This window comes from Streptomyces sp. NBC_00271 (assembly GCF_036178845.1).
Taxonomy (GTDB): domain Bacteria; phylum Actinomycetota; class Actinomycetes; order Streptomycetales; family Streptomycetaceae; genus Streptomyces.
In genome coordinates this window covers 10775713-11235056 of record NZ_CP108070.1, presented here as the reverse complement: position 1 = coordinate 11235056, position 459344 = coordinate 10775713, and the positions used below count along the sequence as shown (strand labels likewise).

The following is a 459344-nucleotide window of genomic DNA, read 5'->3' as shown; positions in this document are numbered from 1 at the left end:
TCTCGCTCTGGTGGCCCTCGTCCCCCGGCGAGAGGAGCCGGCGATGGACCGGCCGACCACCGGCCGGACCGCTTGCGGTCGGCGAGGGCGGGGCAGGCCGCCGGTGGCCAACCTGCCCCGCCAGGTGCGCACCGGCACCGTGTCCACATGCAGCCGCGTCTGCGCGGATTTCCGGGCATTGGAGCCCCACGGGCAGCCAGCAGCACGATGGCTGCGCGCTGCCGGGCCTGATGCGGGGTCTTGTGGCCATAGGCCATTTTCTTGAGCCGGTGGTGCTCGGAGGCGGTCAGGGTCAGCGAGACGGCTCGCGCCGCAGTCATGGGAGGGACACGGCCGATCTCGGGGTGAGTGGGTCGGGGCGGTCAACCGCCCTGCGCCGACGCGCCGTCCGCTCCGCGTTCAAGGGTTGCCGGTACTGCCAGCCAGGGCCCGGCGCCGGTAGGAGCCGTGATCGATGGTCGGTGCTTGGCCGAGTATGGCCGATGTGTCTGACTGCCGGGTTGGAGCGGATTCGAGGTCAGGGCAGGGTGAGGATACGGGGGCCGTCCTCCGTGATGGCGATGGTGTGTTCGATGTGTGCGGCTCGGCTGCCGTCGATGGTCCGCAGGGTCCATCCGTCGGGGTCGGTGTGGTAGTCGTTGCGTCCTCCGGCCATGAGCATGGGTTCGATGGCGAGGGCGAGGCCGTGGCGCAGGGGGAAGCCGCGGCCGGGTCGTCCGTGGTTGGGCACGTGCGGGTCTTCGTGCATCTGTCGGCCGATGCCGTGGCCGCCGAAGTCGGCCGGCATGCCGCAGTCGGCCTTGCGGGCGACCGTGCTGATGGCATGGGAGATGTCGCCGATCCGATGCCCGACGGTGGCGGCGGCGATACCGGCGTCCAGGGCCTGCTGGGTGGCAGCGATGAGTTCGAGGTCGGCGGGGCGAGGCGTGCCGACGGTGAAGCTGATCGCGGCGTCGCCGGTCCAGCCGTCGAGTTCGGCTCCGCAGTCGACGCTGACCAGGTCGCCGTCGCACAGGCGGTAGTCGTCGGGGATACCGTGCGAGACAGCGTCGTTGACGGAGGCGCAGATCACCGCGGGGAAGGGGGTCGGGGCGAAGGAGGGCTGGTAGCCCAGGAACGGAGAACGTGCTCCGGCCTTGGTGAGAACGGCGCGGGCGGCTTCGTCGAGCTCGCGCAGGCGAACTCCCACAGCTGCCGCCGCGCGGGCGGCTGCGAGTGCATGGGCCACGACGCGTCCGGCTTCTCGCATCGCCTCCAGTGCCGTGTCGGTCTTGATCTCCACCATGTGTCGTGACTCCCCTGCGATGCGACGCTAGCCAATACTTATACCGGTATTAGTATCACGGGTATGGTGAGAGTTCCTTTGAGTCCGCAAGAGCGGCAACGCGGAGAGCGCTTCGGGATCCTGCTCCGCCGGGCCCGCGGTGACCGCAGCATGGTCGACGTGGCAGCGGCCGCAGGGGTGTCCGCCGAAACGCTCCGCAAGATCGAGACCGGCCGGGCCCCGACCCCGGCCTTCTTCACCGTGGCAGCCCTGGCCCACGCCCTGCATCTGTCCCTGGACGACCTGGCCGCCGCCTGCGCGGAAGGGGCCGAAGGCGACGAGCAAGCCATGCCGGCGTGACCGTCAGGCGCGCACCATCCAGGACTCCGGGGCTAGACGACGCCTTCCGGTCGGACGGCCTGGAGCACCTTCGCCAGGCGGCGGGTCTGTACGGCTGGGGCGGGATGGACGGCTCTGCTGCGCCGCTTCCCACTGAAGCGCGGCAGCACGGCAGCACGGCAGCGACAGGCTCGCACGCGTAGGGCCTACAGGCGCCGCGCGTCGCCGATGAAGGCCGGCGACGCCTACACAACCGCCCGCGGCGACCTCGTCGTCGGAGTCGTGGCGGGCAGCACTCGGCGTGCGGTCGTCAGTGTGGCTTGGCGGCGCTCGGTCCACGCCTCAACAGGGGTGGCACAGCCACCTCCGTGCCGGATCGTTCTGCTGACCACCTGCGGGCAGCACGGACAGCCTGGACGGGGACAGACAGGCGCCTTCCGCCACGATCCTGAGCGGAGCCGCGCGGTCCGCATCACCACACCACTCGGCGCCGCGTCACCCTTCGGCCGCCACGGCATGTCCGGCAGACGCCGGCTGGGATGACTTCGACGGCTCGCGCGGCGAGCTGCTGTGCAGGCGCGGGCCATAGGCGGCAGCCAGTTAGCCCACCTGGCGGGATGTGGCTGTGCCGATCAGCGTTCCACGAGGACTCCTGTGCTTCCATCGCGCCAGGAGGCATATGACATGGCTGACAAGCGACAACAGGACACCCACTCTCGGCTCACCCCGTCCCGGCGCCGTGTGCCGACCGCGGCCGCCCTTGCGCCCGCACTCACCGGTGTGCCTGCCAGGGCCTGCACCCTGTCCGCCGGACCGGAGGACCGCTCCCCGGCCGAGCCGGTAATGACCAAGCCGGCGGACTGGGCGGCCGAGGGCGACGCTCTCGGGCCGACCGGTGACCTGAGGCGGTTCATGTTCCACACGGGCTTGCCGCGCCGGTACCTCACGGCCTTGCCTCGCGGCATCCGGATCAACCGCGCGCTCGTTCTGGGCACGCGCGTGTCCTACGTCCGTCACCCAGACCACAGCACGCTTTTGCTGGGCGACACCGTGGTCACCGAGCGCGAACTGCAGATTTTCAGATGTCCGCCGCAAGACCGTCGCCGACGGCCCTGCGATCCTGCCCCCGAGACCGGTCGCCACCGCCTCCGTCAACTTCCAGCCGCTCGGCGGCTGAAAGGCCGCCCTCAGCGGTGACCTGGTCGTGATCGCCAAGGAAGTCCAACCCGTCCTCGTGGCCCTGCCGCGCGGTGGCGCCAAACTCGGCGAGGCGCGCCACCACAACCTCACCGACGATCCACACCTGTTCTTCGTCCACTACTGGGCCGTCGGCGATGCCGTCGGCCTCGCCAAGGCCATTCGCCGGGCCGTGGACACCACCAACGTCGTACCCATGCCCGGAGGAGCCGCCTGATGACCGCGGACAACGAGACAAACATCTGCCCGTTCGACTTCAGCGAAGCCCTGGAGTTCGACCCTGCGCTCGCGGACCTGATGGACCGCGATACCCCCACTCGCATCCGGCTTCCCTACGGCGATGCGGACGCCTGGCTGATCACCGGATTCGACGCCGTCAAGCAGGTGACCACCGATCACCGGCTCAGCCGGGCCGCCATCATCGGCCACGACTACCCCCGGCTGACCCCGGAGCCCATCGTCTCGCCCGAATCGATCAACGTGATGGACCCGCCGCACAGCAGCCGTGTCCGCCAACTGGCCTCGCAGGCCTTCACCCAGCAGCAGGTCGACGGAATGCGGAGCCGGATCATCTGGCTCGCGGACGTCCTGCTGGACAAGATGGAGGAGGACGGCTCGCCGGCTGACCTGGTTCAGTACCTCTCCGACCCGCTTCCCCAGCACACCATCCTGGACCTCCTCGGCGTCGAACAGGAGGACTGGCCCCAGATGCAGGAGTCCGTGCGCCAGTTGCTCGTCGTGGGCGCGGGCAACAAGGAGGCCGCAGCGAGTGCCAAGGCCGATCTGACCGGCTACTTCGCCAAACTCGTCGAGCAGCGCCGGACCTCACCCGGCAAGGACCTACTCAGCGCGATGGCCGCGGCGCGAGACGGCAAGGATCAGCTTGACGACAGGGAACTGGCGGTCATGGCACTGACGCTGACACTCAGCGGCCAGGACACGGCAACGTGCCAGATCAGCGACATCGCATACCTGCTCCTGACGCGTCCCGAGCTGATGGAACACCTCAGGCGTCGGCCGGAGTCCCTGACCGACGTCCTGCAGGAGATGCTCCGCCACATCCCGTTCCGCAAGGGGGTCGGTATCCCCCGGGTGGCCCTTGAGGACCTGGAGCTGGACGGCGTACAGATCCGGGCGGGCGACTTCGTCCACGTGTCGTACCTGACGGCCAACCGTGACCCGAAGCGCTTCCCGGACTCGCACGTCCTCGACCCCGACCGGCCGTACCAGCCGCACATGACGTTCGGCTGGGGCGGACACCGATGCATCGCGGTGCCTTTGGCCATGGCGGAGATGGAAGTGGCGATCGGGCGTCTCTTGAAGCGCTTCCCCGGGCTGCGGCTTGCGGTGCCGCCGGAGGAAGTGCGGTGGGACACGGACACGATCCGGCGCTTTCCGCTGGAGCTGCCGGTGGCTTGGTAGGAACGCCTGAAGCGCGCCGGACCTGATGGGCTAGTGCATCGGCTCGCTCAGCCGATGCGAGCCCTTCAGGTGGGGCCACGGTGACGGTGTCCAGGCTGTCCGTGCCACGCACAGGTGTCAGCAGCACGATCCGGCACGGACAGCAGCATCCTCGTCCACTCCTCGTACGAGCCCTGGTCCCGGGCTCAACGGCGGGGGTGAGGATGCCCGCCGAGGAGGGCCGGCGACCGCTGACGCTCAGAGTGCCCCTGTCCGAGTGGGTGGCCCCGTACGGCAATTCGCAGAGCGTGCGGGGCCCCTACGATGCGCGATGGCTTCCTGCTCAAAGGACCCGCGCTGCATCGCCATGGCATAAGACTCAGAACAGCGACTGAAGCGACCGAGCGGCCGACAGCATTGCGGTCCGGTCAGCGCGGAACTCGCCGCTCTCCGTGCCGCAACGACCTGAACCACCTGCGGCGCTGGACCGTGATCCACGTGCTGGATTGCTTCAAAGAGTCGCCGGGTACGCTCCTTCAGTCCTCGGTCGAGGGGAGTTGCTGAGTGGCCCGGTTAAGAACTCCTGGCAAAATGAACTGCTTGCGCCTTGTAGTGACGAGCTGTCAGTTCATCTGGAGAAACGTGCCGACACCTTCCATGGCGCCGCGTCGACAGCTTCGATCCGCATCCGGTTACGGGCGTGATCAGCTGCCATCCATCGGACTGACCGCGGTGTCACCCCCGTCTGCCCGATGGGCACTCAGCAACGCGACCACGCTTCTCGGGGTAGGAAGTGAGGGAGGTCGTCCAGTGCCTCACGGGGCACGAACACCGGTCGCGTGAGCAGGTGATCGCCTGCGCGCTGCACATCCAGAACGACGCCCAGCGATTCCGACCCAGGAACTCCAGCGTCCAGATACGAGAGCTCCGAATGCGGCTCGCGGGCCTCGGCACGGCCGATCATCCATTGCTCCAGAACGGAGGGGACCCGGCCGACCAGGGCTTCCCCCTCCACGAAGACTTGGGGTCCTCGCAGCGCATCGACCACGACGCCGGCCAGACGTTCCTCCCGGTAGTAGAGCTTCAAACCGAATTCTCGGTACTCGCCTTCCTCGACGGCGTCGACGGTCTCGCCCGCACGACGGCGAAACTTGTGACGCTGAGCTTCCCTGGTGGCACCACTCAGTACCTGCGACGTCTCGTCGGGACCCATACCGAACGCCAGCAGCCCCACACTCACGAACGGATCCAGAGTCCATTGCTGCCGTTCGTCATCTGCCAGCACATGCCACCACTCGAACATGACCACGGAGACTACGGCAGCGTCACGGACCCAGGGCCACCGGCCGCAGGGCCCGCCGGACAGGTCCTACTCAACGGCGGTCTTCAGGCGACGCCAGCAGATGATGGCGCAGCCGAGAGTGAGGAAGGCTTCGTGGAGGTCTTCGCGGACCTCCCAGCGGGTGCGCAGGCGGCGGAACCAGTGCAGGAGCGCGAAGGCAGCTTCGACGACCCAGCGGCGCACGCCCAGGCCGGAGCCGTGCTCGGTCCCACGGTGAGCGATGACCGGGCGGATGCCCACCTCTCGCAGCTCGCGGCGGTAGACGTCGTAGTCGTAGCCGCGGTCGGCGTACAGCACCTTGGGGCGCCGCCGGGGACGCCCGCGCTTGCCCCGGACCGGAGGCAAGGCATGGACCAGGGGCATGAGCTGGGTGACATCGTGGCGGTTGCCGCCGGTCAGCGAGGCGGCGAGCGGGATGCCGTGCGCCTCCACGATCACGTGGTGCTTGCTGCCCGTCCGTCCCCGGTCCACCGGTGACGGCCCCGTCTTCGCGCCGCCCTTCATCGCCCGCAGGTGCGAACCGTCGACCGCAGCCCGGGAGAAATCCAGCAGGCCGGCCGCCCGTAACTCGGCCAGCAGGAGTTCGTGCAACGCCTGCCACATCCCGGCCTCTTGCCAGTCCCGCAGCCTGCGCCAGCACGTACTCCCCGAGCCGTACCCCAGCTCCTGCGGCAGGAACTCCCACGGGATGCCCGTGTACAGCACAAACAGGATCCCGTTGAGCACCCGCCGGTCATGCAGCCGCTTACGCCCCGGATACCGCTGCCTGCGTTCGACCACCGGCAACAGCGGAGCGATCCGCTCCCACAGCCCGTCCTCGACCTCCCACGGCCGACGCTGCCCCACACCCCACCCCGATCCATCGGATGCAGGCACAACACCGACTGACAGCCTGTCATTCCAAGGCAACAGCCGGTCATTTTGCTAGGACTCCTAAGTAGCCCCGTTCTGCGCACCCAGAGGCTTGTGATGGAGCCGATCCGCCGCGGGGACAGCGACGATCTCTTTGAGGCTGTGGTCAGTCAGGACGGCGTCATGCGATGGCTGGCGACCGGCCGGGCGGACAGTCGGTCTGCGGCCAGGGCCATGTGCGACGACCACGTCGCCCACTGGACCAGACACGGCTACGGCGACTTCGCGGTCAGGGATGCTGCAACGCACGCGTTTCTGGGCCGGGTGGGGCTGCGCAATCGGGCCCGGCACGGAGTTGACCTCGGCTTCGCCCTGCAGCCACTGGCCCAAGGCCGTGGGATCGCCGGCGAGGCGGGCCGTGCGTGCCTGGACCTGGCGTTTCGCCGCCTCTCGCTCCCTGCCGTCTTCGCGTTCGTCCTGCCCGACAACACAGCCTCGATCGCGGTACTGCGCCGCCTGGGTGCCCAGGCGGACGGGACTGTCCAGTCCAGCGGCCTGCATTGTCTGCGCTTCCGGTTTGACCCCGCCGGCACGGCCGCCGCGGAGCATGTGGCGGTGGACGACGGTGGTGCGGACCTCCAATTGATCCATGTGCTGGGCCCCGGTTCTCCGAGTGATGAGGCCGCACTCCGCGATGGCCTGCCCGACCCTTTCGGGGTGAACGGGCTCGCTCTGGTGTGGGACGACAAGCAGCACACCCTCACCGCTGTTTCCGAAGGTCGGCCGGTGGCTTCCGCGGGATGGCTGCTGCGGGACATGGCCTTCGACGGATCGCCGCGCCGTACGGCGGGGTTGGGCGGTGTGCTGGTGCACCCCGCCCATCGAGGCCAGGGCATCGCCCGGACGGTGATCAGCGTGGCGGTCGAACACGCACGAGCGGCCGGCGCCGAGACGATGATTCTGCTCTGCCGCCCAGACCTGGTCCCGCTCTACGCACAGCTGGGATGGAGCCGACTCTCCGTACCCGTCACCTTCCAGCAGCCCGACGGCGCTCGGACCTCGCCACTGACCACCATGATCTACGACCTCGCCGTCCCGCCCCGTCCGACCATCAGCGTGGACCTGCGGGGCCTGCCCTTCTGATGCGCTGGGCAAGATTCACAGTACCGTCGGGCCGCTTCGGCAAAGTGCTTCCGTCCTGGAATTCCGGTTCCAGCTCAGCCTCCGTGCAGTGGCCACTGTGAGGACGGCTGGGCACCACCAGGCGCCTTCGAAGTCGCTCTGATCAGCCCGCTGATCCAAACAAAACTGCCTGGCTCAACCGGACGGGGTGACCGAGGACCACACGCCGAACCACTGCTCGGCGCCGTAGTCCTCGAACCGCTCCACCTCGGTGAACCCCAGCTTTGCCGCGAGGCGCATCGAGCGCTCGTTGGCAGTCTGGGTGCGCAGCACCACCGGCTTGCCGGGAAGCGCGTCGGCGAACCAGTCGAGTGCCGCTGCGCACGCCTCGGCGCCATACCCGCGTCCCCATGCCTCTGGCAGGAACAGGTAGCCGAGCTCGGCCTCCCCGACATCCGGACGGACGTGCCCCGGACTCTCCGCGTCGTGCCGATCGAGCTTGACCATGCCGATCATCGCTCCGTCGAGATCGATCACGAAAAGGCCAGGCCGCCGTCCGGATGTCTCGGGCACCGCGCGCTCGAGCTCATCACGCGGTCGAGGGCCACCGAGGTAGGTATGCACCTCCGGTGAGGCGAGCAGCTCGATGAACGCCGCACGGTCTCGGGCCTCGGACTCGCGGAGCACGAGCCGTTCAGTTCTGATCGGGGCAGGTGGCCAGGCCACAGATCCGAGTCCAGTCATGGCGGGCAACCTATCGCACGCCCATGAGAGTGATCCGAAAGCGAAAGCCTAGGGCCTGTCCGGCGGATCAGGTCGGAGGAACGTAACGGCGCCTCATAAGTGCAGGTGAGCGGGGTCTGGTGCGTGCAGCTGCAAGGCGGAGGAGGGCGTCGACGCGGAGCATCGGCAACCGACGACAACGCCGAACCCGAGGCATGCGAAGCCCTGATCCGAGGCATCCTTATCCGGACGATCGACGCCACTGGCTACCTCGCGGAAGCAGACGAAGCGGTGGCTGCCGCCGCACTGATCGCGGCGCAATGCCCCGAAGGCGAACCCGTCGACACGCCCTACGGCCCAGAAACACCCATGCCCATATTTCCCACTGCCCTTCGGGCGCTCGCTGACGAAGCCCTCGCCTGCATCGTCGGCGACGATGCAGAGTCGGCGTCAAAATGGGTCGCCCAGGAGGACTGGAAGCAATGGCGGGCGATGCGCACCCGCCTTCGCGCAGTACTCGCCCCGCCGCCACCTTCTTCGCTCTCTTCGATGTCCAGCCTTGACGGAGTGTCACTCGGCACAGAAGTCGAGCGCCGGCACTGCTGTCGGGCAGGAGGCAGAGCGGCATTACTCGGCTTGGCACCGTATTAACGCTAGAGCCTGCGCGAACGCGGAGTCGTGGGTGCCCTTGGCGATCTCCTGAACGAAGTTGCCTACGCGGATGTCAGGCGGGATGCCCTCACCGTCGAAGGTCTCGCCGTCGGACGGCGTGAGGTACTCCTCGCTCGGCAGGCCGAAGGTCCAGCCGTTCGGGAGGATGCGCTCCAGAACGTCCGAGAACACGCCCTGCGTGTTCTGTCCAATCCGTACGATCCTCGCCGGGCGCTGTATGAGGGCCTGGGTGAGGGTCTCGCCGGCACTGTAGGTCTCACCGCCGGTGAGCACTGCGACAGGGCCGGTGTACCGGAACCGGTCGGGTGTCGGCTGGACGCGTACCGGCTGTGGGCGGGTGTGGCGACCTGGGTCGGTCAGGTCGTTGCGTGCCCGCTTGACGTAGGCCACGTACGCGCGGTCGGTGAGGCACTCGGCGACCTGCAGCGCCAACGCATCGGAACCGCCCCCGTTGATCCGTAGATCCAGCACCAGACCACGGAGCCCTGGCCTGATCACCTGGCTCAGCGTCTGATCCAGGATGGCGCTGTTGCGCGCGTAGGTAGGGCTGTTGCCGTCGTATCCACCGAAGCCGGAGATCCGCAGGTAGCCGGTTCCGTCCAGCAACCGGGCGTATCCGATGCGCCCGTTCGCGAAGGTCCGCAGTCGCGTGCCGAGAAGGTCGTGCTGCTCGACGAACGCCTGGGCCTGCTGGTCAAGTCCGGGGCCGGGGATCATGGTGCCAGGGCGGCTCTGCCCGAAGCCCCCGGTGTTTCCGGCGTCGATTCCCACGTGCGCGTCGTACAGCGGCAGCACCATCTCCCACAGGAGGGCGAAAAGTTCGGTATCGGGCATACCGTCGTGGACCCTTGGGCGGTATCGGTCCCTGACTGCCTGCCAGTCGATCTGCTTGGCTGCGAAGAAGGGATAGTTTTCCTCGAAGGTCTGCCAGAAGACGTCGAAGGTCGCCGGCGCTCCCGTCGGTGCAGCCTTGGCGCAGCTGGCAGGCAGTGCCGGAAGGCGCAGCAGCCTGCGGTCGCCGACCGAGCCGTCGAAGTGCAAGATCGCGCCGGCTCCGCCCGCTGCGGGGCGTATCCGGTAGACGGTCGCGTCGTCGCCGGTATAGGTCACCGAGCCGCTGCCACTCTGGCCGGTGCGCCGTGCCGTGTCGCCTCGCAGACAGCTGACGGCGGTCGCCTGGTATTCCTGCAGCCGCCCGTCCTCGACGGAAAGCACGGTGCCATAGCCGTCCACGCGCCACACTCCATCGACGCGGTCCGCTGCATGCGGCGCGGCAGCGACGGGCCCCACAGCCAGCTCCATGCCGGCTACCAGGGCCAGGAGGACAACGGATGCGGCACCCCTGTTCCTTGTTCGCCCCCTGAGCTCTCTGGCTTCTTTGACAGGCAAGGTCCTGACCCGGTATCCGGCTGACTGGCCCACCCAAGCGGGAGTAAACCCCACCTCAACGTCGTCAGCGAACCGGAGTTCGGGCATGTGGCATGAACACCCAGTGCTGTCAAAAGTCTGTTCTGGCACAGATCTTGGGGAACGATCGCGGACCGTCACTGAACGTCCTGCCTGACCGTGAGACCATCTCGGTTGCCGCCTGGCTCCAGGAGCACGGGCCATCAGGCAGACGGCCCCGACGCCCTGGAAGTGGCTGATTGTGGGCATCTCCTCCAAGGTCTCTCGACGCCGTGGAGAAGACGCGCCGTCGGCACCTCGCATGTCTGCGCCGCCCTGCTCCCACGGACGCCTGACCGCCCTCGGCTGCTCCGGCACCTCGTCTCGTTGACCGCGTGCGTCAACGCCACGGGGACGTCGAGGAATTGGCCGCCATGGGGCTGTCCGGCTGCCCCCTCCGCACCGTCGGCTGCCCCCCGCAACTGAACCGCCAGACAGTACGCCGCCGCCGGCACAGCGTGCATCACCGCTTCCACGCTGTCGCGGGGTCTGTCCGAAGGCCGCCCGAACGGCTCATGGCGCGGCTTCCCTCACCCTCGACGCCCCCACTTGGCCCGCGTTCATCAGCGAACTGAAGAACTGCCAGCCGTACCACGCGGGAAGGGCGTTCGCCAGAGCGGACGCCCCCTGGCCGTGCGGTGACGCCGAGGCTGACTCAGGATGAGCTGACCGGCACCTCACCCGTCTTATCCGCGACGCCAATTCCCAGGAGCGCGCTCTTGGTTGTTCCGAGGTAGACGAGACTCGACGAGTCGAAGACCCAGGCGTAGCCCTTCGGGGCACCGTCGAACGTAAGGCCGACACCCTGCCGCCCTGCGGCGTCCTTGACGTGGTCCACAACGCGCACACCTGGGAGCTTGGCGGTGGCACGGTAGAGCGCGGCACTGAGGTCGGGCAGCAGGGTGGCGTCGTCGAGTATGGCTCCGAGGTTCTCGACGACCACTTCCGTGACGCGGCTCGCTTCCACATTCTTGGCGTCGCTGGAGAGCTTCTTCAGCAGCGCGTCGGGATCGGTGGGCAGAGCCTGAAGCTGCCGGAAGGTCAGGTATCCGGTACCGCCCATGTCCATGACCATCTTCTTGGAAGGGTCGGTGAGCGCGACGCCCTTCCTCAAACCGTCCCGCTTGCCGTCCACCGAATCCCATTGCTCTTGTCGGACGGTCCCCTTGTACTCCCCCACCTTGAAAGTCCCCTTGCGCTTCGCGAGCTCTTCGGGACTGCTGAAATCGACGCCCAACTCACCCGCCGATCCCTGGGACTTGGTGTAGATGTACTGGTCGTCGCGTACCGTGACCGCCGGGCGGTCGGCCGCCGCCAGGGCGATCCGGTCCAGCAACTGCGTGGCCTTCCGGTGGTCGTCCGCGGTGACACCTGCTGCAGCGGTGTCGCGCTTGCTGTCATGTGCGCTGTCGACCGCCACCACGCCCAGGCCCACGACGGTGGCCAGTGCCAGCGGCGCCGCGACGAGAACGAGACGCCGGCCGGGGCGCCGACGTGCGGGGGTCTTGGGTGAGGCGCTCGGGGAGGTGTTCGGTGAGGCGTTCGTCGCACCCGACTGCTCGCGGGTGGCCTCGTGGGCGATGTGCTCCATCAGGTGTTCCCTCAGTACGCGGTGGCGGTCCTGCGCGAGCACCGGACGGCCCGGCGCGGGCAGCAACTCGGCCAGATCCTGGTAGTCGACCGGCTGATCGCGTCGTCGCGGGTTGGTGTTCATCGCCTCTTCTCCTGCGTGGACCGAGCCGCCTGATGGCGGCTACCCAGTGACTGTCCGACCGCGGCCGGGCGTTGCACTCCGCTCTGCCCGATGCCGCCTTGCGTGCCACGGCTGCCGCCCGTGCCGTTCATGCTGCCCGTGCTGTCCGTGCCGCCTGTGCCGCCCGTGCCGCCGTCGAGTTCGAGCTCGGTGAGCTTGCGCAGGCACTTTCTCGCGCGCGAGAGCCCGTACGGTGCCGACGGCCACGCCGAGGGCCTCGGCCGCCGTGGCGGCGTCCAGGCCCTCCCACACACAGAGCGTGAACACCTCGCGCTCCCCGCGGCGCATCTTGCTCAACGCCTTCTGCGCGGCGGCCAGTTCCTCGGTGTCGGCCAGGCGCTGTGTCACCTCGTCGGCGAAGTCCGGCACGGGGTCGGGGGGTGGGACTCTGGTGAGCGCGGCCTGGTGTCTTCGCGCCGCCCGCGCGGTGTTGCGCGTGACGTTCGTCGCGATCCCCAGCAGCCACGGGCGCAGACTGTCGTCACCCGGAAACACCCGCTCACGCAGCCGCCACGCCTCCAGGAAAGTCAGCGACACGATGTCATCGGCCATGACCCAGTTGCCGGTCATCCGGACGGCATGCCGGTGGACCACCGGTGCGTGCTCGTCGAACAGTTGCCTGAACGCATCCGGATCCCCGGCCCGCACGCGGGCCCGCAGTGAAATCTCCACACTCCTCCCTGTCCTCTCCGCGGACCGCGCTGCGGTGATCCGCGTCACACCAGGGCTGGACCAACCCTGCACAACACATCACCGAACCGCTGCAACCAGTCCCGCTTCTCGGACTGTTCGCCAGCGAAGAGTCCGGGACCCTGACTGCCACGCCTTGGGGCTCGCGGTCGGAGCATGGCATCCCAGGCGGCCGGTGAGCATCTCGCCGAAGGCGCGGACGTGCCCGACTGCGGCGTCCAGCTCGGTGCAGCGGGCCAGGACGTCCTTCAAGGCGACGCGGCCTTCCTCGCACAGGGCGGTGGGATGGCGGGCGACGTAGGCGCGGACCATGGCCTCGAGGGTCGGAACGGACGTCACCGCTCATCCAACCCCTCAAACCGCCAACGCTGGGAACCTATGCGCTCACAGCATCAGGCGGCCGTCTCGGCGCACCGGAGATGCCCGACGAGGAACTCGGTGGCGCCTCGAGAGGTGAGCCGTCAACTTCCGCCTGAGCGCGGTGAGGTCGATCCGGCATCGGGGCGAGGTGGCGACGCCCAGGGCGTTCAGACCGGGCGGGTGGGTGCTCGACTTGGGCGAGGCGGACATCCCTGCGAGCGAGTACGCCGAGGTCGCCCGGCAGGCCGCCGGTCGCGACCATCGCGTGGCGGCTGGGGCATCTGCACTTCCACTTCGCGGGGGTATGGGAGTGGACCTTCGGTGAACGCCGGCAGGAGCCGAAAACGCTGGTCGATCGCTCCCTCCGCCGCCGCACTCGAGCGGTTCTGGGCGCTGATCGACCGCTGGCGCGACGACGTCGCCGCCCTCACCGACGAGCAACTCGACATGGTCGGATTCTCGCAGTACCCGTACGACGGTGGCCTGTTCGGGCATCGTGGCCTGAGCAGTCTCTCGCCCAACACCGTGGCGGTCCCCGGACTCGCCATAGCGAACTCCGCTGTCAGCGCTTCGATTTGCTCGATCGCGGCGGTGGCGGCGGGGCGGGGGCGCGAAGGCCACGACGACGAGCCGTTCGGCCCGCGGGGCGAGTGCCCGCCGGAACATGGCCTCTTCAGACCTGCGCACGAGCTTGCTCATTCTCGTAAGACGGTGCAATCGCGGCTCAGGGTCGCAGGGATTCCTGACGGCCGAGCCAGCCTTGCAGCGACCGCCGCTGCCTCGGTCGGCGATGGCGTGTTCCACCATGATCCGCCGCTGGGATCGGCGGCGGCTGCTGTCGTAGTCATGGCGTACGCGAACAGTCCTCCCACGTACGCAGCCGCGGACCGACGCGTGTCGTACAGCTCGGCCAGCGCCTGATGCGGCAACTGGAAGCGCAGCACGACGAGTGTCACGACTACCTGGTCGACGCACGCCAGATCGTGCTTCGGTCCGGTACCGGGCGCATGTACCCGGTCGCGCGGGTGGCGCGAGACGAGAGTACTGCGACATGTCGCGCGTACCTCTGACAATGCCACGCACTCAATGCGCTCAGGAGTCGTCGCCATGACCGCAGGCGGCCCCGCAGGACTGATCGCGGGGCATCAGCCCAGTACGACCTCTCCCGCGTGGACGGCACGCATAGCGCGCGCGACAGTCTCCTGGTTTTCGCCGACCGGAGCCACGTACCCGATGACGTCGCGCGCGGCGTCCTCCCCGAGCATCCGGGTGATCACCCACGTGGCGAGATACTGGGACGCAAGACAGCCGCCCGCTGTAGCGATGTTCCCCTCGGCGTGGAACGGCGCGTCCAGCACGGTGACGTCGCAGGCTTCGACAAAGGGCCGGCTCGTCATGTCCGTGCAAGCCGGCATGCCACCCAGCAGACCGAGCCGCGCAAGGACCAGTGCGCCGGAGCACTGTGAACCGATCAGCTGTCGCGAAGGGTCGAGCGACAGCCTGGAGATCAGCCGGTCGTCTGCGACCACGTCTCGCGTCTTCACTCCGCTGCCGATCAGCACGACGTCGGCTTCGGTCACGAACTCCATCGGGCGCTGCCCGGTCACCTCGACGCCGTTCATCGACGTGACCACCGGCGTCGGCGTCGTGATGAAGGCTTCCAAGCCGTCCTTACGGCACCGGTTGATCAGCGCGGAAGCGATGAAGCTGTCGAGTTCGTTGAACCCGTCGAAGGTGACTACGGCTACCTGCATCACAACTCCTTCAAGCACGGCAACAGATCTCCAGTTTCGCTAGGCCGCCGTTCCGGAGCGAGGGCCAATCCTCGGCTGGTGGCATGCCTGGCGCCGCTGAGCGCTTCGAGTTCCGAGCCTGAGCACCGTACGTACTTGTCCCCTCGACCCGCCGACCCGCCGACGTCCCGAGGCTCTCCAGAATCAGTTGAGCTCAGCGAGAGCGCAATCGTGCTCGCCCCGTCAGTGGGCGCGCACACGACTGTCCGCCGGCAATCTCCGCTGCGTCAACCGCGACGGCCCTTCCAGCTCGCGGCCGAGAACGAGCCCATCGTCCAGGTCGATGGACCGCACAGAGCCAGTGCGGGATCTCTCGCGTCGGCGTCTTTCCAGAAGTCGACGATTGCCTCCGCGAGGTTCTCGCGCTGTTCTGTCTGATCCAGCACGTCGGCCAGTACCGGCGCGCCTGCGGACGGGCACGCGATTGCGGAGGTCGCCCGGCGGCTGGGCATCACCATGGACACCGTTCGTCTCTGGCGCCGGCGCTTCCTGGAGCATCGGCTCGACGGCCTGTGCGACGAGCCACGGCCCGGTGTCCCACGAAAGATCACCGACGCCGACGTCGTACGGGTCATCGTGAAAACGCTGGAGGAGACCCCGAAGGACGCCACTGACTGGTCGACGAGGTCGATGGCCGCAGCGAGGCGCGTGAGCGCCGCAGCCACGACTACGTGCGCGCGGGCACCACGACCCTCTTCGCAGCCCTGGACACCGCGACCGGCAAGGTCAGAAAAGGCTCCGCCGCGGCGTCCGCCGCTCGGTCCAGACCCTCGAACGCGACATCCGGGCCTGCCTCGCCGACTGAAACGACCATCCACGACCGTTCGTCTGGACGAAAACCGCCGACGCCATCCTCGACAAGGCCGCCGTCTACTGCCGACGAATCTGTGAGACAGGACACCAGCCCCGTTCGGCGAACCGTCGCGATGGCCCCGGACATCGCGAGGCGGCTCCCCCAGGCGCATCCACCCCAGGCTCATCTACGAGAGCCAAAAAAGAATCGGGCGGCGATGTCGAGAACCCGTGACTGGCTCCGTCCCTGCAGTGAACGCGACCACAATGGGTCGCACCAGCATCGAGGAGAAGCACGATGGCCAAGTACTTGCTGCTCAAGCACTACCGCGGCGCCCCGGCGGCGGTCAACGACGTTCCGATGGACCAGTGGACGCCGGAGGAGATCTCGGCGCACGTGCAGTACATGAACGACTTCGCGGCCCGGCTCGAGAAGACCGGCGAGTTCATCGACGGTCAGGCGCTCGCGCCCGAGGGGACGTGGGTCCGGTACGACGGCGAGGGGCGCACGCCGGTCACCGACGGCCCGTTCGCCGAGACCAAGGACCTCATCGCCGGCTGGATGGTGATCGACGTCGACAGCTACGAGCGCGCCGTCGAGCTGGCCGGGGAACTGTCGGCCGCCCCTGGGGCGGACGGGAAGCCGATCCACGAGTGGCTGGAACTGCGTCCGTTCCTGGGCGTGCATCCCACCATCACGGAATGATCGCCGACGTGAACGAGGTCCTCCTCCGGAGCCTCACGCCGAGCGTGCTCGGCATCCTCGTCCGCCGCGGAGCCGACTTCGCGGCGGCCGAGGACGCCGTACAGGACGCGCTGGTCGAGGCGGTCCGCGTCTGGCCGACCGACCCGCCACGGGACCCGAAGGGCTGGCTGGTCACCGTGGCCTGGCGCCGGTTCCTCGACGCGACCCGGGCGGACGCCGCCCGCCGTCGGCGCGAGGACCGCGTCGACGAGGAGCCGGCGCCCGGGCCCACGCCCGCGGTGGACGACACGCTCCAGCTCTACTTCCTGTGCGCCCACCCATCGCTGACGCCGTCGTCCGCGGTCGCGCTCACGCTGCGAGCCGTCGGCGGGCTGACCACCCGCCAGATCGCCCAGGCCTACCTTGTGCCCGAGGCGACCATGGCGCAGCGCATCAGCCGGGCCAAGCGCACTGTCTCCGGCCTGCGGTTCGACCAGCCCGGCGACGTCGCCACCGTGCTGCGCGTCCTCTACTTGGTCTTCAACGAGGGCTACTCCGGCGACGTCGACCTCGCCGCCGAAGCCATCCGGCTCACCCGGCAGCTCGCGGCCGCGATCGACCACCCCGAGGTGGCGGGGCTGCTCGCCCTCATGCTGCTCCACCACGCCCGGCGCGCCGCCCGGACCGCGCCCGACGGCAGCCTGGTGCCGCTCGCCGAGCAGGACCGCGTCCGGTGGGACACCGAGTCGATCGCCGAGGGCGTCGAGATCCTGCAGGCGGCCCTCGCCCGCGACCGGCTGGGCGAGTTCCAAGCCCAGGCCGCCATCGCGGCACTCCACGCCGACGCGCGCACCGCCCAAGAGACTGACTGGGTACAGATCGTCGAGTGGTACGACGAGCTCGCGCGCCTGACCGACAGCCCGGTAGTCCGGCTCAACCGCGCAGTGGCCGTCGGCGAGGCCGACGGACCGCGCGCCGGCCTGGCCGCGCTCGCGGCACTGGACGACGCACTGCCCCGCCACACCGCGGTGGCGGCCTACCTCCACGAGCGCGACGGCGACCTGACCACGGCGGCACAGCTGTACACCGAGGCGGCCCAAAAGGCACCCAACCTCGCCGAACGCGACCACCTGACACGCCAGGCCGCCCGGCTCAACGCCCGCGGGTGTCGCTGACGGTCGCTCTCGGCTTCGCCCGCAGCACTTGGCTCGGCCCCGTGGCCAGAACTGTCGCCTGCGGGAGTATCCGAAGGCGCCGGCACACACCCGACCTGCTTCGACTGGCCACCATTGTCGCCGCCCACTTTTGCCTTACCGGCTCCCCCTCGTAGGGCCCGGCGCACCGACCGCCTCGCACTGCTGACCGAAGAGCTGAGCGAACGCGGAAGTGATGCCGCCGGGCCGCTGGAAGCCCTGCGCGTCGCGGGGTGGGACCAGATTCGAGCAGCCGCAGCAGATCGGGGTGACTTGGTCGCGGAAGCCGCCTGCCTGCGCCCACGTGCAGTGCCCTGCCAAGGGCGTCGACGACCTGGGGTGAGGGGTTGGTTTCGCGGCTCTGTTCCAGGCGGACGTAGCGGTCGGCGCTCACGCCCGCCAGGACGGCGACCTCTTCCCGGCACAGGCCCTTCACACGGCGGGTACCGCCCCGACGTCGGGCAACCCGACCTCGGACGGTTCCAGGCGGGAACGGTCGGCGCGCAGGAAGTCGCCAAGGGCGTTGCGTTGACGGCTCCCGCGACCGACACGCCCGGCCCGTCGATCAGTCGGGGGTCTCGGCCGACTCGGGTGTCTCGGTCGGCTCGGAGTCGTTGGTCGGTGCGGACCGCTCGATGTCGTCGTCGGCCGCGGCCCAACTGGCCAACAGGTTCAGGGCCTCTTGCGAAGGTGACCCGGGCTCGGCGGTGTACGTGAGAAGGCTCTGGCCGGCGTCGGCCCCCAGTGGGAAGGCCTCGAAGGGCAGGTCGAGGTCCCCCACGACCGGGTGATGGAGGAGCTTCATGCCCGAGGTATGGATCCGGACGTTGTGGGCGGCCCAGCGGCGACGGAACTCCTCACTGCGGGTGGACAGCTCCCCGATCAGGTCCGACAGTCGCCGGTCGTAGGGATCGCGGCCCACCTCGGCGCGCAGCATGGCGACCGTGTCACCTGCGACCTTTTCCCAGTCGCGGAAGAACTCGGTCGCGCCGGGGTCGAGGAAGACGAACCTGGCGTTGTTGGGCGGCCGCACCGGGTCGGCGTAGACCGGCGAGAACAGCGCGCGCCCGAGATGGTTGGCGGCCAGGATGTCCAGGCGTCCGCTGAGTACGAACGCGGGCGTGCCGAGCATCGAGTCGAGGACACGCTGCACCGTGGGACGGACGCGCTGCTGGGCCGGGCGGCGGCGCGGCGGACGGGTCGTGTTGGCGCCGCGCAGGAGGTCGAGCAGGTGGGTTCGCTCGGCCTCGTCGAGCTGCAGCACTCGCGCGATGCCGTCGATGACGCTCTCGGAGACGCCGGTGGCGTTGCCGCGCTCCAGGCGCGTGTAGTACTCGCTCGAGATGCCCGCGAGGAGGGCGACCTCCTCGCGGCGCAGCCCGGTGACCCGTCGGCGGTCTCCGTACACGGGCAGTCCGACCTGCTCCGGGGTGACCCTGGCCCGTCGCGTGCCCAGGAATTCCCGGATCTCCGCGCGGAAATCACCGCGGATATCGCGGTTGGTGTCGTAAGGGACGTTTCTGCCTGCCATGGGCTCCACTCTACGAGCGCTTCCGCATGGCTGGGGGTCCCTCTCAGTACCCCCTCTCAGCAGGGTCTCCCGCCGTCCCGTGACAACCGATTCCGTAGATGGTGCACCGCCCACGGTGGTGTGAATCGCCGGATGCGGCGGCACATCTGCCGCCCGTCGCCGGCCTCTCTGCGGAGCCGTCCGCGCCGCGATTCTCCGCAACAGCAACACGATCCTCCGGAACAGAATCACAAGGACGAACAATGCGTCGACACACCAAGCCGGCCGTCGTACTCACGACGCTGACAGCGCTCACCCTCTCGGCCTTCGGAGCGGGAGCCGCGGACGCGGCCGGCACGGCGGACGGCACCACCGACTCCGGGTCGACGTCGCGCGCCGCCGCGGAATCGTTCTCGTGGAACCACGGGACCGCCCGAGTGAACAACCGCATCATGGAGCGCTTCACCGGTGAGTTCCTGCCCACCGGTAACCCGGCACTGGCGAGGAAGTTCATCAGCCCGGACATCGTCATGCACTTCGGCGGCCGGACGCAGCAGGGTCGGGACACTTATCTCGGCGTCGTCGCCGCGAACATGAAGGCATTCCCCGACCTCAAGTGGACGGTGGAGGACATGCGCGCCGAGGGCGACATCGTGGCCATCCGTTACATCATGACGGGCACCCACAAGGGACCGTTCGCCGGCGTCGAGGCTACGGGCAGGGCCATTCGCGCGGAGAGCATGGCGTTCTACCGTCTGGCCCGCGGCAAGATCGTCGAGGAGCGCGCCCAGCTCGACATGCTGAGCGTCCTCCAGCAGATGGGCGCCATACCGGCCGCATAGCAACGCCCCGCTTCACCCGGCATCCCCTGCGCCCGCTCCCCCTCCCCGCCGCGCCCGGCGCCACGCCCATGCGGTGACCGGCGCTCGCCTCGCCCCTCGGCACGGACGAGTCCGCCCCCCCACCGACCCAGCACCTCGCACCGCACATCCAGAGAACCAAAGAAAGAGAACAGGACACCCCCATGCCATCCACCCTGACCGGCACCGTCGCGCTCGTCACCGGCGCGAGCAGCGGCATCGGCGCGGCCACCGCCCGCCGACTGGCCGAGGACGGCGCCTCCGTCGCCCTGGTGGCTCGCCGCAAAGGTCTTCTGAACGACCTCGCCGCCGGGATCGAGGAGGCGGGCGGCACCGCCCTGGTGGTGGAAGCCGACATCACCGACCGCACCCAGGCCGAGGCGGCCGTACAACAGGCTGTCGAGCACTTCGGACGCCTCGACATCCTGGTCAACAACGCCGGCCTGATGCTCCTGGGGCCCGTGGTCGGTGCGGACGTCGACGAGTGAGAGCGCATGCTCGCCGTCAACGTCCAGGGCCTGCTCCACACCACCCACGCCGCCCTCCCACACCTGCTCAAGGCCGCCGAGGATGGCCCCCGCAAGGTCGCCGACATCGTCAACATCAGCTCGATCGCCGGCCGCGTCGCCTGGAACGGCTACGGCGTCTACAACCTCACCAAGTTCGGCGTGAACGGCTTCACCGAGTCCCTGCGCCAGGAGGTCACCCAGCGGCACGTCCGCGTCGGCGTCCTGGAGCCGGGCGGCGTGGACACCGAACTGGGCTCGCACAACAAGCCCGAGATCCAGGGCGCGATGATCACCCCCTTCTACGAGGCGACCGAGGTCCTCACCCCCGACGACATCGCCTACATGGTCACCCGGCCTCGCCACGCCTCCATCGGCGAACTGTGGATCATGCCCACCGACCAAGCCTGACCGCGTACGGCCGCGTCGCCCCTCCACTGCCCCCCCTCCCCCACACACCCACCATCCACCATCCACCGTCCGGCCGACCGCTGGCACGGACACCACGCGTCATCACCGCACGACACCACACGTCATCACCGCACGACACCGGGTGCCGCACCCCGGCACCTGAAAGGAACCCCTCATGAGCAAGGTCATTCTCGTTACCGGCGCCGGACGCGGTCTGGGCACGGACATCGTTCGCGAAGCCCTCGCCGCCGGCCACCAGGTCGTCGCCACCGGCCGCCGCCCCGAAGAAGTCGAGAAGAGCTTGGGCGGACCGCAGGACAACCTGCTGGTCACCAAGCTGGACGTCACCAGCCTGGAGGACGCCGAGGCCGCCGCCCAGGCCACCGTCGACCGCTTCGGCCGCATAGACGTCCTGGTCAACAACGCCGGCAATTTCTTCGCCGGCTACTTCGAGGAGATCACGCCCGCGCAGATGCGCCGACAGATCGAGACCAATCTCTTCGGCCCGATGAACGTCACCCGCGCCGTCCTGCCCGTTCTGCGGAAGCAGCGCGCCGGCCACATCATCACGCTCTCCTCCTCCGCCGGTCTCATCGGCCAGGAGTTCTGCGTCGCGTATGCCGCCTCCAAGTTCGGCGTAGAGGGCTGGATGGAGTCGCTGCGCTACGACGTCGAGCCCTACGGCATCCGCACCACGGTGGTGGAGCCCGGCTTCTTCCGTACCGAGCTGCTCGTGGACGCCTCCACCACATGGCCCGAGCCGACCATCGACGATTATGCCGAGCGCACCATCGCCACCGTCGCGGCCTGGAAGAACATGAACGGTCGGCAGACCGGCGACCCCGCCAAGCTCGCCCGCGCCCTGCTCGCCATCGCCGACCAGGACAAGCCGCTGCTGCGTTTCGTCGCCGGCGCGGACGCCATCGAAGGCGTCGAGGCCAAGGCCAGGGAACTCCTCGCCCAGGCCCAGGCATCCCGCGAACTGGGCGGCAACCTGGCATACGACGACACCACCGCCTGAAGGGGGGCACGGATGGTGCCGCCGACGTCTCGATGGTCTCGGCCGTCCGGACCCCACCGAAGAAGTTGACATCGAAGTCGCCGAGAGCGTCCGGGCCGGTCAGGCGGGGTCACTGGGATCGCCGTGCGGACCGTGCACGCCGGCGCTGTTGAGCAGGACGTCGATCACGCCTTCGTCGCCGCAGCGGCGACGGAGGCGTCGCCTCGTGGACGGAGGCGTCACCTCGTGGCCGGTGTTCGCACAGAACAGTGACGGCATTCGCAGCACACCGCCGCTTCGGCGTCACCGAACCGGTGTCGGCGGACGAGCCGATGACGTCGCGCCCTGGGGCCGTCAGCAAGAGTGGGTCGAAACGCATCCGCGCGCCCCTTCCGTCCCAAAAGCCCAAAACCGCGCGCCCGATCCGACTGTCGACTTCGCCTCGGTCGAGGCGCTGCGCACCGAGATCTCCGCGCAATTCCGCCTGGACGGCATCCGCGTGGAGCCGGCAGCCGCCGGGTTCGCACTCGGACGTCGTTGGAACGATTCGGGCGGTCGCTCCACACCGTCACTGACTTTCCCCGCAACGTACCGAGTCCATTTCGACGGTGTTTCCGGCGGTGCACCGAACTTGGGATTTGGTCAAGAATGGGATTCAACCCTTGTCGCCCGTCGGATCACTGACACACCATGTGCCGAACATAACGACGCTTATCAGCAGGAGGCCCGGGTGTCCGCTGGTCTGTCCGAAATCGATGTGGATACCACCACTCTCGCAGCGGAGTCCGAGCGGAACAAACTCCGCAAACACTTCGGCCGTTTCGACATCCTTTTCTTCCTGGTCTGCACCCTCGTCGGCCTCGACACCATCGGTACGGTGGCCGCCTCCGGAGCGGAGGCGTTCACCTGGCTGATCGTGCTGGCGGTCGTCTTCTTCGTGCCGTCGGCGCTGCTCACCGCGGAGCTGGGCACGGCCTTCGCCGAGGAGGGCGGTCCGTACATCTGGACCAGCCGGGCCTTCGGGCGGCTGGCCGGCGCGGTCAACAACTTCCTCTACTGGGTGACCAATCCGGTCTGGCTCGGCGGCACTCTCTCCGTCTCGGCGGTCGCCGCGTTCACCACCTTCTTCAATGACGGGAAGGATCTGAGCACCCCCGCCTTCTACGTCTTCACCCTGATATTCATCTGGGTGGGCGTGCTCGCGGCGATCCTCTCCTTCGATGTCGGCAAGTGGATTCCCACCGCCGGGGCATGGTCCCGTTTCGTGCTGCTCGGCCTGTTCACGCTCACCGTGGTCATCTACGCCTTCAAGCACGGCCTGCACGGTTTCGGCCTCGGCGACTTCTCCCCCACGTATGCCGGATTCGTCGGTCTGGTCCCGGTCCTCATGTTCAACTACGTCGGCTTCGAATTGCCCAACACCGCGGGCGACGAGATGACCGACGCTCAGAAGGACGTCCCCTACGGCATCTTCCGCGCCGCCGGGCTCGGCGTGCTGCTGTACGGCCTGCCCATTCTCGGCATCCTGCTGGTCCTCCCGGTCAAGGCCATCACCGGTCTCGGCGGCTTCCTCGACGCCATCCGCCAGGTCTTCACCGTCTACGGCGGCCACGTCGCCTCCGACGGCACGGTCACCCTCAGCGGGGCCGGGACCGTGCTGGGCGATCTGGCCGCAGTGATGTTCATCCTGACCGTGCTCTCCTCGGGCGTCACCTGGATCATGGGATCGGACCGTGCGCTGGCGGTCTCCGGGTACGACGGCGCCGCGCCACGCGGCCTGGGTGTAATCTCCGAACGGTTCGGCACGCCGGTACGGGTCAACTTGCTCAGCGGAGTGCTCTCCACCGGTGTACTGATCCTCGCCCACCAGCTCACCGGTGGTGACGCGGGCAAGCTCTTCGGCGCCGTGCTCGGGCTCGCCGTCTCCACGACGCTCATCAGCTACCTCGGCATCTTCCCAGCGCTGCCGGTGCTCCGCCGCAAGTACCCGCAGGTGGAGCGTGCCTACCGGGCTCCCGCTGCCTGGCCGATCACGATCGTGCTGACGCTGCTGATCCTGTTCGCCTCGGTGCAGTTGCTGGTCCCGGGCGCGCCCTTCGACTGGTTCAGCTCGGACTTCCGACCGGACGGCTGGAGCTACAGCGAGCGCTGGACCTATCTACTGACGGAGGCGGTGCCGCTGGCCGTCTTCATCGTCACGGGCGTGATCTTCTGGGCACTCGGCGCACCGACCCGCGCCAAGACCAAGAAGGCGGCCGCCACAGGAGTGACCCAGGGTTGAGCGCCTGGCCGGTCCGAAGTCGGAGGCCGCGCTCGCCGTGGGTGAACCGCGACCTGATGGCAACCCTGCCTGGCCTGGACCCGCTGATACTGATGCTCAATCCGTCTTGGCACGGAAGAAGTGAGCGGAAACGCGGCGGGCATGGCAGCCGAGTTCGTCGCGGTACTCGAGCTGGGCCAGCCGTACGCCGTGCCCGTCGAGCGCGGTGCTGCCTGCGCGCCCTTGTCGGCTTGGGAGCCGCGTGGACAGTTGGGGTGGCACCCGGCCGTGGGGCGGGAGGCGGGTGCGGAGGGGGAGAGGCGTGTACAGGTACGTCCACCATGAGTTGATGACAGTCGCCGAGGCGCTGTGCGCCCTGGCCGTCAACGGGATCGTCGTGCTGATCGTGCGCGGCGTTCCCGAGGTCGATGCCGCCTAGATGCTCCTCGGCACCCTGATCGCGGCCAGCGCTGTGTTCGGAGTGATTGTTGGCACCCGGTTGAGTTGGCTCGGCGGCAGGAAGCAGGACTTCGAGAACGCGGTTTCTCTGACGAACCCCGGCCCAGTGCTGCCGACGCAAGGCGAGTCTCTGCGCCGCAGCTTCGACTGGGGCTTCCTTTCCCTTCTTGTCGTGCCCACTCTGGTCGCCGCCCTGGTGTGGGAGCCGTGGTTTGCCTTCTGGCCGCTGGCTCTTCTGCCGGACCGGCTGTCCGCCGGGATCTACGGGCTGTATTGGGAACGGCGCCACAACGTCCTGCTATGGCGGGGCAACGTTGCGGCTCAGCCCCTGGGGAAGGGTCAGTTCCTCCATTCGTCCGTACGACAGCCGTAGTGCAGGAAGTGGCTGTCGCCTCTCAGCCGGACTCGTGCAGGGCGGTCAGTTGCTTGCGCGGTTGACTTGAAGTGGATTGAGTCGCTCTCCGGGCCGGCCGTGGCGGCGTGGGCCGGCTGACCGAGGCCTGTTGGTCGCCGCATCCTGGCGTACCGACCTGACGTCGCGTCAGGTGATGGCGCCCCCGTTCGAGACATCGAAGTCCGCGGCCGACCGCGTCCTGGACCGCGTCGCCGCCTCCAGGCGATGGCGTCCACCAGGGCGTGCTCGGTATCGCCTGCCTCCGCAACCTCGCCTTGGCCGGACGAGCCGTCCCTGAGCTAGGTGCCGGGCTCAGATCAGCGTCAAGTGCATCAGGTCGATCTCCTCGCCGCGAGCCCGTGCGAGGCACCGACTGTTCCCCGTGACGACGAAACCGCACTTCTCCAGCACGCGGATGGACCCGGAATTGTCGGCAGCGGCGTCGGCGTGCAGCGGCCGGGCGGGCTCCAGCTTGATCAGTTCGGCAAGCGCCGCGGTGGCAATACCTTGACCCCAATGAGCCCGTCCGACGACGTAGGTGACCTCACGCTCCGACGGCGGCCCGAAGACGGCGGCGTGCCCTGCGACGACACCATCGGCGAGAACGGTTCGCAAGAGCACCGAAGCGTCCGAGCGCACCTTTGCCCAGTGCTGGTCGAAGTGGCCGCGATCGTAGTGGTACTTCCTGGTCACAGCCGCCATCTGCTGCAACACGGGGTCCGTCAACTGCTCCCAGAAGAAGGACAGATCGCTGTCCTGAAGTTCACGCAGAGATACGTCCATAGGCGCAGTCCCAGCCTCCACGAGATCGCTACCAAGGTGGCCGACCCAGCGTAGACCCGACTGTCAGTTACAGAACTGCTTTTAGCAGCCCTCCAGTCGGCACATCGCGGCCGCGTTCAGCCTCAGAGGGCAGTCCCGAAGGACGCTCTTGCCGCCTCGCTGCGGAAGGACTCCCGGCCCAGGATGATCGAACGGTTGTCGGAGAGCCCATCAACGCCACCGTACAGAATGCTGACCGCATCCTGGGACTCGGCCGCATCATGCAACAAGCCATCCAAGATGGTCACATCGCGCGAGACGGGCCCGGTTCCTCAGCGATGCGGCTTCGAGACAGGAGACGACCCGCCCTCGGCGCCAAAGGCCACTGCGCAGGCGGTCCATGCTGTCATGAATCCAGAGTTCTTCGGTGGACGGCGTGTCATTGCAGGTCCACTGCCAGGTGCTGTTGCCGTCCGAGGAACCGGAGTTGAGGCATTTGCCGCTGCTCTGGTTGATGATCCGGACCCGGTTGTCCCCCGCCTCATGCAGCTCCCACCGCTGATCGGTGTCGTCGTTACAGGTCCACTGGATTGCCTCGGTGCCGTTTGCTGACTGGAGTTGGGAATGGCCAGGCACTTCAAGGTTCGGGCGTTCCTCAGTTCCTGGTAGGTGGCGGCTTGAGCGGCGCAGGCTCTCTGTGCGGCTTTCAAGACGTAGGTCAAGGAAACCGGACGGCCTGAATGATCACGTAGGCGACCTCACCCGAGCCCACATCCGTCCGGCTCTTCGTCAGGTCCACCCCAGTCAGTACAGCCTGAGTGAAGTTCGCCCCGCCGAGCCCCACGTCATCGAGCGACTCCCCGGAAAGGTTGGCGTTTGGACACCATGAAGCCTGAGCGATTCATCCGACGTGAGGCACGGAGGCCCCAGGGCGGTTTCAAAGTCTTTTCGATCAACGATCCGTGCTGGTCACGGCATCATGACGATGGGGTAGCGGGCCGTCACGCACACAACGAAGCTCCGGTTGATGCCGGTGACCTACCAAGTCGCCTGTACCGACCGGAGCTTCGATGTGTCGTCAGTCTGCCACTGTGTGTCTGGTCAAGTCGCCCTCGCGTCGGCATCGCGCGGTCGGCGACCTGCCATCGAGGCTGGCGACCTTGCCTGATCCACGTGACCGGCGCGGCAGGCGTCACCCGTTCGTGAGCGTGCTGCTGGTGGCCTGCTCCGCGGTCATGTGCGGGGCCCGGTCCTTCGCGGCGATCGGACAGTGGGCGCGAAACGCTCCGCAGGACACCCTGGCCCGGCTCGGCGCCCGGACCGTGTCCGCCTTCACCGTTCGCACCGCCCCGAGCACCGCGACGATCAGATGTACGCGTGGGGCTTCTACTCCCCCGGGCCTCCGGTCAGGAGTACACGGTCTTTCCCAGCGAATACGCGACGTCGCCGCCCTTCACGACGTACGCGCGCAGGATCAGCGGGGTGTCTTCGGGGATGTCACCCGATACGTAGTCGGTGTACGGAGAGGCGTGCCCGGCGGTCGTGGCGATCCGGTAGTCGCCGGCCAGATGGGCCGCGATCCCGTAACCGTCGGCCAGACCGTCCCACGCACCCACGGTGTCTCCCGTTCCGGGACCGTAGACACCGTGGGGGTCCGCGTACCAATCCGCCGACCCTGCAAGCACTCCGTTGTTGTAGACGTTGATCGTGTAGTCGCCGTTGGAGAAAGACTGGTAACTGAAGGTGAAAGTGGGAGCGGCGGAAGCCGGTCCGGCGTTCGTCAGCGTCATGCCGGCTGCGAGAGCGAGTGTTCCGGCGAGTGCGCCGAGTCTTGCTTTTGTGCGAGCCATTTCGAGTGTCCCCCTCCGAGATGCCCTGTGTGAAAGGCACAGTCTGCGGCCCTGTTCTGACCTTGTCAACGACGTTCCTAGCCGCCATACAGGCTGCTCAGAGGGTCGTACTGCGGGCGGGAGTTGGGGCTGGGGTTGGGGTTGGGGGCAGGGTGGTTTCAAAGTGTCTGACTGTTCATGCGTCCGTGCTGGCCAGCGGAGTCCGAGGAGAGCCAGAGGGCGAGTGAACGGCTCATAGGACATCTCGCGGAGTCCGGCGGCGATGTTGTGGTGCCCGGCGGCGCGGAGGCGGTTGATCGCGAAGCTGCGGAGGGTGGCCATGTTCTCCGGGCCGTGCTGGGTGCGCACCTTGGATGCGTCCTCGAGGAAGGCGGTGTCACGGACGAAGTGGAGTCTGTTTTCGATCACCCACTGCGAGCGAATGATCTTCGCCAGTCGCTGCGGGAAGGCTTCCTGGCTGGTCAGGTCGGTGATGACATAGACAGTCTCGCGGCTGCACCTGCCGGTCTTCAGACAGGTGCGATGGCGTACGACCCGGGCGGCCTGGGCGGCGCGCGGGAAGTCGAGGCCGTCGACGGTCAGGACCTGGACCACGCGGGTCTCCTTGCGGCCATGCCCCTCGCTACGGTTGTAGAACTTCGCGGTCACCTCCGTCCAGGGCAGCGTGTGCAGCCGCTCGTAGAGGCCGGCCTGGTTCTTCTTCACGCACAGCGCGTAGTGCGCCTTCTTGTCCTCGACCAGGAAGCGGGCGTGGCCACGCTGTGCGTGCAGGGCATCGGCCGTCACGGTCACCCCGGTCAGGTCGAACGGGGCCAACAGGCTGGCGAAGCAGGTGATTTCATTCGTCTTGTCCGGTACCCGCAACTGCGTGACGGTCAGCCCGTCACCGGTCATGGCGGCGAGCAGATGCGCGGCGGGGGTGTCATCGTGGCGCGAGCCCCGGGCGCTCTTGCCGTCCACCGCCAGGGTGTCGGCGCCGGATGGATCGCATCCCAGCAAGTCCGCGAGGCCCCCGGACACACTCCGTTGATCATCCGGCGGATCGTCGCGGTGCTCGGGGCGGTGCGAACTGACGACACATCGAAGCTCCGGTCGGTACAGGCGACTTGGTAGGTCACCGGCATCAACCGGACCTTCGTTGTGTGCGTGACGGCCCGCTACCCCATCGTCACGATGCCGTGATCAGCACGGATCGTTGATCGAAAAGACTTTGAAACCGCCCTGACGGAGGCCCAGCCCACCGACCTGGACGCGCTGCCGCAGGGAACTGGCCATTGGCCCCACCACTGAGAGCGGTAGTCGACCGCGAATGCTGTTCCTGCCGAGGACTGATTCATGCTCACTTCCTGGCACCTAATACTCCAGCAGCACTTTGACGTTTTCCCTGTTCAGGGGCGGTCTGGGTGAGTGTAGAGGGCTGATGACCGGCCTGTGTTCTCTTTCCCGGGCCGCCCCTCGATCGTGTGCAGCCGCCGCTGATAGTGACAGCGGCGGGCGACGGCTTGGCGTCGTCTGCGCCAGTGTGACCACCTCAACGCGCGTGCGCTGATGAGGGGCTGGTGAACGGCGGTGGATGAGTGGCCAGTTGCCAGGAGCCGCCGAATTTCTGCCACGGTGAGGGGCGCGAGGCAGGAACCGTTTCTGCTGCCCCTTTGCCGCGGCGTCGACGGCCATGACGGCCAGAAAGGCATGCGCCAGCATGGCCAGGGTGATGTGCCGCATCCAGCCGGTGTAGCGGCGGACTTCGTACTGGTCGAGGCCGCATTCGTTCTTCGCGGCCTGGAAGGCTTCCTCGATGGCCCAGCGCGTCCCGGCGACGCGGACCAGGTGCTCGATGGTGGTGCCGAGCGGTGCGTAGGCGAGGTAGTAGGCGATCTCTTCGGGCTTGCTGATGCTGCGGCGGGCCAGTGCCCACCGCTGGTGGGTGGGCATCTCGTCGTCGAAGTCCTCGATGGGCGTGATCTGCAGGGCGGCCCAGTGGTAGACGCGCGGGCCCTTGGCACCGTCACCGCACGAATGCCTCTCCCACGCTTCGTCGGGTGCTTGGGAGAAGAGGTGGTCGATGCGTCCGAAGTGGGGCACCTGCTGGGACTTGGGAACCGCGAGTACATACCCCAGGCTGGTCTCCTCCAGCATGTGGCGCAGCCGCCATTCCTGGCCGTAGGCGGCGTCCGCGGTCACCCATGCGATCGGCAGCGGTGAGGCGATCGCCCGCAGCACCATGGCCTTGGCCAGGTCGGGTTTGGTGGCGAAAGTCCGCTCGTTGGGGATGTGGGCGGCGCGGCAGCGGTCGCGGTCGTCGGTCCAGGTCTTGGGCAGGTACAACTCCCGGTCCACCAGGGCGCGTCCACGGGTGGTGGCGTAGGCGGCGAACACGCCGATCTGGCAGTTCTCGGTGCGGCCGGCGGTGCCGGAGTACTGGCGCTGCACGCCGGCCGAGGTGGTGCCCTTCTTGAGGAAGCCGGTGTCGTCGAGGATGAGGATCCCGTCGGGCTCGCCGAGCCGTTCGGCTACGTAGTGCTGGAGGTCGTCGCGGAGCTCATCGGCGTCCCAGCGGGCGCCGTTGAGAAGCCGCTGGAGGCGGTCGGGTGTGCGGTGTCCGGCGTATTCGGCCAGCTGCCAGCCGTTTTTGCGGCCGACCGGGCCCAGTAGTCCACGGATGTAGTCACGCATCCGGCGACGCGGCTCGACACGCCTGAAGCGGTGGCCGGTACGCAGGAACAGTTCCTCGAGTTCGTCGTTCCAGATCTCAACTGCACGCTCGTCGATCACGCAGGGAGGCTGCCCGGACCGCTGTCACTATCAGCGGCGGCTGCACACGATCGAGGGGCGGCCCGGGAAAGAGAACACAGGCCGGTCATCAGCCCTCTACACTCACCCAGACCGCCCCTGAACAGGGAAAACGTCAAAGTGCTGCTGGAGTACTAATACTCCAGCTGTAGATCGTGATCGGGCCGCGCTGGTTACCCGTCAGGCGCCTGACGGCGGTCGAGGCGCCGGGCTGACTTCGTCGTGGTTCGCCCGTTGCTTCATGTCGACGCCATGAAGGTATAGATCACGAAGGACGCCGAGTTCGGCACCGTGGTGAGCGGCTTCGTCCAACGCGTGGAGGGCCAGCAACAGGTAGCTCTCGTGACCGTAGTCACCAGCGATGGGGCCCATGGGCTGAAGGAGACGGTCATCACCGAGGGATTCGACGTGGTTGCGGAATCGGGACCAGTCGTTGGCCAGCTCCTGGACGCCTTCACTCGCCGTGCCGGGCCACAGGTGTCGGTCATCGCTCTGGGGATCGTCACCGAAGAAGCGGCCATAGCCGCGAAGGCAGTCCGCCCCGATGTGCCAGATACGCCATCCGATCGTCGTGAACGGCGCCGGACGGACCTCACCTCCGGGTCGCGGGTCGGCACGGAACATCCCGTCCGCGGCCGGCCTGAGCGTCATGCAGAAGGCGACGGGCTCCCACAGGTATTCGGCGTCGGTGAGCCCGTCAAGGCGAGCGAAGGTTCTGGAACGTACGTCCTCGAAGGTTTGGAGCAGGTCGCGGGTGACGGGGCCGTGCGAGGTCATTGGCTGCTCCAGGTTCGCCGACAGGTACGGCCACCGCTGATCATCGGTGTGTGAAGACTGAAGATCGTGCGGTGGCCGCGGGTCACAGCATAGATCCCGTCCGTTGGCGGGAGGCGTTCCAGGTGGCCATCGGCCGGATCGCGCGGGTTGAACTCCGGCGCCGGGTGAGGGACTCGGTGCTGGGGCTGCTGTCCGACCCGCCGCGTAAGAACTGCTGGACGACCGCGGAATGGGCCGGGGAGACCAGCCCGCACGGCATGCAGCATCTGCTGTGCCGAGCCGTCTGGGGTGCCGATGGCGTTCGTGACGACGTGCGCGAATACGTCGTCGAGCACCTCTATGACGATGCCGCGGTCCTGGTTGTCGACGTGACCGGCGACGTGAAGAAGGGCACCCACACGGTCGGGGTCCAGCACCAGTACACCGGAACGGCTGAACGGCTGAACGGCTGAACGGCTGAACGGATCGAGAACTCCCAGGTTGCGGTCTACCTTGTCTACGCCGGGATGGGCGGGCACGCGGCGGTGGACCGGGAGTTGTCCATCCCGCGCTCCTGGACGTGCGACCCGGACCGCTGCCGGGCAGCCGGACTCGGCGAGGACACCGTCTTCGCGACCAAGCCCGACCTGGCCCGCACGATGATCGAACGGTTCCTGGACGCCGGACACCGCGTCGGCTGGGTCACCGGGGACGAGGTCTACGGCGGCAACCCAAGACTCCGTACGGCTCTGGAGGAACGCGGCATCGGCTATGTCCTTGCGGTGGCCTGCTCGGCCGAAGTGCCCACCGTCGCAGGCAAGTTCCGCGCCGATGCCCTGGCGCGGAAGGTGCCGAAGCGGGCCTGGCAGAAGCTCTCGGCCGGGCGCGGCGCGAAGGGGCATCGGTTCTACGACTGGCCCGTCATCGACCTCGCCGAGGCAGCACCAGGCCGCCACCACCTGCTGATCCGCCGCAACCGCAGCACCGGTGAACTCGCCTATTACCGCTGTCACTCCACCACACCGGCATCCCTGGCCACCTTGGTCAAGGTCGCGGGTTCCAGATGGCGGGTGGAGGAGACCTTCCAGACTGAGAAGGGACTGGCCGGGCTGGATGAGCACCAGGTCCGCCGCTACCCCTCGTGGGCCCGCTGGGTCACCCTCGCGATGCTGGCCCACGCCTTGCTCGCCGTCGTCCGCGCCGACGAACGCGCACACCGAACCACGCCGGACGACCTGATCCCGCTGTCCTGCAACGAGATCTGCCGCCTGTTCATCGCGCTCGTCGTCCGTCCCGGTTAAGTGGAAGGCGCCTTGTGGTCAGACCGGTACGGGCGTCTCAGCACCGGGTATGTGAAGGTGAACTGACGGCTGTTGAGGGTCTGGTGTGCACCGGCCCGCAGCCGCCTTGCCACACCGTTGACCACCTGCCGATGATCCCGCCATGGTCGGCCGTACCCAATCTCCGCGGCAGGCACAAAGGACCACTTCCACATGGCGCCCTGGGCGGCCGAACCGCTGGCGGGGCCGACACCTCCCGCCAGTGGCTCTGCGCGGGCGGTTGACCGGCTGTGAACCGCAACACCCTGTGTGACGGCGCAGCGCCGTACTGTCCGTGTCAGGACCTACCCTGGGCGCATGATCAATGGTGGGCACATCATCGTCTACAGCCGTGATGCGGAAGCGGACCGGGTCTTCTTCAGGGATGTTCTGGAGTATCCGCATGTCGACGTGGGAGGTGGCTGGCTGATCTTCAAGCTTCCGCCGACCGAGATCGCCGTGCATCCCACGGACGGCCCTGAGACACAGGAGCTCTATCTGATGTGCGACGACGTCGACACAACCGTGAGGAGCCTGACCGCGAAGGGAGTGGAGTTCACGCTGCCCGTCACCGACGCGCGCTGGGGGCGGCTGACCAGGTTCCGACTGCCGGGTGGCGGCGAGGTGGGCCTGTACGAGCCCCGCCATGAGCGGGCGACCGACCTGTGAGGCGTCCCGGCACTCGGGATTCGTTCCCGACCTCACCCACGAGCAGTGGGCGCGGATCGACGGGGTCGCCGTCGCACTCCTCGGTCAAGGGAGCCACTTGGGGATCGGCAAGTCCTTCGCCGGCGGGGAGTCGGTCAGCGCCTTGCGCGATGTCTTCATGCCGGTGAGCGGCAAAGTCACCAGCGGCAGTACCGCAGGTTCGTTGCCGCCGAAAACTCCTGGTACTCCGGCTTCATGCTTCGCGTCGATCGCGATGGGAGCGGGGCAGCCTGCGTCAGATGCCCTGCCCATCGTCACTGCGGCTGGCGCAGTCCGGCGATGAGGAGGCCGACCAGTCGGCGTGCGTCGTAGCGCGGATCGCTGTCCGCACCGATGCAGAGGTTGCCCACGCCTCGCATCAGCTCAAGGCCCTCAAGGCCGGAGCGGATCTCGCCACGACCGGCCGCGGCGTCGAGCAGTTGGTCGCACACGGGCACGAGCCGTTCGAGGAAGTAGGCGTGCAGCGTGTCGAAACCGGCGTTGTCGGGCTGCAGCACGGCAGCGAGTCCGTGCTTGGTGACCAGGAAGTCGACGAAGAGGTCGATCCACTGCCCCAGCGCGGCGTATGGAGTGGCGCAGCTCGCCAGTAGGGCCGGACCGGCCTCGGCGCAGGCGTCGACCTGGTGACGGTAGACCGCGATGATGAGATCCGCCCGTGTCGGGAAGTGCCGGTAGATCGTGCCCATCCCGACACCGGCCTTGGCCGCGATGTCGCGTACCGGCGCCTCTACGCCCGAGGTGACGAAGACTGCGGCGGCCGCATCCAGCAAGGTCTGTCGATTACGCCGGGCATCCTTGCGCTGGGATCCCGCTGCACTTTCCGCGCCCTGACCGCTGTCGTTCACCGCGGCGATCCTTCCGTGAGACTTGCGAAACGGAACAGTGCCTCGTATCGGCCACGGAGCGAGGTTCCATTTTCGTGCATTGTGGCAGACCCGGGACCGACGCCCAAGCCGCCCGCCACCTGGCGTCTGCCGCCAACAGGCTCCGCCCGGACGAACACCCCGAACGCACAGAAGATCGAGGGTGCTCCCACCACGGTGACATCCGCACGGCCGGTAGTCCTGTCCGTCACGGGTCACGGGTCACGGGTCACGGGTCACGGGTCACGAGTCACGAGTCACGAGTCACGAGTCACGAGTCACGGTGAGGATCGTCAGGTCCGCGTGTCCGCTCCTGCCGCCGGAGACAATCTTTCGGCTCGCTGCGACACGAGTGAGGCGGGCTGCCGGTGAGCCCAGCGCGAAGATCACGGCACGTACCCTGATGCACATGGTTGAGCATCGAATGGTGGACGTGAACGGCGTTCGGCTGCACATCGCCGAGCAAGGGGACGGCCCCCTGGTAGTCCTCCTGCACGGCTTCCCCGAGTCGTGGCACTCCTGGCACCACCAGTTCGGACCCCTGGCCGATGCGGGCTTCCGAGTGGTCGCTCCCGACCAGCGCGGATACGGACGCAGCGACCATCCCGACGACGTCGACGCGTACACCATCCTCCACCTGGTCGGCGATGTCGTCGGACTGATCCACGCCCTGGGCGAGGAGAAGGCGTACGTCGTCGGGCACGACTGGGGCGCGCCGGTCGCCTGGCACACCGCGCTGCTACGACCGGACATGGTGCTCGGGGTGGCGGGCCTGAGCGTGCCGCCCCCGTTCCGGGGGACGGAGCCTCCGCTGGCCGCCATGGAGAAGAGGTTCGAAGGCCGCTTCTACTGGAACTACTTCAACCGCCCCGGTGTCGCCGACGCCGAGTTCGCCAAGGACACCCGCACCGCGTTGCGGAAGTTCTTCTATTCGGCCTCCGGTGACGCTTCGGGCGCCCGCGAGGGCATGCAGCCGCTGGTCGACCCCGAGCGGGGCTGGCTCGCGGCCATGCCGGACCCCGAGGTTCTGCCGGACTGGTTCACCGAGAAGGATCTCGACGCGCTCACCGAGAGTTTTTCCAAGGGCTTCACCGGGGCCCTCAACTGGTACCGCAACCTCGACCGCAACTGGGAACTGACCGCTCCCTGGCACGGCGCCGTCGTCACCCGGCCCGCCCTGTACATCTACGGCGACCGCGACTTGGTCCCCGCGTTTCCCGGCACTCCTGAACTCATCGAGCGCCTCCCCGACCTCATGCCCAACCTCTGGCGCGAGCCCCTCAAACTGGCCGGCTGTGGACACTGGACTCAGCAGGAACGCCCGGACGAGGTGAGCGCGGCGCTCATCGAATTCCTCAGGGCCTGTGCCTGAGCCCTGTCCGAGGTGGCTCTTGAGGTCCATCGTGCTGGTGGGATCCGCGATCGCGGACGGTGATGCTACGTAGTTCTCCCGCGGGGCGTCGCGCCCGCCGTGGTGAGGAGATCGGCAGTTTCGGGATGAGGGCCCTTGAGTGCCCACTCCAGCGGGGACCAGCCTGTGCCGTGATCCTCTCGGAGATTCGGATCGGCGCCGTGCGCCAGCAGTTCGCGCACTGTCTCGGTGTGACCCCAGCATGCGGCCGCGCACAGGGGTGTGCCGTCCGCGCCGGGTCCGCTGCTCTCGATGTCAGGGGAGGCCCCGGCCGCCAGGAGCAGGCGGGCGATCTCCGCTTCCCCGTTCACGGATGCCTCATAGAGAGGGGTGGTGCCCTCACCGGCGGCTCGTTCCGGGTCGGCACCAGCCCTCAGTACCGCCTTCACGCGGGCGGTGTCACCCACCAGAATCGCTTCGAAGAGACGATGGGAGAGCTTCTTCTGCTGCCGCTGGTTCATGACGGCCGAGGTTAGCGACCGCGCGCGTGGCGGGGCCAGTCATATCCACCCGTTGACGGCCGCGACCGGCATGGTTGCCGCGTAGCGGACCGCCAGCTTGAAATTCCCTTGGGAACGTGGCACGGGCCACGGCAGGATGGTCGCGTCACCAGCCATACGAGGGGAACGGTGGATGAGGCGAAACCAGCTTGGCAAGAGCAAGGTGCAGGTCACGGAACTGGGCTTCGGTGGCGGACCACTCGGGGGACTCTTCGCACCGCTGGACGACGAGACCGCCGCGGGAGCCCTTGAGGCAGCCTGGGACAACGGGATTCGCTACTTCGACACCTCTCCGCACTACGGCATCGGACACTCCGAGCGCCGCACCGGTGGTCTGTTGCGCGGCAAGCCGCGTGAGGAGGTGACGCTGTCGACGAAGGTCGGCCGGCTGCTGGTCCCGCAGGACCCGGCGGGCCGCATGGACGAGAGCTTCATGGTGCCCGCCACACACCGTCGGGTGTGGGACTTCACGCGGGACGGCATTCTGCGCAGCGTGGAGGACTCGCTCGAGCGGATCGGCGTCGACCAGATCGACGTGCTGTTCCTGCACGACGCGGAGCAGCATTTCGAGGATGCGTTGCGCGAGGGCTACCCCGCGCTCGCCGAACTGCGCGGCCAGGGAGTGGTGGGCGCGATCGGCGCGGGGATGTACCACCCCGGCAAACTGACCACGCTGGTCGAGGAGTCGGACGTCGATGTAGTCATGCTCTCCGGCCGCTACACGCTTCTGGACCAGAGCGCCCTCGACGAACTGCTGCCCGCCTGCACGGACCGGGAGGTCTCGGTACTCGCGGCGTCGGTCTTCAACTCCGGGCTGCTCGCCACGGCCCGACCTCCCGAGGGTGCCACCTTCGACTACGCGCCCGCCGCGCCGCGGACGCTGGAGCGCGCGCATCGCATCGCCGACGTCTGCGAGACACACGGTGTGACGCTCCCGGAGCTGGCCATGGCCTTTCCGCTCCGCCACCCGGCCGTCTCGGGCATCGTGGTCGGCATGCGTACCGCCGACGAAGTACACCGCAACATGGCGGCGTTCGGCGCGGAGATCCCGGCTCAGGTCTGGGACGATCTGCGAAGCGAAGGCCTCTTGGACGAGCGGGCACCAGTGCACGTCTGACGATCACCGGAACCATCACGCCCGGAACCAGAGCCGGATCGCCATGACGGCGACGGTGCCGTGAAATGCGGGGATTTTGTACCTGATCTGGCGTCGGCCATGGGGACGGCCGTCGTGGACGCAGGCTTGGGCCGCACGGGAATACGAAGATCATCACCCGGGTTGCCGCTCCCGTACGGCCCCACCGGAAGGGCCGTGACGATGAGGGGAGCGTCGTATGCGGGCGGTCGGGTTCAGAGTCAACGGTGGCGTCGAGGTACTGGAGGAGCTGGAGCTGCCCGAGCCCGTGCCGGCTGCCGACCAGGTCACTGTGCGGGTCGCCTTCGCGGGCGTCAATTTCGCGGAAATCCAGCACCGCCGGGGCGAGTTCGGCACCCCGGACGGCCCTGGTGGAGTGGACGTTCCCGGCCTGGAGGTGGCGGGGACTGTTGTCGCGCTCGGTGCGGGGGTGAGCGGCCTTGAGGTCGGCGAGCCGATTGCTGCGTACCTACCGGCTTTCGGCGGCTACGCCGAGGTGGTGACCGCGGACACGCGGTTCGTCAGGCCACTGCGCACCGGGACGGGAGAGGCCGACCTGGCCGAGGCAGCGGGGCTGCCGTGCGTCTTTCCGACGGCCTTTGGTGTGCTCAAGGACGCCGGTCGGCTGAGGGAGGGGGAAGATGTGCTGATCCACTCCGCGGCGGGGGGTGTGGGCTCTGCGGCCGCGCAGCTGGCCCGGGAGCTGGGAGCCGGTCGGGTGTACGGCACGGTCGGCTCGGTGGAGAAGATTCCGTATGCCACCGAGTTGGGCTACGACGCAGTGTTTCTGCGTGAAGGCTTCGCGGAGCGGTTGGCCGCGGTGACTGGTGGCCGGGGCGTGGACCTGGTCCTCGATCCCGTCGGCGGGCCGATCCGGGAGCAGAGCCTGACCGTGCTGGCGCCGTTCGGCCGCCTGGTCGCCTACGGAGACCTCGGTCGACACGAGCAGTGGACGGCCTCGGTGTGGGACTTGTGGAAGGGCAACCGGACCGTCGCCGGGTTCAACATCGGCGACCTCGCTCGTCGGGCTCCCGAGCGGATAGGCGAATACCTCGGCGAAGCACTCCGGCTGCTCGCGGCGGGGCGGATCCGGCCCGGGGTGACGCAGACCCTGCCCCTGGGCGAGGCGGCGAAGGCACACCAACTCCTGGAAACGGGCGCAGGCCGAGGCAAGATCCTTCTCTCGCTCACCTGACCCTACGTCAACCTGCCCGCCGGGCTCCTCACTTCCAGGAAAGATCGACCGGTTCCCAGCGTGATGGTGAGCCCGGCAGGAGGTGGAGCCGCGCTCACCATTTCAGCATCGGCACCCACCCTGCGGACACCTCAGCCGAGTTCCCGCTCGCGTCCCTCCCAATACGGCTCCCGCAACTTGTACTTCTGGAGCTTGCCGGTCGTCGTACGCGCCAACTCCTCCCGGAACTCCACCGAAGTAGGCGCCTTGAAGCCGGCGAGACGCTCCTTGCAGAACCGGATCAGCTCGTCCTGCGTCACCCGCGCGCCGGGAGCAAGAACCACCAGCGCCTTCACGGTCTCGCCCCACTTCTCGTCAGGCACCCCGATCACCGCGACCTCGGCAACCGCCGGATGGCTGAAGAGGACGTCCTCCACCTCGATCGACGACACGTTCTCCCCGCCCGTGATGATCACGTCCTTCTTGCGGTCACTGATCGTCAGATGGCTGTACTCGCCGATCGACCCTCCGTCCCCCGTGTGGAACCAGCCCCCGGACAACGCCCGTGCACTCTCCTCCGGCTGCTCCCAGTACCCCTCCAGAACCACGTTCGAGCGCGCGAGGACCTCACCCTCGGCGTCCGTCCTGAGGGTCACGCCCAGCGCGGGAGCACCGGCCCGCACCAGCTTCTCCGCCCGCTCCGCAGCGCCGAGGCCGTCCCACTCGGCGCGGGCACGGTTGACGGTCAGCAGCGGCGAGGTCTCGGTCAGGCCGTAGATCTGAATGAACTCCCACCCCAGCTCCGACTCCACGCGCGCGACCGTCTGGGTCGGCGGCGGAGCGCCCGCAACGATGATCCGCACCCGATCACGGCCGGGGATCTCCCCCTCCCAGGACTCGGCGGCGGCCAGCACCGCCCCCACGACCGCGGGCGCCGCGCACATCACCGTCACACCGTGCTCGGCCACCCGGCGCAGGATCTCGGCCCCGTCCACCTTGCGCAGCACGATCTGTGGCACGCCCAGGGCCGACATCGCGAACGGCATGCCCCAGCCGTTGGCATGGAACATCGGCAACGTGTGCAGATACACGTCCCGGTCCGTCACCCCGGCGTGCAACGCGAAGGTGACCGCGTTCACCCAGATGTTGCGATGGGTGATCTGCACCCCCTTGGGCCGGGCCGTCGTACCACTGGTGTAGTTGATGGTCGCGGTGGCGTTCTCGTCCGCCTCCCAGGCTTGCGGGGCAGTGCCGAAGCGGTACAGCTCGGCGTCGGCTGCGGCGCCGAGCGTGAAACGGTGCCCGCACTTGACATCGGCCAGACGCTCCGTCAGCTCCGGGTCGACAAGGAGCACATCGGCCCCCGAGTGACCGACGATGTAGCTCACCTCGTCCGCCGTCAGGCGGAAGTTGACCGGGACCAGCACCCGCCCGTAGCCGCTGACACCGAAGAACGACGTCAGAAGCCGCGCGCTGTTCGGCGAGACCACCGCCACGCGAGCGCCCAGCGGCACACCCAGCGCATCCAGCCCGGCAGCCTGAGCCCGCGCCAACTCCCCCACCCGCCCGTACGTCAGCCCCTCCCAGACCTCGGCCGGTTGGTCCGGCTCGTCCACCACACCCACCCGGTCGGCATACACAGTGACGGCACGATCCAGAAAATCACGGACCCCGAACGGGACGATCATCACAGCCTCCGAAGCTTGAACGACACAGAGCCTCTATCCCGCCACGCCCTCGCGTATCCCGACAAGCCATCCGACACCCTGCGAACAACTCAGGGTGTCGGACCCGAGCTCGCGAGACCCGGACGACCGCGGTTCTACGGCTGTACGGTCGCCGTGGCAGTCAAGCCGCACCACTCGAAGGTACGTACCGGCGCCCCGAATGTCCGCTTGATACGGCCCGTCGAGCACCGCCTTTGTATCGGCTGTCGCTGAAGAGATCCGGGCCGCGGTCCGGATCTGGTTCTCGGCAGTCGTTGCCGCTGACGGTACTCCGTGTGACGCGCCCGACCACGCCGGCCACGAACCCGATCCCGTCGGTCGACAGCCACCGGTGCCCCGTGCCGGTGCTGTCGACGATCGAGGTGACGCTGTCCGCACCGGCGACCAGCGTCTGCGGAGCCAGGATCGTTTCCGCTCTCGTGCGGTACTCGGCAGACTCGAGCGGATCGCCGTGATTGTTCGGTGGCCGACCACAGGGCTGACGTGGTCGAGACGGTCCGGTCCCCGTTGTGATCCGCCGCTATCGTGCCGGCGTGACTGGCTCTCCGCAGCGTCCGCTGCTGTTTCTCGATGTCGACGGACCGCTCATCCCGTTCGGTGCGGCGCCCGAACAGTATCCGGCCCATGCCACCGGCCTCGAACCGCTCGATGCCGACGCGAATCCGCTCTTGGCCCGACTGGATCCCGAGCACGGGCCTCGGCTGGCGGCGCTCCCGTGCGAGGTGGTCTGGGCCACGACATGGATGGCTGACGCGAACGAGTGCATCGCCCCGCGCATTGGTCTGCCGCAGCTGCCTGTGGTGGTCTGGCTGGAACCGTCCGACATCGATGATCAGGACGAGCGGAACGGATTGCACTGGAAGACCCGCACCCTTGTCGAATGGGCGGCCGGACGCCCGTTCGTCTGGGTCGACGACGAGATCACCGACACCGATCGGGCCTGGGTCACCGCTCACCATCCAGCGAACGCCCTGCTCCACCGGGTCGACCCCCGCCGTGGTCTGACTGATCACGACTATGCGGCGATCGACTCCTGGCTGAGGCGGTTGTTCTGACTCCCTCGTGGAGCAGGTGAGGTAGCCGTCGGTCCATCGCCGGGCCCCAACAACGTGACCCGCATCACGCGCCGGAAGTGCATAGCGAGGTGCTCACCAACGTCTTTCTCCAGGTGTACGAAGCTGGCAAGTGCGGGGACGGTGCGGATGGAACAGGCTCAGGCCGAGAGCTACGACGGGTTCGTAGCGGCCCGTTGGTCGGCGTTGTTCCACCTCGCCCGTCTGCTCTGTGGAGGTGACCGACACCGTGCCGAGGATCTGCTCCAGGAAGCCCTGGTCAAGCTCTGGTTCGTCTGGCCGAAGGTCGCGGACGAGGCGCCCGAGGCGTACGTACGCAAGGTCCTGGCACGCGCGGCCGCCCGTTCCGCCCGCCGGCGGTGGTGGGGCGAGCGGCCCGTGGAGCAGCTGCCCGACCTGGCACACACCGGGGACGAGTCCGCCGCCGTGGTGGAGCGGACGCGGCTGGAGGCGGCCCTCGCCCAGCTGCCGCCCCGGCAGCGGGCCGCCGTGGTGCTGCGTTACTACCAGGACCTGCCCGAAAAGCAGGTCGCGGAGGTTCTGGGATGCCCGCTGGGCACCGCCCGGTCCCACGCGTCACGCGGAGTGGCGCGACTGCGTCAGATCCTGGCCGATGTCATCGAGCCGGTGGGGTGAAGGGAAGCATGGATCACTTCGAGCGGGAGTTGGCGCGGATGATGCGCGACGCCCAGGAGTACACCCCTTTTGAGCCCGCACAACAGAACCGGCTCAGGACGGGAGTGCTCGTCCGCCGCCGGGTCCGCGCCGCGCAGAAGGCCGTGGGCTCCGTACTGGTGGCCGCCGGGCTCGGCGTAAGCCTGGTCCTGCTGCCACACGCGCCGGACCGCGACCAACCCCAGGCCCCCGTGCCGCGGCCCACGACCGGCTTCTCCTCCCCGACCACCACGCCGTCCCCGACCCCGCCCCCCAGCACCAGCCCTACCGGGTCGGCCCCCACCACGCCCACGGCGCCGATCACGACCGAGAGTGCGATAGAGAGCTCGAGCTCGGTCGGCACCGGTCCCTCGGGGACCGCGACTGCCGGTCCGCCGGCCACCGTCCCGGCCACACCGAGCGGAAGCATCACGCCGTCGTCCCCGCCGACGACGACACTCGAGCCCTCGTCGTTCGTCAGCGCGACCGGCGCCGAGTAGCCGCCGAAGACACGGCCGTCCCGGCCGCTCCCCCACGGAATTTCCGCGCCGCCCCCTGTCCCTGCTCGACCCCTGGCCGTACTCCCTGATCGCAGCTGCGCCGTGAGCGCCTTCGGCATGCCCTGCGACAGCACAGAAACCTGGATGAACCATGACCAAGACCGCACGGTCCGCCCCGATGAACCTCGCGACGGGACTGCCCATGGACCGACTGCCGCTCCGCCTGCCGCTGCCGGCGGACCACCCGGAACCCGTACTGGACGTGGTCGTCCCCGTGTTCAACGAGGAGACGGATCTGGAGCCGAGCGTGCGGCGGCTGCACGCGCATCTGCGTGAGACGTTCCCGTACCCGTTCCGCATCACCGTCGCCGACAACGCCAGCACCGACGACACCCCGCGGATCGCGGCCCGGCTGGCCGCCGAACTGCCGGAGGCCGAGTGGATACGGCTGGCCGAGAAGGGGCGTGGCCGTGCCCTGCGCGTCGCCTGGTCGCGCTCGCGGGCCCCGGTCCTGGCCTACCTGGACGTGGACCTGTCCACCGAACTGAACGCGCTGCTCCCGCTGGTCGCCCCGCTGATCTCCGGCCACTCCGACATAGCCATCGGCACCCGCCTGGCCCGTGGCTCCCGGGTGATACGCGGTCCCAAGCGGGAGATCATCTCCCGTTGTTACAACGTCCTGCTGCGTTCCACTCTCGCCGTCGGCTTCTCCGACGCGCAGTGCGGCTTCAAAGCGGTCCGGCGCGACGTCGCCGAGCGGCTGCTGCCCCTGGTGGAGGACTCGGAGTGGTTCTTCGACACCGAACTGCTGGTGATCGCCGAGCGGGCCGGGCTACGCATCCACGAGGTGCCCGTCGACTGGGTGGACGACCCCGACAGCCGCGTCGATCTGGTCTCGACGGCCATGGCCGACCTGCGCGGCATCGTCAGGATCGGCAGGGCGCTCGCCCGTGGCACGCTCCCGACGGCGGGGCTGCGGCGCGCCACCGGAGGTGATCCGCCGGGCCCACTGTCCGCCCAGTTGCTGCGCTTCGGCGCCGTCGGCGTGGTGAGCACGGTCGGGTACGTCCTCCTCTACTCGGCCCTGCGCCCGGTGGCGGGGCCGCAGGGCGCCAACGCGTGGGCGCTGCTGGTCTGCGCCGTCGCGAACACCGCCGCGAACCGGCGGCTCACCTTCGGGCTGCGCGGGCGGGGCGGAGCGCTGCGGCAGCAGGCCAAGGGCCTGGTGGTCTTCGGCCTCGGTCTGGCGCTCACCAGCGGCTCGCTCGCCGCGCTGCACCGCTGGGCGCCGGAACCCGCGCGGCCCACGGAAGTCGCGGTGCTCGTCATCGCCAACCTGGTCGCGACACTGCTGCGCTTCCTGCTCCTGCGGGCCTGGGTGTTCACCGCCGGCCCCCGCGGCAACCGAACAGGAGCCGAGCCCCGATGAACGACCCGAGCCTCACGAACGCTCCGTCGTACGAACGCAACAGGCCCCACGCCGAAGGCCGTTCGCCCGCCACGGAACCGCCGTACAACACCAGCCTGCCGCCTGCCCCATCTCCCTCCCCTATCTCTCTCACCTCTCTCACCTCCACCGCCCGGCAGCGGTGGGCGCGACTGTGCCGGGCGGCCGAGCACCACGGTCCGGTGCTCGCGCTGTACGGTGCGCTGAAGCTCATCGGCTTCTGCGTCTTCATGTACCTGCTGGACTCCTCCGGGGACTTCCGCAAGAAGGACCCCCGCTTCGGCGGCGGCGCCCACGCTTGGGACGTCCTGGCCACCTGGGACGGCTGGTGGTACCAGCAGATCGCCGCGCACGGCTACCACCCCGCGCTCGTCCCGGTACCCGGGGCGAGCGGCCTGATCACCATCGAGGGCAACTCCGCGGCGTTCTTCCCGCTGTACCCCGCCCTGATGCGGCTGGTCTCCTCCTGCACCGGCCTGGGTCTGTTCGGCGCCGGCCTGCTGGTCTCGGTCGCCGCCTCGTTCGTCGCCGCCCTGGCGATCCACGCCGTCACCGCGCGGATCGGCGGACGGCGGGCCGGGCTCGCCGCAGCCGGCCTCTGGGCCGTGTGGCCCGGATCCGGCATGGAGTGGTCGGGCTACTCGGAGTCCCTCTACGTCGCCCTCGCAGCATGGGCCTGCTACGCCGTCATGCGCCACCACTGGATCACCGCCGGCATCCTGACCTGCGCCACGGGTCTCACTCGTCCGACGGCCACCGCGCTGATCGCGGCGCTCGCCGTCGCGGCGCTGCTGGCCGTACACCGGCAACGGCGGGAGGTCCGCCGCTGGGGAGACGCCCCCGGCCCGGACGGGAAGAGGCGTAGGGTCAAATTCCTGCGGCCGCTGATCGCCGTGGCGATCGCCCCCCTCGGCCTGTTCGGCTACCTCGGCTGGGTGGGATACCGGATGGGCGACCACAGCGGGTACTTCAAGCTCCAGGAAGGCGCCTGGGCCCACACGTTCGACTACGGCAAGCACACCCTCGACGTGTTCACGTCCCTCCCGGTGGGCCACTTCGACTACCTCTTCGCCTACCCCTACGAAGACTTCATCGGCGTAGGCACGGTCCTGCTGGCCCTCATCGTCCTGCCGCTGCTGCTCCGGCTCCGCCCGCCTGCGGTCCTCGTCGTCCACACCGTCCTGACGATCGCGCTCGTCCTGGGCAGCCAGCAGATCTTCGGCAACATCTCCCGCTACCTTCTCCCGGCCTTCCCCCTGTTCATCCCGTGCGCCGTCGCCATGCGCCGGCTCAGCACGCCGGTGCTGTGCACCGTCCTCGGAATCGCCGCGCTCGCCTCCGGCTCATACGCGGGGTACGTCCTGTTCGAACTCGGCGTTCCATAAGGCCATCGGTGTTCAGCGGTCGTGATCCCCAGGCTCCGGTTTCGGTGGCGCGAGCGCGGTGCGGCGGTCGTACAGAAAGTCGTGTCGTGCAACTGGGGCGCGGGTGCGGGTGTCGAGCACCGGCAGGAGCCCTTGGCGCAGCACCCAGGCGAGGGCGACTCGCGCAGGCGTCAGACCGGTCTCGGCCGCGATCACCGTGACGGCGTCCAGGGCCTGTCGGCGGGAGACGGGGAGCCAGGAAGGGGGCGCTTGCCGACGAGCAGGCCGCGCGCGAGGGGGCTCCACGCGGTCACGGTGAGTCCGAGCGCCCGTGCCATGGGCAGGAGTTCGCGGTCGGGCGACCGCGCGGCGAGGGAGTACTCGACTGCAGGCCGCAATAGGCACTCCAGCCGCGGAGTTCGGCGATGGCCTGGGAGCGGGCGATCACCCAGGCCGGGGTGTTGCTCACCCCGACGGCCGGTACGTTCCCGGAGCGTATGAGGTCGTCGAGGGCCCGCAGGGTCTCCTCGGCGGCGGTGCACTCGTCCCAGGCGTGCACCCACAGCAGGTGACGTGGTCGGCGGCCAGTCGGCGCAGGCTTTCCTCGACGCTGCGGCGCAGGCCCTTGCGGTGGCTGCCGCCGGAGTTCGGGTCGTTCCTGTCGGTCGGCAGGGTGAACTTCGTACCCAGGAGGACCGCGTCGCGTTCGGCCGCCACGAGGCGGCCGACGATTCGTTCGCTCGCGCCGTCGTTGTAGACGTCGGCGGTGTCGAGGAAGGTGCCGCCCGCCTCGCGGAAGGCGACGTAGATCTCCCGGCAGATCGCTTCCTCGGCCCCGAATCCCCACTCGGTGCCGAACGTCATCGTGCCCAGGCACAGTTCGCTGACGCGCAGGCCGGACCGGCCGAGCAGGCGCGACCGCATGGAGTCAGGCATCGTCGTCGACCACCCAGTTGACGAACTGGTGCAGGGGATACATCGCGTCGTGCGGATTGCCGATGCTGCCGCTGAGGGCGCTGCCCAGTTTCACGACGCGCTGGACACCCGCGCCGGCCGGCCGGTCGCGCAGCTCGGCCTTGTCCTCGGTATGGACTCGGGCGCACCGGCGCGCCTCGCGTCCTTCGGTATCGTGCGCGACGCCGACGAACAGGAGCGTCATAGCCGGGCGGCGGTACGGCTGTTCCTGCGGAGCAACCCCGCGCTCCCACCGGGCTCGTGTGCGTCACGACCACGGGATCGGCGCCAAGGGCGAGGCTCCGGCGAACGGTGGTTGTCCGCCCGCGCCGGATCCGTCGACCGGACGGCGACCGAAGAGTCGTTTCACCACAGGGGGTTCGATCACGGTTCCAGATACCGGCCCCGGCCCAATCGGCAGGTCAGGTGCGAACTCTTCCCCCCGAGCGCCTGCCGCGTACGGCAACGCTTTCGGCAGTCACTCCGCCCCGATCAGGCCTCTTCGGACGGTTGCTCGCAACGCCAGTGACCGACCATGCCGCCAAAGCTGCCGACTGCCACCTGCGATCCCGGCTGCGCAGGGCGGGTTGGCCCGATCCTCGCCGGCGCGCACGAGGATCTCGTCGACGGCCACCCGATGGTCCCGGGCGACGATGTAGGAGACCGCGTCGGCGATGTCCTCGGGGCGCAGCAATTCCATGCCCTCGGTCTGGCTCTCGATCGCCTGCCGCACACCGTCGCGGAGGTGCGTGCTCAGCTCGAACTTCTTCAGGGCATTCGACCACCGGGACCACGGCGACCCCGCCCGGTCCGTACCCGAGCCACGCCCGGACAGCCGCCCCGCTCCCCCGGCGGGATCAGCGCTCCGTACGCACCGGGTGCTTGCTCATGATCGAGACCCGGTTGAACGCGTTGATGGCGATCGCCACCCAGATCACCGCGGAGATCTGGTCGTCGGTGAGGACGTCACGAGCACCCGCCCAGGCGGTTTCCTGCGCGGCGGCGTCGGTCGGCTCGGTCGTCGCCTCCGCCAGCGCGAGGGCCGCGCGTTCCGCGGGAGTGAACAGTTCGGTGTCCCGCCAGGCGGCCAGCACTCCGAGCCGCTGCGCCGTCTCGCCCGCACGCAGGGCGGCCCGGGTGTGCACGTTGAGGCAGTAGGCGCAGCCGTTGATCTGCGACACCCGGAGGTTGATCAGCTCCACCACCGTCCGGTCGAGCCCCGCGTCGGCGGCAGTCGCGCGCACCGCTTCCGACGTCTGGACCAGTGCGTGGTAGGCCTTCGGGCTCTGCTTGTCGATGAAGATCCGCTGCGTCGCGGTTCCTGTCGCGTGGCTGCTCAACCCCGGACTCCGTCCTACTATGCTGCGAGTATCATTGTTGAATCTGAAACTATCATGGTGACGGAAGGCGATCTCCGGTGAGCGATGTCGACGTTCTCTCCCCACGTGACGTACCCCTGGGCGGCCCGCGCGCGATGACCGTGCGGCGCACGCTGCCGCAGCGCGCGCGGACCCTGATCGGAGCATGGTGCTTCGCCGACCACTACGGTCCCGACGACATCGCCGAGACGGGCGGCATGGACGTCGCCCCGCATCCGCACACCGGGCTGCAGACGGTGAGCTGGCTGTTCAGCGGGGAGATCGAGCACCGCGACAGCCTCGGCAGCCACGCGTACGTACGGCCCGGCGAGCTGAACCTCATGACGGGCGGGCACGGCATCAGCCACTCGGAGGTGTCCACCCCGGGCACCACGGTCCTGCACGGCGTCCAGCTGTGGGTGGCGCTGCCCGAGGAGCACCGGCACGCCGAGCGGGACTTCCAGCACTACGTTCCCGAGCCCCTGCGGATCGACGGGGCCGAGATCAGGGTCTTCCTGGGCTCCCTCGCCGGTCAGGAGTCCCCGGTGCGCACCTTCACACCCCTGCTCGGCGCCGAGGTCGTCCTCGAACCGCGCGCGACGGTCACGTTCGCCGTGGACCCCGGCTTCGAGCACGGGCTGCTCGTCGACCACGGAGACGTCCGCATGGCCGACACCTTGCTGCGTCCGGCGGAGCTGGGCTACGCCCAGGCCGGAACCACAGTTCTGACGTTGGTGAACGAGTCGGACGACCCGGCTCGCACCGTACTGCTCGGCGGAACCCCGTTCGAGGAGGAGATCGTCATGTGGTGGAACTTCATCGGCCGTAGCCATGAGGACATCGTCCGCGCCCGGGAGGACTGGGCGAACGCCTCCGATCGCTTCGGCACCGTCGAGGGATACCCGGGGGACCGTCTTCCCGCTCCCGTTCTTCCGCATGCCACCATCTCGCCACGCGGCAACCCGCCGCGTCGCCGACCCGCATCCGAAAGGCACCCCATGACCGAGTCGTCTCCCGCCGCTCCGACCGTCGAGCGGAACGACGCCAGGCATCGCTACGAAATCCTGGTCGACGGCAAGCGTGCCGGCCTCACCGCCTACCGCGACCGCGGTGAACAGCGCGTCTTCTTCCACACGGAAGTCGACGACGCCTTCGCCGGGCAGGGCCTGGCCGCGCGGTTGGTCGAGTACGCGCTCACCGACGTGCGCGAACTCGGTATGCGGATAGTGCCCGTGTGCCCCTACGTCGCGAAGTTCCTGAAGAAGCACGACGAGTTCGCCGACATCACCGACCCCGTGACCCCCGAGGTCCTGGCGTGGCTGGACACGCAACTGGGCTGACCCACGCCTCCTCGCGGTGCCCCGAGCGGAAAACGTCAACAGCACCGCTTCGACGGGCCACCGCTCCCCGGCCGAGCCGCCGCCGCGCAGGCGCCGGTGCGAGGCCGGGGGCGGAGGCCGCCCCCTTCGTACGATCGTCAGCGTCAGCCGCGCACCGTCCCTGCCGCGCAGGCGGATCTGCTGGGTCGTCCGCTCACCTCGGAGGACGAGCCACGCGTTTTCGTCGGTGCCGCCGCCGCCAGCGGGTGGCCACCGCCCTCACCTTCGTACTGACCTCGCCGGAGCACCCGTACACCCACCACCTGCTCGCGGCCGTCCCCCGCGAGGGCCGACAATCGAGCCGCTTACGGGTCGCCCACGCGCTACTGGTCGGCACCGGACGGCGCGCCCCGACCGACGCGGAGAAGGCCGAACTGGACGACCTGGCCGCGAAACTCCCGCTCGTCATCGGATGATCGTCCGGCTGAACGGACCCTTCGGCGCGGGCAGAACCGCACGGGGCGCCTGACGGGACTGCCTGCGGCCGGCGCCGGCGCCGCCGGGCGAACCGCTGGAGGAGGGCGAGTCGGCTCCGTGTTCGCCTTGGCCCACAGGCCGCCGATTTGCCGAGCGCACGCGCGCCAGCCATGCCCTGCACGCCACCATCCACGCGTTCCTGACGGTCTGCCACAGAAAGCGGTCCGGCACCGTCTGCGACTGCCTCAGCCGGACGTTGCGCGGCAAGCCCTGGCCGGTCGGCCCCCGGCCTCCGTCGGCCCAAGCTGTCACCGCTGGCCCCTCACCCACCCCGCCGCCCTGACCAGAGCGAGTAGGGACTTCGCCCTGCTCGGCTCGGCCGGCGCTCCTCTACCGTGACCGAGCGGGGGAGGTCACTCGGCGTGTTCGTGGTTGGTGAAGAGGCCGATGAGGCTGTGTGGGGCGTTGTCGTCGAAGCACAGCTCGTGGTTTTGGGCAGCCTCGGTGGCAGCAGCGGCGCTCCGTGGAAAGAGGGCTTCCTCGTACGTGGTGAGCGCGGCCTCGATGTTGTCCGGGTGCGCGGCGATGGCCTTGCCGAGTTCGGCTCCGTCGAACATGGCGAGGTTCGCGCCCTCGCCGGCGAAAGGTGACATCAGGTGGGCGGCGTCGCCGAGCAGGGTCACGCCGGGCACGCGGTCCCACCGGTGTGCGATCGGCAGGGCGTTGATGGCCCGCGGAACCGGTGCGGTCTCGCCGTCGGTGATCAACGCGGTGAGTTCCGGGGCCCAGCCGGCGAACTCCTCCGCGACCCGGGCCGTAGCCGCGCCCGCGTGGGTGAAGTCGATGGCGGCGATCCACTCCTGCGGCTTGTTGAGCGCCACGTAGGTGTGCAGGACGCCGCCGGGCTCCCGGTGGGCGAGGATCCCCTTCCCGGGTGCGAGTGCGAAGAGCGCGCCGCCGCCGACCGCCTGTGCGCTGGCCGGGTGGCGGGTGTCGCCGTCGAACAGGTAGGTCTCGATGAAGGATATGCCGACGTACTCGGGTGTGGCGTCGGACAGCAGCGGACGGATCCGCGACCACGCCCCGTCCGCGCCGACCAGGAGACCGGTCTCCACGGTCGGCCCGTCCGCGAACGTCACTTCGTGCCGGCCGCCCCCGAGGGACCGGACCGCGGTGGCCTTGTGCCCCCACTTGATCGTGTCGGCCGGCAGCGAGTCGAGCAGAAGCTGCCGTAGGGCGCCGCGGTGGACCTCCGGACGCCCGCCGGTGCCGTCGTCGGGTTCGTCGAGGAGCACGGTTCCGTCCCGGTCGAGGACCCGCGACGCCTCACCGCCCTTGTGGATGAGGCCGCGGAACTCCTCGAGGAGGTCGGCCGCGTCGAGGGCGAGCTGCCCGTTGTACTCGTGGATGTCGAGCATGCCGCCCTGCGTGCGGGCGGTCGGTGAGGTCTCGGCCTCGTAGATCGTCGTGGGGATGCCGTGGACGTGGAGTACACGGGCGAGGGTCAGCCCTCCGAGCCCGGCGCCGATGATCGTGACGTCAGCGGTCATGGTGGTTCCTTTTCATGGCGGTTCCTTGCCTGTCGCGGCCCGCCGGGCGAGCATGCGGCAGACCCCCTCTGGAACGTTGTTCCAGACACAGACTGGAACGGCGTTCCAGAGATGTCAAGCTGGAACGCCGTTCCAGGCATGTGCCAGGATGTACACATGGCAACCAGGACACGCCGCCCGGAACGACGCGAGGAACCACTCTCCCGCCAGCGCATCGTCGAGGCCGCGATCGCACTTCTCGACACCGCCGGCGAGGGCGCGCTCACCTTCCGCGCACTGGCCGAACGCCTCGCCACCGGACCCGGCGCGATCTACTGGCACGTCACGGGCAAGGACGAACTCCTCAACGCCGCCACCGACGCCGTCATCGCCACCATGACCGCCGACACCACCAGCACCGCCGGTACCGCCGCCGCAACGCCGCAGGAAGCGATCCGCACCCTCGCACTCGGCGTCTTCGACGCCATCGACGCCCACCCCTGGATCGGCACACAACTCGCCCGCGCCCCGTCCCAGTCACCCCTACTGCGGGTCTTCGAACACCTCGGACGCCACATCCAAACGCTCGGCGTACCCCACCCTGCCCAGTTCACCGCCGCCTCCGCCCTGCTGAACTACATCCTCGGAGTCGGCGGACAGAACGCGGCCAACGCCCGCGGACACCACCAGCACACCAGCCGGACCGAATTCCTCGACACCACCGCGACCTCATGGGCCAACCTCGACCCCGACGAGTACCCCTTCACCCGCAACGTCGCAGACCAACTACGCCACCACGACGACCGAACAGAGTTCCTCGCCGGCCTCGACCTCATCCTCACCGGGATCACCACACGCCATGGTCCGATCGACCCGACACCGTCGTAACCCCCCACCCAGCGGGGTTCAGCCCATCGGCGCGTGCTCGGGTGAGGACGACGGCGCGCCGGCCCATCCACGCAGGGCGGTTTCGAGGCCGGTGACGGCGGCGACGTCGGTGGTGTCGGAGGCCCAGGCGACCACCCCGTCCGGGCGCACCAACACCCCGGTCGGCGTCGCGTGGTCGTCGGTCACGCTGCTCACTCGCCCGGCCCAGGCCGCGGCGAGGCGGGCGAAGGTGCCGTCCGGAGTGCGGTCGAGCAGCAGGAACCCGCCGCCGTGACCGTGGTCGGCCAGACGGGAACCGTCCGTCAGCCACAGGTCGGGGACGTAGCGGCCGACCAGCGGATGGTCGCCGGACAGGTCGATGCGCTGCGTGACACCGGAGATCTTCTTGACCGCGTAGGTCGTACCGTCCCGGGTGCTCAGCAGATCGGCGACGACCTCCCGGAGCGCGGCCGACTTGGCGTCCCCGCGCATCACCCCGATCTGGGCCCGCGTCCAGTCCAGCACCCAGGCGCCCAAGGGACGGCGCTCGGCGTCGTAGGTGTCGAGCAGCCCTTCGGGTGCCCACCCGGCGACCACGGCCCCGAGCTTCCAACCGAGGTTCATCGCGTCGCCGACCCCGAGATTGAGCCCCTGACCCCCGAACGGCGAGTGTACGTGCGCGGCGTCGCCGGCCAGCAGCACCCGTCCCGACCGGTAGGCCGCGGCCTGGCGGGCGTTGTCGGTCCAGCGGGTCGCGGCGCCGCGCAGCGCGGTCAGCGTGACGTCGGTGCCCGAGACCCGCCGCAGGCTGGTCTGCAACTCCTCAAGGGTGACCGGCGGCACGGGGGTCCCCCTGCGCGAGCGAAGCCGAGTGTGGGGGAGGTCGGCGGGAGCACCGAACTCCACGGTGACCACCCGCCCGGGCTGGGGCCCGTAGCGGTACGCCCCTCGGGTGGACCACACCCATCCGTTCGCGAGCTTCTCCGGGTCGGCGATGTCGGCGACCGCCAGGTGCCCGGTGAGTTCAGGGTCGGTGCCGGGGAAGTCGATGCCCGCGAGGCGGCGTACGGTGCTGCGCCCGCCGTCGCACCCGACCAGCCACCCGGTGCGCACCGTGCCGGCCGTGGTGCCGACGAGGACGCCGTCGCCGGTGTCTTCGAGCGCGGTGACCTCCACCCCGCGATGCACCGGTACGCCGAGTCGCGCGACATGGTCGGCCAGCAGTTCCTCCAGCTCACGCTGCGGCACCATCCTCGCTCCGTCGACCGCGGCGTGCGCGGCGAGGTCGGCATCGGACCAGTCCACGAGGCCGGCGTCGAGGACCATCCCCGCGAAATGCCCGGTGAACCGCGACTCGCGCGCTCGTTGGCCGCCTCCTGGCTGCTGGTCGCCGGCCACGCGAGCGAACGACCCCACCCGCTCGAGCACCTCTCGCTGCACGTTTTCGGCGGCAGACAGCAGGCCGCGGCGGTCCAGCGCCTCGGCCGTCGGCACGTTGATCGACCCCGCCTTCATCGCCACGGCCGGCTCGGCCAATCGCTCGAGCACCTGCACCGTCGCTCCGGAGAGCGCCAGCTCCGCGGCGAGCACGAGGCCCACCGGCCCGGCTCCGACCACGGTCACGTCCACATTCTGGTTCACATCGATATGCACGAACAGTGTTCTACAAACGAACACTGTTCGTGTCAAGTTATAGTGGTCGGGTGAACCCGAGAGAACGACGCGCGGCGCGCCACCAACTGCCGAATCCCGAGGTCGAAGCCGCCCCCCGGCAGCGGCGCCGCAAGGCCCCGATCACCGTGGACCAGGTCATCGACACCGCGCTGGGGGTGATCGCCACAGAGGGCTACGAGGCCCTGACCATGCGCCGACTGGCCGGCGCGCTCGACACCGGACCCGCCTCGCTCTACGCCCACGTGGTCAACAAGGCCGACCTCGACGAACTGCTCATCGCGCGGCTGTGCGCCGAGCTCGTACCACCCGAGCCCGACCCCGCAGCCTGGCGGGAGCAGATCCGCAGCGTGTGCATCCAGATGCGCGACCAGTATCTGAGATACCCCGGAATCTCCCGCGCCGCGCTCGCCATGGCCCCCACCGACCTCGAGACCCTGCGCGTCAGCGAAGGAATGCTGGCGATCCTGATCGCCGGCGGCGTCACCCCGCAGGCCGCCGCCTGGGCCATCGACGCCCTCTTGCTGTACGTGGCCGCCTACTGCCTGGAGATCTCCATCCTGAATCAGCGCAAGGTCCACAACGAGGCGGACTGGGTCGTCGACACCGACGAGCTCCAGCGCCGACTGACCGCGCTGCCTGCCGAGGCCTTCCCTCACACCACCCGCTACGCGGCCGAGCTCACCGCCGGCGCGGGCCACGACCGGTTCGACTTCACCCTCGCCTTGATGATCGACGGCCTCGCCCACCGCTAGCCAGACGTCACCGTGGTGCGACCGGGGGTCAGTTCACGGTTGCCGGGCGGAGCGCGGTTACGACCGTGAAGGCCGTCCACGACGCGCGTTCGACGACCAGGCGACGCAGCGTGCGTACCTGGCGGGGGGTGTTCCAGCCGAGTACGCCGACCACCCTCCCGTGGTGGCCGTAGGCGGCGGCGAAGTATCCGTCGACCGGGTCTCCGTGGATCGCGCCGGGCCGTGTGCACATCGTCCTCCCGAGCCGGCCCGAAGTGACCCAGCAGCATGGCTACTTCCACGCCGGCGCCACCAGCGCGATCGCGGACACCTCGGGCGGCTACGCGGCGTTCACGCTCTTCCCGGAGAACACCGACGTGCTCACGGTCGAGTACAAGATCAATCTCCTGGCACCCGCCGTCGGCGACCACATCGAGGCGGTCGGAACGGTCCTGAAGTCCGGACGCACCCTGACCGTGTGCCAGTTGGAGGTGTTCGGCGTCCAGGACGGCCGGCGGTCGCTCGTCGCCAACGGCCAGCAGACGCTGATCCGCGTGAACAGGCCCGAAGGGTGAGCCCGCAGCCACTGCCGTCCTGGGTGACCTGGCAGCAGAGGCCGTTCCCCGATGCCAACCTCCTTCTGCTCCACGGACGCCGACCGGCCCTGGTCGACAGCGGATTCGTCGGCCACGCCGAGGACACGGCCGCCTGGGCCCGCGCCCACGCCGGAGACGTCGGCCTGGTCGTGAACACCCATTGGCACTCCGACCACGTCGGTGGCAACGCCCTCCTGCAGGCGGGCGGCGCCGGCATCGCGGCCGGTGCCCCGGAGGCGGACGCCGTCGCCCGCCGGGACCCGGGCTGCTGCGCTGCGGAATACCTCGACCAGCCCGTAAGCCCGTACACCATCGACATGGCGCTCGACGACGGTCAGGTCCTCCGCCTCGGTGAAGCCGACTGGGAAGTGGTCAGCACCCCCGGGCACACACCCGGACACCTCGCGCTGTGGCAGCCGGAAGAGCGACTCCTCGTGGTGGGGGACGCGCTTTCGGACTACGACGTCGGCTGGGTGAACCTCGCCCTCGACGGGCCCGACGCGGCCGCCACCGCTCTCGCCTCCCTGAAGCGCATGGCCGACCTCGCCCCGCGCGTGCTGCTCCCCTCGCACGGGCCGATCCCCGCCGACCCCGGTGCGGCCTTCGTCACCGCGCTGCGCCGCGCGCGGCGTCTCGTCGACGATCCCGACGGAACCATTTGGTACGGGGCCCGGCGGATCTTCGCCTTCGCCCTCATGATCCGCGGCGGAATCCCCACCGACGAGGTCGAGCCGTACCTGCACGCGCGGGCCTGGCTGACCGACGCCGCGCGCCTTCTGGGCGCCTCACGCCCGAAGCACTCGCCGCCGAGCTCATCGCCATGATGCTCCGCAGCGGCGCCGTCATCCTTCGGGACGGGCGCCTGCACGCCCCCGCCGAGCACACCCCGGTCGAGGCGGAGACGTTGCGTGTGCCGTACCCGCGTGCGTGGCCGACGCTGGAGCCGCGCTGACTCCAGGGCGACCGCGTCACGTCGACCGAGTCGACCGCTGCATGAACCGGGCCTCTCGACAGTCGCCGCCCCGGCCCGGACGCGCCGTCAGCGGAGGGCGTCCGAAAGGCGGGTGAAGCTGTGGCCGGTGGCCAGCAGTTGGGGGACGGCGGCAGTGATGCCTCGGGCAGTGCCACCCCGGGGATGGTTCATGTGGCAGATGACGATCGATCCGCCGGGGGCTGCGGCGACCGTCGTACGGACCTGTTCGGGGGTGAAGGTGGCGCCGCCGTCGCCGTTGACCGAGAAGCTGACGAAGCGTTCTCCCAGGGCGGTGACGATCCGTGCCGCGACGTCGTCGCAGTAGGCGGTGCCGGAGCGGAAGAAGCGTGGCGGCGTGCCCAGTAGCCGGGTGAGCTTGGTTCGGTTGCCGGAGATCTCGTCGTACACCTCGGCGGCGCTGCGGGTGCCAGGGATGCCGTAGGCGGGGCGGCCGGTGACCGACAGCGGGCGGTGACGGGTGCCGTGGTTGGCGATCTCGAACAGCGGCTCGGCGGCCAGCCGGCGGAAGATGGCGGGGTTGGCGTCGATCCAGCGGGAGTTGATGAACAAGGTCGCGGGTATCTCCCGTCGACGCAGGAAGTCGATCAACGCACGGTCGTAGCCGCTGCCGCCCGGGCCGCCACAGGCGTCGAAGGTCAGGGCGATCACGCGTCTGGCGGTCGGCAACGCGTGGACCACGGCGGGTGCGTCGAAGCCCCAGGTATGCGGCACCGCGTGCCCGAAGCGGGCCACGATGTCGGCGCGGGTGACGGCGCGGGACGCGCTGGGCGCGGTGGCGGAGGGCGCGGTGGCCGACGGGCTGGAGCCTGGGGTACTCGTGCCGGTTGCGATCGCCTCGGATGTGGAGGAGGAACCGGTGACGGAGGCGCTGCGGTTGGCCGTGCTCTGGGGGCCCGCACAGCCGGCGAGGGCGCCTCCCGCGATGGCCGCCAGCACTGTCCGGCGACTGGGTGTCATCCGTTCCCCTTGTTCGAAGATCCTCGACGGGACACCCCGCTACGGGAACCGTACGCGGCGGAAGCGACATGATCAGTAAGAGGGCGGCAAGGGTTCGCCAACAATCCCTTGTAGATCATCTACCGCGTCGGGCACGGGACCCGGCGTACGCAAGCGGCGGCGGGACTGCGCCCGCTCGCCGCTCAGGTGGTCCTCTCGGCCTTGGCCGCCGCCTCCTCGGTGCGGCGCAACTCCTGGTAGCGATTCCACAGTTCGGGCCGGGAGTCGTCCATGTACCAGGCACGCAGGAAGAGTTCGAGGAAGGCGCTCTCCGTCTCGTCGCCGCCGCGGCGGTACAGCTCCGGGTCCGACTCGACCAGCGCGGCCACCGGCCGCCGGCCGGCCGGGCCCTCGGCCACGGTCACCCGGAAAATGGCACGGCCGGTCCAACTGCGATGCAGCGTCAGCTGGTTACCCTCCAGGTACGCGTCCCACTTCTCGTCCATGCTCAGCGCCCGCACACCGTGCCGGACACGCTGCCACTGCCCCGGAGTCCACACCAACTCCGGCACGGGGACCGGCTCGGGGCGGCGCAGCGGCGTCACGTCGCGACCCAGCCCGGCGCGGCTGAGGTCCTCACCCGGTTCGCCCTCGCGCACCCACTCCGGCAGCGCCTCCGACGCAGCCCGCCACGCGGCAGGTATCCCCGCCGTGCCCACCCGAGCGGCGACGATTCCGCCGACGATCGCGCAGGTGGTGTCGACGTCCCCGCCCACCGACGCGCACGCCCACAACGCCTCCGCGAAGTCGTCCAGGTGCCGGGCCGCGCACCACAGGGCGAAGGGCACCGTGTCCGCCGCGCTCACCCGCCGGCCGTTGCCCAGCCGGTGCGCCGCGTACTCGGCGTGCGGCTGGCCCAGCAACTGCCGCGCCTCGGCCACCCCCGACCGGATCCGTCCCTCCGGTGTCAGCTCCTCCACCGCCGCCAGCAACTGGGCTCCGGTCGCCGGCCGAGCGCGCCCGCGGGCGGCGCACGCGGTTCCCACCGCCACGGCGACCGCCCCGGCCACCGCCTCCGGATGGGTGTGCGTCACCCGCGCCGACCGCCCGGCCTGCGCGGCCGCCTCAGCCAGATCCACGGCGAACCAAGCACCCAAAGGCGCCACCCGCATCGCGGCCCCATTGCCCCACGACCCCTGGCCGTCGAACAGTTCCGCGGCCAGCTCCTGCCACCTGCCGCCCTCGCGTACCAGGCGCAGCAGCCGGTTCATCGCCGGACCGTAGCCCCGGTCGAAGTCGTGCCTGTGGGCGAAGCTGTGCGCCAGTTCGTGCTGGTCCACGCTGCCGCGTCGGCGCAGCACGCCGAAGACCGAGCAGGCCATCTCCGTGTCGTCCGTCCACGGCCATTCCGCGGCAGGCAATCGCCGCTCCCGCAGGCCGGGGAGATTGTCGGGTACGAAGAACTGGGCGCCGAAGGCGTCACCCACCGCCACGCCGCGCAGAGCGTCGCGGGCGGCGGAGCGGTGATCGAAGGAAGGGCAGGCGGAGGGATCGAGGGAGGGGAACTCAGCGGGCATCTCCCCCATCCTGCCAAGCCGACCTGCCGCAGCGCCACGGCAATTGCCAGGCGTTGACCGCCTCGCAGGCCTGGTGGTGAGTCGTCCAGTGCGAGGCGTCCAGGTGTTCTGCCGACCGGGCGTCCTCCCGGCGAGCAGCCGGGAGTGGCGGATGGGAGTTCTGGGAATGGTGCGTTGGGGGAACAGACCCGGTGCGCGGAGAGTCAGACGCGCCTCGGTCTCTGGTCCTAGGCTGATGTTCCCACTCCGCCCAGGAGAGTTCCCTCCGGTCCGGACAACCGTGTTCCCGTCAGATCCCTGGCAGGGAGCACCCAACAATGGAGCGCGCATGGCCTACGAGGCGATGGGTGATGACGTCTACCAGCCGGACGGGTCGGAGGTACAGGACGACGCCGGACTGCTGGACGTCTCGGACACCCTCGACGACCGCGGCATCGACGAGGCTCTCGACGAGGGCTACTCGCCCCCGGAGAAGCCTTGGGGCGTCGAGCACACCGGCGTCACGGCGGCGGAGCGGCAACGAGGCGAGAGCCTGGACGAGCGGCTTGCCGAGGAGGTACCGGATATCGCCGGCCAGGACGGCGACGGTATCGGGGACCTTTGGGACGGCGACGGGGAACTCATCGACGACGAGGTAGGCGACCTGCGGGCGGGCCGCCTCATCGCGCCGGACGAAGGTGCTCACGAGGACACCGAAAAGGACCTGATTGCCTACGACGTCGGCGTCGACGGGGCGGGCGCATCGGCCGAGGAGGCCGCGATGCACGTGATCCCCGACTCCGAGTCCTTCTAGCCTGCCCGGTTCGTCGTCCTTCTGGCCTCCCCGGTGCGCCGCGAGGCGGCCGTCAGCGGTGGAAGGCGGCACCGAAGCGCGCGCCGGACACGGGCGCGGCCAGGGTGCGCGGTCCGCAGCTCACCGACCTGGTCGCGGTGACACCGGAGGCGGTGCCGGGGAAGACCCACACGGCTCCCGAGCCGCTGTTCTCCTCCGGTGCCGAGACGGCGACGTGCCCGCCGACGACGGCGGTACGGCTGCCGAACCGGTCACCGTTCTCGGCCGTACCGGGCACCCCGGCCGTGTTCTGGCTGATGACCTGGACCCTGGTGCCGGAAAGACCCGTCGAACCGCCCCTGAGAACGGCGAAGGTGCCGGCGTCGGTCCGGCCGGCGAGGTCCTCGCCCGGGACACCGGTGACGACATCGGCGTAACCGTCCCCGGTGATGTCGCCGACGGAGACGTCGGTGCCGAAGCGGTCGCCGCTCTCCCCCGCCCCGGGGACTCCGCGGGTGTTCTGGCCGATCAGCGTGGCTCGCGCCGCGAACCCGTTCGCCGTGCCGCGCGCCACGCCCACGAGACCGCCCCTGCCGGCGTGCTGGGGCCGAAGACGGCGTCCGACCGACCGTCGGCGTCGATGTCACCGAGGGCGATGCTGTCCGCGGACACGGTGTCGGGGTAGGCGATGAACGGCCCTGCCACCAGACCGTTCCCAGTCCCCTTCAGCAGTCGCAGACGGGGCGGCGGGATCGTCCCTCCGTCGTCCGAGTCCCACGGACCACTGCTGACCACCAGGTCGGTGGTGCCGTCGCCGTCCACATCGCCCGCTTCCATGGCGTAGACACGGACGTCGAGGTCGACGAGGGGGCCGGTGCGGGCCGCTGCACCGCTTCGCCTGAAGGGCCCGTACCGCATCTGATAGGCCGTCGCCAGGTCCAGGTGCCCGTCCCCGTCGAAGTGACCGGCCCGGGTCTCCGCCCGGCCCTGTCCGACCGTGGTGACGGTGGCGAGCCCGCCTGCCCCTCCCCACACGACGGTCTGCAGCCCGACGTCACGCGCGCTGCCGATGTCCTCGCCCGGGGCTCCGACCACCAGGTCGGAGAAACCGTCACCGTCGAGGTCGGCGGCCGTGAGCGGACCGCCGGGGGCGGCGATCGCGACGTCGGTGTATCCGTCACCGTCGAAGTCGGCACGCACGGACGCCGCGGCATCGGCGGCGAGGGCGCCCGCAGGAGCACCTTCGGCGTGGGACACCGCTGTCCCCGCCCCCGCCACGGCGATGACGGCGGCGGCGGACACGTGGAATCTCCGAAATAGACTCCAGGGGACTGTCCGCGTCCGTTGTATGCAGGAAGAAGCCGGTGTCGTCGAGCCGCATCCCTCTGCAGGAGATCCTCATGGACTACTTCGACCTCGGGACCTTGACCCGGCCCGTGTCGACCCGTTCGCCGGAAGCACAGTGCTGGTTCGACCGTGGTCTGGTGTGGAGTTACGCGTTCAACCACGAAGAGGCGGTCACCTGCTTCGAGTCGGCGGCCGCCGCGGATCCCGACTGCGCCATGGCGTACTGGGGTGTCGCATACGCGCTGGGCCCCAACTACAACAAGCCCTGGGAGTTCTTCGACGACGTCGATCTGCGGCGCACGGTGGAACGGACGCACGCCGCCGTCGAACGGGCTCACGCGCTGTGCGGCACGGCCACACCGACCGAGCGCGCGCTCATCGAGGCGCTGCGCGAGCGCTATCCCGCCGCGCGCGCCGTCGAGGACTGCTCCGTCTGGAACGAGCCGTACGCCGAGGCCATGCGTGCCGTGTACGAACTCGCGCCCGACGACCCTGATGTCGCCACGCTCTACGCGGACGCGCTGATGAACCTCACCCCGTGGCAGCTGTGGGACCTGCGCACCGGCGAGCCCGCCCCCGGTGCGCGCACGCTGGAGGCGAAGGCCGTCCTCGACCGCGCGTTGCTGACCGAGACCGGCGCCGATCACCCGGGCGTCCTGCACATGTACATCCATCTGATGGAGATGTCTCCGACGCCGGAGGAAGCCCTCACCGTCGCCGACCGGCTGCCGGGACTGGTACCGGACGCGGGGCACCTGCAGCACATGCCCTCCCACCTCGACGTGCTGTGCGGCGACTACCGACGGGTCGTGTCGGCCAACAGTGCCGCGATCAAGGCCGACGAGAAGTACCTGCGGCGGGCCGGCGCGATGAACTTCTACACGCTGTACCGCTCGCACGACTATCACTTCAAGATCTACGGTGCGATGTTCCTCGGCCGGTCCAGGACGGCGCTGGAGACGGCCGCGCAGCTGGAGGCGTCCATCCCCGAGGATCTGCTACGTGTGGAGAGCCCGCCCATGGCCGACTGGCTGGAGGGGTTCCTCGCCATGCGCGTGCACGTACTGATCCGGTTCGGCCGGTGGGAGGAGATCCTCGCGCTGCCGATGCCCTCCGACCCACAGTTGTACTGCGTCACCACGGCGATGCTGCACTACGCACGCGGAGTGGCGTACTCCGCCACCGGGGCGACCGTCGAGGCCGAGGCCGAACGCGAGCTGTTCCGCCGCGCGGTCGCACGGGTTCCCGAGACGCGGACGCTGTTCAACAACACCTGCCGGGACATCCTGGCCATCGCCGCCGCCATGCTCGACGGCGAACTCGAGTACCGCAGGGGCGAGTACGACCTCGCATTCGCCTCCCTGCGGCGCTCCATCGAACTCGACGACCACCTGCCCTATGACGAACCGTGGGGCTGGATGCAGCCGACCCGGCACGCCTACGGGGCACTCCTGCTCGAACAGGGCCGAGTCGCGGAGGCCGAGGCCGTCTACCGGGCCGACCTCGGACTCGACGACACGCTGCCCAGGTCCTCACAGCATCCGGGAAACGTCTGGGCACTCCACGGCTTCCACGAATGCCTCGTGCGGCTCGGCAAGACGGGGGAAGCCCGCATCATCGCCCAGCAACTCACCGTGGCCACCGCACTCGCGGACGTCCCGATCGATGCGTCGTGCTTCTGCCGACTCCAGCAGTGCTGTGGTCGGTTCAGTTGACGCTTTGCCCGCCGTCGACCATCAGTGTCTGGCCGGTGATGTAGGAGGAGAGGTCCGACAGTAGGAAGAGGGTCGCGTTGGCTACTTCCTCGGGCTCACCGAGCCGGCCCAGCGGGATCTTCTCGCCATGTGGGTGGTACTCAGTGCCGTCCTCGTTCCTGGTGATGCCGTTTTCGGTGAGAGGGGTGCGGATCACCGTCGGGTTGACGCTGTTGACGCGGATGCCGTCTGGGCCGAGTTCGACCGCGGCGGCGCGGGCGAGCGCGGTGACGCCGCCCTTGCTGGCGCTGTAGATCGAGATGCCCTCGATCCCCAACTCGGCGAAGACGGACCCGTTCAGCACGATCGAGCCGCCTTCCTTCTGGCGCTTCATCTGCGCCGCTTCCGCCTGGAGGTAGAAGAACGTGCTCTTGAGGTTGCCGTCCACCAGGACGTCCCAGGTCTTCTCGTCCAGCTCCGTCAGCGGACCGACCATGGCGGTACCGGCGTTGTTGAACGCCGCATCCAGTCGGCCGAAGTGTGCGACGGTGCGACGCACCACGTCCCCGGCGCCGGCGACGTCGGTTGCGTCGGCCCGGATGAACAGCGCCTCACCTCCCGCCTTGGAGATCTCGTCGACCACCTGTTCGCCGACCTCGGCGCGACGGCCGGTGATGGCCACCTTGGCGCCTTCCTCGGCGAACAGGACGGCGGCGGCGCGGCCGATGCCCGATGTTCCACCAGTGACCAGCACTACTTTGTCGTTCAGAAGTCCCATGATTTTTCCTCTGGGGTGTCGATTCGTTGCCCGCTCGTTGCCCGCCTCCGCAGACAAGGGGGTCAGGTGAGGGCCACCGCTCCGCCGTCCACGGTGAGGACGGTTCCGGTGACGTAACTGGCCCGCGGAGAAGCCAGGAAAAGAATCGCCTCGGCGATCTCCTCGGGGGCGGCGAGCCGACCGAGCGGCACCTCGGCGCCGATGCGCTCGAAGCTCTCCTCGCCGATCATGCCGGCGACGTTCCGGGTGCGCGTGTGACCGGGCGCGACGGCATTCACCCGGACCCCGGGGCCGCCGAACTCGACCGCCCAGGTGCGGGTCAGGGACTCGACCGCGGCCTTCGTCGAGCCGTAGGCGGCGGTGCCGGGAATGCCGCGCTGTGCGGCGATCGTCGTGACGTTGACGATGCTGCCGCCGCCCCGGGCGGCCATCTTCTGCGCCAGCGCCGCGGTGAGGAAGAACGGTCCTTGCACATTCGTCTCGAAAAGCTGCTGGAACGCGTCCAGGCCCTGCTCCGCCGTGGGAGCGAACGGGAACGCTCCGGCATTGTTCACCAGCACGTCCACGTCGCTCGCCTCCTCGACGAGCCTGCGCACGGACTCCGGATCCCGCAGGTCGGCCTGGAGGAAACGTGCCCTGCCGCCGTGCTCGCCGAGCACGGCCGCGGCCTTGGCGCCGGCTTCCACACTCCGGCCGGCGATCACGACCTCGGCTCCCTCACGGGCGAGCAACCGTGCCGTCGCGAAACCAATGCCGGTCGCGCCCCCGGTCACGAGCGCCTTCCGGTCTCGGAACTCCATGTTCCTGTCCTTTCCATCAGTGACATCCGTGACATCGGTTGACATCAGGTGACGTCGCGGCGTGTTGACCACCGCGATGTCGTAGAACCGATGGAGCGGTCGGCGCCATGCCCTCCGGCCATTCGTCCTCGCAGGCCCGGCCATCAGGAATGTTTATGGTCCGGATGGCGCTGCGGGTCGCCAACGCCCCAGCCCACCCGATGCTCGCCCGTCGGGCGGCAGTGTCACCGGACGCGGCAGCGGGTCAGTCGCCCGTGTCGTTCCCCAGCGCCACCACGAAATGCCCGAGGTCCTGTCGGTGCGACCTGGCCTGCCACACCGCCCAGGTCCGACGCACCAGAGGGCTCCCTGCCAGGGGCTGCCACTCGACGTTCTCGGGCAAGGGGTGGAACCAGTGCGGCGGGGCCAGGGCGAAGGCCGTCCCGTCGCTCACCGCCGCCAGCTTCACTTCGGCAAGCAGCGTCTGCCCTCCCACGGCGGAGGCCTCGATGTCGATGCCGTGTCCACGCAGTACGGCGGTGACCTCGTCGTACCAGGCGGGGCTTCCGGAGCGGGGGAAGCCGACCCAGTGGAGTCCGGCGAGGGAGTCGAGCCGAACACCCTCCGGGCCGGACAGTTCGGCGGCCCGCTCGGCCGCGAGCAGCACGCCCAGCCGCTCCTCCATGACCCTGATCGCGTCCAGGTCGCCCCCGGGCGGGCGCTCGCGCAGCAGGCCGATGTCGAGTTCTCCGGTGCGCAGGGCCGCCGTCTGGTCCGCCGTGGACATGTGCCGGGGTTCCACCCGAGTCTCGGGACATGCGTCCGCGAGTGCGGCCAGCGGGCGGGTCAGGAACCCGGGGGGCAGTTCGAGCGGGATTCCGAGCCGCAGGACGGAGCCACCCGGTGCGGCGTGCCGGGCGACGACGGCGACGGCCTGGTCGTACCGGGCGAGCACCGCACGGGACTCGGCCAGCAGAGTCGTGCCGGCCTCGGTCGGCTGGACCCCGGTCGAACTGCGCACCAACAGGCCGACGCCGAACTCCCGCTCCAGCGCGAGCACCATCTGGGAGAGCCGGGGCTGGCTCATGTGGAGCCGGCGGGCCGCGGCGGACAGGGCGCCCTCCTCCACCACCGCCACGAAGGCCCGCATGTCCCGGAGATCCATGGTTCCCATCGCACCACATCGCCGGATCGCGGCACGCCCGCATGCCATAAACATCCCTGATGGAGGGTGGTCCCGGAGCGACTGGGCGAACGCTACGAACCGGCCTGCCGAGGTGCTTGTGTGGAAGAGCGGCGCACCATGGCGCCGCGCCACCGTAGGAGTGACCATGACCGGCGCAACACCCGAATACTTCACCGCCTTCAAGAACATCGCCTTGAGCCGCACCGACTCCGGAGTGCTGACTCTGCGCTTCCACACGGACGGCGGCCCGGCCACCTTCAGCGGACAGTTGCACACCGACTTTCCCCGCGCCCTGTTCGAGATCGGCGAGGACCGGGACAACCGGGTCCTGGTGCTGACCGGCACCGGGGACCGCTTCATGACCGAGATCGACGGCGCAAGCCTCGGGGACATCACCAAGCCCGCCCAGTGGGACCGCACCGTCGCCGAGGGCCGCCGGGTGATGCAGCGCTTGGTCGACCTGGAGATGCCGATCGTCGCCGCCGTCAACGGCCCGGCCGCCGTACACAGCGAGTACGCGCTGCTGGCCGACATCGTCGTGGCCGCGGACACCACCGTCTTCTCCGACTTTCCCCACCTGACCTTCGGCATCGTGCCCGGCGACGGCATCCAGATCGCCTGGGAAGAGGCCATCGGCGTCAACCGCACCCGCTACCTCACCCTCACCCAGGGCTCGTTCACCGCCGACCAGGCCGAACGGTGGGGCGCCGTCGCCGAGGTGCTGCCGCTGGAACGGGTGCTGCCCCGGGCCCAGGAACTCGCGGAGCGGCTCGCCGCCAAGCCGCAACTGCTCACCCGCTATCTGGCCGTCACCCTGCGGCAGCGGATCAGCCGCCGCATGGCCGAAGGCACCCAACTGGGCATGGCGCTCGAGGGTCTCACCGCCGCCGACCTGGCATACGGAAGCGGGGTCGAGGCGTGACCGCCGCCGACCGCTGGATCGGTGCACTGCACGAGTCGTCCCAGCGGCTGGGGCACGCTGTCGCCGACCTGCCGGCCGACCGTCTCGCCGAGGCCTCGTTCGCCGAGGGCTGGACGATCGGCCAGGTGCTGTCCCACCTGGGCAGCGGCGCGGAGATCTCCACCACGCTCGTGGAACGGGGCCTCAAGGGGGACGAGCGGGGCCCGGTCCGCGAGGAGCTCCTGCCGGTGTGGGAGCGGTGGGACGCGATGTCCCCCGTCGAACAGCGCGCCGCGTGGCGGGAGGCCGACGAACGCCATCTGGCGCTCCTGGACACGGTCGGCCCCGGGCAGCGAACGTCCCTGCGCGTCCCGTACTTCGCCGGACTGCTCGATCTGGCGTCGTACGCCGGCTACCGGCTGTCCGAGCAGGCCGTACACGCCTGGGACGTCATGGTGGCGCTGGACGAGCGGGCAGTGCTCGCCGCACCCGACGTGGCGCTGCTCTGGGAGCGGATCGACCTGGTGGCCACCCGCTTCCGCGACGCCGACGCCCTGACCCGCCTCGCACCGCAGCGCGTACGAGTGGAGCTCACCGACCCCGGCCAAGCGCTGCTCCTCGACATCGACACCGAACTCCACCTCTACCCGGCCCCTCCCACCGACCCCACCGCTCTCCTGACCGGCCCCGCGGAGTCGACACTGCGGCTCGTCTACGGCCGCAATCGCCCCCAGGACCCCCTGACCGCCACCGGCTCGATCTCCCTCGACGACCTGCGGACGCTCTTCCCCGGTTTTTGACCGGCCTCCGATCTGCCGCAGCCGTCACCGCCCACAGGGGAACTCGCGATCCGCCACGCCCCGTCGGCCGTGAGCCGAGCGGATCGCCACGTCCCGAGGAACGATGGAATCATGAACACTTCACCCGAAATCACTCCAGAAGCCGCCGCGAGAGACACCGCGGAAGACACCTACGACGTGATCGTGCTCGGGGCCGGCCCGGTCGGCCAGAACGTCGCCGACCGCGCCCGCGCGGCCGGGCTGACCGTCGCCGTGGTCGAGCGTGAACTGGTGGGCGGTGAGTGCTCGTACTGGGCCTGCGTGCCCAGCAAGGCACTGCTGCGGCCGGTCATCGCCGTCTCTGACGCACGCCGGGTCGACGGTGCCCGCCAGGCGGTCACCGGACGGCTCGACACCGCCAGGGTCTTCGCGCGGCGTGATCACTACGTCACCGACTGGGACGATTCGGGGCAGGCCAACTGGGTCAAGTCCATCGGCGCCGATCTGTTCCGCGGGCAGGGCCGGATCGACGGACCGCGCCGGGTGACCGTCACCGCCTCCGACGGCGGGCGCCGCACCCTCGACGCCCGCCACGCGGTCGCCATCGCCACCGGCAGCCGCCCCGTACTGCCCGACGTACCAGGCATCGAGGAAGCCCGTCCGTGGACCAACCGCGAGGGCACCGACTCCAGCCAGGTGCCCGGCCGGCTCGCCATCGTCGGCGGTGGAGGGGTGGGCGTGGAAATGGCCACCCTGTGGCAGGGCCTCGGCGCCCAGGTCACCCTGCTGGCCCGCCGCGCGCTGCTGCCCCGGATGGAGCCCTTCGTCGGCGACGCGGTCACCCAAGGGCTCACCGAGGCGGGCGCGGACGTACGCATCGGCGTCTCGGTGACCGGGCTGAGCCGCCCCGATCCGGCGGGCCCGGTCACCCTGAGCCTCGACGACGGGAGCCGACTGGAGGCCGATGAGGTCATGTTCGCCACCGGTCGGGCGCCACACACCGACGACATCGGCCTGGAGACCGTGGGCCTGGCCCCCGGATCCTGGCTCGATGTCGACGAGACCTGTCTGGTCCGAGGAACGGACGGCACCTGGCTCTACGCCCTCGGTGACGTCAACCACCGCGCCCTGCTCACCCACCAAGGCAAGTACCAGGCGCGGACGGCGGGCGACGCGATCGGCGCCCGCGCCAAGGGACTGCCGCTCGACAACGGGCCCTGGGGCGACCACGCCACCACCGCCGACCAGCACGCCGTGCCGCAGGTCTTCTTCTCCGACCCCGAGGCCGCTGCCGTGGGCCTGTCCGCCGAACAGGCCACCGGAGCCGGGCACCGCATCTCCGTGGTCGACGTGGACTTCGCCCAGGCCCAGGGGGCGAACCTGTACGCCGACGGCTACCAGGGTCAAGCCCGCATAGTTGTCGACCTCGACCGTGAGGTCCTCCTCGGGGTGACCTTCGTCGGCCCCGGCGTCAGCGAACTGCTGCACTCCGCGACCGTCGCGGTCGCGGGCGAGATCCCTCTCAAGCGACTGCGGCACGCCGTCGCCTGCTTCCCCACCGTCAGCGAAATCTGGCTGTTCATGCTCAAGGCCTACAAGAGCTAGCACTCACCGCCGACCGCCTGTCGGCAGATGCCGCGCACGACCACGAGCGTGTGCGCAAGCAGGAGGTCATCCGCGCATGCGATGCCGGACCCCGCCCGTGTCCACGGGCGGGGTCCGCTTCACGAAAGTCTTTCGTAACCGAGGCATTTCCCCTCCTTGTCCCGGGTGTGAAGGACATGTCAGTCTCCCGATCCAGCAGGCAGGCCGCCTCGGCGGGACATCCGAAAGCCTTTCGTAATGCTTTCCGATCCGCCTGACGCACCCACGGCGTGCAGAGAGATGAGGCAGAACATGCGCGGATTCCGGAACATCAGAGCCCGGCGCGTCATCGCGTCCGCCGTCACCGTCGCGGCGGCCTTCGGCCTTGCCGCGTGCGGGACTTCGGGACCGTCCACGACGACGTCGGCCAAGGGCCTGACGATGTGGGCACTGAACGACCAGGCGATCCTCAAGGAGTCCGTCGACGCCTACAACAAGGACCACCCCGACGAGAAGATCACGCTGCAGCTGTACGCGAACGACGACTACAAGCAGAAGCTGCGGGTGGCCTTCGGCGCGAACCAGGCACCGGACATCTTCTTCAGCTGGGGCGGCGGCGCGCTGGACGACTACGTCAAGGCGGGCAAGGTCGACGCGCTGACGGCGGCACAGGTGAAGACGGACCGGTTCACGCCGAGCGTGATGCAGAGCGCCACCCTCGGCGGCAAGGTCTACGGCGTGCCCGCCAACGGCCTCGCCCCGGTCGTCCTCTACTACAACAAGAAGGTGCTCAAGAGCGCGGGCGTGGAGCCGCCGAAGACATACGACGAGCTGATGACGGCCGTGGGGAAGCTGAAGGGCGACGGAGTGATCCCGCTGTCCCTCGCGGCGAACTCCAAGTGGCCGACGCTGATGTACCTGGAGTACCTACTCGACCGCATGGGCGGGACCCAGGCGTTCTCGAAGATCGCTTCCGGTGACGCCACGGCGTGGACGGACCCGACGGTCACCAAGGCCAACCAGTACCTCCAGGACCTGGCCAAGGCGGGCGCGTTCGGGAACAACGCCTCCTCCGTGAACTACGACCAGGGCGCCTCCACGGCTCTGCTCTACACCGGCAAGGCGGGCATGGAGGTGATGGGCACCTGGGAGTACGCCAACCTCGTCAAGGCCGCACCGGACTTCGTCAAGAAGGACCTGGGCTATGTCGCCTTCCCGACGCTGACCGGAGGCGCGGGCAACGCGAAGAGCATCGTCGGCAACCCCTCGAACTTCCTGTCGCTCAACGCGTCGAGCGGGCACAAGTCCGCTGCCGTCACCTACCTGAAGGACTACGTCCTCGACGACTCCCAGGTCGACGCCTACCTCGCGGCGGGCAGCGTGCCGCCGGTCAACGGTCTGGAGTCGAAGCTGGCGGCGACGAAGTCGTCCGACAAGGCGTGGCTGACGTTCGTCTACGACCTGGTGCAGAACGCCCCGAGCTTCCAGCTCTCCTGGGACCAGGCCCTGCCCTCGGACCAGGCCGACCCGCTCCTGACCAACGTCGACAAGTCGTTCCTGCGGCAGATCAAGCCCGAGCAGTTCGGCGTGAACATGAGCAAGGCGGGCTCGTAGTGGCCACCACGCTCCGCACCCCCCGTACGACCCCTACGACCCGTACGACCGGCCGTGGCGGGCGCCGTTTCAGCGGCGCTCTCATGGCGGCCCCCGCCCTGCTCCTCTTCGGTCTGTTCGGTCTGGTTCCCCTCGTGGGCGTGGTGCCGCTCGGCTTCGCCCGCTGGGACGGCCTGGGCTCCATCGGCTGGGCCGGCGGCGCCAACTGGAGTTCCGTCCTGACGGACGGCGCCACCTGGCAGGCGCTGTGGCTCACGGTCAAGGTGATGGTGATCAGCTGGCTGGTCCAGACACCGCTGGCTCTCGCCCTCGGCGTCTTCCAGGCGCCGCACGGGCGGCTGCGCTCCCTCTTCGCGGTGCTCTGGTTCCTGCCCCTGCTGCTGTCCGCCGTGGCGATCGGACTGACCTGGCAGGCCCTGCTCGACCCGTCGTTCGGCATCGGTGCCACGCCCGGACTGCACTGGCTGGCAAGGCCGTTGCTGGGCTCGCCGGACCTGGCGCTGTACACGGTGATCTTCGTGATCGCCTGGCAGTTCGTGCCGTTCCACGCACTGCTCTACCAGGCCGGGATACGGCAGATCCCGACCGCGCTGTACGAGGCCGCCGCGATCGACGGCGCCGGTCCTGCGACCCGGTTCCTGCGCATCACGCTGCCGCAACTGAAGTACACGATGGTCACGTCCAGCACGCTCATGCTGGTGGGCTCGCTGACGTACTTCGACCTCATCTTCGTGCTGTCCGGCGGCACCGGCGGTCCCGGCACCGCCACCCGCGTGCTGCCGCTGGCCATGTACATCACGGGTTTCCAGGCGCACGACATGGGTCGGGCCAGCGCGGTCGCCACTCTGCTGGTGGCGTTCGGCCTCGGTCTGTCGCTGCTGACCACCCGCCTGTCCGGGTTCACCCGGATGGACAGCCAACAGGAGGGCCTGTGAGCACCACCCTGACACGGACGCGCGCAGGCGTCGGCAAGGACGACGGGGCGGACGCCGCCGGGTGTCCGGCGACGGCGCGGCGGGCCCCCTGGCCGCACCGGGCGGCGACGGCCCTGCGCCGTGCCGTCACCGGCGGCGCCGCGCTGCTGTGGACGGCGCTGGTCGTCGTGCCCGTCTACTGGCTCGTCGTGACCAGCCTGCGCAGCGGTACGGACTTCACCACCGCGAGTCCGCTGGCCCCGCCCGGCCACCCCACCCTGGCGAACTACCGAACCGTCCTGGACGGCGACTTCGCGACCTATCTACTCAACAGCGCCGTCGTGACCGTGGCGACGGTCGTGTTCACCGTCGTCGCGGCCCTGATGGCGGCGTTCGCGATCGTCCGCAACTCCGGCAGCCGCTGGTCGCGGGTGACGTTCCGGCTGTTCCTGCTGGGACTGGCGATCCCGTTGCAGGCGGTCATCATCCCGGTGTACCTGCTGATCATCCGGATGCGGCTGTACGACAGCCTGGCGGCGATCGTGCTGCCGTCGGTGGCGTTCGCGCTGCCCATCACCGTGATGATCCTGGTGAGCTTCCTGCGGGACGTGCCCCGTTCCCTGTTCGAGGCGATGGTCGTCGACGGCGCGGGCGACTGGCGCATGCTGATCTCGCTCGCGGCGCCGCTGGCGCGCCCGGCGCTGGTGACGGTCGCCGTGTACGACGGCCTCCAGGTCTGGAACGGCTTCCTCTTCCCGCTGATCCTCACCCAGAGCGGCGACAAGGCGGTGCTGCCGCTCGCCCTGACGCTCTACCGGGGCCAGTTCGGCATCGACGTTCCGGCGACCATGGCCGCGGTGGTGCTCTCCACGCTGCCCATGTTCGTGGTGTTCGTGCTCGCCCGGCGCCAGCTCGTCGCCGGCCTCACCGCCGGATTCTCCAAGTAGCGGGCCACGCCCGTCTCACCACCTTCGTCTCAGCAACGCGTCCCGCGACGGCGGCCGGGTTGGCATGCCCGGCCGCCGCGACGCGTTCCCCCGTACCTCCCCGAGGAGTCGTGAATGACGACCACCATGCCGGACCACGGCGGCCTCCCGCACCCGGGAGACAGCGCCGGGCCCGTTCGCCCCTGGACCGACCCCGCGCTGCCGGTCGACGAGCGCGTCGAGGCCCTGCTCGCCCGGCTCACCCTGCCCGAGAAGGTCGCGCAACTGAGCAGCACCTGGGAGGACATCGATGCCACCGGCCCCGAAGTCGCCCCGGGCAGCAACCACTTCGGCCGGGTCGGTGACCTCGACGAGACCGCCCGGCATGGACTGGGCCAGCTCACCCGCCCCTACGGCACCCTCCCCCGGCCCGCTCTGGAACACGCCCGGCTGCTGGCCGGGCACCAGCAACAGGTCATGAACCAGAGCCGGTTCGGCATCCCGGCCATGGCGCACGACGAGTGCCTGACCGGCTTCACCGCCTACGGCGCCACGATCTACCCGACCTCCCTGGGCATGGCGGCAACCTTCGACCCCGCCCTGATCCGCCGGGTCGGCGAGGCCATCGGCTCCGACATGGCCGAGGCCGGTGTCCACCAGGGTCTGGCCCCCGTCGTCGACGTGATCCGCGACTACCGCTGGGGCCGCTGCGAGGAGACCTTCGGTGAGGACCCGTATCTCGTCGGCGAGATGGCCGAGGCCTATGTCCTGGGCGTGCAGAGCGCGGGGGTGGTCGCCACCCTCAAGCACTTCGCGGGGTACTCCGCCTCGATGGGCGGCCGCAACCACGCGCCCGCGCAGCTCGGCCGCCGGGAGCTTTTCGACGTCATCCTGCCGCCCTTCGAACGGCTCGTCGCCGCGGGTGTGGGGTCGGTCATGAACTCCTACGCCGAGATCGACGGCGAGGCCCCCGCCGCGAGCGAGTGGCTGCTGACGTCCGTACTCCGGGACCAGTGGGGCTTCGAGGGCACCGTCGTCTCCGACTACTGGTCGCTGCCGTTCCTGGTGACCGCGCACCGGGTGGCGGCCGACCTGCCCGCGGCCGGGGCGCTCGCCCTGCGGGCCGGGATGGATGTCGAACTGCCCGACCAGCGCGGCTTCGGCGAGGCACTGGTGAACGCCGTGGAGAAGGGACAGGTGGCCGAGAGCGCGGTGGACCGGGCGGTACGGCGGGTGCTGCGGCAGAAGTTCGAGCTGGGGCTGCTCGACCCCGACTGGGACCCGCGCCCGCCCGCCCTGCGCGCCGGGGTGCTCGACCTCGACAAACCGGAGCACCGCCGACTCGCCCGCGCGGTCGCCCGGTCGAGCGCCGTGCTGCTGACGAACGACGGAACCCTGCCCCTCCCCCCGGCCGGCCGGATCGCGCTGATCGGCCCGTGCGCCGACGACGTCCGCACCATGTTCGGCTGCTACAGCTTCCCCAACCACGTCCTCGCCGACCGCGACGATCTCGGCAACGGGGTGGAGGCGGTGTCCCTGCGGACCGCGCTGACCGCTGAACTACCGGGTGTGGAATGAAAGTTCGTCCAGGGCTGCCCGATCCGCGACGAGGACCGCACCGGCATTCCGGCCGCCGTGGAGGCCTGCTCCACCGCGGACGTGACCGTCCTGGTCGTCGGGGACAAGGCCGGCATGTTCGGCGTCGGCACCTCCGGCGAAGGCTGCGACGTCGAGGATCTTCGACTTCCGGGCGTACAGCAGGAGTTGGTGGAGGCGGTCCTCGCGACCAACAGGCCGGTCGTCCTGGTGGTCAGCAGTGGACGCCCCTACGCCGTGGGCCGGTTCGCCGCAGACGCCGCCGCCACGGTGCAGGTCTTCCTGCCCGGCGAGGAAGGCGGCCGGGCGATCGCCGAACTCCTCGCCGGCGCGGGGAACTTCAGCGGAAAACTGCCGGTACAGCTCCCCCTGTCCCCCGGCGGTCAGCCCCACACCTACCTCCACCCGCCGCTGGGCGACCGGCAGAGCCGGCTGTCCAACCTCGATCCGACCCCCGCGTTCCCCTTCGGGCACGGCCTTTCGTACACCACCTTCGAGATCGACGGGATGGCCGTCGACCGCGAACAGGTGTGTACGGACGGGGAGTTCACCGTCTCCGCGCAGGTACGGAACACAGGTGACCTGCCCGGCGCCGAGACGGTTCAGCTCTACGCCGTCGACCCGGTGGCCCAGGTCACCCGGCCGGTACGCGCGCTCCTGGCCTTCGCCAAGGTCGACCTCGTCCCCGGCGAGAGCGCAACCGTCCGCTTCGCCGTGCACACCGACCGGCTGGCCTTCACCGGCCTGGCGGGGCACCGCGTCGTCGAGCCCGGCGAGATCCTGCTGTACGCGGGTTCGTCGAGCCTGGACACCCCGGCGCGGGGCACGGTCCGGCTCGTCGGCGAGGAACGGGACGCGACGGTCGTACGACACCACGCCGTGCGGGTGACCGTCGAGCGGGCGTAGCCGGGCGGGCACGGCAGCGGCGGCACCGGTCTTGCCCCTGGGCACACGGTCCCGTTAGCTTGCGGCGGAGGTTCTGACCAGGGATTCGATGCGTTTTCGGCGCATCGGTGTCGGCAATGGGGCGGGCATCGGGTGGCAGCTCAGGGCAAGGCTCATCTGGAGACGCAGTACGGGCTGCTGACGGGCATCGCCGCCGAGGCGGGGGTGTCTCTCAGCACCGTGTCCAAGGTCGTGCACCGGCGCCGTGACGTCGGTGCGGCGACCCGGGCCCGCGTGGAGGAGCTGCTGGCGCGCAACGGGTACGTCCGCCCGTGGGAGCCGGAGCCCGCCCGACCCCGGCAGATCATCGCGGTGTTCCGGGACATGTCGGGGCCCTACACGCTGGAAGTCGCCCGCGGAATCGTGGACGCGGCCGGCGAACTCGGTATCAACGTGGTGACGGGGACGACGAGTCGGCGGCCCATCTCCCGGTGGCTGGAGGAGTGCGTGGCGCTCGGTGCCGCCGGGCTGATCATCGTGATCTCGATGCTGGCCGAGGAGGACCAGCGCCGCATCGTCGAGCAGCGCCTCCCGGTGGTGCTGATCGACCCGCTCAGCGCGCCGTCCCTGGACATCCCGAGCATCGGGGTGACCAACTGGAACGGCGCCAGGGACGCGATGCAGCACCTCCTCGGGCTCGGGCACACCCGGATCGGCATGGTCGCCGGCCGCTCGCACTCCCTGGCCGGGGCGGCTCGCCTGCACGGCTACCGGGCGGCCCTGGAGGAAGCCGGTATCGGCTACGACCCGTCGATCGTCCGCTCCACCGACTTCGACTACGACGAGGCGCTGACCGCCAGCCTCCAGATCCTCCGCTCCGCCGAGCCGCCCACCGCCGTCTTCGCGGCCAGCGACGCGCAGGCCCTCGGCGTGCTGGAGGCCGCACGCCAGGAGGGGTTCGGCGTACCGGGCGATCTGGCCGTCATGTCCTTCGACGACACCCTGGTCGCGGCCATGGCCTGTCCGCCCCTGAGCGCGGTGCGCCAGCCGTTCGAGGAACTGGGGCACGAGGCGACTCGGGTCCTCATGCAGCTCGCCGAGGGCCGACCGCCGGTGTCCCCGCGGATCGAGCTGGCGACGGAGCTGGTGCTGCGGACGGTCGACGTCCGTTCCCCGGCACACGGGCGGGTCCCGCTGATAGCCGGTTCGGGCGGGGTGTGGCACGCACCCCGCCCGAACCGGCTATCCCCGGCTCCACCTCTGGGTGGCGTTGCCGAGGGCCGTCCAGAGTTCCACGGGCGACCCGTTGGCCGTCGCCCAGTTGGTCACGTCGATGGCGAGACCGTTGGAGCGGTTGACGACGGAACCGTCCAGACGGAACCACCACTTCTGGCTGGACTTCCCGTTGCAGGCCCAGAGGATGAGCTTGGTACCCGCGGTGGTGCCGTCGCTGTTCGCGGCGAGGCACTTGCCGGAGACGCGGAGTTCGCCGGCCGCGGTCTGGGTGATGGTCTGGTTGGTGTTGCCCGAGCAGTCGTAGATCTGGACCTGCACGCCCGTCTGGCCGTTCGGGACATCGAGGCAGCGGCCGGAGTTGGCACCCTTCAGGGTGAAGGACGCGTCGGTCGGCAGGGGGTCCTGGACCAGCTGCCAGTCCTGTGAGCCGTCGTCCGCCGACGCCGCCACGGTGACGGAACCGCCCGCGGTCGCTCCGCTCATGTACAGGCTGGTGTTCTTGACCGAGCGGAGCTTGTAGTACCCGCTGGTCGACGAGGAGACCAGGGCCCACTGCTTGTCGGTGGCGCCGTCGTCGACCCACTGGGCCAGCTTCTGCCCGGCCGTCGCGCTGCCGGTCCAGATCGCGACCGAGCGGCCGCCGGTCTTGTTGAGCAGGGTCACGTTGGCGCCCTTGGCCGTGAGATGCCAGCGCTGCGAGTCGTCCGTGGCGTTCCGGGCCTTGAGGACGAGGTCGGGGACGTTTCCGGTGAGGTTCGCGTCCTGCGTCTTCCCGGTGTCGGGGCTGAGGACCTGACCGGTCAGGCGGTTGACGAGGGTGTCGTAGGTACCGTCGGACCGGCCGAGGTCGACCTCGGCATAGTGCACGGGCCCGACGCTTCCGCCGCTCCAGGACGCCTGGAGGACGAGGACGCGTCCCGTGCCCGTGACGTACTGGAGAGTGCGGCTGTAACCGGCGGCGATCGGTGTCTGGTACTCCTTCCAGGACCCGTTGCTGAGACCGGACTCGTTCACCCAGACGTTTCCGCTGCCCGACGCGTTGTAGACGATCCGTCCGTCCGGCATCGGGAGGAGCACCGGGCTGCCGCCCGCGGACAGCGTGTGTCCGCCGGTGGGCACGGGCAGGTTGGTGATCGGGGCGTCGGCGGCTGCGTAGAACTTCAGGGGATCGTCCGCGATCTTGTATCGGACGTTCGTTCCGCCGCCCCAGTACTCGTAGGTGAGGAGCCATGTGCCGTCGGTGGTCGGGGCGATCGTCGTCATGCCCGGGCGGCCGCCGCCGATCTCCGTCTTGCCGTTGCCGCGGTCCACGGTGGAACCCGGGACGTCGACGACCGGTCCGCTCCAGGATGTGCTGTTGCCGCCCCAGGTTCTGTGTACGAGGACCTGGCCGCCCGAGTCCGACGCGGTGTCGTTGTCCGGGTCGAGGACCGGCACGCCGGTGCCGGCGTCGTAGCCGAGGTAGTCGTTCTCGTCCGAGTAGTAGGCGACGAGTTGGCCGTTCCGGGCGACGAGGTGCGGCTCCCAGACCGGGTCGACCTGCGCGTGGGTGTTGGCGGTCGAGACGCGCCCGAGGCTTCCCGCGCTGCCGCCCTGCCAGCCGCCGGTGGCGATGATGTTGACGATGTTCCAGGTCGCGCCGTCGTCGGTGCTGGAGTACAGCGCGAGCGCCACGTCCTTTCGGTCGCCGTCACTGGACGGCGTCCAACTGGAATTGGCGGCCTTCTGCTCCTCGTAGTAATAGTCGTCCCCCGAGACCACGCTCGCGAGAAGCAGTGTGCCGGCGCTCAGGTTTCCGACATTCTGCGGGAGTACATAGAGATACGGGTTCGTCCAATTGCTCGTGTACTTCGCGTACTTGGCGTCACTCGACAGGTAGGCCGGTGCTTTGACATCGGCCAGCTTCTGCCACGTCGTCCCCTCATCGTCACTCTTGTAGACGGGCATCGTCTGGCCCACCGGGGCGGTCTGATCGTTCTCGAACGCCGCCACGATCCGGCCGCTCGGAAGCTGGGCCGACTTCGGGTACAGAACGCAGGGATTCTTGTTGCACGCGCCGGGATTGTCCGCCACATACAAGTTCGACGAGCTCGGCTGATATGCCGAGACGTTCGCCGCGGAGGCGATGACGAACGCCAGGCCGACGCCGACGGCTGTCGCCGACGCGAGAGCCTTCCGTACCAATCTCTATATCAATGCAATTCCCCTGGAAGGATCGGCACGAAGTCCCTGTCGAGAACAGCCGATTGACGGAGTGTGAGGCCGACAGCCCCGATTGCCCACGGATGCACATTCCGCTCAATGAGGCGTGAGCCGGTGGGAGACAGTATTGGGACGCGACGCCGTTGTGTCACCGGCACGTTTCCGAAAGTATTTCGTGAACTGGCCGTCACCGGTTGTTGACGTAGCGGCAATCGCAGGAACATGTGCCGGCAGGGGCCCGGCACACCGCCGCTCAGCGCCCCGCGCTCTGACCCCCGTCGACGTGCAGGATCTCTCCGGTGACGAACGAGGCGCTCTCGAGGTACAGGATCGCGTCGACCACGTCGTCGATCTCGCCCACCCTGCCGATCGGCTGCAACGCGGCGAGAGCCTCGTACTCCGTGGTCGGGTGCATCGGGGTGCGGACGGTGCCGAGCGCGACGGTGTTGACCCGGATGCCGCGGGACGCGTACTCGATCGCCAGCGCCTTGGTGACCGCGTTCAGTCCACCTTTGGTCAGCGACGCGAGCGCTGCGGGCACCCTCGAGTCGGCGTGGTCGACCAGGGTGGTCGAGACATTCACCAGGTGGCCCCCACCGGCCCGGGAGAGCATGGCGGCGACGGCGCTGCGGGAGACCTCGAAGAAGCCGCGCAGGTTCACCCCGGCCACGGCGTCGTAGTCCTCGTCGGTGTATTCGGTGAACGGCTTGGCGATGAAGATTCCGGCGTTGTTGATCAGCGTGTCGATCCGGCCGAACCGCCCGAGAGCCGCGTCGACGATACGAGCGCCGACGCCCGGCTCGGTCACATCGGCCCGCACGGCCAGTGCCGCAGAGTCACTGAAATCGCCGATGGACCGGGAGATCGCCACGACCCCGTAGCCGAGCTCGCGGTAGGCGGTGACAAGGGCGGCGCCGATGCCCTGCGAAGCGCCGGTGATGAGGGCGACCTTCTGCACGGTGTTCACGATGCGAGGAGCACTTTCTTCATCGCGCCGACCGGGACGACGTCATGACTGCTCACCTTCGGAGGACGGCAGGATGCACGCCAGCCTGCCCCGGCTGCGCCGCACGCGCGCTCATGGAAAAGCAGACGAGTGATGCGCCTGGCCCACTCGGGTGCCGTCGGTCTGTGGGACACGGCATCCAGATCCTCGGTGTCCTGGTCCACGACGGACAGCATCGCGTCCACGCCTCCGGTACAACCCCGTACGGTCATGGCGCATACGAGTCCCCATAAAACAGTTCCGATATCCCCAATAACCGTATTCTCGGTACTCTCGTGCATAGCAGGCGATTTTCGACGAATTGACTGTCGAAGACACGAGTGAGGCGAAGCGTGGTTCTGACCGGCGGGAAACCGATGCCGACAGGGCACGCGACAGGCGGCACAGGGCCTGCCCGTTCCCGTGAGCGGTTTCTTCAGGGTGAGCCGGTCGAGGCGGGCGTGCGCACATCGATCCTGAGTTCGTGGCAGCGCAGCCGCTCCCTCGGCCTCTCGCCGGACCAGGCCGACCTGCCCTTCCGGGACGATTTCGACCGGGACGCCCGGATCATCCGCGCGGCCGTCCCCGTGCTCGACCGACTGCAGGCCAGGTTCGCCGGCAGCAAGATGAACATCTCCGTAGCCGATGCGAGCGGCACGGTCCTCCTGCGCCGTTTCGGAGAGGCGTCGCTGGCCAGGAGTCTTCCGGCGTTTCAGCGCGTTCCGGGATTCGTGTTCGCCGAACGGGTCGCGGGTACCAACGGCATCGGTCTCGCACTGGCGGAGCGGCAACTCATCCGGGTTCACGGTGCCGAGCACTTCGCCGAGCGCTCCCAGCGAAGCGCCTGCCGCGCGCTCCCCGTCCGCGATCCGCTCAGCGGTCGCATCGAGGGCGTCCTGTGCTTCGGCTATCCGAGCAGCACCGAAGACCCGGGGCTGGCGATCACGCTACGCAAGGCGGCCCATGCCATCGAGCGGCGGCTGCTGGGGCAGAGTTCCGCGCGTGAACGCGCTCTGTTGCGGGCGTACCTGGACACCGGAGCCACGGCCTCCGTCGGCCTTCACCACACCGTCGGTGTGGACGAACTGGCCCTCGAACTGCATCCCCGCGACCGGGCGGTCCTCACGGAGAAGGCCGCCGAGCTGATCTCGCGCGGGCAGCGGGCCGCCGCCGTCGTGTCCCTGTTCGACGGTCGGCGGGTCACGCTCGTGAGCCGGCCGATGAGAAGTGGCTCAGGGGTGGAAGGTGTTGCCATCGAGGCCGTCCTCCCCGGCCCCGCACCGCGCGAGCCCCTCGCCGTCCCGACCCAGGTCGACGTACCGCCGGGCTTCTCCGGCCACCTCGCCGTGGTCACCGCCGTCCGGCCGCCCCGGTTCGTTCCGGCCACGGCGGCCCACAGGCGTCTGCCCGTCGCCAGGCTGTCCAGGCACCTTCCCGACATCTCCTACGGCCGGTTCGGCACCGCCGGCAGGGGTGGCGTGGCGGACGATCACCCCGACGCCCCGCCCCGGACAAGAGGGCTCGTGATGGTGGGGGAACCTCGCGTGGGGACGTACGCCCTGGCCGCGCGCCGCCGCCTGGAGCTGCTGACCGAGGCCAGCGCCCGCATAGGTACCACCCTGGACGTGCGTCGTACCGCCCAGGAACTCGCCGAGACGGCGGTGCCACGACTGGCCGACTTCGTCACCATCGACCTGCCCGAGGCCGTACTGCGTGGCGAGGAGTCCGCCGACCCCCGCACCGACCTGCACCGCACGGTGGTGCACGGGATCCGCGACGACCTTCCCTTCAGCCCGGTCGGAAAGCAGGTCGACTTCGGCCCGACCACGCCGCAGATACGCTGTCTGACCAGCGGACAGGCCGTGCTGGAACCGGATCTGAAGGCCGCTGCGGGCTGGCTCGCCCAGGACCCCGAGCACACCGAACGGCTGCTCACCCAGGTCCACTCCCTCATCGCGGTCCCCCTGGTGGCCCGCGGCGTGATCCTGGGCATCGCCAGCTTCTACCGTGCGCAGGACCCCGCCCCCTTCGGTGACGACGACCGCTCGCTGGGCCTGGAACTCGCCAACCGCGCCGCGCTGTCCATCGACAACGCCCGGCGCTACACGCGCGAACGCACCATGGTCCTCACCCTCCAGCGCAGCCTGCTGCCGCACGATCTGCCCGACCAGGACGCCGTGGAGATCGCTCATCGCTATCTGCCCGCCGAATCCGACGTGGGCGGAGACTGGTACGACGTCATCCCTCTCTCCGGCACCCGTATCGGCCTCTTCGTCGGGGACGTCGTCGGCCACGGCATGCTTTCCGCCGCCACCATGGGCCAGCTGCGCACCGCCGCGCGCAGCTTCGCCGAACTCGACTTCCCCCCGGACGAAGTCCTCACCCACCTCGACAACCTCGTGGGACGCCTGGACCGGGAGGAACCCGCCGCCGGTGCCGGTGTCATCGGTGCGACCTGCCTGTACGCCATCTACGACCCGACCTCACAGCAGTGCACCATGGCCCGGGCCGGCCACCCTCCGCCCGCGCTGGTGCGGCCCGACGGCACGGTGTCGTTCCCCGACCTGCCCGCCGGGCCCCCTCTCGGCCTGGGGGGCCTGCCCTTCGAAGCCGCCGAGATCCACCTCCCCGAGGGCAGCCGGCTGCTCCTCTACACGGACGGACTCATCGAGGACCGGCACCGCGACGTCGACGTGGTCCTCGATCAGCTGCGCGGCGCCCTGGCCCACCCCGAGCACACACCGGAGCAGACCTGTCAGGCGGTCCTGGAAACCGTCGCGCCCGCCCACCCCTGCGACGACATCGCCCTGCTCGTCGCCCGCACCCACGCGCTGGACCCGCAGCGGATCGCCGCCTGGGACCTGCCCGCCGATCCGGCCCGGGTCAGTGAAGTCCGCGCCGCCGCCCTGCGGCAACTGGCCGATTGGGGACTCGACGAGGCCGCGTTCGCCGCCGAGCTGATGCTCAGCGAGCTGGTGACCAACGCCATCCGCCACGGTGCCGGGCCCATTCGGGTACGGCTGCTTCACGACCGCACCCTGATCTGCGAGGTCTCCGACGCCAGCAACACCGCCCCGCACCTGCGTCGGGCGGCCAGCACCGACGAGGGCGGCCGTGGCCTGTTCCTCGTGGCGCAGCTGGCACAGAGCTGGGGTACGCGCTATCTGACCGAGGGCAAGGTCATCTGGGCCGAATGCGGGCTCGACGCCGCCTGAAGGACCACGTGCGCGGTCCGGCGGACGCGACCGTCGGACCGGGGAGAGGCGAGCGTGGGACACGCGGATCCCCCGGGCGGCCCACCGACCCGCCGGAGTCACAGCAGCGGGCATGATGTCTGAAATACTCAGATTCGCACCACTAATTCAAATTCGCCCCACTGATGACGACGATGAAGGTCGGGAAGAACTCGCCAGACGACCCCTCGGAGATGTCCGTGCACGACGCTCCCGACACTTCCCCGAAAGACGTCCCGCCCTTGGGGGCGACGCCTCTGGTCCGCATCCGCGGGCTCGGCAAGCGGTTCGGCGGGACTCTCGCACTGGCCGGGGTCGACCTCGATGTCCACGCGGGCAGCGTCCTCGCCCTACTGGGGCCCAACGGTGCGGGAAAGTCCACGCTCATCAAGGTGCTCGCCGGCGTCCACCACGCCGATGCCGGGCAGATCACGGTGGACGGGCACCCGCTCGGCAGTCATGCCGCCTCCCGCAGCATGTCCTTCATCCACCAGGACCTCGGTCTCGTGGAGTGGATGACGGTCGCCGAGAGCATCGCCCTGAGCATCGGGTATCCCCGACGCGCCGGCCTGATTTCCTGGAGGCGGACCCGGGAGCGCTGCGCCGACGCCCTGAGGATCGTCGCCGGACATCTCGACCCCGACGCGCCGATCGCCCGGCTCTCCCCCGCCGAGCGCTCGCTGGTCGCCATCGCCCGTGCCCTGGCGGCACACGCGAAGCTCATCGTCCTGGACGAGCCCACCGCCCGACTCCCCGCCGCGGACTGCGCCCGGCTCTTCCGCGTGCTCCATGCCCTGCGCGACCAGGGCCACGGCATTCTCTACGTCAGCCACCGGCTGGACGAGGTGTACAAGGTCGCCGACACCTTCGCCGTGCTGCGCGACGGCCACCTCGTCAGCCACGGCCCGCTGGCGGGCCGGGGCCCCGCCCGTCTGGTGCACGACATCGTCGGCGAGGAACTGGCCGACTACCGGCCCGCCACGGTTGCGGCCGACGGCCCGGCCGTCCTGACCCTCGACGGCGTACGAACCGCCGGCGCGGGACCCGTCAACCTGGACCTCGGGCCCGGGGAAGTCCTGGGCCTGGTCGGCCTCTCGGGCGCCGGGCACATGGACCTGGGCCGAGCCCTCGCCGGCTCCCGGGCCCTCCTCGACGGGCGCGTCCTGCTCGACGGTCAGCCGTACAGCCCGCGCACGGTCGCTGACGCCGTCGGCCTCGGGGTGGGCTTCGTGAGCGGCGACAGACAACGTGAGGGCTGCGCCGCGGAGCTGACCGTACGCGAGAACCTCCTGGCCAACCCCGGCGCGGGCGGTCTGTCGGCGCTGAGCTGGATCAGTCCCCGCCGCGAACGTGCCGAGGCGGCCGGCTTGATCGAACGGCTCTCGGTGCGGCCCACGGACAGCGAGGCTCCCCTCGCCACCCTGTCCGGCGGAAACCAGCAGAAGGTCGTGATCGGCCGGTGGCTCCGGGTCGGCCTGCGCCTGCTGATCCTCGAGGAGCCGACCGCGAGCGTGGACATCGGCGCCAAGGCCGCGGTCTACCGCCTGCTCGACGACGGGTTGGCCGCCGGCCTCGCGGTCCTGCTGATCTCCACCGACTTCGAGGAGGTCGCGGGCGTGTGCCGACGCGCCCTGGTCTTCGTCCGGGGATCCGTGACGGCCGAACTGAGCGGTCGGGATCTCACCGTCGCCGGGCTCACCCGGGCGGCGTCGGCCATGCCCCTCTCCGGCACCGCGACCCACCCATGACGGAATCCTCCCCACCCCGACCCCGGCCGCGGCGACCGAGGCCGCTGCGCCACCTCGGCCGACCGGGCGGGCCACAGGGATCGCGCGGACCGGGCGGGCACCTCATCGGCAGGTACGGCCTCCTGGCGCTCACCGCCCTGCTCTTCCTGATCTTCTCCCTCGCTCTGCCACGCACGTTCCCCACGCTGGACACCGTCGACGCGATCCTGTCCACCCAGTCGATCCCGGCCGTCCTCGCACTCGCCGCCATGGTCCCCATCGTGACGGGCCGCTTCGACCTCTCCCTCGGCTACGGCCTCGGCCTGGCGCACGTCATGGTGATGCAGCTCGTCGTCAACAACGGCTGGCCCTGGCCGCTCGCCTGCCTCGCGGTGATCTTGGGTGGGGCGGTCGTGGGCATCCTCAACGGCGTCATCGTCGAGTTCGGCCGGATCAACTCCTTCATCGCCACGCTAGGGACAGGCAGCATGCTGTACGCCGTGACCGGCTGGGTCACCGACGGTGGTCGGATCGTCCCCGGCCCGCAGGGCCTCCCCATCGCCTTCGCCGACCTTTACGACTCGATGTTCCTCGGCCTTCCCGTCCCCGCCTTCTACGTGCTGGGGCTCGCCGTCGCGCTCTGGCTGGTGCTGGAACGGCTGCCGCTCGGCCGCTACCTGTACGTCATCGGTGCGAACCGGCGCGCCGCGGACCTCATCGGCATCCCGACGCGCAGGTACTCCGTCTACGCGTTCACCGCGTCGGGACTGATCGTCGGCCTCGCCGGCGTTCTGCTCGCGGCCCAACAGCAGATCGGCAACCCCAGCGTCGGTCTCGACTACCTGCTGCCCGCCTTTGCCGCCGCCCTCCTCGGCTCCACCGCGATCAGACCCGGCCGCCCCAACGCCATGGGCACCGTCGTCGCCGTCGCCGTTCTGGCCGTCGGCCTCACGGGCATCGGTCAGATGGGCGCGGGCTTCTGGACGATTCCGCTGTTCTACGGCGGCACCCTGCTCGTGGCTGTCGGTCTGTCCGGCTACTCCGCCCGCCGCCTTCGCACCGGCGCCGCGGCGGCCCGTGACTCGCCCGACGCGCCGCCTCCGCCACCCTCCTCCCCCACGCGGGAGAGTGGTGCGGCGGGCACCGCTCCATGACCCGCGCCACGGGTGCCACCTGTGTGTTCGCGGCCGCATCGTCTCGCCCCTTCCTCCGCGAGGAGCTTCCGTGCACGGCAACCGCAAGGCCACTCCCGCCGTCATGAAGGCGCGGTCCGCCGCCACCACTGCGGCCATCGCGGCAACGGTCCTCGCGGGCTGCGAACGCGGCTCGTCGCACGGCCCGGGAGACTCCCCCACGGGCCCTGGTGGCTGCCCCGCGATCCAGGACCGCGCCGAGACCGCCGTCCGACAGGCGGAAAGGACCGACGTTCCCTGGAGCGGGCCGACCGGCGGCCCCACGGCAGTCCCAGGCAAGACCCTCGTCTACGTCGCCCAGACCATGACCAATCCCGGCGTCGCGGGCGCCGCGAACGGGGTGCGGGAAGCCGCACGGGTCATCGGCTGGAACGTCAGGGTGATCGACGGCGGGGGCACACCCGTAGGCATCCAGGCGGCGATGAGCGCGGCCTTGGCGCTCAGACCCTCGGGCATCGTCATCGGCGGCTTCGACCCCAACTCGACGTCGCGGCAGGTCTCCCAGGCCGACAAGGCGGGCATCCCGCTCATCGGCTGGCACGCGGTCGCCGCCCCCGGACCCAGCCGAAGGCCCCGGCTCTTCACCAACGTCACCACCCGGGTCGAGGACGTGGCCGGAATCAGCGCCCAGTGGATCATCGCTCACTCCGACGGCCATGCCGGGGTCGTGCTCATCACCGATGCCTCGATCCCCTTCGCCAGGAACAAGTCCGAGCTGATCAGGAAGGACCTCTCCACCTGCTCGGGCGTGCGGCTCCTGTCGAAGGAGAACATCCCGATCTCGGACGCGAGCAGCCGCATCCCCCGGGAGATCTCCTCGCTCCTCTCCCGCTTCGGGAGCACGTGGACCCACTCCGTCGCCATCAACGATCTGTACTTCGCCGACGCCGCCCCCGCCTTCCGTGCCGCCGGCAAGAACGGCGCAGGGCCGCCCTTCAACATCGGCGCAGGTGACGGCGACCCCTCCGCCTTCCAGCGCATCAACAGCGAGCAGTACCAGGCCGCCACCGTCCCCGAGCCGCTGTCCCTGCAGGGCTGGCAGATCGTCGACGAGTTCAACCGCGCCTTCGCGAGTCGGCCCGCCAGCGGATATGTGGCCCCCGTCCACATCACCACGGCCGACAACAGCCACGGGGCCACGACCTGGGACCCGTCGGGTTATCAGCAGGCGTACCGGAAGATCTGGGGCAAGTAACCCCGCGTCCTCGTCACTGGGAATGACGTACCGCGCGGGCGATCAGCAGAGCGACGTCGTCGCGGTCGCGCGGATGTCGCAGACCCTCAAGAAGGCGGTCGCACGTCTCCTCCAACGGGCAGTCGGCCACCTCCAGGGCGTGGACCAGGACGGCGAGGCGTTCGTCGATGGAGTCATGGCGGGTCTCGACCAGACCGTCCGTGTACAGGACCAGCTTGTCGCCCAGGCCGAATTCGACGGCGGTCACTTCGAACGGGACACCGCCGACTCCGAGAGGGATACCGGCGGGCAGGTCGAGCAGTCGGGGGCGCTCGCCACTGCGCACGAGGACAGGAGGCAGGTGACCGGCGTTGGCGATGCGGCACTCGCCGCGGTGGGGATCGTAGGCCGCGTAGAGGCAGGTGGCGATGTACTGCTCCAGCCCGGATGTGATCGAGTCGAGCTGCTCGAGAACCCGGGCCGGCTCCAGATCGAGGCTGGCGAAGGCGGCCGTGGCGGTGCGCAGGCGCCCCATGGCCGCGGCGGCGTCGATGCCGCTGCCCATGACGTCGCCCACGACGAGGGCCGTCTTGTCGCCGCCGAGCGGGAGGACGTCGTACCAGTCGCCGCCGATCTCGTAGGCGGCCTGCGCCGGGACATAGCGGGAAGAGACCTGCAGGCCGGGAAGGCGGGACGGGTGGTCGGGGAGCAGGCTGCGCTGGAGGGTCTCGGCGGCGGTGCGCACGCTCTGGTGCGTGCGGGCGTTGTCGATGCACACCGCGGCGCGGAATGCGAGCTCGGTGGCGATGGCGAGATCGTCCTCGTCGAAGGGCCGGGGATCCCGGGCACGGGCAAGTCCCAGGAAGCCGAGGACGGCGCCGCGTGCGGTCAGCGGGATGGCCATGTAGGAGTGCACCCCTGCCCGGGCCAGCAACGTGGCGGCGCGGTCGTCGCGGGCGATGCCACTCAGGTCGTTCCCATCGGCGTGTGCGATCAGGATGGGCCGACCGGTGCGCACACATCGGGTGGCCACGCGATCGGCTTCGTAGGAGGTGATGTGGCCCGGCGGATCGACGGCCCGGACGGCTTCGGTGGGGTAGGCGACTTTCACGGCGAGGGCGCGGAAGAGCGCGGGACCGTTGTCGGAGGCGGAGCGGTGCTCGTCGAGGACGGAGTCGAGCACGTCGACGGCGACCATGTCGGCGAAATCGGGAACGGTCACCTCGGCCAACTCCCGGGCTGTCTCTTCGACCTCCAGGGTGGTGCCGATACGAGCGGAGCCATCGGCGATCAGGGCCAGGCGCCGCCGGGTCTCGGTGGCCTCCATGGCCGACCGGTACCGCTCGCTGACGTCCACCACGAGTTCGGCCACCCCGAGAACACGGCCCTGGGTGTCCTCCAGCCGGTACACCGAGATCGACCACGCGTGCCGTTGTTCCGGGTCGGCCGGGGTGAAGCCGACGACGGTGGACTCGTCGACCAGGGGGACCCCGCTCTCAAGGACCCTCCTCATCGCGACCTCGATCACCTCGAACTTGTCGGGGCTCATGATCTCGCGGTAGTGGCGGCCGAGGTGCTCTTTCGCGGGGAGGCCGTGCATCCGCTCCAGCGCGGGGTTGACGGCCAGGTATCTGAGGTCGGTGTCGAGGATCGCCAGCCCGAAGGGAGACTGGGAGATCAGCCGGGTGGACAGGGCGACATCCCGCTCGACCTCGCGAAGCGTGGGTGAGTCGGTGCCGAGCCCGAGGGCGTAGAAGTCGCCGCGGTCGTCCAGCAGCCGAGTGTTGCGCAGCTCCACCAGCCGGGTGCTCCCGTCCTTGCACCGGATGGGAAACGTGCCGCCCCAGCCCTGGCCGGTCTCCATGACCTCGGCGAACTTCTTGATCACCCAGTCCCAGTCCTCCTCACGGACGAGCAGCAGTGCGGCGTACTGCCCGAGCGCCTCCTCCGCGGTGTACCCGTACAGCTCCTCTGCCTGGGGGCTCCACAGGACGATCCGTCCGTCCGCGTCCAGCAGTGTCGCCGCGACGCCGAGAAGGTCCATCAGCCCGCTCGGCTGCGACGGCTCGCTGTCCCGGCGGGGGCGAGCCCAGTCGATGCCCGACGGATGCCATTCGGCTTCGCTCATCACAGGCACTCCTTCCGCGGCCGGCGGCACGCGAGGCCATCCGCCGGCCTGGAGCGCGGCCTGCCTGTCTCCACAGGCGCGTCGCCTTCCATGGTCCCCCACGACCGCCGGACTACACACCCCGACCGCACGACACGGCCCGCATGGGGATGATCGAGACGGCCGGTCGGAGCCTCCTTCAGGCTGCCAGGTCGGACATGTCGAGGACGAAGCGGTAGCGGACGTCGTTGCGGCCGAGGCGTTCGAGGGCCTCGTTCACGCGCGCCGAGGGGAGGAGTTCGATGTCGGCGGTGATGCCGTGCTCGGCGCAGAAATCGAGCATGGCGGTGGTCGCGGGCCTGCCACCGCTGCCTGCGGAGCTGAGCTTCTTGCGTCCCACGAGGAGGTCGATGGTCTCCACGGTGACGGGTCCGAGGTGCCCGAGGTGGCTGAGCGTGCCGTCCATGGCGACCAGGCGCAGGTAGGGGCCCAGGTCGTGCGGGGCGGAGATGGTGTCGATGACGACGTCGAATCGGTCACGGGCGTCGGCCATCTGTTCCTGATCCGTCGAGACGATGAGACCGTGGGCGCCGAGACGACGAGCGTCGTCGGCCTTGTCGGGTGAGCGGCTGATGACCGAGGTGTCGGCCCCGAGCGCCACGGCGAACTTGACCGCGAGATGGCCCAGGCCACCCAGTCCCGCCACGGCGACGCGACTGTGCGGCCCCACGCCCAAGGTGTGCAGCGGTTCCCAGACGGTGATCCCGGCGCAGAGCAGAGGAGCGGCAGCGGCCGGATCCAGACCGGCGGGCAGAGGGTGGACGAACCGGTCGCGGACGACGTACTCGCGGGAGTAGCCCCCCAGGGTGGTCGATCCGTCGTGCCGGTCGACGCCGCCGTAGGTCAGGGTCGGGAAGGCGTGGCAGAAGTTCTCCTGGCCGGCCCGGCACATCGAGCACTCCCCGCAGGAATCGACGATGTTGCCGACCGCGACAGGGTCGTCGACGGAGAAGCGGGTGACGGCGGGCCCGGTTTCGGCCACCACGCCCGTGAACTCGTGTCCTGGCACCAGGGGGCGGTCCCCTGCGCCGTCGTGGCTGCGGACGGCGTGCAGGTCGGTGTGGCAGACACCGCAGTAGTCCACTCGGATCGCGAGGTCGTCCGGGCGCAGGTCGCGCCGCTTCAGTGACGTCCGACGCAGCGTCGCCGTCGGGCCGTCCGCCTGCCAGCCAGTTGTTGTCCGCACCGCGCATCTCCTTAAACAGACTGTTCGGTCTATCTGAGCGTAGACGCGTCGGCGGCGCCAGGCAAACCGAATGTTCTGTTTGGTACTCTGCCGGGCATGACGGACCGACCCCTGACCTCGCGCGGAGCGGCGACGTACCAGCGCATCCTCGATGTGGCGACCCGGGAGTTCGCCGAGCACGGGATCGCCGGCGCGCGCATCGAGCGGATCGTGGCCGCCGCGCGCACGAACAAGGCACAGCTCTATGCCTACTTCGGCAACAAGGAAGGGCTCTTCGACGCCATCTTCTTCGGCTCGCTGGAGCGGATCGTGAATGTCGTCCCGATCGACGCCACCGACCTCGCGGACTGGGCCGTACGGCTCTACGACGAGTACCTCCGCCGTCCCGACCTGATCCGGCTGGCAACCTGGGCGCGCCTGGAGCGCCGCCCGACCGGGCACCTGGTGGACGACCCCGACCGCCTCGACGACCGCAAGTTGCGAGCCATCGCCGAAGCCCAGGCCGCCGGTTTGGTGCGCCAGGGAGACCCGTTCGACGTGATGGCCATGGTCATCGCCATGTCCATGGCCTGGTCACCGGTCAGCAACGTCTACGCGGCAACCGCCCAGGAGCCCCCCGAAGTTCACGAACAGCGTCGCTCCCTGCTCCGCGAGAGCGTCCACCGCGCCGTGGCAGCCGATCGCAAGGGGGGCTAGGTCCTGTCGTCACATTCCCGTCGTCCGCCCGGAGGGCGGGCCCCGCGGCGTCAGGTGCGTGCTCTCGGCGTGCCGGGCACAGGCCCTCGTACTGGATGTACTTGGGTCTGTGCCCGGTGCGGCGAAGGGGGTCCCTCCCTGTTCGAGCGAAGCCGAGAACTTGGGGGCGCGTGCATGGCGTCGCGGGGCAGACGGGAATGTGACGACAGGGCCTAGGACACCGGCGCGGCCTTGCGACCGCAGACCGTCTACAGCTGCGCTGAGTTCACGTCGCTCATCGACCTTCCTGGTGTGTTGTCCGGGTAGAGCCGCCCGAGCAGTCCCAGCACGACGAACTCGTCCTGACCGGTGGCGTCCAGGGTGACATCGCCGCCCTCCGTCCACACCAGCCCGGGCGCGCGCAGCGCGGCCCAGAGGTCGGCGGGTCGGGCGTCGCCGACAGTCGCGTCACCTGTGGTGGAAGCCCGTTGGGCGAAGCGGTGGCCGTGCAGGGCCTGGCCGAGGTCGATGTGTGCGGTGGTGCCGTCGCGGGTCACCTCGATGCGGGCGGTGCGACTCCCGTCGACGACCGGTCCGGTGACGATACGACCGTTGACCGGCCCCGGTGTTCCGGTGGCGGGCGGGAGGTGCTCGATGACCGTGCGGGGTGCTGCGTAGTAGTCCGGCGCCTCCGGTACAGGCCGTCCTTGCCACCGAACGCCGCATAACTTAGCTAACTTATCTGGATCGATCGCTCAAGAAAGTGGGGACGCCGACACCGTTGTGTCGGGAACCCCTCGCAGTCGCCCGCGCGTTGGGCACTGCGCAGGTACATCGCGCGAGAGCCCTACGGGTGCCGGGGGATACGACATGACGGAGATCATTGTCATCGGAGGCGGTATCGCCGGTACGGCGACGGCCCTGGCCCTGCACAAGGCAGGTTTCGACGTGACCGTGTACGAGGCGCACCCCGAATCGGCCGAGGACATCGGTGCCTTCCTCACACTCGCGAGCAACGGCATGCGTGCCCTCGCCCAGATCGACGCCTCCGTCGCGGTCACCGAGGTCGGCTTCCCGCTGCGTGCCATGAGCGTGCTCGACGCAGCGGGCACCGAGGTGGCACGGATGCCGCTCGGAGAGGCCCACGACCCGCTTCTCGCTTACCGCTGCCTCCGCCGTGGCGAGTTCAACGCCGCCCTGCAGGCGGAGGCCGCACGCCGGGGCATCGCCCTCCGACGCGGCACCCGGCTCGCCTCCGTCGAGAACGGTCGGGACGGCGTCACCGCACGTTTCACCGACGGTTCCACCGCGACCGGTGACCTGCTGATCGGCGCCGACGGGCTGAACTCCACCGTCCGGGAGTCGATCGCCCCTCGGACGCAGCCCTGCTTCGCGGGTGAGAGCGTCTTCTACGGCTACGCCGATGAGGCGCCCCTGATCGCGGAAACCGGGCGCATCACCATGGTGAGGGGCGGCGCGGCCGCCTTCGGTTGTGCGGTGTCGCCCGGCGGAGAGACGTACTGGTTCGCGCGCGTGGCCGGTGAGCCGCTGTCCGCCTACGACATCGCGCACGGCACGCCCGGCCACTGGCGTGGGCTGCTCCTGCCGTTGCTGCGCGGGGACGCCACACCCGCCGCGGACGTGGTCGCGGCCACCACCGACCGCATCATGGTCACCAACGCGACCGAGATCCCGACCGGCACACCGTGGCGCCACGGACGGACCCTGATCATTGGCGATGCCGCCCACGCGGCCTCCCCTGCGACCGGGCAAGGAGCGTCGATGGCGCTCGAGGACGCTGTCGTCCTCGCGAAGTCGCTGCGGGACGCGCCCGACACGGAGTCCGCGCTCTCCCTTTACGAGGCCCTCCGCCGCCCGCGCGTGGAGCACAACATCACGACCAGCGGCAAGATCTCCCGTGGCTTCCACACACCGTCACGCACCGGTCCAAGAGCGCCCGCTCCCCGCCCCGGGGACAGCGACCTCCTCCAACACCTGGAGTGGGACATCGACCTCTCGACCGCGGCCGAAGGCAGCAGTTCGGTGGCAGCAGCTGGTGATGGTGGCAGGGACGCCGGTTGACGGGCTGAAGGACCCTTGCGGACAAGAGCTGTTGCGGACAAGCGCCGTTGCGACAACAGCCCTTGTCCGCATCCGCATCCGCCCGGGTCACACGCCGGGCGTCAGGCGCTCAACGCCGCCGAGACCACACCCTTGGCCTCCTCCTGCACCTGACGCAGGTGATCGGCTCCGAGGAACGACTCGGCGTAGATCTTGTAGACGTCCTCGGTGCCCGACGGACGGGCCGCGAACCAGGCGTTGGCGGTGGTCACCTTGATGCCGCCGATGGGCGCGTCGTTGCCCGGAGCATGCGTGAGCACGGCGGTGACCGCTTCTCCGGCGAGGGTGTCCGTGCTGACCTGTGCGGGCGAGAGCTTCGCGAGGAGGGCCTTCTCCTCGCGGGAAGCCGGGGCGTCGATGCGCTCGTACGCGGGGGCGCCGAAGCGTGCGGTCAGCGCGGTGTAGTGCTCCGAGGGGGTCTTCCCGGTCACCGCCGTGATCTCGGAGGCGAGCAGGGCCAGGATGATGCCGTCCTTGTCGGTGGTCCACACCGAACCGTCGCGGCGCAGGAAGGACGCGCCGGCCGACTCCTCCCCGCCGAACCCGAGCGAGCCGTCGACCAGCCCGTCCACGAACCACTTGAATCCCACGGGCACTTCGACGAGTTGGCGGCCCAGGTCGGCGGCGACCCTGTCGATCATGCCGGACGACACCAGCGTCTTGCCGATCCCCGTGTCCGCGGGCCACTGGTCCCGGTGGGAGTACAGGTAGGAGATGGCGGCGCTGAGGTAGTGGTTGGGGTTCATGAGCCCGGCGTCCGGGGTGACGATCCCGTGGCGGTCGGCGTCGGCGTCGTTGCCCGTGGCGATCCGGAAACGGTCGCGCTGCTCGATGAGCGAGGCCATGGCGTAGGGCGACGAACAGTCCATACGAATCTTGCCGTCCCAGTCCAGCGTCATGAAGCGCCAGGTCGGGTCGGTGAGCGGGTTGACCACCGTCAGATCGAGCGCGTGCTGTTCGGCGATGCGTCCCCAATAGGCGACCGATGCCCCGCCCAGGGGGTCCGCGCCGATGTGCACGCCGGCCGTGCGGATCGCGTCCAGGTCCAGCACGTGCGGCAGGTCGGCGACGTAGGTGCCGAGGAAGTCGTAGCGGCCCGTGCCGGGGGCGGCCAGCGCCCTCGTCCAGGGGATGCGCCGTACGCCCTTGAGGCCGCCCTCGATGAGTTCGTTGGCGCGGTCCTGGATCCAGGAGGTCGCCTCGGAGCCGGCCGGGCCGCCGTTCGGCGGGTTGTACTTGAAGCCACCGTCTGCGGGCGGGTTGTGGGACGGGGTGACCACGACCCCGTCCGCAAGACCCGAGGACCGTCCGCGATTGTGGGTCAGAATGGCGTGCGAGACCGCCGGAGTGGGCGTGTAGCCGTCCGCGCTGTCCAGGAGCACCGACACTCCGTTGGCCGCGAACACCTCCAGCGCGGTGACCTTCGCGGGCTCCGACAGGGCGTGGGTGTCGGCGCCCAGGAAGAGGGGACCGTCGATGCCCTGGCCCTCGCGGTACTCGCAGATGGCCTGACTCGTCGCGGCGATGTGGTCCTCGTTGAACGCGGTCGCCAGTGACGACCCACGATGTCCGGACGTACCGAAGGCCACGCGCTGGCCGGGTTCCGCCGGGTCGGGGTGCAGCGCGTAATACGCCGTGACCAGCCGGGCTACGTCGACGAGGTCCTCGGGACCGGCCGGAGTGCCCGCTCGTTCGTGCTGCATGTACCCGCACCTCCACCTCGGTTGTTCATCGCTTGCGGTCCCATGTTTCCTCACCGGGCGGCACGGTCGCACGGTGCCACGGCGAGGACTGGACACGCACCGGACCAGAGGGTCTCGCGGGTGCTGTCCCGGAGATCCTCGGTCAACAGGCTGGTATCCCCAATTGCCCATTGCCTAGGATGTATTGTCTGTCAAGCCAAGCCACTAGAAGCAGCTTGGAGCTGGGGGAACGATGCAGGCTGGAAAGCAGTTGTCCACGAAGATCGACGCCACCGTACCCACGGCCGCTCGCATGTACGACCACTACCTGGGCGGCAAGGACAACTACGCAGCCGATCGGGCAGCCTGCGCGGAGTTGGACAAGGTCGTGCCCAGCACGCGCGCCTTGGCGCTGAACAACCGGCGCTTCCTGCAGCGGGTCGTCGGGACGCTCGCGGCCGAGTACGGCATCAGGCAGTTCCTCGACCACGGGTCCGGCCTGCCCACCCAGGAGAACGTCCACCAGGTCGCGCAACGCGTCGATCCCTCGTCGCGCGTGGTGTACGTCGACAACGATCCGATGGTGCTGGTGCACGGACGGGCGCTGCTGGACCAGAATGACCGCACCACGGTCATCCACGCCGATCTGCGTGACACGGAGAAGATCTTCTCCCACCCGGACACTCAGCGCCTGCTCGACTTCTCGCAGCCGGTGGCCGTGCTGTTCAACTCGGTCTTCCACTGCATTCCGGATGGAGAGACCGACGGTCCGCTCGCTGTGACCCATCGGGTGGCCGAACGGCTCGTGCCCGGCAGCTTCATGGTGATGTGCCAGCTGGTCAGCGAGGACGAGAAGGTCCGGGAGTTCGTCACCGACTTCATGGATCAGGCGACCCAGGGGCATTGGGGCAGGGTCCGCCAGGAGAAGGACGTGGCGGAGTGGTTCGAGGACCTCGACGTCCTGGAGCCCGGTCTGGTGGAGGTGTCCACCTGGCGGCCCGACAGCGAAGTCGCACCCCGTCAGCTCACCCAGGAATGGGTCGAGTTCGGCGGCGTTGGCCGGATCCGATAAGGGCCGTAGGACCACGGGACTGCTCCCGTCGGCTCCACCGGGCGGGATTCGGCCGGTGGAGCCGGAGGCGGTCACGCGGTCGAATAGCGCCCCGCGGTCGTGTCCCGCAACAGCGTCAGCGAATCCCGCGGGGTGAGGGCCTCGTCTCCCAGACGGTCCAGAGCCAGTCGGTACTCTTCGGTCTCGTCCCGGTCCTCCAGGAAGTTCGCGCTCCTGATGTGCTCCAGGTAGACGATGTCGGGTAGATCGAGGCCGTCGAAGCGCAGGTAGGTGATGGGGATGGCGGGCGCGGAGGCGTGCGTCACGTCCAGGGGCACGATCTGCAACGTCACCTGGGGACGCTGAGCCATCTCCACGAGGTACTCGAGCTGCTCGCGCATCACCTCACGGCTGCCCAGTACGCGCCACAGGACCGACTCATCGATGATCGCCCACAGTTGAGGGCCGTCCTCACGACGCAGCAGTTCACGTCGGCGCATGCGCAGTTCGACACGGCGTTGCACCTCACCTGCCGGTGCCGTGGGCAGGCCGCGCTCCACGACCGCCCTGGTGTAGGCCGGAGTCTGCAGCAGACCGGGGACGTACTGGATCTCGAAGGTGCGGATGGCGGCAGCGGCCTCCTGCAGCCCTACCAGCCGATCGAACCACTCGGGCATCAGCCGCTTGTCGTAACGCTGCCACCATCCCGGCTCACCGGCACGCCGCAGCAGTTGGAGCAGAACCGACGCCTCATGGTCATCGGTCTTGTAGAGCTCCAACAGCGCGCGGACGTCGCCTTCCGTGGGCGGCCGACGGCCCTTGCCGGCTTCGATGCGCGACAGCTTCGCCGGACTGAACCCGATGGCGCGAGCGGCCTGTTCCTGCGCGAGGCCGACGTCTTCGCGGATGCCCGCGAGCTGGACACCGACGAGCATCTTCAGCAAGGTCGGAGCGGGCTCGGTCCGCGTCAGATACGGTTCGAGGCGGGAGACACGAGGTGACTCGACGGACATCCTGACTCCCTGGAGAACGGCAGACGACGGGGTCCATCCTCGCATCCCGCGGCCTTCTGTCGCACGCGTCGGCAGAAGTGGAATCGTTCGACTCCGCTTCACACCAGATGGTCGAACTCCCCGTCCTTCGCCCCGGCCAGGAAAGCGGCCACTTCAGCCGCTGTGTAGATGAGGGCCGGCCCGTCGGGGTCGCGCGAGTTGCGCAGCGCCACGCCTCCCTCGGCCAGGGACGCCACCTCGACGCAGTTGCCTTCGGCGTTGCTGCGCCGACTCTTCACCCAGCGAACACCCAGTGAACTGGCCCGCATTCCGTTTCGCACTGACGGCACCGCACTCTCCTTGTTCACGTTCCACCACGGTGTACAGGTCGGCCGCCCACTGGAGCGGACCGAACCCGTGCGGCCTGCCCCAGCCACCATTCGTGCAATTTCCCGTGAAATTGCACGACGGGCGCTGTCAGGATGGATAATAGCTCGCGAGTCAACCGCACTGTTGCCGCACCGAACCTGACGTCGCATCAGGGAGATGTCGTGTCCTTACCTGCACGCGAAGCACCGAGCCTTGCAAGCGGCAGGGCTGCGCCATCGTCGGGTCGAGCCGCTCCGACCGGCTCACTCATGGAAGAAGCGCGCTCCTCCGTCGCGGAGCAAGAGCGGCCCGGGGGGAGCGATCCCGCGTGCAACTCACCCAGATTCGCCAGCCTGTGCATCACCGACACCCGCCAGGGGCTCGCCCAGGCGCGCGCCTTCACCCGCAGCACCCTTGGCCACTGGGAGTTGGACCACCGCAGTGACGACGCCGTCCTCATCGTCAACGAACTGGCCACGAACGCGGTACTCCACGCGGCACCGCACTCCGCCGATGGGCAGAACGGCGTACGGCTCAATCTGACGCTTCGACGCGCCCATCTCGTGTGCGCCGTCACCGATCAGTACGAGAGCCCGCCCGTCTACCCACGCACGGACGCTTCGCTGGAAGTCCACGGCCGCGGCCTGCGCATCGTCGAGGAACTGTCCGAGCACTGGGGCTGGACTCGCTCGCGTGCAGGCAAGACCGTCTGGGCGATGCTGTCCACTCCCCCGTCTCGGCCGACATCACCGCCCTGGCAAGGTCCGACATGACAGCCGCCGCATCGGCAGAGCCGCCCGGCGCACGGCATCACGCAACGCCTCTCGTGGGAGTGGACATGGAGACAACCCTGAAGAACCTGAGAGACGTCCCATGGCCCGAGCTCCAGGACTCCACCGGGTCCGCCACGGGCATCCCTTCCCTGCTCGCGGCCATCACCACGGGTGACGAAGCCACCGCCGTTTCCGCGCTCGCGCGTCTACGGCAACGCATCTGCCAGTACGGCTTCGTCGTGGACCAGGCCACCGCCGCCACGGTCCCCTTCCTGTGGGAACTCGCCCAGCTCCCTCAAGTCCCCTGCCGTGTGCAGGTCCTCCAGCTGCTGAAGAGCATCGCCGACGCCCGGCAGTGGGAGAGTACGGCCATCGCCTACCCCAAGCTGCTCAATCGCCGTGAGAACTATGTGGGCTGGGAACGCGAGGCACGCCGAGCCGTGCGCGCCCACAGCGAGACGATCCAGCGCCTGCTCGACGAACCGGACAAGGAACTCGTGCAAGCCGCGCGGGAGCTGGCCTCCGCGCTGGCCGACTGATCCGCCGTCGACCTTCCGCGTTAGCCCCTACGAATGATTCACGGCGCCGCAGGGTGAAAAGGGAGAGCGTGTGCCGCGCCGACGGCAGTCGGCCGCTCGCGACCGTTAGCGTTGCGTCTCGTGTCGCTGAGCTATGCCTTTGTGAACCTGAAACCCGGAGTGGGAAAGACGACCAGCGCGGTTTGGTTGGCCCACGCCCTGCACGAGTCGGGCCTCTCACCCCTGCTGGTGGACAGTGACCCCGCCTCCTCCGCCTTGCGCTGGAGCGAACTGGCGGGAGGCTTCCCGTTTCCGGTGATCGCCTTTCCGGTGGGCGACGTGCATCGGCGTGTGAACGACTTTCTCGGCAACCGACAGGCCGTGGTGTTCGACGCCCCGCAGCTGGAGGACCATGCCCACATCGCGCGGAGCATCATGAGATACGCGAGCGAGTGGATCGTGCCGCTGACCCCGGCCCCCATCGAGCTGGATCGCATGGCACCCATCGGCAGCGAGATGAGCGACGTGCAGTCGCTGCGGGCCCAGCCGGCCCGTGCCGCTGTCCTGCTGAACCGCACCAATCGTCCCGATGCCACGCGCACCGGCCCCGATGCCGACGCTCGCGAAGCCCTCACCGAGCGGGGCTTCGACGTGTTGTCCACCCACATTCCCCGACTCGACTTGTACGCCCAGTCGTTCGGCAGCCCGGTCGAGGTCAAGGGCTCGGCATACATGGACCTCGCAGACGAACTCATCAAACGTCAGGACAAGGCGTGAACCAGCGCAAGGACACCTACCGAGCGGCATTGCAGCGCGAACCGGACGTCGCCGCGTCCCGTCCCGTCAAGGTCACTCACCTGCACACCCGATACGTCCGGGTGACCATCGAGCTCGACCCCGCCCTGCAGCGCGAACTGACCCGCTGGGTCGAGCCACCCCTGTCCGCGCTCCTGCGGGTCGGCGCCGCCGTACTGCAGCCCCTGAGAGGCACCCCGTAGGACGGGGACGGGGATGCGCGGGCGCCGTTTCTTCGCGTCGCACCGTCGGCGGGGCCAGGTCTCGCCACCTGCGCGTTAGTGTCGTCGGCATGACCGAAAACACCCCGCGCTCCGTCACCGTCGAGCGGACCGCCACCGGCCACTTCACCGCGACGAACCCTCGCGGCGGCACGATCAGCTTCGGCACCAGCTCCGATCCCCACGGCGGCACCGACTTCACCCCGGTCGAGCTGTTGCTCGCCGCGATCGGGGGCTGTACCGCGGCCGACGTCGATGTCGCCACCGCCCGCCACGCGGAGCCCACCGGGTTCACCGTCTCCGTCACGGGCAACAAGATCAATGACGAGTTCGGAAACCGGATGACCGACCTCGCGGTCACCTTCTCCGTCACCTTCCCGGACGACGAACTCGGCGACCGCGCCCGCGCGATCCTCCCCCGGGCGGTCAAGACCTCCCACGACCGGCTCTGCACGGTCAGCCGCACGGTCGAGATCGGCACACCCGTCACGGCGAAGGTCGCGGACGCCTGACCCCACCGGCACCGAACGCCACCACGTGCCTCAAGGGTGGCTCTGACCGGGGCGGGTCACATGGTCGTCGGCGACGGAGGCTTTCTTGATCGCCTCGCGGATCCGGGAGTACGTGCCGCAGCGGCAGACGTTCTCGATACGGTCGATGTCGTCGTCGGTGGGCCGGGACGTCTTCTTGAGCAGGGCCGCGGCGGCCATGATCTGGCCAGGCTGACAGAAGCCGCACTGAGCGACATCGCAGTCGAGCCACGCCTGTTGCACGGGGTGCAGGGTGTCGCCGTCGGCCAGGCCCTCGATGGTGGTGACCCCACGGCCCACGCAGTCCGCGACCGGGACGACACAGGGCTGGATCTCCGCCCCGTCCAGGTGGCTGGTGCAGGCACGGCAAACGCCCACGCCACAGCCGTACTTGGGCCCGGTGACGTGCAGCAGGTCGCGCAGTACCCACAGGAGCGGCATGTCGGCGGGGGCCTCGACGGTGACCGGCTTTCCGTTGAGAACGAAGGAATAGGAGGGCATCGGCACCTTCTCGGACAGCGATCAGAAGTTGATCGGGAAGCGGCGGGGCTTGGTACGGGTCGCACGGGCGTAGGCGTTCGCCACGGCACCGGCCGCCGCCGGCACGCCGAGCTCGCCTGCCCCGCCGGGCTCGCGCCGTGACGGCACGATGTGCGCCTCGAAGTGCAACGGGGAGTGCTGCTGGCGGGCGTAGCGGAAGTCGGCGAAGCTGCCCTCGCGTACCGCACCCCGGTCGATGTGCAGTCCGGCCCGCAGCACGGTGGAGATGCCGTCGACGGCGGTGCCCATGAGCTGGGCCTCGAGTCCACGCGGGTTGACGGCCGTTCCGACATCGGCCGCCATGACCACCCTGGTCACCCGGGGGTTCTTCGGGTCGGTGGCGTCGATCTCGACCAGGCAGGCCACGCAGGAGCCGTATTCCTCGTGCACGGCCACACCCTGTGCCTGGCCGGACGGCAGGCGCCGACCCCAGTGTCCGGCGGCCGCGACCTTGTCGAGTACGGCTTTGACCGCCTTGTTCCTGAGCGTGCCGCGCCGGAAGGCCACCGGGTCCTTGCCCAGCTCGGCGGCGACCTCGTCGACGACGATCTCCTCCGCGGTGCGCATCGTCCCGGAGTCCACCGACCGCCAGGCTCCGAGCGGCATCGCCAGCTCGACCGAGCCCGAACTTCCCGAAACGCGCCCGAAGTTGTAGAGGCCGCTGTCGCTGGGCAGCGGGCCCGCGGCCACCGTGGTCACACCGCCCCGAACGGCCACGCCGCCCTGAACGGCCACGCCCTGCCGCTCGTACGACTCGCTCACCGAGGCCATCGCATGGCTGAAGGCCACCACCCTGCCCCGCTCATGGCTGGCCCGGATCCGGTGATGCGAGGCCCCGCGCATCCGGCCGTGCCTGATGTCGTCCCCGCGGCTCCACATCAGCTTCACCGGTCGCCGTGCCGCCTTCGAGATCAGGGCGGCCTCGATCGCGGCATCGTAGTTCAGCCGCCGTCCGAAGGAGCCGCCTCCGCGCACGACATGGACGCGGACCTTCGATTTCGGCAGTCCGATCGCCGAGGCGATGCTCTCGCGCGCGTCCATCGGTGTCTGGGAGGAGAACCAGATCTCGGCCCGGTCCGCGCGTACGTCCGCCACCGCGGTCAGCACCTCCATCGGGGCATGGCTGACGAAGGCGAACTCGAACTCTCCCTCGACCTGCGCCGATCCCCGCGGTGGCGCCCCGGCCGAGGGAACGGCGGCTCGTAACCGGGACCGGATGGCGGCGTCGGACAACGACGCCAGCGGCCCCGGCCTCCAGGTGATGCGCAGGGCGTCGCGGGCCTTGAAAGCGTGGTGGAAGGACTCCGCCACCACGGCGACACCGCCGGCGACCTTGACCACCGCGTGGACGCCGGGCATCGCGCGGGCCGCGCGGTCGTCGACCGAGACGAGGCGCCCACCGAGCGTCGGGGGCCGGGCCACCACGGTCGGCTTCGCCCCGGCCACCTCCAGGTCCCCGGCGTACTTCGCCTTGCCCGTGGCGATGTCCCGCGCGTCGATCCGGCCCGTCGGCCGTCCGATCACCTTGTGCTCGGACGCGGGCTTGGGCCTGCTCGACACGGCGGGCCGGCGGATCCCGGCGGCGGCCGCCGTCAGCGATCCGAAGGTGGCCGTACGGCCGTCGGGGGCGACCACCATCGTGTCCCGCGTACGCAGGCTCCGGGCGGGCAGGTGCCAGCGCCGGGCGGCCGCGGTCACCAGCCGGGCCCGGGCGGTGGCGGCGAGCGCGCGGGCGGGAGCGTACAGGGAACGGACGGAACTCGAGCCGCCGGTGTACTGGTTCCCCTTGGTGCGGGCCTCGGCGAGCGGGATGTCGACGTCGACGAGCCGGGCGTCCAGTTCCTCGGCGATCATCATGGCGACCGCGGTCGTGATGCCCTGCCCGACCTCGACGCGAGGCAGTCGTACGACCACCTTGTTGGCCGCGGTGACCTCCAGGACCAGCATCTCCTCGTCCGCGCCGGTCACCAGGACGCGGGAGGGCCCGTGCGCCTCCGCCGCGGTGGGCTCGACACCCTCCGCCGACGACGTGTCGCAGCCGACGGGCGCCGCGAGGGTCAGTGTGGACGCCGCGAGCGAGTAGACCATGAACTTCCGGCGGGACAACTGTCGGGCCAACAGACGCTCCTCTCCGAGTACCCGGGTGGGTTCCCCTGGTATGAGGGGACAGCGCTCCTCGAGGTTGCGTGGGCGGTCGTCCGATCACCGGGGCCGATCGGGCCGGCCGGCGGTCCTGTCGTCGAGCGCCGTGGCCGTCTCGTGCAGGAGGTCCAGTACGGCCCGCAGGTCGGGGTGTTTGCCGGTGCCCGCGCGGCAGACCGTGAAGACGGTCCGGGACACCGGACGGACCAGGGGGTGGAGGCTGAGGGGCGCGGTGTGGTCCGGCAGAGCCATGCGGGGAACCAGGACGGCCCCGGCGTCGGCGGCGGCCAGAGCCGTCAGCACGGAGAAATCGCTGCTGGAGGCCCGGATGTCCGGGACGAAGCCGGCCGCGCCGCAGGCCCGCTGGATCATCTCGTAGCAGGAGGTCTCCGGGCCGGGGGTCAGCCACGGCAGGTGCGCCAGACGGGACAGGTCCGCGGGCTGCCCGGCGGCGAGACCCTCCGGGCCGGCCCGGTCGGGGTGCAGGGCGAGGAGGACTGGTTCTTCCATCAGGACCGTCTGCTCCCATGCCGCGGGGACACTGCGCGGCAGCACGGTGTAGCTGTGCACCAGGGCGAGGTCGGTCGAGCGTTTGTGGAGTTCGTCGAGGGCTTCGTCGGGCTCCTGGACGGAGAGCCGCAGCGAGAGGTCCCGGGCCGCACCGGTGCTGTAGGGAGCGGGATCGGTGCCGGTGCCGTTGAGACGTTCGAACAAGGGCGGAACGAGGGTGCGGGCGGCGGAGGCGAAGGCGCTGATCCGTACCGTGCCGCGGCGGCCGCCTTTCATCGCGGCCAGGCCGGACTCGGCTGCCGCGAGCTCTGCCAGGATGACCTCGGTGTGGGCCACCAGCAGTTCCCCGGCGGCGGTCAGACGCAGCGTGCGGCCGTGTTTCTCGACGACGGGTGTGCCGGCCTCCTTCTGCAGGGCGGCGAGATGCTGGGAGACGGCCGGTGCGGTCAGGTGCAGCGCGTCCGCCGTGGCCGCGACGGTTCCGTAGGCGGCCAGGTGCTGGAGGATGCGCAGGCGGCGTACGTCAAGCACAAGCGGCTCCTTGCGGCTCGGACGCGTCCACGGTGGGGGCGTTGGCGGGGTGGTGGTTCTGCTTGTGCCGGCTGATCAGGATCACTCCCGCGACACTGATCGCTCCACCGGCCAGCGCGACGGGGCGGGGCACCTCCGCCAGCCAGACGAAGGAGACGATCAGGGCCACCGGCGGCACCAGGTACAGGGCCGCGGTGGAGACGGCGAGCGGCAGCCGGGCAACAGCGTAGGCCCAGATGACGAAGCCGAGGGCGGAGGGCAGGAGGCCCAGGTAGGCGGCGGAAGCGAGTGCGGAGGCCGGGGCGTGGACGGTCGCGTGCCAGGTGGCGGGGATCAGGGGCAGCGCGAAGACCGTACCCGCGACCATCGCGTAGGTGGCGACCTCCAGTCCGGTGTAGTGGCGCAGCAGGGGCTTGCTCGCGAAGTGGTAGACCCCTTGGACCACGGCGGCCGCCAGGATGACGAGGGCCGAGACGGAGAACCCGCTGGTGCCCTGGGCCAGGCTGACGACGGCCGCGCCCGCGAGGGCGACGACGCTGCCGACGACGATGTCGCGGGTGAGCCGCTCGCCCAGGAACAGGCTTCCCAGCAGCACACTGAAGACGGGGGCGATCGCGATGAGCAGGCTCGCGGTCCCGGCCTCCACGTGCACTTCACCCCAGTTGAGCAGGACCTGGTACGCGGTCATGCCGGTGGCCCCGCACAGGGTGATCAGCGGCAGGTCGCCGCGTCGCGGCAGCCGTACCTTCGCGAAGGGCGCCACGGCCAGCAGCGCGACGGCGGCGATCAGGAGCCGCAGGAACGACAGCGCCGCCACCCCCAGACCGTCGATGCCGACCCGGATGGCGGGAAAGGCCGACGCCCACAGCACGACGGTGCCGACCAGGGCGAGGAAGCGGGGAGAGGCGATGCGTGCGGACATGACTCCACCATCGCCGACCAGAATGAGAAGTTCCAGTTAGCTTTTGTTTCAGAAAGCTTCAGTTCTACTTACTGGTCGGGAGGAGCACGCCTGCGGGATACGGAAAGGGGGTGGCGAGTGCCGTCTCAGGCGTGCCCGGGAGACATCTCCCATGGCGCCTGCGGGAGGACATCACCGGTCTCGAGCAGCGACTTGAGGTTCGCCAACACGGCCGGCCATCCGCGCGAAATGCCGTTGAGCATCTCCTGGTTGGGGAGATTCTCGTGGGTCACGGTGAGGCGGACGATGTCCTCGTGTGGTTCGACGAGAAAGGTGACGACCGACGGTTCCCTCGGCGTTTCGGCGTCGGGGGCGTCCTCGAAGGTGATGACCAAGCGTGTCGGAGGCTCGGTCTTGATCACCTGACCGACGACATCGACGGCACCTGAGCCGTCGACGCGTCGATGCTCCCAGGTCGAACCGGGTTGCCAGTCCGAGATGTTGGCGTGTCCCCAGTAGCGCGCTGTCAGGTCCGCGTCCGTCAGGGCTTGCCACACCTGCTCCGCGCTCGCACGGATGTAGGTGACATAGACATAGGTCGGCACGGACGTGGGTCCGTCGGTCATGGCGTACTCCTCTGCCTGATTCTTGATGGCGCTGATCGCTTGCAGGCGGGGCTTGTCGAACCCCGAGATCCAGCGCTCCTCCATCTCGTGGATCGGTGTCGGGTTGAGGTAGTGAAGCCGCTCCCGCCCCCGTCGCACGACGGTCACGAGGTTGGCCTGCCCGAGGACGTCGAGATGCTGTGTCGCCGACTGGCGGGTCATGTCCAACCGCTCGCACAGCTCGCTCAGCGTCTGGCCGTTGTGCTCACGCAGACGGTCGAGCAGGAGTCGCCGGGTGGGGTCGGCCAGCGCTTTGAAGACCAAGTCCATCGCTCTAGCTTCGAGGCTCACGCTGCATTATGCAGGTACTTGCCTGCATAATGTCAAGGGCGGATCTTCGCCGGCCTCGATTCACCCGGGGAACGATGAGCTCGGCGCGCCGTCGGACGTCATCGCCAATATCATCGGTCGTACGACAACTACCGCGTAGTCGGTCCATGGGTGACCCGGAGCCGGTGCTCGGGTTCCCGCCGGTGGGGGCCTAACAGGGGCCACAGCCGAACCGGGCGGCCGTCATGGGAGATCGCCATGAGCACCCAGCAGAGAGAGCAGGACGGCGCAACGGACGTCGTCAAGGAGCCGACCATGAGCATGAGGCTCGAGGTCGCCGTCATCCCGGTCACCGACGTCAGTCGCGCCCTGGACTTCTATCGAAGCCTGGGGTGGCGGCTCGATGCGGACTTCGAGGCCAGTCCGAGATTCCGGCTCGTGCAGCTCACGCCACCGGGGTCGGAATGCTCGATTCACTTCGGTCGCGGGATCACCCCCGCGGCGCCGGGCTCCGCCCACAACTACCTTGTGGTCTCCGACTTGGAACAGGCCTGTGCCGACCTGATCAGCCGAGGCGTCGAGGTGAGCGAGATCTACCACAACGTCTACGACGCGGGCGTGCAGGATCAGGCGGACGGCCCCGATCCAGAGGGTCGCAGCTACGCCTCATTCGCCTCGTTCAGCGACCCGGACGGCAACGGGTGGGTGCTGCAAGAGGTCCAGGTCCGCCTACCGGGGCGCTGAAAAGCGACGCCATCGTACGGTGAGGCGCAGGGACAGATTCCAACGGGCGGGTGGTCAACGTATGGGGCCACCGATGACCCGCTAGGGCAGCCGCGTCGGCGGCGTGCCAGTGGGCCTCGGGGAATCAGCCGGCCCCGTCATGGATGGGCACGTCGCGCTGGAGCCTTCGGCGCGCCAACCGCCGGGGCCCGTCACGGTCACGGTCACGTGCGTCGATGCGGTGTCGGCGTCCTGTGTCTCGACGAGGCGGGCGTCGGCGGCTGTGCAGACCAGCTGGGCGAGTGCTGTCCCGGTCAGCGGCGCGGTCCGGTCCGGCAGTTCGATCGACAGCCGTCCGCCGTCCGTCCGGACCGTTGGGGCGTACCTCATCGGTGGAAGCTCGGTGGTCATGCCCTTACGGCGTTCCTGGGCCTCCGGGCCCTGGAACAGCATCGCCACGGCCGTCTCGATGCCACCCGGGCCGAAGACATGGCGGCGCACGGCAAGCAGGGTGCCCTCACCGACAAAGTAGAGGACGTAGGCCGGCCGGATGCCAGTGGCGGGCTCTCCCGCCTCCACGACGCCGGTCTCGGGGATGCCGCACGAGGAGAGCAGGAAGGCGGCCGTGAGCAGCAGCGCGGACCGCGACGACCGGCGCGTGCGGCTCATGAACCCTCCCGTTCCCGAGTCTGTCCCAGGGACCGTCCCAGGGGAATCCCGACCGTGAACACGGCACCGCCCTCCACGCGGTTGGCCGCCCGGACCGTGCCACCGTGCAGATGGACGTTCTCTGCCGTGATCGAGAGCCCGAGTCCGCTGCCCTCCGTTCTGGTCCGGGCGGTGTCCGACTTGTAGAAGCGGTCGAAGACGTGCGGCAGGACGTCGGCGGGGATGCCCGGCCCGCTGTCCCGCACCTCGATGACCGCCCACCCCGTGTCGTCCGCGTCCGGCGACTCCCGTGCGTACAGGAGCAGTTGCACGGGGCGTGCGCCGTGGCGGAGCGCGTTGCCGACCAGGTTCGCGACGACCACGTCGAGGCGGCGCGGGTCGACCCGGCCGCGCAGTTCGCCGGGCTCGGGGAGCAGGGTGTCCACCGTGTCCAGCCAGGCGCGGGCGGCGAGGGTGCGGCGGAGGGACTCGGCGAGGTCGATGTCGTCCAGTTGCAGGGCCGCCGCGCCCGCGTCGAAGCGGGAGATCTCCATCAGGTCGTCGACCAGGCGGGCCAGCTTCACGGTTTCCTCGCTGATGAGCCGTACGGCCGTGGCGGTGTCCGGGGTCAGCCCGGCCGCGTCCTCGTCGAGAACGTCGGTGACCGCCGACATCGCGGCCAGTGGGGTGCGCAGCTCGTGCGACACGTCCGCGACGAAACGGCGGGCACGGGCTTCCATGCGGCGCAGTTCGGCCACGGACCCCTCCAATGCGGCCGCGGTCTCGTTGAAGGTGTGGGAAAGGTCGGCGAGTTCGTCGGAGCCGTTGATGGCGAGCCGGGTGTCCAGGTGGCCCTCGGCGATCCTGCGAGTGGCGCGGCGCAACTCCCGTACGGGACGCAGCACGCCCCGGGCGGCCAGCAGGGCGAGCAGGACGGCCAGGCCCAGGGCGGGCAGGACGGCGCGACCGATGGCGGCGACCAGGGCGTCGACGTAACCCTGTTCGCCGGTCTGCGGCACCGTCAGGAAGACCGCGACCCCGGAGGCCGGGTGTTCGCTGGGGGTCTCGAAGGTGACCGGCAGGCCGACGACGAGCGAGGAGCCGCCGTGCGTCGACACCCGCTGGAAGACGGCGGCCCGGCGGGAGCTCACGGCCGACCGCATGGCGGGTGTCAGCTCGGTGAACCCGTCCTGTGGTGTGGAAGTGGCCCGCAGTTCGCGATAGGTGGCCAGTACGCGCCAGTTCTGCGCAGGTTCCGCGCGGGCCACCTCGGCGGCGATCCACTCCAGGTCGGGCCGGGTCGGGGGGTAACTGACGCCTGCCGCCAGGGCGTTGACGTGATACCGCAGGCGTTTGATCACGTTGTCCTGGCTCTGCTGGAGCACCCCGGTGCGGGCCTCCCGGAAGGTCAGGGCACCTGTGGTCAGGGTGGCGACGGCGGCGACGAGCACGAACGCCACGAGCAGTCGGCCGCGCAGGCCGCGCAGCGGTGGTTTCACCGGGACTGGAACCGGTAGCCGAAACCGCGCACGGTCTGGATGTAGCGTGGTTGCCCCGCCGGCTCGCCCATCTTGGTGCGCAGCCGCTTGACGCAGGCGTCCACCAGCCGCGAGTCGCCGTGGTAGCTGTGCTCCCAGACCGCCTCCAGCAACTGCTGCCGGGAGAACACCTGGCCGGGCGAGGCCGAGAGCGTCAGCAGGAGCCGCAGTTCGGAAGGGGCGAGGGAGACCGGAACACCCTGCCGGGTGACGGCCAACCCGGACCGGTCGATGGCCAGTTCGCCGTTCTCCCCATGGGCCTCGATCTTCGGTATGCCACCGTCGGTGGGCGCTCCGCCGACCCGGCGCAGGACAGCACGTATACGGGCCTCCAGGACGCGTGCCTGCACCGGCTTCACGACGTAGTCGTCCGCTCCGGCTTCGAGGCCGACCACGATGTCCGTGTCGTCGCCGCGGGCGGTCGCCATGATGATCGGCACCTGGTCCTCGGTACGGATCCGGCGACACACCTCGAGACCGCTCAGGCCGGGCAGCATGAGATCGAGCACGACGACGTCCGGCCGGAAGGACCGCAGCCGGGCCAGCCCGTCCTCGCCGGTCCCCACGGCGGCGACGTCGTGTCCCTGGCGGCTCAGCGCGAGCACGACGCCCTCCCGTACGGCGCGGTCGTCTTCGATGAGCAGGACACGTGGCATGCACTCAGTATCCGTACGGATCAACGGACTTGACGCGGAGACCACGTCCGGCCAGGGAACTGTTACGGGACGATCACATAGCCCCGTCCACGATCGGGCGTTACGGTCTCGTTATCCTCCGATCCAGGTCCCATCACATCGTGTGCACAGCCTTGACGGCCATGACCACGACCGCCCACCGTGCGACGCCCCCGACCCCGCGATCCCATCGTCGTCGCAGCGGCCCCGCGCACGCCGACGGGCGCGGCCGGAAGGGGAAGGGGCCTCTGTTGGGGGGCGTCGCCGCGCTCGCCGTCCTCGTCTGCGTCGCCACCCTCGTCATCAACCGGACGGCGTCCACGGCCTCCGGAAGCGACGACCGGCCCGCTGCCGCCGCACGGCCCTCCCGGTCGGCGCCGGACGAACCCTCGAAGACACCGGACCCGTCGGCGAAGCCGAGCAGTACGGCGGCCGGCGCCGAGCACAGCAAGGAGCCCGGCGCCAGGACCAGCGGGATGGGCGCGCCGTCCGCGGGCTCCTCCGCACCGGCCTCCTCCCCGGACTCCGTCCCGTCCTCGGGCCCCGGTACGTTCACCACCGCGGGCGGCGGGAGCGGGACCGTGGGGCGGGGCAGCCGGCTGCTGCGCTACGAGGTCGTCGTCGAGGACGGCCTCAAGCAGTCGGCTGCCGACGTCGCCAAGCAGGTGGAGGGCATACTTGCCGACCCGCGCGGCTGGACGGCCGACGGCGAGAGCGCGTTCCGGCGTGTCACCGGCGGCACGCCCGACTTCGTCGTACGGCTCGCCACGCCGGGAACGGTGGACAAGATCTGTGGCCGGTACGGACTCGACACCGGCGGTGAGGTCAACTGCAGTGTGGGCAAGGACGTCGTGGTCAACCTCAGGCGGTGGCTGCTGGCGACTCCCGTGTACGCGCACGACGTGGCCGCCTACCGGGCGCTGATCATCAACCACGAGGTCGGCCACTTCCTCGGCCACCACCACGTGACCTGCCCCGGCGCGGGCAAGCCGGCTCCCGTGATGATGCAGCAGATCAAGGGCATGCACGGCTGCGTCCCCAACGTCCGGCCGTACGACAGGGAGGGCCGACTCATCACGGGACCTGCCGTGCCCTGACGTACGCAGCCATTGCGCAAGACGGCCGTGCTTTGATCTCCCGTCGTCTCAGGGAAGAGCGCTCGCGGTGGTGTGCGCGGTGTGACGCAGGCGGGCGGCGTCCTGGCTGGGGGGTGCGCCGAACTGGCGGCGGTATTCCCTGCTGAACTGTGACGCGCTGTCGTAACCGACGCGGTGGCCGACCGCGGTGACGTCGTTGGGGTGGGTGGCGAGCAGCAGTCGGGCCTCCTGCAGCCTGATCTGTTTCTGGAACTGGATGGGGCTCATCGCGGTCACCGCCTGGAAGTTGCGGTAGAAGGCGGAGACGCTCATGCCGGACAACTGCGCGACGTCCTCGACCTTGAACGGCTGCGCGTAGTGCTCGCGGATCCACCGCACCGAGCGCGCGACGTGACTGAGGCTGCTGTCGGCGAGGCCGAGCTGGCGCACGATACCGCCCTGTTCGCCGGTGATCAGCCGCCACAGGATCTCCCGCTTGACCAGCGGCGCGAGCACCGTCCGGTCGCGGGGTTCATCGAGCAGGCGCAGCAGCCGGACCACCGCGTCGAGCAGCGGATCCGGAGCGTCACTGACGGCGATGCCCGGCAACGCGCTGCCGCCGGCGCGCGGGGCATCTCCGGGCCCGGCCTGCAGCAGCAGTTCGGCGACGACGGACGGTTCCAGCGTGAGACCGAAACCCAGGGCCGGGTGCTCCGGGTCGGCGTCGGTGAACTGGCCGGTGACGGGCAGGTCCACCGACGCGACGAGGTACTGCCCGGCACGGTACTCGTACACCCGGTCGCCCAGCGCGAGGCGTTTGGCGCCCTGTGCGATCACCGCCAGCACCGTGCCGGTCATCGACGGCGCCGGCGGGTCGGACCGCTCGACCTTCGAGATGAGGACGCCGTCGATGGCGGTGGTCCACTCCGGCCGTGCGTGTCGGGCCAGCAAGGTGCGGAGCTCTTCGAGATACATGCCTTCATTGCAGCACACGCCCTGTCGTCGACTCCTGCACAGAAGAGGATTGTGCAAGGAGCCGACAGTATCGTTCTACCGTTTCCGCAGGTCAGGCCGCTTGAATGGAGTCACTGGAGTCCAGCGGAGAGCCAAAGGGCCTTCTACTCCAGGACCAGCACACCTGCACGATCGGTCATCGCGGAAGAAGGTAGTCATGATCGTCAATCACGGATTCAACGCCACCCTGACCGCCAGGCCCGGAATGGGCGACCAGCTGGCCGACCTGCTGCTGACCGGCCTGAGCGACGGCAATCCCGGAACGAGTGAACACTGCCTCGTCTATCTCGTCTGCCGTTCGGCGTCCCACCCCGACGTCGTCCATGTCACCGAGGGCTGGACCAGCGAGGAGGACCACCACCGGGTCTTCGCCGGCGAAGCGGCTCAGGCCATCGTGAAGCGGTTCGACGGGCTGCTGGCGAAGGACCCCGAATACACCGATTACGTACCGGTTCACGGCAAGGCCGCCTTCTGAGGCCGCTGTTGCATCCCCAGCCCTTCCTCACGCCGGTGGGCAGGCGCCCTCCACCCCTGACCATCCGTACGACCCGACGAAAGGTAGTCACCGTGACGCTCGCACGACCCGCCTTGGACCCCGAACTGGGCGCGCTGCTCGCCGACATGCCGCTCATGACCCACCTCGGCCCCGAACTGCTCGCGCAGTTGCGCCTGCTCCCGTCGACGCCGGTCGAGCCCCTTCTCGAAGGCCGCTCGGTCGACCGGCGCGAGGTCACCGTGTCAGGCGAGGACGGTGCGCGGATCCCCTTGTCGGTCTTCAGTCCCGCCGGGACCGCGCACGCCACGGGGGCGCCGTGCGTCTTCTGGATACACGGCGGTGGGATGGTCATGGGAGATCGCTTCTCGCAGATCGACATCCCGCTGGAGTGGCTCGACCTGTTCGGTGCCGTCGTGGTCTCCGTGGACTACCGGTTGGCGCCCGAAGTCGGCGGCACGACTTTGGTCGACGACTGCTATCAGGGGCTGCTGTGGATCGTCGAGCACGCCGACGAGTTGGGCATCGACCCCGCCCGCATCGTCGTGGCGGGCGCCAGCGCCGGCGGTGGCCTCGCCGCCGGGGTCGTCCTGATGGCGCGCGACAGCGGCACCCTGCCGATCGCCGCCCAAGTGCTCATCTGCCCCATGCTCGACCACCGCAACACCACCACCTCGAGCCTGCAGTACTCCGGCGATCCCGGAGTCTGGACCCGTGAGATGAACGAGTTCGGCTGGCGCTCGGTGCTCGGCGACCTCCGAGACGAGCAGGTGCCCTGCTATGTCTCCCCCGCGGTGGCCGACGACCTCTCGGGTCTGCCGACCACCTACGTCGACGCCGGCTCGGCCGAGGTCTTCCGCGACGAGGATGTCGCCTACGCCGCCCGGATCTGGGCGGCCGGCGGCCAGGCGGAACTCCACGTCTGGGCGGGAGGCTTCCACGGGTTCGACGCCCTGTACCCGCAGGCGCGTGTCTCGGCCGAGGCCCGCCGCACACGCAACGACTGGCTCGCCCGAGTCCTGTCCCCGGCCTCTGCCGCATAGCGACACCCCAGGAGAATCTCAATGATCGTGTCAAGCCGCCTGCGTGACCGGCGGGGCGGAGGTGAACAGTCTCTTGTCACGCAGCAACGCCCACAGAACGTCGACCCGGCGCCGGGCGAGCGCGAGCAGGGCCTGGATATGCAACAGTCCTTCGGCGCGCTTCTTGAGGTAGTAGTCCCGGGAGGGGCCGGGTCGCATCATGGCGGACTGCGCGGACATGTAGAACAGCCAACGCAGGCGCCGGTTGTAGCGTTTGGGCCGGTGATAGTTGCCGGTGCGGCGGCCGGAGTCGCGGGGCACCGGCGCCAGGCCGGCGTGCGAGGCCAGGCGCCCGGCGTCGCGGTAGCCGGACAGGTCACCGACGATGGCAACGAACTCGGCACCCAGGATCGGGCCCATGCCGGGCATGGACTCGATGATCTCAGCGCGGTCGTCGGCGCGGAAGGTCTCGCGGATCTCCCGGTCGTTGTCCTTGATCCGCTCGTCCAGGGCCAGGAGCTGGTGGGCCAGGTCGCGCACCAGCTTGGCCGCCCGGGCCTCCCCGGGCAGGGCAGTGCTCTGGGACTGGGCAGCCTCGACGGCCTTGACCGCAACGGCGTCGGCGCCGCGGACCTTGCGGCGTTCCAGCCAGGTGGTCAACCGCTTGGCGCCGGTCCGGTGCAGAGCAGCCGGGGTCTGATACTCCGTCAGCATGACCACCGGGCCCTTGGCCGCGGAGTAGTCGAAGGCCCGCTCCAGCGCGGGGCAGATGCCGACCAGCAGGTCACGCAGCCGGTTGATCAGCCGGACCCGGTCGGCGATCAGGTCGCGCCGGTAACCGGTGAGCAACTGGAGCGCGGAGACCAGTTCTGGAGGAGTCTCAATCGGAGCGAAGTCCCGGCGCATGCGGGCCTGGTCGGCGATGACCAGGGCGTCTTTGGCATCAGTCTTGCCCTCACCGCGGTAGGCGCCGGTCATCCGGTTGACGGTGCGGCCGGGCACGTAGACGACCCGCTGCCCGTGCGCGATGAGCAAGGCCAACAGCAGGGTGGAGGCCCGGCCGGAGATGTCCACCGCCCACGCCACCTCGTCGGCCTTCTCCCGGGCCGTGTCGATCAGCGTAAGGATCTGGGCCTCGTCGTTGATCACCTTCGTCGAGAACAGCGTCTCACCGTCGGCGTTCACCGCCACCGCCCAGTGATGCCCCTTGCCGGCGTCAATGCCGACCCATATCCGCGCGTGAGGCGTGCTCAAGCCCGTCGCTCCGTTCCACCGTGACCAGCACTTCCGTGGCCCGGGGAACACTCCGACGACAGGTCCTTAACCAGCGATGACCGCAGTTCTCAATCAGTGGTCGGAGCATCCCGGAGGACCGGGCGGCCATTCTCCTGGAGCCATCAACAGCAAACACATCATCAGCCACACCCGGTCCTCCCGGACCGCCCAACATTCTTAAGGAACCATCATGAAGGTAGCAATCATCACGGGCGCCAGCTCCGGTATCGGGCAGAGCGCGGCGATCCAGATCGCCAAGCGAGGAACCGGAGTCATTCTGACCTACGGCAACAACGCCCAGGGAGGGTTGGAGACGGCGGCCGCGATCGAGAAGGACGGCGGCACTGCCGTCGCGCTGCCGCTGGACGTCGGTGAGACCGGCGACTTCCCGGCCTTCCGGCGGTCCGTGGTCGACGTGTTGCGCGACACCTGGCAGCGCGACACGTTCGACTATCTGGTCAACAACGCCGGCTTCGCCCACACATCGCTGATCGAGGATACGACCGAGGAGATGTTCGACAGGTTGATGCGGGTTCTGCTCAAGGGCCCGTACTTCCTGACGCAATGCCTGCTGCCGCTGATGGAAGACGGTGGGGCCATCGTCAACACGAGCAGCAACTCGGCGATGGGGTCCGGCCTGGAGCCCGGCTACTCCGCCTACGCGTCGATGAAGGGCGGCCTCAACGTGCTGAGCCGCTACATGGCCAAGGAGTTCAGCACGCGAGGCATCCGCGTCAATTCACTTTCGCCGGGCTCGACGCGCACCCGGATCGCCGACGACGCCTTCGAGCGGTTTCCCGAAGTCATCCCGGCCCTCGCGGCGAAGACCGCTCTCGGCCGGGTCGGCGAACCCGATGACATCGGCATGATGATCGCCGCCTTGCTCTCCGAGGAGAGCCGCTGGGTCACCGCCCAGAACATCGAGGTGTCGGGAGGCTACAACTTGTAGTCATGAGCAGCACGCCAACGGCCTGCGTCACCACGCGGTTGCCGTCGCCCTCAGCACACACACGCGAGGAGGACCCGATACGCTGACTCACTTGAGGAGTGCGGCTTCCCCGGCGACGAGCGGGACCCTGGACAGGTCCCTTCGGCCCAGGTCAGCGGCGCTCCTCGGTTCTTTGACCAACCATCAGACACCCGCCACCCGCACTCGCGCAAGCGCGAGGCCAGTTCACCAGAGCGACCGGAGGCCGCCGTTGCCCTCGATACATGACTTCGCGACCTGGGAGCCCGTGCTGCGGCTTCTGCGGACCGCCCACGCGGAGAGCATCGCCGCACCAGGCGGCTACGTGGCGGGACGGATCGGCCAACACGGGTGGAGCCTGCCCATGCCGCGGCGGCGCCCGCAGCCCGGACGTGCCCTCCAGATCGAGGACATGCAGGACGAGTTCGACGCGGTGGAGCGGGTGCGCGGCGCACTCGCGGACGCGGGTGTCGACGACATCTCGTTCGCGGCGGAGATCTCGCCCGACGGAAGCACCGCACTCCACCTGCTGCACCCCAGCCCCGCCGTGGAGCCCGGTATCGGCAATCCGCATCCGGGTTCACTCATCCTGGTCGAGGGTTCCGTCCCCGAGCCCTGGCGCCGCCTTCCCGAACCGGTTCCCGGAGCGGTGCCCGCCCCGTCGGTGGATCTGGCGTCGCTGGAGCGAACACTCCGCGAGCGGATCCCCGATGCCATCGGCGCCACCGAGGCGGAGATCGCCGCCGCGGAAGCGCGCCTCGGCGTCGTGTTGCCCGACGAGTTGAAGGTGCTCTACCGCGTGACCCGGGCGCGGTGGGAGGACTGGGGCGACGACTACGAGGCGGCGGAGCACGTCTACGATGCGGTCGGCTGCGAGCTCTTTTCCCTGGATGCGCTGTACATCGCCGACGCTCCGTCCCGTCCGTCCCGCTGGGAGTTCGCGGCGATGAAGGCGGTCGGCACCCCGCCCGATGCCGCGGTGCAGGGTCTGGTCGGCTCCCCCGGCTGGATCGTCTTCGGCGACAACGGCGGCGGCGACCGCATCGCGGTGGACCTGACACCAGGCCCGCGCGGACACGTGGGACAGATCATCATGCTCGACCATGAGCAGGACGTCGGCGGCGACCTGCACGCCGACTCCCTCACCGACCTGGTACTGAACGGACTCGGCGACGAGCGCCGGGGCCCTCGCGGGGACCAGCCACCGGCCGTGGCCCGGGTCAACATCGCAAGCCTGAGCAGTGTCGAGGCCGCCGTCCATCCAGAGCTGGAGGTCCTGTCCATCGGCGTGTGGGAGGGAGAGCCGCTCAGCCTCGTCCCCGTCACCGGACTCCCCCGCCTGCGGACTCTCACGGCCTACCCCGGTACGCTCGCCGACCCGCTGGAGATCGCCAAGCTGACCGGGCTCGAGTTCCTGGAACTCGGGCCGGAGGATTGGCGTGTCCTGCTCGATGCCGGAGCCGTCCCGCGTAGCCTGTCGGCCGCCTCCATCGAGATCCACGGCACCCGCCACCCGCTCCCGATCGTGGCCCTCGCCAACGAACTCCTCGCCCTCTGGGACCGTCCTCTGATCACGCGGACAACCCTTGAAGGCAACCTCGGCCCCGTGGCGTAGACCGGTTCACCCAGGCAGGTCTTCACCCCGAAGTCCTGTCCGCCGCTACCCTTTCACGGCCCTTGTTGCCGATCGCGAGGATTCCCTCGTAAAGAAGGCGCAATGGATCGGGCGCTAATCCTCGACCACCGGGGGGCGGGTGCGATGCGCGCAGGCAGGCACCTGTGTACCCGCACCGGTCGACATCACCGTGCCCCAATTCTAGTATTTATTATGTTTCCTCACGTTATTCTGCCGTGCGTAGCGCCATAGCCACGACATGTAGGAGGCAGGCTCCGTGGTTGAGTCGCAGTTCGTGATGGCCCCGCCCGCCAAAGCCGCCCTGTTCCTCGTGTGCACCATGGCGCCTGGCGGCGAGCCCGCTGTTCGCGATCTGCTCCAGGATGTGGCCGGGTTGCGACGATCGGTCAGTTTCCGCGCTCCGGACGCGGAGCTGAGTTGCGTCGTCGGCATCGGCTCCGCCGCCTGGGACCGGCTCTTCGCAGGATCCCGCCCACGCGATCTGCATCCGTTCGTGGCGTTGACGGGCTCTCGGCACCGAGCCCCGTCCACCCCTGGTGACCTGCTCTTCCATCTGCGTGCCCACCACATGGACCTCTGTTTCGAACTGGCCCAGTTGATCGGCGAACGTCTCTACGGAGCGGTCGCCGTGGTGGACGAGGTGCACGGTTTCAAGTACTTCGACGAGCGCGACCTCCTCGGCTTCGTCGACGGCAGCGAGAACCCCGAGGGCCAGGTCGCGGCCGACGCGGTGTTCATCGGTGACGAGGACCCTGATTTCGCGGGCGGCAGCTACGTGATCGTGCAGAAGTACGTGCACGACCTTGCCGCGTGGAACGCGTTGCCCACGGAGGAACAGGAAAGGGTCATCGGCCGCACAAAGCTGGCGAACGTCGAGATGCCGGACGACATCAAGCCCGCCGACTCGCATGTCGCACTGAACACCATCACCGACGCGGACGGAAACGAACGGAAGATCGTCCGTGACAACATGCCGTTCGGCAGCATCGGGCAAAGGGAGTTCGGTACCTACTTCATCGGCTATGCGCGCACTCCCGAGGTGACCGAACAGATGCTGAGGAACATGTTCCTCGGTGACCAACCCCATACCCACGACCGAATCCTCGACTTTTCCACGGCGGTCACCGGCTGTCTGTTCCACGTACCGAGCGCCGACTTCCTCGACGACCCGCCCGCCGCGCCCACCGGAGCGTCGGCGAGCGAGGGCTCCCTGGGGATCGGCAGTCTCAAAGGAGCCTGATCACGTGTCCACGCCCAACGGTATGAACAACCTGCACCGCGAACTCGCGCCGATCACGCCCGAGGCATGGGCACAGATCGAGGAGGAAGCTCGCCGTACCTTCCAGCGCAACGTGGGGGGCCGTCGTGTCGTGGACGTCACCGGACCCGACGGTCCCGCGCTCGCCTCGGTCGGCACCGGCCACCTCGCCCGCATCGAAGGGCCCGGACCGGGCGTCACCGCCCTCCTGCGCCAAGTACAGCCCCTGGTCGAACTGCGCGTCCCCTTCAAGGTCGGTCGCGATGCGGTGGACGACGTAGAGCGCGGCTCGAACGACTCCGACTGGCAACCGGTCAAGGACGCGGCGCGCGCCATGGCGTTCACCGAAGACCGGGCCGTCTTCGAGGGGTACGAGGCAGCGGGCATCGACGGACTGCGCAGGCGCACCTCCCATCCGGTGCACGGCCTGCCTGCGGAGACACGTGATTACCCGGATGCCGTCAGCCGCGCGCTGACGACCCTGCGCCTGGCCGGAGTCGCCGGCCCGTATTCGCTGTTGCTGGGCGCCGACGCGTACACCCTGGTGAGCGAGACGTCCGACCACGGCTATCCGATCACGGAGCATCTCAGCCGGATGCTGGACGCCCCGCCCATCTGGGCGCCCGCGGTCGACGGCGCCTTTCTGCTGTCCACCCGCGGTGGGGACTTCGAACTGCGGCTCGGTGAGGACCTCGCGATCGGCTACACCGCGCATGACGCGAACGAGATCGAGTTGTACTTCCGCCAGAGCCTGACCTTCCTGGTGTACACCGATGAGGCTGTGGTGGCACTCGGCTCGTGACCGCACGGCGCCCGAGCGGACGTAGATTGCCCTGGGAGACGGCGATGCGGGTCCTACGGGGCGCCCAAGGACTGCACCGTCACGGTCGTCCGTCCGTCGGGCGCCTCGTAGCTGACGGAGTCACCCGCACGGTGGCCGAGCAGGGCGCGGCCGAGAGGACTGTCGGTGGTGACCAACGTCTGGTCCAACGGCTCGGCGACGTCGCCGATCTGGACCGTCTCTTCGCCGCCGTCGGCGAACCGTACGGTGACGGTGCTTCCCAGATCGACCACATCGGTGCGGGGCGGACCGGCCTCCGCCGCCCCGTCCAGCCTCTCGGTGATCCGGGTGATACGGGCGTCAAGGTGGTCCAACTGAGTGGCACGCTGCAACTCGTCGGCCTGGTCGGCGGTGTCTCCCGCCGAGTCCGTGTCGCCCAGGGTTGCCGCGACCGCGTTGCGTTCGGCGTGCAGATCCGCAAGCTCCTGTTCGAGCGCCCGACGGGCTTCGGCGCTGATCGGCCCGGCTTCACTGGTCATTCCTGCTCCCGTTGTGCAGGTGGAACAGCTGGGTGACGATGGGCGATTCCGCTGTTTACAAGCATAGTCGCGAGCTCGCCGCGCCGCGTGAACCGATGTGCCCCGGGGCGGGGCTGCCCGAAGCCGTGCGGGACTACCTGTTGGGCCATACCCCCGTGTAGGGATGCGGGCGCGGCGTTATCAAGATCGGTTCCTGATTTCAAGTCACGCTGTTCCGTGACATGACGCGAAGTCCCTCGGTGAACTTTTCTGGATGCAGAATTTCTCAGGTCAGGAGATTCTCATGCAGATCATCACCATCGCGGCCGCCGTCATCGTCGGGGCATTGTCCAGCATCATCTATGTGCAGTACGCCGCGTCACGCAGCCCGGGACGACCGATCCCGCTGTTCTCCACCCGGCTCGCGCTTTTTCCACTATGGGCCGACGTGACGTTCACGACGGGCTGGATCGTCAGCTCATTCACGCTCATTTTCATGCTTCCGATCTGGGTGGGAGTGGCCGCTTGCTGCGGGGCCACGGTAGTCCCCTTCGAGGTGATGCGCCGCCGTCACAACCGCCAGGTCAGAGGCCGAGTTCTCACTCCATGAGCGCGATGCCGGACACCACCGACACCGCGGTCGTGGCCCCGCCGCCGGTGACGGCCCCCAGCCCGCCCCCTTACAAACAACTCGCACGGCGCGTGGACGTCCCGTACGTCCGGCCGCAGGCGGGATCCGTCACCCCCTGGTCCCGCTCTCGCCGTGCCGAGCAGCCACGAAGCACTACCGTTGTGGCTTGTGAGCGTGAGCATCCGTTTGTCGCTTTCCGCAGTCCCACGGCTCGCCATCGCGGTCGCCGTCGGAGCGGGGGTCGGCGTGGCCGTCGCATTGTCCAGCGACACACCGCTGGCCATTCTCGCGGGTATCGCCGCGACCCAGACAATCTTCGTGGTGGTCGGCTGGATCGTGCTGTGGCCGATGGACGCCGCCTCGACCCGAGGCAACGCTCGACGCGAGGACCTGCGCCCCGTCCTCGAGGAAATCGTCGTCGTCACGGTCGCTCTGTGCGGTCTGGTCGGCATCGTGGTATTCCTGCTCGGCAACTCCGACACCGGCCATGCCGCGACGGCGTTGCTCGGCGTGTTCATGGCCTGGGCGGCACTGCATCTGATGTACGCCACCCGCTACGCGTACGTCTACTACGTGGATTCCGGGGGCGGGATCGATTTCAACTCCGCCCAGCCGCCGGCGTACCGGGACTTCTTCTACTTCAGCTACAACCTCGGCATGACCTACCAGGTCTCCGACACCGACGTCTCCAGTGCGCTGATCCGCTCGATGGTGCTCCGGCACACATTGCTGTCGTACGTCTTCGGCACGAGCATTCTGGCTACCGCCATCAACCTCTTCGCAGGAATCCTCGTTCACTGATCTCGAAGAAGTGGGCAGATGTGGCAATTCCATGGGTGGATCGCGCCATTGTCATGGTGTCCCGGACGGTCTCGGTACCATGTCCCGCCATCACCGCACCACATTGACGCGCGTACTCTCGCCGCGCGGCGCGCTCACCCTGCACGCAGTGGACGGAGCGCTCCTCTTCGCTCTGCGCGCGGCGCTGGCCATGGCACTGCCCGCGGTGCCGTTGGTGCTCTCCGGACGAACCGCGCTCGCCGTCTTTCCCATGCTGGGCGCGTTCACCACCACGTTCGGGCGCAACCTGCCCTACCGCCGTCGCGCCCGCGTCCTCGCCGTGGCCGCGGTGGCCATGACGATGTGCGTCGGCCTCGGTGCGACGCTCGCCGCACTGACCGATCCGCGAGCGGGAGGTGTCGGCACTGCCGTGGTGATTGCCGCGATGGCGGTCACGGCCGGCCTGGCGAAGTTCCTCTGCGACGCGACACGGCTGAGTGGCCTCGGTGCCGTGCTGATGCTCTTCTCGTTCGCCGTGGCGGCCAACGGCCCAGCCGACAGGCTCACTGATGTGCTCTCCGAGACAGGGCTCGCCGCAACGGGCGCGGCCACTGCCTGGGCACTGGCACTGGTGGGCTGGGTCGTGCACCCGGACCGCCCGCAGCGGCTCGCGGTGGCCGTGGCCCTCCGCGAACTCGCCGACCTGGTGGAACAAGGCGGAGGAGCCCATGGCGCCGTGCACACACGGCACCGGGCAACCGCCGCCGTCCTGCGGGCGTATCAGTCGCTCGGCCTGAGCCCCCTGACAGCCGATCAGCGGCACGGCGAGCGGAGCGGGACATGTGTCTTCCTGACCGACCTCGCCTGGTCGCTCCTGATCACCTCCGTACGCCGGCAGACTCCCGACGCCCCGACAGCGCGGTACCTGCGTGTGCAGGCTCGGTACCTGACCGTCAGGTACCGCCGTCCCCCAGCCCCGCTGCCGCACCCGATGTTCCCGTCCGCCCCGTCCGCAGATACGGCACCCGGCCATCCGGACGCGGCCGGTCCCGCGGCCCGGCGCGCGGCCGAACTGACCGTGGGGACCGGTGCCGGCAGCCCGGGCCATGTCGCGGTACTTGTCGTCCCCGCGTTCCGGATGGCTCTCGGCACCGGCCTGGCAGGTGGCCTGGCCGCGTTCCTGAGCTTTGGACACGGTTACTGGGCCGCACTCTCCGCGGCCGCCGTCCTGCATTCCGTCAACGTCCGCTCCACCTTGGAGCGTGCCCTCCAACGCACCCTGGGCACGGCGGCCGGGCTCTTGATCGCGTTCGGCGTGCTGGCCACCCACCCGGCGCCGACGGCTCTCGTCGCCCTGATCGTGCTCTTCGAATTCCTGATGGAATACACGGTGGCCCGGAACTACGGTCTCGGCGTCGTCTTCCTCACGCCGCTCGCACTGCTGATGAGCGACCTGGCGTCCCCGGCCCCTGCGGGAACGCTCGTCCACGACCGGACGCTGGGCAGCGTCCTCGGCATCCTCGTCGGGCTGGCATGTGCCCTGCTGGTCGTCCACGGGCGTCCGGCAGCACGTGTGGAACGAGCGCTGGCCGCGTGCGGCGAAGCATCCGAACGCGCCGAACAGGCATTGGCCGACTCCGCCGCCGTACCGCACCCTGCCGTTCAGACACAGCTGGCCGTGGCAGTGGTGGAGCTGCGCGAGGCGGACGACGCCGCCGCCGGGGAGCTGTACGCGGCGGATGTCGACCCCGGCCAACTGGCAGCCGCGGAGCAGCGCGCCTATGTGCTGCTCGAGCGCCTTCATCGGACCACATGAATCCCGCACATACGACCGACGCGGACGACCGGCGGGCGCCACATGACGACCGTGGGGTGCGTATGCGTCTGCGGCCCGTTTGAGGGAGCCACAGGATGGTTGTAGCGTTTCCACATACTCCTTCGGCGACAGATACGAAGGGCTGACCAGCATGACTACCTCTGATGCCGACAAGGCTGTCGCGGACGACGAATCGCCGCACGGCGCGGAGACACCGGCTGGGGGCGAGGGACCCACCACCGAGAAGCAGTCGTCGCAGCGGGCCTACCATCATCCGGCCGCCGGCTGGGGTGCGGCCAAGAGCGTCACGCACGTCCTCCTGCGGGAACACACACTGATCGACGGGCCACGCGCCATCTTCAAGATGAACCACGAGAGCGGGGGGTTCGACTGCCCGGGCTGCGCGTGGCCCGACGACACCAAGGGTCTCAAGCTCGACATCTGTGAGAACGGCATCAAGCACGTCACCTGGGAGATGACGCCCAAGCGTGCCGGACGTGAGCTGTTCGCCGCGCACTCCGTCTCGGAGCTGGCGACATGGACCGACTTCGCGCTGGAGGACACGGGCAGGCTGACGGAGCCGATGGTCTACAACGAGGAGACGGACCACTACGAGCCCATCACCTGGAAGGCCGCGTTCGAGCTCGTCGGAAGCGAGCTGCGGGCCCTCGACGACCCGAACGAAGCCGCCTTCTACACCTCTGGACGGCTCGGCAACGAGGCGACGTTCCTGTACCAGTTGATGGCCCGTGAGTACGGCACCAACAATCTGCCCGACTGCTCCAACATGTGTCACGAGGCGTCAGGACGCGCCCTGCAGGCATCGCTCGGCACCGGAAAGGGCACGGCCGACCTCGCCGACTGGGAGAGTGCCGACGCCCTGTTCATCATGGGCGTCAACGCGGCCTCCAACGCTCCGCGCATGCTGACCGCGCTCGCCGAGGCATATCGGCGGGGTGCGCAGATCGTGCACGTCAATCCACTCATCGAGGCGGCCGCCACCCGGACCATCGTTCCGCACGAGTTCGTCGACATGGCCCTGTTCAAGTCGACGCGCACGAGCACGCTCAACCTGCAGGTCCGTGCGGGCGGCGACATGGCGCTCCTGCGTGGCATGGCCAAGGCGGTGATCGAGGAGTCGGCCTCGGACCCGAAGGCACTCGACCGCGAGTTCATCGACCGCCACACCCAGGGATTCGAGGAGTACCGGGCCCTGTGCGAGGCGACACCGTGGCACGAGCTGGAGCGCCAGTCCGGGCTGACGCGCGCGGACATCCTGAAGGCCGCCGACGTGTATTCGCGGTCCGACCGGACCCTGATCAGCTGGTGTCTGGGGGTGTCCCAGCACGAACACGGTGTGGACACCGTTCGGGAGATCGTCAATCTCCTGCTGCTGCGCGGGAACCTGGGGCGCGAGGGCGCCGGGCCGTCACCCGTGCGCGGGCACAGCAACGTGCAGGGGAACCGTACCTGCGGCATCGACCACCGGCCCACACCCGAGTTCCTCGACCGGCTCGCCGACGTCTGCGGCATAGACCCTCCCCGTGCGCACGGGCTGGACACGGTCGGCGTGGTCGAGGGGATGCACCGGGGCACGGTCAAGGTGTTCGTCGGAATGGGCGGCAACTTCGCGATGGCCGCCCCCGACACCTCGTACACCGCCGAAGGACTTCGGCGCTGCGGACTGACGGTCCAGGTCAGCACCAAGCTCAACCGCAGCCACGTGGTCCACGGCAGGAAGGCGCTCATCCTGCCGTGTCTCGGCCGGACGGAGAAGGACCACCAGCGTCGTGGGCCGCAGTCCACCTCCGTCGAGGACTCCATGAGCATGGTGCACCTGTCGCTCGGCATGAAGCGCCCGGCGTCGCCGCATCTGCTGTCCGAACCCGCCGTCATCGCCGGCATGGCGCGGGCGACTCTTCCCGACAGCGCCGTCCCGTGGGAGCAGTACATCGAGGACTACGACCGTATCCGGGACACCATGGCCCAAGTCCTGGACGGCTTCGAGGACTTCAACCGCCGCGTCCGGCTGCCGCTGGGGTTCCGGATCAAGCAACCTGCCCGCGAACTCGTCTTCCTCACCCCGTCCGGCCGCGCCGAGTTCTCCGCCGCCGTACTGCCGGATGTCGTGCCCAAGGACGACATGTTGGTGCTGCAGACGATGCGCTCCCACGACCAGTGGAACACGACCATCTACTCCGACGACGACCGCTATCGGGGTATCAAGAACCTGCGCACACTCGTCCTCATGAACCGCGCCGACATGCGCTCCCGTGGCATCATCCCCGGCAGCCTGGTCGACATCACGGCCACCTCCAAGGACGGCAGCAAGCGCTCCCTCACCGGGTACCGGGCGTTGAGCTACGACATGCCCCGTGGCTGCGCGGCGGGGTACATGCCCGAGATGAACGCCCTCATCGGCGCGGCCGACTACAGCACGCAAAGCGATCAGCCGCTGATGAAGACCGTCAACGTCCGTGTCACGCCGAGCCGGCTGTGACATGGGAGAACCGGGACCGTCACGGGTCTGAGCCCGACGGGTCACCATCGAGCGCCGCGGCACGCAGGGCGGCTGCCACACGCGTCACCCGTTCGCTCGGCGGCTGGGGAAGACGGGCCAGGAACAGACGCCGCTGCTCCTGAGGCCCACCGCGCACGGGAAGGATGCGTACCCCCGGTGGTGCCGCCTCGATGAGTGCGGGCGGCACGGTCGTCAGCCCGCACCCGGCGGCGACGAGGTGAAGCTTGGCCAGCCAGTCGCGGGCGGTGTGGGCGATCTCGGGCCGTTCGTCCAGACCGGGCCACACCCCCATCAGCCGGTCCTCGCCGGAGGAGGAGCCGGCGATCCAACGCTGCCCGCGCAGATCGGCCACGTCGACGAAGTCGCCGCGGGCGAGCGGGTGGGTGGCGGGCAGCGCCAGGCACAGCGCGCGTTCGGTGAGCGTGTGCAGAGTCAGTGGAGGCGACTCGGCGTCCGGCGGCCGGAAGGGCGGCGCCGACGCCAGGAGGGCGAGGTCCAGGCTGCCGGCCCGCAGGGCGCGCACGAGCGCCGGAGTGCTGCCTTCGCGGCTGACGATGTGCAGGCCGGGGTCCGTGCGGCGCAGCGCGACCAGGGCTCGGGGCAGCAGAACGGCCCCGGCACTGGGGAACCATCCCAGCCGGACCGTCCCGGTCTGCCCGGGCAGGCCGGACAGTTCGCGCGCGGTCGCGTCGATCTCGTCGAGCACGGTCGTCGCACGGCGCATGACGACGAGGCCGGCCGCGGTCAGCCGTACTCCGTCGCGCCGCCGCTCCAGCAGCTCGGCTCCTGCCGCGCGTTCGATCGCGGCGATCTGCCGGGACACGGCCGACTGGGTGTAGCCCAGCGACGCCGCGGCCGCGGTGAAGGTCCCCTGTTCGGCCACGGCGCGGAAGACGCGCAGCGCGGTCAGTGACACATCCGTGAAGTCCATGATGCTTCCAAATCCGTGATCAACGATCACTGGCCCATGCCGATTACGCATACTAGCTGTGCGTAAATCTCGTTGGACTCATGACCGCCGCGTTTCTAGCGTGGCATGCATGAACGCTTCGCGCATCGCCCTCGTCACGGGCGCCAACCAGGGACTCGGACGTGCGCTCGCCGAAGGGCTGGCGACCCGTATGGACCCCGACGACCTCGTACTGCTCACCGGCCGCAGCCACCAGCGTGTCTCGGACGCCGCCCGCGAAGTGGCGCACCTGCCAGGCACACGCAGCCATGTCCAGGGCCAGGTCCTGGACGTCACCGACACCGACGACATCGCCCGACTCGCCGACGAACTCCGGGCACGGCACGGCGGCGTCGATGTCGTGCTCTCCAACGCCGTCGCCCGACTGCTGCCCGAGGAGTCCCAGGCCGAGCGCGCCGACGAGTTCATCGACGTCTCCAACACCGCCACCCACGCGATCCTGCGCTCGTTCGGACCCGTCCTGCGTCCGGGCGGCCGACTGATCGTCGTGGCCAGCAGCCTGGGCACCCTCGGCCACCTCGATCCGCGGCTGCACCACCTGTTCGACGGGGCGAGCCTCGACCAGGTCGAGTACGCCGTCGAGTCCTGGCGCAGCGCCGTCCACAACAAGACCGCCGAGGAGGCGGGCTGGCCACGCTGGCTGAACGTGCCCTCGAAGGTGGCCCAGGTCGCCGCCGTCCGCGCGGTCGCGGCCGAACGCCGCGAGCGCGACCTCGCCGACGGGACCCTGATCGCCTCCGTGTGCCCCGGCATGGTCGACACCGCCACCTCCCGGCCCTGGTTCAGCGACTTCAGCCAGGCCCAGTCGCCTTCCGAGGCCGCCCGTGCGGTGCTCGACCTGGTCTTCACCGAGCACGTCGATCCCGCCCTCTACGGCGAGTTGATCCGCTTCGGCAAGGCCCTGCCCTGGCACGGCGGGACGCCGCCGGTGGAGCAGGACCGACTGCTCAGGCCCTGACGGCCCTCTGCATGTGCTGGTGAACAACGCGGGTGTCATGGCCTGTCCCGAGAAGTACACCGAACAGGGCTGGGAGTGGCAGTTCGCCACCAACCATCTCGGCCACTTCGCTCTCACCACCGGCCTGCACTGCACGTTGGCCGCCGACGGCGCCGCCCGCCTCGTCGTGGTCGAGGGTTCCCGCCCGCCTCATCAAGACCGTCGAGCAGGGCGGCCACGCCGTCGATCCGGACTGCCGTGGAGGTCTCGGTCAGGGCTGTGAGTGCGGTTGCTGTTCCGGCTTCATGTCCCGGTGCCCGGCGGGCTCGAGGGCGATCGCGTCGAGCAGGAGCATTGCGTCGTGGTCGGGGGTGCCGGGTTCGGCGGTGTAGACGCCGAGGCGTTGGCCCGGGGTGCCTTCGAGGTTCATGCTCTGACCGCTGAGGGTGAGGACGCCGACCTGGGGGTGGTGGAAGGTCTTCTGGATCCTCTTGCGTCCGACGACGTCGTAACGCTCCCACAGTTTGGCGAAGTCGGGGCTCTTGAGGAGGAGTTCACCCACGAGGTGGGTGAGGTCGGGGGCGTCGGGGGCGGTGCCGGCCAGGCTGCGCAACCTGGCGACGCAGCCGCGCACCAGCTCGTCCCAGTCGGGGAAGAGGGTGCGCGCGGTGGGGTGGAGGAAGAAGTAGCGGGCCAGGTTGCGCTGTGTGGCGGGCCAGTCGGCGAGGCCCGCGTACAGGGCGAGGCCGCCGGGGTTCCAGGCGAGCAGATCCATGCTGCGGCTGATGATGTAGGCCGGGCTCGGCCGGAGCGCCTCCAGGACCAGCTTCAGGTGCGGGCGCACTGTCCTGCTGGGCGGCGGCGGGGGTTCGGGGGCGATGGGGGTCCCCCCGCTCGAGCGAAGCCGAGAGTGGGGGAGGGCGGCGCGGGCGGCGAGCTCGCGCAGGTGCTGGTGCTCGGCGTCGTCGAGGTGCAGGGCGCGGGCGAGGGCGTCGAGCACGGAGGGGCTTGGGCGGGTCTCCTTGCCGCGCTCCATGCGGACGTAGTAGTCGATGCTCATGCCGGCGAGCGTGGCCAGTTCCTCGCGGCGCAGGCCGGGGGTGCGGCGCAGGCCTGGCCCCACGGTGAGGCCGACCTGGTCGGGGCGGGTCTGGGTGCGGCGCGCGCGCAGGAACTGACCCAGCTCCGTACCGCCGCCGCTGCTCTGCGCGGATGCCATACGGTCAGTGTCACACCGCGCTGACCTGTGTAGCAGGCGTGTGGGGGGCCCTGTCATTACCCCCGAACGCCGATCCCCGGCACAGCCCGGCCTGCCACTGCCGCCGCGAAGGCGCGAGGCTCGATCTCCGTCAGCACCTCGCCCGTCCCAGTGCAGGAGATCGTCCGGTGTCCACGCCCGCCTCGCCCGCCCCTCTCCAGGCCACCTCTGTCGGCCTGCCACCGCGCAGCAGGTCCGGTGGGCGCCCGGCGCTGGCCGCCGTGCTGCTCGGCTTCTTCACGATCATGGTCGACGCGATGATCGTGAACGTCGCGCTGCCCTCGATCGGGCGCGGCTTCGACAGCGGGATGACCGGGCTGCAGTGGGTGGTCGACGGCTACACCCTCACCTTCGCCGCGTTCCTGCTGTCCGCGGGCGCGATCAGTGACCGTGTCGGGGCCCGCCAGGGGTTCGCCGGGGGCCTGGGCCTGTTCGTCGTGGCGTCCGCGGTGTGCGGGATGGCGCCGAACCTGGGCGTTCTGGTGGCGGCGCGGCTGGTGCAGGGGGTCGGGGCCGCGATGGTCGTACCGTCCTCCCTCGCCCTGCTGCGGGAGGTCTTCCCCGACCCGGCGGCGCGAGCGCGGGCCGTCGCCCTGTGGGGTGTGAGCGGCTCCGTCGGCTCGGCGGCCGGGCCCGTGGCCGGTGGTCTGCTCACCGTGATCGACTGGCGGTTGATCTTCTTCGTCAATCTGCCCGTCGGTGCGGTGGCCCTCGCGTTCCTCAAGCGCGCCCAGCCCTCCCCGCGCCGGTCGGTGCCCTTCGACGGGACCGGCCAGGTCGCCGCCGTCGCCGCCCTTGGCGGGCTGACGTACGCGGTCATCGAGGCCGGTGCCGACGGGTTCGGTACCGCGCGGGTCCTGGTCGCCTTCGCCGTGGCGGTCGTGGCAGGCGTCGGCTACGTCGTCGCGCAGGCCCGCGGCCGGCATCCGATGACGCCGCTGCCGCTGCCGCGCTCGCGCACGATGTCACTCTCGGTCGCCATCGGGTTCGCCCTGAACATCGGCTTCTACGGAATGATCTTCCTGCTGGGGCTGTACCTCCAGCAGGTGCACGGGCTGAGCGCGCTCGCCACCGGCGTGGCCTTCCTGCCGATGACCGTGCTCACCTCTTTCATCAGCCCGGTGGCCGCCCGCCTGTCGATGCGGTTCGGTGCGCGGATGCCGGTGATCAGCGGTCAGTTGCTGATGGTCGCGGGCCTGCTGGCCATGGTGGCGGTGCCCGCCGGAGCGCCGGTGTGGCTGTCGGTGGTGCTGATGATGCCGGTCGGCGCCGGCGGCGCGATGGCCGTGACCGCGCTGGTGGCGCTGCTGCTGGACAGCGTGCCCGCCGAGCGGGCCGGCGTCGCCGGTGGTGTGCTGAACGCCGCCCGGCAGCTCGGCGGCGCCCTGGCAGTCGCCGCCTTCGGAGCGCTGGTCGCCGACCGGGCCGGGTTCGTCGACGGGCTGCACACCAGTCTGCTGATCGCCGCGGCGACGGTGGGGGTGACTGTCCTGGCCACTGTGAGCCTGCGACCCGCTCCTCATACGTGACCGGCCTCCGCGCAGCTCGGGCCCCACAGACCGACAACACACCCCGCTGACCACACACCCCGTCTACGACACACCCAGTAAGGACAGATCCCTCATGCGAGCAACCTTCATGTACGGCGCGGGCGATGTACGCGTGGAGCACGCGCCCGACCCGGTCATCCAGCAGCCCACCGACGCCGTCGTACGAGTCGTCCTGTCCTGCGTCTGCGGCAGTGACCTGTGGCCGTACAAGTCCATGCCCGCCGGCGAACAGGGGCGGCCCATGGGCCATGAGTTCCTCGGCGTCGTCGAGGAGACCGGCTCCGACGTGACCGGAGTGCAGCGCGGTGACATGGTGGTCGCGCCGTTCACGTACTGCGACAACACCTGCGACTACTGCCGCAAGGGCCTGCACTCCTCGTGCCGCAACGGCGGCCGCTACGGCTGGGGTGGCGTCGACGGCGGGCAGGGCGAGGCCGTCCGCGTGCCCCAGGCCACCGGCACGCTCGTCAAGCTGCCCGTCGGCGAGGACTCCGAGCTGCTGCCTTCCTTGCTGTCCCTTTCCGACGTGCTGGGCACCGGCCATCACGGCGCGGTCACCGCCGGTGTCACCCGCGGTGACTCCGTTCTGGTGATCGGCGACGGAGCCGTCGGACTGTCGGCGGTGCTGGCCGCGAAGCGACTGGGCGCCGAGCAGATCGTCCTGATGGGACGGCACACCGCCCGCACCGACCTGGGGCGGGACTTCGGTGCCACGGACGTCGTGGCCGAACGCGGTGAGGAAGGCATCGCGCGCGTCCGTGACCTGACCGGCAGCCGCGGAGCCGATCGCGTCATCGAAGCCGTCGGCACCGAGCAGGCCCTGCAGGCGGCCTTCGGCTCCGTCACCGACGGCGGCGCCATCAGCCGCCTCGGCGTACCCCAGTACGAACTGGGCCCCATCGGCCCGGCCATGATCATGCGGAACATCACCCTGACCGGTGGTGTCTCCCCGGCCCGCGCGTACATCGAGGAACTTCTGCCGGACGTCCTCGACGGCACGCTCGCCCCCGGGCGCCTCTTCGACCGCGCCGTCGGCCTCGACGAAGTCCCCGACGGCTACCGCGCCATGGCCGATCGAGAGGCCCTCAAGGTCCTCATCCGCCCCTGAACCGGACGGTGCCCGCTTCGGCAGAGGGCTGGAGACGGCCACAGCGCCGGAGCGGCCGGTCCATCGACGGCCTCAGTTGTTCCCGACGATGGCCTCAGCTGTTCCCGAAAGGAAATCCCATGCAGACCGTGATCCTCAACAACGGCGTCGAAATGCCGATCCTCGGTTTCGGTGTCTTCCAGATACCGCCGGAGCAGACCGAGCAGGCGGTCACCGAGGCCCTCGCCGCCGGCTACCGACTGCTCGACGCCGCCGCCGCCTACCTCAACGAGGAAGCCGTGGGCCGAGCCATCAAGAACAGCGGCATCCCGCGCGAGGAACTGTTCGTCACCACCAAGCTGTGGATCCAGGACGCCGGTGAGGAGACCACCAAGCGCGCCTTCGAGACGTCGCTGGGCAAGCTCGGCCTCGACCACCTCGACCTGTACCTGATCCACCAGCCTTTCGGCGACGTCCACGGCTCCTGGCGCGCCATGCAGAACCTGCATCGCGAGGGCCGCATCAAGGCGATCGGCGTCGCCAACTTCCACCCCGACCGGCTCGTCGACCTCATCGTCAACAACGACGTCACGCCCGCGGTCAACCAGATCGAGACCCACCCGTTCTTCCAGCGCGCCACCGACCAAGAGGTCATGCGCGAGCACGGGGTCCAGATCCAGTCGTGGGGCGGGTTCGCCGAAGGCCGCAACAACCTGTTCACCCACCCGGTCCTGAGCGAGATCGCCGACAAGCACGGCAAGTCCGTGGCACAGGTCGTGCTCCGCTGGCTGTCCCAGCGCGGCATCGTCGCGATCCCCAAGTCGGTCCGCGCCGACCGTATGGCGGAGAACATCGATGTCTTCGACTTCGAGCTCACGGACGATCAGATGGCGTCCATCGCGGGCCTGGACACCGGCAGGTCTCTCTTCTTCGACCACCGTGACCCGGCCGCGGTCAGTCGGCTCACCGGCCTGCGCATCCACGACTGACCCGGCGAACGGCCCCGGCCGGCCTACTTCTCGCGGCCGGGCGCGGCGTCGTCGCGGATATTCGGTTGACCACGGTGGTGCGGTGCGGGCTAAGTTCCGCGCATGGCCGAGATTCAGGGTTCGTACGACGATCTCTTCTCCGCGGTACCCGGCGCACTCGCCGAGTTGCTCGATGCCGGAGACGTGGGCGCCTCGGTGGCGGTCTTCGTGGACGGTGAGCCGGTGGTGGACGTCTGGGGCGGATTCACCGACACGGATCGCACGGTCCCGTGGCAGCGCGACACGATCGCGGGCGTCTGGTCGGTCACCAAGACGATGACGGCGCTGTGTGCCCTGGTCCTGGCCGACCGCGGCGAGCTCGACCTGACCGCGCCGGTCGCCCGGTACTGGCCGGAGTTCGCCGCGGCGGGCAAGGACGGGGTGCTGGTGCGGCACCTGCTCGCGCACACCGCGGGCCTGCCCGACTGGGACGGGCCGACGACGGCCGAGGATCTCTACGACTGGCCGTCGGCCACGGCGCGGCTCGCCGCGCAGGCTCCGCGCTGGGAGCCGGGCACCGCGGCCGGATACCACTCGCTCACCCAGGGGTTCCTGGTCGGCGAGGTCGTGCGCCGGATCACCGGCCGCGGCCTGGGCGAGTTCTTCGCCGACGAGGTGGCCGGGCCGCTGGGCGCGGACTTCCACATCGGGTTGTCCGCCGAGCACGACCACCGGGTCGCGCTCGCGATCCCGCCGCTGTCGCGCGACGAGGACTACGTGTCGAGCGCCCCCGGCAAGACCGCACCCCCTACCGCCGGAGGTGGGATACGGGTCCGTGACGGGAACAGCGTCGCCTGGCGGCGCGCGGAGATCCCCGCGGCGAGCGGATTCGGCAACGCCCGCTCGGTCGCCCTCGTGCAGTCGGTGATGGCGTGCGGCGGAACGGTGCATGGGGTGCGGCTGCTGTCGCAGGCCGGCTGTGCTCGTGCGTGGGAGGAACAGTTCCGTGGCGAGGACCGCCTCCTGGGCATGCCGATGCGCTACGGCATGGGGTACGGCCTGTTCGGCACTACGTACGGCTGGAGCGGCTGGGGCGGCGCGACGGTCATGATCGAACCCGACGCGCGCATGGCGGTGTCGTACGTGCCGAACCAGATGCGCGAGCCCGGGGACGACTACCGGGGACTCGAGGTCGTGATGGCGGCCTACGACGGGCTCAAGGGCCTGCGCGCCTGACTTGTCGTCGGGCGCGCATCAGGATCCGGCGGAGGTCGGGTACCCGTACGTGGACGGGGTGACCGTTGGGTTCTGGGTGTCTGGGGAGCGTTCCCCTATGCGGGAAGCAGCACGATCTTGCCTCCCAGATGCCCCGCCTGGCTGACCTGCAGCGCGTCCGCCGCCTCCGCCAAGGGGAAGGTACGCCAGATCGGAACCCTCAGCCGTCCCTGCTCCATGAGGTTCAGAATGTCCCGAAGGGCTTGGGCACCGTTCTCTCCCGGCGCGCTCATGTGGACCTGGATGCCGGTGTCCGCGGCGTCGAACGCCACGAGGGTGAGGACGCGTGCCGGGCCGCCCGCGAGGTCGATCGAGTCCGGGATCTCACCGCGGCCGGAGGCGTCGAGGACCGCGTCGACGCCCTGGGGAGCGATGGCCCGTACGCGGTCGACCAGCCCCTCGCCATACGTGACAGGTTCCGCGCCGAGCGAGCGCAACTGTTCGTGGTTGGACTCGCTCGCGGTGCCGATCACCCGCGCGCCACGGGCCACTGCCAGCTGCACGGCGAACGTGCCCACCCCGCCGGCGGCGGCATGCACCAGCAGCGTCTCCCCCTTGGCGATCTCGAGCTTGTCGAGCACCTCCCAGGCGGTGATGCCCGGGCCTGCCAGGCTCCCCGCCACCTCCCAGGAGACGGAGGCCGGCTTGGCGACCAGCACGGCAGGGTCGGCGAGCGCGGACTGGGCGTAGGAAGGGGTGATGGACGCCCCCAGCACCTCGTCACCCACCTCGAAAGCGGTCACCCCTGCTCCGACCTGGTCGACCACGCCGGCCACGTCGGACCCGAGACCCGCCGGAAGATCGAGGGGCATCACCTGGCTCATATAGCCACGCAGGATCTTCCAGTCGATCGGATTGACCCCCGCGGCCCGCACCACGAGCCGTACCTGGCCGGGGCCCGGAGTGGGCGGCGGCACATCCACCACACTCAGCACGTCGGTGCTGCCGTATTCGGAGAACTGCACTGTGAGAGACATCTGCTTCGGCTCCAAGCTGTCAGGGGCGACTACTTGTGCGGGACGGGCACGACGGCATCACTCACCGTACGGCCCCGAGTGAGCGCACTACGGCCGGCGGCCGCTTCGCCCGCGGGCGCACAGGATCGCCCTGGTCTCGGCGCGCGGGCCTTCTGCGGTGTCCATGGCGTCAGCCGCCGACTCCCGCGTGGCAGGCGAGAAGCTGCGCCTCCCAGCCGAAGGCGACACCGTCGTACTCCGTCTGGGCCTGGGCCACCGCCGGCACGGCCTCCTCCCGGATCCCGTCGCACTGGAGCTCACCCGCCAGGGCCGACCAGGTGATCGGAACAACGCCCGCCCGAGCCATGCGCCGGACGGCCATGTCGTGGGCCTCCTTCGACACACCGCCCGAAGCGTCGGTGACGACGTACACCTCGAAACCCTCACCCGTGGCATGTATCGCCGACATCGCCACACAGATCTCGGTCCAGAGGCCGGCGATGATCAGCTTCCTGCGCCCGGTCGCCTTGACGGCCTCCACAACGCGATCATCCTGCCAGGCGTTGATGAACGTCCTGTCGATCGGCTTCTGCTCCGGGAACACGTCCTGCAGCTCTTGGACGAGATAGCCGCCGCGCCCCTCCGCCACGGTCGTCAGAATGGTCGGGACACCGAATGCCTTGGCGGTCTCGGCAAGACCGACGACATTGTTGACGATCAGCGTCGGCTCATGGCTGTTCACGTTGGCGACATGGAACGGCTGATGGTCGATCAGTACGAGAACGCTCTCCTCAAAGGTCGGCAAAGCCTGAAGTCCGGTCCTGGCTACCGCGCTCATGGGAACCTCTCCGAGTGTCCGCGCCCGCGGACATAGGCAGAACGCCTTCGATCTCGATGCCGGGAATGCGGTCAGCGGTGGCCTGTCCGGCATGCGCGTGGTGTTCGGCCGGCCACGCCCGGCTACGGTCCATCGAGGCCCGCTAGGTGATGCATCACCTACATTAACCTCGACTTTTGATGTGTCAACCAGATGCCTGGGTGAGCGTGCCGAGCTCTTCCGAGGCCAAGGCGTCGAGGGAGCGACTGAGACGGAATACCGAGGCTCGGCGCCACGTTCACCGCTTCAGTTGATACATCAACCGCATGGAGATGGGTGCAATGCAGTTCGGGATCTTCACCGTCGGTGACGTGACCACCGATCCGACCACCGGCCGGACACCGACCGAGCATGAGCGGATCAAGGCGATGGTGACCATCGCGCAGAAGGCCGAGGAGGTGGGCCTCGACGTCTTCGCGACCGGCGAGCACCACAACCGGCCGTTCGTGCCGTCCTCCCCCACCACCATGCTCGGCCACATCGCGGCACGGACGGAGAAGCTCATCCTCTCCACGTCGACCACACTGATCACCACCAACGACCCGGTGAAGATCGCCGAGGACTACGCGATGCTCCAGCACCTCGCCGACGGACGCGTCGACCTCATGATGGGCCGCGGCAACACCGGCCCCGTCTACCCCTGGTTCGGCAAGGACATCCGCCAGGGCATCCTGCTCGCCATCGAGAACTACGCGCTCCTCCACCAGCTCTGGCGCCAGGAGACCGTCGACTGGGAGGGCAGGTTCCGCACACCCCTGCAGTCCTTCACCTCCACCCCCCGCCCACTGGACGACGTACCCCCCTTCGTCTGGCACGGCTCCATCCGCTCCCCCGAAATCGCCGAACAAGCCGCCTACTACGGCGACGGCTTCTTCGCCAACAACATCTTCTGGCCCAAGGAACACTTCCAGAAACTCATCAACCTCTACCGCGAGCGCTACGCCCACTACGGCCACGGCACCCCCGAACAGGCCATCGTCGGCGTCGGCGGCCACATCTACATGCACCACAACTCCCAGAACGCCATACGCGAGTTCCGCCCCTACTTCGACCACTCCCCCCAGATGGGCGGCGGCCCCTCGCTGGAGCAGTACATGGACCAGACGCCACTGACCGTCGGCTCGCCGCAGCAGGTCATCGAAAAGACACTCACCTTCCGCGAGCACTTCGGCCACTACCAACGCCAGTTGTTCAACGTGGACGGCATCGGCATACCCCTCAAGACCGTGCTGGAGCAGCTCGACCTCCTCGGCGAAGAAGTCGTACCCGTCCTCCGCGAGGAATTCGCCAGGAACCGACCGGCCACCGTGCCCGACGCTCCGACACACACCTCACTGGTCGCCGCTCGCGACGCCGAGCGCATGTCCGCGGCGTCGACCGGCTGAGTCCTCGGACCCGTCGAGAGCCGGCTCGTGATGAACACCAGGTCGAAGTCCTGCGGCCCGTCGAGGACTTCAACAGCGGCCGTCCGGCTGCGAGAACTCCGGACGGCCGCCGCACACGACTCCAGGAAGGGAAACGTCGTGATCGACAACCTCAACGACTACCAGCCGAACGGCGACGTCGCGGCCGACCGCTGGGCAACTGCCCGGCACCTCTTCGACCATGGTGTCGGTGTCCCCCACGAGGAGACCACCGGCGAGCGTTGGGAGCGGGCCCAGGCGCGCTTCGAGGCCAAGGACTACGCCGGGGCCGCCAAGCTGCTCGCCGCCGTCGTCGAGGAAGTCCCCGAGCAGACCGGCCCCCGACTGCTGCTGGCCCGCGCGTACTACCACTCCGCGCAACTGCGGCGAGCCGAGGAGCAGTTGCGCGAGATCATCGACCGTGACCCGGTCGAGCACTACGCCCACCTGATGCTCGGACGCACGCTGGAACGCCAGGCACGCCACGACGAGGCCGCCCCCTGGCTCCGCATGGCCGCCGCCTTCACGGGCGAACTCCCGGCCGACACCATCTGACCGAAGTACGTCTCACCTCCCGCCCGCAACGACGCGTGCGGTTCGAAGCGGCCGGCCCGCCTTGCGTTGGGTGGAATCAACCAACGCAAGGCGGTCGCCGCCGGCCCATCCGCACATGACCTCGGCGCCGAACCGTCGCCTGGAACCAGGACGTTCAGTGGACAGCCACAGACTCCGGGCGGAATCCGGCCAACTCGCCTGTCGTACAAGTGTGCTGCGCTAATCTCGCGCTCACACGCGTCACGCGAGAGACCAGGAACCCCATGCCAGTGCAGCACCGCGGCCGGTCCGAAATATTGGCCTACGCGGCGGTCGGTATGGAACCGCCGCCCGTGATCCCGCTGCGGAAGAGCGACCCGAGGCAGGCGGGCCCGTACCGGCTGGAGACGGTGCTCGGCAGCGGTGGCATGGGCCGGGTCTATCTCGGCCGGGACACCACCGGCGGGGCAGGTCTGGCCGCGGTCAAGGTGATCCGGCCCGAATACGCGGAAGACCCGCTGTTCCGGAAGCGTTTCGAGCGGGAGGTCGGCGCGCTGGACCGCGTCAAGGGGGCGCACATCGTACGGCTCATGGGCAGCGGCTGCGATGAGGACCTGGTCTGGGTCGCCACCGAGCACATACCGGGGCCCACTCTCTCGGACGTCGTCACCGAGCGCGGCCCGATCGACGCGGCGGCGGCCTGGCGGCTGCTGGCGGACGTGGGGCGTGCGATCGAGGCCATATGGCGTGCGGGGCTCGTCCACCGCGACCTCAAACCGTCCAATGTGATCCTCGGAGCCGACGGTGCCCGCGTCATCGACTTCGGTGTCGTCCAGGCCGGCGACGGCACCTCCCTCACCGCCACGGGCCAGAACGTGGGAACCCCCGCCTACATGTCCCCGGAACAGACCAGAGGCCTGGAGGTGACCGCCGCCTCCGACGTCTTCTCCCTGGCCTCCACCCTCACCTACGCCGTCGCGGGGCAGGCGCCGTTCGGCGAAGGCACGGGTGTCGACGTGCTGCACCGGGTGGCCTTCGAATCGCCGCGGGAAGAAGTCCTCGGCAAGGTGGCGGACGTCGATGCGGAACTGGCCGCGTTCATCCGCACCTGCCTGGACAAGGATCCCGAGCAACGGCCGTTACCGGAGACCGTGTTCAGGACCGCCATCGGGCACCAGTTGTCGGCGCCCACCGGCGGCCCCTCACAAGCCGCACGCAAACATCCGTCCAAGCGTGCGCCCCTCCACGCCGAGCGGTCCGAGGCACTTCCCGCCGCCGCGCCCTCCGCCCCGCGCGCCGCATCGTCGGCACCCAGCGCGAGAGCCGCCCCTGCCGCGTCCAGGAAGCGCGGACGGTTGATAGTGGGGGCCGCCGCAACGGCGGCTGTCCTGGTCGCCGCGGGCGTCACCGTGACGCTGCTGCAACGAGGCGACAGCCGGACGTCGGCGGCCCCCCGGCCGGAGACATCCCCGGCCGTGTTCGGAAACCCGCCCCCGACGCCCGGCATGTCCAAGAGCGCGCCCACCTCCACACCGCCGACGACGGACCGGGCGGCGGGCAAGCCGTCGAGTCCGGCCGAGACGCGGAATCCCACGTCCCTGGACCTCAGGTCCGCCGCGTGCGCCGCCGAGATCGTCTCGGGAGCCCACGGCGACTGCGTCAAGGCCCTGCAACTGCTGCTCGCGGGCTACGGACTGCATGTCACGGTCGACGGGCAGTTCGGGGAGGCGACGGTCACCGCGCTCAAGGCCTTCCAGGCCGAGGCCGGGATCGCCGTGAACGGAAAGGCCGACGCGGAGACCAAGCAGCTGCTGTACGGCATGGCGCGCGGGCCGGTGCAGGTCGGTTCGCTGACCGTGACCGAGAGCGTCGACGGCGCCTCGGTCGCCAGGTGTCTCGACGCCCACACCGGGGCCACGGGCGGGGACGGCCTGAACGTCCAGGTGTGGACGTGCAACGGCACAGCTGTCCAGAAGTGGGCTCTGCATCGCGTGCCCGGTCAGGGTTCCCATTACATCGTCGTCAATCAGGGCAACCACCGCTGTCTGGACGCCGGCCTCGGCACCGTCGGCCAGAACGGCCAGAAGATCCGCGCCAGGAACTGCAACGGGCTGAGCGCCCAGCGGTGGCGCCTCGGCGCCTCCGGTCCGTCCGGCGGCCGGACTCTGGTCAGCGTCCCGGACGGCTTCTGTCTGGACGCGGAGGCCACCTCTTCCGGGAAGGACGGTCAGACGGTCCAGGGCTTCGGGTGCGCGGGCAGCACCAACCAGGTGTGGAGCTGGTCCTGACATAACGTCAGGAAGGGTGGCCCGTGCTCACCGGTCGTCCACCACGTCGGAGGAGACCTCGCACGCGTACAGGCCCGCCGAGCCTCCAAGGACGAGGCGATGCTCGTACGGGTGGAAGGAACAGGAGGACAGATGGCCGTCCACCCTCAGCCGGCACACCTCGACCGCCGTCCCGGTGTCCCACAGATGCGCCGTTCCGTCCATGGTGACGGCCACGAGACTCGTTCCGTCCCGTGACACGGCCACGGACCACATCGCGGATCCGTCGCCCTCCAGGACATGGCGTGGCCGTCCCGTGGCGGGATCCCACAGGAGCACATGGCCGTCGTAACCGGCGGTGGCCAGGTGCCGTCCGTCGTGCGACCAGCACACGGCGCTGACCGAACTCCTGTGCCCCGGCCAGAGGTCGATCCTCCCCGTGGGACGTCCTGCGGGGTCCAGGTGGATGGCACGCACCTCCATCGACGAGGTGGCCGCGATCAGTCGAGAGCCGTCGGGGGCGAACGACAGCGCGTTGACACTGGCCCCCAGCGGGGTGGTGTGGACCCCTTTCCAGGTCTCGGTCTCCCACAGCACCACGTCGGTGTCGGCGGCCGCGGCCCATCGTCCGTCAGGGCTCCAGGCGACCGCCGCCGCGTAGGTCAGCTTCCTCGCGAGGGTACGGATCACCTCGCGCCGGCCGGCGTCCCACAGCAGGACCCTGCCGTCGTCACCGACGCTGAGCAGCCGACCCCCGTCCGGCGCCCAGGCCATGGCCCTGAGGTCGCCGTCATGGGCTCGCACGGCGTACCGCGGCCAGGCGGGAAGTTCCCCGATCCCCCTGTCGGTCACCATCAGTTGGCCTCCGGCGTTCCCCGCGGCCAGTGCGCCGGTGGGTGACCAGAGCACGGTGTTCACCCGCTCGGCCAGTCCGGCGTCCGGGGCGGAGTGCCGGTCGAGGATCCAGAGCCGTACCGCCGGTTGACGGCTGCCCACGGCGATCCGGTCCTCGTTCGGTTGAGGAGCGATCGCCCGTACCTGGACGCCTCGGGCGGAGAAGGTGTCCTCGAGTTCCAGGCACGGTCCGTCCGGCTGCCGGGTGAACTTCCAGACGAAGACAGTCCCGTCGTTGTCCCCCGCGAGCAGCGCGTCCCCCGGCGAGGTCCAGCACAGCGACTGGAACCACGCCGCCCCGGGACGCGCCTGTCCGGAGATCCGGGCCACGACCGTGGCGCTGCGGCGGTCGATGACGGTCACGGTCGCCGAATGGCCGATCACGGCCAACAGGTCGCCGTCGGGATGCCAGTCCAGTGCCTGGACCGACGGTCCGCCCGTGTCGACCACGGTGGGCTCGGCCTCCGTCGCCGCCCGCTCCCAAAGCTGAACCCGGCCGTCGGCGAGACCGACGGCGAGCCCTCCGTGCTCGTGCCACCGCACAGCCGTACAAGAGGTGTCGCGCGGGCCGGGGAGCGGCGGTCCCAGGCCGTCCTTGTCGTAGGGCTCGTGCCACAGCCGTACCTCTTTGCCGAGGGCGACGGTGACGGCCCGGGAGTCGGGAGTGAAGGCGACCATCACGCGCTGCTGGTCCTCTTCGGAGAGGACGAGCCGCCGTGTGATCCGGTGCTCGGAGGGATCCACCAGGACCACCTCCCCGCGGTCCGTGCCCACGGCCAGGGTCGAGACGTCGGGGCTCCAGGACAGGCTGACCACTGAGCCGTCGCCTTCGCCGGCCACGTCCACCACCGCGTCCGGTCGTTCGTCGTCGACGCGGCGGATCCTCAGCGTGCCGTCCCCGCTGCCGCTGACCAGCACCCGGCCGTCCGCCCGCCAGCACAGCGCGTGCACGGGCCCCGTGTGGCCGGTCAGTACCCGCCACAGCCGCCCGTCCGGATCGTCGGGGAAGGGTTCCGTCGCGACGAGCCCGCCGCGCAGGACCTCGTGCGTGTGGTGCAGTCGTCGCCGGACCTCCTTCCATGCCAGACAACGGCTGTGCAGGGTGACGGCGAGATCGAGGCGCCGCACATGACCGGCCAGGAGATGAGCCTCTCCGTGGACCAGTTCGCCGAGTTCCATGGCGAAGCGGTCCATTCTCAGGACCGGGAACATCGAGCAGTAGCGCGCCGCTTCCGCCTCCAGGGCGGCCGGACCGCTGCGCCAGACCCGTTCGACGAGAAACCGGAAGTCGGTGGTGGTGTGGTGGAGGTCGGTGGAGGCGAGGGCTCCCGCGAGGTGGTAGGTGACGTTGTCCAGGAACGCGGGATCGGCGCCGGGTGCGGCCAGGGCGTGCCAGCCCGCCCCGCCGCACAGCGCGGCATGCCCCTCCAGCAAGGTCTGATGTGCCTGCCGGACCGCTTCCGGGTCGCGACGGCGCAGGACGTCACGGATGACGTCGTGCAGCCGTACGCCCTCTGGGTCGTGCTGGGCCAGCAGGGAGTGCTCCTCCAGCCGCACGCACTCGCGGCGCGCGGTCAGTTCGGACACTCCCCAGAGCCTGGCGAGCCAGCGGTAGGGGATGTGCTGGTCCTCCGGGAAGCAGGCCATGGCCGCCAGCCGGCCCAGTGAACCGCGGCCGGTGCGCGGGATCCGGGCCAGTTCGTGGAGGCTGAGGTCGACCGTGGCTTCCACCGTGCGGATGCCGGGGGCCGGATAGGCGTCGAGGGGGCCCGCCAGACCGTACCGGTCCAGCTCCTCGGCCATCTCGGACACGACGTCCGGCAGGGCCATCCCGCTGCGGTGAACCATGCTGCGCAGTACGCCGTTCAGCAGTCTCAACGCCAGCGGCCAGTTGCCGGAGCGCTCGAACAGCGGGAGCAGCGTGGTGTTGTCCGCTCCCTCGATTCCCGCTGCCAGCAGGTTCAGGGACTGCGCGGAGGACATGCGGTCGATGCGGATCAGCGGCGCCGACGCGTCCAGCACCCCGGGTCTGCGGGTGGTCACCAGCCGGACGCAGCCGCTGCCGCCCCAGAGGAAGGGTTCCACGTCCTCCCGACGCCACACGTCATCGACCACGAGCAGTACGCGGCGGCCCTCCAGCGTCGCGCCCAGATGTTCGCCGGCCGCCTCCACCGTGGCGTAGACCGGGGGTTCGGTGCCCGTGAGAAGCGTGACGAGGTCGCGGGCCCAGGCGATGATCCGCTGGTGCGGTGGGTCCTGGCCGAGCTGCGCCCACAGCACACCGTCGGGGAAGGCGGCTCGCACCTCCGGGTGGTGACAGACCCAGGCGGCGAGCGTGGTCTTGCCGAAGCCTCCCGTGCCGTGGACACCGGTGACGGAGGAGGTCAGGCCGACGGCGCTGTGTCCTTCCGTCGGTACCCGCTCACCCGCCGCGGCGGCCGCCAGGAGGGAACGGAGCAGGTCGGTGCCTTCGGCGGGCCGGTCGACGAAGTCGGTCGGCACGGCGGGGGCCATGTGCGGGACGGGGGGCCGGTTCGCCGGTGGTGCGGCGGCGTTCGCCGGTGGTATGGCGGCGTTCGCCGACGGTGTGGCGGCGTGGACGTCGGGCTCTCGTAGGGCGACGGTCGTGGCACGGGTGGTCGTGGACGCGCGCCCTGCCGCACCTGCCTGCGACGGGGGCGAGACCGCGGGCACGGACGAGGGCGGCAGCACCCCGTGCCGCGACAGCAACTCGCCGCCCGCGTGGGCCGCCAGACGGAAGAACCTCCACCTGCGGGCCTCGCCCAGGTCCTCGTAGGTCGTGAAGCGCAACGCCGTCGCCAGGACGGACAGCAGCAGCTGGTCCGACCACAGAGCCTGCCAGCCGCCCGATGCCACGTCGGCACAGGCGGAGTGCAAGTCATCGACGAGAAGTGCCAGTTCGGGCACGATGCGCGCCGCATACGCGTCCCTCGGATCGACCACGTGGCGCAGCAAGGCGAGCTCGTGCTCGTCGATCAGGCCGGTCGGCGCTCTCTCGGCCAGGACCGACAGCATCAGTGTCGCCACGTCCCGGGTGAGCGGGGCGTCTTCGGCGAAGGTGGACAGATCGATGAGCCGAAAGGCGTCAGGACGCAATGTGCCCCTGCGCAGGGGCACCAGGGCGTTGTGCAGATGCAGGTCACCGTGGGCCAGCCCGTGCACGACCGGGATCCGCGGGTCGGGCAGCTCGGCATCGCCTACGGTCATGGCCAGCGGATTCGGCAGGACGATGTCGCCGATCTCGATCCAAGCCGTGTCGGGGCGCAGGTTCTCGATCCCGGCGCCGTAAGCCCGTGTCGAACCGCCCTCGGCGACCGACGTGTCGAGTTCGCGCCGCAGGAACTCGGAGACGCTCACGAGTTCGGTGTCCTTGGGCTCGAGCCCCTGGTTCCAGTCGGCGACGAGGCCGGTGACGACAGTGCGAAAGGTCGACCGCAGGTCCTCGTCGTTCAGCTGCGCCATCGTGACGACGTTGCGCAGGTCGTCACCGGCGGGGCTCTGGAACGTCAACAGCCGTCCGTCGCCCACCGGGTGCGGCGGGTAGAGCTGTTGGGTGAGGTGCTGCCGGGCGAAGTCGCCCCGGAGTTCGGAGGCCCGTCGCGCCCGCGTGTGGGCGGCGTGTTCCACGCGCTGATCGGCGGGACACAGCTTGACCACGACGATTCCCGGACCCGGTGTGATCGTCACGGCTGCCAGCACCGCTCCGGTGTACCCCTTGCCGGACGGGGCCCACTTGGGGCGCAGGGGCCGCACGGTCACCGCCATGGTCTCGGCCCACTCGACCAGTGCCCGCGCCGAGCGCTCGTCGCCCAGGCACTCGCTGAGCTCCTCCACACCGCTCGGCGCGTCCTCCGCCGAAGTGCGTGCCCGCCCCGGGGCCGGTTCAGGACTCATCGTCACCCCGCGAAGACACCGGCAGGTCCGCCTCGGCCGCCGGACAGGACACGGTCAGCATCAGATAGCCTCCCCCTCCCGCGAGGTACACCATGTCGCCCTGGACGGTGACGTCGTTGACGGTGAAGGGCAGCAGCAGCCGTACCGGTGCGGTGTCGTGGCTCGGCCGGTCCAGCAGGAGCAGCTCTACGCCGTCCTCGACGGCGTAGACGACGAACGGCCGGCCGTCGGCCGTCCGGCCGGCCCTGGGCGGACCGACAAAGGCGTCGTGTGCACGCGACCGGTGGACCACGGCGCCCGACTGACCGCCGGTCTCCGGGTTCCAGACCTTCAGCCCGCACGCGTCGTCGGCGCTGTGGCCGGTGACCACGACCGGAGGCGACGCCGCCACGACGGTGGCTCCGATGACGCGTGCGTCGTCCCTCGACAGGTCGTGCACTAGCGAGCCGTCGACGGCGTCGTACACCGCCAGGCCACCGTGGGTGTCGCCCGCCAGTACCCGCATGCCGTCGCCGCCGGGTACGGGCATGACGACCGTGACCATGCCCAACTCCTCAGCGAGAGGCGGCAGTGCCCGGGCGGGCCCGTCGTCGCCCCATGCCCAGCGGACCAGCAGGCCGCCCTGGGTGCCCGCGACCAGGACCGGGTCGGAGCCGGGCGCGGACACCCACGCGAGGCTGATCACGTTGCGGGCGGCCTCCGACAACGGCCGGCCCGAGGGTGTCGCCGCGGGCACGTCCAGGTCATTCATGTCGCCGGTGGCCGGATCCATGACGCGGACCTGCCGACGGTCGGCCGTGGCCAGCAGTACCCGCCCGGGACGTTCGAGCACCGCGAGCCGGCCGGGTGCCGTCAATTCGCGTTCCAGCAGCACTCCCGTGCCGGGTTCGAGAGCGAAGATCTGCAGCAGTGTGGACGAGGTCACGGCGATCCGGCCGCCGTCGGGCCCGCTCCACCCGGCGACCGCGAAGGGGTGGCCCGTGGGAATGGGCAGTGCGCCCACGGAGCGGCCGCTGCGGGCCGACCAGAGGTGGATACGGCCGTCGTCGCCGAGCGTGGCGAAGTCGGCCGACACCCCGTCGACCGCGATCAGATGGGCGTCGGCGTCGTGCAGGTCGTACGCCTCCGGGTCCTGGCTGACCTCGTCGAGCCGCCACAGGTCCGCACCGCTGTTGTGCCCGACCGCCACATAGCGTCCGCCTTGGCGCAGCGCGCCCATGGCGAGGGCGTGGGCGGTCGAGCCGACCAGTGTGGTCGAGTCCCGGCCCGGGCCCCATTCCCACACCCGGATACGGCCGACGGTGTCCACGGCCACGATCGCCGGCCGCGGCACACCCGCGGGGCCGATGTGCACGGCGTGGACAGACATGCCCGCCTCCTGCAAGCGGCGCGGCGGGGAGTGCTCCTCGCCGTTCCACAGGTCGACCGCGCCGCTGACGTAACCGAGCGCGATGCCGGATCCGCCCTCGCCCTCCCAGCTCGCGGTGCAGACCGGGACCTCGGGGAAGGGCCATGGGCGTGTGCCGGTCGACGACCGCCACAACAGGGCCTCCTTCGAGTGCAGGCCCGTCGTGATCAGCAACACGCCATCGGCGCGGTCCGGTTGCAGTGCCGCGAGCTGGATGTTGAAGGCCGCGTCGAGGTCGATCGTGTGGCGCAGACGACCGGTGTCGGGCTCCCAGACGGTGACCCTGCCGCCGGCGCCCACCGCCAGCACGTCGGTGCCGTCGCGGTCCCGCACCACGGTCGCCGTGGTGATGGGTTGACGTCCCGGCTCCCATTCCACGGGCAGCACGAGCACCTCGTCGGTCCGGCCCGGGCGCCAGACGCCGACGTGTTCGTCCGTCCACCCGGCGAGGAACGCCTCGCCGTCGGCACCGACGCCGTGGACGAGACCGCGCCGGAAGTCCACCGGGTGTTCGGCCCGCAGCGCGCGCGTCGTCGCGTCCCAGACCCGGACGCCGCCGTCCCGGCCGGCCGTAGCGACGACGGGGAAGCCGTCGTCGTCGAGGTAGGCGGCCATGGCCCACACCTCGGCCGCCCCGGACAGAATCGTCTCGACGAGCGCGCCCGAGTCCGGGTCCCGCACGTCGAGGAAGCGGCCGTTGGCGATGAAGAGCAACGGGTCGCCGTCGCGGCTGTCCTCACATGCCAGGGCCGACACCGGCGCGCCCTCGGCCACCGACTGCCGCAGCGCCTCGTGGCGGACCCGGACATGGACGACGGACACCGGCATGCCGGCCGCCGCGGCGAGCGCGTCGGAGAGTCCGTGCCGGTTCATCACGGTCGCGGCGACCGACAGCAGAAAGCCCCGTCCCGGAGGCGAGGCTGTCCGCAGCCGGTGCAGGTAGGGGCGCAGCAGGCGGCTCAGGGAGACCAGTCGTTGTGTTCCCGAGGAGACCAGCGCCTCGTGCAGCCGGTCCGGGTCGCAGTGCGTCAGCAGCCCCGGGTCGTCGGTCAGGGACGTGAGCTCGCCGCCCTGGCGCGCGTGTTCGGGCAGCGCACGCCGCAGATAGGCCGACGCGCGCCGCCACTCCCGCGTGCCACCCGCGACCAGTGTGTCGAGCAGCGCCCCGGTGATGGCCCGGTGGGCCACCGTGCGGTCGCCGCGGCCGGTCAGGAACGACTCGGCGAGCGCCTCGTGGTGGAAGCGGTAGGCGCTGGGGCCGCCCGCGTCGACCTCCATGACCAGGTGGGTCGCCACGCGCTGCTCCAACAGCGCGGTCACGTCCGCGTCGCCGAACGTGCGCCCGTCCGGATCCAGTCGGGTGGCCAGCAGCGCCCACAGGTCGGTCGCACCGGCCGTTTCGCGGGTGAGTCCGATGCCTTCTGCGAACGCGAGCGGGCGCAGCAGCGCCAGTTGTCGGTCGGCCTCCTCCACCCCGTAGAAGGCCTCGATCTCCTGGCGCATCGCGTCCCCGATGCGCTGTGGGAACTGCCGACGCCACGCCGGGCTCTGCGCATCGGCCGGTGCGCTGTCCAGCGTGTGCCGGCGGGCGACATGCGCGGCCAGCAGGAAGGAGTGGCGGGCCTGGGTCTCGATGGAGCGGGCGAGCACGCGACGCGCCCGCGGGCCTGTGGCGTAGATGTTGGGGTTTCCCCGGTCGTTGACCTCGACCGAGAGCAGCCGCTCGCAGTACTCGGCGATGTCACCGGTCTCCAACCACGGTGCTTCGCCCACGTCCACGACCGTGCCACCGTCCCCGACGAGGGGCCCGATCAGGTCTCCACGGGGTGCCAGTACGTCCGTGGGGTCGTGCCCGACCGGCCGGCTCCTGGTGGCAATCAGCAGGCGGGGGCCGCCGGACCGGGCCTGTTGGACCAGGGGACGCAGCACCTCGGCGACGATGCGGTGCGGGTCGTACGCCTCGTCCAGGCCGTCGAGGGCGATGACCGGCGGCAGCGCGCCCGCACCGGAGCCCTCCGTCACCCGCTCCAGGCGGGCCTTCACCTCTTCCAGGGTGAGTTTCGTCAGGCGCATGGTGAGGGCGAAACGGAAGTCCTCCGGCGGGGTCTCCGCGGGCCGGAAGGCGCCGGGATGCCCACGCAGCCGTTCCCGCAGGTCCGGTACGGTGGCCACCACCGTGCGCGCCATGACGGTGCTCTTGCCCGACCCCGGGGCTCCGGTGAGGACGAGCACCGGTTCGGCCGGGTCGGCGAGCCACTCGGTCACCCGCTTGTTCAGCTTGCGGCGTCCGCTGAAGAACCAGGCCGACTCGCCGACCCCCGTCGAGGCCCGCGCCGTCGGCTCCCACCAGGACGACATCTCGCCGGGGTCGACGCCTGCGAGATGGTGCCGGGGGTTGGGCAGGCAGCGGTTGGGACCGGCCGGGGTCGGCGAGGCGACCCGAATCGCGTACCCGGGTGGCGCGGTCGCGCGCAGCCGGTCGGCGAGCTCGTCCAACGCGAGGTAGGGCTGGTCGCGGGGCGTGTCGCCGCAGGTGGTCAGGGCGTGCGCCCACGCTGTGGCGAATCCCGCGCCGGGCTCGCCCGCCGAGCGGACCGCGACCACCAGGTGCAGGCCTCCGGAACGGCCCTCGCCCGTGCCGAGGTCCGCCATCATCGCGGCGGCCTCACGCGTCACGTCGTCCGGGTCGGCGCCGCGCACGTCGAGCACGAGCAGCAGGGATCCGGCCCCTTCGCCCGGGGGCCGTTCCCGCAGGCCTTCCAGCAGCGAGGTCAGCGGCAGGGTGCCGCGGTCGTGCCCGGGCCGGGAGCTCGGAGTGTGCAGGACCAACTGGCGCGGCCTGCTCGTCGTCGCCTCAAGACGCTCGACCACGCCGGTGACGTAGAGCGCGACGGCGTCCTGCGGGCCGGTCCGCGCCAGCCTATGCGCGATCAGGTCCCTCGGGACCTGTGGGCCGGTGAGGGGCACGACGACGTCGCCTGCGCTCTCGTATCCGACCGCGCGGAACGAGCGGACCGCCGTCGCGGCCGTTTCCCGCACCGCTCCGGATGCCTCGTCCTGGTCGTCGCCGGGAACGACGACCAGCAGGGATCGGTTGAACCCGTCCTCGACACGCAGCGGTTCGGCGGCCCCCTGCGGTGGGCGGCTCGTACTGGTCCTCGTGCGAGGCACCGCCGTGACGGCCACGCGGTCGATCAGCCGCCGGACCTCGGGTGCGTGTACACCCCGGGATTCCAGGAACGCGGTGCCGGCGTGGGCGGCGAGGCGCAGCAGCCACCAGCGGGCCTCGGCGTCGACGTTCTCGAAGGAGAGGTGAAGGAGGGCGGTGGCGACCAAGGAGAGCAGGAGTTGCTCGGACCAGTTCTCCTCGAACTCGGCCTGGAGGAAGGCGGGCCTGGCCGCATAGCGCACGGCGTCGACGAGTGCGGTCGTGTCGGAGGGCGAGTCGCCGGCCGCCGCCGCGGTGCGGTCGACGAGGTAGTGCAGCAGGGCCTCGTTCTGCGCGGGCGTCTGGGCGGGCAGCAGGCGGACGACGGAGGAGACCGCCAGCATGGCGAGGTCGGCGCTGAGCGGGGCGGCCTCGTCGAACGTCGACAGGTCGACGAGCCGGAAGGACTCGTGCTCCACTCTCCCGTCGACACGCGGCACGAGCACGTTGTCCTCGTGCAGGTCCCGGTGGGTCAGCCCGGCGATGAACTGCACACGGTCGTCACGGCCGACCACCGAGCCGTCGAGAAGGGCCAGCGGATTGACCAGTGGTCTGTGCGGGCCGTCCTCGGCCGTCTCGATCCAGCAGGCGCCGGGGTCGAGCAGCGTGGCGTCGACACCGAGAGCGTCCGCCAGGTCGGTTACCGCCGCGGCGGAGGTCGCGTCGAGTCCGTCCCGCAGGAAGCCGGACACCGTCAGCTCGTCCAGGTGCCAGGTGGTCTCCTCGGTCCAGTCCTGCGTCAGCGCCCGGGCGACCGCCGCGGCCGTCAGGGCCCGGTCGGCCGGGGCGAACTCCGACATCGGACGGCAGCGGGCCAGGCTCGCGCCGGCGATGTTCTGCAGCAACAGCTCGCCCCCGCCCGGCAGTCCGATCGGGTCGCCTTCCATGGAGACCAGATGGCGGGCGGCGAAGTCAGCCGGAGACATCTCCAAGGCGGCGTGGTGGCGCGCGCCTTCGCGGCGTCGGCCGTCCGCGGGACAGACCTTGACGACGTATTTGCGTGGCCGCTGCGGTGCCGGCGGCCGCGACCGCTCCACCACCGCGGCGAGCCGCGCGCCGGTGTAACCCGCTGCCGTCCAGCGGGGTTCGGCCAGGTCGACCTCCCGGTTCCGGGAGCTCGCCGCGGCGCGCAGCACCTCGGATGCCTCGGTTCCGAGCACCGCCGCGAGGCGGAGCGTCGCTTCATCCCCCATCCGGCCGACTTTATTGCAAGCCGTGCTCGCCTGCGGGGTCGTCGGGATCTCTCCCGCGGCGCCGGTGCGATCCCCGCCACCGGTCGCCCGAAGGCATACGCCGGACGGCTCCTGGGCATGTCCCCGGAGTCCGGCCGCATCGGACATTCAGGATCTTCTGACTGTCAGGGGGGACAGCATGAGTCCACGGACGCTGCTGCCGATCGTCGAGCACCAGAACGATCCGGAGATGCTGCGGCTCCTGCGCGCCGCGTCCGCCTCGCACGCACGCGCCCAGCGACTCGCCTCCGGTCATGTCGTGGTGTCCACGGTGCTGGCGGTCGGCGCGGTGGTCGGCGTCTTCGTGCCCGTGGCGCTGACTCCGCTCAGCCTCGTCGGTCTGGTGTGGGCGGTCGTCTACGCCGTGGGGGCGAGCGCCTGGACGAAGAACGAGTTCCGCAGGGCGGCCCTGCTCCAGGAGACCTTCGACACCCGGTTGTTCGGACTTCCCTGGAACCACGTGCTCGTCGGCCGTGGGCCGTCCGCCGACGAGATCAGCCGGTTGGCGCGTCACTACCGTGGATCGCCCGCGAGGCTGCGCGACTACTACGAGATCCAGGACCTGCCCCGCCCCTTCGACGTCGTCGCCTGCCAGTTGCAGAACCTCGGCTGGGGCTCACGCATCCGCCGCCGCTACGCCGGCTTCGTACGGACGGGTCTCGTCCTGTGGTGCGCGGCGGGAGTGCTGGTCGGCGTGCTGAACCGGATGCCGCTGACCGACGTTCTGATGCACTGGTACGTCCCCTCCCTGGGACTCCTGCTGCTGGGCGTCGACACCTACCAGGCGCAGCAGGACACCGTGGCCGCGCGGGAGCACGCGCGGAAGGCACTGCTGACACGGACCGAGCAGTACGCGCGGGCCGGAGCTCTCGAGGCGCAGGCCGCCGGAATGCTGTCGCTGGCGCGGCAGGTGCAGGACGTGCTGCTGCAGACCCGGCTGACACAGGCGCGGGTGCCCAACTGGTTCTTCAACCGCTTCCTGGACACCGACCGCGCGGACTTCGCAGCCGCCATGGACGAACTCGGCCGCCTGGTCACCGGGCCGACCACCGCCTCCGGACAGGGCTGACCCCGGAGCCGCTGCCCCGGAGCCCGCACGCTGAGCGGCCGTCAGACGTGCGGCCGGTCTCCCGTCTCCTGGTGTGGGAACGACTGGTCGGCGCCCGGAAGGGTGGGTGCGGGCAGTGTCGCCACTTGCGCCTGCGCCTTCTCCAGTTGCCGCGCCGTGTCGTCGGGCAGGAGCGGCGGCAGCGGCTGTGGCTGCGTGAAGCGGAAGGCCGAGGTGAAGTCGCCGAAGGCCGAGCGGCGCCAGGCGCTGATGTTCGGCTCCTGGACGCCGGTGAACTGTTCCAGGAACCGCAGGGCCGAGGTGTGGTCGAAGGCCTCCGAGGCCACCCAGCCGCCGACCGTCCAGGGAGAGACGATGATCGCGGGGACGCGGAAGCCGCCTCCGATGGGCAGTCCCTTGACGAACTCGTCGGCGGTTCCGGCCGGAGGCGTCGGCGGCGGTACGTGGTCGAACAGGCCGTCGTTCTCGTCGTAGTTCAGGATGAAGACGGTCTTGCTCCAGACCTTCGGGTTGGAGGCGATCGCCTCGATCTTCGACGCGACGAAATCGGCGCCCGCGGCGGGCAGGTGGTCCGGGTGCTCGGACTGGAAGCTCGTCGGCATGATCCAGGAGACGGCCGGCAGCCGGTCGTTGCGCGCGTCGTCCTCGAACGCGCCCTCCGGCTGCGGACGCAGGCCGCGCTCGTACAGGTCGGACCCCGGCACGGCCGCGCGGAAGCTCGCGAACTGCTCCAGCATGTTGCAGTCGTAGTCGTCGTCCTGCTGGTACACCTTCCAGCTGACCCCGGCCGCCTGCAGCCGCTCCGCGTACGTCGTCCACCGGTACGGCGTCGGGGCCGTGTTCCCGATGATCGGCCCACCTCGTGTGCCGCCGGGGTCGATCGTGCCGGTCATCCAGTACAGCCGGTTGGGCCACGTCGGCCCGAACACCGAGCAGAAGTAGTGGTCGCAGACGGTGAACGTCTCGGCGAGGGCGAACTGGAAAGGGATGTCCTCGCGGGTGTAGTAGCCCATCACGTATGGGCCGTTGACGCCGTCCGCCTTGCGGTGCGCCGGCAGCCAGCGGTCCATCTTCCCGCCGTTCCACGCGTCGTGCTGCACCGCCCAGGCATGGCTGGTGGAGGGGATCGCCTGGGCGCTGGAGGCGTGGGTGTCGAGGTGGAAGGGGAGCAGATACCCCTTCGGGTTCACGACGTCGGGCTGGTAGAACACCGACCGCCCGGTGTCGAGCTTCAGCGCGTGCGGGTCGGCGAAGCCGCGGACGCCGGACAGGGTGCCGAAGTAGTGGTCGAAGGATCGGTTCTCCTGCATCAGCATGACGACGTGCTCGATGTCGCGGAGCGAGCCGTGCTTCGGCGGCCCGGCCGCGACGGCCTTCTGGACGCTCGGCGGGAGGAGGGAGAGTGCCGCGGCGCCGCCCAGCGCGCCCGCGGCCGAACCCAGGAGTCTGCGGCGGGTCAACCCTGTCATGGACACCCCTTCTTGAGGTTGCGTCAGCTCTCCGGCGTGCAGGTCGGTCCGCACGCGGACCGACCTGCTGGATCACTCTGCTCGGAGGCACCGGCGCTGGGGCGGAGGCGCACGGTGATCATGACGACATTGTGCGGCGAAGGGTCGGCCGAGCGATGACCGGCATGGACGCTGTCGCAGGCGGACAGGGGTTCGCCGGACCGGCGCGGGCGGCTTCAGTCGGACGTCGGGCGCAGGATCAGGCAGACGAAGCCGAAGACGTCCCGGTAGACGCTCAGCCATTCGGTGCGGTGGGTGGTGGCCGCCGCCAGCGCCTGCGAACTGTCCGGATCGTCGGGGTGGTCCAAGGCCCATGAGGCCAGTGACCCCGTCCAGGCCCATTCGTAGTCGTCGAGCTCCCGGCTCGTGCTGATGTGCCCGTCGACGGGTGTCCATCCGTCGGAGATGACGCGGTCCACGGTGGTCGGCAGGTCGGCGAGGTCGCCGAGCATCTCCACGGCGTCGGGGGACGGCTCCTGTGACCAGAATCCGTCACCGACCAGGACGCGACCGCCGGGAGCCAGGTGTTTGCGTGCCGCCTCGAGGGTGGCGAGCAGGCCGCCGAAGGCATGCGTGGCGCCGACGCTGATCACCAGGTCGAACATGTGCGGGGCAGCGAAGTCCGCGGCATTCTCCTGGTGGAGCACGAGGCGCTCTTGCAGGCCGAGGGTGCGCGCGGCCTTCCGGGCGTGTGCCAGCGCGCTCTCGGAGATGTCGACGCCCTCGGCCCGCAGGTGCGGATGCGTGGCCAGCGCGCGCAGGAGCCACTCCCCGCCACCGCAGCCGAGGTCGAGTACGCGCGCGCCACCTCGCGGAATACCGCGTTCCAGCAGTCGGCGCACCGAGTCGTCGTCGAGCGGGGCCGCAATCGGATGGTCCGCATGGGCAAGCCTGGAGATCTGTTCACGATTCACTGGCGGAGCCTGGCACGGACCCAGGCCGCACGCACCTGCTTTTTCTCCGGGCCGCACCGAACGGATCGTTCGGACCCAACGCATCAGATGGATCAGACAGATCAGATGGATCAGACGGATCGAACCGATGGGGGCGGCGTCGACTCAGGAAAGGACGGCCGCAACAACCGAGGTCGACCCGGCTACCGCCCGCCCATAGGCCGGCGGCCGCTGCCGATTGTAGGCTGGCGGCCGCCACCAAGACCGGTGACCAGGGCCGGCCTTGATGTCACTCTGGAAGGGCGCCACTCACCGGCGCTCGTCCCTCGCGATACCGACTCGCCAGCCTCACCCCAGCGCCCCCACAGAGGACCGGATGCCGACCATACGTAGACTTGTCAAGTACCTGACATCAGGGACGGCCGTTCTCGCGCTGCTGACCACGGCGCCGACGGCCATGGCCACCGTCCCGGAGCCCGTCGCCGCCAAAGCCCTCCCCCAGGCCAACGCCGCGGCGGCCGACACCTGGCAGCCGCCGCTGTCGACCCAGGGCCGGTACATCGTCGACGCCCGGGGAAACCGGTTCCGCCTGAAGTCGGCCAACTGGGACGGCGCTCAGGGCTCATGGACCGGAAGCGGCAGCAGCACCGACCCCGCCAACCACCACGCAGGCCAGGACTCCTACGGCATCCCCCTCGGCCTCGACCGTGCCCCGCTGCCCGAACTGCTCGCCGACTTCCACGAACTCGGCATCAACAGCATCCGGCTGCCGTTCTCCAACGAGATGATCCACGCGACAGCGCCCGTGCCGGACGTGGCCGTCGCCGCCAATCCGCAACTGCGCGGCAGGACGCCCCTGCAGATCTACGACGCCGTCGTGGCCGCCCTCACCCAGGACGGGTTCGCGGTCATCCTCAACAACCATACGAACACCTCCCGTTGGTGCTGCGGCATCGACGGCAACGAACGGTGGAACAGCAGCCAGTCCACCCAGCAGTGGACGGACGACTGGGTCTTCATGGCCCGCCGGTACGCCACCGACTCCCGTGTCGTGGGCGCCGACCTCTACAACGAGGTACGCCGCGACGTACTGGACGACCCCAACTGGGGCACGGGCGACGGGCACGACTGGTACGCCGCCGCCCAACAAGCCGCGGACCGCATCCTCACCGAGGCCAACCCCAACCTCCTCATCGTCATCGAGGGCATCAACTGGACCGGCATCCCCGTCGACGGACTGCCGCACGACCGCCCCACCCTCACCCCCGTGCGCACGCTCTCGCACACCCTCGTGGACGCCCACAAGCTGGTCTACTCCGCCCACTTCTACGGCTACACCGGCCCCCGGCACAGCGGCGCCACCGGAATCGGCGAGACCCACGACGCCCGCTACCAGGACCTGACCCGCGACCAGCTGTACCAGGTCCTCGCCGACCAGGCCTTCTACGTCACGACAGAGGGGCAGCACTACACCGCGCCGGTGTGGATCAGCGAATTCGGCATCGGCGCCAATGAGACGGGCACCGCGCCCCGCACCTGGTTCGGCAACATCACCGACTACTTCGCCGACCATGACGCCGACTTCGCCTACTGGCCCCTGGTCGGCTGGGAGGGCCACGACGACTGGGCCCTGCTGCGCTACGACACCGCGGGACGACGGTACGGCATCCTCGACCAGGGCGACTGGCGCGCCACCGCCTGGAGTCACCTCATGACCGCTCCCACACGTACCGGAACCATCACGCCGGTCCCTGTCTGGCGCATGCTGACCACCGACCACGGCGACCAAGTGCAGTCCCTGCGCGTACGAGCCGGCGGCGACTGGGATTCGGGGGCCTACAAGGCCGCCTGCCCCGACGGCCTGCGGCTGATCGGCCTCAGCCACACCTCCGGGCGTGGCCTGTGCACCGACACCACCACCGGCGACCTGCGGGCCGCAGGCAACGCCCAGACGGTCGTCACCGACGAACGCTACGTCCCCACGGGCGGCGACTGGGCCAGTGGCTACACCAAACTCCAGTGCCCCGCAGGGCAGTTCCTCATCGGCTACAGCCGCCGCGGTGACCGCGTGTCGGCGGCCCTGTGCGCACCCGGGCGCACCCCGCTGGGGGCCACCGGACGGACCGTCTGGTTCGACCGATCCGACACCCGGCCCGCCGACCTGGCGGGCGGCGACTTCGCCTACGGCGTGTACAAGGGCCAGTGTTCCGCCGACGAGTACGCCGCCGGTATCGCCTTCACCACCCGCGTGGGCAGCACCGCGGGCCCCGCCGCCCTGCTGTGCACTCCGCTGAAGCCCTGAGCCCCTCACCGCCCCTTACCACCTCTCACCTCCGAATCGCCGCAGGTGGGTGTTACAGACGCGCCGCGGCCGCGGCCCGACCGGGCCGGGGCCGTGGGCGGGGTTACCGTCGGCGGCATGGACGGTGATCGCCGAGGGTGGCGCCAGTGTTTGCTCAGCGGGGCGGTGTTCGTCGTGTGCATGGCCGGCACCACGCTGCCGTCTCCCCTCTACGGCCTCTATCAGGAGAAGTTCGGGTTCTCCGAGCTGACGGTCACCGTCGTGTACGCCGTGTACGCCTTCGGGGTCATCGGCGTGCTGCTGCTGACGGGGAACGCCTCGGACTCCGTGGGCAGACGTCCGGTACTGCTGTGGGGCCTGGGGTTCTCCGCGGCGAGCGCCGTCTGTTTCCTGTGCGCCACGGGGCTGGGCTGGCTGTACGCGGGACGGCTGCTGTCGGGGCTGTCCGCCGGTCTGTTCACCGGGACTGCCACGGCGTACGTGATGGAGTTGGCGCCGTACGGCGGCGCCTCCCGGGCCACGTTCGTGGCGACGGCAGCCAACATGGGCGGCCTCGGCTGTGGCCCGCTGCTCTCCGGAGTGCTCGCGCAGTACGCCGCCTGGCCGCTGTACCTCCCGTTCGCCGTGCATCTCGCCCTGGTGGCCTGCTCGGCCGTCGTCCTGCTGCGGCTTCCGGAGACCGTGCGGGAGCGGCGGCCGCTGAGCACCGTACGGCCGCAACGGCCCGGCCTGCCCGCGCAGGTGCGGGCGGTGTTCGGGCCCGCGGCGATCGCCTCGTTCGTGGGGTTCGCGCTGTTCGGGGTGTTCACGTCGGTCAGCCCGGCGTTCCTCGCGCAGTCGCTGAAGGTGGACAACCACGCCGTCAGCGGGCTGGTGGTCGCGCTGGCCTTCTTCGCCTCGACCGCCGGGCAGCTCGCCGTCGGCCGGGTCGGGATGGGGCGATCGCTGCCCCTGGGCTGCGCGGCACTCCTCGTCGGGCTGGCGCTGCTCGCGGGCGCGCTGCGGTGGGACCTGATGGTGCTGGTGGTGCTGAGCGCGCTCGTCGGCGGGGGCGGGCAGGGGCTGGCGTTTCGCGCGGCGCTGTCCGCGGTGGCCGAGGCGTCTCCCGCGGACCGGCGCGCGGCGGTGATCTCGATGCTGTTCGTGGTGGCCTACGCGGGTATCTCGGTGCCGGTGATCGGTGTGGGGCTCCTGGCGGTTCACATCGGCCTGGAGGGCGCGGGGCTGGTGTTCATCGTGTGCATGGCCGTCCTGGTCTCGACCGCGGCCGTGTACCTGCTGCGGCGGCCGGTACCGGCGAGGACGTGAGCGCGTACGGACGCGGTGACGTACCTGACCTGTTCCAGTCTCCGGAGCGTCAACCCGTCTCCACGGGCGCGTGGGCACTCGCGAGCGCCAGGTCCGCTTCGACACGGGCGGCGCACGCGCTCAGCGCGGAGAGCATGGTGTCCCGGGTGTGCTCGGGTGACTCCGGGCCGGCGTGCATCGCGACGTTCAGCGCCGCGACGGCGCGCCCGCTCCGGTCCCTGACCGGTACGGCGAGTGAGCGCAGCCCTGCCTCCAACTCCTGTTCGACCAGGGCGAATCCGTCGTCGGCGGCTTGGGCGAAGGCCGCGGTGAGCGCCTCGGGCGAGGTGAGCGTGTGCGGGGTCAGGGCTTGCGGGCGGAGGGATCGGATGCGTTCCGGCCACTCGGCCCGCGGCAGATCCGCGAGCAGGACGCGTCCCATGGAGGTGGCGTAGGCGGGCAGTCGGGTGCCGGGGGTGATGCGGGCGCTGGTGATCTGCCCGGTGGCCACGCGTGCGACGTATCGCACCTCGGCGCCGTCGAGCACCGCGAGCGAGGCGGACTCCCGCACCCGCGACACCAGATCGGCCAGATGTGGCCAGGCGATGTCGGCGAGGGTCAGCGTGGACAGTCGTGCGTATCCGAGTTCCAGGACGCGCGGGCCCGGGAGGAAACGGCGCCCGTGCTGTTCCACGTAGGAGAGTTCACTCAGCGTCAGCAGATTGCGCCGGGCGCTCTGATACGAGAGTCCGGCGGCCTCCGCGGCCTCGGCGAGGGTGAGCCCGCCGCGCCGCCCGCCCAGCGCGGTCAGTACGGCCAGGCCCCTGGCCAGCGCCTGGAGGAAGGACGGCCCCAGTTCGGGCTTGGCGTCGGCGTACGCGGGGGCGGCGGGCGGCGGCGCGGCGGGCAGCGGGTGCGCGGTGCCGTACAGCGCGTCGGCGATGTCCTGGGCGGCCCGATCCATCTCGGTCAGGGCGTGGGCACGGAGGTCGTCGGCGCTGTGGCGGCTGGTGTGCGCGAGCACGCTGATCGCGCACACGGGGCGGCCGTCTGGGTCGCGGACGGGGACCGCCAGCGCGACCAGCCCCGGGGCGACCAGTTGGTCGTCCAACGCCCAGCCGTTCGCGGCCGCCGCCGTCGTCCAGGACGCGAAGTCGGCTTCCGTCCGCTCGGGGCGGGGAGCCGTGGGGCGCGTGGGGACGGCCGGAAAACCGGCGTCCAGGGGGTCGGCCGCGCGCCGTGCTCGCCAGGCCTCGTGCGTCGACGGGTCCCAGCCGGTGGCGAGTACGGCTCCGGCGGCGCAGCGCTCGGAGGGCAGCAGATCGCCGACGCGGAAGCCGAGGGGAATCACCCGGCCGGGCGGGACGGCCGTACCGACGATGCGCGCGTCGCAGCCGTCGAGGACGATCGCCGAGACCGACTCGTCCAGGGTCCGGGTCAGCCGCTCCAGGCTCGGGCGCAGCGCGCGGGACAGGCCGCTCGCGTCGAGGTAGGCGTTGCCGAACTCCATGAGGCGCGGGGCGAGCACGAGATCGCGGCCCTCGGCACGCAGGTACCCGAGGTGAACCAAGGTGGCGGCGATCCGGTCCACGGCGGAACGGGCCAGGCCGGTGGCGCGGACCAGGTCACCCGGCCGTACCGCCTCCGCGGAATCGGCCATGACGCGCAGGACGTCCAGACCGCGTTCCAGGGGGCCGACGGCTTCCCCGCGGCCGGCTTCAGGTCCGGCGGCCTGCGGCGTGGTGCCCGTGGGCTGCTTCGACGCCCCGGCCTGCGCCCCCGCGACGCCCCGTGCCATGGCCTCTCCTCCTGCGCTTCGCCGCTCGTCGGCGCATGCGGCCGGACCCGTGTGGAGAACGCTACCGGGTCGCGGGCCATTGACAGTCGTCACCCGATCCCGCAGACTCACCGCACTCAGTAAATGAACAGAAGTTCACTCAGCGAAAAAGCGTCAGCGATAAGAGCACAGGTCGCCTGCCGGGCGCACCGCGGGACGGTCCGCACCCGGCCCCGGCCTCCCCGCGGCACGGCCGGAGCCGAGCCGCGCCCCAAGACCCCCTCCCTTGCCCCGAGGACTCCCATGAGCACTTCCGCCCAGAGCCGCGCGGACCTGATCCGGCACAGCGCGTACGAGTTCACGCTCACCACGGTGCTTCTCTTCGCCGTGGTCAGCCTGGTCCGCTGGCTCGCCTTCCCCGGCTCGTCCCTGGCGATCGGTGACCCGGACACGCTGTTCGTCGTCGCGGGAACCGTCGTGGCCGCGCTGATCGCGGCGCTGATGTACTCACCACCCGGCCGCGCGTCCGGCGGCCATCTCCACCCCGGTGTCACCGTCTTCCTGTGGACGTGCGGGCTCTTCCCGGGCCGCGCCGTCCTGCCGTACGTCGCCGCACAGCTCACCGGGTCCCTGGCCGGGACCGCGCTGGCCTGGGTGGTGTGGGGCAAGGTGGTCGGCCAGGTCGGGTACGGCGCCGTGCATCCCGCGCCCGGTACCGGCGCCGTCGAACTGTTCGTCGTCGAGGGCGCCGCGCTCGCCGCGGTGTTCGTCGCGGTCGCGCTGGTGATGTCCCGACCCGCCCTGCGCGGACTGATCCCCGCGGTCATCGGGCTCGGCGTGGGCGTGGTCATCGCCACTCTGGGCACCGTGACCGGCGCGAGCATCAACCCTGCGCGCGCCTTCGGCCCGGCGCTGCTGTCCGGCCAGTACGACCACTTCTGGAACTACATGATCGCGCCGCTGGTCGCCCCGGCTCTCGTGGGCCTCACGCACCGCGCCCTGCGCACCCGCCGCGACCGGTCCGCACCGACCGCGCCGGCAGAGGCGTGACCCGACGGCCACCGGCCGCGCCGGCCTCCTCTCCCGCGCTCCCACCCGCTCCCCTCTCTCCACTCACTCCCCTCTGCCCACTCACCCAGGAGAACCACATGTCCACCGCCCGAGGCCTGATCATCAACGGCCAGGAGGTCCCCGCCTCCTCCGGCCGCACGGCATCCGACATCAACCCCTGGACCGGCGCCGTCTGTGCCGAGGTCGCCGCCGGAACCCCCGAGGACGTACGCCGAGCCGTGGACGCCGCCGACGCCGCGTTCGAGGCGTGGGCCGCGACCAGGCCCGCCGAGCGGCGCCGGATCTTCCTGCGCGCCGCGCAACTGATGGAGGGGCGCGTCGAGGAGGTCGTCCGGCTGATGGCGGCGGAGGTCGGGGGCGTCGCGCCCTGGGCCGGTTTCAACGCCAAGCTGGCCGCCGACATCCTCCTGGAGGCGGCGGCCGCCGTGAGCGGACCCACCGGGCAGACGCTCGCCACGAACTCCGAGGGCGTCCACTCGGCGCAGGTACGGGTCCCCAAGGGCGTGATCGCCGCGATCTCGCCGTGGAACGCTCCCGTCATCCTCGGCGTGCGCGCGGTCGCGATGCCGATCGCGATGGGCAACACCGTGGTGATGAAGCCAAGCGAGGACGCACCGATCGCCTGCGGTCTGCTGATCTCGGACGTCCTGCACGAGGCCGGGCTGCCCGCGGGCGTGCTCAACGTCGTCACCAACGACCGTGCCGATGCCGCCGAGGTGGTGTCCGCGCTGATCGCCGACGACCGGGTACGGATGGTCAACTTCACCGGTTCCACGGAGGTCGGACGGGTCATCGGTGTCCAGGCCGCACAGCACCTCAAGCCCGCCGTCCTCGAACTCGGCGGCAAGAACGCCCTGCTCGTCCTGGAGGACGCGGACGTCGACTACGCGGTGGACGCCGCCGTCTTCGGCTCCTTCATGAACGCCGGGCAGATCTGCATGTGCGTGGACCGGGTCATCGTGCACCGCGCGGTCGCCGAGGAGTTCGCGGCCGGGTTCGCCGCCCGAGTCCGGGCCCTGCCGTGCGGGGATCCGGCCGACCCGGGCACGGCGGTCGGCCCCGTGGTCAACGCCGGTGCGGCCCGACGGGTCGCCGCGCTCGTCGCGGACGCCGTGGCCCAGGGAGCACGGCTGGCCGCGGGCACCGGGCAGGTCGAAGAGCCCGGCACGCTCATCCGTCCGGTCGTACTCACCGGCGTCACCAAGGAGATGCGGATCTACTACGACGAGATCTTCGGTCCGGCGACCGTGATCCACGTGGTCGACAGCGTCGACGAGGCCGTGACGCTGGCCAACGACACACCGTACGGCCTGACCGCCGGCGTGATCACCGAGAACCTGGCGACCGGTCTGGAGGTCGCCCGCCGCCTGCGTACCGGCATCGTTCACATCAACGACCAGTCGATCGCGGACGAGCCACAAGCCCCGTTCGGCGGCGTGAAGGGCTCCGGCTACGGCCGCTTCGGCGGGCAGGCGGGCGCCGAGGCCTTCACCGACACCCGCTGGATCACCGCCCAGACCTCCGGCCACGCCCACTACCCGATCTGACATCCGCCGGACGAACCGATGTCGGGACTCACTCAGGCGCGGCGTGACCGGCTGAATCGGCGTACGAGTGGGGCCTCGACCAGGGCGTAGAGCGCCCAGGACAGCAGGACCGTGACGGCGGCCGTGCCGACCAGCATCGCCACGCCTGTCGCGGTGGAGTACATCTGGTGGGTGCCGAGGGCCTTTCGGAGCGTGGACAGCGCTGTGTAGTGCAGGAGGTAGAAGGCGAAGGAGATCTCGCCCAGCCAGATCATCGTGCGGTTACGGAACAAGGTGAAGCGGCCCTCGATGTCCGCGGTGGCCGCGGCCGCGATCAGCAGCGCGATCGGCAGGATCATCGCGGCGCGCTGACCGTAGAGATAGGGCACGTGGAAGGTCAGCACGTACCCGCCGACCAGCAGCAGGCTCGACCAGAACATGCCGATGTTCCGCCAGCGCCCGTGCTTCACCGCGAGCGCCACCAGGATGCCGAGGGCGAAGTCGACCATACGGACCGGGGGCAGCACATAGCTGAACCAGTACTGCGAGACCGAGAGGTCCTGGCCGCTGGGCACCCGCGGGGTCTTCGGGAACAGGGCGTACGCCAGCGCGGGGGTGGCCCACACCGCGGCGATCGCTCCGGTGATCCAGTACTTGAGGTGACGGGCATCGATACGCCTGAAGACACTCAGCAGCAGGGGGAAACTCAGGTAGAAGACGGCTTCCACGGCCAGCGACCAACTCGGCGAGTCCACGCTGAAGTTGGTGAAGTAGCTGGGCACCCACACCTGGACCATGAACAGGTTGGCGAGGGAGACATGGGTGGAGGTGTAGGAACTGGCGAACAGCAGCATGGCGAGCGCCCAGGCGACCACGTAGTTCGGGTAGATCTTGACGAACCTGCGCCGCCAGAACCCCGTCGTGGTGTCGCCGCGCCGCGCCGACCAGGTCAGGACGAAACCGCTGAGCACGAAGAAGAACGACACGCCGAGCCCGCCGGCCTGCGAGGTCCAGTCGGCCAGGCGGTACTCGGTACGGTCGTCGGACAGCAGCCGCAGTGGGGGTATCGGGAGGAAGGCGTGGTGGGCGAAGACGGCCAGCGCGGCGGGGAACCGCAGGCCGGTGAGGGAGGGCAGCCGGGAGACGCGGGGGCGCTTGGGCTCGGCGGCTTCGCCGGTCTCGTCGGCCGGCGCGGAGCCGGTCAATACTTGCTCAGTGGCCACGGGATTTCCTTTCTCGAGTGTCGTCCTGCAGCGGCCCGCTCTTTGTACAGTCGCGTGCTCGTGGCTCACTCAAGAGTTGTTGTGGGATTGACCTCGTTCGGGCTGTGGTGAGGTCGACTCAACCGGCCCGACCGCGAAGCCCGGTCATCAGCGTCCTGAGAGGTTCCTGAATGCACTTCACAGCCGACTTCATAGCCGAGACCTACCAACTCGGCGCCGGGTCATGGACGTTGGCGCCCGTCACCCGTGGCGCGTTGGGCCAGATCTGGAGGTTCTCCGGGAACGGCTCCTCATGGGCGGTGAAGGAGCTCCTCTTCGGCTGCGACGAGGAACAGGTCCGCCGGGAGGCCGCGTTACGGCAGGCCGCGGAGGGCCTGGGTATCGCGTCACCGCGGCTCTTTCCCAATCGCCACGGTGCGTACGTCTCACACGTCACCGCTTCTTCGGGTTCTTCGGGTTCCTCGGGCGGGTCTTACGTGAAGCTGTACGACTGGGTCGACGGCGCCAAGGCGGACGCGTCCGATCCGGACATCCTGGACTGGTTCGGCCGGACCATGGCACTGCTCCACACGGCGGGACAGGACGCGAGCGAGACGCCGGATTCCTGGTACGAGCGGTCCCCTCAGGACGTCGAGTGGAAGGCCCTGCACACGCGGGTTCGTCAGGCCGGCCTGCCGTGGGCGGCGGCGTTGGGGCAGTTCATCGACACATCCGCGGCAGAGTTGGCGCACTGGGTGACACCGGCCGACGCCGGCGATCTGGTGACATCGCATCTCGACCTGCAGCCCCAGAACGTTCTGGTCGGCCGGGACGGGCCGGTCCTCCTCGACTGGGACAACGCCGGGGTCACCTCGGCGGAACGCGAGTTCACACGCGCCGTGTACGTATGGTCGGGCGGCAACCACATGGATATCGATTCCGCCCGGCGGCTGGCGCGGGCCTATCGGAGTGCCGGAGGCCGCGCCACCATCACGGGTCCTCAATCATTCTCGATGCTTTTCGCTACGGCCCTGAACTTCGTCTACGTACAGGCCGAGTGCGCCATCGACCAAGCCGTGACCGCCGCGCAGCGCGAGTTCGCGAGCCGGCAGGTCGTCGCTTCCATGCGCGGCATGCCGGAGCTGGAGGCCGTGTCCCGGCTGGCCGCCGCGCTCGATGCCGTGCGGTGACCGGGCGCGCACCTCAGCCAGGAGCCGTCGCAACCCGTACGCGACGGCTCTCGCTGTCGGAGAGGAACGACGCCAGTTCCTCTCCCTGTTCGGCGACGGCGGTGCGCTCGGCTGAAGAGAAGCGGCGCAGTGGCGTGACGTTCACGGTGCCTGCTTCGACGTTCCAGGTCGCGGCGACCCGGCCGTCGACGAGGACGACGCGGGCGCCCGCGACCGACAGACCGCGGTGGGTGTCGTCGACGATCCGGCCGCGGTCGTGGTAGCCGAGGAGCGCGTTGTCGAACGCCGGCAGGTACCGGACCGGGGCCGGCGTGTCGGGGTCGGGGCGCGGCAGGCCGGGGAGGTCCAGCAGTTCCCGGCCTCGCTCGTCGCGGAAGGTGACCAGCTCCTCGCGTATCGCCGCCACCGCGGCCGGCAGTCCGGCGAGGCCGCACCAGGCGCGCAGGTCGGCCGAGGCGGCGGGGCCGAACGCGGCCAGATAGCGCCGTACCAGCGCCTGGCCCACGGGATCGGAGCGGTCCTCGGTCGGCGGGTCGATCTCCCGGCCCAGCCAGGACGAGAGCGGCACGTTGCGCACTCCCGCCTTCGTGCGCCACAGCCCGCGCGGCGGCAGCTGTGCCATCGGGACGAGGGCGGCGATCAGTATCTCCCCCAGGGCCCGCGCTCCCGGTGTCGGCCAGCGCTCGGCGAGCGCCCGCGCGAGCTGGGTCATCGAGCGGGGCTCGTCGTCGGACATCACCGCCCGGCCCGCCGCCGCGAGTTCGTCCAGGTCGATCCCGTCCAGCTCACGGCGGTAGGTGCCGAGCACCCGTTGACGCAGCATGGCGTCGTGGCGGGAGCGCCAGGCCAGGGCGTCGTCGGCGGTGAGGAGGTGGACGGTACGGCGCATGAGATGGGTCCGCACCACACTCCGCCCGGTCAGCAGGTCCGAGAGCCCCGCCGGTTCGAACGCCCGCAGCCGGGACCAGAGTCCGACGTACGGTTCCTGCGGTTCCTGTGCCTGGAGACCGCACAGGTGCGCGACGGCGTCGAGCACCGACAGGTCGGCGTGATCGAGCAGCAGTTGTCGGGCGAGTGTCGCCCGGTTGAGGGCCCGGGTGTCGAGAACGGTCATCGGGTCACGCCGATGCCGGTCCGCCCCGGTTCGCACATCTTCACGGTGCCGCCGTTCCCTTCGGTTCCGTGCAGGTCTTGATCGATTCCGTGCGGGTCACGCGGTCGGGACCGGGCGGCGGCCGACGGGCCGCCGCCACCCGGTCGAGGTCCGTCACCGGTCAGGTCGACGTCTGCCCGTCGAGCGTCTCGCGCAGGATGTCCGCGTGCCCGGCGTGCTGGGCGGTCTCGGTGATGACGTGCATCAGCACCCGGCGCACGCTGCGCACCGCTCCAGGCTCGTGCCAGGGCGCCTCCGGCAGCGGGTGCGTCGTGGACAGGTCGGGCAGGGAGGCGATGACCTTCTCGCTCCGGGCGGCGACCTGCTCGTAGCGCTCGACGATCCCGGCCAGCGTCTCGCCGGGCAGCATCCGGAAGTCGTTCTGGTGGTCGATCGCCCACTGGGGGAACTCGCGTGCGGTACCGGCCGTGAGGTCGGCCCAGGTGACACCGTCGGGCAGGTCGTAGCGCATCGCCGACGGGCCGTCGACCGCGAAGCGCATCCATCCCTCCTCGATGGACGCGACGTGCTTGATCAGCCCGCCCAGGCACAGCGCGCTGACCGTCGGATGCTCGCCGGCCTGTTCGTCGCTGAGCCCGCGCGTCGTGTTGGTCAGGGCGGCTCGCGCGGTCGCGAGCTGGGCGAGCAGGTCGGCCCGCTCGTCGTCGAGCGCGGGGGGTGCAGAGGGCGTGGTCGGCGTAGAGGGCGTGGTGGTGGCGGTCACGGTGATCGGGTCCTTCTCTTCGTTGCTGTTGGCTGGCTGTTCGTTGCTGTTGTCCGGCACGGAAGAACAGTCGCAGGAGAAGCGGTCAGGGTGTGTCCGCTTCTCGGGGCACCATGGAAGTCATGCAGAAGACCTCAGCGCGGCTGCTGTCGCTGCTCTCGCTGCTCCAGGCGCGCCGGGACTGGCCGGGGGCGCTACTGGCCGACCGGTTGGACGTCAGCCCGCGCACCGTGCGACGCGACGTCGACCGCCTGCGCGAGCTCGGCTACCCCATCGTGGCCACCAAGGGCCCCGACGGGGGGTACCGGCTCGACGCGGGCACACAGCTGCCCCCGTTGCTCTTCGACGACGACCAGGCCGTCGCCCTCGCCGTCGCGCTCCAGATCGCCACCACCACCGGTGCCGGCATCGAGGAGGCCGCGGCGCGCGCGCTGAACACCGTCCGACAGGTCATGCCCGCGCGGCTGCGCCGCCGCGTCGAAACCCTCCAGGTCACCGCCGTCGAGCGGCCCGTGGCCCGGCCTCACCCACAGGTCGACAGCAGCGTGCTCATGACGCTCGGCGACGCCGTCCACGCCCGCGAAGTGCTGCGCTTCGACTACACCCCCGCGTCCCCAGCGGGAACCGGCGACGGCGACTCCGCCGAGGCTCCGCCGCGCCGGGTACAGCCCCACCACCTCGTCACCTGGGGCGGACGCTGGTACCTCGTCGCCTGGGACCTCGACCGCGACGACTGGCGCACCTTCCGTGCCGACCGGATCAGCCCGCGCACCCCCACGGGCCCCCGTTTCACTCCGCGCGAACTGCCCGGCGGGAACGTGGCCGCCTTCGTGACCAGCAGGTTCCAGGGCTCGGACGGATCCGGTGGCTCCGACGGCTGGCCCTGCCGAGGTGAGGTGATCCTCGACCTCCCCGCCGCCGTCGTCCTGCGCCACACCCGCGAGGGGATCGTCGAGGAACTCGGCCCGGACCGCTGCCGCCTCGTCCTGGGCTCGTGGTCGTGGCCCGGCCTGGCGGCCACCCTCGGCAGGTTCGACGCCGACATCGAGGTCGTCGGGCCGACCGAACTCAAGGACGCCTTCGCGCACTTGGCTCGCCGCTACGCCAACGCCGCGACCGACGGACTGACACAGGAAGCCCAATAGAACAAAAGCGAGGAAGCGTGTCCCGAGCCATGTCCTGGAGCGGCTGCTCATGATGGGCAAGGAGTCCGCCCTGGTGACGACCGCGCCCCTCGTGACGGCCGCTCCGCCGGTGCCACCGCGCCCGGTGTCCGCGGCCGGAGGTGAGCGCACCACCGGTCGGCTGGCACGGTCATCGGACTGGCCGCGTCGCTCGGCGCGATCCTCCCGGCGTACGGCCCTCGTATGCCGTCCTCCAGACACCCAGGAGCCGGGGACGGCGCTACGTTTCCCCGCCCGACGCAAAGTGGACGGTGGCGAGCACGGCGCCGTCGGGCGACGTCAAGCGGGCGCCGGATACGGACGCGGGGTCGACGGGGGTCGGGCCGCCCCAGAACCCGCGGCCCTGGCGCAGGGTGAAGGTGCCCGTCCGGACCGTGCCGCCGTCGCGCCGCTCCAGCAGGCAGGAGACCATGCCGCTGTACGAGGTGTGCGTGCCGGTGAGGTCGACGGTCATGTAGATCCAGCCCGGAGAGCCGGTGTGGGCGTACACCTCTCCGGCCGACTGCCCGGGGGCCGCGGCCGAGGTCAGATCGCCATGCATGTCGGCCTCGTCGCCGGTGGTCCGTGAGGCGCCGGCCACCACGTTCTCGATCGCCGTTCCGGCCGCCCAGCCGCCGAAGCCGACGGCGAGGACGAGTGCGGCCACCGCGGAGGCGAGCCGGAGCCGAAGCCTGCCGCCGAAGCGCCTGCGCCAGGCGCCCGGAACGCGGGCGCGCGCCCGGCCGTCCTGGGCCGGCGTCCCCCGGGTCAGCGCCTGCGCCACCCGGGTCTCGAAGCCGACCGGCGGCTCGCAGCCCGGCAGCAGCCCGATCAGCCCGTCGCCGACGAGGGTCAGCTGCTCGACGTACTCGCGGCAGTCCGCGCACCGGTCGAGGTGGGCGACCGCCGCGGCCCGCTCGCGTCCCGGCAGAATGCCGAGGGCGAGTTCGGCACCGATCTCCCGCAGCTTCTCGCAGGTCATGTCATTGGACATGGTCGCCTCGCTTCGGGGACGCGAGCGTGGTGCGCAGCTTCCCCATCGCGGTCCTGATGCGCGTCTTCGCGGTGCCCAGGGGGATGTTCTCCCAGTCGGCAACCTGCTGGGCCGTCATGCCGTAGATACTCGCCATCACCAGCGCGCGGCCCTGTTCCCGGGGCAGTTCCGCCACCGCCGCCCGCAGCCGGGAGGACGCCTCATCGGCCAGGACGTGCTGTTCGGGGGTGTCACTGACGACTCCCAGGATCACGTCCAGGTCCTCCGGCGCCACCGGTTCCGGCCGCCGCGCGCGGACGGCGTCGATGGCGAGGTTGTGTGCGATGGTCGTCAGCCAGGTCTTCACCGAGCCGCGCCGCGAGTCGTAGATCTGGGCATGTCGCCAGGCACGTTCGAAGGTCTGCTGGGCGATGTCCTCGGCGAGTTGTGTGTCCCCGGTGACGGCGACGGCGACACCGAAGACCGTGTGCTGGAATCTCCGTACGAAGGTGACGGCCAGCTCCGGGTCGCCCGTGGCCAGCCCGGACAGCAGAGCTTCGTCCGGGAGACGGCCCACGGGGAACCGGAATCTCGACATACCCATATTACGGTCCGCCCTCGCCAGGAGATTGCCCGGCTGTCACGGAACCCCACCCTCCGATTCTCCCGCGCTTCCGCCGGAACGCCACACCTCGCGCCCCACTCAGGGTGACGACGTCGGACCCCGTGGACTGCTCAGTGGCCGAACGGTGGCTCGAAGCACCCCGTCTCCGGGTACGGGCCGTTGGTCATCACTTCGTAGTTGGACTTCTGGACGAACGCCGTGACGCAGGCGTCGTCGTGGACACGAAGGCCGACCAACGCTCCCTCGGGCGTGACCTCGCGACCGTCCGTGAAGCGCGAGTTCATGGCCCGAACAATCAGCGTCCCGCCGTGCGGCTTCCCGTTCGACCCGGTCCGCTCCTCCTGGTAACCGAGCGGGAGCAGTGCCGCGCGCACCGTCGCGGGGTCCCACTTCTTCTGCCCCCACAGCCGCTTCAGGACCGGCCTGATGCGATCGGCTTCCCTGGCCGCGTCCGTCGCGCTGGCGGGCGACATGGCTCCCGGGCGGCGGGAGCCGTTGTTCTCGTTGTAGTGGGGAGCGCCGTCGCCGGCCCCCGGCTCCACGTACGGAGAGGCTCCCGGCGCGCCGGAAACGGCGCTCCGGGAGGTGCCCGTGGGAGCTCCGGCCGTCGAGTCCGTGGCGCGCTGTTCACCGCAGCCGGCGAGACACAGGACGGCGACAAGGGCCAGACCTGTCGTCGTCGGGCTGCCGGGCCGGCCGGATATCGAAAGAGGCATGGCATGACTCTGCCATGCCGGGGCCGGCCATGTCCGCTGCGTAGTCGACGCGGGCCCGGCGGTCCGCCTCGGTGATTTCGGGGTGCACAGGGGGCGTCCGGGGTGCGCGCCACAGTTGGACCAGGTGACGCTCCCCGTGGTCCCCGATGCCGGGTTCGGGGCCGTCGGTGTGACAGTACAGGCGCATCCGCACCCAGTCGGTGCCGTCCGGCGAGGGCGGGAGGTGGAGGGGAGGTTCCTCCTCCGGCCATGTGTCGAGGATGTCGCCCTGTTCGAGGGTCGCGAGGCAGAGAGCGGGGAGGTCGGCCCACAGGCTGATCTCCTCGGCGGGCTCCCACTCGGCGCCGGTTTCGGGTGCCGGCGGGGCGTTGTGGACCTGGACGGTCAGCTGAAGGGGGCCGGTGTCGGTGGTGGTGAGGACGACGGCGCCGGCGTCGGTGGCCGGACCGCAGCGCCAGCCGAAGGGCATCTCCCGCGGGTACTCGTAGTCGTCGGTGAAGCCGATCAGGTAACCGTTCTCGCCGAGGTCGACCGTGAACGAGGACGCACGGACCAGCATGGAGGTTGTCGCTCCCTTCACTGACACGAACTCTTCCGTGACGGTACCCCTCACGCCAGTAACTGCGGCCACGTGAAGGACAGTTGATATGCGAAGCTGTCGTCAGCCACTCGCGGGCAAGGTGGCCGGGGCAGTCGTCGAGAGGAGCGCAGCGTGAGTCAGGACGGCTTCCGCACCGAGGAGATCGACACCAGCAGGCCGCACCCTGCGCGGATCTACAACTACCTGCTGGGCGGCACGGCCAACTACGAGGTCGACCAACAGGCCGGCGACCGACTCGCCTCCGCGGCACCCGAGGTGCGGATCGGTGTGCGGGCCAACCGCGCCTTCCTGCAACGCGCCGTCCGTTACGTCGTCAGCAGCGGCGTCCGTCAGATCCTCGACGTCGGCACCGGGCTGCCCACCGCCCCGAACGTGCACGAGACCGCCCAGGAGGTGGCCCCGGACGTGCGCGTCGCGTACGTCGACAACGATCCGATCGTGAAGGCACACGGCGACGCGCTGCTCAGCCGCTCCGGCGCGACCAGTATCGTCCTCGCCGACCTGCGCGACCCAGGGGCCATCATCGACCACCCCGACGTCCGCCGAGTCATCGACTTCGACGAGCCGGTTGCCCTGCTCCTCGTCGCCATCCTCCACTTCATCACCGAGGCGGAGAAGCCCGATCAGGCCGTGGCCGCCCTTCGCGACGCGCTGCCGGTCGGCAGCTTCCTCGTGCTCTCGCACGCCACGGGCGACTTCGCCGACCGCAGCGAGGCGCAGGCCGTCTACAACAACGCCACCGCCACGATGAACCTACGGACCCACGCCGAGGTGGAGCGGTTCTTCGACGGCTTCGAACTGGTCGAGCCCGGCCTGGCCCAGGTCCCGTTCTGGCGCCCGGACACCCCGCCGCCGACACGATCCGGCGAGATCGGCTTCTACGGGGGCGTGGCTCGCAAGACCGGCTGAACCGGCCTCTCCGGCCGAGGAGGCGGCCAGGTGCCGGCCCGAACAGGATCACGCCGGGGCGCCCGCTGCAGGCCGGCTGACAACCAACTGGTCTGGCTGGAGCACGAGTTGGATGCCGGTCTGGGCGCGCATGACTGAAGCGAGGATCAGTGCTGGGCGCCGGCGCGGATCACGGAGGTGATCCGCCGCCGGTTCGGGGTGGACTACGCGCCGGCCGGGCTGGATCGCATCTCATCCGCGCTCGCGGAGGTACGCCTCCAGCTCGGCGGCCCCGGCCAGCATCGCGCGCCCGCGGGCGGACAGCCGACCGTGCCAGTCGCGCAGGGTGGCCTCCAGCGGCTCCGGCCCGCCGGCCGTCCGCACCTGGGCGATCAGCGGGGCGATCTGCTCCAACAGGTAACCGCCCCGCCTGAGTTGACGTGCCAGCCGGGCGTCCCGCATGTCGGCCTCGTCGTAGACGCGGTAGCCGGTCCGCGGGTCACGGCGCGGGCGTACCAGCCCGGCGCGCTCCCACTTGCGCAGCGTCGCGGGCCGGATGCCGAGCTCCCCCGCCAGCGGCCCGATGAACCTGCCGGCAGGCCCTGACACCGCGTTGGGCTCGGACGTCGCAGTGGACTCCAGGCCGCGGAGGGCGCGCTCCACGGCCTGGAGGGATCGCCGGTCGTCGAGGAGCTGCGTGTGGCTCTCGTCGATGAGGCGCAGCGCCTCATCGACCGCGCCCTGATTCACCGCCCGCATGATCGACGCCGCCGTCTGGTGGCCGTGACCGGGCACCAGGGCGAGGAACGCGCGCAGGGCCCCCGCGTGCAGCGAGGTATACGTGCGGTAGCCGTGGGGAGTGCGGCCGGCGACCGGAAGGATGCCGGCCTCCTCGTAGTTCCTGACCGCCTGCGTGGACAGACCGTGCACGCGCGCCAGATCAACCGGCCTGAGCCGCTCACCGCTTTGAAGGTTTCGCCCCATGCGACCGACGATATCGCGGGAAAGTTTCAACCGAAGGTTCAACGATACCGTTGAAGGCATGGCCACTGACATCAAGGACACCGCCCATGCCCTCGAGGCTGCCACCGTCATGAGGCTGCTCCCGACCCGGCCTCGGCTGCTCGCCCTGGGCGAGCCCACCCACGGCGAGGACACTCTGCTCGACCTGCGCAACGAGCTGTTCCGGCAGCTCGTCGAGCAGGACGGCTACCGGACGATCGCGATCGAGAGCGACTGCCTGATGGGCCTGGTCGTCGACGACTACGTCACCTCGGGAACGGGCACTCTCGACCAGGTCATGGAGCACGGATTCAGCCACGGTTGGGGCACCTCCTCGGCCAACCGCGAACTCGTGCGCTGGATACGGGCCTACAACGACGGCCGGCCCGCGCCCGAACTGCTCCGCTTCGCCGGTTTCGACGGCCCGCTGGAGATCACCGGCGCCGCGAGCCCCCGGCAGGCCCTCACCGCACTCCACGGCTACCTCTCGACCCGGGTGGACGCGGACCTGCTCCCTTGCACCGGGGAAACTCTCGACCGCCTGCTCGGCACCGACGACCGCTGGACCGACCCCGCCGCGATGATGGACCCGGCCCAGTCCGTGGGGCAGTCGGCCGAGGCCAGTCGGCTGCGGCTGCTCGCCGACGATCTGGTGGCGCTGCTCGACGCGCAGGCGCCACACCTGATGAGGGCGAACCCGCGGGACGACTGGGAACGGGCGCGCCTGTACGGGCGTACCGCCACCGGCCTGCTGCGCTACCACTACTGGATGGCCCACACCTCGCCGAGCCGCATGACACGGCTGGTGGGCCTGCGGGACCAGATGATGGCCGACAACCTCCTCGCTCTCGCCGAACGGGGCCCGGCACTCATCCACGCCCACAACGGCCATCTCCAGCGGGCCAAGAGCACGATGCGGATGGGTGGGATGCCGCTGGAGTGGTGGAGCGCCGGTGCGCTGGTGAGTGCCCGGCTCGGCGAGGAGTACGCCTTCGTGGCCACGGCCCTCGGCACGATCCGGCACCAGGGAGTGGACACCCCGCCGCCGGACACCGTCGAGGGACTCCTGTACGCGCTCCCGGAGGACCGCTGCGTCATCGACGCCCCGCGGCTGGCCACCGCCCTCGGCGACACGCCGCCCGCGCCCCGCGTGTCCCCCTGGTTCGGCTACTCCCCGCTAGATCCGACCCACTTGGCGGACAGCGACGGAATCGTGTTCGTCAAGGACGTCCCACAGATCTGACGCCACTGGCTTCGGCAGGCACCCCGCCGCAGGTGACGGTCAGCGGGTGGCACGGCGCCTGTTGCGCAGGGCGTTGGTGGCGATGCCGTAGAGCCAGGGCCGCAGACCGTCCCTCTGCGGCGGCTCGAACGGCTCGTATCACCCGGGTGCCGTGCCGGGAGATTCGCGGTCGTAGCCCCCTTCAGCGCTGGGCGTGCGCCTGTTCCGGCTCGTAGGTCTGCGGAAGGTCACGCTCGCGGCCACATCGTGCTGATGACGAGGATGAGCCAGCAGGGCGCGACGAGGCCCGTCGTGATCCACATGGCCGGCCGGTACCCGACCGCGTCGCCCGGCCCCAAGCGCGGCACGCTGGTCGGTGCCCGGTGCTCCCTGGTCGGTCACTCCCTCTTGTCACCCAGAAACCGCTCCAGGCCGCGCACGGCCCGGTACTGAAGGGCCCTGACCGCACCCTCGTTCTTGCCCATCACGCGGGCGGTCTCCGCGACGGAAAGCCCCTGGAGGAAGCGCAGAGTCGCGCACTCCTGCTGCTGCGGGCTCAGGCGCCGTACGGCGTCGAGCAGCAGCGTGTCCGACAGTGACTCCAGGACGGAGTCCTCGGGGCTTCGCTCGACCTCGTTCGCGTCGAGCATTTCGCCGGTGGTCACTTCGAGTCGGAATCGGCTCGATTTGAAGTGGTCCGCAACCAGGTTGCGGGCGATGGTGACCAGCCAGGCGCCGAAGTCGCGGCCCTGCCAGGTGAACGTTCCGATGCGGCGCAGGGCGCGCAGGAACGTCTCACTGGTGAGGTCCTCGGCGGTCGCCTTGCCGCCGACGCGGTAGTAGATGTAGCGGTACACGGTGTCGCTGTACTGGTCGTAGAGACGGCCGAAGGCGTCGGCCTCGCCGGCCTGGGCGCGCTCCACGAGGTCCATCATCCGGGCGCTGTCGCTGTCTGCAGCCAGGCGGCGTGCGGTGTCCACGCCGGGTTCTTCGGCGGGGCCGGCGGAGCCGCTGCCCGCTCCAAAGGTGTGCGTCCGGTGCGTGTTCTGGGCTGAGGGCACGCGGGATCCGGTCGCGCACAGGGTACGGGTCGCTGCCTGGCGGGGGGCTGGCAGGTCACGGCTGGCGTGCGCGTCCGTGCGGGCATGTGCTGCCGTTTCAGAGGCAGGCAGGACCTCAGCAGCGGCGCCGGTGTGCTGCGGCGCGCCGCTGCGGGCCAGGAAACGGTGCAGGCGATCGTCGGTTGCCGCCTCGTCGGACCACATCTCCTCGAGTGCGCGGTGCGCCTGCCCGAGACGTTCTTCGACACTCATGTGCATCCCCCTTCCTCTTTGTCTTCGTCTTGCATCTGGGCGAGTCGGGCCAGTGCACGCGAGACAAGAGAGCGTGCCGAGCTGGGCCGCACTCCCATGGCCTCAGCTATCGCGTCATAAGACAGATCGAAGAACCGGCGCAGCACCACGGCTTCGCACTGCTGTTCAGGAAGTCGGCGCAGCATGGCCAGCAGGTCCAGCCGCCGGTCGCAGCCGGCCGTCGCGTCGTCTTGGTGCAGGCGGTCGAAGAGGACCGGGTCGGTCAGATCCCCGAGCTTCAGATGCTCTTTGTAGGCCTTGGCGTAGCGCTGCCGAGCCACTTTGAACAGCCACGCGTCCTGCCGGGGATGATCCTGCAGGCTCGGCCAGGAGCGGAACGCTTCCTCCAGGGTCATCTGGGCCGCGTCCTCGAGAAGGCTGTCGCGCGCCCCGAGGGTGTAGAGGTAACGGCGCAGCCGAGGCTCATAATGCATGAAGAACGTCTCGAACCCTTCTGGAGGCGGCCTCCCGCAGTCCTCACCCGGGGGAAGTTGCACGGCCGTCACCGAGCGTCCCGCCCGTCAGTGATACGTGAGGGGAGCGCCGTGCGGACATCCATGCTGCTCTGCCCGCCCGGGCTCTCCCGTACGACAAGACGACTGCCAGGAGGCAGGCGCTCCACCAACTCCACCAGCGCGTAACGGCGTTCCCGCTCCGCGCGCATCCTGCTGCGTCCGCGCGCCATGTCCCCCAACAGCTGCCACAGTCCCGCCCGGCCGCCGCGGCGTGCCATCCATCCCACGGCGGCGGCCACGGCCGCCAGGACCGGAGCCGCTTCGTGTAATTGCTCCACACCCGCCTCCACTGCCTGCATCGGGGCCATTCGGACGGACCCTCACCACAGAAAAGCGCGGGCAGACCCAAAACGCTGCGACTCCAGGCCCGTTAGCCGAACCCAAGCAGCACCAGCCACCCCGCCCATCCGCCTGTTGCACTGCGGTACCAGGCAAGGCGAGCAGCAACGGGAAGCATCCCGCGAAGGCCATGACGCATATCCTCGGAGCCGGCGCGGTCTCCGAACACCTGCATGCCGCCCTGCCCGCTCTGATCGTCGTCACGGCGGCCGCGGCGGTCGGCCGAGTCAGTAGCGCTTTATCCTCCTACGCCGACGGGCGGATCACCCCACTGCTGATGACCGAGGCGGACGTCGCCCTGGTGTCCGCGGTGTGCCGCGTCGAAGCCACCGCATACGGGGAGGACGGCTTCTCCGACCGGCAGGAAGCCGCCGAGGTCGGCGTCACACGCACACGGATGATGGTGCAGGACGCCCAGCGCTTCATGACCGCCGTCGTCCGCATGATCGCCGCGGGCGGCGTCATCACGGCGCTGCACTGGATGATGCTGCCGCTGCTGCTCGCCGTCCTCCCTGCCGGCACGGGGGCCGTGCTGTCCGCACGCGTCGACTACGAGACCCACTACGCCAACGTCGGCGACCGCAACGTGCGGGCGATGATGCGCTGGTGGGCCGCCTACTCCCGTTACGGCGACGAGGTCCGTGCGAACGGCATGACCAGCTGCCTCGTCTACTGGTACCGGGCCCTGTCCGATCGCATCGACGAGAGCACCCTCACCGCCGCCGCGTCGCCCTCCCGGTCGCGGCCACCGCGGTGGTCGCCGTCCAGACCACCCTGGCCGCGCTCTCGCAGTTCGTCATCCACGGCGCCGCGATGTTCCACACCTCGCTGTACCTCGCCGACATGCGTTCCTTCCTCGACATGGCCGCCGAACGAGTCCCCAAACGCGGGGAGTTGACCATCTGCGAACGGGTAGAGGAGATCCGTCTCGACGAGGTCGTGTACCAGTACCCCGGCACGGAGGAACCCGCCGTCGACGGAGTCTCACTCACCCTCCACCGGGGCGAGACCCTGGCCATCGTGGGCGAGAACGGCTCGGGCAAGTCCACCCTCGCCAAGCTCATCACCGGCATCCTGCTCGCCGACAAGGGCCGTGTCCTGTGGGACAGCACCGACCTGGCCGACACCCGTCCTGACTCCGTGTGGTCCCGTACCGCCCTCGTCCCGCAGAACTTCGCCTGCTGGCCCCTGCGAGCCCGCGAGAACATCACCCTCGGGCAGCCCAAAACCTTCGACGACGGGCCCGTGTGGGCAGCCGTCGACGCTGTCGGCATGCGGAAGGCGGTCGAGAAACTGCCCAAGCAGCTCGACACCCTGCTCGCCAAGAACTCTTCGGAGGCGCCGAGCTGTCCGGAGGCCAGTGGCAGCGGCTCGCGTGCGGCGGGCCCTGTACCGGCAGACCCCGCTGCTGATCCTGGACGAGCCGACCTCGCAGATGGACCCGCGTGGCGAGCACCAGATCTTCCTTGAGATCAAGCGCATCGCCGCCGAGCGCATGACCATCGTCGTGACGCACCAGCTCGAGAACACCCGTCTCGCAGACCGGATCCTCGTCATGCGTGACGGCCGCATCATCGAGCAAGGCCGGTACGACGAACTTGCATACGGGAACGGCTTGTTCGCTGAACTCCTTGCCCTGGCCAAGGATCGCTGACCGAGAGGAGTCACAGCGGGGCGTCGACCCCGCCGTGCCTCATCAGCGAAAGGCCGCGAAACCGGACGCGGTCTGACGTAGTGAGACGCTGACCTGCGTGCTCGCCTGAACAAGCAACTCGACTCCACCCCACTCAGGACAGTCCGGAGCCTCCACCGATCCCGGAGCGCTTCAGTACGCCGCGATCCGGATGGACCACCCGGCGTGCTGTCGGTGGCGGCTGGCATGATCAGCTGCATGTTCGACCAGCGCCGCGGTGCCAGGCCCGGGGGGCTCAATGGAGGTTGCCGGTGAGTTCGTGGGACAGCGACCTGGCGTACCAGGGGGTGCTGCGGGCATTCGTGGACGGAGAGCCGCTCGATCAGGCGGGAGGGCCCCTCGACGTCCGTGCGGTGGTGGCGGGCATCCGCAGGGAGGCCAAGGACGGGTTCCTGCTTGAGGAGGTGCCCTGGGACCGCTTCCCGGAGGGCGTCAGAGTTCGGGAGAACATGGATCGGCTGCGCTCGGGCGACGCCGTCCGCGGTTCCCTCGGCATGCTCATCGGCCTGTGCGCCGACGACATGAGGGCCGCAGTGGCGCCGACGGTGCCCTTCCTGATCCGGATCGGTACCGACCCGGAGGCCGGCCACCGCGCCGAGGCTCTGGCGGTGACAGCCGAAGTGGCGCGCATGCAGCACCAGGGTGTGTGCACGCGTGCCGACATGCTGCGGTTCCGCGGCGATGCCGAATGGTTCTTAGAGGTCACTGGCTACTTGCAGAACTGGTCCGTGCAGGCCGCCCGCGACGCGATCGCCGCGGACACCGATCTCATCCTGCCCCTGCTCGACGACCACGACCCTGAAGTGCGCATCGCCGCCGCCTACGCGCTGGCGGCCGCCTCTGCCCGCGCGCAGAACATCCTCTCGGCATTCCACGCCCGCCTGCTCGCCGAACACGACCCGGCCGTACGCGCGGGCCTGGTACTGGCAATTGCGCAACTGGCCCGGGCGCACCAGGATTCGCGGACGTTGGTGTGGATGCGGACCTGCTGGCCCGACCCCGCACGGCCGCCCGAGGTACGCGTGAGCGCGGCACTGGGGTGGATGTGCCTCACCGACCTACCGGTCCCGGACGAACTGCGCGCCATGCTGGACGACCTCGCAACCCACGAGACAGCCCGGCTGATGGCGCCGCTGCCGTGGATGCGTGCGGCCGAGAACACCAACAGCAACGGCCTGCACCGCTGCCTGTGCACCATGCTGCACCCCGACACACGTGACGCCGAAGACCGCTGGGACGACCCGTGGTCCTGACCGTGCCCCGGTCACCACCCGCAAGGTCGGGAACCGGGTAGCTGCCCCGCCCACACCGCAACTCAGCGGGGAATCGCCGCCCATCGGCCAGGCACGACGCGCGGAGTACCGACACGGCGCACGCCCTCCACCGCCTCGGCCAGATCGTCCCATTGAACCGCGGCCTTGAACTGGACTGGTCCGAATCAGTTCAAGAGACGGATCATGGGGGCTTCGGCGCTGGTGGCCATCAATGCGCCACAGTGACGGCAGCCCAAGTCAACTGGGCGCACCATGTTGCTCTGGATCGAGGTTTCACCCGACTCCCCATGTTCACGGCAATATGAGCCCAGATGAAGTCGCACCCATGGAGCCCGTGTCAGGGCTATCGCCGGGCGGTCGTGCTTGGAGTCCCTGAAAGGTGTCCACCAGAAATCCATGACGGCCCTCAACCTCAACCGCTCGTCCTCGCTCGTGGAATCAAACGCCGCGATTCGGGCCGCGGTGAAGTGCTTCCCATCCTGATCGCCGGACGAACAGACGGCCCGTTCCTCGGCGCGTTCGAGGAAGGTCGTGTGGTCGGTCCGCTCACAGATGAAGCAGTCCAGGTTCACGACGAGCCTGCCCTGCCAGTACAAATTGTGGAACCCCTCGCCATGCATGGGGCCGACCAGGTCCGCAGTGACCTCAACGCTCCTCAACATCGCAAGATCGTCCCACGCCTCTCAGAGGTCGTCTTCTCCCGTTGTTTCATCCCGGAATCTGCTGTTTGGTCTGCGGTGTCGGGTCGCGCCAGGAGATGACGTTCTCGCCGGTAAGGCGGCGGGCCATGAGGTCGGTCATGGCGATGTGGATCACGGCTTCGGAGTGGACGGACAGGGTCTCGTAGTCGCGGGCCCGTCGGCGGTGGAGCATGAGCCAGCCGGAGGTCCGCTCGACTGCCCAGCGTTTCGGGATCGGGGTGAATCCCCTGGTCCCGGGCTTGCGTTGAGTGATTTCCATGTCAGTGCCGAGGGTGGCCGCGTGCTCGACGAGGTGCTGACGGTAGCCGCCGTCGACCCACACCTTGCGGATGCCGGGGTGTTCGGCCGCGACCTGGTCCAGGGCCCTGCCGCGGCGCTCGCAGTCGCAGCGGCACGATCGATCAGCCTGACACGCCCCGTCCGGCGACCGTCACCCGTTCACAAGAACCTGCACGCCACAGGCCATGGATGGGGCTTTCGGCACCCGCACCGGCAACCGTCAACTCCCGTTACGGGCAGGTGAGATGCTGTGCCAGACTACGGTGATCGGAAACACCGCTGACCGCCTCGCGCGCTGGAGCCCGTCATGACGCCCGACATACCCATCCCCTCGCGTTTCCACACGGCCACGGCGCATCCCGCCAGGGTCTATGACTGGCTCCTGGGTGGCAAGGACAACTACCCCGTCGACGAGGCAGTGGGCGAGAAGCTACCGCCCGAAGCACGTGACGCGGCCCGGCAGAACCGTCAGTTCATGCACCGGGCGGCCGCCTGGCTCGCCGCACAGGGCATCGATCAGTTCCTCGACATCGGCACCGGCATCCCCACCCGGCCGAATCTGCACCAGATCGTCCAACAGATCACGCCGACGGCGAAGGTCGTCTATACCGACAACGACCCGATCGTGCTGCGGCATGCGGAAGCCCTGCTGATCAGCCATCCCGAAGGGGTCACGGACTACATCGAGGCCGATGTACGGCAGCCGGACTCCATCCTCGAACGCGCCCGCGCCGTACTGGACTTCAACCGCCCGATCGCACTGTCCTTGATCGCACTGATGCACTTCATCACGGACGAGCAGGACGCCCACGGCATCGTCCGCGGCCTGGTCGCCACCCTGCCGCCAGGCAGTCACCTCGTGCTGTCGCACGCCGCCTCCGACCTCTACCCGGAACTGGCGGAACAGGTCACCGCCGAATACGCCAAGGGCGGCATCCGCCTCGGCTTCCGCACCCGCCCGGAAGTCACCCGCTTCTTCGACGGCCTGGACCTTCTCGACCCAGGCCTGGTCACCGCCCCCGAGTGGTTCAAGACGGCCCCCGCTCCCGCACCCGAGGGCAGCGGTATCTACACCGGAGTGGCACGCGTCCCCTGACAGGCCGTCACCTGTTCCTCAACCTCGCCCCCGGCGGCTGGCAACCCTGCTCCGCCGGCACACAGGGTGCGGGGGACGACCTCCGGCCGGGGATCGCCAGCCAGGCCGGTCAGCTCACCGACGGACGGTACGGGGGTAGTCCGGCTCCCGCAGGTCGCGGCGGGACTCGTCGTGCAGGACACGTATCAGCGGCTTTTCCTGCCCAGAGTTCGTCATGGCGACACCGGAGGAAGACCGCCCGCCCTTGCGCCGCCGCTCCTCCGACGCCCTGGCCCGGTCCAGCCCGAAGATAAAGATCAAGATCAGGTCTCTCCCCGGTTTTCCAGCCGGCGTAAGCCTTCTCCGTGCTGAGTGACGCGTCCATGCAGCCCTACATGTCATTACGCTAAGTAGCAAAATCGTCGCATAGTGTGCCGATCGGGCGTCTGTGCCGTTTCCGTCGTCACGGCTCCGCTCTCGAACAGCCCCCGGGGCAGTCACGGTCCGCAGAACCCGGCGGCTGCCTGGGGGGCCGGCCAGCATGGTCGGCCCCCCAAGCAGCCGCGTCAGCCGCTAGCGGTGAGGGAGTGCAGTGAGCGACAAGGAACCGAAGCTGATCTACGGACAGGGCGCCGAGGCGTGCCCCGAGGGGAACTTCTGTCTCTACCGGGCCACTGGCTTCAACGTAGGCCAGACCCCGGGGCGTGGAGACAAGATCCTGGCCATTCCGATGGGCGCGTACGTCAACAACTTCTCCGAGTACGGGTTCGACCACAGCGGTGACGGGGTGAGCGGGGTCGTCAACAACACCGTCGAGGACAACGCGCTCTTCTCTGCCGCCAACCAGCAGGGGCACTCACTGCCGGTGGACCGGGGAACCTCGATCGCGAACCTGGCCGCCATCCCCATGGCTGGGAGCCCGAACGGCTCCTGGAACGACCAAGCCCAATCCGCACTGGCGTCCCGCTTCGTGGGGAACCTGCGCGTCGACCAGGAGCTGCGCGGCCACTGGGCGGAAGGCCCGGGGCACCTCTACTCCTACCGGCTCACGATGTACGCCGAGGACACCCGCGTCACGAGATGGACCGTGGGCTTCGGTGCCCTGCCGGGGGGAACCTCACTGTCCAAGAGCTTCATCGACGCCTTCTGGGGGGAGATCCTCCGCAACGGCACCGACGGTGCCGTCCTGCTCGGCTCCCCCGCAGGCGGCGGACACAGCGTCGATCCCGGGACGGCCCTTCCCGTCGACATTCAGGTCCTCTACCCCGACGAAAACCCCGCCTACGAACGCCTCATCGGCCTGAACGCCCAACAGCTGGGCTGAGTCGGCACCCGGCCCACACCGGACGGTCCCGAGCCTCAGCAAGGCGGGCAGCCATGCCCTGTACTGGGACTCGCTGGCAGCCAAAGCAAGACGGTGGCCACCGCTCTGATTCCCGGCTCACGTACCCCAGGCGTACCGGCGGTTCCGTTCGTGACACGGCGGGCCCTCTGCCGGCAGATCCGCCGAATCCTCGCCCGCCCGGTCCAGGAGGAAGACGGGCGTTTCCTTGCCGACAGGCGAAGACGGAACGGGCCCACCACCTGGTGGTGGGCCCCCGTCAGGTTCAAGGGCTTCGGCTGGAAGGACGATCTACGGCTCCCACCAGCGCACACAGCTCCAGCTCATCAACAGCCCCGCCACGCCGGCCTGCCGCCGGGACCTCGCCGAACGCGAACTCGACATCGCTCGCAGCGTGCTCAAGATGGCGGGAGGAGCCCGGTGACCGTTCACTCCGACAGCGGCCTCGAGGACCAGGCCGGCCCCAAGACCGCTGCCTCCCTGCGGGCCGCGATGACCCGCCTGTTCGAAGGCCGCCCGCAGCGGACCGACGGGCGCCTCACGAAGGAGAACCTCTACAAAGAGGCCCAGGTCAGCCGGGCGACCATGAACCGTGCGCATGCGGTCCTGGCCGAGTGGGACGCGCATCTCGCAGCCCACGGCAGGGTCGCCCCCGGTGGGGCCAAGCGCGATACGGCCATCGCCGATCTCAAGAAGCGCCTGACAGCGAAGACCCAGGAATGCACGCTCCTGGAGAACAAGCTCAAGGCCGCCCACACCGCGATCGCCGCCCCCGAAGAGTTGTTTCCCCGCCGATCGAGGCGAACGGAGCATGCGTCGCACTCCTCGGGGGAGAACCAGTTGGCACGCCCACCTCATCGTCAACCTGTCCGTCTGCGCCGGGCGTTACCACCCACCACCGGCCGACGGGGTCGCCGAGATGGCGTTCGAGGTGGCACAGCTACTCGTGCACAGACCGAGCATGGCCGGCGACGGCCTCTAGGCTGGCGGAGCGCGCATGCTCGATGCACGCGCGCTCCGTCACACAAGCCTCAGCCGACCTCGATGAGCAGATCGCCGCCTTCCACCTGCTGGATCCGGTTGATGGCCAGCCTGGTCACCCGGCCGGCCTTGGGGGCGGTGATGGAGGCTTCCATCTTCATCGCCTCGATGGTGGCCACGGTCGCACCGGCCTCCACCTCGTCGCCCTCGGCGACCGCGAGCGTCACCACACCGGCGAACGGCGCCGCCACGTGCCCGGGGTTGGCCCTGTCGGCCTTCTCGGTCACCGGTACGTCGGAAGCCGCCGCGTTGTCACGGACCTGGATCGGGCGCAGTTGGCCGTTCAGGGAGGACATCACGGTGCGCATACCGCGTTCGTCCGCCTCGCCGATGGCCTGGAGCTCGATGAGGAGCCGCACGCCGGGCTCGAGGTCGACGGAGTACTCCTTGGCGGGGCGCAGCCCGTAGAAGAAGTCCTTGCTGTCCAGCACGCTGGTGTCACCGTAAGCCTGGCGGCGGGTGTCGAAGTCGCGCGTCGGCCCGGGGAACAGCAGCCGGTTGAGGGTCGAACGCCGGGACTTCTCCAGGCCCGTACGATCCTCGGCGCTCAGCTCCGGCACGGGCTTGGCCTCTGCGCGGCCTTGAAGCGCCTTGGTGCGGAAGGGCTCAGGCCAGCCGCCGGGCGGGGTGCCCAGTTCGCCGCGCAGGAAGCCGATGACGGAGTCGGGGATGTCGAACCTGTCCGGTGTCGCCTCGAAGTCCTCCGGCGTCACCCCGGCACCCACCAGGTGCAGGGCGAGGTCACCGACGACCTTGGAGGAGGGGGTGACCTTGACCAGGTGGCCCAGGATACGGTCCGCCGCCTCGTACATCGCCTCGATGTCCTCGAAGCGGTCGCCGAGGCCGAGGGCGACCGCCTGGGTACGCAGGTTGGACAGCTGGCCGCCGGGGATCTCGTGGTGGTAGACGCGTCCGGTCGGCGAGGCCAGGCCCGCCTCGAAGGGCGCGTAGATCCTGCGGACGCTCTCCCAGTACGGCTCCAGGTCACCGACGGCCCCCAGGTCCAGGCCGGTGGGCCGGTCGGAGTGGTCGGTGGCGGCGACGATCGCCGACAGCGACGGCTGGGAGGTGGTGCCCGCCATGGAGGCGACCGCGCCGTCCACCGCGTCCGCGCCCGCCTGGATCGCGGCGAGGTAGGTGGCGAGCTGACCGCCCGCGGTGTCGTGGGTGTGCAGGTGCACCGGCAGGTCGAACTCGCGGCGCAGAGCCGACACGAGCGTGGCCGCGGCGGGTGCCCGCAGCAGACCGGCCATGTCCTTGACGGCCAGGACATGTGCGCCGGCCGCCACGATCTGCTCCGCGAGGCGGAGGTAGTAGTCCAGGGTGTACAGCCGCTCCGACGGGTCGGACAGGTCGGAGGTGTAGCACAGGGCCACCTCGGCGATCGCCGTCCCGGTCTCCCGTACGGCATCGATGGCCGGGCGCATCTGGCCGACGTCGTTGAGCGCGTCGAAGATGCGGAAGATGTCGATGCCGGTGGCCGCGGCCTCCTGGACGAAGGCGTCGGTCACCTCGGTCGGGTAGGGCGTGTAGCCGACGGTGTTGCGGCCACGCAGCAGCATCTGGAGGCAGATGTTGGGCACGGCCTCGCGCAGGGCCGCCAGGCGTTCCCAGGGGTCCTCGGCCAGGAAGCGCAGGGCGACGTCGTAGGTGGCGCCGCCCCAGCATTCCAGGGACAGCAGCTCGGGCAGGGTCCGGGCCACGGCCGGGGCGACGGCGAGGAGGTCCTTGGTGCGTACCCGGGTGGCGAGCAGGGACTGGTGGGCGTCGCGGAAGGTGGTGTCGGTGACGCCGATGGTCGGCGACTCGCGCAGCTGCCGGGCGAAGCCTTCCGGGCCGAGTTCGACGAGGCGCTGCCGGGAACCCGCGGGCGGCTCACCGGCGGGCAGCGGCGGCAGCTTGGTGACCGGGTCGATCAGCTCGGGGCGTTCGCCGTGCGGCTTGTTCACCGTGACGTCGGCGAGGTAGGTGAGCAGCTTGGTGCCGCGGTCGGCGGAGTGGCGGGCGGTGAGCAGGTGCGGTCGCTGTTCGATGAACGACGTCGTGACCCGCCCGGCCTGGAAGTCGGGGTCGTCCAGTACGGCTTGGAGGAACGGGATGTTCGTGGCGACGCCGCGGATGCGGAACTCGGCCACGGCACGCCGGGCGCGCCCGATCGCGGACTTGAAGTCCCGGCCCCGGCAGGTGAGCTTGACCAGCATCGAGTCGAAGTGCGCGCTGATCTCCGTACCCGCGTGGGTGGTACCGCCGTCCAGACGGATGCCCGAGCCGCCCGGCGAACGGTAGGCGCTGATCCGGCCGGTGTCCGGGCGGAAGCCGTTCGCCGGATCCTCGGTGGTGATACGGCACTGGAGGGCGGCACCGCGCAGGGTGACCGTCTCCTGGGAGAGCCCGAGATCCGCCAGCGACTCGCCCGAGGCGATGCGCAGCTGGGCCTGGACGAGGTCGACGTCGGTGACCTCCTCCGTGACCGTGTGTTCCACCTGGATACGCGGGTTCATCTCGATGAAGACGTGGTTGCCGTCGCGGTCGAGGAGGAACTCCACGGTGCCGGCGTTGCGGTAGCCGATCTCGCGGGCGAACCGCACCGCGTCGGCGCAGATCCGGTCCCGGAGCGCCGGATCGAGGTTCGGCGCGGGCGCCAACTCGATCACCTTCTGGTGGCGGCGCTGCAGCGAGCAGTCACGCTCGAACAGGTGGATGACGTTGCCCTGTCCGTCGGCGAGGATCTGCACCTCGATGTGGCGCGGATCGACGACGGCCTTCTCCAGGAAGACGGTGGGGTCGCCGAACGCCGACGTCGCCTCGCGGGAGGCCGCCTCGATGGACTCACGCAGTGTGGCCGGGTCCTCGACCCGTCGCATACCGCGCCCTCCGCCGCCCGCGACCGCCTTGACGAAGACGGGAAAGCCGACGTCCTCGGCGGCGCGGACCAGTTCGTCGACGTCGGTGGAGGGCGCCGAGGAGCCGAGGACCGGCACGCCGGCCGCCCGGGCGGCCGCCACGGCGCGGGCCTTGTTTCCCGTCAGTTCGAGAGTGGCGGCGTCCGGGCCGACGAACGTGATGCCCGCCTCCTCGCAGGCGCGCGCCAGTTCCGGGTTCTCGGACAGGAACCCGTAGCCGGGGTAGACGGCGTCCGCACCCGCCTTGCGTGCGGCACGGACGACCTCCTCCACGGAGAGATAGGCCCGTACCGGGTGCCCCGGCTCGCCGATCTCGTAGGCCTCGTCGGCCTTCAGCCTGTGCAGCGAGTTGCGGTCCTCGTGGGGGAAGACGGCCACGGTTCGCGCGCCCAGTTCATAGCCAGCGCGGAACGCGCGAATCGCAATCTCGCCGCGGTTGGCGACCAGCACCTTGCGGAACATCCTGGATCCCTTCGGCCTGCCGGTGACGAGGACCATGCTGTCGGTGACGCCGCCGTTATGCCATGTGAACCGGGCCACTCCCGTCCATGCCCCTCTCGGAACACCGTGAATTCGAGTGCGCCGTCCAGGGCGGACGCACGTCGTCGCCCGCACGGGTGGTTCCCGCCACCATCAGGGTGCCCCGCCTGCCCCGACGGATGCGTACCTGCCGCCGTACGAAGGGGTCTCGGGCGGCGTCCTTGTGCACCGTCGTCAAGAAGCAACCGTCGGCCGCGGTTGGCAGATTGTCGCCGTTGACCCGTATGTACGGCACATGACAGCGTCGGCCCTGCCCGGGCGGCAGGCCCGGGCGCATCCGCAGAGGGGACCGATCAGCATGGGTGGCAGACGGGCCACGTACACGGTGGCGGCGGCCACAACAGCCGCACTTCTCCTCGGAGTCTCGGGCACGGCGGCCGCGGCCGCCGCCGGACCTTCCCCGGCCACGACACCCGCGGCGGCCGTGCACGCCTTCGGCCAGAGCGACATCTCCCCGGAGGAGGAGGCGCACCTGCGGGAGGTGGCCGCCTCGATCTGGAACGCCGACCTGGCCGCCGGCTGGAACATGAACCCCGACGTCGCCGACGTCCTCTCCCAGGCGACCGGGGAAATCCTCCGGTGCTCCGAGGCCTTCGCGCTGGTACCCCGGCCGCCCGGCTTCCTCCCGGGCATCGGCTACCTGCTCAGCTACTGGAAGAACCTCAAGGACTACTTCCTCGTCGTGAAGGACAACCGGACCTATCGGGCCTGCGTGGTGACCGCGGCAGCGAACTACCGGTCGGCGATCGAGATGGCGTCGATGGGCATCTGACCGGCCGGCTGTGACGCTCCGCCACAGACCGTTCCAGATCTCCCGGTCGTGGGCCATCGGTGGCGGAGCGGCCCGCGCCCGCTTGTGCCTCCCGTCCTGTTCCCTCACCGCACTGCACAATCGCCCCTGGTCAAGACGTACGCAGACGTCTCGGCGGACTGAGAGGTCAGGGCTGATGGACAGAGCGGGACATCCCGATCGCAGAGTTCTTCTCGTCGGCGGTCTCGCGGCCGCCACGGCCGCGCTTGCGGGGTGTTCGCCGACGAGCGCGGCCTCGCCGCCGACCAGCGCTCCGCCGGAACCGGCGCCGACCACGCCCGCCGCGGCGTTCACCAGACTGATGGAAGGCAACAAGCGCTGGGTGAGCGGCGATCTTCGACATCCCGACCGCGATCCGGACCGGCGCGAGTTCGTGGCCGAGAAGCAGGAGCCCTTCGGGGCGATCCTCTCCTGCATCGACTCCCGGGTACCGCCCGAACTCCTCTTCGACACCGGGCTGGGTGACCTGTACGTGATGCGCACGGGCGGGGAGGCCATCGATCCGGTGGTCACGGGTTCCGTGGAGTACGGGCCCATGACGAGCGCCACTCCGCTCATCGTGGTGCTCGGGCATCAACGTTGCGGCGCCATCGAGGCGGCGTACAAGTCCATCCGCGACGGCAAACCGCTGCCCGGCAACCTGGAGGCGATCGCCCAGGCCCTGCGTCCGGCGTACGAGCAGGTCCATGGGGGTGGTCCCGACCCGGTGGATTCCATGGCCCGCGCGCAGGTCACGCTGACCGCCGCCGACCTGCGCTCCAATCAGGACCTGGCCCCCCTCGTGAAGAAGGGTGCCCTCGCCGTGGTCGGCGCCTACTACTCGCTCGACACCGGCAAGGTGGAAGTCCTGGCTGGAGCGCCCGCCTGACCGGTCCGAGCCGCTGGCGGAGGGCACGGCCCGCATGACAGGGTCAGCCTGATCGGACACAGGCGGGCGACGAGGATGAGTTCATGGATGCACAGACGTGGGACGCGCTGGTGGAGTCGATGAAGAGCGCGTACGCCGCGGGGCTCGCCGAGGGTGCCGTGCCACGGCCGGTCATCATGCCGCTGGTGCGCGGCGAGTTGGTCGGCCTGATCTGGGTGCGGCCGACCGAGCCCGGCAAGGACGCGCTCACCGGCATCGCCGAGCTCGCGAACATCGCCGCGGCGGCCGGCGCCGACGAGGTCGTGCTCGCCTGGGAGACCCACGACGTCGCCACCGCCTGCCAGTTGCCGATCACCGGCCCGGTGCCGTGTCTGAACATGGTGCACGCCACGAAGGACGGCCATGTGCTGCACCAGTTCCCCTACACCGAACAGCCCCCGGCTCACTCCCCCGAGGGCCGGGGCTCGGCCGAGCCGGCCTGGCAGCCCGCCGTCGAACCACAGCCGGGCGGCGAGTTGGTCCTTCCCGTCCAGGCCGCGGTCAATTACTCCTTCATCCCGCTCGAACTCGACCATCCCTCCCCGTTCGGCGTCACCGTCGTCCTCATGGAAGAGGACGGCTACAACGTCCGCCTGAACGAGGCGTTCGCCGGCTGACAGCGACCTCGGCGGGACAGTGACCTCCGCAGGACGGTGCCCTCCACACCCCTCGCGCGGGCGGTCTGTACGCCGCGGGCACGCCCCGCCTGGGTGAATCACGAGCAGAGATCGTGTTCGGGTGACGTCGCTCCGGAAGAGACGTCACACTCGGTGGGGCGCAGGCCTGTCGACAGGAGGTGGCCGGGCACGTGCGGACATCCGGTCGAATCCGCCCCGGGTCGGTCGCGTCGTGGCTGCGCGACCGCGATCCCGAGCTGGCGGCCACCCGGCGTGCCGGGCGGACGGCGCTCGTCATGCCCGCGCTGTTCGCCCTGTGCAGCCAGGTCATCGGGTCACCGACGATGGCGACCTTCGCCGCGTTCGGTGCGTTCTCGATGCTGCTGCTCGTGGATTTCACCGGTCCGATGGTGCAGCGGCTCCGCGCCCACCTCGGCCTCGCGGTCGCCTGGGCCGTCCTGATCTGTCTGGGCACGCTCGTGGCCGACAAGACCTGGCTCGCGGTCACCGCCATGGTCGTCATCGGTTTCCTGGTGCTGTTCTCCGGGGTGGTCAGCTCCGTCCTCGCGGGCGCCTCGACCGCGCTGCTGCTGGCCTTCATCCTCCCGGTGACCTCGCCCGTCCCGTTCGCGGAGCTTCCCGCCCGGCTCGCGGGAGCGGGCCTCGCGGCAGCCGCCGCCATGCTCGCGGTCACCCTGCTGTGGCCCCGTCCCAGCGGGGACCCCCTCAGCGCACCCGCCGCCCGGGTCTGCCGTGCGGCCGCCGAGCAACTGCGCACCGACGCGTCCCTCCTGGCGGGCGGGCCTGCCGCGCCGAGCACCGGTCAGTGCCGTACCAGAGCCGACGAGGCCGCCGCCGCGGCGGCCGAGCTGCGCACCGTCTTCGACGCCACCCCGTACCGCCCCACCGGCCTGTCCACCAGCTCGCGCGCCCTCGTCCGCCTGGTCGACGAACTGACCTGGCTCAGCAGCATCCTGGCCGACAGCGCGCCCCCGCTCGACGGTGGAGCGGCCTGCGACATCGCCGCCCGGTCCGTACGCCGGGCAGCCGCGGCCGTACTCGACGAGGTGGCCGCGCTGCTCGACGCCCCGCGCCGCTCACCGGACGAGCTGCACGCAGCCTCGGAGAGTCTGCGCAAGGCCATGGCCGACATGGAGCGCAACGCCACCACCCTGCTGCCCGTGCGCCAGGGCGGCGCCGGCACACCCTCGCAGGTGCACCCCGTCATCGGAGCGCTGGACCTTTCGTTCCGCGCGCAGGAGCTGGGTTTCGCGACGCTGCAGATCGCGGACAACGTGGCCCTGGCCGCGGCCGCCGAGCGCCGCAGCTGGTTCGAACGCCTGCTGGGCCGCGAGCCCGACGCCGTGACCCGACCACTGGCGGCGGCGCGCGCGCGAGCCGCCGCCCACCTTCAGCCGGGGTCCGTCTGGCTGCACAACAGCCTGCGGGGAGCGCTCGGCCTCGGCATCGCGGTCGGCCTCGCCAACGTGACCAGCGTCCAGCACTCGTTCTGGGTGCTCCTGGGAACCCTGTCCGTGCTGCGCTCGAACGCCCTCAACACCGGGCAGAACGCGGTCCGCGCCCTGGGCGGCACCCTCGCGGGTTCGATCATCGGCACCGGGCTGTTGCAGCTGATCGGCCACCACGGCACGGCGCTCTGGTTCCTGCTGCCCCTCGCCGTGTTGCTCGCCGGCATCGCCCCCTCCGCCATCTCCTTCGCCGCCGGTCAGGCGTCCTTCACCATCACCCTCGTCATCCTGTTCAACATCGGCCAGGACCCCGACTGGCACATCGTGCTGCTGCGGATCCAGGACATCGCCATCGGCTGCGCGGTGAGCGTGCTGGTGGGCCTGTTCTTCTGGCCGCGCGGCGCCTCGGCGGCCGTCGACCGGGCGCTCGCCGAGGCGTACACGGACAGCGCCCGGTATCTGGCGGGCGCGGTGCAATGTGCCATCGGCCACTGCGGCACCGCGCCCGGGCCTGCCTCTGCCGAGGTCGCGCTGCGGGAGGGCGTCGAAGCGGCCGCGGCCGCGCGCAGGCTCGACGACGCGTTCCGCAGCTATCTGGCCGAACGCGGCGCCAAACCGGTACCCCTGGCCGACATGACCACCCTGGTGACCGGCATCGTGGGGTTGCGCCTCGCGGCGGACGCGGTCCTGGGGCTGTGGCGGCGCGCCGGCGAACCGGACAGCGAGCCGAACCGGGCGGAAGCCGGCCTCGTCCTGCAGAGCACCGCCGGCCAGATCTCCGGCTGGTACCGGGATCTGGCCGCCGGTCTCGAGCACAACGCCTCCGTCCGGGATCCGCTGCCGCGCAACCCCGCGGCCGAGGCACAGCTGGTCGAATCCCTCCGCCGCGACCTCAGCGACGAGCACGGGCAGGCCACGGACACGGCCGTCCGCATCATCTGGACCGCCGACCACCTCGACGCCGCCCGCCGGCTCCAGCCGAGCCTGGCCGCCGCGGCGAGGCCCGACGGTCCGTCCTGACCCGGGGCGGTGCCCCGGGTCAGACCGCGGCCTTCGAAGGCGCAGGCAGGCGGCCGGAGTCGAAGGCGGTGGCACTGAGGGTGCCGTCGACGGTGATCGGGCCGTAGACCGGATACCCGGCGATGTCGAAGGCCTCGCCGAGCGGCCCGTCGCCCGGCTCGACCACGACGTGGGCGACCTCGGAGAGCGCCGCCACCTGCTCGCGGGCCTCCTCGTCGGTGCCGTGCACGACGGTGAGGACGCTGCGACCGGTCGCGCGGACCGTGGTGCGCGCCTGCTCCACGAAGAGCGGCAGCCGCTCCTTGCAGGCCCGGCAGTCGGGCGAGAAGAAGCCCAGCATGGCCTCGCCGAGGCCCTCGCGGGTGATCCGCTCACCGGCGGTGGTGACGGCGGAGAAGCCGGGCACGGCCGAGTCGGCCGGGATGATCGGGCCGTCCGCCACCCGGTCGGCCTTCTCGTCGGCCTGGGCACGGAGTTTGCGTATGACGCCGAAGGTGAGCAGCAGGTTCAGCGGACAGAGCACGGCGATGAGGACGACGGCGGTGACCAGAAAGGGCATGGGTGACTCCTGGGTCTCGTGTCATCGTGGGGCGGGGTGACCGCCCATCGGATCGCGGGATGCGACGGCGCGACGCCGCACGGGTGTGCCGCACGCCGTGGTGCGGCGGCTGCGACGGGTGCGTCGCGGTGGCCGCCACGGTGGTGCGTGAACATCAACCACCCGGGAAATCGGGAGGGTTGTCGCCCACTAGGTCGCTTACCCGGGTCGCCTACGGGGCTGTCCCTGCTGGGCGTGGTCCTCACCCGCCCAACTTCCCTCGACCGCCCCTGAAGCCGCCGCTCACGACGGTGTCCGCTCGGCACAATCCGCGGACTGCCGCGCTTCTCGTGTGCCCTCAGCACACCCCCCTTCTTTCACGACGTGAACTCACATACGCCGGAAGGACTTTCCCGACTTCACCTCTTGACGTGCGGAGTGACGGGGAGCACATTGTCCGCGCAGCTGTTTTGAGAGCGCTCTCAGAATGCGACGGAGTGCTCCCACCACCACCCGCACTCCCCACTCCGTACCCGAAGAGGCACCCATGAGTGAACCCTCCGGCACGCCTGTCAGACGCGGCTCCCTACGGCGCGCCCTCATCGCCGTGTTCAGCGCCCTCGGCCTCGCGGCCGCCGCGGCGGCGGCCGCCACCCTCCCCGCCAACGCGTCCACCCCCACGCCCCCGTCCGGCTGGTCCCAGGTCTTCCTCGACGACTTCGACGGAGCCGCCGGCTCCGGCATCAACAGCTCGAACTGGCAGTACACGACGGGCACGAGCTATCCCGGCGGGCCGGCCGGCTTCGGTACCGGCGAGGTCGAGACGATGACCTCCAGCACCAACAACGTCTCGCTCGACGGCGCCGGAAACCTCCGGATCACCCCGCAGCGCGACGCCGCGGGCAACTGGACGTCGGGCCGCATCGAGACGAACCGCTCCGACTTCCAGCCGCCCGCCGACGGCAAACTCCGCGTCGAGGCCCGGCTCCAGATGCCGAACGTGACCGGCGCGGCCGCCAAGGGCTACTGGCCCGCCTTCTGGATGCTGGGCGCCCCGTACCGCGGCAACTGGTGGAACTGGCCCGGCGTCGGCGAGCTGGACATCATGGAGAACGTCCAGGGCATCAACAACGAGTGGGCCACGATGCACTGCGGCACCAGCCCGGGTGGCCCCTGCAACGAGAAGTCCGGCATCGGCGGCCAGAAGGTCTGTGAGGGCACGACCTGCCAGGGCGGCTTCCACACCTACGCCGTGGAGTGGGACAAGTCGACCAGCCCCGAGGAGATGCGTTTCTACCTCGACGGCGTCAACTTCCACACGGTCAGGCAGAGTCAGGTCGACGCCACGACCTGGGCCAACGCCACCAACCACGGCTACTTCATCATCCTGAACATCGCGATGGGCGGCGAGTTCCCGGCGGCCTTCGGCGGCGGCCCCGACGGCGGCACGGACCCCGGCCACCCGCTCGTGGTCGACTACGTCCAGGTGCTGCAGGCCACCGGCGGTGGCGGCACGACCCCGCCGCCGACGACCCCGCCGCCTTCCGGCAACCGTGACGCGTACCACGAGATCCAGGCCGAGTCGTACGACGGCCAGGCGGGCGTCGGAACGGAGACCACCACCGACACGGGGGGCGGCCAGAACATCGACACCCTCGCGAACGGCGATTACGCGCTCTACAAGGGTGTCGACTTCGGCACCACGGCGGCCAAGCAGTTCTACGGCCGGGTCGCGAGCGGCGCGGCGGGCGGTGTCAGCGGACTGGTCGAAGTGCGCCTCGACAGCCGCACGAGCACGCCGACAGGCAGCTTCGCGGTGGCCAACACCGGTGGCTGGCAGACGTGGAAGACGGTCCCCGCGAACATCAGCTCCGTCACCGGAACCCACGACGTCTATCTGACCTTCACCAGCGGCCAGCCCGCGGACTTCGTGAACGTCAACTGGTTCGACTTCGGGCACTGACGGGAGAGTTGACGGATGATCGCATATCTCCCGGCCAGGTCCAGGAGGTCACGCCCCGGGGTCAGGCGGCTGGTGACGGCCGTCCTGACCGCCCTCCTCACGGTGCTGGCGCTGGGCCTGGCCGGGGCGGTGCCCGCGAAGGCCGCCGCCGACTACACCCAGGGCGTCACCTCGACCGGTTCCGGTTCGGTCCAGATCTGGTTCAAGCCGACCGCCCCCGCGTCCCTGGTCGACGTGCACTACCTGTCGGCCGGCGCCGGCCAGCAGAACTTCCGGATGACGAACAACGCGGGCACCTGGCAGCAGAACGTCAGCGGCCTACCGAGCGGCTTCACCCTGGAGTACTGGTTCACATACGAGAGGAGCGGCCCGCTCTACGACACCCCGCACTTCACCTACTCCGTCGACGGCGGAGGCGGGGGCGGGGGCGGGGGCGGCAGCTTCCCGATCACCTTCCAGAACAACACCCGTGGCACGTACACCAACGCACAGATCCACATCACCGTGCTCGGCCAGGTGACGCCCGGTCAGTGGTCGTACATGAAGGCCGACGGAACCATGACCCACATCAACCACCTGGACGCGAACGCGCCCGGACACCTGACCAAGAACGGCGTGAACTACCCGAGCATGTCGTTCACGCTCGCCCAGTCGGGCGGTTCGGTACCTTCGCCGACGTCGATCCGCGGCGGCCGGATCTACGTCTCCCTCGGCTCCCCGCTGTACATTCCGGTCTCCCCGGACGACCAGGGCTGGGGCGGCCCCGACCTGCGCAATCCGAACGACCCCAACACCGATGTCTACTACGACTGGTACGAGTACACGTACGTCTTCGGGCAGGTGGCCTTCGGCGGCAACACCACCCAGGTCGACCAGTTCGGCTTCCCGATGACCTCACGTCTGACGCAGACGTCGAGCGGCTACGACACCACACGTGGCATCACACAGACCCGCGCCCAGGTGATGTCCCAGTACGCCGCCTCGGTGGGCACGGCCTTCAAGCCACTGCAGAACACCTACCGGATCGTCGCGCCGCGCTCCTCCGACCTCTTCCTCACGGGAGGCTCCCAGGCGAACCACCTCCAGTCGACCATCGACCAGACCTGGTCCTACTACTCCACGCACCCCTTCAGGCTGACCCGGCTCGGTGAGACCTTCACCGGCGGTGTCTCCGGGACCACGCTCACCTTCACCAAGAACGGCGCCGGTCCCTACGCGCTCCGGAAGCCGTCCTCCCCGGACGTCATGGCCTGCGCGGGCACGCTGGCCTCGGGCAGCGACCCGGAGAAGCAGCTCGGCGCGGAGTTCTGCGCCGCGTTCAACCGGGGCGTGGCCCTCGACACCTCGGCCTGGTACACCCCGTCCGCCTACTACACCGGAGGCACCAAGAACGACTACGCCGCCTTCCTCCACACCGTCGGCCTCGACCGGCGCGCCTACGCCTTCCCCTACGACGACATCAACGACCAGTCGTCCGTGCAGATCCTGGGCAACGCGAACCCGCCGACCGGGCTGACGCTCGGCATCGGCTGGTGATCCCACGCAGTGAAGAGGGGGCGGCCTCGGCGGTCCGGCGCCGGAGAGCCGGGCGTCACCGTTCGAGCCGCCCCCTCCCCCAGCAGGAGCGGGTTCTCTGAGGCCCGGTCAGCGGGGTGTGGTGCGCAGGTCGATGCCGCGGCGGTGGGCGTCGGAGGCCACGACCTGGGCCGCCAACTGGGACAGCCGCTCCCGGTCGACATCCGAGAGCGGCGCGACGGCCAGCTCGATCTGCTCGGCGAACTGTGCCGCGAGCTGTTCGATGAGCTGTCGACCGGCGTCGGTGATCGACACCCGGAACGCGCGGCGGTCGTTCGCGCTGACGGTGCGCGTGACCAGGCCGCGACGCTGTGCGCGGTCGACCAGGCCGCTGATCGAGGACTTGTCCAGGCCGAGCAGCCGACCGAGCTGGTTCATCGTCGGCTCCCGGTCGCGCAGCACCCCGAGCAGTCGCGCCTGGGTGATCGACAAGTCGCGCTGCCCGGCGATCTCGTCCAGGGCGTTGTGCACCAGAAACGACAGCTGGGCGAGGGCGTCCACATCCACCAGCACGGGTTCCCCACCTGTGCGTGACGGTGCGATCGAGGGCGGCGTGTCGTTGGGAGAAGTCATGCTCCGATTCTACTTGCAAAGGTACGTGGCGCGAACTACTTTAGTTCGTGCCACGTACCAACCTTGGTGCGTCGCCTCCGAGCGTGCGAACCGCTCGGACACCTACTGCCGACGGAGAGCTGAGCCATGACTCACATCTCGGACACTGACGTGATCATCTGCGGAACGGGAGCGGCCGGATTAACCCTCGCCATCGACCTCGCCCGGCGGAATGTCGGATTCCTGCTGATCGACAAGGCGGCGCATCCGTTCATCGGCTCCCGCGGCAAGGGCATTCAGCCCCGAAGCCAAGAGGTGTTCGAGGACCTCGGCGTGATCGACCGGATCGTCGCCTCCGGGGGTGAGTACCCCGTCCAGCGTTTCCACACCGCCGAGGGACCGGTTGACAAGGCCGTCGTCGAGATGTCGGATCCGACGCCGGACGAGCCGTACCAGATCCCGCTGCTCGTTCCGCAGTTCCTCACCGAGCGCCGGCTGCGGGAACGACTGACCGAGCTCGGCCATGCCCCGTACTACAGCCACGAACTCGTCGGCTTCGACCAGGACGCCGACGGCGTGACCGCCCGGATCGCGACCCCTGACGGCGAGCGGACCGTGCGGGCCTCGTACCTGATTGGCGCCGACGGTGGATCGAGCTTCGTCCGCAAGGCCCTCGGTATCGGCTTCCCCGGCAAGACCCTCGGCGTCCGGGCGATCGTCGCGGACGTCCTGGTCGATGGCGTCTCGTCGGACGCCTGGCACCGTTGGGGCGAGGACACGGCGGCGCAGGTGTCGATGTGCCCGCTCTACGGCACCGACATGTTCCAGCTCCAGGCCCCGATCCCGTTCGATGTCGACATCGACCTTTCGGCCGAGGGTCTCACCTCGTTCTTCCGCGAACGCGCCGGCCGGAACGACGTCGTGATCCGTTCGGTGTCCTGGGCGTCCGCGTTCGAGATGAACGCCCGGCTGGCCGACACCTACCGGCGCGAGCGGGTGTTCCTGACGGGAGACGCGGCACACTGCCATCCGCCGACCGGCGGACAGGGCCTCAACACAAGCGTCCAGGACGCCTACAACCTCGGCTGGAAACTCGCCGCCGTGCTCGACGGCGCCCCGGAATCGTTGCTGTCGACCTACGAGAAAGAGCGTCGGCCGATCGCCGAGGCAGTCCTCGGCCTCTCCGAGAGGCTGCTCGAAGCGGCCAAGAACCGAGACACCCACCGGGGCCGCGAGGTGAGCCAGCTCGATCTCGGCTACCTGGACTCGCCCTTGTCGATGACCAGTCCGGACCGCGGCAACGGCGTCCTGGCCGGCGACCGCGCGCCCGACGCGCCCGTGACCGGCGCGGGTGGCCTCCCCACGCGTTTGTTCAGCCTGTTCCAGGGGCCCCACTGGACCCTGCTCGGCTACGACGTCGACGATGCCCCGGCACCGGCTCCGCGCAGTGGCCTGCACCTTCACGTCATCGGCGGCGGGGGCGACATCCTCGACACCGGCGGCCATGTCCACAGCGCCTACGGACTGTCGTCCGGGCAGTGGGTGCTCGTGCGTCCGGACGGATACGTCGCGGCCGTGGTCGGCACGGCCGACCTCGGCTCACTCGCCACCTACCTCGACGCCGTCGGCATCCGCCCCGTGCCGGTGGCGCAGCCGCATCACACGGAAACGAGCCCCGACATGCCCACACCGAGCTCTTCGGGCGCCCCCCGCACCCGACGTGAGCACCGTCGGATCCGCAGCGCCGCCGAGCAGCGACTCGCCACCGCCCAAGGCGAGCTCCATCAGCTCTCACGCCAGGTCCAGCGCGACCTGCGCAGTGTCCGTCGGCAAGGGGAGACCACCGCGATCGTCGCCCGCTCGAACTTCGCCGAGCTCGCGGTCCAGACCATCACCCGGTTGGCGGCCAACCTCCGCACCGACCCCAGCGACCGAAGCGGCCGGAGCGACCAGTAGCTCCTCGGCCGCCCCGGAGCCGACGAGGCAAATGCCCCATACGGGTGATCCTCCACACGGCGCGTCAACTCCGTTGTGCTGTGCGGCCCACCACGGAACACGACCGCGATCCCGTGGAGGCGCTCACGGTGGGGCATGCGTGGTGGGGCCGTACGCGCTCAGCCCGAACCGGAAGTGTCGGACACCTCGTTCGCGGCGCGACGGTACTCGGCGTTGATGCGCTGCGCTTCCTCGAGTTGGTCCTCGAGGATGACGATGCGGCAAGCGGCCTCGACCGGGGTCCCCCTGTCGACGAGCTCGCGGGCGCGGGCGGCGATCCGAAGTTGGTAGCGGGAGTACCTACGGTGCCCACCCTCCGAGCGCAGCGGAGTGATCAGGCGGGCTTCCCCGATGGCCCGGAGGAAGCCGGGAGTCGTGCCGAGCATCTCGGCGGCCCGGCCCATCGTGTACGCGGGGTAGTCGTCGTCGTCCAGACGACCACTCAGTGGAGTATCTGCTGTCATTTCACCTCGTTGTGCAACGCGTCGAGGGGCCCCGATGCCGTACGGCACCAGGGCCCCGAAGGAAATTGAACACCATCTGTCGGCGCTACTGCTCTGCCGACCTCTTGTTTCCGCTACCTGGCCCCTGTGAGGGGGCGGGAATGCGGGGTTCGCGGATGCTTGACCGGGGACCACCTTCCATTCCGGGGTCTTGCGGCACCCGACCTCGTGCATGTCGGCCGGGTGATCCCGATGGCGTCGGCTCCTTCCGTACCTCCGCTGAATCAACTCGCTTGCCAGGCGGCGCGGCCGGCGGTCTCGTCCCCGTCCTACGGACAGCTCGGTTTCGAGACTCCTCAGCCACCCCGACCTGCGAACTTCTGCACTACGAGAGAAACACTAATCACGCAACAGCCCAATGTCTACTCTGTCAAACATAGATTTTAGGTTGCTCAGGGCATCGATATTCTGTGTCGTGCGGGCCATATGAGCAGGTGGCAGTAGGGACGCGGCGGTCGACCGACTCCAGCGCCCGGATCGCGCACGGAATAGAATCGGCTCTCATGTCGAACCCTGACGAGCTGCTCGTGGATCTCTGCGCCCTGGTGGAGTCCGAGCAGAGCAATCAGATGTCATTGACCGTGGTGGTCGGCGGTGCCGTCATCACCGGGCGGCTGGCTCCCGAAGGCGTGTGGAGGGAGCGCGTGTCGGAGGTCCTGAAGGACTCGGACCGTCTGGGCCCCTTCTCCGACGTCTTCTCCGCCGACCGGACAGTGGGCCGGCCCGAACCCGGCGGGGCCCCCACGCATCTGCACTTCCACCTCGCCCGGATCCTGCAGGGAAGCGTCGGAATTCCCGAGACGGGCGGAATGTACCGCGTCGCGATCAAGGACGTCAGCGCCTGGACGGTGGGCGACTTCAGCTACTCCGACCAGTGAGGCGCCGTACCCGGACCGCTCCGGTCGGCCGGGAGCCGTCGGCCGGACGGTGACAAGCGAGGGGGCCCTGCCGACGCGCGTCGGCAGGGCCCCCTCGCTGTTCTGGTGTCAGCTTCCGTCGGTTCTCACAGTCCCAGCGGCGCGGGGCTGCCGAGCAGCGCCGACGCGGTCTGCAACGGCGTAAGGGCCCGCACGGCGGTCGCGGACTCCCGGGTGGGCTCTTGGACGCCTCGGCAGGTGAAGCCGAGGCGTGTCATGGCCCGGGTGACCTCCCCGCTGGTGAAGTCGCGGGGGTCCTGCCGGGTGATGACCACGCCCACTTGCTTGGCGGGGTAGTGGCGGCGGCCGATGAGCACGGACTCCCCCGTGATGGGCTCCGGCTTGACGCCCTTCATCGAGGCAAGTACCCCGCTCTTGGTGAGGTCGAAGGGGAACCGGGCGATGACGCAGCGCATGATGCCTCGCAGGGAAGGGAGAAGGGAGAGGGAGGAACGGGGCTGATACCGAACGGTCAGCCGGATCAGAGGGAGACGGTGAGGGCGAGGGCACCCGGGCCACGGCCGTGCGATCCGCCGGCGCCGAGGACGTCCCGTACACGCATCCGGTCCGTATAGGCGGGGCTGTCACGGACCACGGCGAGTTGGGCCCGCGTGACCGAGCCTGTGCAGTGTTCGTCCTGGTCGCAAAGGAGCAGGTACTCGACGCGGGCACTGGCCATGAGGAACAGGGCCACCTCGACGGTCATGTCGTCACCGACCCGCGGTCCGGATGTGTCCAGGGCGTCGAACACGGTCGTGGGAACGGAACCGACCAGGCGTTGCTGCGTCTGAACCAGCGTCAAAGGGGTCCTCCTGCATGGGTGGGCGGGGCTTCCGATCACGAAGGTTCTAGGCCGCCGCTGTAACCGCGGACGACCGCCGCGGCGTACGGCGTGCCGCCTCGCCGGCGGATCGGCCCTGGCCGGTACGGCCGCGCCGGCCCCGGGACGGGGAAGAGGAGCCGCGCCGAGGACGTTCCACGACCGGCGCGGTGATGGTGACCGCGATCCCCGAGGGGGCCTGGGCGCCGGTGATGCGACTCAACTCGGCTTCGCCCGAGCGCACTTGGGTGGTCTGGGGAGTGATGCCGGCGGCAGTCATCAGTCGGCTCATGTCGCGTCGCTGCTGAGGCGTCACCAGGGTGACGACGCTGCCGGACTCGCCGGCGCGGGCCGTGCGGCCGCCCCGGTGCAGATAGTCCTTGGGGTCGCTGGGCGGGTCCACGTTCACGACCAGGTCGAGGTTGTCGACGTGGATCCCGCGCGCCGCGACATTGGTCGCCACCAGCACCGTCACATGCCCGGTCTTGAACTGGGCCAGGGTCCGTGTGCGCTGCGGCTGGGACTTGCCGCCGTGCAGGGCCGCGGCACGGACGCCGCTGTTCAGCAGGTGCTCGGTCAGCCGGTCCACCGCGTGCTTGGTGTCCAGGAACATGATCACCCGGCCCTCGCGGGCCGCGATCTCGGTGGTCGTCCGCTGCTTGTCCGCGCCGTGCACGTGGAGTACGTGGTGCTCCATGGTGGTGACCGCGCCCGCGGACGGGTCGACGGAGTGGACCACCGGGTCGGTCAGGTAGCGGCGGACCAGGAGGTCGACGTTACGGTCCAAGGTGGCCGAGAACAGCATCCGCTGCCCCTCGGGGCGCACCTGGTCGAGCAGCGCGGTGACCTGGGGCATGAAGCCCATGTCGGCCATCTGGTCGGCCTCGTCGAGGACGGTGATGGCGACCTGGTCCAAACTGCATTCGCCGCGGTCGATGAGGTCCTTGAGCCGGCCCGGCGTCGCCACGACGACCTCGGCGCCGCCGCGCAGCGCACTGGCCTGCCTGCCGATCGGCATCCCACCGACCACCGTGGCCAGACGCAGTCGCACGGAACGGGCGTACGGAATGAGAGCGTCGGTGACCTGTTGGGCCAGCTCTCGGGTGGGTACGAGGACCAGGGCCAGCGGCAGCCGCGGCTCGGCGCGCCGACCGGCCGTACGGGCCAGCAGGGCAAGACCGAAGGCGAGCGTCTTGCCGGAGCCGGTGCGGCCACGGCCGAGTACGTCACGGCCCGCGACGGAGTTCGGCAGGGTCGCCGCCTGGATCGGGAACGGTACGGTCACGCCTGCGTGGCCGAGTTCGGCCAGCAGCGGCGTCGGCAGGGCGAGATCGGCGAACGCCTCGACGGCTGGCAGCGCGGGGGTGATCGTCGTCGGCAGCGCGAACTCACCTTGCGGCGTGCTCTGTCGACGTCCGTAACCCTTCGCACGGCTGGGAGCACCGGAGCGGCCGGAGGAGGCGGCTCCGAAGCGGCTGCCGCCCCTTTGGGAACCAGAATTTTCGGTGCGGGATCGGGTGCGGGCGAAACGATCATTTGTACGCGTGCGGTTCAAGTGGAACCTTCCTTGATGTGGCACGTATCAAGGAATTCCCGCAGCGAATGAACAGCGCAGAGAATCGCAAGAACGAGCCGAAAATGATGCGGAGCCGAATCGGTCGGTCGGATCGGATCAGTCAGATCTGTCGGATCAACCGGATCAACCGGATCGGCAGGGAATGCACTCGGAATACGCCGGCGAAGAGAGCAGCGCGATCTCGACAGTGAGATCGGGCATTCCGTGAGTGAGGCCTTGCCGGAATTACGTCCGGAGCGTTGGGGTGGAGCATCCCCGGGGGGATCCGGTGGAGCCTTCCCCAGGGGCGGGGCAGCGGCGCCCCTGATCATGCCGTGGGAGACATCACCACGGCCCTGACGGAGCGGCTGAGCCCCGGAAAGCGGCGAGCTGGGGCCCGCACCCCAAGGTGCGGGCCCCAGCTGCGAAGTACGTGTCAGCGTCAGGCGGGAACGATGTTCTCAGCCGTCGGGCCCTTCTGACCCTGCGCGATGTCGAAGGTCACCTTCTGGCCCTCTGACAGCTCGCGGAAGCCCTGGGCGGCGATGTTCGAGTAGTGGGCGAAGACGTCCGCGCCGCCGCCGTCCTGCTCGATGAAGCCGAAGCCCTTTTCCGCGTTGAACCACTTCACGGTACCGGCAGCCATGTCAAATCTCCTTCGGGACGGTGTCCGGAGTTCCGCACTGTGCGCACTCCGCGTCGCCGTGATGATTATCCCGCCGGAAAATTCGCCGGAGCCGAAAAAGAGCGCCACCAGCAGATGAAGCCGGTGAGGGCACTTGCAAGATTTCGGGAACCACAACTGCAACTGAGATCTACAGTAGCACGTTGCGATCGATCGTGTGCGATAAACAACCTCGCACCGCCTGCCGATACAGTCGATGCAGGAAAACTCGTAGCACCTTCCGTCATTTTCTCACTTCACGAGCACAGATATTGGTTCAATCGGCTCACCGTGATCGCGGGGAGGTGGGGCGGCTCGTGTCCTTCTTCGGCCGCGCCGCGTGGGCCACGAGGAGCAGGAACAGTCCGCAGGTGGCGACCAGGATCCAGCCCGGGCGGGACGCGCGTGCGAGTCCCGCCGGAGCGGTGCCCGCGACCAGGCCGCCTGCGATGGCTATGCCGAGCGCGGAGCCGAGCTGACGTGCGGTGGACGTGATCGCTCCGGCCACGCCGGCACGGGTGGAAGGCAGGCCACTCACCGCGGTGTTGGTGATCGGCGCGTTGGCGAAGCCGAACCCGACGCCGATGAGCAAGTAGGCCGACAGGAGCAGGAGCACGCTCGTGTACTGGCCGAGCCCGACCAGGCAGAGTCCGCCCACCGTGATGAAACCGCCGGCCAGGACAAGCGGCAACCGCGGTCCGGTACGACCGACCAGGCGGCCGGACAGGGGTGCGCAGACGGTCGCTCCGACAGCCATGGGCAAGGTCGCCACCCCGGCCGCCAGTGGTGTCCATCCTCGGGCGTGTTGCAGGTAGAGGGTGTTGAGCAGGAGCGTCACGTTCAGGGCGACGAAGACCGCCACCGCGCCCAGCACGGCACTGCTGAAGACCGGATGCCGGTACAGCCGTAGATCCATCAGCGGCTCGCTCCTGCGAGATTCGACCGACACGAATCCGACTGCCGCCACGGCAGCGATCGCGTACGCGACCAGCGCCGGAAGCGACGCCCAACCGATGCGCGGTCCTTCGATGAGGACGCCGACCGAGACGCCGATGACCACCGTCAGCAGGGCCTGCCCCGGGAGGTCGAGCCGCTGTGCCCGCGGTGCCCGGGACTCCGGCACGAACAGTGCGCTGAGCACGAGGGCGGCCACGATGACCGGCGTGTTGATCCAGAACACCGACCGCCAGCCGAAACCCGCGATGAGGGCGCCGCCCGTGACCGGGCCGGCGGCCATGCTGAGCCCGAAGACCGACGCCCAGACACCGATCGCCTGTGCCCGCTCCCTCGGGTCGGGCATCGCGTTGACCACGATCGCGAGAGCCACGGGGCTGAGCATCGAGGCGCCGATTCCCTGGACGGCGCGGGCCGCGATCAGCACGCCCACCGAAGGGGCGATCGCGCAGACCAGCGAGGCCGCACCGAACACAACGAGGCCGACCTGGAACACCCGTCGGCGTCCGAACCGGTCCGCCAGCGCGCCGGAGGAGATCAGGAGACTGGCCAGGACGAGCGTGTACGCGTCCACGGTCCATTCGAGGCTGCGGGTCCCGATGCCTAGACCGTGCCCGATCGCCGGCAGTCCGACATTGACGATGGTGGTGTCCAGGCCCACCAGGAACATGCTCAGACAGCAGACGGCCAGGACCGTCCAGCGTCTGCGTGCGCTCAGAGCGGGCCGAATCGGGTCAAGTGGCTGAATGGGATGGGTGGTCGCGGTCACCTGGTACCTCTCACGTCCGGAAGGGGCTGCCCGGCAAGGCTCAGGCCGGACCGCACCCGCCGCCCACCAAATTTGCGAAGGCTGCAAACTGGACCCCATGGACGCGGAGCTGGAACAGATCATCGACGGCATCGGCCCCCGGCTGCGCACGCTGCGCCGGGACCGCGGGCTCACGCTGGAGGCGCTCGCGGCGACGACCGGAATGTCGGTGAGCACGCTGTCGCGTCTCGAGTCGGGCAAGCGGCGCCCGACTCTGGACTTGCTCATCCCGCTCGCGCGTACGCACCGCGTCGCACTCGACCAGCTGGTGGCCGCGCCGGCCACCGGTGATCCTCGGGTGCATCTCAAGCCCTTGCGCAAGGGTCACGGCAGCGTCCTTGTGCCTCTGACGCAGTACCCGGGTCGGGTGCAGGTGTTCAAGCAGGTACTGGCTCCCCGCGAGCCGGTGTTGGTGACCCATGACGGTTACGAATGGCTCTACGTCCTCGCGGGCGAACTGCGCCTCATCCTCGGAGCGCAGGACTGCACACTCCACCCGGGCGAAGTGGCCGAGTTCGACACCAGAGAACCGCACTGGTTCGGTCCTGCGAACACCAGCGCCGTCGAAATCCTGCATCTGTTCGGACCGCGAGGCGATCAAGCCGTGGTCCGCGCGAAGCCCTCCCCGTCCGACTCCGACCGGGCGACCCCCACCACCCCGCCGTCAATGTCGTGAGTCACCGCTCCCGGCCCGTCGGGCGTACTCCGACCCGTCGTCGCCGTCATTCGCCCGCGGGGAAGTCCGCCGAGCGGCTGATGTCGGCCCACCGCTCGGCTTCGGCGGCACGGCTACGGGAGGCACCGGCCGCCATCTCGACGGCTCCGGCGCCGAGCAGCAGGCGCAGCGGCGGCTCGTCGAGCCCGACGAGGTCGGTGATGATCTTGGCTGCCCGGGCCGGGTCTCCGGGCCAGGTGGCTGCGGTCTGTTCGCGGTAGCGGTTCATCGCGCCAACGGTCTCTTCGTAGGCGGGACTTACGGGCAGGGCGGTCATGGACGAGCCGCCCCAGTCGGTACGGAAGCCACCGGGCTCGATGATGGTGACCTTGATACCGAGGGGCCCGACCTCGGCGTTGAGGACTTCGGAGAAGCCTTCGACGGCGAACTTCGCGGTCTGATAAGCGCTCAGGCCCGGTGATCCGCCCACGCGTCCGCCGATGGAGGAGAACTGGAGGAAGTGGCCGGAACCCTGGCGGCGGAGTACGGGCAGGGCAGCCTTGGTGACGTTGACGACGCCGAACAGGTTCGTCTCGATCTGGGCCCGGAAGTCCTCGTCCGGCATGTCCTCGATGGCGGCGCTGTTGGCGTACCCGGCGTTGTTCGCGACGACGTCGAGCCTGCCGAAGGCGTCCAGGGCCAGTTGTACGGCGGCGCGGGCGGCTGCCGGGTCGGTGACGTCGAGGGCGACGGCGCGGACCCGGTCGCCGTGGCGCTCGACGAGGTCCTTGAGCTGTTCGGGGCGGCGGGCAGTGGCCACGACGCGGTGGCCGTGGTCGAGGACGTGGCGGGCGAGTGCCCTGCCGAAGCCGCGGGAGCTGCCGGTGATGAGCCAGGTCTTGGTCATGAGGTGTCTTCGCTTCCGGGATGGCGCTGGCCGCAGGGCTGGAGCCCTGCTAACTAAACAGTCATTTATATGGTGCGGCCGGTCGTGAGGCGTGTCAAATAAACAGTTAGTTGCACTATTCTGGGGTCATGCCCCAGCACCAGCCCCCGGCCCGCCCCCGGGACTCCGAGGCCTCCAAGGCCCGCCTGCTCAAAGCCGCGACGGACGAGTTCGCGGCCCGCGGTATCGCCGGTGCCCGAGTGGATCGCATAGGCGCCGCGGCAGAGGTGAACAAAGCCCTCATCTACACGTACTTCGGCAACAAGGAGCAGTTGTTCGACGCCGTCATGGACGCACATGTCGCCCGCATCCTCGACGAGGTCCCCTTCACGCCCGAGGACCTGCCCGGCTACGCGGGCCGCCTGTTCGACTTCCTCCTCGCCAACCCGCACCAGCTCCGGCTGGCCACCTGGCACCGCCTCGAACGCTCGGGCACCGACCACGAGCCGCAAGGGCTGGGAACCTCCATGCGGCAGAAGACCGCCGCGATCACCCAGGCGCAGACCGACGGCCTGCTGACCACGACCTTCACCCCTGAAGACCTGCTCGTCTTCACCCTCGCCCTCGCCAACGCATGGATGCCCACCAGCCCCATGGCCACCAACGACCAGGCTGCCGAGCAGACCCGACAGCACCGCGACGCGGTCGTCGAGGCCGTCCGACGCCTCGTCGCGGGAACCCCGACAACCCAGGCTTCTTAGGAAACGCGGAGGACGCGGGATCCGCCGTCGGCGTGGGCGGCGGTCTCCGTCAGCGCCATGGCACCGCCGTCTCCACAACATGACGTCCGAATCCCGCCGGGCAAGGCGATCCACAAGCCGCAAGGTTGGGGGTGCAACACCACTGGTGACCTTGGACAGGAAGGGATCGAGATCGATGACGCCCGCCGCCGCGCACCGTGCGTACACACTGCTCGGCCCGGACGGACAGCTCTGCCGGAGCGGCACGCCCGGCACACTCGGCGGACACCGGCGCGGGCGCCTCGACGGGCGCCTCGACTGTCCTTCCGCCCTCCGGGCCATCGCCCGCGGCCACTATGCCGAGCACCGCGTGTTCTTTCCGGACGAGGCCACCGCGATCGCGGCCGGATACCGGCCCTGCGCGGTCTGCCTGCCCGGCGCGTACGCCCGCTGGAAAACGACCCGGGAAAGCAGCAGCGCCTCGCCATGAACATCCGCGCCGAGCGAGAACGGTCCCGCTCACCCCTGATCGGCGCCGCCGAGTTGGTCGAGTTCGGTGACCTGTCCGCGACTACTCCGCACACGGAGGCCGAACTCTCGGCCCTCATCGGCCTGTTGACCGCTCCGAAGTCACGGATCGAGACCCTGACCATCGGTCACAGCCGCGATGCGGATTCCCTGGCGGCCGCCGAAGCCTTCGCCGCCGCGTGGGAGGCGCGGGGCGGAAAGGTCCTCGCGTCGGTGGACTGGCCGGAGACCGCCGCATCCTGGCTGCGCCCCGCCAGCAGGCTGACTGCCGAGGCACCCGACGCCTGGGTCATGGCCGCAGCCCCGCTCGGCTTCGCCCAACTCGCCCGCCGTCTGCGCCACTCCACCGACTGGGACCCGGCGCGCACCTTCGCCTTCGCCTCTCTGCGGGACTCCCGACTCCCCGCGCTCACAGGCCCGGACACCCTGCACGGCCTGCGCGGGGCGACCACCGACGGCGGTGCCTGGCACGTCCGCCGGCCGCTGGGTCATGTCCTAGGTCTTGACTTCTCCCCTTCCTGAAGGAGGGGGATTCTTACGGCTCGCGCCGTCAGGGTTTCTGCTTCGTTGCCGACTGCCTGTCCGGAGTACTCCGTTGAGGTCTTACACCAGCTCCACAGACTGTCACCGCCAGCCCGGCGGCCAAAAGGTTGTGCGCCGCGTTCACGTCGCGGTCATGGGTCATACCGCAGTCGCACGTCCAGGTGCGCACGTGCAGCGGCATCGTGTCCTGCAGGGTGTTGCAGGCGGAGCACAGCCTGGAGGAGGGGAACCACCGGTCCACCGCGATCACTTCGCGCCCGGACCACTGGGCCTTGTACTCCAGCATGCTCCGGAACTCACTCCATGCCGCGTCACTGATGGCGCGGGCGAGCCGGTGGTTTTTGACCATGTTGCGCACGGTCAGGTCCTCGATCACGATCGTTTGATTTTCACGAACGAGCCGAGTGGTCAGCTTGTGCAGCGTGTCGCGGCGCCGGTCAGCGATCCGGGCATGGATCTTCGCGACCTTCAGCCGGGCCCTGGCCCGGTTCGCCGACCCCTTCTCCTTCTTCGCCAGACGACGCTGCGCCTTGGCCAGAGCGGCACGGTCACGGCGCTCGTGCCGGGGGTTGGCGATCTTCTCCCCGGTCGAGAGGGTCAGAAGATGCTCCAGCCCGGCGTCGATGCCTACCGCATTCCCGTTCTCAGGGAGCGGCTTGACGCCGGGGTCGTCGCACAGCAGGGAGACGGACCAGCGCCCCGCCGCATCCTGGGACACGGTCACCGTGGACGGGCTCACCCCCTCGGGGAGCGACCTGGACCACACGATGCGCAGAGGCTCGCTCATCTTCGCGAGCCGCAGCTCACCGTCGCGGAAGCGAAATGCGCTGGTGGTGTACTCCGCACTCCTGCGCGACTTCTTCCGCGACTTGAACCGCGGGTACTTCGCCCGCTTGCCGAAGAAATGGGAGAACGCTGCCTGCAAATGCCGCAGCGTCTGCTGGAGGGGGACCGAGGACACCTCGTTCAGGTAAGCCAGCTCCTCGGTCTTCTTCCACGCCGTCAGCATCGCCGACGTCTGGTTGTAGCTGACCCGCTCCTGACGGGTCACCCACGCCTCCGTCCGCGCGGCGAGTGCCAGGTTGTAGACCTTCCGCACGCACCCGAACGTGCGCGACAGCTCCGCCGCCTGCGCATCCGTCGGATAGAAGCGGTACCTGAAGGCCCGCTTCACGTGAGTGGTCACAGCTCACAAACTATCGCCAACTTGCGAATGTCTGCGGCAAGTTGGGCGAGAAGGGCGATCCGCTCTGGCGGCGAATCGTCCTTCCCTGCCCTGCTCCGCAGGAGTCCGATTCCTCTCCGCCCTGAAGGGCGGAGTATCCACAGAGGGATCAGATGAAAGACCGTGCCGAGCGAGAAGGCTCACCCCGCCGTCTCGGAGGGCGCTCGGGAACGCAGCCGGCGGAGCATCCGAACGTCCTGGAAGCCCACCTCGCGGGCCGCGGCTTCCACCGTTGTGCCGTGGCCGATCAGGTGCTCCGCGCGTTCCACCCTCAGGGTCTGCTGGTAGCGCAGCGGCGTCAGGCCGCCTGTGGCACGGTGAAACATCCGGGTCAGCGTGCGTTCGCTGACGCCGACGCTGGCGGCCACGTAGGCCAGCGGCAGTGGTTCGGCGAATCGTGCGTCGATGAGGTCCTGAGCGCGATGGACGGCGTCGTCGAGGTGGGACCGGTGCCGGAGCATGGCGCTGGCCTGCGGCTCGTGGCCGTTGCGGCGGGCGTAGACGACCATGTCCCGCGCCACCTGGGCGGCGAGTGCGGGACCGTGGCGGACGGCCAGCAGGTGCAGCGCCAGGTCGATGCCGCTGGCGATGCCGGCCGACGTCACCACCCGGTCGTCGGCGGTGAACAGCACATCCCGCACCACGATCGCCCGGGGGTGGCGGGCCGCCAGCTCGTCCTGGAGGTGGTGGTGCGTGGTGCACCTGCGCCCGTCCAGCAGCCCGGCGCGGCCGAGGGCCTCGGCCCCGGCACACACGCTGGCGACAGCGCCCCCGGCGGTGTGGTGGGCGCGCAGCCGCTCCAGCACGGACCGGCTCAGCTCGGGGCCGCCGCGCAGTGTGGACGCCCTCCACCCCGGCACCACCACCAGGTCGTCGGCGCTCAGCTCCGGCCACTGGGTCTGGGCGGCCAGCGGCAGGCCCTGGGCGCTGCGCACCTCTTCCTGGTCGGCGACGTAGCTCAGCCGGTAGGGCTGTCCGAAGTCCCCCGCCATGCTGAAGACCTGGGCCGGTCCGGCGAGGTCGAGCAGGTGGACGCCGGGTACGAGGACGAAGACGACATGGCTCACGCCTCGGATGCTCCCAGCTCCGCCTCCCGTTCGGCCACCGTGGAGATCCGGGCGAACCGGTCGCGCAGGACCGCCTCCGTGCGCTCGATGATCGCGTCGGCGCTCAGGTCGCCGATCGGATTGGTGGTGGTGGCGTCGGTGACGAAGACCATCCGGTATCCGAGGTCGCTTCCCACCCGGGTGGTGGTTTCCACGCACTGCTCGGTACGGATGCCGCAGACCGTCAGCTCGCGCACGCCGGCCTCGGTGAGCAGTTGTTGCAGATGGGTGGTGGTGAAGGCGTTGTGGGAGGTCTTGTGCAGGACCGGCTCACCGGACTGCGGCTGCTCCAGTTCGTCCAGCAGGCGGACGTGCCCCTGGGCCGGGTCGAAGACGCCGCCGCTGCCGGGCTCCGTGTGGAGGACCCAGACGACCAGATCGCCGTTGGCGCGGGCGAGTCGCACCAGACGGTTGACCGGTTCCGCGATCTTCGGGTTGGCGATCTGTTCCCACAGCGGGCGGGCTCGGAAGGATTCCTGGACATCGATCACGATCAGGGCTCGGTTCATGCCTCCCATTCTGACCTGGCCGGATACCGGATCCGCAGGCCTGATCCAGGCCGGCACCGGAACGATCCGGTCAGCGGTGTGAGGACTTGGTGCGAGGCGTCGGTGCGTGGGATCGGTAGGTGGGATCGGTACGTGGGATCGCGGAAGATGAGACGCGGCGTTCTGCCGTCTCTGGCAGGCCGGCGCGTCAGACGGACACCGAGGTCGGGCCCATGACCGACGAGGAGTACTTCTGGGAGCCGGTGCCGGGCTGCTGGTCGATCCGGCGGCGTACGGACGGACCCGGGCCGCGCGCGACCCTGCTGGCCGGCACCGGAGACTGGGGACGCGACGCCGCGCCCTACCCGCATTCGTGGCCGCCGCCCTTCACCACCATCGCCTGGCGCCTGAGCCACCTGAGCGAAACGCTGTCCCTGCGCGCCGACCACGCGGCCGGCAGCCACACGCGCGGTTCCGGAGCACAGGCGGCGCTGCCTCTCAGTACGCGGCGAGCCCGCACTCCCTGAACTGCTCTCGCACGCGCTCGGTCAGCCCCGGTTCGGGAACCGGGGTGTCGCGCAGCGGGAAGGGGATCCCCAGGGCCTCGTACTTCGAGGCGCCCAGCTTGTGGAAGGGCAGGACGTCCACCCGGTCGACGTTGCCGAGGCCCGCGACGAAGCGGGCGAGGCCGGCGACGGCCTCCGGGGCGTCCGTCCAGCCGGGGACGAGGACGTAGCGGATCCAGGTGGGGATGCCGAGGCGGTCCAGGCGGGTGGCGAAGTTGAGCGTGGGCGCCAGTTCTCCGCCGGTCAGTTGCCGGTAGGCAGGGACGTCGAAGGACTTGATGTCCAGGAGCACGAGGTCGGTGTCGGCGAGGAGTTCGTCGGTGGCCCGAGCTCCGAGGAACCCGGAGGTGTCGAGGGCGGTGTGCAGGCCGGCCTCCTTGCAGCGGCGCAGGATTTCGGCTGTGAACACGGGCTGGAGCAGGGGTTCACCACCCGTGACCGTCACCCCTCCGCCGGCCGTGGTGACGAAGGCCCGGTATTTCTCGATCTCGGCCATCACCGCCTCGACCGCGGCCTCCTTCCCGTCCCTCATGTGCCAGGTGTCGGGGTTGGCGCAGTAGAGGCAGCGGAGCGGGCAGCCGCTGACGAAAAGGACGAACCGGGTCCCGGGGCCGTCCACGCCGGTGGACAGGTCCCAGGAGTGGATCCGGCCGGTCGCCATGGCCCTCACAGCCCTCACAGCGATCCGTGGAAGGTGCGGCCGATCACGTCGAGCTGCTGCTCACGGGTCAGACGGACGAAGTTGACGGCGTAGCCGGAGACACGGATGGTCAACTCCGGGTACTTCGCGGGGTTTTCCATCGCGTCTTCCAGCGTGGTCCGGTCCAGGACGTTGACGTTCATGTGGAAGCCGCCGGATGCCGTGTACGCGTCGAGAATGCCGACCAGGTTCCCGACCCGCTCGCCGGGCGCGTGCCCCAGCCCCTCCGGGGTGATCGTCGTCGTCAGGGAAATGCCGTCGCGCGCCTGCTCGTAGGGCAGTTTGGCGACCGACAGCGCGGAGGCCGCCACACCGTGCCGGTCACGCCCGTTCATGGGGTTGGCCCCGGGTGCGAAGGGCTGTCCGGCGCGCCGGCCGTCGGGGGTGTTGCCGGTGTGCTTGCCGTAGACGACGTTCGAGGTGATCGTCAGTACGGACTGGGTGTGCTCGGCGTCCCGGTACGTCGGGTGCCTGCGCACCTTCGCCATGAAGGACTCGACCAGGCCAACCGCGAGGGTGTCGACACGGTCGTCGTTGTTCCCGTACGCCGGCCAGTCGCCCTCGGTCTCGAAGTCGACGGCCAGGCCGGTGTCGTCCCTGATCACCTTCACGCGAGCGTGCTTGACGGCGGACAGACTGTCTGCGGCGACCGACAGACCCGCGATGCCGCAGGCCATGAAGCGGTGCACCGGATGGTCGTGCAGTGCCATCTCGATGCGCTCGTAGGCGTACTTGTCGTGCATGTAGTGGATGACGTCGAGCGTGTTGACGTAGGTCGCGGCGAGCCAGTCCAGCATGCGGTCGTACGCCGTCGACAACTCCTCGTACTCCAGGTACTCCCCGGTCAGCGCGGGCGCCTCGGGGGCGATCTGCTCACCGGTCAGCTCGTCCCGGCCACCGTTGATCGCGTACAGCAGGGCCTTGGCGAGGTTGACCCGTGCCCCGAAGAACTGCATCTGCCTGCCGACCGCCATCGCCGACACACAGCAGGCGATCGCGGTGTCGTCCCCGGTGCGCGGGCGCGTCAGCTCGTCGGACTCGTACTGGACGGCGCTGGTGTCGATGGAGACCTTGGCGCAGAACTCCTTGAAGCCCGTGGGCAGCCGGGGCGACCAGAGCACGGTCAGGTTGGGCTCGGGGGCCGGGCCGAGGTTGTACAGGGTCTGCAGGAAGCGGAAGGAGGTGCGGGTGACCAGCGGCCGACCGTCCGTGCCGAGGCCGCCGAGGGACTCCGTCACCCAGGTCGGGTCGCCGGAGAACAGGGCGTCGTACTCGGGGGTGCGCAGGAACCGTACGATCCGCAGCTTGATCACGAAGTCGTCGACCAGCTCCTGGGCGCGGGTCTCGTCGAGGATTCCCTCCGCCAGGTCCCGTTGCAGGTACACGTCCAGGAAGGTGGAGGTGCGGCCGAGCGACATCGCGGCGCCGTTCTGCTCCTTCACGGCGGCGAGATAGCCGAGGTAGAGCCACTGCACGGCCTCGTGCGCTGTGGTGGCGGGGCGGGAGACGTCACAGCCATACGTGGCCGCCATCCGCGTCAGTTCGTCCAACGCCCTGATCTGCTCGGCGAGTTCCTCACGATCGCGGATGACGTGCTCGGTCGAGGGCTCGGCGTCCTGCAGGGCCCGTTCGGCGCGCTTGGCCGCGGTCAGCCGTGCGGTGCCGTACAGCGCCACGCGCCGGTAGTCGCCGATGATCCGGCCGCGGCCGTAGGCGTCGGGCAGTCCGGTGATGATCCCGGCCTTGCGGGCGGCGCGCATCTCGGGGGTGTAGGCGTCGAAGACACCGTCGTTGTGCGTCTTGCGGTAGGTGCCGAAGACGCGGGTGACGAAGGGGTCGGGCGCGTAGCCGTACGCCTTCAGGCTGTTCTCGACCATCCGCAGGCCGCCGTTCGGCATGATCGCGCGCTTCAGCGGGGCGTCGGTCTGCAGGCCGACGATCAGCTCCCGCTCGCGGTCGATGTACCCGGGCTCGTGCGAGGTGATCGTCGAGGGGGTCGCCGGGTCGACATCGAGGATCCCCCGGCGCCGTTCCTCCGGGAAGAGGGCGCTGACCTCGTCCCACACGGTGCGGGTGCGGTCCGTCGGGCCGGTCAGGAAGGCCCCGTCGCCCTCGTACGGCGTGTAGTTGGCCTGGATGAAGTCGCGTACGTCGACGCACTCGCGCCATCGCGTCCCGGCGAAGCCGCGCCATGCCTCGGGGGCGCGCGTTCCGGCTGTCACTGTGGCTGTCATCGCCGGTTCTCTCCCTTGCTCCGCACTGGAATGTCTCCCTTTCGATACTCGTGCGACGTGGTGGCCGACGGGAGGGCCGGGCAGGGCCCGTGCCCCGGCTGTCCGGCCTTCGCCGAGGGCCGTTCGGCCCTCTGGTCACGGGCGTTCACGCGACGGTCAGGTCCGGCCTGACGAGGGTGCCCGACCTGCCGTGGACGATCTCGTACGCGGCGTCCAGGGATCCGATCGCGGCCAGTCCCCCGGTGTGTTCGACGAACCGGGCGGCGGCCTCGGTCTTGGGACCCATCGAGCCGTCGGGGAAGCCGCCGCGGCGCAGTTCGGCGGGGGTCGCGCCGAGGACGGGCCGCTGGTCGGGGGTGCCGTAGCCGGCGTAGACGCAGGGCACGTCGGTGAGGATGAGGAGGAAGTCGGCCTTCAGGTCCTCGGCGAGCAGCGCCGCGGTGAGGTCCTTGTCGATGACGGCCTCGGCACCGGTGAGTGCGCCGGTGTCCTTCTCGGCGGTGACAGGGACGCCTCCGCCGCCGGCGCAGATGACGAGCGTGCCGCTGTTCAGCAGTTCGTGGACGGTGTCGGTCTCCAGGATGCGTTCGGGTGCCGGGGAGGGGACGACGCGGCGCCAGCCGGTGGTGTCGGCGGCGATGTGCCAGCCGCGCGTTCGGGCGAGCGTGGAGGCGACCTCGTAGGGGTACACCTGGCCGACGAACTTGGTGGGGTGGTCGAAGGCCGGGTCGTCGGCGCGGACAAGGGTGTGGGTGACCAGCGCGGCGATCCGCCGTCCGGGCAGGGCGTCGTGCAGGGTGCGTGCCAGCAGGGAGCCGATCATGCCCTGGGTCTGGGCGCCGAGCAGATCCAGCGGGTAGGGGGCGCTCAGGGCGGGGTCGGCGGCGCTCTCGACGGCGAGCAGCCCTATCTGGGGGCCGTTGCCGTGGGTGATGACGATCTCGTGTTCTTGGGCGAGGGCGGCGATCGCCGTGGTCACCCGGTCGATGTTCGCTTCCTGGACGGCCGCGTCGGGGCGTTCACCGCGGTGCAGCAGGGCGTTGCCACCGAGGGCGATGACGATGCGCATGGCTCAGTCCTCCAGGGTGGCGACTAGTACGGCCTTGATGGTGTGCAGCCGGTTCTCCGCCTGGTCGAAGACGACGGAGGCGGCCGAGGAGAAGATCTCGTCGGTGACTTCGAGGCCGTCGAGGCCGTAGGTGTCGAGCAGTTCGCGGCCCAGGCGGGTGCTGTGGTCGTGGAGGGCGGGCAGGCAGTGCATGAACCTGACGTCCGGGTTGCCGGTGAGGGCGAGCGTCTTGGCATTGACCTGGTAGGGCGCCAGCAGTTCGATGCGCTCGCGCCAGGTGTCGGCCGGTTCGCCCATGGAGACCCAGACGTCGGTGTGCAGGAAGTCCGCGCCGCGTACAGCGGTCTCGACGTCCTCGGTGAGGGTGATCCGGGCCCCACTGCCCTCGCCGAGCGCGCGGCACGACCCGACCAACTCCGGCTCGGGCCACAGCGCCTTGGGCGCGGCGATCCGTACGTCCATGCCGAGCAGGGCGCCCATCGACAGCAACGAGTTGCCCATGTTGTTGCGGGCGTCGCCGAGATAGCAGTAGCTGATTTCCTGCAGTGGTTTGGGGCTGTGCTCGTGCATGGTGAGGACGTCGCACAGGCTCTGGGTCGGGTGCGCGGTGTCGGTCAGGCCGTTGTAGACGGGGACACCGGAGCGGGCCGCGAGTTCGGTGACGATCGACTGGGCGGAGCCGCGGTACTCGATGGCATCGAACATCCGTCCGAGGACGCGGGCGGTGTCGGCGATGGACTCCTTGCTGCCGACGTGGGTGTCGCCGGGGCCGAGGTAGGTGGTGGCGGCGCCCTGGTCGGCGGCGGCGACCTCGAAGGCGCAGCGGGTGCGGGTGGAGGTCTTCTCGAAGATCAGCGCGAGATGCTTGCCGGTCAGCCGGGGCTGTTCGGTGCCGGAGCGCTTGGCCGCCTTGAGCTCGGCGGCCAGGTCGAGAAGGTGGTGGATCTCGGCGGCGGTGAAGTCGAGTTCGCTCAGGTAGGAGCGGCCTCGCAGGTCTGTGGTCATGAGGTTCCTCGCTGATGAGGCTGATGCGGGCAGGGGCCGGGGTGTCGTCGGGGCGTACGGCCGTGTCGGTGACGGCGACGCTCAGTCGGCCGGGTCGCGTTCGATCGGGCAGCTCATGCAGCGCGGGCCGCCCCGGCCGCGGCCGAGTTCGGCGCCGGCGATGGTGACGATCTCGATGCCCTGCTTGCGGAGGTAGGTGTTGGTGGTGACGTTGCGCTCGTAGCCGACGACGACTCCGGGCGCGAGCGCGAGGAAGTTGCTGCCGTCGTCCCACTGTTCGCGCTCGGCGCCCGCCATGTCCTGCGGCGCGGAGAGCATCCGCACCTTGTCGAGGTCGAGGGCCTCGGCGAGCGCGGTCGCCAGGTCGGAGTTGGGGGTGACGTCGAAGCCGGTCGCGTGGGCGTCACTGGGCCGCAGGGTCCACGAGCGCAGGGCGTCGGCGAGGCCCGGGTAGATGGCGAAGGCGTCGCGGTCGAGCATGGTCAGCACGGTGTCGAGGTGCATGTACGCACGGGTGGCGGGGAGTTGGACGGCGATCAGCCGGGTGACCGTGCCGTCGGCGAAGAGCCGCCCGGCCAGGTTCTCCACGGCCTGGGCGGTGGTCCGCTCCCCCATGCCGACCATGACGGCGCCGTTGCCGAGGACGTGCACGTCGCCGCCTTCGAGCGTCCCCACGGGGCCGTCGAGGATCGGCTCGGGCGCGACGGAGGCGAACATCGGATGGAACCGGTAGATGGCCTCGGCGTGCAGGCTCTCGCGCCGCCGGGCGTGCTTGGCCATCGGGTTGACCGACAACCGGTCGTACATCCAGCAGGAGTTGTCGCGCGGGAAGAGGTGGTTGGGCAGTGGGGCGAGCGCGAAGGCGTCGGTGTCGAGCGCGTTCCAGACCAGGCTGTGCGGGGTGGCGAGCGGCAGGTCGCTCTTGAGCATGCCGCCGATCAGGTAGCCGGCGAGGGTCTCGCCGTCCAGCTCGGCGCAGCGCGCGCGCACCGGATCCAGCAGGGCAGGGCCGACACTCGCGCGGGTGACGACCCGGTCCAGGAGCCAGTCACGGGCCTCCGGGACGTCGAGGGTCTGGGCCAGCAGGTCGGCGAAGTAGTGCACACGGGCTCCGTGGTCGCGCAGGACCTGGGCGAAGGCGTCGTGCTCCTCGCGAGCCCGCTTGGCCCAGAGGATGTCGTCGAAGAGCAGGGAGTCGACGTTGCGCGGGGTCAGCCGGGAGAGTTCGAGGCCGGGGCGGTGCAGGATCACCTGGCGGAGGCGGCCGACCTCGGAGTCGACGTGGAAGGTGTTCATGGCGTGGCTGCTCCTGTGGTCGTACGAATGCCGGGCGGTGGAGTGGTGCGGTCAGTCCTGGTGGTTGAGGGGGCTCTTCCGGAAGCCGCCGGTTCGGCTCGTGGGCAGGCCTCGGGAGAGTCGCTTGGCCGTCAGGACGGTCTCCGCGGCCCGCACCTCTCCGGGCGCGGCCGCGAGCCGCACGCCGCCGGTCTCGCCGTACTCCCCGCGGTCGCGCTTCAGCCACACGTACACCGGTAGTCCGAGCAGCAGGACGAACAGTCCGTAATAGACGGTCTGGTAGCCGCTGCCCTGGATCGACCAGTACGAGAAGGCCATCGCCAGCGCGGAGACGGTGGCGTCCCGGGCCAGCCGCCGGGGGCTGAGGTGCTCGCGGCCTCGGACCAGCAGCCAGTACAGCTGGGCGGCGGCGGAGAAGAGGTACGGGATCACGGCGGTGAGCACGCTCAGCAGCACGATCTTGGTGAAGACGTCGTCGAAGCGGGTGTAGCTGAACACGGTGATCAGCGAGGCGAGGACGGTGGAGGCGACGATGCCGAACACCGGGACGCCGTTCTCGCCGCGCAGCTTCGCGAAGGCCCCGGGGAAGAGTCCGTCGCGGGCGGCGGCGTACGGCATCTCTGCGCAGAGCATGGTCCAGCCGTTGAGAGCGCCGATCCCGGAGATGATGGCAGCCACCGCGACCGTGTCACCGGCCCAGGTGCCGCCGAAGATGTTGTTGGCGGCGTCGGTGAACGGCGCTGTGGAGGAACCGAGTTCGCCGTGCGGGACGGTGCCGAAGACGGCGAGCGTGCCCAGGATGTAGATGACCGCGCAGGCAAGGGTGCCGTACACGGTGGCGCGCGGCACGTTGCGGCCGGGCTCACGGACCCGGCCGGCGACCACGGAGGCGGCCTCCAGGCCGAGGTAGCTGAACAGGGCGATGGCCGCGGCGGCCGAGATCGCGCCCATCGCCGACTGGCCGCCGGCGTTGAAGGAACCGAAGTTGTGCGCGTCCACGAACAGCAGCCCGACCGTGGCCATGAAGACCAGCGGGATGAACTTCAGCACGGTGGTGATCACTTGGAAGGCACCGATGTTCCGTACGCCGGTGAGGTTGATCGCGGCCGGGATCCACAGCCCGACCAGCGCGATGAGCACCGACATCGCCGTACGGTGGCCGGTGTTGACGAACACCTCGACGTATCCGACCCACGCCACCACGATGGCGGCGTTCCCGGCCCACGCGGTGATCCAGTACGACCAGGCGTTGAGGAAGCCGGCGAACTCGCCGAAGGCCTCACGGGCGTAGACGTACGGCCCGCCGCTCGCCGGGACGCGCTTCGACAGCGCCCCGAAGGTGACTGCGAGGGCGAGCGCGCCGAGCGTGACGACGCCGAACGCCACGAGCGATATCGGCCCGTACGGTGCGAGGGCCGAGGGGAGCGCGAAGACTCCGGTGCCGATGATGCTGCCGATCACGAGCGCGGTCGCCGAGGGGAGGCCCAGTGCCGCCTTGGGGGTTGGTTTCTCGCCGCTGCTTGGGGTGCTGGACATGGCTGTGCTCCTTGCGCGGGTCGCTGGGGACGGGCTGCGGAAAAGTCGATCCGGGAACGATCCTGCTGGGCTGCCGTGATCGTGGTCAGCGGCCACTCGTCCCCCACGGGGGCCATTGGTCCCGGGCGCGTCGCCCCGAACGGCCCAGTGCGCCGTCTCCCCGGTCGACGGGGAGACGGCGCACTGGGCCGTTGTGAGTGGCGGAGCCGCTCAGGAGGAGAGGTCGACGCCGTAGACCGTGCGCCCTGCGACGAGTTGACGGCCGGTCACCAATTCGGGCTCGATGCGGATGAAGATCTCCTTGGGCGAGGCCACCCATGAGCGCGGGCCGATCCTGGTCAGCCGACCGTGCTCCACGGGATCGGTCACCACCGTCGCGCGGCCGGTGACCACGACACTCCAGCCGGAGTGCGCCGTCGCATCCACCTCGTCCGCTTCGAAGGCGATCACCACGCCGTCGATCGCGGCGGCCAGTTCCGAGTCGGCGGACGTACGCATCAGTACCGCGTAGTCGATGTCCAGGCAGAAGTTGACCGGCAGGACGGCGGGCAGGGCGTGGCGCGTGTGGACTACGCGGCCGATCGGTGCCCGCTCCAGCAGACGCAGGCACTCCTCGCGGTCGAGTTCACGGAAGCCGTCGTTGGGATTCATCACCGGGTTCGACTTTCACGGGGTGGACGGGCTCAGCCGTCACGGGGTACAGCGGTACGTGTTTCATCCTGTGAGGGGCGAGGGACAGAGGCGAGGGCCCTTCGGTCCAGGTCGGCCTGAGAGCGGCCACCCTTCGGTGCCCCAACCGACCCATGAGGTCATCGCACCCCGACCCATGACGTCACCGCACCGAGATTCGGCGCCCGGTGATGTCGGTGGGCTCGAGGCGCACCCACACGTCACGCTCACCGCCCGCCCATGGACGGCTGTAGGCGAGTTCCGTCAGCCGACGTACGGCGTCGGGGTCCGTCACGGCCCGGCCGAAGCCGCGGATGAGTACGCTCCAGCCCTGGCTGAGCGCCTCGTCGATGTGGTCGACCTCGAAGGCGACATGTGCCCCGACGGCTGCGGCGGGCACGGCGTCGGGCGTCGTCCGGAACACGACCGAATCATCGATCACGGTGTAGTTCAGGGGGACGACGATCGGCCCGTCGGGGGTGTCCATCGCGATCCTGCCGACACCGTGCCCGGAGAGTCGGCTGCGGCATTCCTCGGCGCTGAGTTCGACCAGCTCCGGGTGGAGGGCGGCTCGGCCCACGCCGGGTGGCAGATCGGCGTCGCCTCCGCGCAGGGCCGTCACGCTCGTGCTCAGCGCGTCCGCGAGCCGGATGAGGACGGCCGTCCCGGGCATCGCGGTGGACTGTTCTTCCAGGTACTGGACGTAGCCAGGAGCCGTGCCCGCCCGGAAGGCCGTCTCCTCCCGGCTCAGTCCCAGTTCCTCACGTCGCTGAGCGATGCGACGTCCGATGTCGCCCTGTGCGCTGTCCGCGGTGGCGGACGCGGCGTTCGACGGTGTGTGTTCACACATGGCCGTTCACTTCCTCCTGTCGAGGCGTCCTGGCTGTCAAGGCGTCCTGATCGTCAGGGCGTCGTGCTGCGGACCGCCCAGGACGACCTTGAGCGCACCGGTGTCCGCGGCCCGCGCGAAGACCTCGTACGCCTCCTCCATCGCGTCCATCGGGAAGGTGTGGGTGACCAGGGACGACGTGGGGAGTTGTCCGGCGGCCATCATGCGCAGCAGGGTGGGAGTGGAGTACGTGTCGACCAGGCCGGTGGTGATCGTCACGTTCTTGATCCACAGGTCTTCGAGGTGGAGTGTCGCGGGCTTGCCGTGCACCCCGACGTTGGCCACGTGCCCGCCGGGCCGCACCATGCGCGTACACGCCTCGAAGCTCGCCGGCACCCCCACCGCCTCGATGACCACGTCGGCCCCGAGTCCCTCGGTGAGGTCGGCGACCAGCTGCTCCGCCTCGTCCCCGGCCGAGGCGACGGCGTCGGCACCGAGGCGTTTGGCGGCGTCCAGCCTGGCCGGGGACAGATCCACGGCGATGATCCTCTCCGGGGTGTAGAACCGTGCCGTGGCGATCGCGGCGAGCCCGATCGGCCCCGCCCCGACCACGACCACGGTGTCCGCGGGCCGTACCCGCCCGTTCAGCACGCCCACCTCGTAGGCGGTGGGGAAGATGTCGGCCAGCAGCACAGCGTCCTTGCTGTCCACCGCGCCGCGCAGCGCATACGTCGACAGATCCGCATGCGGTACGCGGACGTACTCTGCCTGCGTGCCGTCGATCAAGTGGCCGAGGATCCAGCCCCCGCCCGCACGGCACTGCCCGTACGAGCCCTCCCGGCAGTAGCGGCAGCGGCCGCACGCCGTGATGCACGAGACCAGGACACGATCACCGGGGCGGACCGTACGGACGTCGCTTCCCACTTCGACGACCTCCCCGACGGCCTCGTGTCCGAGCACCGTTCCCGGGCGCACCTCCGGTAGGTCGCCCTTGAGGATGTGCAGGTCGGTTCCGCAGATCGTGACGGCGTCGACACGGACGATCGCGTCGGTGGCATCCTGGATACCGGGGTCCGCGACGTCCTCCCACGCGGACTTTCCGGAACCGTGGAACACGAGTGCTTTCATGACGACCCCTTTCTGGGCCAGGCGGACGCCGGTGGCGGGGGACTACGGCGTGCGAGCGCCCCGATGCGCGCGACCACCCCTCCCGGTCGACTCGCCGACTCCGAGGTTGGCTGGTGGGGCGCCGCTGCGCGGCCTACTCACGCGCGGGTTGGCCTTGTATGTCCAGCCTGAGGGCGACGACGCCCGTCCGCTTGGGCCGATCGGTCCCCATTGCGGGACCGAGCGGGGGCGCGATGCCGCCTGGTCGGCCCCTGCCGCCGCGCGTTCCCCAATGGCACCGTCCAGTCAACGGCGATGAGGAGGTGCGGTCGGATGCGCAGGACCAAGCGTGTGAGGCAGCTGCTCTGGCGGTGGCGGAGCAATCCGTTGCGACGGCACGACGACCTCGTCGAGGCCTGGGTCGTGCTGGCCATCTGGCTGGTCATGGCGATCGGCGGCACCCTGACCGGCCTGCTGACGGCCCATGCCGCCGACGCGTCCTTCGCGCGGCTTCGGCACGAGCGGCATCCGGTCCAGGCCGTCCTCGTCGCGAGCAAGGCCCAAGCGGTGGGGATCGGGGCGGATACCCCCTACGACCGGGTCCGAGCGACGGTCCGCTGGACGGCGACGGACGGCTCGACCCGTACCGGCCAAGCCATGGTGGACTACGGCCACCGGGTCGGCTCGAGGGTCGTCGTCTGGCTGAACAGCAAGGAGCAGCTCACCACACAGCCGCCGACCGCCTCGGCGGCCGCCGCCGAGGCAGCCTGTCTCGGTGCCGCGGCCGCTGTCGCCTTCGGCGGCCTGGCCTTCGCCGCCGGGCGCGTCGCACAGTGGCGGCTCGACCAGCGGCGCTACGACCAGTGGGGGCGTGAGTGGGACCAGGTCGGACCGCAGTGGCGGCGCAAGACCACGTGAAGCGCGAGAAACGTCCTCGCCCTGACGCTCATGGCCGCCGTGCCCATGGCGTTCACCGACAAGTACCCGAAGGATCTGTACGACCTCGTCCAGCGCCTCAGCCACTGGGTCCTCCGGGTCACCTCTTCAGTCCGGCTCCATGTAGGGGCGCCGGAAGACCGGGGCCTGGCTGGTGGCGTAAGGGCGTACCGCCGCCAGCGCCCGGACCACCGCGGCCTCCAGGGGGCCTCTCGTGTCGATGACGACGGCTTCTGGCCAGGGCGGTTCCGTGGTCGCCATCGTGGCGGCCACGTCGAGGTCGGCGTCGGATGCTCCGCGTGCGCGGGTGGTCAGGCGGGCCGCCGCGACATCACCCGGAACCTGGCAGTGCAGGGCCACGAGGTCGGCGCCTGCCTGTTCGGCCATGCGCAGGGCGGCTTCGCGCTGCCTCGCGCCGGTCCAGGTGGCGTCCAGGACGACGGACTCGCCGTCGGCCAGCAGGGCGGACGCGCGATCGAGCAGGGCCGCGTAGGTCTTGTCGGTCCACTCCGGTGTGTACAGGCCCTCGCCGTACCCCGCCGACGCGGACTCCTCGGCCGGGATGCCCGCCAGCTCCTTGCGGACGCGGTCGCTGCTGAGCAGGGTGACGCCCAGCCGGTCCGCGAGGGCGCCGGAGAGCGTGGACTTCCCGCTGCCCGGAAGCCCGCCGACGAGCGTCAGGCCGACAGCGGACGTACGAAGGTGCCGCAGGGCCGTCGCGATCAGTCGACGTGCGGCCCCCTCCGCGCCGGGCGCGCCCTGGCGCGCCTGGATGAGCGCGACCTTGGCACGCACGAACGCGCGATAGGCGACGTAGTGGTGACGGAGGGAGGGCGGCGCCGGGTCGCCGGAGTACTCGCTGTACGCGGCGAGGAAGAGTGCCGCCGTCTCCGGGGCACCGAGCTGTTCCAGGTCCATGGCGAGGAAGGCGGCGTCGTCGAGGCCGTCGACGTAGCGCAGCCGGTCGTCGAACTCCAGACAGTCCAGGACGCGTGGGCCGTCGTCGAGGCAGAAGATGTCGTCGGCGAGCAGGTCGCCGTGCCCGTCCACCACCCGCCCCTGTTCGATGCGCATGTCGAACAGCCGTTTTCGGCCGACGAGATAGCGGCGCACGAGTCGCTCGACGTCCTCCACGCCCTCGGGCACGAGACCGTCGTCCGCCAATGCCCGAACCTCTGCGAAGTTCGCTTCCCATCGTGCCGCGAGGGCATCCCGGGTTCCCTGCTCGTCCACGTCCCGGGTACGGGTGGCGCCGGCGTGCCGGGTGGCGAGCAACCGGGCCACGGCCCGCACGGCCTCGTCAACGTCCATGCCCTCCCTCACCAGCCGGGAAAGGCGACGCTCCGCCGGCATACGGCGCATCACGACGAGGGGTTCGGGCATGTCCGTCTCCGGGCTGTGGAATTCCCCCAGGCCGAGATAGACGTCGGGGGCGAAGCGACGGTTCAGCGCGACTTCCCGCTCGCAGGTGGCCCGGCGCGCCACCACGGTGGTGTGGTCCAGGAACCCGAGGTCGACCGGTTTCTTGACCTTGTAGGCGCGGTCGCCGACGAAGAACACCACGGCGGTATGGGTCTCACGCACCTCCGCACGCGGGCCGCCCGGCTCAGTCATGGGGGACGACGGCGACCGGGCAGCGCGCGTGATGGGCAGCGGCCTGCGTCACGGGGCCCAGGCGTGGTGCCGGTCCGGGGACGTGCTTGCGTCGGCCCACGACCAGCAGCCCGGCGCCGTCGGCGGCCTGCATCACGGCCTTGGCAGGGCTTTCGAGTGCGACGTGGTCTTCCACCTCCACGCCTGGGAACTTCTCGCGCCAGGCGCGCAGGGCCAGACTCAGGTGCTTCTGCGCGTCCTGCGTGATCTCTTCGGTGACGGCGTGGTCCGTACCCCAGGGCACGTGCGCGTGAAGCGGCAGGCTCCGGCCGTGGAGGGCTCGAAGCGGGACACCCCGCGCCGCGGCACTGACAAAGGCGAATTCGAGCAGGTCGTCGGATGGACCGTGCAGTTTCAGAGCCACGACTACGCCACCCGCCTTACCCGGCGCGGGCCGTGACCCCGCTTCGCGGGTTTCCGCGCGCACGAGGACCACCGGGCGATCGGCCCGTGCCACGACGGGCATGCTGATGTCACCCAGGAAGTAACTCCCGACGGCCCCGATCCCGCGCGAGCCGAGCACGGTCATCTCCGACTCCGATGCCGCTTGCAGCAGGGCGTCCTGGGCGTCTTCGGCGACCAGATTGCCGACGATCGAGAGGCCCGGGTGGCTCGCCTGGAGCTCCGCCCGCGCGTTGTGCACGATCCTCTTCGCCCAGTAGTTCTGATCCACCTCCGCGGGGGCACGGGGCGGTTCCGGCGCCAGCAGGGGCCATGCGTGCAAGAGACGCAGCGAGAGCCGACGCCGCTCGGCCTCGTCGGCTGCCCAGTGGGCGGCGGCAAGACTCTCGGGTGAGCCGTCGAGGCCCACGGTGACCACTGGCTCCATGGCGACTACCTTCGTCTCGTAAGAAACCGGAATGACCGTGAGCGGGTCCACTTGCCCACTGCTCGATCGTCCGCGCCGACGCGCCGAACACGGTTGCCTCTCACACCTTTCATCCGAGGAGTACCCGAAATCCGCTCGCGGCGCATGCGGACTCTCCGGTGCGACGGGTCGTAGGGGTGAGTCCCGCCGGTGCGTGGCCCGGATGGCCGCCCGCCGGGGACCTTCGGCCCTATGACCGGGGTTCGCCGCCGTTCGACCGTGGTGGGGAACGGAGCGGGACCGCCCGCGTGAAGCCGGGCCCACTCGTGGGCGAACCCGGTCGGTCCGCGCGCCTGCGCCAGTGCTTGGGTGAAGCCCCCACCGGCGGCGAGGAGTTGGCGTCGATGCCCGATGCGACGACCACCGATCTGTACGAAGTGAGGGTGGCGGTGTCCCCTCTGCGGGAGGCGACGACCGGACCGGCGACCTTCAGCCTCTGCGTCCGCAACCTGCCGTCCGACCGCGGCTTCCTCGTCGGTACGGGCCTGGAATCGGCGCTGGATTTCCTGTCCGGCTTCCGGATCGGCGCCGAGGACGCCGACGCCTTCGCCACCGTGCGGCACCGTCCGCCCGCCGACGTGGACACGCTGCTCGGCCTTGAGTTCACCGGACAGGTCCGAGTGGTGCCGGAAGGACGGATCGTTCTCACGGGAGAGCCCCTGCTGGAGGTGACCGCTCCGCTCCCGCAGGCCCAGCTGTTCGAAACATACGTGCTCAGCCAGGTGACCTCACCGACCGCGTCCGACACCGCGTCGAGGAAGAGACCTGGCCAGGACGACCGGTGATCGCCGGCATTCCGGGCGAGTTCCATCCGGACCGGACCGGTCCGTACGAAGGTAAGGAGAAAATGATGCTGCATACGGTGGAATGGAAGGTTCGCCTCTACCTCTCCGAGGACGACGAGGGAACGACCAAGGCACGTGTCGTTGTCAACACCGGGACCACGACCCTCACCGGCCACGGGGCGGCGCGCTGCAACCCCGCGGACGCCGAGGTGCCCGAGATCGGTGACGAACTCGCGGCGGGCAGGGCCATGCACGACCTCGGCCAGCAACTGGTCAGCACCGCCGAGCGCGACATCAAGGGCTTGGGCGCGCCCGGCACCGGGCGAAGTCCTCGACCGGCAGCTGGATGGCCCGTGTGACGGACGTCGGCGCAGCGGGCTCGCGTAGACCCGGGCCACGCACACGCCCGGTGCCCGGCGACGACGGACATCCACCTCGATCTCATGTGCCCGGGGAGCGTGAGTCGTCGTTCCGGCAGGCGATGTGCTCAGAGACCGAGACGACGCCGTCAACGCTCCGTCACCGCCGCTCGATGCCCGGGATCAGACCGGCCTTGGACCTCGACGGATCCGCCCAGGGTCAACTGCCCCTCACACACCTCGATCGTCACCCCGGAGGAAGCTGGGCCGGGCGCGCCCGCCGCAGCGCGTCCCCGGTCTTCTCGTCACGGATGGCGTCGTCGCGCCGCAAAAATATCCGCAGCCGTCGCCGCGGCTGACGATGCCCCGCAGTGTCTGGAACCGGCCGCCACCGGGTGCGGCGCCCTCGACAGCTCTTGAGGGGCCGGTCGGCCGGAGAACAGTCCGTTCGGCACCCCTGGTCGGGCTGTTCGGGCCATGCGGCGGGCCTGTGCGCGTGGCACGTTGGGTACAGCACCATTCTGAGGAAGGGGCGGCGACCATGCGAGCTCACCTCGGCGATCAACTCGTTGTCGAAAGCCCGGCCAACGGCGCCACCAGGCGCGACGGCGAAATCGTGGGGCTCCATCACGAGGACGGAACCCCTCCCTACGACGTGCACTGGTCGGACACGGACGAGGTGACGCTCGTGTTCCCCGGACCCGACGCGCACATCCGTCACCTCGAACACGGGACAGGGAGGAGCCCTGACCCGGTTTCCCCTGACGTGGGTTCCCGGCCGAGCTCGGACGAGGCCCGTCAGCGGACGGGTGCCGGGTCCGACACGCCACCGCCGGAGGGGGCGTCCCACGCCGGTGACATCGGCCGCCGCGTGGCCGCCGAACGCCGGCGACAGGGACTGACCCGGGCGGAGACAGCCCGGCGCGCCAAAATGGCGCCGCAGTACCTGGCCTACCTCGAAGAGCGGTCGGCCGACCCGAGCCTGGCGAGTCTCATCAGGCTGGCCGCCGCGCTGGGCACGTCCGTCGCGGCGCTGCGCGGGAGCGGAATCGATCTCCCGCCCGGCCGGGGCCAGGCACTCCTCGATCCCCAGCTGCGGGACCTCAGCCCGGACGAGTGTCGCGCCCGGCTCTCCACACACGGCCTGGGGCGTGTCGCGGTGTCGACCCCCGGCGGCCCGGCGGTCGTTCCGGTGAACTACGAGGTCGTCGACGACGCGATCGTCTTCCGGACCGCGCCGAACTCGGCCCCGGCGGCAGCCGTGGGAACGGACGTCGCCTTCGAGGTCGACCATGTGGACGAGGCCATGAGCCAGGGCTGGAGTGTGCTGGCCGTCGGTCCCGCCCGGGCGGTCACCGAGCCCGAGGCGGTGCGACGGCTGGCCGATCATGCCCACAGCAAGCCATGGGCGGGGGGCGAACGCGAGCTGTGGGTGTCGATCAGGCCCACACAGCTCACGGGGCGTCGCATCAGTCCGTCCGATCGGAGCGGGCACTGACCGCGCTTCTGCCTGCGGGCGTTTCGCCCCGAGCGTCCCGCGACAGTCCAGGAGCGGGCCCCGCCGAAGGGTTCGCCGATCTGTGAATGGAGGCACCGGTGAGCCAACGAGCACTCTCGCCGGAGCGTGTGGCGACCCTGGTCCGCGACGCCACGGCCGCGCCGTCGATGCACAACGCACAGCCGTGGCGGTTCAGCTACTTCGAGGGCAGCCGCACGTTCCATGTGCGCGCCGATCTCGCCCGAGCCATGCCCCACAGCGACCCGGACACCCGCGCCCTCCACCTCGGCTGCGGCGCCGCGCTGCTCAACCTGCGGGTCTCGGTCGCCCACGGGGGCTGGTACCCGGCGACCCTGCTGCTGCCCGACCTCGCCGACCCCGCCCTGCTCGCGACCGTACAACTGACCGGGTTCGGAAGCAGCGAGAGCGACCTCGCCGCGCTGTATCCGGCGATCCACCAGCGACACAGCAGTCGTTTCCCGTTCGAGGAGACGGAGATACCCGAGGCCGTGCGGACGGCACTGAGCGACGCCGCCCATCTGGAGGGGGCGTCACTGTCCTTCGCCACCGCATGGCATCTGCAGGAGGTGCTGGAACTCGTCGAGGAGGCCGAGGCACGCAATCGGACCGATCGCGGCAGCGACGAGGACCTGGCCACCTGGACCCGTATCGGCACCCCATCGGTGATGTCGGCCGCTGACGGGGTCCCGGAGTACGCCTTCGGGCCGCGTAAGCGCGGCGGCAAGGCTCCGGTGCGCGATTTCGCGGGCGCCAGGTCAGTGGCGGGCCGCACCGCGACCGCATTCGAACGCTCCCCCCAACTCGCCCTCCTCAGCACCTCTCGCGACCGCCCGGAGGACTGGCTGCGTGCCGGGCAGGCCATGCAGCACGTGCTGCTGCTGGCCAACCTCGAAGGTCTGTCCAGCTCGTTCGTCACTCAGGCCCTGGAATGGCCGGACCTGCGCTGGCCACTGCGAGACCCGTTGTCGGGCTCCGCCCACGTACAGATGGTTCTTCGCCTCGGCTACGGGCCCGGGGGCCCCGGCACACCACGCCGCCCGGTACCGGAGGTACTCGACATCCAGCCCTGAAGGTCGGCTCGGCACTCGACGTCCACGACACCTTCCATGACCCGGACGAGGCACACGTCATGGCCCAGACGAGGCACGCGCGTTCAGCGCCGGGCACTTCGGTCTTCGGACGGTCCATCCCGCTCGGTCGGCCGTTCCATTCCCTTCAGGACCTGAGCGGCCCACCGCCGCCGGACCGAGTCCTCGTGCTCGCTCTGCTCCAGAGCGAGGTCCACGTGGGCCAGTGCCTCCTGCAGGCGCGGGATCCAATGGCGCCGGAGCGCGCGGACCCGCCGACTCGTGCTCGCCACCTCCGCGCCGACGATGCGCGCGGCTGCCCGTGCGCAGGCGTGGTCGGCGGCGGCCCGTACCGCTAGCCGGTAGGCGGCCTCGGCGTGGACCAGGGCGGTGTTGCCCGGTGTGGCTGCGCTCGTCGGGCGTGCGGGGACCGTGCACGAGATCCCCGAGGGGCGACGCACTCCCATGGACGCGGTCCAGCGGACGGTGACGTCCGCCGGAGCGAGACCGGCCGCCGCCGCGTAGAGGGCGTGCTCCCCGCTCAGGACGAGCCCGCGCGACAACCAGGTCTCGGCCTCCCCCAGCCGCTCCCGCCAGGCGGCCGCGCAGGCCTCCTCGGCCTGTACGAGGCGCTGGTGTTCCGTGCGCAGGACACGAAGCTTCTTCTCCAGCAGGTCGGCTCCCCGCGCGGCGACGGCCAGGCGGTGCAGCAGATGCTGCCGGCCGGCACGCCCGGGCGGAGTACGGATGGGGGCCACCGCGTTCACCCCCGCTCCGCGCCGTGCGCGTCCAGCAGCGCGGGCGGCAGCATGGCGAGCTGACCGCGGGGCAGGGTGAGCAGCACCCGCCAGGCGCTTTCCAACGTCTCGTCGAGGGTCCGCAGTTCGTCGCGCCGCTGGTCCACGAAGCGCCGCAGGAAGGCCTCGTCGAATTCGAGGTACCGGCGGTCGGCCTGGCTCAGCGCGGTCTGCCCGACCAGGTCGGCGAACTCACGTACCTGCCGGGCACGGGCCAGGGCGGCGAGCATCTGCGCGGCGACATCGAGGTGGTCGGGCCGGGTACGGCCGGGACCAGCGCCCTTGCGCATCAGGCGGGAGAGCGAGGACAGGGCGTCCACGGGTGGATAGACGCCCTGCGCGTGCGTCTCGCGGGACAGCACGATCTGCCCCTCCGTGATGTAGCCGGTGAGGTCGGAGACCGGATGGGTGATGTCACCGGCGGGCATGGTGAGCACCGGGAGGACGGTGACGGAGCCGGGCCGGCCGCGGATGCGTCCGCAGCGTTCGTAGAGGGAGGCGAGGTCGCTGTAGAGATAGCCGGGGTAGGCGCGGCGGGCGGGGATCTCGCCGCGCGCCGCGGAGACTTCGCGCAGTGCCTCGGCGTAGCTGGTCATGTCGGTCATGACCACGAGCACGTGCCTGCCCATGTCGAAGGCGAGGTGTTCCGCGACCGTGAGCGCGATCCTGGGGGTGAGGATCCGTTCGATGACCGGGTCGTCGGCGGTGTTGAGCAGGAGGACCAGTTCTCCGGCGGCGGACCGCTGCTCCAGGGCGTCGCGGACGAAGGACGCGTCCGCGTGGGTGAGTCCCATTCCGGCGAAGACGACGCTGAAGGCCTCTCCGGCCGCCGTGGACTGGGCCGCGATCTGCGCGGCCAGCTCCAGGTGCGGCAGGCCCGCGACGGAGAACACCGGCAGCTTCTGGCCTCGTACGAGGGTGGTCAGCGCGTCCACGGCTCCGACGCCCGTGAGCACCGGGTCCGCCGGCGGTTCACGCCGCACCGGGTTGATCGGATTCCCGCCCACCGCCGCGGTGGAGGCCCCGAAGACCGGCGGCCCACCGTCGATCGGTTCACCACGTCCGTTGCAGACCCGGCCCAGCCAGCCGGCACCGACCGGGATGCGCAACGGCCCTCCGGCGAAGGCCATCCTGACCCGCGCCGGATCCATGCCTGTGGTGTCCTCCAGGACCTGCACCACGGCGAGTCCGCGGTCCACCTCCAGTACGAGGCCGTGCCGCTGCTCCCCGGAGTCGAGCGTGATCCGGACGAACTCGTCCCAGCCGACCCCGGTCACCCCGTCGACGACGGCGAGCGGGCCGCGCAGTTCGCGGATCGCCGTGTATTCGACCTCGCCCCAACCGGTCACGCCCTCTCCCCCTCCACCCCGTCTTCCTCCCCGTCCGTCGCCGTCCCGTGAAGCGCGGTGAGCCCGGTGAGCGTGGCGAGCATGGTCTTCCGTCGAGTCGCCACGACCGCGGCGTCGTTCGGTCCGGCGTCCTCGCGGGCGCGCAGCAGAGGTCCGAAGTCCACCTCCTCCACGACCGCGGCGGGCACGCCGGCGTCGACGAGCTCTCGGCACCGGTCGACGACCGCGAGCACCGCCTCGACGAGCGCCGCGCTCTTGTCCGCACCGCAGTAGGAGTCCTGAGCGGAGAGCGCGCTCTGTTGGAGGACGCCCTCACGCATCAGCCGTCCGGCGAGCACGCTGACCCGCTCCTGGTCGGGAAGCGCGGTGATGCCGATCAGGTCGACGAGGTCGGCCAGCCGGTCGGCCTCGGCCAGCAGGCCGGCGGCCCTGGCACGCCGGGAGGACCAGTCGGCGTCGCCGGCCGCCGTGTGGCCCGGGGCGAGGATCTGCGCGTCGCGCGAGAAGGATCCCGCCCAGGACACCGCCGGGTAATGGCGGGCGTAGGCGAGTTCACGGTCGAGGGTCCACAGGCAGCGTACGAACCGTTCGGTGTGGGCGGTGACCGGTTCGGTCATGTCTCCGCCGGGCGGGGAGACCGCGCCGATCACGGTCACCGAACCCCGGGCGCCTCCGAGCGTGGTCACCGCACCGGCCCGTTCGTAGAAGGCGGCGATCGCCGAGGCCAGGCCCGCCGGATACCCCTCTTCTGCGGGCAGCGCGCCGGTGCGCGAGGCGAACTCGCGCAGTGCCTCGGCCCAGCGGGAGGTCGAGTCGGCGATGACCACGACGTCGAGTCCCATGTCGCGGAAGTACTCGGCGACCGTGGCGCCGGTGTAGATGCTCGCCTCGCGGGCCATCATCGGCATGTTCGAGGTGTTGGCGATGGTCACCGTGCGATCGGCGAGTCGGCCTCCGGTCCTTGGGTCCTCCAGCGCGGCCAGTTCGGTGATGACGTCGGCCATCTCGTTGCCGCGCTCTCCGCAGCCGATGTAGACGATGACGTCGGCGTCGCACCATTTGGCGATCTGCTGCAGCAGCAGCGTCTTGCCGGTTCCGAAGCCACCGGGCACGGCGACGGTACTGCCCCGGGCGACGGGAAACAGCAGGTCGATCGCGCGCTGGCCGGTGTTCAGCGGCTGCTCCGCACCGAGGCGTTCACGAACCGGGCGCGGACGGCGGATGGGCCAGTCCTCGGTCATCCGCACCTCGGTGCCTCCGACGACGGCCACGACCGCGTCCTCGGGAAACACGTCCTCGGGGGCGATCCGCTCCACCACGCCGCCGGCACCGGGCGGTACGAGAGTCCGCAGGCGCACCGGCCCGGTTCCCCGGATCTCGCCCAGGGTCTCGCCCTGCGACACCCGTTCCCCTGCGGCCACCCGGGGAGTGAACCGCCACCGGCGCCCTCCGTCCCCGGTCGCGCCGGCACCAGGGAGAAGCCAGTCGCCACCGCCGGACAGCGGGCGCAGCAGACCGTCGAAGATCCCGCCGAGCAGACCGGGGCCGAGGCGGGCGGCCAGCGGCATGCCCCGGGGACGGGCGCTGTGCCCGGGGGCCAGCCCGCCCGTGTACTCGTACGCCTGGACCGTGACCACGCCTCCTTCGATCGCCACCACCTCGCCGGGCAGCCCGGCTTCGCCGAGGGAGACGACGTCGTACATGGCGGTACCGACCGCGTACTCCATTTCGACCAGGGGACCGGCCACCCGCAGGACGCGGCAGGGTCGCTCCCGGCCGCCGCCGGGAGTGACGGTGACCGCGTCGGTCGCGCCCTTCACGGTGCCCACAGGGTCTCCGTCTCCGCGCCGAGCCGGTCCAGGGCACGGGCGGCCAGGGCATCCAGGGTGCAGTCGGCCCGGCGGCCCGGCGCCCGGGCCACGATGCCTCCCGAGGGGTCCTCGGCGACCTCGCAGTCCGGTCCGAGGAGCTGCCGGGCACGTCGGGCCAGCCGGTCGCGCATGGCCGGGTAGTCAGGCCTTTGCCGCAGTCCCCCGACCCGTTCCGCGGTGCTGCGGCACAACTCCTCGTAGGCCTGCCGCCGGATGTCGAGTTCGCGGGCTCGTAGGGTCCTGCGAACCCTGGTGAGCACCGCGGCACGGCCTTGAGCCGCGTCGGCCTCGCCCTGCCGGCGGGCGTCCTCGAGGATCGCGGCGGCCTGGGCCCGGGCGCCCTCCAGCAGTGCTTCGGTCTCCCGATCCGTGCGGGCGAGCAGTTCCTCCGCGTCCGCGCGGGCCGAGCGCAGCAGCCGCTCCCGCACCGGTTCGAGGGCGGAGTCCGCGACGTGGGCCGGGGGCCTCATACCGGCAGCACCGGCAGTACAGCTGTGAGCGTTCGGGCGCCGTCCAGCAGCGCGGGGCCGAGGGTGTCGGCGGCGGCCGGGGTGACGATCACCAGGGCGACGTCCAGCGGCAGGTCCTGCCACGCCCGGTGCACGGACTCCGGTTCCTCGGCGACCAGGACGGTCACACCGGCCAGGGCCAGTCCCGACACCCGGGTCCGCTCTCCGATGGCTGCCACGCGTCCCACGGTCACGCCTTCCCGATGAGGATGATCGCGACGACGAGGCCGTAGATGGCGATGCCCTCCGCGAGTCCGACGATGACCATCGCCCGCCCGAACAACTCGGGCCGTTCGCTCAAGGCCGCCAGCGCGGCCGCGCCGGTGTAGGCGACCGCGATGGCCGCGCCGATCGACGCCCCGGCCACCGCGATCGCGGCCCCGATCAGAGCCGCCGAGCCGGAACCCGAGGTCTGGGCGGCGGCCTGGCTGCCCGATGCCTGGGCGGGGGCGCCGCTCAGGGTCACGGTCAGCAGCGCCAGTGCGCCGACGAGCAGAGCCGCGTCGGCGCCGACGAGCAGCCGGACGGCGGCCCGGCCGCGCCGCTGCAGCAGCAGGCGCGTGCCGAGGAAGGCCGCCACGACGACGGGCAGGGCGATGAGCCAGGCGATCACGACGCCACCTCCGTGTGCGGTACGGGTGTGTGCTGCACGGGAACCTGCCAGGGACGGAACGGGCGGCCCTGGGTCTCGAAGACCCGGGAGAACAGTTCGTAGAACTCCAGCCGCAGCGCCTGCACCCCGGCCACCAGCGCCTCCAGCGCGAAGGCGAGGGCATTGCCGACGGTGAACACGAGCACGGCCATGAGCAGTGCCACCGGTCCCCTGTCGGCCAGCCCTGTCGTGCCGTGCCACACGATCTCGCCCAGCGCGGCATGGGTGAGCCCGAAGGCCGCCAACCGTGCGAAGGAGACCACGTTCGAGCCGATGCGCACCACGACGTCGAAGAGCTGGACGCTGGTCTGTACGGCCCCGCCGACCCCGCCCGCCGAGGCCGTGAACAGTCCTGAGCCCGCCAGCGCGAGACCGGTGAGCGCGAGCGCGCCGCCTCCCAGCGCGTAGGCGGCGCGGCCCAGGTGGGCACCGGCGACGAGCAAGGCGAGACCGAGGAAGAGCGCAGCACCGGCGATGCCCGACGCGGCATACAGGGCGTTCGCGGGGCCGCCCTCCCGCCAGCGGTTCACGATCCCCACTCCATACGACAGCGCCAGGAGTACGGCGCCGAGCGCGACCGCGGCGGCGAGCAGCCGCATCGGCTGGTCCAGCGGGTTCAGCCAGAGCACCGGAAGCACGCCGGTCGGACCGAAGAACTCCCCGTACGCGATGCCCGCCAGCGTGCTGGCCAGCCCGGCTCCGGCCACGAACGGCCACAGCCGCCGCAGCGGCGCGAGCCGGCGGGGTCGGCCGAGATACAGCAGCAGGGCGGCGAGGAGCAACAGCCCCCCGTGTCCCGCGTCACCGAACATCACGCCGAACATCACCACGTAGACGATCCCCGCGGGCAGGGTCGGATCGACATCCGCGTAGGGAACGGTCCCGTAGGTGCGCACCAGCGGGGCGAAGGAGCGACGCACCGGTCCGGCGAAGCGCAGCAGCGTCGGAGGGTCGGTACCGCCGGGGGTCGGCAGCGGCACCAGGACGCCTCCGATGTCGGTGAGCCGTGCGGCTGTGGGGTGCACCTCGGCGGCCGGGCACCAGCCTGCGAGGGCCGCCACGGTCCCGCGTCGTACCGCGCCGGCGATCCGTTCCTCCAGCTGTGCCTCGCCCGCCAGCAGGTCGGCACGACCGGCCTGTTCAAGAGCGTCGAGGTCCGGCGGAGCCGCGCACAGAACGGCGTCGGCGGACTGGGGACGCAGTCGCTGAAGACGGCGGGCGGCCGGACCCGGTGCCGCGTGTGCCGGGTCGTCGATCCGGTCGATCTCGACATTGCCCGCCTCGGCGATGCGGACCAGCGCGTCGCGAAAAGTCGCCTGCGGCGCGACGAGCGCGACGCGCTGCATACGGACCGGCCGCGCGACCTCAGGCCGGGGCATCGAGCACCTCCAGCGATCCGCCGCCACGCGCGGCCAGTTCGAGAGCGGCCCGTACCCGCCACGCGTCGGCCGAGAGCACGGCGACAGCGCCCACGACCGGCGAGGAATCGAGGCCGGAGCCGTGGAGCAGCTCAAGGCCGTCCTGCCGCAACCGCGACCACCACCGGGTCTCCGCCCGCCACAGATCCGCGGGGGTGCCGATGCCGTCCACCGCCCAGCGCGCCGCGGCCGGCAGGTGCCGCAGGAACTCGGCGAACGAGGCCGCCCCCACGGCCTTGGAACCCAGTACCCGGGCGGCGCGGTGTGCGGTCGGCAGCGTCAAAGCGCGGTCGGCGAGGAATACTTCGCGGCCCACCAGCAGGGCGGCCCGGCCGGCCGCCCAGCGCGTCGCGGGCGGCACGGCCGCCGCGGTACGCCCGGCGGCGGCGATCCGTATGCCGATGGCGACGGCGGCCGGGGAGTCGCCTCCCGGGTCGCCCCACGCGGAGCCGGCCATGGCGGCGCGCAGCTCGGCCGGCGAGCCGGTGCGGGACAGCCTCGGCCACGCGGTCGCCAACGCGCCCAGTCCGTAGGCGCGCCGCGCGGGCGGAGAGGGGGTCGCGCCCGACAGCGCGCGTGCGTGGTCGTCCACGTTGGCGATCTCGAATCCGGAGGCGAGGTGCCGGACGGCGGTGGCGCCCGCGCGGGGCTGCCATCCGGCGAGCACCCGCAGATGCCACAGAAGGGTCGCTGACACCGCCCGCTGGGCGTCGGCCAGGTCGGCCTCCGAGCCGAGATCGTGCCCGTACGCCGTGGCACCGAGGTACCTCAGCGCGTCGTCGAGTGTCGCGGCGCCGGCCACGTTCTGGGCCCCGGCGCCCAGACACCTGGACAGCATGGCCCTGGACCGCGTCACGCCCGCTACCCAGCCGGCGCCCATGGCGGCGGACCCCCTTCCCGGCGCTCGTCGTCCGGGGCCGTCAGTTCCTTGGCCAGAGCGTCCACGAGACGGTCCACGAGTGCCGGCGTGCGGAGCTCAATCCGGCGCCGCAGGGCAGCGGTGTCGCGCGCGGCGGCCGTGAGCAGCTCCGTGGCCTCGGCTTCGGTGGCGTCGCGCACCAGGGCGGCGCTCTGCTCCCGTACGACGGGTGCACGCGCTCGGGCCTGTTCGACGATGTCCTTCGCAGTCCGTTCGGCCGCCCGACGGCGCCGGGTCGCCTCCACGTCCGCCCGCTCCCGTACGGCCCGCGCCTCGGCCTCGGTCTCCTCCAGGAGTACGAGGGGCGGCTCCAGCTCGGCGGCGAGCTCGGCCGACCGGTCGGCGGGCACTCCTCCCGCGGCGGCCGGACCGGGCAGACCCACCGGCCGGAACCGCATCAGGAAATCCCGGAATCCCGCCACAACAGTGCTCCTACGAGTCGGTCGCGTCGCTCCCAGTCCAGTGTCCACGTTAGGGAGGAACGCAGCTCGCGGAGTGGGGCCGCCCGTCCCCGACCCGGGGCCGACCGGCCCTGTGCTCAGCCGTTCCACCGGCATGAGACTGGTCCCGTAGACGGTTCGGCCGAACGCTGCAGGGAGGCTGCCATGAGTGGACTCGAACGTGATTCCGTGGAGCGGCAGGCGCGGAAGGTCGTGCCCGGATTCGGCTGGAGGCCCGGCGAGGAGAACCGTCAGGACCTGATGCTGCGCTATCTCAGCGCCGTGGCCACCGCTTCCGCGGCGCGCGCCGGCGAGCAGCCTTCTCGCCCCTCTCGCCCGAAGGAGCCGCGACCCCTCCTCGACGAGGACAAGTCGGCCCCCGCCACCCCACGTGTGCGCGAGGTGATGAGCGTGCCGGCCGTCTCCGTACCGGGCGAAACACCCTTCCTGGAGATCGTCCGGACACTGTCCCGTGAGCACCTCGGCGCCGTGCCGGTGGTCGACGCCGACGACCGGGTGATCGGCGTGGTCTCCGAGTCCGACCTGCTGGCCAAGGCGGCGGCGCAAGTGGCGGTCCCTCACCCCGGTCCGATTCGCCGGCTCCGGGAGCACCGCCTGTACGAGAAGGGCCGCGGGGAGACCGCGGCCACCCTCATGACCTCCCCGGCGATCACGGTCGCTCCCGGCACGACGGTGGCCGACGCCGCCTGGCTGGCCGCGCGTTCGCGCCTCAAGCGGCTACCGGTCGTCGATCACAAGGACCGGCTGGTGGGCGTGGTGAGCCGGATCGACCTGGTACGGGCTCTGGTGCGCGACGACACGAAGATCCGCGAGGAGATCGAGACCCGGATCATCCGGCAGGACTTCCTTCTCGATCCAGACGCCTTCGAGGTGACCGTGGAGAACGGCGTGGTCAGCGTGAGGGGCGAGGTGGACGGATCGCTCATCCCGGAGCTGCTCGAATCCATCGAGGAGATCGACGACGTGGTCGAGGTCTCCGAACATCTCACGGCGCACTGACCGAGGGCGGCGGCACCCATGAAGGGTTCGTTCCAGATCGGCCGGGTGTTCGGGGTGCCGCTGCGCATGCACTGGAGTGTGCCGCTGCTGGTGGTTCTGATCGCATACGGTCTCGGGCACGACACGCTGCCCGCGTGGCTTCCCGGCCGGTCGACCATCGTGTACACGTTCATGAGCCTGGCCGGTGCCGTGCTGCTGGTGGCGAGCCTGCTGCTGCACGAGGCCACGCACGCGGCCACCGCCCGCAGGAACAACGTCCCGGTGGAGGACGTGACCCTCTGGGCCATGGGCGGAATGACCCGCACCGGTAAGCCCGGCACCGCCCCGGTGGCGCTGGCGGTGGCCGCGAGCGGACCCATGACCAGCCTCCTCGTCGGTGGCGTCGCCCTCGCCGCGGGAGCGGGCCTGCACAGCGTCTCCGGCTGGGCGGTACCCGCGGCCCTCCTCGTCTGGCTGGGCTGGGCCAACCTGCTGCTCGGTGTGCTCAACCTGCTGCCCGCCGTGCCGCTCGACGGGGGCCGCGTACTGCACGCCGCTCTGTGGTGGCGCACCGGGGAGCGCGACCGCGCCGAGCTGGCGGCCGATCGGGGCGGCCAGGTCGTCGGGATGCTGCTGATGGCCGTCGGCTGGCTGGCCTTGCTGCGCGGGGCGACCGGCGGTCTGTGGCTGGCCTTCATCGGCCTGTTCATCGCCGTCACCGCCGGCGCCGAACGACAACGGGCCGTCCTCACCACGGTGCTGCGCGGAGTGCGGGTGTCCGAGGCCATGTCCAGTCCGGTGACCACGGCATCCGACTGGCTGACCGTGGACCGGTTCATCGACGAGGTCGCGCTGCGAGCCCGTCACTCGGCGATACCGTTGCTCGACCTGGACGCCCGCCCCACCGGGATCGTCCAGATGCGCACCATCGCCACCGTGCCGACCGACAGCCGGGCGACGGTGCGCGTACGCGACGTGGCCACGCCCCTGTCGCAACTCACCCTGGCCGCCCCGGACGAACTGCTCAACGACGTTCTCTCACGGGTGCACACGCAGACCGCGATGCGGATCCTGGTCGTCGACGGCGGGCGCCTCGTGGGAATCGTCACCCCGCACGACCTGATGCGACTGCTCCAGCAGCACACGCTGAGCGACGCCACACGGCGCTCCCTCGGTCAGCTGCCGGGGTGACTCAGGGGTGCGGCGCCATCGGCGCGGTGGGGCTCGTCGTCGAGTGCCCGAGCCCCCGCGCATCCCCCACACCGCCTCCGCCACGGCGGATGAGGCTTTCGGCAGGCATGGGGTCGTTTCGGCCTGCTGGGCAGGGGTGGCCGTACAGCTGCGACCACCCCTCCAGCCCACGCAACTGCTCCGGCCCCGCGGTCGGCAGGTCACGGGCGAGATGCTCGCGGGTCTGCCCGGCCGGCCCGTCGAGTGCTCTGCCGATCCGGCGGGAGACACCCGGTGTCCCGCGCCCGGCCGTCGACCCGCGCTCACGCCGTACCTGCCAGACCCCGCGCACTCCGGCCGGACAGCACCCAGCGCACTTGCCTGCGGCCTGACCCCAACGGCAGGCCCTCGCCGTCGCGTCGTCGACCGCCCAGCGGCTCCAGTCGTCGTGGTCCTCCTCGCGCTGGTGTGCCGCATCCGATGCATGGTGACGGAACTCGTGTGCCGGTCGTCGGCGGGTGTGGGCCGAACGGCCCACGACGCCGGCCACCTGCCCGCGGAAGGCTGGAAACCAGACAGTCGGCGGCCCCGGTCCGGCGGTCGTCGACGGGAACCCGACCGCAGAGGTGAGGATCATGATCCGTAGAAATGCACGTGTCGCCGCCGCGGCGGCCCTGGCCCTGGCGGGCGCCGTGGCCATCGGCGGGTGTGGCGGGAACGGCAGCACCTCCATCGGTGTGCCCGCCAGTCCTCCGCCCGCCGTCTCGGTCGGCCCCACCGTGCCGGGCGGCGGCACACCGACCGTTCCCGACGGCACTCCCTCTCCGGCCGGGCCGACCAGCGGGTGGGGACCGGACATGTGGAACGGAAATTCGGGTTCCAGCATGATGGGCGGCGGCGGGGGCTCATGGGGGCCCGGCATGATGGGCAACGGCATGATGGGCAACTGGTGGCTGCCAGGCAACGGCACCCGGGTACAGACCCTCGACCAGGCCCGCCAGCGGGCGACGGCGTTCGCCGACCGGCTCGGCCTCCGGGTCGGCGAGATCATGCAGTTCTCCCGCAACTTCTACGCCGAACTGCGGACCGCCGACGGCCACCCGGCCACCGAGGCCCTGGTCAACCCCACCGACGGGGCCGTACAGATCGAGTACGGGCCCGCGATGATGTGGAACACCGACTACGGCATGCACTACGGCAGCCGAAGCCAGGCCCGGGTCTCGGCCACACAGGCCCGGAGCATCGCCCAGCAGTGGCTCCGCGACCACGGCAACACACTGACCGCGGGCGCCCCGGAGCCCTACCCCGGCTACTACACCCTGCACACCATGCGGGACGGGAAGATCACTGGCATGCTGTCGGTCAATGCCTCCACCGGCCAGGTCTGGTACCACACCTGGCACGGCACCTACATCGCCACCAGCCAACGGTAGTTTCGGCAAAGTGGATCATGGCCTCGGAGCGGCTTCCCCGATTCCGCTGCCACCTCGTACTCCCCTTCCGCAAACCCTGGAGACTGTGGCTGTGGCAGGCAACTCACCCACAAGCAATCGAAGTTGATCGAGCCGTTCCTGCCGAGAGGTGAATACGGCCCGTACCCCGAGCGGCTGCCGGAAGCAGTTCGAGGGGGGTCTGGCGGTTGCGCACCAGTCGGTGGCGGGAGATGCCGGGTGAGTTCGGTCCGTGGGCGACGGTCCACAGCCGCTTCCGGGTCTGGAGGGATGCCGGCGTCTTCACCGCATTGCCGGAAGGCGTGATCGCCGAGGCCGCCCGCCAGAGGAGGACGGATCTGTCCCTGGTCAGCGGTGGACTCCACCACCGCCCGCGCCCATCACGACGCCGCCGGGATGTGCATCGGCAAGGAGGTCATGGACGCTGACGAGCAAGGTTCATCTCGCCGCGGACCGAAAGTGCCGTCCGTTGACGCTCGTCCTGACCGCAGGACAGGCCGCCGACAGCCCGCAGTTCGTTCCCGTGTTGCAGAAGGTGCGAGTCTGTCCGCCTGTCGGCCGTCCGTGGCTCCAGCCTCACCCGGAGGCCTCACTCTGGCGAAGGACTCAGCAGCCCCGACCGATCGGCGGAGGTGACCCTGGACATGACTCGCACCACGGCAAAGTACGACGCTCGGCGCAGCAGGGGCAGGCGGCCGGCACCGCGTCCGTCTTGCCGAAGTGCTCTCGGCACTGGCTACAACCAGACGTCCCAACCAGCCCCCACGAGGACAATCAACGCCTGCCCTCTGTGCGCGCTGCCCACCGAAACACCGGGAGAACCTCTGAATGGGATCGGCGCGCACCTTCAAGGGATGGGAATACCGTGTTCCCGCTCCCTTCGACGAGGTGGCAGCCTGGGCAGCGTAGGCCGTGCGTGCGGCGTCTCCTGCGCCGACTCAGTGTGCTCGTGCAGACCAGCAGCGGCGGCCACGTAGTCCTGCGCCGTGAGCAGGCCGGTCAGTCGGCCTTGCGGGTCGGTGACCGGCAGCGCGTCCAGGTGTTCCTCCGTCATCACGGCTGCAGCGCGGAGCGTCGACTCCTCCGGATGGACCGTGACCGTGCGGCGCCGGTGCACGAGGTCGCGCACCGTCCGGCAGGACAACGTCACCGCGGGGTCCGCGCAGGCGACGGCGAGCTCGGCGCGGTCCAGCACACCGGCGCAGCAGCCGTCCTGGCGGATCACCGGCAGATGACGCTGCCCGGACCGCTCTACCACCTCCCAGGCCAACAGCAGCGTCTCGTCCTCGCTGATCGAGTACGGCGCCTCGTTCATCAGGGCACCCACAGACAGCCCCTCGTCCACGACTGCCTCCTTCCGGTCAGCGTTGGCTGGGCCGGGGCCCGCATCCAGTGGTCTCCCGCAAAACGGTCAGACGGCGGTGGTATTCGTCCTCGTCGATCTCTCCCCGGGCGAAGCGTTCTGCCAGGAACTGCTCGGGCGACGGCCCAGGAGGCCGGGCGTCGGAACGGTCACTGCTCCTTCCCGGCTTCGCCAGGGCGCGGTACAGGAGGACGCCGAAGGTGATGATCAGGGCCCAGAAGAGGATCGTGCCGGCGGACATGGCGAACCAGCCCCATCCGCCGACATTGTGGTCGTACCAGAACATCACGGTGACTCATCTCCCTCCAGGAACACCGCGAGCCAGGGGCCGGTGCCTGCGGCTTTCGAAGTGTCTGCTTCTCACGCTCGCCCAGACCGTGCAGCACGTCATGAGCCGGTGAGGCCAATGCAAGGGACCGATGGGCCCTCATCGCCGAGAGGTGGATGAACAGGATCTGCTGCCCTGGGAGCACGTGAGCCGCAAGTGGCAGCTCGACCGGGCGGCCAAGGGTGCTCGTCACCGAGGACGATCACGCAGCCCTTCGCGTGGGATGGGACAGGCGGGATATGACGAGCCGGGCGTCGAGCCGGGCCCCGGCGGCCCGCCCGACCCCTCGCTCGCGCCGCACACCGTCCTCCGCCCGCACTTCACACAGGAGGAGAGCTACTTCTCGCCGGCCGAGTGCACCGACTCTCGCGGATGGCCTCAGACCTGCCTCAGCTGACCGATGCCGACCTCGACCCAGTGCTCGCCGTGCCGCACGGGGGTCACGACACTCGACGCCCGCGCCCGGCTCCTCCCGCGCCACGCCCACGACCCGTATCTGCGCCGACTGCGCTGACCCGGTCCCCACAATTCGAAGGAGACCGGCCGTGTGGACACGCGCCCCCGCACTCCTCGCGGGCCCGGTCCTCAGGACCTGCGGACGCCGTCGGGGCGGCCTCTGCCGGCTGAGGGTTCCGCGCATGGTCACTCTCGACCAAGAACTCGCTGCCCGTGACCGTGCCGACACCGCCGAGGAACGTGAGCAGCGCGGGCCGGACCCGCCGAATGGCTGTGTTGCGGAGCGGGGAATCGCCGTGGTCGCGGTGTCGACTCCTTGTGTGTGCAGCAGGATTAGGGCCGAACGGCACTGTTGCACCGGCGGTAGAACGTGATGTGCTGGTGGTGGCGGGAAGGACCCGTTGGAGACGCGGAGAAGCGGCCCGCAGCCGCGCACCGCGCAATCCGGATCCGCGAGAAGCGGATGGCCCTTCCCGTCTCGTCATGCCGTGGCCGCGTCGGTCGCTGCGCGTGCCGCGGCGACCCGGTGCCGGACGATCCCGTCCTCGCGCCGTGCGACGAGGACATCCCCCGCGGCGGCGACAGACGGTGACAGACCTGGTCCGAGCAAGGTGCCGGCGACCGCGACGGCGTAGCGCCCTGGGCCGGTCGGCGGCGTCCCATTCCAGACGGTGGATGCGGCCGGGGTGGCTCGGGTGGGGGTACACCGCCTTCAGAACCACCGTCAGCTCGGTGCGGTTCCACAGTCTGATCAGCCGCCCGGATCGAGGTCGCACTGCGCAAGGACGGTGCGGGGTGGGAAGGGCTTCTTCAGCGCCCGCCCGCGCAGGCGGGAGAGTGGCGGGAAAATACCGCCCGCCCGACACTTGCATCGTGCTGGAACGGGTCGCCGACCGCGATGCTCGTGGAGACGCTCATGGTGACTGCCCTCCAGTCGGGTGCCTCCAGCGTGGGGGCGGCGATGCCGGCTCGCAGGGGCCGAAGGGCCCTGATCGGATCCGAGCGGCCTGTGGTGGCGGGGTCTGTCCGCGGTCACGCTGGAAGCAGAGACCATGAAGGGAACCGGTGTGATGACTTCCGCCACCACCATGACCACGGCCTTGCGTACCGAGCACCGCGACCGCCTGATGCGCCTTGCCCGCGAGGTCTCCTTCGATGCGGGCAGTCGCCTGTTCGAGGAGGGTCGGCGCGCCGATCGCTTCTGGATCGTGCAGACCGGCACCGTCGCCCTCGACCTGTACGTGCCCGGCCGCCGTCCCGCCGTCATCGAGTCGCTCGGTCACGGCGAACTGGTCGGCTGGTCCTGGCATTTCCCGCCATACCTCTGGCAGCTGGGCGCCGAGGCGATGAGCCCGGTGCGGGCCTGGGAGTTCGACGCCGAGGCGGTCCGGGCGATGTGCGCCGAGGACGCCGAGTTCGGCCGGGCGATCGCTGTCTGGGTCGGCCGTGTGGTCGCCCAGCGGCTGCACGCCTCCCGGGTCCGGTTGCTCGACCTCTACGCCCCCTACGGCAGCCGTGGCCTGACGTGACCGCCCGGCCTCAGAAGGAGGACAGCATGGACAGCAGCCCGCACCGGGTGAGTGACGTGATGACACGTGCCGTCGTCGCGGTGGGCCGCAAGGCACTGTTCAAGGACGTCGTCGAGCGCATGGAGCAGTGGCAGGTCAGCGCCCTTCCCGTGCTGGAGGGCGACGGCCGGGTGATCGGAGTGGTTTCCGAGGCCGATCTGCTGCCCAAGGAGGAGTTCCGGGACAGCGACCCGGACCGGTTCACCCAGCTGCAACGGCTGTCCGACCTGGCCAAGGCCGGGGCGGTGAGCGCGGAGGAGCTGATGAGCACCCCCGCCGTCACCGTCCACGCCGACGCCACGCTCGCCGAGGCCGCACGCATCATGGCCCTGCGGCATGTGAAACGTCTGCCCGTCGTGAACGCCGAGGGCGTTCTGGAAGGCGTCGTCAGCCGCGGGGACCTGCTCAAGGTGTTCCTGCGCCCGGACAACCATCTCGCCGACGAGATCCGGCGCGACATCGTGGACGTCCTCTTCCCCGCCCCGGTCGAGCCCGTGCACATCATGGTCACCGAAGGCGTCGCGACCCTGACCGGACGAGTTACGGACGCCGCCCGCATTCCGCTTGCCGTCCGTCTCGTGCGGGGCGTCGAGGGAGTGGTGGGTGTGGACTGCCGGCTCACCGCCGCCGACGGGTAGCACTCTCGCGACGAGAACAGCCGCCCTGGCAATCGAGGTTGTTGGCGGCCGGCCTGTTGTCCGTACGGGCTCGGCGTTCAGCCTTTGCCCCCGCTCAGGTTCCCCCACCGAGGTCCGACCTGCTTCCATTCCTGGTCCCATGCGGCCATGCGCCGCCGGACGAGCCGGCTGCGAACCACCCATCCAGCGGTCCAGACCGCGGCGCCCGCCGAGGGTGCCGCGAGGGCTCCGGTCAGGGCCGCCTGCAGGGTGGCTGCCGCACCCGTGACGGGTGCGGACACGACGCGACCCGTATGGTCCGTCCATACGGTGATCCCCGTGCCGGCCGGAGCACCGGGGAGCACCTTCGCCCGGTCGGTGTGCACGGCTCCGTCCGCTGTCGTCCAGCGCACGACCGCCCATACCCGGCCGTCGTCGTATCCGCTCCCGCCGAGCGCCGTCCTCGCCGCGTTGTCGGTGAGGACGGCGGACACGGCGTGGACCTGAGCCTGCCGCGCGGCGAACGCCGAGTCCGTCGCCTGGGCCGCGGCCGCGCCCGCCAGGGTCCCGCCGGAAAGAGCACAGATCCAGGTGGCGAGCACGATCCACGCTTCGACGACATCGCTGTGCCGCCGGAGCGGGTTGCGTCGCCAGCGCCACAGCCGTACGGGTTTCACCGTCATGGGAGGTGTCTGCGTCATGGTCGCCGCCTCCTCTCACCGGACGTCGGCCGCCGTCAGGTGGAGGCCGACGTCCGGCGCGTGTCCGGCAGGTCAGGGACGGGGTCCGGATGGCTCGCCGGACCGGTCAGCGCGCACTGCACGTCCACCACGCCCTCGACGCCCCGCACCAGCAGGGCGGCGAGCGGGACGAGCGCGGTGTCGTGCACCAGGCCCGAGAGCGTCACGACACCGTCGCGCACCTCGACCCGGACCACTTCGGCGTGTGTACCGAAGAGCGGTTGGACGACCTCGCGCCGGACCTCCTCGGCGATGTCCTCGTCATCCCGCAGGAACACCTTCAGCAGGTCGGAGCGGCTGACGATCCCCTTGAGCACGCCATCGTGCCCGACGACCGGCAGCCGCTTGACCCCGTGGCGTGCCATGATGCGCGCGGCGCGGGCGAGGGTGGCGTCGGGTGTCACGGTGACGGCTGGGCCGGTCATCAGCTCGCCGGCTGTCACCGCGCCGGCCTTGTACACGTCGGCGGGATGCTGTAGTTGGCCATACCGGTCGAGGTCACTTCGCCGGTACTCCTCCTTGGGCAGCATGTCGGCCTCGGAGACGACACCGACGACGCGTCCCGCGTCATCCAGCACGGGAAGGGCACTGACCCGCCACTCCCGTATGGTCTTCACGATGTCCTTGAAGGTCGCTCCCGTGCGCAGGGCAACGACCCGGCGGGTCATCACGTCGCCCACCACAGTCGCAGCGCCGTCCATGGCGTCCTCCCTTGGTTTCGGGTGCCGTCCTACGACACCTTCAGCCTGAAGCAAGGGACACGTTCACCGCATGGGCCGAGTGGCCCGTCTTCCAGCTCCTGTTCCGGAAGGCAATTCCTACTCGACGGGCAGCGGAACCCACCAGGCCAGCAGCGTGCCGCCCCTGTCGGGGCTGCTCACCTCGAACCGGCCACCCAGCTGCTCCGCTCGCTCGGCCATGTTGCGCAGTCCACTGCGCCGTCCGCCGGGCGTTATTCCCACCCCGTCGTCCGAGACTGTCAAAGACGCCTCGTGGCCGTCAGTCGTCAGGACCACCTGGGCCCGGCCGGCGTGGGCGTGCCGTGCGATGTTGGTGAGGGCCTCGGAGAGTACGGCCATCACGTGGTCGGCGATCTCACGTGGCACATCGGTGTCGACGAGGCCTTCCATGCGCACGCTGGGAGTGAAACCCAGTATCGGGCTCGCCTCGCCCACCGCACGGACGACGCGGGCCCGCAGCCCGCTGTGGGCCGTGCCCTCACGCGCCCGCAAGCCGAAGATCGTCGATCTGATGATCTTGATTGTCTCGTCCAGGTCGTCGACGGCTCGCAGCACCCGTCCGGCCGCCTCGGGGTGCTCGATGAATCGGCCCGCGCTCTGCAGCGTCATCCCGGTTGCGAACAATCGCTGGATGGCCAGGTCGTGCAGGTCCCGGGCGATCCGGTCGCGGTCCTCGAGTACCGCGATCTGTTCGGCGTCCTGTCGGCGCTCGGCCAGTTCCATCGCGATCGCGGCCTGCGCGGCGAAGCCCTGCAGCATCTCGGTCTCCCGCTCCGAGTACGTCGGCCGACCCGTCTCCCGCGCCAGCAGGACCACGCCGCGAACGCCGCTTTCCCCTGTACCGATGGGGACGGCAACGGCAGGGCCGAGTCCGCCGAAACGTGGAGGCTCCGGGCAGATCCGCGGATCCCGGGTGACGTCGTCGCTGGCGATCGGAGCAGCGGCGGAGTAGGCCAGTCCCATCAGGGATTCGTGCATGGGCAGCACCAGCCCGCGGTGTTCCTCCGCGTCGAGCCCCACGGCGATCTCCACGGTGAGCGACTTGGTGTCCTCCATCGGCATCGCGACCGCCGCCAGTGCAGAGGCCGAGATCGTCCGGGCACGTTCCGCGATCAGGCCGAGAGCCTCGGCTCGCCCGCTGCCGGACATCAGCAGGTGGGTGATCTCCGCGTTGGCCCGCAGCCAGCGCTCGCGCAGCCGGGATTCTTCGTAGAGGCGGGCGTTGTCGATGGCCACGCCGGCCGCCACGGCAAGTGTGGCGAGCAGCGACTCGTCCTCCTCGTCGAACTGCAGCCCGCCGCGTTTCTCAGTCAGGTACAAGTTGCCGAAGGCCTGGCCGCGGACTCGGATCGGGACTCCGAGGAAGCTGTTCATCGGCCGGTGGTTGGGCGGGAAGCCGTACGAGGCCGGGTGCTGGGAGATCTTCTCCAGACGGAGCGGCTCCGGGTGGCGGATCAGTTCGCCGAGAATGCCGTGGCCCTGCGGGAAGGGCCCGACTTCGGCGATCTGCTGCTCGGTCACACCGACGGTGTGGAAGGCCGACAGGGTTTTGCCGTCGGGGCTGATGACGCCCAGAGCTGCGTATTCGGCGTTCACGAGCAGCGCGGCCGCCTCCACGATGGAGTGCAGCGCGTGCTCCAGTTCCAGCTCCCGGCCGACGGAGAGCACCGCCACGAGCAGGGTGTGCACGCGGTCGCGGGTGCCGCGGGCCGCGTCGATCCGGGCCTGCAGTTCCTCCAGCAGCTCGTCGAGCTTAAGCTGCGGCAGTCTTACGCGGGGCTGCTCGGGACATGCCACATCGTTCCTCCTGGTCCCCTCGGCAAGCCGACCCTGAACCATCGGATCGCTCCGTTTCCACGGTATCGGTCCCCGGCGGAAGGCGGTATTCCGAGAAGATGGTCGGCCCTCCCTCGAAGACGCCGCGCACATCACCATGGCTCAGGCAGCCCTGGGGCCGCTCGGTTCGCTCGGTCCACCCGCAGGCCCGACGGCACCTCCCCGACGGCCCTGTTCCGGCGTCCTTCAGGCGATGGACGGGCTGCCGGTCACCATCCGGCTGCTGGACCCGCCCGTTCAGGAGTTCCTGCCCGACCACACCGGTATCGCCGTGCGAGTCGTCGCGGGCGGGCAACCGGACCCTCACCCAGCAGGGGAGACTTCGACTGCTCGGCGGCAGCCCGGGTTTCCGGCGCATATTGCGCTCCAAAGAATCCGGGCTTCATTTCACCGCGGCGTTCATCTGCTTCCGGCCGTGTTCTCGTCCTCGGACAGATCCATGGCGTGGGCGCGGACCGGGACGGGATGGTGAGTGTCCTGGTCGAGGTCAGGCAGGTTCCGGTACGACGGCCACCGGGCACGCGGCGTGGTGCAGTACTCCGTGGGTGACGCGGCCGAGCTGGAGGCCGAGGTGGCCGTGGCGGCGCCGTGCGCCGACCACCAGCAGATCGGCCTCGTGAGAAGCGGCCAGGAGGGCGTCGCGGGCGCGAGCCTCGACCGTGCGCCGTTGTACCTGCAAGCCCTCCGGTACGTCGCGCAGCGCCTCTTCCAGCGCCTCCACGGCGTGCTGCTCGTACAGGTGGGCCGGTTCGCCGACGATCAGCGGGTGGCCGGTGGTCTCGTGTACGGGCCGACGCCAGGCCCGTACGGCCTCCAGCGGGACGCCACGCAACAGGGCCTCTTCGGTGGCGAACCGCACGGCGGCCGTACCCGCCGGCTTCTCACCGACTCCCAGGAGGATGCGGCCGCGCACTCCCGACCGTGCCTGGTTGTCGTGGCTGCCGCGCAACACGATGACCGGACAGTACGCGTGCCCCGCCACCATGACGCTGACGGAGCCCAGGAGTGTCTCGGTCAAGCCGCTGCGACCACGGCACCCCACCACCACGGCGAGGGCCGTCCGGCTCTCCCTCACAAGCGCGTACTCCGGCTCCTCGGGGAGCAGATCTGTGGTGACCTTCACGCCCGGCTGTCGGCGATGGGCCCGGCGCTCGGCGGTGTCGACGATGTCCTGCACCATCACCTCCTCCGACGGCTTGCCCAGGTCGTGCGCGAGGCAGGCGCCTTCGTAGCGCTCCCACAACGACGCGTACACCAACCGGAGTCCGGCTCCGCGCAGGGCGGCCTCGTCGGCCGCCCAGTCCACCGCTCTCAGGCTCGGCTCGGAACCATCGATGCCAACGATGATCGGAAGGTCCATGCTGCTCACCGTCCCACGGTTGGGTAGAGCCCGGCGACTGCGCACTTGGGCGTCGGCGTGTCCGGGGACAGCCTCACCCACGTCAGCGGAGCGATGCGGACGGCGGCCTGTTCGCCCGCCCGCACCAGCACCACTGGTCGTTCCGCGCGGGCCACGACGGCCAGGCTCACCGATCCGACCATGAACCCACCGATCCCGCCGAGCCCCCGCGAGCCCAGCGCCAGCAGGTCGGCGAAGCCCGCCGCCTCGCGCAGGATGTCGGCCACGGTTCCCGTGAGCTGCTCGGTGATCACCTCTATGCCGGGGTGCCGGAGACGGATGCCTTCCGCGGCCTCGATCGGTAGCCGCTCGGTCCAACGCTGGTGGGTCTCGTCGTCCGGCAGCGGGTCCACGTGCTTGGGCAGTGGCTCATGGACGTGCACGATCTTCAGCGGCAGGCCACGCAGCAGCGCTTCGCGCGCCGCCCACTCGGCGGCGGCCCGGCTCTCGGTCGATCCGTCGAGACCGACGGTGACGGTTCGGGACATGGTCTCCACCTCCGGGTAAGCATTCGATTCCAGCGTGGTGACGCGGTCGTGGTCAGGTCAGGGGCCAGACGTCCCTGAACGGGACCAACCGACCTACTGGCCCGGAACCACGAGGCGGTGGAGCCCTGCACCCACTGGGGCCGCCCGGGATCATGGCGGTGGACCAGTTGCCCCGGCTCACGGGTGTGCGGTCGGGCAGCTCGCAGTTCTTGCCCCAACTGTGTTCGTTCCTCAGGCATCTGTCGCACGTTCACCCCGCCACCGTGGCGCTGTCGGCCACCACGCTGGTGTTCCTCGTGGCCGTGGTCGACGAACGGACCGAGCCGGTCCGCCGGTTCGTCCTGAACACCGAGGCCACCGCCGAGGTGGACATCACGGCCCTGGACGCCGTCGACGGCCTGCGCCGGGAACTCACGGGCCGCGGCATCGTGTCCACCCTCGCCCGGGTCAGACAGGACCTGCTGGACGACCTGCAGGCGTACGGTCTCTCCGACTCCGTGGGTAGGGACCGCATCTTCCTGACACTGCCGACCGCGCTCGCCCCGTACGAGGCGTGGTGCCGCGAGCGGTGACCTCCCGGGCCAGGTCGCGGGAGGCCGAATGGCCCGGTTGGGGGCCGAGAGACCCCTGTCCCACCCGTTCGCATCGGCACACGCTGGTAGTGGCAGGACCGCTCAACGACGAGCACACGGAGTCATCATGTACGGCACCCCGCACATCGTCAGCGATGTCATGACCCACAACGTCGCCACCGTCGGCCGGTGGGCCTCGTTCAAGGACATGATGGGGATGATGCAGGACTGGCGGGTCAGCGCCCTGCCCGTGCTCGAGGGCGAGGGCCGGGTCATCGGTGTGGTCTCCGAGGCAGACCTGCTGCCCACGGAGGAACTGCGGGACAGCCCCGAGAAGGGCTACGCACTGCTGCGCCCCGCCGACGTGGCGAAGGCCGGCGCGCTGACCGCCGGGGAACTGATGTCCTCGCCCGCAATCACCGTCCAGGCGAACGCCACCCTGGCCGAAGCCGCGCGAATCATGGCTCACGAGAAGGTCAAGCGGCTGCCCGTGGTCGACGAGGCCGGTCTGCTGCAGGGCGTGATCAGCCGTGCCGACCTGCTCAAGGTCTTCCTGCGCAAGGACGAGGACATCGCCGAGGAGGTCCGCCGCGAAATCGTGGCGTACCTCTTCCCGCTGCCGGCCTCCAGCATCCACGTGGACGTGCACGACGGAGTCGCCACGCTGACAGGGAGGGTCCGCGACACGTCCCTGGTAGCCGTGGCCGCGCGTCTGGTACGGGCCGTCGAGGGCGTGGTGGACGTGGAGTTCGACCTCACCCACGGCAAGGGTCCGCGTGAGGCGCAGGGACACTCGATGAAATGAACGGGGCCAGGTCGGCCCTATTGCTTCCGTGGCCTGCGGGTGATGATCGGCCTCGTGGGCAGTCCGCAGCCTGTCCGTCCCGAGGGACCGAGTGGCCGCAATGATCGGGACACGAACCTTCACGGAGCAAATCCCGATCCGGGTGTTCCTGCTCGACGACCAGGAATTCTCTGGGTCAAGAGGTGTGGCGCCATCGCTGAATCGAGCGATGACAGCCTCGGCTGGCATACGACCTCTCGCCCGAGCGGTCAGCTCCAGCAGTCGCGCCAACGGCTGAGGCGGAAAGGCCACCTCGCGGTGGATCAGGAGTAGGTCAGTGGCTACGGGCGCACCAGGATCCCGATGAGGTTCCAGCGGTCGGGACGGTATCCGTCTGCGACCATGCCCCAGGCGATCGACCCTGCCACGAAGATCCCGCCGTATGCGGCGAGGATGCGGCCGAAGTTGTCGTCGGACTGGAACGTGGGGGTCAGCGTGCCTGGCCCTCGCCGTGCAGCCGAGGACACGGTCAACCTCAGCCGGTGAAGATGCGCGGCAGGACGCGCAGGGTCGGCCGATCCTGGTGAGGCTGGCGAGCGCCGCAGCCAGGAAGGGCCAGGCGAGGCCCGGAGCTATCAGCGCGACGCCGGTGAGCGCGGTGGCATCGAGGATGAGCAGGCCGACGCTGCCTGCCATGGTGGCGGCGCGGTCTGGGTATCGGCCCCGGACTCTCGGTGTTCGGAACTCTGCACTCTTGTCGATCTCGCGGGTCAGCCATCGGAGGGACGCGGGGCGCGCAGGTGGGCCCGTTCCTTCAGCTCCTCCTCGTCGACCAGCTTGAGCATCGGCTGACCCGGCGCGCACACCATGGTCACCACGAACTTGGTCGGTGCGTCCGACAGGGCGTTGCCGTCCTGGTAGTGGATCACGTCACCGCCTGGCTCCCAGAACGTCCCACCGGCCTCGACCACACGCTCCGGCTCGCCCTCGAGCTCGAACCGGAGCGCGCCCTCCATCACGTAGCCGAACGACGGGCCCGAGTGGCGATGCGGAGGGAGCCCGGGGTGACCGGGAGGCCAATCGACGAGGATGGTCATTCCCGAACCACCTTCGGGAAAGAAAGGCGGAGTGACTTCCTGCAGCAACTTGACTTCGGGCGGCAAGGAGACCTCGTGCGTGCTCCCGCTCTCTGGGTCCTTCGCTGACATGTACCGCACCTCCGTAAGCCTGCCCAGAATGGACGATCTTGCATCGGCCACCGCATTCCGGACCGGTGTACCGACCCACTCGTTCGGCGGTGACCAAGTTCGCCGGTTCCCGGCTCACACAACTTGCTTCGCGAAACGGTCTCGACACCACCCTGCCTCCCGTCGGCGGCCGCCACAATCCGGGAGCCAGCGGCATCGAGACCGCATCGCGCCATGTCATCGGCGAGCATCTAGCGCCGTATCAAGCAGCGTCTGCCCTGTTGTGATCTGACGTGCCGCTCGGGTGCTGGCGCAGGCGGTGCGTCACCATGAGTCTGTCCGGGTGGCAGAACGTGTACGGGTTCGTGAGATCGATGACGAGGAAGGCCGGAGGTTGCAGCGGATCATCCGCAGAGGCACCGGCTCGGTCGTGACGTGGCGGCGGGCCCAGATGGTGCTGCTGTCAGCACAGGGCATGGCGGTGGCGGAGATCGCCGAGGTGACGTGCACCAGCGCGGATCGGGTCCGCGATGTGATTCACGACTTCAACACCGACGGCTTCAAGGCGCTCTACCCCAAGTACTGGTAGTTCGTTGAATCCGGTGGTGGCGTGATTTGACGGCAGGTCGGGTTGGTCGTAGGCCGGTGGTAGGAGTCAACTGCCTTACTGGGGGCTGAAGATGACCGCTCGCCGTCCGTGTCCGCCTGCGCCGGGTCCGTTGGAGGAGTACGCCGCCCGGTTCGACGACCTCTTCTTCAGCCTGGCCCAGCGGCGAGGGTTTCGCGAGTACCTGGCTCCTGGCGCCGCGGGAGCGGAACAAGACGATCACCTGCCTGGCAGGCGCGGAGCCGGTGGCAGGTGCGGGGATGCCGGGGGTCCAGCGGCTGCAGTTCTTCCTGTCCGAGTCGCCCTGGGAGGCCAAGCTGGTCAACGACCGGCGGCTTGAGCTGCTGCGCGAAGAGTCGGCGACGGCTCCGCACGATGGCGGGGTCATCGTGATCGACGATTCCGGGGACCGCAAGGACGGCTCGGCGACCGCGCATGTCGGTCGGCAGTGGCTGGGCCGGCTGGGCAAGACGGACAACGGCATCGTCACGGTGGCCACGGTGTGGACCGACGGCCGCGTGTACTACCCGCTGCACGCGACTCCCTACACCCCCGCGCATCACTTCGCCCGCGGCCGGTCCGATCCGGCCTTCCGTACGAAACCGCAGCTGGCTGCTGCCCTCGCGGCCCGCGGGAAGGCTACGGGCTTCGGCTGCCGGGCGGTGATCGCCGACTGCGCCTACTCCGTCAGTGACGACTGGTACCTCGCGCTGCGCGAGGCCGGCCTGGCCTACGTGGTCGCGCTCAAGCCGCACCGCGGGACCTGGGCTCCGACAGACCAGCCGCACACCCCCATCGAAGCGGCCCACGCCCTGATCTGGCGGGACGCCAAGCGTCCCGGCGACTGGACACCAGTGGAGCGTCACTTCCGCGACGGGCACACCGAAACCTGGTGGGCCGCCGATGCCCGCCTGGGCGGCTACGGCCCCGACTCGCCCTGCCGCCTGATCGTGGCCACCACCGACCCGGCCGGCCTGCCGGAGAAGGCCACCTGGTACCTGGCCACCAACCTGCCCCACCCCGACGCACCCCATGCCACCACCAGCCCGCACCCGCCAGCCGACCTCGCCGAGATCGTCCGCCTCTACTGCCTGCGGCCGTGGATCGAGCAGAGCTACAAACAGGTCAAGGACGAACTCGGCTGGGCCGACTTCCAAGTCCGTTCCGACCGCGCCATCCGCCGCCACCAGACCCTGGTCAACTGCGCCTTCTCCTTCTGCTGGGACCAGTGGTTCGCCCCACCCGGACCCCTGGATGCCACCGCGCCGGACCCCTGCCCCGACGAGGCGCCAGAGAGGGGGACCGGCCTTGTCCCACCAGCCCCAACAGCCTTGCCGGCCCAGGGCCTTACGCGCCATCCGTTCCTGGCTCACCCCCGCCGTCACCGTCAACCGATGGTGGCAAGCCTGGACGGACGCAGACCCACCCTCCGAGCTCCAGGCCCTGATCGACGCAGTCACCACCGGACACGGCCTTGACCTCTACTGCTGGATTTAACGAACTACCGGTACAAGGGCGGTCGCCCGAGGACTTTTACGCTGCCCGAGCGGCGCGAGGGTCGCCGGATACCCGCGCAAGGCAGCCCGTCAGCGGTGGACGTTGATGGTGGCCATCATGCCGAGGTCCTCGTGGTCGAGAACGTGGCAGTGGTAGACGCTGCGGCCGGGGTAATCGGTGAACGGGATGCGCAGCCGCACCCAGCCCCGCGCGGGCACGAGCACAACATCCTGGCGCAGCCCGGTCGGAGGTGCGCCGGTGCTGGTTGCCAGCACCTGAAACGGCCAGACGTGCAGATGGAACGGATGATCAATGGGACTGGTGTTGACCACGGTCCACTCCTCGACGGTGTCGAGCGGGACGGTCTGATCGTCGCGGTCCGGGTCGAAGGTGCGCCCGTCGATGGTGAACATCCCCGTGCCCATGCCGCCCATCATGCCCATGCCCATGTCCATGGCGAAGGTGAGCCGACGCTGACCGGCCACCCGGCCTTGCGGGGCGGCCGGGGCCGGCAACGTGACTGTCAGCGGCGGCGGTGTCGCGGCCGGTCCGGAGGCTTCCAGGGTGGCCAGGGTGACCGGACCGGAGGTGGGCGTGCCGCCGCCCATCATGCCGATACTGCCCCGGTCGTACGGGTCGGCAACCAGCGTGTACCGGCCGCCGCGGACGGGGCGCACCAGCAGGTCGGCCCGGTTGCCCGGGGCCAGCACCACCTGGTCCCGCTCGGCCGGGGTCGGCAGGAACGCCCCATCCAGGGCGAGCTGGGTCAGCCGGTGGCCCTCCAGCCGCAGCGCGAGCACCCGGGAGACACAGCCGTTGATGACCCGCCACCGCTGCGCATCGCCGGGTGCGGCGGTGATGACGGGTTGGTGCTGGCCGTTGACCAGCACCAGGTCACCTTCGCGGCCCATCATCTTGGCCATCATGTTCGGTGCGGCGACCCGGCCGGCCCCGTCGAGGGTGGTGTCAGTGACCAGCAGCGCCAGGTCGTCGGTCACTGGCAGATCCGGGTCCGGACCGCCGTCGACCAGCAGCGTCCCGGCCAGGCCGGCGAAGATCTGGTCGGCGACGGTGCCGTGATGATGCGGGTGGTACCAGAACGTGCCGGGCGGGTGGTCGACCGGGATACGGTACGCGTAGTCGAAGCTGTCGCCGGGGGCGACGGTGACGAACGGGTTGTCGCCGTTGCCACACGGGCACACGTGCAGGCCGTGGGTGTGCAGGTTGGTCGGCTGGTCGATGTGGTTGACCAGTCGCACCCGCAGCAGGTCCCCAGGGCGTACCCGCAGGGTTGGCCCCGGGCAGGTGCCGTTGTACCCCCACGCCAGAGTGTCCCGCCCGGCCAGGCGCACCCCGGGAGCGGCAGTCAGCGACACATCCAGGACCCCGTCGCGACTGGCCAGCACCGGCGGCTGGGCCAGGTCCTGGCCGGAGGTGCCCCTGCTCGGGGCGCCCAGACCGGTGGCCCAGCCGGTCGCGCCGACGGTGACGTTGGCCGTGCCCAGTCCGATCAGGCCCAAGGCCCGGCGCCGGCTGATCGGCGCGCCGGTCACCGCAACACCCTCCATCGGTGCTGGTACTCCTGCTCGTCGATCTCCCCGCGGGCGTAGCGCTCATTGAGGATCCGTCGCGCCACCGAACCCGAATCGGACCCGCCGCGGGCAGATCCTCGGCCGTTTCGCGCCAGCCGCAATACGGCGTAGCCGATGATCAGCAGACCGGCCACGACCAGCACCGGCCACACCCACATCCAGCCGATCGTCTGCCCGTCCATCTTCGCAATCACGTCCCCTGAAGCAGTTCCCCTGAACCCAACCTAGTTCAGCTCGTCGCGACATGCCCGCCGTGCCAGGTGTGCTGCCCCCAACGGGAAGGATCCACTCCTTCTTCGACTTCGACCAGGCCCGGTTCGTGTTGCTCCGCCGCCGGACATGCACGTGTGCGCCCTTGTAGTGGCAGCCCAGGTGGCGTGAATCGGGCAGCAGGTGGCAGTCACTGCGCCGCAGGCCGGCGACCTGACCGCGACGCAGTCCCACCCGGGCGTGCAACAGCACGATCAGCCGGTCGCGGGCACTGCGACAGGCCATGAACATCGCCACGAGTTCCTCGTCCGAGGCCCGGTCGACATCCGCCTGCGGCTCCTGCAGCCGATGCCGTGCCCGCAGGAGGTAATACAGACCGGTGGAAGGCCCCGGCTGTCCGCGAGTTCATAGATCTGCCCCAGCACCGACCGGGACGCCGTATCCACCGACACCGCGTACGACAACAGCCCCCCGACCGGGGTACGCACCGCAGCACGCGCGCGTGGTTGCATCCCCGCCACACCGCCAATGATCACGGATCGTCGGTTCCGTCAGGACTACATCCGCACTCCGGAGCGTCTCGCTCCCGCCCGGCAAACCACCACGGCGCCTGATCATGCGATCTCCAGGACATCCCATACGGGGCGGCGGGGCGTGGCCGGGCCTCGCGGACCGTAGCCCAGCCGCAGCACCATTTGCACCTGGCCGGTGCCCAGTCCCGGGTCGCGGGCAAGCAGGCGCAGCTCTCGGTCCTCCAGGGCGTGCGAGGTCAGAGAGGTGGCCAGGTCGGCCAGGGTGGCCTCCAGCAGGACTCGTTCGAGTGCCTGCCCGGCCCGCAGCCAGTCGGCGGGGCCGTCACTGAGGGTGCTGAGCAGGGCCAAGTGCGGGGTGTGCTCAAAGGTGGTGGTGCCGCGGTCGGCTACCGGCCGGCGCCCGGTGAAGTCCCGTACAGGAGCCTTGCCGTCCCGTTTGCGCGGCCCGAAGGCGTATTCGGGGACGCCGTCGACGGCGGTGTCCGCCTCGGGACCAAGCCGGGTCCAGCGCACCAGGTCCTCATTGGCCTCGGTGCCCATGATGTCGCGGCTTTCGGCGTCACGGACGAGGTCCAGCACGGTCTCGGCATGCCACAGGCCGGGGAAGAGCAGCTCGGCCCCTTCCCGCGTGGCAGCATCCTGCAAGGTGGCCCGCACGTCCTCGGGTACGTCCTTCTCGGCGAAGGGGTAGCGGCTGGTGTGCCGCTCCCGGATCACCGGGTGCAGCCGAGCCAGGTCGTCGTCCCGAAAGCGCCCCGTGGGGTCGGCCAGGTGCACGGCGGCGAGCAGCAGTCCATCCTGCGGTTCGGGCAGCAGTCGTGTCTCGGGGACAAGGTCTGCGTGCGCGGCGGCGACACGCAGGTTCAACAGCGCAGCCCCGCAGCCGATGTGCAACGCCCGGTTGTCGGGATCCGAGTGGGGCATGGCCCGCTCCGGGTCGGCGTACAGCAGCACGAGCCGCTCGCTGCTCAGGAAGCGGAAGCGCCACGGCTGCGCGTTGTGCATGGACGGGGCCGCCGTGGCCTCGGCCACCAGCTTCGCCACCGTCTCCTCATCGAGTCGCGATGCCATGGCATCCTCCTGATCTGCTCCCGATGCGACAGGGTCCCAGCCGTCGGGCACCCAGTCGAGCGGACTGCCGTACGTGTCGGCGCCGCGACGAGCCCGCTTACACCTCCGCTCGCCGGGCGGCCCGGGATTCCGCCGCACGTCGCGGTTGCGCCCTACCTCCAGACACCACGACAGAACGCGCCCCGCAAGGACCCCATCGTCCCCCGTCAGGGGCCGGTCGGCCCTCTTGCACGCGGCCCTTCGGAGTGATCATCGAGTCAGGCGCGGGCGTCGGGATCGGCATCCGCGAGGGGTCCTGCGTCCCCACCGGAACGGCGCCCGCGCCAGACCTCGGCCCCGGTTCGAAGTTCCGTGGCCGTGCGTGATCCCCCCTCCATCCCGAAACTCCGGGGACGGACGTGCGGTGGGGTTCAGGTCCTCGCAACCCGGACGAGAGCGTTGTCGCCGCTCCGGCCGGCGAAGTAGTCCACGAGGTTGCTCACGGTGGTCTCGGCGATCTGCGTCACGGCGTCCCGGGTGAAGTATGCCTGGTGCGAGGTGACCAGCACGTTGCTGAAGGTCATCATGCGCGCGAGGCGCTCGTCGGTCATCACTTCCAGGGACTTGTCGAGGAAGAACACGCCAGCCTCCTCCTCGTAGACGTCCAGGCCGAACCGCTCAGTCGTCCCGCGCGCAGGGTTTCCAGCAGGGCGTCAGTGTCCACCAGCCCACCCCGGCTGAAGTTGATCAGGATCGCGTCGTCCTTCATCACGGCCAGCGCCCGGGCGTCGACGAGATGGTGGGTGTCCGGCAGCAGTGGCATGTGGAGGCTGACCAGGTCCGACTCGGCCAACAGCCGCTCCCGCTCAACGTACTGCATGCCCAGGGCCAGGCAGTCTGGGGTCTCGGCGACGTCCCAGCCCAGCAGCCGCATCCCGAAGCCGTGTGCGATCCGGGCGAACGCGGCCCCGATCTTCCCCGTGCCCACCAGTCCGGCCGTCCGGCCGTGCAGGTCGCGGCCCATCAGCCCGTCGAGCCGGAAGTCGAACTCCCGGGTGCGATGAGCCGCGCGGACGACCCGCCGGTTGATGGCGAGCACCAGCGCCCAGGCGAACTCAGCCACCGAGTACGGCGAGTAGAACGACACTCGGGCCACGGTCGACCCCAGCCCCTCGGCCACCGCCAGGTCGATGTTGTTGTAGCCGGTGGACCGCTGGCTGATCATCTTCGTGCCGTTCTTGGCGAGCGAGCGCAGCACCTCCGCGTCCAGGGTGTCGTTGACGCTGCTGAGCACCACCTCATGGCCAGCCGCGGTCGGGACGGTGTCCCGGTTCAGGAACAGCCGCAGACTGCGCAGTTCATGGCGGCCGCCGACGGCCCTGTCGAACGCGTCGTGCAGCAGTGGCTCCTCGTCCGCGACGACGCCGTAAGCGACGATCTCCATGTGCTCTCCTCCCACAGGGTGGTTGATCACCCCTCCACCGTAGGGCGGGACGGATGAGGCGGCAGGTGGGTCCCATAAACAGCTCCGGACCGCGGCGAACGCCGCAGGCCGCTCCCGCCGACGCTCCCTAGGACTGAATGCCTGCGCCGTGGGTCCGAAGGACGGGACTGGGGGCCGGCGGTCCGGTGTCGGCAGGCTCCCGGCCCTCTTGCGGGAACCTTCGGCCCCTGCTCCACGGCCTGCCGCCTTCCTACTGTGGGTGTGAGAAAGGGGTGTGTGATGGCCGAACTGCCCGTCCTGGACAGCACCTCCGAGGCGCCGCCCGTGCGGCCGGAGCGCTGACTCGTGGCCGATTGCTCGCCGGTGGGTGAGCCTCCAGCACCTGCGCGTTGAAGGACTGACTGGCTTCGTCCACGCGCTTCCAGCCCCCACTGGCCAATACATCACCGGTCCAGTCGCCACCGTGCAGCACGCCCGACGCCGACTGTCTGGCCCCCGAAAGCGAGCGCGGCCGTAGCGCCCAGGAGCCACGCCTCGACGGCACGTCGTTCGACGTGCACCTACGCAGGAGACTCATCGGCGCCCATGCCGTCACCATGCCGACGTCGGTGTCGCCCTCACGGACGGGCAGGACAGGTCGAAGCACCCTCACCGACGGCCGGCGGGGCGTGGACGTGCGCTGGGTAGTCCCCCTGGCGAGCCCAGCCAGGTCAAGAGGTACGGGCCCGGCTCTCGGCGGTGAGGGGGATGCGCCAACACAGACACGTGCCGCCTTCGGGTCGGCCGACCACCTCGAACGTGCCGCCGAGCTTCTCCGCTCGGCGGCGCAGGTTGGTCAGCCCGCTGCTTCGGGTGACGGCCGGGTCGATACCCCGACCGTTGTCGGTGACTTCAAGGAGCAGTTCGTCTCCGGCGTGGACGGCGACCCGGACGGCGGAGGCGTGGGCGTGGCGGGCCACATTGGAGAGGGCCTCACGCAACGCCGCCAGCAGGTGGGAGGCCGTCGTGTCGGGCAGCGCGGCGTCGACGGGGCCATCGAACACGACCGCGGGGGCGAAGCCGAGCCGGCCCTGCGCGGTGGCGGCCTCGTCGAGAACCTGGGCGCGCAGGCTGGCCGCCTTCTGGGCGGGCTGGCCCAACTCGAAGATGGTGCCGCGCAACTCCCGGATGGTGGCGTCCAGTTCCTCGATCACCGTATGGATGCGTGCGGCGGAGTCGGGGCGGGTGATGCGGGCGGTGACGCTCTGCAGCGCCAGACCGGCGCCGAAGACTCGCTGGATGACCATGTCGTGCAGGTCACGCGCGATGCGATCGCGTTCGGCCATCACCTCGCGGTCCGCCCGGGCAGCGGCCAACTCGGCCTGCGCGGCGACCTGGTGGGTGATGTCGCGCGCCACCGTGGCGAAGCCGATCAGCGCGCCGTCGGCGTCGCGCATCGGCGACACGGTGACCGCCACGTCGACCTCGGTGCGGTCGGTACGGCGCCACCGGCTCTGGTAGGAGTCAGCATGCCCCCGGGAACGAATCTGTTCCACCGCGGCCAGGAAGGCGACGCAGGCCGCGTCGGACATGAGGCCGTCGATCGCCTGGCCGATGATGTTCTGCTCGGTGTGGCCGAACAGCCGCTCGGCGCCCGGGTTCCAGGTCTCGATGAGACGGCCGGGGTCGAGGGACATCATGGCGTCGTCGGAGGAGGCCACGATGGCCGCGAGCCGCGCCTCGGACAGCCGGGCGGTCTCCAGTTCGGTGTGCAGGGCGATCAAGCCACGATTGGTGTCGTCCAGTTCCTGGCGCAGCTCGTCCACCAGGAGCGCACTGGGCTCCAGTTCGGTCTGCGGCGCGGCTGTGTCGTCCGCGCCGTCCGCGGTCGCGGAACCATGCAAGTCACCCATGCCTGGCCGCCCTTCACACCAGTGACGTGGCCCGGCCATCATGGCATGCCGCCGGTATGACGGACCACGAGCACAGTGGCGTCGTCGGTGGGCCGCCCGTAGTCGCGGTGGAGCACGGCGGCGACGATCGCCGGGTGCTGCTCCAGCAGACGCGGATGGCCGTCCAGGCTCCAGCCGGAGCGGATCCCGTCGGACGCCAGGACGAGCGTCGACCCGGGCTCCCAGGGGCAGTGCTGAACGCGGACGGAGGGTACGGACAGCTGGGTGCCGAGCATGCCTGGCCGGTCCAACAGATGTACCGACCGACCACCGGTCACGGCTCGCCCTGTGATGTTGCCTACGGCCGTGTAGGCCAGTTCCCCGCGCCCGGGATCGATCAGACACGCGCCCAGGACCCCACCACGGGTGGACCGCATCGCCTCGTGGGCCCGCCGGACCAGTGCGTCGAGATCGGTGACGGGCACCCGCTCGAAGGCACCGAGAGCGGCCTGGGCCGCCGCAGCGGCATGCGACCCATGCCCGAGCCCGTCCACGAGCAGAGCGGCCAGCGGGCGGGAGGGGCTGCGATGAGGGTGTACGTCGGGAAATGTGGCCGGGCTGTCCTGAAAGCCGCGATGGCCGGCGGAGGTGACAGCCCAGGCGTCCCCGGACTCGCCGTCGCCGCCCAGGGGAACGCTGACGCCTCCGACGAGCCACCCCGGGTGCGCCGCAGGTTCAGGCGCACCGAGGCGTACGAAAAGGACCGTGCCGTTCAGAGTGGAGTACCACTCGAACTCGGCGGCGCTGCGCCGGATCACGGCCAGCCCCGCGTTCAGGCCACGTCCAGCAGGCCGGAGCGGGACGGAGGCCCGAGCCGTCTCGGTCGGTACAGCGAGCCCTGCGGCGGTCATGCCCGGGCCGCGGTCGACCGACAGCAACTCGATCCCGTCGCCTGCCTGCCGGGCGAGCACATACCCGCCCGGCACGGCGTGCCGGAGGAGATTGGTACCGAGTTCGGCCGCGACCAGTTCGGCCACCCCCGGACGCAACGCGCGGCGGTCGGCGGCCAGCCTCGCCACCGCCCGGCGCAGCGCACCGACGTCCTCCTCGGCCTCGACGACAAGGCGACGGTGCTCTCTCTCGCTCAGCGCCGCCACATCCTCGTCGTTCTCGACTCGCGCTTCACCGCTGCCACTTCACGATCACCACGGTCGTGCCCGACCCGGCGACGGAAGTGAGGGTCATGTCGTCGACCAACCGCCGTGCCCCTGGAAGCCCCAGCCCGAGGCTGCCCCGGGTGCTGAACCCGTCGGTCAGCGCCGCCTCGATGTCCTCGATGCCCGGACCGTCGTCGGCGAACGTGGCCCGCACGCCCCTGCGGCCCTTCAGATACACCCGCTCGACGCCGACCCGGCCTCGGCGGCCGGTGGCGTAGTAGAGGATGTTCCTGGCCAACTCGCTGCCGGCCGTGATCAGCTTCGTCGCGTCCACCAGATTGAGCCCCACCGCCTCCGCCTCGGTCCGCAGCACCTTACGCACCCGGATCAGGTCGGCCTCGTCGGCGATGGTGAAGGCGTCCGGCTCCCTCTGCGTCACCGCCTCCGTCGTCACGGCCGGTCCCCACCGGCGTCGGTCCGCCGCAACCGGTCCAGCAGGGCCAGGCCCTGCTCGGCGTTGAGCGCGGTGTCCAAATGTCCCATCGACACACCCAGCTCCACCAGGGTGATGGCCACGGCCGGCTGGATCCCCACGATGGCCGCCTGCGCGCCCAGCAGCCGCACCATCGCCACGATCCTCGCCAGTACACGGGCGATGAACGAATCGACCACGCTCAGCCGGCTGACATCGATGAGCATGCCCGACGCGGAGGTGTGCGCGATCTCCCGGGTGAGCTGCTCCTCGATCGCCATCACCGTGGTGTCGTCCAGATCGCCCTGCAACGCCACCAGCAGCGTGTCACCGATCCTCATGACCGGAACCACGTCCCCGGTCACCGCGCCCCCCCGGACCTCAGTGCGTGCGCAGCAGTCGCCGCGGTCCCGGCCCGCTCGGCGAGTACCGCCAGGGCCAGTTGCAAGGCGTCCTGCAGCGTGTTGCGGGAACGCAGACGCCCCATGTCGATGCCCAGATGCACCATCGACTGAGCCGTCTCGGGCCGTACCCCGCTCATGATGCTCACGGTCCCCATGAGGGCCGCCGCCTGCACCGTTTTCAGCAGATGCTGGGCGACCTGGGTGTCGATGGTGGGCACTCCGCTGATGTCCAGGATGGCCACTTCCGCCTGACTCTGCGCGATCTTCTCCAGCAGGCCCTCCGTCAGCCGGGTGGCCCGCAGCGTGTCCAGTGTTCCGATGATCGGCAGCGCGAGCACCTTGTCCCACACCTGGATCACCGGCGTCGACAGTTCAAGTATCTCGTCGCGCTGCCGCTGGAGCCGCTGTTCGGTCTCCCGGCGCTCGGTGACGTCCCGGATCGCCGCGGCCACCAGCCTCCCCTCAGCCGTATCCAAGGGGCTCAGACTGATTTCCACGGGGAACTCGGTACCGTCCCGGCGCATTCCGGACAGCTCCAACCCCGCACCCATCGGCCTCAGTTGGGGGTCGGCGAGGAAGCCGGAGCGATGGCCGACATGCCGGTCCCGGAACCTCGGCGGCACCAGGACCTCGATCTCCCGGCCGACCAACTCGGCACGGACGAAGCCGAACAGTGTCTCCGCCTGCCGGTTGACCAGTACGATCCGTGCGTCCTGACCCACGATCACCATGGCGTCCGGAGCCGAATCCAACAGACCGTGGAACAACGACTCGGCCCGCACGCTCTCCGTGGCGTCCTGGAAAACCTTGACGAAGCCGCTCAACGCCCCTTCCGTGTCGCGCAGCGGAGTCAGCGTGACCCTGGCCAGGAAGCGCTCACCGTCCTTGCGGATCCGCCAGCCCTGAAACTCCTGCCGGCCGTCCCGGGCGGACTCCAACTCCCGCTCCATGAGGCCGGCCTCGCGGTCCTCCTCAAGGTGCAGCAGCGATACCTGTCGCCCCTCCACCTCGTCCGCGGCGTAGCCCGTCATCGCCTGCGCGCTGCGGCTCCAGCGGACGATCTCGCCGCCCGGTCCGAGTTTGATGACGGCATGATCGGTGACCGCGTCCAGCATCGCCTCAAGATCACCCAGGTCCGCCCGCGGACCCTGACCGCCCTTTGCTGACGTCGTCATATCCGGCCCCGCCCCTCGCATAGTCATTTCCCAAGCCGGACGTCCCGCCAAGCGCGCCCCTGATCCCGGCGCGGCCGATGCTACCGGCACCACCGCAACCGACGACTGCTCATGAGGCAATGCCTCGGTCATTTGCGGCACCCTCCCCTGCCGGCCACCCCACACCTCCGGCCTGCAACTTCACAATTCCCCCATACGGCCACGGGCGCATGGCCCCTTCCGGCGCTCGGCCCGTCAGGCAATCGGGGAGAGGGGCGCCGCCAACTCCGACGGCCTTGTCGAGCCAGGGGGCAGCTTGCGTCCCCGCAACGGCAATTGCCGTACGAGAGCGTCGGCTTTGCTCTCCGCGGCGCGGAGAGAGCCAACCAGACCCGCGATGGAGCCCGTTGGCCGGACGGTCACCGCCCGGCCGCCCGCCGCCATACCCGAGCAGACCGTCACCGCGGTGGCCGCGGCCCTGCGCACCGGCGAGCCCGCCGCCCTGTTCCTCGGCGGCGAGGCCACCCGCGAACCGGCGCTGACCGCGTCCGCCCGAATCGTCGCCACCGGAGCCCGACTGCTGTGCGAGACGTTCCAGGCCCGCCTGGAACGCAGCGCGAGCCCGCCCGCCGTGGAGCGGCTCGGGTACCTCGCCGAGGGGCGATGGCGCAACTCGATGGCGTACGGCACCTCGTGCCGGCAGGCGCCCGCGCCCCGCTGTCGTTCTTCGCCCACCCAGGCCTGCCCGGTCTGTTGACGCCGGACAACTGCCGGATTCACACCCTCGCCACGACGGCTGACGACATTCCCGCAGCTCTGGGCGACCTGGCGGACACGGTGTGGCGGCGCCCGTTCAGCCCGGACCCCACCTCGGTCACGATTTCAGCGACGGCCCAGGCCCTGCCGGTTCACACCGGCCACGACGCGGGCCACCTGCCGGTCCAGGTCAGCCTGCTGATCGGCGGACGACACACGGCAGTACGCCACCACGCGCCAGGACATCTGGACAACGGGCCCATCGACCAGCCACGTCCCAGACGGTGCCTGGCGGACCGGGACGGGCATGCGCCATGTACACCATCTCGGCGCTGTGGACCCATGTCCGCGAGGGGCTCGACATCACCACCGTGATCTCGCCAACGACTCGTACGCGTTCCTCAGCATGGGAATCCCAGCGCCTCGGTACACCTGCGGACGGCCCCGCTCACCGCAACCCTCTCGGTCTGCCCCGGCCTCGACTTCGTCGCCCTCGCCCGCGGCAGGGGCGTACCGGCGTCGCGTGCCGCCACCGCCGAGGATCTCACGGACCGGTTGCGCGAGGCCTTCACCGAGCCGGGACCACATCTCATCGAGGCGGCTGTGCCGGCGCTGTTCTGAGCGCGCCCCGACCTTCGGTGACGGGTCGCAGCGCCAAGGGCAGCTCGGACGCGGGTCCCGTGCAGGCAACCCGCGACCGAGCTGCCGTCGCGGCTCTGCTCACCTGCTGTCGCTGCCCCCGGTGGTGTCCATGAGGACCGCCCGTCCGGCCTCCAGCCGGGCCGCCGGGATGCGGAACGGTGAACAGGAGACGTAGTCGAGACCTGCCCGGTGGAAGAAGTGGATGGACTCCGGGTCGCCGCCGTGTTCGCCGCACACCCCGGTCTCCAGGCGGGAGTTGACGCTGCGGCCCGCTTCGACGGCCAGCTCCACCAGTCGGCCCACGCCCTCCTGGTCGATCGTCTCGAACGGCGACACGCTGAAGACGCCCTTCTCCAGGTACAGCGGGAAGAAGGAGGCCTCGGCGTCGTCGCGGGACAAACCCCAGGTGGTCTGGGTCAGGTCGTTGGTGCCGAAGGAGAAGAAGTCGGCGCACTCGGCGATGCGTCCCGCGGTGAGCGCGGCGCGTGGCAGCTCGATCATCGTGCCGATCGGGCAGTCGAGGGCCGTGCCGGTCTCCTCCTGGACCTCGGCAAGGACGCGTTCCGCCTCGGCGCGCGCCAGCCGCAGTTCCTCAACCGTCCCGACCAGCGGGATCATGATCTCGGCGCGCGGCCGACCGCCGGCCCGCAGCCGCTCGACCACGGCCTCGGCGACCGCGCGCACCTGCATGGCCATCAGACCTGGCACGGCCAGGCCCAGTCGGACGCCGCGCAGGCCGAGCATCGGGTTCTGCTCGTGCATGCGCTCGACGGCGGCGAGCAGTTCACGGTCGTGCGGGTCCGGCCGCTCGGCGCGGGCCAGCCGTACGGCCAACTCCGTGCGATCCGGAAGGAATTCGTGCAGCGGCGGGTCGATGAGCCGGATGGTCACCGGCAGGCCGTCCATCGCCTTGAGAATACCGGTGAAGTCCTCGCGCTGGAGGGGCAGCAGGGCTCCCAGGGCCTGCTGGCGGGCACTGTCGTCGCGGGCCAGGATCATCGCCTCGATCAGCGCCCTGCGCTCACCGAGGAACATGTGCTCGGTACGGCACAGTCCGATGCCCTGCGCGCCCATACTGCGGGCGCGTACGGCGTCCTCGGGGGTATCGGCGTTGGCCCGCACTTCGAGGCGCCGTACGGAATCGGCGTGGGCGAGGGCACCCAGGACCGACTCGGTCAGCGGCCCGCTCACGGTACCGGTCTCCAGTGCGCGGCCGACGTCGGAGGCGGTCAGCGGGAGTGCGCCGACGTGGACTGTGCCTGCGGTGCCGTCGACGGAGACGGTGTCACCTTCGTACACGACCGCGCCCGATGCCGTGGTGAACCGGCGAGCTGCCGGGTCGACGTTGAGGGCTTCGGCGCCGCAGACGCAGACCTTGCCCATGCCGCGTGCGACGACGGCCGCGTGGCTGGTCTTGCCGCCCCGGCTGGTCAGGACGGCCTGTGCGGCGATCATGCCGGGGAGGTCGTCGGGGGTGGTCTCCCGGCGGACGAGGACCGTGTCCTCACCGGTCGCGGCACGTCGTACCGCTTCGGCGGAGTCGAAGACCACCACCCCGACTGCCGCGCCCGGTGAAGCGGGGACACCCCGGGCGAGCGGAACGTCGGCCGGGGTCGTGTCGAAGCGGGGGAACATCAGACGGGTCAGTTCGGCGCCGTCGACGCGGACCAGGGACTCGTGCGCGGTGATCGTCCCCTCTTCGCGCAGGTCGTGGGCGATGCGGAACGCGGCCTCGGCGGTACGCTTGCCGACGCGGGTCTGCAGGATCCACAGCTTGTCGCGCTCGACGGTGAACTCGATGTCGCACAGGTCGCGGTAGTGCCGCTCCAGGGTGCGCAAGTGATCGCTGAGCTGAACGTACGCGCGCGGGTTGAGCCGCTTCAGCTCGACCAGCGGCAGGGCGTCACGAACGCCCGCCACGACGTCCTCGCCCTGCGCGTCGGGCAGGTAGTCGCCGTACATCCCGCGTTCGCCGGTGGCGGGGTCACGGGTGAAGGTGACGCCGGTGCCGGAGTCGGGGCCGAGGTTGCCGAAGACCATCGCCTGGACGTTGACCGCGGTGCCGAGGTCCTCGGAGATGTGTTCGCGGCGGCGGTAGACGCGGGCGCGTTCGCCGTTCCAGGAGTCGAAGACCGCGCGGATGGCGCGGGCCAGTTGGTCTGCCGGGTCCTGCGGGAAGTCCTCGCCGGTCTCCTTGCGGATGATGGCCTTGAACTCCTCCGTGATCAGGGCGAGTTCAGCGGTGTCGAGGTCGTGGTCGCCGGTCATCTCGCGCCGTGCCTTGTGTTCGGCGATGGCCTGCTCGAACAGGTCGCCGTCCACACCCATCACGGTGTGGCCGAACATCTGGATGAGCCTCCGGTAGGAGTCCCACGCGAACCGCTCCTGTCCGGAGGCCTTGGCGAGTCCGGTGACGGACCGGTCGTTGAGGCCGATGTCGAGGATGGTCTCCATCATTCCGGGCATGGAGAAGCGGGCGCCCGAGCGCACGGACACCAGCAGCGGATCGTCGGGCGCGCCGAGGGTCCGGCCCATGGCCCGTTCCAGTCCGGCCAGCGCGCGGGCCGCCTCGACGCTCAGCTCGGGCGGCTCCTCGCCCGACTCCAAGTAGACCTTGCAGGCCTCAGTGGTGACGGTGAATCCGGGCGGCACCGGCAGCCCGAGCCGGGTCATCTCGGCCAGTCCGGCTCCCTTGCCGCCCAGCAGGGCGGCCATCTCCCGGCTGCCTTCGGCGAACTCGTACACGTATTTGGTCGGCGCAGTCATCAGGACTCGGGCCTCTCACTCGTGGGGTACGACGGCCACGGGGCAGCCGACGTGATGGATGGCGGTATGGGTGACGGGACCGATGCGCGGACCCGCCAACCGGTCGGTGAGGTGCCGGCCGACCACCAGGAGGCTCGCCCCGGAGGCGGCCCGGAGCAGCGCGGAACGGGCCCGGCCCTCCGTGACCGTCTCGGCGACCTCGACGCCGTGATACTTGTCGCGCCACACCTGGAGTACGGCGGACAGGAAGCCGTGCCATTCCTCGGCTCGCTGCGGTCCGTTCACCAGGCCGATCTCGCCGGGGCCGAGCCCCAGCGGGGACGGTGGCTGCCAGGCGTGGACCACACGGAGCCGCGCACCGCGGAGCCGGGCCGCCTCGAAGGCGAACTCGATCACCGCGTCGCAGGGATCGCCCAGGTCGATTCCCAGGACCACATCCCCGTAGCCGGTCCGGGTGGAGGTGGCGCCGTCGTCCGCCGGGAGGTGCTCGTCGGAGGCGTCCTCGTCCGCCCGGACAAGGACGACGGGGCGCGTGGCACGGGCCACCACGCCCTGGGCGACCGAGCCCATCAGGAACCCGGTGAAACCGCTCAGACCGCGTGAGCCCAGCACCATCAGCTCGGCCTCCTGGGCCGTCTTCAGCAGGGCAGCGGTCGCGGGACCCTCCACTTGCTCGTCGTACAGGTGGACATCGGGGGCGGCGGACCGCACTCGCTCCTCCGCCTGCCGCAACACGCGCCGCGCCTGATGCCGCTGGGCGGCCGTGACGGGTTCGCCGTCCTCTTGGCGCGGATGCCAGTTCCAGACGTGCGTCAGCCTCAACGGCAGATCGCGGCGTGCCGCCTCGTGGGCGGCCCACTCTGCGGCGGCGAGACTTTCGGCGGAGCCGTCGACTCCGGCGATGACAGGCGGAAGCATGATCCGCACCTCCTGCGCTCGGTCTGCTCCTCCCTGCCAGCGTCGCCCCGCGATCTACCCGCAGGTATGGGCCGCCAGGTCTGCACCCGAGGTCCGTTCGGCCCCAGCGCGCACCCGCCTCGCACGGTCGGGGTGGAGAGGCCACGGACCTGGAAGGCGGCACACCATGGAACGAGTTATCACCGCCGGAGTCGACCGGTCGGCACGCAGCCGCGCGGCCGCGGAGTGGGCCGCACGCGAGGCGCTGCGGCGCAGGCTGCCCCTGCGAGTGGTACATGTGGCACCGCCGGAGAACCTGGACCCGGTGGAGCAGCGGCCCTACCGCCCGGACCGTCAACGACAGGTGGCGTGCCATGTGGTCGCCGCGCTCACCGCCCGCCAGCCGTCGTTGACGGTCTGGGCAGTGAGCCTCGCCGGAGCGCCCGTCCCCGAGCCGCGGGCGCCGAGCGCGCACGCGGAACTGGTCGTCCTCGGCTGCGCGGCGAGGGTCAGCACCCCAGGTGCCCCTGGGCTCGGTCGCGGCGGCCCCGGCCACCGGATACGCCGGGCCGCTGGTGTTCGTACCCGAGACCCTCGCGGGGCCGGATGCACCGGGTCACACCGATGCCGTGACTGTGGGTGCCGACGTCCGGGACCCGGCGGGCGGCGCGCTCGGCTTCGCCATCGAGGCGGCCCAGCTGCACGGCGTACAGCTGCACGCCTGGGCGCTGTCGGTGGGCGGGCGCCGCCGAGTCGCCCTTCCCGGTGTCGGAGAAGGACCATGAAGTGGCCCTGCTGTCCGACGCGCTGCGGCCATGGCGTGCGACGTACGCGGACGTCGATGTCCGGGCGGACGTGCTGTAGTTCCCCCCGGCCGAGGCCCTGGCCCACGCCTCGGGGGACCTCCTGGCTAGTGGTGGTCGGCCGACGCACCGCCCTCGCTACCACCGCCCTGGCCCTCCTGGAGCACTCGCGATGCCCGCTCGCGGTCGTGCGGCCCAGGCCGGAGCAAGGCGGATCGGCCCCGGGCGATGGGTCGTTCGGCCCCTGTGGGATCGAACGACGTCGGCGCAGGGTGAGAGGTATGAGGTCGAGTATGCACATCGCCGTCATCGGCGTCGGGAACGAGTTCCGGCGCGACGACGGCGTGGGCTGGGCCGTGGTCGAACGGCTCCGGGAACGGGCCGAGGACGGGCCGCTCCCGTCGGACACCGTGTTCGCGACCTGCGACGGTGACCCCGGCCGGTTGATCGGGCTGTGGGAACGCGCCGCGCTCGCCGTGGTCGTCGACGCGGCCCACGCGCACCCGGGTGCCCCCGGCCGCATCCACCGGCTCGAACTCGATGCCGGACACCTCGACCGGCCGCGGACCACGAGTTCGCACGGGCTGGGACTCGGCGAGGCCGTCGAACTGGCCCGGGTTCTCGGACTCCTGCCGGACCGCCTGGTGGTGTACGCGGTGGAGGGCGCCGACGGCTCGTTCGGCACCGGTCTGTCCCCCGCTGTCGCGGCCGCCGTGGATCTGCTCGTGACGGCCGTCGAGGACGAACTCGCACGGCATCGGGACGCGATGAGCGGGGGGCGGTCATGATGATGCGTCAATTCCGCGTGTACGGCACCGTCCAGGGCGTCGGCTTCCGCCCGTTCGTCTACCGCACGGCGGCCGAGCTCGGCCTGGACGGCTGGGTGGCCAACGTCGACGGTCATGTGGAGGGCGAGGTCGCCGGACCGCCCCCCGCTCTCGACGAGTTCGCGGCCCGGCTGCGGGCCGCCGCACCCGTCCTGGCCCGGGTGCGCCGGATCCAACTGGCCGACAGTGCACGGCAGTCGGCGTACCAGCCGGGCTTCCACGTGCGGCACAGCGCGCCCGCACCCGCCGATCGCACGGCACGCGAGGTCCCACCCGACGCGGCGATCTGCGAGGCCTGTCTACACGAACTGCGCGATCCCACGGACCGGCGCCACCGCTACCCGTTCATCAACTGCACGGACTGCGGGCCGCGGGCCACGATCATCGAGGACCTGCCGTACGACCGGATCCGCACGACCATGAGGCGGTTCCCACTGTGCGCGGACTGCGCGGCCGAGTACGCCGACCCGGCCGACCGGCGCTTCCACGCCGAGCCCATCGCGTGCCCCGCCTGCGGACCGGAGTTGGCCTGGGAGGACCTCCGCGGCGAGGCGGCCCTGCAAGCCGCGGTCGAGACCGTCGTAGGGGGCGGGATCGTCGCGCTGAAGGGACTCGGCGGCTACCAACTGGTGTGCGACGCGGGCGATCCGACGGCCGTGTCCGAGCTGCGGCGCCGCAAGCGCCGCCCGACGAAACCGTTCGCAGTGATGGTCCGCGACCTCGACACGGCGACCCGGCTGGCACGGATCGGCGCCACCGAGCGCGGCGTCCTGACGTCCCCGGAGCATCCCGTGGTGCTGCTCGCCCGGCACCCGTGGCACGGCACGGCCCCGCTCGCGCCCGAGGTGCATCCCAACCTGCACCGGATCGGCCTGTTCCTGCCCACCACCGGCCTTCACCACCTCCTGCTCGACGAGCTGGACCGGCCACTCGTGGTCACCAGTGGCAACCTCGGCGACGAGCCCATCATCATCGAGGACGCGGAGGCCCGGCGCGTCCTGGCGGGCGTCGCGGACGGCTTCCTCACGCACGACCGGCCGATCCGCTCCCGCTACGACGACTCCGTGGTGCAGTGCACCGGCCGCACCCGGATCACGGTCCGCCGGGCGCGCGGGCTGGCCCCGGCCCCACTGCCCCTCCGCGTACACGAACCGGTCGCCGGGGCCGGCGCCCAGCTGAAGCACACGTTCACGCTGGCCGCCGACGGCCGAGCCCATCTCGGTCCGCACACGGGCGACTTGGCAAATATGGCGACCCACGACGCGTTCCGGACATCGTACGACCAGCTCAAACGGCTCACCGGGATCGAGCCGGTGGCCCTCGCGCACGACCTGCACCCCGGCTATCTGTCCACGCAGTGGGCGCAAGAGCAGCGGCTGCCCAGCATCCCGGTGCAGCACCATCACGCGCACGTGGCGGCGTGCGCAGCCGAACACGGGGTGCGGGGCCGGTTCCTCGGGGTCGCCTACGACGGTCTCGGGCTCGGCGACGACGGCACGCTGTGGGGCGGCGAGATCCTCGTCGCCGATCTGAGCGGCTACCGCCGCGTGGGCAGGTTCGCGACCGCGCCCCTGCCCGGCGGCGACGCGGCGATACGACATCCGTCCCGTACGGCCCTCGGCCGCCTGCTCGGCGGTGAGACGCTGGGCTTCCCGCGCCCGTACCCGTGGCTCACCCGGTCCTTCAGGGACCGGCTCGATCCCGCCGAAGTGACCATCGTAGGCGCCATGATCGCCCGGGACGTCAACTGCCCGCGCACGTCCAGCGCCGGACGGCTCTTCGACACGGTCGCGGCCTTGCTCGGCCTCGCCGACCGGGTCAGCTACGAGGGCGAGGCGGCCGTCCTGCTCGAAGCCGCGGCAGGCGACGAGCACGCCGTCCCGCTCGCCCACCGCGTCGTACGGGCGCAGGGCCTATGGGTGTACGATCCCGCACCCACCCTCGCCGACCTGCTGGAACGGCAGGCGGACGGGGAGCCCGCGGCCCTGCTGGCCGCCGCCTTCCATGTGACGCTCGGGCTGGTCACCGCGGAGCTGGTCGCACGGGCGGTGGCCGAAGGCGCGCCGCACACGGTGTGCCTCGGCGGCGGCTGCTTCGTCAACCGGCGGCTGCTGACCGAGGTGAAACGCCGACTGCACGCGCAAGGACTGCGGGTGCTGGTCGGCGGTCAGGTCCCGGTCGGGGACGGCGGAATCAGCTACGGCCAGGCGGCGGTCGCGGCCGCCCGGTTGGCCGGGGAGAGGTGAACACGCATGTGCCTGGGCATCCCGGGACGGATCCTGGAAATCCACGACGACGCCGGACTGCGCATGTCCACGGTCGACTTCGGCGGCATCCGGCGCGAGGTGTGCCTCAGCTGCACGCCCGAGGCGGACGTCGGGTCGTACGTCATCGTGCACGTCGGTTTCGCGATCGCCCAGGTCGACGAGGCGGAGGCACGGCGCACGCTCGACGTCCTGCGGGCGATGGCGGGCGCGGTCGAGGGTGAGTTGGGCGAGCCTCTTCCCTGACGGTTCGCGGGCCGGTCGGCCCCCAAGGACCCGCTCGACCCGGCCGCGTAGGGCCGGTCGGCCCCTCCCCCGGACCCGGCCGAGGGCCGAACCTGGCGGTGGAGGAACACGGAGCCGCCTCGGACGAACCCCTGGACTCGGAGGACCGACATGACCGCCACCACCGCCCCGACCGCCGTACTCGACCGGAACGGTCTGGACGCCCTGGTCGCGGCCCTGGTGGCACAGGGACGCACCGTCGTCGGACCGACCCTCCGCGACGGCGCGATCGTGCTGTCGGAGCTGACCTCGGCGGACGCGCTCCCCTACGGCTGGGGCGTCGAACTGGACGCCGGACGCTACCGGTTGGTCCCCCGGGAGGACGGGGCCGCCTTCGCGCACAGCGCGGGACCGCAGTCCTGGAAGTCGTATCTGCACCCCTCGCGCGAGCGGCTGTGGAGCGCCGACCGGACTCCGGAGGGCCGCGTGGTCTTCACCGCGCACGAGCCCGAGCCGCCGTCGTACGCCTTCCTCGGTGTCCGCCCCTGCGACCTGCGGGCCATCGCGATCCAGGACCACGTCCTGACCGACGGACAGTACGAGGACACCGCGTACGGGAAGCGCCGGCGGCGCGCGCTGCTGATCGCCGCCGAGTGCACCGAACCGGGCGCGACCTGCTTCTGTGTGTCCATGGGCGGCGGGCCCGCGGCCGATCCCGGCTACGACCTCGCCCTGACGGAGGTGATCGACGCCGAAGGTCACCGGTTCCTGGTGCGCGTCGGCAGCGCGGAGGGCGCTCGACTGATCGGGCAAGTCCCGCACCGTACAGCCGACTTGGTCACAGAGGCCACCGCGGGTGCCTCGGTCGACGCCGCCCGCGACCGCATGGGCCGCTCCATGCCACCGGTCGACCTGCGGGCGCTGATGGGCGCGAGCCTGGACGCCGAGCGCTGGAACGACGTCGCCGAGCGCTGTCTGACCTGCGGCAACTGCACGATGGTCTGCCCCACCTGCTTCTGCACCACCACGGAGGAGATCACCGATCTGACCGGTGACCACACCGAGCGCTGGCAGCGCTGGGACTCCTGCTTCGACCTCGACTTCTCGTATCTGCACGGCGGCCCGGTCCGCTCCACGCCCGGCAGCCGCTACCGACAGTGGCTCACCCACAAACTCTCCACCTGGCACGACCAGTTCGACACCTCCGGCTGCGTGGGCTGCGGGCGCTGCATCGCCTGGTGCCCGGCCGGCATCGACATCACGGAGGAAGTCGCCGCGCTGGATGCCGAACACGAAACGGAGATGGACTGATGCCCCCTTCGATGGCCCTCCGCATGAACCACGCGCTGCCCCACGACCACCGTGAACGACTGCTGCACGTCGGCCGCGAGGTCAGCTTCCCGGCGGGCACCCGGCTGTTCGAGGAGGGCCGACACGCCGACCGGTTCTGGATCATCCGGGACGGCACCGCCGCCCTCGACATGCATGTGCCCGGCCGCCCGACCCCGGTCGTCGAGACGCTCGGGATCGGGGATCTCGTCGGCTGGTCGTGGTTGTACGAGCCCTACGTCTGGCAGTTGGGCGCCGCGGCGGTGACCCAACTGCGCGCCTACGAGTTCGACGCGGTCGCGGTCCGGCTGATGTGCCTGGACGACCCCGCCTTCGGCCAGGCCGTCGAGCACTGGGTCGGGAGAGTGCTGGCCCACCGGCTCAACGCGGCCCGCGCCCGTCTGGTCGACCTGTACGGGATGTACGAGACGAAGGAACCGCGATGACCACCGTACCGGTCCCCCACCGTGTCGTCGGCCGCCGGCAGGAGACCGGTGACACGGTGACGCTGCGACTCGAACCGGTGGACACGGCGCTACCCGACTTCCTGCCGGGGCAGTTCGCGATGGTGCACTGTTTCGGCCGCGGCGAGATCCCCGTCTCGGTGAGTTCCGTGCAGGCCACCGGGGGTCTCGCGCACACGGTCCGTTCGGTGGGCGCGGTCTCCGACGGGCTGTGTGCAGCCGGGGTCGGCGACATCGTCGGCATCCGCGGCCCGTACGGCACGAGTTGGGAGTTGCAACGGGCGCGCGGCCGGGACGTGCTGGTCGTGGCGGGCGGCATCGGGCTCGCCCCGCTGCGGCCGCTGATCCTGGGCGCGCTGGCCGAGCCCGCGGCGTACCGCCGTGTCAACGTGCTGATCGGGGCGCGCACCCCGGACGATCTGATCGCCCGGAAGGAAGTCGAGAGCTGGGTCACGGCGTACACCGGCGTGACGGTCGACCAGCCCGACGCTGACTGGCGCGGGGACGTCGGCGTGGTCAGTCAGCTGCTGGGGCGGGCCCATTTCGATCCGGACGACACGACGGCGTTCGTCTGCGGTCCGGAGCCAATGATCCGCGCCACCGCCCGCGAACTCGCACACCGCGGTGTGCCCCGCGACCGCATCCGGGTCTCCCTGGAACGCAACATGCGCTGTGCGACCGGCCACTGCGGGCACTGCCAGCTCGGTCCGGTGCTGGTGTGCCAGGCCGGCCCGGTCGTGGGCTGGGACCTCGCCGAACCCCTGTTGTCCGTAAGGGAGTTGTGAGATGGCAGCGAAACTTGCGGTCTTCAAGCTGGCCTCCTGCGACGGCTGCCAGCTCACCCTGCTGGACTGCGAGGACGAACTCCTGGCGCTGGCGGGCGAGGTGGAGATCGCACACTTCCCGGAGGCGTCGAGCGCGATCGCTCCCGGCCCCTACGATCTGTCCCTCGTCGAAGGCTCGATCACCACGCCCGAGGACGCCGAGCGCGTCCACACGATCCGGACGGACTCGCGTCATCTGGTGACCATCGGGGCGTGCGCGACCGCCGGCGGCATCCAGGCGCTGCGCAACTTCGCGGACGTGGAGGAGTACCGACGCACGGTCTACGCCCACCCCGAGTACATCTCCACACTGGCCACCTCCACCCCCGTGTCAACCCATGTGGACGTCGACTTCGAGCTGCGCGGCTGCCCGGTCGAGCGGCGGCAGCTCATCGAGGTGATCACGGCGTTCCTGGCCGGCCGAAAGCCGGACGTCCCGGACCACAGCGTGTGTTTCGAGTGCAAGCGGCGCGGCACGGTCTGCGTCACCGTCGCCCACGGCACCCCCTGCCTCGGCCCGGTCACGCACGCCGGATGCGGGGCGCTGTGCCCGGCCTACCACCGCGGCTGCTTCGGCTGCTTCAGCCCGTCCGGCTCGGTGAACCTGCCCGCGCTGATCCCGCTGCTGCGCCGCGACGGCCTCGACGAGGACGCCGTGGGCCGGTTCCTGCACACCTTCAACGCCGCCGCTTTCGACGAGGAGTTGTCCAAGTGACGCATCGTGGATCACGCGTGCTGCACGTCGGCTCGCTGTCCCGGGTCGAGGGCGAGGGAGCGCTCAGCCTCCATGTGCACGACGGCACGGTCACCGACGCACGGCTGGAGATCTACGAGCCGCCGCGCTTCTTCGAGGCCTTCCTGCGCGGCCGTTCGTACACCGAGCCGCCGGACATCACGGCCCGGGTGTGCGGGATCTGCCCGGTCGCGTACCAGATGAGCGCCTGCGCGGCGATCGAGGACGCCTGCGGGGTGGCGGTCGACCCGGTGATCCGCGACCTGCGCCGGTTGCTGTACTGCGGCGAGTGGATCGAGAGCCAGGCCCTGCACATCTACCTTCTGCACGCCCCGGACTTCCTGGGCCGGCCGAGCGCGATCGACCTGGCCCGCACGCACCGCACCGAGGTCGAGCGCGGGCTGCGGCTGAAGAAGGCCGGAAACTCCCTGATGGAGCTGCTCGGCGGGCGGGCCGTGCACCCGGTCAACGTCCGCCTGGGCGGTTTCCACCGGGCTCCTGTGCGTACCGAACTGCGCACGCTGAACGAGGAGTTGAAGCATGCCCTCGACGACGCGTGGGCGACCGTGCGCTGGGTCGCGGGCTTCGAGTTCCCGGACGCGAGCGTCGAGGCCGACCTGTTCGCGCTGACCGAACCGGACACGTACGCCATCGAGGGCGGCACCCCGACCGTGTTACGGGCCGATGGCACCAACTCGCACTTCCCTGTACGGGAGTTCACCGAACATGTCTCCGAGACACATGTCGCCCACTCCACCGCCCTGCACTCGCGGCTCGACGGACGCCTGCATCTCACCGGCTCCCTCGCCCGGTTCGCGATCAGCGGCCGGCTGCTGTCGCCGCTGGCGTTGGAGGCGGCGGTCGAGGCGGGGCTCGGCGATCCGCGCGAGGGCGCGGTGTGCCGCAATCCGTACCGGTCCATCCTGGTGCGCGCGGTCGAGACCGTGTACGCCGTCGCCGAGGCGCTGCGCATCATCGACGGCTACGAGCCGCCCGCGCACCCGTACACGGAGGTGCCCCCGGTCGCCGGCGTCGGGCACGGAGCCACCGAGGCGCCGCGCGGGCTGCTCTACCACCGCTACGAACTCGATGGCGACGGCGTCGTGCAGAGCGCGCTGCTGGTGCCGCCCACCGCGCAGAACCAGGGTGCGATCGAGGACGACCTGCGCCGCCTGGCCCAGCACGCGATTCGCGAACACGACCCGGACGACGACGAGTTGACGTCTCTTTGCGAGCGGGCGATCCGCAACCACGACCCGTGCATCTCGTGCTCCACCCACTTCCTCGACCTGACCGTCGTCCGTACTTCGGGCACAACCGCGGGAGGCTGCGATGCCTGAATCTCCGTACACCGTGAGCGATGTGATGACCCACACCGTCGTCGCCATCGGGAGCGAGGCCCCTTTCAAGCAGATCGTCGAGCTGCTCGACCAGTGGAAGGTCAGCGCCGTGCCGGTGCTGGCCGGCGAAGGGCGGGTCGTCGGGGTCGTCTCCGAGGCCGATCTGCTGGCCAAGGAGGAGTTCCGGGGTGCCCCTGGAGACGATCCGGTGATGCCCGCCAAGGCGGGCGCGGTGTCCGCGGGTGAACTGATGAGTACCCCGGCCATCACTGTGCACGCGGACGCCTCGCTGGCCCAGGCCGCCCGCATCATGGCGCGGCGGCACGTCAAGCGGCTGCCCGTCGTGGACGCGGTCGGCATCCTGCAGGGCGTGGTCAGCCGCAGCGACCTGTTGAAGGTATTCCTGCGGGACGACGGGGAGATCGCCCAGGAGATCCGGCGCAATGTCCTCGGTCAGCTCCCGGTCACCACCCCGCTGACGGTCGAGGTGACCGAGGGCGTCGTCACGCTGGGCAGTTCCCTCCCCGACCGGTCGCTCGCGCCCGTGGTGGCCCGGGCGGTGCGGGCGGTGGAGGGGGTCGTCGACATCCGGCTCGACCTCACGCACCGATGAAGTACCTGGACGAGTACCGCGATCCGGTGCTCGCCGGGCAACTGCTGGACGAGCTGCGGCGGACGGCCACGCGCCCCTGGCGGATCATGGAGGTGTGCGGCGGCCAGACCCACACCCTGGTCCGTCAGGGCATCGACGAACTCCTGCCCGCCGGCATGCGGATGATCCACGGCCCGGGCTGCCCGGTCTGTGTCACCCCGCTGGAGACCCTGGACCGGGCCATGGCCGTCGCCGCCCGCCCCGGTGTGATCCTGACCAGCTTCGGCGACATGCTGCGGGTGCCCGGCTCGGACACCGACCTGCTATCGCTGCGGGCGCGGGGCGCGGATGTACGCGTGGTCTACGCCCCGATGGACGCCGTACGCCTGGCCGCCGAACACCCCGACCGCGAGGTCGTGTTCCTCGCCGTCGGCTTCGAGACGACAGCGCCCGCGAACGCGATGGCGGTGCTGCACGCGGCCCGGCTCGGGCTGGCCAACTTCTCGATGCTGGTCAGTCACGTCCTCGTACCGCCGGCCATGACCGCCCTGCTCGACGACCCCGACTGCGAGGTGCAGGCCTTCCTCGCCGCCGGGCACGTGTGCGCGGTGATGGGCTGGCGCGAGTACGAGCCGATCGCCGCCCGCCACCACGTGCCCGTCGTGGTCACCGGCTTCGAGCCGCTGGATCTGCTGGAGGGCATCCTCATGGCCGTACGGCAGCTGGAGTCGGGCCGGTACCAGGTGGAGAACCAGTACGTGAGGGCCGTGCGGCGGGCGGGCAACACCGCGGCGCAGGACACGGTCCGCCACGTGTTCCGGGTGACCGACCGGGCCTGGCGCGGGATCGGCGAGCTGCCCGACAGCGGGCTCGAACTCGCCGAGGAGTACCGCGAGTTCGATACCATCCGACGCTTCGACGTGGGCGGACTGTGCCCGGTCGAGGACGCCGAGTGCATCGCCGGCGGCGTTCTCACCGGGGCCCGGCTGCCCACCGACTGCGCCGCGTACGGCACCCGTTGCACGCCCCGTCATCCCCTCGGCGCGCCCATGGTGTCGTCCGAGGGCACCTGCGCCGCCTTCCACACGGCCGGACGCACTCCCAGGAGGAGCACGGCATGAACATCCAATGCCCCATCCCCACCCACGAGAACGAGATCGTTCTGCTGGGCCACGGCGCCGGCGGACGGCTCACCGGGGAACTGCTCGACCAACTGGTGCTGCCGGCCGTAGGCAGTGTCACGGGTCCGCTGGAGGACGCCGCGCTGCTGCCCGGGCACCCCCGCCTGGTGATGAGCACGGACAGCTTCGTCGTCAGCCCGCTGTTCTTCCCCGGCGGGGACATCGGGTCCCTGGCCGTGCACGGCACAGTCAACGATCTCGCGATGCGGGGCGCGTGGCCGCTCGCGCTGTCGGTCTCCCTGATCGTCGAGGAGGGGCTGCCGCTCGCCGAACTCCGAGCCGTCATGGAGTCGTTGGGCAAGGCCGCCCAGGACGTCGGCGTGCCCGTGATCACCGGGGACACGAAGGTCGTGGGGCGTGGTGCGGCCGACCGGCTGTTCATCAACACCACCGGTGTCGGACAGCGGCACGAACTCCTCGCCCCGTCGGCCGCGTCGGCGCGCCCCGGGGACGCCGTACTGCTGTCGGGGTCGATCGGACTGCACGGCACGACCGTGCTCGGCACGCGCGAGGGCCTCGGCTTCGAGAGCGACATCGCCTCCGACTCCCGGCCGCTGCACCGGCTGGTGCGAGCCCTGGCGCCGCTGGGGGACGCCGTGCACGTGCTGCGCGATCCGAGCCGGGGCGGGCTCGCCGCGGCGCTCAACGAGATCGCCCGTGACTCGTCAGCTGCCGTAGAGATCGAGGAGAACGCGGTTCCCGTGCCCGAGGCGGTCGCTTCGGCCTGTGATCTGCTCGGCCTGGACCCGCTGGTCGTCGCCAACGAGGGCTGTCTGGTCGCCTTCGTGGACGCCGATTCGGCCGAGAGCGCGCTGGCCGCGATGCGGTCGCTTCCCGAGGGGGCACGGGCCGTGCGGATCGGAGAGGTGCTCCGGGAGGGGCCGTGGGGGCGGGTGACACTGCGGACCCTGGTCGGCGCACGGCGCATCGTGGAGATGCCGCTCGGCGAGCAACTTCCCCGCATCTGCTGATCGTTGACGCGGGAGTGGTCGACGGCCGGTCTTGTGGCCCCACTGCGGGCCGACGTGCGCCCACTCGGCGTCACTGGTCCATGCGCCGCTGTTCCGGTCGCTCGGACCCCCAGCCGACGATGAGCACCGCCCCGTCGGCACGCATGACGGTCCAACCGCCCAGCACCACACCCTGGAGCCGCGCCGGGTCGGCGTGGGCGGGGATGGGAGCGAGGCGGCCTACGGCGTCCAGTCACACGCGGGTGGTGGATCCGGCCTTGCTGTCGGAGTCGACGCGGGTCAGGCCCGTGTGCTTCCTCCCATCCGCCGCGGTCCAGCGCACGGTGACCCAGACTCGGTCGCTGTCGCTGTCGTCAGCCGCACCCGCAGGACGCTCGGCATCCTCGGTGAGCACGGTCGGCACGGGTGCCGCTCGGCCCTCAGGGCATCGGCTTCCCGTTCGACGGCTGGGGCCGTCCACGCGCGGCGCCGACCGCCGCCACCGCGAGGGTCCAGGCGGCGAGCAGCACCAGGGCGCCACGAGGTGGCCGCGGCACCTGAGCTGGTAGCGCCGAAGCCTCCACCCGCGCACTCGGGCCGGCTGTCCGCTCCTGCCGGGTGTCGTGATCCTCACCTGACCGGCGCGTCACTGCCGACGCAGCGTATCCGCAGGCCCGCGCCGCGGCGTGGGCCACCTCTGGGTCGTATGGCCGAGGCGCAGGATCATCTGCGGGAAGCGGCCGAAGGCGAGACTCGTCCGGACCTCCGCGCGCAGCGAGGGTACTTCGAGGGGCTGGGTGTGGAAGGCCGCCCGGACCCGGTGCGCCGCCGCGTACAGCAGCACGCGTTGGAGCGCCTGACCCGCGCGCAGCCAGTCCGGGCGGGTGTCGTAGGGAGTGGTGAGGATGGCGACCATACCCGTGCGCGACACCCATTTCTGAGGCGGGAGAGCTACCTGCCGGGCGAGGCCCAGATAGTCACGGGCGGCCAGCAGTACGCAGTCCGGGTGGTACAGGCAGGCCTCGGCCGGGACTCCCGCCGGTCCGACGCACCCCGCGATCTCGGCGGTGTGCCCCCGGTCGGCACGGTGCACGTCCTCCGCGGTGCGCACCAGATCCGCGAGCAGGTCCAGTCGGTCCGGGTCCTCGACGATGTGGAGGAGGGCGCCCTCGGCGCGTGCGTGATCCCGCAGCTCGTCGAGCAGTTCCTCCGCGACATGCTCCGCCCCGAACGGCCCGCGGTGCGTGTGCCGGTGCGCCATCGCGCCCTCCATCAGCGCTTCGTGGAAAGTGGCCGGGGCATGGGCGGCGAAGGCCACGCGCGCCAGGTAGGCCGGGTTGCCGGACTCCGGCAGCAGGTCGACAGCAGGCTGGAAGCCGAGGTTGCGTACGGCGATCCGCGCGTTGAACAGCGCCGCCCCGCAGGCGATGACCGACTCCCGGCCGCCCGGATCGGTCAGGACCAGTCGACGTCCACGGTCCGCGTGGATCTCCAAGCCGTGGTCGTGGCCCTCCTCGACGAAGAACCAGGGTTGGTTGTTGTGCGGCGAGGGCGCGAGAGATGCGGCGTGGGCCAGGTGCAAGGCCGCACGGCCGTGTTGTGCGTACGCCGGAGACATGGGTGCCCCCTTCATCAACCGTTCGCTTTCAGGGTCCTCGCCCATCGGCCCGCGGCCCATGGGCCTTCCGTCCCCGCATCAGGTCTGGGTGGCCCTCTCCGGGTCGGTGCCCGGGCTCCCGCGGCGCGGCCGCCGTGCTCGCTCCGAACGGTTCGGGGTTGCCCGGCCGTTCGGCCCTGGACCCGGGTCGTGCGGCACTGGTCGCCGCCTCCCGGTGGGAGTTCGCCGGAAGTGTCGAGGAGGATGCCATGAACAGCGCACCATCGCTCGCACCCCGCAGGCACCGACGCCGCTCCACTGTGGTCACCGCAGCGCTGACGCTGCCTCTGCTCGCGGTCACCGCCTGCGGTACGACCACCGGTACGGGAACTCCTGGCGGCACCAACCCGACCACGCCTCCCACTGCCGGCACAGGCACGTCGGGCGGCACATCGGGCGCACGCGATCCGTCCGGCACCACTGCGCCGGAGGCGCCCACCACCAGTACCGCCGGCGGCACGACGACACACGTCCGGGCGGGGGTGTACTTCCTGCACGGCGAGAAGGTCTCCCCCGCCCCGCGCACCGTGACCGCACCGACGACCGTCACCGCCGCCGTACGGGCCCTGCTGGCCGGTCCCGACCTCTCCGAACGCGCCCACGGCCGGGCCACGGCCATCCCCCGTCCGGAACGCGGCTGCGTTCCCTCGTCGTCCGGAACCACGTGGCCACGGTCGACCTCTCCGGCCGCTACGACGACGAAGGCGGCAGCCTGTCGATACGGGAACGCCTCGCCCAGGTCGTGTTCACCGTGACCCGCTTCCCGACCGTCCACAAGGTCGCCTTCGAGGTCGACGGCAAGCCGGTGACGTCCTTCGGCGCCGAGGGAATCGTCCTGAACGGACCGGTCGGCCGGAGCGACTTCGAGGACCGGGCTCCCGCCGTGCTGGTCGAGTCGCCGCTGATCGGTGACACCGCACGCACCCCGCTGAGGGTGTGGGGCAGCGCCGACACGTTCGAATCACAGTTCCGGCTGAGGGTCACCGACACCACCGGGCGCACGGCCGCGGACGTCGTGGTCAGGGCGACATCCGGTACCGGCACACGCGGCACCTTCGACGTGACGTTCCCCTACAAGGCGGCTCGCACCGGCCCGGGTCTGCTCACCGCGTACGTCCTGTCGCCCAAGGACGGCCAACTGGTGACCGTCGACACCGTCCCGTTGAACGTGAACCGCTGACACCGGTCCCCGTTACGGGACGCCCCCGGCGCGCACCCTCCGCGCCGGGGTCGTCCCGCACCCGCCTCATCAGCGACATTCAGCCGCTGCTCACTTGCTCACTTCTTCTGCTGTGCCGCCACCAGTTCAGCGGCGATCCGCGCCGCCCAGTCCTCGATCGCGCCGAAGTCGCGGAAGTCTCCGCCCTTCCCGTTGCGCACGATCGACTGGGCGATGCGCCCCTTGGCTCCCTCCTCCAGACAGCCACCGAAGGTGAGATGGCTCCTGGCACCGAGCCGGACCATGGTGCGTCGTACGCCGCGCACGGGCGGGATGTCCCGCTCCGATGCCGAGGAGTCCAGCGGGCCGCTGCTGAACAACCACAGCGGGCGCTCGGCCAGTTGGCGGCCGTGCCGGCTCACGAACCGGCGGGCGTCGCGGTGCCAGCGGCCGGCATACAGCCCACTGCCGAGCACCACCGCGTCATACGGCGTCACGTCCATGACGGACCTGGCAGGCAACAGGTCGGGGATGAGTCCCCCCTTGCGCAGGACCTCGGCCACGGCCTCGGCGATCTGCGCGGTCGATCCGTTCGTCGTCCCGTAGGCGACCAGCACACTGGTGGGCATGACGGTCCGCCTCCTCTCACTTCACAGGTGGTGCACCCAGTCCTCGGTGACACCGTGGTATTTCTGCTCGTCGGGCTGGATACGCGAGTCGTCCCGCCGGTAGGAGAGCTGGTCGACGACCGCGACGACGCCGTCGATCCGACGGGTCATGGAGACGGCGATCTCCTTCTCGCTCTTGCGCTCCATCTGGCCGGAGAGCGTGACGACGCCTTCCACCACGGAGACGTCGATGTTGCGCGGCGCCTGCCACAGGGCACGCACCAGCACCTCTTCGACCACCTCGTCACGAATCTCCGTGTCCGGCCGCAGGAAGACCTGGAGCACATCGCGGCGGGTGACGATGCCGACGAGCCGCTGTTCCTCGTCCAGGACGGGCAGCCGCTCCACACCATGCTGCGCCATGGTCCGGGCCGCCTCGACGATGGTGTCGTCGGCGCGCACGGTGACGGGCGGCTCGGACATCAGCTGGCCGGCGGTGCGGGCCGTGGCCTTCGCGGCCCGCTGCCTGGCGCTGCGCGTCAGTTCGGCGAACCGGAACCGCTTCTTCGGTTCGTACGGGTCGGGTGCCTCGGCCTGGTGGGCCATCAGGTCCGTCTCCGAGACGACTCCGACGACCCGGTCGTCGTCGTCGACCACGGGCAGGCCGCTGATGCGGTGTTCGCCGAGCAGCCGTGCCACCTCTTTGAACGACGTTCCGTGGGTGGCACGGACAACCTCCGTGGTCATCACGGAGCCGACCTTGTTGTGCTTCATGGTGTTCCCTCCTCAGCGAAGTCGGCGCAGATACGGGTCCTGCGCCCTGTGGGGCAGCAGGCAGACGCGTGCATCGAGGACGGAGACTCCGCCCGGTCCCGCGAGTACGGGGTTGAAGTCGGTCTCGGCCAGCTGCGGCAGGTCGTTCGCCATCCGGGACAACCGCAGCAGCAGCTGTTCGAGGCCTTCGAGGTCGACGGGCCGGCTGCCGTGTGCACCGAACAGGAGCGGGGCGCAGCGCGGGGCCGTGATCAGGTCGTGCACGTCGTGGTCGGTGAGCGGTGCGAGCCGGGCAGTGTGATCGGCGAGAATCCCAGTCGCGGTGCCGCCGAGGCCGAACAGGACGAGCGGTCCGAAGACCTGGTCCTGGACGACGCCGGCGAACAGCTCGGTGCCGCGCTCGGCGAGCGGCTGCACGACCACGCCTGTGAGCAGACCTGCAAACCGGGTCTCCAAGTCGCGGAAGGCGGCGCGCACTTGGGGTTCGCCGCGCAGGTCGAGATGGACGGCGTGCTGTTCGCTCTTGTGCAGCAGACCCGGCCAGTAGCCCTTCATGACCACCCGCCCGTCGGCGCCGCGCAGCCGTTCGGCGGCGAGGACGGCGCCGTCCTCGGTGTCGGCCCAGGCCCAGGCCGACAGGGGAATGCCGTAGCAGTCGAGGAGTTCGGCGCATTGACGCGGGTCGAGCCAGCCGCCGTCCGGATTCGCGTCGAGGTAGGCCTCGACGACGGTGTGGGCGCGCGCGGTGTCGACTCCGTCGAGGGCAGGGATCGTCCCTGCCGGCCGGGCGAGCCAGGCCGCACGGTGGGCAGCATGCGCCAACGCCCCTGCCGCCGACCGAGGTTCGGCAAAGGCGGGGACAGTACGGCCGTCGACAGCGGGCAACAGCTCGACGGGTAGGGCCTGTTCGAGCCGGACCACAGCGATCGGCTTCGGTCTGTGTCCGGTTGTGCGAGTGAGGGCCCGGACGAGGTCGTCTCCGGTCGCCGCGGCGACCGCCGTGGGGACCAGAGCCACGAGGACGGCGTCGACGCCGGCGTGCCGCATGATCAGGTCCACACAGCCCCTGAGCTGCTCCTCCGTCACGGCCGCGGTGGCATCGACAGGGTTGCCGACGGCGGCGCCTTCGGGCAGCGCGGCGAGCAGGTCGTCGACGAGTTCGGGGGTCGGCGTCGGCAGGGTGAGCCCGGCCTCGGCGCAGGCGTCGGCCGCGAGGACCCCGGCTCCGCCCGCGTTGGTGACGATCGCCACGCGGGATCCGGTGGGCAGCGGCTGGGAGTGCAACAGGGCGGCGGCTTCTAGGAGTTCACCGACGGAGCGGGTGGCGGTGATGCCGGCCTGGGTGAACAGCGCCTGTCGGGTCATGGTCCGGGTCGCGGCGGCCGCGGTGTGCGAGGCGGCGGCACGGCGGCCCGCGTCGACGGTCAGGACGGGCATCCGACGGGTCACGCGCCGGGCGGTGCGGGAGAACGCCCGCGGGTTGCCGAAGGACTCCAGGTGCAGCAGGGCCAGGTCGGTGCGGCCGTCGCTCTCCCACCACTGGAGCATGTCGTTGCCGCTGACGTCGTACTTGTCGCCGAGCGACGCGAAGGTCGAGACGCCGATGCCGAGCCGGGACAGCCCGTCGAGCAGAGCGATGCCGACGCCGCCGGACTGTACGGCGACGCCCGCCGTGCCGGGGCGCGGGTGGTCGGCGGCGAAGGTCGCGTCGAGGCTCAGTTCCGGGTCGGTGTTGGAGACGCCGAGGCAGTTGGGGCCGACGAGCCGCATGCCGTAGGTACGGCACGCGGTCATGAGCGCTTCCGCCTGGGCCGGGTCGAGTCCCGCCGTGACGACGGTGAGGGCACGTACACCCGCCTTGCCGCACTCCTCGGCGGTGGCAGGCACGGCCGCGGCCGGTACGGCGACGACCACGAGGTCGGGTGTCCTGGGCAGAGCGCTGACCGAGGGATAGCTGGGCACGCCGAGGATGGAGGTGGCCGAGGGGTTCACTGCGAAGAGGCGGCGGGTGAAGCCGCCGGCGTGCAGGTGGTGCAGGATCGCCCGGCCGACGGACCCGGGTGTGCGTCCCGCGCCTACGACTGCGACCGCGTCCGGGCGCAGCAGCGGTTCGAGGCTGGCGACGTCGGCAGCGCGGCCACGTGCATCGGTGGCCGACAGATAGTTCTCGTCCTCGTCCAGTTCGATGGTGCAGCGCATCTCGGGGCCCTCGAAGCGGCGGGCGGTGCGCAGGCCGAGGTCGGCGAAGAGTCGCAGGACCTCGTGGTTCTCGCTGAGCGCGTCGGCCGTGAACGTGGTGATGCTCTCGGCGCGGGCGGCAGAGACCAGGTGCTCGACGAGGAGGGTGCCGACGCCCCGGTGGTGCAGCCCGTCGGCGACCGTGATGAAGATGTCGGCCGCTGTCCCGGTGCCACCGGTGTCGTATTCGGCGAGCCCGATCACCAGGCCCTTGGTCTCGGCCAGCAGGGCCCGGTGTCCGGACTGCGGCCTGCAGGCCCGGTCGGCCGCCGTCTCGGCGGACCGGCGACTCACTCCGAAGAAGCGCAGCCTCAGGTTCTCCGGGGACATCTCCTGGTAGAGACCCTGCAGTTGGTCGTGGTCCCCCGCCTCGACGGGACGGATGCACACGGTGGTGCCGTCCACGAGCAGGGAATGGACTGTGGGTCGGCTGAGTGCTTCGTCCGTCATCACGGATCTCCTCCAGGATTCGTCGACACTTCGAGCGTCCCGCGGAACGGAGAGAGGCCCCATGGGCTGCCTGGGGGCGGACCATGGGGCCTGTCGGCCCTCAGGAACCCGCCCCACAGGCCTACCGCATGGGGCCTCTCGCAGTCGTGCTCAGTCGTCGGCGACCAGCGCCGTCAGGTCGAGAAGGCGGTTGGTGTAGCCCCACTCGTTGTCGTACCAGCCGAAGACCTTCACCAGAGTGCCGTTGGCCTGGGTCAGGGCCGGGTCGAAGATGCAGGAAGAGGGATCGCCGATGACGTCCCGGGAGACGATCGGGGCCTTCGAGACACGGAGGATGCCGTTCAACGGGCCGTCCGCCGCCTCGGCGAATGCGGCGTTGACTTCCTCCGCCGTCGTCTCGCGGTTCAGCACGACCGCAAGGTCGGTGAGCGACCCGTCCTCCACCGGTACGCGCACGGCGATGCCGTCCAGGGCACCGGCCAGCTCCGGTAGCACCAGCCCGACCGCGCGGGCGGCCCCGGTACTGGTCGGGATGATACTCAGGGCCGCCGACCGGGCCCGGCGCAGGTCCTTGTGCGGACCGTCGAGCAAGGACTGGTCGTTGGTGTAACCGTGGATGGTGGTCATCATGCCGCGGTCGATGCCGAAGGCCTCGTGAAGCACCTTCACCATCGGGGCGACACAGTTGGTGGTGCAGGACGCCGCCGAAACGATCCGGTCGCTGTGCCGGTCGTAGGTGCCGTCGTTGACGCCCATCACGATGGTGGCGTCCACGTTCTTGCCCGGGGCCGAGAGCAGCACGGTGTGGGCACCGCCCTTGAGGTGCAGGGCCGCAGCGTCGCGGTCGCGGAAGCGGCCGGTGGACTCGACGACGATGCCCGCGCCGTAGTCGGACCAGTGCAGGACGGCCGGATCACGTTCGGCAGTGACGGCGATGCGCCTGCCGTCGACGGTGATCGAGCTGTCGTCGTGGCTGACCTCCCGTCCGATACGCCCGAAGGTGGAGTCGTACTCCAGGAGGTGGGCCAAGGTGGCGGGCGAGGTGATGTCGTTGATCGCGACCACCTCGACGTCCTGGGTGCCCGCCTCGGCACGGTCGAGTGCCGCGCGCAGATAGGTGCGGCCGATCCGGCCGAAGCCGTTGATGCCGACGCGTACGGTCATGACGGTGAACTCCTTTGTGAGATAGGGGGTTCAGGCGTTCCAGGTCCAGTCGGCGACTTCGGGCAGGTCGGTGCCGTGTTCGCGGATCCAGGCGTGGTGGCGGGTGCGGACGTCGGCCATCTGCTGGCGGACGGCGGCGGCGCGGACGCCGAGGCCGGGGACGCGGTCGATCACGTCCATGACGAGGCGGTAGCGGTCGAGGTCGTTGCGGACGACCATGTCGAACGGGGTCGTGGTGGTGCCCATCTCCTTGTAGCCGCGTACGTGCAGGTTGGCGTGGCCGGTGCGGCGGTAGGCGAGCCGGTGGATCAGCCAGGGGTAGCCGTGGTAGGCGAAGATCACCGGCTTGTCGGTGGTGAACAGCCCGTCGTACTCGAAGTCGCGCATCCCGTGCGGGTGTTCATCCCGCGGCAGCAGCCGGGTCATGTCGACCACGTTGACGACGCGGACGGCGAGGTCGGGCAGATGCCGGCGCAGCAACTGGGCGGCGGCCAGCACCTCTTGGGTGGGCACGTCACCGGCACAGGCGAGGACGACGTCCGGTTCCCCGCTGTTCTCGGTGCCCGCCCACTCCCAGATCCCGGCGCCACGGGCGCAGTGGTCGCGGGCCTGGTCCATGGAGAGCCAGTCGAAGCAGGGCTGCTTGCCCGCGACGACGACGTTCACGTAGTCACGGCTGCGCAGCACGTGGTCCGCCACCGACAGCAGGGTGTTGGCGTCCGGCGGCAGATAGACCCGTACGACCTCGGGACTCTTGTTGAGGACGTGGTCGACGAAGCCGGGGTCCTGGTGCGAGAAGCCGTTGTGGTCCTGACGCCAGACGTGCGAGGTGAGCAGGTAGTTGAGGGACGCGATCGGGGCACGCCACGCCAGCTCCCTCGACGTCTTCAGCCACTTGATGTGCTGGTTGACCATCGAGTCGACGATGTGCACGAACGCCTCGTAGCAGGAGAACAACCCGTGCCGACCGGTCAGCGTGTAGCCCTCCAGCCAGCCCTGGCAGGTGTGTTCGGAGAGGATCTCCATGACCCGGCCGTGCCGGTCCAGGTGCTCGTCGACCGGCAGGTGCCCGGCCTGCCAGGCCTTGCCGCTGGAGTTGAAGACGGCCTGGAGACGGTTGGAGGCGGTTTCGTCGGGGCCGACGACACGGAAGTCGCGGCTCGCCGAGGTGTCGTGCATGACCTTTTCGAGGAGGTCGCCGAGGATCCTCGTCGGCTCGTGCAGGGTGGTGCCCGGCTTCTCGACGGGGACGGCGTAGCGGTCGAGGGACGGGATCGGCAGATCACGGACGAGTAGGCCGCCATTGGCGTGCGGGGTGGCGCCGAGCCGCTTCGAGGCGTCAGGCACGCAGGCGAGGACGTCCGCGGCGGGCCGGCCGTCCGTGCGGAAGAGCTCCTCGGGCCGGTACGAGCGCAGCCACGCCTCCAACTGCCCCAGGTGTTGGGGGTTTTCGCGCACCTCCGCCAGCGGGACCTGGTGTGCGCGCCAGGTGCCTTCGACGGGGACGCCGTCGACCTCGGCGGGGCCGGTCCAGCCCTTCGGGGTGCGCAGCACGATCACGGGCCAGTGCACGCGTTCGGCGACGCCGTCCTCGCGGGCCGTCCGCTGCATCACCGCGATACGGTCCAGTGCCTGGTCGAAAGCCTTCGCCATCGCCCGGTGCACCTGGGCGGGATCGTCGCCGGTGACGTGGATCGGCTCGTGGCCGTATCCCCGCAGGAGTTCGTCGAGTTCGGACTCCGGGAGCCGGGACAGGACCGTCGGGTTGGCGATCTTGTAGCCGTTGAGGTGCAGGATCGGCAGGACCGCGCCGTCGTGGACGGGGTCGAGGAACTTGTTGGAGTGCCAGGCGGCGGCCAGCGGGCCGGTCTCCGCCTCGCCGTCGCCGATCACGCAGGCGACCAGCAGGTCCGGGTTGTCGAAGGCGGCGCCGTACGCGTGCGCGAGAGAATACCCCAGCTCGCCCCCTTCGTGGATGGACCCAGGGGTCTCCGGCGCCACGTGGCTGGGCACGCCGCCCGGGAAGGAGAACTGCTTGAAGAGCCGTTCCATGCCGGCCGCGTCACGCGAGACGTCCGGGTAGGTCTCACTATAGCTGCCCTCCAGCCAGGAGTTGGCGAGGACCGCGGGCCCGCCGTGACCGGGTCCCCACACGCACAGCGCGTCCAGGCCGCGCGCCTTGATCACCCGGTTGAGGTGGGTGTACACGAGGTTCAGACCGGGCGAGGTACCCCAGTGGCCCAGCAGCCGCGGCTTGATGTGCGCGGGGGTCAGGGGCTCGGTCAGCAGCGGGTTGGCGAGCAGATAGATCTGGCCCACGGCAAGGTAGTTGGCGGCTCGCCAGTGGGCGTCCAGAGTGCGCAGTTCGTCGTCGGAAAGTACGGAAAGAGCGGTGGCGTCCTGGTGGTCGACCTTGGGCATCAAAGGCTCCGGAAGTCATGGGTCAGCGGGCAGTGGACGCGGCGTGGCCGACAAGGGGCGGAGGCGCTGCCGCGCAGGGCGTACGAGAAGGAACTACCGTTCCCACAGGGGAGTTGGGGACGTCGCAGGCGTGGGTGCGAGGCCGGGAGCGCCCACCGCGCCATCCGCAGACCTACGTCCCCGACCCCGCGGTGAGTCTCCGAGCAGCCCGTCACCGTGCTCATTCCTGCTCGGGCACGATGACGACCGGGCAGGCGGAGTAGTGCAGCACTCCGTGGGCCACTCGGCCCAGTTGGAGCCCGTAGTGCCCAGGGCGGCGCTTGGCTCCGACGATCAGGAGGTCGGCGTCCGCGAGGCGTCCACGAGCACGTTCCGGGCGTGGCCCTCGACGATACGGCGGTGCGATTCGACGTCGGCGGGAACGTCCTGGAGCGCCGTTTCCAGGGCCTCCACCGCCCGCTGCTCGTGCAGCCGGGCCGGTTCTCCGTCCATCAGCGGATGGTCGGTGGACTCGTGCGCGGGGCAGCGCCAGGCCCGTACGACGTCCACCGGCACCCCGCGTCGCCCCGCCTCCTCGAAAGCGAAGCGCACCGCCGCCGAGCCTGCCGGCCTCTCTGCGACGCCCAGGACGACTCGGCCGCGCGTTCCGGTCCGGGCCTGGTTGTCGTGGTTGTCGCGGACGACGATCACCGGGCACTGCGCGTGTCCGGCCACGGTCAGGCTCACGGAGCCCAGCAGCGCCTCGGCGAGGCCGCTGCGTCCGCGGGTGCCCGTGACCAGAGCCGAGGCGCTCCGGCTCTCCCGCACCAGCGCGTACTCGGGTTCCTCGGACAGCACGTCGGTGGAGACCTTCACGTCGGGCTGACGCCGGCGAGCGCGCCGGGCGGCGGTCGCCACGATGTCCTCGGCCCGGACCTGCGCGGACGGCTCGCCGACGTCCTCGGCGAGCGAGGTGCCCTCGTACCGCTCCCACAGCGACGCGTACACCAGCCGCAGCGGCAGTCCGCGCACGGCGGCCTCGTCGGCCGCCCAGTCGACGGCCCGCAGGCTGGGCTCGGAGCCGTCGACGCCGACGACGATCGGGAGTGTCATCGTGGTCACCGTCCCGTACCGAGGTCGAAGACGATCCGGGCCTTGATCTCGCCGCGCAGCACGTCGACGATGGACTCGTTGACGGAGGTCAGCGGACGGGTCTCGGAGATGACCTTGGTCTGTCCTGTGGCGTGCAGCTGGAAGACCTCGGCGAGGTCCTGCCGGGTGCCCACGATCGAGCCGATCACCGAGGTGCCGTTCAGCACGGTGTCGAAGATCGGGACCTGGATCGTGCCGTGCGCGGGCAGTGCCACCATCACGAGCTTCCCACCGCGCCGCAGACCGGAGTTGACGGCGGCGAAGGCGGCCTCGTTGACCGCGAGCGCGATGGCCGCGTGCGCGCCGCCGTGCCGCTTGAGAACCTCGCCGACGTCGTCCTTGCGGGCGTCGATGACGAGGTCGGCGCCGAGCGCGGTGGCGAGTTCGAGCTTCTCGTCGGTGACGTCGATCGCGGCGACGCTGACCCCGGCGATCTTCGCGTACTGCACCGCCAGGTGGCCGAGCCCGCCGACACCCGAGATCGCGACGAGCTGGGCGGGCCGCACGCCGGCGACCTTGAGCGCCTTGTACGTGGTCACGCCGGCGCAGGTGAGCGGAGCGGCGTCCACGGCGGTCACGCCGTCAGGTACCGGCTGGGCGAAGTCGGCCCAGGCCAGCATCTTCTCGGCGTAGCCACCGTCGCAGCCGTACCCGGTGTTGATCTGCTGCTCGCACAGCGTCTCCCAGCCGGACAGGCAGTGCTCGCACCGCCCACAGGCCTTGCCGAGCCACGGCACGGCGACGCGCTGGCCGACGGACAGGTGTGTGACGCCGTCGCCGAGCCTCTCGACGAGGCCGACGCCCTCGTGGCCGGGCACGAACGGCGGGTTGGGCTTGACGGGCCAGTCGCCGTGGGCGGCGTGGATGTCGGTGTGGCACAGTCCGGAGGCCTCGACACGGACGCGGACCTGGCCGGGGCCGGGCTCGGGGTCGGGCCGGTCCTCGATGACCAGGGGTTCACCGAAGGCTCGTACAACGGCTGCCTTCATGACTGCTGCTCCTCAGGGCGAGGGATGGGGGTTGGTTCGTGGCTCAGTGGTGTGCGACGACGGCCACCGGGGCGGTGGCGTGGTGCAGGACGCCGTGGGCGACCGGGCCGATGTGGGCGCCGAGCGCGCCGCGGCGGATCCGGCGGCCGATGACGACCAGACAGGCCTCGGGGGAGGCGTCCACCAAGTGGGCTGCCGCGCTGCCGACGCGGGGCTCCAGGACGACCTCGATGGCGGGGTGCTTCCGCCGCCAGGGGCGCAGGGCCTCGGTGAGGGCCGTGGTCTCCTCGCGGGAGAGCTCGTCGTTCAGGCCCGCGTCCATCGCGAGGCCGTAGGCGTAGTACGGCGGCAGGTTCCAGCCGTAGACGACCCGCAGGCTGGTGCCGCGCCGGGCGGTCTCGGCGAACGCGAACTCGATCACTGCGTCGGCTGGGTTGTCGGCGTCGAGGCCGAGGACCACGGGCGGGTACGGGGTGGCGGCCGACGGGATGCCCGTCGGATCCATCTCGTCCTCGTCGGAAGCCTGTTCGTCGGCCCGGACCAAAACGACAGGCAGCTCGGCGTGCGCGACGACGGAGAAGCCGACGGAACCGACGAGGAAACCGCCGACGCCGCTCAGCCCGCGGGAGCCGAGGACCAGCAGTTCGGCGTCCTTCGCCGACGACACCAGCGCGTCCGCGGGCGTGCCGGTCACCTGCTCCACGGTCACGTCCACGCCGGGATGACGCAGCCGGATGCTGTCGGCCGCCTCGCGGGGAATCCGCTCGGTCCAGTGCTGGTGGGTCTCGGCACCGAGCAGCGGTGCCTGCGCCATCGGCGCCGGCACCGGCTCCCAGACCTGGACCAGCTTCAGCGGCAGACCGCGCAGCTTCGCCTCGCGGGCCGCCCATTCGGCGGCGGCACGACTTTCGGGCGAACCGTCGAGACCTGCAACAACAGTGCGGACCATGGTTTTTCCTCCTGAACGGATGTCTGATTCCAGCTTCATGGCGCAGGGGTTCCCGCAGCAGGGGCTGCAGGTCCCCGACAGGGGCCGTTCGGCCCCATGAGCAGCCGCAGGACGGGCCCTCCCACAAGGACCCGCCGCGTTGCCTGCGGTCGGCGCAGCCGGCCGTTGTCGCGGACGAACGGCAGCCGCGCCCAGAGCTTTCCCAGGCCCCAGGTGGTACCGGCGCCCGCGGCCGCGAGGATGATGATGACCACGGCGTAGATGAGGTGGTGGTCCGCGAACGGGTTGGACGACATGCTCAGCGACCGGCCTGAGAGGTGCTTGGCCGACGGCCACTGCACGATCCACGAAGGCCACCGTGCACAGGGATGGATGACCAGCGCGGTGACCCGGCGTCGGAGCCGGAGGTGATGAAGGAAACGCTTCGGCACCGGCGACCGATCAGGATCCGGGGCTGGGCGCCGAACCAAAGGGCGCTCAACGCCGGCCCGCCACACTCCGCTCGCGAGCAGGTGACATGGAGTCAGTCACCCTGCCGGCCCGCGAACTCGTGCTCGTGGGCCGGGCGGGCGCGGCGGCGGCCCGGACGGGGTTCGCCCGCTCGACGTCCGCGTCGGGCCGCTCACCCTGGTGCACGTGGGCGTCGCCGCCGTGGGCGATGCGCAGGGGTTCAGCTCTTCACGAACGGTGTGTCAGTGGTGGACGGGTGTCCGCCGGGCCGGCCGGTGCGTGCGGGCGACCGGTGTGACCGGTGGCCGCTGCGGTGTCCGGCGGCCGCGCATCCGCAGCACGAGCGCGTCGAGTGCGGCGCTGAGCACGAGGGTGACCGCCATCGCGATCACCAGCAGGACAGCGAACTGCCTCCAGAACTCCGGTGTCAAGGTCGTGCCCACGGTGTTCACCCCCTCTGTCTGCCGAGTACCTCTCACGGTTTCATCGAACCGCGGGAGGCCCGGTGACACAGGGTGCCACCGGGCTCCCGCGGGGCGCCGGTCGGCCCGATCCGCGGCCCGGGTGGCCCATGGCAGGGCGGACCCACGGGCACACGCTGGAGGTGGGAGGTCCGCAAGACTCTCCGGAGGCACGCCATGAACGCTTCCCCCCACCACGACGAGCATGCCGCGGACCCTGCCCGCGGAGCACCGCGAACGGCTGACGAAGCCCGCAGGGGAGGTGTCGATCCCTCTTGGCACCCGGTTCTGGATCATCCGCACCGGCACGCTGCGCAAGGACGATCCCGCATTCGGCGTGAACGTCTCCACAGTGGGTGGGCGACATCATGCCCCACCGGTTCCGCTCGGCCCGCACCCGGCTGCTGGACCTGTTCGCTCCGTACGGCAGTGGCAGTATGCGGTGACCGCACCGATGGACGGTCGGCGAGCGAGGAGTGACCGTGCATGGATCGCCGCACATCGTGAGCGACGTGATGACCCGTGCCGTCGCCACCGTCGGCCGAGGGGCGGCTCTCAAGGACATCGTCCGCACGATGCAGCAGCGGAAGGTCAGCGCCCTGCCGGTGCTCGACAGGGCGGAGCGGGTGATCGGGATCGTCTCGGAGGCCGATCCACTGCCCGAGGGAGAGCTCCGCGACAACGACCCCGACCGGTGCACGCAGTTGCGCCGCCTGTCGGACCTCGCGAAGGCCGGCTCGGTGACCGCCGCCGAGCTGATGATCTCTCCCGCCCTGACCGTGGGCGCGGGCACAACCCTCGCGCAGGCCGCGCGGACCATGGCTCGGACCAAGGTCAAGCGGCTGCCCGTCGTCGACCATGCGGGTCGGCTGGAAGGTGTCGTCAGCCGGGCCGACCTGCTGAAGGTGTTCCTCCGTGACGACGAGCAGATCGCGGAGGAGGTACGGCGCGAGGTGGTGGCGTACCTGTTCCCTGGTCCGGCGTCGGCGGTGCGGGCCGAGGTACAGGACGGGGTCGGTCGTACGGCTCTGCGGCCGGGTACGGGACACGTCCCTGGTTCCCGTGGCCGCGCGGCTCGTCTGAGCCGTCGAGGGGGTCGTGGACGTGGAGTTCGGACTCGACCAGCCCGACCGCTCCGTGGAGCGAGGAATGCGGTGAGCCCGTAAGCCGTCGCCCCGTCGGCCACCGGCGGGGCAATTGTGTCTCAGCCTGTCCTGCGCCCCCACCGCGCCCCGGTCTGCTCCCACTCCTCACCCCACTGCTCGGTGGCCCGCCGCTCTACCCTCAGCCGGATCAGACGTCCGCCCGCGAGCACGAACAGTCCACCGGTCAGCCCGACCCCCATACCGGCCACCACCGTGCGGGCCGTTGCCGTGGCCGGGCTCACGGGCTCACCCGTCAGGTGGCCGTGCCCGTCCGTCCACACCGGTACCGTGCTGCCGACGTCTGTTCCGGCCTTCACGTCCGCCGTGGCGGCGCGGACGGTGCCCTGCGCGTCGGTCCAGCGCACCTTCGCCTTCACGCGGTTGTAGTCGACCCCGATGGCCACGTCGCGCGCGCCGCGCGGCACGGTGTCGAGCAGCACGGCGGTCGCCGGCCGACGCTCCGCCTCGTCCCTCGCCTGCGCTGCCGCCACAGTCTGGGCGCCGGCCACACCGGCCACGGCCCCACCGGCCGTCGCAAACGCCCAGGCACCCAGGACGATCCACGCCTCCACCGCATCGCTGTGCCGGCGCAGTTCGTTGCGCCGCCAGCGCCACCCCAGGACCTTCACGCGCTTGATCTTCCGCATCGGTCGCACCCCCTCACGGGCATCATGAAGACAAGAACAACAGGAAGGTCCCACCGGGTGATCGCCGCCGGGAGGGGCCGCCCGACCGCGGTGTGGGGGCCGGTGCGGACACGCCAGGAGGGCCGGTTGGGCCGGTCGGCCCTTAGTGCCTCCGGGCGAGGCGGCTGATGATCGTGCTCATGGACGGCCCGCAGTCGGTTCACACTCCGGGGAACGAGGGGTCGAGATGACCGAGGCATGCACCTTCACCGCACGGGATCCGATCCGCGCGTCCCTGCTGGACGACCACGAGGTCGTCCGGCGCGGCCTGTCCGACCTGCTGGACGCCGAGCCGGACATCTCGGTGGTCGCAGACGCCGAGAACGTCGCGCACGCACTGGTGCGGGGCCCCCGCGGTCCGCCCGCACGTCGCCGTCCTGGACGTACGCCTCCCCGACGGCGACGGCATCACCGTCTGCCGCGAACTGCGCGACCACATACCGGAGTTGGCCGAACTGATGCTGACCTCGTTCGACGACGAGAACGCCCTGCTCGACGCCATCATGGCCGGGGCTTCCGGTTATGTACTCAAGCAGATCAAGGGCTCCGACCTGGTCTCGGCAGTGCGGACGGTCCCCTCCGGGCAGTCGATGCCCGACCCCGCGACAACGGCCTGCCTGATGCGCTCGCTGCGGGCCGAACCCGCTCAAGCCCCGGAGATCACACCGGAGTTGGCTAGCCTGTCCCCGGGCGAGCGCGAGATCCTCGCGCTCGCCCGGGGACGGACTCACCAACCGCGAGATCGGCAAGAAGCTGTATCTGTCGGAGAAAACCGTCAAGAACCACATCTCCCGGCTGCTGGCCAAACTGGGCGTCCAGCGCCGGGTGCAGGCCGCCGTGCTCGCCTCACACCTGGAGCAGCCCGAGTCCGGCGACCGTTCCGGCTGCTGAGCCGCGCGCCGAGCCGTCCGGCGCGGCCCGGCGGCCGAACGGCCACTCCCGAAGGTCCTCCTGGCAGCACCACGTTGAGCTGGGTGACGCCGGGGCCGTCCTGCCGGATCATGGCGGGCGCGTCGGCGGTCAGCCGGGACGCCACGCCGACCCCGATGTCCGAAGTACTGGCCCGGCAGCGCAGCCACACCGTGTCAGGAGCCTCGGTGCCGGTGTGTATATGAGTCAGGTGACGGCCGTCCAGATCCCGGTACCGCGGCGCGCCGGCGTTGGTGACACCGCCGTCGAGCGCCCCTCGCCCAGCCCGTACCGCGTACGCCACTCCAGCAGGCCGGAGTCCAGGTGCAGGCCTGATGGTGGTCGAGCACGCTCGCGGTGTCGGGGGTTCGCAACTGCTGCTCGGGGAGGCGGAAGCGCAGGGGAAGCCATTTCGGCACGTCGACCATGCCCTCGTTCTCGACCTGGCGGCCTGCTACATCGGAGGTGAGCCGGTTGTAGCAGCCGGCCCCATACGTCCCCGGGTGGTGCACGTCGTCCGCCGCCCCCTCGGGCAGCGGGCCGCGCGTGGCGAAGCAACCGTCGCCCAAGGTGCACAGCAACTCACCCAGTCGCTCGTCCGCGGCCTCGTGGCCCTCGTCCTCCCAGGTCCAGCTGGTCACTTCGGTGCTCCTCACGCGAGCGGTCCGCCAGGACCGTACGACGTCGGCCCTCCGAAGCCATCAGGATCCGCCATCAGGATCAACCGGACAGCGGTGCGACCGCGACCGGGCACTGCGCGTCGTGCAGCAGCACGTGCGCAATCCGGCCCGGCCGGAGGCCGAGGGGGCTCTGGCCGCGCCTGGCTCCGACGATCACGAGATCAGCGGCGGCCGACCGTCGCACCAGCTGGGTGCGGGCCGACCTCGCGACCGTCGTAGTGCGTACCCGGACCTGCGGATGGTCGAGCACGACGTCGCGCAGCAGGGTGTGCAGCAGGGCGGAGACCCGTGCCTCGTGGCAGCCGCTTCCGGGGACGGACGCGAGTGATCTGCGGTCTCGCGCGCGGGGCGCCGTCAGGCGCGCACGATGTCGAGGGTGCAGCCACGCGCCTCGGCCTCGCGGAAGGCGACCCGCGCCGTCTCCGCGCTGGTACCGGGGTCCCCCGCGCCGAGCAGGATGCGTTCGTGACGGCCTGCCAGGCCCGCCTTGTCGCCGCGTGCAGCACAGGGCTCCACCGTTCACCCTCGCACGCGCGGCCGGGCGGTACGAGGGCCACTCGGCCCAGCCGTCTGCCCGCTCAGCCCCTGGGCCGCCGGACATCGGCTCGAGACGCTGGCGGTAACGCCGGAGGAAGAATGCCCTGGCTCCGACAGAGACGGCATCCGGAGATCCGCGCGGCCAACTGAAGGAGACGGCCATGGTTCCTCTCATTCTGATCGGCGCGACCGTGCTGGGCGGCTGCCTGGTGTTCGGCTACAGCTCATTCGTCGTCGGCTTCTTCCTGATGGCGGCCGGGGTCCTCGGCCTCATCGCGTTCATGAGCACTCGCGGCACCGTGCTGCGCCCTGGTGAGCGCGAGGCCGTCATCGAGGAACGGCACTACATCGGCAAGCACGACGACCACCAGCACTACCGGAGTTGACCGCAATGGCCTCCGAAAGGATCGTTCGCCATGAATGAAGCGATGCCCGCGGTACACCCGGCCCGGCTGACCGCGGACCTCGATCCACCCCTGTCCCGCTGGCTGTGGCTCGTGAAGTGGCTGCTCGCCCTCCCCCACTACGTCGTCCTGCTCTTCCTGTGGGTGGCGTTCGTGGGGGCGAGCGCCGGCGCCTTCTTCTCGATTCTGTTCACCGGCCGCTACCCGCGCCCGCTGTTCGACTTCAACATCGGTGTGCTGCGATGGAGTTGGCGCGTGGCCTACTACGCGTACGGCGCCCTGGCCACCGACCGCTATCCGCCCTTCACTCTCGCCGACGTGCCCGACTACCCCACACACTGGGACGTGACGTACCCGGAGAAACTGTCCCGTGGTCTCGTCCTGGTGAAGTGGTGGCTTCTGGCCGTTCCGCACTACCTGATCCTGGCCATCCTTCTCGGCGGGCTCAAGGTGCCCTGGACGTCGGGCGGGCTCATCGCACTGCTTGCCCTGTTCGCCGGGGTCTCGCTGGCCGCCACCGGGCGCTACCCCCGCGGTCTGTTCGACCTGGTGATCGGGCTCAACCGGTGGGTGCTGCGCGTGGTTGCCTACGCGGCACTCCTCACCGACGTGTATCCGCCGTTCCGGCTCGACCAGGGAAGCGACGAACCGGGAGCCCCGTCCTGACCGCGGCTCCCGTCCCGGCCCTCCGGGGCCGCGCAAGGGGCCGTTGGGCACGCACAGGGTCCCGCCGGCTCACGCCACAGCTGCCGTATCCGGGGCACCGTGGTCACAAGAGGCCGACCAGGGAGGCTGCCATGACGGAACACACCGACGGAAACGACATCGTGGTGGGCGTCGACGGATCCGAGGCGTCGATGGCGGCCTTGCGTTGGGCGGCCGACCAGGCGGAAGTCCTGCACACGGAGCTCGTCGCGGTGCACGCCTGGGAGCCGGCCACGAGCGGACACGCACCCTACGCTCCGGCGCCCGCTGGTCCGACAGCCGCCCAGGAACGCGATCGCGCGGCCCAGGTCCTCGCCGCCAGCGTCCGCGAGGCCCTGGGGCCCGGGATCGCCGGCACCGTGCGCCGCGTCGTGGCGGAGGGGCCGCCCGCTCGCGTGCTGCTCCAACAGGCCCGCGGCGCCCTGCTGCTGGCCCTGGGACGAAAGGCGCACGGGTACTTCGGACTGGCCTCGGTCGGCCCGGTGGGCCGTGAGTGCCTGCGGCACGCGACGGTTCCGGTGGTGACCGTGCCGGTCGCAGACCGCTCCCGGAATCCGCTGGGAGCCGTCAACTCGCCCTCGCCGGCCCGGAGCAGTGCCTCGTAGCGCCGCAGACGGGCGGAAGACCGACCGGCTCGGACCTGGGGTCCGGGCCGGTTCTCGTGCCGGAGGGGTACGGGGTGTGCCGTACGAGGCGATGGCGCCGGTCGGTTCTGGTGCGTGGTCGCTGTGGCCCACGGACCGGCTTCGGAGACCCCATCGTCGTACGAGCGGTCACGGACGAGGCTCAGGGCATACGCGCTTGCCGGGTGGTGCGCGGGGCGGGTGCGCCGCGCAGCCGGTCGAGGATCCGGGCAGCGTCCGCGTGGGCCGAGAAGTGCCGTACATCAGCGATCTGCGCGCGCACCGGTACGTACTCGCCGAACATCTTTGAGCGCCTTGGCTCCGTCAACGAAGTCATGTGCCCGGGTACCCTGCGCCGCGATGCCCACCACCATGACGATGTTGCGCAGGTCGGGCAGCAGGCGCTCCAGGTGGTGCAGGACGTGCCGCCGGACCAAGCCGAGGATGTGGCCGGCCGGGTGCAACGTGAGCCGGGTGGCGCGGGGCGAGTTCGGTGGTCACGCCGGTTGGTACGTCGATGAGACTGAGGGTGCGGTCGACGTCCGCCTCGTCGTACAACGGCTGTGCGGGCCGGTGCCTGGACCAGCCGTGCTCGTTGACATGCCGAGCGGGCCGCTGCCCACAGGTTGGCGCTGTCCCGGAGCACGATCTCGATGAGGCGTCCGCTGTACTCGGTCGTCACGATGCGGCCGCAAAAACCGTGGCGCACCGGCCTGGGCAGGTGCCCGCAGTGGTCGAGGTGGCCGTGGGTGACCACGGCCACCTCGATGTCGGTGGCGTCGCAGGGGCAGCCACCCAGTTGAGATGCCGCAGATCGGCGATGCCCTGGAAGAGGCCACAGTCGGCGAGTTCGCGCGCAGTCGCTCTCGACGAGGAACTTGCTGCCGGTGACCGTTCCCACGCCGCCCAGGAAGGTGAGCAGTGCGGGTCCGACGCGGGCTGCCGCGCGTCGCGCCGACGGTGGTGCTTCCTTGAGGGCATGGCGGTCTCCCCGTCGAAGGAGCGGGGTCGGTCGTGTGCGCGGCCGGGGAAATCGGCCCGGCCGCGCACACATGGCGCGACACGGCGTGTGCGCGTGCTCAACCGTGCTGCACCGGGATGGTCCGGGTGCCCGTCTTCGTCTCCGGCACCGGGACCGTGATCGTCAGGACACCGTCCTTGTACTCGGCGGTGGCCTCGTCGCCCTTCGCACCGGCCGGCAGCCGGACGGAGCGGGCGAAACTGCCGTAGCGGAATTCCGTGCGGTGCTTCTCCGTCGTCTCCTCACTGCGCTCGGACCGCAGGGTCAGAACGCCTTCCGTGACCGTGATCTCGACATCCTTGGCGGGGTCGATGCCCGGAAGCTCCGCCCGCACCACGTACGTCCCGTCGGTCAAGTGCTCCTCGATCCGGATGGTGTGCGGTCCCGGAATCGTGTGCGTGCCCGGAAGTCCCGTCTCGACCCAGCCGAACAGCTCGGGGAGCGTCGGCCAGCCAGGCAGCCGCTCGATCATGCCGCTCATGTTCTTCCTCCTCTTCTTCGTCATTTCCAGCATCGCGCGCGGAGGCGGTGCACGCGTCGGCCGACCGGGCCCGTGGACGACCCGGTCGGCCCTGGCAGCCGATCACCTCGGGGGTTCAGAAGGATTCGGGGTCCGGACGGCGGGGCGGTCAGGTCCCAGGAGCGCGCACGGAGGGTGCCCGTCGGGGCCGAGCACCCTCGCGTGGGCGACAAGACTCATGGCCAGTTGCCCCTCGGCGGCGGGGGCAGGGCGGGGTCGTGTGGCGACAGTGCCGCCGCGGGATAGACCGACCACGCCGAGGACGCGTCCGGTGGTGGGATCGCGTACCGGGGCGACGGCACAGGACCAGGCGTGCACGGCGGCGCTGTAGTGCTCGCCGGTCACGATCTGGACCGGGCGGCCCAACTCCAGCGCGGCGCCTGGGGAGTTCGTCCCGGCCCGTTCCTTGGACCAGACGGCACAGGGGCAGGACGGCGGCCAGCGGATGGGTGCCCGGGTATGCGGCCAGTTCCACAGATGTCCTGCGCGGGACGGCGCCCGGCCGCCGTCGAGGCGGACGCCGTTCGTCTCGCAGCGCCAGCATGACGCGGCGACCAGGTCACGTACGCGCGGCACCGTTCCGGGCGCCGTCACGAACCGTTCGTGTGCCGCGCGCAGAGCTGTCGCCGAGGTGGTGGAAGCGTCCATCGCACCGGAGCGGCTCGGCCGACGGTGGCCGGCGGGGTGTCGAGCCGCTTGACGGCCCCGGTCTGCCCAAAGCAGTTTCGCGGTCGGCTTCCCTGTAGGTCGTAGGTGTACGTCGATATGACGCGCGTGGTCGCACATGCCTTCCGGCAGGGCATGCGAACGTTCCAGCCCCCGGAGAGGTGCTGTGGAATCTCAACCGATTCCTGGCGGGCACTGACCGGTGCCGACGGCGACACCGTCGGTTGGCAGTTCCAGCAGCCCGGCCTGGCGTCGAGGGCAGTTCCGTTCGGGCTGGTCGCCGTGGTGGCCGCGGTCAGCGTCCTGGTACCGGACGGTGATGTGCAGTCCTGGCTGGAATACTGGTCGAGCGTCGCGCTCACTGCGGTGCGCACCCGACAGACCTCATTCCCCGCCCCAGTTACCGCAGCCGTCAGGTCTCTTCGAGGCCGCCCGGGAGACAGGCTGATGACAAATCACCGCACCAAGCGCGAGGTCTCAGCGAATCGCGCAGCAGTTATCGCCCAGAAGGCGACCGTGGTCCGCCGATACACCTACGAGGGCGCGTCTATGGCGGCGCTCTGCCGTGACTACGGCGTGGGAATCGGAGGGCCGCGGCGGCAGTTCGATGCCTGGGACGGACCCCGGCGCCCGCGCGGGCGGACTGCCCACGCAGCCGGACAGGAGACATCCGCCGATGAGAGGGAGCGGGCGGCGCTTGCTCAGCGTCTGGCGGAGCCCGGCCTGCTCGAGCAGAGCCTCGTCCTCGATCTCAGCTCAGCCCGGGTCTCCGGCGCAGGCGTGAGCCGGCTGGCGGTGCCCGTGGGCGGGGTTCGCGTAGCGGGGGAAGTGACCGTCGGGAACTGGGGCGAGGCACTGATCGTCATCCTGCAGCTGGAAGCACATCCAGAGCGGTATCCCAAGGTCCGCCAGCGTAAGCCGCTCGGCTCGCCGTGGGAGCCGAGAACCGTCTGCTGGGGTGCCTCTACACCCGTCGATGACTGGCCCACGCGAGGCCGCATGTTCGGATACCACGAAGCCGGGATCAACGAATACACCGCCGCTCACGCCCAGTCGTCCGCGCCCCTCGGCCAGCGCTGACCGCACGGCTCAAGGCTCCACGGCCTGGTCGTCCGCGTCAGGGGCATGCCCCTCTACCAACGGCCCCCTCGCCCTCCACTCGGCTGCAAACACGCCGACCGCTGGCCATGGCCAGCCGCTTCCCAGCGGTGCGTCTCCACGGCGGCCGCTCCCGGACCCGCCTGATCGGCCCTCGGGCCGCAGAAGCCGCTCTGGCTCCCCCGGAACTAGGGCTTCAGCCTCCTGCGGTCCGATGGCTCCTCCATCCCGTTTTGAGGACACCAACCCCCATGTCTTGCTTACCTACCCCGGTTCCGCAGGCGACTGGATCCGCATCTGTGCACTCGGAGGTGCGCTGATGGCCGCCGATGTCATGGACCTGATCGTTCACTCTGCAGGCCGGGACCACGAGCTGCGTCTCGCCATGGAAGACCTGCAAATGGACCGCTGGCGCGCAGCGCAGCTACTACTTCGAAGCACCGGAACGAACTGGGCTTTACGGACGTCGCGCAGCCAGGCTCTGGCCGTGGGCGCCGCCAAGAGCCACGCCATCGAGGCATGGCGGGAAGAAGAGCCCGGCAGTGTGAGCGCGCTGATGATGTGGGCCCGAGTACTGACGCAGGGGGCGCTCTACGCCTTCCGTGACGGCGTACGCGGTGAGAAGTTACGCCGCGCGGCCTACGTCGCAGACCAGGCGTGCAGGGCCACGGCAAGCGCGTGGCCGGAGGATCCGGTACCGGGGGTTTGTTTCCTCGCTTTGGCGCAGACCGACGTCGATCAGTCATGGCCGCACAGCCGGCTGAACTGGTTTGTGCACAGGGACGATTTCTGCCGCCAGGGCCGTGGACAGTGCTGAACTGGGTCCACGTCCGTGATCCGTACAACCGGGAGGCCTACCCCCGGGTCCTTCAGGTCCTGCAGGCCCGCGGGGCGGGTGACCTGGACTTCGCTCTGTGGGTGGCAAGCACAGCACCCGAAGGCGCTGCGGTGACGCTGCTGCCCCTGTACGCATTCGTCGAGACCTACCGGAGCTCCATCGCACAAGGCCAGACCACCAAAGTGATCGCCTTCTGGGCGACTGCCCAGAAGGCCCACTACGCGCGGCGGGGCCTTGAGTGGTGGTTCAACGCACCTGCGCCGGGACCGGCATCAGCCGGCCAGAAGCGGCAGGCGCGCGACCCGCGCACCTACTCACTGACGGATCTGAACCATCTCGCACATGCCCTCAGCGCCACCGGTGTAGGAAACGCCGCAGACGTCTTCACCGCGATCGGCCCTTACGCCACCCCCGCGCCGTGGGCCCACGTCACCCAGAACCCTGCGTGGTGGCAGGACGACTTCCGCTCCGCACGCAAGAGAGCCCTCAGAGACCGCAGCGGTCGCCGATGGGCAGTCGAGCACCTCCGCCCTCATGCGGGCCATACCTGGCACCCCACTCCGCCCCCCTACAACCAGAGGATTTCTCCGTTGTCTCCGAGTAGAGCCCGTGCACGCCTTGACGATGATGCCGCGCTGCGCGCGCATGGCTACCGGCCCGAACTGGCCCGCCGGATGGGAGGGTTCGGGAACTTCGCGATCAGCTTCAGTGTGATCTGCATCCTGGCCGGCGGCATGACGCTGTTCGGCTACGGCCTGAATACCGGCGGCCCCGCCGTCATGATCTGGGGCTGGGTCGGCATCGGCGCCATGACCTGAATTCTGGGGATGTGCCTGGCCGAGGTGACGTCCGCCTACCCCACCTCCGACGGCCTCTACTACATGGCCCACCGTCTGGGCATGCCCCGTTGCGCGTGGGTGACCGGCTGGCTCAACCTCCTCGGCCTGCTCGGCGCCATCGCCGGCATCGACTACGGCTGCGCGCTGTTCGTCGGCGCGTTCTCCAGTCTTCAGTGGGGTCTGACGCCCACGCCGGAGACGACGATCCTGATCTTCGCTGCCATCCTGGTCCTGCACGGTGCGCTGAACGCCGCGGGGGTGCGCCTGGTCAACGTCCTCAACGCGATTTCGGTGTGGTGGCAGCTCTTTGGCGTCGTGCTGATCGTCGGGACGCTCACCATGGCCCCGGCCCAGCACCAGTCGGTGTCCTTCGTGTTCGGGCACTACAACAACGGCACCGGCTGCTCCAGCCCCGTCTACGTGGCCAGTCTCGGCTGCCTCTTGGCCGCGTATACGTTCTGTGGGTATGACGCCTCCTCCCACCTGCCGGAGGAGACCACTCAGGCGCAGATATCGGCGCCCCGCGGCATTGTTCGCTCGATCGCCTGGTCCTGGGCGGCCGGGTTCGTCCTCCTTGCAGGCTTGTTGTTCGCGATCCAGGACTACGACGGCACCCTCGGCACGAGCACCGGTGTTCCCCCGGCGCAGATCTTCATCGATGTTCTTGGCACCGGCATGGCCAAGGGACTGCTGCTCGTCGTGATCGCCGCACAACTGTTCTGCGGCTATGCGGAGACCGCCGCAGCCAGCCGCATGGTGTATGCGTTCTCCCTCGACGGAGCCCTGCCGTTCCCCTCGATCTGGCGGCGCGTCAGCCACCGGACCCGTACCCCCATCGCCGCGGTGTGGCTGTCCGTGAGCGTCGCCCTGGTCCTGGCGCTGCCCAGCCTGTACTCGCCGACCGCGTACGCCGCCGTCACCACGATCAACGTCATCGGGATCACGCCCGCGTACGCGATCCCGGTATACCTCCGCCTGCGTGCCGGTGACCGCTTCCGGCCCGGTCCGTGGCACCTGGGCCGCTGGAGCAAACCCCTCGGCTGGATCTCCGTCACCTACGTGACCGTCCTGACCGTGGTGTTCTGCCTGCCCCAGGCCTCGCCGATCACCGCGGAGTCGTTCAACTACGCGGGCGTCGCCCTGGCCGTCGTCCTGGTCCTCGCCTGGCTCATGTGGATCACCAAGGGCAAGCGCGACTATCAGTTCCCCACCCTCGGCAGCGAAGCCGAGAACGCCGCCCTTGCCGGGGACGTGGTGTGATGAGCGATCAGACAGTCAAGCGGTCCTGCCAGGCGCCACATCTGTCGGGGCTTCTCTCCCCCGATGAGCTCCGCGCCGCCGTGCACAGCGGAGAGATCACCACGGTGATGCTCGCCGTCCCGGACATGATGGGACGGCTCAAGGGCAAGCGTCTGAGCGCCTCCGTCTTCCTGGACCGGATGCTGTCCAAGGCGGAGGCCTGCGCCTACATCCTGGCCACCGACGTGGACATGACCCCCCTGGAAGGCTTCGATCTCACCGGCTGGGACGACGAGTACGGCGACTTGTCCGTCATCCCCAGCCAGGACACCATCCGCGTCCTGCCCTATCTGCCTGGCGCCGCCCTCATCCACGCCGACGTCGCCGACGAGGCCGGCGAGCTGCTCGAGATCGCCCCACGCCACATGCTCCGCACGCAGCTCGACAAGCTCGCGTCCCTCGGGCTGGAGGTCCGCGTCGGCCTGGAGCGCGAGTTCGTGCTCTACCAGGGCAGCCCGCTCCAGGCACACGCGCCTGGGTACCGGGGCTTTCAGCCCGTGGCCTTCCACAACCTCGACTACGCCCTCGACCATCCCCCGGCCCTCACCGTGCGTAGTCCGCGCGACAGTGGCTGCAGTCGTGACCGATCGAGTAGCCGGTCGACGAAGGCGGGAAGTAAGGCTCGGGGAGCTGGTCGAGCGGGTACCACCGCCAGTCGCCGACGCTTTCGCTCGGGGTGGGGCTGCAGAAGACCTGTCCGCACGCCAACGCCTGTCTGACCTGCCTGGCCGGTGGCGCTCTGGACCGGTGCCGGCGCCGGGTCCAGCAGGACCTGCACGGCCACCGAGGCCGCGCCGGCGACCCGCTTTACGCGGCCCGCCGAGTCCTGCACACCGGCGCGGACCTGTTCACCGACAAACAGCACCAGCGGATCCAGGCCCTGTTCGCCGCAGGCGATGCCGACCAGCATGTCGAGGTCGAGGCGACCTGGGGCATTTACCAGCGGATGATCGCCGCCTAGCGCCAGCTCGACCGCGCCCGCGGGCGGGAGTTGATGCAGCAGCTCATCGAGTCCGTCAGCCATGGCGTTCCCGCTGCGCTGGCCAAGCTGAACACGCTGGGGCGGACGTTGAAGAAGCGGGCCGCCGACGTGCTGGCCTACTTCGAGCGGCCCGGCGCCTCCAACGGGCCGACCGAGGTGATCAACGGACGCCTCGAACACCTGCGCGGCTCTGCTCTCGGGTTCCGCAACCTCACCAACTACGTCGCCCGATCCCTACTGGAGACCGGCGGATTCCGACTACACCGTGCAGCCACCCGTCTGCGGGTGCGGCCCGGCCGGAGGGTTTCCGGGCGGGCCGCGGTGGGTCGGCCGGCCGGCGCGGGCCGACCGGCTTCGTCGGTCAGTCTCCGGCGCTCGACTTCGCGGCGGTCTTGGAGTACGCGTCGTGCCAGGCGGCCTTCGCGCCCGAGTCGCCGATCCGGTACACGTCGACGACCGCGCCCGCGGCCACCACCACGGACAGGACGGCCGCGGCGACGTGGAGCACCGACGCCGACCGCGCTCCCGACCGAGCCCCGGAAAGCTCCCGCGACTGCGGCGCGCCCGTACGGCGGGAGATCCACCACACGCCGGCCGCCAGCACGAACAGGCCCAGCGCCCAGGGCAACATTCCGTCGCCCAGCTCGGCGTGCCGCCGCACCAGCGGGTCGCTGTCCACGTGTCGCTCCAGCCACTCCCCGGCCTGGGTGGCCAGCGGCACGGTCGCCAGCGTGACCAGGGCGAGCAGCGGCAGTGCCAGTCCGAGCCGCCGGGCGGCCTGCGGCCACAGCGCGCATATCACGAGCGTCAGCGCGCTGAGCGGGACCAGGACAACGACGGCATGGACCAGCAGAACGTGCGCGGGCAGGCCGTTGATCAAACTCATCAGGCGCTCCTCCAGGGGCGGCCGTGGGGGGACGCGAACCCGGATCGGGTGTTCGGGGGGAGCCCTCTCGTGCGTCCGCGTGTTCGGGCACGCCAGCCTGGCACAGGAACCTCTCAGGTTCTTCTGAGTATCATCCCGCCAGCCCCGGCCCGGCCAGCTCGGGCGTCGTCCCACGTCGGCGGGTGGCAGAGCGGACGTTCCCCTGGCTGGGACGGTGCCGACGCCTGTCCTCCCCGCGCAGGCGTTCCGCGTGTTCCGTCGGCCCATTCGACTCCCCCTGGGAGGAGGCGGGTGAACATGGGCGTGGCCTTGAGCAGGCCGCAGTCGCGTGCCGCGCGTACGGGCGGAACGGCGACGATGTCGCCGAGCGAGGCAACGCCACCAGTGTCCGTACGGCCCTCGTCGAGAGCACGACGTCGGACAGTGGCGACGTCGAACAGAGCGCGGCCGTCGATGTCGTCGGCCAGGAAGCGCGGCGGGCGCTGGGTGACCCAGGTCAGCTCGGTGTCGTAGGCGAGGTCAGCGGCGATCTGCGCGCCGGAGTTGCCGCCCCGACCACGATCACGCGACGGCCGACGATCTCCTGGGGCGCGCGGTATTCAACGGTGTGCACCTGTGCACCGCCGAACCCGCACACCAGGGTCGGCCCGCCTTCTCCGCCGAGGCCCAAGCCGCGCTGGCCGGCGCCGAACAGCTGGCCACCGAACGCGCACCTGCCTGCGCCCCAGTCGCCGTCACCACCCCGCAGTTGCTCGCGGTCATCGCCACCAACCCCGGCTCCCGCGCGCGCCGCGTCCTCAACGACCTCGGGGTGGATGCGGCCGACATCAAGCGCCTGCTGCACTGCTACATCAACGTCCCGCGCACCCCCTTCGGCCGCCGCTCCCGCCGCGGGCGCTCGGGGAAGAAGCAGCCTGACCGCTGCTCGTTCTGCGGGCACGCGCGCAGCAAGGAACGTCGCCTGGTCGCCGGGCCCGACGTGTGGATCTGTTCCGACTGCGTCGCCCGGTGTGGCGAGATCCTCGCCCAGCCCGCCGACACGGGAGCCTGACGGCCGGCACCGGACGCCGCGCAGCACCGGAACGAGCCCACGTAGTCGCCACGCTCGGCCCGCTGGGCGGTGGGGGGAGAGCGTCGTCGGCGACGACGTCGGAGACGCCGATCCGGCCGCTAGGTTTCAGCACGCGGACGAACACGGCCGGCTTGTCGGTGGACAGGTTGATGACGCAGTTGGAGATCACGACGTCGATGGTGTTCGCGGGCTGCGGGATCGCCTCGACGGTGCCCTTGAGGAACTCCACATTCCTCGCAGCGCCTGCCTTCTCCGCGTTGGCCAGGGCCAGAGCGAGCATCTCGTCGGTCATGTCCAGTCCGTACGCCGTGCCGGCGGGCGGAGAGCAGGACGTCGATGCCGCCGCCGGAGCCGGGGGCGAGGACCCGCTCACCGGCGCGGAGTTACCCCCACCGGCGCGGTCACAACGGAGATCAGCAGCCCGGCGGACATCCCTGCGCACAGCAGCCACCAGTCCACTACGGCCCCCACCCTGAGATCGTTGGGCCAGTATCAGCCCGGTCGAGCCCCGGGAGGGCGCTCTGCGATGCGATGTTCACGAGCAGCAGGTGCAGCCGGGCTTGCAGCCGCACGCGTCCGGCTCCGCCGCGGCTGCCCCGACGGGGACCGGGGTGTGGGCTGTGGGTGCGCAGCAGCCCTTGCCCTGCCAGGCGTCGCGGCCTTCCTTGACCGCGATGGCGGCGATGACCAGGGCGGCGATGGGGTCGGCCCAGGACCAGCCGAGGGTGGCGTTGAGGACCAGGCCCACCAGGAGGACGGCTGAGAGGTAGGTGCACAGCAGGGTCTGCTTGGAGTCGGCGACCGCGCTCGCGGAGCCCGGTTCGCGGCCTGCGTGACGTTGGGCGGCCGACAGGAACGGCATGACGGCCAGGGACAGGGCGGCGATGACGATTCCGGGGATGGACCGGTCGGCCTCGCCGGTACCCATCAGAGCCCGGACGGCGTCGACGCTCACATAGGCGGCCAGGGCGAAGAAGGAGACGGAGATGATCCGGAGCGTGGTCTTCTCCCGGGCGTCTCGCACCGCGTGGTCGCGGGCGGAGAACTGCCAGGCGACCGCGGCGGCGGAGGACACCTCGATGACCGAGTCCAGGCCGAAGCCGATCAGTGCGATGGAGGAGGCGATCGTGCCGGCGGTGATCGCGACGACGCCCTCGATGACGTTGTAGGTGATCGTGGCGGCGACCAGCAGTCGTATGCGGCGGGCGAGCGCGTCGCGGCGGGCTGGGGACGGCCCGAGGGATATCGCGGTCATCAGCAGCAGTCCTTCGTGGCGGCGTCCGGGCAGGTCTTGTCGGACTCGACCGCGACCACGGCGGCGAGCAGGTGCTCCAGAGCGTGGCCCAGGCGTTCATCGGCGAGCTCGTAGCGGGTGCGTCGGCCGTCCGGCACGGTCACGACCAGGCCGCAGTCACGCAGGCACGCCAGGTGGTTGGACAGGCGGGTGCGGGAGACGCCGAGGGTCTCGGCGAGGTCGGACGGGTAGGCCGGATCCTTGCGCAAGGCAAGGAGGATCCGGCAGCGGATCGGGTCGGCGAGCGCGCGGCCGAAGCGGGCCAGCACGTCGATGTCGGAGGCAACGGTCAGCACCTCACGAGAGTACAGATAATCCTGAATTCATAGAAGCGTGGATAATGGTGGTCGGGTGTGTGGGCCTACGATCAGCCCACTGACCAGCATGGAGAGGGATGAAGAGCGTGACGGGCGACGGACAGGACCTGGCCGAGGTGCAGCGGGCGCACTGGCAGACCACGTACGGCGCTCACCCGGGCATGTACGGCGAGGAGCCCTCCGCCCCGGCCCTTCACGCCGCCGCCGTCTTCCGGGCAACCGGTGCCCGCGACGTCCTCGAACTCGGCGCCGGCCACGGCCGCGACGCCCTGTACTTCGCCCGCGAGGGCTTCACCGTGCAGGCCACCGACTTCTCCGCGACCGGCCTGGAACAGCTGCGCCGCGGCGCGCTCGCCCAGGGCATGGCCGGGCAGGTGACCACGGCGGTGCACGACGTCCGCAAGGCGCTGCCCCTGCCGGACGGCTCGGTCGACGCCGTGTTCGCGCACATGCTGCTGTGCATGGCCCTGTCCACGGAGGAGATCCGAGGGCTCGTCGGCGAGATCCGGCGTGTCCTGCGACCGGGCGGCACCTTCGTCTACACCGTCCGCCACACTGGCGACGCCCACTATGGGACCGGCACTGCCCACGGCGACGACATCTACGAACACGGCGGTTTCGCCGTCCACTTCTTCCCCCGTGCCCTCGTCGACGCCCTGGCCGACGGCTGGAGCCTGGAGGAGGTCCACGCCTTCGAGGAGGGCGACCTTCCTCGCCGCCTGTGGCGCGTCACCCAGACCGTGCCCCGGTGATGGCCGAGGTCAGGTGGCCTGGCCGAACGGCGGGACGCCGTCGCGAGCCAGATCGCTCCTGACCCGCACCAGGCGCACCGGGTGCCGCCAGCGTCCACCGGCGTCCAGGCAAACGTCGACCGCGACTTCTGCGACGACGACCGGGTCCACAAGACGTACCTGGAGCTGCTGCCGGGATCCCCACCCGGCGGAGAAGGTCCAGTCCGTCCAGGGGTGATCTGGGCTGACGGGCCGCAGGCCGGCGGTCAGGGCCTGGCGGGCGGCCAGGTTCAGGACGGTGGTGCGGCCCGCGTACTGGAGTCGACCGCGGGCGTCGCGGCGGCCAAGCAGAGCAGTGGCCGGGGCCGTCAGGCTGCCGGTGACCGCACCGATCACCGCCTCGGTAGTATGCCGGGTCCGGTACTTGCGCCAGGCCCTCCATCCGGGCAGATACCGCTGGTCAAGGCGCGTGAAGACCAGCTCTGCCTAAGTGCCCCGTTGCCGCCGGGCCGGCTTCTTCGCCGCCGCGGACTTCTTCGCGGTCTTCTTGGCAGGCGCCTTCCCCGCCGTCTTCTTCTTGGCCGTCGGCATCTCGTGGACCTCGGCATCGCCGGCGTCCTCGCCGCGCGCTGCCTGCGCTTTGCGGACGCTCTTCTGCAGGGCGGCCATCAGGTCGACGACCTCGCCGCCCGACCCCCTGTCCTCGGTGCTCGGTTCGGGCGGCTGCCGGCCCTCGGCCTTCGCCTCGAGCACTGCTTCCAGGGCCTCGTGTCATCCGGGGGACACGGCCGCCGTGCATGACGCTCCGCAGAGTGGCGACATGCGGGGCCTCCGCGCTCGAGGGTTCGGTCCCCGCACCCTCGCCCCCGCCCGCCGCCCTGCCCGTGACCAGCATGCGGTCCGCGTCGTCGTGAACCGCCGAGCCACGGCGACCAGGCGACTGGCCCATGGCCGACCCTCACCGCCGGCCTGGACAGCGTCCTCGCCGGCCCGGACCGCCTGATCATCCGCGCGGACAACGCAGGCCGACACGCTGCGCATGGCGTAATGAGCCGCTCCTGCGGCTTCCCCAGGTTCAGGTTGTACGGAGGCGGTGACCGGTATGGACGGCAGGGAGGGGGTGGCGAGGCGGGTCATGGGCGAGGAGAGCGTGGATCGGTCGGAGGGTTTCGGTGAGCGGCTGCTCGGTCTGCTGCTGGATCGGGGGCGGCTGATGCCGCCGCAGCTGATCGCCCCGCTAGTCGCGGAGGAGGTGGCCAAGATCGGCGGCCGTGACATCTCCATCCTGCTGCAGGACTACGCGCAGGAGGTGCTGGTGCCGCTTGCGGGCAGGAAGCTTCACGTCGGCCAGCCCGAGTCGATGGCCGACTCCCCCGCCGGCCGGGCCTTCCTGAACGAGGACGTCGTCGAGGTGCCGCAGGCCCACGGCGGCGTGCGGATGTATCTGCCGCTGATGGACGGCAGCGACCAGGTGGGGGTGATGGCTCTGACCCTGGACGCCGTCGGCGACGCCGACCGGCGTCTGCTGCGCAGGCTCGCCGGCCTGGTCGCCGACATGCTGGTCACCAAGAACGCCTACACCGACCAGTTCTTCCTGGCCCGACGCCGAGAGCCGATGAGCGTGTCCGCGGAGATCCAGTGGAGCCTGCTGCCGCCGCTGACAATGACCCTGTCGCAGGTCTCGGTGGCCGGCGTCCTGGAGCCCGCCTATCGGGTCGCCGGCGACAGCTTCGACTACGCCCTCAACGGCAACATCCTGCACATGGCCGTGATCGACGCGATGGGCCACGGCCTGGACGCCGCCGTGATGGCGACCGTGGCCATCGGCGCCTACCGGCATGCCCGGCGTGTGTTCGTCAGCCTGGCCGAGAAGTACGCGTTCATGGACGACGCCATCTCCCGGCAGTTCGGTCCCGACCACTTCGTCACCGCCCAGCTGATGCACATCAACATCGCCACCGGTGAGCTGGAACTGGTCAACGCGGGCCACCCCGCGCCGCTGCTGATCCGCGAAGGCCGGGTCGAGCGGCAGCTGGAGAGCGCGACGACGCTGCCCGTCGGCTTCGGCGGCGAGTTGCCCCGGGTCCGAGAGCACCTACTCCAGCCGGGCGACCGGGTGCTGTGCTACACCGACGGCATCATCGATGAGCACGTCGCCGGCGGGGAGCTGTTCGGCGAGGAACGCCTCATCCACTGCGTGAACCGCCTGGGCGAGGAGCCGTCACAGGGGGTACGGGCGGATCTGCGCCGGCTCTCCCACAGTCTGAAGAGGGAACGGGGCGGACACACCAGCGACGACGCCACCCTCTTCATGATCGAGTGGCACGGCGGCGCCACCGACCACCTCGCGGTCCTTGACTGAGTAACCTCGGCATCAACCGAATCCGAACCGGATAGTGCCGCCCAAGCGGACGGCGGTCACCCTTTCATGCCTGGCAGATTGGGACGCAGGAAGCGGTACGGCGGCTTTGGAGAACACCGTGCCGCCTCACGGCGCGAGCCCGGACGCGCTCGCGTGACCGGGCTCTCCGAGGCTTTCTGCTGAGCGTCCTACCGACAGCCCCGGCCGTCACCACCCACAAGAGTGAGTGGCCGCAGACCGCTATCCGGCCCTGTCGAACCTCTGCATGACCTGTTCCACGAGAACCATGTAGGCCACCATCGCGTCCGCCCATGCTTGAGAAGCGGTCGCCTGCGCAATCCCCCGTGCGATTGATAGGGCTGCGGCGACCGGCAATGCGGCGGTCGATCTCCAGCAGCAGCACCGGCACCTTCGAGGCCACGGTGCCCGCACCACCAGGTCCGCCCGCTGCACGCACCCGTTGCGGAGCCGGTGCGGGACCTCGGTATGGAAGCCGAGCCGGTGCCCGATCCCGGCGCGGTGCAGTTCGGCGGCCGTGGAGGTGACCGTTGCGGCCGGGTCGCATCCAGGGACGGCAACTGGCGTCCTTGCCAGCCGTGGTGAGAACCGGAATGTGCCCCATCGGTCCTCATTCACGGTGATATACGGTGACAAAACACCGAAGTTTCGCCGGTGTCGACTGCGGTAGCAACTCCACCGAGACCTACCACTCCTCTTGTAAAGCTTGTAAAGCGCTCCGCTCCTGCGGCCAGCGGCGGCCGCCCCGCCACGCCATGCGTTGCCTGCTGCGGGACTAGCGAACGTCGCCCGGGACGGTCGTGTGGGCGTGTAGGCGGCGAGCCTGCTGCGCAGACTGTCGCGTTCTTCCCCAAGCTGCTCTGCGACCAGCCCGCGACGCATGTAAACGGGCTGGCCAGGGCGGGGTTGCGGAGCTAACCCCCACGTCAAGCACTCTAAGCCGCCCTGTCCAGGCCGCCTGCCCAAGCCACAAGGGACGGGGACCGTGCCTACCTACCGCATGCCCTCATCCGAGGGGCGTGTCTGACCCCGAGGGGGAATCCCGTGTCCACGCTCGCTCTGCTGGTCGTCGTGCTGCTCGTTTTGGTCGTCGGCCTGGTCGTTGCAGCCGTCGTCTACGCGGTCCGCCGACGCCCGTCGCTGCACGCTCCGATCACCGCCGGCCTCGCCACCCTGGCCACCTTGGACTTGATCGACGGATCGGCACCGAGCCAGGGACACGGGAAGATCGAAAGGCGGCACGACCCATCGGTACCCGCCGCGCAGCCGTTGCCGGGGCAGGCGGCCAGGTTTCACCTGCATACCCCGTCACAGCGGCAGCCGGTGCCGAGCCGCTACGTCAGCAGGGATCAGGTGGTCGACAGGTCAGCGCCCTGCCCGTGCTCGAGGGCGAGGGCCGGGTCATCGGTGTGGTCTCCGAGGCAGACCTGCTGCCCACGGAGGAACTGCGGGACAGCCCCGAGAAGGGCTACGCACTGCTGCGCCCCGCCGACGTGGCGAAGGCCGGCGCGCTGACCGCCGGGGAACTGATGTCCTCGCCCGCAATCACCGTCCAGGCGAACGCCACCCTGGCCGAAGCCGCGCGAATCATGGCTCACGAGAAGGTCAAGCGGCTGCCCGTGGTCGACGAGGCCGGTCTGCTGCAGGGCGTGATCAGCCGTGCCGACCTGCTCAAGGTCTTCCTGCGCAAGGACGAGGACATCGCCGAGGAGGTCCGCCGCGAAATCGTGGCGTACCTCTTCCCGCTGCCGGCCTCCAGCATCCACGTGGACGTGCACGACGGAGTCGCCACGCTGACAGGGAGGGTCCGCGACACGTCCCTGGTAGCCGTGGCCGCGCGTCTGGTACGGGCCGTCGAGGGCGTGGTGGACGTGGAGTTCGACCTCACCCACGGCAAGGGTCCGCGTGAGGCGCAGGGACACTCGGTCAGAAGTTCGAGGGCACCTTGACAAGGTGACTCATTCTGGTCGGCGGATGATCAGTTGTCCGGGGTGACAGGTGCGGCATCGCCCGGGTGCGCGGGCAGCGGCTGTTCTGTCCAGATGGTTTTGCCGCGGCCGGTGTGGCGAGTGCCCCAGCGTTGGGTGAGCTGAGCGATGAGCAGGAGTCCGCGTCCACCCTCGTCGGTAGTCCGCGGGTGACGCAGGTGGGGGGCGGCGCTACTGGCGTCGGTGACCTCGCAGATCAGTGTGCGGTCCCGAATGAGTCGTAGTTGGATGGTGCCTGGGGCGTACCGGATGGCGTTGGTGACCAGCTCGCTGACGATCAACTCTGTTGTGAATGTGAGGTCGGAGAGTCCCCAGCTGGTGAGCTGGCGGTCGGCGAGGGTGCGGGCGGTGGCCACGATCGCGGGATCGCTGGGGAAGGTCCAGGAGGCGACCTGGTCGTCGCGCAGTACGGAGGTCCGGGCGAGCAGGAGGACAACGTTCTCCGCGGCTCGTCCGGACAACTGCGCGTAGATCACCGCGTCGCAGGCCTCCCGCGTGGATGCGTCCTGCTGGCCCAGTATGTGTCCCAGGCGTGCGATGCCCGTGTCATCGTCCGGTGACCCGCGCACGAGACCTTTGGTGTAGAGGGCGATCAGGGTCCCTTCGGACAGGTCTTGCTCCCAGGCCTCGAAAGGCAGCCCGTTGCCGCCCAGCGGCGGTCCGGCGGGCGCGTCGGCCGGCGCCACGTGCCCGTCGGGATGGGCGAGAAGTGGGGACGGGTGCCCGGCACGAGCGACGACGAGTCGACGACTCACCGGGTCGTAGACCGCGTAGGCGCACGAGGCGGTGGTGGGCTGACCGTCCAGTGGGTCGTTGGCGGCAGCCGCACGGCTCTCCTCGGCGAGCCGGACCATCAGGTCGTCCAGGTGGGCCAGCACCTCGTCTGGGGCAAGGTCCAGAGCCGCCAGGGTGTGGGTCGCAGCGCGCAGCCTGCCCATGGCGGCCACGGCACGCATGCCGTGCCCGGCCACGTCCCCGACCGCCAGTGCGATCCGTGCGCCGGACAGTGGGATGGCGTCATACCAGGGGACGTCGTGCCACGGGCCGCCGATGCGTCCCGGCAGATAGCTGAACGCGACGTCGACGGCGTTCTGGTCGGGCAGCCGGACCGGCAGCAGGCTGTTCTGCAGGACGAGGGCGGCGGTGCGCTCGCGTGTGTAGCGGCGAGCGTTGTCCAGGCCCAGGGCGGTGTGCGCGGCGAGTTCACCGACGGTGGTCAAGTCGTCTTCGTCGAAGGGCTCGGACGTTGCGGAGCGGTAGAAGCTGGCCACGCCGAGCACGACGCCGCGGGCGGCGAGTGGCACGACCATCATGGAGTGCACCCGCGCGGCTCGTATGCGGTCCGCTCGGACCGGATCGTGTGCCAGCCAGGTGTCGTCGTCGTTGACCTTCCGGATCAGGCGAGGCTGCAGATCGGCCAGGCATTGGGTGAGCGGTGTCGGGAAGCCGTAGGACGCCTTCTCGCCGGTGGCGTAGGCGGGCTGAAGGCCGGAGGTCTCGGTCGAGTGGAACGCGGTGCGCCGGAACGTGACCTCGGAGGGGACCGGTCCGGGTTCGGGCGCCTCGCCCTGGTAGACGGAGTCGAGTACGTCCACGCTGACGGCGTCGGCCACGCGGCCCACCACGGTCTCGGCCAGCTCCTCCGCGGTACGGGTGATGTCCAGGGTCGTGCCAATGTGCATGCTGGCGTCGTTGAGAAGCTCGACGCGCGCCCGGTACCGGCAACGCTCCGTGACGTCTATCGCCAGGCTTGCCACGCCCAGGGGTTCTCCGGCGCGATTGCGCAGCCGGAAGGCCGACATGGAGTAGAGGTGCTCCCTGTGAGGGTCGGCAGGCGGATAGCCCGGCTGGACGAAGTCGATGACTGGCTCTCCGGTGCTCAGGACGTGCCGGAGCAAGTGCTCGACGGTGTCGGTCACCAGGGTGGGGGCGACCTCGCGCGCCGGTCTGCCGATGACATCCTCGGCACGCACGTCGCGCATACCGGGCGAGGCGGTGTTGAACCGCACCACGCGCAGGTCGGTGTCGAGGACGTGCAGTCCGATCGGCGACTCAGTCACCAGCGCGTCCAGCACCGCCCGGTCGAAGTCGCCCGGATCCGCACCACGCGCGGTGGCGAGGAACACCGCCCAGGTCACCGGCCCCGCGGGGCCGATGTGCGGGCACATCCACCACTCGACGTCGACCGGTAGGCCGGACCGGTCCCGCAGGCGTACTCGAATGCCGCCGTTGACCAGCGGCGCCTGCGGAAGGCCTCCCTCCTCGTCCGGCTTCGGCCGGATCAGGAGCGACGACAGCGGTTGACCCACCATCTCCTCGGGCCGGTGACCGAGCAGCCTCTCGGCCTCCGCGTTCCACTCGGTGATCACCCCGCGGGCGTCCAAGAGGACCCTGGCATGCAAGGTCACCGGCGCGTCACCGCCCGGTTTCTTGCCTGAAGTAGCCATCGAACAACCCTCTCGGCTCCCGGAGGACTGCTGCCCGTTCAGCAGGGCACCGCACCACCGCGGATCAGACCGGGTCGGTGCCACTCATCCAGAGTGACAGGCGACCGCACCGCGCGACATCTCGACTCCGACACCGGGAACGGCTCCCCGTCCACCCCGGTACCGGCCGATCCCCCCGCCGGAGACACTGCTCTGGCCGTGGCCGCGATGTGCAGTCGGTCGACTCATGGCCACCGGCCCTATCCACACGTGGGCACGACCGGTACGGCCCCGCCTGCAGTGTCACGTTCGGGCACCGGGGCGGACCAGCACGAGGCCGGGGACCGCTCCGCGCATCGATCGCATCAGGGAACCCCACCAGACAACCCTGGTTCAGGCGGCGGTGAGAAGGTTCTTCACCTCGACGACGTCGGCGATGTTCTCCACCTCCGCCACCAACCGATCCGTACTGACCGGAGGCATCCGCCCTGTCAGCTCGACGATGCCGTCGTGCACGGCCACCTCAACGGTCTCCCGGTCGCCCGGCGGGCAGCAGGCCTCGATCCTGGCCTCGACCTCCGCCCGTATCCCGGCGTCGTCCCTGATGAGGGCCTGCAGCAGCGCGTTGCGGCGTACGACGCCGACCAGGTGGCCCTCGCGGTCGGTGACCGGGATCCGCTTCAGCCGGGACAGCGCGGCGAGCCAGGCGGCCTCGGCGACGGTCGCTCCCGGCAGCACCGTGATCGCCGGGCTCGTCATCAGGTCGGCCGCCGTCTCACCGCGAGCCTTGCTCTGCAATCGCCGCTCACGCAGTCTGCCGATGTGTCCGGGCCGGTGACCGGAGGCCTCGAAGGCGACCTTCGCAAGCAGATCGTTCTCCGAGACAACGCCGACCACGTGGTCGTCGGCATCCACAACGGGGACGGCGCCGACCTGCTCACGCGCCAGGAGACGGGCGATGTCGCGGTACGGCAGGTCGTCGCGCAGGGAGGCGGCGGGCACGTCCATCACGTCGCGCACCAAAGGGATCTCGGCTTCGGGCGGCGAGGACGGTCGCGGGGGCGACGCCGCCGACGGCACGGGGCGGCCGATGGCGCCTGCCGGGGCCTGCTCTTCGGTGCGTGCATATGCAGCCGCAGCAGTGGCCACGGCACCCAGGTAGCGAATCAGCATGTCCTGTCGTTCCGCCTCGCCGGGGCTCCAAGGGCGGGAGGGCCGGTCCCGCCGAGCCTCGGCCTCCGCGGAGAAGTTCTCGTGCCTGTTCACGGCGGCCTCCGGAATCCGTCGAATTGCCTGCACTTCCAGTCTTTCGCTCCGGCCACCCTTGCCAAGAGCCGAACGGCCCTGGTGGAACGGCGTGACGGCCCCATCCGGTGCGGGGCGGAACGGGAACGTGAGACTGAAGGAGCAGCCGACCGGCACGACGTCGCCGATGCGTCTGAGGGACTTACCGGAGCGGTTCCGTCCGGCGGAAACACCGGGAGCGTCCACCACCGGCGTATCCGCCGACCGTACGGCGGAACGTGCCGCGGAGCTGGAGCCCGCTCTCGCACAGCTGCCGGATGTGCGGCAGGAGGCGGCACCGGTCCGGGCCGCAGCGGACGAGGCGGCCAAGGCCGTGCGACAGGATGCGGCGCAGGAGGCCGCAGAGCTCGTGGCGGCTGCCCGGGAGCGTGCTCCCGAGATTCGCCGACAGGCTGCGGACCCCGTCCTCCGGGAGCGGCGGGAGCGGGGAGCCCGCCGCTTCGGCGGTCCGCGAGCGGGCCAGAGAGCGCATGTCCTATTTTGGTGGTTCGTGCCGTGGCCGATGCGCTGCGTCTGGCAGGCGTCCCGGACGAAGGCGAAGCACCATGAGTGCCGGTTGGGTCGCCGGGGCGGTGCGCACCAAGGCCCTCGTCGGCAGGTACCCGGGCGCCGGAGGAGAGCGGAAGGTCGCGGCCGGTGACAGGCTCGACCACGCCTTGCGGTGCCTGGCAGCGACCCCGTACGCGAGATATGCGCGGGCAGTGGGCGGCCTTCCCGAGGCGCAGGGGGCGGTAACCGCCACGCTGCCATCTGCGGGTGGTGGCCGGCCCGGCTGCCCCGGGGCGGTGCCCGCCTGCTCGTTCCGCCGGCGCAAGGTAGCCGCCGAACTGCTCGCCGCCGACGCCACACGGACCCGGCAGCGGGTCCGTGCCCTGCGTCGCCACTGGATACTCCGGCGGCGACGTGAACTGGCGACAATGGAACTGGTGTTGGAGGGAGCCGAGCACGAGGAGGCGGTACGACGTCGCTGGGGGGCCGCGCACGGAGCCCGCTGAAGGCAACGCGAAGCGCGCCGATGGCGGGCCCGTAGCGGGGCCCGCCACACGCGCCGGCCGCTGTCAGCTGCCGTGCTGGATCTCGACGTGCTTGGCCGACGGCTTCTCGGCACCCATGCCCACGCTGACCGTGAGCATGCCGTCGGTGTAGTCGGCCTTGACGTCGTCCTCATCAGCGCCGGGCGGCAGCGTCACGCTGCGGCTCATCACGCCGTACCGGATCTCTCTGTGGTTCTTGTCCACTTCCCGCTCGTTGCGTTCGGCCTGGACCGTCAGCACCCCGTCGCTGATGAAGACGTCGATGTTCTCGGGCGACATACCCGGAAGCTCCGCCCGCACCACGAAACGGCCGTCCTCCATGTAGTCCTCGATGCGAACCGTGTACAGCTCGCCCATCGTGGGCATCGCGAACCGGGCGGGAAGGCTCTCGAACCAGTCCGGGATCTCCGGGAACGGGAGCCTCTGCCCGCGCTTCAGTGTGGCCATCGCGGTACCTCCTCGGTGTGGTCGCCAATGCCGACACACTCAGTCCAGCGCACCCGCGTCCCGATTGCTGAGGCCGAACGGCCCATACCTGAGGTCCCTCCAGTCCCTTTCGCCCGGCCCGCCCACGGTCAGACTGGTGACCAGGGGACGACGACACTCGGCGGCGATCACCATGTCCGACGTCACGACCACCGATCTCTACGAAGTGACCATGGCCCTGTCCTACCTCCGGGAGGACATGCGGGCCCCCGCCACCTTCAGCCTCTTTGTCCGCGACCTCCCGCCCGGCCGGGGTTTCCTGGTGGCCGCGGGTCTGGAGCCCGCGCTGGACTTCCTGGCGGGCTACCGCGTGGAGCGGGAGGACATCGAGGAGTTCGCGGCCGCCCTGCACCGTCCGGTACGAGACCTCGCACCTCTCCTCGGCCTCGCTTTTGAGGGAGAGGTGCGTGCCGTGCCGGAGGGCCACGCGGTCTTCGCCGGGGAGCCGCTGCTGGAGGTGACCGCCCCGCTGCCGCAGGCCCAGCTCGTCGAGACGTATCTGCTGAACCAGGTCTGCCACCAGACGGCCGTGGCGTCCAAGGCGGCGCGCTGCGTCCTGGCCGCGGGCCAAAGGTCTGTGGTGGACTTCTCGCTGCGCCGCACCCACGGCCCGTGGGCCGGACACCAGGCCGCCCGCCTCGGTGCCCTCGTGGGCTTCGCCGGCACCAGTGACGTCGCTGCCGCCACCGCCCTGGGCATCCCGGCCTCGGGCACCATGGCCCACTCCTACATCGAAGCGTTCGCCGACGAGGAAAGGGCCTTCCGCGCCTTCGCGCGTACCCATCCCGGGCCGGTCACCTTCCTCGTCGACACCTACGACACCGAGGAAGGCGTGCACACAGCCGCCCGGGTCCTGACCGATCTTCGGCGCGGTCCCGGCTGTGCCATCCGCCTGGACAGCGGAGACCTCGGCGCACTGGCCCGCCGAGCACGCGCCGTTCTGGACCGCGCCGGACTGACCGACGTGCGGATCGTGGCCAGCGGCGGACTGGACGAGTACGCCGTGGCCCGGCTGGTGCGCGCCAGTGCCCCGATCGACGTGTACGCCGTGGGCACGCGTGTGGGAGTGGCCGCGGACGCCCCCTATCTGGACGCCGCGTACAAGCTCGTCGAGTACGAGGGCCGCCCCGTGATGAAGCTGTCCTCGGCGAAGGTCACGGCACCGGGCCGTAAGCAGGTCTTCCGCCGCACCGGGCGGCCCGACGTCATATCTCTCGTCGGAGAGGACCCGCCGGACTCCGCACGGCAGCTGCTGCACACCGTCATGCGGGGCGGTCGGCGAGCGGGGCAGCCGGACCGGTGGCAGAACGCCCGTGAGCGGTTCCGCGCGGACCTCGCCACTCTGCCCGCATCGGCCCGGCGGATCTACGACCCCGAACCGGTCACGCCGGCCCTGTCCCGAGCCCTTGAGGAGCTGACCGCCAGGGTGCGCGCCGACATCGAAGCCCGACTGCGCCCGGAACCTCGCGCCATGCCCTCGGACCCGACGGCCTTCCGCACCCCCGCGCTCTCGAAGCGCACACGGTGAGCAGTCCCGGTGTGGCGGAAGGGGGGCCGGGGACCAATGGCCTCTGGCAGGTCAGCGGTGCCGCGGCCTTGAACGAAATCGGCGGCGGCACTGCTCCGCACCATCGCAGGAAGGAGGCGAGGGCGATGTCCGCTCCCGCGCCACCGAAGAAGAACGAGCTGGCCATGCCGAGTCCCGGCCCCGGGGCGACCGGTACCTCGATGCTCGCCCACGTCGGCGACGAGATCGTCGTACGCGGCACCACGGCAGGGGTCATCGCCCGCGACGGCGAAATCGTCGGGCTGCACCATCCGGACGGCGGTCCGCCCCGTGACGTGCGATGGGCCGAAAACGGACGGAGGACCCTGTACTTCCCCGGCCCCGGCGCGTACATCAGGCGTCTGACGTCTGCACCGCATCCCGCAGGCCCGTCTGCGGACGCCTCGTCGGCCCCCGACGAGCTGCTGACCGGAGGCAGTCATGTCCCGGCTCGGTGATCGTCGGCCGATCGTGGTGGGCGTCGATCCCGATCCCGCCCACCGGATGGCGCTGGCCTGGGCGGCCGATGAGGCCGCTCGCCGTCAGCTGCCGTTGCGTCTGGTCCACGTCGAGGGCGTGCCGACCAAGGGCTATGGGAAGCGGGAGATCTCGCCCCGGGAGGAGTGGAACGAGGCACTGCGCCAAGCCGGCAAGCAGGTGCTCGAAGAGGCCGTGAAGTTCGTCATGGCGAAGCACCCGCAGCTCGAAGTGGACGCGCCGCTCGCGGTGGGCGACCCCGTGGGGGTGCTGCGCGAGCAGAGCCGCGACGCCACGGCCGTCGTGCTGGGCTCGCGGCACCTGAGCCGGGCCCAGGAGGTGTTCGGCTCCGCCTCGGTCGCCATACCTGTCATGGCCCACGCCCATTGTCCCGTGGTGGTCGTGCCCGAGCCGGAGCACGTCACCCAGGAACCCGCGTACTACGTCGTCGCGGTCGACGGCAGCGCGCACTCCGGCGCCGCGGTCGACCTGGCGTTCGAGGAGGCGGCTCTGCGCGGCGCCGAGCTGCGCGCCCTGTACGTCTGGGAGCCCGGCCACCTGAGGATCTTCGACGAGTACGAGTCACAGCAGGAGTCCCGTCGGCTGCTTTCCGAGATCGTGGCCGGTCGCCGCCCCCGCTACCCCGAGGTGGACCTGCGCCACGAACTGGTCGTCGGGCATCCCGTCCAGGTGCTCACCGACGCCTCGGCCCACGCGCTGGGCCTGGTGGTGGGCACCCGGGGTCGCGGAGGATTCACCGGCATGCTGCTGGGCTCAGTCAGCCAGGGCGTGCTGCACCACGCGCGCTGCCCCGTCATCGCCGTTCCGTCCGCACCCGCGTGAGCCACGCAGCTGTCAGGGGAGTCCACTCGGCCCCGCGCCAGGCCCGGATGGCCCCTGCTCCGGCGCGGCGCGCGGAGCACACGCTGGAGACGGGATTCGGAGAGATGCGCTCGGCCTGTCGCCCGCGGCGCGGGCGGCCGTCTTCCCGGCCGAGCCCGGCAGACCCCCAGCGAAGGGAAGTCACCGTGTCAGCGGAACCCTTTTACGAACACACCGTCACGGCCCTCGTGGCGGACGCCACGGCGGCGCTCTCGCTGCACAACGCACAGCCATGGACGTTCCGATACTTTCGCGGCACAGGCGTCCCGCGCCTGTACGCCGACCTCGAACGCACCCTGCCCCGCACCGACTCGGAGAAACGAGCCCTGCATCCGGACCGCGGCACCGTACTGCTCAACCTGGGCGTAGCCGACGCTGCGGCGGGGCCAGCGCACGAAGTCCGGCTGCTCCCAGACCCAGCCGACGCGGAGTTTCTCGCCGAGGCGCATCTCCACGGCACCACGTCGGCCGACAAGGCACTCGCCCCGCTGCGCTCGACGATCCACCGCCGTCACTCCAGCCGCCACCCCTTCCACGACGAGGGAATCCCCGCCGTCGTACAGGAGCGCCTGTACGACGCGGCCCGCGCCGAAGGTGCGGAGCTTCTGTTCCCCGGCGCCCGGCACGCGCGGTCGCGCCTGGAGCGGGTGAGGGACGCCGAGGACAGGGAGGTCCTGGACGCAGGAAGGCGCGGTGAGACGGAACAGTGGACGCATACAGAATCGTCGGGCACCGGAGGGGCTCCCGACGGCATCCCCGCCGAGGCGTTCGGCCCCGACCGACGCGGCGCCACCGTCCCCGTGCGCGACTTCGCCGTCGGACGCCCGTTGCCGGGCCGCGCCTGGGCCTCGTTCGAGAAGAACCCGAACATCGCCCCGCTCGGCACGGCCCGTGACGGGTCCGCGGACTGGCCGCGCGCCGGGCAGGCACGGGAGCGGGTCCGGCTCCGGGCCACCGCGGACGGGCTGGTCGCCTCGGTGACCTCCCGGCCACTGGAATGGTCTGGACTCTGCTGGGCGGCTCGCGACCCTCTGTCGGCGATGGCCCAGATGGTGCTCCGGCTCGGTTACGGCCCCGAAGGCCGCCCGCCCGCGTCGGCCGTTGGAGGAAGCGCTCGACGTCGCGTGAAACAAGACGTGTCGAAGTCTGCACCCTGCATCGGGAGAGCGTGGGGGGGGAGAGCCGCCCGTGGGACACCATCCCGTCAACCGCTTCCCGACGAAGCGCTCCGCTCCGGGCCCGACGGCGAGGAGTAGTCGCATGAAGGTCTCCGAGGTGATGACTGCCCCTCCGGTGTGCGTCGCACCCCATGTCTCTCTGCTGGAAGTGACCCGGCGGATGACCGAGCGCGCCATCGGCTCCGTCCTCGTCGTGGAGGACGATGCACTGCTCGGCATCGTCACCGACCGCGACCTCGCCCTACGCGGCATGGGCGGCGGCCTGGCCTCCGAGACACCGGTGCACGCGGTGATGTCGGCCCAGGTCGTCACGGTCGACGCCGACGACGACCTTCAGGTGGCATACCGGACGTTCCGCCGCACCGGGGTGCGGCGCCTTCCGGTCCTCAACGAGGGCGGGGTGGTGGGAGTGCTGACCGTCGACGACCTGTTCCTGGACGTCTTCCGGCGACTGGCCGACCTGCTGGGACCGGTCACCTGGAGCGTGCTGCAGGAGCCGCCCGGGCCGCCTGCGGCATGCGGTGGTACCTATGAGCCGTGAACCGGCCCGATGGGGCACGGCCGTGCTACGCGAAGGCGGCCCATCGGCGGACGCTGCGCTCCCCGCAACCGAACCGCGGCGGGACCGGCCGGGTGCCCCCGTTCCGTCCCTCGCCTCCCTGCCCGTCCGGGAAGTCTTCGCCGTCCTCAGCAGTTCCCCGCATGGTCTCCCTCCGGCCGAGGCCGCCGCGCGACAGACCCGCTACGGCCTCAACGAGCTTCCCGGCGTGAGCCGTGGGCACGTATGGCGACGCCTGATCGCGCAGTTCACCGACCTCTTCGCCTTCGTGCTGCTCGTCTCCTCGGCGATCACCTTCCTCGCGTATGCGCTGGAACAGCCCCGGGACGCGGCCACACTTCAGCTGGCGCTGGCCATCCTCGGCGTGGTGCTGCTGAACGCCGGCATCGGCTTCGCCCAGGAGTACTCCGCCGAGCGGACGGCGGAGTCCCTGCAGGCGATGGTGCCGCACACCTGCCGGGTGCTCCGGGACGGTGTACCGCGGGACCTGCCCGCGCGCGATCTGGTTCCCGGTGATGTCGTGCTCCTGGAGGCCGGGGACGCGGTGTCGGCCGACTGCCGACTGATCGAGGCGCACGAGGTCGCCGTCAACAACGCGGCGCTCACGGGCGAGAGCGACGCCGTCGCACGCGTCGACGGACCGGTGCCGGCGGGGCCGCCGCTGGAAGCGCGCAACTTCGTGTTCATGGGCACAGACGTGGTCGCGGGCACGGGCAAGGCCGTCGTGTGCGCCACCGGTACGGCCACCGAGTTCGGGCGGATCTTCCGGCTCACCGCTGCGGCGCCCCGGCAGCAGACCCCGCTGCAGCGGCAGGTCGCGGCCATGGCCCGCCGGGTGGCGGGCGTCGCGTTGGCCACCGGGGCCCTCCTGTTCGCGGTGCGCGTGCCCAGCGGGCAGCCGTTCGTGGACACGTTCGTCTTCTCGCTCGGGGTGATGGTCGCCCTGGTGCCGGAGGGGCTGCCGGCCACGCTGTCCGTGTCCCTCGCGATCGGTGTCCGCCGCATGGCTCGGCGACGCGCCCTGGTCAAGCAGTTGCTCGCGGTGGAGGCGCTCGGTTCGACGAGCGTGGTGTGCACCGACAAGACGGGCACGCTCACCCAGGCCGAGATGACCGTCGTACGGCTGTGGGCGAACGGTGTGCCGCACGCCGTGACCGGAGTGGGTTACGCGCCCGTCGGCGAGGTCGCCGACGCCGCACCTGTACGGGAGCTGCTGCGGGCGGCGGCCCTGTGCAGCAACGCCCGGCTGGTGCCCCCGGCCGGGCGGGACGGGTGGCGGGTGCTCGGCGACACCACCGAGGGCGCCCTGTTGGTGGTCGCTATGAAGGCCGGCGTGGATCCGACGGCGGAGGAGGCCCGGACGCCGCGGGTGGCGGAGCATCCCTTCGATTCCACTCGCAAGCTCATGAGCACCGTGCACCGCGACCTCGGCGGCGACTACCTGGCATACGTCAAGGGCGCGCCGCTGGAGTTGCTCGCCCGCTGTGATGCCGTCCACCGGGACGGCGGCCGCAAACCGCTGACGGACGGAGACCGGGCCGAGATCGCCACGGCCGCGGACGGGATGGCCGGTCAGGGCCTTCGCGTGCTGGCGGTCGCCCGGCGGCGGGTCGCCGGTCCTCACCCGCCGCTCGGAGACGTCGAGTCGGGGCTGACCTTCCTGGGGCTGGCCGGGATGTACGACCCGCCCCGGCCGGAGGTGAGGGACGCTGTGGACGCCTGCCGACGGGCCGGGATCCGCATCGTCATGGTCACCGGGGATCACCCCCTGACCGCGGAAGCCGTCGCCCGCCGCGTCGGCATCGTGCGGGAACAGGCCCCGTCCGTGGTGACGGGCACGCAGCTGGACACTCTGGACGACGGCGCCCTGGATGCGCTGCTGGCGGGTTCCGCCGAGCTGTTGCTGTGCAGGGTCAGTCCGGAGCACAAGATGCGGGTGGTCACCGCGCTGCAGCGGCGCGGCGAGGTCGTCGCCGTCACGGGGGACGGCGCCAACGACGCCCCTGCCCTCAAGCACGCGGACATCGGTGTCGCCATGGGCGCCTCCGGCACGGACGTCGCCCGCGAGGCAGCGGTGATGGTGCTGCTCGACGACTCCTTCGCCTCCATCACCACGGCGGTGGGGCTTGGCCGTTCGGTCTACCGGAACATCCGCAAGTTCCTGATCTACCTCTTCAGCCACAACATCGCCGAACTCGTGCCGATTCTCGCGGCGACCTTCGCCGGGTTCCCGCTGGTTCCGATCACGGCCGTACAGATCCTCGCCATCGACCTCGGCTCGGACGTGCTGCCCGCGTTGGCCCTCGGCGCCGAGCCGATGGAGCACGACGTCATGGACAGCCCGCCACGGCCGCGCCGCGAACGGCTGTTCTCGACGGCGGTCATGGGCCGCATCCTCTTCCTCGGCGGCATCCAGGCCCTCGGCGTGTGCGCCGTGTTCTTCTGGCACATCCACGCCTCTGGCATCCCGTACGCGGACTTCACCAAGAGCGATCCCGTCTACCGGGAGGCGATCACCATGGTCCAGGCGGGCATCGTCGTCAGCCAGTTCTTCAACGCGCTCGCGGTGCGCACCGACCGGCAGAGCGTCTTCCGAGCCGGCCTGTTCACCAATCCCTGGCTGCTGGCCGCAGGCTGCTGCGGAATCGGGCTGATGGCCGCCATCAGCTACGCACCGCCGCTCCGGGCGATCTTCAACACCGCGCCGCTGGCCGCCGCCGACTGGGCGGTTCTGGCCGCGTTCGGAGCGCTGTTGCTGGCCGCCGAGGAGGCACGGAAATGGGTGCTGCGGCGGCGTAGTACGTTCCCGAAGGGAGAAACACGATGAGAGTGATCATCGTGGGCTGCGGCCGGGTCGGTGCCACACTCGCCACGCAGCTCGTCGCCGAAGGCCACGACGTACGCCTCGTCGACCGGCAGCCCAAGGCTCGCAGGCTGCTGCCGCCGGGATTCCCCGGCGCCTTCCACGCGGGCAACGGCTTCAGCCGGTCCGTGCTGGAAGCGGCCGGGATCGACCACACGGACGCGTTCGTCGCGGTCGCCTCCGGGGACAACAGCAACATCGTCAGCGCGCGGACCGCCAAGGAGACGTACCGGGTCCCGATCGTCCTGGCCCGCATCCACGATCCCCGCCGCGCCGACATCTACCGGGAGCTGGGCATCCCGACGATCTCCAGCGTCCGGTGGGCCGTCGGCCGCATCCACCAGATGCTGCTGCACCGCCATCTCACCCCGGAACTCTCCTTCGGCAGCGGCGAGACCCTCGTGGTCCGCTCACAGCTGCCGGGCTATCTCACCGGACGGCCGCTGACCGAGTTCGATGTCGACGGGGAGATCCGCGTCGTGGAGGTCACCCGCGCCGGCCGGTCGCTGCTGCCCGCCCACGGTGTCCTGGCCGAACCGGGCGACCTGGTCACCTTCGTCGTCGCCGCCACCGCGCTGGGCCGGCTGCGCGGCTTTCTCGACAAGGAGCTGGGAACGTGAACGTCCTCATCGCCGGAGCGGGCCGCCTCGGCACCCAGATCGCCCAGGTGCTCTCCGCAGCACGCAACGCCGTCACCCTGGTCGAGCACGACGAGGACCGCATCGCCGAGATCAAGGGCCTGCCCTCCGTACAGCTGGTGGCCGGGGACGCCTGCGAGCCCGTACTCCTGGAGCGAGCGGGCGCGCTGACCTGCGACCTCGTCATCGCCGCCACCGGTCGGGACGAGGACAACCTCGTCATCAGCCTGCTCGCGAAGCGCCAGTTCGGGGTGGCGCGTGTGGCCGCGCGTGTCAACGACGCGGAGAACGCGTGGCTCTTCGACGGGCGGTGGGGTGTGGACGTCGCGGTGCCCGCGGCCACCCCGCTCATCTCCCTGATCGAGGAGGCCACCGGTGCCACGGACACGGTGGCGCTGCTGAGACTGAGCAAGGCGGGCGTCGAGGTCATCGAGACAGCGATCACCGAGGACTCCCGGGCGGCGGGTCACCCGCTGGGCGAGATCACGCTGCCGGCCGGCACGGTCGTCGCCACCGTCGTCCGCGACGGGCGTCCCACGGTGCCAAGCCCCGAAGTGACCCTGCTGCCGGGCGACGAACTCCTGCTCGTCTCGCACGAGGCCACCGAGCAGGAGATCCACGCAGCCTTCCAGTGATCTCGCCGGGCCGTTCCGACTTCGGCTTCGGTTCACGACGACTCGTCGCGCACGAACGCTGCCGGGTCTCGTCCTCGTCGACGTCTACGACGGCCGTCGACCAGCCGTACAGGCCCGGCAGCTCCCACACGGCGACCGCGTCCACCGTGCCGCCGACGAGGCCCGCCCAGCGCAGGGCCGCGTACGAGACCGGGACCCGTCGACGCCGACCGCGACCGACTGGGCGGCGTGGCGGCGGTCGATGGACCGGCCGACGTCCGCCCCGCCCCGTTATGTGATCGCGACGCCCGTATGGCCGCCTTTGTGGTCGCTCCAGCGCACGAGCGCGTGGAAACGCTGTCCGCATGCCCGTCCGGTATGGGCCCCACGGTCCTCGTGAGTGCCGTTCGGCCCCAGGAGACGGGGTACTCCCGGGAGTGGGAATGTGTCGACGACCGCTTCGCCACATGTCTCTCGCTCTCAGCCGAACAGGCTTGGCACCCGGATCGTTTCGACACGTCGCCACGTGCCGCCGGGCAGCAGGATCCACTCGCCGACCGCGCATCGGCCACTCCGGCGGACGGAGCCGGCTCTCGGCCGGGAGGCCGAGAGCCGCGCCGTCCCGGGCGACGGCAACCGGGCACCGCAGCGGGCACGCTCGGCTCGCGGGGCAACTCGGGTGCGCTTGCTCATCGGCCCTCCGTCCACTGGAATGCACTCAGCGCCTCTGCGGTACGACCACCACCGGGCACTGGCCGTGGTGCAGCACGGCGTGGCTCACGCCACCCAGCTGGAACCCGAAGTGGCCCGTCCTGCGCCGTGCGCCGATGATCAAGAGGTCGGCGGCCGCAGACCGGTCCACCAGGATCTTGCTGGCAGGGCCCTCAAGCGTCGTTCGGCGCACTCGGACGTGTGGATACTCGGCGGTCGCAGCTTTGAGCTGAGCGTCGAGAAGGGCGGAGGCTCGCTCCTCGTACACGTCTGTCGGCCCTTCGGCCCGTACCCACACGCCGCTCCTGTCATGCGAGGGCCTGCGCCAAGCATGTACGACATCCAGGATGCAGCCGCGCACCTCGGCCTCGCGGAAGGCGAACCGCACGGCCTCCACGCTGGTGTCGGCTTCCCCCAGACCGAGCAGGATCCGCTCATGCGTACCCGCCAGGCCTACACGATCGCCCCGGACCACGATCACCGGGCAGTGCGCCCGGCCCGCCACGGCCAGGCCGACCGATCCGAGAAGCATTCCCTTGAGTTCACCGCGGCCGCGCGATCCCGTCACCAGTGCGAAGGCATCATTGCCCTCGCGCACGAGAACGTCTGCTGCTCCGTCCGCAACGATGTCGGTGGTGACCTTCACATCAGGGCCGCGCCGCTCGGCGCGTTCCGCTGCGGAGGCCACTATGTGCTCAGCCAGCACCCGTTCGGAGGGGCGCCCCCGGCCCACCGACGGGAGGCCGCCCTCGTAGCGCGCCCACAGGGAGGCGTAGACGAGCCTCAGTGGAAGACCGTGGCGTTCGGCCTCGTCCAGGGCCCAGTCGACCGCGAGCAGACACGAGTCCGAGCCGTCGACGCCCACCACCAGAGGAAGTGTCATCTTGCCCACCACCTTTCACAAGGCCGCCACCTCGTGCAGCGCATGGTGGTGAACTTCACCGTGGCACTCCCCCGTTGGCATTGCGAGGGGCGCTTCGGCCCGCGTCGGAGGACTTTCGGCCCCCTATGGCTCGATGTGGCGGGGCGTCGCGTCGTCGCCTGCCGGGCCTGGAGCTTCGTGTGAGAAACCACCGTTAGTGGTTCCGTGCGTATGCCTGTCGGACGGAGGCGGCAACGCGGTCGGTCAGTTCGGGAAGGGCCGACCGCACCGCTTCGCTCAGGCCCGCGCCGAGTGCGACGTCGGCCACCTCCACGGCGTGCACGACGAGCCTGTGGGGCAGCTGGTCCAGGGCCTCCGCCAGGGCGAGGCACTCCCCCAGGCCGAAGGCATGTGTGCTCGCCGTACCCGGTGCGTGGCAGGCCGCTTCCACCGGTGTCAGGGTGCGCACCTCACCCGGCCGGGCCGGCTCTGCACGCAGGGCTTCCACGACGACCACGGAGTCCGCACCCCGCCACAGGTCGAGCATGCGTGCGGGTTCACCGTCGCTGACCACCAGGACGGTGTCCTGCGGAACACGGCCCCGCAGTGCCTCCACCACTGCCGGGCCGATCCCGTCGTCACCGCGCAGGGGATTGCCCACACCGATCACCAGCACCCGGCCGCTCATCTGCGCTCCACCGTCAGGTCGAGGAAGTGCGCGGCGCAGGAGATGCAGGGATCGTGATTCCGGATGGCCCGTTCGCACAAGTGGGTGAGCTCCTCGTCGTCGGCGGCGGGCCCGACCCTGTTCAGGCGCGCCTGAACCGCCCTGCGCACGTCCTCCTCGATGGCCGTCTGGTTCTGGGCCGTGGGCGGAACGATGCGGGCCTCGGTGAGCGTGCCGTCCTCCGCGAGGACGTAGCGGTGGTACAGCAGGCCCCGGGGCGCCTCGGTGGCCCCGGCGCCGACCGCCTTGCGTGGCGGTACCTGGACGGCCGGTCGGAGAGGCTGTTCGTACCCGTCGATGATCCGCAGGGCTTCCTCGACGGCGTGCACCACCTCCACGGCGCGTACGACGATGCTTCGGAAGGGGTTGTCGCAGATCGCGCCGCCGGCGGGGTCGCCCAGGCCGGCGGCCCGCGCCGCCTCGGCCGCCACGGGATGCAGCCACCGGCCGTTGATCGCATAGCGCGCCAGCGGACCGGTCAGGAAGCGGCGTCCGTCGAGAGTGGCGGTCAGGGCAGTGGAGTACGGCACCTGCCCTTCCTGAACGCGCTGTTCGAAGTCGGACAGGGTGAACTCGCGCAACGCCGGACTTCCGCCGTGGGCGGCCATGACCGCCGGTGTTCCGGAGTCGATGGCGTAGCGGCCGGGGTCGCGCAGTGCGAGCAGGTCGTGGTCGCACACGGTGTCGGGAAAGTCGAAAGCGGCCACCCAGCGGACGGTCTCCAGCGCGTCCTCTCGGGCCTGTCGGAGTCGTTCCGCCAACGGGCGGAGTTCCTGCGGCGTCGGCGTCCGGTAGAAGCCGCCGACTCGGACGTTGACCGGGTGGATGGGACGGCCGCCGAGCTGTTCGATGATCGCGTTACCGGCCTGCTTGAGCCTCAGGCCACGCTCCACGGCGGCACGTTGGTCGCGGGCCAGCCCCACTACGTCCGCATGGCCGAGGAAATCCGGAGCGTGCAGCAGATAGATGTGCAGGGTGTGACTCTCGATCCACTCGCCGCAGTACAGCAGGCGCCGCAGTTCCGCGAGCGGGCCGTCCACCGTGACCCCGCAGGCGTTCTCGATCGCCTGGCAGGCGCTCATCTGATAGGCGACCGGGCAGATACCGCAGATGCGAGCCGTGATGTCGGGGGGCTCGGTATGGGCCCGGCCGGTCAGGAAGGCCTCGAAGAACCGTGGCGGTTCGTAGATGCGCAGCCGCGTCTCGACGACAGTCCCCCCGTCGACACGTAGGTGCAGGGCGGCCTCGCCTTCCACCCTGGCCAGCGCGTCCAGTCGCAGGACACGGGTTCCACCATGGTTCATGCGGGCCTTTCCGGGCGAGCTTCCGTCGTGTCCCGAGGGCTGTCCTGCTCCTCGGCCACGAGGTCGGGTACGGGGGCATATTCCGGCGACGCGGCGTTGAAGGTACGGAAGACACGCTGGATGTCCCGCTCACTCATCCCGTCGTGGCGCAACTGCGCGACCATGGAGCGCAGGTTGGGCCGGCTCGTGGGTCCGAAGCATCCGTAGCACCCGCGTCCGTAGGCGGGGCAGATGGCGCCGCAACCGGCGTGCGTGACCGGGCCCAGACAGGGGGTGCCGTGGGCCACGGTGATGCAGGTGGTGCCACGCCTCTTGCACTCGAAGCAGACGCTGTGGCTGGGGATCCGGGGTTTGCGTCCGGCCAGGTGGGCGGTGATGACTTCGAGCAGCTGGCGGCGGTCGATGGGGCAGCCGCGCAGCTCGAAATCGACCGGGACGTGGGCCGAGATCGGTGTCGAGGTCTCCAGCGTCGAGATGTACTCGGGCTGGGCGTAGACCGCGGCGAGGAACTCGTCGACCTCGGCGAAGTTGCGCAGTGCCTGGATGCCGCCCGCGGTGGCGCAGGCTCCGATGGTCACCAGGTACCTGGAGACCCTGCGGATGTGCTGGATCCGCTCGGCGTCCTCGGCGGTGGTGATCGACCCTTCGACCAGGGAGAGGTCGTACGGGCCCCGGCCGTCCGGCCGCGCGCGCTCCCCGCCGGCGCCTTCGACCGGGGTCATCTCCAGGAAGTGGTCGATCCGTACTCGCTCGGTCAGGCCGAGGAGTTCGTCCTCGCAGTCGAGCAGGGTCAGCTGGCAGCCGTCGCAGGAGGCGAATTTCCACACGGCGAGCGTGGGCCGTGGGTCGGTGGCGAGTCCGGGGTCGGTGGCCATGTCACAACTCCCTCACGAGGAGCAGTTGTGCCACGCGGTCATAGCCGACGACCGGTCCGTCGCGGCACAGGAGGAGCGGGCCGAGTTGGCAGTGACCGCAATGGCCGGTGGCGCAGTGCATGTTGCGTTCCAAGGACACCTGAACGCGCTGCGGGGCCAGGCCCCGGGCCAAGAGGGCGCGCGCGGTGTGCCGCATCATCACCTCGGGCCCGCACACGAACGCGCAGGTCCGTTCGGGCCGCAGGTCGAGGCGGTCCAGGAGCGTGGTGACCACACCCACCGCACCGTGCCACCCCGGGGCGGGGCGGTCGACGGTCACCTCCACCCGGGCCGGACCGCGCCAGCTCTCGATCTCGTCGCGGTAGACCACATCGGCAGGGGTACGGGCGCCCACCAGGACCGCGAGCCGACCGTACGCGGCAGGCCGGTCCAGGACTGCCTGCACAACCGGCCGGAGCGGAGCCAGCCCGATGCCGCCGGCGATCACCAGCACATCGTGGCCGACCGCCGCATCAAGGTCCCAGCCGGTACCGTACGGCCCGCTGAGCCCGAGGGCGTCGCCCGGGCGCATCCGGTACAGCGCGGTCGAGACCGCACCCACCGCGCGCACGGTGTGCACGAGACCTCCGTGGCGGCCGCGCAGGGCGCTGGCCGAGATGGGCACCTCGCCGACCCCGAACGCGTAGATCATCGCGAACTGCCCCGGTGCGAAGGACGGGAGTTCCCGTCCGACCGGCGCAAGTTCGATCGACCGGGTGTCGGCGGTCTCGGCCCAGGTGTCAGCGACGCGGTACGGCAGCGGGGGCGCCACGGTGCTCATGATGGCGCGCCTCCCAGCAGCCGTTCGACCGGAGCGGAGTCCGGGGAGGCGGGGAGCCCGGTCACGACGCCGCCCCATCCGATGTCCCGGACCGTGTCCAGTCGTGCAGGGCGGCGGCTTCCTCGGTGATGTCGATGCCGACCGGGCACCACACGATGCAGCGGCCGCAGCCCACGCAGCCGGACGATCCGAACTGGTCGTGCCAGGTACCGAGCTTGTGGGTCATCCACTGCCGGTAGCGGCTGCGCGACGAGGCACGGACCGGGCCGCCGTGCAGGTGGGAGAAGTCCAGATCGAAGCACGAGTCCCACAGCCGCCACCGCTCCGCGTGGTCGCCGGTGAGGTCGGTGACGTCCTCGGTGGTGGTGCAGAAGCAGGTGGGGCACACCATGGTGCAGTTTCCGCAGGTCAGGCACCGCCCGGCGACGTCGTCCCAGCGGGGCGCGTCGAGTGTTCCGGCCATCAGTTCCCGCAGGTCGGCCTCGGGCATGGTCCGTCCCATGCGGTCCGCGGCGGCCGTGACACCTGCGCGAGCCGTCTCCCGGGTTTCGGGGTCCGCCGGACGAGCGGGCAGTTCGGCCAGGATCTCCGCACCTTCCTGGCTGCCGCCGCGGATCCAGAAGCGGTGCCCGTCCTCATCGACCACTTCGGTCATCACCAAGTCGTAGCCGGGGCCGGCGGCGGGTCCGGTGCCCATCGAGACGCAGAAGCAGGTGGCGCCGGGCTCCGTGCACTCGACCACGATCAGCAGTGCCCCGGAGCGCCGCCCCGCGTAGACGGGGTCGCGGTACGCCCCACCGGTCAGTACCCGGTCCTGGATGGCGATGGCCCGCAGGTCACAGGGACGCACGCCGAGGAAGGCGTACCGGGAAGGCACGGCCTGGTCGGCCGTGAGGACCAACTCGCCCTCCACCCGGTCGGCGCTCCACTCCCGCACCCGCGCCGGATGCAGGAACGACTTCCAGGACTGGGGGCCCGCCGCGTTCGCGAAGGCCGCGCCGTCGGACCGCTCGCGCAACCGGTACCGCCCGGCCTCCAGCTCCACGCCCCATCCGTACGGCAACTCGTCGGCCGACCGCAGCTCCGCCAGTACGATCGCACTGTCCCGCACCGTGGGGCCGATCACCGTGAACCCGCGTCCGATCAGCACGTCCACGAGCGCGGCCATTCCGTCCTTGCCCATCACGAGCCCGTCGGTCGCGGCAGACGGGAAGGCGTTCGCATCGACATCGGTGCTCATGACCGATCTCCTTCAGCGCCGTGGACGGCGGAGCTGGCGTCTTGCCGTCCTCTCAAGCCCACGATCGCAGCATTTACGGTATGGCGACGCGCCGATAGAGCCATGTGGGCACCTTTTTGGTCCGTTTGTCCCGTTGATCCCATGGGAGCAGCCGACAGCCCCCGCGCAGGGTGGATCGCGGTTCGGCGTGCTCCTCGGCGACGAACCGGACGTCCACCCGGGCCTCGGGCGGCTGCGCCCCGAGGCCACCGTCGAACACGACACGATGACGGCCGTGGACGACCAGCAGGCCGGCCGGTGCGAAGCGTGGCGACGCCATGGCGCCCGCTCCCAGCAGACGTGAGCCGTAGCCGAAGCGCCATACCCGACGCCTCCCGGGAACGCGGCCTGGTCGTCGTCTCAGGCAGGCGGCGGCAGTGGACCTGAGCCGTCCGGGCACGTAAGGGGGCCGTTCGACCCAGTGCGGGCGGAGCGGCCCGGACGGATGGTTGAAGAAGGCCCGAAGGAAGGAGGGCTGGCATGCGGTGGGAGACGATCCGGAAGGACACTCCGCCTCGGATTGCCCCCAATCTGGGTGACTACGACGAGGAGTGTGCCGGCTTTTCGTGGTCAGAGGCACGGGCCAGGCTGGAGGGGCTGCCCGGCGGGCGGGGACTGAACATCGCACACGAGGCCGTTGACCGGCACGCGGCATCGAGCCGTGCGACAGCAGTCGCGCTGCGCTGCGTCGGGCGCGACGACTCCGTGACCTGCGTGACCTACGCGGATCTGGCCCGTTCGACGGCACGATTCGCCAACGTGCTCCGTACCCTCGGGCTCGGTCACGGCGACCGGGTGGTGACGCTGCTGGGGCGGTGCCCCGAGCTGTACACCGTGGTTCTCGGCACGTTGAAGAACACCAGCGTTCTGTGCCCGCTGTTCTCCGCCTTCGGACCGGACCCGGTCGCCCAGCGAGTGACGCTGAGCGACGCGCAGGTACTGGTCACCACGGCGGAGCTGTACCGCAGGAAGGTCGCCGGGCGACGCGGCGCGCTTGCCGCCCTGCGCCATGTGCTGATCGTCGGCGAGGGCGCCGATGAACTGCCCGGCACTGTTCCCCTCGCCGCACTGATGGCCGAAGCGGCCGACACCTTCACCATCCCGCCCACGTCGCCCCACGACATGGCCCTGCTGCACTTCACGAGCGGCACCACAGGCACCCCCAAGGGCGCAGTGCACGTGCACGAGGCCGCCGTAGCCCACTACATGTCCGCGCTCTACGCCCTCGACCTCCACCAGGACGACGTGTTCTGGTGCACCGCCGACCCGGGTTGGGTCACCGGCATGTCCTACGGGATCGTCGCACCGCTCATGCACGGCGTGACGGTTGTGGTGGACGAGGGCGACTACGACGCCCGTCGCTGGTACCGGATCCTCGCCGAGCAACGGGTGAGTGTCTGGTACACGGCGCCGACGGCCCTGCGCATGCTGATGCGGACGACGCCGAGGACCGGACCGTACGACCTGCCTCGCTCGTTCGACCTGAGCGCGCTGCGGTTCATCGCGTCGGTCGGCGAGCCGCTCAACCCGGAGGCCGTGGTGTGGGGACGGGACGTGCTGGGGCTGCCGGTGCACGACAATTGGTGGCAGACCGAGACAGGCGCGATCATGATCGCCAACTTTGCCGGCTGCGACCTCCGTCCCGGCTCCATGGGCCGTCCGCTGCCCGGTGTGGAAGCGGCGGTGCTGCGGCGTGGCGAGGACGGTCGGGCGCAGATCATCGGCGGCCAGGTCACGGTGCTGGAGGAGCCCGGCGTGGAAGGCGAACTGGCGCTCCGGCCCGGCTGGCCGTCCATGTTCCGCGGCTATCTGCACGACGAGCCACGCACTGCGGCGGCCTTCGCGGACGGCTGGTACCTCACCGGCGATCTGGTGCGACGCGACGCTGACGGCTGGTACTGGTTCGTGGGGCGCGCCGACGACGTCATCAAGTCGGCGGGACACCTCATCGGGCCGTTCGAGGTCGAGAGTGTCCTGATGGAGCACCCTGCGGTCGCCGAGGCCGGGGTCATCGGTCGACCCGATCCGGTCGCCGGGAACATCGTCAAGGCGTTCGTCGCGCTGCGGCCGGGCTTCGACGCGACCACCACAACCCGGCAGGAACTGCTGGCCTTCGCCAGACGCCGGCTGGGCCCGGCCGTGGCGCCACGCGAGATCGCCTTCGACCAGCACCTGCCGCACACCCGCAGTGGCAAGGTCATGCGCCGCCTGCTGCGGGCACGCGAACTCGGCCTGCCCGAGGGCGACACCTCCACTCTGGAGAAGGCCGACTCCTCCCCGGACGCCTCCTCCCTGGCGAGGACGGAGTAATCCGCATGAGCACTGCCCGCACCACCCACGCACCGCGACCCGCCACCCGGCCGAACCGTCAAGCCGCGCACCGCCTGGCCCTGTTCGAGTCGATGCTGCGCGTCCGCCGGTTCGAGGAACGCTGCGTGGAGTTGTACAGCGCCGCCCGTATCCGGGGTTTCATGCACCTCTACATCGGTGAGGAAGCCGTGGCCGTCGGCGTCAACGAGGCTCTCACGGACGCCGACGCGGTCGTGTCGACGTACCGCGAGCACGGGCACGCACTCGCGCGTGGGGTTCCGGCCGAGGCGATCATGGCCGAGATGTTCGGCAAGGTCACCGGCTGCAGCCGTGGCCGGGGCGGATCCATGCATCTGTTCGACGCCGGCCGCCGCTTCTACGGCGGCAACGCGATCGTCGGCGGCGGGATCCCTCTCGCGGCCGGCCTCGCCCTCGCCGACCGTATGACCGGCCGCGACCGAGTCACCTGCTGCTTCTTCGGCGACGGCGCCTTCGCCGAGGGCGAGTTCCACGAGACCGCCAACCTCGCCGCGCTCTGGGAACTGCCCTTGCTGCTGGTCTGCGAGAACAACCTTTACGCAATGGGAACGGCCCTGGCCCGCCACCAGGCCCAGACCGACCTCGCGCTGCGGGCCGCCGGGTACGGCATGGTCTCCTGGGCCGTCGACGGCATGGACGTCTTCGCCGTCGAGGACGCGGCCCGGCGGGCGGCCGAAGGCGTGCGTGCCGGGACCGGACCGCACTTCCTGGAGATGCACACGTACCGCTTCCGCGCCCACTCCATGTACGACCCCGACCGTTACCGCGACAAGGCCGAGATCGAGCACTGGAAGGAGCGCGACCCGGTCGAAGGGCTCGCCCGGCGCCTGCGAGATGCGAAGGAACTGTCCGACAAGGCCCGCATCGCTCTGGAGGACCGTCTGTCCGCCGAGATCGACGGCGCCGTCGAGGCTGCCGAGCAGGCTCCCGATGAGCCCGTCGAGGATCTGCTGAAGTACGTCACCAGTCCGGTGGGGGTGAGCCGGCCATGACCGCGACCCACACCCGTACCGCCAAGCCCGCCGCCTCCTCCGACCGGAAGACGACCTATCGGGAGGCGATGCGCGAGGCGATGCGCGAGGCGATGCGCACCGACGAGCGTGTGTTCCTGATGGGCGAGGACGTCGGCCGGTACGGCGGCTGCTTCGGTGTCAGCCTCGGCCTGCTGGAGGAGTTCGGACCCGAGCGGATCCGCGATGCCCCGCTGTCGGAGTCCGCCTTCGTCGGCGCCGGTATCGGCGCGGCCCTGGCCGGCATGCGGCCGATCGTCGAGATCATGACTGTCAACTTCAGTCTGTTGGCCCTGGACCAGATCCTCAACAACGCGGCGACCCTGCTGCACATGTCGGGCGGTCAGCTGTCGGTACCGATCGTGATCCGGATGACCACGGGTGCGGGTCGGCAGCTGGCGGCCCAGCACTCGCACAGCCTGGAAGGCTGGTACGCGCACATCCCCGGCCTGCGGGTCCTGGCCCCGGCGACCCTCACCGACGCCCGGTACATGCTGGCCCCCGCGCTCGCCGATCCCGACCCCGTGCTGATCTTCGAGCACGGCAGCCTGTACAACGTCTCGGGCGACCTGCCGGCCGACACGGGCCCGGTCGACATCGATCACGCGGCCGTCCACCGCCCCGGCACGGACGTCTCCCTGATCACCTACGGCGGCTCGCTGCCCAAGGCACTCGCCGCCGCCGACGACCTGGCGAACGACGGCATCAGCGCGGAGGTCGTCGACCTGCGTACCCTGCGCCCCCTGGACGACACCACCATCGGCGACTCCGTCGCGCGCACCCACCGTGCGGTCGTCATCGACGAGGGATGGCGCACCGGCAGCCTCGCGGCGGAGATCTCGGCACGCCTCACCGAGCAGCACTTCTACGACCTCGATGCCCCCGTGGAGCGGGTGTGCAGCGCCGAAGTGCCCATGCCGTATGCGCACAGGCTGGAGGAGGCCGCGCTGCCCCAGGTCGGCGGAATCGTCGCCGCCGCACGTCGCGCCGTCGGCGGCCCCATGCCGACCGGTTCCGACGATGGGGAACGACAGGCGGTCACCGGGAGGGCGGGCTGAGATGACCGAGTTCACCATGCCCTCGCTCGGCGCGGACATGGACGAAGGCGTGTTGCAGGAGTGGCTCGTGGGTCCTGGCGACCGGGTGCGCAAGGGCGATGTCGTGGCGGTCGTGGAAACCGACAAGGCGGCCATCGAGGTCGAGTGTTTCGAGTCCGGCACCGTGGGACAGCTGCTCGTCCCGCCGGGAACCCGGGTGCCGGTGGGGACACCTCTCGCGGTGATCCAAGGCGAGGGCGCACCCGAGGAGCAGGCGAGGATCGCGGCGGAGCAGGGCTCCCCCCCGGCCGCCGAGACGGTCGCCGAAGTTCCCCAACGGGAGACGGCCCGGGCGCCCAAGGTCGCCAAGGCTGAACAGGAGCCCCTTGCGCACGACGAGCGTCCGCGGTCTCGCCGGAAGGCAGTCCGCGAGCGGAAGCCGGTTCAGGAGCCAGTACGCACGAAGTCCCGGAAGAAGTCCGCCGGGCAGCCCGTACGCGCAACGGGCAGCCGCACGCACCCGCCGCCGGAGATGTCCCCCGAGGCCGAGTCGGCCCTGGGAGCCGGACCCCTGGTGCGGCACCTCGCGGCGCTGCGGGGCCTCGACCTGACGACACTGCACGGCACAGGACCAGGCGGACGGATCACCCGTGCCGACGTGGAGCACGCCCAGCCACCTCTTGCGCCAAGGGTGCGGGCTACCCCATACGCCCGGCGGCTCGCCCGTGACCTGGGCATCGATCTGACGGCACTGCAGGGCACCGGGGACGGCGGAGCCGTGCGAGCGGCGGACGTGCACACGGCTGTGGGCGCACGCGCCGGGCGGCACGAACCGGGCGGGCCGGCCGAACGTCGTCGGGACGACGAGCAGCACCCGCACATCGCGGTGCCGACCGACAGCGGGGCGGAACAGCGTAAGGACACCATGCGCCGTGCCGTCGCCGACCTCGTGAGCCGCTCCAAACGGGAGATCCCCCACTACTACCTGTCCACCACCATCGACCTGGCAGCGGCCGGGGACTGGCTGCGCCGGATCAACCGCGGCCGCCCGCCCGCCGACCGTCTGGTGCCTGCGGCTCTCCTGTTGAAGGCCGCCGCCGTGGCGGCGCACCAGGTACCGACCCTGAACGGCTACTGGCAGAACGACGGGTTCGTCCCCGGCCCCGCGGTGAACCTGGGTGTCGCGGTGTCGCTCCGACAGGGCGGACTGCTCGCGCCGGTCATCCACGGCGCCGACACGCTGCCGCCCGACGCCCTCATGACGATCCTCAAGGACCTGGTCCAGCGCGCCCGCAGGGGAAAGCTGCGCGGCAGCGACATGACCGGCGCCACCCTGACCGTCACCAACCTCGGTGACCAGGGCGTGGAGACCGTCTTCGGTGTCATCCATCCGCCCCAGGTGGCCCTGGTCGGCTTCGGCGCGGTCGTGGAGCGGCCCTGGGCCGCGAACGGCATGCTCGGCGTTCGTCCCCTGGTGACCGCGACTCTGGCCGCCGACCACCGGGCCACGGACGGTGCCGTCGGGGCCCGCTACCTCACGGCGGTCGACCGACTGCTGCAGAAACCGGAGGAGTTGTGAGTCAGATGAAGCCCCTGGACGACGCTGAGGCCATGGCCGTGGTCAAGGAGTCGATCACCCAGATCATCCCCGACGCGGACTTCACTCAGGTCGAACCGGACGACAAGTTCCGTGATGTTCTCGAACTCGATTCGCTCGACTTCCTCAGCCTGGTGGAGCTGCTGTCCGAGCGCACGGGAATCCGGATCGACGAGGAGGACTACCCGGAACTGACCACGCTGTCCGCTGCCACGCGGTTCCTGGTCGCCAGGTCGCAGGACAGTGCCAGCTCGGCGCGGTGAGTCGCCGGGACCGCCTGTGCCGCGGTTCCGGCGCCCGGTACCGATTTGGAAAAGGGGGGCACACGCTTTACAGCGACGTCCAGATCTACGTGCTGGCGAACCCCCAGGTCGGGTGCTGCTTGTCGGCCTCGACCGGCTGTATGGACTTCAGCGACAGCGGGCCACTCACAATGCAGCCGCGATCGGGCCTGGCCGACCGAGCCGAGCAGCAACCCCTGGCCGCTGTGTCCAGCAGATGGATTCACTCGCGGCGCAGCACCACTTTCAGGGCTCCTGTTGGTGGTGCCGTGTGCGAACACCTTGCAGGCGTCCTCCATATCTCGCTCAGCAGCTTCTGAACATCGCCGACCGCGCCATCCATGGCATGGGTGCGCCTCAGCCGAGCACCCGTCAGGTCGCTGGTGGCTCACGTGAACCCCGGTGGGTTCAAAGCTGACCATCCATGACACCCCCGGTCAGGCGCCGCTGGAGGGACGCCGAGCGTCGTCCGTGCGATAGGCGATGTGGCTGGCGACCGAGACGACACCATCGACGCCGCGGCACAATTGTTCAATCACAGGGATCAGACCCCTGTACTCCACGGTGCCACCGAGGGCAACCCGCCCGTCTCGTACCTCGACCGTCACCTCCGTCGGATCGATCCCCATGGTGTGCCGCAGCAGGTCGCCGGTGATCTCCTCACGGATGGCGTCGTCACGGCGCAGGAAGATCCGCAGCAGATCACCACGGCTGACGATGCCCAGGAGCCGGTCCGCCTCATCCACCACGGGCAGCCGTTTGACGTGCTGGGCCTCCATGAGGCGGGCAGCCTCGACAACGCTCCACTCCGGGCGCGCGCACACCGCCGGGGCCGACATGAGTTCCTCGGCGCGGGAGCCCTCGGCCTTGGCCCGCTCCCAGGCTTCCAGGTGCGGAACGGGGGTCCTGCCCGACGGATCGGCCTGATCGGCGCTCTTGCGCAGCAGGTCGGCCTCGGACACCACCCCCATGGGGCGGTCGAGATCGTCCACCACGGGCACGGCAGTGACATCGTTCTCCGCCAGGAGCCTGACGAGCTCCTTGAACGGCGTGTCACGCCGAGCCCGGACGACGCCCCGCGTCATGAGCTCATCGACCGTTCGGTGGTGCATGGTGCCTCCCGGATGCGAACCGCCCACCTCGCGGACGCGGAGCTCTCGGCCCGTGCGGCGGTCTGTCCCGCGGGGCAGGTTGGATACAGCACCATTCTGAGGAGAGGGCGGCGATCATGCGAGCTCACCTCGGCGACCAACTCGTCATCGAAGGTCCGACGACCGACGCCGCCAGGCGCGACGGCGAGATCGTCGGCCTGCATCACGAGGACGGAACGCCCCTACGACGTGCGCTGGTCGGACACGTACGAGGTGACGCTCGTGTCCCCCCGGGCCGACGCACACGTCCACCACCTGGAACACGGACAGCCCGAGGCCATGCACCACTCACGGCAGGACACCGCTGAGGCGGCGGCCGTGTCTCCGCCTGCCCCACCGAGCGGGGCAACCAACCCCGTCGGCATCGGCCGACGCGTGGCCGCCGAGCGCCGGAGACACGGGATCAGCCGGCAGGAAACAGCCCGCCGCGCCCGGATGTCGCCCAACCACTTCACCTACCTCAAGCCGACGGGCCGCCCGGTCCGGGAGGCGGTGGGTGTGTCGCGGCGATTCGCGAACGGTGCGACGGTGTTTACAGGGGGCGCCCGACAGTCGGACGGAGAAGGCGGTGGCGATGATGGAACTCCCACTGGTCGTGGGTATCGACGGATCGGACTCCAGTCTGCTGGCGGTCGACTGGGCGGTGGACGAGGCGGCGCGGCGCGGGCTGCCGCTGCGTCTGGTCCACGCCTCCCTGTGGGAGCGCTACGAGGGAGTCCGGCCGTCCTTCGGCACCGACCGTCCTGCCGAGCAGGTCATGGCGGAGCACATCGTCGCTTCCTGCGTGGAGCGTGCCCGGTTGCGCAATCCCGCGGTCAAGGCGTCGGGCGAAGTACTGCCCGACGACGCCGTTTCCGCGCTGCTGCAGGCGGGGCCCGAGGCCTTCGCCCTGGTCACAGGCGTTCGTGGGCGGGGCCAGATCGCCGGGCTGCTGTTGGGGTCGGTCAGCCTCGCGGTGGCGGCTCGTGCCGTGTGCCCGGTCATCGTGGTCCGGGGCGCGGAGCCCAACCGCCAAGGAGTACTCGGCCGCGTCGTGGTGGGGGTCGGGGACCCGACAGGCAGCGCGAGCGCTGTGCGGTTCGCCGTGCGCGAGGCCGAGGCGCGCGGCTGCGACCTGACGGCCGTGCGAGCCTGGCGCAGCCCGGCCAACGAGCCCGTGGACCACATGCTGATCGCCGACGACGCCGCCCGGCTGCGCGAGGAGCGGGCCTCGGCCGGCATCGACGACGCCCTGCGCGAGATCGAGCAGGAACACCCCCGGGTCGATATCCATCACCAAACGGTCGAAGGCCCCGCCCACCACGTCCTGCTGGACGCGACAGCCGAGGCCGACCTGGTCGTCGTCGGCGCCCTGCGCCGCCACGGTCGCTTCGGTCTGCAACTCGGCAGGGTCGCCCACACCCTGCTGCACCACTCGGAATGCCCGGTCGCCGTCATCCCCCAGCCAGTCTGAGTGTCACCGCACGGGCTACGACCCCGCTGCCGAACAGTTGCCTGAATCGCTCTGCACTCTCGGCCATGGGTACACCTCGTCAACCTCCCGACCCGGCTGCTTCTCCGGTTCCGTGTGCGCCGCGCCACGGGAGCGTGGGGCCCGTGGTTCTTCCCTCACACGCACGCCCTCCTGGACCACCGCCATCCGCGGCCGGGACGTGTTTCAGAAGTCACGGGCGCAGGCTCACTCGCTCCTGACCGCCACCGTGTGCCCGGTCAGTCGTGCGGCACCACCGCCACCGGGGCGGCGGCATGGTGCAGGACCGCTTGCGTCACCGGTCCGATGTGCGGACCGACCGGCGTACGCCGGTTGCGACGCCCGACCACGACCAGTGTCGCGTCCCTGGAGGCGTCGACCAGGTGGGAGCCCGCGCTGCCGACCACCGCCTGCTCGTTCACCTCGACGCCGGGGAACTTCTCCCGCCAGGGCCGCAGTACCTCGATCATGTTGTGCCGGATCTGCGCGTGCAGCTCCGCGTTGAGGTCGAGGTCGAAGGCTCCGCCGTAGCCGTAGGAGGACGGCAGACTCCATCCGTGGACGACGCGAAGGTTCCGACCGCGCCGAGACGCGGCTTCGAACGCGAAACCGATCAGGGAACCGTCCGGGCGCTCCAGGTCGAGGCCGAGCACGACACCGCCCTTCAGGTGGTCGTCCGAGACACGTTCACCGGCACGTACGAGGACGACCGGTCGCTCGGTCCTGGCCACGACGGCGAGTGCCACGGAGCCGACGATGAACCCGGTGACTCCGCCAAGGCCCCGGGAACCGAGTACCAGGAGATCGGCCTCCTCGGCGGCGGCCAGCAGCGCGGTGACGGGCTGCTCCGGGATCCGCTCGGCAGAGATGTGCAGGCCGGGGTGGCGTTCGGCAAGGCGGGCGGCGGTCTCCCGCGGCAGGCGCTCGGCCCACTCGCTCCGCGGGTCGTCCATGGGCGGCACGGAGGCGCCCGCGAGCGGGGAGTACGTGTAGGGCTGCCACTGCCAGGCGTGCACGAGGCGCAGGGGCGCGTCGCGCAGCAGCGCCTCGTGGGCGGCCCAGTCTGCGGCTGCGAGACTCTCGGGCGAACCGTCCAGACCGACGGTGACGTTGCGGGACATGTGCGGACCTCCTCAGGGGGATGTGACTCAGTCTCCGGGTGGCAGGCTCACGTCAGGAGGGGCCGCAGGTCCCGGCCCGGGGCCGAACGGCCCATCCGTACGTGCCCCGTTCTCCCGCGAGGGTCCGTTCAGACGATCGCGACCGGGCAGTGGGAGTGGTGCAGCAGGGCGGTGGTGACCGGGCCCGGTTGGGGGCCGATGCGGTGGGCGTGTCCGTGGGTACCGACCACCACGACGGCGGCTTCGCGGCTCGCCTCCAGCAGCGAGTGCACCCGGCTGGAGTCGCATGTGCGGAACTCCACCTCGACCTGGGGATAGCGCTGCCGCAGCCCGGCAACCGCACGGCGCGGTACAGCCTGTTCGGTCGGTACTCGCACGACGGCATCGTCCCGCCCCCGATCCGCGGGAACCAGGGCCGGTGGTGCGAGCGCCGGGCGCCGGGAGGCCGCGGCGTCCAGCACACTCAGCCGGACCCCGCGGCGCGCCGCCTCCGCGAAGGCGTATGCCGCGGCATCCGCGTCGGCGTCACTTTCCATGCCGAGCACCACCTCACCGCGGCGGGCTGACTGATGGTTCCCCCGCACGACGAGCAGCGGACCGCGCGTCCGCGCGGCCAGCCGCAGGCTCACCGAGCCGAACAGTAAGCCGGCGACACCGCCGAGCCCTCGTGTGCCGACCACGGTGAGTTCGGCGCCCCAGCCGTGCTGAGCGAGCGCCTGGACCGGTCCGCCCTCGAAGGCGGAGGCCGTGACGGGCAGGCCGGGGTGCCGCCGGCGTACCCGGGCCGCCGCGGACGCCAGGACCGGCCCGGCCTCGTCGAGGTCGGGCACGGCGTACACGATGTCCAGCAGGGCGCCGCGCAGCACCGCTTCCTCGGCGGCCCGGTCCAGCGCCCTTACGGCGATGAGCGTGCCGTCCACGCCGACGGTCACATGACGGGTGGTCATGTCTTTCCCTCCCCTTGGTCGGTGTTGTCTAGGTGGCCGCGGACGCCCCGTCGGCCCGGTTCGCCAGTGCCGCGCGGCCAGCTTCCAGGCGGGCGGCGGGAACACGGAACGGCGAGCAGGAGACGTAGTCGAGGCCGGTGTCGTGGAAGAAGTGGATGGAGTCCGGGTCGCCGCCGTGTTCGCCGCAGACGCCGATCTTCAGGGTCGGGTTCGTCGCGCGGCCCTCCTCGACGGCGATCCGGACCAGTCGGCCGACGCCGTCCCGGTCGAGGGTCTCGAAGGGCGAGGTGGCGAAGACGCCCTGGGCGAGGTAGGCGGGGAAGAAGGACGCCTCCACGTCGTCACGGGACAGTCCCCACGCCGTCTGCGTCAGATCGTTGGTGCCGAAGGAGAAGAAATCGGCGGCCTCGGCGATCCGGCCGGCGGTCAGCGCGGCACGGGGCAGTTCGATCATCGTGCCGATGGGACAGTCGACCGTGAATCCGGAAGCCTTCGACACCTCGGCGAGTACGCGCTCCGCTGCCGCCCGTACGATCCGCAGCTCCTCGACCGTGCCCACCAGCGGAACCATGATCTCGGCCCGGGGGTCGCCCCCGTCCCGCAGCCGCTCCACGACGGCTTCGGCGATCGCCCGTACCTGCATCTCGACCAGCCCGGGGACGACGAGTCCGAGGCGCACGCCGCGCAGCCCGAGCATCGGGTTGTTCTCGTGCATGCGCTCCACGGCGGCCAGCAGGCGCCGGTCGTGCGCGGTGGGGTGGGTGGCGACACGGACGGCGAGTTCGGTGCGGTCGGGCAGGAACTCGTGCAGCGGTGGGTCGATCAGCCGGATCGTCACCGGCAGCCCGTCCATCGCGGCCAGGATGCCGGCGAAGTCGGCCCGCTGGAGCGGCAGCAGCTCGTCCAGGGCGGCGCGCCGCCCGGTCTCGTCCTCGGCGAGGATCATCGCCTCGACCAGGGCGCGCCGCTCGCCGAGGAACATGTGCTCGGTGCGGCACAGGCCGATCCCCTCGGCTCCGTAACGGCGGGCGCGGGCCGCGTCCTCGGGGGTGTCGGCGTTGGCACGCACCCCCAGGCGGCTTACGGAGTCGGCGTGTTCGAGAGTGCGGGCCACGGCCTCGGTCAGTACCCCGTCGCGTTCCCCGGTGTCCAGGAAGCGGCCCACCGGCGAGTCGGTCAGCGGCAGTGCCCCGAGGTGGACCGTGCCCGCCGTGCCGTCCACGGAGAGCACCGTGCCTTCGGCGAGCACGGTCCGGTCGGGTGCGGTGAGCGTCCGTGCCTCGACGTCCACCGTGAGTTCCTCGGCGCCGCACACGCACACCTTGCCCATGCCGCGCGCCACCACGGCCGCGTGGCTGGTCTTGCCGCCACGGCTGGTGAGCACGGCCTCGGCCGCGACCATCCCGGGCAGGTCGTCGGGGGTGGTCTCCCGGCGCACGAGGATCACCTTCTCCCCCGTCGCGGCGCGCCGCACCGCCTCGGCCGAGTCGAAGGCGATCGCTCCGACTGCGGCGCCCGGGGATGCGGGGACGCCGTGGGCGAGCGGCTTCGTCTCGACGTGTGCTTCGAAGCGGGGGAACATCAGGCGGGCGAGCTGTGCGCCCGAGACCCGGGCGAGCGCTTCGTCCTCGCCGATCAGTTCCTCGTCGACGAGTGCCTCGGCGATACGGAAGGCGGCCTCGGCGGTGCGCTTGCCGACCCGGGTCTGGAGCATCCAGAGCGTGCCCCGCTCGATGGTGAACTCGATGTCGCACAGGTCGCGGTAGTGGTGTTCCAACGTGCTCATGTGGTCGATGAGTTGCCGGTACGAGAACGGGTCGAGCCGTTCCAGTTCGGCGAGTGGCACGGCGTTGCGGATGCCGGCCACGACGTCCTCGCCCTGGGCGTCCTGCAGGTAGTCGCCGTACACACCACGGGCGCCGGTGGCCGGGTCGCGCGTGAAGGCGACTCCCGTGCCGGAGTCCGGACCGAGGTTGCCGAACACCATGACCTGGATGTTGACGGCGGTGCCCAGGTCGTCGGATATGTGTTCGCGGCGGCGGTAGAGGCGGGCGCGCTCGCTGTTCCAGGAGCGGAAGACCGCCCGGATCGAGCGGTACAGCTGCGCGCCGGGGTCCTGCGGGAACTCCTCTCCCGTCGCGTCCCGGATCACCTGCTTGTAGTCCTCGACGAGCCGGGCGGGGTCGTCGGTGCTCCCGCGCCGGTCGAACAGTTCCGGGGCGATGCCGAGCACCGTGCGGCCGTACATCTGGAGGAGGCGGCGGTACGAATCCCATGCGAAGCGCTCGCTGCCGGTGGCCTTGGCGAGTCCGAGGACGGATGCGTCGCCGAGGCCGATGTCCAGGATCGTCTCCATCATCCCGGGCATCGAGAACTTGCTGCCCGAACGCACGGACAGCAGCAGGGGGTTGTCACGGCCGCCCAGCTCGCGTCCGGTGCCTCGTTCCAGCTCCACCAGTGCGTGCGCGACCTGGGCGGCCAGTTCTCCCGGCTCCTCGCCGGTGGCCAGGTACTCCCGACAGGCATCGGTGGTGACGGTGAAGCCGGGCGGTACCGGCAGTCCCAGCCGGGTCATCTCCGCCAGGTTGGCTCCCTTGCCGCCGAGCAGGTCCGCCATGTCACGGCCGCCCTGGGAGAACTCGTACACGTAGTCGGCCATCTGTCTCATCCTCCGGGCTGTTCAGGCGTGCGGGACGACGGCGACGGGGCACGGCGCATGGTGCAGTACGGCGTGCGCGACGGAGCCGAGGTGGGTGCCGAGCCGGGTCTCGCGCACCCTGCGACCCACCACGAGAAGGGCGGCGCCGGCCGAAGCGTGGATCAGCTCGCCGGCCGCCCGCCCTTCGGTGACGGTCTCGGCCACGGCGACCTCGGGGAACTTCTCGCACCAGGGACGAAGCGTCGCGACCACGGCCCCCTCGTGCTCGGCGAGCAGCTCGGGGCCGTTCTCGGGGGCGAGCCTGTCGATCGCCGCGTAGGCGGGCGGACCGCTGAAGACATGGACCACGCGCAGCGGGGTGGCACGGCGTCGGGCGGCGTCGAAGGCGAACTCGATCAGTTCGTCGCACGGCCGGGCCGTGTCGAGGCCGAGCACGACCTCGCGGTACGGGGTCTCGGGTATCTCGTCGGGGGAGATTCCGTCCACCGCCGAGAAGTGCTCGTCTGCGGTGCACTCCCCCGCCCGCACCAGCACCACGGGGCGCAGTGACCTGGCGACCACGCGCTGTGACACGGATCCGGTCAGGAAGCCCGCGACGCCGCTGATCCCGCGGGAGCCGAGGACCAGCAGATCGGCCTCTTCGGCCGCCGCGAGCATGGCCCCGACCGGTGCATCGGCGACCGAGTGGGTGATGACCTGCAGGCCGAAGTGTGCGGCGCGCATGCTGTCCGACGTCTGTGCCAGCATGTCCTCGGCCCAGGACCGCTGCGACATGTCCGCGGGGACGCTCGGGGCCGGCCGCGGCTGCCACTCCCAGGCGTGCACCAGGCGCAGCGCCGTACCCCGGCGCATGGCTTCCCTGGCCGCCCAGTGCGCGGCGGCCAGGCCTTCGGGAGAACCGTCGATCCCCGCGGCGACGTGTCGAAGCATGGTCCGCACCTCCTGCGTGCATGCCGGTGGATTCCTCTTCTCCCATCGAGCCTGATACCGGGCCGTGCCCGGGTGCAGGGGCCGGGCAGGCCCTTCCGAGGGGCCCTTCGGCCCATGGTGGAAGGGGGGGCGGGAGCAGAGATTGGAGGTGGCAGGGTCGCGCTCCTGGAAGAGGAGCTCGAGGAAGAGGACACGATCATGAACGCTTCCCCACTTCCAGCATGTTGCGGGCATTGCCCGCCGAGCACGGCGAGCGGCTGATGCACGTCGCCCGGGAGGTGTCGTTCCCGCTGGGAACCCGCCTGTTCGAGGAGGGCCGGCGAGCGGACCGGTTCTGGATCATCCGTACCGGCACGGTGGCCCTCGACATGCGCGTGCCCGGCCGCCGCGCGGCCCTCATCGAGACCGTCGGGCACAACGAACTCGTCGGCTGGTCCTGGCTGTTCGGACCGCACACCTGGCACCTGGGCGCCGAGGCCACGAGTCCGGTGCGCGCGTACGAGTTCGACGCCGAAGCCGTCCGCGAGATGTGTCAGGCCGATCCGGCGCTGGGAATGGCCGTGAGTCAGTGGGTGGGAGACACGGTCGCCCGCCGACTGCGATCGGCCAGGACCCGGCTGTTGGACATGTACGCGCCCTACGGCAGCGGAAGTCTCAGCTGACCACGTCGCAATCCACCGAGGAGGCACCGTGCACGGCACCCCGCACATCGTCAGCGACGTGATGACCCACACCGTCGCCGCCATCGGCCGGAAGGCCAACTTCAAAGAGATCGTGCAGTTGATGGAGCAGTGGAAGGTCAGCGCACTGCCCGTCCTGGAGGGCGAGGGCCGGGTGATCGGCGTGGTCTCGGAGGCCGATCTGCTCCCCAAGGAGGAGTTCCGCGACAGTGATCCGGACCGGCACACGCAGCTGCGGCGACTGTCCGATCTCGCCAAGGCCGGCGCCGTGACCGCCGAGGACCTGATGACGGCCCCGGCCGTCACCGTCCAGGCGAACGCGACTCTCGCGCAGGCCGCACGGACCATGGCGCACGCCAAGGTCAAGCGACTCCCCGTCGTCGACGACATGGGCCTGCTGGAAGGCGTCGTCAGCCGCGGCGACCTTCTGAAGGTGTTCCTGCGGGGCGACGAGGACATCGCCGAGGAGGTGCGCCGCGAAGTGGTGTCGTATCTGTTCCGTGCGCCGTCGGCACCCGTGCGGGTACAGGTGCAGGACGGGGTCGTCACCCTCACCGGGCGTGTCCGGGACACCTCGTTGGTGCCCGTGGCCGCGCGCCTGGTGCGGTCCGTCGAAGGTGTGGTGGACGTCGAGTTCGAACTGACAGGGCCGTCCGGGCAGCAGGAGCGGTGACCGGCGGTCGATTCCAGGACCGCTCTCAAGTTGGGCCGGTCGGCCCTAGTGCGTTCGGCCCCGGAGCGTGATGATCGTCGTCACAACCCGCTCGTGGTCCGCAATCCACCACTGAAACTGAACAAGGGGTCCTCATGGCCGAGGCGCGCACCTTCACGGAACGGAACCCCATCCGGGTCTTCCTGCTGGACGACCACGAGGTGGTGCGCCGCGGTCTGGCCGATCTCCTGGAAGCCGAGCCGGACATCTCGGTGGTCGGCGACGCGGGCAGCGTCGAGCACGCGCTGGTGCGCGGCCCGGCGCTGCGGCCCGACGTGGCCGTCCTGGACGTACGCCTGCCGGACGGCGACGGGATCAGCGTCTGCCGGGAGCTGCGCAGCCAGATGCCGGAGCTGGCCTGTCTGATGCTGACGTCGTTCGACGACGAGGAAGCCCTGCTCGACGCGATCATGGCCGGAGCCTCGGGGTACGTGCTCAAGCAGATCAAGGGCTCCGACCTGGTCGCGGCGGTCCGCACCGTGGCTTCCGGCCAGTCGATGCTGGACCCCACGACGACGGCCCGGCTCATGCGGTCCCTGCGCGCGGACCCCACCGAGGCCCCGGCACTCGCTCCCGAACTCGCCGGCCTCTCGCCCCGCGAGCGCGACATCCTCACGCTGATCGGGGACGGGCTCACCAACCGTGAGATCGGCAAGAAGCTCTACCTGTCCGAGAAGACGGTGAAGAACCACATCTCCCGGCTGCTGGCCAAACTAGGCGTCCAGCGCAGGGTCCAGGCGGCGGTCCTGGCCAGCCAGTTGGAGCACCCCGACACCGCCGACCACCAGACTCGCTGACCCCGGGAGCGCCCTTCAGGGGCGCGGTGACCTGCGCGACCAGCCCCCGTCACCCGCAGCCGACGGACACCGGACGCACAAGGTCACCGGCAGTCTCAGCCGTTCGCGGGACCGGGCCCCGGACCCGCGCTGGGTGCGCCCACCGGTACCCGCCACACCAGCCGCGTGCCACCGCCCTCGGGCCGCTCGCCGAGCGTCAGTACGCCCCCGAGGACGACGGCCCGCTCCTCCATGTTCTTCAGCCCGCTGCGCCGTACGTCACCCGACACCCCGCAGCCGTCGTCCGTCACGGTGAGCGTCAACTCGCCCCCGGAGCACTGGAGTCGGACGTCGACGGCGTGCGCTCCGGAGTGCCGGGCCGCATTGCTCAGCGCTTCACCGAGCACCGCGACGGCGTGGTCGGCGACGTCCCCGGGAACATCGGTCTCGACGAGCCCCTCGATCCGCAGCGCGGGCGCGAACCCGAACGACGTGGTCGCGGCCGTGACCGCCTCGGAGACCCGGCCGCGCAGGCCGTTGCCCTCCCGGCCGGCCCCGCCGTGCGTCCGCAGGCCGAAGATCGTGGACCGGATGATCTTGATGGTGTCGTCGAGGTCGTCGACGGTCCGTGTCAGTCGCTCCATGCCCTCGGCATGCTCCATGAAGCGCTGGGCGCTCTGCAGTGTCATGCCGGCCGCGAAGAGCCGCTGGATGGCGAGGTCGTGCAGGTCCCGGGCGATGCGGTCGCGGTCCTGGAGCAGGGCGATCTGTTCCGCGTCCCGCCGTCGCTCGGCCAGCTCCAGTGCCAGTGCGGCCTGGTCGGCGAACCCGAGCAGTGGTCCGGTGTCCACATGCCCGAAGGGTGCGCCGCCCTGGACCCGCCCGAGCAGCAGCACGCCCCGAGCCTTCCCGCTGGTACCGAGCGGCACCGCCACGACGGGTCCGAGCTCGGCCCACTGGGCTTCGCCCTCGCCCGCACGGGCGTCGTGTGCGATGTCGGCGCTGACCACAGGCTCCGCGGAGCTCAGCGCGGCTCCGACGAAGCCGTCCCGGGCCGACATCACCAGGCCGCCGCGCTGCTCCGCGCCGAGCCCGACGGCCAGCGCGGGCCGCAGCGCCTCCTCGCCCAGTACGCTCTCCGCGATCATGCCCATGTCCGCGGAGACGATCTTCCGGGCCTCGTCGACGATGAGTTCCAGCACCTCCGCGCTCGGCGCGCCGGTGAGCAGGATGCTGGTGACTTTCCCGCTGGCCCGCTGCCAGCGTTCGCGAAGCCTGGTCTCCTCGTACAGCCGTGCGTTCTCGATGGCGACGCCGGCGGCCACGGCCAGCGTCGACAGCACGGACTCGTCCTCCGCGTCGAACTCCCGCTCGTTGCGCTTCTCGGTGAGGTAGAGGTTCCCGAAAACCTCGTCGCGCACCCGGATCGGTACGCCGAGGAAGGAGTGCATCGGCGGATGGTGGGCGGGGAAGCCGTACGACTCGGGGTGCTCGGAGAGCTCCGGCAGCCTCAGGGGCACCGGGTGCCGGATCAGCTCTCCGAGGAGCCCGTGCCCGCTGGGCAGCGCCCCGATCTCGGACCGCCGCTCCTCGTCGATGCCGACGGTGATGAACGCGGACAGCTTCCGGTCGCCGCCGATCACACCCAGGGCGCCGTACTCGGCGTCCACCAGGACCACCGCGGCCTCGACGATGCTGCGCAGCACCTGGGGCAGGTCCAGCTCCCGTCCGACGGACAGGACGGCCTCCAGCAGGCTGTGCAGGCGGTCCCGGGTGCCTCGGACGGCGTCGATGCGCACCTGCAGCTCGCCCAGCAGTTCGTCGAGGCGGAGCTTGGGCAGATGCTGCTCGGATCCCCCACGCGTATCCGCGCCCATCGCTTCCTCCGGCCCATCAAGCGGACAAGGCCGCGCACCAGTTCGCCTGCGCTCACGGTACTGCCTGGGAGGCCTCGGCAGCACCACGCACTGCTCCGACGACGGGAATTGAACGTAGTTCAGCCCATCGGGCCGCCGTCGGGTTCCCGTCCGGTCGCGTCACGCAACAGGTCGGCGTGAGGGCGCAACCGGAATGGTTCCGGTTGCGCCCGGTCCCGAAGCGGCACGGGTTCAATCCGACCGCAGCCCGGACGCCAGTTCGCTTCCGATGTCCGTGGCCCACGCCTTGATCTGCCCGAAGTCACGGAAGTCCCCGCCCTTCCCGGAGGAAACGATCTTCCGGGCGACGAATCCCTTTGCCCCTTCCTCCAGGCAGCCCCCGAACGTGACGTGCGCACGGACACCGAGCCGGGTCATGACCCGCCGCACACCGGGGACGGGCGGAATGTCCTTCTCGGTGGCCGAGGCGTCGAGCGGACCGCTGCTGAAGAACCACAGCGGACGCCCGGCGAGCACACGGCCATGCCGACGGACGAAGCGGCGGGCGTCCTTGTGCCAGCGTCCCGCATACAGTCCACCGCCCACGACCACGGCGTCGTACGGCTCGACGTCCGTCACCGAGTGAGCGGGCACCGCCTCGGTGGGCACGCCCCCCTTGCGCAGGACATCCGCGATGGTCTCCGCGATCCGCGCCGTCGATCCGTTCGTCGTCCCATAGGCGACAAGTACCTTGGTCGGCATGGCGGTACCCCTCCTCTCGCCCTGCTTCACAGCTTGCGCAGCCATTCCTCGGTGACACCGTGCAGAGCCGGCTCGTCCGGCCGCAGGTGCGAGTCGTCCAGTCGGTAGGTCAGCCTGTCGACCACCGCGACCACTCCGTCGATCCGGTCGGTCATGGAGGCGGCGATCTCCGCCTCGCTCCTGCGCTCCACATGGCCGGTCAGCGTGACGACCCCGTCGTACACAGCGACCTCGACGGTCGAGGGGCTCAACCACAGCGTGCGGACCAGCACCTCGTCGATCACCTCACGGCGGATCACGTCGTCCGGCTGCAGGAAGACCTGGATCAGGTCGCGGCGGGTGACGATGCCGACGACCCGGTCCTCGTCGTCCACCACCGGCAGCCGCTCCACGCGACTGCGCGCCATGGTCCGGGCGGCCTCGGCGATGGTTTCGTCGGCGTGCACGGTGACCGGTGGCACGGACATCAGCTGTCCGGCTGTACGTGCGTGCCCCTTCGCGGCCTGCCGTCGCGCTCCGCGGGTCGGCCCGGTGAACCGGAAGCGGCGCGGCGTCTCGTAGGGATCAGGGACGCCCGCCTGCCGGACCATGAGGTCGGTCTCGGAGATCACACCAAGGACCTTGTCGTCCTCGTCGATCACAGGCAGCCCGCTGATGCGGTGCTCGGTGAGCAACCGTGCCACTTCCTTGAAGGGAGTGCCGTACCGGGCCGTGACGACCTCCGTGGCCATCACCGATCCGACCTTGTTCTGCCTCATGTCTGTTCCTCCTCAGCGCAGTCGGCGCAGATAGGGGTCCTGGGCGCGGCGCGGCAGCAGGCGGACGCGTGCGTCGAGCACGGTGACCGCGGCGGGTGTCGCCAGGACCGGGTTGAAGTCGGCCTCGGCGAGCTGCGGCAGGTCGCCCGCCATGCGGGACAGCCGCAGCAGGAGCTGTTCGAGGCCCTGGAGATCGGCCGGCCGGCTGCCGTGCGCGCCCAGCAGCAGGGGTGCACAGCGCGGCGTGGTGATCAGGTCGTGCACGTCGTGGTCGGTCAGCGGGGCGAGGCGGGCGGCGTGGTCGGCCAGCACCTCGGTCGCCGTACCGCCGAGCCCGAACAGCACCAGGGGGCCGAAGACGTCGTCCTGCGCCACGCCCGCGAACAGCTCGGTGCCGCGCGCGGCCAGCGGCTGGACGACGACTCCGGTCATGAGTCCGGCGAACCGGGTCTCGAAGTCCCGGAAGGCGGCGCGTACTTGGGCGTCGCCCTGGAGGTCGAGATGGATCGCGTGCTGTTCGGTCTTGTGGACCAGGCCGGGCCAGTGGGCCTTCATGACCACGCGGCCGTCGGCACCGCGCAGCCGTTCGGCGGCGATGACGGCGTCGTCCTCGGTCTCGGCCCAGGCCCACGGGAGTTGCGGTATGCCGTAGCAGGCGAGGAGTTCGGCGCAGGTGCGCGGGTCGAGCCAGCCACCGTCCGGATGGGCGGCGAGGTAGGTCTCGGCGACCGTGTGCGCCGAGGCCGTGTCGACCTCCACCAGCTCCGGGATCGTGCCCACGGGCCGGTTCAGCCAGGCCGCACGACGGGCGGCGTGCGCCAGGGCCCGTGCCGCCGCGACCGGTTCGGCGTACGAGGGGGCGGCGCCGCCCTCCCCCGCGGGCAGCAGCTTGACCGGCAGGTCCTGCTCCAGGCGTACGACGGCGACGGGCCGTTCCCGCCGTCCGGGGCCTTCGGTGACGGCGCGGACCAGGTCGTCGCCGGTCGCCACGGCGATGGCGGTGGGGACGAGGGCCAGCAGCACGGTGTCGATGCCCGGGTACCGCAGGAGCCGGTCCACGCAGTCCCTGAGCTGGTCCTCCGTGACGGCCGCCGTGGCGTCGACGGGGTTGCCCACGGCCGCCCCTTCGGGCAGCACGGCGAGCAGGTCGTCGATCAGTTCGGGGGTGGGGGCGGGCAGGGTCAGCCCGGCCTCGGCGCACGCGTCCGCCGCGAGGACACCCGCACCGCCCGCGTTGGTGACGATCGCCACGCGGGTCCCGGCCGGGAGCGGCTGGGCGTGCAACAGGGCGGCGGTTTCGAGGAGTTCGCCCACCGAGCGGGTCGCGGTGATGCCCGCCTGGGTGAACAGCGCCTGTCGGGTCATGGTCCGGGTCGCGGCGGCCGCGGTGTGCGAGGCGGCGGCACGGCGACCGGCCTCGGTACGGCCCGCATCGACCGTCAGAACGGGCATCCGGCGGGTCACCCGCCGGGCGGTGCGGGAGAACGCCCGCGGGTTGCCGAAGGACTCCAGGTGCAGCAGGGCCAGGTCGGTGCGACCGTCGCTCTCCCACCACTGGAGCATGTCATTGCCGCTGACGTCGTACTTGTCGCCGAGCGACACGAAGGACGACACACCGATGCCGAGCCGGGACAGCCCGTCGAGCAGGGCGATGCCCACGCCACCCGACTGTACGGCGACACCCGCCGTACCGGGGCGCGGGTGGTCGGCCGCGAAGGTGGCGTCGAGGCGGAGCCTCGGGTCGGTGTTGGAGATGCCGAGGCAGTTGGGGCCGACCAGACGCATGCCGTAGGCACGGCACGCGGTCATGAGCGCCTCCGCCTGGTCGGGGTCGAGCCCGGACGTCACCACGAGCAGCGCCCGTACACCGGCTTTGCCGCACTCTTCGGCCGTGGCGGGCAGGGCGTCCGCGGGTATGGCGAGGACCGCGAGATCAGGGACCTTGGGCAGCGAGCTGACCGACGGATAGGAAGGCACCCCGAGGACCGAGGAGACGTGGGGGTTCACCGCGAAGAGCCGTCGGGTGAAGCCCCCCGCGTGCAGATGGTGCAGGAGAGCCCGCCCCACCGATCCGGGCCTGCGTCCGGCGCCGACCACGGCGACCGCGTCGGGGCGCAGCAGCGGTTCCAGGCTGGCCACGTCGGCGGCCCGGCCACGGGCCTCGACGGCCGCGAGATAGGTGTCGTCCTCGTCGAGCGCGATGGTGCAACGCACCTCCGGACCCTCGAACCGGCGTCCGGCACGCAGGCCCAGGTCGGTGAAGAGCCGCAGCACCTCGTAGTTCTCGCTGAGCGCGTCGGCGGTGAACGTGGTGACGCCGTCCGCACGCGCGGCGGAGACGAGGTGTTCGACGAGGAGGGTGCCGACGCCCCGGTGGTGCAGCCCGTCGGCCACGGCGATCGACATCTCGGCCGTCTCGGGGTCGTCGACGGTCTCGTACTCGGCCAGGCCGATCACCCGGCCCTGCGTCTCGGCGAGCAGCGCCCGGTAGCCGGGGCGGGCCGGCGCCGCGGCCCGGTCGGCGGCCAGGTCGGCGGAGCGGCGACTGGCTGCGAAGAACCGCAGCCGGAGGTGCTCCGGTGACATCTCCTCGTAGAGCCCTCGCAGCTGGTCGTGGTCACCGGGCCGCACGGACCGTATGCACACGGTGGTGCCGTCCGCGAGCAGGGCGTGCACGGTGGGGCGGTCACGCTCGTCGTCCGTCATCTCGGGCCTCCTCAAAACCTCTCGACCCTTCGAGCATCCAGCGGTGCGCGGCCCGGCCCCAGGGGCTGGTCGGGTGCGCCGCATGGGCCGGTCGGCCCCTGTGCCGTGGGCCGGTCCACGGCGGAGGGTGGACACCCTGGAATCCCGTACGCATGGAGGGACGAACTGCCATGACCGAGCCGATCGTTGTCGGGGTCGACGCCTCCGCGCCCAGCAGGGCGGCGGCCGAGTGGGCGGCGGGGGACGCGCGGCTGCGCGGACTGCCGTTGCGGGTCGTGCACATCGACGGGGCCGACCCGGCCGGAGGGGTCGCCGCGGCGCTGCTCTCGCTGGCCTCGCGGGCCGGGTGCACCGTTCTCGGGCTGCGCGGCGAGGACGGTGTCCCGGGACCGGGCGTGGGTTCCGTGGCCCATGAGGTGGCGGCCCGCTCGGATCTGCCGGTGGTGCTGGTGCCGGGCGGCGGCCACGGCCGTAGGGGCGGCGAGTGGCGTACGGGCCGGGTGGTTCTGGGCGTGGATGCCCGCGACCCGGTGGGCGCCGGCTTGGACTTCGCGTTCGACGCCGCCCGGCGCCGCGGTGCCCGGTTGCACGCCGTGCACGCCTGGCGGCTGCCCGCCCGCGCCGAGCGGTGGATGCCGTACGCGCTGCCGGAGGAGGACCGGGGCGCATGGGAGGACCAGGAGGTGCAGCTGCTGTCGGATGCGCTGCGGCCGTGGCGGGAGAAGTATCCGCAGGTGCACGTCTACGAGGACGTCCGCCTGCAGAGCCCGTCGGCCGCCCTGGTCCAGGCGTCGGCCTCGGCGGAGCTCCTGGTGGTCGGCCGCGCGGGCCGGACGCTCGGCACCACTGTGCGGGACGTGCTGGAGCACACCGAGTGCCCGGTGGCCGTGGTTCCGCGCTGATGTGCAACCGTCCGGTCACCGGTCCGGCAGGCTGAGGACGCAGGATTCCCCGGGCGCCACGGACACCGTGCGGTCCGCGAGGGCGATGTCGATCGGGTCCTGGTCGGAAGCGGGCACTGAAAGCCTCAACTGACCTGGCCTCAAGCGTAGTTGTACCCCACGATTGCCGCGGTAGCGGATCGTGAAGCCGTACTCGGAGAACTCCGGCAGCGGCACCGGATCGAGTCGCAGCGCGCCGCCCCGGGTCTCCAGACCGGTCAGGCAGCGCTGGACGAGGTCGAGGGTGCCGGCCATGGCACCGAGGTGGATGCCCTCCCCCGTGGTGCCACCCTGCAGATCGGCGATGTCCCCGGCCAGTGCCTCGTGCACGAACGTCCACGCCTCCGCGCGCCGCGCCCGCGCCAGCACCCACCCGTGCACCACGCTGCTCAGCGTCGAACCGTGACTCGTGCGGCGCAGGTAGTGGTCGACGGTGCGCCGCCAGACGGTGTCGTCCACCTCGTGCCCCAGCCTGCGGAAAAGCCCGCCCAGCTCGGCGGGCGAGAAGAGGTAGCCCAGCATCAGGACGTCCGCCTGCTTGGACGCCTGGTAGCGGTTGACGCTGTCGCCCTCGGCCTCCAGGATCCGGTCGAGCCGCCGGATGTCGCCGTACCGTGCCCGGTAGCCGTCCCAGTCCAGCTCCTTCAATGCGCCATAGCCCTCGAACTGGCTGATCACCCCGGCGTGGAAAGGCACATACAGCTTCCGGGAGACCTCCTGCCAGTTCTCGAGTTCGGCCGCGTCGAGGCCGGTGCGCTCGCAGAGGTCCCGGCGCGGCAGTTCGGGCAAGTGGTACAGGACGTCGAGGGTGCGGGTGATCACCCAGGCCGCGGTGACGTTGGTGTACGCGTTGTCGTCGAGTCCAGGCCGCTCGGCGCCGGGGTAGGCGTCGTGGTACTCGTCGGGGCCCATGACGCCGCGGATCCGGTACCGGCCGAGCGTCTCGTCGTACGCCGCGAGGCCGGCCCAGAAGCGGGCGATCTGCACGAGCATCTCGATGCCCTTGGTGTGCAGGAACTCGGTGTCGCCGCTCGCCTCGCAGTACTGCCACACGTTGTACGCGATCGCCGAGCCGACGTGGTGCTGGAGCCGCGAGTGGTCGGGCAGCCAGCGCCCCGAGCGCGGGTTGAGGTGCAGTTGCTGGGTCTCCTCCCGGCCGTCGCTGCCGCTCTGCCACGGGTACATCGCGCCGGTGTGCCCGGCGTCGCGGGCGGCCCGGCAGGCCTGCTCGAGGCGGCGGTGGCGGTAGGTGAGCAGGGCGCGGGAGACCTCGGGGAAGTGCAGGTTGAGGTACGGCAGGACGAACAGCTCGTCCCAGAAGACGTGTCCACGGTAGGCCTCGCCGTGCAGACCGCGCGCCGGCACGCCGACGTCCAGCTCCGCGGTGTGCGGGGAGAGCGTCTGGAGCAGGTGGAAGAGGTGCAGCCGCAGCACCGGGCCCGCGCTGTTCGGCACGTTCAACTCGGCGTTGCGCCACAGCTGTTGCCAGGCCGTGCGGTGGGAGTCCAGCAGGGTCGCGAAGTCCGCAGCTCGGCCGACCCGGTCCAGGGCGGCGTGCGCCGGTTCCTTGATGGCCGCGTCGTGCGAAGTGTGCAGGGCGACGGTCTTGTCGACCGTGACCGTCCGGCCTTCGGTCAGGGAGAGCCGCAGTCGCTGAGCGGCCCGCGCGTTCTCGTGTGCGTCCACGGTCCGGGCGGGTACGTCGGTGACCGTGCGGGCAGCCAGGCCGATCCTGATCTCGGAGGTGCTGGTCCGGCACTCCAGCCAGATCGTGTCCGGCGCCGCGGTGCCGGTCCAGACATCCGTGAGGTGCCGGGAGGCGAGGGAGTGGTAGCGCTCCACACCGGTGTTGGCGACCGTCCCGTCGAGCGCCGTCTCGACCTCGATCTCCCCGGACCAGCCCTGGGCCGTCAGCTCCGTGCGCAGCAGGGCCAGATGCGGGTCGGCCATGTGGACCAGCCGCAGCTGCCGTACGGCGAGGCACCGGCCCTGCTCGTCTTCGTAGCGCAGCGTGCGTTCCAGCGTGCCCGCGCGCAGGTCCAGGGTCTGGCGGTGGTCGAGGACCTTGTGGGTGTCGGGCGTCAGCCAGCTCCCGGAGACGGTGCGTACGCGCAGTGGCAACCAGTTGGGGAGGTTGACCATGTCCTCGTTCTCGACCCGGTGCCCGGCCACCTCCGAGGTGAGGCGGTTGTAGCAGCCCGCCACGTACGTTCCCGGGTAGTGGACGCGGTCCGCCGCGCACTCGGGAGCCGCGCCCCGGGTGGCGAAGTAGCCGTTGCCGAGGGTGCACAGCGCCTCGCGCAGCCGTTCCTGCGCGGGCTCGTAACCTTCGTACGCCCAGGTCCAGTCGGACATCCTCAGTCCTCCGTCTGTGTGAGCAGCTCCGCGAGGTCGCCGACCACCAGGTCCGCGCCGTGCTTCAGGAGGGCGGCCCGGGTGGCCGGGGTGTGGGCGCGGTCGACGCCCACGACGAGTCCGAATCCGCCGCGACGCCCGGCCTCGACTCCGGCGAGGGCGTCCTCGACGACGGCGGCCTGTTCGGCGGGGACCCCGAGGCGGCGGGTCGCCTCCAGGAAGAGAGCGGGGTCGGGCTTGCCGGGCAGACCGAGCCGGGCCGCCTCCCCGCCGTCCACCAGAGCGTCGAAGAGGCCGCGTACTCCCGCCTGTTCGAGGAGTTCGCCCGCGTGCCGGGAGGCGGAGGCGGCGGCCAGCGGGATCCCGGCGGACCGCAGGGCACGCAGCAGGCGGACCGTGCCCGGGTAGGCGTCTACGCCCCCGCCACGCAGCCGCTCGGTGAACAGCCGCTCCTTGTCGGCGGCGACGGCGCGGACCTCGGCATCGGAGGGCCGCAGCCCCCGGGCTTCAAGGAAGGCCGCGGCGCCGTCGAGGCGCGACTTGCCGTCGACGTGGCGCAGATAGTCCTCGCGCGGGTCGAAGGGGCGCTCGCCGCGTGGGCTCAGAAAAGCGTCGAAGGCCGTCTTCCACGCGGCGGCGTGCAGCCGCGCGGAGTCCGTGATGACGCCGTCGGTGTCGAGGACCACGGCCCGTGTCCCCCGCAGCGCGAGGGGTACGCGGACCGTGTCACTCCGCTCCGAGTTCATCGGTCGTCGGCCACCAGTGCGGTGAGGTCGAGGAGCCGGTTGGTGTAGCCCCACTCGTTGTCGTACCAGCCGAAGACCTTCACCAGAGTGCCGTTGGCCTGGGTCAGGGCCGGGTCGAAGACGCAGGAAGAGGGATCGCCGATGACGTCCCGGGAGACGATCGGCGCCTTCGAGACACGGAGGATGCCGTTCAGCGGTCCCTCCGACGCCTCGACGAAGGCGGTGTTGATCTCCTCTGCCGTCGCCGCCGTCCGCAGCACCACCGCGAGGTCGGTGAGCGAGCCGTCCTCGACGGGCACGCGCACCGCGATGCCGTCCAGGGCACCGGCCAGTTCCCGTACCACCAGCCCGACCGCGCGGGCGGCTCCCGTGCTGGTCGGGATGATACTCAGGGCCGCCGACCGGGCCCGGCGCAGGTCCTTGTGCGGGCCGTCCAGGAGGGACTGGTCGTTGGTGTAGCCGTGGATGGTGGTCATCACGCCGCGCTCGATGCCGAAGGCCTCGTGGAGCACCTTGACCATGGGCGCGACGCAGTTGGTGGTGCAGGATGCGGCGGACACGATCCGGTCGCTGTGCGGGTCGTAGGTGCCGTCGTTGACCCCCATGACGATGGTGGCGTCCGCGTTCTTGCCGGGCGCCGAGAGCAGTACCGTGTGGGCGCCGCCCTTGAGGTGCAGGGCGGCGGCGTCGCGGTCGCGGAAGCGGCCGGTGGACTCGATGACGATGTCCGCGCCGTGATCGGACCACTGCAGGGCCGCCGGGTCACGCTCGGCGGAGACGGCGATGCGCCGGCCGTCGACGGTGATCGAGCTGTCGTCGTGCAGGACCTCCCGCCCGATGTGCCCGAACGTCGAGTCGTACTCCAGCAGATGGGCCAGGGTGGCGGGCGGCGCGATGTCGTTGACGGCGACCACCTCGACGTCCTGGGTGCCGGCCTCCGCCCGGTCGAGCGCCGCGCGCAGATACGTGCGGCCGATGCGGCCGAAGCCGTTGATGCCGACGCGTACGGTCATGGCGATGAACTCCTTTTCGGGGTGAGGGATATCGCGGGGTGTGGATTGGGTGATCAGCCGGTCCAGGTCCAGTCGGCGACCTCGGGCAGGTCGGTGCCGTGTTCGCGGATCCAGGCGTGGTGGCGGGTGCGGGCGTCGGCCATCTGCTGGCGGACGGCGGCGGCGCGGACGCCGAGGCCGGGGACGCGGTCGATCACGTCCATGACGAGGCGGTAGCGGTCGAGGTCGTTGCGGACGACCATGTCGAACGGGGTCGTGGTGGTGCCCATCTCCTTGTAGCCGCGTACGTGCAGGTTGGCGTGGCCGGTGCGGCGGTAGGCGAGCCGGTGGATCAGCCAGGGGTAGCCGTGGTAGGCGAAGATCACCGGCTTGTCGGTGGTGAACAGCCCGTCGTACTCGAAGTCGCGCATCCCGTGCGGGTGTTCATCCCGCGGCAGCAGCCGGGTCATGTCGACCACGTTGACGACGCGGACGGCGAGCCCGGGCAGATGGCGTCGGAGCAGGTCCGAGGCGGCCAGGATCTCCTGGGTGGGAACGTCACCGGCACAGGCGAGGACGACGTCCGGTTCACGGTCCCCGTTCGCCGAGCCCGCCCACTCCCAGATGCCGGCCCCACGGGCGCAGTGGGCGCGGGCCTGGTCCATGGAAAGCCAGTCGAAGCAGGGCTGCTTGCCCGCGACGACGACGTTCACGTAGTCACGGCTGCGCAGCACGTGGTCCGCCACCGACAGCAGGGTGTTGGCGTCCGGCGGCAGATAGACCCGTACGACCTCGGGACTCTTGTTGAGGACGTGGTCGACGAAGCCGGGGTCCTGGTGCGAGAAGCCGTTGTGGTCCTGACGCCAGACGTGCGAGGTGAGCAGGTAGTTGAGGGACGCGATCGGGGCACGCCACGCCAGCTCCCTCGACGTCTTGAGCCACTTGATGTGCTGGTTGACCATCGAGTCGACGATGTGCACGAACGCCTCGTAGCAGGAGAACAACCCGTGCCGACCGGTCAGCGTGTAGCCCTCCAGCCAGCCCTGGCAGGTGTGTTCGGAGAGGATCTCCATGACCCGGCCGTGCCGGTCCAGGTGCTCGTCCACCTGGAGGGTCCGCGCCTGCCAGGCCTTGCCGGTGGCGCCGAAGACGGCTCCCAGCCGGTTGGAGGCGGTCTCGTCGGGGCCCACCAGCCGGAAGTCCCGGCGGTGGGAGGTGTCCTTCATGACCTGCTCGAGGAGGTCGCCGAGGACCCGGGTGGGCTCGTGCAGGGTGGCGCCCGGCTTGTCGACGGGGACGGCGTAGCGGTCGAGGGAGGGGATCGGCAGATCACGGACGAGCAGGCCGCCATTGGCGTGCGGGGTGGCGCCGAGTCGCCTGGAGCCGTCGGGTACGCAGGCTAGAACGTCGGCGACGGGGCGCCCCTCGGCGTCGAAGAGTTCCTCGGGACGGTACGAGCGCAGCCAGGTCTCCAACTGCCGCAGGTGTTCAGGGTTCTCGCGGACCGCGGCCAGCGGCACCTGGTGGGCGCGCCAGGTGCCCTCGACGGGCACGCCGTCGACCTCCGCCGGTCCCGTCCAGCCCTTCGGGGTGCGCAGCACGATCATGGGCCAGCGGACCCGCTCGGGCACGCCGTCCTCGCGGGCGGTGCGCTGCATCAGCGCGATGCTGTCCAGGGCCCGGTCGAAGGCGTCCGCCATCGCGCGGTGGACCTCGTGCGGGTCGTCGCCGGCGACGTGGATCGGGTCGTGGCCGTAGCCGCGCAGCAGCTCGTCGAGTTCGGCCTCCGGGATCCGGGACAGGACGGTCGGGTTGGCGATCTTGTACCCGTTGAGGTGCAGGATCGGCAGCACGGCGCCGTCGTGGACCGGGTCGAGGAACTTGTTGGAGTGCCAGGACGCGGCCAGCGGCCCCGTCTCCGCCTCGCCGTCACCGATGACGCAGGCGACCAGCAGGTCCGGGTTGTCGAAGGCGGCCCCGTAGGCGTGCGCCAGCGAGTAACCGAGCTCACCGCCCTCGTGGATCGAGCCCGGTGTCTCGGGCGCGACATGGCTGGGCACCCCGCCGGGGAACGAGAACTGCCGGAACAGCCGCTCCATGCCGGCCGCGTCCCGCGAGACGCTCGGATACGTCTCGCTGTAGGTCCCCTCCAGCCAGGAGTTGGCGAGGACCGCGGGCCCGCCGTGACCGGGCCCCCACACGCACAGCGCGTCCAGACCACGGGCCTTGATCACCCGGTTGAGGTGCGTGTGCACCAGGTTGAGGCCCGGTGAGGTGCCCCAGTGGCCGAGCAGCCGCGGCTTGATGTGCGCGGGGGTCAGGGGCTCGGTCAGCAGCGGGTTGGCGAGCAGGTAGATCTGGCCCACGGCAAGGTAGTTGGCGGCTCGCCAGTGGGCGTCCAGGGTGCGCAGTTCCTCGTCGGTCAGTACGGTGCTGTCCTGGTGTTCGACCTTGGGCATGGTGACTCCGTAAGTCATCGAGGTGCGTCACGAGGCGTGTCGCGGGGCGTGGCATCGGTGTGCGGATCGAGCGGAGGAGGCGGCATGGCCGGCGAGAAGACGGCGAAGGTGCCGGTTGAGGTGTACGAGCGGGAGCTGCTGCGCCTGCAGACGGAGCTGGTGAAGCTTCAGGAGTGGGTGCGCACCGAGGGCGCCCGGCTCGTGGTGGTCTTCGAGGGCCGGGACGCGGCGGGCAAGGGCGGCACGATCAAGCGGGTGTCGGAGCTCCTCAATCCGCGCGTCGCACGGACCGTGGCGCTGCCCAAGCCGACCGAGCGCCAGCGCACCCAGTGGTACTTCCAGCGATATGTCGAGCATCTGCCCGCCGCCGGGGAGATCGTGCTGTTCGACCGGAGCTGGTACAACCGCGCCGGCGTCGAGCAGGTCATGGGCTTCTGCACGAAGGAGGAGCACCAGCTCTTTCTGCGCCAGTGCCCGATCTTCGAGCGGATGCTCGTCGAGGAGGGGATCCAGCTGCGCAAGTACTGGTTCTCGGTGAGCGACGCGGAGCAGCAGAAGCGGTTCCGGCGCCGGCTGAAGGATCCGACGCGGCGCTGGAAGCTGTCCCCGATGGACCTGGAGTCGATCACCCGCTGGGAGGCGTACTCCCGGGCCAAGGACGAGATGCTGGTGCACACGGACGTCTCGGAGTCTCCGTGGTACATCGTGGAGAGCGACGACAAGCGCCGGGCCCGCCTGAACATGATCGCCCACCTGCTCGGCTCCGTTCCGTACCACGAGGTGAAGCCACCGGTTCTCGAACTGCCGCCCCGGCCGCCGTCGACGGGCTATGTGCGCCCGCCGCGCGATCTGCAGACGTATGTCCCCGACCACGCGGCGACCCTCTGAGTCGCTCATCCCCGTTGCGGTACGACGGCGACCGGGCAGGCGGAGTGGTGCAGGAGCGTGTGGGCGACCCGGCCGAGCCGGAGTCCGGCGAGTCCGTGGTGGCGCCGGACTCCGACGACCAGCAGGTCGGCGCCGTCCGAGGCGTCCAGCAGGACCCGGCGGGCACTGCCCTCGGCGGTCCTGCGGCGCAGGGCCACGGCGGGATGCTCGGCCGCGGCCTTGCTCAGGGCCGAGTCCAGGATCTCCGCGGCCCGCTGCTCGTGCAAGCGGGCCGGTTCGCCCGCGAGCAGGGGGTCGTCGGTGCTCTCGTACGTCGGGCAACGCCAGGCCCGTACGGCGTCCAGGGCTGCCTCGCGGGTCTCGGCCTCCTCGAAGGCGAACCGTGTGACCTCCGTGGCGTGCGGCCCCTCCCCGACTCCGAGGACCACGCGCCGGTGCGTCCCAGCCCTCGCCTGGTTGTCCTGGTTGCCGCGCAGCACGATCACCGGGCACGCGGCGCGGCCGGCGACCGTGAGGCTGACGGAGCCGAGCAGCAGTTCGGCGAGGCCGCCGCGGCCACGCGACCCGACGACCAGCGCGGCGGCGGTGTGCGCCTCGTTCAGCAGCACGCTCGCCGCGTCGTCGGGCAGGACGTCGGTGCTGACCTTCACCTCGGGGGCTCGGCCGTGGGCCCGCCGCGCGGCGGCCTCGACGACGTCGTCGGCCATCACCTGCTCCGAGGGCCTGCCGACGCCCTCGGCGAGCGCGGCGCCCTCGTAGCGCTCCCACAGCGAGGCGTACACCAGGCGCAGCGGTACGCCGCGCAGCGCGGCCTCGTCCGTCGCCCAGTCCACGGCGCGCAGGCTGGGCTCCGAGCCGTCGACGCCCACGACCAGGGGCAGCCCCACCGCACTCACCGTCCTTCACCGAAGTCGAAGACGATCCGGGCCTTGACCTGGCCGCGCAGCACCGCGTCGATGGACTCGTTGACGGAGACGAGGGGCCGGGACTCGCGGATGACGCGGGTGCGGCCCGCCGCGTGCAGTTCGAAGACCTCGGCCAGGTCCTGCCGGGTACCCACGATCGAGCCGATCACCGACGTGCCGTTCAGTACGGTGTCGAAGATCGGGACCTGGATGGTCCCGTGCGCCGGCAATGCCACCATCACGAGCTTCCCGCCGCGCCGGAGTCCTCCGTACACGGCGGCGAACGCGGCCTCGTTCACCGCGAGCGCGATCGCCGCGTGCGCGCCGCCGAACCGCTTGAGCACCTCGGCCGGGTCGTGTGTGCGGGCGTCGATGACGAAGTCGGCGCCGAGCTCCGAGGCGAGTTCGAGCTTCTCATCGGTGACGTCGATCGCCGCCACCGTCGCCCCGGCGATCTTCGCGTACTGGACCGCCAGATGGCCCAGTCCGCCGACGCCCGAGATGGCGACCAGCTGAGCGGGGCCGACACCGGCGACCTTGAGCGCCTTGTACGTCGTGACCCCGGCGCAGGTGAGCGGGGCGGCGTCGAGCGGGGAGATCCCGTCGGGCACCGGCTGGGCGAAGTCGGCCCGGGCGAGCATCTTCTCCGCGTAGCCGCCGTCGCACCCGTATCCGGTGTTGACCTGCTGCTCGCAGAGCGTCTCCCAGCCGGACAGGCAGTGCTCGCACCGTCCGCAGGCCGAGCCGAGCCACGGCACCGCGACGCGCTGGCCGAGCGTGAGGTGGGTGACGCCGTCGCCGAGCGCCTCGACGAGCCCGACGCCCTCGTGGCCGGGGACGAAGGGCGGGTTCGGCTTCACCGGCCAGTCGCCGTGCGCGGCGTGGATGTCGGTGTGGCACAGTCCGGAGGCCTCCACCCGGATGCGGACCTGGCCTGGGCCGGGCTCGGGATCGGGGCGCTCCTCTATGACCAGGGGTTCACCGAACGCTCGTACGACTGCCGCTTTCATGGGGTCTCTCCTCGGATGGTGAGGCGTGTCTGGTGGTGAGTCGTGCCGGGTGATCGGTTGTGCCGGGCTTCAGTCGTGCGGGACCACGGCAACAGGGGCGGTGGCGTGGTGCAGTACGGCGTGGGTGACCGGCCCGATGTGGGCGCCGAGTGCCGAACGGCGGATACGGCGGCCGACGACAACCAGGGAAGCCTCTGCGGAGGCGTCCACAAGGTGGTTGGCCGCCCTCCCGGACAGGGAGTCCTCGGCGACGTCCACCGTCGGGAACTTCTGCCGCCACGGCCGCAGCACCTCGCTCACGGCAGCGGCCTCCTCGGCGCCGAGCCGGGCGTTCAGTTCCAGGTCCGGGGGCATGCCGTACGCGATGTAGGGCGGCTCGTCCCAGCCGTGGACGACGCGCAGGGAGGCGCGGCGCAGGACGGCCGCCTCGAAGGCGAAGCCGATGAGGGTGTCGTCGGGAGCCCTGGTGTCGAGGCCGAGCACGACGGGCCGGGAGGGCGGGACGGGGGAGTCGGTGCCCGAGGTGTCTCCTTCGACCCGTACGAGGACGACCGGATGCTCGGCACGGGCCACGACGGCCAGGCCGACGGAACCGACCACGAAACCGCCCACCCCGCTCAGGCCACGGGATCCGAGTACCAGCGGTTCGGCGTCCTTCGCGGCGTCGGTCAGCACCTCGGCCGGCCGGCCGGTGACCTGCTCGATGAGCACGTCGACCTCCGGGTGGGCCGCCCGCAGTCCGTCGGCCGCTTCACGCAGTATCCGTTCGCTCCATTGCTGGTGGGTCTCGGGGCCGGGCAGCAGTGCCTGGGCGATGGGTTCCGTGGCGGGCTCCCAGACGTTGACCAGCTTCAACGGCAGTCCGCGCAGCTTCGCCTCACGGGCCGCCCAGTCGGCGGCGGCACGACTCTCGGGCGAGCCGTCGAGACCTACGGTGACGGTGCGGGGCATGCTCTCCACCTCCTGAACCGGGACCGCGAGGACCCGGTTCCAGCGTCGTGTCGTGGGGGGTTCGCGGTGCAGGGGCCGCAGGTCCCCGGAAGGGGCCGATCGGCCCTATGGACCCGCGGGGCGGGCGTGGGAGGGCGGCCCTTTCCGGGTGCCGCCCTCCCTTCCGCGGTCAGCGCAGCCAGCCGTGGTCACGGACGACCGGCAGCTTGGCCCAGAGCTTGCCGACGCCCAGGGTGTCGCCGGCGGCGGCCAGTGCCAGCGCGATGAGGACGACGGCGTAGACGAGGTGGTAGTCCGCGAACGGGTTGGTGGACATGCTCGCCGTGCCGTCGGACAGGTGCTTGGCGGGCGGCCACTCGGCGACCCACATCAGCGCCATCATCGCGGTGCCCGCCACCGCGGCCAGGCGCAGCGCGATCCCGCCGATCAGGGCGAGCCCGATGCCGAGCAGTCCGGCCATGAACAGCCAGTCCGCCCAGGTGTCGCCCGCCCAGGAATGGAAAGTGGACTCCATGGGCCCTGCGGCGACGCCGCTGAGGAAGCCCTTGGTCGGTGAGCCGCCGTCGATCCAGCCCTTGCCGGAGGGGGTGGCGTAGCCGAACCCGAAGGTCTTGTCGAGGAAGGCCCACAGGAAGACGAATCCGGTCAGCAGACGCAGCGAGGCGAAGGAGTAGGCCCGCAGGGTGTGCGTGTCGGTGCTCGCCGACACGGCGGACTCAGAGGTGGACGCGGCCCGGTTCCTGCGGAAGGACGGCAGGTGGAACCCCGGGCTCCGGTGAGGGTGCTCGTGCACGGCCATGGTGGTGATCCCTTCGGGGAATCGGAGAGTGTCGGACCAGTGCCCGACAGCGACCACTCTGGTGGCGCGGGACGGACGGCACCGGGTGCCGAAGGGCCGCGACCGGGGGGCCGAACGGCCCTGCCTGCGGGGGCTGTTGGGCTTGCCGTGCGGGATCTCGGCGGCACTGGGCGCGCAAGCGGCCCCTGGCAGCCGCCCCACGTCGTGGCTCACCTGTCCGCACGGTCGCGCGGACGGGGGCCGTTCGTCCCCTGCCGAACGTGCGGTCTCAGCGGTGTGATGGAGAGGGAGGGCATCAGCAAGCACCCGCCGCGAGATTCGAGGACACACCATGGACCGGCGCATCCCGTGGGAACTGCTCCGCCGCCCCGCCACCCTGCTCTCCGGCCGACGCTTCGAACCATTGCTGCTGGCGGCCACCGCCGGCGCCCTGACCGCCGGTGGCATCGCCTGGCTCGCCGGTGCACCCGACATCGCCGACCTGTGCTGGGGTCTGGGCACCGTGATCGCTGTCGTGCCCGCCGTCATCTGGGTACTGGCCGCGCTGCAACGGGGACACGCTGGCGTGGATCTCATCGCGGTCCTGGCACTCGGCGGGACCCTGGCGGTGCGGGAGTACCTGGCCGGGGCACTGATCGCGCTCATGCTGGCCTCCGGACGGACTCTGGAGGCCGCGGCCCAGCGGCGCGCCTCGCACGATCTGCGCGCGCTGCTGGAACATGCGCCGCGCTCCGCCCGCGTCCGGACCCTCGACGTGGTCAGGGAGGTGTCTCTCGCCGAGGTCTCGGTCGGTGACCTGGTGGTCGTCGGTCCGGGCGAGGTGGTCCCGGTCGACGGTCGGGTCGTCGGCGCCACGGCCGTGCTCGACGAGTCGGTGCTCACCGGGGAGACCCAGCAGGTCGAGCGTGCCGACGGCGAGCGGGTGCGCAGCGGTGTGGTCAACGCGGGCGGCGCGTTCGAGTTGCGGGCCACCGCCACCGAGCAGGACAGCACCTATGCGGAGATCGTCCGGCTGGCGCAGCAGGCCGGTGCCGAGTCCGCGCCCGTGGTCCGGCTCGCGGACCGGTACGCCGCCTGGTTCCTGCCGCTGTCGGTGGCTGTGGCGGGCCTGGCCTGGTGGGTCAGCGGTTCCGCGGTGCGGGCCGTCGCGGTCCTGGTGGTCGCCACCCCGTGCCCGCTGCTGCTCGCCGCGCCCGTGGCGATCGTCTCCGGCCTGTCCCGGGCCTCCCGCTACGGCGTGGTCGTCCGCGACGGCGGCGCCCTGGAGAGCCTCGGCCGGGCCCACACCCTGCTGTTGGACAAGACCGGCACCCTGACGTCCGGCCACCCACGGGTGCTCGACGTCGTCGCCGCACCGGGCCGGGAGCCGTCGGAGGTCCTGCGGCTGGCGGCCTCGCTCGATCAGCTCTCACCGCACGTCCTGGCTCATGCCCTGGTCGACGCCGCCCAGGCGCGGGGTCTGGAACTCTCCATGCCCGTGGACGTCACCGAGGAGCCCGGCCTGGGGGCCACCGGCACCGTCGAGGGCCACCACCTCGCCGTCGGCCGCCACGGCGTCGGCGCGGGGGACCCGACGTGGGCACGCGCTGTCGACAACCGTGCCGTGCTCGATGGCGCGGCCGTCGCCTGGCTGACCGCCGACGGCCGCCTCGCCGGCGCCGTACTGCTGCGCGACCCACTGCGCCCCGACGCTCCCCGGACCCTGCGCCGGCTGCGCGCGGCGGGCATCCGACGGCTGGTGATGCTCACCGGCGACCGCACGGAACCCGCCCGCGAAGTGGCCATGGTGCTCGGCCTCGACGCCGTCCACGCCCACCTCACCCCCGCCGACAAGGTCGCGGCCGTACGCGCCGAACGCGCCCGCGCCGTGACCGTCATGGTCGGTGACGGCGTCAACGACGCCCCCGCCCTCGCCGCCGCGGACATCGGCGTCGCCATGGGGGCCCGCGGCTCCAGCGCCTCCGCCCAAGCCGCGGACATCGTGCTGACCACCGATCGGGTGGAGCGCCTCGCCGACGCCGTCGCCATCGCCGTACGGGCCCGGCGCATCGCGGTGCAGAGCGCGCTCGGCGGCATGCTGATGTCGCTCGCCGCGATGGCCGTGGCCGCCTTGGGCATGCTGCCGCCGGCCCCTGGTGCACTGCTCCAGGAGGGCATCGACGTCGCTGTCATCCTCAACGCGCTGCGCGCCCTGCGCGCCGGCCGGAAGAGCCGGCCTGCCCTGGAGCCCACCACGGAGGCCCTCATCCACCGCTTCGCCGCCGAGCACGACGACCTGCAGGAGGTCCTCGAAGCCGTACGAGGCGCCGCCGACCGGCTCTCGAACACTCCAGGGCCCGCGGCCCTCGCATCGGTACGCGAGGTGCACCGCCTGCTCACCGAGCAGCTGCTGCCCCACGAGTACGCCGAAGAGCACCAGCTCTACCCGGCCCTCGCCTCCTCGCTCGGAGGCCCCGAGACCACCGCCACCATGAGCCGCGCCCACGCAGAGATCGAGCGCCTCGCCGGACGCATAGCCACGCACCTCGCGCTCAGCGGGACCGACGGCGCACCGCGCCCCGAACAACTCGACGACCTGCGCGCCTGTCTGTACGGCCTGCACAGCGTGCTGCGCCTGCACTTCACGCAGGAGGAGGAGAACTACTTCTCCCTCGCCCCGTGACGGCCGCCGCGTCGGAGCCACTCCCGGTACGCGGCCCGGGCCGTGGGCAGGGTCGGGAAGATCCGGTCGGTGCCGATGGCCTCGGTCAGCCCGAAGGCGTCGAGGTCGTCGCGCAGGTCCTGCTTGACGCGGGCGAGCGCGAAGACGATGTGACGCTGTTCGAGTTCCTGGCGCAGGGCGTCGACCGCGTCGAGCGCGGTGATGTCCACCTCGACGATGGCCTCGGTGTTGAGGACGAACCAGTCGACAGCACCTTCGTGTCGGTCGACCGCCGCCAGCGCCCGCCGTTTGAAGTCCTCGGCATTGGCGAAGAACAGGGGCGAGTCGTAGCGGTAGACAAGCAGTCCGGGGACCGTGCGGGCCTGCGGATAGTCGTCCACGTCATGCATCCCGGCCAGGCCCGGCACCAGACCCTCGACCGCGTCGTGCGGGCGGGCCACCCGGGTGAGCAGCTCCGCGACGGACAGCCCGACCGCCACGAGCACGCCGTACAGGATGTCCAGGGTCAGCACTCCGACCAGACAGCCCAAGGCCAGGAGCAACTCCCGGCGCCGGAAGGCGGCCAGCCGCCGGAACCCGGCCAGATCCATCATGCGGACCCCGGCATAGACGACCAGGGCGCCCAGCACGGTCGACGGCGTGTGCGCGAGGAGCGGGCTGAGGAACAGCAGCACGGCGAGGACCACCGCGCCCGCGACGAGCGAGTAGGCCTGGCTGCGGCCCCCTGCCGAGTGCGCGAGCGCGGTACGACTGGCGCTGCTGCTCACCGGGAAGCCGTGCAGCACGCCCGCGCCCAGGTTCGCGGCCCCCAGAGCCGACAGTTCCTGGTTGGGGTCGAGTTCGTCGCCGCGAGACGCGAAGGCGCGCGCGGTGAGGATGACGTCGGTGTAACCGACCAGGAGCACGCCGATCGCCGGCAGTACCAGTTGCGGCAGGTCGCCCGGCGTCGGCAGGCCAGGGCGGGGCAGCCCGGCCGGTACCGCGCCGATGACGGCGATGCCGTGGTCCTCCAGGCCGAAGACCGCGACGGCCGCCGTGCCGAGCACCAGGGCCAGCAAAGGGCCCGGGATACGGGGGAAGAACCGCGCGACCGCGAAGAGGAAGGCGATCGCCGCCGCGGAAAAGATCACCGTGGCGGGATGGGCCTCTCCCAGGTTCCTCACGAAGGAGAGCAGCTGAGGAAAGAACTCGGATCCCGAAGTGCGGACACCGGTCAGTTTGGGGAGCTGGTCCACAATGATGATGAGCGCCACGCCCGTCAGGTAGCCGACCAGGATCGGCCGTGACAAAAGGTCGGCGAGGAAGCCCAGTCGCGCCACCCACGCCACCAGGAACATCGCCCCGACCACGACCGCGAGCCCGGCGGCGAGCTCGGCGTACCGGTCCGGAGCGCCCGCGGCGAGTGGCCCCACCACGGTGGCGGTCATCAGCGCGGTGGTCGACTCGGGCCCGACGGACAGCAGTCGTGACGAACCCAGCAGGGCATACAGCAGCAGGGCGGGAAGGATCGCCCACAACCCCGCGACCGGCGGGAGTCCCGCGAGGCCCGCATAGGCCATGACCTGCGGAACGAGATAGGCCGCGACGGTCACACCGGCGAGCAGGTCGCCGCGCAGCCACGAACGGTGGTAGCCGGCCAGTACGGCGAGTCCTGGAGCCACCCGCCGCACGAGACCGCGTCGGTCTTCCCCGGGGGCAGCATCCGGGCGCTCGGACATGGGGCTCCCTTCGTCACCCCCTTCAGCATCGCCCCACGGACGTCCAGCCGCGAGGGCCGGTCGGCCCTCGCGGCGGGACGACTCGGGGGCGGGAGGACTCGGAAGGGGCCCAGGAGGGCGGGTGACGGGTGCCGGGCCGACCCCGGGCAGTGGTGTGCGCGGTCCTGAGACTCTCCCGGCCGCGCATGGTGAGTCGTTCACACGTGATGCACGGGGATCGTCCCGCTACCAGTCTTCGTCTCCGGCACCGGAACGCTGACGGTAAGGACACCGCCCCTGTACCCCGCGACAGCCTCGTCGGCCTTCGCTCCGGCAGCACATACGGTCCGTCCGTGAGGTGCTGCGTGAGACGAATGCCGTGCAGCCCCGGAATCGGGTGCACGGCGGGAAGTCCGGCTTCGACCCGGCCAAACAGAGCGGGCACCGACAGCCGCCCGATCATCCCGCTCATTTCTTCCTCCCTCGCTTGTCGGCTGCTTCCAGCGTGGCGCAGCCGGACCCGACCGCGGCTGGGCCGACCGGGCACCCCACCGGGACCAGCAGGCCAACCTCCGGTCCGCAGAGGATCACCCGGCACCGCTGCCCAATGCCGGTACCCACACAGCCTCAGGTTGGGGCCGGACGGCCCCTTCGCCCCGCTCCGCCGACGGCAGCAGGCTCAGAACATCGCAAGCCCCGCAGCTCGCTCGTCCGGGAGGAGGCCCTCATGTCCGGCACGTATCTGGACTCGTCGGTGTTGGAGAAGCTGATCGCTGCGGCTGTCGCCGCGCCTTCGATGCACAACACGCAGCCCTGGCGCTTCCGCCTCGACACCGAATCGACCACCGTGGAGATCCACGCCGACGTCCGGCGGGGACTTCCGCACGAGGATCCGCACGGCCGGGCCCTGCACATCGCCGCCGGCGCGGCCCTGTTCAACCTGCGGGTCGCGGTGAGCCACTTCGGTTGGAAGCCGGTCACTCGGCTGCTCCCTGATCACCGCCACCCCGATCTGCTCGCCTCGGTGCACATCACTGGGCGCACCAGCACCCGCACACTCCACGGCGACGACCTGTACGAGGCCATCTGGCACCGGCACAGCAGCCGCTTCCCCTTCGGCGTCCAGCCCGTTCCCGTGTCCGTTCGCCACGAACTCGCCGAAGCCGCCCGGGCCGAAGGCGCCACGCTCGCCGTCACCGGCCCGCGTGAGACGGCGCGGCTGCTGCGGATCACCACCGAAGCGGAGCGCCGCAACCACGCCGACCCGGCGCGCAGCGCCGAAAGCCGCCGCTGGTCGAGCCGCGACGGGGCCGAAGACACGGGCATCCCCTCCGCGGCACTGGGGCCGCAGGACACCTTCGAGCAGCTCCCCATGCGTGATTTCAGCGCACGGCGATCCCTGGACCAACTACCGGCCCGGCCCTTCGAACGGACACCCGCGCTCGCGTCGCTCCGCACCGGCCACGATCGGCGCACCGACTGGCTCCGGGCCGGACAGGCGCTTGAATACGTCCTGCTCGTCGCCACGGCCCACGGTCTACGCACCTCCGTCCTGCACCAGGCTCTGGAGTGGACCGACCTCCGCGACGACCTGCGCCCCGCGACATCCCCCTTCGACCATGTGCAGATGCTCATCCGATTCGGCTACGGCCCGGAAGGGCCTCCCACGCCCCGTCGCACACCGCGGCTCTTCCTCGAACTCGACGGCGCCGTCCCTCAGGGAGACCGGTACTGACCGAGGACGAAATCGTCTCTCCCCCGGGCCGGTCGGCCATGGCCGGGGCCGACCGGCCCATGGAGGCGACGGCCGAGAACACCGCACAGTGGAGGGGAACGCACGTGACGAAGGAGGCGGAAGCCATGCGGCACCGGATGGTGAGCGATCTGATGACCACTTCGGTCGTACGAGTGCGGGAGGACGCCGGGTTCAAGGACATCGCCAAACTGCTGGCCGAGTACGACATCACGGCGATACCGGTCGTGGACGCCGACGACCGGCCCGTGGGCGTGGTGTCCGAGGCGGATCTGCTGCGCAAGGAGGCGGGTCAGCTGGACCCCGCAGGACTACTGCCGGTCCTGCACCCGCGCCCCGCCGACCGGACCAAGCAGGAGGCGACCACCGCCCGAGGGCTCATGAACAGCCCGGCCATCACGGCCCGGCCGCAGTGGACGGTGGTGGAGGCCGCGCAGGTGATGGAGCGCCACCGCGTCAAGCGGCTGCCGGTGGTGGACGAAGCGGACCGGCTGGTCGGGCTGATCAGCCGCGCCGACCTGCTGCGCGTGTTCCTGCGCGGTGACAGTGCCATTCGTGAGGAGATCTCCGGGGACGTGCTGGTCCGCACCCTGGGTATCGCGCCCGACTCGGTGACCGTGCGGGTCGTGGACGGCCGGGTCTCCTTGACGGGAAGCGTCGAACGGAAATCCCTCATCCCCGTCGCCGTGCGGATGTGCCAAGGCGTGGACGGAGTCGTGGACGTCACCGAACAGCTGGGCCACCGGACGGACGACACCTCCGAAGGCCTGTACGCCGAGTCACCGCGCCACACCCAACTGTCGCCTTGACCGGCGCGGTGCGGCAGCACCTCCGAGCCTTCCGGCGCGCGGGGGACTGGACGCCGACCTGCGTGTGCGCTCAAGGAGAGATACAAGTGGGGGAAGGAACCGACGCGACGGGATGCGACGTTCCGCCGACCTGCGGCCTCTGCTTTGTCTCCCCAGAACCCGAGAGTTCCCGGGGGACAGGATGGGCGATGATGGGACATGGAGAATGCCGGCCCCCTGGGAAACGGCCTCGGTCAGCTTCCGGACCCGGTCACCTCGGCCACGGCGGTCGTCGACGCGCGAGGGACCGTGACGGGGTGGAGTAACGGCGCGCAGCGGTTGCTCGGATACCCGCACCAGGACGTCGTAGGGCGTCCCGCGGCGCGTCTGTTCGGCTGCGACGCCGACGCCCCGGTGGACTTCTCCGCGCTACTTGAGGGACGCACCGGGACGACCCCGCTGCGGCACCGCGACGGCCATCACACGGAAGCCGAGCTGCGGGCGTACCCGTCACTCGACCGTGAGGGCAACCCGCAATGGCTCATCGTGGCCACGCCGCCGCGCCGGCCGCGTACGGGTCAGAAGCCACATCCGGCCAAGGACGAGGCGACGACGGAGGAAGCCTTCGCGCAGAGCCACCTTCCTGTGATGATCTACGACTCCGATTTGCGGGCCCTGCGGGGCAGCGCCGGCGCGATCCGCCAACTGGGTCTCACGGAGCGGCAGATGCGCGGTCGGCGTGTCACCGACATCCTGCCGCCCCACATCTGCACCACGGTCGAAGAGGGGATGCGCCGGGTGTTCAAGACGGGGGAACCCGAGCTCTTTCACGTACATGGCCCACCCCGGCCCGAAGCCCACGGAAGGTTCTGGGCCATCACCGTGTCCCCCGTCAGGAACCCCGCGGGAGAGGTGCGACACGTACAGGTCGTCGCGCTCGACGACACCGAGCAGCACCGGGCCCGGGAACGGCTCGCCCTGCTGAACGACGTCAGCGCACAGGTGGGCAGCACTCTCGACGTGACGCGTACCGCTCAGGAGATGGCCGACGTCGCGGTGGGCCGACTCGCCGACTTCATCAGTATCGACCTGCTGGACTCGCTGTTCCGCGGTATCGAGCCCAGGCCCCCCGGCGAGGGCTCCATCGGTCTGCGCCGCGCAGCGCAGCAGTCCGTCCTTCCTGGCGTCCCCGAGTCGTTGGTCCAGCCGGGAGATGTTGACTACTACCCGGATTCCTCGCCGCCCGCCAACTGCCTTCTCACCGGGCATTCCTCGCTGCACAGCACCCTGGACGAAGCCGTCGAGAGCTGGCGGACGGCCGACCCCGAGCGCGCGGTGAAGGTCCGCGCCTTCGGAATGCACTCGCTCATGGTCGTCCCACTGCGCGCCCGCGGCATCACGCTCGGGGTGGCCGTACTCGTCCGCCACCAGCGCCAGGACCCCTTCAACGAAGACGATCTGCTTCTCGCGGAGGAGATCGCCGCACGCGCCGCCGTGGCCGTGGACAACGCCCGCCGGTACACCCTGGAGCGGACCACCGCCCTGGCCCTGCAACGAAGTCTGCTTCCGCAGCGGATCGCCGCCCAGGAGGCCGTGGAGGTGGCGCATCGCTACCTGCCGGCTCGCTCCCGGGCCGGGCTGGGCGGCGACTGGTTCGACGTGATCCCCCTGTCGGGGGCCCGGGTCGCCCTGGTCGTCGGAGACGTGGTCGGCCACGGTCTGCACGCCTCCGCCACCATGGGCCGCCTGCGGACCGCGGTACGCACTCTGGCGGACGTCGACCTGCCTCCCGAGGAGCTCCTCGTCCATCTGGACGACCTGGTCACCCATCTCAGGGCGGAGGAGGGCACGGGCACGGAGGACCCGGAGCTCGACAACTTCACCGATGTCATCGCCACCTGTCTGTACCTGGTCTACGACCCGGTCACGCGCCGCTGCACGGCCGCCGGGGCGGGCCATCCCCCGCCCGCCGTGGTCACGCCCGACGGCACGGCGGAGTTCGTCGACCTGCCGGTCGGCCCTCCGCTCGGAGTGGGCGGGCTGCCTTTCGAAGCAGTCGAATGGGAGGTGCCCCGTGGCAGCCTGCTCGCGCTGTACACGGACGGCCTCGTCGAGGTCCCCGAACACGACCTCGGCAAGGGCATGGCGCTGCTGCGCCGGCGCCTGGTGCGGCCCGCTCACTCGCTGGAGGCCCTCTGCGACGACCTGGTCCAGACCCTGCTCCCCGCGCAGCCGTCGGACGACGTCGCCCTGCTCGTCGCCCGCACTCGCACCCTCGACTCGGGCCGGGTCGCCACCTGGGACCTGCCTGCCGACCCGGCCGCCGTGGCGGGCGCGCGCGGCGAGGTCTCCCGTCGCCTGGCGAAGTGGGGGCTGCAGGAGGTCTCCTTCACCGCGGAGTTGGTGGTGAGCGAGCTGGTCACCAACGCGATCCGCTACGGCGGCCCTCCCCTTCAGCTACGCCTGATCCAGGACACCGTGCTGATCTGCGAGGTCTCCGACGGCAGCAGTACCGCCCCGCACATGCGGCGGGCCCGCACCTTCGACGAGGGCGGGCGCGGGTTGTTGCTCGTGGCCCAGTTCGCCGAGCGTTGGGGCACGCGCCACCTGCCCGGAGGGAAGTCCATCTGGGCGGAGATCGACATCCAGCACGAGCGCACGTAACCGCGACCGAACACGTCCGCAGACGGACGAAGCCCGCGCTCACCGCAGACACGATCGACCGCGGTGCGGCCAGAATGAGACATGCCCGAGTGATCGTGACCCAAGTGCGCTGAGATGGCCCGAACGACCCGTGCGGAGGGTCTGTGGGGGGGCGAACGTGGGAGAAACGATCAGTTCGGCTTCGGCCGCACCGGGCTCGGCGTCCGGCTGCGCCACGTCGACGTGCTGTGCCGGGGAGCGCGGTGCCCGTTCGGGAGGCGCCGAGGACAGGTTTCGAGGGCTCCTGGAAGCGGCGCCGGACGCCATGATCATCGTGGACGACACCGGGACGATCACACTCGTCAACGCCCAGACCGAAGCGCTCTTCGGCTACGGCCGCGAGGAACTCCTCGGCCGATCAGTGGACTTGCTCGTACCCGACCGCTTCCGGACCCACCACGCACTGCACCGCTCCGGCTACGCCGAGAATCGTCAAGTGCGCCCCATGGGCGCCGGTCTCGAACTCCATGGCCTGCGCAAGGACGGCACCGAGTTCCCCGTCGAGATCAGCCTCAGCCCTCTGGAGACCACCGACGGCCTCCTCGTCTCCGCCGCCGTCCGCGACGTGAGCGACCGCAAGGCAGCCGAGGACCGGTTCCGGGGATTGCTGGAGGCGGCGCCGGACGCCATGGTGATCGTGGACGACACCGGGACGATCAGACTCGTCAACGCCCAGACCGAAGCACTCTTCGGCTACGGCCGCGAGGAACTCCTCGGCCGATCAGTGGACTTGCTCGTACCCGACCGCTTCCGAACCCACCACACCAAGCACCGGTCCGGCTACACCCACAACCGCCAGGTGCGCCCCATGGGCGCCGGTCTCGAACTTCACGGCCTGCGCAAGGACGGCACCGAGTTCCCCGTCGAGATCAGCCTCAGCCCCCTGGAGACCACCGACGGCCTCCTCGTCTCCGCCGCCGTCCGCGACGTCAGCGACCGCAAGGCGGCCGAGGAACGCATCAACGAGCTGGCCGCCCTCGTCGAGTCCTCCCAGGACGCGATCCTCGCCAAGACCCTCGACGGGCACATCACCTACTGGAACGCCGCCGCCCAGCGCCTCTACGGGTACACCCGCGCCCAGGTCATGGGCCGCCATGTGTCCCTGCTGGCCCCGCCCGACCACGGCCACGAGATCGACCTCCTGATGGACCGGTTGCGCAACGGGGAAAGGGTCGAGCACTTCGAGACACTGCGGGTCACCCGTCACGGCGATCTCCTCGACGTCGACATCACCCTGTGGCCGACCCGTTCCCCCGACGGCGAGGTCATCGGCGCCTGTGCCATCGTCCGCGACATCAGCGATCGCAAGCGGGCCGAAGCCGAGCTGACCGTCCTGTACGAACAACAGCGGCACATCGCCCTGACCCTGCAGCGCAGTCTGATGGGCACTCCGCCCGCCATCCCCGGTCTCACGACCGCCAGCCGCTATCGGCCCGCCACCCAGGGGGCCGGGGTGGGCGGCGACTGGTTCGACCTGGTTCCGCTGGGCGCCGGCCGCGTCGGCGTCCTGATCGGCGACGTGATGGGACGCGGGCTCGAAGCCGCCGCCGTCATGGGCCAGTTGCGTTCCGCCGCACACGCCCTGGCCAAGACCGGTATGCAGCCCCGCCAGCTCATGCAGGCCCTCGACGCCGCCGTCGCCGACCTCGACGTCCCGGACCAACTGGTCACCTGCTGCTACCTGGTGGTCGCGGCCGACGCGGGCGCGGTGACGATCTGCTCCGCCGGACATCTGCCCACCCTGGTGGCCACCCCGGGCGAGGGCGCCCGTGCGCTGCCCGCGCCCGTCAACGCGCCCCTCGGCGTGGGTGATGTCCTCTACCAGCAGTGCAGCGCGGTCATCCCGCCCGGCGCCACCCTCGTGCTCTACACCGACGGACTGATCGAAACCCCCGGCAGCGACATCGAGGACCAGCTCTCCCAGCTCACCAGCGCGCTGAGCGACGTGTTCACCACTGCTCCCGACCTCGAGGTGGCCGCCGACCACGTCCTGACCACCTTGCTGCCCGACGCCGAGGGCCACAACGACGATGTCACCCTGCTGCTGACTCGACTGCCCGAAGCACCGCTCGCCGCCGTCTCCCTCGACCTCCCGGCGGTCCCCGACTCCGTCCCCGAGGGCCGAGCCTTCCTCAGCAAGGCCCTCACCTCGTGGGGCTGCGCCACAAAGGCCGACGACGCGCGGCTGTTGCTCTCAGAAGTCCTCACCAACGCCGTTCAGCACGCCCAGGGCCCCATCGGACTGCACCTGTGCCGGACCGCCTTGGACCTGACGGTCGAAGTCGGCGACCACAGCCCGCGGTTGCCCCAACCCCGCTTCGCGGCCGAGGACGACGAATCCGGGCGCGGACTGGTCCTCGTCCGCGCGCTCGCCGACGACTGGGGCGTACGACCCACCGACGACGGCAAGACCACCTGGTTCACCCTCCACCTGTGAGTGGTCCCGCCGTCATCGTGCTACCTGGTGACCTCGTGCTGCCCGGCGTCGCCTCGTCCGGCGCTCACTGGCCCGAGGCGGCGGTGCCCGAGCCGCTGGACGGGCCCTGACCGCTCAGAACGAGTTCCTTCGCCCTGCGGAACTCCTCGTCCGTGATGTCGCCACGGGCGCGGATCTCGGACAGCTTGGCGAGTTCGTCGACGCTGCTGGTTCCGGTGCCGCCCGCCGCCTGCCGGATGTAGGAGTCGAAGGCCTCCTGCTGCGCGCGGGCCTGATTCATCTCTCGGCGACCCATGTTCTTGCCGCGGGCGATCACGTAGACGAGGACGCCCAGGAAGGGCAGGAGGATGACGAACAGGAGCCAGCCTGCCTTGGCCCAACCACCCAGCTCGTCGTCACGGAAGATGTCGATGATGATCCGGAAGAGCAGGATGAACCACATGATCCACAGGAAGAACCAGAGCATGCTCCAGAAGACGCTCAGCAGCGGGTAGTCGTACGCGAGGTACATCTGTGTGCTCATGTCGCTCCTCCATCCCGGGCGATCGCCCGGCAGTCGTTCCTCCCGATTCAGCATGCGCACGGCAAGGTTCGTCCGGCCTCACCCGGGACGGGTGAACGTCGCCGCGGAGTCTCAGGGCGACGGGGCGGAGCCGTACGGGTCCGCGGCGCGTGCGCGGCGCAGCGCGGCCCGCCAGGCGAAGGCGAGGACGAGTTCGATCAGGCCGAGCAGGACGAGCCACAGGCCGAGCAGCCGGGTCAGGGCGCGGGCGGACTCGGTCGGCAGGGCGAGCACCACGACTCCCGCGACGATGCCGAGCGCTGCGGCGCAGAAGACGACGCCACGGTGCGGGAGGGCCTTCATGGCGATGGCCGTATAGGCGGTCAGCATGCCGGACGCGAGCCAGACGACGCCGACGATCAGCGAGAGCGCGGCGATGGTCTGCAGCGGGTTCCTCAGGCACAGCACCCCGGCCAGGACGAACAGTATCGAGAGCAAGAGCCCGGGAATCCGCTCGCCGTGCTCCTCGCGGCCGAAGACCGCCACGAAGCGGAACACCCCGGTCACGACCAGATAGAGACCGATGAGTACCGCCAGGATGTGCAGGGTCTCGTCCGGCCACACCAGCACCAGGATGCCCGGCACCAGCGTCGTGATCGCCGAACCCAGGATCCAGGTCCATGAGCGGCCGAGTCCCGCCAGCAGTTCCTCGGCGTCGTCGGGCGGCGGGGAGGCCGCCCCTTCGGGCCTGGGCCCGGGCTCGGTACGCGGTGCCGGACCACGCGAATCGGTCATGGCTCCTCCTCACGCGGTCGAGTCCTGACGCGGTCGAGCGGGTCGTCGCCGGACCGCCGACGGGACGGTGTGCGGGGACTTCACCGGGTCAGCGTCCCGCGCGCCGCCCGCTGCCGGTTCACCCCCGGCGGGTGATCGTCCCTGCCCTCGGGGACGGCGTACGCCCCGGTCACTCCGGCAGCCGGCGCATCTCTATGACGTGCAGTCCCAGCGACTGGCAGCGGGCCAGCAGCCCGTACAGGTGCGCCTCGTCGACAACGGGGCCGAACAGGACGGTCTGCCCGGACATCACCACGTGGTCCATCTCCGGAAACGCCTTGGTCAGCGTCTCCGTCATGAGTCCCTCGACACGGATCTCGTAGCGCATGGGCTCAGAACGACCTTTCAATGCGTCAGGACGAGCTTGAACGAGATGATCAGCAGGCCGAGCAGCAGATTGATCGAGGCAGTGACGGCCGTGAGGCGCCAGGAGGCGCCCGCGCGGCGTGCCGCTGCCGCCGACCATCCCACCTGCCCGGCCACGGCGACGGCGAGCGCGAGCCAGAAGGTGCCTTGGAGGCCGAGGCCCAGGAGCGGGCTGACGGCCACGGCCACGGTCGGCGGGACGGCGGCCTTGACGATCGGCCACTCCGCACGGCACACCTCGACGACGGTCCTCCAGTCCAGGGCCTGCCGGGCCAGACGCGCCCCGAACAGCTGGGCGTGCACGTGCGCGATCCAGAACGCCAAGCCGGTGCCCAAGAGCAGCGCCGCCAGCTCCAGGTGCGGGAACGAGCCCAGCGTGCCGGTGCCGATCACCACTGACGCGGCGAGCATGGACCCGTAGACACCACCGGTGTAGTCGGCGTGCGCCTGGTGGTCGGGGTCGGCCGCTGAGGTTACGGCGGGTTCGGTCCGTGACATCAAGGCCTTCTCTCCGATTCGGCGCACCGGAACGAGGGACATCGGCCACATCGCCGGACTCGCGATGCTCCGGGCGTCCCGCCCGGTCGGGAGGTGCGTGGTGCCGCCACTCCCATCGCATCCGAACGGCTCGTCCCGCGCCTCACCCGTGACGGGCGAGGGTGGTCACCGGTACGGGTTCACAGCAGCCGCAGCTCGCGCGCCCGGCGCACCGCTTCGTTGCGCCGGTTCACCGCCAGTTTCCGGTAGACGCTCTTGGGGTGGGTCTTGACCGTGTTCACCGACACGCAGAGGTCGGCCGCGATCTCTTCCGTCGACATCGTCTGGGCCAGTCGCCGCAGAACGTCGCGTTCGCGTTCGCTCAGCTCCTGCACGACGAGCGGTGCGGGCGTTTCGAGCCGGGGCACGTCGCCGGTCGTCAACCAGCCCGCGGCAAGTGGCTGCAGTGGCGCCGTGCCCAAGAGGCGTCGGATCCACGGTCCAGCCTCCAAGAAAGGCCGCCGCAGCCGCTCGCGCCGGGCCTCCAGGAGCGCCTGGCCCACGAGCTTGCGCGCGGCGGCCGAGTCACCCGCCTCGAGTGCGGCCTGCGCCCGGGTCAGCGTGGCCCGCACGGTCACCGCCGGACCGGCCGGACCCTCGGCGCGCAGGCGGTCGAGCAGGTCGAGCGCGGCGGCGGGGCGGCCCGCCGCCAGCTGGGCCCGCGCGGCCTCCACCACACAGGCCGGCTGGTCGTCCGGCACCTGTCGCAGTACCTCGGCGGCCGCCTCCGGCCGCCCCTCGGCCAGGTGGGCGGCGGAGGCGACCAGGGCGGCATGAGCCTGAGCCCAGGGTGATGCCACGTCCGCGGAGACCGCCGGGTCCACCGCCGCCAGGGCGGCTCGGGTCTTGCCTCGGGCCAGCAGCAGACGTGCCGTCACGAGGGACCGGCCCGTGGCGGGCACCGGGTCCCGCGTCGCCAGGCGTGAGCCGACCGCCTCGTCGAGGAGGGCTTGGGCGTGATCCAGTTCGTTCCGGTCGACGGCCACGGCGGCCAGGACCATCCGCCCGATGTCCGAGCCGGACGACCCGCACAGCCCGAAGCGCTCCGAGTCGGTCGTCGCCGCGAGCGCCTTGCGCTCCGCCCTGCCGAGCCAGCCGTTCAGGTAGTCGATCAGCGCCAGGTGCCCCAAGGACTCCTCTCGCGGAAGTGCCGTCGAGGCCCCGCCGGGACAGCCCGCCGCCGCGGACAGCGCGGTGCGGGCGTCCTCGAAGCGCCCGGCCCACAGGCGCGCCGAGCCCAGATGGGTCAGCAGCAGAGCGATGAGTTCGGGATGCTGCCCCAAGAGGTGGGCGGGAACCGCCCGCCGCAGTTCCTCGGCCGCCTCCGCGGCCTTCTCCGCCTGGAGCGGGGCCCCGGCCAGCCGGGCCGCCAGAGCCTCCAGCAGCGCGCAGCTCAGCCGTGCCGCCGCCGGGCCGGGCACGTCGGTGGCCGCGTCGGGCACGCCCGCGGCCAGGCCCGCCTCGGCCTGGTGCAGACGGGCCAGACCGCGGTCGAGGTCGCACTGGGACAGGTCCCGGGCCGCTCGGACGACGTCCGTCGCGGGGCTTGTGGCCTCGGGTCCCATCCGGGAGAACAGCTCGGCCAGCTCGTCACGGCGCAGACCGGTGAAGAGCTGGCCGATCGCCAGGCCGTCGACGAAGGCGCTGGCGGTGAAGTCCCAGTCGCCCGCGGCGGCGCCGTGGGCCATCGTCTCGGGGAGGAATCCGGAGCGCAGCAGCCACCGGGCGGCCCGCTGGTGGAGTTCGGGCTCCAGTCCAGGACAGCGCTCCCGCAGATGCGCCCGGAGGATCTCCCGGAACAGCGGGTGGAGCCGGTACCACGAGTGTCCGAGGTCCTCGACGAACGCGTTCTCGCGGTGCAGCTCGGCCAGAATGGGCTCGGCGTCGGTGCGCTGCGTCAGCGCGTTGGCCAGATCGGGGCAGAGGCGCTCCAGGATGCTGACCCGCAGCAGGAGGTCCTGGGTCTCGGCGGTGCGCCGCTTGAGCACCTCGGCCAGGAGGTAGTCGGCGACCGTACTCCGCCCTGCCTCGAATTCCTTCAGGTATCTCTCCGGATCCGGGCTCTCCCGCGCGGCCAGGGCGCACAGCCGCAGGCCGGCCGCCCATCCGCCGGTGCGGTCCACGAGCGCCCCCACCGCGTGCGCGGGCAGGCGCAGGCCGTGCCGCTCCAGGAGTACGGCCGCCTCCTCGGGTGTGAAGGCCAGTTCCGCGTTCCGGATCTCCGTCAGCTCACCGGCTGCCCGGTAACGGTGCACCGGCAGCAGCGGCTCGGTGCGGGTGACGAGGACGAGGCGCATTCCCGGTCCGGCATGGTGCAGGACGAATTCCAGCTGCTGCGCGATCTCCGGCGCGCTCACGCGGTCGTATTCGTCGAGCACGACGATCGCGGGCCGGTCGCGTCCGCTCAGCTCGGCGGCGAGCCGTGCCAGCAGTGTGCGGTCCACCCTGCTCGCGTCGGCGGGACAGCGAATGTTGCCAGGGACCGGCATGCCCGAGGACCGCAGGGCCTGGAGTACGTACGCCCAGAACATCCCGGGCTGCTGATCCGCCGTGTCGGCGGTGAACCAGGCGACCGGCTGCGCCAGCCCAGTGACCCACTCGGCGACCAGCAGGGTCTTCCCCGCCCCGGCCGCTCCGTTGACGACCGTCAGGGGGGTCAGCAGCGCCTGGTCCAGGTGTTCGACCAGCCGCTCCCGCCGCAGGAAGGTGACGGGCCTCGCCGGCGGGGCGAACCGCGTGCGCAGAAACGGGTCTCCCATGGGATCGACCCATGCGACGGTCGACCCCTGGCCGCTCTCCTCGATCCCAGCCATGGTGCTCGCCATTATCCCGTCAGATCACGGGCGGCGCTCTTCTCACTCCTGTCGCGGCCTTCTCACTCGAGCAGTGGCCCGAGCGCACAGCACTCACGAATGAACTCACCCACCCGTACAGCCTGGGCCCCGTACGGCCTGGGCCCCGTACGGCCTGGGCGGCGCGACCGCACTCGGGGCCGCGGGCCGCGTCTTCCGGACGACCGCGGTCACGGCTGGGCCACCCCGGTCCCCTTCTCCCCCTTCACCGCTGCCCAGCCGCCGGAACTCACCCCTGTCGACATCACGTTGACACCGCCGGTTGCCCGGCGTTGACTGACAGCACGGTGCGGAGCGCGGCCCCGCCCAGGGCGACGAAACCGACGCGGCCGGTACGACGTACAGGAAAGTGGCACTCGATGATGTACGACCAGTCACGCGCCCAGCAGCCCCCGGACAAACGGCCCGGTTCGGCCGGGCGTCGTACGCCTGGCCCCGAGCCGCTGATCCCGTCGGACGAACGGGACAAGCTCGCCCAGCGCCTCCAACACGCCCTCAACACCTTCGCCGACAGCCCACGCGAGGCGTTGGAAGAGGCCGAGACCGCATTCGACGAGGTCACCGCCCAGCTCATGAGCACCCTCGCGGAAAGACGGCGCGTTCTGCACGAAACCTGGCAGGACCAGGACCCCGGGACACAGCCGGAAGAACTCCGGCACGCGCTGAGGCAGTACCGGGAGATCACACAGCGGATGCTGCGCATGTAGACGCACAGTGACACGGTTGGGGTGCCGGTGTGCCGTCGTACAGCATGGGCCAGGCCGCGCGCCTGCTGAGGGCGAGCCCGCAGACCGTGCGCCGTTGGGCGGACGGGGCAGGCTCCCCATGGGGCGGGACGGTTCGGGCAACCGGGTGATCGACGGCGTCGGGCCGGCTCGGTTCGCGCGGGAGCGTGCGGTCGAGGACGAACGCGACACCGCGGGCGGCGGCCCGCCCACGTCGGTGCGCCACGCGTTCACGGGCATCGTCACCGAACTCCCGCTCACTCGCGACGAGGTGTGGCAGTCCCTCGACGCGACGGGAGTGACCGGCCCACAAACCCGCGGACCCGGCCCCCTACGGTCGGCCCAGTGCGGCGAGAACCTCGGCGCAGATGGCCAAGGCCGTCTCCGCCGGGGTGCGGGCGCCGATGTCGAGTCCGATCGGGCCGTGAATGCGGCGCAGTTGCTCCTCGGTGAGCCCCGCCTCTGTGAGAGCCGCGGCGCGGCGGGCCTGGGTACGACGTGAGCCGAGCGCGCCGACATAGGGGATGCCGGCCGTCAACGCGGTGTGCAGGGCGGGGATGTCGAGGTCGGGCTCGTGACTGAGCACGATGAGGCAGGCCGCGGCCGGGCGGTCGGCCATTGGTTTGCGGGCGTCCCCGACGGCGTACGCGACCGTGGCCTGCCAGCCCAGCACCTGCGCCTGGGTGGTGAGGAGTTCGGCGAGTTCGCCGCCGCCGACGATGACCAGGTGAGGGACGGCTGGGCAGGCCTCGATGAGGACGAGTCCGGCGGCGGCGCGGCGGGTCTCGCGTCCAGCACGGTGGCGGGCGAGCAACTGCCTGGCCTGCTCGGCGGCCTGAGCGACGGCCGCCGGATCATCGCCCTGCAACCCCGGAGTGACGCCCTCCGGGGTGACGACGTCGCTGACAGCCTGGGTCCGCTCCTCGTCGATCCGCGTGATCAGCGCGGCGTCGGCGCCCTCGCTCAGCAGGTCCCACCAGCGGGCGGGGACGGTGTGCAGCGGCTGGAGCAGGATCTCGGCCTGTCCGCCGCAGGTCAGCCGTGCCTCTTTGACCTCGTCGTCGTGTACGGCCACCTCGCACACCCGTGCGGTGTGCCCGGGCGGGAGGGCCGCGGCCTCTGCGGCCAGGTGGTCGTCGAACGCACCGCGGTACAAGGTGCCCTGCCGGTTCCCGTCCTCGTCGATGAGGAGCGCGTCGGCGGGGTGCCGGGGCCCGAAGCCCTGCTCGGTGATCGGCCGGGCCAGTACGGCCGGGCGCCCCTGAGCTGCCCACCGCCGTGCCGTGTCCGCCAGCTCACGCATGATCGCGGCCCTCCTCGTTCCTGGCTGTCGGCACCGGTAACCCATCGGGTCACCGGGAGACCACCTGGTCAGCGCGGCGCCGTCATCGCCATTCTAGAGAGCCCTGCCCCGGGCACCCAGGCTGCACAGTGAACTGGCCGGCCAGAGGCCGGAGACCACGAGTGGTTCGGGATCGCCACCACGACGATCCTGAACCTGGCACCCACCACAAGAGTGAGCTCCTCACCGCCGAGCACGGCTTCCCAGTGGCGTGAACTTCGATTGGGCCTCGGCGGTCAACAAGCACTGAGTCGTTCCCCGGCGGGTGATGCTCGGCGCTACCGGCCGCGCATCACCCGCCGAGGCTTGGTTGCCGGGACGCCGGCGCAATCCGGGCTGTCCGGGCCGATGGTGGCTACACCGGCAGTCGCGTCGAGTACTGCTTGGCCACGCTTGCCCTGGCGCCGTTGATCATCAAGCGACTCGGGTAGGGAGCATGGTGAGCAACGCCTGGGCGTCCTCTGAGCTCAGCGGATTCTCGGGGCTGATCGGAGTCATACGCGGAACGGTGGGACACCTGAGGACGCCCAAACAGCAGGATTTCGCCGTGCCCTCAGCTTGGGAAGCTGCGTCCCTTTGAGGCCTGGTAGGGCGCTGACCTGAATGAACGGTTCGTGGCCGGCCTCGTCGGCTCGGCGGCTTTCACCGTGGTTCCCGTTGTTCCCCGCTCGATCTGGTGCGCGTGCGGTGCGGCTCAAGATCGGGGAGTCAGGACCCCGAGTAGAGGGTGCCGATTCCGTAGGGTGTGCCGCTGTCAGGGTGCTCTTCTGGCAGCGGAGCGCGAGCGAACTGGGCGCTGCGTTCGTCGCACGCGCCGAACACGTGGAAGTTCCGGCGAGCTTGGCGCAGGCTGAGGCCGCGATTGGGGCCGCCGTGCACCTCGCTGGCGTCATGCTCGTCCTGGCCGTCGTCCTCCCAGCGGCAGACGGTGCAGATCTCGAAGACTCCACGCTCGGCCAGGGTGATGAAGCCGCAGCAGGGACAGCGGTACGGCCCGCACTCGGCGCTTCCGCGAACCACTATGAAGGTCACGTCTGCATCCTGATCTGCTGACACCGCGCGATCAAGGGCCTTCGACTCTGGTGTGCACGCTTTCCAAGTGTGTTGGTGGGGCGGTGGGCTGTGTGCAGGGGCGTTCGCCTGCGTTCATGGGCGAGTGAACACCGGGACGTCTTCTGGTGATGGACCCTCCTGAACGACGGTGAATGAGACGGAAACTGAGACGGTCTGGCACGAGGCCAGACCGTCCCCATCTGGTGCAACCTTCTGATCCGTAGCTCAAAGTGGATCGGCCAGAGGCAGTCATTGCGGTTCCTGCGCGGCCCTGCGCGGTGTCTGTTGGACCGGTGCCGGTTGCTGCGGTTGCCGTACTTCCGTGCTGTACCGGGCTCGGCAGCTAAGGGGTGTCCCGTAACTGCTGGTCACGGGTGAGATGATCTTGATGTGTCTGGTGTGATCACGGCGTCGGAGCCGTCCTGGATAGCCTCGATCACCAGTCTGAGTCCACGTCAGTTCGGCAAGCTGATCACGGCGTTGAGGCGCGAGGGCGCGGACGCGGTCCGTAAGGGTCGGCCCTGGAGTCTGCCGCTGGAGGACCGGATCCTGCTCGTCGCCGCGTACTGGCGAACCAACCTCACGCTGCGGCAGCTGGCGCCGCTGTTCGGGGTGTCGAAGTCGGCTGCCGACCGCGTCATCTACCACCTCGGCCCCGCACTCGCCCTCCAGCAACGCAAGCGGTTCCGCACGGACACCATGCTGATCGTGGACGGCACCCTGGTCCCCACCCGTGACCACACCATCGCCGAGCAGTCGAAGAACTATCGGTACTCCACCAACCACCAGGTCGTCATCGATGATAGGCAGCGAGCCGGCCGCACGCTCTACCGCCTCCAAATGTTCAATGAACGCAGAACTCGTTGCCCTCCGGGTCCTGCATCACGACGAAGAATGAACCTGAGCTATCCGATTCCTCGATGCGCAACCGGGACGCGCCCACGCTCTCCAGCCGCGCCACCTCGGCAAGCACTCGCTCCTTGCGAGTGGCAAGCGGGACGCTACGGCCTCCGCTCACACTCAGATCAAGGTGGAGCCGGTTCTTGACGACCTTCGACTCGGGTACCTGCTGGAACCAGATCCGCGGGCCGACGCCATGCGGATCGATGGCGGAGTCACTGCAGTCGCCTGCGCCCAGCTCCTCTTCTGACAGGCCCTGGTCCAGCCAGTACGCGCGCCAGGTAGCGAACGGTGCAGGCGGCGGCTCGACTTCGTAACCCAGTGCAGCGGCCCAGAATGCCGCGAGCCGCTCGGGCTCAGTACAGTCGATGGCTATCTGGAGTTTGGGATTGGTGATCACCAGCCGACTGTATCGGCCGTACCCGTGCCGACTCCTCGAGTTGCGCCAAGGACTGTTGGCTTCCGGTGGATACCGAGACCTGCTCGGTGATCGACGCTGGCGAGCTCTCGGAAGAATGATCGTCCCCCGTACACCGCCTCTTCGAACGCACGCCGTCCGGTTCCCCACAACGCCCACCTGCACCACTGGAACGTCATTGTGGGACAAGCCTCAGCCCGCTTGCTCCAGGGTCAGGTTGCTGCGAATGGGCTCGGCTCGCCACATGGCCGCCAGCTGGGGGTAAGACTCGATGAACCGGCGTATCTCTCCCAGCGCGACAGTCCTGGGCATGCCGATCTCGTCGTAGTCGAACCCGGTGTCCTGATGCCCGAGGCTGTCGAGCGCTGCCCATGCCGGGTCCTCTCCGAAGACGAGCTGCAGCTCGACTTTCCAGTACTCCGGCTGCCGCTCGGGGGCATCACGGTCGTCGGCACCGGTGACCGCAAGCAGTCGCCCAAAGGACATCGAAGGCTGGTCGTCGTTCCAGCCCCACCTGCCCCATTCGACGATGAAGCCGTCACCATCGTTCTCAAGACACTCGATCCCTTCGACCTCGACCTGGAGGAACTCACCGAAGGCATCCCAGGCGGCGTCGACGTCGCGTACAGACTCGGGCTCGACTGCACGCTGTCTCAAAATGCGCGCGAATACGTCCACGCTGGATCTCCACGGAATGGGCATGCGGGATGCTAGCGCGATCCTCCAAGTGGCTCACGGCTCACCCCAGGAGCGCTGACGCTGGAAGCAGATTTCGAGATCTGCCCTCATCCCTATCAGGTCGATCACCGGGGACCGTCGGCGTCGGCCCACCGGTCCTACGCCTCGGCTGGAGCGCGACTGGCCCCACGGTTCCCCGTGAGACCCCGGGAGATCCCGCCGGATCGGGCACGCAACGAGCACGGCTAGCACTCGCCTCCAACGGAGGATGGCTGGGGGTGCGCGGTCTCAAGTGCGCCAGCGGTCCCAAAGTAGCCATTTCGTGTGCTGGGGCAGGTGATGACGCCAGAGCCAGAGAGGCAAGCGCCGGTGCGGGACAAACGTCCAGAGATCGTCGTCGGCTTCGTTGCCCCTGGGGCGGGTTCGCAAGAGGGCCACGCACTCGGTATCGACCGAGTGGTGAAGACGTGCAACGTGCGCTAGCGCGACCGTGCCCTGTCGGCGCAGTTCTTCCGAGTCCGAGCGGAGAGCGCGGGCGATCCGGGGAAGGATGGCCACGGGATCGGAGTAATTGAGGGCAAGGCCGATCACGGCCACTCCGACGTGCGGCTCGCCGCGTTCAAATGCCGCGTCGATTTCCTCCGGCTGGTCCATCCCGAGCAGACCTGTACCGTCTGCCCAGTTGTAGGCCCAGTCAGGAGAACCTGTGCCTGCACGCTTGTCTGTCACGCGCCGACCTTACGACTGACCGTGTACCGCCGCGAGATCAGTCCTTCTGGAAGTGACGCGCCAAGTCTCTGACCTCGGGCTCTTCCTTGCGGTGTCTTTCTGACCAGCACCGATGTGGTGATCGGCTGTCATCATCTGTCAACGTTGGTTCGCCTCGGACGGCCCGGAGACGGCCCCAGCGCTGCCGCTACCGCTACCGCTTCTGGGCTCGGTACTGCTTGAGCAAAGCCGTGATCTTTTCGCTGTCGGCCGCGCCGTTCAGCTCGACCAGTAGAAGATCGCTGCCACGAGGCGGTGGCTGACGCCTTCTTCTTGCCGGCCCTGGTTGTTGTGCGCTTCGTACCGGCCTCAAGAGCATGCACGGTTCGAACCTCCGGTTCGGGAAAGCCCGAAGCCGGACCCTCCGGCCCCGTTGTCACATGCGTGGGTCCGGCGGTGTCTTCATGACGAACGGCCCAACAGGCACACGTACAAGGAGAACACCATGACGCTGCGCGTCCCGAAGGCCGAGCTCCCCGTGGAGCTCCGCGAAATCATGATCGAGCAGCTCGGTGCCGTGCCCGAGCCCGTCGAGGTGCTGTGGAACAACCCCGAACTCGCCGAAGCCAACCAGGAGTTCTCGGCCAAGGTGGCCACGTGGGACGCGGCCGACGCGAGCCTCAAGACGTTCGCGCACATGGCCGTCGCGGCACAGGTCGGCTGCAGCTGGTGCCTCGACATCAACTACTTCCACGCGCTGAACCAGAACCTGGACCTGACCAAGGCGAGCCAGGTGCCGCGCTGGCGGCAGTCGGAGGTGTTCACGCCGCTGGAGCGGGACGTGATGGAGTACGCCGAGGCCATGACGAACACACCGACGACCGTCACCGACGAGTTGTCCGCGCGGCTGCTCGACCGGCTCGGCCCGGCGGCGATGGTCGAACTCACCGTGTTCATCGGCTTCGCCAACTTTGCCACCAGGTGCAACACGGCGCACGGGATCACGTCGCAGGGCTACTCCGATGCCTGCGAGATTCCGTTGGCGGCGCGTCCGCAGAACTTCGGCGTAGCGTCGACGGCATGACCGAGGATCCGTTCGTCGTCCATCGCAGCCTCCTGTTCACGGTCGCCTACGAGATGCTCGGCTCGTCGGCCGACGCCGAGGACGTGCTGCAGGAGTCCTGGCTCCGGTGGGCCGACGTCGACCGCACACAGGTGCGTGACCCGCGGGCCTACCTCGTACGAACCGTCACCCGGCAGGCGCTCAACCGTCTGCGGACCTTGTCGCGCAGCCGCGAGGAGTACGTCGGCGAGTGGCTGCCGGAGCCACTGCTGACCAGCCCCGACGTCGCCGAGGACATCGAGCTCGCGGAGAACGTCTCGATCGCGATGCTGACCGTGCTCGAAACGCTCGGGCCGACGGAACGCGCGGTGTTCGTGCTCCGCGAGGTCTTCGAGGTGCCGTACGGCGAGATCGCCGAGGCCGTCGGGAAGTCCGCGGCAGCGGTGCGGCAGATCGCGCGGCGGGCACGCGAGCACGTGGCGGCCCGGCGGCCGCGGGTGCCGGTGAGCCGGTCGGAGCAGCAGGCCGTGGTGGAGCGGTTCCTGGCCGCGCTGCGCACCGGCCAGTTGCAGGAACTGCTGGACGTCATGGCACCGGACGTGGTTCTGATCGCCGACGGCGGCGGGCTTGCAGGCGCCGCTCCGGCTCCGATCCACGGGGCCGCACTGGTGGCGAGCATGCTCGCTCGGCCGGACCGGGTGGTGTCGGCCGTGTGGCTCAACGGCGCGCCTGCGGGCCGGATCGAGATCGACGGCCGAGTGGCCGCTGTGAGCCTCGTGGTGGAAGACGGGAAAGTCACCCGGATCCACGCGATCGCGAACCCGCGGAAACTGACACGGCTCGATGAACCGGCCGAACTCACCAGGTAGGCCCGCCCGCCGCTGCCTCTGGCGACGTGTGTGTTCCGGACGGTCCGAACCGTCCGGAACACACACGACCGCACAGTGGTCAGACGTCGAAACACGTCCGTCGTGCTTGGTATGAGGTGGGTATGAGCTCGGTGTGACCGCGGGCGAGTCCGGCGCGTGCGCGACCGGGGCCGGTCGTGCGCGGCATAGAGTGCCTCGGCAGATCTGGCATGCCGTGGAGGTAGAACGCGATGGGGAATCCACCACAGCTCACCGTGGGGCGACTCCTCACCTCATGGCAACTGGACGTGCCCGCGCTGCTGGTGGTCGTCATCCTGGGCGCGTTGTACGGCTGGGGCGTGCTACGTCTGAAGCGCCGGGGCGAGCACTGGCCCCTGCCGCGCGTCGGCGCCTTCGCGCTGCTCGGCCTGGGCACTCTCGTCGTCGCCACGATGTCCGCGCTGGCCGTGTACGACCACGTGCTGTTCTGGCCGGCCGCCGTCCAGAACGTCCTGCTCGACCTGATCGCACCGCTCGGGCTGGCCCTGGGCGATCCGCTGCGGCTGGCCCTCCGTTCCCTGCCCGAGCGTGCCGCCGGGCGTATGCAGCGGGCGCTGGCCGGACGGCTGGTACGCCTGCTCACCTTCCCGCTGGTCAGCACGGCTCTGGTGCTCGCGACGGAGCTGACGGTGTACTTCACGCCGTACTTCGAGACCGCCCTGCGCGACGACTGGCTGCACGAGGTGATGTATCTGCACCTGCTGCTCGCCGGCAGCCTGTTCGTCATGCCGATGCTCACCCGCGAGGCGGCGCTGCCGGGGTGGTGTACTCATCCGGTCCGGGCGGCGCTGGTGTTCCTCGACGGGATCATCGACGCCGTACCGGGCATCGTCGTGATGACCCACGGCTCGCTCATCGCCGGTGCCTGGTATCTGCGTCACGCGCCGTCCTGGGCGCCGGATGTGCTCCATGACCAGCAGCTGGGCGGTGGCGCGATGATCAGCATCGCCGAGTTGGTGGCGCTGCCCTTCCTCCTCGCGATCCTGGTGCAGTGGGCCCGTACCGAACGCGCCGAGACCGTCGTACTGGACCGCCGCCTGGAGGCGGAGTTGGTCCCGGCGACGCCCGTGCCGGGGGCGGCACAGACATCGGAACTCGTACGTCCCTGGTGGGAGACCGAGAACAGCGCAGTCGCCCAGCGCATCCGGCACCAACGGCCGGGACGTTGACACACGCAGGCTGGTCGTCTCCCAGGAGCGTCGTGCGGCAGGATGGGATCATGAGCGTAGTCAAGATCAACGTACTGACCGTCCCGGCCGAGCAGCGGGAGACGCTGGAGAAGCGCTTCGCCTCGCGTGCCCATGCCGTGGAGAACTCCGACGGATTCGAATGGTTCGAACTCCTCCGCCCCGTCGAAGGCACCGACAGCTACCTCGTCTACACGCGGTGGCGTGACGAGGAGTCCTTCCAGGCCTGGATGGAGGGCCCCATGAAGGCGGCCCACCAGGGTGGTGACGCGGCGAGCGGGGAGCGCCCCAAGCCGGCGGCCAGCGGGTCCACGCTGTGGTCCTTCGAGGTCGTGCAGCAGGCGGCGCCCACCAGCGCATAGCTGGACGCCGGGCAGGCCGTCGGCGGGCCGGTCGTGGCCGGCAGGCCGTGGCCTGGCGTCGCCCCCACCGTGCGGCAAGTTCGGGGTTACGGGGCGAGAAGTTCACAGCGTGGGCACGCGGCGGCATCCAGCCGGTGCGTGTCCGCGGGGGGGGACCCGTACGTGGCCCCGGTGCCGCTGTCGCCCCGCAGGCCCGTGCCCCGCGGTGAGGAGCCCCTCTGCCGCCCGCCCCTTGCAGCGGCCGCTCCGCAGGTCAGATGCCGCCGACTCCGTCGGTGTGGGTTCGTTCGTAGTGGCGGGCGACCCGTGCGCGGTTGCCGCAGATGTTGCTGCTACACCACTTGCGCCGCTTGTTCTCGGCGAGGAAGAGCATCGAGCAGGTCGGGGTGGCGCAGCGGCGCAGGAGCCCGAGGCGCTCGTTGTCGGCGAGGAGCCCGATGGCCTCCGCGGCGATGGCGGCCAACGCAGCGTTCCCACCGTGTTCGGTGTGCCAGCGTTCCTCGCCCCGGATGCCGTCGGCCGTCACGACCAGACGAGGACTCGCGGGAGCCGCTGTCGCGGCGGCGTTGATGTCGTCCGCCGACGTGGGCCGCGCCGAGCGGCCCTCCAGGTGACTGTCCAGGACGTCGCGAACCGCCCCACGCAGCCGGCGCACGGCCGCGGCGTCGGGCACAGGCCCGGGCGGCAGGCTATGGAGAGCGAGAGTCGACCGGAAGGGATCAAGGCTTGACTCGAGCCGGCACGCCCGCTTACACAGCGCCCGGAAGGTTCCTCACCCTGAGCCGTTGCCGGAGCGACTGCTCTTCGCGGAGCGGCTCCGCCGGATTGAGGGTGAGGTTCGGCGGGGAATGGATCGCGGACAGCGAGGACGTCGTACTGCTGCACGAGCCGGGGCGCTACCCCGTCGCCCACTTCCTGGAGGGGCGTCCCACCTTCGCCTGGAGGGCCATGGACGCCCTCTACGAGGAGGACGAGACCACCCGTCCAGTGGTGCTCTACGAGTCCGGTTTCGCACCGCGGTGGTACGTGTCGCCTACTACGGTCCTCGAGCATCGCCCCACGGCGAAGGTCGCCCCCTCACCGTGAGGCGTGATGTGCCGACGGGACGGACAAGCTCATTCCTCGCGTTCGTACTCCGCCCGGGCACGTTCGGCGTCGAGATCTTCCTGTGCGGCGCGGTAGATGTCACCGGCCAGCTTGCGGGCGGCCTGAGGATCGGAAGTCGAGGAGACCGTCCGGATCCGGTCAGCCCATTTGTCCATGTCTTGCGGGGTTTCAGGATTCTTACTCACACTACTTTTGTACCTTTTTGTAGGCTTCTTCGCCTCCCCGATCGGCCGGATCATTGAGCAGCATGCCGAGGCGACCGACTTCGCCGCGCGGCTGCGCCGCACCGGGAGGCTCGACGGTGACGGCCAAGGTGACCTTCAGGGCCATGGCGGGGAGCAGCGGGCCGTCCTCGCCTACCAGGCGCAGCCCTACGCGTACTGGCGCAAGGTCATCGAGCGACGATCTGGAGTTCGGCCGGTTCGGGGAGAATTTCACCGTCGACGGGCCGGCGGACGACGAGGTGCGCATCGGCGACCGGCACCGCATCGGCGAAGCCGAGTTCGAGGTCACCCAGCCACGCGTGACCTGCTACCGCGTCGGCATGCGCCTGAACGAACCGCGCATGGCCTTCCTGCTCGTCGCCCACCACCGCCCCGGCTTCTACCTGCGCGTCATAGCCGAGGGCCAGGTCCGGGCCTGCGACCGAATCACCCGGACCCGCACCGGCCGAGGGTCCCTCACCGTCGCCGACACCGACGCCCTGCTCTACCTTCCGGCTTCCGGCTTCCGGACCCGGCCACACTGCGTGCCGCCTTGGGCATAAAGGCGCTCAGCCCCGGGGGCAGCAGTCCTTCCAGGAGATGAGCCACCGACTCGACCAGCCGCCCGCCCCGCACCCGCCGCGCCCGGCTGGAAGGGTTTCAAGCAGCTGCGCGTGACCCAGGTCGTACCCGAGACCCCCACGGTGCCCTCGTTCCTCCTGCGACCCACCGACTCTCAGGCGCTGCAGACCGCGGCAAGGTCAGCATCTACTACACCGCCCCGGATCTCGAGATCGCTGGGGAGCCGGGAATCACGCACGGGCGCATGACCAGCGACGGGATCCGGGAGCTCGGCATCCCTGCGGATGCGCACGCCCATCTGTGCGGCCCCGAGGGCTTAATGTCGGCGGTGACATCCGCGCTCCAGCGGGCGGGCTGAGCAGTTCGAACATCCACACCGAAGCCTTCGGGGCGCAGCCCCTGGAGGATCCCGCCTCGGGTGAAGTACTGCCGTGCTGCAGCGTCCACACCACTGACATCCTGCTGGATCTGTGAGCCCTCCCCCGGCGGGGGCTCTAGTTCGACACTCTGACCGACGTGATCGCAGGCCTGTTGGGACAACTCGACGTCGACCGGTTCTCCGTCTACGCGCAGGACTACGGAGCGCCGACGCAGAACGGCAACGGCTACACCGACGGATTCGTCAAGGCGTTCCGGGACGGGCTGTTCGCCTACGCCGAGAACCCGACGCCCGAGAACGAAGCCTCCCTCCGCGAGGTCCTGGCCCTCGAACTGACCCGATGGCAATACCTGAACGGGGTCGCGGATCCGAGCCTCGTCAGCCCGGACAGCTGAACCATCGACCAGGCGCTGCTCTACCACCCCGGCAACGACGCCATCCAGCTCGCACTGTTCCGGAACGCTGTTGGCCGCCTGGGGGGCCAACGACGAAATCTTCGGCCCGGACGAAGCCCGCGCCTTCCAACACGACCCGCCATCGGTAACGACCCTTCGCCGTACGGCACGTTGCGGAGGTCGGCGTACGGAGCGCGGAGCCGGAGGCCACCGGGGCGAAGCGGCGGCGGGGCACCGCCCTCGTGGGGCGGCTATTTGGGCTACTTCACCCCGGTGCGGGCGAGCGGTATCGGGACGAAAACGGGCGGTGTGGCGTCGGGGCGGGCAGGGGGACGACGGTCCCGTCGACGAGTCGTGTGTTGCGGTTGGGCCACTTCGGCAACCCCCTTCACAGGGGCCACACATGCCGTGCGAGGATGCGGCTCCCGGTATCGAGTACCGGCGTAGAGGGGAACATCATTGAGATCAAGGAAACTGAGCCGTAAGCGGCGACGGGCGACCATAGTCACGGCAGCGGCCGCCTCGGTCGTCGCCGGCGCCGCGCTGCTGCCCAACTGGTCCGCGGGCGCGTCGACTGTCGCCGATCCCGCCGTGGATCCGTCGACCAAAGCCACCTTCCAACGGCTGGCGGACGCGGTCTTCACCGACCGTACGGACGCCCTGGTGGACGGCGGCAAGACCAGTCGGAACACGTCACTGTCGTCGCGGTTCTCCGGCGACGTGCGGGTGTCCTCCACGCTGTCGCGCGAGGAGAAGTCCGCACTGTCGCAACTGCGGGGCCGCAAGTCGCGTCTGGAGTCGCTCGGCGAGAAGTACAGCTCGGCCAACACGAGCGTCTCGCTGGACCGTACGCGACTGAAGGGCCGTCACGCCACGGTCAACGTCACCGAGACGACGACGCTGACCTACGAGAAGGTCAAGGGCAACGAGCCGAAGACCACCGGCTTCCAGGCGCACCACGAGCTGACGTTCAAGGCCGATCGCAAGGGCGACTGGCAGCTGACCGGCATCCGTGACACCGACGACGGCGTCGCGGTCAACCAGGTCGCCGCCACGACGTTCGTCGCCGCGCCGAAGACGGCCGCCGACGACGCCCCGCCCTCGGCGACCCGCTCCGTCACCACGTGGCCCGCGCCGGCCAAGCCGAAGAACTTCTCGGCCTCCGGCTACGACTACAAGGCCATGGCGGCGTACGCGGCCAAGTACTGGAACAACTACAACTCGGCCTACCCGAACTTCAACGGGCAGGGTGCCGGCGGCGACTGCACCAACTTCGTCAGCCAGTCCCTGAAAGCGGGCGGCTGGAAGCATGTCCCTGGCTACACGGACGACTTCCACAAGTGGTTCGGCAACTCCGACATCCAGTCGGACTCGTTCGTCGGCGTCAACGAGTTCTCGTGGTTCGCCCTGTCCTCCAAACGGGTCACCAGCCTCGCCAACGTCTACCAGTTGGACGTGGGTGACGTCCTGCAGATGGACTTCAACAAGGACGGGTCCAAGGACCACAGCATGATCGTCACCTACCGCAGCCCGCAGGGCGTGCCGTACGTGACGTACCACTCCACCAACACCTACAACAGGTCGGTGGCGAGCATCATCGCGTCGTACCCGAACGCGGCGTACTACGCCTACCGCACCTGAGCGGTCCCCGTCCGGAGCGGGAGCCGGTCCGAGTGTCCGGCTCCCGCTCCTTCCGGGTCTCCCTTGTGACGGTGACTTTCGGCTGCTCCCGATCACTCACGGGAACAGTGCGATCCCGACGAGGATCAGCAGGATGATGCCGGCGACGAGCGCAACGGTCGCCCACGTCCCACGCCGCTTCAACGGCGTCGAGGGCTCTCCTCCACGGGGCCGGTCCTCCGGCAGTGCGGCGTCGGCCGGGCGCCCGCTCCTGTAGAACTCTTCGTCGGTCGGATAGACGTTGCGCGGATCTTCCAGAGCGCGCGGATCGATCTCGTGTGGACTGGTCATGAGCACTCCTTGCGCGGCGCTCATCAGGGCCGGGGTTCCCGGCGGACGCCAGGGCCTGCGCCAGGGGCGATGGCTCCCATTTCCCAGGCGCGCAGCCCTTCAGGAAGACGCCGCACAGGCAATCCGCCCTGCTCACCGCGCACCATCTGATCGTATACCCGAGCAGGGCCGTCCATGAGGTCCAGCGGGGCATGCGGTCCGGGCCGCGCACCTCACAGGTCGAGGACCGCCCGGAGCGCGTTGTCGATGAGCTCCTGCTGCTCGGGCCCGATGGTGCCGAGCAGGGTGGCGGTCTCGAAACGCGACGCGGAAAGCTGGAGCAGGTTGACGGCGACGACCGAGGCGTCGACCGGGGTGGTCAGGCGCACGCTCATCGCCGTATCGGGATGCACGGCCGGGGCGTGGAGCACCAGGGCGACCACGGCGCCGTACGCATCGGCCAGTCCGTCAAGGCTGACGACGAGGACCGTGCGGTTTCCCTTGCCGGTGTCGACGTCCCAGACATCGCCCTTCTGGATCGTCACAGGGCGTCGCCCTCGCCGCCCAGATCGAGGGGCTCGATCCGGGCGAGACGACGGGCGGCGTCCAGCGTCATCTGCCGCCGCACGGCTCGGAGGATGTAGTCGTTCAGGGAGGGGGCGCCAGCTGCGGCGTCGCGCAGCGCCTTGTCCATGGCGTCGGGAATCCGCAGGGTGATGGCAGTCATGACACCAAATGTAGTGGCATCGCTGCCGTCACGCGGCGACGAATCGGGACGGCGGCCTTTTCGATACGGCGGGCTTTCCCGGGAACACGGGAACAGTGGGACACCGCCGGGCCAGGAGGCTCGACTTGCGTCATCCCGGAGACGCGACGCCGACCGGTTCGGCGGAGGCGGGCCGCCGCGAAGGAACCATCACCTTGATCTGCGTGCCGGGTGCCTCGAGCCGGTGTACGACTCCAGAGCCCGACCTGACCGCCGGGAGCCGCTCCAGTTCGAACACGGCGGCGACGAACTCCACCAAGGCTTCGTCGGCGCTGACCAGCCCGACTTCGACCCGCTGCAAGGTCACGGCACCCCCGGGTAGCTGCCCACATCGATCGTTCTGCATCTGGCCCTACAGATGCGAGAATGTAACTCTGCTGTATGAGAATGTCATTACCCTCGCGAGTGCGGTGACGTCGCTTCGTCACCGAGAACGGCCCCGGCCATGTCTTGGCCGTGTCGGTCCACCGAAAGCGGGCGTGAGGGATGGAAAGGCTGGGGATCGAGCTTCTCAGCGTCTTCGGAATGCCTCCGGTCACGTTCGTGTCCCTGGCCGCGGACCTGAATTGCCGGTACATCTCGACCGCCCTGACATCGAATCCGTACAACCCGTCGATCTATCCACCCTTGTCCCTTCGGGATGATCCAACGCTGCGGCGCGAGATGATTGCCGCAATGCGTGATCGCGACGTGTCGATCTCGCTCGGGGAAGGCATGGTGGTCCACGAGGGAGCCGACATCCAGGACAGAGTCGGCGATCTCGAGATCATGGCGGAGCTCGGTGTCCGGCGGATCAACACGGTCTCTCTCGATCCGGACCTCGCCCGCAGCATTGACCAGTTCGGCATCGTCGCCCAGACCGCCGCTTCACTCGGGATGGAGACGACGGTGGAAGCCAGTCCGGGTCTGACGGTCCCGGATCTGCCCAGTGCACTCGACGTCATTCGTCGGGTCGGGCGGCCGGACTTCCGCCTCCTGGTCGACACGATGCACATCGTGCGGTCCGGTTCCGGGCCGGACGACCTCGCGCGGCTCGATCCTGGTGTCATCGGCTACATCCAGCTGAGCGACGCCCCGCTGGCGCCCGCCATCCCCCACTACATGGAAGAGGCGATGTTGGAGCGGATGGTGCCGGGGACGGGCGAACTGCCCTTGCTCGACCTGCTCGAGGTACTTCCGCGCGACCTCGTCATCGGCCTCGAGATACCGCTCCGCGCGGAGGCGATGACGGGCGTCGGCCCGCATGAGCGGGTCGGTCGGTGCGTCGATGCCGCCCGCGGTCTCCTGGCTCGACTGGCCGACCAGCCCGCTCAGGCCTGAACCCGCTGCGTCCGAGGATCAGGTCCTGGCTAGAACGGGCGAGCGTAGGGGTGGTTGCTCACGCGGTCGTAGATCCTGCGCAGCCACGGCCGGCGGACGGCGGGCAGTCGTGCCAGCGTGTGGAGGAACGCTCTCGCGTCAGGCCGGAACGCCCCCCATGGATGCATCGGCAGCGGGTCGTCGCGGAAGACACCCTCGGGCATTCCGCCTGTCGCGGGGACGGGCAACCGGTCGTGCTGGAAGGCCAGATGCATCCACACGTCGGCAGCCAATGGCACGGTGTCCACCGTGGCTGACGGCTGCCACGACGTCCCCGTCTGCGGGTGTCGCGGAACCAGGGCTATGTCGGAGACGGCGCGGTCGGGATCAGGCAGGCCTGGGCCGGCCAGGACCACGTTCCTCACCGGCGGTCCCGGCGGGAGCAGCGCGTCGAGCGCGCGGCCGAACGTGTCGGCGAGGAGGCCGTGAGGGACGGCCACGGGCGTACCCGCCGAGGCCGCCAGCAGGTGGGCCAGCGCAGCCCCGACCGCCGCCTCCCACCGTGGGCTCCACACTCCGGGCGGCTCGATCGGCGGCGCGTCCTGCCGCTCGTCGACCAACGTCTCCCAGTCGACCGTCCGGTGCCCGGGGCCTTCAGCGGGAAGGCGGCGCACTGCCTGCGGGTCGAACCACACCGCCTGCCAAAGGGAGCAGTCGTCGATGCGGGTTGCCACCGTCCGCCCGCATTGCGCGCAAGCCAGGTTGGGACCGTCCCTCCCGTCCAGCCCCATGCAATAGCCGTCGCAACGCTCGGGGATCAGCACGGTGCCGCGGGTGTCACCCGGCGCGACGACGATCGCTCCCGGCGCACCGAAGGACAGCGCGGGAACCGGCGCGAACACGCCCCGGGCTTCCGTTTCGTCCACCCCGATCTCACTCCACTGCCGCCATGGCGGCCCGGAGGGTTCCGGGTCCACGGCGTATGTGCCCGATTCCATGAGCGCGGGCAGCAGTTCGTGCCCGTAGCTGTGGTGGGCGTGGACGGGAAGCGCCACCTGCGACAAGCGGGCGGTCAGCGCGGCGCCGCACGACGCACACACGAACACGGCCATACATCCTCCCCCGCCCTTCACCCCGGATTGTCCCGGCTCGGCGATCGAGAGCCAACACCCTTTTGTCCACCGCCGCGATCACCAGTAGCGATTCACTTCGGTTCACCGCGATTCACCGTCGGAGTCGCACCCCTCTCAGGGATTCCCAGTGCAGTACGGTCGGCCCCCGACACTCTCGGGGGCTGGCTCATTTGGGGAGGTGCCGCATGGACGGCGGACCAGCGAAGATCGGCCTGACGTCGATGAATGTCTGCTGCGGGTTTTCGTCGACGTTGCCTCCACCGAAGGAACGTGCGGTCGAGTTCTGCCGGAGAATCGAGGAATCGGGCGTCGACGTGGTCAGCTTCCAAGAGGTCTGGACGGCCGCGCTGTTCAGAACCATCCGCACGCACCTGCCCTCGTATCCCTTCGTCGCCCGCGCCACCGGAGTGGCCGGTCAGCCGGCCGGGGGCCTGGCCTCCTTTTCGCGGCTGCCGTTGCGGTCGATGTCGTACGAGTCGTTCCGTGGTTCCCGGCCCGAGGAATCCGGCCCGCTGTTCCGCGGATCCAGGGCCCTGTGGGGGCGTCTGCAGGGCGTACTGACCTTCGAGTTGGCGGGACGCCGGACGCTGGTGGGCAACGTGCACCTGACCGCGAACAAGGACGGCGACTGGTCGGTGGACAACCGCCATCATCACTTCCAGCGGCGGCAGTTGGTCATGTTCCACCAGGCCCTTCAGAGGGCTCGCCGGGACGACACGGAACTGGTGATCGCCGGCGGTGATCTCAACATCCCGGACAGCAGCCCCCTTTACCCACTGGTGGTGGACGGAGGAGCCTGGCGGGACCCGTTCCGCGCGGTCGGTCGCCCCACGTTCCACACCGAGCTGCTGCCATCGGGCGCCTCGGCGCACCGCGTCGACTATCTACTGGTCGCGGGCGACGCCGAGCGGTACCCGGTGACCGAACCCCGCCTGCTGTTCACGGACCCGGTACAACTCGGCGGCCGGAAGAGGTCGTTCCTCTCCGACCATGTGGCACTGACCGCACGCATCGCCCTCCCGACCGCATCGTCGGTGTCTTGATGCCGCGTACGGGGATCTGTGCGGTCGTGTCGCGGCCTCGAACGTGGCCAGCGGCGTTCCGCGCGGGCTGACGGCGGATCGGACGAGCCGCCCACGGCCCAGGCCGAGTTGAGAGCGGTCAGAGTGAGCGTTCCGTACGCGGTGGGGGCGCCGAGCGTCGTGGCTAGGGGCCGCGTGGACCCGCATTCTCCGCCTGGTGCCGGTCGAACGCGTCGCGGGCGTCGGGGACGAAGGTCGTGTCGTGCATCGCAGCGCGCAGCTCAACCGGGGTGAGCCAGGCGTGCCAGGCAATTTCCGAGGCATCCGGTACAACCGGCTGGTTGAGGACCGCCTCGTGCAGGCCCATCCAGTACGGACTGATGACGCCCCGGCACAGGTACTTGAAGAGGAACCGCGTCGGGGTGTGGACCCCGAGTTGTTCGGCGAGTTCGCGACAGGCGACTGCCGGGTAGGTCTCGCCCACGCCCACGCCCACGCCCACGGCACAACCGACCAGCCAGTCGTACTGGCCGGGGAAGCGGGAAACTTGACATCCTCCCCTCCCTGAAGGGAGGGGATTCCTGGCTCAGGCTCCCTCCGGGAGCAGCGCCCCCAGAGGTCTTGCGCCCTCAACACCAGCCGGGATGAGACCGGCCCGGACCAGCATCACACGCGCGGAGTTCTTGTCCCTGGGGGACACGGCTGCGCACGCGGTGCAGGTGTAGGTACGTTCCGAAAGAGGAAGTGCGTGCTTGGTTCTCGCTCCGCACGATGCGCAGTCCATGGTGGTGTGCGCGGGGTGCGCGAGGCGGATGTCCCGCCCGTGCTTGCGGCCCATCTCGATCAGGGCCTGCTTGGTGGCGCCGATCGCGGCGTCAGCCGCCTTGCGGGCCATGGTGGTCTTCGCGAGGAACTTCGGCCGGAAATCCTCGACAGCGACGGCGTCGTGTCCCCGGACGACGGACTTGGCCCACTTGCGGGCGGTGTCCTGCCGCTGCCGGGCGATCTTCGCGTAGGTCTCCGCGCGCCACTTCTTCGCCTCACGGTAGCCCTTCGAGGCCGCCCGGCCCTTCTTCGGATTGCGGCGGGCCATCATCCGGTCGTACCGCGACAACGTGGCCTGCGTCTTCCGGCCGTGCTCGGCATGCGGCAGGTCGTGCGCGTCGGATGTGGTGGTGGCGGTCTCCTTCACGCCCCAGTCCACGCCGAGGACGGCACCGGTCCCGGAGAGCGGCTGAAGCTCGGTGGTCACGACGAACGACGCCCACCAGTGCCCCACCGCGTCCCGGTATACGCGCACCGAGCTGGGCGCGGCGGAAAGTTCGCGGGACCACACCACGGTGAGGACGATGTTCCCGGCGAGGTGCAGGCGGCCGTCCTTCAGCCGGAAACCTCGGGTGGTGTAGTTCAGCGTCGGCAGTGCTTCACGCTTCTTCTTGTGCCTGGGCATGCCCGCGGGCTGCCGCATCGGCAGACGGCGTTCGATGTCTTTCAGCGCCCTGGAGCGGGACTTGGCGAAGTCCCTGACCGTCTGCTGCTGGGGGACGCTCGTGCCTTCTCGGAGCCACGGGGTCTTCGCGCGGGCCTCGGTCAGCATTATCGGAGGTACCAGGTGATCGGGGCGCCGGTGGACGAGGAATCGACCGTCAGGGTCGCGGCAGACGGTGGTGGCAACCCGGTGCAGCCACCTTCGGCGGATGGCCTCGCCTCGATCAACCACCCCAAGTGTCCGGTCCTGCTCGTCCACTCGCTCCACCATCTCCCCCACGGCGGACACGCTGCCACAGAACCGACGGGCTGACGACACGCTCAGTGCAACGGCCGACTCGATGTGCTGGATCAAGCTCCGAGATCACCTCCTCAGACGCCGATCGCCCCGTCGATACGTTCACGGAGGAGATCGGCGTGTCCGTTGTGACGGGCGTATTCCTCGACCATGTGGATCAGCACCCAGCGCAGCGACACCGTCCCACGCCATGCGTCCTTGCCCGCGATGTCGAGGTGGGGCGCGTCCCCGGTGAAGGCGTCGGCGAACGCGACCTCGGCGCGCCATGCCTGCCACGCTTCGGTCACAAGGTCGGGATCGGGAACCGCGCCGTCGAAGTCGCCGTCCGGTTCCACCGCCGACGAGAAGCGTGGTGGCGCGTCCTGACCGGCCAGCACCTGACGGAACCACCGGCGCTCCACGTCGGCGAGATGGCGTACGAGTCCGAGCAGCGAGAGCGTGGAGGGCTCCACGGAGCGTCGGGCCAATTCCCCTTCCAGGCCCGCGCACTTCAGCTCCAGCGTCGCCCGCTGGGCACTGAGAAATCCGATGAGCATGGCTCGCTCCTCGCCGGTCGAGGGAGCACCGAGCCGGGGATCGTCGTCGTCTCCGACGAACATGGCGGCCCGCCTCCGCGGATTGCTCGTACTCATGCTGTCTCTCCTTCGGGGTTCGTCGCTGGGAGGGAGCACGCGTTACTCCGTGCGAGTGGTGCATCCTCCGACAGCGTCGTAGCGTCGATAGAGGAGCCGTCCGCCGCAAGAAGGGGCGGATCAGGCACCGGGCCTGCTGGTCGAAAGAGATTGCGACTGGGAGCGAACATGCCAAAACGCACAGTGAGGACAGCGGTGACGTTCTGTGCCGCTGTGTCGCTCGCAGCAATCATGGGAACAGCTTCCTCCACCCCTGCCGGAACAGCTTCCTCCACCCCTGCTCCGTCACCGCCGCCCACGCCCACGTCCACCGCGCAGCGCCAGGCGGGACAGCCCGTGATGGTCGACTGCTTCTGGCACGCGCAGGTGCGCCCCACCGATTTCATTCTCGCGTGCGGTGACGGCAACAGCCGACTCACCTCGCTCCGCTGGTCCCAGTGGCACCGGGACTCCGCGGTGGCCGAGGGCTTCAACGTGGTGAACGACTGCAAGCCGTACTGCGCCGCGGGCAAGTTCCACTCGTACCCGGTGATCGTGCGGCTCAACGCCACACAGCCTTGGAAGAAGCACCCTGAGCTGTCGCAATACACCCAGCTGAGCCTCGTCTACACCAAGGGGAAGCCGGACGGATTCGGGCAATGGGTCGACCTTCCCCTGTGGAACTGACGTCTGAGATCGAGGCGTCCTGGTTCAGCGGGGCGCGTCAGTCGCGGCCGGCTTCCCGCGCTACGCGCTCCAGTCGGCTTCGATGACTGTCCCACCACGACCGATCGCCCGACGGCATGTTGTCGTTCCCTTCCCACATCCCGGCAGCCCCGTCGATGGACTCCCGGAGAATGTCGGCGTGGCCCGCGTGCCGGTGGGTGTCGGCGATCACGCGCACCAGGACCTGGTGCAGCGTCACCTCTCTTCGGTCCTCGGGCCACCACGCCACACGACCGATCGCGTCAAGCGCGAAGGTCTCGATCGTGGTGTCCGAGTGCTTCCACGCCTGGCGATAGAGTCCGGCGATCTGTTCGCGCGACTCCTCGGCGTCGGCCCACATGTCCGCGTTGGGCTCGGCGTCGGCCGTGAACCAGAGTGGCGGCTCTTCGAAGAACGGCCGCCCGAAGGTGTCGCCGAAGTACCCCAGCTCGACTCCGGTGACGTGTTTGACCAGCCCCAACAGATTCGTTCCGGTCGGCGTCAGCGGACGGCGGACGTCGTACTCAGACAGCCCGTCGAGCTTCCACAGCAGGGCGTCGCGGGCGGCTTGCAGAGAGCGGAGAAGATCCGCTTTCGCATTCGATTCGATCATGTCCAACAGTCTCGCAGCCACCACTGACAGTCCCATGGGCCCGGAACCCGGTGACGGGACCGTCGTCATGGCAATGGCGGCGGTCCCGTCGGTGGAGCGTCGGGGTGGCGTCAGCGCACCGGCAGGGTCGCGGTGTGCTCGACGCGTACGGCGTCCAGGGCCCGGGGGTTGAGGCCGAGCAGTCGCAGGATCGTCGGGGCGATCTGCGTGGTCTCCACCGGGCCGCTGACGCGCACGCCGTGCGGGGTGGCGGCGCCAGAGACGACGAGCGGGACGTCGAGGTCGTCGGCGTGGGCGCCGCCGTGCTCGGCGATCTTGCTCTTGCCGCCCGTGTAGACGACGCCGTATTGGGCGATGCCGAACAGGTCCGGCACGCGCGAGTCGCCCGGCTCGACGTGGAAGTACCGGGCGGCCGCCGCACCGGCGTACAGGGTCTTCAGGCCGCTCGCGGTGAAGGGCTTGGCCTTGCCGGCGATGTCGTTGCCGGTACCGGACTGGGCGAGCAGGTACGCCTTGGCGAAGGCGGTGGCGGCCTGCGAGCGGTCGTTCAGCCAGATGAGCATGGCGTCGTCGTCCACGGAGTGGGCGATCAGGTCACCGGCACCCGGGTGGGCCTTCTTCCATACGGCGTTGAGGCCGTCGAGCAGGGGGCCGTCGTCGATACGGGTCAGGGCCTTGGGGTCGGTCGGTGACTGGCCGTGCTTGGAGGAGAGGATGACGGTCGTGCTGCCGTCCAGGTGCTGCATGCGCAGTTCGGTGAGGAACGCTCCGACCTCCTGGTCCACGAAGGCGAGGTTCTTGGCCAGCAGCGGACCGGGGACGCCCTTCGCCGCGTAGCCGCCCGTCAGCCCCTCGGAGGCGGGCAGCTTCTGGGCGGTCGAGACGGACTGGAAGTTCATGCCGAAGACCGCCGGGGTGCCTGTCTTGTGGGTGCGGCTGTGGTCGTAGCCGTCGATCTCGTTGAGGACGGCCTTCGCCTTGTATCCGTCGTACTGCTCCGTCGCCGCGTTGTCCTTCGTCCAGTCCGTGCCTGCCGGGTAGCCGATCGCTTGGCTGTTGATCTCGGGGGCGAAAAGGTCTTGGACGCCGTTGCCGGAGGGGCCGTTGAGGATCTCGTACGCGACGTGCTTGTCGGACCAGGCGGTCCGCAGTCCGGCCTTTCTGACCACGTTGAAGACCGTGTTCACCTTCAGATACGAGTGCGGGTACACGGGCTTGCAGGTCTTGGGGTCGACCGGCAGCTTCGACGGGTCGATGAGGCCGCGGGCGGCACCGGTCATCTTGAGGATGCTGCCGGGCAGGCCGGCGAGGCCCTGGCCGGCGTCGATGGAGTCCTTGTTGCGGTCCAGGTCCTCAGTGAAGTCGACCTCGGCGCCGGGCTCGGCGCCCGCGCAGTGGATCGTTCCGGCCGGGAGGAGTGCGGAGCTGTAGCCGTCGTCGTAGTAGATGCCCGTGGTGCCCGGGTTCCCGCCGGTGAGCTGGCCGACCAGGCCGGGGAACGAGTCGGAGGGGTCGGTGGTCCTCGCATGGGTGTACTCGACCCCACCGGTGGCGAGCCGCGCGAGCGCGGACTTCGGGTGACGTGCGACGTACCAGGCCAGGTCGGACTGGTGCAGGCCGTCGATCGACAACAGCAGGACATGGCGCGCGAGGTGCGCGTGCGCGGAGGTGGATGTGGCAGGGGCGGGTGTAGCGGCGGTCGCGGAGGCGGTGAGGCCGCCGACGGCTGCGAGCGCGGCGGCAGCCGCGGTGACGGGACGGGCGGGACGTCGGAACACGGGTCGTTCTCCTCTGGCTGTGCGGAGCATGTGAAACCTGCGAACCATGCACCGCCATAGGAGACGCGCAACATGTACAGAGGCGGACTCGCGTGTCCCGTAATGGCCAAGAAACGCAACTGCGCACGCAAAGGCTGTTTGGCACCCGAGTTCCTGTGGGTTCCCGCGAGTTCCGCTCAGGCGCCCGCGCCGGCCGCGATGTCCAGCGCCGCGATGTAGCCGAAGGTCATCGCCGGGCCGATCGTCGAACCCGCTCCCGCGTAGCTGTGGCCCATGACGGCCGCGCTGGCGTTTCCGGCGGCGTACAGGCCCGGGATGACGGATCCGTCCGGCCGCAGTACCCGCGCCCGGGCGTCCGTGCGCAGGCCGCCCTTCGTGCCCAGATCACCTGGAACGATCTTGAAGGCGTAGAAGGGGGCGAGCCACAGGGGCGCCAGGCAGGAGTTGGGGAGGATCGCGGGGTCGGTGTAGTAGTGGTCGTAGGCACTGTCGCCGCGATGGAAGTCGGTGTCGTTGCCGTGCAGGGCAAGGCTGTTGAAGTGGTTGACGCTGGTGCGGAGCGCGGCGGCGGGCATGCCGATCTGCCCGGCGAGGGCGTCGAGGGTCCACGCCTTGTGGGCGGCGCCGGACGTGTACCACGTATCGGGGAACGTGAAGGTAGGCAGCACGTCCTTGAAGAGGTAGCGGTTACGGTAGTTCTGGTCGACGATCAGCCACGCCGGGATGTCGGGCGCGCCGCTGTCACGGTCGTACATGATGTGCACGACATCGCTGTAGGGGGCCGCTTCGTTGACGAAGCGCGCGCCGGCGGCGTTGACGAGGAGCCCGCCGGGCAGGGTGCGTTCGGCGAGGCAGAAGTACGGCTGGTCGGGCAGCGGGATCGCCGGGCCCCACCATGCGTCGTCCATCAGGTCGAGCGCCGCGCCGGCCCGCTGACCCGCCTGGATGCCGTCGCCGGTGTTCTCCTTGGCGCCGACGGTCCACTCGGTGCCGATGGGCTGTCGCTGGTACTGGTCGCGCATGGCCGCGTTGTGCTCGAAGCCGCCGGATCCGACGATCACCCCGTGCCGGGCTCTGATGAGGCCCGGGGTGCCGTTCCTGATGACCACGGCTCCCGTGGCGGTGCCGTTCTCCAGGTACAGGTCGGAGAGCGGGGTGTTCAGCCACACCGGAACCTGGGCCGCAAGCAGTCCGGCACGCAGGCCGGCCGCCAGCGACTGGCCCATGGTGAGGGGCTTCTGGCCGAGGAGGGCCGCCTGGGTGCCGCGGGCCAGGCAGGTGGCGGCGACGGCGGCACCCTTCGCGCTGACCGCGGCGAGCGTGAGCCACTTGTAGTCGGAGCTGAAGACGACCATGCCGGTCGGTACGGTCATGTACGACGGGTTCAGATGGGCGAGTTCGGCACCGAGGATGTTGCCGTCGAGCTGGTCGGGTTCGATGGAGCGGCCGCCGGGCAGTCCGCCGGGGAGTTCGGGGTAGTAGTCGCTGTACCCCTCCATCCAGCGGAAGCGGAGCGGGCTGTTCGCCATGACGAAGGAGATCATGGCGGGGCCGCTGCCGAGGAAGGCCTGCTGGCGTGCGGCGGAGACGTCGGGGCCGACCACCGCCGCGAGGTAGGTGGCGGCCTTCGCCGGGGTGTCCGGCACCCCCGCGGCGAGGATCACCGGGTTGTTGGGGATCCAGACGCCCGCGCCGGAACGCGCCGCCGATCCCCCGAACGTGGGCGCCTTCTCCACGACGACGCAGCTCAGCCCCTGTTTCGCAGCCGTCAGCGCGGCGGTCATCCCCGCCGCTCCGGAGCCGATCACCACCACGTCGTACGTGCCGAGCAGAGGTAGGTCGGCCGCGTCCGCGGCACCTGGCAGACCGGCCGCGAGCGCGAGCCCGGCTCCCGTCGCCGCGCCGAGCACCCGGCGACGCGACGGGCCGGGTGCGGAGGTGGAAGCGGTGGAGTACGCAGAGGAAGCGTCGGTACGTCTCACAGGGTCCGCGTTCGTGGACATGGCAGGGCGCTCCAGCCGGGCGAAGGAATGGGCGAGCGTGCTGTGCCCCGGGAAGCAACGGGTCTTCCGCGTCCCGGTTCTGATGCGGAGTCAGGAATGTCGCGCGGTGGTCTTGTGAAGTCAAGGGCCACGCCGAGCGGTCGGCGGCCGTTCCCGCCGCGGCATGAACCGACCGGCTGTCCGCCGCGTTGTGGGACGGCCCGCCATACTGGGGGCGGCGGGGAAGGAGAGGGCAGATGGATCTGTGATCCCACAGCACGCGGAAAACAACCAGAACAGCGACCACGACCACGACCCGTACAGCGCATACGACCAGTACGGGACATACGACGTCCTGGTGATCGGCGGCACCGGCGTGGACACCATCGTCCGCGTCGACTCCCTGCCGGTCCCGCTCGCCGACTCCGTCCATGTCGGCCCGATCGAGGAGTGGCCCGGTCACACCGGAGGGAACGTCGCCCTCGGCGTGCGGGCGCTGGGCCTCAAGGTCGGATTGCTCGACTGCATCGGTGACGACTGGATCGGCGCACAGGTGCGCGAGCGGATGGCCAAGGGCGGTGTCGAGTTCCTCCCGCAGATCTCCCCCGCCGGAACGCGGCGCGCGGTCAACCTGGTGGACGCGTCCGGCCGTCGGATGTCCTTCTACGACGGCCGCGACCCGGCGGATCTGCGGATGCCCCGGGACTTCTACCTACCGCGGCTGCGGCGCGCCCGCCACGTCCACCTCTCCATCATGAACTTCGGGCGCTTCCTCTACGACGACATCGAGGACCTCGGCGTCCCTGTCTCCACCGATCTGCACGACTGGGACGGCCTCGCGGACCACCATCGGGAGTTCGCCCTCCGCTCCGATCTCGTCTTCTTCAGCGCGGCGGGCGTGGGCGACGAAGCCCCCGCGCTGATGCGGGAGATCCTCCGCGCCGGGCGGGCCCACACGGTGGTCGCCACGGCGGGCGCGGACGGCTCCTACGTCCTCACCAGAGACGGCGGCCCCGGTCCACAGCACATTCCGGCGGCCGTCCCGTCCGCTCCCGTGGTGGACTCCAACGGCGCGGGCGACGCGTACGTGTGCGGCTTCCTGTACGGAAGGCTCGCCGGCCGGGACGTGCGGGAGTGCGCCCGGCTCGGGGCGATCGCGGGTGCCCACGCCTGTACGGCACCGGGCTCGACCGCCCTCATCTCCCGGGAGACGCTCCTGAGCGTGGCAAGTCCCTGATACGACCGTAACCTCATCGGTAGACGAACTGCTGCCTGAATCCGACACAGTCGTGGTCGGTCTGGGCTAGATTCGTGAATCCTCGGCACCGGAGCCTCTCGGTGGGGTCATGCCGGGGAGAATTCTGGAGCGGCGATGCACGCGTTCGAAAATCCTTCACCGGCTGCGACAGTGATGCAGGGTGGGCTCGCCGACAGTCTCTTCGAAACGGCTCGCCGCGAGCCGGACCTGCCACAGGTCGCACGCCGTCTCGACGACAGTCCCGGCATCTGGACGACGGTGACCGCGGCCGAGCTGTGGGACGAAGTGGTCGATCTGGCCCGGGGGTTGGTCGTGTCCGGCCTGCGCCCGGGGAACCGGGTGGCCGTCATGGCACGTACACGCTACGAGTGGACCGTCCTCAGCTACGCGCTGTGGGCGGTCGGCGCCGAGGTCGTGCCGATCTACCCGACCTCGTCGCACGAGCAGGTCGCGTGGATCCTCCAGGACGCGGGCTGTGTCGCCGTGGTCGTCGAGGACGAGCAGGGGATCATGACGGTCGGCTCGGCATGCGCGTCGCTCCCGTCGCTGCGCCACGTCTGGCAGTTGGACACCGGGGCACTGGCACAGCTGGTCGAGCGGGGCCGGGCGATCCCGACGACGACGGTGGACTCACTGCGCCGCATCGTGCTGCCCGACTCGACCGCGGTCATCGCCTACACCTCCGGGACGACGGGGCACCCCAAGGGCTGTGCCCTCACCCACCGTAACCTCGCCAGCCCCTGCGACACCCTCCTCGCGGGCTGGAGACACACGGCTGCTCCCCCTGGTGAGCAGCCCGCCGTCCTCGCCTTCCTGCCCTTCTCGCACGTGTACGGCCTCATGGTTCAAGGGCTCTGTCTGCGGGGCGGCATCCTGCTGGGACACGAGCCCGATATCAGTGAGGAGACGCTCTCCGCGGCGCTCCTCTCCTTCCGCCCGACCTATCTCTACGCCGTTCCGTTCGTCTTCGAAAAGCTCTACAAGAACTTCCTGCGTACGGCGCAACGGACGGGCCGCGGAGCCCTGTTCGAGCGTGCCGTCCAGACGGCGAAGGACTTCGCCGCGGCCACCGAACGCCAGCGACTGGGCAAGGGCTCCGGCCCCGGCTTCGACCTGCGCCTGCAGCACACCCTGTACGAGAAGACCATCTACCGGAAGCTGCGGGCCGCCCTGGGGGGACGAGTGTGCGGCGCGGTGTCGGGCGGCTCCCCGCTCAACCGTGAACTCGCCCTCTTCTACGCGGGCATCGGGATCGTCATCCACGACGGGTACGGGCTCACCGAGACGAGCGGCGGCATCACGGCCCAGCCCGTGGGGCGCGAGAAGTTCGGAACGGTCGGCCGCGTCCTGCCCGGTACGGACATCCGGGTGGCCGAGGACGGGGAGATCCTGGTGTGGGGGCCCTCGGTGTTCCAGGGCTACGTCAACGATCCCCCGTCCACGTACGCCGCGTTCCAGGACGGCTGGCTGGCGACGGGCGACCTCGGGCGCCTCGACGCCGAGGGGTATCTGGCCATCACCGGCCGCAAGAAGGACGTCATCATCACGAGCGGCGGCAAGAGCGTGGCTCCCGCGGCCCTCGAAGAGCGGCTGCGCGTCCACCCGTTGATCCATCAGGCGGTCGTCGTGGGCGACAACCGGCCGTGTGTGGGTGCCCTCATCACCCTTGATCCCGACTTCCTCGCGCACTGGCGCGGGGCCTGGTCCAAGGGGGGCACGTCGGCGCGGGACGCAAGGGAGGAGAACGAGCTGCGGGAGGAGGTCAGACGCGCCGTGGCCGCGGCCAACAGCACCGTGTCCCGCTCCGAGTCCATCCGGGTGTTCCGTGTTCTCCCCGAACCCTTCGACCAGACCAACGGCCTGCTGACCCCGTCGATGAAGCTGCGCCGGGACGCCATCTCACGGCGTTTCGCCGCCGAGATCGACGCGATGTACCAGACCTCGTCGAGGGTCCCGCGGGAGTACACGCCGAGCGAGCCCTCGATCTGGGACGATTCCGACAACGTGTTCCGGTGAGGAACTCCGCACGGGCCACTTCCCGCGGTCGGGAAGTGGCCCGTTTCCGTCGACCTCGCCCACGACTTCACAGGCGGCCAGGTCATCAGCCTGATCCGCCGGAGAGGCCCTGGTGAACGACTTCGCCCGGGAAACGGGCACGGAGCCGCACGCGACCCACCCGGTCGACGCCCCGGCACTCCCCGCCGACGGCGCCTGGAGGCTCCACGTCATGGACGACACCCCCGGCATCTTCACCTTCGACCCCGACTGCCTGGACGGCCGGAGCCTGACTTTCTGACCCTCGTGGCCTCTCTGCGCCTCTTCCGCTTCCTCCGCGGCGCGGGACATAGGTGCGTCCCGCGAGCGAGCGCAGGGGCGTCACACGAATTCCGGCCCCCGGCATCCTGGTGGTGTTCATGTGACCACAGTGCTGCCAGGACGCCGGGGCAACCAGATCCCTCCTGTACGGGGGAACGCGGATCCTGGTACCGCCACCACCACCCTGCGCAGGTCAGCGGAGCTCGTCCGCGTCCACCGGAGGGTCGGTGGCGGGCAGCCGCAGGGTGAAGACCGAACCGGCGCCGAGTTCACTCGCCACCGCGACGGTACCCCCGTGGGCGGCCACGAGCTGGCGGACGATGGACAGGCCGAGCCCACTGCCGCCGGTGCGCCGACTGCGGGACTTCTCGGCCCGCCAGAACCGGTCGAAGACGCTGGACAGATCCTCCGCGGAGATACCACTGCCGGTGTCGGCCACCTCGAGGACGACCTGGTCCTCCTCCTTCCGGGCGGAGAGGGTGATCGTGCCGCCGTCCGGTGTGTGCCGGATCGCGTTGGACACCAGATTGCCGAGTGCCTGCCGCATCCGGACCGGATCCGCGTCGATCCACGCAGTCCCGCTCCCCGTCGGCGCGGACGTCCCGTCCGTCCCCGTCCGCAGCCCGATGCCCGCAGCCTCCGCTCCCACCCGGTGCGCCGCGACGACCTGTTCGAGCAGCTCGTCGGCGCGGACGGCCTCGCGGTGCAGCGCGAGGGTGCCCGCGTCGGCCGCAGCGAGGTCCTGGAGATCGTCGATGACCCGCTGGAGCAGTACCGCCTCCTCGTGCAGGGAAGCGAGCAGTTCCGGGTCGGGGTCGACGATGCCGTCGCGGGTCACCTCCAGCCAGCCGCGGATGTTGGTGAGCGGGGTGCGCAGTTCATGCGCGATGTCGCTGACCATCGCCTTGCGCTGGGCCTCCATCCGTTCCCGGCGCTCGGTCAGCTCATTGAAGGCGAGCGCCAGGATGCCCGTCTCGTCGCGGGTGGTGACGGGCACCCGTGCATGCTGTTCCAACGGCTGCTGGGCGGCCTGCGTGAGCGCGCGCAGCGGGCGTACGAGGCGGGTGGCGACCAGCGCGGTCACGGCCACGGTGAGGGCCAGGACGAGACCGGTGACTCCGACGATCTTGGCCTTGTTGGCGTTCGACATGTCGAAGTGCGGGAGGGCGCTGTCCCCCGTGCCCAGGAACAGCTCGGCGACGGGCGCGACATCGGGGTCGAGCTGCTCCCGGCGCGCTTCGGCGAGACACTCGTTCCCCTTCGCCTCCATCGCCATGGGATGTCCGCCCGGGCTCTTCCTCCCCAGGGCAAACTGCGGCTGCGGGGCCAGGCTGGAGAACTCCAGCGAGATGAACCCCTTCTCGTACAGAGAAAGGTCCTTGCGCCGCAGGCATGCCCCGGCAAGGCTCGCCAGCCTGGCCACCGCTGTCTCCTCGGTGTGCGTCAGGGTGTTGAGCTGTCCGTCCGCGCACACGTCGGGCACGGTCGAGTTCGGGAGGATCCCGTTCTCGTCCGACAGGACGGGCCTACCGCTCGGCGTCCAGGTGATCGTGGTGTCGACACCGTTGCGCGCGGCGCACTTCTGCCGCAGAGTCGCCAGCTTGCCCAGCCGTGCCCGCTCCAGGGGCGTCAGCCGGTAGGGCCCCACCGCGCGCGGGTCGACGCCGCTGAGCTGGGCCCCTGGCTCCGAGTAGGTGTCGGTGTGCAAGGGGTCGACGGTGGCGGCGGCCCCGGGCGGCAGGGCGGTACGGGACTTGGCGGAGTCGGCGATCGGCGTACGGTCCGCCGTCGTCAGCGCGATCCGTCGCCCGGTGGCGGCCGACAGCCGGCGCACGGTGTCCTGGACGCCCGCCCAGCTCGGGTGGGTGGCGGCGTATCCACTGAGCTGCCGGAGGATGTCCGTGTCGTCGGCGAGGACCTGCCCCTGCTCCTCCTGGATGGCGCGGGTCGTCGTCTGCACCGCCAGCCACGCCGTCGCCGCCACCGAGCACAGGGCGATGAGCACCGAGGTGATCATCAGCCGTACGAGCAGCCTCTTGCGCAGCGGTATGCCGGAGCTCACCCGCGCCCACCGCTGAGCTTGTACCCGACGCCGAACACGGTCAGCAGCCGCACCGGCCGGCGGGGGTCGGGCTCGATCTTCTTGCGCAGGTTCATGATGTGCACGTCGATGGCCCGTTCGGTGGAGGCCCGGTCGATACCGCGGGTGCACTGGAGCAACTGCCGCCGGGAGAAGACCCGTTCGGGATCCGCGGTCATGGCGCGCAGGATCTCGTACTCGCCCGGGGTGCACTCCACGCGCGCGCCGTCGCAGTGCACCTCGTGCCGGACCGGGTCGACGGTGATTCCGGCGGCCCGTACGGCCCGGTCCTGCTCGTCGGCCGGGCGCCCGCTGCGCCGCAGGACCGTGCGGATACGGGCCATCAGCTCGCGCGGGCTGTACGGCTTGGTCATGTAGTCGTCGGCGCCGAGCTCCAGGCCGAGCAGGACGTCTTCCTCGGCGGAGCGGGCGGTGAGCATGAGGACGGGGATGTCGTCGTCCCGACGCAGTACCCGGCATACGCCGAAGCCGTCGAGCACCGGCAGCATCAGGTCGAGGACGACGAGGTCGGGCTTGCGCCTCCGCACCTCGTCGAGCGCGGCCCCGCCGTCGTGGACCACGGTCGCGGTGTGTCCCTCCTGAAGCAGTGAGCGGCGTATCAGCTCCGCCTGCTTCTCGTCGTCCTCCGCGACCAGCACATGTGCGCACACGTGGGCGATGGTAAGCGCCTGCGCTCGGGAAAAAGGGAGGCGAGAGAGTCTTCCCACAGCCTGACAACTTCCTGATGTCCGCCTGCGAAGCTCACGCACGCCACCTGACGCGACGGTGGTCGAAGGTGTGCACGGATCTTGACGCCCTCCGATCCGGGGCCGTAGCTTCCCGGAGGATTTAAACGATTCAAAAGTGTGGGCCCCGAAGGGGTCCTGTTTGTGCTGCCCTCCGAGAGAGTGGACGAGATCCATGAGCAACGTCACCCCGGCCCGCCGCTCGGGGCCTCCCCGCCGCGCTCTCCTCGGAGCCGCTGTCGCCACGGCCGCTGCCGGTGCGTTCGACTGGAGCCTGCCCGCGGTGGCGAGGGCCTCGACCGCCGTCGGTCCGGCCTTCGCTACGCCCGGGCGCGCCGTGCGGCCGAAGTTCCGCTGGTGGTGGCCCGACGGCCTCGTCCAGCCCGACGAGATCAGACGCGAGATCGACCAGATCGCCGACGCCGGTTTCGGCGGGGCCGAGATAGCCGCGGTCCATCACAGCGTCACGGACTCCTCGGTCCTGGACACCGCGCGGCACGGCTGGGGCAGCGCCGCGTGGGTGGCGGGCGTGGAGGCGGCACTCGGCCAGGCGGCCCGGCGCGGCCTCACCGTCGACCTGACCATCGGCCCCAGCTGGCCGGCGGCGGTACCCGGCATCACGCCGGACAGCGAGGCGGCGGTCAAGGAACTCGCCTACGGAACGGCCACGTTGACGGCGGGAACCGTCTACTCCGGTCCCGTGCCGCCCCCGGTCCACGCCGCCGCCTCGGGCGTGACCCGGCAGCAGTTGCTCCTGGTCCAGGCCGCCCGGGTGAACACCGCGAACTCCACCCGCAAGGAGACGGGGCTCGACCTGGACTCGGTCCGGGACCTCACCGGCGCCGTCACCGACGGCACGCTCACCTGGACCGCACCCGACGACGGCAGCTGGGTGATCGTGTCCTACTGGGTTCGCGGTTCCGGGCAGACTCCGGAGGGCGGCCCGCACACCGCCCCGGCCGCGTACGTGGTCGACCACTTCAGCGCGGCCGGCACACGCGCGGTGACCGACTTCTGGGAGGCCCACCTCCTCTCCCCCACCGTCCGGCGCCTGCTCAGGGTCTCGGGCGGGGCGCTCTTCGAGGACTCCATCGAGCTGGAGACCGACGGCCTCCAGTGGACGCCCGGCCTCCCGGACGCGTTCCTCGCCCACACCGGCCGCTCCCTGCTGCCGCTGCTGCCCGCCGTGCTCCTCAACCACGGCAGCCAGGTCTTCGCGTTCGAAGCCGCCGTCACCCGGCAGATCCGGCACGACTTCTGGGAAACGGTGTCCGTCCTCTTCAACCGGCACCATGTGACGGCCCTGCGGACCTGGGCCCATTCCCTCGGCCTCGAACTGCGTTCCCAGCCCTACGGTCTGCAGACCGACGCGATCGCCTCGGCCGCGCTCCTGGACATCCCCGAGGGCGAATCCCTCGGCTTCAAGAACCTCGACGACTACCGCTGCCTGGCGGGCGGCCGAGACATGGCGGGGCACACCGTGCTGTCCTGCGAGGCGGGCGCCTACGCCGGCGGCGCGTACAACACCACCTGGCAGAAGTTCCTGCGCACCATGGGCGGCGCCTACGCGGCAGGGGTCAACCAGACGGTCGTCCACGGCTTCTCCTACGCCGAGCTGCCGGGCGTGAACTGGCCCGGATACGCCGCCTTCACCCCGTACAAGGGGACGGTCGGCTATGGAGAGTCCTGGGGCCCGCGGCATCCGACCTGGCGGCACGTCGCGGACGTGTCGGGGTACCTGGGCCGGGTTCACCAGGTGCTGCAGAGCGGCCGCCCGCGCGTCGACGTCGCGGTGTTCCGGCAGACCGGGTACACCGCCACCGGCATCGGCGCCTCCTGGTTCACCGCGACGGGCATCCCCCTGGGCTGGACCCACCAGTTCCTCAGCGGGCCGCTGCTCGACCTGCCCGCCGCCATCGTGCGCCACGGGCGCCTCGCACCCGAAGGCCCCGCGTACAAGGCCCTGTTCGTCGAGGGCGACTTCTTCTACGGCTCCACGGTCACCCTGGCGCTGTCCGACGCCCGCGCCCTGCTGCGCCTCGCCCGCGCCGGACTGCCCGTCGTGCTGCTCGGCGCCTGGGACACTGTCGTGTCACCCGGCGTCCCGGACCGCGGCGAGAGCGACGAACTGCGTTCCGTGGTCGCCGAGTTGCTGGCCCAGCCGCTGGTCCGCCAGGTCACCGACAAGTCGGCCGTCCCGACCGCTCTCGCCGACCTCGGGGTGGCACCCGACGTCCGGTACGCGACCTCCTCCACCTTGCTCAACGCCCACCGCGTGGCCGACGGCGTCGACTACTACTACCTCTGCAACGGCAAGCACGCCGAGACCGTCAAACCGCCGGTGGCCGCGATCGACCACGAGGTCACCCTGCGCCGCACGACCGCGGGCGCCGTGCCCTACCTCCTCGACCCGTGGACCGGAAAGTCCGAGCGCCTCGCCCGCTACACCGAGGACGGCGACACCGTCACCGCCCGCGTCACCCTCCAGCCCGCCGAGACCCTGATCCTGGCCCTCGGCCGCCCCGGCCTCTTCGGCGACCGTGCCGGCCGCCGACCGCACGCGGTCAACAGCGAGGCGGACGAGGTGCGCCTCACCGACGCCGGACTCACCGTCCGGGCGACCACGGCAGGCACGTACAGCACCGTCCTGTCCTCCGGCCGCACCGTGCGGGCGACACTCAAGGCCGTCCCCGCGCCGATGGATCTCGCCTCCTGGCAACTGCACGTCCAGGACTGGCGGCCCGGCGACACGCCCTACCGCACCACCGTCGTCGAGCACGACCTCACCCTCGACGCGCTGCTGCCCTGGTCGCAGATCACCGAGCTCGCGGACGTCTCCGGAATCGGCCGCTACCGCACCACGGTCACCCTCGGCGACGGGTGGACCGGCGGCCACGGCGCCCGCCTGGAACTGGGCACCGTGACCGACACCTGCCGGGTCACCGTGAACGGGCACCGCCTCGACCCCGTGGACCAGATCCATCCGGTCGTGGACCTGGGCGACATGCTCAGGCGCGGGGCCAATGTCATCGAGGTCGAGGTCGCCACCCCGCTCTCCAACCGGCTGCGGGTCAGCGACCCCGCGGTCTACGGCGGTACGGCGCGGCAGGCGTACGGACTGCTCGGGCCGGTGCGGCTGGTGCCGTACGGCGAGGCACGGATCGACTGACCGGACCGTGTGCCGGTCAGTCCCAGGCAGCCGAGGGTTGGCCGACCGGGCCGCCTGTGTGCGCGGACCGGACGTAACCCTCGGGTGGCGGGGGAAGTGCGGCCACGCACTGCGACGAACATGCGTTGACCAGCAGGGGCAGGACGTCCGTGGCCACCCGCAGGGAGATCCAGACCGGGTGGAGCCCGCCGAGCTCGACGGCTCGGTCGCAGACGCTGCATGAGGAGACGGCTGTCGTGCCCCAGCGGCGTGGGTCCAGGTCGCCGGTATCGAGTCCGGCGACCGAACTCTCGGCAGGCTGAAGCCGCGGAAAGGGGGGCCGCAGCTTGTAGTTGCCGAACAGAGTGCGCGTACTCACCGTGCTCCTGGTGAGCCTCGTGCATCTGGTGATCTCGTACGGGAACCAGTGCAGTCGGTAGGAGGTGTACGGGGTGAACTCCTCCAGGCTGGTCATCGCCCCGATCTCGGGCGGGATGCGGACGAGGTTGCTGCTGTAGAGCATCAGGTGCTTGACCGCCGTCAGCTTGGCGATGGTCGGCGGCAGAGTGACGATCTGCCGCCGTTCCTGGGGAGTGAGCTCGACGAGCGGACGGAACTCTTCCCGGCCATCGGCGGCCGCCTCGTCGATGAGCGCGAGCAGATGCTGCCAGCCGGGGGCCGAGGTGTCCTGCCGTTCGGCGTGGAAGCCGACGCGAGCGCGCGGATGGGAGCGGATCTGGTCGAAGCAGCGGCAGGTGTCCTGGTAGGACTCACGTCCAACGGGGTTCGGCTCCGGATTCGGATTCGGATTCGGATTCGGATTCGGCTCCGGGCTCGATGTGTCGCTCCGACGGTTCACGAAGACCTCCCGCTCCGCCTCATTCGTGATGGCGCCAACATACGGGTGCTTCCCTGGACTTACCCAGCGAATTTGGCGGTCGGCAGCTCAAATCCCCAGCTGAGCTTGGGCTTTGCCTTCTGCCCGGGTGGCGGCGGCAGCTGTTACCGTCGCCGGTTGTGACAGAGCCGCTGCCGGAATTCCCCTACCATCCCGATCCCGTCGCCACGGGCGCGGTCGTACCGTCCGACACGACGTGCGTCTGTTGCGGGCAGGCACGCGGATACCTCTACACAGGCCGCGTCTACTCCGTCGACGACCTCGCCGACCGGCTCTGCCCATGGTGCATCGCGGATGGAACGGCCGCCGGCCGCTACGAGGCCACCTTTACGGGAGGCACTGTCGGCGACGACGTACCGATCGAGGTCTTCGCGGCGGTGGCCGGCCGTACGCCGGGGTTTCCCGGATGGCAGGAACCTCAGTGGTATTTCCACTGCGGTGACGGCACGACATTCCTCGGCGCGGTCGGAGCCGCCGAACTCGCCGCCCGTCCCGACGCGATCGAGACGCTCCGCCAGGAGGCCGACGGCTGGGGATGGCCTCCGGACGAAGTGGAGCGACACCTCAGCACTTTGGACAAGGACGGCCGGCCCACGGCCTACCCCTTCCGATGCCGCGTCTGCTCAACTCACCTCGCGTACTCGGACTTTACGTAACCTTGCCGTTCAGCCCCTTTCAGGGAGTGACGTATTGACTTGCTCTCCCTGCTGAAGCAGGGAGATTCTGGCCTTCCTCACCGGGTGCTGTGCCGCTGCGCGGCACGAGTTCCGGTGTGGATTCCGTGGCTTCCTGCTTCTTCGCGCTGCGCCGGAACGAGTTCCGGTCTTACCTGCGCTCGACAGGCTGTCACCGCCAGTCCGGCGGCCTGTTTGACGTTCTTGGCGGCGTTGTGGTCCCGGTCGTGGACCGTGCCGCAGTGCGTGCACGTCCAGGTACGCACGTGCAGGGGTTTGGGCCCGTCCTTGACTCCACAGACCGAGCACATCTGGCTGGTGAGCTCGAACCGGCCGACCTTCACAAAGACGCGGGCGTACCGCTGCGCCTTGTACTCCAGCATCGCGAGAAACTGCGCCCAGCCGGCGTCGTGCACGGATTTGCCGAGCCGGGTGCGCGCGAGGGCTTTCACCGCCAAGTCCTCCACCGCGACCGCTTGGCTTTCGCGGATCAACTGGGTGGAGAGCTGGTGGTGGAACTCGCGGCGGGCATCGGCGACCTGCGCATGCGCGCGGGCCACCTTCAAGCGGGCCTTCTCCCGGTTCTTCGACCTCTTCTGCTTGCGGGACAACTCCCGCTGAGCCTTCTTCAGCTTCTTCTCCGCCCGGCGCAGGAAGCGCGGGGAGTCGATGACACGGCCGTCGGAGAGGACCGCGAAATGCGTGAGACCCAGATCGATGCCCACGCTGGGCAGATTGTCGGCTTCGGGCATCCGCGCCAGGTCGGCGCCGGGGTCGGTCTCGATCACGAAGGAGGCGAAGTATCGGCCGGCCGCATCCCGGATCACCGTCACGCTGGACGGCACCGAGGGCAGGGTGCGTGACCAGCGCACCTTTACCTCGCCGATCTTCGGCAGGAGCAGCCGCCCCGCCTCGGTGATCTTCCAGCGGGAGTTCGCGGTGAACCGGATCGCCTGGCGGGCATCCCGCTTCGACTTGAAGCGCGGCGCCCCCACCCGTGCCCCCGGGCGGGCTCCTTTCAGAGAGGCGAAGAAGTTGGTGTAGGCGCGCTCCACGTCCCGCAGCGCCTGCTGCAGGATGACTGCCGACACCTCGGACAGCCACTGCCGCCCGGGGCTCTGCTTCGCCTCGGTGATCAGCGTTTTCGACAGCGCGCCCGCACTCGGAAACGCAGCACCCTCCCGCCGGGCCCGCTCCCGGGCGGCGACCGCGTCGTTGTACACGACCCGCGCACACCCGAACGCCCGCGCCAGCGCAACGCGCTGACCGGGCCCCGGGTCGAGGCGGAAGGCATACCGAAGCTGCATGATCCGGACGCTAACACCCACCACCGACAACCCCGACCTGATCAGCCGAACCCAGCCTCACCGGAACACTTCCGCACTGCTGCACTGCTGTCATACGGGCAACACCAGCCCGGACGAAGCATTCCCCGGCTCCGCCGGCAGCCCTGCGGGCGCTCCGCGCCCACCCCGCCCGGCACCGCAACACTCCGCGTCGCAGCCACAGGATGCGCTTCACCCCAGGCTGAAACCTGGAGCACTGCGCAAGAAGTCCGGTAGCCCCAGTCGAAGGTGGCAACGTAAGCCCGTCGAACCGCTTCTCCGCCGCGTCCGCCCTTGATGTGAATGACGGTCAGGACAAGCACGAACCAGGCGGTGAGACAAGCTGCGACGATCAAAGCCCGGCGAGGGCCCGAGAAACTGGCAATGACCACCAGGGCAATGATCGTCACGACCAGTCCGATGTGGCCGCCGCCGACATCTGTGCTGGACTTGCTGCCGCTCGTCATGAGAGTCCCCCCGCCGAAGATCGTGCCGTTCCGCTTCCCGGACCTCGCGGGCCGCGAAGGAGCAGGACGCCCAGCGCGACAAGGAACAGGGCAGCAAAGGCACCAGCCACGAGCACCCCGGCGACGGGTCCCGCAAGCAACCCCACGATGACACTGGCGACGATGACCAGCCCCAACCCGAAATGCGCGGCGGGCAGGTCAGCCCTGACCGTCTCCCGCAACGCCTTGCCCGAGGCCCGCATGTCGGAGTCGTAGCGCTCCCGGGCCGCTTCCGGATCCGCGGCGGGACCCTTGGGCCACCGGTCCACCATCGTCCCCCTCTGTTCGAGCCGAGCCTGACGCCGCCCCTAGGGCGGGACTTCCAAGCGATCGCCATGAACGAAGTGGACGGGCATTTGTCGGGAAGCCGCAGGAATCCACGCGCTCGGCCTTCCGGCCGGACTGGGCCGCATCGCCGTACGACTGGCCCTGGAGCGCGAGGAGGTCTGACCGGCGACGAACGCGTGGTCCTGACGACGAAATTGATCGTCCGGCAATCTTGTGCGTTCGCTATCTTGACCGGTGCGGCGACCGCCGTCGGGCAATCCTGTGTTTCTGCGAAGGGTGGCGGATGGCCGTGGTCGCCGGCTGGGAGTGGGACGACACGTTGTTCTCGGGGACGGCCCCCTACTACCAACGGGGAAGGCTCCCGTACGCACCCGGTCTCACGGATGTGCTCGCCGAGGTTCTGCGACTCGACGGTCGCGGGCGCCTGATCGACGTGGGATGCGGACCGGGCACCCTGGCCCTGAGTCTGGCGCACCTGTTCGGTGAGATCGTCGGTGTGGACCCGGACAGCGGGATGCTCTCCGAAGCGCGACGGGGAGCCGCCGAGGCGGGGGTGAGCGGAAAGTCGCGGTGGGTGCGGGTCCGGGCCGAGGACCTGCCCGCAGGCCTTGGGACGTTCACCGTGGCGACCTTCGCCCAGTCCTTCCACTGGATGGATCGGGATCTGGTGGCGGCGACCATCAGGGACATGCTCGTGCCCGGCGGGGCGTTCGTGCACATCTCGGACCTGAAAACGGAGCGTCGATCCGTCGACGGTCTTCCGTATCCGGCGGTGCCCTATGCGGCGATGGACGAGTTGGTCAGGCACTACCTCGGACCGGTACGACGCGCCGGGCGCGGGGTGCTGCCGCAGGGCACGCCCGGCGGCGAGGCGGCGGTGCTCACACGCGCGGGATTCTCCGGTCCTCGGCGTCATGTCGTTCCCGGCGGGCAGGCGCTCGAGCGCACGTGCGATGACGTCGTCGCGGGGGTGTTCTCGATGTCGTTCTCGGCTCCGCACCTGTTCGGCGCGCGCCGCACCGCCTTCGAGTCGGACGTGCGTCTCCTGCTGCGGGAGGTGTCCCCTTCGGGCCGATTCTCCGAACGCCTCCCGAGCACCGAGGTCTTCGTCTGGGGAACGAACCGGTGATTGTGCGGGTGCCCCGAAAACGAAACATGACTGTCGGCCCGCAGCGGGATGCGGGCCCGAGCGTGCCGTGATCCACTGAAAGAGCAGACATGACGACGTCCGTGCGCGGGCGGGGACGAAACAGCCGATCCGCAGGGCTCGGAAGGGGCGTCCACATGAAGGTTGTCGTGGATCTCACTCGGTGCCAGGGATACGCACAGTGCGCTTTCGCCGCGCCGGATGTGTTTGTCATGCAAGGGGACGAGGCGCTGCTGTACGACACCGATCCGGACGACGCGCAGCGGGAGAAGATCGTGCGGGCCGCGGCGGCCTGCCCGGTCCAGGCCATCTTCCTCGACCGAGACGACACCCGTGACGACACCCGGATCCGGAAGCCCGCGCCCGAGACACACGTGGCCGCCCCCGGCCCTGGGGAGGCGTTCAAGCGTACGGGGCACATCGTCATCGTCGGGGCGTCCCTGGCCGGCCTGCGGGCTGCTCGGACGCTGCGCCAGGAGGGCTTCACCGGCTCGCTGACCGTGATCGGGGACGAGCCTCACGCGCCCTACGACCGGCCGCCGTTGTCCAAGCAGGTCCTCATGGGCCAGGTTCCCGCGCGGCGGACCGGACTGCCCCGCCGCGACGAACTCGACGCGCACTGGCGGTTCGGAGTCGCGGCCACGGGACTCGACCTGAGCGGCAAGCAGGTGCTGCTGGCCGATGGCGCGAAGGTGGGATTCGACCGGTTGCTCATCGCCACCGGGGTACGGGCGCGCCCGTGGCCGAACGAGGCGGAGGCCGCGCTCGACGGGCTGTTCGCGCTGCACACGCCGGAAGACGCGGAAGGGTTGCGGCAACGGCTGGCGGCCAGGCCCGGCCGGGTGCTGGTCATCGGCGCCGGGTTCACCGGCTGTGAAGTTGCCTCCGCCTGCCGCGAGTTGGACCTGCAGGTGACCGTGCTCGATCGCGGCCCGGCCCCGCTGGCCGGGGCGCTGGGCGCGGTGATCGGCGGGGTCGCGGCGCAGATGCAACGCGACAACGGCGTCGACCTGCGGTGCGGCGTCAGAGTCGAGTCACTGGAAGGCGATGACAGTGGGAGGCTGCGGCGCGCCCGTCTGTCCGACGGCAGCACCCTGGATGTCGAAGTGGCGCTGGCCGCTCTCGGCAGCATCCGCAACGTGGAGTGGCTGGAAGGCTCGGGGCTGGCGGCAGGGGCCTGGGGCGTGGCATGCGATACGGGGTGCCGCGCTGTCGACGTCAACGGCCTCGTGACCGACGATGTGTTCGTCGCAGGCGACGTGGCCCGCTGCCCACACCCGGTCTACGACTACCAGTACCTCGCCCTGGAGCACTGGGGCAACGCCGTCGCCCAGGCGGGGATCGCCGCGCACAACATGATCAGCGCCCAGAGCGAGCGCTGGCCTCACCTGGCGCTGCCGGAGTTCTGGTCCACCCAATTCGGCACCGAGATCAAGTCCGTCGGCGTCCCGACCCACGCCGATCACGTCGTCATCGCCCAGGGCTCGGTGGCCGAGCGCCGCTTCGTCGCCGTCTACGGCTACCGCGGGCGGATCACCGCGGCGGTCGCCTTCAACCAGGCCAAGTGGCTGGAGTTCTATGCAGGACTGATCGACCGGGCGGCGCCGTTCCCGCCGTCCTTCCGCACCGTCGACCAGTCCACCGACGGGCACCCGGTCGCGGCCGAGGTCCCGGAACGGCCCACCCCTCAGGCCACGGTCGTGGTGACCGGTCACGGACCCAGTGAACGGCGGGCCACGTTGGTCCGCAGAACGTACCTGTGACCCCTGCCCAGGCCACCGCACGTCCCTGATCACCGAGTTGCGGAAGATGCTCTCCATGACCCGGACCAGCACCTGGCAGCAGATCCTCGACCCCTCCCACCGCGCCGACCCGTACCCGCTCTACACCGAGCTGCGCAAAACGCCCGTGGTACGGGTGGAGGACGGGACCTATGTCGTGAGCACCTATCGGGAGATCGTGTCTCTGCTCCACGACCCACGGCTCAGCTCGGATGCGCGCAACCTCCCCGAGGTCGGCGCCGATGTCGCGGCGCAGTACGAAGAGGGCCTTCCCGGGCTGCCGCCGAACTTCATCCGGACCGACCCGCCCGAGCACGACCGCATCCGGCGCCTGATGACGCGGAACTTCGGCCCACCCCACCGCCCGGGACGTATCGACGGCATGATGTCCGACCTGCTCGGGATCGTGACGAGGCTGATCGACGACTTCACCGGCGAGGACGGGTCCGGCACGGTCCGGGTCGACATCGTCGACGACTTCGCCTATCCCTTCCCGGTCACGGTGATCTGCGAGCTGCTGGGAGTACCCCGCGAGGACGAACCGCGATTCCAGGTGATGTCCGGCGCGGTCATCGAAACCGCCGATCCGAGCACCGGCGGGATCGTGGAGCGGCAGCGCCGACGCGCGAAGGCCGTCGCCGACCTCGGACAGTACTTCGCCCAGCTCCTCGACGCCCGCCACGGCCGACGGGGCGACGACCTGCTCTCCGGACTGCTCAGCGGTGACAGCGACGAGGCGCCGACGTCACGAGAAGGGATGTCACACGAAGAGATACTGAGCAACGCGGCCCTGCTGCTCGTCGCCGGCCACGAGACGACCGTCAACCTCGTCACCAACGGCATGCTCACCCTCCTGCGCCACCCCGAGGTACTCGACCGGCTGCGTCGCGGTGACGAACCCGATCTGGCCGCCCGGGTGGTCGAGGAACTCCTGCGCTACGAGCCACCGGTGCAGTTTCTGTCCAGCGGCCGGAACACCCTCGACGACATCGAGATCGCCGGCACCACCATCCCCAAGGGCTCACCGGTCGCCCTCGTGCTCGCCTCCGGCAGCCGCGACCCCGGCTTCGTCACTGACCCCGACCGCTTCGATCCCGATCGCGAGCACAACGAGCACCTCGGCTTCGGCGGCGGCATCCACTACTGCTTCGGTGCCCCGTTGGCCCGTCCCGAGACACAGATCGCTCTCACCCAGCTGACGCACCGGCTGGAGAACCCCCGCCTCGTCGCCGACCCACCGCCCTACCGCGCGAGCCCCAGCCTGCGCGGCCCCCGCCACCTCCTGGTCGAGATCGACGGCGTCAACCCCGCATGAGGGTCTCCGCGATTCCCCGACGCGGCTCGGTCGATCCCAAGGGCGACATCGTGGTCACCAAGAGGCGAGGGAGCGCGTTCTCTGCCAGCGACTTCGACCTCACCGTCCTGGCGGATGCCTGCCTCGACACGAGGACTGGTTCAAAGCCCTCGCACCGAGCCAGCGCGAGGCTGAAGCGGCCACGGAATTCCTACCGCTCGGTGTCGCGCGGCTCTCGGCACGGGAACCTCACGCGTCTCCGGCCGGCGGAGCCGTGCTCCCCCGCACCACCAGCTTCGTGGGGACGAGCGTGGTGCCGTGTTCGGGTCCGCCGTGGCGCATCCGCCGCAGGACACCCTCGACGCACAGGCGTCCCACCTCGGCGAAGTCCTGGTGGACCGTGGTCAGCGGCGGCAGGAAGGAGCCGGCCTCGGGGATGTCGTCGAAGCCGATGACGCTGACGTCGTCGGGGATCTTCCGGCCGCGTTCGTGCAGGGCCCGCAGGAGGCCCAGTGCCATCTGGTCGTTGGCGGCGAACACCGCCGTACAGTCGCGCTCGTCGGCGAGCCGCAGGCCCGCGCGGTAGCCGGACTCCGCCGACCAGTCGCCGCGTACGAGGGGCGGCGGAACGCGGCCCGCCTCGGTCAGGGCGGCATGCCAGGCATCGGTGCGGCGCTGTGCCGCGAAGGACTCCTCGGGGCCGGCCAGGTGCCAGACCGTGCTGTGGCCGAGGTCCAGAAGGTGGCGTACGGCGGCCCGGGCTCCCCCGGCCTGGTCGGTGTCGACCACCGCGTACCGGTCGCCCGCGTCCGAGTCGGCGACGACGACCTGCACGTGCGGGGGCAGGGAGATGGTCGCCGCGTCGAGCAGGTGCACCTCCATGATGGCGATGACGGCGTCGACGGCGAGTTCCCCGAGCCGCGAGAAGGCGCCGCGCACCTCGTCCTGGGTGGGCACGGCGACCGGCAGCAGCGTGACGGCGTAGCCCTCCTGCGCCGCGGAGGTGGCGATCGCCTCCAGGGTCCGCATATTGCCCGTGGTGGAGAGGTTGAAGGTGATGACGCCGATGGTGCGGAACTCACCGCGCTTGAGGGCCCGGGCGGCGCTGTTGGGCCGGTAGCCCAGTTCCTTCATCGCCGCCAGCACCTGTTCGCGAGTTTCCTCGTTCACACCCGCGTAACCATTGGACACGCGGGAAACCGTCTGCGAGGAGACCCCGGCCAGGCGTGCCACATCCGCCATGGACGCGGTCTGCGTGCGACGCACCGCCCGTTTTCCCTTGCGCCCGCGGGACCGTTCCGTCCCCGCCGAGGCGCTGTCCGCAGTGTCCACCCGTCTCCTTTGTTACCCGGGTCGCCGTTTCGTCAGACGACCCTTGACCACCGACATTGGCGCAGTGTAGACATGCCGCCATCAGATGTTTACGTAAACATAACAGCCCTCGACGCGAAGGGGGACGGCATGTTTACGTAAACATCGCGACGGCGTGAGACGCCGGTTCCGAGATGGACGAGCGAGGAACGACATGACGACGCTTCAACCCCCTGCGGGCGTGGCACGGCGCCCGGACCGGCCTCCGAAAAGGGACCGCCGCTCCTGGACAGGATGGGGGTTCATCGGCCCCTTCGCGGTGGTCTTCGCCTTCGTCTTCCTGGCTCCGATCGCCTATTCGATCTACCTCAGCCTGTTCCGCGACAAGCTCATCGGGGGCACGTCCTTCGTCGGCGTGGACAACTACAAGCAGGCTCTCCAGGACGACCAGTTCTGGTCCTCCTTGGAGCGGGTCTCGCTGTTCCTGCTGATCCAGGTGCCGATCATGCTGGGGATCGCCCTGCTCATCGCACTCGCGCTGGACAGCGGCCGTCTGTACGGCAGGAACTTCTTCCGGATCTCGATCTTCCTGCCGTACGCGGTGCCCGCCGTGGTCGCCACCCTGATGTGGGGCTTCATGTACGGCACCCGGTTCGGTCTGGTGGGTGACATCAACAGCGCCTTCGACGTCACGCTGCCCGACCCGCTCTCCGCGGACCTGGTCCTGGCGTCGATCGGCAACATCGTCACCTGGGAGTTCGTGGGCTACAACATGCTGATCTTCTACTCCGCGCTGCGGGTCATCCCGAACTCGCTGTACGAGGCCGCGGAGATCGACGGCGCCGGGCAGATCCGCATCATCTCGGCCATCAAGCTCCCCGCCATCCGCGGCGCCCTGGTCATCGCGACGATCTTCTCGATCATCGGCAGCTTCCAGCTCTTCAACGAGCCGAGCATCCTGCGGCCGCTGGCCCGCAACGCCATCACAACGGACTACACCCCGAACTACTACACGTACTCACTGTCCTTCAACGGACAGCAGCACAACTACTCCGCGGCGGTCGCCATCATCATGGGGCTGATCACCATGGTCATCGCCTATGTCGTGCAGCTCCGCGGCATGCGCAAGGGAGCGTGACCCGATGAGCAGCACGAGCAGCCCCGTCACCACCGCCTCCCAGCCCCCGACCGCCCAGTCCGGTCAGTCCGGCGGTTCCAAGAACACACCCCGCCTGCGCACGCGGCGCAAGCACACTCCCGGACGCCCCAAGCGCAGCGTCCTGCTGACCGTGCTCACCGGCCTGATCATGCTCTACGCCGTGGTGCCCCTGGTGTGGCTGGTCATCAGCGCCACCAAGACCCAGGAAGGGCTCGCCAACTCGTCGGGCCTGTGGTTCAGCCACGACTTCGCCCTCTGGGACAACATCAGCAAGACGTTCACGTACCACGACGGCATCTTCGTCCGCTGGCTGCTGAACACGCTGCTGTACGTCGGGCTCGGCGCCGGCGGCGCGACCCTCCTGGCGATCCTGGGCGGCTACGCGCTGGCGAAGTTCTCCTTCCCCGGGAAGCGCGCCGTCTTCGCCGTGGTCATCGGTGCCGTCGCCGTCCCGGGCACGGCCCTGGCGGTGCCCACGTTCCTGATGTTCAGCAAGATGGGGCTGACGGACACACCGTGGGCGGTGATCATCCCCTCGCTCGTCTCGCCCTTCGGCCTGTACCTGATGTGGGTCTTCGCCACCGAGGCCATCCCCACCGAACTGATGGAGGCCGCCCGCATCGACGGAGCGGGCGAGATCCGCACCTTCTTCCAGGTCGCCATGCCGCTGCTCGCTCCTGGCACCGTGACCGTCCTGCTGTTCACCACGGTCGCGACCTGGAACAACTACTTCCTGCCGCTGATCATGCTCAAGGACCCGAACTGGTACCCCCTGACCCTGGGCCTGGACTCCTGGAACTCCCAGGCCCAGACGATCGGTGGCGACGTGATCTTCAACCTGGTGATCACCGGTTCGCTGCTCACCATCGTGCCGCTGATCGCCGCGTTCCTGCTGCTGCAGAAGTACTGGCAGTCCGGGCTCGCCGCCGGAAGTGTCAAGGAATAGCCCGCCCTCAGGCCCCCACCCCCCGCAGCCTCACCTCTTTCACCCTCACTCTGTCCCACCCATGAAGAAGTCCCACCCACGAAGAAGTGGAAGCACCTCCATGCGCAGATCCACCGGCCGCCTGCTGCGCGGCTTCGCTCTCCTCTCCGTCCTCGCCCTGGGGGCCACCGCCTGCGGCGGCTCCGACGACGACAGCTCGGGCCAGAAGGCGGTCTCCGCCGCGGACATCCAGGCGGCTCTCAAGAAGGGCGGCACGGTCAACGTCTGGGCCTGGGAGCCCACGCTGAAGACGGTCGCCGCCGACTTCCAGAAGAAGTACCCCAAGGTCAAGATCAACCTCGTCAGCGAGCGGTCCGGCGACAAGCACTACACCGCCCTGTCGAACGCCATCTCGGCCGGCAAGGGCGTCCCCGACGTCGCGCAGGTCGAGTACTTCGCGCTGAGCCAGTACTCCCTCACCAAGGGCCTCAGCGACCTGGCCCCCTACGGCGCCGACAAGCTCGCCGCCAAGTACACCCCGGGTCCGTGGAACGCCGTGAGCGAGGGTGACAAGGTCTACGGCCTGCCGATGGACTCCGGGCCCATGGCGATGTTCTACAACAAGAAGGTCTTCGACAAGTACAAGATCGCGGTCCCGACCACCTGGGACGAGTACGTCGACGCGGCCCGCAAGCTGCACAAGGCCGACCCCAAGGTCTACATCGCCAACGACGCCGGCGACGCGGGCTTCACCACCAGCATGCTGTGGCAGGCCGGTTCGCGTCCCTACAAGGTCGACGGCACCAAGGTGACGGTCAACTTCGAGGACGCGGGCGCCAAGAAGTACACCGACACCTGGCAGAAGCTCATCGACGAGAAGCTCGTCTCGCCCATCAACGGCTGGACCGACGACTGGTACAAGGGCCTGGGCGACGGCACCATCGCCACCCTGACCACCGGCGCCTGGATGCCCGCCAACTTCGTCTCCGGCGTTCCGAACGCCTCCGGTAACTGGCGAGCGGCCCCGATGCCGCAGTGGACCAAGGGCGACAAGGCGAGCGCGGAGAACGGCGGCAGCTCCCTCGCCCTGCCCACGCTGGGCAAGAACAAGGAACTCGCCTACGCGTTCGTCGAGTACGCCAACTCCGGTGACGGCGTGCAGACCCGCATCAAGCAGGGCGCCTTCCCCGCGACCAAGGCCGAACTCCAGTCCACCGAGTTCCAGAACACCAAGTTCGACTACTTCGGCGGCCAGGAAGCCAACAAGATCTTCGCCGAGTCCGCCGCCAACGTCGCCAGCGACTGGTCGTACCTGCCCTTCCAGCAGTACGCCAACTCGATCTTCAACGACACCGTCGGCAAGGCCTACATCTCCGGCACCAAGCTGGCCGCCGGCCTGAAGTCCTGGCAGGACGCCTCCATCAAGTACGGCAACGAGCAGGGCTTCACCGTCTCGAAGTAACCGGCATTCCCCTCGGGAGCCGCCGCTGAGCAGCAGGCGCTCAGCGGCGGCCGCCCGGAAGCAACCACGCACCTCGCGCCACCCGTGCTGTAACCGGAAGGACCACCATGATCTCCACCCTCCTGTCCCAGTTGCGGCACGGGCCGGACGGTGATCCCACCCCCCGCCTCGCCTACGGCGCCGACTACAACCCGGAGCAGTGGCCACGCGAGGTGTGGGAGGAGGACATCCGGCTCATGCGGGAGGCGGGCGTCAACATCGTCTCCGTGGCGATCTTCTCCTGGGCCCGCATCCAGCCCGCCGAGAACGAGTGGGACTTCGGCTGGCTCGACGAGATCATGGACCTGCTGCACGCGGGGGGCATCGGGGTCGACCTGGCCACCGCCACCGCCTCCCCGCCGCCCTGGCTCAGCACGGCGCACCCGGAGATCCTTCCGGTCACCGCCTCCGGCGAGACGCTGTGGCCTGGGGCGCGCCAGCACTGGCGTCCCACCTCCCCCGTCTTCCGCGAGCACGCGCTGCGCCTGGTGCGCAAGATGGCCGAGCGGTACGCGAACCACCCCGCGCTGGTCGCCTGGCACGTCTCCAACGAGCTGGGCTGCCACAACGTCTACGACTACTCCGACGACGCCGCCCGCGCCTTCCGCGACTGGCTGCGCGCCCGCTACACGACGCTCGACGCCCTCAACCACGCCTGGGGCACGGCGTTCTGGTCCCAGCGCTACAGCGACTGGGAGCAGATCCTGCCGCCCCGGCTGGCCGCCTCCCACCCCAACCCCACCCAGCAGCTGGACTTCAAGCGTTTCTCCTCCGACGTGCTGAAGGACCATCTGCGCGCGGAGCGGGACGTCCTGCGCGAGCTCACGCCCGGTGTTCCGGTCACCACCAACTTCATGGTGATGGGCAACACCAAGGGCATGAACTACGCGGACTGGGCCGCCGAGATCGACTTCGTCTCCAACGACCACTACGTGGTGCCCGGCCCGCAGGACCGCGACGAGCTGTCCTTCTCCGCCAACCTCGTCAGCGGCATCGCCGGCGGCCGTCCGTGGTTCCTGATGGAGCACTCCACCAGCGCCGTCAACTGGCAGCCGATCAACGTGGCCAAGCGGCCGGGCGACCTCGCCCGTGACTCGCTGGTGCACGTCGCCCACGGCGCCGACGCGGTGTGCTTCTTCCAGTGGCGCCAGTCGGCGGCCGGTGCCGAGAAGTACCACTCGGCGATGGTCCCGCACGCCGGAGCCGACAGCGAGCTCTTCCGCGCGGTGGCCGGCCTCGGACAGACCCTCAAGGCCCTCGCTCCGGTCGCCGGGACCGAGCGTGAGCCGGCCCGGGTCGGCATCGTCTTCGACTGGGACTCGTGGTGGGCGAGCGAGCAGGACTCCCACCCCACCGCCCAACTCAGCTACCGGCAGGAGGCGCTGGACTGGTACTCCGCGCTCCTCGCCCTCGGCATCCGGGCCGACGTCGTCACCACGCAGACCGAACTCGACCGCTACCAGGTCCTGATCACGCCGGTGCTGCACGTCATGCCGGCCCCGCTCGCCAAGGAGCTCACCCGGTACGCCGAGAACGGCGGCCACCTGATCACCACGTACTTCTCCGGTGTCGTCGACGAGAACGACCACATCTGGCTCGGCGGCTACCCGGGCGCCCTGCGCGAGCTGCTCGGCATCCGCATCGAGGAGTTCGGCCCGCTGCTCGACGGCGAGACGGCCGACGTCGACCTGGACGGCGTGGACGGCGCCGCCACGGGCACCTTGTGGACCGACCGGATCAGCGTCACCGACCCGGCGGTGGAGGTGCTGGCGCACTACCGCGGCGGCACGTACGCCGACCGCCCTGCCGTCACCCGGCGCCCGACGGGCCAGGGCTCGGCCGCGTACGTCTCCACCCGGCTCGGCACGGACGGTCTCACCGCGCTGCTGCCGAAGCTGCTCGCCCCGGCCGGTGTGCACAGTGAACTGCCGGACGGCGCGCGGGGAAGCGTCGAGCTGATCGTGCGCCGGAGCGCGGACAGCCGCTATCTGTTCCTGGTCAACCGGACCGACGAGACGGTGCCGCTGACCGGAGTCCCCGGAGACCTGCTGGTCGGCCGGACGGACGACGACGGCACCGTCGTCCTCGCCCCCCGGGACGTCGCCGTACTGCGGCAGCCCGCCCTTTGACAGCCCTCGAACAGCGAGCACGGCCCCCGTTCGAGGGTTAGCCGGCGTGCCCCCGGGCGGGGGCACGCCGGTCCATCGCAGCGACCACACACGAGTTGGGAGCACACGTTGGCACGCCGTACCCGCACAAGACGGCTTCTGGGAACCATCGCAGGCACCGCACTGGCCACCGGGGCAGCCCTGGTCACCGCCCCGCCGACAAGCGCGGAGACCGCGCCGACGGCGGCCGCGTCCGTGACCGTCCGGCCGGATCCCTCGTACAAGGAGCAGAGCTTCGAGGGCTGGGGCACCAGCCTGGTCTGGTTCGCCAACGCCACCGGCGACTACCCGGCGCCGATCCGCGAGAAGCTCGCCAAGCTCCTGTTCGGCGACGACGGCCTCAATCTGAACATCGCCCGCTACAACATCGGCGGCGGCAACGCCCCCGACGTCAAGAACTACCTGCGGGCCGGCGGAGCGGTCGAGGGCTGGTGGAAGGCCCCGGACGGCACCACCCGTACGGACACCGACTGGTGGAGCGCCGACGACGCGGCCGACTGGAACCCGAACGCCGACGCCACCCAGCGCTGGTGGGTGGACCGGATCAAGAAGGACATCACCCACTGGGAGACGTTCAGCAACTCGCCGCCCTGGTTCATGACCAACAGCGGCTATGTCTCCGGCGGCTTCAACTCCTCCGCCGACCAGCTCAAGGCCGACTCCGTCGACGACTTCGCCGCCTATCTGGCGGGCGCGACCAAGCGGCTGGAGAAGGCACACGGCATCAAGGTCGACACCCTCGACCCGTTCAACGAGCCGAACACGAACTACTGGGGTACGCGCCTGGGCGCGGACGGGCAGCCGGTCGGCGGCCGCCAGGAGGGGGCGCACATCGGCCCCGAGCTCCAGCAGCAGGTCATCCGCGCGCTGGCCCCCGCCCTCGAGAAGGCGAAGACCGGCACGAAGATCTCCGCGATGGACGAGACCAACCCCAGCATCTTCACGCAGAACTGGAACTCCTACCCCCAGGACGTCCGGGACCTCGTCGGCCAGTTGAACGTCCACACCTACGGCACCGGCGGCCGTACCAGCGTGCGCGACCTGGCCAAGGCGGCGGACAAGCCGCTGTGGATGAGCGAGGTCGAGGGCGACTGGGGCGACGGCCAGAGCTTCACGGACATGCGGCCGGGCCTGGGCCTGGCCCAGCAGATGGTCGACGACCTGCGCGAACTCGAGCCCAAGGCCTGGGTGTTCTGGCAGCCGGTCGAGGACTACGACAACATGAAGCCCGGCGGTGAGTCCGCCAAGGGCGGCAACTGGGGCAGCATCCAGCTCCCGTTCAGCTGCACCTCCGCGGACACCCTCGCGACCTGCCCCATCCACACGAACACGAAGTTCGACACCGCTCGGAACTTCACCCACTACATCAAGCCGGGCGACCGGCTGATCAAGACCGACGACACGTCCAGCGCGGCCGCGGTCTCCAAGAGCGGCAACGGGGCGACCGTCGTCCACGTCAACAGCACCACCAGCGCGCGTACGGTCACCATCGACCTGTCCAAGTTCGGCCACATCGCGCGGGGCGCGACGGTGACTCCCGTGGTGACCAGCGCCGACGGCAAGCTGGCACGCCAGACCCCCATCCCGGTCACCGACCGCCGAGCCACCTTCACCGTGCCCGCCCAGTCCGTGACCTCCTTCGTCGTCAAGGGCGTGTCGGGCGTGGCCAAGGACGCCGCTCTGCTGAAGAAGGGCCACACCTACTCCCTGACCGGCGTCCAGAGCGGCAAGGCGCTCACCGTCGCGGACGACGGCGGCAAGCTCGTCATCAAGACGGCGAGCACGGACGCGGCCACGGTCACCGGCCAGCGATGGCAGCTGCGCCAGATCAGCGGCCAGACCGGCAACCGTCAGCGGTACGTGTTCACCAACCCGGTGGAGGACAAGCGGCTGGCCGTGCGCGACGGCGCCCCCGTCTTGGAGGCGGACACCGGCCCTCGTGACACGGCCACACAGTGGATCATGTCGACGACCGGTGACGGCACCTGGACCCTCGTCAACGCCGCCACCGGAAGGCTCCTGGAGGTGGGCGGCCAAGCCACCGCCGACGGATCCGCCGTCACGATCTGGACGCCGAACTCCGGCTCCAACCAACGGTGGACGGTGTCTGACGTGACCGCCGGGGCCGGCTCCTAGCCCTACGGCGCCATCCCTCTCCGCGCCCGCCCGTGACGGCCCGCGCGGGTGCGGAGAGGATGCCTCGGCCGCCTCAAACGCCTTGTGTGTCAGGTGAGTTCGAGCAGTCCCCTGCGCACGGCCGCCGAGACGGCCGCCGCCCGGTTGTCGACTCTGATTTTGCGATGGACGCGCACGAGGTGGGTCTTGACCGTGGCCTCGCTGAGGTACAGCGCCTCGGCGATGGCCCGGTTGCTGCGCCCCTCGGCGAGCAGCCGGACGACCTCGATCTCGCGATGGCTCAAGTCCTGCTCCGGGTTGACCGCATCACCACCGCCACACCGGGCGCCCGGGCGCCGAGCCGACGGGCCGCCTCGACGCCGTCGATCCCCTGACCCGGTCCGGCGAACCGCAGATCCATCAGCACGAGGTCCGGGGTCAACCGGGCCCCCAGACGGACCGCTTCCTCGCCGCTGCCCGGCCGTCGTGTTCCACACGTCCCGCCGGGCGAGCGCGGCCACCCAGTCCCAGCCGTACTTCTGCGCGTACAGGCTGTAGAGGTAGAGGACCGCGGCGTCGTGGGGGTACGACGAGGCGATCTTGCCCTTCCGCTTCGGGTCGATCAGGTCGAGCGGGGACTTCGGGGCGTCCGCGTCGGCCGCGGCGATGTCGTACAAGAAGCTGAAGCCGATCGCGCCGATGGCGACCCAGGCGCCGTGCCTGTCCTTGAAGCCGTCGGCGGACCGGCGGGGCCGAGGAGACCAGGACGCTCGACGAGCTGTACCGGGCCGCCCTGGCGGACGGCGGCAAACTCGTCATCTACGCCGGCGGAGACACCCCGACCCAGCAGGACGGCACCAAGGCCGCCTTCCTCAAACGCTTCCCCGACATCGACCTGAAGCTCATCGTGGACTACAGCAAGTACCACGACGTCCGCGTCGACAACCAGTTCGCCACCGACACCCTGGTCCCCGACGTCGTACAACTGCAGACGCTCCAGGACTTCACCCGCTGGAGGAGCAGGGCCGGGGACCCGGTGGACGAGGCAGCGGCGGGGCCGGCCGCGGCGCCGAACGCTCCGAGGCCGAGGGCCGCGGCACCGGCTCCGGTGGCAAGTACACGTCGTCTGCTGAGGAAACTGGACACTCTGTGGGCCTCTCTGAAGGGGGTGAGGACCTCGGCGGGTTGAACGCGGCGCCATGGTCAGTGGCGATTCCGGCGCCGTGACGTGAGGCCGCGCGTCATCCGTACGTAGCAGAGGACGCGCGGGCGGTGGAACCCGCGTTCAACCGATCGGTTGAACGACGCCGACGGCCGGGCGGCGCCGCACCCAGCCGAACAGCGCCACCGAACCCACCGCCGCGAACGCGCACCAGGTCGACACGAACTCCAGCTCCCACAGCACCCAGCAGATCAGCGCGCCCGCGCCCATCAGCACCCCGAGCAGCAGCAGCCCACGGTCACCGGAGAGCAGGAGGGAGCCGACGGTGGCCAGGAGATAGCCGGCGACGAGCAGTTCGGGATGGTTCAGATGCACGAAGTAGCCGAGGGTGTGGCCGCGGACCTCCGCTCGCACGGGACGGGTCACGAGGGCGTACGCGAGTGCGGCGGCGGTTGCGAGGCCGATCGCCAGGGGGACCGTCAGCCCGCGCCGGGCGCGCGGGGGCGCCGCGCACATCACTCCGGCCGGGGCCCACACCGCGAGCAGCGGCAGCGCGATGACGGCCCAGGCGACGGTCGCCGGGCCCGTACCCCCGCCGGAGTCCCACACCACGGACTCCACGATCTGATGCGCCCCGAGGATCAACGGCAGCGCGGCCAGCGGCAGATCACGAACCCGCCGCACCCGCGCCACACAGGCCACCCCGACCGCGCCGATCCCGACACCGGCGGCCAGGTCGGCCGTCGCACTCCAACACATCGCGCCACCCGGGGGTCGGCCGTCATGTGACTACACCCTTACGCCGACCACGGTAGTGCCGCCGCCCCGCGGACTCATGCAGGCCACCCACGGGTGCGAGGCCGAGCGCGACCGGCGGCACCGAAATGCGTGCTGTCGAAGAGGTGGTCGAGGCGGGCCGTCAGGGGTGGCCCGTAGCGTCGTGCCATGGACCGCTGCCCATCGCAGGCTGTCCCCCTCGACCGCGGCTCGGCGTTCACGTAAATCCGGTCGCGGAGTGGGGAGTTGATCCCTACGGTGTGACGCCGGACGAGTTCGGACTCACCGCATGAGGGGTTTCAGGGAGTTGCCATGCCCCCGCGCCGGTGTCACCCGCGAGGACGGGCTTGCGATCGGTTTTCAACGCATCGACGACTATCAGGCTCCGCGTTGGCCGGACCAGGCCGCGCCCCAGCAGAGCCACCTCGACTTCGCGGTCGATGACCTCGACGAGGCGGAGGCCCTGCTGCTGCAGTGGGGCGCGACCAAACCGGAGTACCAACCGCGTGGCGACAGATGGCGGGTCTTCGCTGATCCGGCCGGGCATCCCTTCTGCCTGATCAGGGGCTGACGTCAAGAGCGCCGTCGAGCGAGGGCCTGTGTCAGGGGCCGACGTAGGTCGCGAGGTGCTCGCCGGTGAGGGTGGAGCGGGCTGCGACGAGGTCCGCGGGGGTGCCCTCGAAGACGAGTCGGCCGCCGTCGTGGCCGGCGCCGGGGCCGAGGTCGATGATCCAGTCGGCGTGCGCCATGACCGCCTGGTGGTGCTCGACGACGATGACCGACTTGCCGGCGTCGACGAGCCGGTCGAGCAGGCCGAGCAGCTGCTCGACGTCGGCGAGGTGCAGGCCGGCGGTGGGCTCGTCGAGGACGTAGACGCCGCCCTTCTCCGCCATGTGCGTGGCCAGCTTGAGGCGCTGGCGCTCACCGCCGGACAGGGTAGTGAGGGGCTGGCCGAGGGTCAGGTAGCCGAGGCCGACGTCGGCGAGCCGGGTCAGGATCCTGTGCGCGGCCGGCGTCGCCGCCTCGCCGGCGCCGAAGAACTCCTCGGCCTCGGTCACCGACATCGCGAGCACCTCGCTGATGTCACGGCCGCCGAGGTGATAGTCCAGCACCGATGCCTGGAACCGCTTCCCCTCGCACTCCTCACAGGTGGTGGCGACGCCGGCCATCATCGCCAGGTCGGTGTAGATGACGCCGGCGCCGTTGCAGGTGGGGCAGGCGCCCTCGGAGTTGGCGCTGAACAGGGCCGGCTTCACACCGTTGACCTTGGCGAACGCCTTGCGGATCGGGTCGAGCAGTCCGGTGTACGTCGCCGGGTTGCTACGCCTGGAGCCGCGGATCGCTGCCTGGTCGACCGACACCACGCCCTCGCCCGCCGGGATCGAGCCGTGCACGAGCGAGCTTTTCCCGGATCCGGCCACCCCGGTGACGACGGCAAGCACCCCGAGCGGGATGTCGACGTCGACGCCCTGCAGGTTGTGCGTCCTCGCACCGCGGATCTCCAGCGTGCCGGTGGGCTTGCGCACCGTCTCCTTGACGGCGGCCCGGTCGTCGAAATGGCGGCCGGTGATGGTGCCACCGGTCCGCAGCCCCTCGACGGTGCCCTCGAAGCAGACGGTGCCGCCCGCCGTTCCGGCGCCGGGGCCGAGGTCGACGACATGGTCGGCGATCGCGATCGTCTCCGGCTTGTGCTCCACGACGAGCACCGTGTTGCCCTTGTCCCGCAGCCGCAGCAGCAGGTCGTTCATCCGCTGGATGTCATGCGGGTGCAGGCCGATGGTGGGCTCGTCGAAGACGTAGGTGACGTCGGTGAGCGAGGAGCCGAGGTGGCGGATCATCTTGACGCGCTGCGCCTCGCCGCCGGACAGCGTGCCCGCCGGCCGGTCGAGCGAGAGGTAGCCGAGCCCGATCTCCACGAACGAGTCGAGGGTCTGCTGCAGCGCGGTGAGCAGCGGCGCCACCGACGGCTCGTCGAGACCCCGCACCCACTCGGCCAGGTCGCTGATCTGCATCGCGCAGGCGTCGGCGATGCTGATCCGCTTGATCTTCGACGACCGGGCCCCTTCGTTGAGCCGGGTGCCGTCACACTCGGGGCAGATGGTGAAGGTGACCGCCCGGTCCACGAACTCCCGGATGTGCGGCTGCATGCCCTCCCGGTCCTTGGCGAGCATCGACCTCTGGATCCGCGGGATCAGCCCCTCGTAGGTCATGTTGATGCCCGCGATCTTCATCCGGGTCGGCTCGCGGCGGAGGAAGTCGTGCAATTCCTTCTTGGTGAACTTGCGGATCGGCTTGTCCGGGTCGAAGAAGCCCGACTCGCTGTAGAGCCGTGAGTTCCAGCCGCCCCCCGTGTAGCCGGGGACGGTGATCGCGCCCTCGGAGAGCGACTTGGACTCGTCGTAGAGCTGGGTGAGGTCGAGGTCGGAGACCGAGCCACGGCCCTCGCAGCGCGGGCACATGCCGCCCGTGATGCTGAAGCTGCGGCGCTCCTTCACGGTCTGTCCGCCGCGCTCCATGGTGACCGCGCCGGCTCCGCTGATCGAGGCGACGTTGAAGGAGAACGCCTTGGGCGAGCCGATGTGCGGCTTGCCGAGCCGACTGAAGAGGATGCGCAGCATCGCGTTGGCGTCGGTGGCGGTGCCGACCGTGGAGCGGGGGTCCGCGCCCAGCCGCTGCTGGTCGACGGTGATCACGGTGGTCAGTCCGTCGAGGACGTCGACCTCGGGCCGCGCCAGCGTCGGCATGAAGCCCTGCACGAAGGCGCTGTACGTCTCGTTGATCAGTCGCTGCGACTCAGCGGCGATCGTGTCGAACACCAGCGAGCTCTTGCCCGAGCCGGACACGCCGGTGAACACCGTCAGCCGGCGCTTCGGGATCTCGATGCTGACGTCCTTGAGATTGTTCTCGCGCGCGCCGTGCACGCGGATCAGATCGTGGCTGTCGGCAACGTGCGGCGCAGGCGACTGCGTGTCCGTCCGCGGGGCCATGCTCATCGTGTCTCCATCTGTCGAGTGGGGCCGCCTTCGCGGACTCCGTCGGCGTCGCCTGGCTGGATCCGACCAGCCCCGAGGGTAACGTCAGGTCTTCCTGTGTCGGGGCGTAAATCGCGATGCCCATGGCCGTCACGGTAGCCGCGGCTCACTGGCCGGCGCTTCTCGAATCCTGACCGGTCCGGTCACCTGCCTCGACGCGCACGACGGCGTTCACGCCAGAACCCCGCTGCCGTCCCGCCGCTGGATCGTCGTCGCTGCCCGGTGGAGTTCGGTGAGCACCGTGCGTACGGCTCTTCGTGCGGCGCGTTCGGGGCGGTGGAGCACGTCGATGTGGCGCCGGGTGTGCACGCCGCTGAGAGGTCTGAGGACGAGTGCGGGGTGTGGGCGCGTGGTCCAGCGGGGCATGAGGGCCAGGCCCCCTCCGGCGGCGACGGCCTCGGCGACGACCGAGAATTCGTTGATGCGATGGACGATGTCGAGCCGTCGGTTCGCGGCGCTCGCGATGGCGTCGATGGTGGCCATCAGCGGGAATCCGTCGTGAACGGTGATCCAGGGTTGGTCCGCGACGTCGCGCGGGGTCAGACGTCGTTTGGCGGTCAGGGGGTGGCCGGCCGGCAGGGCGACGTCCAGCGGTTCACGCAGCAACGTGTCGGCGGTGACCGTGGCCGGCCACGGCGGCGCTTGGTCGAGACGGTGGGCGAGTACGAGGTCGTAGTCCCGGGTCAGTCCGGGGAAGTGGTCCTGCGCGACGTCCTCGTCGGCGAGCGAGAGCCGCGGGCGTCCAGGTCCTGCCTGGCCGAGCAGCAGGAGCGGGAAGAACGCGGAGGCCGCGCTGTGGAAGGCCGCCACCGACACGCCCGCATCCGCCTGGTCGACGAACTCGTCGATCGCGTGCCGTGCCGTGGCCATCGCGGTCTCCACCTCGATCGCGGCACGGGCCAGGGCTTGCCCGGCATCGGTGAGCACCAGCCGTCGGCCGTCACGTTCGGTGAGAGGGACCGGGATCGAGCGTTGCAGCAGCCGCAACTGCTGGGAGATGGCCGAGGGCGTCATCAAAAGCGCCTCGGCGGTGGCGGTGACGCTTCCCGACTCGCCGAGCTCCCGCAAGATCTGCAACTGCCGCTCATTCAACCTGCTCAGTGTAGTGATGCTTCAGGTTCGCTGAAGAACATCGTTCTTGGCTTCAGGGTGGAAGCAGTGCAGCGTAGGGGCGTGTTCCACACCCGCCGCACTGACGCAGTGCTTCTCCTTGTCGCCATCGTCTGGGGCTCCAGCTACCTGGCCGCGAAGACGGCCACCCATGCCCTGCCGGTCCTGGTGGTGCTGTTCGCGCGATACGCGATCTCCGCGATCGCCTGCTTCGCCCTCGTCGCCGCCCGCCGCCGGAAGGAGCGCTGTACGCGGGACGAAGTACGTCTCGGGACTGTGCTGGGCATCACTCAGGCCGCTGTCCTGGTTCTGGAGACGTACGGTGTCGCGCACACCAGCGCGGCCAACGCCGGACTGATCATCAGCCTCACCATCGTGCTCACCCCGCTGCTGGACCGCACGACGGACAACGGACGGCTGCCTCCGCGCTTCTTCGCCGCCACAGGTGTGTGTCTGGTGGCCGTCGCCCTGCTCATGTCCGGCAGCGGCTTCCACACTCCCGGGATCGGCGACCTGCTGATGCTCGCCGCCGCGGTGGTGCGCGCGGCGCATGTCGCGCTCGTGGGGCGGCTGACGAAGGGCCGCGTCGTGCGGCCGTTGCAGCTCACGGCCGTCCAGACGGGTGTCGGCTCGGCGCTGTTCGTCGTGCCCGCCGCGAGCGCCCTGCCGACGCTGACTCGGGTCGATGCCGCGGTCTGGGGCCAGCTCGTGTATCTCGCCCTGTTCTGCAGCGTGTTCGCCTTCCTCGCCCAGACCTGGGCGGTGCAGAAGAGCTCTGCCAGCCGGGCCAGTCTGCTGCTGGGCACCGAACCGGTCTGGGCGGTCGTGGTCGGCGTCTGCCTCGGCGGCGAAGGGTTCACCGTCCTCGCCGCCCTCGGCGCTGCGCTGATGGTCACCGGAACGTACTGGGGACAGCACATCGAACGCACCCACCGCACCACCCCTATCGAGGAGTCCCCTTGCCGGACAACGGCACCTACGAGCGTCTGATCAGCCTGCTCGACAGCACCGCGACCGCGTACGAACTCATCGACCACGAACCGGAAGGCACCACCGAGACGGTCAGCGCACTGCGCGGGCACCCGGTGTCCGAGGCCGCGAAGTGCCTCGTCCTGATGGTCAAGATCGACCGGCGGGTCACTCGCCACGTGCTCGCGGTCGTCCCCGGGGACCGGCGTGTGGACCTCGCCGCCATCCGCACGCTGTTCTCGGCCCGCTACGTCGGATTCTGCGACGCGGCCACGGCGGAGCGACTGGCCCAGGCCGTCCCCGGCACCGTTCTGCCCTTCAGCTTCGACCCCGCACTCGAACTCGTCGCCGATCCGGACGTCGTCGCGCGGCCGTGCCTCTACTTCAACGCCGCCCGCCTTGATCGTTCACTGGCCATGTCCGGGGCGGACTACGCCAGGCTCGCCGAGCCGCGTGTCGAGCGCATCGCCGGTCCGGGCTCGGACTGAACAAGAAGGCCCCGCCTTCCGAATGTCGGAGGCGGGACGGTGTGGAGCGGCGGCCGACGCGCCGCCGGGTCGCAGCGCTGCTGAACGGGGGTTCGGCTGACGTACGGTTACGGCGAGTGGTCTGCGGTCGAAGTCGTAGGGGTGGGAAATGGCCGAGTTCCAGGGCGAGTTGGTGCGTGCGTTGGCCGGCACTCTGAGGGAGCACTCGGCTCGGCGGGGAGGCAAAAATGCCTACGTGGACGGCCGCCGCGCCGTCACCTACCGGGAGTTGGAGGAGCGCACCGGTCGGCTGGCGGGGCATCTGGCGCGGCTGGGGGTGCGGCGCGGGGAGCGGGTCGCGATCCATCTGGGCAATCGGGTGGAGCTCGTGGAGAGCTCTCTCGGGGTGCTGCGGGCCGGGGCCGTCGGCGTGCTGCTGAACCCCGGTGCGTCGGACGAGGAACTGGGGTATTTCCTCGACGACAGTGGCGCGGTCCTGGTGATCACCGAGGAGTCGCTCGCCCCCCGGGTCGCCCGACTGGCCGCTGAGCGAACCGAGTTACGGATGGCCGTCGTCGGCCAGGGCGACCTGCGCGGCGACGAGCTCCACTTCGAGGATCTGGACGAGCTCCGCTTCCAGGAGCTGCGCGCCGACGTGCTCGCCTTCGAGGACCTGGCCGGGACGGATCCTGGTGAGGCGCCCCGGGACGACCTCGGTCTCGACGATCCGGCGTGGATTCTCTACACCTCGGGCACGACCGGGGAGAGCAAGGGCGTGGTCTCCACCCAACGTGCCGCCCTGTGGTCGGTGACGGCGGCCTACGTGCCGGCGCACGGATTGCGGGAGGAGGACCGGCTGCTGTGGCCCCTGCCCATGTTCCACGCCTTCGCGCACTCGCTGTGCCTGATGGGAGTGATCGCGGTCGGTGCGAGCGCACGCCTCCTCGCCCCGGGTGCGAGCGTCGCCCAGGCGCTGGCCGCCGAGCCGTTCACCCTTCTGGCCGGGGTGCCCGCCACCTATCGCCTCCTGCTGGAGTCGCTGCGGGAGACGGCGGCCCCGGTGTCCTCGTCACTGCGCCTGTGCGTCACCGGGGGCGCACCCTGTCCCCCTGAGCTGAAGGCGGAGGTCGGCCGTGTCCTGGCCGCTCCCCTGCTCGACGGCTACGGCTCCACGGAGACCTGCGGGAAGATCGCGGTCCAGCGGCTCGACGGACCCCGTGACGACGCCTCGAGCGGGCCCCCGCTGCCCGGGCTCTCGGTGCGGCTGACCGATCCGTCCACCGGTGCCGAGGTCACCGATGGCGCCGACGGGGAGATCTGGGTCCGCGGCCCCGGGCTGATGACGGGCTATCACAACCGTCCGGACGCCACCGCGAAGGCGTTCTCCGACGGTTGGTACCGCACCGGGGACTTGGGCCGGCTCGGCGCGAACGGCCATCTCCATGTCACCGGCCGGGTCAAGGAACTCATCATCCGGGGCGGGGAGAACATCAATCCGTCCGAGGTCGAGCGGGTACTGCTGGCCCGTCCCGACATCGCCGACGCCGCTGTCGTCGGCCGACGGCACGACGTGCTGGGCGAGGTGCCGGTCGCCTTCGTCGTCCCGGGACCGGACGGGTTCGACACGGCGCGGGCCCTCGCCGACTGCCGGGAGCGGCTGTCCGGGTTCAAGGTGCCGGACGAGATCTACCCGACCCACGCCATCCCCCGTACGCCCTCCGGCAAGATCGTCCGGTCCGCGCTCGCCGAGCAGTTGACGGAGCGGCTCGCCGCCGAACGTGTGGCCGCGTCCAGGGCGCTGCGTGAGCGGCTGACGGCCGCGTCCGACGCCGTGCTGGACCTGGTACTCGACGAGACCGCCCGCACGCTCGACGTCCCCGCGCGGTCGCTCGATCCCGAACTGCCCTTCACGGCACAGGGACTCACCTCGCTCGGCGGTGTGCTGTTGCGCGACCGGCTGGGCACGGCGACCGGTCTCGATCTGCCGGCGACGCTGGTGTTCGACCATCCCACGCCGGCCGCCGCGGCGGTCCTGGTGCGCGACGCGCTGCACGGCGACCGTCGGCCCGCCGCCGCGCGCACGACTGGTGGCAGGTCCCGCGTCGAGACGGGGGAGCGCGGGGAGCCCATCGCGGTCGTGGCCATGGCGTGCCGCTATCCGGGGGGCGTGGAGTCCCCGGAGGATCTGTGGCGGCTCGTCGCGGACGGTACAGACGCGACCTCGGACTTCCCCACCGACCGTGGGTGGAACACGGCCGACCTGTACGATCCCGACCCCGACCGGCCCGGGACCTCCCTCACTCGCAGGGGCGGCTTCCTGCACCGGGCGGCCGACTTCGACGCGGCCTTCTTCAACATGTCGCCGCGCGAGGCACTGGCCACCGATCCGCAGCAACGTCTGCTGCTGGAGACAGGCTGGGAACTGCTGGAAAGGGCGGGCCTCGACCCGTCGGGGCTGCGCGGCAGTGACACCGGTGTCTTCGTCGGCGTGATGCACGCCGACTACGGGCGCCGCCTCCTGCAGCGCGGCGGACACGAACTGGAGGCCCATCTCGCCCTCGGTTCGGCGGGCAGCGTCGCCTCCGGTCGGATCGCCTACACGCTGGGGCTGCGCGGACCCGCCATGACGGTGGACACCGCGTGTTCGTCGTCGCTGGTGGCGATGCACACGGCCGTACGGTCCCTGCGCGACGGCGAGTGCTCGCTGGCCGTCGCGGGAGGGGTCACGGTCATGGCCTCGCCCGGCCCGTTCATCGCGTTCAGCAGGCTGCGCGGGCTGGCACCGGACGGGCGCTGCAAACCCTTCTCCGCGGCGGCCGACGGCACCGCCTGGGGCGAGGGCGTGGGCCTGGTCCTGCTGGAACGGCTGTCCGACGCGCGGCGCAACGGTCATCCGGTCCTGGCCGTGCTGCGCGGCTCGGCCGTCAACTCCGACGGCGCGTCCAACGGGCTGACCGCCCCCAACGGGCCCGCGCAGCAACGGGTGATCCACGCGGCCCTCGCCGACGCGGGACTGTCCCCGGCGGACGTCGACACGGTGGAGGCGCACGGCACGGGCACCGCGCTCGGCGATCCGATCGAGGCGCAGGCGCTGCTGGCCACGTACGGGCAGGGCCGGGCCGCTCAACGGCCGCTGTGGCTGGGCTCGTTGAAGTCCAATCTCGGGCACACCCAGGCGGCGGCCGGGGTGGGCGGTGTCATCAAGACCGTACTGGCGATGCACCACGAACGGCTCCCGCGCACGCTGCACGCCGACGAGCCGTCGCCACGGGTGGACTGGTCGTCGGGCGCCGTACGACTGCTGACCCGGGACGAGGAGTGGCGGCCCGTGCCCGGGCGGCCCCGACGGGCGGCGGTGTCGGCGTTCGGCATCGGCGGGACCAACGCGCACGTGATCCTGGAGGAGGCCGAGGCGGCCACGGTCGCCGCGGCACCGTCCCCGGGCGGCGTGGCGACGCCGCCTCTGCTCCTCTCCGCCGCGAGCCCGGCCGCACTGCGGGCGCAGGCCGCACGGACCGCGGCAGCACTGCGGGAACGGCCCGAACTTGCCCTGGTCGACATGGCGTTCACCCATGCCACCGGCCGGGCCGCACTCCCCCACCGAGCCGCCGTAGCCGCCGACGACCGCGCGGGGACGCTGAGTGCCTTGGACGCCCTGGCAGCGAGCGCCGCGTCGCAACCGGCGGACTCCGCCGGTCGGTCGGCCCTGCTGTTCACCGGCCAGGGAGCACAACGCCCAGGCATGGGACGGGAGTTGTGCGAGGTCTTCCCGGTCTTCGCCGACAGCTTCAACGCCCTGTGCGACCGCTTCGACGCGCACTTGGAACGCCCGTTGCGCTCGGTGCTCCGGGACGCCGCCGAGAGCGCGCTGCTGGATCGTACGGACTTCGCCCAGGCGGCCCTGTTCACCTTCGAGGTGTCCGCCTTCCGGCTGCTGGAGTCCTGGGGCATGCGGCCGGACTTCCTGGCCGGACACTCGATCGGCGAGGTGGCCGCGGCGCACGCCGCGGGCATCCTGTCGGAGCGAGACGCCGTCGAACTGGTCGCGGCCCGGGGTCGGTTGATGCGGAAGCTGCCTGAGGACGGCGCCATGGTGGCGCTCGACGCCACCGAGGAGGAGGTGACCCGCGAGCTGACCGACGAGACCGCGATCGCGGCCGTGAACGGCCCCCGCGCGGTCGTGGTCTCCGGCGTGGAGGAACCCGTCCTCGCACTCGCCCGGCGCTTCGCCGCGCTCGGGCGCCGTACGGTCCGGCTGCGGGTCAGCCATGCCTTCCACTCCCCGCTGATGGACCCGATGCTCGCCGAATTCGGCCGTGTCGTCGGCGGATTGACGTACGGTCAGGCCCGCATTCCGGTGCTGTCGGGGCTGACAGGACGCCCGGCCACCGGAGACGAGTTGCGGTCGGCCGAGTACTGGGTACGGCACGCCCGCGAGGCCGTGCGGTTCGGGGACGCCCTGCGCTGGCTGGCGTACGACGGGCGGGTGACCGCGTTCGCCGAGATCGGGCCGGACGCGCACCTCACGGCCCAGGCCACGACGGCTCTGGCCGAGAGCGGCAAGAACCCGCTGTTCACGGCCGCCGCCCGGCGGGGCGCCCCGGAGCCGCGGACGCTGTTCGACGCGCTCGGACGACTCCATGTCCACGGTGTGCCGGTGGACTGGCGCCGGGTGTACGCGGACAGCGGCGCCCGGCGGGTCGACCTGCCGACCTATCCCTTCCAGCGGCAGCGCTACTGGCTGTCCGAGCCCGCCACCGACGCGGCAGCCGGTTCGGGCCATCCGCTGCTCACCCAGACGGTCACCGTGCCGGGCACCGAGCGTGTGCTGTGCGGTGGCCGGCTGTCCGGCGCGGCCCAGCCGTGGCTGCGCGACCATGTCGTGGGCGGCCACGCCCTGGTGCCCGGGGCCGCGTTCGCCGACCTGGTACTCCATGCCGGTGACGCGTGCGGTGTCGCCGTACTGGAGGATCTCGCCCTTCTCACCCCGCTGTTCCTCCCCGCCGCCGACGACGAGGGGATCCAGGTCCAGGTGGCCCTGGGAGAGCCGGACGGCACCGGACGGCGCACGGCGGACGTGTACGCGCGGCCGGAGGAGTCCGGTGCGCTCGGCGCCTGGACGCACCATGCGACCGGTCGGCTCGGACCGACGGCTGCGGGTGTCCTGGAGCGCCCGGCCTCGCTCGGCGCGTGGCCGCCACCGGATGCCACGCCCATGGATCTCACCGGCGCCTACGAACGGCTGGCCGCCACCGGTCTCGCATACGGGCCGGCGTTCCGGGGCGTCACGGCCCTGTGGCGGCGAGGCGAGGAGTTGTTCGCCGAGGTCGGCCCGGCGTCGCTCCCGGAGGCCCGGCGTCACGCCCTCCACCCGGCGCTGCTGGACGCCGCCCTGCATTCGGGACTGCTTGCCGAGCCGCCCTCCGGACCGGCCCGGCTTCCGTTCGCCTGGCAGGGCCTGACGCTGCACGCGACCGGGGCCACGGCGCTGCGCGTACGCATCAGGAACACCGGCCCGGACACGGTCGGCCTCGACCTCGCCACGCCCGCGGGTGCGCCCGTGGCCCGGCTGGAGTCGATGACGACGCGACCAGTACCGAAGACGGGTGTCGCCCCGGTCGGAGAGCTGTACAGGCTGCGGTGGACCGGCGTTCCGGCTGTCGGCGAAGGACCCGCCGTCGCGGTGGAGGAACCCGACGACCTGGGGCTGGCCGCGTTCCTGCCGCGGCGGGACACGGTGTCCGGGTCCGCGGACGCTCCGGAAATGGTCGTGGTGTCCTTGTCCGCCCCCGCCGACGAGGGGACCGACCTCGCCGCCGCGGCCCACGCGCTGACCGTACGGGCGTTGGATTCACTGCGCGCGCGGCTCGCCGGTTCCGGGCGGCTGGCCGTGGTCACGCGTGGCGCCGCCGCTGCGGCACCGGACCTGCCCGCCGCGACGGTCTGGGGGTTGCTGCGGGCCGCGCAGGCCGAGTACCCCGGTCGCCTCACGCTCGTGGATGTGGACGGCCGGCCCGAGTCGCTACGGCTGCTGCCTGCCGCCCTCGGCACGGGCGAACCCCAACTGGCCATCCGGGACGGCTTGCTGAGTGTCCCACGGCTCGCGGCCACTCCCGGTGCGGCGGCGGACGGCTCCCTCGGCCGGGGCACCGTCCTGATCACCGGTGGCACCGGCTCCCTGGGCGCGCTGCTGGCCCGGCATCTGGTCGATCGGCACGGCGTACGGCATCTCGTGCTCGTCAGCCGACGGGGAGAGCGGGCACCGGGGGCGCAGGCGCTGCGCTCCGAGCTCGAAGGAGCGGGGGCGCGGGTGGACCTGGTGGCCTGCGACATCACCGAGCGAGATCAACTTGCCTCCCTCATCAAGGAGTTCGGGCCCGACCTCACCACCGTGGTGCACACGGCCGGGGTCCTGGACGACGGCGTGCTGGAAGCGATGACCCCCGAGCGGCTGACGACCGTACTGCGGCCGAAGGCCGACGCGACCTGGCAGCTGCACGAACTGACGAAGGATCTGCCGCTGTCGCAGTTCGTCCTGTTCTCCTCGGCCGCCGGGCTGCTGGGCAATCCCGGCCAGGCCAACTACGCGGCGGCCAACTCCTTCCTGGACGCACTCGCCCGTCACCGCACCGCCCTCGGCCTCCCCGCGCTGTCCCTGGCCTGGGGTCCTTGGGCCGACGACGAAGGGATGGCGGCGCGCGCGGGCCGGGTGCACGGCGGGGTGGTGCGCGCGGTCTCCCCCGAACAGGCGCTGGCACTGTTCGACGCCGCGCTCGGCGGTGGGGAGCCGGTCCTCGCACCGCTGCCGCTGGACCGCTCGCCGGGAGCGCTGCCCGCCGGGGCACCGGTTCCGCCGCCGCTGCGCGCCCTGCTGCGCCCTGCCCGGCCGACGGCCTCGCCCGCGGCGGTGGACGGAGTGGTGAGCGGGCTGGAGGAGGGGGTGGTGGAGTCGGAGGGTGTCGCCGGGGCCTGGCGGGAGCGCCTCGCGGCACTGCCGTCGTCCGAGCGGGCGCCCGCCCTGGTGGAACTGGTCCGCGCCGAGGTCGCCACGGTGCTCGGTCATGCACAGGTCGAGGCCGTCGACCGGGACTTCCCGGAGCTGGGTCTCGACTCGCTGATGAGCGTCCTGCTGCGCAACCGGCTGAGCCTGCTCGCCGGGATCCCGCTGGCGGCCACCGTCGCGTACGACTGGCCCAGCGCGGAGCGGCTCGCGGAGCACGTGTACGCCGAGCTGAGCGGCGCCTTGGTCGACGATGCCGCTGCCGCCGGGCCGCCGCAGGGCGATCGGCGTCATGAACCGGCCCGCCCCGCCGTCCCGACGGTCGAGCGCCGGCGCGGAACCGGCGGGTCGCTGCCGACCCTCTATCGGCAGGTCTGCGAGACGGGCGACGTCGTCTCCGCGATGCACCTCCTCGTGAGCGCTTCCCTCGCCGCACCCACCTTCGGACACGACGAGGGTGACCGGCACGCGATAGCGCCGCTGCGACTGGCCTCGGGGGCGGACGGTCCGGCACTCGTCTGCGTTCCCGGCTTCGCCACCAACCTCGGTCGGCCCTGGTACGCGGGGCTCGCCGGCCCCTTCGACGGCGAGCGGGACGTCTTCGAATTGCGCCACCCCGGCGTCGACACCGGAGTCGCCGTGGCGCGGGACCTGGAGACGCTGGCCGAACTGCACGCCACGACCGTCCGGCGGCATCTCGGCGATCGCCCCTACGTCGTCCTGGGCCATTCCATGGGCGGCTCGGCGGCCCATGCGCTCACCGCCCGGCTGGCAGCCGACGGCGCGCCCCCGGTCGGACTCGTGCTGGTGGACTCGTACCACGTCACCCCCGATCTCGAAGCCGCGCCCTGGCTGCTGGCGATGCCCGCCCGGATCCCCGCGGCCGTCGGCGAGCGGTTCGACAGCGCGGTGGACGATCTGACCTTGCTGGCGCTGGGCGCGTACACCCGTATGTTCCGCGGCTGGGACCCTCGACCCACCCCGGTTCCCACCCTGTTGGTGCGCGCCTGCGAGCCACTGCCGGACATGCCGGAACAGTGGCGGTCGTCCTGGCCGCTCCCCCACGACACGGTGGACTCACCCGGCAGCCATCTCGGTGTGCTGGAGGAGAACGCCCCGACGACGGCCCGGGCCGTGCGCGAGTGGATCGACGCGCTCGCTCCGGGCCGGGGAAGGACCGCATGAGCGCCGCGACGGGCTTCGTCGCCCGCCGCGGTGTGCCCGAACGGGCACGTGACCTTGCCTCTGGTCCTCCTGAAGTCCGGCGGACGAAACGCTAGCGTCCCCTGGTGAGTATCAGGACCCCCGAGTCGCCACCCGAGCCCGGGGCTGCGCGCACCCGGCGCAGACGCCGCCCCGGACCGTTCACGCTGCTGGTCCTGCCGGGGCTGACCGCCGTGGTGGGGTTCGCTGTGTTCATGACGGCGACGGGTCGGTTGACCACTCTTCTGTCGCCGGACCCGAGTACGAACAGCGCGGTGGTCGCGGACGGCGCGGTCGCCGAGCACGTCGAGGATGCCTACGTCCCGTGGCTGCGTGCGGCGGCCAAGACGTGCACGGTCCTGAAGCCGTCCGTCCTCGCGGCCCAGATCGAACAACGTTCCAGCTGGGACACCGACTTCGCCACGCTCTCGGGTGAGACGGGGATCGCCGGGTTCACCGACGCGCAGTGGCGGACCTGGGGCAAGGACGAGGACGGCAACAAACGGTCCTCGCCCCGCGACCCGGTGGACGCCATCGTGGCGCTCGCCCGCGAGGACTGCGCTCTCGCCGAGAAGGCCACCCGTCTCAAAAACCATGGAACGGTCACCGGACAGCTCCTCGACCTCACCCTCGCCGCCTACACGGTGGGCACGGACGCGGTGACCCGGGCGGGGCACGTCCCCACGCAGGCACGGACCTACGTCACCGAGGTCAAGGCGCTGTTCCCACGCTACAAGACGTACGACCGGGTGGAGAGCGGGAGTTCCGGCAGCGGGACGGCGAGCGCGGTGCTGGCTCCGCCGCTCACCTCTCTCGTGGTCACCTCACCCTTCGGCACGCGCCAGCACCCGCTCACCGGTGTGACCAAGCTGCACACCGGCGTCGACTTCGCGGCGCCCCAGGGGGCCCCGATATCCGCCGCACGGCAGGGACAGGTCGTGTTCGCGGCGATGACCAAGGCCTACGGCAACCGCATCGTGATCGATCACGGCACCATCGGCGGGAAACGGGTGGAGACGACGTACAACCATCTGTCGGCCCTTCAGGTCACCTCGGGCCAGAGCGTCGACGCCGGAACGGTCATCGGTTTCGTCGGCTCGACCGGCCTGTCGACCGGCCCACACCTCCACTTCGAGGTACTCGTCGACGGCACGTACACCGACCCGATGCCATGGCTCGCCGCCGGCTCCTGACGGCGCCTTGAGCCGGTCGTCGCTGCGCGGGCACACCCGCGCAGGAAGCGGCTGACACGTCACAAGGTGGCTTTGCGCTCCTGCTCCGTCAGGGGCGGGCCTTCCAGGGGCGGCGTCTTTCGGCCGAGGTAGACCAGCGCGAGCATGTCGGGCATGAGCAGTCGGGCGGGCGGTTTTTCCATGCTCATCACGTCCAGGAGGATGCGCAGGGCGTGGGGGTTGCGCGAGCCGGCGTCGACGGCCTTGTCGACGAAGGCGGCGAGGGTCCGTTCGAGCCGGGTGGGCGGCTGGTCGCTGGCGTCCGGATAGAACACGTCCTGCCCCACGGCCAGGCTCCAGGCGTTCTCGACCGGCCGCGCCGCGGCCTTTTGGACGCGCCGGGCGGTACCGGGTGCGCCGAGGTCCTGTCGCCGCAGGACGTGGCGCAGGGCGATCACGCTCTGCGCGGCGGCGCTCAGCCCATGGCCGTAGACGGGGTTGTAGCCGGCGACGGCGTCGCCGAGCACGGCGAAGCCGTCGGGCCAGCGGGCGGCTCTCTCGTAGTACCGCCGCTTGTTGGCGGTACTACGAGTGGTGATGACGTCGGTCTCGGGTGTGGCGTTCTCGAGCAGTTCACCGATGACGGGGTGCGGCAGGCTCAGGGCGAAGGGCATGAACTCGTCGTTGTCGCTGCTGGGCTGCCCGCCGCGGGATCCGGCGAGCGTCACGAGCCATCGGCCGCCCTCTATGGGGACGATGATGCCGCCCCTGCCGGGGATCCGGCGGGGATCGGCCTGGACGTTGACGATGGGAAAGCCGTCCGCGGCGCTGCCGGGTGCGCGGTAGATCCTGCTGGCGTAACCGATACCGGCGTCGACCGTGCGCTCCTGGACCGGAGGAAGTCCGAGTTCCCGCAGCCAGACCGGGGCGCGGCTGGCGCGTCCGCTCGCGTCGATCACTAGGTCGGCCGAGAGGGATGTTTCGGCCTGATCCGCGCGAACACGGACGCCGGTCACCCGGTCCCCGTCGCCCAGCAGGGCGAGCAGTTCGGTCTGCTGGAGGAGGGTGATGCGGTGGTCCCGCAGAACCCTGGTGCGGATCACCGCGTCGAGGAGGTCACGGCTGCACAGGAGGCTGGTGTGGCGGCCGTGGGTGAATCTGCGGAACCACTGCCCCGAGGGGGCCTTGGACACCAGGTCGGTCATGATGCGCGGTGTGTGGGCGCCTTGGTCGACGAGTTGGTCGACGATGCCGGGCAGGAGGTCATCGAGGGCTTTCACGCCGCCGGACCACAACACATGGGCATGGCGGGCCTGCGGCAGTCCCTTGCGGGGGTGTGGGCCGTCGGGCAGCACATCGCGTTCGATGATCCGCACGTCTGCGAAGTCGGCGAGCACGGCCGCGGCGAGCATGCCCGTCATACCCCCTCCGATGACCACCGCGGTACGGCGGGAGGCAGTTCTGGCAGACGACGACATAGGGTGCACTCTTTTCTGTTGCGGGGAGCGGGAGTCTCAGTCACGGCGGGCGGCCGTTCGGGCGGCGGCCTGCCGTCGGGCTTGGGCGACGATCGGGGACGAGGACAGCGCGCGCGACAGCAGAACCATCCGTCGCGGTGTGGAAATGGACTCCAGGGTTCCCGCTCTCGCCGGTACCTCCGCGCGGCCGTCGTGGAGGACCTGGACACGGGCCGCGGCCAGCATGGCCGCCTCGGCCACCACCGTGGCCCGGTGCGGTGATCGGACTCCGGAGGTGCCATCGGCGGCGAGTGACGCGACTGCCTCGGCGTACGCGGTCGTGCGCACCTGGTCATCGAGATAGGGCGAGCAGGCCAGGACGCCGTCCCAGATGGCGATCTCCTGGCGTGCCAGGCGCACGACCGGCGGATCCCACCAGCGGATGATCCCGTCGGTCGGCGCGCGCAGCGTCTGCAGCTCCGCCCAGAGGGGCTTCAGGAGTCGGTAGCGTTTCCACGCGCGCAGATTGTCGACCGCCGGCGGCCCGACCCGGGGTACCGCGAAGCCGGCGGCGGTGGTGACGCCGGCGAGCATGACGAGCGGCGGGGACACGTCGGTGGAGAGGAAATCCCAGTCCACGCCGTTCCAGCGGGCGGCCATGGCCGTGTACTTGGCGATCTGGTAGCCCGCGTCGAACGTCAGGCCGACGATGAGCAGGATCAGACCGACGCGGGTCACGCCGCGCACCTCTCGCAGCCAGCTCACGCTCATGACGGCGAGAGCGACGGTGGCGGCCGTGTGCGCGACCATGTACAGCACGATCATTTCCCGCATGCAGGGCGTGTTGGCGTAGTACGTGTCCAGGTCCTGGGTCCGTTCCACGGGGACCTCGGCCAGGCCGAACAGGACCCAGATGCCCGCGACGACCAGTGCGTAGACGCCCAGTACGAGCCGGGCGGCGCGCTGTTGCGCCTCAGGGGGGCCGCCCTTCCACCGGATCATGAGGACGAGGTAGCTCGCGCTGAGCGCCGTCATGCCGGCGTACACCAGCGGGGCGCTGAAGTTGGCGACGCCGGTCGCGTCATTGACGTAACGGATCGTGGGCGGGGCGGACAGCACACACACGGCGGAGCCGACCAGCAGGATCGCGTTGCTCGGCGCGACCAGGGAATCCCGCCACAGGCCCGTGCCCGCCGACAGCTTCAGTCCCGCGGCGACCAGGAGAAGAACGCCGGGTATGTAGAAGACGATGCCGCTGTCCACTGGGCCTGCCTGCCTTCCGGGGATGTACGTGGGACCGGTCGATCGGACATGGAACGTGCGCCGTGGCCCGCCGAGGCGTGTCCGGTGGAGGGACGGGCCGGCGCGGGGGCACGCCGTGCGGGCTCATGACGGGGTTCTTTCGTCGGCGGGGGCAGCTGCGGCCACCGCGGCCGCGCGGGCCGCCGCGACGACGGGGGACGTACGCAACGCATGCGCCACGCCCATCAAGGTGGCGCGCGCCATGAGGCCCGTGGAGT

General features: G+C 70.3%; 394 protein-coding genes and 44 pseudogenes (1 of these 438 running past the window's edge). 215 read left to right on the top strand and 223 right to left on the bottom strand.

Annotation, left to right across the window (positions count from 1 at the left end):
* Positions 1-517: 517 nt before the first annotated feature.
* A complete protein-coding gene (map, locus tag OG798_RS51275; RefSeq protein WP_328759678.1) occupies positions 518-1285 on the bottom strand; it encodes a type I methionyl aminopeptidase in 768 nt (255 codons plus the stop codon).
* 63 nt (positions 1286-1348) lie between these two features.
* On the opposite strand from map, the gene OG798_RS51270 reads away from it, so the two are divergent.
* The 4 genes from OG798_RS51270 to OG798_RS51255 all read left to right on the top strand — a co-directional run bounded on the left by OG798_RS51270 (position 1349) and on the right by OG798_RS51255 (position 4222).
* The gene (locus OG798_RS51270) at positions 1349-1624 is read left to right on the top strand and encodes a helix-turn-helix domain-containing protein (protein ID WP_097228578.1); all 276 of its coding nucleotides are present in this window, start codon (positions 1349-1351) and stop codon (positions 1622-1624) included.
* 663 nt (positions 1625-2287) lie between these two features.
* Positions 2288-2800: a DUF1259 domain-containing protein gene (locus OG798_RS51265; protein WP_328759676.1), complete on the top strand. Its 513-nt coding sequence runs from the start codon at positions 2288-2290 to the stop codon at positions 2798-2800.
* Positions 2801-2807: 7 nt separating this feature from the next.
* Positions 2808-3017 carry a DUF1259 domain-containing protein gene (locus OG798_RS51260; protein WP_257016197.1) on the top strand — a complete coding sequence of 70 codons (210 nt, stop codon included), beginning with the start codon at positions 2808-2810 and terminating at the stop codon, positions 3015-3017.
* Positions 3017-4222 (top strand): cytochrome P450, encoded by a 1206-nt coding sequence (locus tag OG798_RS51255; protein ID WP_095850282.1) that lies wholly within the window; start codon positions 3017-3019, stop codon positions 4220-4222. The genes OG798_RS51260 and OG798_RS51255 overlap by 1 nt, the downstream gene beginning before the upstream one ends.
* 739 nt (positions 4223-4961) lie before the next feature.
* Here the strand turns inward: OG798_RS51255 and OG798_RS51250 are convergent.
* Positions 4962-5510: a hypothetical protein gene (locus OG798_RS51250; protein WP_328759674.1), complete on the bottom strand. Its 549-nt coding sequence runs from the start codon at positions 5508-5510 to the stop codon at positions 4962-4964.
* Positions 5511-5570: 60 nt separating this feature from the next.
* A complete protein-coding gene (locus tag OG798_RS51245) occupies positions 5571-6389 on the bottom strand; it encodes an IS5 family transposase (protein WP_328759673.1) in 819 nt (272 codons plus the stop codon).
* 123 nt (positions 6390-6512) lie between these two features.
* Between OG798_RS51245 and OG798_RS51240 the strand changes: the two genes are divergently transcribed.
* Positions 6513-7538, top strand: coding sequence for a GNAT family N-acetyltransferase (locus OG798_RS51240; protein WP_328759672.1), 1026 nt, complete (start codon positions 6513-6515; stop codon positions 7536-7538).
* A 174-nt stretch (positions 7539-7712) separates the two neighbouring features.
* Here the strand turns inward: OG798_RS51240 and OG798_RS51235 are convergent, their stop codons facing one another.
* The gene (locus OG798_RS51235; protein WP_095850284.1) at positions 7713-8261 is read right to left on the bottom strand and encodes a GNAT family N-acetyltransferase; all 549 of its coding nucleotides are present in this window, start codon (positions 8259-8261) and stop codon (positions 7713-7715) included.
* A 99-nt stretch (positions 8262-8360) separates the two neighbouring features.
* Between OG798_RS51235 and OG798_RS51230 the strand changes: the two genes are divergently transcribed.
* Complete coding sequence (locus OG798_RS51230) at positions 8361-8891, top strand: DUF4259 domain-containing protein (RefSeq protein ID WP_328759671.1); 531 nt, start codon at positions 8361-8363, stop codon at positions 8889-8891.
* On the opposite strand, the gene OG798_RS51225 is transcribed toward OG798_RS51230, so the two are convergent.
* The 4 genes and pseudogenes from OG798_RS51225 to OG798_RS51210 all read right to left on the bottom strand — a co-directional run bounded on the left by OG798_RS51225 (position 8868) and on the right by OG798_RS51210 (position 13140).
* Positions 8868-10214 (bottom strand): S41 family peptidase, encoded by a 1347-nt coding sequence (locus OG798_RS51225; protein WP_443054236.1) that lies wholly within the window; start codon positions 10212-10214, stop codon positions 8868-8870. The two genes, OG798_RS51230 and OG798_RS51225, sit on opposite strands and share 24 nt — an antisense overlap.
* A 799-nt stretch (positions 10215-11013) precedes the next feature.
* Positions 11014-12072, bottom strand: coding sequence for a CU044_5270 family protein (locus OG798_RS51220; RefSeq protein ID WP_328759669.1), 1059 nt, complete (start codon positions 12070-12072; stop codon positions 11014-11016).
* Positions 12069-12783: pseudogene (locus OG798_RS51215) on the bottom strand (RNA polymerase sigma factor). The gene OG798_RS51220 and the pseudogene OG798_RS51215 overlap by 4 nt, the downstream one beginning before the upstream one ends.
* Positions 12784-12861: 78 nt before the next feature.
* Positions 12862-13140 (bottom strand): hypothetical protein, encoded by a 279-nt coding sequence (locus tag OG798_RS51210; protein WP_121413458.1) that lies wholly within the window; start codon positions 13138-13140, stop codon positions 12862-12864.
* Between the two features lie 148 nt (positions 13141-13288).
* Between OG798_RS51210 and OG798_RS51205 the strand changes: the two are divergent.
* Positions 13289-13635: pseudogene (locus OG798_RS51205) on the top strand (DinB family protein); the annotation flags it as partial.
* A 671-nt stretch (positions 13636-14306) separates the two neighbouring features.
* On the opposite strand, the gene OG798_RS51200 reads toward OG798_RS51205, so the two are convergent.
* Positions 14307-14915 carry a DJ-1/PfpI family protein gene (locus OG798_RS51200; RefSeq protein WP_121413460.1) on the bottom strand — a complete coding sequence of 203 codons (609 nt, stop codon included), beginning with the start codon at positions 14913-14915 and terminating at the stop codon, positions 14307-14309.
* Between the two features lie 266 nt (positions 14916-15181).
* The gene (locus OG798_RS51195) at positions 15182-15418 is read right to left on the bottom strand and encodes a hypothetical protein (RefSeq protein WP_179857416.1); all 237 of its coding nucleotides are present in this window, start codon (positions 15416-15418) and stop codon (positions 15182-15184) included.
* On the opposite strand from OG798_RS51195, the pseudogene OG798_RS51190 reads away from it, so the two are divergent.
* Positions 15387-15682, top strand: a pseudogene (locus tag OG798_RS51190) (helix-turn-helix domain-containing protein); the annotation flags it as partial. The gene OG798_RS51195 and the pseudogene OG798_RS51190 overlap by 32 nt on opposite strands.
* Here OG798_RS51190 and OG798_RS56890 read toward each other — a convergent pair.
* Positions 15622-15894, bottom strand: a complete 273-nt coding sequence (locus OG798_RS56890) for a hypothetical protein (protein WP_413253621.1) — start codon at positions 15892-15894, stop codon at positions 15622-15624. The pseudogene OG798_RS51190 and the gene OG798_RS56890 sit on opposite strands and share 61 nt — an antisense overlap.
* 150 nt (positions 15895-16044) lie before the next feature.
* On the opposite strand from OG798_RS56890, the gene OG798_RS51185 reads away from it, so the two are divergent.
* Positions 16045-16452, top strand: a complete 408-nt coding sequence (locus OG798_RS51185) for a YciI family protein (protein ID WP_121413461.1) — start codon at positions 16045-16047, stop codon at positions 16450-16452.
* Between the two features lie 8 nt (positions 16453-16460).
* Positions 16461-17606, top strand: a complete 1146-nt coding sequence (locus OG798_RS51180; protein WP_121413462.1) for an RNA polymerase sigma factor — start codon at positions 16461-16463, stop codon at positions 17604-17606.
* Here the strand turns inward: OG798_RS51180 and OG798_RS56885 are convergent.
* Positions 17584-18018: a hypothetical protein gene (locus OG798_RS56885; RefSeq protein WP_413253620.1), complete on the bottom strand. Its 435-nt coding sequence runs from the start codon at positions 18016-18018 to the stop codon at positions 17584-17586. The genes OG798_RS51180 and OG798_RS56885 overlap by 23 nt on opposite strands.
* Positions 18019-18189: 171 nt before the next feature.
* Positions 18190-19155, bottom strand: a complete 966-nt coding sequence (locus OG798_RS51170; protein WP_328759667.1) for a helix-turn-helix domain-containing protein — start codon at positions 19153-19155, stop codon at positions 18190-18192.
* A 242-nt stretch (positions 19156-19397) separates the two neighbouring features.
* On the opposite strand from OG798_RS51170, the gene OG798_RS51165 reads away from it, so the two are divergent.
* From OG798_RS51165 to OG798_RS51145, 6 genes and pseudogenes are all read left to right on the top strand, one after another.
* The gene (locus tag OG798_RS51165; RefSeq protein WP_328759666.1) at positions 19398-19976 is read left to right on the top strand and encodes an ester cyclase; all 579 of its coding nucleotides are present in this window, start codon (positions 19398-19400) and stop codon (positions 19974-19976) included.
* A gap of 182 nt (positions 19977-20158) precedes the next feature.
* A pseudogene (locus tag OG798_RS51160) lies at positions 20159-20911 on the top strand (SDR family NAD(P)-dependent oxidoreductase).
* 175 nt (positions 20912-21086) lie between these two features.
* Complete coding sequence (locus tag OG798_RS51155; RefSeq protein WP_095850298.1) at positions 21087-21932, top strand: SDR family oxidoreductase; 846 nt, start codon at positions 21087-21089, stop codon at positions 21930-21932.
* 205 nt (positions 21933-22137) lie between these two features.
* Positions 22138-22458 (top strand): annotated as a pseudogene (locus OG798_RS56880) (L-histidine N(alpha)-methyltransferase); the annotation flags it as partial.
* A gap of 210 nt (positions 22459-22668) precedes the next feature.
* Entirely contained in the window at positions 22669-24192 is a 1524-nt protein-coding gene (locus OG798_RS51150) for an APC family permease (protein ID WP_328759665.1), read from the top strand.
* A gap of 418 nt (positions 24193-24610) precedes the next feature.
* Positions 24611-25003 (top strand): hypothetical protein, encoded by a 393-nt coding sequence (locus OG798_RS51145; protein ID WP_121413467.1) that lies wholly within the window; start codon positions 24611-24613, stop codon positions 25001-25003.
* Positions 25004-25336: 333 nt separating this feature from the next.
* Here the strand turns inward: OG798_RS51145 and OG798_RS51135 are convergent, their stop codons facing one another.
* The 3 genes from OG798_RS51135 to OG798_RS56870 all read right to left on the bottom strand — a co-directional run bounded on the left by OG798_RS51135 (position 25337) and on the right by OG798_RS56870 (position 26630).
* Entirely contained in the window at positions 25337-25807 is a 471-nt protein-coding gene (locus OG798_RS51135; RefSeq protein WP_121413468.1) for a GNAT family N-acetyltransferase, read from the bottom strand.
* A gap of 258 nt (positions 25808-26065) precedes the next feature.
* A complete protein-coding gene (locus OG798_RS56875) occupies positions 26066-26422 on the bottom strand; it encodes an RICIN domain-containing protein (RefSeq protein WP_183126890.1) in 357 nt (118 codons plus the stop codon).
* Positions 26423-26504: 82 nt separating this feature from the next.
* Entirely contained in the window at positions 26505-26630 is a 126-nt protein-coding gene (locus OG798_RS56870; RefSeq protein WP_183126892.1) for a hypothetical protein, read from the bottom strand.
* 226 nt (positions 26631-26856) lie between these two features.
* Between OG798_RS56870 and OG798_RS51130 the strand changes: the two are divergent.
* Positions 26857-27144, top strand: a pseudogene (locus OG798_RS51130) (transposase family protein); the annotation flags it as partial.
* A 48-nt stretch (positions 27145-27192) separates the two neighbouring features.
* On the opposite strand, the gene OG798_RS51125 reads toward OG798_RS51130, so the two are convergent.
* From OG798_RS51125 to OG798_RS51115, 3 genes and pseudogenes are all read right to left on the bottom strand, one after another.
* Positions 27193-28656 carry an ISAs1 family transposase gene (locus OG798_RS51125; protein ID WP_328759664.1) on the bottom strand — a complete coding sequence of 488 codons (1464 nt, stop codon included), beginning with the start codon at positions 28654-28656 and terminating at the stop codon, positions 27193-27195.
* A gap of 618 nt (positions 28657-29274) precedes the next feature.
* Positions 29275-30384 (bottom strand): annotated as a pseudogene (locus OG798_RS51120) (IS701 family transposase); the annotation flags it as partial.
* Between the two features lie 222 nt (positions 30385-30606).
* Positions 30607-31203 (bottom strand): DinB family protein, encoded by a 597-nt coding sequence (locus tag OG798_RS51115; RefSeq protein ID WP_121413471.1) that lies wholly within the window; start codon positions 31201-31203, stop codon positions 30607-30609.
* Positions 31204-31292: 89 nt separating this feature from the next.
* On the opposite strand from OG798_RS51115, the pseudogene OG798_RS51110 reads away from it, so the two are divergent.
* Together OG798_RS51110 and OG798_RS51105 are read left to right on the top strand one after the other, a co-directional pair.
* Positions 31293-32483: pseudogene (locus tag OG798_RS51110) on the top strand (IS701 family transposase).
* Positions 32484-32819: 336 nt separating this feature from the next.
* A complete protein-coding gene (locus OG798_RS51105; protein ID WP_121413472.1) occupies positions 32820-33170 on the top strand; it encodes a VOC family protein in 351 nt (116 codons plus the stop codon).
* A gap of 293 nt (positions 33171-33463) precedes the next feature.
* Here the strand turns inward: OG798_RS51105 and OG798_RS51100 are convergent, their stop codons facing one another.
* Positions 33464-34054 carry a TetR/AcrR family transcriptional regulator gene (locus tag OG798_RS51100; RefSeq protein WP_261691248.1) on the bottom strand — a complete coding sequence of 197 codons (591 nt, stop codon included), beginning with the start codon at positions 34052-34054 and terminating at the stop codon, positions 33464-33466.
* A gap of 427 nt (positions 34055-34481) precedes the next feature.
* On the opposite strand from OG798_RS51100, the gene OG798_RS51095 reads away from it, so the two are divergent.
* Positions 34482-35444 (top strand): alpha/beta fold hydrolase, encoded by a 963-nt coding sequence (locus OG798_RS51095; RefSeq protein ID WP_095857448.1) that lies wholly within the window; start codon positions 34482-34484, stop codon positions 35442-35444.
* 65 nt (positions 35445-35509) lie between these two features.
* On the opposite strand, the gene OG798_RS51090 is transcribed toward OG798_RS51095, so the two are convergent.
* Positions 35510-35944 carry an ankyrin repeat domain-containing protein gene (locus OG798_RS51090; RefSeq protein WP_121413474.1) on the bottom strand — a complete coding sequence of 145 codons (435 nt, stop codon included), beginning with the start codon at positions 35942-35944 and terminating at the stop codon, positions 35510-35512.
* Between the two features lie 172 nt (positions 35945-36116).
* On the opposite strand from OG798_RS51090, the gene OG798_RS51085 reads away from it, so the two are divergent.
* Complete coding sequence (locus tag OG798_RS51085) at positions 36117-37100, top strand: aldo/keto reductase (protein ID WP_328759661.1); 984 nt, start codon at positions 36117-36119, stop codon at positions 37098-37100.
* Between the two features lie 217 nt (positions 37101-37317).
* On the top strand, positions 37318-38313 hold the full coding sequence (locus OG798_RS51080; protein WP_328759660.1) for a quinone oxidoreductase family protein: 996 nt from the start codon (positions 37318-37320) through the stop codon (positions 38311-38313).
* 131 nt (positions 38314-38444) lie between these two features.
* On the opposite strand, the gene OG798_RS51075 is transcribed toward OG798_RS51080, so the two are convergent.
* A complete protein-coding gene (locus OG798_RS51075; RefSeq protein WP_328759659.1) occupies positions 38445-39980 on the bottom strand; it encodes an AMP-binding protein in 1536 nt (511 codons plus the stop codon).
* A gap of 572 nt (positions 39981-40552) precedes the next feature.
* Here OG798_RS51075 and OG798_RS51070 point away from each other — a divergent pair.
* From OG798_RS51070 to OG798_RS51050, 5 genes are all read left to right on the top strand, one after another.
* A complete protein-coding gene (locus OG798_RS51070; RefSeq protein WP_328759658.1) occupies positions 40553-41074 on the top strand; it encodes an HAD domain-containing protein in 522 nt (173 codons plus the stop codon).
* A gap of 147 nt (positions 41075-41221) precedes the next feature.
* Entirely contained in the window at positions 41222-41728 is a 507-nt protein-coding gene (locus OG798_RS51065; protein ID WP_095850313.1) for a SigE family RNA polymerase sigma factor, read from the top strand.
* Between the two features lie 8 nt (positions 41729-41736).
* The gene (locus OG798_RS51060; RefSeq protein ID WP_120988046.1) at positions 41737-42246 is read left to right on the top strand and encodes a cellulase; all 510 of its coding nucleotides are present in this window, start codon (positions 41737-41739) and stop codon (positions 42244-42246) included.
* A gap of 202 nt (positions 42247-42448) precedes the next feature.
* Complete coding sequence (locus OG798_RS51055; protein WP_121418083.1) at positions 42449-43675, top strand: glycosyltransferase; 1227 nt, start codon at positions 42449-42451, stop codon at positions 43673-43675.
* Positions 43672-45078 carry a hypothetical protein gene (locus tag OG798_RS51050; RefSeq protein WP_328759657.1) on the top strand — a complete coding sequence of 469 codons (1407 nt, stop codon included), beginning with the start codon at positions 43672-43674 and terminating at the stop codon, positions 45076-45078. The genes OG798_RS51055 and OG798_RS51050 overlap by 4 nt, the downstream gene beginning before the upstream one ends.
* Positions 45079-45090: 12 nt before the next feature.
* On the opposite strand, the gene OG798_RS56865 is transcribed toward OG798_RS51050, so the two are convergent.
* From OG798_RS56865 to OG798_RS51025, 6 genes are all read right to left on the bottom strand, one after another.
* A complete protein-coding gene (locus OG798_RS56865; RefSeq protein ID WP_358580018.1) occupies positions 45091-45363 on the bottom strand; it encodes a hypothetical protein in 273 nt (90 codons plus the stop codon).
* A gap of 4 nt (positions 45364-45367) precedes the next feature.
* Positions 45368-45616, bottom strand: coding sequence for an aldo/keto reductase (locus tag OG798_RS56860; RefSeq protein ID WP_358580015.1), 249 nt, complete (start codon positions 45614-45616; stop codon positions 45368-45370).
* On the bottom strand, positions 45523-45981 hold the full coding sequence (locus OG798_RS51040; protein WP_328759655.1) for an aldo/keto reductase: 459 nt from the start codon (positions 45979-45981) through the stop codon (positions 45523-45525). Before OG798_RS51040 ends, OG798_RS56860 begins: the two co-directional genes overlap by 94 nt.
* 4 nt (positions 45982-45985) lie before the next feature.
* Positions 45986-46216 (bottom strand): acyl-CoA reductase, encoded by a 231-nt coding sequence (locus OG798_RS51035; protein WP_328759654.1) that lies wholly within the window; start codon positions 46214-46216, stop codon positions 45986-45988.
* A 273-nt stretch (positions 46217-46489) separates the two neighbouring features.
* Positions 46490-46744 carry a hypothetical protein gene (locus OG798_RS51030; protein WP_220788737.1) on the bottom strand — a complete coding sequence of 85 codons (255 nt, stop codon included), beginning with the start codon at positions 46742-46744 and terminating at the stop codon, positions 46490-46492.
* A 124-nt stretch (positions 46745-46868) separates the two neighbouring features.
* A complete protein-coding gene (locus tag OG798_RS51025; protein ID WP_121413480.1) occupies positions 46869-47351 on the bottom strand; it encodes a carboxymuconolactone decarboxylase family protein in 483 nt (160 codons plus the stop codon).
* A 77-nt stretch (positions 47352-47428) separates the two neighbouring features.
* On the opposite strand from OG798_RS51025, the pseudogene OG798_RS51020 reads away from it, so the two are divergent.
* The 3 genes and pseudogenes from OG798_RS51020 to OG798_RS51010 all read left to right on the top strand — a co-directional run.
* Positions 47429-48340, top strand: a pseudogene (locus tag OG798_RS51020) (pirin family protein); the annotation flags it as partial.
* 27 nt (positions 48341-48367) lie between these two features.
* Positions 48368-48709 carry a GNAT family N-acetyltransferase gene (locus OG798_RS51015; protein WP_328760201.1) on the top strand — a complete coding sequence of 114 codons (342 nt, stop codon included), beginning with the start codon at positions 48368-48370 and terminating at the stop codon, positions 48707-48709.
* A 359-nt stretch (positions 48710-49068) separates the two neighbouring features.
* Positions 49069-49164, top strand: a pseudogene (locus OG798_RS51010) (maleylpyruvate isomerase N-terminal domain-containing protein); the annotation flags it as partial.
* A gap of 414 nt (positions 49165-49578) precedes the next feature.
* On the opposite strand, the gene OG798_RS51005 reads toward OG798_RS51010, so the two are convergent.
* Positions 49579-50715, bottom strand: coding sequence for an FAD-dependent oxidoreductase (locus tag OG798_RS51005; protein WP_328759653.1), 1137 nt, complete (start codon positions 50713-50715; stop codon positions 49579-49581).
* Positions 50716-50871: 156 nt separating this feature from the next.
* On the opposite strand from OG798_RS51005, the gene OG798_RS51000 reads away from it, so the two are divergent.
* Positions 50872-51582 carry a TetR/AcrR family transcriptional regulator gene (locus tag OG798_RS51000; RefSeq protein WP_097228592.1) on the top strand — a complete coding sequence of 237 codons (711 nt, stop codon included), beginning with the start codon at positions 50872-50874 and terminating at the stop codon, positions 51580-51582.
* Positions 51583-51600: 18 nt separating this feature from the next.
* Here the strand turns inward: OG798_RS51000 and OG798_RS50995 are convergent, their stop codons facing one another.
* A complete protein-coding gene (locus OG798_RS50995; RefSeq protein ID WP_328760200.1) occupies positions 51601-53190 on the bottom strand; it encodes an FAD-dependent monooxygenase in 1590 nt (529 codons plus the stop codon).
* 74 nt (positions 53191-53264) lie between these two features.
* Between OG798_RS50995 and OG798_RS50990 the strand changes: the two genes are divergently transcribed.
* A complete protein-coding gene (locus OG798_RS50990) occupies positions 53265-53987 on the top strand; it encodes a TetR/AcrR family transcriptional regulator (RefSeq protein ID WP_121413482.1) in 723 nt (240 codons plus the stop codon).
* A 28-nt stretch (positions 53988-54015) separates the two neighbouring features.
* Here OG798_RS50990 and OG798_RS50985 read toward each other — a convergent pair whose 3' ends face one another.
* Positions 54016-54219, bottom strand: a complete 204-nt coding sequence (locus tag OG798_RS50985; RefSeq protein WP_328759652.1) for a hypothetical protein — start codon at positions 54217-54219, stop codon at positions 54016-54018.
* Here OG798_RS50985 and OG798_RS50980 point away from each other — a divergent pair.
* From OG798_RS50980 to OG798_RS50970, 3 genes and pseudogenes are all read left to right on the top strand, one after another.
* Positions 54197-54541 (top strand): annotated as a pseudogene (locus OG798_RS50980) (PaaI family thioesterase); the annotation flags it as partial. The gene OG798_RS50985 and the pseudogene OG798_RS50980 overlap by 23 nt on opposite strands.
* Entirely contained in the window at positions 54538-55386 is an 849-nt protein-coding gene (locus tag OG798_RS50975) for an MBL fold metallo-hydrolase (protein ID WP_328759651.1), read from the top strand. The pseudogene OG798_RS50980 and the gene OG798_RS50975, both read left to right, overlap by 4 nt.
* Positions 55383-55514, top strand: coding sequence for a hypothetical protein (locus tag OG798_RS50970; protein WP_328759650.1), 132 nt, complete (start codon positions 55383-55385; stop codon positions 55512-55514). Before OG798_RS50975 ends, OG798_RS50970 begins: the two co-directional genes overlap by 4 nt.
* Before the next feature lie 87 nt (positions 55515-55601).
* Here OG798_RS50970 and OG798_RS50965 read toward each other — a convergent pair whose 3' ends face one another.
* Both OG798_RS50965 and OG798_RS50960 read right to left on the bottom strand, forming a co-directional pair.
* Entirely contained in the window at positions 55602-56513 is a 912-nt protein-coding gene (locus OG798_RS50965; protein ID WP_328759649.1) for a polysaccharide deacetylase family protein, read from the bottom strand.
* Between the two features lie 635 nt (positions 56514-57148).
* A pseudogene (locus OG798_RS50960) lies at positions 57149-58069 on the bottom strand (ADP-ribosylglycohydrolase family protein); the annotation flags it as partial.
* A 328-nt stretch (positions 58070-58397) separates the two neighbouring features.
* Between OG798_RS50960 and OG798_RS50955 the strand changes: the two are divergent.
* Positions 58398-58862, top strand: a complete 465-nt coding sequence (locus OG798_RS50955; RefSeq protein ID WP_097228600.1) for a DUF5709 domain-containing protein — start codon at positions 58398-58400, stop codon at positions 58860-58862.
* Between the two features lie 52 nt (positions 58863-58914).
* Here the strand turns inward: OG798_RS50955 and OG798_RS50950 are convergent, their stop codons facing one another.
* Positions 58915-59421, bottom strand: a complete 507-nt coding sequence (locus OG798_RS50950; protein WP_328759648.1) for an FG-GAP repeat protein — start codon at positions 59419-59421, stop codon at positions 58915-58917.
* Positions 59370-60143 (bottom strand): FG-GAP-like repeat-containing protein, encoded by a 774-nt coding sequence (locus OG798_RS50945; protein WP_328759647.1) that lies wholly within the window; start codon positions 60141-60143, stop codon positions 59370-59372. The genes OG798_RS50950 and OG798_RS50945 overlap by 52 nt, the downstream gene beginning before the upstream one ends.
* A 98-nt stretch (positions 60144-60241) precedes the next feature.
* Between OG798_RS50945 and OG798_RS50940 the strand changes: the two genes are divergently transcribed.
* The gene (locus tag OG798_RS50940; protein ID WP_097228733.1) at positions 60242-61903 is read left to right on the top strand and encodes a tetratricopeptide repeat protein; all 1662 of its coding nucleotides are present in this window, start codon (positions 60242-60244) and stop codon (positions 61901-61903) included.
* Here the strand turns inward: OG798_RS50940 and OG798_RS50935 are convergent.
* The 3 genes from OG798_RS50935 to OG798_RS50925 all read right to left on the bottom strand — a co-directional run bounded on the left by OG798_RS50935 (position 61896) and on the right by OG798_RS50925 (position 64604).
* Complete coding sequence (locus OG798_RS50935) at positions 61896-62660, bottom strand: SDR family NAD(P)-dependent oxidoreductase (protein ID WP_097228603.1); 765 nt, start codon at positions 62658-62660, stop codon at positions 61896-61898. The genes OG798_RS50940 and OG798_RS50935 overlap by 8 nt on opposite strands.
* Positions 62661-62722: 62 nt before the next feature.
* Positions 62723-63460: an SDR family NAD(P)-dependent oxidoreductase gene (locus tag OG798_RS50930; protein WP_328759646.1), complete on the bottom strand. Its 738-nt coding sequence runs from the start codon at positions 63458-63460 to the stop codon at positions 62723-62725.
* 244 nt (positions 63461-63704) lie between these two features.
* The gene (locus tag OG798_RS50925; protein WP_328759645.1) at positions 63705-64604 is read right to left on the bottom strand and encodes a LysR family transcriptional regulator; all 900 of its coding nucleotides are present in this window, start codon (positions 64602-64604) and stop codon (positions 63705-63707) included.
* Positions 64605-64770: 166 nt separating this feature from the next.
* Here OG798_RS50925 and OG798_RS50920 point away from each other — a divergent pair, with 166 nt between their 5' ends.
* From OG798_RS50920 to OG798_RS50880, 8 genes and pseudogenes are all read left to right on the top strand, one after another.
* A complete protein-coding gene (locus OG798_RS50920; protein ID WP_328759644.1) occupies positions 64771-65547 on the top strand; it encodes an enoyl-CoA hydratase/isomerase family protein in 777 nt (258 codons plus the stop codon).
* Complete coding sequence (locus OG798_RS50915) at positions 65544-66326, top strand: maleylpyruvate isomerase family mycothiol-dependent enzyme (protein ID WP_328759643.1); 783 nt, start codon at positions 65544-65546, stop codon at positions 66324-66326. The genes OG798_RS50920 and OG798_RS50915 overlap by 4 nt, the downstream gene beginning before the upstream one ends.
* 111 nt (positions 66327-66437) lie before the next feature.
* Entirely contained in the window at positions 66438-67910 is a 1473-nt protein-coding gene (locus OG798_RS50910) for a dihydrolipoyl dehydrogenase family protein (protein ID WP_328759642.1), read from the top strand.
* Between the two features lie 291 nt (positions 67911-68201).
* Positions 68202-69503: an extracellular solute-binding protein gene (locus OG798_RS50905; protein WP_328759641.1), complete on the top strand. Its 1302-nt coding sequence runs from the start codon at positions 68202-68204 to the stop codon at positions 69501-69503.
* 83 nt (positions 69504-69586) lie between these two features.
* Complete coding sequence (locus OG798_RS50900; RefSeq protein WP_328760199.1) at positions 69587-70438, top strand: carbohydrate ABC transporter permease; 852 nt, start codon at positions 69587-69589, stop codon at positions 70436-70438.
* Positions 70435-71364 carry a carbohydrate ABC transporter permease gene (locus tag OG798_RS50895; protein ID WP_328759640.1) on the top strand — a complete coding sequence of 310 codons (930 nt, stop codon included), beginning with the start codon at positions 70435-70437 and terminating at the stop codon, positions 71362-71364. Before OG798_RS50900 ends, OG798_RS50895 begins: the two co-directional genes overlap by 4 nt.
* A 126-nt stretch (positions 71365-71490) precedes the next feature.
* Positions 71491-73845, top strand: a pseudogene (locus OG798_RS56855) (glycoside hydrolase family 3 N-terminal domain-containing protein).
* Between the two features lie 132 nt (positions 73846-73977).
* Positions 73978-74919, top strand: a pseudogene (locus OG798_RS50880) (LacI family DNA-binding transcriptional regulator); the annotation flags it as partial.
* Between the two features lie 147 nt (positions 74920-75066).
* On the opposite strand, the gene OG798_RS50875 reads toward OG798_RS50880, so the two are convergent.
* Positions 75067-77244, bottom strand: coding sequence for a ricin-type beta-trefoil lectin domain protein (locus tag OG798_RS50875; protein ID WP_328759638.1), 2178 nt, complete (start codon positions 77242-77244; stop codon positions 75067-75069).
* Positions 77245-77515: 271 nt separating this feature from the next.
* Positions 77516-78229 carry an SDR family NAD(P)-dependent oxidoreductase gene (locus OG798_RS50870; RefSeq protein ID WP_328759637.1) on the bottom strand — a complete coding sequence of 238 codons (714 nt, stop codon included), beginning with the start codon at positions 78227-78229 and terminating at the stop codon, positions 77516-77518.
* Between the two features lie 395 nt (positions 78230-78624).
* Here OG798_RS50870 and OG798_RS50865 point away from each other — a divergent pair, with 395 nt between their 5' ends.
* The 4 genes from OG798_RS50865 (at position 78625) to OG798_RS50850 (ending at position 85595) form a co-directional block, all read left to right on the top strand.
* Positions 78625-81462: a SpoIIE family protein phosphatase gene (locus OG798_RS50865; protein WP_328759636.1), complete on the top strand. Its 2838-nt coding sequence runs from the start codon at positions 78625-78627 to the stop codon at positions 81460-81462.
* A gap of 218 nt (positions 81463-81680) precedes the next feature.
* Complete coding sequence (locus tag OG798_RS50860) at positions 81681-83228, top strand: sugar ABC transporter ATP-binding protein (RefSeq protein ID WP_121418087.1); 1548 nt, start codon at positions 81681-81683, stop codon at positions 83226-83228.
* Positions 83225-84361, top strand: coding sequence for an ABC transporter permease (locus OG798_RS50855; protein ID WP_121413492.1), 1137 nt, complete (start codon positions 83225-83227; stop codon positions 84359-84361). Before OG798_RS50860 ends, OG798_RS50855 begins: the two co-directional genes overlap by 4 nt.
* Before the next feature lie 70 nt (positions 84362-84431).
* Entirely contained in the window at positions 84432-85595 is a 1164-nt protein-coding gene (locus OG798_RS50850) for a substrate-binding domain-containing protein (protein WP_328759635.1), read from the top strand.
* Positions 85596-85608: 13 nt separating this feature from the next.
* Here OG798_RS50850 and OG798_RS50845 read toward each other — a convergent pair whose 3' ends face one another.
* On the bottom strand, positions 85609-87702 hold the full coding sequence (locus tag OG798_RS50845; RefSeq protein ID WP_328759634.1) for a SpoIIE family protein phosphatase: 2094 nt from the start codon (positions 87700-87702) through the stop codon (positions 85609-85611).
* A 178-nt stretch (positions 87703-87880) separates the two neighbouring features.
* Positions 87881-88927 carry an NAD(P)-dependent alcohol dehydrogenase gene (locus tag OG798_RS50840; RefSeq protein ID WP_328759633.1) on the bottom strand — a complete coding sequence of 349 codons (1047 nt, stop codon included), beginning with the start codon at positions 88925-88927 and terminating at the stop codon, positions 87881-87883.
* A 96-nt stretch (positions 88928-89023) separates the two neighbouring features.
* Here OG798_RS50840 and OG798_RS50835 point away from each other — a divergent pair, with 96 nt between their 5' ends.
* The gene (locus OG798_RS50835; protein WP_179436278.1) at positions 89024-89623 is read left to right on the top strand and encodes a TetR family transcriptional regulator; all 600 of its coding nucleotides are present in this window, start codon (positions 89024-89026) and stop codon (positions 89621-89623) included.
* A 248-nt stretch (positions 89624-89871) separates the two neighbouring features.
* Here the strand turns inward: OG798_RS50835 and OG798_RS50830 are convergent, their stop codons facing one another.
* Positions 89872-90159, bottom strand: coding sequence for a hypothetical protein (locus OG798_RS50830; RefSeq protein ID WP_328759632.1), 288 nt, complete (start codon positions 90157-90159; stop codon positions 89872-89874).
* A 313-nt stretch (positions 90160-90472) separates the two neighbouring features.
* Between OG798_RS50830 and OG798_RS50825 the strand changes: the two genes are divergently transcribed.
* Positions 90473-91684 (top strand): FAD-dependent oxidoreductase, encoded by a 1212-nt coding sequence (locus tag OG798_RS50825; RefSeq protein ID WP_121413495.1) that lies wholly within the window; start codon positions 90473-90475, stop codon positions 91682-91684.
* A gap of 101 nt (positions 91685-91785) precedes the next feature.
* Here OG798_RS50825 and pgm read toward each other — a convergent pair whose 3' ends face one another.
* Positions 91786-93426 carry a phosphoglucomutase (alpha-D-glucose-1,6-bisphosphate-dependent) gene (pgm, locus tag OG798_RS50820; protein ID WP_097228607.1) on the bottom strand — a complete coding sequence of 547 codons (1641 nt, stop codon included), beginning with the start codon at positions 93424-93426 and terminating at the stop codon, positions 91786-91788.
* A gap of 232 nt (positions 93427-93658) precedes the next feature.
* On the opposite strand from pgm, the gene OG798_RS50815 reads away from it, so the two are divergent.
* Entirely contained in the window at positions 93659-94477 is an 819-nt protein-coding gene (locus OG798_RS50815; RefSeq protein WP_328759630.1) for an SAM-dependent methyltransferase, read from the top strand.
* A 71-nt stretch (positions 94478-94548) separates the two neighbouring features.
* On the opposite strand, the gene OG798_RS50810 is transcribed toward OG798_RS50815, so the two are convergent.
* The gene (locus tag OG798_RS50810) at positions 94549-95469 is read right to left on the bottom strand and encodes a helix-turn-helix domain-containing protein (protein WP_328759629.1); all 921 of its coding nucleotides are present in this window, start codon (positions 95467-95469) and stop codon (positions 94549-94551) included.
* Positions 95470-95567: 98 nt separating this feature from the next.
* Positions 95568-95777 (bottom strand): DUF397 domain-containing protein, encoded by a 210-nt coding sequence (locus OG798_RS50805; protein ID WP_095850352.1) that lies wholly within the window; start codon positions 95775-95777, stop codon positions 95568-95570.
* A gap of 309 nt (positions 95778-96086) precedes the next feature.
* On the opposite strand from OG798_RS50805, the gene OG798_RS50800 reads away from it, so the two are divergent.
* From OG798_RS50800 to OG798_RS50780, 5 genes are all read left to right on the top strand, one after another.
* Positions 96087-96590: an ATP-binding protein gene (locus OG798_RS50800; protein ID WP_328759628.1), complete on the top strand. Its 504-nt coding sequence runs from the start codon at positions 96087-96089 to the stop codon at positions 96588-96590.
* Complete coding sequence (locus OG798_RS50795; protein ID WP_183126894.1) at positions 96587-97129, top strand: hypothetical protein; 543 nt, start codon at positions 96587-96589, stop codon at positions 97127-97129. The genes OG798_RS50800 and OG798_RS50795 overlap by 4 nt, the downstream gene beginning before the upstream one ends.
* Before the next feature lie 120 nt (positions 97130-97249).
* A complete protein-coding gene (locus OG798_RS50790; protein ID WP_256259209.1) occupies positions 97250-97885 on the top strand; it encodes a ParA family protein in 636 nt (211 codons plus the stop codon).
* On the top strand, positions 97882-98106 hold the full coding sequence (locus OG798_RS50785; RefSeq protein ID WP_095850355.1) for a hypothetical protein: 225 nt from the start codon (positions 97882-97884) through the stop codon (positions 98104-98106). Before OG798_RS50790 ends, OG798_RS50785 begins: the two co-directional genes overlap by 4 nt.
* 89 nt (positions 98107-98195) lie before the next feature.
* The gene (locus OG798_RS50780) at positions 98196-98636 is read left to right on the top strand and encodes an OsmC family protein (RefSeq protein WP_328759627.1); all 441 of its coding nucleotides are present in this window, start codon (positions 98196-98198) and stop codon (positions 98634-98636) included.
* A 30-nt stretch (positions 98637-98666) separates the two neighbouring features.
* Here OG798_RS50780 and OG798_RS50775 read toward each other — a convergent pair whose 3' ends face one another.
* The 5 genes from OG798_RS50775 to OG798_RS50755 form a co-directional block, all read right to left on the bottom strand.
* On the bottom strand, positions 98667-99155 hold the full coding sequence (locus OG798_RS50775; protein WP_121413498.1) for a (2Fe-2S)-binding protein: 489 nt from the start codon (positions 99153-99155) through the stop codon (positions 98667-98669).
* Positions 99156-99176: 21 nt separating this feature from the next.
* Complete coding sequence (locus tag OG798_RS50770; protein WP_328760196.1) at positions 99177-101282, bottom strand: xanthine dehydrogenase family protein molybdopterin-binding subunit; 2106 nt, start codon at positions 101280-101282, stop codon at positions 99177-99179.
* 114 nt (positions 101283-101396) lie between these two features.
* On the bottom strand, positions 101397-102377 hold the full coding sequence (locus OG798_RS50765) for a LysR family transcriptional regulator (RefSeq protein WP_328759626.1): 981 nt from the start codon (positions 102375-102377) through the stop codon (positions 101397-101399).
* Entirely contained in the window at positions 102370-103299 is a 930-nt protein-coding gene (locus OG798_RS50760; protein ID WP_328759625.1) for a DMT family transporter, read from the bottom strand. The genes OG798_RS50765 and OG798_RS50760 overlap by 8 nt, the downstream gene beginning before the upstream one ends.
* Positions 103300-103424: 125 nt before the next feature.
* On the bottom strand, positions 103425-104213 hold the full coding sequence (locus OG798_RS50755; protein WP_095850359.1) for an ArsR/SmtB family transcription factor: 789 nt from the start codon (positions 104211-104213) through the stop codon (positions 103425-103427).
* Between the two features lie 258 nt (positions 104214-104471).
* On the opposite strand from OG798_RS50755, the gene OG798_RS50750 reads away from it, so the two are divergent.
* Positions 104472-104957, top strand: a complete 486-nt coding sequence (locus tag OG798_RS50750; protein ID WP_306458682.1) for a VOC family protein — start codon at positions 104472-104474, stop codon at positions 104955-104957.
* An 81-nt stretch (positions 104958-105038) separates the two neighbouring features.
* Here OG798_RS50750 and OG798_RS50745 read toward each other — a convergent pair whose 3' ends face one another.
* From OG798_RS50745 to OG798_RS50735, 3 genes are read right to left on the bottom strand one after another with little or no spacing between them, the layout of a single operon-like run.
* Complete coding sequence (locus OG798_RS50745) at positions 105039-105605, bottom strand: hypothetical protein (protein WP_328759624.1); 567 nt, start codon at positions 105603-105605, stop codon at positions 105039-105041.
* Complete coding sequence (locus OG798_RS50740; RefSeq protein WP_328759623.1) at positions 105602-107083, bottom strand: sensor histidine kinase; 1482 nt, start codon at positions 107081-107083, stop codon at positions 105602-105604. The genes OG798_RS50745 and OG798_RS50740 overlap by 4 nt, the downstream gene beginning before the upstream one ends.
* Positions 107080-107778, bottom strand: coding sequence for a response regulator (locus tag OG798_RS50735; protein ID WP_121413502.1), 699 nt, complete (start codon positions 107776-107778; stop codon positions 107080-107082). Before OG798_RS50735 ends, OG798_RS50740 begins: the two co-directional genes overlap by 4 nt.
* Before the next feature lie 269 nt (positions 107779-108047).
* Between OG798_RS50735 and OG798_RS50730 the strand changes: the two genes are divergently transcribed.
* Positions 108048-108893 (top strand): DUF3152 domain-containing protein, encoded by an 846-nt coding sequence (locus OG798_RS50730; protein WP_328759622.1) that lies wholly within the window; start codon positions 108048-108050, stop codon positions 108891-108893.
* A 48-nt stretch (positions 108894-108941) separates the two neighbouring features.
* On the opposite strand, the gene OG798_RS50725 is transcribed toward OG798_RS50730, so the two are convergent.
* Complete coding sequence (locus OG798_RS50725; RefSeq protein WP_095850364.1) at positions 108942-109847, bottom strand: AraC family transcriptional regulator; 906 nt, start codon at positions 109845-109847, stop codon at positions 108942-108944.
* Between the two features lie 196 nt (positions 109848-110043).
* Here OG798_RS50725 and OG798_RS50720 point away from each other — a divergent pair, with 196 nt between their 5' ends.
* Together OG798_RS50720 and OG798_RS50715 are read left to right on the top strand one after the other, a co-directional pair.
* Positions 110044-110361 (top strand): putative quinol monooxygenase, encoded by a 318-nt coding sequence (locus OG798_RS50720; RefSeq protein WP_097228615.1) that lies wholly within the window; start codon positions 110044-110046, stop codon positions 110359-110361.
* Positions 110362-110453: 92 nt separating this feature from the next.
* Positions 110454-111422 (top strand): alpha/beta hydrolase, encoded by a 969-nt coding sequence (locus OG798_RS50715; RefSeq protein ID WP_328759621.1) that lies wholly within the window; start codon positions 110454-110456, stop codon positions 111420-111422.
* Between the two features lie 30 nt (positions 111423-111452).
* On the opposite strand, the gene OG798_RS50710 is transcribed toward OG798_RS50715, so the two are convergent.
* Entirely contained in the window at positions 111453-112655 is a 1203-nt protein-coding gene (locus tag OG798_RS50710) for an IS110 family transposase (protein ID WP_328759620.1), read from the bottom strand.
* Positions 112656-112866: 211 nt separating this feature from the next.
* On the opposite strand from OG798_RS50710, the gene OG798_RS50705 reads away from it, so the two are divergent.
* The 4 genes from OG798_RS50705 to OG798_RS50690 all read left to right on the top strand — a co-directional run bounded on the left by OG798_RS50705 (position 112867) and on the right by OG798_RS50690 (position 117339).
* Positions 112867-113625, top strand: a complete 759-nt coding sequence (locus tag OG798_RS50705; RefSeq protein ID WP_121413507.1) for an SDR family NAD(P)-dependent oxidoreductase — start codon at positions 112867-112869, stop codon at positions 113623-113625.
* A gap of 250 nt (positions 113626-113875) precedes the next feature.
* The gene (locus OG798_RS50700; RefSeq protein WP_328759619.1) at positions 113876-115258 is read left to right on the top strand and encodes an SMI1/KNR4 family protein; all 1383 of its coding nucleotides are present in this window, start codon (positions 113876-113878) and stop codon (positions 115256-115258) included.
* Between the two features lie 277 nt (positions 115259-115535).
* On the top strand, positions 115536-116519 hold the full coding sequence (locus OG798_RS50695; RefSeq protein ID WP_095850369.1) for a Dyp-type peroxidase: 984 nt from the start codon (positions 115536-115538) through the stop codon (positions 116517-116519).
* A 22-nt stretch (positions 116520-116541) separates the two neighbouring features.
* Positions 116542-117339: a family 1 encapsulin nanocompartment shell protein gene (locus OG798_RS50690; RefSeq protein WP_095850370.1), complete on the top strand. Its 798-nt coding sequence runs from the start codon at positions 116542-116544 to the stop codon at positions 117337-117339.
* A gap of 53 nt (positions 117340-117392) precedes the next feature.
* Here OG798_RS50690 and OG798_RS50685 read toward each other — a convergent pair whose 3' ends face one another.
* On the bottom strand, positions 117393-117857 hold the full coding sequence (locus tag OG798_RS50685) for a GreA/GreB family elongation factor (protein WP_121418090.1): 465 nt from the start codon (positions 117855-117857) through the stop codon (positions 117393-117395).
* A gap of 283 nt (positions 117858-118140) precedes the next feature.
* On the opposite strand from OG798_RS50685, the gene OG798_RS50680 reads away from it, so the two are divergent.
* The 4 genes from OG798_RS50680 (at position 118141) to OG798_RS50665 (ending at position 123563) form a co-directional block, all read left to right on the top strand.
* A complete protein-coding gene (locus OG798_RS50680; RefSeq protein ID WP_121413509.1) occupies positions 118141-118446 on the top strand; it encodes a hypothetical protein in 306 nt (101 codons plus the stop codon).
* Positions 118447-118641: 195 nt separating this feature from the next.
* Positions 118642-119268 (top strand): DUF1345 domain-containing protein, encoded by a 627-nt coding sequence (locus tag OG798_RS50675; RefSeq protein WP_328759618.1) that lies wholly within the window; start codon positions 118642-118644, stop codon positions 119266-119268.
* 79 nt (positions 119269-119347) lie between these two features.
* Positions 119348-121063, top strand: a complete 1716-nt coding sequence (locus OG798_RS50670) for an FUSC family protein (protein ID WP_328759617.1) — start codon at positions 119348-119350, stop codon at positions 121061-121063.
* Between the two features lie 151 nt (positions 121064-121214).
* The gene (locus OG798_RS50665; RefSeq protein WP_095850374.1) at positions 121215-123563 is read left to right on the top strand and encodes an FdhF/YdeP family oxidoreductase; all 2349 of its coding nucleotides are present in this window, start codon (positions 121215-121217) and stop codon (positions 123561-123563) included.
* A gap of 19 nt (positions 123564-123582) precedes the next feature.
* Here OG798_RS50665 and OG798_RS50660 read toward each other — a convergent pair whose 3' ends face one another.
* Positions 123583-124515, bottom strand: coding sequence for a LysR family transcriptional regulator (locus OG798_RS50660; protein WP_328759616.1), 933 nt, complete (start codon positions 124513-124515; stop codon positions 123583-123585).
* A 109-nt stretch (positions 124516-124624) separates the two neighbouring features.
* Here OG798_RS50660 and OG798_RS50655 point away from each other — a divergent pair, with 109 nt between their 5' ends.
* Positions 124625-125512: an SDR family NAD(P)-dependent oxidoreductase gene (locus OG798_RS50655; RefSeq protein ID WP_328759615.1), complete on the top strand. Its 888-nt coding sequence runs from the start codon at positions 124625-124627 to the stop codon at positions 125510-125512.
* 1 nt (position 125513) lies between these two features.
* Positions 125514-125693, top strand: a pseudogene (locus tag OG798_RS50650) (SDR family NAD(P)-dependent oxidoreductase); the annotation flags it as partial.
* A gap of 69 nt (positions 125694-125762) precedes the next feature.
* Here OG798_RS50650 and OG798_RS50645 read toward each other — a convergent pair.
* Entirely contained in the window at positions 125763-126710 is a 948-nt protein-coding gene (locus tag OG798_RS50645; protein WP_328759613.1) for a helix-turn-helix transcriptional regulator, read from the bottom strand.
* A gap of 167 nt (positions 126711-126877) precedes the next feature.
* Here OG798_RS50645 and OG798_RS50640 point away from each other — a divergent pair, with 167 nt between their 5' ends.
* The 4 genes from OG798_RS50640 (at position 126878) to OG798_RS50625 (ending at position 131590) form a co-directional block, all read left to right on the top strand.
* A complete protein-coding gene (locus OG798_RS50640; RefSeq protein ID WP_328759612.1) occupies positions 126878-128278 on the top strand; it encodes an MFS transporter in 1401 nt (466 codons plus the stop codon).
* A gap of 94 nt (positions 128279-128372) precedes the next feature.
* Positions 128373-129407 (top strand): alcohol dehydrogenase catalytic domain-containing protein, encoded by a 1035-nt coding sequence (locus tag OG798_RS50635; RefSeq protein WP_183126897.1) that lies wholly within the window; start codon positions 128373-128375, stop codon positions 129405-129407.
* Between the two features lie 119 nt (positions 129408-129526).
* Positions 129527-130375, top strand: a complete 849-nt coding sequence (locus tag OG798_RS50630; RefSeq protein ID WP_328759611.1) for an aldo/keto reductase — start codon at positions 129527-129529, stop codon at positions 130373-130375.
* Positions 130376-130477: 102 nt separating this feature from the next.
* The gene (locus OG798_RS50625) at positions 130478-131590 is read left to right on the top strand and encodes a serine hydrolase domain-containing protein (protein WP_328759610.1); all 1113 of its coding nucleotides are present in this window, start codon (positions 130478-130480) and stop codon (positions 131588-131590) included.
* A gap of 95 nt (positions 131591-131685) precedes the next feature.
* On the opposite strand, the gene OG798_RS50620 is transcribed toward OG798_RS50625, so the two are convergent.
* A complete protein-coding gene (locus OG798_RS50620) occupies positions 131686-132606 on the bottom strand; it encodes an NADP-dependent oxidoreductase (RefSeq protein WP_328759609.1) in 921 nt (306 codons plus the stop codon).
* A gap of 169 nt (positions 132607-132775) precedes the next feature.
* Positions 132776-133423 carry a hydrolase gene (locus OG798_RS50615; RefSeq protein WP_328759608.1) on the bottom strand — a complete coding sequence of 216 codons (648 nt, stop codon included), beginning with the start codon at positions 133421-133423 and terminating at the stop codon, positions 132776-132778.
* Positions 133424-133743: 320 nt separating this feature from the next.
* On the opposite strand from OG798_RS50615, the gene OG798_RS50610 reads away from it, so the two are divergent.
* The 3 genes from OG798_RS50610 (at position 133744) to OG798_RS50600 (ending at position 137687) form a co-directional block, all read left to right on the top strand.
* The gene (locus OG798_RS50610; RefSeq protein ID WP_328760195.1) at positions 133744-134847 is read left to right on the top strand and encodes an LLM class flavin-dependent oxidoreductase; all 1104 of its coding nucleotides are present in this window, start codon (positions 133744-133746) and stop codon (positions 134845-134847) included.
* A gap of 138 nt (positions 134848-134985) precedes the next feature.
* Positions 134986-135420, top strand: a complete 435-nt coding sequence (locus OG798_RS50605; RefSeq protein WP_257016219.1) for a tetratricopeptide repeat protein — start codon at positions 134986-134988, stop codon at positions 135418-135420.
* A 263-nt stretch (positions 135421-135683) separates the two neighbouring features.
* Complete coding sequence (locus OG798_RS50600) at positions 135684-137687, top strand: protein kinase domain-containing protein (RefSeq protein ID WP_328759607.1); 2004 nt, start codon at positions 135684-135686, stop codon at positions 137685-137687.
* A 27-nt stretch (positions 137688-137714) separates the two neighbouring features.
* On the opposite strand, the gene OG798_RS50595 is transcribed toward OG798_RS50600, so the two are convergent.
* Positions 137715-142475, bottom strand: coding sequence for an NB-ARC domain-containing protein (locus OG798_RS50595; protein ID WP_328759606.1), 4761 nt, complete (start codon positions 142473-142475; stop codon positions 137715-137717).
* The gene (locus tag OG798_RS50590; protein WP_328759605.1) at positions 142465-148284 is read right to left on the bottom strand and encodes a hypothetical protein; all 5820 of its coding nucleotides are present in this window, start codon (positions 148282-148284) and stop codon (positions 142465-142467) included. Before OG798_RS50590 ends, OG798_RS50595 begins: the two co-directional genes overlap by 11 nt.
* A gap of 178 nt (positions 148285-148462) precedes the next feature.
* Here OG798_RS50590 and OG798_RS50585 point away from each other — a divergent pair, with 178 nt between their 5' ends.
* Positions 148463-149392: an S-4TM family putative pore-forming effector gene (locus OG798_RS50585; RefSeq protein WP_095850388.1), complete on the top strand. Its 930-nt coding sequence runs from the start codon at positions 148463-148465 to the stop codon at positions 149390-149392.
* A 41-nt stretch (positions 149393-149433) separates the two neighbouring features.
* On the opposite strand, the gene OG798_RS50580 is transcribed toward OG798_RS50585, so the two are convergent.
* Both OG798_RS50580 and OG798_RS50575 read right to left on the bottom strand, forming a co-directional pair.
* The gene (locus OG798_RS50580) at positions 149434-150861 is read right to left on the bottom strand and encodes an alkaline phosphatase family protein (protein WP_328759604.1); all 1428 of its coding nucleotides are present in this window, start codon (positions 150859-150861) and stop codon (positions 149434-149436) included.
* A gap of 215 nt (positions 150862-151076) precedes the next feature.
* A complete protein-coding gene (locus tag OG798_RS50575) occupies positions 151077-151814 on the bottom strand; it encodes an SAM-dependent methyltransferase (RefSeq protein ID WP_097228627.1) in 738 nt (245 codons plus the stop codon).
* Positions 151815-152169: 355 nt separating this feature from the next.
* Between OG798_RS50575 and OG798_RS50570 the strand changes: the two genes are divergently transcribed.
* Positions 152170-154095, top strand: a complete 1926-nt coding sequence (locus tag OG798_RS50570) for a glycoside hydrolase family 5 protein (RefSeq protein ID WP_328759603.1) — start codon at positions 152170-152172, stop codon at positions 154093-154095.
* A 117-nt stretch (positions 154096-154212) separates the two neighbouring features.
* A complete protein-coding gene (locus OG798_RS50565; protein ID WP_121413521.1) occupies positions 154213-155403 on the top strand; it encodes an MFS transporter in 1191 nt (396 codons plus the stop codon).
* Between the two features lie 49 nt (positions 155404-155452).
* Here OG798_RS50565 and OG798_RS50560 read toward each other — a convergent pair whose 3' ends face one another.
* Positions 155453-157180, bottom strand: coding sequence for an IclR family transcriptional regulator domain-containing protein (locus tag OG798_RS50560; protein ID WP_328759602.1), 1728 nt, complete (start codon positions 157178-157180; stop codon positions 155453-155455).
* A gap of 282 nt (positions 157181-157462) precedes the next feature.
* Here OG798_RS50560 and OG798_RS50555 point away from each other — a divergent pair, with 282 nt between their 5' ends.
* Together OG798_RS50555 and OG798_RS50550 are read left to right on the top strand one after the other, a co-directional pair.
* A complete protein-coding gene (locus OG798_RS50555; protein ID WP_183126900.1) occupies positions 157463-158209 on the top strand; it encodes an aquaporin in 747 nt (248 codons plus the stop codon).
* 98 nt (positions 158210-158307) lie between these two features.
* On the top strand, positions 158308-159777 hold the full coding sequence (locus OG798_RS50550) for an aldehyde dehydrogenase family protein (protein WP_121413523.1): 1470 nt from the start codon (positions 158308-158310) through the stop codon (positions 159775-159777).
* 32 nt (positions 159778-159809) lie between these two features.
* On the opposite strand, the gene OG798_RS50545 is transcribed toward OG798_RS50550, so the two are convergent.
* Complete coding sequence (locus OG798_RS50545; protein ID WP_121413524.1) at positions 159810-160979, bottom strand: acyltransferase family protein; 1170 nt, start codon at positions 160977-160979, stop codon at positions 159810-159812.
* Positions 160980-161149: 170 nt separating this feature from the next.
* Between OG798_RS50545 and OG798_RS50540 the strand changes: the two genes are divergently transcribed.
* Complete coding sequence (locus OG798_RS50540) at positions 161150-162148, top strand: aminoglycoside phosphotransferase family protein (RefSeq protein WP_328759601.1); 999 nt, start codon at positions 161150-161152, stop codon at positions 162146-162148.
* 13 nt (positions 162149-162161) lie between these two features.
* On the opposite strand, the gene OG798_RS50535 is transcribed toward OG798_RS50540, so the two are convergent.
* Both OG798_RS50535 and OG798_RS50530 read right to left on the bottom strand, forming a co-directional pair.
* On the bottom strand, positions 162162-163262 hold the full coding sequence (locus OG798_RS50535) for a winged helix DNA-binding domain-containing protein (RefSeq protein WP_121413526.1): 1101 nt from the start codon (positions 163260-163262) through the stop codon (positions 162162-162164).
* A gap of 160 nt (positions 163263-163422) precedes the next feature.
* Complete coding sequence (locus OG798_RS50530) at positions 163423-164025, bottom strand: DinB family protein (protein ID WP_328760194.1); 603 nt, start codon at positions 164023-164025, stop codon at positions 163423-163425.
* A gap of 122 nt (positions 164026-164147) precedes the next feature.
* On the opposite strand from OG798_RS50530, the gene OG798_RS50525 reads away from it, so the two are divergent.
* The gene (locus OG798_RS50525) at positions 164148-165170 is read left to right on the top strand and encodes a helix-turn-helix transcriptional regulator (protein WP_121418095.1); all 1023 of its coding nucleotides are present in this window, start codon (positions 164148-164150) and stop codon (positions 165168-165170) included.
* Between the two features lie 259 nt (positions 165171-165429).
* Here the strand turns inward: OG798_RS50525 and OG798_RS50520 are convergent, their stop codons facing one another.
* From OG798_RS50520 to OG798_RS50505, 4 genes are all read right to left on the bottom strand, one after another.
* The gene (locus OG798_RS50520) at positions 165430-166182 is read right to left on the bottom strand and encodes a hypothetical protein (protein ID WP_097228634.1); all 753 of its coding nucleotides are present in this window, start codon (positions 166180-166182) and stop codon (positions 165430-165432) included.
* Positions 166172-166759: an RNA polymerase sigma factor gene (locus OG798_RS50515; protein WP_067378038.1), complete on the bottom strand. Its 588-nt coding sequence runs from the start codon at positions 166757-166759 to the stop codon at positions 166172-166174. Before OG798_RS50515 ends, OG798_RS50520 begins: the two co-directional genes overlap by 11 nt.
* Positions 166760-166896: 137 nt before the next feature.
* Positions 166897-167328, bottom strand: a complete 432-nt coding sequence (locus OG798_RS50510) for a hypothetical protein (RefSeq protein ID WP_328759600.1) — start codon at positions 167326-167328, stop codon at positions 166897-166899.
* Positions 167329-167413: 85 nt separating this feature from the next.
* Positions 167414-168061, bottom strand: a complete 648-nt coding sequence (locus OG798_RS50505) for a hypothetical protein (protein WP_328759599.1) — start codon at positions 168059-168061, stop codon at positions 167414-167416.
* Positions 168062-168214: 153 nt separating this feature from the next.
* Between OG798_RS50505 and OG798_RS50500 the strand changes: the two genes are divergently transcribed.
* Positions 168215-169012 carry an SAM-dependent methyltransferase gene (locus tag OG798_RS50500; protein WP_328759598.1) on the top strand — a complete coding sequence of 266 codons (798 nt, stop codon included), beginning with the start codon at positions 168215-168217 and terminating at the stop codon, positions 169010-169012.
* Positions 169013-169243: 231 nt separating this feature from the next.
* Here the strand turns inward: OG798_RS50500 and OG798_RS50495 are convergent, their stop codons facing one another.
* Positions 169244-169975 carry a TioE family transcriptional regulator gene (locus OG798_RS50495; protein ID WP_328759597.1) on the bottom strand — a complete coding sequence of 244 codons (732 nt, stop codon included), beginning with the start codon at positions 169973-169975 and terminating at the stop codon, positions 169244-169246.
* A gap of 58 nt (positions 169976-170033) precedes the next feature.
* Between OG798_RS50495 and OG798_RS50490 the strand changes: the two genes are divergently transcribed.
* Positions 170034-171236: an erythromycin esterase family protein gene (locus OG798_RS50490; protein ID WP_328759596.1), complete on the top strand. Its 1203-nt coding sequence runs from the start codon at positions 170034-170036 to the stop codon at positions 171234-171236.
* Between the two features lie 377 nt (positions 171237-171613).
* Here the strand turns inward: OG798_RS50490 and OG798_RS50485 are convergent, their stop codons facing one another.
* The 3 genes from OG798_RS50485 to OG798_RS50475 are packed head-to-tail and all read right to left on the bottom strand — an operon-like array spanning position 171614 to position 173381.
* Positions 171614-172528, bottom strand: coding sequence for an ECF subfamily RNA polymerase sigma factor, BldN family (locus OG798_RS50485; protein ID WP_328759595.1), 915 nt, complete (start codon positions 172526-172528; stop codon positions 171614-171616).
* Positions 172525-173064, bottom strand: a complete 540-nt coding sequence (locus OG798_RS50480) for an RNA polymerase sigma factor (RefSeq protein ID WP_257017213.1) — start codon at positions 173062-173064, stop codon at positions 172525-172527. The genes OG798_RS50485 and OG798_RS50480 overlap by 4 nt, the downstream gene beginning before the upstream one ends.
* Positions 173065-173069: 5 nt before the next feature.
* Complete coding sequence (locus tag OG798_RS50475) at positions 173070-173381, bottom strand: hypothetical protein (protein ID WP_143669618.1); 312 nt, start codon at positions 173379-173381, stop codon at positions 173070-173072.
* Here OG798_RS50475 and OG798_RS50470 point away from each other — a divergent pair.
* Positions 173294-175075: pseudogene (locus OG798_RS50470) on the top strand (ATP-binding cassette domain-containing protein). The gene OG798_RS50475 and the pseudogene OG798_RS50470 sit on opposite strands and share 88 nt — an antisense overlap.
* A gap of 290 nt (positions 175076-175365) precedes the next feature.
* On the top strand, positions 175366-176367 hold the full coding sequence (locus OG798_RS50465; protein ID WP_328759594.1) for a hypothetical protein: 1002 nt from the start codon (positions 175366-175368) through the stop codon (positions 176365-176367).
* A 185-nt stretch (positions 176368-176552) separates the two neighbouring features.
* On the opposite strand, the gene OG798_RS50460 is transcribed toward OG798_RS50465, so the two are convergent.
* The gene (locus OG798_RS50460) at positions 176553-177050 is read right to left on the bottom strand and encodes a hypothetical protein (RefSeq protein ID WP_328759593.1); all 498 of its coding nucleotides are present in this window, start codon (positions 177048-177050) and stop codon (positions 176553-176555) included.
* A 46-nt stretch (positions 177051-177096) separates the two neighbouring features.
* A pseudogene (locus OG798_RS50455) lies at positions 177097-177456 on the bottom strand (IS5 family transposase); the annotation flags it as partial.
* Positions 177457-177675: 219 nt separating this feature from the next.
* Here OG798_RS50455 and OG798_RS50450 point away from each other — a divergent pair.
* The 3 genes from OG798_RS50450 to OG798_RS50440 all read left to right on the top strand — a co-directional run bounded on the left by OG798_RS50450 (position 177676) and on the right by OG798_RS50440 (position 180767).
* Positions 177676-178464, top strand: a complete 789-nt coding sequence (locus OG798_RS50450) for an SAM-dependent methyltransferase (protein ID WP_067381923.1) — start codon at positions 177676-177678, stop codon at positions 178462-178464.
* Positions 178465-179035: 571 nt separating this feature from the next.
* Positions 179036-179767, top strand: a complete 732-nt coding sequence (locus OG798_RS50445; RefSeq protein WP_218902377.1) for a hypothetical protein — start codon at positions 179036-179038, stop codon at positions 179765-179767.
* Between the two features lie 829 nt (positions 179768-180596).
* On the top strand, positions 180597-180767 hold the full coding sequence (locus tag OG798_RS50440) for a hypothetical protein (protein WP_183126902.1): 171 nt from the start codon (positions 180597-180599) through the stop codon (positions 180765-180767).
* 49 nt (positions 180768-180816) lie between these two features.
* On the opposite strand, the gene OG798_RS50435 is transcribed toward OG798_RS50440, so the two are convergent.
* Positions 180817-184191: a pyruvate carboxylase gene (locus tag OG798_RS50435; RefSeq protein WP_120988581.1), complete on the bottom strand. Its 3375-nt coding sequence runs from the start codon at positions 184189-184191 to the stop codon at positions 180817-180819.
* A gap of 376 nt (positions 184192-184567) precedes the next feature.
* On the opposite strand from OG798_RS50435, the gene OG798_RS50430 reads away from it, so the two are divergent.
* From OG798_RS50430 to OG798_RS50415, 4 genes are all read left to right on the top strand, one after another.
* Positions 184568-185041, top strand: a complete 474-nt coding sequence (locus tag OG798_RS50430; RefSeq protein WP_257039906.1) for a hypothetical protein — start codon at positions 184568-184570, stop codon at positions 185039-185041.
* A 175-nt stretch (positions 185042-185216) separates the two neighbouring features.
* The gene (locus tag OG798_RS50425; protein WP_328759592.1) at positions 185217-185948 is read left to right on the top strand and encodes a carbonic anhydrase; all 732 of its coding nucleotides are present in this window, start codon (positions 185217-185219) and stop codon (positions 185946-185948) included.
* Positions 185949-186031: 83 nt separating this feature from the next.
* Positions 186032-186604, top strand: a complete 573-nt coding sequence (locus tag OG798_RS50420) for a hypothetical protein (protein ID WP_121413534.1) — start codon at positions 186032-186034, stop codon at positions 186602-186604.
* A gap of 191 nt (positions 186605-186795) precedes the next feature.
* On the top strand, positions 186796-189093 hold the full coding sequence (locus OG798_RS50415; protein WP_328759591.1) for an FUSC family protein: 2298 nt from the start codon (positions 186796-186798) through the stop codon (positions 189091-189093).
* A 19-nt stretch (positions 189094-189112) separates the two neighbouring features.
* Here the strand turns inward: OG798_RS50415 and OG798_RS50410 are convergent, their stop codons facing one another.
* Entirely contained in the window at positions 189113-189652 is a 540-nt protein-coding gene (locus OG798_RS50410) for a hypothetical protein (protein WP_328759590.1), read from the bottom strand.
* Positions 189653-190178: 526 nt separating this feature from the next.
* Between OG798_RS50410 and OG798_RS50405 the strand changes: the two genes are divergently transcribed.
* Together OG798_RS50405 and OG798_RS50400 are read left to right on the top strand one after the other, a co-directional pair.
* Positions 190179-191594: a glycoside hydrolase family 16 protein gene (locus OG798_RS50405; protein ID WP_328759589.1), complete on the top strand. Its 1416-nt coding sequence runs from the start codon at positions 190179-190181 to the stop codon at positions 191592-191594.
* 15 nt (positions 191595-191609) lie between these two features.
* A complete protein-coding gene (locus OG798_RS50400; protein ID WP_328759588.1) occupies positions 191610-193130 on the top strand; it encodes a glycoside hydrolase family 64 protein in 1521 nt (506 codons plus the stop codon).
* A gap of 108 nt (positions 193131-193238) precedes the next feature.
* Here OG798_RS50400 and OG798_RS50395 read toward each other — a convergent pair whose 3' ends face one another.
* Positions 193239-193742 (bottom strand): MarR family winged helix-turn-helix transcriptional regulator, encoded by a 504-nt coding sequence (locus OG798_RS50395; protein WP_328759587.1) that lies wholly within the window; start codon positions 193740-193742, stop codon positions 193239-193241.
* Positions 193743-193868: 126 nt separating this feature from the next.
* Between OG798_RS50395 and OG798_RS50390 the strand changes: the two genes are divergently transcribed.
* Complete coding sequence (locus OG798_RS50390; RefSeq protein ID WP_328759586.1) at positions 193869-195677, top strand: FAD-dependent oxidoreductase; 1809 nt, start codon at positions 193869-193871, stop codon at positions 195675-195677.
* 158 nt (positions 195678-195835) lie between these two features.
* Here OG798_RS50390 and OG798_RS50385 read toward each other — a convergent pair whose 3' ends face one another.
* Positions 195836-196180, bottom strand: a complete 345-nt coding sequence (locus OG798_RS50385) for a MerR family transcriptional regulator (RefSeq protein WP_095850419.1) — start codon at positions 196178-196180, stop codon at positions 195836-195838.
* A 542-nt stretch (positions 196181-196722) separates the two neighbouring features.
* Between OG798_RS50385 and OG798_RS50380 the strand changes: the two genes are divergently transcribed.
* The gene (locus tag OG798_RS50380; RefSeq protein WP_054235795.1) at positions 196723-197097 is read left to right on the top strand and encodes a hypothetical protein; all 375 of its coding nucleotides are present in this window, start codon (positions 196723-196725) and stop codon (positions 197095-197097) included.
* Positions 197098-197222: 125 nt separating this feature from the next.
* On the opposite strand, the gene OG798_RS50375 is transcribed toward OG798_RS50380, so the two are convergent.
* The 5 genes from OG798_RS50375 to OG798_RS50355 form a co-directional block, all read right to left on the bottom strand.
* The gene (locus OG798_RS50375; RefSeq protein WP_121413540.1) at positions 197223-197552 is read right to left on the bottom strand and encodes an SCO5918 family protein; all 330 of its coding nucleotides are present in this window, start codon (positions 197550-197552) and stop codon (positions 197223-197225) included.
* Between the two features lie 65 nt (positions 197553-197617).
* Entirely contained in the window at positions 197618-197938 is a 321-nt protein-coding gene (locus tag OG798_RS50370; protein WP_121413541.1) for a CBS domain-containing protein, read from the bottom strand.
* A 46-nt stretch (positions 197939-197984) separates the two neighbouring features.
* Positions 197985-199511: a DEAD/DEAH box helicase gene (locus tag OG798_RS50365; RefSeq protein ID WP_121413542.1), complete on the bottom strand. Its 1527-nt coding sequence runs from the start codon at positions 199509-199511 to the stop codon at positions 197985-197987.
* Between the two features lie 442 nt (positions 199512-199953).
* Positions 199954-200157 carry a cold-shock protein gene (locus OG798_RS50360; protein WP_030872951.1) on the bottom strand — a complete coding sequence of 68 codons (204 nt, stop codon included), beginning with the start codon at positions 200155-200157 and terminating at the stop codon, positions 199954-199956.
* 304 nt (positions 200158-200461) lie between these two features.
* A complete protein-coding gene (locus tag OG798_RS50355; protein WP_328759585.1) occupies positions 200462-201898 on the bottom strand; it encodes an MFS transporter in 1437 nt (478 codons plus the stop codon).
* Between the two features lie 97 nt (positions 201899-201995).
* Between OG798_RS50355 and OG798_RS50350 the strand changes: the two genes are divergently transcribed.
* Entirely contained in the window at positions 201996-202613 is a 618-nt protein-coding gene (locus OG798_RS50350; protein ID WP_097228651.1) for a helix-turn-helix domain-containing protein, read from the top strand.
* Between the two features lie 46 nt (positions 202614-202659).
* On the opposite strand, the gene OG798_RS50345 is transcribed toward OG798_RS50350, so the two are convergent.
* Positions 202660-203499 (bottom strand): oxidoreductase, encoded by an 840-nt coding sequence (locus OG798_RS50345; RefSeq protein WP_095850424.1) that lies wholly within the window; start codon positions 203497-203499, stop codon positions 202660-202662.
* 128 nt (positions 203500-203627) lie between these two features.
* Here OG798_RS50345 and OG798_RS50340 point away from each other — a divergent pair, with 128 nt between their 5' ends.
* The 3 genes from OG798_RS50340 to OG798_RS50330 all read left to right on the top strand — a co-directional run bounded on the left by OG798_RS50340 (position 203628) and on the right by OG798_RS50330 (position 205268).
* Positions 203628-204239, top strand: a complete 612-nt coding sequence (locus OG798_RS50340; RefSeq protein WP_095850425.1) for a TetR family transcriptional regulator — start codon at positions 203628-203630, stop codon at positions 204237-204239.
* A 175-nt stretch (positions 204240-204414) separates the two neighbouring features.
* Entirely contained in the window at positions 204415-204708 is a 294-nt protein-coding gene (locus tag OG798_RS50335; protein WP_328759584.1) for an Ada metal-binding domain-containing protein, read from the top strand.
* The gene (locus OG798_RS50330; RefSeq protein ID WP_328759583.1) at positions 204705-205268 is read left to right on the top strand and encodes a hypothetical protein; all 564 of its coding nucleotides are present in this window, start codon (positions 204705-204707) and stop codon (positions 205266-205268) included. The genes OG798_RS50335 and OG798_RS50330 overlap by 4 nt, the downstream gene beginning before the upstream one ends.
* A 28-nt stretch (positions 205269-205296) precedes the next feature.
* Here OG798_RS50330 and OG798_RS50325 read toward each other — a convergent pair whose 3' ends face one another.
* The 3 genes from OG798_RS50325 to OG798_RS50315 all read right to left on the bottom strand — a co-directional run bounded on the left by OG798_RS50325 (position 205297) and on the right by OG798_RS50315 (position 208129).
* Positions 205297-206475 (bottom strand): RNA-guided endonuclease InsQ/TnpB family protein, encoded by a 1179-nt coding sequence (locus OG798_RS50325; RefSeq protein ID WP_328759582.1) that lies wholly within the window; start codon positions 206473-206475, stop codon positions 205297-205299.
* A 179-nt stretch (positions 206476-206654) separates the two neighbouring features.
* On the bottom strand, positions 206655-207581 hold the full coding sequence (locus OG798_RS50320) for a GlxA family transcriptional regulator (protein WP_121413547.1): 927 nt from the start codon (positions 207579-207581) through the stop codon (positions 206655-206657).
* The gene (locus OG798_RS50315; protein WP_121418098.1) at positions 207578-208129 is read right to left on the bottom strand and encodes a cysteine hydrolase family protein; all 552 of its coding nucleotides are present in this window, start codon (positions 208127-208129) and stop codon (positions 207578-207580) included. The genes OG798_RS50320 and OG798_RS50315 overlap by 4 nt, the downstream gene beginning before the upstream one ends.
* A gap of 212 nt (positions 208130-208341) precedes the next feature.
* Here OG798_RS50315 and OG798_RS50310 point away from each other — a divergent pair.
* Positions 208342-208575: pseudogene (locus OG798_RS50310) on the top strand (DinB family protein); the annotation flags it as partial.
* Positions 208576-208606: 31 nt separating this feature from the next.
* Here OG798_RS50310 and pflA read toward each other — a convergent pair.
* The 9 genes from pflA to OG798_RS50265 form a co-directional block, all read right to left on the bottom strand.
* Positions 208607-209335 (bottom strand): pyruvate formate-lyase-activating protein, encoded by a 729-nt coding sequence (gene pflA, locus OG798_RS50305; RefSeq protein WP_328759581.1) that lies wholly within the window; start codon positions 209333-209335, stop codon positions 208607-208609.
* Between the two features lie 14 nt (positions 209336-209349).
* Positions 209350-211608 carry a formate C-acetyltransferase gene (gene pflB / locus OG798_RS50300; RefSeq protein WP_328759580.1) on the bottom strand — a complete coding sequence of 753 codons (2259 nt, stop codon included), beginning with the start codon at positions 211606-211608 and terminating at the stop codon, positions 209350-209352.
* A gap of 145 nt (positions 211609-211753) precedes the next feature.
* Positions 211754-212677: a carbamate kinase gene (locus OG798_RS50295; RefSeq protein WP_328759579.1), complete on the bottom strand. Its 924-nt coding sequence runs from the start codon at positions 212675-212677 to the stop codon at positions 211754-211756.
* A gap of 3 nt (positions 212678-212680) precedes the next feature.
* Entirely contained in the window at positions 212681-213682 is a 1002-nt protein-coding gene (argF, locus tag OG798_RS50290) for an ornithine carbamoyltransferase (protein WP_060897884.1), read from the bottom strand.
* Positions 213683-213763: 81 nt separating this feature from the next.
* Positions 213764-214978 (bottom strand): arginine deiminase, encoded by a 1215-nt coding sequence (locus tag OG798_RS50285; RefSeq protein WP_143629869.1) that lies wholly within the window; start codon positions 214976-214978, stop codon positions 213764-213766.
* A gap of 51 nt (positions 214979-215029) precedes the next feature.
* Positions 215030-216439 (bottom strand): APC family permease, encoded by a 1410-nt coding sequence (locus tag OG798_RS50280; RefSeq protein WP_240361545.1) that lies wholly within the window; start codon positions 216437-216439, stop codon positions 215030-215032.
* A 285-nt stretch (positions 216440-216724) separates the two neighbouring features.
* Positions 216725-217165, bottom strand: a complete 441-nt coding sequence (locus OG798_RS50275; RefSeq protein ID WP_328760193.1) for a pyridoxamine 5'-phosphate oxidase family protein — start codon at positions 217163-217165, stop codon at positions 216725-216727.
* A 181-nt stretch (positions 217166-217346) separates the two neighbouring features.
* A complete protein-coding gene (locus tag OG798_RS50270; RefSeq protein WP_328759578.1) occupies positions 217347-218033 on the bottom strand; it encodes a helix-turn-helix domain-containing protein in 687 nt (228 codons plus the stop codon).
* Positions 218034-218069: 36 nt separating this feature from the next.
* Positions 218070-219140, bottom strand: coding sequence for a zinc-dependent alcohol dehydrogenase family protein (locus OG798_RS50265; protein WP_060897881.1), 1071 nt, complete (start codon positions 219138-219140; stop codon positions 218070-218072).
* Positions 219141-219452: 312 nt separating this feature from the next.
* Between OG798_RS50265 and OG798_RS50260 the strand changes: the two genes are divergently transcribed.
* The gene (locus OG798_RS50260; protein ID WP_328759577.1) at positions 219453-220037 is read left to right on the top strand and encodes an Rv1733c family protein; all 585 of its coding nucleotides are present in this window, start codon (positions 219453-219455) and stop codon (positions 220035-220037) included.
* A gap of 126 nt (positions 220038-220163) precedes the next feature.
* Here OG798_RS50260 and OG798_RS50255 read toward each other — a convergent pair whose 3' ends face one another.
* A complete protein-coding gene (locus OG798_RS50255; protein WP_328759576.1) occupies positions 220164-221639 on the bottom strand; it encodes a bifunctional aminoglycoside phosphotransferase/ATP-binding protein in 1476 nt (491 codons plus the stop codon).
* Positions 221640-221661: 22 nt separating this feature from the next.
* Positions 221662-222537, bottom strand: a complete 876-nt coding sequence (locus OG798_RS50250) for a universal stress protein (RefSeq protein ID WP_328759575.1) — start codon at positions 222535-222537, stop codon at positions 221662-221664.
* 383 nt (positions 222538-222920) lie between these two features.
* Here OG798_RS50250 and OG798_RS50245 point away from each other — a divergent pair.
* The 4 genes and pseudogenes from OG798_RS50245 to OG798_RS50230 form a co-directional block, all read left to right on the top strand.
* Positions 222921-223313, top strand: a pseudogene (locus tag OG798_RS50245) (nicotinate phosphoribosyltransferase); the annotation flags it as partial.
* Positions 223314-223426: 113 nt separating this feature from the next.
* Entirely contained in the window at positions 223427-223720 is a 294-nt protein-coding gene (locus OG798_RS50240) for a dsRBD fold-containing protein (protein WP_266645625.1), read from the top strand.
* A 541-nt stretch (positions 223721-224261) separates the two neighbouring features.
* Positions 224262-225218 (top strand): pyridoxamine 5'-phosphate oxidase family protein, encoded by a 957-nt coding sequence (locus OG798_RS50235; RefSeq protein ID WP_328759574.1) that lies wholly within the window; start codon positions 224262-224264, stop codon positions 225216-225218.
* Between the two features lie 98 nt (positions 225219-225316).
* On the top strand, positions 225317-226309 hold the full coding sequence (locus OG798_RS50230; protein ID WP_328759573.1) for an Acg family FMN-binding oxidoreductase: 993 nt from the start codon (positions 225317-225319) through the stop codon (positions 226307-226309).
* Between the two features lie 83 nt (positions 226310-226392).
* On the opposite strand, the gene OG798_RS50225 is transcribed toward OG798_RS50230, so the two are convergent.
* Genes OG798_RS50225 through OG798_RS50185 form a run of 9 tightly spaced genes read right to left on the bottom strand, consistent with a single transcriptional unit; the run spans position 226393 to position 234243 of the window.
* Positions 226393-227073, bottom strand: coding sequence for a V-type ATP synthase subunit D (locus OG798_RS50225; RefSeq protein WP_266639524.1), 681 nt, complete (start codon positions 227071-227073; stop codon positions 226393-226395).
* Positions 227070-228452: a V-type ATP synthase subunit B gene (locus OG798_RS50220; protein ID WP_328759572.1), complete on the bottom strand. Its 1383-nt coding sequence runs from the start codon at positions 228450-228452 to the stop codon at positions 227070-227072. Before OG798_RS50220 ends, OG798_RS50225 begins: the two co-directional genes overlap by 4 nt.
* On the bottom strand, positions 228449-230281 hold the full coding sequence (locus OG798_RS50215; RefSeq protein ID WP_328759571.1) for a V-type ATP synthase subunit A: 1833 nt from the start codon (positions 230279-230281) through the stop codon (positions 228449-228451). The genes OG798_RS50220 and OG798_RS50215 overlap by 4 nt, the downstream gene beginning before the upstream one ends.
* Positions 230269-230793, bottom strand: a complete 525-nt coding sequence (locus tag OG798_RS50210) for a V-type ATP synthase subunit E (RefSeq protein WP_328759570.1) — start codon at positions 230791-230793, stop codon at positions 230269-230271. The genes OG798_RS50215 and OG798_RS50210 overlap by 13 nt, the downstream gene beginning before the upstream one ends.
* Complete coding sequence (locus OG798_RS50205) at positions 230790-231011, bottom strand: V-type ATP synthase subunit F (protein ID WP_266639526.1); 222 nt, start codon at positions 231009-231011, stop codon at positions 230790-230792. The genes OG798_RS50210 and OG798_RS50205 overlap by 4 nt, the downstream gene beginning before the upstream one ends.
* A gap of 11 nt (positions 231012-231022) precedes the next feature.
* Positions 231023-231445, bottom strand: a complete 423-nt coding sequence (locus OG798_RS50200; RefSeq protein WP_266639527.1) for an ATP synthase subunit C — start codon at positions 231443-231445, stop codon at positions 231023-231025.
* Positions 231442-232863 (bottom strand): V-type ATPase 116kDa subunit family protein, encoded by a 1422-nt coding sequence (locus OG798_RS50195; protein WP_328759569.1) that lies wholly within the window; start codon positions 232861-232863, stop codon positions 231442-231444. The genes OG798_RS50200 and OG798_RS50195 overlap by 4 nt, the downstream gene beginning before the upstream one ends.
* Positions 232850-233758: a hypothetical protein gene (locus OG798_RS50190; RefSeq protein WP_328759568.1), complete on the bottom strand. Its 909-nt coding sequence runs from the start codon at positions 233756-233758 to the stop codon at positions 232850-232852. Before OG798_RS50190 ends, OG798_RS50195 begins: the two co-directional genes overlap by 14 nt.
* A gap of 5 nt (positions 233759-233763) precedes the next feature.
* Positions 233764-234243 (bottom strand): hypothetical protein, encoded by a 480-nt coding sequence (locus OG798_RS50185; RefSeq protein WP_328759567.1) that lies wholly within the window; start codon positions 234241-234243, stop codon positions 233764-233766.
* A gap of 183 nt (positions 234244-234426) precedes the next feature.
* Between OG798_RS50185 and OG798_RS50180 the strand changes: the two genes are divergently transcribed.
* From OG798_RS50180 to OG798_RS56845, 5 genes and pseudogenes are all read left to right on the top strand, one after another.
* A complete protein-coding gene (locus OG798_RS50180) occupies positions 234427-235281 on the top strand; it encodes a CBS domain-containing protein (RefSeq protein ID WP_328759566.1) in 855 nt (284 codons plus the stop codon).
* Positions 235282-235299: 18 nt separating this feature from the next.
* A complete protein-coding gene (locus OG798_RS50175) occupies positions 235300-236451 on the top strand; it encodes a site-2 protease family protein (protein WP_328759565.1) in 1152 nt (383 codons plus the stop codon).
* Between the two features lie 614 nt (positions 236452-237065).
* A complete protein-coding gene (locus OG798_RS50170) occupies positions 237066-237863 on the top strand; it encodes a hypothetical protein (protein WP_328759564.1) in 798 nt (265 codons plus the stop codon).
* Positions 237864-237986: 123 nt separating this feature from the next.
* Positions 237987-238284, top strand: a pseudogene (locus tag OG798_RS56850) (transposase); the annotation flags it as partial.
* Between the two features lie 21 nt (positions 238285-238305).
* A pseudogene (locus tag OG798_RS56845) lies at positions 238306-238458 on the top strand (IS5/IS1182 family transposase); the annotation flags it as partial.
* Positions 238459-238728: 270 nt separating this feature from the next.
* On the opposite strand, the gene OG798_RS50160 reads toward OG798_RS56845, so the two are convergent.
* The gene (locus tag OG798_RS50160) at positions 238729-239226 is read right to left on the bottom strand and encodes a CBS domain-containing protein (protein WP_328759563.1); all 498 of its coding nucleotides are present in this window, start codon (positions 239224-239226) and stop codon (positions 238729-238731) included.
* 16 nt (positions 239227-239242) lie between these two features.
* Positions 239243-239530, bottom strand: a complete 288-nt coding sequence (locus OG798_RS50155) for an SHOCT domain-containing protein (RefSeq protein WP_328760192.1) — start codon at positions 239528-239530, stop codon at positions 239243-239245.
* Positions 239531-239926: 396 nt separating this feature from the next.
* On the opposite strand from OG798_RS50155, the pseudogene OG798_RS56840 reads away from it, so the two are divergent.
* The 3 genes and pseudogenes from OG798_RS56840 to OG798_RS50145 form a co-directional block, all read left to right on the top strand.
* Positions 239927-240086 (top strand): annotated as a pseudogene (locus OG798_RS56840) (acetate--CoA ligase family protein); the annotation flags it as partial.
* Positions 240087-241098: 1012 nt separating this feature from the next.
* Positions 241099-241557 carry a Crp/Fnr family transcriptional regulator gene (locus OG798_RS50150; RefSeq protein ID WP_328759562.1) on the top strand — a complete coding sequence of 153 codons (459 nt, stop codon included), beginning with the start codon at positions 241099-241101 and terminating at the stop codon, positions 241555-241557.
* A gap of 26 nt (positions 241558-241583) precedes the next feature.
* On the top strand, positions 241584-242234 hold the full coding sequence (locus tag OG798_RS50145) for a CBS domain-containing protein (protein WP_328759561.1): 651 nt from the start codon (positions 241584-241586) through the stop codon (positions 242232-242234).
* A gap of 77 nt (positions 242235-242311) precedes the next feature.
* Here the strand turns inward: OG798_RS50145 and OG798_RS50140 are convergent, their stop codons facing one another.
* The 5 genes from OG798_RS50140 to OG798_RS50120 all read right to left on the bottom strand — a co-directional run bounded on the left by OG798_RS50140 (position 242312) and on the right by OG798_RS50120 (position 247416).
* Positions 242312-242914 (bottom strand): Rv1733c family protein, encoded by a 603-nt coding sequence (locus OG798_RS50140; RefSeq protein WP_328759560.1) that lies wholly within the window; start codon positions 242912-242914, stop codon positions 242312-242314.
* A 35-nt stretch (positions 242915-242949) separates the two neighbouring features.
* The gene (locus OG798_RS50135; RefSeq protein ID WP_328759559.1) at positions 242950-243654 is read right to left on the bottom strand and encodes a CBS domain-containing protein; all 705 of its coding nucleotides are present in this window, start codon (positions 243652-243654) and stop codon (positions 242950-242952) included.
* A gap of 117 nt (positions 243655-243771) precedes the next feature.
* The gene (locus OG798_RS50130) at positions 243772-245490 is read right to left on the bottom strand and encodes a sensor histidine kinase (protein WP_328759558.1); all 1719 of its coding nucleotides are present in this window, start codon (positions 245488-245490) and stop codon (positions 243772-243774) included.
* Between the two features lie 526 nt (positions 245491-246016).
* Positions 246017-246889: a universal stress protein gene (locus tag OG798_RS50125; RefSeq protein WP_328759557.1), complete on the bottom strand. Its 873-nt coding sequence runs from the start codon at positions 246887-246889 to the stop codon at positions 246017-246019.
* A gap of 5 nt (positions 246890-246894) precedes the next feature.
* Positions 246895-247416 (bottom strand): universal stress protein, encoded by a 522-nt coding sequence (locus OG798_RS50120; protein WP_328759556.1) that lies wholly within the window; start codon positions 247414-247416, stop codon positions 246895-246897.
* A 296-nt stretch (positions 247417-247712) separates the two neighbouring features.
* Between OG798_RS50120 and OG798_RS50115 the strand changes: the two are divergent.
* Positions 247713-247988, top strand: a pseudogene (locus OG798_RS50115) (STAS domain-containing protein); the annotation flags it as partial.
* 127 nt (positions 247989-248115) lie between these two features.
* Positions 248116-248793, top strand: a complete 678-nt coding sequence (locus tag OG798_RS50110; protein ID WP_328759554.1) for a CBS domain-containing protein — start codon at positions 248116-248118, stop codon at positions 248791-248793.
* Between the two features lie 320 nt (positions 248794-249113).
* Here OG798_RS50110 and OG798_RS50105 read toward each other — a convergent pair.
* Both OG798_RS50105 and OG798_RS50100 read right to left on the bottom strand, forming a co-directional pair.
* Positions 249114-249257 (bottom strand): annotated as a pseudogene (locus OG798_RS50105) (YnfA family protein); the annotation flags it as partial.
* A 285-nt stretch (positions 249258-249542) separates the two neighbouring features.
* Complete coding sequence (locus OG798_RS50100) at positions 249543-249980, bottom strand: cupin domain-containing protein (protein WP_097224134.1); 438 nt, start codon at positions 249978-249980, stop codon at positions 249543-249545.
* An 89-nt stretch (positions 249981-250069) separates the two neighbouring features.
* Between OG798_RS50100 and OG798_RS50095 the strand changes: the two genes are divergently transcribed.
* From OG798_RS50095 to OG798_RS50085, 3 genes and pseudogenes are all read left to right on the top strand, one after another.
* Complete coding sequence (locus OG798_RS50095; RefSeq protein WP_328759553.1) at positions 250070-250246, top strand: hypothetical protein; 177 nt, start codon at positions 250070-250072, stop codon at positions 250244-250246.
* A gap of 56 nt (positions 250247-250302) precedes the next feature.
* Positions 250303-250542 (top strand): annotated as a pseudogene (locus tag OG798_RS50090) (helix-turn-helix domain-containing protein); the annotation flags it as partial.
* A 97-nt stretch (positions 250543-250639) separates the two neighbouring features.
* A pseudogene (locus OG798_RS50085) lies at positions 250640-252044 on the top strand (IS701 family transposase).
* Between the two features lie 108 nt (positions 252045-252152).
* Here the strand turns inward: OG798_RS50085 and OG798_RS50080 are convergent.
* The 9 genes and pseudogenes from OG798_RS50080 to OG798_RS50040 form a co-directional block, all read right to left on the bottom strand.
* Positions 252153-253631 (bottom strand): multicopper oxidase family protein, encoded by a 1479-nt coding sequence (locus OG798_RS50080; RefSeq protein WP_328759551.1) that lies wholly within the window; start codon positions 253629-253631, stop codon positions 252153-252155.
* A complete protein-coding gene (locus OG798_RS50075; RefSeq protein ID WP_328759550.1) occupies positions 253613-253837 on the bottom strand; it encodes an SHOCT domain-containing protein in 225 nt (74 codons plus the stop codon). The genes OG798_RS50080 and OG798_RS50075 overlap by 19 nt, the downstream gene beginning before the upstream one ends.
* 642 nt (positions 253838-254479) lie before the next feature.
* Positions 254480-255469, bottom strand: coding sequence for an Acg family FMN-binding oxidoreductase (locus OG798_RS50070; RefSeq protein ID WP_328759549.1), 990 nt, complete (start codon positions 255467-255469; stop codon positions 254480-254482).
* Between the two features lie 410 nt (positions 255470-255879).
* Positions 255880-256892 (bottom strand): annotated as a pseudogene (locus OG798_RS50065) (2-hydroxyacid dehydrogenase).
* A gap of 710 nt (positions 256893-257602) precedes the next feature.
* On the bottom strand, positions 257603-258784 hold the full coding sequence (locus OG798_RS50060) for a PAS domain-containing sensor histidine kinase (RefSeq protein ID WP_328759548.1): 1182 nt from the start codon (positions 258782-258784) through the stop codon (positions 257603-257605).
* 38 nt (positions 258785-258822) lie between these two features.
* On the bottom strand, positions 258823-259920 hold the full coding sequence (locus OG798_RS50055) for a SpoIIE family protein phosphatase (RefSeq protein ID WP_328759547.1): 1098 nt from the start codon (positions 259918-259920) through the stop codon (positions 258823-258825).
* 25 nt (positions 259921-259945) lie between these two features.
* Positions 259946-260359 carry an ATP-binding protein gene (locus OG798_RS50050; protein WP_328759546.1) on the bottom strand — a complete coding sequence of 138 codons (414 nt, stop codon included), beginning with the start codon at positions 260357-260359 and terminating at the stop codon, positions 259946-259948.
* Positions 260360-260370: 11 nt separating this feature from the next.
* Entirely contained in the window at positions 260371-260733 is a 363-nt protein-coding gene (locus tag OG798_RS50045; RefSeq protein ID WP_075026011.1) for an STAS domain-containing protein, read from the bottom strand.
* A gap of 20 nt (positions 260734-260753) precedes the next feature.
* The gene (locus OG798_RS50040) at positions 260754-261971 is read right to left on the bottom strand and encodes a PAS domain S-box protein (RefSeq protein WP_328759545.1); all 1218 of its coding nucleotides are present in this window, start codon (positions 261969-261971) and stop codon (positions 260754-260756) included.
* 376 nt (positions 261972-262347) lie between these two features.
* Here OG798_RS50040 and OG798_RS50035 point away from each other — a divergent pair, with 376 nt between their 5' ends.
* Positions 262348-262707 carry a hypothetical protein gene (locus tag OG798_RS50035; protein ID WP_328759544.1) on the top strand — a complete coding sequence of 120 codons (360 nt, stop codon included), beginning with the start codon at positions 262348-262350 and terminating at the stop codon, positions 262705-262707.
* Positions 262708-263138: 431 nt separating this feature from the next.
* Positions 263139-263327 carry a thiamine pyrophosphate-dependent enzyme gene (locus tag OG798_RS50025; RefSeq protein WP_328760191.1) on the top strand — a complete coding sequence of 63 codons (189 nt, stop codon included), beginning with the start codon at positions 263139-263141 and terminating at the stop codon, positions 263325-263327.
* A 99-nt stretch (positions 263328-263426) separates the two neighbouring features.
* Here OG798_RS50025 and ppdK (OG798_RS50020) read toward each other — a convergent pair whose 3' ends face one another.
* Together ppdK (OG798_RS50020) and OG798_RS50015 are read right to left on the bottom strand one after the other, a co-directional pair.
* Entirely contained in the window at positions 263427-266114 is a 2688-nt protein-coding gene (ppdK, locus tag OG798_RS50020; protein ID WP_328759543.1) for a pyruvate, phosphate dikinase, read from the bottom strand.
* Positions 266115-266129: 15 nt separating this feature from the next.
* On the bottom strand, positions 266130-267032 hold the full coding sequence (locus tag OG798_RS50015) for a universal stress protein (RefSeq protein WP_328759542.1): 903 nt from the start codon (positions 267030-267032) through the stop codon (positions 266130-266132).
* Here OG798_RS50015 and OG798_RS50010 point away from each other — a divergent pair.
* The 13 genes and pseudogenes from OG798_RS50010 to hypE form a co-directional block, all read left to right on the top strand.
* Positions 267016-267495 (top strand): annotated as a pseudogene (locus tag OG798_RS50010) (universal stress protein); the annotation flags it as partial. The gene OG798_RS50015 and the pseudogene OG798_RS50010 sit on opposite strands and share 17 nt — an antisense overlap.
* Before the next feature lie 37 nt (positions 267496-267532).
* A complete protein-coding gene (locus OG798_RS50005; protein WP_328760241.1) occupies positions 267533-267796 on the top strand; it encodes a hypothetical protein in 264 nt (87 codons plus the stop codon).
* Positions 267797-268095: 299 nt separating this feature from the next.
* Positions 268096-268602, top strand: coding sequence for a hydrogenase maturation protease (locus tag OG798_RS50000; protein WP_328760190.1), 507 nt, complete (start codon positions 268096-268098; stop codon positions 268600-268602).
* A complete protein-coding gene (gene hypF / locus OG798_RS49995; protein WP_328759541.1) occupies positions 268599-270887 on the top strand; it encodes a carbamoyltransferase HypF in 2289 nt (762 codons plus the stop codon). Before OG798_RS50000 ends, hypF begins: the two co-directional genes overlap by 4 nt.
* Before the next feature lie 6 nt (positions 270888-270893).
* Positions 270894-271151: a HypC/HybG/HupF family hydrogenase formation chaperone gene (locus OG798_RS49990; protein ID WP_328759540.1), complete on the top strand. Its 258-nt coding sequence runs from the start codon at positions 270894-270896 to the stop codon at positions 271149-271151.
* Between the two features lie 150 nt (positions 271152-271301).
* On the top strand, positions 271302-272441 hold the full coding sequence (locus OG798_RS49985; RefSeq protein WP_328759539.1) for a 4Fe-4S dicluster domain-containing protein: 1140 nt from the start codon (positions 271302-271304) through the stop codon (positions 272439-272441).
* A complete protein-coding gene (locus tag OG798_RS49980; protein WP_328759538.1) occupies positions 272441-272905 on the top strand; it encodes a Crp/Fnr family transcriptional regulator in 465 nt (154 codons plus the stop codon). The genes OG798_RS49985 and OG798_RS49980 overlap by 1 nt, the downstream gene beginning before the upstream one ends.
* Complete coding sequence (locus OG798_RS49975; RefSeq protein ID WP_328759537.1) at positions 272902-273708, top strand: FAD/NAD(P)-binding protein; 807 nt, start codon at positions 272902-272904, stop codon at positions 273706-273708. The genes OG798_RS49980 and OG798_RS49975 overlap by 4 nt, the downstream gene beginning before the upstream one ends.
* Position 273709: 1 nt before the next feature.
* Entirely contained in the window at positions 273710-274462 is a 753-nt protein-coding gene (locus OG798_RS49970) for an oxidoreductase (protein ID WP_328759535.1), read from the top strand.
* A complete protein-coding gene (locus tag OG798_RS49965; protein ID WP_328759534.1) occupies positions 274459-275820 on the top strand; it encodes a Ni/Fe hydrogenase subunit alpha in 1362 nt (453 codons plus the stop codon). Before OG798_RS49970 ends, OG798_RS49965 begins: the two co-directional genes overlap by 4 nt.
* Positions 275813-276433, top strand: a complete 621-nt coding sequence (locus tag OG798_RS49960) for a CBS domain-containing protein (RefSeq protein WP_328759533.1) — start codon at positions 275813-275815, stop codon at positions 276431-276433. Before OG798_RS49965 ends, OG798_RS49960 begins: the two co-directional genes overlap by 8 nt.
* On the top strand, positions 276430-277533 hold the full coding sequence (gene hypD, locus OG798_RS49955; protein ID WP_328759532.1) for a hydrogenase formation protein HypD: 1104 nt from the start codon (positions 276430-276432) through the stop codon (positions 277531-277533). The genes OG798_RS49960 and hypD overlap by 4 nt, the downstream gene beginning before the upstream one ends.
* Positions 277530-278564, top strand: coding sequence for a hydrogenase expression/formation protein HypE (gene hypE, locus OG798_RS49950; RefSeq protein ID WP_328759531.1), 1035 nt, complete (start codon positions 277530-277532; stop codon positions 278562-278564). Before hypD ends, hypE begins: the two co-directional genes overlap by 4 nt.
* A gap of 232 nt (positions 278565-278796) precedes the next feature.
* Here hypE and OG798_RS49945 read toward each other — a convergent pair whose 3' ends face one another.
* The gene (locus OG798_RS49945; RefSeq protein ID WP_328759530.1) at positions 278797-278967 is read right to left on the bottom strand and encodes a hypothetical protein; all 171 of its coding nucleotides are present in this window, start codon (positions 278965-278967) and stop codon (positions 278797-278799) included.
* 222 nt (positions 278968-279189) lie between these two features.
* Positions 279190-280161, bottom strand: a complete 972-nt coding sequence (locus OG798_RS49940; RefSeq protein WP_328759529.1) for an Acg family FMN-binding oxidoreductase — start codon at positions 280159-280161, stop codon at positions 279190-279192.
* A 248-nt stretch (positions 280162-280409) separates the two neighbouring features.
* On the opposite strand from OG798_RS49940, the gene OG798_RS49935 reads away from it, so the two are divergent.
* Both OG798_RS49935 and OG798_RS49930 read left to right on the top strand, forming a co-directional pair.
* Positions 280410-280955: a hypothetical protein gene (locus OG798_RS49935; RefSeq protein WP_328760240.1), complete on the top strand. Its 546-nt coding sequence runs from the start codon at positions 280410-280412 to the stop codon at positions 280953-280955.
* Positions 280865-281380, top strand: coding sequence for a Gmad2 immunoglobulin-like domain-containing protein (locus OG798_RS49930; protein ID WP_328759528.1), 516 nt, complete (start codon positions 280865-280867; stop codon positions 281378-281380). Before OG798_RS49935 ends, OG798_RS49930 begins: the two co-directional genes overlap by 91 nt.
* A 98-nt stretch (positions 281381-281478) precedes the next feature.
* Here the strand turns inward: OG798_RS49930 and OG798_RS49925 are convergent, their stop codons facing one another.
* The 10 genes and pseudogenes from OG798_RS49925 to OG798_RS49880 all read right to left on the bottom strand — a co-directional run bounded on the left by OG798_RS49925 (position 281479) and on the right by OG798_RS49880 (position 292976).
* Positions 281479-281988: a flavodoxin domain-containing protein gene (locus OG798_RS49925; protein WP_328759527.1), complete on the bottom strand. Its 510-nt coding sequence runs from the start codon at positions 281986-281988 to the stop codon at positions 281479-281481.
* Positions 281989-282009: 21 nt separating this feature from the next.
* Positions 282010-282741, bottom strand: a complete 732-nt coding sequence (locus OG798_RS49920) for a CBS domain-containing protein (RefSeq protein ID WP_328759525.1) — start codon at positions 282739-282741, stop codon at positions 282010-282012.
* Between the two features lie 12 nt (positions 282742-282753).
* Positions 282754-285429: a bifunctional acetate--CoA ligase family protein/GNAT family N-acetyltransferase gene (locus OG798_RS49915; RefSeq protein WP_328759524.1), complete on the bottom strand. Its 2676-nt coding sequence runs from the start codon at positions 285427-285429 to the stop codon at positions 282754-282756.
* Positions 285430-285579: 150 nt separating this feature from the next.
* On the bottom strand, positions 285580-286593 hold the full coding sequence (gene gap, locus OG798_RS49910) for a type I glyceraldehyde-3-phosphate dehydrogenase (RefSeq protein ID WP_328759523.1): 1014 nt from the start codon (positions 286591-286593) through the stop codon (positions 285580-285582).
* 30 nt (positions 286594-286623) lie between these two features.
* Positions 286624-289014 carry a phosphoketolase family protein gene (locus tag OG798_RS49905; protein ID WP_328759522.1) on the bottom strand — a complete coding sequence of 797 codons (2391 nt, stop codon included), beginning with the start codon at positions 289012-289014 and terminating at the stop codon, positions 286624-286626.
* A gap of 220 nt (positions 289015-289234) precedes the next feature.
* Positions 289235-290106 (bottom strand): annotated as a pseudogene (locus OG798_RS49900) (universal stress protein).
* Between the two features lie 5 nt (positions 290107-290111).
* Complete coding sequence (locus OG798_RS49895; RefSeq protein WP_328759521.1) at positions 290112-291134, bottom strand: zinc-dependent alcohol dehydrogenase; 1023 nt, start codon at positions 291132-291134, stop codon at positions 290112-290114.
* A gap of 43 nt (positions 291135-291177) precedes the next feature.
* Entirely contained in the window at positions 291178-292083 is a 906-nt protein-coding gene (locus OG798_RS49890) for a universal stress protein (protein ID WP_328759520.1), read from the bottom strand.
* A 152-nt stretch (positions 292084-292235) separates the two neighbouring features.
* A pseudogene (locus tag OG798_RS56835) lies at positions 292236-292430 on the bottom strand (hypothetical protein); the annotation flags it as partial.
* Between the two features lie 345 nt (positions 292431-292775).
* Complete coding sequence (locus OG798_RS49880) at positions 292776-292976, bottom strand: hypothetical protein (protein WP_328759519.1); 201 nt, start codon at positions 292974-292976, stop codon at positions 292776-292778.
* A gap of 223 nt (positions 292977-293199) precedes the next feature.
* On the opposite strand from OG798_RS49880, the pseudogene OG798_RS49875 reads away from it, so the two are divergent.
* Positions 293200-293440: pseudogene (locus OG798_RS49875) on the top strand (hypothetical protein).
* Positions 293441-293476: 36 nt separating this feature from the next.
* Positions 293477-294077: pseudogene (locus OG798_RS49870) on the top strand (CBS domain-containing protein).
* 121 nt (positions 294078-294198) lie between these two features.
* On the opposite strand, the gene OG798_RS49865 reads toward OG798_RS49870, so the two are convergent.
* Positions 294199-294786, bottom strand: coding sequence for an Rv1733c family protein (locus tag OG798_RS49865; protein ID WP_328759518.1), 588 nt, complete (start codon positions 294784-294786; stop codon positions 294199-294201).
* 226 nt (positions 294787-295012) lie between these two features.
* Here OG798_RS49865 and OG798_RS49860 point away from each other — a divergent pair.
* Positions 295013-295716: pseudogene (locus OG798_RS49860) on the top strand (response regulator).
* 79 nt (positions 295717-295795) lie between these two features.
* On the opposite strand, the pseudogene OG798_RS49855 reads toward OG798_RS49860, so the two are convergent.
* The 3 genes and pseudogenes from OG798_RS49855 to OG798_RS49845 all read right to left on the bottom strand — a co-directional run.
* Positions 295796-296375 (bottom strand): annotated as a pseudogene (locus OG798_RS49855) (glycoside hydrolase family 65 protein); the annotation flags it as partial.
* A gap of 79 nt (positions 296376-296454) precedes the next feature.
* Positions 296455-296664, bottom strand: a complete 210-nt coding sequence (locus tag OG798_RS49850) for a universal stress protein (RefSeq protein WP_328759517.1) — start codon at positions 296662-296664, stop codon at positions 296455-296457.
* A gap of 104 nt (positions 296665-296768) precedes the next feature.
* A complete protein-coding gene (locus OG798_RS49845; protein ID WP_328759516.1) occupies positions 296769-296930 on the bottom strand; it encodes a hypothetical protein in 162 nt (53 codons plus the stop codon).
* A gap of 182 nt (positions 296931-297112) precedes the next feature.
* Here OG798_RS49845 and OG798_RS49840 point away from each other — a divergent pair, with 182 nt between their 5' ends.
* The 3 genes from OG798_RS49840 (at position 297113) to OG798_RS49830 (ending at position 298665) form a co-directional block, all read left to right on the top strand.
* The gene (locus OG798_RS49840) at positions 297113-297337 is read left to right on the top strand and encodes a hypothetical protein (protein WP_075026008.1); all 225 of its coding nucleotides are present in this window, start codon (positions 297113-297115) and stop codon (positions 297335-297337) included.
* 30 nt (positions 297338-297367) lie between these two features.
* Positions 297368-298021, top strand: coding sequence for a DUF4389 domain-containing protein (locus tag OG798_RS49835; RefSeq protein ID WP_328759515.1), 654 nt, complete (start codon positions 297368-297370; stop codon positions 298019-298021).
* A gap of 131 nt (positions 298022-298152) precedes the next feature.
* The gene (locus OG798_RS49830) at positions 298153-298665 is read left to right on the top strand and encodes a universal stress protein (protein ID WP_328759514.1); all 513 of its coding nucleotides are present in this window, start codon (positions 298153-298155) and stop codon (positions 298663-298665) included.
* Positions 298666-298846: 181 nt separating this feature from the next.
* Here the strand turns inward: OG798_RS49830 and OG798_RS49825 are convergent, their stop codons facing one another.
* The 3 genes from OG798_RS49825 to OG798_RS49815 all read right to left on the bottom strand — a co-directional run bounded on the left by OG798_RS49825 (position 298847) and on the right by OG798_RS49815 (position 300818).
* Complete coding sequence (locus OG798_RS49825) at positions 298847-298987, bottom strand: MBL fold metallo-hydrolase RNA specificity domain-containing protein (RefSeq protein WP_328759513.1); 141 nt, start codon at positions 298985-298987, stop codon at positions 298847-298849.
* 775 nt (positions 298988-299762) lie between these two features.
* Positions 299763-300185, bottom strand: coding sequence for an Hsp20/alpha crystallin family protein (locus OG798_RS49820; protein ID WP_075025379.1), 423 nt, complete (start codon positions 300183-300185; stop codon positions 299763-299765).
* Positions 300186-300287: 102 nt separating this feature from the next.
* Complete coding sequence (locus OG798_RS49815; RefSeq protein WP_328759512.1) at positions 300288-300818, bottom strand: hypothetical protein; 531 nt, start codon at positions 300816-300818, stop codon at positions 300288-300290.
* A 171-nt stretch (positions 300819-300989) separates the two neighbouring features.
* Between OG798_RS49815 and OG798_RS49810 the strand changes: the two genes are divergently transcribed.
* The 5 genes and pseudogenes from OG798_RS49810 to OG798_RS49790 all read left to right on the top strand — a co-directional run.
* Entirely contained in the window at positions 300990-301970 is a 981-nt protein-coding gene (locus OG798_RS49810; protein ID WP_328759511.1) for a DUF6302 family protein, read from the top strand.
* 337 nt (positions 301971-302307) lie between these two features.
* Positions 302308-302805, top strand: coding sequence for a hypothetical protein (locus tag OG798_RS49805; RefSeq protein ID WP_328759510.1), 498 nt, complete (start codon positions 302308-302310; stop codon positions 302803-302805).
* A gap of 602 nt (positions 302806-303407) precedes the next feature.
* A pseudogene (locus OG798_RS49800) lies at positions 303408-304925 on the top strand (amino acid permease).
* Positions 304925-305683, top strand: a complete 759-nt coding sequence (locus OG798_RS49795) for a hypothetical protein (RefSeq protein WP_328759509.1) — start codon at positions 304925-304927, stop codon at positions 305681-305683. The pseudogene OG798_RS49800 and the gene OG798_RS49795 overlap by 1 nt, the downstream one beginning before the upstream one ends.
* 5 nt (positions 305684-305688) lie before the next feature.
* Positions 305689-306204, top strand: a pseudogene (locus OG798_RS49790) (ISL3 family transposase); the annotation flags it as partial.
* Between the two features lie 103 nt (positions 306205-306307).
* On the opposite strand, the gene OG798_RS49785 reads toward OG798_RS49790, so the two are convergent.
* On the bottom strand, positions 306308-306832 hold the full coding sequence (locus OG798_RS49785) for a DUF2231 domain-containing protein (RefSeq protein WP_328759508.1): 525 nt from the start codon (positions 306830-306832) through the stop codon (positions 306308-306310).
* A 164-nt stretch (positions 306833-306996) separates the two neighbouring features.
* Between OG798_RS49785 and OG798_RS56830 the strand changes: the two are divergent.
* Positions 306997-307089: pseudogene (locus OG798_RS56830) on the top strand (IS5/IS1182 family transposase); the annotation flags it as partial.
* Here the strand turns inward: OG798_RS56830 and OG798_RS49780 are convergent.
* Positions 307081-307460: pseudogene (locus OG798_RS49780) on the bottom strand (pyridine nucleotide-disulfide oxidoreductase); the annotation flags it as partial. The pseudogenes OG798_RS56830 and OG798_RS49780 sit on opposite strands and share 9 nt — an antisense overlap.
* On the opposite strand from OG798_RS49780, the gene OG798_RS49775 reads away from it, so the two are divergent.
* The gene (locus tag OG798_RS49775) at positions 307440-307883 is read left to right on the top strand and encodes a ClpX C4-type zinc finger protein (protein ID WP_328759507.1); all 444 of its coding nucleotides are present in this window, start codon (positions 307440-307442) and stop codon (positions 307881-307883) included. The pseudogene OG798_RS49780 and the gene OG798_RS49775 overlap by 21 nt on opposite strands.
* Positions 307884-307914: 31 nt before the next feature.
* Here OG798_RS49775 and OG798_RS49770 read toward each other — a convergent pair.
* From OG798_RS49770 to OG798_RS49760, 3 genes and pseudogenes are all read right to left on the bottom strand, one after another.
* Positions 307915-308287 (bottom strand): annotated as a pseudogene (locus OG798_RS49770) (methyltransferase domain-containing protein); the annotation flags it as partial.
* A 152-nt stretch (positions 308288-308439) separates the two neighbouring features.
* The gene (locus OG798_RS49765) at positions 308440-309159 is read right to left on the bottom strand and encodes a cation transporter (protein ID WP_328759506.1); all 720 of its coding nucleotides are present in this window, start codon (positions 309157-309159) and stop codon (positions 308440-308442) included.
* Positions 309159-309494, bottom strand: a complete 336-nt coding sequence (locus OG798_RS49760; RefSeq protein ID WP_143599503.1) for an ArsR/SmtB family transcription factor — start codon at positions 309492-309494, stop codon at positions 309159-309161. The genes OG798_RS49765 and OG798_RS49760 overlap by 1 nt, the downstream gene beginning before the upstream one ends.
* A 98-nt stretch (positions 309495-309592) precedes the next feature.
* Here OG798_RS49760 and OG798_RS49755 point away from each other — a divergent pair, with 98 nt between their 5' ends.
* Positions 309593-310267: a class I SAM-dependent methyltransferase gene (locus OG798_RS49755; protein WP_328759504.1), complete on the top strand. Its 675-nt coding sequence runs from the start codon at positions 309593-309595 to the stop codon at positions 310265-310267.
* Between the two features lie 9 nt (positions 310268-310276).
* Here OG798_RS49755 and OG798_RS49750 read toward each other — a convergent pair whose 3' ends face one another.
* A complete protein-coding gene (locus tag OG798_RS49750) occupies positions 310277-310642 on the bottom strand; it encodes a hypothetical protein (protein ID WP_328759503.1) in 366 nt (121 codons plus the stop codon).
* Positions 310643-310732: 90 nt separating this feature from the next.
* A complete protein-coding gene (locus OG798_RS49745) occupies positions 310733-310999 on the bottom strand; it encodes a hypothetical protein (protein ID WP_328759502.1) in 267 nt (88 codons plus the stop codon).
* 349 nt (positions 311000-311348) lie between these two features.
* Here OG798_RS49745 and OG798_RS49740 point away from each other — a divergent pair, with 349 nt between their 5' ends.
* A complete protein-coding gene (locus OG798_RS49740) occupies positions 311349-312608 on the top strand; it encodes a PP2C family protein-serine/threonine phosphatase (protein ID WP_328759501.1) in 1260 nt (419 codons plus the stop codon).
* 1376 nt (positions 312609-313984) lie between these two features.
* A pseudogene (locus OG798_RS49735) lies at positions 313985-314575 on the top strand (CBS domain-containing protein); the annotation flags it as partial.
* A 29-nt stretch (positions 314576-314604) separates the two neighbouring features.
* Here the strand turns inward: OG798_RS49735 and OG798_RS49730 are convergent.
* The 3 genes from OG798_RS49730 to OG798_RS49720 all read right to left on the bottom strand — a co-directional run bounded on the left by OG798_RS49730 (position 314605) and on the right by OG798_RS49720 (position 318817).
* On the bottom strand, positions 314605-317061 hold the full coding sequence (locus OG798_RS49730) for a SpoIIE family protein phosphatase (RefSeq protein ID WP_328759500.1): 2457 nt from the start codon (positions 317059-317061) through the stop codon (positions 314605-314607).
* A gap of 372 nt (positions 317062-317433) precedes the next feature.
* On the bottom strand, positions 317434-318306 hold the full coding sequence (locus OG798_RS49725; RefSeq protein WP_328759499.1) for a CBS domain-containing protein: 873 nt from the start codon (positions 318304-318306) through the stop codon (positions 317434-317436).
* A 181-nt stretch (positions 318307-318487) separates the two neighbouring features.
* Entirely contained in the window at positions 318488-318817 is a 330-nt protein-coding gene (locus OG798_RS49720) for a hypothetical protein (protein ID WP_328759498.1), read from the bottom strand.
* 73 nt (positions 318818-318890) lie between these two features.
* Here OG798_RS49720 and OG798_RS49715 point away from each other — a divergent pair, with 73 nt between their 5' ends.
* Complete coding sequence (locus OG798_RS49715) at positions 318891-319340, top strand: hypothetical protein (RefSeq protein WP_328759497.1); 450 nt, start codon at positions 318891-318893, stop codon at positions 319338-319340.
* A 63-nt stretch (positions 319341-319403) separates the two neighbouring features.
* On the opposite strand, the gene OG798_RS49710 is transcribed toward OG798_RS49715, so the two are convergent.
* Complete coding sequence (locus tag OG798_RS49710) at positions 319404-319826, bottom strand: Hsp20/alpha crystallin family protein (RefSeq protein ID WP_328759496.1); 423 nt, start codon at positions 319824-319826, stop codon at positions 319404-319406.
* 172 nt (positions 319827-319998) lie between these two features.
* On the opposite strand from OG798_RS49710, the gene OG798_RS49705 reads away from it, so the two are divergent.
* The 8 genes from OG798_RS49705 (at position 319999) to OG798_RS49670 (ending at position 328643) form a co-directional block, all read left to right on the top strand.
* Positions 319999-321393: a nicotinate phosphoribosyltransferase gene (locus OG798_RS49705; protein WP_328760189.1), complete on the top strand. Its 1395-nt coding sequence runs from the start codon at positions 319999-320001 to the stop codon at positions 321391-321393.
* 125 nt (positions 321394-321518) lie between these two features.
* A complete protein-coding gene (locus OG798_RS49700) occupies positions 321519-321869 on the top strand; it encodes a DUF1918 domain-containing protein (protein ID WP_328759495.1) in 351 nt (116 codons plus the stop codon).
* Positions 321853-322731: a universal stress protein gene (locus tag OG798_RS49695; RefSeq protein WP_328759494.1), complete on the top strand. Its 879-nt coding sequence runs from the start codon at positions 321853-321855 to the stop codon at positions 322729-322731. Before OG798_RS49700 ends, OG798_RS49695 begins: the two co-directional genes overlap by 17 nt.
* A 185-nt stretch (positions 322732-322916) precedes the next feature.
* The gene (locus tag OG798_RS49690; RefSeq protein ID WP_328759493.1) at positions 322917-324026 is read left to right on the top strand and encodes an Acg family FMN-binding oxidoreductase; all 1110 of its coding nucleotides are present in this window, start codon (positions 322917-322919) and stop codon (positions 324024-324026) included.
* A gap of 4 nt (positions 324027-324030) precedes the next feature.
* Complete coding sequence (locus OG798_RS49685; RefSeq protein WP_328759492.1) at positions 324031-324489, top strand: CBS domain-containing protein; 459 nt, start codon at positions 324031-324033, stop codon at positions 324487-324489.
* A complete protein-coding gene (locus tag OG798_RS49680) occupies positions 324479-327334 on the top strand; it encodes a cation-translocating P-type ATPase (protein ID WP_328759491.1) in 2856 nt (951 codons plus the stop codon). Before OG798_RS49685 ends, OG798_RS49680 begins: the two co-directional genes overlap by 11 nt.
* Positions 327331-327990 (top strand): potassium channel family protein, encoded by a 660-nt coding sequence (locus OG798_RS49675; protein WP_328759490.1) that lies wholly within the window; start codon positions 327331-327333, stop codon positions 327988-327990. Before OG798_RS49680 ends, OG798_RS49675 begins: the two co-directional genes overlap by 4 nt.
* Positions 327987-328643 carry a potassium channel family protein gene (locus OG798_RS49670; RefSeq protein WP_266639547.1) on the top strand — a complete coding sequence of 219 codons (657 nt, stop codon included), beginning with the start codon at positions 327987-327989 and terminating at the stop codon, positions 328641-328643. Before OG798_RS49675 ends, OG798_RS49670 begins: the two co-directional genes overlap by 4 nt.
* A 697-nt stretch (positions 328644-329340) precedes the next feature.
* Here OG798_RS49670 and OG798_RS49665 read toward each other — a convergent pair.
* From OG798_RS49665 to OG798_RS49640, 6 genes are all read right to left on the bottom strand, one after another.
* Entirely contained in the window at positions 329341-330216 is an 876-nt protein-coding gene (locus OG798_RS49665) for a universal stress protein (RefSeq protein ID WP_328759489.1), read from the bottom strand.
* 193 nt (positions 330217-330409) lie between these two features.
* The gene (locus tag OG798_RS49660) at positions 330410-330883 is read right to left on the bottom strand and encodes a hydrogenase maturation protease (protein ID WP_328759488.1); all 474 of its coding nucleotides are present in this window, start codon (positions 330881-330883) and stop codon (positions 330410-330412) included.
* Positions 330880-332226, bottom strand: a complete 1347-nt coding sequence (locus OG798_RS49655) for a Ni/Fe hydrogenase subunit alpha (protein WP_328759487.1) — start codon at positions 332224-332226, stop codon at positions 330880-330882. The genes OG798_RS49660 and OG798_RS49655 overlap by 4 nt, the downstream gene beginning before the upstream one ends.
* Positions 332223-333101: an oxidoreductase gene (locus OG798_RS49650; protein WP_328759486.1), complete on the bottom strand. Its 879-nt coding sequence runs from the start codon at positions 333099-333101 to the stop codon at positions 332223-332225. Before OG798_RS49650 ends, OG798_RS49655 begins: the two co-directional genes overlap by 4 nt.
* 1 nt (position 333102) lies before the next feature.
* Complete coding sequence (locus tag OG798_RS49645; RefSeq protein ID WP_328759484.1) at positions 333103-333921, bottom strand: FAD/NAD(P)-binding protein; 819 nt, start codon at positions 333919-333921, stop codon at positions 333103-333105.
* A 61-nt stretch (positions 333922-333982) separates the two neighbouring features.
* Positions 333983-335161: a 4Fe-4S dicluster domain-containing protein gene (locus tag OG798_RS49640; protein WP_328759483.1), complete on the bottom strand. Its 1179-nt coding sequence runs from the start codon at positions 335159-335161 to the stop codon at positions 333983-333985.
* 133 nt (positions 335162-335294) lie between these two features.
* Between OG798_RS49640 and OG798_RS49635 the strand changes: the two genes are divergently transcribed.
* The 6 genes from OG798_RS49635 (at position 335295) to OG798_RS49610 (ending at position 341456) form a co-directional block, all read left to right on the top strand.
* Positions 335295-335504, top strand: coding sequence for a hypothetical protein (locus OG798_RS49635; protein ID WP_328759482.1), 210 nt, complete (start codon positions 335295-335297; stop codon positions 335502-335504).
* Positions 335505-335680: 176 nt separating this feature from the next.
* Positions 335681-337510, top strand: a complete 1830-nt coding sequence (gene acsA, locus OG798_RS49630) for an acetate--CoA ligase (RefSeq protein ID WP_328759481.1) — start codon at positions 335681-335683, stop codon at positions 337508-337510.
* Between the two features lie 92 nt (positions 337511-337602).
* Positions 337603-338541, top strand: coding sequence for a pyruvate dehydrogenase (acetyl-transferring) E1 component subunit alpha (pdhA, locus tag OG798_RS49625; protein WP_443054232.1), 939 nt, complete (start codon positions 337603-337605; stop codon positions 338539-338541).
* Entirely contained in the window at positions 338538-339617 is a 1080-nt protein-coding gene (locus tag OG798_RS49620) for an alpha-ketoacid dehydrogenase subunit beta (protein ID WP_328759479.1), read from the top strand. The genes pdhA and OG798_RS49620 overlap by 4 nt, the downstream gene beginning before the upstream one ends.
* 1 nt (position 339618) lies before the next feature.
* Positions 339619-341175, top strand: coding sequence for a 2-oxo acid dehydrogenase subunit E2 (locus tag OG798_RS49615; RefSeq protein WP_328759478.1), 1557 nt, complete (start codon positions 339619-339621; stop codon positions 341173-341175).
* 5 nt (positions 341176-341180) lie between these two features.
* Entirely contained in the window at positions 341181-341456 is a 276-nt protein-coding gene (locus OG798_RS49610; protein WP_328759477.1) for an acyl carrier protein, read from the top strand.
* Positions 341457-341911: 455 nt separating this feature from the next.
* On the opposite strand, the gene OG798_RS49605 is transcribed toward OG798_RS49610, so the two are convergent.
* The gene (locus OG798_RS49605) at positions 341912-342586 is read right to left on the bottom strand and encodes a CBS domain-containing protein (RefSeq protein WP_328759476.1); all 675 of its coding nucleotides are present in this window, start codon (positions 342584-342586) and stop codon (positions 341912-341914) included.
* A 116-nt stretch (positions 342587-342702) separates the two neighbouring features.
* Here OG798_RS49605 and OG798_RS56825 point away from each other — a divergent pair.
* A pseudogene (locus tag OG798_RS56825) lies at positions 342703-343070 on the top strand (DUF1918 domain-containing protein); the annotation flags it as partial.
* Positions 343071-343202: 132 nt separating this feature from the next.
* A complete protein-coding gene (locus OG798_RS49600) occupies positions 343203-344078 on the top strand; it encodes a universal stress protein (RefSeq protein WP_328760188.1) in 876 nt (291 codons plus the stop codon).
* Between the two features lie 257 nt (positions 344079-344335).
* On the opposite strand, the gene OG798_RS49595 is transcribed toward OG798_RS49600, so the two are convergent.
* The 4 genes from OG798_RS49595 to OG798_RS49580 all read right to left on the bottom strand — a co-directional run bounded on the left by OG798_RS49595 (position 344336) and on the right by OG798_RS49580 (position 349753).
* A complete protein-coding gene (locus OG798_RS49595; RefSeq protein ID WP_328759475.1) occupies positions 344336-345217 on the bottom strand; it encodes a universal stress protein in 882 nt (293 codons plus the stop codon).
* Between the two features lie 128 nt (positions 345218-345345).
* Positions 345346-346164: a universal stress protein gene (locus OG798_RS49590; RefSeq protein WP_328759474.1), complete on the bottom strand. Its 819-nt coding sequence runs from the start codon at positions 346162-346164 to the stop codon at positions 345346-345348.
* A gap of 28 nt (positions 346165-346192) precedes the next feature.
* Positions 346193-348823, bottom strand: a complete 2631-nt coding sequence (gene ppdK / locus OG798_RS49585) for a pyruvate, phosphate dikinase (RefSeq protein ID WP_328759473.1) — start codon at positions 348821-348823, stop codon at positions 346193-346195.
* 21 nt (positions 348824-348844) lie between these two features.
* Positions 348845-349753 carry a universal stress protein gene (locus OG798_RS49580; protein WP_328759472.1) on the bottom strand — a complete coding sequence of 303 codons (909 nt, stop codon included), beginning with the start codon at positions 349751-349753 and terminating at the stop codon, positions 348845-348847.
* Between the two features lie 221 nt (positions 349754-349974).
* Here OG798_RS49580 and OG798_RS49575 point away from each other — a divergent pair, with 221 nt between their 5' ends.
* The 3 genes from OG798_RS49575 (at position 349975) to OG798_RS49565 (ending at position 351942) form a co-directional block, all read left to right on the top strand.
* Positions 349975-350415 (top strand): Crp/Fnr family transcriptional regulator, encoded by a 441-nt coding sequence (locus OG798_RS49575; protein ID WP_328759471.1) that lies wholly within the window; start codon positions 349975-349977, stop codon positions 350413-350415.
* A gap of 28 nt (positions 350416-350443) precedes the next feature.
* Positions 350444-351106: a CBS domain-containing protein gene (locus tag OG798_RS49570; RefSeq protein WP_143604488.1), complete on the top strand. Its 663-nt coding sequence runs from the start codon at positions 350444-350446 to the stop codon at positions 351104-351106.
* Positions 351107-351240: 134 nt separating this feature from the next.
* On the top strand, positions 351241-351942 hold the full coding sequence (locus OG798_RS49565; RefSeq protein ID WP_328759470.1) for a response regulator transcription factor: 702 nt from the start codon (positions 351241-351243) through the stop codon (positions 351940-351942).
* A 95-nt stretch (positions 351943-352037) separates the two neighbouring features.
* On the opposite strand, the gene OG798_RS49560 is transcribed toward OG798_RS49565, so the two are convergent.
* The 4 genes from OG798_RS49560 to OG798_RS49545 form a co-directional block, all read right to left on the bottom strand.
* Positions 352038-353798 carry a sensor histidine kinase gene (locus OG798_RS49560; RefSeq protein WP_328759469.1) on the bottom strand — a complete coding sequence of 587 codons (1761 nt, stop codon included), beginning with the start codon at positions 353796-353798 and terminating at the stop codon, positions 352038-352040.
* Between the two features lie 231 nt (positions 353799-354029).
* Positions 354030-354539, bottom strand: a complete 510-nt coding sequence (locus tag OG798_RS49555; RefSeq protein WP_328759468.1) for a flavodoxin domain-containing protein — start codon at positions 354537-354539, stop codon at positions 354030-354032.
* A 26-nt stretch (positions 354540-354565) separates the two neighbouring features.
* On the bottom strand, positions 354566-355297 hold the full coding sequence (locus tag OG798_RS49550; protein WP_328759467.1) for a CBS domain-containing protein: 732 nt from the start codon (positions 355295-355297) through the stop codon (positions 354566-354568).
* A 12-nt stretch (positions 355298-355309) separates the two neighbouring features.
* Positions 355310-358003 (bottom strand): bifunctional acetate--CoA ligase family protein/GNAT family N-acetyltransferase, encoded by a 2694-nt coding sequence (locus OG798_RS49545; protein ID WP_328759466.1) that lies wholly within the window; start codon positions 358001-358003, stop codon positions 355310-355312.
* 170 nt (positions 358004-358173) lie between these two features.
* Between OG798_RS49545 and OG798_RS49540 the strand changes: the two genes are divergently transcribed.
* Positions 358174-358905: a universal stress protein gene (locus OG798_RS49540; RefSeq protein ID WP_328759465.1), complete on the top strand. Its 732-nt coding sequence runs from the start codon at positions 358174-358176 to the stop codon at positions 358903-358905.
* A 15-nt stretch (positions 358906-358920) separates the two neighbouring features.
* Here the strand turns inward: OG798_RS49540 and OG798_RS49535 are convergent, their stop codons facing one another.
* The 4 genes from OG798_RS49535 to OG798_RS49520 are packed head-to-tail and all read right to left on the bottom strand — an operon-like array spanning position 358921 to position 365496.
* Entirely contained in the window at positions 358921-361299 is a 2379-nt protein-coding gene (locus OG798_RS49535; protein WP_328759464.1) for a glycoside hydrolase family 65 protein, read from the bottom strand.
* 2 nt (positions 361300-361301) lie between these two features.
* Entirely contained in the window at positions 361302-362045 is a 744-nt protein-coding gene (locus tag OG798_RS49530; RefSeq protein WP_328759462.1) for an HAD family hydrolase, read from the bottom strand.
* The gene (gene gap / locus OG798_RS49525; protein ID WP_328759461.1) at positions 362042-363058 is read right to left on the bottom strand and encodes a type I glyceraldehyde-3-phosphate dehydrogenase; all 1017 of its coding nucleotides are present in this window, start codon (positions 363056-363058) and stop codon (positions 362042-362044) included. Before gap (OG798_RS49525) ends, OG798_RS49530 begins: the two co-directional genes overlap by 4 nt.
* 53 nt (positions 363059-363111) lie before the next feature.
* Complete coding sequence (locus OG798_RS49520) at positions 363112-365496, bottom strand: phosphoketolase family protein (protein ID WP_328759460.1); 2385 nt, start codon at positions 365494-365496, stop codon at positions 363112-363114.
* 84 nt (positions 365497-365580) lie between these two features.
* On the opposite strand from OG798_RS49520, the gene ppk2 reads away from it, so the two are divergent.
* The gene (gene ppk2 / locus OG798_RS49515) at positions 365581-366384 is read left to right on the top strand and encodes a polyphosphate kinase 2 (RefSeq protein ID WP_121413559.1); all 804 of its coding nucleotides are present in this window, start codon (positions 365581-365583) and stop codon (positions 366382-366384) included.
* Between the two features lie 5 nt (positions 366385-366389).
* Here the strand turns inward: ppk2 and OG798_RS49510 are convergent, their stop codons facing one another.
* From OG798_RS49510 to OG798_RS49495, 4 genes are all read right to left on the bottom strand, one after another.
* The gene (locus tag OG798_RS49510; protein WP_328759459.1) at positions 366390-367271 is read right to left on the bottom strand and encodes a universal stress protein; all 882 of its coding nucleotides are present in this window, start codon (positions 367269-367271) and stop codon (positions 366390-366392) included.
* A gap of 5 nt (positions 367272-367276) precedes the next feature.
* Entirely contained in the window at positions 367277-368299 is a 1023-nt protein-coding gene (locus OG798_RS49505; protein WP_121413561.1) for a zinc-dependent alcohol dehydrogenase, read from the bottom strand.
* 69 nt (positions 368300-368368) lie between these two features.
* Positions 368369-369250: a universal stress protein gene (locus tag OG798_RS49500; RefSeq protein ID WP_328759458.1), complete on the bottom strand. Its 882-nt coding sequence runs from the start codon at positions 369248-369250 to the stop codon at positions 368369-368371.
* 169 nt (positions 369251-369419) lie between these two features.
* The gene (locus OG798_RS49495) at positions 369420-370049 is read right to left on the bottom strand and encodes a hypothetical protein (protein WP_054232066.1); all 630 of its coding nucleotides are present in this window, start codon (positions 370047-370049) and stop codon (positions 369420-369422) included.
* Positions 370050-370380: 331 nt separating this feature from the next.
* On the opposite strand from OG798_RS49495, the gene OG798_RS49490 reads away from it, so the two are divergent.
* Positions 370381-372711, top strand: a complete 2331-nt coding sequence (locus OG798_RS49490; protein ID WP_328759457.1) for a heavy metal translocating P-type ATPase — start codon at positions 370381-370383, stop codon at positions 372709-372711.
* Here OG798_RS49490 and OG798_RS49485 read toward each other — a convergent pair.
* Positions 372690-374429, bottom strand: coding sequence for a SulP family inorganic anion transporter (locus OG798_RS49485; RefSeq protein WP_328759456.1), 1740 nt, complete (start codon positions 374427-374429; stop codon positions 372690-372692). The two genes, OG798_RS49490 and OG798_RS49485, sit on opposite strands and share 22 nt — an antisense overlap.
* A 706-nt stretch (positions 374430-375135) precedes the next feature.
* Here OG798_RS49485 and OG798_RS49480 point away from each other — a divergent pair.
* From OG798_RS49480 to OG798_RS56820, 4 genes are all read left to right on the top strand, one after another.
* The gene (locus OG798_RS49480; RefSeq protein WP_121413565.1) at positions 375136-376143 is read left to right on the top strand and encodes an Acg family FMN-binding oxidoreductase; all 1008 of its coding nucleotides are present in this window, start codon (positions 375136-375138) and stop codon (positions 376141-376143) included.
* A 125-nt stretch (positions 376144-376268) separates the two neighbouring features.
* Positions 376269-376970: a CBS domain-containing protein gene (locus tag OG798_RS49475; protein ID WP_097289474.1), complete on the top strand. Its 702-nt coding sequence runs from the start codon at positions 376269-376271 to the stop codon at positions 376968-376970.
* Positions 376971-377168: 198 nt separating this feature from the next.
* Entirely contained in the window at positions 377169-379613 is a 2445-nt protein-coding gene (locus tag OG798_RS49470; protein ID WP_121413566.1) for a SpoIIE family protein phosphatase, read from the top strand.
* 304 nt (positions 379614-379917) lie between these two features.
* Complete coding sequence (locus OG798_RS56820) at positions 379918-382089, top strand: SpoIIE family protein phosphatase (protein ID WP_413254814.1); 2172 nt, start codon at positions 379918-379920, stop codon at positions 382087-382089.
* 64 nt (positions 382090-382153) lie between these two features.
* Here the strand turns inward: OG798_RS56820 and OG798_RS49455 are convergent, their stop codons facing one another.
* The 5 genes from OG798_RS49455 to OG798_RS49435 form a co-directional block, all read right to left on the bottom strand.
* Positions 382154-382612 (bottom strand): SHOCT domain-containing protein, encoded by a 459-nt coding sequence (locus OG798_RS49455; protein WP_095850467.1) that lies wholly within the window; start codon positions 382610-382612, stop codon positions 382154-382156.
* 111 nt (positions 382613-382723) lie between these two features.
* Positions 382724-383386 (bottom strand): HdeD family acid-resistance protein, encoded by a 663-nt coding sequence (locus OG798_RS49450; RefSeq protein WP_095850468.1) that lies wholly within the window; start codon positions 383384-383386, stop codon positions 382724-382726.
* Between the two features lie 169 nt (positions 383387-383555).
* Positions 383556-383753: a hypothetical protein gene (locus OG798_RS49445; RefSeq protein ID WP_095850469.1), complete on the bottom strand. Its 198-nt coding sequence runs from the start codon at positions 383751-383753 to the stop codon at positions 383556-383558.
* Between the two features lie 17 nt (positions 383754-383770).
* Positions 383771-384289: a hypothetical protein gene (locus OG798_RS49440; RefSeq protein WP_121418102.1), complete on the bottom strand. Its 519-nt coding sequence runs from the start codon at positions 384287-384289 to the stop codon at positions 383771-383773.
* Positions 384290-384468: 179 nt separating this feature from the next.
* Entirely contained in the window at positions 384469-387141 is a 2673-nt protein-coding gene (locus tag OG798_RS49435) for a LuxR C-terminal-related transcriptional regulator (protein ID WP_328759455.1), read from the bottom strand.
* Between the two features lie 398 nt (positions 387142-387539).
* Here OG798_RS49435 and OG798_RS49430 point away from each other — a divergent pair, with 398 nt between their 5' ends.
* Entirely contained in the window at positions 387540-387887 is a 348-nt protein-coding gene (locus tag OG798_RS49430) for a hypothetical protein (protein WP_097228681.1), read from the top strand.
* Between the two features lie 349 nt (positions 387888-388236).
* Here the strand turns inward: OG798_RS49430 and OG798_RS49425 are convergent, their stop codons facing one another.
* Both OG798_RS49425 and OG798_RS49420 read right to left on the bottom strand, forming a co-directional pair.
* Complete coding sequence (locus OG798_RS49425) at positions 388237-389208, bottom strand: XdhC family protein (RefSeq protein WP_328759454.1); 972 nt, start codon at positions 389206-389208, stop codon at positions 388237-388239.
* A gap of 747 nt (positions 389209-389955) precedes the next feature.
* Positions 389956-390279, bottom strand: a complete 324-nt coding sequence (locus OG798_RS49420; protein ID WP_328759453.1) for a CPCC family cysteine-rich protein — start codon at positions 390277-390279, stop codon at positions 389956-389958.
* A gap of 411 nt (positions 390280-390690) precedes the next feature.
* On the opposite strand from OG798_RS49420, the pseudogene OG798_RS49415 reads away from it, so the two are divergent.
* Positions 390691-391101, top strand: a pseudogene (locus OG798_RS49415) (helix-turn-helix domain-containing protein); the annotation flags it as partial.
* Between the two features lie 43 nt (positions 391102-391144).
* Here OG798_RS49415 and OG798_RS49410 read toward each other — a convergent pair.
* From OG798_RS49410 to OG798_RS49400, 3 genes are all read right to left on the bottom strand, one after another.
* Positions 391145-391600, bottom strand: coding sequence for a VOC family protein (locus OG798_RS49410; RefSeq protein WP_328759452.1), 456 nt, complete (start codon positions 391598-391600; stop codon positions 391145-391147).
* 210 nt (positions 391601-391810) lie between these two features.
* On the bottom strand, positions 391811-392296 hold the full coding sequence (locus tag OG798_RS49405; protein WP_328759451.1) for a hypothetical protein: 486 nt from the start codon (positions 392294-392296) through the stop codon (positions 391811-391813).
* Positions 392297-392584: 288 nt separating this feature from the next.
* Positions 392585-393025 (bottom strand): hypothetical protein, encoded by a 441-nt coding sequence (locus tag OG798_RS49400; RefSeq protein WP_328759450.1) that lies wholly within the window; start codon positions 393023-393025, stop codon positions 392585-392587.
* A gap of 484 nt (positions 393026-393509) precedes the next feature.
* Between OG798_RS49400 and OG798_RS49395 the strand changes: the two genes are divergently transcribed.
* From OG798_RS49395 to OG798_RS49380, 4 genes are all read left to right on the top strand, one after another.
* Positions 393510-394088 (top strand): carboxymuconolactone decarboxylase family protein, encoded by a 579-nt coding sequence (locus OG798_RS49395; RefSeq protein ID WP_328759449.1) that lies wholly within the window; start codon positions 393510-393512, stop codon positions 394086-394088.
* A complete protein-coding gene (sigJ, locus tag OG798_RS49390; protein WP_095850500.1) occupies positions 394085-394936 on the top strand; it encodes an RNA polymerase sigma factor SigJ in 852 nt (283 codons plus the stop codon). The genes OG798_RS49395 and sigJ overlap by 4 nt, the downstream gene beginning before the upstream one ends.
* A gap of 230 nt (positions 394937-395166) precedes the next feature.
* Positions 395167-396144 carry a cytochrome c oxidase assembly protein gene (locus OG798_RS49385; RefSeq protein ID WP_095850501.1) on the top strand — a complete coding sequence of 326 codons (978 nt, stop codon included), beginning with the start codon at positions 395167-395169 and terminating at the stop codon, positions 396142-396144.
* A gap of 50 nt (positions 396145-396194) precedes the next feature.
* On the top strand, positions 396195-396524 hold the full coding sequence (locus tag OG798_RS49380; protein ID WP_067381387.1) for an antibiotic biosynthesis monooxygenase family protein: 330 nt from the start codon (positions 396195-396197) through the stop codon (positions 396522-396524).
* A gap of 253 nt (positions 396525-396777) precedes the next feature.
* Here OG798_RS49380 and OG798_RS49375 read toward each other — a convergent pair whose 3' ends face one another.
* Positions 396778-397212: a CGNR zinc finger domain-containing protein gene (locus tag OG798_RS49375; RefSeq protein ID WP_328760186.1), complete on the bottom strand. Its 435-nt coding sequence runs from the start codon at positions 397210-397212 to the stop codon at positions 396778-396780.
* A 143-nt stretch (positions 397213-397355) separates the two neighbouring features.
* On the opposite strand from OG798_RS49375, the gene OG798_RS49370 reads away from it, so the two are divergent.
* Entirely contained in the window at positions 397356-397610 is a 255-nt protein-coding gene (locus OG798_RS49370) for a hypothetical protein (protein ID WP_328759448.1), read from the top strand.
* A gap of 29 nt (positions 397611-397639) precedes the next feature.
* Here OG798_RS49370 and OG798_RS49365 read toward each other — a convergent pair whose 3' ends face one another.
* Entirely contained in the window at positions 397640-397786 is a 147-nt protein-coding gene (locus OG798_RS49365) for a hypothetical protein (protein WP_164657677.1), read from the bottom strand.
* Between the two features lie 31 nt (positions 397787-397817).
* A complete protein-coding gene (locus tag OG798_RS49360; RefSeq protein ID WP_328759447.1) occupies positions 397818-397961 on the bottom strand; it encodes a hypothetical protein in 144 nt (47 codons plus the stop codon).
* Here OG798_RS49360 and OG798_RS49355 point away from each other — a divergent pair.
* The 3 genes from OG798_RS49355 (at position 397960) to OG798_RS49345 (ending at position 400831) form a co-directional block, all read left to right on the top strand.
* The gene (locus tag OG798_RS49355) at positions 397960-398397 is read left to right on the top strand and encodes an MOSC domain-containing protein (RefSeq protein WP_328759446.1); all 438 of its coding nucleotides are present in this window, start codon (positions 397960-397962) and stop codon (positions 398395-398397) included. The two genes, OG798_RS49360 and OG798_RS49355, sit on opposite strands and share 2 nt — an antisense overlap.
* Positions 398398-398932: 535 nt before the next feature.
* Positions 398933-399190, top strand: coding sequence for a hypothetical protein (locus OG798_RS56815; protein WP_179436290.1), 258 nt, complete (start codon positions 398933-398935; stop codon positions 399188-399190).
* A 459-nt stretch (positions 399191-399649) separates the two neighbouring features.
* Positions 399650-400831, top strand: a complete 1182-nt coding sequence (locus OG798_RS49345) for an amidase domain-containing protein (RefSeq protein WP_097228685.1) — start codon at positions 399650-399652, stop codon at positions 400829-400831.
* 96 nt (positions 400832-400927) lie between these two features.
* Here the strand turns inward: OG798_RS49345 and OG798_RS49340 are convergent, their stop codons facing one another.
* From OG798_RS49340 to OG798_RS49325, 4 genes are all read right to left on the bottom strand, one after another.
* The gene (locus tag OG798_RS49340) at positions 400928-401161 is read right to left on the bottom strand and encodes a hypothetical protein (RefSeq protein WP_095850505.1); all 234 of its coding nucleotides are present in this window, start codon (positions 401159-401161) and stop codon (positions 400928-400930) included.
* 212 nt (positions 401162-401373) lie between these two features.
* Positions 401374-401685, bottom strand: coding sequence for a hypothetical protein (locus tag OG798_RS49335; protein ID WP_179436291.1), 312 nt, complete (start codon positions 401683-401685; stop codon positions 401374-401376).
* Positions 401682-401867: a hypothetical protein gene (locus OG798_RS49330; protein ID WP_060896809.1), complete on the bottom strand. Its 186-nt coding sequence runs from the start codon at positions 401865-401867 to the stop codon at positions 401682-401684. The genes OG798_RS49335 and OG798_RS49330 overlap by 4 nt, the downstream gene beginning before the upstream one ends.
* Positions 401868-401997: 130 nt before the next feature.
* On the bottom strand, positions 401998-402213 hold the full coding sequence (locus OG798_RS49325; RefSeq protein WP_095850506.1) for a hypothetical protein: 216 nt from the start codon (positions 402211-402213) through the stop codon (positions 401998-402000).
* 236 nt (positions 402214-402449) lie between these two features.
* On the opposite strand from OG798_RS49325, the gene OG798_RS49320 reads away from it, so the two are divergent.
* The gene (locus tag OG798_RS49320; RefSeq protein ID WP_328759445.1) at positions 402450-403226 is read left to right on the top strand and encodes a sugar phosphate isomerase/epimerase family protein; all 777 of its coding nucleotides are present in this window, start codon (positions 402450-402452) and stop codon (positions 403224-403226) included.
* A gap of 29 nt (positions 403227-403255) precedes the next feature.
* Here OG798_RS49320 and OG798_RS49315 read toward each other — a convergent pair whose 3' ends face one another.
* On the bottom strand, positions 403256-404317 hold the full coding sequence (locus tag OG798_RS49315) for a hypothetical protein (RefSeq protein WP_095850508.1): 1062 nt from the start codon (positions 404315-404317) through the stop codon (positions 403256-403258).
* A gap of 206 nt (positions 404318-404523) precedes the next feature.
* On the opposite strand from OG798_RS49315, the gene OG798_RS49310 reads away from it, so the two are divergent.
* On the top strand, positions 404524-405381 hold the full coding sequence (locus OG798_RS49310) for an endonuclease/exonuclease/phosphatase family protein (protein ID WP_328759444.1): 858 nt from the start codon (positions 404524-404526) through the stop codon (positions 405379-405381).
* A 163-nt stretch (positions 405382-405544) separates the two neighbouring features.
* Here OG798_RS49310 and OG798_RS49305 read toward each other — a convergent pair whose 3' ends face one another.
* The 3 genes from OG798_RS49305 to OG798_RS49295 form a co-directional block, all read right to left on the bottom strand.
* The gene (locus tag OG798_RS49305; protein ID WP_328759443.1) at positions 405545-405862 is read right to left on the bottom strand and encodes a hypothetical protein; all 318 of its coding nucleotides are present in this window, start codon (positions 405860-405862) and stop codon (positions 405545-405547) included.
* Positions 405863-405946: 84 nt separating this feature from the next.
* The gene (locus tag OG798_RS49300) at positions 405947-406957 is read right to left on the bottom strand and encodes an RNA-guided endonuclease InsQ/TnpB family protein (protein WP_121413576.1); all 1011 of its coding nucleotides are present in this window, start codon (positions 406955-406957) and stop codon (positions 405947-405949) included.
* Between the two features lie 263 nt (positions 406958-407220).
* On the bottom strand, positions 407221-407778 hold the full coding sequence (locus OG798_RS49295; protein WP_328759442.1) for a DinB family protein: 558 nt from the start codon (positions 407776-407778) through the stop codon (positions 407221-407223).
* Between the two features lie 213 nt (positions 407779-407991).
* Here OG798_RS49295 and OG798_RS49290 point away from each other — a divergent pair, with 213 nt between their 5' ends.
* Entirely contained in the window at positions 407992-408444 is a 453-nt protein-coding gene (locus OG798_RS49290; protein WP_373558888.1) for a hypothetical protein, read from the top strand.
* Between the two features lie 37 nt (positions 408445-408481).
* Here the strand turns inward: OG798_RS49290 and OG798_RS49285 are convergent, their stop codons facing one another.
* The 3 genes from OG798_RS49285 to kstD form a co-directional block, all read right to left on the bottom strand.
* Positions 408482-409075 carry a DinB family protein gene (locus OG798_RS49285; protein WP_121418105.1) on the bottom strand — a complete coding sequence of 198 codons (594 nt, stop codon included), beginning with the start codon at positions 409073-409075 and terminating at the stop codon, positions 408482-408484.
* Between the two features lie 110 nt (positions 409076-409185).
* Positions 409186-410853, bottom strand: coding sequence for an alkaline phosphatase family protein (locus tag OG798_RS49280; RefSeq protein ID WP_328759441.1), 1668 nt, complete (start codon positions 410851-410853; stop codon positions 409186-409188).
* 176 nt (positions 410854-411029) lie between these two features.
* A complete protein-coding gene (gene kstD, locus OG798_RS49275) occupies positions 411030-412856 on the bottom strand; it encodes a 3-oxosteroid 1-dehydrogenase (RefSeq protein WP_328759440.1) in 1827 nt (608 codons plus the stop codon).
* A gap of 334 nt (positions 412857-413190) precedes the next feature.
* On the opposite strand from kstD, the gene OG798_RS49270 reads away from it, so the two are divergent.
* The 3 genes from OG798_RS49270 to OG798_RS49260 all read left to right on the top strand — a co-directional run bounded on the left by OG798_RS49270 (position 413191) and on the right by OG798_RS49260 (position 416389).
* Positions 413191-414072 carry a carbohydrate kinase family protein gene (locus OG798_RS49270; protein ID WP_328760185.1) on the top strand — a complete coding sequence of 294 codons (882 nt, stop codon included), beginning with the start codon at positions 413191-413193 and terminating at the stop codon, positions 414070-414072.
* A 135-nt stretch (positions 414073-414207) separates the two neighbouring features.
* On the top strand, positions 414208-416109 hold the full coding sequence (locus OG798_RS49265) for an AMP-dependent synthetase/ligase (protein ID WP_328759439.1): 1902 nt from the start codon (positions 414208-414210) through the stop codon (positions 416107-416109).
* Positions 416110-416221: 112 nt separating this feature from the next.
* Positions 416222-416389 carry a hypothetical protein gene (locus OG798_RS49260; protein ID WP_328759438.1) on the top strand — a complete coding sequence of 56 codons (168 nt, stop codon included), beginning with the start codon at positions 416222-416224 and terminating at the stop codon, positions 416387-416389.
* 213 nt (positions 416390-416602) lie between these two features.
* On the opposite strand, the gene OG798_RS49255 is transcribed toward OG798_RS49260, so the two are convergent.
* Together OG798_RS49255 and OG798_RS49250 are read right to left on the bottom strand one after the other, a co-directional pair.
* Positions 416603-418471, bottom strand: coding sequence for a sensor histidine kinase (locus tag OG798_RS49255; RefSeq protein WP_121413580.1), 1869 nt, complete (start codon positions 418469-418471; stop codon positions 416603-416605).
* Complete coding sequence (locus OG798_RS49250; RefSeq protein WP_095850519.1) at positions 418468-419160, bottom strand: response regulator transcription factor; 693 nt, start codon at positions 419158-419160, stop codon at positions 418468-418470. Before OG798_RS49250 ends, OG798_RS49255 begins: the two co-directional genes overlap by 4 nt.
* Before the next feature lie 250 nt (positions 419161-419410).
* Here OG798_RS49250 and OG798_RS49245 point away from each other — a divergent pair, with 250 nt between their 5' ends.
* Entirely contained in the window at positions 419411-422404 is a 2994-nt protein-coding gene (locus tag OG798_RS49245; protein ID WP_328759437.1) for a glycosyl hydrolase, read from the top strand.
* 16 nt (positions 422405-422420) lie between these two features.
* On the opposite strand, the gene OG798_RS49240 is transcribed toward OG798_RS49245, so the two are convergent.
* Positions 422421-423242: a leucine-rich repeat domain-containing protein gene (locus OG798_RS49240; protein ID WP_328759435.1), complete on the bottom strand. Its 822-nt coding sequence runs from the start codon at positions 423240-423242 to the stop codon at positions 422421-422423.
* A 158-nt stretch (positions 423243-423400) separates the two neighbouring features.
* On the opposite strand from OG798_RS49240, the gene OG798_RS49235 reads away from it, so the two are divergent.
* Positions 423401-423937 (top strand): CbrC family protein, encoded by a 537-nt coding sequence (locus OG798_RS49235; RefSeq protein ID WP_328759434.1) that lies wholly within the window; start codon positions 423401-423403, stop codon positions 423935-423937.
* 77 nt (positions 423938-424014) lie between these two features.
* On the opposite strand, the gene OG798_RS49230 is transcribed toward OG798_RS49235, so the two are convergent.
* Both OG798_RS49230 and OG798_RS49225 read right to left on the bottom strand, forming a co-directional pair.
* Positions 424015-425262 carry an RNA-guided endonuclease InsQ/TnpB family protein gene (locus tag OG798_RS49230; RefSeq protein WP_328759433.1) on the bottom strand — a complete coding sequence of 416 codons (1248 nt, stop codon included), beginning with the start codon at positions 425260-425262 and terminating at the stop codon, positions 424015-424017.
* A 41-nt stretch (positions 425263-425303) separates the two neighbouring features.
* Positions 425304-425747 carry a hypothetical protein gene (locus tag OG798_RS49225; RefSeq protein WP_328759432.1) on the bottom strand — a complete coding sequence of 148 codons (444 nt, stop codon included), beginning with the start codon at positions 425745-425747 and terminating at the stop codon, positions 425304-425306.
* 610 nt (positions 425748-426357) lie between these two features.
* On the opposite strand from OG798_RS49225, the gene OG798_RS49220 reads away from it, so the two are divergent.
* From OG798_RS49220 to OG798_RS49210, 3 genes are all read left to right on the top strand, one after another.
* Entirely contained in the window at positions 426358-427203 is an 846-nt protein-coding gene (locus OG798_RS49220) for a class I SAM-dependent methyltransferase (RefSeq protein ID WP_328759431.1), read from the top strand.
* An 89-nt stretch (positions 427204-427292) separates the two neighbouring features.
* Positions 427293-428984 carry an FAD-dependent oxidoreductase gene (locus tag OG798_RS49215; protein ID WP_328759430.1) on the top strand — a complete coding sequence of 564 codons (1692 nt, stop codon included), beginning with the start codon at positions 427293-427295 and terminating at the stop codon, positions 428982-428984.
* 55 nt (positions 428985-429039) lie between these two features.
* Positions 429040-430317: a cytochrome P450 gene (locus tag OG798_RS49210; protein ID WP_328759429.1), complete on the top strand. Its 1278-nt coding sequence runs from the start codon at positions 429040-429042 to the stop codon at positions 430315-430317.
* A gap of 228 nt (positions 430318-430545) precedes the next feature.
* On the opposite strand, the gene OG798_RS49205 is transcribed toward OG798_RS49210, so the two are convergent.
* A complete protein-coding gene (locus OG798_RS49205) occupies positions 430546-431538 on the bottom strand; it encodes a LacI family DNA-binding transcriptional regulator (RefSeq protein WP_060896767.1) in 993 nt (330 codons plus the stop codon).
* Positions 431539-431821: 283 nt separating this feature from the next.
* On the opposite strand from OG798_RS49205, the gene OG798_RS49200 reads away from it, so the two are divergent.
* From OG798_RS49200 to OG798_RS49180, 5 genes are all read left to right on the top strand, one after another.
* Positions 431822-432745, top strand: a complete 924-nt coding sequence (locus OG798_RS49200) for a carbohydrate ABC transporter permease (RefSeq protein WP_099945169.1) — start codon at positions 431822-431824, stop codon at positions 432743-432745.
* A gap of 4 nt (positions 432746-432749) precedes the next feature.
* A complete protein-coding gene (locus tag OG798_RS49195) occupies positions 432750-433712 on the top strand; it encodes a carbohydrate ABC transporter permease (RefSeq protein WP_121413586.1) in 963 nt (320 codons plus the stop codon).
* Positions 433713-433812: 100 nt separating this feature from the next.
* A complete protein-coding gene (locus OG798_RS49190; protein WP_095850527.1) occupies positions 433813-435153 on the top strand; it encodes an ABC transporter substrate-binding protein in 1341 nt (446 codons plus the stop codon).
* Positions 435154-435260: 107 nt separating this feature from the next.
* Positions 435261-437321 (top strand): beta-galactosidase, encoded by a 2061-nt coding sequence (locus OG798_RS49185; RefSeq protein WP_328759428.1) that lies wholly within the window; start codon positions 435261-435263, stop codon positions 437319-437321.
* Positions 437322-437429: 108 nt separating this feature from the next.
* Positions 437430-439496, top strand: a complete 2067-nt coding sequence (locus tag OG798_RS49180) for an RICIN domain-containing protein (RefSeq protein ID WP_328759427.1) — start codon at positions 437430-437432, stop codon at positions 439494-439496.
* An 89-nt stretch (positions 439497-439585) separates the two neighbouring features.
* Here the strand turns inward: OG798_RS49180 and OG798_RS49175 are convergent, their stop codons facing one another.
* Positions 439586-440167, bottom strand: coding sequence for a LuxR C-terminal-related transcriptional regulator (locus OG798_RS49175; RefSeq protein WP_443054231.1), 582 nt, complete (start codon positions 440165-440167; stop codon positions 439586-439588).
* 47 nt (positions 440168-440214) lie between these two features.
* Between OG798_RS49175 and OG798_RS49165 the strand changes: the two are divergent.
* A pseudogene (locus OG798_RS49165) lies at positions 440215-440499 on the top strand (ABC transporter substrate-binding protein); the annotation flags it as partial.
* A 261-nt stretch (positions 440500-440760) separates the two neighbouring features.
* Here OG798_RS49165 and OG798_RS49160 read toward each other — a convergent pair.
* On the bottom strand, positions 440761-441396 hold the full coding sequence (locus tag OG798_RS49160) for a DUF6629 family protein (RefSeq protein ID WP_095850530.1): 636 nt from the start codon (positions 441394-441396) through the stop codon (positions 440761-440763).
* A gap of 346 nt (positions 441397-441742) precedes the next feature.
* Here OG798_RS49160 and OG798_RS49155 point away from each other — a divergent pair.
* A pseudogene (locus OG798_RS49155) lies at positions 441743-441985 on the top strand (VOC family protein); the annotation flags it as partial.
* 31 nt (positions 441986-442016) lie between these two features.
* On the opposite strand, the gene OG798_RS49150 reads toward OG798_RS49155, so the two are convergent.
* Both OG798_RS49150 and OG798_RS49145 read right to left on the bottom strand, forming a co-directional pair.
* Positions 442017-444407 carry an ATP-binding cassette domain-containing protein gene (locus OG798_RS49150; protein ID WP_179436294.1) on the bottom strand — a complete coding sequence of 797 codons (2391 nt, stop codon included), beginning with the start codon at positions 444405-444407 and terminating at the stop codon, positions 442017-442019.
* A gap of 210 nt (positions 444408-444617) precedes the next feature.
* Complete coding sequence (locus OG798_RS49145; protein WP_328759426.1) at positions 444618-445538, bottom strand: LysR family transcriptional regulator; 921 nt, start codon at positions 445536-445538, stop codon at positions 444618-444620.
* A gap of 81 nt (positions 445539-445619) precedes the next feature.
* Between OG798_RS49145 and OG798_RS49140 the strand changes: the two genes are divergently transcribed.
* The 4 genes from OG798_RS49140 to OG798_RS49125 all read left to right on the top strand — a co-directional run bounded on the left by OG798_RS49140 (position 445620) and on the right by OG798_RS49125 (position 456388).
* Entirely contained in the window at positions 445620-446546 is a 927-nt protein-coding gene (locus tag OG798_RS49140; protein WP_121413590.1) for a DMT family transporter, read from the top strand.
* Positions 446516-447013, top strand: a complete 498-nt coding sequence (locus OG798_RS49135; protein WP_121413591.1) for a YbaK/EbsC family protein — start codon at positions 446516-446518, stop codon at positions 447011-447013. Before OG798_RS49140 ends, OG798_RS49135 begins: the two co-directional genes overlap by 31 nt.
* Positions 447014-447161: 148 nt before the next feature.
* Positions 447162-455177, top strand: coding sequence for a type I polyketide synthase (locus OG798_RS49130; protein WP_328759425.1), 8016 nt, complete (start codon positions 447162-447164; stop codon positions 455175-455177).
* A gap of 110 nt (positions 455178-455287) precedes the next feature.
* Entirely contained in the window at positions 455288-456388 is a 1101-nt protein-coding gene (locus OG798_RS49125) for a M23 family metallopeptidase (RefSeq protein ID WP_373559050.1), read from the top strand.
* Between the two features lie 59 nt (positions 456389-456447).
* Here the strand turns inward: OG798_RS49125 and OG798_RS49120 are convergent, their stop codons facing one another.
* From OG798_RS49120 to OG798_RS49110, 3 genes are all read right to left on the bottom strand, one after another.
* Positions 456448-457845 carry an FAD-dependent oxidoreductase gene (locus OG798_RS49120; RefSeq protein ID WP_095850535.1) on the bottom strand — a complete coding sequence of 466 codons (1398 nt, stop codon included), beginning with the start codon at positions 457843-457845 and terminating at the stop codon, positions 456448-456450.
* Positions 457846-457881: 36 nt separating this feature from the next.
* Complete coding sequence (locus OG798_RS49115) at positions 457882-459087, bottom strand: DUF6545 domain-containing protein (RefSeq protein ID WP_328759424.1); 1206 nt, start codon at positions 459085-459087, stop codon at positions 457882-457884.
* Between the two features lie 123 nt (positions 459088-459210).
* Positions 459211-459344 carry the 3' end of an MAB_1171c family putative transporter gene (locus OG798_RS49110; protein ID WP_095850537.1) on the bottom strand. 1060 nt of this gene lie beyond the right edge of the window, so the window shows 134 of its 1194 coding nt (coding positions 1061-1194); its start codon lies off the right edge, out of view; the stop codon is at positions 459211-459213.

Excerpts from the sequence above, each read along its gene's own strand:
- OG798_RS49220 (WP_328759431.1), top strand. The coding sequence starts at position 426,358 with ATGGCCGTGGTCGCCGGCTGGGAGTGGGACGACACGTTGTTCTCGGGG.
- OG798_RS50780 (WP_328759627.1), top strand. The coding sequence starts at position 98,196 with ATGACCGAAAACACCCCGCGCTCCGTCACCGTCGAGCGGACCGCCACC.
- OG798_RS50400 (WP_328759588.1), top strand. The coding sequence starts at position 191,610 with ATGATCGCATATCTCCCGGCCAGGTCCAGGAGGTCACGCCCCGGGGTC.
- OG798_RS49700 (WP_328759495.1), top strand. The coding sequence starts at position 321,519 with ATGTCCGCTCCCGCGCCACCGAAGAAGAACGAGCTGGCCATGCCGAGT.
- OG798_RS50670 (WP_328759617.1), top strand. The coding sequence starts at position 119,348 with ATGTCCCGCCATCACCGCACCACATTGACGCGCGTACTCTCGCCGCGC.
- OG798_RS50625 (WP_328759610.1), top strand. The coding sequence starts at position 130,478 with ATGGCCGAGATTCAGGGTTCGTACGACGATCTCTTCTCCGCGGTACCC.
- OG798_RS49200 (WP_099945169.1), top strand. The coding sequence starts at position 431,822 with ATGACGACGCTTCAACCCCCTGCGGGCGTGGCACGGCGCCCGGACCGG.
- OG798_RS51060 (WP_120988046.1), top strand. The coding sequence starts at position 41,737 with ATGGATCACTTCGAGCGGGAGTTGGCGCGGATGATGCGCGACGCCCAG.
- OG798_RS49810 (WP_328759511.1), top strand. The coding sequence starts at position 300,990 with ATGACGCGCGTGGTCGCACATGCCTTCCGGCAGGGCATGCGAACGTTC.
- OG798_RS50940 (WP_097228733.1), top strand. The coding sequence starts at position 60,242 with ATGGACTACTTCGACCTCGGGACCTTGACCCGGCCCGTGTCGACCCGT.
- OG798_RS49295 (WP_328759442.1), bottom strand. The coding sequence starts at position 407,778 with ATGAGTACGAGCAATCCGCGGAGGCGGGCCGCCATGTTCGTCGGAGAC.
- OG798_RS49695 (WP_328759494.1), top strand. The coding sequence starts at position 321,853 with ATGTCCCGGCTCGGTGATCGTCGGCCGATCGTGGTGGGCGTCGATCCC.
- OG798_RS50615 (WP_328759608.1), bottom strand. The coding sequence starts at position 133,423 with ATGAGCGCGGTAGCCAGGACCGGACTTCAGGCTTTGCCGACCTTTGAG.
- OG798_RS49610 (WP_328759477.1), top strand. The coding sequence starts at position 341,181 with ATGAAGCCCCTGGACGACGCTGAGGCCATGGCCGTGGTCAAGGAGTCG.
- OG798_RS49385 (WP_095850501.1), top strand. The coding sequence starts at position 395,167 with ATGGGGAATCCACCACAGCTCACCGTGGGGCGACTCCTCACCTCATGG.
- gap (WP_328759461.1), bottom strand. The coding sequence starts at position 363,058 with ATGACCGTACGCGTCGGCATCAACGGCTTCGGCCGCATCGGCCGCACG.
- OG798_RS49970 (WP_328759535.1), top strand. The coding sequence starts at position 273,710 with ATGGCAGCGAAACTTGCGGTCTTCAAGCTGGCCTCCTGCGACGGCTGC.
- OG798_RS51015 (WP_328760201.1), top strand. The coding sequence starts at position 48,368 with ATGACCGAGTCGTCTCCCGCCGCTCCGACCGTCGAGCGGAACGACGCC.
- OG798_RS50435 (WP_120988581.1), bottom strand. The coding sequence starts at position 184,191 with ATGTTCCGCAAGGTGCTGGTCGCCAACCGCGGCGAGATTGCGATTCGC.
- pflA (WP_328759581.1), bottom strand. The coding sequence starts at position 209,335 with ATGGCGACCGGCCGGATCCACTCCTGGGACCTGTCCACCGGCGTGGAC.
- OG798_RS50425 (WP_328759592.1), top strand. The coding sequence starts at position 185,217 with ATGGACAGAGCGGGACATCCCGATCGCAGAGTTCTTCTCGTCGGCGGT.
- OG798_RS49980 (WP_328759538.1), top strand. The coding sequence starts at position 272,441 with ATGCCCCCTTCGATGGCCCTCCGCATGAACCACGCGCTGCCCCACGAC.
- OG798_RS51135 (WP_121413468.1), bottom strand. The coding sequence starts at position 25,807 with ATGGACGTATCTCTGCGTGAACTTCAGGACAGCGATCTGTCCTTCTTC.
- OG798_RS49210 (WP_328759429.1), top strand. The coding sequence starts at position 429,040 with ATGACCCGGACCAGCACCTGGCAGCAGATCCTCGACCCCTCCCACCGC.
- OG798_RS50805 (WP_095850352.1), bottom strand. The coding sequence starts at position 95,777 with ATGCGGGCCAGTTCACTGGGTGTTCGCTGGGTGAAGAGTCGGCGCAGC.
- ppdK (WP_328759473.1), bottom strand. The coding sequence starts at position 348,823 with ATGGCCGACTACGTGTACGAGTTCTCCCAGGGCGGCCGTGACATGGCG.
- OG798_RS49245 (WP_328759437.1), top strand. The coding sequence starts at position 419,411 with ATGAGCAACGTCACCCCGGCCCGCCGCTCGGGGCCTCCCCGCCGCGCT.
- OG798_RS50040 (WP_328759545.1), bottom strand. The coding sequence starts at position 261,971 with ATGACGACGTCAGCAAAGGGCGGTCAGGGTCCGCGGGCGGACCTGGGT.
- OG798_RS49160 (WP_095850530.1), bottom strand. The coding sequence starts at position 441,396 with ATGTGTTGGAGTGCGACGGCCGACCTGGCCGCCGGTGTCGGGATCGGC.
- OG798_RS49820 (WP_075025379.1), bottom strand. The coding sequence starts at position 300,185 with ATGAGCGGCATGATCGAGCGGCTGCCTGGCTGGCCGACGCTCCCCGAG.
- OG798_RS49920 (WP_328759525.1), bottom strand. The coding sequence starts at position 282,741 with ATGAAGCACAACAAGGTCGGCTCCGTGATGACCACGGAGGTTGTCCGT.
- OG798_RS49380 (WP_067381387.1), top strand. The coding sequence starts at position 396,195 with ATGAGCGTAGTCAAGATCAACGTACTGACCGTCCCGGCCGAGCAGCGG.
- OG798_RS50800 (WP_328759628.1), top strand. The coding sequence starts at position 96,087 with ATGGAAGAAGCGCGCTCCTCCGTCGCGGAGCAAGAGCGGCCCGGGGGG.
- OG798_RS51075 (WP_328759659.1), bottom strand. The coding sequence starts at position 39,980 with ATGATCGTCCCGTTCGGGGTCCGTGATTTTCTGGATCGTGCCGTCACT.
- OG798_RS49940 (WP_328759529.1), bottom strand. The coding sequence starts at position 280,161 with ATGTCTCCGGCGTACGCACAACACGGCCGTGCGGCCTTGCACCTGGCC.
- OG798_RS50350 (WP_097228651.1), top strand. The coding sequence starts at position 201,996 with ATGGACGCGGAGCTGGAACAGATCATCGACGGCATCGGCCCCCGGCTG.
- OG798_RS50285 (WP_143629869.1), bottom strand. The coding sequence starts at position 214,978 with ATGAACACCTTCCACGTCGACTCCGAGGTCGGCCGCCTCCGCCAGGTG.
- OG798_RS49475 (WP_097289474.1), top strand. The coding sequence starts at position 376,269 with ATGCGGCACCGGATGGTGAGCGATCTGATGACCACTTCGGTCGTACGA.
- OG798_RS49520 (WP_328759460.1), bottom strand. The coding sequence starts at position 365,496 with ATGCCCAAGGTCGAACACCAGGACAGCACCGTACTGACCGACGAGGAA.
- OG798_RS49130 (WP_328759425.1), top strand. The coding sequence starts at position 447,162 with ATGGCCGAGTTCCAGGGCGAGTTGGTGCGTGCGTTGGCCGGCACTCTG.
- OG798_RS50405 (WP_328759589.1), top strand. The coding sequence starts at position 190,179 with ATGAGTGAACCCTCCGGCACGCCTGTCAGACGCGGCTCCCTACGGCGC.
- OG798_RS49340 (WP_095850505.1), bottom strand. The coding sequence starts at position 401,161 with ATGACCAGTCCACACGAGATCGATCCGCGCGCTCTGGAAGATCCGCGC.
- OG798_RS50075 (WP_328759550.1), bottom strand. The coding sequence starts at position 253,837 with ATGGACGGGCAGACGATCGGCTGGATGTGGGTGTGGCCGGTGCTGGTC.
- OG798_RS49565 (WP_328759470.1), top strand. The coding sequence starts at position 351,241 with ATGGCCGAGGCGCGCACCTTCACGGAACGGAACCCCATCCGGGTCTTC.
- OG798_RS50565 (WP_121413521.1), top strand. The coding sequence starts at position 154,213 with ATGGACGGTGATCGCCGAGGGTGGCGCCAGTGTTTGCTCAGCGGGGCG.
- OG798_RS49580 (WP_328759472.1), bottom strand. The coding sequence starts at position 349,753 with ATGCTTCGACACGTCGCCGCGGGGATCGACGGTTCTCCCGAAGGCCTG.
- OG798_RS51220 (WP_328759669.1), bottom strand. The coding sequence starts at position 12,072 with ATGAACACCAACCCGCGACGACGCGATCAGCCGGTCGACTACCAGGAT.
- OG798_RS50705 (WP_121413507.1), top strand. The coding sequence starts at position 112,867 with ATGAAGGTAGCAATCATCACGGGCGCCAGCTCCGGTATCGGGCAGAGC.
- OG798_RS50100 (WP_097224134.1), bottom strand. The coding sequence starts at position 249,980 with ATGTCAGCGAAGGACCCAGAGAGCGGGAGCACGCACGAGGTCTCCTTG.
- OG798_RS50985 (WP_328759652.1), bottom strand. The coding sequence starts at position 54,219 with ATGTGCACACGGCCCGGCGCGATCCACGGAGACCCGGTCGACGGATAC.
- OG798_RS49485 (WP_328759456.1), bottom strand. The coding sequence starts at position 374,429 with ATGTCCGAGCGCCCGGATGCTGCCCCCGGGGAAGACCGACGCGGTCTC.
- OG798_RS50900 (WP_328760199.1), top strand. The coding sequence starts at position 69,587 with ATGGCGGCCCCCGCCCTGCTCCTCTTCGGTCTGTTCGGTCTGGTTCCC.
- OG798_RS49285 (WP_121418105.1), bottom strand. The coding sequence starts at position 409,075 with ATGATCGAATCGAATGCGAAAGCGGATCTTCTCCGCTCTCTGCAAGCC.
- OG798_RS50495 (WP_328759597.1), bottom strand. The coding sequence starts at position 169,975 with ATGGGGCGAAACCTTCAAAGCGGTGAGCGGCTCAGGCCGGTTGATCTG.
- OG798_RS49890 (WP_328759520.1), bottom strand. The coding sequence starts at position 292,083 with ATGGTCCGCACTGTTGTTGCAGGTCTCGACGGTTCGCCCGAAAGTCGT.
- OG798_RS50170 (WP_328759564.1), top strand. The coding sequence starts at position 237,066 with ATGATCCGTAGAAATGCACGTGTCGCCGCCGCGGCGGCCCTGGCCCTG.
- OG798_RS51095 (WP_095857448.1), top strand. The coding sequence starts at position 34,482 with ATGGTTGAGCATCGAATGGTGGACGTGAACGGCGTTCGGCTGCACATC.
- OG798_RS50645 (WP_328759613.1), bottom strand. The coding sequence starts at position 126,710 with ATGGCATCCGCGCAGAGCAGCGGCGGCGGTACGGAGCTGGGTCAGTTC.
- OG798_RS50395 (WP_328759587.1), bottom strand. The coding sequence starts at position 193,742 with ATGACTTCTCCCAACGACACGCCGCCCTCGATCGCACCGTCACGCACA.
- OG798_RS50235 (WP_328759574.1), top strand. The coding sequence starts at position 224,262 with ATGCGAGCTCACCTCGGCGATCAACTCGTTGTCGAAAGCCCGGCCAAC.
- OG798_RS49665 (WP_328759489.1), bottom strand. The coding sequence starts at position 330,216 with ATGACACTTCCTCTGGTGGTGGGCGTCGACGGCTCGGACTCGTGTCTG.
- OG798_RS49190 (WP_095850527.1), top strand. The coding sequence starts at position 433,813 with ATGCGCAGATCCACCGGCCGCCTGCTGCGCGGCTTCGCTCTCCTCTCC.
- OG798_RS50580 (WP_328759604.1), bottom strand. The coding sequence starts at position 150,861 with ATGACAGGGTTGACCCGCCGCAGACTCCTGGGTTCGGCCGCGGGCGCG.
- OG798_RS50610 (WP_328760195.1), top strand. The coding sequence starts at position 133,744 with ATGCAGTTCGGGATCTTCACCGTCGGTGACGTGACCACCGATCCGACC.
- OG798_RS50135 (WP_328759559.1), bottom strand. The coding sequence starts at position 243,654 with ATGGACGGCGCTGCGACTGTGGTGGGCGACGTGATGACCCGCCGGGTC.
- OG798_RS49730 (WP_328759500.1), bottom strand. The coding sequence starts at position 317,061 with ATGGCTACTTCAGGCAAGAAACCGGGCGGTGACGCGCCGGTGACCTTG.
- OG798_RS50475 (WP_143669618.1), bottom strand. The coding sequence starts at position 173,381 with ATGCAGGCAGTGGAGGCGGGTGTGGAGCAATTACACGAAGCGGCTCCG.
- OG798_RS50015 (WP_328759542.1), bottom strand. The coding sequence starts at position 267,032 with ATGCTTCCGCCTGTCATCGCCGGAGTCGACGGCTCCGCCGAAAGTCTC.
- OG798_RS50965 (WP_328759649.1), bottom strand. The coding sequence starts at position 56,513 with ATGACACCCAGTCGCCGGACAGTGCTGGCGGCCATCGCGGGAGGCGCC.
- OG798_RS50855 (WP_121413492.1), top strand. The coding sequence starts at position 83,225 with ATGACGGAATCCTCCCCACCCCGACCCCGGCCGCGGCGACCGAGGCCG.
- OG798_RS49975 (WP_328759537.1), top strand. The coding sequence starts at position 272,902 with ATGACCACCGTACCGGTCCCCCACCGTGTCGTCGGCCGCCGGCAGGAG.
- OG798_RS56890 (WP_413253621.1), bottom strand. The coding sequence starts at position 15,894 with ATGTCCGGGGCCATCGCGACGGTTCGCCGAACGGGGCTGGTGTCCTGT.
- OG798_RS49840 (WP_075026008.1), top strand. The coding sequence starts at position 297,113 with ATGGTTCCTCTCATTCTGATCGGCGCGACCGTGCTGGGCGGCTGCCTG.
- OG798_RS49360 (WP_328759447.1), bottom strand. The coding sequence starts at position 397,961 with ATGGCCCTGAAGGTCACCTTGGCCGTCACCGTCGAGCCTCCCGGTGCG.
- OG798_RS51090 (WP_121413474.1), bottom strand. The coding sequence starts at position 35,944 with ATGAACCAGCGGCAGCAGAAGAAGCTCTCCCATCGTCTCTTCGAAGCG.
- OG798_RS49785 (WP_328759508.1), bottom strand. The coding sequence starts at position 306,832 with ATGAGTTTGATCAACGGCCTGCCCGCGCACGTTCTGCTGGTCCATGCC.
- OG798_RS49680 (WP_328759491.1), top strand. The coding sequence starts at position 324,479 with ATGAGCCGTGAACCGGCCCGATGGGGCACGGCCGTGCTACGCGAAGGC.
- OG798_RS49620 (WP_328759479.1), top strand. The coding sequence starts at position 338,538 with ATGACCGCGACCCACACCCGTACCGCCAAGCCCGCCGCCTCCTCCGAC.
- OG798_RS50070 (WP_328759549.1), bottom strand. The coding sequence starts at position 255,469 with ATGGCATCGCGACTCGATGAGGAGACGGTGGCGAAGCTGGTGGCCGAG.
- pgm (WP_097228607.1), bottom strand. The coding sequence starts at position 93,426 with ATGCAGCACGAACGAGCGGGCACTCCGGCCGGTCCCGAGGACCTCGTC.
- OG798_RS50720 (WP_097228615.1), top strand. The coding sequence starts at position 110,044 with ATGATCGTCAATCACGGATTCAACGCCACCCTGACCGCCAGGCCCGGA.
- OG798_RS49445 (WP_095850469.1), bottom strand. The coding sequence starts at position 383,753 with ATGCGCTACGAGATCCGTGTCGAGGGACTCATGACGGAGACGCTGACC.
- OG798_RS50140 (WP_328759560.1), bottom strand. The coding sequence starts at position 242,914 with ATGACGCAGACACCTCCCATGACGGTGAAACCCGTACGGCTGTGGCGC.
- OG798_RS49925 (WP_328759527.1), bottom strand. The coding sequence starts at position 281,988 with ATGCCCACCAGTGTGCTGGTCGCCTACGGGACGACGAACGGATCGACC.
- OG798_RS49195 (WP_121413586.1), top strand. The coding sequence starts at position 432,750 with ATGAGCAGCACGAGCAGCCCCGTCACCACCGCCTCCCAGCCCCCGACC.
- OG798_RS50250 (WP_328759575.1), bottom strand. The coding sequence starts at position 222,537 with ATGGAGCCAGTGGTCACCGTGGGCCTCGACGGCTCACCCGAGAGTCTT.
- OG798_RS50535 (WP_121413526.1), bottom strand. The coding sequence starts at position 163,262 with ATGACCGTTCTCGACACCCGGGCCCTCAACCGGGCGACACTCGCCCGA.
- OG798_RS51235 (WP_095850284.1), bottom strand. The coding sequence starts at position 8,261 with ATGACTGGACTCGGATCTGTGGCCTGGCCACCTGCCCCGATCAGAACT.
- OG798_RS50180 (WP_328759566.1), top strand. The coding sequence starts at position 234,427 with ATGAGTGGACTCGAACGTGATTCCGTGGAGCGGCAGGCGCGGAAGGTC.
- OG798_RS50755 (WP_095850359.1), bottom strand. The coding sequence starts at position 104,213 with ATGGACTTGGTCTTCAAAGCGCTGGCCGACCCCACCCGGCGACTCCTG.
- OG798_RS49365 (WP_164657677.1), bottom strand. The coding sequence starts at position 397,786 with ATGGACAAATGGGCTGACCGGATCCGGACGGTCTCCTCGACTTCCGAT.
- OG798_RS49960 (WP_328759533.1), top strand. The coding sequence starts at position 275,813 with ATGCCTGAATCTCCGTACACCGTGAGCGATGTGATGACCCACACCGTC.
- OG798_RS49425 (WP_328759454.1), bottom strand. The coding sequence starts at position 389,208 with ATGCGTGAGCTGGCGGACACGGCACGGCGGTGGGCAGCTCAGGGGCGC.
- OG798_RS49795 (WP_328759509.1), top strand. The coding sequence starts at position 304,925 with ATGAGCGATCAGACAGTCAAGCGGTCCTGCCAGGCGCCACATCTGTCG.
- OG798_RS49720 (WP_328759498.1), bottom strand. The coding sequence starts at position 318,817 with ATGCGCTCTCTGGCCCGCTCGCGGACCGCCGAAGCGGCGGGCTCCCCG.
- OG798_RS49505 (WP_121413561.1), bottom strand. The coding sequence starts at position 368,299 with ATGAAAGCGGCAGTCGTACGAGCGTTCGGTGAACCCCTGGTCATAGAG.
- OG798_RS49560 (WP_328759469.1), bottom strand. The coding sequence starts at position 353,798 with ATGGGCGCGGATACGCGTGGGGGATCCGAGCAGCATCTGCCCAAGCTC.
- OG798_RS50925 (WP_328759645.1), bottom strand. The coding sequence starts at position 64,604 with ATGGATCTCCGGGACATGCGGGCCTTCGTGGCGGTGGTGGAGGAGGGC.
- OG798_RS50155 (WP_328760192.1), bottom strand. The coding sequence starts at position 239,530 with ATGTTCTGGTACGACCACAATGTCGGCGGATGGGGCTGGTTCGCCATG.
- OG798_RS50335 (WP_328759584.1), top strand. The coding sequence starts at position 204,415 with ATGACGCCCGCCGCCGCGCACCGTGCGTACACACTGCTCGGCCCGGAC.
- OG798_RS50910 (WP_328759642.1), top strand. The coding sequence starts at position 66,438 with ATGAACACTTCACCCGAAATCACTCCAGAAGCCGCCGCGAGAGACACC.
- OG798_RS50585 (WP_095850388.1), top strand. The coding sequence starts at position 148,463 with ATGAGTCCACGGACGCTGCTGCCGATCGTCGAGCACCAGAACGATCCG.
- OG798_RS49705 (WP_328760189.1), top strand. The coding sequence starts at position 319,999 with ATGTCCGACGTCACGACCACCGATCTCTACGAAGTGACCATGGCCCTG.
- OG798_RS50485 (WP_328759595.1), bottom strand. The coding sequence starts at position 172,528 with ATGAGTGTCGAAGAACGTCTCGGGCAGGCGCACCGCGCACTCGAGGAG.
- OG798_RS49865 (WP_328759518.1), bottom strand. The coding sequence starts at position 294,786 with ATGCGGAAGATCAAGCGCGTGAAGGTCCTGGGGTGGCGCTGGCGGCGC.
- OG798_RS49650 (WP_328759486.1), bottom strand. The coding sequence starts at position 333,101 with ATGGCCACCGACCCCGGACTCGCCACCGACCCACGGCCCACGCTCGCC.
- OG798_RS51265 (WP_328759676.1), top strand. The coding sequence starts at position 2,288 with ATGGCTGACAAGCGACAACAGGACACCCACTCTCGGCTCACCCCGTCC.
- OG798_RS50420 (WP_121413534.1), top strand. The coding sequence starts at position 186,032 with ATGGATGCACAGACGTGGGACGCGCTGGTGGAGTCGATGAAGAGCGCG.
- OG798_RS50810 (WP_328759629.1), bottom strand. The coding sequence starts at position 95,469 with ATGTCCGTCGAGTCACCTCGTGTCTCCCGCCTCGAACCGTATCTGACG.
- OG798_RS50060 (WP_328759548.1), bottom strand. The coding sequence starts at position 258,784 with ATGGGTGACTTGCATGGTTCCGCGACCGCGGACGGCGCGGACGACACA.
- OG798_RS49595 (WP_328759475.1), bottom strand. The coding sequence starts at position 345,217 with ATGTCCCGCAACGTCACCGTCGGTCTGGACGGTTCGCCCGAGAGTCTC.
- OG798_RS49615 (WP_328759478.1), top strand. The coding sequence starts at position 339,619 with ATGACCGAGTTCACCATGCCCTCGCTCGGCGCGGACATGGACGAAGGC.
- OG798_RS49490 (WP_328759457.1), top strand. The coding sequence starts at position 370,381 with ATGGACCGGCGCATCCCGTGGGAACTGCTCCGCCGCCCCGCCACCCTG.
- OG798_RS50490 (WP_328759596.1), top strand. The coding sequence starts at position 170,034 with ATGGCCACTGACATCAAGGACACCGCCCATGCCCTCGAGGCTGCCACC.
- kstD (WP_328759440.1), bottom strand. The coding sequence starts at position 412,856 with ATGTCCACGAACGCGGACCCTGTGAGACGTACCGACGCTTCCTCTGCG.
- acsA (WP_328759481.1), top strand. The coding sequence starts at position 335,681 with ATGCGGTGGGAGACGATCCGGAAGGACACTCCGCCTCGGATTGCCCCC.
- OG798_RS49830 (WP_328759514.1), top strand. The coding sequence starts at position 298,153 with ATGACGGAACACACCGACGGAAACGACATCGTGGTGGGCGTCGACGGA.
- OG798_RS50045 (WP_075026011.1), bottom strand. The coding sequence starts at position 260,733 with ATGAGGATCGGTGACACGCTGCTGGTGGCGTTGCAGGGCGATCTGGAC.
- OG798_RS50265 (WP_060897881.1), bottom strand. The coding sequence starts at position 219,140 with ATGAAAGCACTCGTGTTCCACGGTTCCGGAAAGTCCGCGTGGGAGGAC.
- OG798_RS49575 (WP_328759471.1), top strand. The coding sequence starts at position 349,975 with ATGTTGCGGGCATTGCCCGCCGAGCACGGCGAGCGGCTGATGCACGTC.
- OG798_RS51270 (WP_097228578.1), top strand. The coding sequence starts at position 1,349 with ATGGTGAGAGTTCCTTTGAGTCCGCAAGAGCGGCAACGCGGAGAGCGC.
- OG798_RS50145 (WP_328759561.1), top strand. The coding sequence starts at position 241,584 with ATGGACAGCAGCCCGCACCGGGTGAGTGACGTGATGACACGTGCCGTC.
- OG798_RS50930 (WP_328759646.1), bottom strand. The coding sequence starts at position 63,460 with ATGGAGTTCCGAGACCGGAAGGCGCTCGTGACCGGGGGCGCGACCGGC.
- OG798_RS50360 (WP_030872951.1), bottom strand. The coding sequence starts at position 200,157 with ATGGCTGCCGGTACCGTGAAGTGGTTCAACGCGGAAAAGGGCTTCGGC.
- ppk2 (WP_121413559.1), top strand. The coding sequence starts at position 365,581 with ATGGCCGGCGAGAAGACGGCGAAGGTGCCGGTTGAGGTGTACGAGCGG.
- OG798_RS49740 (WP_328759501.1), top strand. The coding sequence starts at position 311,349 with ATGGACGGCAGGGAGGGGGTGGCGAGGCGGGTCATGGGCGAGGAGAGC.
- OG798_RS50410 (WP_328759590.1), bottom strand. The coding sequence starts at position 189,652 with ATGCCCTTTCTGGTCACCGCCGTCGTCCTCATCGCCGTGCTCTGTCCG.
- OG798_RS49990 (WP_328759540.1), top strand. The coding sequence starts at position 270,894 with ATGTGCCTGGGCATCCCGGGACGGATCCTGGAAATCCACGACGACGCC.
- OG798_RS49685 (WP_328759492.1), top strand. The coding sequence starts at position 324,031 with ATGAAGGTCTCCGAGGTGATGACTGCCCCTCCGGTGTGCGTCGCACCC.
- OG798_RS49555 (WP_328759468.1), bottom strand. The coding sequence starts at position 354,539 with ATGCCGACCAAGGTACTTGTCGCCTATGGGACGACGAACGGATCGACG.
- OG798_RS49655 (WP_328759487.1), bottom strand. The coding sequence starts at position 332,226 with ATGAACCATGGTGGAACCCGTGTCCTGCGACTGGACGCGCTGGCCAGG.
- OG798_RS49500 (WP_328759458.1), bottom strand. The coding sequence starts at position 369,250 with ATGCCCCGCACCGTCACCGTAGGTCTCGACGGCTCGCCCGAGAGTCGT.
- OG798_RS49600 (WP_328760188.1), top strand. The coding sequence starts at position 343,203 with ATGGAACTCCCACTGGTCGTGGGTATCGACGGATCGGACTCCAGTCTG.
- OG798_RS50330 (WP_328759583.1), top strand. The coding sequence starts at position 204,705 with ATGAACATCCGCGCCGAGCGAGAACGGTCCCGCTCACCCCTGATCGGC.
- OG798_RS49310 (WP_328759444.1), top strand. The coding sequence starts at position 404,524 with ATGGACGGCGGACCAGCGAAGATCGGCCTGACGTCGATGAATGTCTGC.
- OG798_RS50520 (WP_097228634.1), bottom strand. The coding sequence starts at position 166,182 with ATGTCCAATGACATGACCTGCGAGAAGCTGCGGGAGATCGGTGCCGAA.
- OG798_RS50905 (WP_328759641.1), top strand. The coding sequence starts at position 68,202 with ATGCGCGGATTCCGGAACATCAGAGCCCGGCGCGTCATCGCGTCCGCC.
- OG798_RS51115 (WP_121413471.1), bottom strand. The coding sequence starts at position 31,203 with ATGACCTCGCACGGCCCCGTCACCCGCGACCTGCTCCAAACCTTCGAG.
- OG798_RS51050 (WP_328759657.1), top strand. The coding sequence starts at position 43,672 with ATGAACGACCCGAGCCTCACGAACGCTCCGTCGTACGAACGCAACAGG.
- OG798_RS49545 (WP_328759466.1), bottom strand. The coding sequence starts at position 358,003 with ATGACGGACGACGAGCGTGACCGCCCCACCGTGCACGCCCTGCTCGCG.
- OG798_RS50460 (WP_328759593.1), bottom strand. The coding sequence starts at position 177,050 with ATGTTGAGGAGCGTTGAGGTCACTGCGGACCTGGTCGGCCCCATGCAT.
- OG798_RS49640 (WP_328759483.1), bottom strand. The coding sequence starts at position 335,161 with ATGAGCACCGATGTCGATGCGAACGCCTTCCCGTCTGCCGCGACCGAC.
- OG798_RS50660 (WP_328759616.1), bottom strand. The coding sequence starts at position 124,515 with ATGGACTTCACGGATGTGTCACTGACCGCGCTGCGCGTCTTCCGCGCC.
- OG798_RS49660 (WP_328759488.1), bottom strand. The coding sequence starts at position 330,883 with ATGAGCGGCCGGGTGCTGGTGATCGGTGTGGGCAATCCCCTGCGCGGT.
- OG798_RS50935 (WP_097228603.1), bottom strand. The coding sequence starts at position 62,660 with ATGGGACTTCTGAACGACAAAGTAGTGCTGGTCACTGGTGGAACATCG.
- OG798_RS51055 (WP_121418083.1), top strand. The coding sequence starts at position 42,449 with ATGGACCGACTGCCGCTCCGCCTGCCGCTGCCGGCGGACCACCCGGAA.
- OG798_RS49440 (WP_121418102.1), bottom strand. The coding sequence starts at position 384,289 with ATGTCACGGACCGAACCCGCCGTAACCTCAGCGGCCGACCCCGACCAC.
- OG798_RS50270 (WP_328759578.1), bottom strand. The coding sequence starts at position 218,033 with ATGTGTGAACACACACCGTCGAACGCCGCGTCCGCCACCGCGGACAGC.
- OG798_RS50380 (WP_054235795.1), top strand. The coding sequence starts at position 196,723 with ATGTCGAACCCTGACGAGCTGCTCGTGGATCTCTGCGCCCTGGTGGAG.
- map (WP_328759678.1), bottom strand. The coding sequence starts at position 1,285 with ATGGTGGAGATCAAGACCGACACGGCACTGGAGGCGATGCGAGAAGCC.
- OG798_RS49395 (WP_328759449.1), top strand. The coding sequence starts at position 393,510 with ATGACGCTGCGCGTCCCGAAGGCCGAGCTCCCCGTGGAGCTCCGCGAA.
- OG798_RS50000 (WP_328760190.1), top strand. The coding sequence starts at position 268,096 with ATGAGGTCGAGTATGCACATCGCCGTCATCGGCGTCGGGAACGAGTTC.
- OG798_RS51080 (WP_328759660.1), top strand. The coding sequence starts at position 37,318 with ATGCGGGCGGTCGGGTTCAGAGTCAACGGTGGCGTCGAGGTACTGGAG.
- OG798_RS49835 (WP_328759515.1), top strand. The coding sequence starts at position 297,368 with ATGAATGAAGCGATGCCCGCGGTACACCCGGCCCGGCTGACCGCGGAC.
- OG798_RS50210 (WP_328759570.1), bottom strand. The coding sequence starts at position 230,793 with ATGAGGCCCCCGGCCCACGTCGCGGACTCCGCCCTCGAACCGGTGCGG.
- OG798_RS49710 (WP_328759496.1), bottom strand. The coding sequence starts at position 319,826 with ATGGCCACACTGAAGCGCGGGCAGAGGCTCCCGTTCCCGGAGATCCCG.
- OG798_RS50035 (WP_328759544.1), top strand. The coding sequence starts at position 262,348 with ATGGAGCCCGTTGGCCGGACGGTCACCGCCCGGCCGCCCGCCGCCATA.
- OG798_RS49915 (WP_328759524.1), bottom strand. The coding sequence starts at position 285,429 with ATGACGGACGAAGCACTCAGCCGACCCACAGTCCATTCCCTGCTCGTG.
- OG798_RS49455 (WP_095850467.1), bottom strand. The coding sequence starts at position 382,612 with ATGAGCACACAGATGTACCTCGCGTACGACTACCCGCTGCTGAGCGTC.
- OG798_RS50340 (WP_095850425.1), top strand. The coding sequence starts at position 203,628 with ATGCCCCAGCACCAGCCCCCGGCCCGCCCCCGGGACTCCGAGGCCTCC.
- OG798_RS49550 (WP_328759467.1), bottom strand. The coding sequence starts at position 355,297 with ATGAGGCAGAACAAGGTCGGATCGGTGATGGCCACGGAGGTCGTCACG.
- OG798_RS50680 (WP_121413509.1), top strand. The coding sequence starts at position 118,141 with ATGCAGATCATCACCATCGCGGCCGCCGTCATCGTCGGGGCATTGTCC.
- OG798_RS50550 (WP_121413523.1), top strand. The coding sequence starts at position 158,308 with ATGTCCACCGCCCGAGGCCTGATCATCAACGGCCAGGAGGTCCCCGCC.
- OG798_RS50655 (WP_328759615.1), top strand. The coding sequence starts at position 124,625 with ATGAACGCTTCGCGCATCGCCCTCGTCACGGGCGCCAACCAGGGACTC.
- OG798_RS49185 (WP_328759428.1), top strand. The coding sequence starts at position 435,261 with ATGATCTCCACCCTCCTGTCCCAGTTGCGGCACGGGCCGGACGGTGAT.
- OG798_RS50150 (WP_328759562.1), top strand. The coding sequence starts at position 241,099 with ATGACTTCCGCCACCACCATGACCACGGCCTTGCGTACCGAGCACCGC.
- OG798_RS49590 (WP_328759474.1), bottom strand. The coding sequence starts at position 346,164 with ATGACCACCCGTCATGTGACCGTCGGCGTGGACGGCACGCTCATCGCC.
- OG798_RS50275 (WP_328760193.1), bottom strand. The coding sequence starts at position 217,165 with ATGAATCCCAACGACGGCTTCCGTGAACTCGACCGCGAGGAGTGCCTG.
- OG798_RS50635 (WP_183126897.1), top strand. The coding sequence starts at position 128,373 with ATGCGAGCAACCTTCATGTACGGCGCGGGCGATGTACGCGTGGAGCAC.
- OG798_RS50795 (WP_183126894.1), top strand. The coding sequence starts at position 96,587 with ATGACAGCCGCCGCATCGGCAGAGCCGCCCGGCGCACGGCATCACGCA.
- OG798_RS49430 (WP_097228681.1), top strand. The coding sequence starts at position 387,540 with ATGATGTACGACCAGTCACGCGCCCAGCAGCCCCCGGACAAACGGCCC.
- OG798_RS50770 (WP_328760196.1), bottom strand. The coding sequence starts at position 101,282 with ATGGTCTACTCGCTCGCGGCGTCCACACTGACCCTCGCGGCGCCCGTC.
- OG798_RS50735 (WP_121413502.1), bottom strand. The coding sequence starts at position 107,778 with ATGCCACGTGTCCTGCTCATCGAAGACGACCGCGCCGTACGGGAGGGC.
- argF (WP_060897884.1), bottom strand. The coding sequence starts at position 213,682 with ATGACCACAGACCTGCGAGGCCGCTCCTACCTGAGCGAACTCGACTTC.
- OG798_RS49755 (WP_328759504.1), top strand. The coding sequence starts at position 309,593 with ATGAAGAGCGTGACGGGCGACGGACAGGACCTGGCCGAGGTGCAGCGG.
- OG798_RS51165 (WP_328759666.1), top strand. The coding sequence starts at position 19,398 with ATGCGTCGACACACCAAGCCGGCCGTCGTACTCACGACGCTGACAGCG.
- pdhA (WP_443054232.1), top strand. The coding sequence starts at position 337,603 with ATGCTGCGCGTCCGCCGGTTCGAGGAACGCTGCGTGGAGTTGTACAGC.
- OG798_RS50175 (WP_328759565.1), top strand. The coding sequence starts at position 235,300 with ATGAAGGGTTCGTTCCAGATCGGCCGGGTGTTCGGGGTGCCGCTGCGC.
- OG798_RS50345 (WP_095850424.1), bottom strand. The coding sequence starts at position 203,499 with ATGACCAAGACCTGGCTCATCACCGGCAGCTCCCGCGGCTTCGGCAGG.
- OG798_RS51225 (WP_443054236.1), bottom strand. The coding sequence starts at position 10,214 with ATGGAGCTGGCTGTGGGGCCCGTCGCTGCCGCGCCGCATGCAGCGGAC.
- OG798_RS50865 (WP_328759636.1), top strand. The coding sequence starts at position 78,625 with ATGCCGACAGGGCACGCGACAGGCGGCACAGGGCCTGCCCGTTCCCGT.
- OG798_RS49225 (WP_328759432.1), bottom strand. The coding sequence starts at position 425,747 with ATGACGAGCGGCAGCAAGTCCAGCACAGATGTCGGCGGCGGCCACATC.
- OG798_RS51065 (WP_095850313.1), top strand. The coding sequence starts at position 41,222 with ATGGAACAGGCTCAGGCCGAGAGCTACGACGGGTTCGTAGCGGCCCGT.
- ppdK (WP_328759543.1), bottom strand. The coding sequence starts at position 266,114 with ATGACTGCGCCGACCAAATACGTGTACGAGTTCGCCGAAGGCAGCCGG.
- OG798_RS50920 (WP_328759644.1), top strand. The coding sequence starts at position 64,771 with ATGACCGGCGCAACACCCGAATACTTCACCGCCTTCAAGAACATCGCC.
- OG798_RS49935 (WP_328760240.1), top strand. The coding sequence starts at position 280,410 with ATGAACAGCGCACCATCGCTCGCACCCCGCAGGCACCGACGCCGCTCC.
- OG798_RS49530 (WP_328759462.1), bottom strand. The coding sequence starts at position 362,045 with ATGAACTCGGAGCGGAGTGACACGGTCCGCGTACCCCTCGCGCTGCGG.
- OG798_RS49435 (WP_328759455.1), bottom strand. The coding sequence starts at position 387,141 with ATGGCTGGGATCGAGGAGAGCGGCCAGGGGTCGACCGTCGCATGGGTC.
- OG798_RS51105 (WP_121413472.1), top strand. The coding sequence starts at position 32,820 with ATGATCAATGGTGGGCACATCATCGTCTACAGCCGTGATGCGGAAGCG.
- OG798_RS50240 (WP_266645625.1), top strand. The coding sequence starts at position 223,427 with ATGCTGCATACGGTGGAATGGAAGGTTCGCCTCTACCTCTCCGAGGAC.
- OG798_RS50630 (WP_328759611.1), top strand. The coding sequence starts at position 129,527 with ATGCAGACCGTGATCCTCAACAACGGCGTCGAAATGCCGATCCTCGGT.
- OG798_RS50665 (WP_095850374.1), top strand. The coding sequence starts at position 121,215 with ATGACTACCTCTGATGCCGACAAGGCTGTCGCGGACGACGAATCGCCG.
- OG798_RS50825 (WP_121413495.1), top strand. The coding sequence starts at position 90,473 with ATGACGGAGATCATTGTCATCGGAGGCGGTATCGCCGGTACGGCGACG.
- OG798_RS50525 (WP_121418095.1), top strand. The coding sequence starts at position 164,148 with ATGCAGAAGACCTCAGCGCGGCTGCTGTCGCTGCTCTCGCTGCTCCAG.
- OG798_RS50375 (WP_121413540.1), bottom strand. The coding sequence starts at position 197,552 with ATGCGCTGCGTCATCGCCCGGTTCCCCTTCGACCTCACCAAGAGCGGG.
- OG798_RS50560 (WP_328759602.1), bottom strand. The coding sequence starts at position 157,180 with ATGGCACGGGGCGTCGCGGGGGCGCAGGCCGGGGCGTCGAAGCAGCCC.
- OG798_RS50080 (WP_328759551.1), bottom strand. The coding sequence starts at position 253,631 with ATGGAGGGTGTTGCGGTGACCGGCGCGCCGATCAGCCGGCGCCGGGCC.
- OG798_RS49120 (WP_095850535.1), bottom strand. The coding sequence starts at position 457,845 with ATGTCGTCGTCTGCCAGAACTGCCTCCCGCCGTACCGCGGTGGTCATC.
- OG798_RS50590 (WP_328759605.1), bottom strand. The coding sequence starts at position 148,284 with ATGGGGGATGAAGCGACGCTCCGCCTCGCGGCGGTGCTCGGAACCGAG.
- OG798_RS50295 (WP_328759579.1), bottom strand. The coding sequence starts at position 212,677 with ATGCGCATCGTCATCGCCCTCGGTGGCAACGCCCTGCTGCACCGCGGT.
- OG798_RS51255 (WP_095850282.1), top strand. The coding sequence starts at position 3,017 with ATGACCGCGGACAACGAGACAAACATCTGCCCGTTCGACTTCAGCGAA.
- OG798_RS49265 (WP_328759439.1), top strand. The coding sequence starts at position 414,208 with ATGCACGCGTTCGAAAATCCTTCACCGGCTGCGACAGTGATGCAGGGT.
- OG798_RS49765 (WP_328759506.1), bottom strand. The coding sequence starts at position 309,159 with ATGACCGCGATATCCCTCGGGCCGTCCCCAGCCCGCCGCGACGCGCTC.
- OG798_RS49645 (WP_328759484.1), bottom strand. The coding sequence starts at position 333,921 with ATGAGCACCGTGGCGCCCCCGCTGCCGTACCGCGTCGCTGACACCTGG.
- OG798_RS50440 (WP_183126902.1), top strand. The coding sequence starts at position 180,597 with ATGCGTCGCACTCCTCGGGGGAGAACCAGTTGGCACGCCCACCTCATC.
- OG798_RS49315 (WP_095850508.1), bottom strand. The coding sequence starts at position 404,317 with ATGGCCGTGTTCGTGTGTGCGTCGTGCGGCGCCGCGCTGACCGCCCGC.
- OG798_RS50515 (WP_067378038.1), bottom strand. The coding sequence starts at position 166,759 with ATGTCGAGATTCCGGTTCCCCGTGGGCCGTCTCCCGGACGAAGCTCTG.
- OG798_RS50620 (WP_328759609.1), bottom strand. The coding sequence starts at position 132,606 with ATGTCTCTCACAGTGCAGTTCTCCGAATACGGCAGCACCGACGTGCTG.
- OG798_RS50845 (WP_328759634.1), bottom strand. The coding sequence starts at position 87,702 with ATGAGCGAAGCCGAATGGCATCCGTCGGGCATCGACTGGGCTCGCCCC.
- OG798_RS51185 (WP_121413461.1), top strand. The coding sequence starts at position 16,045 with ATGGCCAAGTACTTGCTGCTCAAGCACTACCGCGGCGCCCCGGCGGCG.
- OG798_RS50260 (WP_328759577.1), top strand. The coding sequence starts at position 219,453 with ATGCGCAGGACCAAGCGTGTGAGGCAGCTGCTCTGGCGGTGGCGGAGC.
- OG798_RS50955 (WP_097228600.1), top strand. The coding sequence starts at position 58,398 with ATGGCCTACGAGGCGATGGGTGATGACGTCTACCAGCCGGACGGGTCG.
- OG798_RS49150 (WP_179436294.1), bottom strand. The coding sequence starts at position 444,407 with ATGAGCATGGCCCCGCGGACGGACACGCAGTCGCCTGCGCCGCACGTT.
- OG798_RS50725 (WP_095850364.1), bottom strand. The coding sequence starts at position 109,847 with ATGTATCTCGAAGAGCTCCGCACCTTGCTGGCCCGACACGCACGGCCG.
- OG798_RS51155 (WP_095850298.1), top strand. The coding sequence starts at position 21,087 with ATGAGCAAGGTCATTCTCGTTACCGGCGCCGGACGCGGTCTGGGCACG.
- OG798_RS51005 (WP_328759653.1), bottom strand. The coding sequence starts at position 50,715 with ATGACCGCTGACGTCACGATCATCGGCGCCGGGCTCGGAGGGCTGACC.
- OG798_RS51145 (WP_121413467.1), top strand. The coding sequence starts at position 24,611 with ATGCTCCTCGGCACCCTGATCGCGGCCAGCGCTGTGTTCGGAGTGATT.
- OG798_RS50505 (WP_328759599.1), bottom strand. The coding sequence starts at position 168,061 with ATGCTGGTCCGTGCGTCCTCGTTCACGGTCGACCTCGGCGAGAACGGT.
- OG798_RS49355 (WP_328759446.1), top strand. The coding sequence starts at position 397,960 with ATGGCGGGGAGCAGCGGGCCGTCCTCGCCTACCAGGCGCAGCCCTACG.
- OG798_RS49495 (WP_054232066.1), bottom strand. The coding sequence starts at position 370,049 with ATGGCCGTGCACGAGCACCCTCACCGGAGCCCGGGGTTCCACCTGCCG.
- OG798_RS49605 (WP_328759476.1), bottom strand. The coding sequence starts at position 342,586 with ATGCACCACCGAACGGTCGATGAGCTCATGACGCGGGGCGTCGTCCGG.
- OG798_RS49535 (WP_328759464.1), bottom strand. The coding sequence starts at position 361,299 with ATGTCCGACTGGACCTGGGCGTACGAAGGTTACGAGCCCGCGCAGGAA.
- OG798_RS50595 (WP_328759606.1), bottom strand. The coding sequence starts at position 142,475 with ATGAGTCCTGAACCGGCCCCGGGGCGGGCACGCACTTCGGCGGAGGAC.
- OG798_RS50685 (WP_121418090.1), bottom strand. The coding sequence starts at position 117,857 with ATGACCAGTGAAGCCGGGCCGATCAGCGCCGAAGCCCGTCGGGCGCTC.
- OG798_RS49470 (WP_121413566.1), top strand. The coding sequence starts at position 377,169 with ATGGAGAATGCCGGCCCCCTGGGAAACGGCCTCGGTCAGCTTCCGGAC.
- OG798_RS50745 (WP_328759624.1), bottom strand. The coding sequence starts at position 105,605 with ATGAGCCGCACGCGCCGGTCGTCGCGGTCCGCGCTGCTGCTCACGGCC.
- OG798_RS50835 (WP_179436278.1), top strand. The coding sequence starts at position 89,024 with ATGACGGACCGACCCCTGACCTCGCGCGGAGCGGCGACGTACCAGCGC.
- OG798_RS51040 (WP_328759655.1), bottom strand. The coding sequence starts at position 45,981 with ATGCGGTCGCGCCTGCTCGGCCGGTCCGGCCTGCGCGTCAGCGAACTG.
- OG798_RS50570 (WP_328759603.1), top strand. The coding sequence starts at position 152,170 with ATGCCGACCATACGTAGACTTGTCAAGTACCTGACATCAGGGACGGCC.
- OG798_RS51000 (WP_097228592.1), top strand. The coding sequence starts at position 50,872 with ATGGCAACCAGGACACGCCGCCCGGAACGACGCGAGGAACCACTCTCC.
- hypE (WP_328759531.1), top strand. The coding sequence starts at position 277,530 with ATGAACATCCAATGCCCCATCCCCACCCACGAGAACGAGATCGTTCTG.
- OG798_RS51170 (WP_328759667.1), bottom strand. The coding sequence starts at position 19,155 with ATGGCAGGCAGAAACGTCCCTTACGACACCAACCGCGATATCCGCGGT.
- OG798_RS50385 (WP_095850419.1), bottom strand. The coding sequence starts at position 196,180 with ATGACAGCAGATACTCCACTGAGTGGTCGTCTGGACGACGACGACTAC.
- OG798_RS50195 (WP_328759569.1), bottom strand. The coding sequence starts at position 232,863 with ATGCCCCGGCCTGAGGTCGCGCGGCCGGTCCGTATGCAGCGCGTCGCG.
- OG798_RS50430 (WP_257039906.1), top strand. The coding sequence starts at position 184,568 with ATGGGTGGCAGACGGGCCACGTACACGGTGGCGGCGGCCACAACAGCC.
- OG798_RS50450 (WP_067381923.1), top strand. The coding sequence starts at position 177,676 with ATGACGCCCGACATACCCATCCCCTCGCGTTTCCACACGGCCACGGCG.
- OG798_RS51200 (WP_121413460.1), bottom strand. The coding sequence starts at position 14,915 with ATGCAGGTAGCCGTAGTCACCTTCGACGGGTTCAACGAACTCGACAGC.
- OG798_RS50390 (WP_328759586.1), top strand. The coding sequence starts at position 193,869 with ATGACTCACATCTCGGACACTGACGTGATCATCTGCGGAACGGGAGCG.
- OG798_RS50600 (WP_328759607.1), top strand. The coding sequence starts at position 135,684 with ATGCCAGTGCAGCACCGCGGCCGGTCCGAAATATTGGCCTACGCGGCG.
- OG798_RS50125 (WP_328759557.1), bottom strand. The coding sequence starts at position 246,889 with ATGGACCTTCCGATCATCGTTGGCATCGATGGTTCCGAGCCGAGCCTG.
- pflB (WP_328759580.1), bottom strand. The coding sequence starts at position 211,608 with ATGACAGCCACAGTGACAGCCGGAACGCGCGCCCCCGAGGCATGGCGC.
- gap (WP_328759523.1), bottom strand. The coding sequence starts at position 286,593 with ATGACCGTACGCGTCGGCATCAACGGCTTCGGCCGGATCGGCCGCACC.
- hypF (WP_328759541.1), top strand. The coding sequence starts at position 268,599 with ATGATGATGCGTCAATTCCGCGTGTACGGCACCGTCCAGGGCGTCGGC.
- OG798_RS51240 (WP_328759672.1), top strand. The coding sequence starts at position 6,513 with ATGGAGCCGATCCGCCGCGGGGACAGCGACGATCTCTTTGAGGCTGTG.
- OG798_RS49300 (WP_121413576.1), bottom strand. The coding sequence starts at position 406,957 with ATGCTGACCGAGGCCCGCGCGAAGACCCCGTGGCTCCGAGAAGGCACG.
- OG798_RS49450 (WP_095850468.1), bottom strand. The coding sequence starts at position 383,386 with ATGACCGATTCGCGTGGTCCGGCACCGCGTACCGAGCCCGGGCCCAGG.
- OG798_RS50970 (WP_328759650.1), top strand. The coding sequence starts at position 55,383 with ATGATGCTCCGCAGCGGCGCCGTCATCCTTCGGGACGGGCGCCTGCAC.
- OG798_RS49985 (WP_328759539.1), top strand. The coding sequence starts at position 271,302 with ATGACCGCCACCACCGCCCCGACCGCCGTACTCGACCGGAACGGTCTG.
- OG798_RS50760 (WP_328759625.1), bottom strand. The coding sequence starts at position 103,299 with ATGTCCGCACGCATCGCCTCTCCCCGCTTCCTCGCCCTGGTCGGCACC.
- OG798_RS50775 (WP_121413498.1), bottom strand. The coding sequence starts at position 99,155 with ATGCCCTCCTATTCCTTCGTTCTCAACGGAAAGCCGGTCACCGTCGAG.
- OG798_RS56820 (WP_413254814.1), top strand. The coding sequence starts at position 379,918 with ATGATCATCGTGGACGACACCGGGACGATCACACTCGTCAACGCCCAG.
- hypD (WP_328759532.1), top strand. The coding sequence starts at position 276,430 with ATGAAGTACCTGGACGAGTACCGCGATCCGGTGCTCGCCGGGCAACTG.
- OG798_RS50540 (WP_328759601.1), top strand. The coding sequence starts at position 161,150 with ATGCACTTCACAGCCGACTTCATAGCCGAGACCTACCAACTCGGCGCC.
- OG798_RS49675 (WP_328759490.1), top strand. The coding sequence starts at position 327,331 with ATGAGAGTGATCATCGTGGGCTGCGGCCGGGTCGGTGCCACACTCGCC.
- OG798_RS51085 (WP_328759661.1), top strand. The coding sequence starts at position 36,117 with ATGAGGCGAAACCAGCTTGGCAAGAGCAAGGTGCAGGTCACGGAACTG.
- OG798_RS50120 (WP_328759556.1), bottom strand. The coding sequence starts at position 247,416 with ATGTCCCGAACCGTCACCGTCGGTCTCGACGGATCGACCGAGAGCCGG.
- OG798_RS49230 (WP_328759433.1), bottom strand. The coding sequence starts at position 425,262 with ATGCAGCTTCGGTATGCCTTCCGCCTCGACCCGGGGCCCGGTCAGCGC.
- OG798_RS49205 (WP_060896767.1), bottom strand. The coding sequence starts at position 431,538 with ATGGCGGATGTGGCACGCCTGGCCGGGGTCTCCTCGCAGACGGTTTCC.
- OG798_RS49715 (WP_328759497.1), top strand. The coding sequence starts at position 318,891 with ATGAGTGCCGGTTGGGTCGCCGGGGCGGTGCGCACCAAGGCCCTCGTC.
- sigJ (WP_095850500.1), top strand. The coding sequence starts at position 394,085 with ATGACCGAGGATCCGTTCGTCGTCCATCGCAGCCTCCTGTTCACGGTC.
- OG798_RS49825 (WP_328759513.1), bottom strand. The coding sequence starts at position 298,987 with ATGTTCGGCGAGTACGTACCGGTGCGCGCGCAGATCGCTGATGTACGG.
- OG798_RS49215 (WP_328759430.1), top strand. The coding sequence starts at position 427,293 with ATGACGACGTCCGTGCGCGGGCGGGGACGAAACAGCCGATCCGCAGGG.
- OG798_RS50750 (WP_306458682.1), top strand. The coding sequence starts at position 104,472 with ATGAGCACCCAGCAGAGAGAGCAGGACGGCGCAACGGACGTCGTCAAG.
- OG798_RS50315 (WP_121418098.1), bottom strand. The coding sequence starts at position 208,129 with ATGAACCGAGCCCTGATCGTGATCGATGTCCAGGAATCCTTCCGAGCC.
- OG798_RS49540 (WP_328759465.1), top strand. The coding sequence starts at position 358,174 with ATGACCGAGCCGATCGTTGTCGGGGTCGACGCCTCCGCGCCCAGCAGG.
- OG798_RS51035 (WP_328759654.1), bottom strand. The coding sequence starts at position 46,216 with ATGACGCTCCTGTTCGTCGGCGTCGCGCACGATACCGAAGGACGCGAG.
- OG798_RS49330 (WP_060896809.1), bottom strand. The coding sequence starts at position 401,867 with ATGACTGCCATCACCCTGCGGATTCCCGACGCCATGGACAAGGCGCTG.
- OG798_RS50110 (WP_328759554.1), top strand. The coding sequence starts at position 248,116 with ATGTACGGCACCCCGCACATCGTCAGCGATGTCATGACCCACAACGTC.
- OG798_RS50815 (WP_328759630.1), top strand. The coding sequence starts at position 93,659 with ATGCAGGCTGGAAAGCAGTTGTCCACGAAGATCGACGCCACCGTACCC.
- OG798_RS49905 (WP_328759522.1), bottom strand. The coding sequence starts at position 289,014 with ATGCCCAAGGTCGACCACCAGGACGCCACCGCTCTTTCCGTACTTTCC.
- OG798_RS49805 (WP_328759510.1), top strand. The coding sequence starts at position 302,308 with ATGGCCGCCGATGTCATGGACCTGATCGTTCACTCTGCAGGCCGGGAC.
- OG798_RS50690 (WP_095850370.1), top strand. The coding sequence starts at position 116,542 with ATGAACAACCTGCACCGCGAACTCGCGCCGATCACGCCCGAGGCATGG.
- OG798_RS50555 (WP_183126900.1), top strand. The coding sequence starts at position 157,463 with ATGAGCACTTCCGCCCAGAGCCGCGCGGACCTGATCCGGCACAGCGCG.
- OG798_RS49895 (WP_328759521.1), bottom strand. The coding sequence starts at position 291,134 with ATGAAGGCAGCCGTTGTACGAGCCTTCGGTGAACCCCTGGTCATCGAG.
- OG798_RS49480 (WP_121413565.1), top strand. The coding sequence starts at position 375,136 with ATGTCCGGCACGTATCTGGACTCGTCGGTGTTGGAGAAGCTGATCGCT.